Source organism: Kribbella sp. NBC_00889 (assembly GCF_045207705.1).
Lineage (GTDB): Bacteria > Actinomycetota > Actinomycetes > Propionibacteriales > Kribbellaceae > Kribbella.
The window spans coordinates 6,862,129-7,317,991 of sequence record NZ_CP108783.1 but is presented as its reverse complement, the minus strand read 5'-3'; the positions used below and the strand labels follow the sequence as shown (position 1 = coordinate 7,317,991).

The 455,863-nt window shown below is 68.4% G+C and carries 439 protein-coding genes, 6 tRNA genes, 1 other RNA gene, 3 pseudogenes and 2 riboswitches (2 of these 451 running past the window's edge); of the genes and pseudogenes, 239 read left to right on the top strand and 210 right to left on the bottom strand.

All coding sequences use genetic code 11. The features are described 5' to 3' along the window. Positions 1-119, top strand: partial view of a glycosyl hydrolase family 28-related protein gene (locus tag OG817_RS35830; protein WP_406049306.1) — the 3' portion only. It extends 1,558 nt beyond the left edge of the window; the window shows 119 of its 1,677 coding nt (coding positions 1,559-1,677); its start codon lies beyond the left edge, outside the window; its stop codon occupies positions 117-119. Here the strand turns inward: OG817_RS35830 and OG817_RS35825 are convergent. Beyond that, positions 107-451 (bottom strand): tetratricopeptide repeat protein, encoded by a 345-nt coding sequence (locus OG817_RS35825; protein WP_406049304.1) that lies wholly within the window; start codon positions 449-451, stop codon positions 107-109. The two genes, OG817_RS35830 and OG817_RS35825, sit on opposite strands and share 13 nt — an antisense overlap. A gap of 83 nt (positions 452-534) precedes the next feature. After that, positions 535-954: a GNAT family N-acetyltransferase gene (locus OG817_RS35820; RefSeq protein WP_406049302.1), complete on the bottom strand. Its 420-nt coding sequence runs from the start codon at positions 952-954 to the stop codon at positions 535-537. Between OG817_RS35820 and OG817_RS35815 the strand changes: the two genes are divergently transcribed. After that, a complete protein-coding gene (locus tag OG817_RS35815; RefSeq protein WP_406049300.1) occupies positions 882-1,286 on the top strand; it encodes a hypothetical protein in 405 nt (134 codons plus the stop codon). The two genes, OG817_RS35820 and OG817_RS35815, sit on opposite strands and share 73 nt — an antisense overlap. A gap of 2 nt (positions 1,287-1,288) precedes the next feature. On the opposite strand, the gene OG817_RS35810 is transcribed toward OG817_RS35815, so the two are convergent. Together OG817_RS35810 and OG817_RS35805 are read right to left on the bottom strand one after the other, a co-directional pair. Then, the gene (locus OG817_RS35810; RefSeq protein ID WP_406049298.1) at positions 1,289-2,116 is read right to left on the bottom strand and encodes a polysaccharide lyase family protein; all 828 of its coding nucleotides are present in this window, start codon (positions 2,114-2,116) and stop codon (positions 1,289-1,291) included. Then, a complete protein-coding gene (locus OG817_RS35805; RefSeq protein ID WP_406049296.1) occupies positions 2,116-3,651 on the bottom strand; it encodes an alkaline phosphatase D family protein in 1,536 nt (511 codons plus the stop codon). Before OG817_RS35805 ends, OG817_RS35810 begins: the two co-directional genes overlap by 1 nt. 157 nt (positions 3,652-3,808) lie before the next feature. Between OG817_RS35805 and OG817_RS35800 the strand changes: the two genes are divergently transcribed. Further along, a complete protein-coding gene (locus OG817_RS35800; protein ID WP_406049294.1) occupies positions 3,809-4,684 on the top strand; it encodes an aldo/keto reductase in 876 nt (291 codons plus the stop codon). A 2-nt stretch (positions 4,685-4,686) separates the two neighbouring features. On the opposite strand, the gene OG817_RS35795 is transcribed toward OG817_RS35800, so the two are convergent. The 7 genes from OG817_RS35795 to OG817_RS35765 form a co-directional block, all read right to left on the bottom strand. After that, positions 4,687-6,126, bottom strand: coding sequence for a diguanylate cyclase domain-containing protein (locus OG817_RS35795; RefSeq protein WP_406049292.1), 1,440 nt, complete (start codon positions 6,124-6,126; stop codon positions 4,687-4,689). An 89-nt stretch (positions 6,127-6,215) separates the two neighbouring features. Continuing rightward, positions 6,216-6,971 carry a sugar phosphate isomerase/epimerase family protein gene (locus OG817_RS35790; RefSeq protein WP_406049290.1) on the bottom strand — a complete coding sequence of 252 codons (756 nt, stop codon included), beginning with the start codon at positions 6,969-6,971 and terminating at the stop codon, positions 6,216-6,218. 24 nt (positions 6,972-6,995) lie between these two features. Beyond that, entirely contained in the window at positions 6,996-7,811 is an 816-nt protein-coding gene (locus tag OG817_RS35785) for a sugar phosphate isomerase/epimerase family protein (protein ID WP_406049288.1), read from the bottom strand. Beyond that, positions 7,808-8,989, bottom strand: coding sequence for a dihydrodipicolinate synthase family protein (locus OG817_RS35780; protein ID WP_406049286.1), 1,182 nt, complete (start codon positions 8,987-8,989; stop codon positions 7,808-7,810). Before OG817_RS35780 ends, OG817_RS35785 begins: the two co-directional genes overlap by 4 nt. Further along, positions 8,986-10,149, bottom strand: a complete 1,164-nt coding sequence (locus tag OG817_RS35775) for a Gfo/Idh/MocA family protein (RefSeq protein WP_396390839.1) — start codon at positions 10,147-10,149, stop codon at positions 8,986-8,988. Before OG817_RS35775 ends, OG817_RS35780 begins: the two co-directional genes overlap by 4 nt. Next, positions 10,146-10,895: a cupin domain-containing protein gene (locus OG817_RS35770; RefSeq protein WP_406049284.1), complete on the bottom strand. Its 750-nt coding sequence runs from the start codon at positions 10,893-10,895 to the stop codon at positions 10,146-10,148. Before OG817_RS35770 ends, OG817_RS35775 begins: the two co-directional genes overlap by 4 nt. A 142-nt stretch (positions 10,896-11,037) precedes the next feature. Next, on the bottom strand, positions 11,038-12,447 hold the full coding sequence (locus OG817_RS35765) for an FGGY family carbohydrate kinase (RefSeq protein ID WP_406049282.1): 1,410 nt from the start codon (positions 12,445-12,447) through the stop codon (positions 11,038-11,040). 129 nt (positions 12,448-12,576) lie between these two features. On the opposite strand from OG817_RS35765, the gene OG817_RS35760 reads away from it, so the two are divergent. Then, positions 12,577-13,509 (top strand): nucleoside hydrolase, encoded by a 933-nt coding sequence (locus tag OG817_RS35760; protein ID WP_406049280.1) that lies wholly within the window; start codon positions 12,577-12,579, stop codon positions 13,507-13,509. Here the strand turns inward: OG817_RS35760 and OG817_RS35755 are convergent. Then, positions 13,475-14,677, bottom strand: a complete 1,203-nt coding sequence (locus OG817_RS35755) for an IS110 family transposase (RefSeq protein ID WP_406049278.1) — start codon at positions 14,675-14,677, stop codon at positions 13,475-13,477. The genes OG817_RS35760 and OG817_RS35755 overlap by 35 nt on opposite strands. Positions 14,678-14,889: 212 nt before the next feature. On the opposite strand from OG817_RS35755, the gene OG817_RS35750 reads away from it, so the two are divergent. From OG817_RS35750 to OG817_RS35740, 3 genes are read left to right on the top strand one after another with little or no spacing between them, the layout of a single operon-like run. Further along, positions 14,890-15,885, top strand: a complete 996-nt coding sequence (locus OG817_RS35750) for a sugar phosphate isomerase/epimerase family protein (RefSeq protein ID WP_406049276.1) — start codon at positions 14,890-14,892, stop codon at positions 15,883-15,885. After that, a complete protein-coding gene (locus OG817_RS35745) occupies positions 15,882-16,793 on the top strand; it encodes a transketolase (protein ID WP_406049274.1) in 912 nt (303 codons plus the stop codon). Before OG817_RS35750 ends, OG817_RS35745 begins: the two co-directional genes overlap by 4 nt. Further along, on the top strand, positions 16,790-17,755 hold the full coding sequence (locus OG817_RS35740; protein WP_406049272.1) for a transketolase family protein: 966 nt from the start codon (positions 16,790-16,792) through the stop codon (positions 17,753-17,755). Before OG817_RS35745 ends, OG817_RS35740 begins: the two co-directional genes overlap by 4 nt. Here the strand turns inward: OG817_RS35740 and ribB are convergent. Beyond that, positions 17,739-18,356, bottom strand: coding sequence for a 3,4-dihydroxy-2-butanone-4-phosphate synthase (gene ribB, locus OG817_RS35735; protein WP_406049270.1), 618 nt, complete (start codon positions 18,354-18,356; stop codon positions 17,739-17,741). The two genes, OG817_RS35740 and ribB, sit on opposite strands and share 17 nt — an antisense overlap. A 101-nt stretch (positions 18,357-18,457) precedes the next feature. Next, positions 18,458-18,591: riboswitch (FMN riboswitch) on the bottom strand. 88 nt (positions 18,592-18,679) lie between these two features. Between ribB and OG817_RS35730 the strand changes: the two genes are divergently transcribed. Further along, positions 18,680-19,657, top strand: coding sequence for a sugar-binding transcriptional regulator (locus OG817_RS35730; protein ID WP_406049268.1), 978 nt, complete (start codon positions 18,680-18,682; stop codon positions 19,655-19,657). After that, complete coding sequence (locus OG817_RS35725) at positions 19,657-21,024, top strand: threonine/serine exporter ThrE family protein (RefSeq protein ID WP_406049266.1); 1,368 nt, start codon at positions 19,657-19,659, stop codon at positions 21,022-21,024. Before OG817_RS35730 ends, OG817_RS35725 begins: the two co-directional genes overlap by 1 nt. 452 nt (positions 21,025-21,476) lie before the next feature. Here OG817_RS35725 and OG817_RS35720 read toward each other — a convergent pair. Continuing rightward, positions 21,477-21,677 (bottom strand): annotated as a pseudogene (locus OG817_RS35720) (RICIN domain-containing protein); the annotation flags it as partial. A 57-nt stretch (positions 21,678-21,734) separates the two neighbouring features. Continuing rightward, positions 21,735-22,166 carry a hypothetical protein gene (locus OG817_RS35715; protein ID WP_406049264.1) on the bottom strand — a complete coding sequence of 144 codons (432 nt, stop codon included), beginning with the start codon at positions 22,164-22,166 and terminating at the stop codon, positions 21,735-21,737. Between the two features lie 281 nt (positions 22,167-22,447). Here OG817_RS35715 and OG817_RS35710 point away from each other — a divergent pair, with 281 nt between their 5' ends. The 5 genes from OG817_RS35710 (at position 22,448) to OG817_RS35690 (ending at position 26,615) form a co-directional block, all read left to right on the top strand. After that, on the top strand, positions 22,448-23,650 hold the full coding sequence (locus OG817_RS35710; RefSeq protein ID WP_406049262.1) for a 3,4-dihydroxy-2-butanone-4-phosphate synthase: 1,203 nt from the start codon (positions 22,448-22,450) through the stop codon (positions 23,648-23,650). After that, positions 23,647-24,345 carry a class I SAM-dependent methyltransferase gene (locus OG817_RS35705; protein WP_406049261.1) on the top strand — a complete coding sequence of 233 codons (699 nt, stop codon included), beginning with the start codon at positions 23,647-23,649 and terminating at the stop codon, positions 24,343-24,345. Before OG817_RS35710 ends, OG817_RS35705 begins: the two co-directional genes overlap by 4 nt. Positions 24,346-24,429: 84 nt before the next feature. Then, positions 24,430-24,825: a cyclic nucleotide-binding domain-containing protein gene (locus OG817_RS35700; protein ID WP_131365731.1), complete on the top strand. Its 396-nt coding sequence runs from the start codon at positions 24,430-24,432 to the stop codon at positions 24,823-24,825. Positions 24,826-24,844: 19 nt separating this feature from the next. Then, complete coding sequence (locus OG817_RS35695; RefSeq protein ID WP_406049259.1) at positions 24,845-25,888, top strand: adenylate/guanylate cyclase domain-containing protein; 1,044 nt, start codon at positions 24,845-24,847, stop codon at positions 25,886-25,888. Between the two features lie 4 nt (positions 25,889-25,892). Beyond that, positions 25,893-26,615: a GNAT family N-acetyltransferase gene (locus OG817_RS35690; protein ID WP_406049258.1), complete on the top strand. Its 723-nt coding sequence runs from the start codon at positions 25,893-25,895 to the stop codon at positions 26,613-26,615. Here OG817_RS35690 and OG817_RS35685 read toward each other — a convergent pair. Both OG817_RS35685 and OG817_RS35680 read right to left on the bottom strand, forming a co-directional pair. Beyond that, the gene (locus tag OG817_RS35685) at positions 26,612-27,847 is read right to left on the bottom strand and encodes a DUF1700 domain-containing protein (RefSeq protein ID WP_406049257.1); all 1,236 of its coding nucleotides are present in this window, start codon (positions 27,845-27,847) and stop codon (positions 26,612-26,614) included. The two genes, OG817_RS35690 and OG817_RS35685, sit on opposite strands and share 4 nt — an antisense overlap. Next, on the bottom strand, positions 27,844-28,173 hold the full coding sequence (locus OG817_RS35680; protein ID WP_360436908.1) for a PadR family transcriptional regulator: 330 nt from the start codon (positions 28,171-28,173) through the stop codon (positions 27,844-27,846). The genes OG817_RS35685 and OG817_RS35680 overlap by 4 nt, the downstream gene beginning before the upstream one ends. Before the next feature lie 160 nt (positions 28,174-28,333). Between OG817_RS35680 and OG817_RS35675 the strand changes: the two genes are divergently transcribed. Beyond that, complete coding sequence (locus OG817_RS35675) at positions 28,334-29,260, top strand: helix-turn-helix domain-containing protein (RefSeq protein ID WP_406049255.1); 927 nt, start codon at positions 28,334-28,336, stop codon at positions 29,258-29,260. Positions 29,261-29,815: 555 nt separating this feature from the next. Then, positions 29,816-30,250: a GNAT family N-acetyltransferase gene (locus tag OG817_RS35670; protein WP_406049253.1), complete on the top strand. Its 435-nt coding sequence runs from the start codon at positions 29,816-29,818 to the stop codon at positions 30,248-30,250. A 24-nt stretch (positions 30,251-30,274) separates the two neighbouring features. Here OG817_RS35670 and OG817_RS35665 read toward each other — a convergent pair whose 3' ends face one another. Then, complete coding sequence (locus OG817_RS35665; protein ID WP_406049251.1) at positions 30,275-32,215, bottom strand: Xaa-Pro dipeptidyl-peptidase; 1,941 nt, start codon at positions 32,213-32,215, stop codon at positions 30,275-30,277. 168 nt (positions 32,216-32,383) lie between these two features. Between OG817_RS35665 and OG817_RS35660 the strand changes: the two genes are divergently transcribed. From OG817_RS35660 to OG817_RS35650, 3 genes are all read left to right on the top strand, one after another. Next, complete coding sequence (locus OG817_RS35660; RefSeq protein ID WP_406049249.1) at positions 32,384-33,397, top strand: LacI family DNA-binding transcriptional regulator; 1,014 nt, start codon at positions 32,384-32,386, stop codon at positions 33,395-33,397. Between the two features lie 15 nt (positions 33,398-33,412). Further along, positions 33,413-34,327: a 1,4-dihydroxy-2-naphthoyl-CoA synthase gene (locus OG817_RS35655; protein ID WP_406049248.1), complete on the top strand. Its 915-nt coding sequence runs from the start codon at positions 33,413-33,415 to the stop codon at positions 34,325-34,327. Positions 34,328-34,405: 78 nt separating this feature from the next. Further along, positions 34,406-35,371 carry a hypothetical protein gene (locus tag OG817_RS35650; RefSeq protein WP_406049247.1) on the top strand — a complete coding sequence of 322 codons (966 nt, stop codon included), beginning with the start codon at positions 34,406-34,408 and terminating at the stop codon, positions 35,369-35,371. A gap of 2 nt (positions 35,372-35,373) precedes the next feature. Here OG817_RS35650 and upp read toward each other — a convergent pair whose 3' ends face one another. After that, positions 35,374-36,015: a uracil phosphoribosyltransferase gene (gene upp / locus OG817_RS35645; protein ID WP_396390862.1), complete on the bottom strand. Its 642-nt coding sequence runs from the start codon at positions 36,013-36,015 to the stop codon at positions 35,374-35,376. Positions 36,016-36,121: 106 nt separating this feature from the next. On the opposite strand from upp, the gene OG817_RS35640 reads away from it, so the two are divergent. The 6 genes from OG817_RS35640 to OG817_RS35615 all read left to right on the top strand — a co-directional run bounded on the left by OG817_RS35640 (position 36,122) and on the right by OG817_RS35615 (position 39,582). After that, a complete protein-coding gene (locus OG817_RS35640; RefSeq protein ID WP_165556040.1) occupies positions 36,122-36,292 on the top strand; it encodes a hypothetical protein in 171 nt (56 codons plus the stop codon). Between the two features lie 96 nt (positions 36,293-36,388). Beyond that, positions 36,389-36,886, top strand: a complete 498-nt coding sequence (locus OG817_RS35635; RefSeq protein WP_337589493.1) for a tRNA adenosine deaminase-associated protein — start codon at positions 36,389-36,391, stop codon at positions 36,884-36,886. Positions 36,887-36,917: 31 nt separating this feature from the next. Beyond that, positions 36,918-37,346, top strand: coding sequence for a nucleoside deaminase (locus OG817_RS35630; protein ID WP_406049245.1), 429 nt, complete (start codon positions 36,918-36,920; stop codon positions 37,344-37,346). A gap of 13 nt (positions 37,347-37,359) precedes the next feature. Continuing rightward, a tRNA-Ser gene (locus OG817_RS35625) sits at positions 37,360-37,450 on the top strand. 95 nt (positions 37,451-37,545) lie between these two features. Further along, positions 37,546-39,057: a potassium/proton antiporter gene (locus OG817_RS35620; RefSeq protein WP_406049243.1), complete on the top strand. Its 1,512-nt coding sequence runs from the start codon at positions 37,546-37,548 to the stop codon at positions 39,055-39,057. 42 nt (positions 39,058-39,099) lie between these two features. After that, positions 39,100-39,582: a hypothetical protein gene (locus OG817_RS35615; protein WP_406049242.1), complete on the top strand. Its 483-nt coding sequence runs from the start codon at positions 39,100-39,102 to the stop codon at positions 39,580-39,582. Positions 39,583-39,923: 341 nt separating this feature from the next. Here the strand turns inward: OG817_RS35615 and OG817_RS35610 are convergent, their stop codons facing one another. Continuing rightward, positions 39,924-40,487: a LytR C-terminal domain-containing protein gene (locus OG817_RS35610; RefSeq protein WP_396390866.1), complete on the bottom strand. Its 564-nt coding sequence runs from the start codon at positions 40,485-40,487 to the stop codon at positions 39,924-39,926. 30 nt (positions 40,488-40,517) lie between these two features. Beyond that, the gene (locus OG817_RS35605; protein WP_360436878.1) at positions 40,518-40,811 is read right to left on the bottom strand and encodes a type II toxin-antitoxin system VapB family antitoxin; all 294 of its coding nucleotides are present in this window, start codon (positions 40,809-40,811) and stop codon (positions 40,518-40,520) included. A 159-nt stretch (positions 40,812-40,970) separates the two neighbouring features. On the opposite strand from OG817_RS35605, the gene OG817_RS35600 reads away from it, so the two are divergent. The 6 genes from OG817_RS35600 to OG817_RS35575 all read left to right on the top strand — a co-directional run bounded on the left by OG817_RS35600 (position 40,971) and on the right by OG817_RS35575 (position 47,414). Continuing rightward, the gene (locus OG817_RS35600; RefSeq protein ID WP_396390867.1) at positions 40,971-41,675 is read left to right on the top strand and encodes a peptidoglycan-binding protein; all 705 of its coding nucleotides are present in this window, start codon (positions 40,971-40,973) and stop codon (positions 41,673-41,675) included. A gap of 102 nt (positions 41,676-41,777) precedes the next feature. Then, positions 41,778-43,325, top strand: a complete 1,548-nt coding sequence (locus OG817_RS35595; RefSeq protein ID WP_406049239.1) for a helicase HerA-like domain-containing protein — start codon at positions 41,778-41,780, stop codon at positions 43,323-43,325. 205 nt (positions 43,326-43,530) lie between these two features. Further along, a complete protein-coding gene (locus OG817_RS35590) occupies positions 43,531-44,934 on the top strand; it encodes a diguanylate cyclase (protein WP_406049237.1) in 1,404 nt (467 codons plus the stop codon). Positions 44,935-45,032: 98 nt separating this feature from the next. Continuing rightward, positions 45,033-45,566: a SigE family RNA polymerase sigma factor gene (locus OG817_RS35585; protein ID WP_406049235.1), complete on the top strand. Its 534-nt coding sequence runs from the start codon at positions 45,033-45,035 to the stop codon at positions 45,564-45,566. Continuing rightward, positions 45,563-46,474 carry a hypothetical protein gene (locus OG817_RS35580; protein ID WP_406049233.1) on the top strand — a complete coding sequence of 304 codons (912 nt, stop codon included), beginning with the start codon at positions 45,563-45,565 and terminating at the stop codon, positions 46,472-46,474. The genes OG817_RS35585 and OG817_RS35580 overlap by 4 nt, the downstream gene beginning before the upstream one ends. Positions 46,475-46,541: 67 nt before the next feature. Beyond that, positions 46,542-47,414, top strand: coding sequence for a hypothetical protein (locus OG817_RS35575; RefSeq protein ID WP_406049232.1), 873 nt, complete (start codon positions 46,542-46,544; stop codon positions 47,412-47,414). Positions 47,415-47,505: 91 nt separating this feature from the next. Here the strand turns inward: OG817_RS35575 and OG817_RS35570 are convergent, their stop codons facing one another. Continuing rightward, positions 47,506-48,702 carry a hypothetical protein gene (locus OG817_RS35570; protein ID WP_406049231.1) on the bottom strand — a complete coding sequence of 399 codons (1,197 nt, stop codon included), beginning with the start codon at positions 48,700-48,702 and terminating at the stop codon, positions 47,506-47,508. 187 nt (positions 48,703-48,889) lie between these two features. Here OG817_RS35570 and OG817_RS35565 point away from each other — a divergent pair, with 187 nt between their 5' ends. Then, positions 48,890-49,405: a SigE family RNA polymerase sigma factor gene (locus OG817_RS35565; RefSeq protein ID WP_406049229.1), complete on the top strand. Its 516-nt coding sequence runs from the start codon at positions 48,890-48,892 to the stop codon at positions 49,403-49,405. After that, positions 49,405-50,367, top strand: coding sequence for a hypothetical protein (locus tag OG817_RS35560; RefSeq protein ID WP_406049228.1), 963 nt, complete (start codon positions 49,405-49,407; stop codon positions 50,365-50,367). Before OG817_RS35565 ends, OG817_RS35560 begins: the two co-directional genes overlap by 1 nt. Before the next feature lie 44 nt (positions 50,368-50,411). Here the strand turns inward: OG817_RS35560 and OG817_RS35555 are convergent, their stop codons facing one another. Further along, a complete protein-coding gene (locus tag OG817_RS35555) occupies positions 50,412-50,918 on the bottom strand; it encodes a DinB family protein (protein WP_406049226.1) in 507 nt (168 codons plus the stop codon). Beyond that, entirely contained in the window at positions 50,915-51,709 is a 795-nt protein-coding gene (locus tag OG817_RS35550) for a helix-turn-helix domain-containing protein (RefSeq protein ID WP_396390879.1), read from the bottom strand. Before OG817_RS35550 ends, OG817_RS35555 begins: the two co-directional genes overlap by 4 nt. Positions 51,710-51,820: 111 nt before the next feature. Here OG817_RS35550 and OG817_RS35545 point away from each other — a divergent pair, with 111 nt between their 5' ends. Next, a complete protein-coding gene (locus tag OG817_RS35545; RefSeq protein ID WP_406049224.1) occupies positions 51,821-52,183 on the top strand; it encodes a nuclear transport factor 2 family protein in 363 nt (120 codons plus the stop codon). Positions 52,184-52,279: 96 nt separating this feature from the next. Continuing rightward, positions 52,280-53,074 carry a phytanoyl-CoA dioxygenase family protein gene (locus OG817_RS35540; RefSeq protein ID WP_406049223.1) on the top strand — a complete coding sequence of 265 codons (795 nt, stop codon included), beginning with the start codon at positions 52,280-52,282 and terminating at the stop codon, positions 53,072-53,074. On the opposite strand, the gene OG817_RS35535 is transcribed toward OG817_RS35540, so the two are convergent. Then, positions 53,018-53,875 (bottom strand): aminoglycoside phosphotransferase family protein, encoded by an 858-nt coding sequence (locus tag OG817_RS35535; protein WP_406049221.1) that lies wholly within the window; start codon positions 53,873-53,875, stop codon positions 53,018-53,020. The genes OG817_RS35540 and OG817_RS35535 overlap by 57 nt on opposite strands. 95 nt (positions 53,876-53,970) lie before the next feature. On the opposite strand from OG817_RS35535, the gene OG817_RS35530 reads away from it, so the two are divergent. Both OG817_RS35530 and OG817_RS35525 read left to right on the top strand, forming a co-directional pair. Next, positions 53,971-54,771 (top strand): methyltransferase domain-containing protein, encoded by an 801-nt coding sequence (locus tag OG817_RS35530; protein ID WP_406049219.1) that lies wholly within the window; start codon positions 53,971-53,973, stop codon positions 54,769-54,771. Between the two features lie 417 nt (positions 54,772-55,188). Beyond that, on the top strand, positions 55,189-55,941 hold the full coding sequence (locus tag OG817_RS35525) for a hypothetical protein (RefSeq protein ID WP_406049218.1): 753 nt from the start codon (positions 55,189-55,191) through the stop codon (positions 55,939-55,941). A 155-nt stretch (positions 55,942-56,096) separates the two neighbouring features. Here OG817_RS35525 and OG817_RS35520 read toward each other — a convergent pair whose 3' ends face one another. From OG817_RS35520 to OG817_RS35510, 3 genes are all read right to left on the bottom strand, one after another. Further along, a complete protein-coding gene (locus OG817_RS35520; protein ID WP_360436835.1) occupies positions 56,097-56,411 on the bottom strand; it encodes a hypothetical protein in 315 nt (104 codons plus the stop codon). Then, complete coding sequence (locus tag OG817_RS35515; protein WP_131365786.1) at positions 56,408-56,602, bottom strand: hypothetical protein; 195 nt, start codon at positions 56,600-56,602, stop codon at positions 56,408-56,410. Before OG817_RS35515 ends, OG817_RS35520 begins: the two co-directional genes overlap by 4 nt. 299 nt (positions 56,603-56,901) lie before the next feature. Then, on the bottom strand, positions 56,902-58,104 hold the full coding sequence (locus tag OG817_RS35510) for an MFS transporter (protein ID WP_406049216.1): 1,203 nt from the start codon (positions 58,102-58,104) through the stop codon (positions 56,902-56,904). Positions 58,105-58,186: 82 nt separating this feature from the next. Between OG817_RS35510 and OG817_RS35505 the strand changes: the two genes are divergently transcribed. Both OG817_RS35505 and OG817_RS35500 read left to right on the top strand, forming a co-directional pair. Beyond that, entirely contained in the window at positions 58,187-58,627 is a 441-nt protein-coding gene (locus OG817_RS35505; protein WP_406049214.1) for a helix-turn-helix domain-containing protein, read from the top strand. Between the two features lie 9 nt (positions 58,628-58,636). Then, the gene (locus tag OG817_RS35500; RefSeq protein WP_406049213.1) at positions 58,637-59,410 is read left to right on the top strand and encodes a GNAT family N-acetyltransferase; all 774 of its coding nucleotides are present in this window, start codon (positions 58,637-58,639) and stop codon (positions 59,408-59,410) included. A 225-nt stretch (positions 59,411-59,635) separates the two neighbouring features. On the opposite strand, the gene OG817_RS35495 is transcribed toward OG817_RS35500, so the two are convergent. Next, complete coding sequence (locus tag OG817_RS35495; protein ID WP_406049212.1) at positions 59,636-60,211, bottom strand: TetR/AcrR family transcriptional regulator; 576 nt, start codon at positions 60,209-60,211, stop codon at positions 59,636-59,638. Between the two features lie 37 nt (positions 60,212-60,248). Between OG817_RS35495 and OG817_RS35490 the strand changes: the two genes are divergently transcribed. Next, on the top strand, positions 60,249-60,629 hold the full coding sequence (locus OG817_RS35490) for a nuclear transport factor 2 family protein (RefSeq protein WP_406049211.1): 381 nt from the start codon (positions 60,249-60,251) through the stop codon (positions 60,627-60,629). Continuing rightward, positions 60,626-60,862: a heavy-metal-associated domain-containing protein gene (locus OG817_RS35485; RefSeq protein ID WP_406049209.1), complete on the top strand. Its 237-nt coding sequence runs from the start codon at positions 60,626-60,628 to the stop codon at positions 60,860-60,862. Before OG817_RS35490 ends, OG817_RS35485 begins: the two co-directional genes overlap by 4 nt. A 106-nt stretch (positions 60,863-60,968) precedes the next feature. Here OG817_RS35485 and OG817_RS35480 read toward each other — a convergent pair whose 3' ends face one another. The 4 genes from OG817_RS35480 to OG817_RS35465 all read right to left on the bottom strand — a co-directional run bounded on the left by OG817_RS35480 (position 60,969) and on the right by OG817_RS35465 (position 66,183). Beyond that, positions 60,969-61,145 (bottom strand): hypothetical protein, encoded by a 177-nt coding sequence (locus OG817_RS35480; RefSeq protein WP_406049208.1) that lies wholly within the window; start codon positions 61,143-61,145, stop codon positions 60,969-60,971. 217 nt (positions 61,146-61,362) lie between these two features. Continuing rightward, complete coding sequence (locus tag OG817_RS35475) at positions 61,363-63,825, bottom strand: Tex family protein (protein ID WP_406049207.1); 2,463 nt, start codon at positions 63,823-63,825, stop codon at positions 61,363-61,365. A gap of 183 nt (positions 63,826-64,008) precedes the next feature. Continuing rightward, complete coding sequence (locus OG817_RS35470) at positions 64,009-65,496, bottom strand: DHA2 family efflux MFS transporter permease subunit (RefSeq protein ID WP_406049205.1); 1,488 nt, start codon at positions 65,494-65,496, stop codon at positions 64,009-64,011. Positions 65,497-65,556: 60 nt separating this feature from the next. Beyond that, positions 65,557-66,183 (bottom strand): DUF624 domain-containing protein, encoded by a 627-nt coding sequence (locus OG817_RS35465; RefSeq protein ID WP_406049204.1) that lies wholly within the window; start codon positions 66,181-66,183, stop codon positions 65,557-65,559. 100 nt (positions 66,184-66,283) lie between these two features. On the opposite strand from OG817_RS35465, the gene OG817_RS35460 reads away from it, so the two are divergent. The 6 genes and pseudogenes from OG817_RS35460 (at position 66,284) to OG817_RS35435 (ending at position 71,651) form a co-directional block, all read left to right on the top strand. Next, entirely contained in the window at positions 66,284-67,354 is a 1,071-nt protein-coding gene (locus OG817_RS35460) for a substrate-binding domain-containing protein (RefSeq protein WP_406049202.1), read from the top strand. Positions 67,355-67,503: 149 nt separating this feature from the next. Continuing rightward, positions 67,504-68,778, top strand: a complete 1,275-nt coding sequence (locus OG817_RS35455; protein ID WP_406049200.1) for an extracellular solute-binding protein — start codon at positions 67,504-67,506, stop codon at positions 68,776-68,778. Then, positions 68,775-69,713, top strand: a complete 939-nt coding sequence (locus tag OG817_RS35450) for a carbohydrate ABC transporter permease (RefSeq protein ID WP_406049198.1) — start codon at positions 68,775-68,777, stop codon at positions 69,711-69,713. The genes OG817_RS35455 and OG817_RS35450 overlap by 4 nt, the downstream gene beginning before the upstream one ends. Beyond that, positions 69,706-70,620, top strand: coding sequence for a carbohydrate ABC transporter permease (locus OG817_RS35445; protein ID WP_406049197.1), 915 nt, complete (start codon positions 69,706-69,708; stop codon positions 70,618-70,620). The genes OG817_RS35450 and OG817_RS35445 overlap by 8 nt, the downstream gene beginning before the upstream one ends. 277 nt (positions 70,621-70,897) lie before the next feature. Beyond that, positions 70,898-71,137: pseudogene (locus tag OG817_RS35440) on the top strand (SDR family NAD(P)-dependent oxidoreductase); the annotation flags it as partial. A 130-nt stretch (positions 71,138-71,267) separates the two neighbouring features. After that, complete coding sequence (locus tag OG817_RS35435; RefSeq protein ID WP_406049195.1) at positions 71,268-71,651, top strand: SDR family NAD(P)-dependent oxidoreductase; 384 nt, start codon at positions 71,268-71,270, stop codon at positions 71,649-71,651. Between the two features lie 7 nt (positions 71,652-71,658). Here the strand turns inward: OG817_RS35435 and OG817_RS35430 are convergent, their stop codons facing one another. Next, the gene (locus OG817_RS35430; RefSeq protein WP_406049193.1) at positions 71,659-72,228 is read right to left on the bottom strand and encodes a TetR/AcrR family transcriptional regulator; all 570 of its coding nucleotides are present in this window, start codon (positions 72,226-72,228) and stop codon (positions 71,659-71,661) included. 72 nt (positions 72,229-72,300) lie between these two features. On the opposite strand from OG817_RS35430, the gene OG817_RS35425 reads away from it, so the two are divergent. Both OG817_RS35425 and OG817_RS35420 read left to right on the top strand, forming a co-directional pair. After that, positions 72,301-73,908, top strand: coding sequence for a LuxR C-terminal-related transcriptional regulator (locus OG817_RS35425; protein WP_406049192.1), 1,608 nt, complete (start codon positions 72,301-72,303; stop codon positions 73,906-73,908). Between the two features lie 53 nt (positions 73,909-73,961). After that, positions 73,962-74,783 (top strand): class I SAM-dependent methyltransferase, encoded by an 822-nt coding sequence (locus OG817_RS35420; protein ID WP_406049190.1) that lies wholly within the window; start codon positions 73,962-73,964, stop codon positions 74,781-74,783. On the opposite strand, the gene OG817_RS35415 is transcribed toward OG817_RS35420, so the two are convergent. After that, positions 74,760-75,515, bottom strand: a complete 756-nt coding sequence (locus tag OG817_RS35415; protein WP_406049188.1) for a class I SAM-dependent methyltransferase — start codon at positions 75,513-75,515, stop codon at positions 74,760-74,762. The two genes, OG817_RS35420 and OG817_RS35415, sit on opposite strands and share 24 nt — an antisense overlap. Beyond that, positions 75,508-76,281: a RibD family protein gene (locus tag OG817_RS35410; protein ID WP_406049187.1), complete on the bottom strand. Its 774-nt coding sequence runs from the start codon at positions 76,279-76,281 to the stop codon at positions 75,508-75,510. Before OG817_RS35410 ends, OG817_RS35415 begins: the two co-directional genes overlap by 8 nt. Before the next feature lie 238 nt (positions 76,282-76,519). Between OG817_RS35410 and OG817_RS35405 the strand changes: the two genes are divergently transcribed. After that, entirely contained in the window at positions 76,520-77,731 is a 1,212-nt protein-coding gene (locus tag OG817_RS35405) for an IS110 family transposase (RefSeq protein WP_406046741.1), read from the top strand. A gap of 18 nt (positions 77,732-77,749) precedes the next feature. On the opposite strand, the gene OG817_RS35400 is transcribed toward OG817_RS35405, so the two are convergent. Both OG817_RS35400 and OG817_RS35395 read right to left on the bottom strand, forming a co-directional pair. Then, entirely contained in the window at positions 77,750-80,080 is a 2,331-nt protein-coding gene (locus OG817_RS35400) for an FtsX-like permease family protein (protein WP_406049185.1), read from the bottom strand. Continuing rightward, positions 80,077-80,784: an ABC transporter ATP-binding protein gene (locus OG817_RS35395; protein ID WP_406049184.1), complete on the bottom strand. Its 708-nt coding sequence runs from the start codon at positions 80,782-80,784 to the stop codon at positions 80,077-80,079. The genes OG817_RS35400 and OG817_RS35395 overlap by 4 nt, the downstream gene beginning before the upstream one ends. A 130-nt stretch (positions 80,785-80,914) precedes the next feature. Between OG817_RS35395 and OG817_RS35390 the strand changes: the two genes are divergently transcribed. The 5 genes from OG817_RS35390 (at position 80,915) to OG817_RS35370 (ending at position 84,737) form a co-directional block, all read left to right on the top strand. Further along, positions 80,915-81,712 carry a sensor histidine kinase gene (locus OG817_RS35390; protein WP_406049182.1) on the top strand — a complete coding sequence of 266 codons (798 nt, stop codon included), beginning with the start codon at positions 80,915-80,917 and terminating at the stop codon, positions 81,710-81,712. Beyond that, complete coding sequence (locus OG817_RS35385) at positions 81,709-82,380, top strand: response regulator (RefSeq protein ID WP_406049180.1); 672 nt, start codon at positions 81,709-81,711, stop codon at positions 82,378-82,380. The genes OG817_RS35390 and OG817_RS35385 overlap by 4 nt, the downstream gene beginning before the upstream one ends. Positions 82,381-82,423: 43 nt before the next feature. Beyond that, positions 82,424-83,305 carry a class I SAM-dependent methyltransferase gene (locus tag OG817_RS35380; protein ID WP_396390911.1) on the top strand — a complete coding sequence of 294 codons (882 nt, stop codon included), beginning with the start codon at positions 82,424-82,426 and terminating at the stop codon, positions 83,303-83,305. Positions 83,306-83,500: 195 nt separating this feature from the next. Next, positions 83,501-84,544, top strand: a complete 1,044-nt coding sequence (locus tag OG817_RS35375) for a hypothetical protein (protein WP_406049178.1) — start codon at positions 83,501-83,503, stop codon at positions 84,542-84,544. 46 nt (positions 84,545-84,590) lie between these two features. Beyond that, a complete protein-coding gene (locus tag OG817_RS35370) occupies positions 84,591-84,737 on the top strand; it encodes a hypothetical protein (RefSeq protein WP_406049176.1) in 147 nt (48 codons plus the stop codon). Here the strand turns inward: OG817_RS35370 and OG817_RS35365 are convergent. Beyond that, positions 84,734-85,480 carry a class I SAM-dependent methyltransferase gene (locus OG817_RS35365; protein WP_406049175.1) on the bottom strand — a complete coding sequence of 249 codons (747 nt, stop codon included), beginning with the start codon at positions 85,478-85,480 and terminating at the stop codon, positions 84,734-84,736. The genes OG817_RS35370 and OG817_RS35365 overlap by 4 nt on opposite strands. 11 nt (positions 85,481-85,491) lie before the next feature. After that, a complete protein-coding gene (locus tag OG817_RS35360; RefSeq protein ID WP_406049173.1) occupies positions 85,492-86,067 on the bottom strand; it encodes a hypothetical protein in 576 nt (191 codons plus the stop codon). 128 nt (positions 86,068-86,195) lie between these two features. Between OG817_RS35360 and OG817_RS35355 the strand changes: the two genes are divergently transcribed. Then, positions 86,196-86,756 (top strand): AAA family ATPase, encoded by a 561-nt coding sequence (locus OG817_RS35355; protein ID WP_406049172.1) that lies wholly within the window; start codon positions 86,196-86,198, stop codon positions 86,754-86,756. Between the two features lie 156 nt (positions 86,757-86,912). Continuing rightward, positions 86,913-87,119, top strand: a complete 207-nt coding sequence (locus tag OG817_RS35350) for a hypothetical protein (RefSeq protein ID WP_406049170.1) — start codon at positions 86,913-86,915, stop codon at positions 87,117-87,119. 21 nt (positions 87,120-87,140) lie between these two features. Here OG817_RS35350 and OG817_RS35345 read toward each other — a convergent pair whose 3' ends face one another. Beyond that, a complete protein-coding gene (locus OG817_RS35345) occupies positions 87,141-87,587 on the bottom strand; it encodes a hypothetical protein (RefSeq protein ID WP_406049169.1) in 447 nt (148 codons plus the stop codon). Positions 87,588-87,605: 18 nt separating this feature from the next. Between OG817_RS35345 and OG817_RS35340 the strand changes: the two genes are divergently transcribed. After that, positions 87,606-88,115, top strand: coding sequence for a DinB family protein (locus tag OG817_RS35340; protein WP_396390920.1), 510 nt, complete (start codon positions 87,606-87,608; stop codon positions 88,113-88,115). 46 nt (positions 88,116-88,161) lie between these two features. On the opposite strand, the gene OG817_RS35335 is transcribed toward OG817_RS35340, so the two are convergent. From OG817_RS35335 to OG817_RS35325, 3 genes are all read right to left on the bottom strand, one after another. Next, entirely contained in the window at positions 88,162-88,647 is a 486-nt protein-coding gene (locus OG817_RS35335) for a hypothetical protein (protein ID WP_406049167.1), read from the bottom strand. A 370-nt stretch (positions 88,648-89,017) separates the two neighbouring features. Continuing rightward, positions 89,018-89,581 carry a GNAT family N-acetyltransferase gene (locus OG817_RS35330; protein ID WP_406049166.1) on the bottom strand — a complete coding sequence of 188 codons (564 nt, stop codon included), beginning with the start codon at positions 89,579-89,581 and terminating at the stop codon, positions 89,018-89,020. Between the two features lie 210 nt (positions 89,582-89,791). Beyond that, positions 89,792-89,879: transfer RNA gene (locus OG817_RS35325), tRNA-Ser, on the bottom strand. 207 nt (positions 89,880-90,086) lie between these two features. On the opposite strand from OG817_RS35325, the gene OG817_RS35320 reads away from it, so the two are divergent. Then, a complete protein-coding gene (locus OG817_RS35320; RefSeq protein WP_406049164.1) occupies positions 90,087-90,710 on the top strand; it encodes a CatB-related O-acetyltransferase in 624 nt (207 codons plus the stop codon). Further along, entirely contained in the window at positions 90,707-91,249 is a 543-nt protein-coding gene (locus tag OG817_RS35315; protein ID WP_406049163.1) for a GNAT family N-acetyltransferase, read from the top strand. The genes OG817_RS35320 and OG817_RS35315 overlap by 4 nt, the downstream gene beginning before the upstream one ends. A 20-nt stretch (positions 91,250-91,269) precedes the next feature. Here the strand turns inward: OG817_RS35315 and OG817_RS35310 are convergent, their stop codons facing one another. Next, entirely contained in the window at positions 91,270-92,085 is an 816-nt protein-coding gene (locus OG817_RS35310) for a TIGR03620 family F420-dependent LLM class oxidoreductase (RefSeq protein WP_406049162.1), read from the bottom strand. Between the two features lie 106 nt (positions 92,086-92,191). Between OG817_RS35310 and ffs the strand changes: the two genes are divergently transcribed. Beyond that, an RNA gene (ffs, locus tag OG817_RS35305) (signal recognition particle sRNA small type) lies at positions 92,192-92,288 on the top strand. A 49-nt stretch (positions 92,289-92,337) separates the two neighbouring features. Continuing rightward, a complete protein-coding gene (gene nadE, locus OG817_RS35300; RefSeq protein ID WP_406049160.1) occupies positions 92,338-93,153 on the top strand; it encodes an ammonia-dependent NAD(+) synthetase in 816 nt (271 codons plus the stop codon). A gap of 134 nt (positions 93,154-93,287) precedes the next feature. On the opposite strand, the gene OG817_RS35295 is transcribed toward nadE, so the two are convergent. Genes OG817_RS35295 through OG817_RS35285 form a run of 3 tightly spaced genes read right to left on the bottom strand, consistent with a single transcriptional unit; the run spans position 93,288 to position 95,021 of the window. Beyond that, positions 93,288-93,692 (bottom strand): hypothetical protein, encoded by a 405-nt coding sequence (locus OG817_RS35295; protein ID WP_406049159.1) that lies wholly within the window; start codon positions 93,690-93,692, stop codon positions 93,288-93,290. 1 nt (position 93,693) lies between these two features. After that, the gene (locus tag OG817_RS35290) at positions 93,694-94,161 is read right to left on the bottom strand and encodes a MarR family winged helix-turn-helix transcriptional regulator (RefSeq protein WP_396390930.1); all 468 of its coding nucleotides are present in this window, start codon (positions 94,159-94,161) and stop codon (positions 93,694-93,696) included. Beyond that, positions 94,158-95,021 (bottom strand): N-acyl homoserine lactonase family protein, encoded by an 864-nt coding sequence (locus OG817_RS35285; RefSeq protein ID WP_406049157.1) that lies wholly within the window; start codon positions 95,019-95,021, stop codon positions 94,158-94,160. The genes OG817_RS35290 and OG817_RS35285 overlap by 4 nt, the downstream gene beginning before the upstream one ends. A 96-nt stretch (positions 95,022-95,117) precedes the next feature. Between OG817_RS35285 and OG817_RS35280 the strand changes: the two genes are divergently transcribed. After that, complete coding sequence (locus OG817_RS35280; RefSeq protein ID WP_406049155.1) at positions 95,118-96,743, top strand: long-chain fatty acid--CoA ligase; 1,626 nt, start codon at positions 95,118-95,120, stop codon at positions 96,741-96,743. A gap of 3 nt (positions 96,744-96,746) precedes the next feature. Here the strand turns inward: OG817_RS35280 and OG817_RS35275 are convergent, their stop codons facing one another. Beyond that, positions 96,747-97,562, bottom strand: coding sequence for an aminoglycoside 6-adenylyltransferase (locus OG817_RS35275; RefSeq protein ID WP_406049153.1), 816 nt, complete (start codon positions 97,560-97,562; stop codon positions 96,747-96,749). Positions 97,563-97,685: 123 nt separating this feature from the next. Between OG817_RS35275 and OG817_RS35270 the strand changes: the two genes are divergently transcribed. The 7 genes from OG817_RS35270 (at position 97,686) to OG817_RS35240 (ending at position 105,118) form a co-directional block, all read left to right on the top strand. Then, positions 97,686-100,322, top strand: coding sequence for a DNA polymerase III subunit gamma and tau (locus OG817_RS35270; protein ID WP_406049151.1), 2,637 nt, complete (start codon positions 97,686-97,688; stop codon positions 100,320-100,322). 53 nt (positions 100,323-100,375) lie between these two features. Continuing rightward, on the top strand, positions 100,376-100,990 hold the full coding sequence (locus tag OG817_RS35265; RefSeq protein WP_406049149.1) for a DUF2461 family protein: 615 nt from the start codon (positions 100,376-100,378) through the stop codon (positions 100,988-100,990). A gap of 191 nt (positions 100,991-101,181) precedes the next feature. Beyond that, on the top strand, positions 101,182-101,736 hold the full coding sequence (locus OG817_RS35260) for a YbaB/EbfC family nucleoid-associated protein (RefSeq protein ID WP_396390936.1): 555 nt from the start codon (positions 101,182-101,184) through the stop codon (positions 101,734-101,736). 1 nt (position 101,737) lies between these two features. Continuing rightward, positions 101,738-102,337 carry a recombination mediator RecR gene (gene recR, locus OG817_RS35255; RefSeq protein WP_350853180.1) on the top strand — a complete coding sequence of 200 codons (600 nt, stop codon included), beginning with the start codon at positions 101,738-101,740 and terminating at the stop codon, positions 102,335-102,337. Further along, entirely contained in the window at positions 102,330-102,974 is a 645-nt protein-coding gene (locus OG817_RS35250) for a DUF5063 domain-containing protein (protein WP_131361381.1), read from the top strand. Before recR ends, OG817_RS35250 begins: the two co-directional genes overlap by 8 nt. Positions 102,975-103,014: 40 nt before the next feature. Then, entirely contained in the window at positions 103,015-103,665 is a 651-nt protein-coding gene (locus OG817_RS35245; protein ID WP_406049147.1) for a hypothetical protein, read from the top strand. Positions 103,666-103,687: 22 nt separating this feature from the next. Continuing rightward, entirely contained in the window at positions 103,688-105,118 is a 1,431-nt protein-coding gene (locus OG817_RS35240; protein WP_406049146.1) for a serine/threonine-protein kinase, read from the top strand. A 13-nt stretch (positions 105,119-105,131) separates the two neighbouring features. Here the strand turns inward: OG817_RS35240 and OG817_RS35235 are convergent, their stop codons facing one another. Continuing rightward, positions 105,132-105,506, bottom strand: coding sequence for an ester cyclase (locus OG817_RS35235; RefSeq protein WP_406049144.1), 375 nt, complete (start codon positions 105,504-105,506; stop codon positions 105,132-105,134). Between the two features lie 73 nt (positions 105,507-105,579). On the opposite strand from OG817_RS35235, the gene OG817_RS35230 reads away from it, so the two are divergent. Both OG817_RS35230 and OG817_RS35225 read left to right on the top strand, forming a co-directional pair. After that, positions 105,580-106,203, top strand: a complete 624-nt coding sequence (locus OG817_RS35230; protein WP_406049143.1) for a TetR/AcrR family transcriptional regulator — start codon at positions 105,580-105,582, stop codon at positions 106,201-106,203. Between the two features lie 32 nt (positions 106,204-106,235). Beyond that, positions 106,236-106,724 (top strand): GNAT family N-acetyltransferase, encoded by a 489-nt coding sequence (locus tag OG817_RS35225; protein WP_406049141.1) that lies wholly within the window; start codon positions 106,236-106,238, stop codon positions 106,722-106,724. A 14-nt stretch (positions 106,725-106,738) separates the two neighbouring features. Here the strand turns inward: OG817_RS35225 and dinB are convergent, their stop codons facing one another. Further along, positions 106,739-107,941 carry a DNA polymerase IV gene (dinB, locus tag OG817_RS35220; RefSeq protein WP_393394592.1) on the bottom strand — a complete coding sequence of 401 codons (1,203 nt, stop codon included), beginning with the start codon at positions 107,939-107,941 and terminating at the stop codon, positions 106,739-106,741. 79 nt (positions 107,942-108,020) lie between these two features. Between dinB and OG817_RS35215 the strand changes: the two genes are divergently transcribed. Further along, complete coding sequence (locus tag OG817_RS35215; RefSeq protein WP_406049140.1) at positions 108,021-109,232, top strand: MFS transporter; 1,212 nt, start codon at positions 108,021-108,023, stop codon at positions 109,230-109,232. Here OG817_RS35215 and OG817_RS35210 read toward each other — a convergent pair. Together OG817_RS35210 and OG817_RS35205 are read right to left on the bottom strand one after the other, a co-directional pair. After that, positions 109,115-109,708 carry a dihydrofolate reductase family protein gene (locus OG817_RS35210; protein WP_406049139.1) on the bottom strand — a complete coding sequence of 198 codons (594 nt, stop codon included), beginning with the start codon at positions 109,706-109,708 and terminating at the stop codon, positions 109,115-109,117. The two genes, OG817_RS35215 and OG817_RS35210, sit on opposite strands and share 118 nt — an antisense overlap. A 57-nt stretch (positions 109,709-109,765) precedes the next feature. Further along, on the bottom strand, positions 109,766-110,089 hold the full coding sequence (locus OG817_RS35205) for an ArsR/SmtB family transcription factor (RefSeq protein ID WP_406049137.1): 324 nt from the start codon (positions 110,087-110,089) through the stop codon (positions 109,766-109,768). Positions 110,090-110,330: 241 nt separating this feature from the next. Here OG817_RS35205 and OG817_RS35200 point away from each other — a divergent pair, with 241 nt between their 5' ends. Both OG817_RS35200 and OG817_RS35195 read left to right on the top strand, forming a co-directional pair. After that, positions 110,331-111,599: an aspartate kinase gene (locus tag OG817_RS35200; RefSeq protein ID WP_131361394.1), complete on the top strand. Its 1,269-nt coding sequence runs from the start codon at positions 110,331-110,333 to the stop codon at positions 111,597-111,599. A gap of 5 nt (positions 111,600-111,604) precedes the next feature. Beyond that, complete coding sequence (locus OG817_RS35195) at positions 111,605-112,702, top strand: aspartate-semialdehyde dehydrogenase (RefSeq protein WP_406049136.1); 1,098 nt, start codon at positions 111,605-111,607, stop codon at positions 112,700-112,702. Positions 112,703-112,766: 64 nt separating this feature from the next. On the opposite strand, the gene OG817_RS35190 is transcribed toward OG817_RS35195, so the two are convergent. Further along, positions 112,767-113,756, bottom strand: coding sequence for a helix-turn-helix domain-containing protein (locus OG817_RS35190; RefSeq protein WP_406049134.1), 990 nt, complete (start codon positions 113,754-113,756; stop codon positions 112,767-112,769). Between the two features lie 1,257 nt (positions 113,757-115,013). Between OG817_RS35190 and OG817_RS35185 the strand changes: the two genes are divergently transcribed. From OG817_RS35185 to OG817_RS35115, 15 genes are all read left to right on the top strand, one after another. Next, positions 115,014-115,880, top strand: coding sequence for an ABC transporter permease (locus OG817_RS35185; RefSeq protein ID WP_360457004.1), 867 nt, complete (start codon positions 115,014-115,016; stop codon positions 115,878-115,880). Between the two features lie 16 nt (positions 115,881-115,896). Then, entirely contained in the window at positions 115,897-116,685 is a 789-nt protein-coding gene (locus OG817_RS35180; RefSeq protein WP_396390948.1) for an ABC transporter ATP-binding protein, read from the top strand. A 2-nt stretch (positions 116,686-116,687) separates the two neighbouring features. After that, on the top strand, positions 116,688-117,806 hold the full coding sequence (locus OG817_RS35175; protein ID WP_396390949.1) for a glycosyltransferase: 1,119 nt from the start codon (positions 116,688-116,690) through the stop codon (positions 117,804-117,806). Further along, entirely contained in the window at positions 117,803-119,125 is a 1,323-nt protein-coding gene (locus tag OG817_RS35170; protein WP_406049132.1) for a glycosyltransferase, read from the top strand. Before OG817_RS35175 ends, OG817_RS35170 begins: the two co-directional genes overlap by 4 nt. Beyond that, positions 119,122-119,883 carry a hypothetical protein gene (locus OG817_RS35165; RefSeq protein ID WP_406049130.1) on the top strand — a complete coding sequence of 254 codons (762 nt, stop codon included), beginning with the start codon at positions 119,122-119,124 and terminating at the stop codon, positions 119,881-119,883. Before OG817_RS35170 ends, OG817_RS35165 begins: the two co-directional genes overlap by 4 nt. A 4-nt stretch (positions 119,884-119,887) precedes the next feature. Continuing rightward, the gene (locus tag OG817_RS35160) at positions 119,888-121,075 is read left to right on the top strand and encodes a hypothetical protein (RefSeq protein WP_406049128.1); all 1,188 of its coding nucleotides are present in this window, start codon (positions 119,888-119,890) and stop codon (positions 121,073-121,075) included. After that, positions 121,072-121,683, top strand: coding sequence for an acyltransferase (locus tag OG817_RS35155; protein ID WP_406049127.1), 612 nt, complete (start codon positions 121,072-121,074; stop codon positions 121,681-121,683). The genes OG817_RS35160 and OG817_RS35155 overlap by 4 nt, the downstream gene beginning before the upstream one ends. Continuing rightward, positions 121,680-122,771 carry a DegT/DnrJ/EryC1/StrS family aminotransferase gene (locus OG817_RS35150; RefSeq protein WP_406057582.1) on the top strand — a complete coding sequence of 364 codons (1,092 nt, stop codon included), beginning with the start codon at positions 121,680-121,682 and terminating at the stop codon, positions 122,769-122,771. The genes OG817_RS35155 and OG817_RS35150 overlap by 4 nt, the downstream gene beginning before the upstream one ends. Position 122,772: 1 nt before the next feature. Beyond that, on the top strand, positions 122,773-123,780 hold the full coding sequence (locus OG817_RS35145) for a Gfo/Idh/MocA family protein (RefSeq protein WP_406049125.1): 1,008 nt from the start codon (positions 122,773-122,775) through the stop codon (positions 123,778-123,780). Further along, positions 123,777-124,829 (top strand): non-hydrolyzing UDP-N-acetylglucosamine 2-epimerase, encoded by a 1,053-nt coding sequence (gene wecB, locus OG817_RS35140; RefSeq protein ID WP_396390956.1) that lies wholly within the window; start codon positions 123,777-123,779, stop codon positions 124,827-124,829. Before OG817_RS35145 ends, wecB begins: the two co-directional genes overlap by 4 nt. A 139-nt stretch (positions 124,830-124,968) precedes the next feature. Further along, complete coding sequence (locus OG817_RS35135; protein WP_406049123.1) at positions 124,969-126,024, top strand: acyltransferase family protein; 1,056 nt, start codon at positions 124,969-124,971, stop codon at positions 126,022-126,024. Between the two features lie 25 nt (positions 126,025-126,049). Further along, the gene (locus OG817_RS35130; RefSeq protein WP_406049121.1) at positions 126,050-127,351 is read left to right on the top strand and encodes a nucleotide sugar dehydrogenase; all 1,302 of its coding nucleotides are present in this window, start codon (positions 126,050-126,052) and stop codon (positions 127,349-127,351) included. Beyond that, positions 127,348-129,951, top strand: a complete 2,604-nt coding sequence (locus OG817_RS35125) for a glycosyltransferase family 4 protein (protein WP_406049120.1) — start codon at positions 127,348-127,350, stop codon at positions 129,949-129,951. Before OG817_RS35130 ends, OG817_RS35125 begins: the two co-directional genes overlap by 4 nt. A gap of 1 nt (position 129,952) precedes the next feature. Then, positions 129,953-131,137, top strand: coding sequence for a glycosyltransferase (locus OG817_RS35120; protein ID WP_406049119.1), 1,185 nt, complete (start codon positions 129,953-129,955; stop codon positions 131,135-131,137). A gap of 540 nt (positions 131,138-131,677) precedes the next feature. Then, positions 131,678-132,358 carry an SDR family NAD(P)-dependent oxidoreductase gene (locus OG817_RS35115; RefSeq protein ID WP_406049118.1) on the top strand — a complete coding sequence of 227 codons (681 nt, stop codon included), beginning with the start codon at positions 131,678-131,680 and terminating at the stop codon, positions 132,356-132,358. Here OG817_RS35115 and OG817_RS35110 read toward each other — a convergent pair. The 7 genes from OG817_RS35110 to lipB all read right to left on the bottom strand — a co-directional run bounded on the left by OG817_RS35110 (position 132,315) and on the right by lipB (position 137,826). Beyond that, complete coding sequence (locus OG817_RS35110; RefSeq protein ID WP_406049116.1) at positions 132,315-133,208, bottom strand: carbohydrate kinase family protein; 894 nt, start codon at positions 133,206-133,208, stop codon at positions 132,315-132,317. The two genes, OG817_RS35115 and OG817_RS35110, sit on opposite strands and share 44 nt — an antisense overlap. Before the next feature lie 60 nt (positions 133,209-133,268). Next, on the bottom strand, positions 133,269-133,898 hold the full coding sequence (locus OG817_RS35105; RefSeq protein WP_131361416.1) for a CoA transferase subunit B: 630 nt from the start codon (positions 133,896-133,898) through the stop codon (positions 133,269-133,271). Position 133,899: 1 nt separating this feature from the next. Beyond that, a complete protein-coding gene (locus OG817_RS35100; protein WP_396390963.1) occupies positions 133,900-134,688 on the bottom strand; it encodes a CoA transferase subunit A in 789 nt (262 codons plus the stop codon). Between the two features lie 122 nt (positions 134,689-134,810). Next, complete coding sequence (locus OG817_RS35095; protein ID WP_406049114.1) at positions 134,811-135,743, bottom strand: tetratricopeptide repeat protein; 933 nt, start codon at positions 135,741-135,743, stop codon at positions 134,811-134,813. Positions 135,744-135,786: 43 nt separating this feature from the next. After that, complete coding sequence (locus tag OG817_RS35090) at positions 135,787-136,488, bottom strand: carbohydrate-binding family 9-like protein (RefSeq protein WP_406049113.1); 702 nt, start codon at positions 136,486-136,488, stop codon at positions 135,787-135,789. Further along, complete coding sequence (locus OG817_RS35085) at positions 136,481-136,897, bottom strand: hypothetical protein (RefSeq protein WP_406049112.1); 417 nt, start codon at positions 136,895-136,897, stop codon at positions 136,481-136,483. Before OG817_RS35085 ends, OG817_RS35090 begins: the two co-directional genes overlap by 8 nt. Before the next feature lie 299 nt (positions 136,898-137,196). After that, positions 137,197-137,826: a lipoyl(octanoyl) transferase LipB gene (lipB, locus tag OG817_RS35080; protein WP_406049110.1), complete on the bottom strand. Its 630-nt coding sequence runs from the start codon at positions 137,824-137,826 to the stop codon at positions 137,197-137,199. 24 nt (positions 137,827-137,850) lie between these two features. On the opposite strand from lipB, the gene OG817_RS35075 reads away from it, so the two are divergent. After that, positions 137,851-138,207 (top strand): YciI family protein, encoded by a 357-nt coding sequence (locus tag OG817_RS35075; protein ID WP_406049109.1) that lies wholly within the window; start codon positions 137,851-137,853, stop codon positions 138,205-138,207. A 59-nt stretch (positions 138,208-138,266) separates the two neighbouring features. Here the strand turns inward: OG817_RS35075 and OG817_RS35070 are convergent. Further along, a tRNA-Pro gene (locus tag OG817_RS35070) sits at positions 138,267-138,343 on the bottom strand. Between the two features lie 9 nt (positions 138,344-138,352). Next, the gene (locus OG817_RS35065; RefSeq protein ID WP_406057580.1) at positions 138,353-139,306 is read right to left on the bottom strand and encodes a metallophosphoesterase; all 954 of its coding nucleotides are present in this window, start codon (positions 139,304-139,306) and stop codon (positions 138,353-138,355) included. Positions 139,307-139,338: 32 nt separating this feature from the next. Between OG817_RS35065 and OG817_RS35060 the strand changes: the two genes are divergently transcribed. Next, complete coding sequence (locus OG817_RS35060) at positions 139,339-139,806, top strand: GatB/YqeY domain-containing protein (RefSeq protein WP_360442767.1); 468 nt, start codon at positions 139,339-139,341, stop codon at positions 139,804-139,806. A gap of 21 nt (positions 139,807-139,827) precedes the next feature. On the opposite strand, the gene OG817_RS35055 is transcribed toward OG817_RS35060, so the two are convergent. From OG817_RS35055 to OG817_RS35035, 5 genes are all read right to left on the bottom strand, one after another. Next, positions 139,828-142,239, bottom strand: coding sequence for a penicillin-binding protein (locus OG817_RS35055; protein ID WP_406049108.1), 2,412 nt, complete (start codon positions 142,237-142,239; stop codon positions 139,828-139,830). Positions 142,240-142,382: 143 nt separating this feature from the next. Continuing rightward, a complete protein-coding gene (gene lon, locus OG817_RS35050) occupies positions 142,383-144,734 on the bottom strand; it encodes an endopeptidase La (RefSeq protein ID WP_406049107.1) in 2,352 nt (783 codons plus the stop codon). Positions 144,735-144,871: 137 nt separating this feature from the next. Continuing rightward, positions 144,872-146,374 carry a S8 family peptidase gene (locus OG817_RS35045; protein WP_406049105.1) on the bottom strand — a complete coding sequence of 501 codons (1,503 nt, stop codon included), beginning with the start codon at positions 146,372-146,374 and terminating at the stop codon, positions 144,872-144,874. A gap of 116 nt (positions 146,375-146,490) precedes the next feature. Beyond that, positions 146,491-147,615: an ArsA family ATPase gene (locus OG817_RS35040; RefSeq protein ID WP_406049104.1), complete on the bottom strand. Its 1,125-nt coding sequence runs from the start codon at positions 147,613-147,615 to the stop codon at positions 146,491-146,493. Next, positions 147,612-148,562 (bottom strand): ArsA-related P-loop ATPase, encoded by a 951-nt coding sequence (locus tag OG817_RS35035; protein ID WP_406049103.1) that lies wholly within the window; start codon positions 148,560-148,562, stop codon positions 147,612-147,614. The genes OG817_RS35040 and OG817_RS35035 overlap by 4 nt, the downstream gene beginning before the upstream one ends. A gap of 62 nt (positions 148,563-148,624) precedes the next feature. Here OG817_RS35035 and OG817_RS35030 point away from each other — a divergent pair, with 62 nt between their 5' ends. From OG817_RS35030 to OG817_RS35015, 4 genes are read left to right on the top strand one after another with little or no spacing between them, the layout of a single operon-like run. After that, positions 148,625-148,786 carry a DUF4177 domain-containing protein gene (locus tag OG817_RS35030; protein ID WP_165553378.1) on the top strand — a complete coding sequence of 54 codons (162 nt, stop codon included), beginning with the start codon at positions 148,625-148,627 and terminating at the stop codon, positions 148,784-148,786. Beyond that, positions 148,783-149,244, top strand: a complete 462-nt coding sequence (locus tag OG817_RS35025; protein WP_406049102.1) for a RidA family protein — start codon at positions 148,783-148,785, stop codon at positions 149,242-149,244. The genes OG817_RS35030 and OG817_RS35025 overlap by 4 nt, the downstream gene beginning before the upstream one ends. 9 nt (positions 149,245-149,253) lie before the next feature. Beyond that, positions 149,254-150,084, top strand: coding sequence for an NUDIX hydrolase (locus OG817_RS35020; RefSeq protein WP_406049101.1), 831 nt, complete (start codon positions 149,254-149,256; stop codon positions 150,082-150,084). After that, positions 150,081-150,857 carry an MBL fold metallo-hydrolase gene (locus tag OG817_RS35015; RefSeq protein ID WP_406049100.1) on the top strand — a complete coding sequence of 259 codons (777 nt, stop codon included), beginning with the start codon at positions 150,081-150,083 and terminating at the stop codon, positions 150,855-150,857. Before OG817_RS35020 ends, OG817_RS35015 begins: the two co-directional genes overlap by 4 nt. Here OG817_RS35015 and OG817_RS35010 read toward each other — a convergent pair. Next, positions 150,854-151,531: a Crp/Fnr family transcriptional regulator gene (locus tag OG817_RS35010; protein WP_131361434.1), complete on the bottom strand. Its 678-nt coding sequence runs from the start codon at positions 151,529-151,531 to the stop codon at positions 150,854-150,856. The genes OG817_RS35015 and OG817_RS35010 overlap by 4 nt on opposite strands. 134 nt (positions 151,532-151,665) lie before the next feature. Between OG817_RS35010 and nth the strand changes: the two genes are divergently transcribed. Genes nth through OG817_RS34990 form a run of 4 tightly spaced genes read left to right on the top strand, consistent with a single transcriptional unit; the run spans position 151,666 to position 154,965 of the window. Then, positions 151,666-152,442: an endonuclease III gene (nth, locus tag OG817_RS35005; RefSeq protein WP_393394483.1), complete on the top strand. Its 777-nt coding sequence runs from the start codon at positions 151,666-151,668 to the stop codon at positions 152,440-152,442. After that, positions 152,439-153,029 (top strand): TlpA family protein disulfide reductase, encoded by a 591-nt coding sequence (locus OG817_RS35000; RefSeq protein WP_406049099.1) that lies wholly within the window; start codon positions 152,439-152,441, stop codon positions 153,027-153,029. Before nth ends, OG817_RS35000 begins: the two co-directional genes overlap by 4 nt. Beyond that, on the top strand, positions 153,026-153,796 hold the full coding sequence (locus OG817_RS34995; RefSeq protein WP_406049098.1) for an NUDIX hydrolase: 771 nt from the start codon (positions 153,026-153,028) through the stop codon (positions 153,794-153,796). Before OG817_RS35000 ends, OG817_RS34995 begins: the two co-directional genes overlap by 4 nt. Further along, a complete protein-coding gene (locus OG817_RS34990; RefSeq protein WP_396390978.1) occupies positions 153,793-154,965 on the top strand; it encodes a MarP family serine protease in 1,173 nt (390 codons plus the stop codon). Before OG817_RS34995 ends, OG817_RS34990 begins: the two co-directional genes overlap by 4 nt. Positions 154,966-155,330: 365 nt before the next feature. Here the strand turns inward: OG817_RS34990 and OG817_RS34985 are convergent, their stop codons facing one another. From OG817_RS34985 to OG817_RS34970, 4 genes are all read right to left on the bottom strand, one after another. Continuing rightward, positions 155,331-156,182 carry an alpha/beta fold hydrolase gene (locus OG817_RS34985; protein WP_406049097.1) on the bottom strand — a complete coding sequence of 284 codons (852 nt, stop codon included), beginning with the start codon at positions 156,180-156,182 and terminating at the stop codon, positions 155,331-155,333. A 53-nt stretch (positions 156,183-156,235) separates the two neighbouring features. Next, positions 156,236-156,697 (bottom strand): phage holin family protein, encoded by a 462-nt coding sequence (locus OG817_RS34980; RefSeq protein WP_406049096.1) that lies wholly within the window; start codon positions 156,695-156,697, stop codon positions 156,236-156,238. 82 nt (positions 156,698-156,779) lie between these two features. Continuing rightward, positions 156,780-157,994 carry a Na+/H+ antiporter NhaA gene (nhaA, locus tag OG817_RS34975; protein WP_406049094.1) on the bottom strand — a complete coding sequence of 405 codons (1,215 nt, stop codon included), beginning with the start codon at positions 157,992-157,994 and terminating at the stop codon, positions 156,780-156,782. Positions 157,995-158,085: 91 nt separating this feature from the next. After that, positions 158,086-159,033 (bottom strand): glutathione S-transferase family protein, encoded by a 948-nt coding sequence (locus OG817_RS34970; RefSeq protein ID WP_406049093.1) that lies wholly within the window; start codon positions 159,031-159,033, stop codon positions 158,086-158,088. Positions 159,034-159,244: 211 nt separating this feature from the next. On the opposite strand from OG817_RS34970, the gene OG817_RS34965 reads away from it, so the two are divergent. Further along, the gene (locus OG817_RS34965; protein ID WP_396390983.1) at positions 159,245-160,003 is read left to right on the top strand and encodes a GntR family transcriptional regulator; all 759 of its coding nucleotides are present in this window, start codon (positions 159,245-159,247) and stop codon (positions 160,001-160,003) included. Here OG817_RS34965 and OG817_RS34960 read toward each other — a convergent pair. Beyond that, positions 159,988-160,563, bottom strand: coding sequence for an AAA family ATPase (locus tag OG817_RS34960; protein WP_406049091.1), 576 nt, complete (start codon positions 160,561-160,563; stop codon positions 159,988-159,990). The two genes, OG817_RS34965 and OG817_RS34960, sit on opposite strands and share 16 nt — an antisense overlap. Before the next feature lie 7 nt (positions 160,564-160,570). After that, on the bottom strand, positions 160,571-161,245 hold the full coding sequence (locus OG817_RS34955) for a sugar isomerase domain-containing protein (protein ID WP_406049089.1): 675 nt from the start codon (positions 161,243-161,245) through the stop codon (positions 160,571-160,573). A gap of 122 nt (positions 161,246-161,367) precedes the next feature. On the opposite strand from OG817_RS34955, the gene OG817_RS34950 reads away from it, so the two are divergent. From OG817_RS34950 to OG817_RS34940, 3 genes are all read left to right on the top strand, one after another. Beyond that, on the top strand, positions 161,368-161,805 hold the full coding sequence (locus tag OG817_RS34950) for a MarR family winged helix-turn-helix transcriptional regulator (protein ID WP_396390987.1): 438 nt from the start codon (positions 161,368-161,370) through the stop codon (positions 161,803-161,805). Between the two features lie 232 nt (positions 161,806-162,037). Beyond that, on the top strand, positions 162,038-163,972 hold the full coding sequence (acs, locus tag OG817_RS34945; protein WP_406057578.1) for an acetate--CoA ligase: 1,935 nt from the start codon (positions 162,038-162,040) through the stop codon (positions 163,970-163,972). A gap of 308 nt (positions 163,973-164,280) precedes the next feature. Then, positions 164,281-166,374: a DUF222 domain-containing protein gene (locus tag OG817_RS34940; RefSeq protein WP_406049087.1), complete on the top strand. Its 2,094-nt coding sequence runs from the start codon at positions 164,281-164,283 to the stop codon at positions 166,372-166,374. 89 nt (positions 166,375-166,463) lie between these two features. Here the strand turns inward: OG817_RS34940 and OG817_RS34935 are convergent, their stop codons facing one another. After that, a complete protein-coding gene (locus tag OG817_RS34935; protein WP_406049085.1) occupies positions 166,464-166,892 on the bottom strand; it encodes a hypothetical protein in 429 nt (142 codons plus the stop codon). A 431-nt stretch (positions 166,893-167,323) separates the two neighbouring features. On the opposite strand from OG817_RS34935, the gene OG817_RS34930 reads away from it, so the two are divergent. The 4 genes from OG817_RS34930 (at position 167,324) to OG817_RS34915 (ending at position 170,406) form a co-directional block, all read left to right on the top strand. Next, positions 167,324-167,533, top strand: a complete 210-nt coding sequence (locus OG817_RS34930; RefSeq protein ID WP_406049084.1) for a hypothetical protein — start codon at positions 167,324-167,326, stop codon at positions 167,531-167,533. A gap of 10 nt (positions 167,534-167,543) precedes the next feature. Further along, on the top strand, positions 167,544-167,990 hold the full coding sequence (locus OG817_RS34925) for a hypothetical protein (protein WP_406049083.1): 447 nt from the start codon (positions 167,544-167,546) through the stop codon (positions 167,988-167,990). 60 nt (positions 167,991-168,050) lie between these two features. Further along, positions 168,051-169,919: an asparagine synthase (glutamine-hydrolyzing) gene (gene asnB / locus OG817_RS34920; protein ID WP_406049081.1), complete on the top strand. Its 1,869-nt coding sequence runs from the start codon at positions 168,051-168,053 to the stop codon at positions 169,917-169,919. Positions 169,920-169,989: 70 nt separating this feature from the next. After that, on the top strand, positions 169,990-170,406 hold the full coding sequence (locus tag OG817_RS34915) for a MarR family winged helix-turn-helix transcriptional regulator (RefSeq protein WP_406049080.1): 417 nt from the start codon (positions 169,990-169,992) through the stop codon (positions 170,404-170,406). Between the two features lie 14 nt (positions 170,407-170,420). On the opposite strand, the gene OG817_RS34910 is transcribed toward OG817_RS34915, so the two are convergent. Further along, positions 170,421-174,011 carry a discoidin domain-containing protein gene (locus OG817_RS34910; protein WP_406049078.1) on the bottom strand — a complete coding sequence of 1,197 codons (3,591 nt, stop codon included), beginning with the start codon at positions 174,009-174,011 and terminating at the stop codon, positions 170,421-170,423. A gap of 211 nt (positions 174,012-174,222) precedes the next feature. Beyond that, positions 174,223-174,660: a pyridoxamine 5'-phosphate oxidase family protein gene (locus tag OG817_RS34905; RefSeq protein WP_406049076.1), complete on the bottom strand. Its 438-nt coding sequence runs from the start codon at positions 174,658-174,660 to the stop codon at positions 174,223-174,225. Between the two features lie 49 nt (positions 174,661-174,709). Here OG817_RS34905 and OG817_RS34900 point away from each other — a divergent pair, with 49 nt between their 5' ends. Next, positions 174,710-175,366 carry a winged helix-turn-helix transcriptional regulator gene (locus tag OG817_RS34900; protein ID WP_406049075.1) on the top strand — a complete coding sequence of 219 codons (657 nt, stop codon included), beginning with the start codon at positions 174,710-174,712 and terminating at the stop codon, positions 175,364-175,366. 27 nt (positions 175,367-175,393) lie between these two features. On the opposite strand, the gene OG817_RS34895 is transcribed toward OG817_RS34900, so the two are convergent. From OG817_RS34895 to pseB, 10 genes are all read right to left on the bottom strand, one after another. Continuing rightward, positions 175,394-176,017, bottom strand: coding sequence for a class I SAM-dependent methyltransferase (locus OG817_RS34895; RefSeq protein WP_406049074.1), 624 nt, complete (start codon positions 176,015-176,017; stop codon positions 175,394-175,396). 63 nt (positions 176,018-176,080) lie between these two features. After that, the gene (locus tag OG817_RS34890) at positions 176,081-178,324 is read right to left on the bottom strand and encodes a hypothetical protein (protein WP_406049073.1); all 2,244 of its coding nucleotides are present in this window, start codon (positions 178,322-178,324) and stop codon (positions 176,081-176,083) included. A gap of 355 nt (positions 178,325-178,679) precedes the next feature. Further along, positions 178,680-180,332, bottom strand: coding sequence for a cation acetate symporter (locus OG817_RS34885; protein WP_406049071.1), 1,653 nt, complete (start codon positions 180,330-180,332; stop codon positions 178,680-178,682). Then, positions 180,329-180,670, bottom strand: coding sequence for a DUF485 domain-containing protein (locus OG817_RS34880; RefSeq protein ID WP_360442670.1), 342 nt, complete (start codon positions 180,668-180,670; stop codon positions 180,329-180,331). Before OG817_RS34880 ends, OG817_RS34885 begins: the two co-directional genes overlap by 4 nt. 105 nt (positions 180,671-180,775) lie before the next feature. Continuing rightward, positions 180,776-181,615, bottom strand: coding sequence for a class I SAM-dependent methyltransferase (locus OG817_RS34875; protein ID WP_396390999.1), 840 nt, complete (start codon positions 181,613-181,615; stop codon positions 180,776-180,778). A gap of 38 nt (positions 181,616-181,653) precedes the next feature. Next, positions 181,654-182,388, bottom strand: a complete 735-nt coding sequence (locus OG817_RS34870; protein ID WP_396391000.1) for a cytidylyltransferase domain-containing protein — start codon at positions 182,386-182,388, stop codon at positions 181,654-181,656. After that, positions 182,379-183,191: a hypothetical protein gene (locus OG817_RS34865; RefSeq protein ID WP_396391002.1), complete on the bottom strand. Its 813-nt coding sequence runs from the start codon at positions 183,189-183,191 to the stop codon at positions 182,379-182,381. Before OG817_RS34865 ends, OG817_RS34870 begins: the two co-directional genes overlap by 10 nt. Further along, a complete protein-coding gene (locus OG817_RS34860; RefSeq protein ID WP_396391003.1) occupies positions 183,191-184,693 on the bottom strand; it encodes a hypothetical protein in 1,503 nt (500 codons plus the stop codon). Before OG817_RS34860 ends, OG817_RS34865 begins: the two co-directional genes overlap by 1 nt. A gap of 25 nt (positions 184,694-184,718) precedes the next feature. After that, positions 184,719-185,843 (bottom strand): DegT/DnrJ/EryC1/StrS family aminotransferase, encoded by a 1,125-nt coding sequence (locus OG817_RS34855; protein ID WP_406049067.1) that lies wholly within the window; start codon positions 185,841-185,843, stop codon positions 184,719-184,721. Positions 185,844-185,855: 12 nt separating this feature from the next. Further along, positions 185,856-186,836, bottom strand: a complete 981-nt coding sequence (pseB, locus tag OG817_RS34850; RefSeq protein ID WP_406049066.1) for a UDP-N-acetylglucosamine 4,6-dehydratase (inverting) — start codon at positions 186,834-186,836, stop codon at positions 185,856-185,858. Between the two features lie 185 nt (positions 186,837-187,021). Between pseB and OG817_RS34845 the strand changes: the two genes are divergently transcribed. Next, entirely contained in the window at positions 187,022-188,050 is a 1,029-nt protein-coding gene (locus OG817_RS34845; protein ID WP_406049064.1) for a PseG/SpsG family protein, read from the top strand. 71 nt (positions 188,051-188,121) lie between these two features. Here the strand turns inward: OG817_RS34845 and OG817_RS34840 are convergent, their stop codons facing one another. Then, entirely contained in the window at positions 188,122-189,180 is a 1,059-nt protein-coding gene (locus OG817_RS34840; protein ID WP_406049062.1) for a putative sugar O-methyltransferase, read from the bottom strand. Positions 189,181-189,416: 236 nt separating this feature from the next. Between OG817_RS34840 and OG817_RS34835 the strand changes: the two genes are divergently transcribed. Further along, positions 189,417-190,412 (top strand): glycosyltransferase family 2 protein, encoded by a 996-nt coding sequence (locus OG817_RS34835; RefSeq protein ID WP_406049060.1) that lies wholly within the window; start codon positions 189,417-189,419, stop codon positions 190,410-190,412. 12 nt (positions 190,413-190,424) lie between these two features. Beyond that, positions 190,425-191,177, top strand: coding sequence for an N-acetyltransferase (locus OG817_RS34830; protein WP_406049058.1), 753 nt, complete (start codon positions 190,425-190,427; stop codon positions 191,175-191,177). A 45-nt stretch (positions 191,178-191,222) separates the two neighbouring features. Here the strand turns inward: OG817_RS34830 and OG817_RS34825 are convergent, their stop codons facing one another. Then, entirely contained in the window at positions 191,223-191,951 is a 729-nt protein-coding gene (locus OG817_RS34825) for a class I SAM-dependent methyltransferase (protein WP_406049057.1), read from the bottom strand. 202 nt (positions 191,952-192,153) lie between these two features. On the opposite strand from OG817_RS34825, the gene OG817_RS34820 reads away from it, so the two are divergent. The 4 genes from OG817_RS34820 to OG817_RS34805 are packed head-to-tail and all read left to right on the top strand — an operon-like array spanning position 192,154 to position 199,160. Then, complete coding sequence (locus OG817_RS34820; protein ID WP_406049056.1) at positions 192,154-194,436, top strand: glycosyltransferase; 2,283 nt, start codon at positions 192,154-192,156, stop codon at positions 194,434-194,436. Further along, complete coding sequence (locus tag OG817_RS34815) at positions 194,436-195,254, top strand: hypothetical protein (protein WP_406049055.1); 819 nt, start codon at positions 194,436-194,438, stop codon at positions 195,252-195,254. The genes OG817_RS34820 and OG817_RS34815 overlap by 1 nt, the downstream gene beginning before the upstream one ends. Then, complete coding sequence (locus OG817_RS34810) at positions 195,247-196,920, top strand: hypothetical protein (RefSeq protein ID WP_406049053.1); 1,674 nt, start codon at positions 195,247-195,249, stop codon at positions 196,918-196,920. Before OG817_RS34815 ends, OG817_RS34810 begins: the two co-directional genes overlap by 8 nt. Further along, a complete protein-coding gene (locus OG817_RS34805) occupies positions 196,911-199,160 on the top strand; it encodes a glycosyltransferase family 2 protein (protein WP_406049052.1) in 2,250 nt (749 codons plus the stop codon). The genes OG817_RS34810 and OG817_RS34805 overlap by 10 nt, the downstream gene beginning before the upstream one ends. A gap of 21 nt (positions 199,161-199,181) precedes the next feature. Here the strand turns inward: OG817_RS34805 and pseI are convergent, their stop codons facing one another. Together pseI and OG817_RS34795 are read right to left on the bottom strand one after the other, a co-directional pair. Continuing rightward, entirely contained in the window at positions 199,182-200,231 is a 1,050-nt protein-coding gene (gene pseI / locus OG817_RS34800) for a pseudaminic acid synthase (RefSeq protein WP_406049051.1), read from the bottom strand. Continuing rightward, complete coding sequence (locus OG817_RS34795) at positions 200,228-200,749, bottom strand: GNAT family N-acetyltransferase (protein WP_406049050.1); 522 nt, start codon at positions 200,747-200,749, stop codon at positions 200,228-200,230. The genes pseI and OG817_RS34795 overlap by 4 nt, the downstream gene beginning before the upstream one ends. An 83-nt stretch (positions 200,750-200,832) precedes the next feature. Here OG817_RS34795 and OG817_RS34790 point away from each other — a divergent pair, with 83 nt between their 5' ends. Beyond that, the gene (locus OG817_RS34790; protein ID WP_406049049.1) at positions 200,833-202,401 is read left to right on the top strand and encodes a glycoside hydrolase family 10 protein; all 1,569 of its coding nucleotides are present in this window, start codon (positions 200,833-200,835) and stop codon (positions 202,399-202,401) included. Between the two features lie 3 nt (positions 202,402-202,404). On the opposite strand, the gene OG817_RS34785 is transcribed toward OG817_RS34790, so the two are convergent. Then, positions 202,405-204,837: a hypothetical protein gene (locus OG817_RS34785; protein ID WP_406049047.1), complete on the bottom strand. Its 2,433-nt coding sequence runs from the start codon at positions 204,835-204,837 to the stop codon at positions 202,405-202,407. 110 nt (positions 204,838-204,947) lie between these two features. On the opposite strand from OG817_RS34785, the gene OG817_RS34780 reads away from it, so the two are divergent. The 4 genes from OG817_RS34780 to OG817_RS34765 are packed head-to-tail and all read left to right on the top strand — an operon-like array spanning position 204,948 to position 207,379. Beyond that, entirely contained in the window at positions 204,948-205,139 is a 192-nt protein-coding gene (locus tag OG817_RS34780; RefSeq protein WP_396391021.1) for a hypothetical protein, read from the top strand. An 11-nt stretch (positions 205,140-205,150) separates the two neighbouring features. Beyond that, positions 205,151-205,402, top strand: a complete 252-nt coding sequence (locus OG817_RS34775; RefSeq protein WP_396391022.1) for an acyl carrier protein — start codon at positions 205,151-205,153, stop codon at positions 205,400-205,402. After that, positions 205,399-206,640, top strand: a complete 1,242-nt coding sequence (locus OG817_RS34770; RefSeq protein WP_406049045.1) for an AMP-binding protein — start codon at positions 205,399-205,401, stop codon at positions 206,638-206,640. Before OG817_RS34775 ends, OG817_RS34770 begins: the two co-directional genes overlap by 4 nt. After that, complete coding sequence (locus OG817_RS34765; protein ID WP_396391025.1) at positions 206,630-207,379, top strand: SDR family NAD(P)-dependent oxidoreductase; 750 nt, start codon at positions 206,630-206,632, stop codon at positions 207,377-207,379. The genes OG817_RS34770 and OG817_RS34765 overlap by 11 nt, the downstream gene beginning before the upstream one ends. Positions 207,380-207,427: 48 nt before the next feature. On the opposite strand, the gene OG817_RS34760 is transcribed toward OG817_RS34765, so the two are convergent. Next, on the bottom strand, positions 207,428-208,822 hold the full coding sequence (locus OG817_RS34760) for an FAD-binding oxidoreductase (protein WP_406049043.1): 1,395 nt from the start codon (positions 208,820-208,822) through the stop codon (positions 207,428-207,430). Positions 208,823-209,000: 178 nt separating this feature from the next. Here OG817_RS34760 and OG817_RS34755 point away from each other — a divergent pair, with 178 nt between their 5' ends. Beyond that, positions 209,001-210,215, top strand: a complete 1,215-nt coding sequence (locus OG817_RS34755) for a DUF2786 domain-containing protein (RefSeq protein ID WP_406049041.1) — start codon at positions 209,001-209,003, stop codon at positions 210,213-210,215. Between the two features lie 149 nt (positions 210,216-210,364). Here OG817_RS34755 and OG817_RS34750 read toward each other — a convergent pair whose 3' ends face one another. Then, a complete protein-coding gene (locus OG817_RS34750) occupies positions 210,365-210,961 on the bottom strand; it encodes a TetR/AcrR family transcriptional regulator (protein ID WP_406049040.1) in 597 nt (198 codons plus the stop codon). Positions 210,962-211,097: 136 nt separating this feature from the next. On the opposite strand from OG817_RS34750, the gene OG817_RS34745 reads away from it, so the two are divergent. Beyond that, complete coding sequence (locus OG817_RS34745; protein WP_396391030.1) at positions 211,098-212,585, top strand: MFS transporter; 1,488 nt, start codon at positions 211,098-211,100, stop codon at positions 212,583-212,585. Here OG817_RS34745 and OG817_RS34740 read toward each other — a convergent pair whose 3' ends face one another. From OG817_RS34740 to OG817_RS34725, 4 genes are all read right to left on the bottom strand, one after another. Next, positions 212,586-213,563, bottom strand: coding sequence for a GNAT family N-acetyltransferase (locus OG817_RS34740; RefSeq protein ID WP_406049038.1), 978 nt, complete (start codon positions 213,561-213,563; stop codon positions 212,586-212,588). A 40-nt stretch (positions 213,564-213,603) separates the two neighbouring features. Then, positions 213,604-214,632 (bottom strand): alpha/beta hydrolase-fold protein, encoded by a 1,029-nt coding sequence (locus OG817_RS34735; protein ID WP_406049036.1) that lies wholly within the window; start codon positions 214,630-214,632, stop codon positions 213,604-213,606. 18 nt (positions 214,633-214,650) lie between these two features. Further along, positions 214,651-216,345, bottom strand: a complete 1,695-nt coding sequence (gene argS, locus OG817_RS34730; RefSeq protein WP_406049035.1) for an arginine--tRNA ligase — start codon at positions 216,343-216,345, stop codon at positions 214,651-214,653. A gap of 125 nt (positions 216,346-216,470) precedes the next feature. After that, positions 216,471-218,687 carry a CDP-glycerol glycerophosphotransferase family protein gene (locus OG817_RS34725; RefSeq protein ID WP_406049033.1) on the bottom strand — a complete coding sequence of 739 codons (2,217 nt, stop codon included), beginning with the start codon at positions 218,685-218,687 and terminating at the stop codon, positions 216,471-216,473. Between the two features lie 190 nt (positions 218,688-218,877). On the opposite strand from OG817_RS34725, the gene OG817_RS34720 reads away from it, so the two are divergent. Continuing rightward, the gene (locus OG817_RS34720) at positions 218,878-219,657 is read left to right on the top strand and encodes a cell filamentation protein Fic (protein ID WP_406049032.1); all 780 of its coding nucleotides are present in this window, start codon (positions 218,878-218,880) and stop codon (positions 219,655-219,657) included. A 259-nt stretch (positions 219,658-219,916) separates the two neighbouring features. Here the strand turns inward: OG817_RS34720 and OG817_RS34715 are convergent, their stop codons facing one another. Beyond that, positions 219,917-220,765, bottom strand: a complete 849-nt coding sequence (locus tag OG817_RS34715; RefSeq protein ID WP_406049031.1) for an HAD family hydrolase — start codon at positions 220,763-220,765, stop codon at positions 219,917-219,919. Between the two features lie 422 nt (positions 220,766-221,187). Here OG817_RS34715 and OG817_RS34710 point away from each other — a divergent pair, with 422 nt between their 5' ends. Genes OG817_RS34710 through OG817_RS34700 form a run of 3 tightly spaced genes read left to right on the top strand, consistent with a single transcriptional unit; the run spans position 221,188 to position 223,799 of the window. Then, positions 221,188-221,838, top strand: coding sequence for a carbohydrate binding domain-containing protein (locus OG817_RS34710; protein WP_406049029.1), 651 nt, complete (start codon positions 221,188-221,190; stop codon positions 221,836-221,838). Continuing rightward, positions 221,835-222,872 carry a chitinase gene (locus OG817_RS34705; protein WP_406049028.1) on the top strand — a complete coding sequence of 346 codons (1,038 nt, stop codon included), beginning with the start codon at positions 221,835-221,837 and terminating at the stop codon, positions 222,870-222,872. The genes OG817_RS34710 and OG817_RS34705 overlap by 4 nt, the downstream gene beginning before the upstream one ends. Positions 222,873-222,881: 9 nt before the next feature. Continuing rightward, positions 222,882-223,799: a helix-turn-helix domain-containing protein gene (locus OG817_RS34700; protein WP_406049026.1), complete on the top strand. Its 918-nt coding sequence runs from the start codon at positions 222,882-222,884 to the stop codon at positions 223,797-223,799. An 18-nt stretch (positions 223,800-223,817) separates the two neighbouring features. Here the strand turns inward: OG817_RS34700 and OG817_RS34695 are convergent, their stop codons facing one another. Together OG817_RS34695 and OG817_RS34690 are read right to left on the bottom strand one after the other, a co-directional pair. Continuing rightward, on the bottom strand, positions 223,818-224,267 hold the full coding sequence (locus tag OG817_RS34695; protein WP_406049024.1) for an aminoacyl-tRNA deacylase: 450 nt from the start codon (positions 224,265-224,267) through the stop codon (positions 223,818-223,820). Between the two features lie 4 nt (positions 224,268-224,271). Then, positions 224,272-225,498, bottom strand: coding sequence for an MFS transporter (locus OG817_RS34690; RefSeq protein WP_406049022.1), 1,227 nt, complete (start codon positions 225,496-225,498; stop codon positions 224,272-224,274). Between the two features lie 71 nt (positions 225,499-225,569). Between OG817_RS34690 and OG817_RS34685 the strand changes: the two genes are divergently transcribed. Both OG817_RS34685 and OG817_RS34680 read left to right on the top strand, forming a co-directional pair. Further along, entirely contained in the window at positions 225,570-226,457 is an 888-nt protein-coding gene (locus OG817_RS34685) for a LysR family transcriptional regulator (RefSeq protein ID WP_406049021.1), read from the top strand. Positions 226,458-226,529: 72 nt separating this feature from the next. Continuing rightward, a complete protein-coding gene (locus OG817_RS34680) occupies positions 226,530-227,285 on the top strand; it encodes a hypothetical protein (RefSeq protein WP_406049020.1) in 756 nt (251 codons plus the stop codon). A 46-nt stretch (positions 227,286-227,331) separates the two neighbouring features. On the opposite strand, the gene OG817_RS34675 is transcribed toward OG817_RS34680, so the two are convergent. Both OG817_RS34675 and OG817_RS34670 read right to left on the bottom strand, forming a co-directional pair. After that, complete coding sequence (locus OG817_RS34675; protein WP_406049018.1) at positions 227,332-228,873, bottom strand: cellulose binding domain-containing protein; 1,542 nt, start codon at positions 228,871-228,873, stop codon at positions 227,332-227,334. Between the two features lie 28 nt (positions 228,874-228,901). Continuing rightward, a complete protein-coding gene (locus OG817_RS34670) occupies positions 228,902-230,638 on the bottom strand; it encodes a glycosyl hydrolase family 18 protein (protein WP_406049016.1) in 1,737 nt (578 codons plus the stop codon). 203 nt (positions 230,639-230,841) lie between these two features. On the opposite strand from OG817_RS34670, the gene ssd reads away from it, so the two are divergent. From ssd to OG817_RS34630, 8 genes are all read left to right on the top strand, one after another. After that, positions 230,842-231,921, top strand: a complete 1,080-nt coding sequence (gene ssd, locus OG817_RS34665; RefSeq protein ID WP_406049014.1) for a septum site-determining protein Ssd — start codon at positions 230,842-230,844, stop codon at positions 231,919-231,921. Next, entirely contained in the window at positions 231,918-233,075 is a 1,158-nt protein-coding gene (locus tag OG817_RS34660) for a TadA family conjugal transfer-associated ATPase (RefSeq protein WP_406049012.1), read from the top strand. Before ssd ends, OG817_RS34660 begins: the two co-directional genes overlap by 4 nt. Positions 233,076-233,118: 43 nt before the next feature. Beyond that, a complete protein-coding gene (locus tag OG817_RS34655; RefSeq protein ID WP_406049010.1) occupies positions 233,119-233,904 on the top strand; it encodes a type II secretion system F family protein in 786 nt (261 codons plus the stop codon). After that, positions 233,901-234,632, top strand: coding sequence for a type II secretion system F family protein (locus OG817_RS34650; RefSeq protein WP_406049009.1), 732 nt, complete (start codon positions 233,901-233,903; stop codon positions 234,630-234,632). The genes OG817_RS34655 and OG817_RS34650 overlap by 4 nt, the downstream gene beginning before the upstream one ends. A gap of 105 nt (positions 234,633-234,737) precedes the next feature. Continuing rightward, positions 234,738-234,950: a DUF4244 domain-containing protein gene (locus OG817_RS34645; RefSeq protein WP_131361499.1), complete on the top strand. Its 213-nt coding sequence runs from the start codon at positions 234,738-234,740 to the stop codon at positions 234,948-234,950. An 83-nt stretch (positions 234,951-235,033) separates the two neighbouring features. Then, positions 235,034-235,396 (top strand): TadE family type IV pilus minor pilin, encoded by a 363-nt coding sequence (locus OG817_RS34640; RefSeq protein ID WP_406049008.1) that lies wholly within the window; start codon positions 235,034-235,036, stop codon positions 235,394-235,396. Positions 235,397-235,419: 23 nt separating this feature from the next. Then, positions 235,420-235,821, top strand: a complete 402-nt coding sequence (locus OG817_RS34635; protein ID WP_406049007.1) for a flp pilus-assembly TadE/G-like family protein — start codon at positions 235,420-235,422, stop codon at positions 235,819-235,821. A gap of 236 nt (positions 235,822-236,057) precedes the next feature. Continuing rightward, entirely contained in the window at positions 236,058-236,678 is a 621-nt protein-coding gene (locus OG817_RS34630; RefSeq protein WP_396391052.1) for a response regulator, read from the top strand. A gap of 29 nt (positions 236,679-236,707) precedes the next feature. Here OG817_RS34630 and OG817_RS34625 read toward each other — a convergent pair whose 3' ends face one another. From OG817_RS34625 to OG817_RS34580, 10 genes are all read right to left on the bottom strand, one after another. Beyond that, positions 236,708-237,481, bottom strand: a complete 774-nt coding sequence (locus tag OG817_RS34625) for a VOC family protein (RefSeq protein WP_406049006.1) — start codon at positions 237,479-237,481, stop codon at positions 236,708-236,710. A 31-nt stretch (positions 237,482-237,512) separates the two neighbouring features. Beyond that, positions 237,513-237,911 (bottom strand): hypothetical protein, encoded by a 399-nt coding sequence (locus OG817_RS34620; RefSeq protein WP_406049004.1) that lies wholly within the window; start codon positions 237,909-237,911, stop codon positions 237,513-237,515. 51 nt (positions 237,912-237,962) lie between these two features. Further along, positions 237,963-239,207, bottom strand: a complete 1,245-nt coding sequence (locus tag OG817_RS34615; protein ID WP_406049003.1) for a CehA/McbA family metallohydrolase — start codon at positions 239,205-239,207, stop codon at positions 237,963-237,965. Further along, complete coding sequence (locus OG817_RS34610) at positions 239,207-240,328, bottom strand: ABC transporter ATP-binding protein (RefSeq protein WP_406049001.1); 1,122 nt, start codon at positions 240,326-240,328, stop codon at positions 239,207-239,209. The genes OG817_RS34615 and OG817_RS34610 overlap by 1 nt, the downstream gene beginning before the upstream one ends. Further along, entirely contained in the window at positions 240,328-241,149 is an 822-nt protein-coding gene (locus tag OG817_RS34605) for a carbohydrate ABC transporter permease (protein ID WP_406049000.1), read from the bottom strand. Before OG817_RS34605 ends, OG817_RS34610 begins: the two co-directional genes overlap by 1 nt. Next, positions 241,146-242,105 (bottom strand): carbohydrate ABC transporter permease, encoded by a 960-nt coding sequence (locus tag OG817_RS34600; RefSeq protein WP_406048999.1) that lies wholly within the window; start codon positions 242,103-242,105, stop codon positions 241,146-241,148. Before OG817_RS34600 ends, OG817_RS34605 begins: the two co-directional genes overlap by 4 nt. Further along, positions 242,105-243,532, bottom strand: a complete 1,428-nt coding sequence (locus tag OG817_RS34595) for an extracellular solute-binding protein (protein ID WP_406048997.1) — start codon at positions 243,530-243,532, stop codon at positions 242,105-242,107. The genes OG817_RS34600 and OG817_RS34595 overlap by 1 nt, the downstream gene beginning before the upstream one ends. A 606-nt stretch (positions 243,533-244,138) precedes the next feature. After that, positions 244,139-244,909, bottom strand: coding sequence for a hypothetical protein (locus OG817_RS34590; RefSeq protein ID WP_406048995.1), 771 nt, complete (start codon positions 244,907-244,909; stop codon positions 244,139-244,141). A gap of 414 nt (positions 244,910-245,323) precedes the next feature. Next, positions 245,324-245,800: a hypothetical protein gene (locus tag OG817_RS34585; RefSeq protein WP_406048994.1), complete on the bottom strand. Its 477-nt coding sequence runs from the start codon at positions 245,798-245,800 to the stop codon at positions 245,324-245,326. 36 nt (positions 245,801-245,836) lie between these two features. Then, the gene (locus OG817_RS34580; protein WP_406048993.1) at positions 245,837-248,146 is read right to left on the bottom strand and encodes a DEAD/DEAH box helicase; all 2,310 of its coding nucleotides are present in this window, start codon (positions 248,144-248,146) and stop codon (positions 245,837-245,839) included. Between the two features lie 191 nt (positions 248,147-248,337). On the opposite strand from OG817_RS34580, the gene OG817_RS34575 reads away from it, so the two are divergent. The 8 genes from OG817_RS34575 to OG817_RS34540 all read left to right on the top strand — a co-directional run bounded on the left by OG817_RS34575 (position 248,338) and on the right by OG817_RS34540 (position 257,723). After that, entirely contained in the window at positions 248,338-248,667 is a 330-nt protein-coding gene (locus OG817_RS34575; RefSeq protein WP_393395096.1) for an STAS domain-containing protein, read from the top strand. A gap of 227 nt (positions 248,668-248,894) precedes the next feature. Further along, complete coding sequence (locus OG817_RS34570; RefSeq protein ID WP_396391061.1) at positions 248,895-251,195, top strand: sodium-translocating pyrophosphatase; 2,301 nt, start codon at positions 248,895-248,897, stop codon at positions 251,193-251,195. Between the two features lie 132 nt (positions 251,196-251,327). Further along, positions 251,328-252,569, top strand: a complete 1,242-nt coding sequence (locus OG817_RS34565) for a DUF4142 domain-containing protein (protein ID WP_406048992.1) — start codon at positions 251,328-251,330, stop codon at positions 252,567-252,569. 292 nt (positions 252,570-252,861) lie between these two features. Continuing rightward, entirely contained in the window at positions 252,862-253,854 is a 993-nt protein-coding gene (locus tag OG817_RS34560) for an ABC transporter ATP-binding protein (RefSeq protein WP_396391063.1), read from the top strand. Between the two features lies 1 nt (position 253,855). Further along, complete coding sequence (locus tag OG817_RS34555) at positions 253,856-254,620, top strand: ABC transporter permease (RefSeq protein WP_406048990.1); 765 nt, start codon at positions 253,856-253,858, stop codon at positions 254,618-254,620. Between the two features lie 194 nt (positions 254,621-254,814). Continuing rightward, positions 254,815-255,609 (top strand): DUF2785 domain-containing protein, encoded by a 795-nt coding sequence (locus OG817_RS34550; RefSeq protein WP_406048989.1) that lies wholly within the window; start codon positions 254,815-254,817, stop codon positions 255,607-255,609. Positions 255,610-255,982: 373 nt separating this feature from the next. After that, the gene (locus tag OG817_RS34545; RefSeq protein WP_406048988.1) at positions 255,983-257,242 is read left to right on the top strand and encodes a cytochrome P450; all 1,260 of its coding nucleotides are present in this window, start codon (positions 255,983-255,985) and stop codon (positions 257,240-257,242) included. A gap of 1 nt (position 257,243) precedes the next feature. After that, positions 257,244-257,723 (top strand): NUDIX domain-containing protein, encoded by a 480-nt coding sequence (locus OG817_RS34540; protein ID WP_406048987.1) that lies wholly within the window; start codon positions 257,244-257,246, stop codon positions 257,721-257,723. A 4-nt stretch (positions 257,724-257,727) separates the two neighbouring features. Here OG817_RS34540 and OG817_RS34535 read toward each other — a convergent pair whose 3' ends face one another. Further along, positions 257,728-258,567, bottom strand: coding sequence for a TIGR03619 family F420-dependent LLM class oxidoreductase (locus OG817_RS34535; protein WP_406048985.1), 840 nt, complete (start codon positions 258,565-258,567; stop codon positions 257,728-257,730). A gap of 378 nt (positions 258,568-258,945) precedes the next feature. Between OG817_RS34535 and OG817_RS34530 the strand changes: the two genes are divergently transcribed. Both OG817_RS34530 and OG817_RS34525 read left to right on the top strand, forming a co-directional pair. After that, positions 258,946-260,502 carry a diguanylate cyclase gene (locus tag OG817_RS34530; RefSeq protein WP_406048984.1) on the top strand — a complete coding sequence of 519 codons (1,557 nt, stop codon included), beginning with the start codon at positions 258,946-258,948 and terminating at the stop codon, positions 260,500-260,502. A 23-nt stretch (positions 260,503-260,525) separates the two neighbouring features. Then, a complete protein-coding gene (locus tag OG817_RS34525) occupies positions 260,526-262,091 on the top strand; it encodes a diguanylate cyclase (protein WP_406048983.1) in 1,566 nt (521 codons plus the stop codon). Here OG817_RS34525 and OG817_RS34520 read toward each other — a convergent pair. Together OG817_RS34520 and OG817_RS34515 are read right to left on the bottom strand one after the other, a co-directional pair. Beyond that, complete coding sequence (locus OG817_RS34520) at positions 262,088-263,533, bottom strand: methyltransferase (protein WP_406048982.1); 1,446 nt, start codon at positions 263,531-263,533, stop codon at positions 262,088-262,090. The genes OG817_RS34525 and OG817_RS34520 overlap by 4 nt on opposite strands. 7 nt (positions 263,534-263,540) lie before the next feature. Next, positions 263,541-267,194, bottom strand: a complete 3,654-nt coding sequence (locus OG817_RS34515) for an NPCBM/NEW2 domain-containing protein (RefSeq protein ID WP_406048981.1) — start codon at positions 267,192-267,194, stop codon at positions 263,541-263,543. Between the two features lie 208 nt (positions 267,195-267,402). Between OG817_RS34515 and OG817_RS34510 the strand changes: the two genes are divergently transcribed. From OG817_RS34510 to OG817_RS34495, 4 genes are all read left to right on the top strand, one after another. Then, positions 267,403-268,683, top strand: a complete 1,281-nt coding sequence (locus OG817_RS34510) for an alpha/beta hydrolase (RefSeq protein WP_406048979.1) — start codon at positions 267,403-267,405, stop codon at positions 268,681-268,683. A 246-nt stretch (positions 268,684-268,929) separates the two neighbouring features. Further along, a complete protein-coding gene (gene topA / locus OG817_RS34505; RefSeq protein ID WP_406048977.1) occupies positions 268,930-271,671 on the top strand; it encodes a type I DNA topoisomerase in 2,742 nt (913 codons plus the stop codon). Positions 271,672-271,704: 33 nt separating this feature from the next. After that, positions 271,705-272,136, top strand: coding sequence for a Fur family transcriptional regulator (locus OG817_RS34500; RefSeq protein WP_406048975.1), 432 nt, complete (start codon positions 271,705-271,707; stop codon positions 272,134-272,136). A 460-nt stretch (positions 272,137-272,596) separates the two neighbouring features. Next, complete coding sequence (locus OG817_RS34495) at positions 272,597-275,395, top strand: glycoside hydrolase family 2 TIM barrel-domain containing protein (protein WP_406048974.1); 2,799 nt, start codon at positions 272,597-272,599, stop codon at positions 275,393-275,395. 100 nt (positions 275,396-275,495) lie between these two features. Here OG817_RS34495 and OG817_RS34490 read toward each other — a convergent pair whose 3' ends face one another. After that, positions 275,496-276,920 carry a PLP-dependent aminotransferase family protein gene (locus OG817_RS34490; protein WP_406048973.1) on the bottom strand — a complete coding sequence of 475 codons (1,425 nt, stop codon included), beginning with the start codon at positions 276,918-276,920 and terminating at the stop codon, positions 275,496-275,498. Positions 276,921-276,983: 63 nt separating this feature from the next. On the opposite strand from OG817_RS34490, the gene OG817_RS34485 reads away from it, so the two are divergent. The 7 genes from OG817_RS34485 to OG817_RS34455 all read left to right on the top strand — a co-directional run bounded on the left by OG817_RS34485 (position 276,984) and on the right by OG817_RS34455 (position 285,907). Then, positions 276,984-278,096 (top strand): pyridoxal phosphate-dependent aminotransferase, encoded by a 1,113-nt coding sequence (locus tag OG817_RS34485; protein WP_406048971.1) that lies wholly within the window; start codon positions 276,984-276,986, stop codon positions 278,094-278,096. Between the two features lie 171 nt (positions 278,097-278,267). Next, on the top strand, positions 278,268-280,253 hold the full coding sequence (gene tmk / locus OG817_RS34480) for a dTMP kinase (RefSeq protein ID WP_406048969.1): 1,986 nt from the start codon (positions 278,268-278,270) through the stop codon (positions 280,251-280,253). Then, positions 280,250-281,452 carry a DNA polymerase III subunit delta' gene (locus tag OG817_RS34475; RefSeq protein WP_406048967.1) on the top strand — a complete coding sequence of 401 codons (1,203 nt, stop codon included), beginning with the start codon at positions 280,250-280,252 and terminating at the stop codon, positions 281,450-281,452. Before tmk ends, OG817_RS34475 begins: the two co-directional genes overlap by 4 nt. Positions 281,453-281,569: 117 nt before the next feature. Then, entirely contained in the window at positions 281,570-282,238 is a 669-nt protein-coding gene (locus OG817_RS34470; protein WP_406048966.1) for a DUF4190 domain-containing protein, read from the top strand. Positions 282,239-282,265: 27 nt separating this feature from the next. Beyond that, positions 282,266-283,261 (top strand): DUF4190 domain-containing protein, encoded by a 996-nt coding sequence (locus OG817_RS34465; protein ID WP_406048964.1) that lies wholly within the window; start codon positions 282,266-282,268, stop codon positions 283,259-283,261. A 70-nt stretch (positions 283,262-283,331) separates the two neighbouring features. After that, positions 283,332-284,372 carry a stage 0 sporulation family protein gene (locus OG817_RS34460; protein ID WP_406057576.1) on the top strand — a complete coding sequence of 347 codons (1,041 nt, stop codon included), beginning with the start codon at positions 283,332-283,334 and terminating at the stop codon, positions 284,370-284,372. Positions 284,373-284,380: 8 nt separating this feature from the next. Continuing rightward, positions 284,381-285,907, top strand: a complete 1,527-nt coding sequence (locus OG817_RS34455; protein ID WP_406048963.1) for an alpha/beta hydrolase — start codon at positions 284,381-284,383, stop codon at positions 285,905-285,907. Between the two features lie 2 nt (positions 285,908-285,909). Here OG817_RS34455 and OG817_RS34450 read toward each other — a convergent pair whose 3' ends face one another. Then, positions 285,910-286,536 carry a hypothetical protein gene (locus OG817_RS34450; protein ID WP_406048962.1) on the bottom strand — a complete coding sequence of 209 codons (627 nt, stop codon included), beginning with the start codon at positions 286,534-286,536 and terminating at the stop codon, positions 285,910-285,912. Positions 286,537-286,626: 90 nt separating this feature from the next. Between OG817_RS34450 and OG817_RS34445 the strand changes: the two genes are divergently transcribed. From OG817_RS34445 to OG817_RS34435, 3 genes are all read left to right on the top strand, one after another. Then, positions 286,627-286,977, top strand: a complete 351-nt coding sequence (locus tag OG817_RS34445; RefSeq protein WP_406057574.1) for a sterol carrier family protein — start codon at positions 286,627-286,629, stop codon at positions 286,975-286,977. 89 nt (positions 286,978-287,066) lie between these two features. Beyond that, positions 287,067-288,353: an MFS transporter gene (locus tag OG817_RS34440; RefSeq protein WP_406048961.1), complete on the top strand. Its 1,287-nt coding sequence runs from the start codon at positions 287,067-287,069 to the stop codon at positions 288,351-288,353. An 11-nt stretch (positions 288,354-288,364) separates the two neighbouring features. Beyond that, positions 288,365-289,339, top strand: coding sequence for a hypothetical protein (locus OG817_RS34435; protein ID WP_406048960.1), 975 nt, complete (start codon positions 288,365-288,367; stop codon positions 289,337-289,339). Between the two features lie 13 nt (positions 289,340-289,352). Here the strand turns inward: OG817_RS34435 and OG817_RS34430 are convergent, their stop codons facing one another. Next, the gene (locus OG817_RS34430; RefSeq protein WP_406048958.1) at positions 289,353-290,831 is read right to left on the bottom strand and encodes a PLP-dependent aminotransferase family protein; all 1,479 of its coding nucleotides are present in this window, start codon (positions 290,829-290,831) and stop codon (positions 289,353-289,355) included. Between the two features lie 28 nt (positions 290,832-290,859). Between OG817_RS34430 and OG817_RS34425 the strand changes: the two genes are divergently transcribed. The 3 genes from OG817_RS34425 to OG817_RS34415 are packed head-to-tail and all read left to right on the top strand — an operon-like array spanning position 290,860 to position 293,322. Further along, complete coding sequence (locus tag OG817_RS34425) at positions 290,860-291,660, top strand: methyltransferase domain-containing protein (RefSeq protein ID WP_406048956.1); 801 nt, start codon at positions 290,860-290,862, stop codon at positions 291,658-291,660. Then, positions 291,657-291,800, top strand: a complete 144-nt coding sequence (locus OG817_RS34420; protein WP_396391091.1) for a hypothetical protein — start codon at positions 291,657-291,659, stop codon at positions 291,798-291,800. The genes OG817_RS34425 and OG817_RS34420 overlap by 4 nt, the downstream gene beginning before the upstream one ends. A 31-nt stretch (positions 291,801-291,831) precedes the next feature. Continuing rightward, positions 291,832-293,322: a CHAD domain-containing protein gene (locus tag OG817_RS34415; RefSeq protein ID WP_406048954.1), complete on the top strand. Its 1,491-nt coding sequence runs from the start codon at positions 291,832-291,834 to the stop codon at positions 293,320-293,322. A gap of 115 nt (positions 293,323-293,437) precedes the next feature. Here OG817_RS34415 and OG817_RS34410 read toward each other — a convergent pair whose 3' ends face one another. From OG817_RS34410 to OG817_RS34360, 11 genes are all read right to left on the bottom strand, one after another. Beyond that, complete coding sequence (locus OG817_RS34410; protein WP_396392030.1) at positions 293,438-295,069, bottom strand: cation acetate symporter; 1,632 nt, start codon at positions 295,067-295,069, stop codon at positions 293,438-293,440. 11 nt (positions 295,070-295,080) lie between these two features. Beyond that, positions 295,081-295,422: a DUF485 domain-containing protein gene (locus OG817_RS34405; protein WP_406048952.1), complete on the bottom strand. Its 342-nt coding sequence runs from the start codon at positions 295,420-295,422 to the stop codon at positions 295,081-295,083. Between the two features lie 188 nt (positions 295,423-295,610). After that, entirely contained in the window at positions 295,611-297,146 is a 1,536-nt protein-coding gene (locus OG817_RS34400) for a cation acetate symporter (protein WP_406048950.1), read from the bottom strand. A 15-nt stretch (positions 297,147-297,161) separates the two neighbouring features. After that, positions 297,162-297,542, bottom strand: coding sequence for a hypothetical protein (locus tag OG817_RS34395; RefSeq protein WP_406048949.1), 381 nt, complete (start codon positions 297,540-297,542; stop codon positions 297,162-297,164). 1 nt (position 297,543) lies between these two features. Then, on the bottom strand, positions 297,544-298,293 hold the full coding sequence (locus OG817_RS34390; RefSeq protein WP_406048948.1) for a LytR/AlgR family response regulator transcription factor: 750 nt from the start codon (positions 298,291-298,293) through the stop codon (positions 297,544-297,546). 73 nt (positions 298,294-298,366) lie between these two features. Continuing rightward, complete coding sequence (locus tag OG817_RS34385) at positions 298,367-298,558, bottom strand: hypothetical protein (protein WP_396391097.1); 192 nt, start codon at positions 298,556-298,558, stop codon at positions 298,367-298,369. 101 nt (positions 298,559-298,659) lie between these two features. Continuing rightward, positions 298,660-299,874: a formaldehyde dehydrogenase, glutathione-independent gene (gene fdhA, locus OG817_RS34380; protein ID WP_406048946.1), complete on the bottom strand. Its 1,215-nt coding sequence runs from the start codon at positions 299,872-299,874 to the stop codon at positions 298,660-298,662. A 197-nt stretch (positions 299,875-300,071) separates the two neighbouring features. After that, the gene (locus OG817_RS34375; protein WP_406048945.1) at positions 300,072-301,202 is read right to left on the bottom strand and encodes a histidine kinase; all 1,131 of its coding nucleotides are present in this window, start codon (positions 301,200-301,202) and stop codon (positions 300,072-300,074) included. Between the two features lie 17 nt (positions 301,203-301,219). Next, entirely contained in the window at positions 301,220-301,957 is a 738-nt protein-coding gene (locus OG817_RS34370) for a metallophosphoesterase family protein (RefSeq protein WP_406048943.1), read from the bottom strand. Positions 301,958-302,012: 55 nt separating this feature from the next. Then, positions 302,013-303,179: a hypothetical protein gene (locus OG817_RS34365; RefSeq protein WP_406048942.1), complete on the bottom strand. Its 1,167-nt coding sequence runs from the start codon at positions 303,177-303,179 to the stop codon at positions 302,013-302,015. Positions 303,180-303,210: 31 nt separating this feature from the next. After that, positions 303,211-304,329, bottom strand: a complete 1,119-nt coding sequence (locus tag OG817_RS34360; protein WP_406048940.1) for a hypothetical protein — start codon at positions 304,327-304,329, stop codon at positions 303,211-303,213. 80 nt (positions 304,330-304,409) lie between these two features. Here OG817_RS34360 and OG817_RS34355 point away from each other — a divergent pair, with 80 nt between their 5' ends. After that, entirely contained in the window at positions 304,410-305,822 is a 1,413-nt protein-coding gene (locus tag OG817_RS34355; protein ID WP_406048939.1) for a serine/threonine-protein kinase, read from the top strand. On the opposite strand, the gene OG817_RS34350 is transcribed toward OG817_RS34355, so the two are convergent. Next, a complete protein-coding gene (locus tag OG817_RS34350; RefSeq protein ID WP_406048937.1) occupies positions 305,819-306,760 on the bottom strand; it encodes a hypothetical protein in 942 nt (313 codons plus the stop codon). The two genes, OG817_RS34355 and OG817_RS34350, sit on opposite strands and share 4 nt — an antisense overlap. 131 nt (positions 306,761-306,891) lie before the next feature. On the opposite strand from OG817_RS34350, the gene OG817_RS34345 reads away from it, so the two are divergent. From OG817_RS34345 to OG817_RS34330, 4 genes are read left to right on the top strand one after another with little or no spacing between them, the layout of a single operon-like run. Beyond that, positions 306,892-308,226 (top strand): dipeptidase, encoded by a 1,335-nt coding sequence (locus OG817_RS34345; protein WP_406048935.1) that lies wholly within the window; start codon positions 306,892-306,894, stop codon positions 308,224-308,226. 43 nt (positions 308,227-308,269) lie between these two features. Beyond that, positions 308,270-309,394, top strand: a complete 1,125-nt coding sequence (locus OG817_RS34340; RefSeq protein ID WP_396391106.1) for an NAD(P) transhydrogenase subunit alpha — start codon at positions 308,270-308,272, stop codon at positions 309,392-309,394. Next, the gene (locus tag OG817_RS34335; RefSeq protein ID WP_131361547.1) at positions 309,391-309,696 is read left to right on the top strand and encodes an NAD(P) transhydrogenase subunit alpha; all 306 of its coding nucleotides are present in this window, start codon (positions 309,391-309,393) and stop codon (positions 309,694-309,696) included. Before OG817_RS34340 ends, OG817_RS34335 begins: the two co-directional genes overlap by 4 nt. After that, positions 309,693-311,063 (top strand): NAD(P)(+) transhydrogenase (Re/Si-specific) subunit beta, encoded by a 1,371-nt coding sequence (locus OG817_RS34330; RefSeq protein ID WP_406048934.1) that lies wholly within the window; start codon positions 309,693-309,695, stop codon positions 311,061-311,063. The genes OG817_RS34335 and OG817_RS34330 overlap by 4 nt, the downstream gene beginning before the upstream one ends. A gap of 10 nt (positions 311,064-311,073) precedes the next feature. On the opposite strand, the gene OG817_RS34325 is transcribed toward OG817_RS34330, so the two are convergent. After that, complete coding sequence (locus tag OG817_RS34325; protein WP_406048932.1) at positions 311,074-312,057, bottom strand: LuxR C-terminal-related transcriptional regulator; 984 nt, start codon at positions 312,055-312,057, stop codon at positions 311,074-311,076. Between the two features lie 320 nt (positions 312,058-312,377). Between OG817_RS34325 and purF the strand changes: the two genes are divergently transcribed. Both purF and purM read left to right on the top strand, forming a co-directional pair. Then, entirely contained in the window at positions 312,378-313,940 is a 1,563-nt protein-coding gene (gene purF / locus OG817_RS34320; RefSeq protein ID WP_360442350.1) for an amidophosphoribosyltransferase, read from the top strand. Between the two features lie 44 nt (positions 313,941-313,984). Next, positions 313,985-315,073, top strand: coding sequence for a phosphoribosylformylglycinamidine cyclo-ligase (gene purM / locus OG817_RS34315; RefSeq protein ID WP_406048929.1), 1,089 nt, complete (start codon positions 313,985-313,987; stop codon positions 315,071-315,073). Positions 315,074-315,249: 176 nt separating this feature from the next. Here the strand turns inward: purM and OG817_RS34310 are convergent, their stop codons facing one another. From OG817_RS34310 to OG817_RS34300, 3 genes are all read right to left on the bottom strand, one after another. Beyond that, on the bottom strand, positions 315,250-315,435 hold the full coding sequence (locus OG817_RS34310; RefSeq protein WP_393394111.1) for a DUF3073 domain-containing protein: 186 nt from the start codon (positions 315,433-315,435) through the stop codon (positions 315,250-315,252). A 205-nt stretch (positions 315,436-315,640) separates the two neighbouring features. Next, the gene (locus OG817_RS34305; RefSeq protein ID WP_406048927.1) at positions 315,641-316,447 is read right to left on the bottom strand and encodes an ABC transporter permease; all 807 of its coding nucleotides are present in this window, start codon (positions 316,445-316,447) and stop codon (positions 315,641-315,643) included. A 51-nt stretch (positions 316,448-316,498) separates the two neighbouring features. Further along, positions 316,499-317,386, bottom strand: a complete 888-nt coding sequence (locus OG817_RS34300) for an ABC transporter ATP-binding protein (RefSeq protein ID WP_406048925.1) — start codon at positions 317,384-317,386, stop codon at positions 316,499-316,501. Between the two features lie 143 nt (positions 317,387-317,529). On the opposite strand from OG817_RS34300, the gene OG817_RS34295 reads away from it, so the two are divergent. Both OG817_RS34295 and OG817_RS34290 read left to right on the top strand, forming a co-directional pair. After that, positions 317,530-318,720 (top strand): histidine kinase, encoded by a 1,191-nt coding sequence (locus OG817_RS34295; RefSeq protein WP_406048924.1) that lies wholly within the window; start codon positions 317,530-317,532, stop codon positions 318,718-318,720. Further along, on the top strand, positions 318,717-319,373 hold the full coding sequence (locus OG817_RS34290) for a response regulator (protein WP_393394099.1): 657 nt from the start codon (positions 318,717-318,719) through the stop codon (positions 319,371-319,373). Before OG817_RS34295 ends, OG817_RS34290 begins: the two co-directional genes overlap by 4 nt. A gap of 101 nt (positions 319,374-319,474) precedes the next feature. On the opposite strand, the gene OG817_RS34285 is transcribed toward OG817_RS34290, so the two are convergent. After that, positions 319,475-320,335: a C40 family peptidase gene (locus OG817_RS34285; protein WP_406048923.1), complete on the bottom strand. Its 861-nt coding sequence runs from the start codon at positions 320,333-320,335 to the stop codon at positions 319,475-319,477. Next, a riboswitch (cyclic di-AMP (ydaO/yuaA leader) is annotated at positions 320,335-320,527 on the bottom strand. It overlaps the preceding gene by 1 nt. Before the next feature lie 271 nt (positions 320,528-320,798). Next, positions 320,799-321,761: a threo-3-hydroxy-L-aspartate ammonia-lyase gene (locus OG817_RS34280; RefSeq protein ID WP_406048921.1), complete on the bottom strand. Its 963-nt coding sequence runs from the start codon at positions 321,759-321,761 to the stop codon at positions 320,799-320,801. A 94-nt stretch (positions 321,762-321,855) separates the two neighbouring features. On the opposite strand from OG817_RS34280, the gene OG817_RS34275 reads away from it, so the two are divergent. Then, on the top strand, positions 321,856-322,218 hold the full coding sequence (locus tag OG817_RS34275; protein ID WP_360442327.1) for a YciI family protein: 363 nt from the start codon (positions 321,856-321,858) through the stop codon (positions 322,216-322,218). Positions 322,219-322,280: 62 nt separating this feature from the next. On the opposite strand, the pseudogene OG817_RS34270 reads toward OG817_RS34275, so the two are convergent. The 3 genes and pseudogenes from OG817_RS34270 to OG817_RS34260 all read right to left on the bottom strand — a co-directional run. Next, positions 322,281-322,427: pseudogene (locus OG817_RS34270) on the bottom strand (YegP family protein); the annotation flags it as partial. 93 nt (positions 322,428-322,520) lie between these two features. Further along, positions 322,521-323,114, bottom strand: a complete 594-nt coding sequence (locus tag OG817_RS34265) for a GNAT family N-acetyltransferase (RefSeq protein ID WP_406048920.1) — start codon at positions 323,112-323,114, stop codon at positions 322,521-322,523. Next, a complete protein-coding gene (locus OG817_RS34260; RefSeq protein WP_406048919.1) occupies positions 323,115-323,786 on the bottom strand; it encodes a TetR/AcrR family transcriptional regulator in 672 nt (223 codons plus the stop codon). 91 nt (positions 323,787-323,877) lie between these two features. On the opposite strand from OG817_RS34260, the gene OG817_RS34255 reads away from it, so the two are divergent. Next, positions 323,878-325,302 carry an MFS transporter gene (locus OG817_RS34255; protein ID WP_406048917.1) on the top strand — a complete coding sequence of 475 codons (1,425 nt, stop codon included), beginning with the start codon at positions 323,878-323,880 and terminating at the stop codon, positions 325,300-325,302. A 79-nt stretch (positions 325,303-325,381) separates the two neighbouring features. On the opposite strand, the gene OG817_RS34250 is transcribed toward OG817_RS34255, so the two are convergent. From OG817_RS34250 to OG817_RS34235, 4 genes are all read right to left on the bottom strand, one after another. Continuing rightward, positions 325,382-326,536: a hypothetical protein gene (locus OG817_RS34250; protein ID WP_406048916.1), complete on the bottom strand. Its 1,155-nt coding sequence runs from the start codon at positions 326,534-326,536 to the stop codon at positions 325,382-325,384. A 62-nt stretch (positions 326,537-326,598) separates the two neighbouring features. After that, on the bottom strand, positions 326,599-327,585 hold the full coding sequence (locus OG817_RS34245; protein WP_406048914.1) for a hypothetical protein: 987 nt from the start codon (positions 327,583-327,585) through the stop codon (positions 326,599-326,601). A 178-nt stretch (positions 327,586-327,763) separates the two neighbouring features. Next, a complete protein-coding gene (locus tag OG817_RS34240; protein WP_406048912.1) occupies positions 327,764-328,390 on the bottom strand; it encodes a GNAT family N-acetyltransferase in 627 nt (208 codons plus the stop codon). 55 nt (positions 328,391-328,445) lie between these two features. After that, entirely contained in the window at positions 328,446-329,576 is a 1,131-nt protein-coding gene (locus tag OG817_RS34235; RefSeq protein ID WP_406048911.1) for a hypothetical protein, read from the bottom strand. A gap of 476 nt (positions 329,577-330,052) precedes the next feature. Here OG817_RS34235 and OG817_RS34230 point away from each other — a divergent pair, with 476 nt between their 5' ends. The 3 genes from OG817_RS34230 to OG817_RS34220 all read left to right on the top strand — a co-directional run bounded on the left by OG817_RS34230 (position 330,053) and on the right by OG817_RS34220 (position 333,004). Continuing rightward, positions 330,053-330,823, top strand: a complete 771-nt coding sequence (locus tag OG817_RS34230; protein ID WP_406048909.1) for a hypothetical protein — start codon at positions 330,053-330,055, stop codon at positions 330,821-330,823. Positions 330,824-330,971: 148 nt separating this feature from the next. Beyond that, on the top strand, positions 330,972-332,408 hold the full coding sequence (locus tag OG817_RS34225; RefSeq protein ID WP_406048907.1) for a hypothetical protein: 1,437 nt from the start codon (positions 330,972-330,974) through the stop codon (positions 332,406-332,408). Between the two features lie 251 nt (positions 332,409-332,659). Beyond that, complete coding sequence (locus OG817_RS34220) at positions 332,660-333,004, top strand: hypothetical protein (protein ID WP_396391127.1); 345 nt, start codon at positions 332,660-332,662, stop codon at positions 333,002-333,004. A gap of 61 nt (positions 333,005-333,065) precedes the next feature. Here the strand turns inward: OG817_RS34220 and OG817_RS34215 are convergent, their stop codons facing one another. Next, complete coding sequence (locus tag OG817_RS34215; protein WP_406048905.1) at positions 333,066-333,791, bottom strand: SDR family NAD(P)-dependent oxidoreductase; 726 nt, start codon at positions 333,789-333,791, stop codon at positions 333,066-333,068. 123 nt (positions 333,792-333,914) lie between these two features. Between OG817_RS34215 and OG817_RS34210 the strand changes: the two genes are divergently transcribed. Genes OG817_RS34210 through OG817_RS34200 form a run of 3 tightly spaced genes read left to right on the top strand, consistent with a single transcriptional unit; the run spans position 333,915 to position 336,304 of the window. Further along, positions 333,915-334,898, top strand: a complete 984-nt coding sequence (locus OG817_RS34210; RefSeq protein ID WP_406048904.1) for an RNA polymerase subunit sigma-70 — start codon at positions 333,915-333,917, stop codon at positions 334,896-334,898. A 5-nt stretch (positions 334,899-334,903) separates the two neighbouring features. After that, a complete protein-coding gene (locus tag OG817_RS34205; protein ID WP_406048903.1) occupies positions 334,904-335,563 on the top strand; it encodes a tyrosine-protein phosphatase in 660 nt (219 codons plus the stop codon). A gap of 9 nt (positions 335,564-335,572) precedes the next feature. Beyond that, positions 335,573-336,304 carry a dienelactone hydrolase family protein gene (locus tag OG817_RS34200; RefSeq protein WP_406048902.1) on the top strand — a complete coding sequence of 244 codons (732 nt, stop codon included), beginning with the start codon at positions 335,573-335,575 and terminating at the stop codon, positions 336,302-336,304. Here OG817_RS34200 and OG817_RS34195 read toward each other — a convergent pair. Then, entirely contained in the window at positions 336,301-337,116 is an 816-nt protein-coding gene (locus OG817_RS34195; protein ID WP_406048901.1) for a helix-turn-helix domain-containing protein, read from the bottom strand. The two genes, OG817_RS34200 and OG817_RS34195, sit on opposite strands and share 4 nt — an antisense overlap. A gap of 68 nt (positions 337,117-337,184) precedes the next feature. On the opposite strand from OG817_RS34195, the gene OG817_RS34190 reads away from it, so the two are divergent. Beyond that, the gene (locus OG817_RS34190) at positions 337,185-337,613 is read left to right on the top strand and encodes a VOC family protein (RefSeq protein WP_406048899.1); all 429 of its coding nucleotides are present in this window, start codon (positions 337,185-337,187) and stop codon (positions 337,611-337,613) included. Between the two features lies 1 nt (position 337,614). On the opposite strand, the gene OG817_RS34185 is transcribed toward OG817_RS34190, so the two are convergent. Continuing rightward, positions 337,615-338,052 (bottom strand): GNAT family N-acetyltransferase, encoded by a 438-nt coding sequence (locus tag OG817_RS34185; protein ID WP_406048898.1) that lies wholly within the window; start codon positions 338,050-338,052, stop codon positions 337,615-337,617. Positions 338,053-338,361: 309 nt separating this feature from the next. Here OG817_RS34185 and OG817_RS34180 point away from each other — a divergent pair, with 309 nt between their 5' ends. After that, positions 338,362-338,850 (top strand): hypothetical protein, encoded by a 489-nt coding sequence (locus OG817_RS34180; RefSeq protein WP_396391134.1) that lies wholly within the window; start codon positions 338,362-338,364, stop codon positions 338,848-338,850. A 5-nt stretch (positions 338,851-338,855) separates the two neighbouring features. Here OG817_RS34180 and OG817_RS34175 read toward each other — a convergent pair whose 3' ends face one another. From OG817_RS34175 to OG817_RS34160, 4 genes are all read right to left on the bottom strand, one after another. Then, entirely contained in the window at positions 338,856-339,554 is a 699-nt protein-coding gene (locus OG817_RS34175) for a class I SAM-dependent methyltransferase (protein ID WP_406057572.1), read from the bottom strand. A gap of 32 nt (positions 339,555-339,586) precedes the next feature. Continuing rightward, the gene (locus OG817_RS34170) at positions 339,587-339,925 is read right to left on the bottom strand and encodes a hypothetical protein (protein WP_406048896.1); all 339 of its coding nucleotides are present in this window, start codon (positions 339,923-339,925) and stop codon (positions 339,587-339,589) included. Positions 339,926-340,157: 232 nt separating this feature from the next. Next, complete coding sequence (locus OG817_RS34165) at positions 340,158-340,877, bottom strand: hypothetical protein (RefSeq protein ID WP_406048895.1); 720 nt, start codon at positions 340,875-340,877, stop codon at positions 340,158-340,160. A gap of 1,442 nt (positions 340,878-342,319) precedes the next feature. After that, a complete protein-coding gene (locus OG817_RS34160; protein WP_406048894.1) occupies positions 342,320-342,829 on the bottom strand; it encodes a hypothetical protein in 510 nt (169 codons plus the stop codon). Between the two features lie 425 nt (positions 342,830-343,254). Here OG817_RS34160 and OG817_RS34155 point away from each other — a divergent pair, with 425 nt between their 5' ends. Continuing rightward, a complete protein-coding gene (locus tag OG817_RS34155) occupies positions 343,255-343,905 on the top strand; it encodes a hypothetical protein (RefSeq protein WP_406048893.1) in 651 nt (216 codons plus the stop codon). A 487-nt stretch (positions 343,906-344,392) separates the two neighbouring features. On the opposite strand, the gene OG817_RS34150 is transcribed toward OG817_RS34155, so the two are convergent. The 3 genes from OG817_RS34150 to OG817_RS34140 all read right to left on the bottom strand — a co-directional run bounded on the left by OG817_RS34150 (position 344,393) and on the right by OG817_RS34140 (position 346,956). Further along, positions 344,393-344,737, bottom strand: a complete 345-nt coding sequence (locus OG817_RS34150; protein WP_406048892.1) for a hypothetical protein — start codon at positions 344,735-344,737, stop codon at positions 344,393-344,395. 331 nt (positions 344,738-345,068) lie between these two features. Continuing rightward, positions 345,069-345,746 (bottom strand): hypothetical protein, encoded by a 678-nt coding sequence (locus OG817_RS34145; protein WP_406048891.1) that lies wholly within the window; start codon positions 345,744-345,746, stop codon positions 345,069-345,071. A gap of 892 nt (positions 345,747-346,638) precedes the next feature. After that, entirely contained in the window at positions 346,639-346,956 is a 318-nt protein-coding gene (locus OG817_RS34140; protein ID WP_406048890.1) for a hypothetical protein, read from the bottom strand. Positions 346,957-347,026: 70 nt separating this feature from the next. Between OG817_RS34140 and OG817_RS34135 the strand changes: the two genes are divergently transcribed. After that, on the top strand, positions 347,027-350,137 hold the full coding sequence (locus tag OG817_RS34135) for an AAA family ATPase (protein WP_406057570.1): 3,111 nt from the start codon (positions 347,027-347,029) through the stop codon (positions 350,135-350,137). A 1,009-nt stretch (positions 350,138-351,146) separates the two neighbouring features. Here the strand turns inward: OG817_RS34135 and OG817_RS34130 are convergent. From OG817_RS34130 to OG817_RS34110, 5 genes are all read right to left on the bottom strand, one after another. Further along, positions 351,147-351,863 (bottom strand): hypothetical protein, encoded by a 717-nt coding sequence (locus OG817_RS34130; protein ID WP_406048889.1) that lies wholly within the window; start codon positions 351,861-351,863, stop codon positions 351,147-351,149. Between the two features lie 117 nt (positions 351,864-351,980). Further along, positions 351,981-352,053, bottom strand: a tRNA-Phe gene (locus OG817_RS34125). A 44-nt stretch (positions 352,054-352,097) separates the two neighbouring features. Next, a tRNA-Asp gene (locus OG817_RS34120) sits at positions 352,098-352,174 on the bottom strand. A 60-nt stretch (positions 352,175-352,234) separates the two neighbouring features. Continuing rightward, positions 352,235-352,307, bottom strand: a tRNA-Glu gene (locus OG817_RS34115). A 168-nt stretch (positions 352,308-352,475) separates the two neighbouring features. After that, positions 352,476-353,657 (bottom strand): hypothetical protein, encoded by a 1,182-nt coding sequence (locus tag OG817_RS34110; RefSeq protein ID WP_406048888.1) that lies wholly within the window; start codon positions 353,655-353,657, stop codon positions 352,476-352,478. A 125-nt stretch (positions 353,658-353,782) separates the two neighbouring features. On the opposite strand from OG817_RS34110, the gene OG817_RS34105 reads away from it, so the two are divergent. Then, on the top strand, positions 353,783-354,715 hold the full coding sequence (locus tag OG817_RS34105; protein WP_406048887.1) for a hypothetical protein: 933 nt from the start codon (positions 353,783-353,785) through the stop codon (positions 354,713-354,715). Between the two features lie 26 nt (positions 354,716-354,741). Beyond that, positions 354,742-355,083 (top strand): metallopeptidase family protein, encoded by a 342-nt coding sequence (locus tag OG817_RS34100; protein WP_406057568.1) that lies wholly within the window; start codon positions 354,742-354,744, stop codon positions 355,081-355,083. Positions 355,084-355,128: 45 nt separating this feature from the next. Here OG817_RS34100 and OG817_RS34095 read toward each other — a convergent pair whose 3' ends face one another. Next, entirely contained in the window at positions 355,129-355,860 is a 732-nt protein-coding gene (locus tag OG817_RS34095; protein ID WP_406048886.1) for a polyprenol monophosphomannose synthase, read from the bottom strand. A 107-nt stretch (positions 355,861-355,967) separates the two neighbouring features. After that, positions 355,968-356,318: an STAS domain-containing protein gene (locus OG817_RS34090; RefSeq protein ID WP_406048885.1), complete on the bottom strand. Its 351-nt coding sequence runs from the start codon at positions 356,316-356,318 to the stop codon at positions 355,968-355,970. 311 nt (positions 356,319-356,629) lie between these two features. On the opposite strand from OG817_RS34090, the gene OG817_RS34085 reads away from it, so the two are divergent. The 3 genes from OG817_RS34085 (at position 356,630) to OG817_RS34075 (ending at position 358,451) form a co-directional block, all read left to right on the top strand. Then, entirely contained in the window at positions 356,630-357,373 is a 744-nt protein-coding gene (locus tag OG817_RS34085; RefSeq protein WP_360442226.1) for an SDR family oxidoreductase, read from the top strand. Positions 357,374-357,393: 20 nt separating this feature from the next. Beyond that, on the top strand, positions 357,394-358,122 hold the full coding sequence (locus OG817_RS34080) for a DNA alkylation repair protein (RefSeq protein ID WP_406048884.1): 729 nt from the start codon (positions 357,394-357,396) through the stop codon (positions 358,120-358,122). Between the two features lie 68 nt (positions 358,123-358,190). Then, a complete protein-coding gene (locus OG817_RS34075) occupies positions 358,191-358,451 on the top strand; it encodes a hypothetical protein (RefSeq protein WP_406048883.1) in 261 nt (86 codons plus the stop codon). Between the two features lie 25 nt (positions 358,452-358,476). Here the strand turns inward: OG817_RS34075 and OG817_RS34070 are convergent, their stop codons facing one another. Further along, positions 358,477-359,946, bottom strand: coding sequence for a DHA2 family efflux MFS transporter permease subunit (locus OG817_RS34070; protein ID WP_406048882.1), 1,470 nt, complete (start codon positions 359,944-359,946; stop codon positions 358,477-358,479). A gap of 31 nt (positions 359,947-359,977) precedes the next feature. Continuing rightward, positions 359,978-360,697 carry a hypothetical protein gene (locus OG817_RS34065; RefSeq protein ID WP_406048881.1) on the bottom strand — a complete coding sequence of 240 codons (720 nt, stop codon included), beginning with the start codon at positions 360,695-360,697 and terminating at the stop codon, positions 359,978-359,980. Between the two features lie 291 nt (positions 360,698-360,988). On the opposite strand from OG817_RS34065, the gene OG817_RS34060 reads away from it, so the two are divergent. Next, on the top strand, positions 360,989-361,807 hold the full coding sequence (locus OG817_RS34060) for a DUF4397 domain-containing protein (protein WP_406048880.1): 819 nt from the start codon (positions 360,989-360,991) through the stop codon (positions 361,805-361,807). Between the two features lie 38 nt (positions 361,808-361,845). Next, positions 361,846-362,505 carry a class F sortase gene (locus OG817_RS34055; RefSeq protein WP_406048879.1) on the top strand — a complete coding sequence of 220 codons (660 nt, stop codon included), beginning with the start codon at positions 361,846-361,848 and terminating at the stop codon, positions 362,503-362,505. 33 nt (positions 362,506-362,538) lie between these two features. Here the strand turns inward: OG817_RS34055 and OG817_RS34050 are convergent, their stop codons facing one another. Genes OG817_RS34050 through OG817_RS34010 form a run of 9 tightly spaced genes read right to left on the bottom strand, consistent with a single transcriptional unit; the run spans position 362,539 to position 370,621 of the window. Next, positions 362,539-362,892, bottom strand: a complete 354-nt coding sequence (locus OG817_RS34050) for a cupin domain-containing protein (RefSeq protein ID WP_406048878.1) — start codon at positions 362,890-362,892, stop codon at positions 362,539-362,541. 3 nt (positions 362,893-362,895) lie between these two features. Then, positions 362,896-363,981, bottom strand: a complete 1,086-nt coding sequence (locus tag OG817_RS34045; protein ID WP_406048877.1) for a Gfo/Idh/MocA family protein — start codon at positions 363,979-363,981, stop codon at positions 362,896-362,898. Between the two features lie 35 nt (positions 363,982-364,016). Further along, on the bottom strand, positions 364,017-364,844 hold the full coding sequence (locus OG817_RS34040) for a phosphoenolpyruvate hydrolase family protein (protein WP_406048875.1): 828 nt from the start codon (positions 364,842-364,844) through the stop codon (positions 364,017-364,019). Next, on the bottom strand, positions 364,841-366,052 hold the full coding sequence (locus OG817_RS34035; RefSeq protein ID WP_406048874.1) for a Tm-1-like ATP-binding domain-containing protein: 1,212 nt from the start codon (positions 366,050-366,052) through the stop codon (positions 364,841-364,843). Before OG817_RS34035 ends, OG817_RS34040 begins: the two co-directional genes overlap by 4 nt. Further along, positions 366,052-367,137 (bottom strand): Gfo/Idh/MocA family protein, encoded by a 1,086-nt coding sequence (locus tag OG817_RS34030; protein ID WP_406048873.1) that lies wholly within the window; start codon positions 367,135-367,137, stop codon positions 366,052-366,054. The genes OG817_RS34035 and OG817_RS34030 overlap by 1 nt, the downstream gene beginning before the upstream one ends. Further along, positions 367,134-367,451 (bottom strand): EthD family reductase, encoded by a 318-nt coding sequence (locus OG817_RS34025; RefSeq protein WP_406048872.1) that lies wholly within the window; start codon positions 367,449-367,451, stop codon positions 367,134-367,136. The genes OG817_RS34030 and OG817_RS34025 overlap by 4 nt, the downstream gene beginning before the upstream one ends. 1 nt (position 367,452) lies before the next feature. Further along, positions 367,453-368,346 (bottom strand): carbohydrate ABC transporter permease, encoded by an 894-nt coding sequence (locus OG817_RS34020; RefSeq protein ID WP_406048871.1) that lies wholly within the window; start codon positions 368,344-368,346, stop codon positions 367,453-367,455. After that, on the bottom strand, positions 368,343-369,239 hold the full coding sequence (locus OG817_RS34015; RefSeq protein WP_406048870.1) for a carbohydrate ABC transporter permease: 897 nt from the start codon (positions 369,237-369,239) through the stop codon (positions 368,343-368,345). The genes OG817_RS34020 and OG817_RS34015 overlap by 4 nt, the downstream gene beginning before the upstream one ends. Continuing rightward, on the bottom strand, positions 369,239-370,621 hold the full coding sequence (locus OG817_RS34010; protein ID WP_406048868.1) for an extracellular solute-binding protein: 1,383 nt from the start codon (positions 370,619-370,621) through the stop codon (positions 369,239-369,241). The genes OG817_RS34015 and OG817_RS34010 overlap by 1 nt, the downstream gene beginning before the upstream one ends. Positions 370,622-370,752: 131 nt before the next feature. On the opposite strand from OG817_RS34010, the gene OG817_RS34005 reads away from it, so the two are divergent. Beyond that, positions 370,753-371,952: an ROK family protein gene (locus OG817_RS34005; protein WP_406048866.1), complete on the top strand. Its 1,200-nt coding sequence runs from the start codon at positions 370,753-370,755 to the stop codon at positions 371,950-371,952. An 11-nt stretch (positions 371,953-371,963) separates the two neighbouring features. After that, on the top strand, positions 371,964-372,581 hold the full coding sequence (locus OG817_RS34000) for an L-threonylcarbamoyladenylate synthase (RefSeq protein ID WP_406048865.1): 618 nt from the start codon (positions 371,964-371,966) through the stop codon (positions 372,579-372,581). Between the two features lie 3 nt (positions 372,582-372,584). Here OG817_RS34000 and OG817_RS33995 read toward each other — a convergent pair whose 3' ends face one another. Further along, positions 372,585-373,262, bottom strand: coding sequence for a nitroreductase family protein (locus OG817_RS33995; protein WP_406048863.1), 678 nt, complete (start codon positions 373,260-373,262; stop codon positions 372,585-372,587). Between the two features lie 257 nt (positions 373,263-373,519). Here OG817_RS33995 and OG817_RS33990 point away from each other — a divergent pair, with 257 nt between their 5' ends. Further along, the gene (locus OG817_RS33990; RefSeq protein ID WP_406048862.1) at positions 373,520-374,167 is read left to right on the top strand and encodes a nitroreductase family protein; all 648 of its coding nucleotides are present in this window, start codon (positions 373,520-373,522) and stop codon (positions 374,165-374,167) included. Between the two features lie 20 nt (positions 374,168-374,187). Here the strand turns inward: OG817_RS33990 and OG817_RS33985 are convergent, their stop codons facing one another. Beyond that, complete coding sequence (locus OG817_RS33985) at positions 374,188-374,682, bottom strand: DNA polymerase ligase N-terminal domain-containing protein (RefSeq protein WP_396391153.1); 495 nt, start codon at positions 374,680-374,682, stop codon at positions 374,188-374,190. Then, positions 374,679-375,497 carry a SigB/SigF/SigG family RNA polymerase sigma factor gene (locus OG817_RS33980; RefSeq protein ID WP_406048860.1) on the bottom strand — a complete coding sequence of 273 codons (819 nt, stop codon included), beginning with the start codon at positions 375,495-375,497 and terminating at the stop codon, positions 374,679-374,681. Before OG817_RS33980 ends, OG817_RS33985 begins: the two co-directional genes overlap by 4 nt. A 127-nt stretch (positions 375,498-375,624) precedes the next feature. Between OG817_RS33980 and OG817_RS33975 the strand changes: the two genes are divergently transcribed. Further along, positions 375,625-375,999, top strand: coding sequence for a glyoxalase superfamily protein (locus OG817_RS33975; RefSeq protein WP_131511081.1), 375 nt, complete (start codon positions 375,625-375,627; stop codon positions 375,997-375,999). Positions 376,000-376,224: 225 nt separating this feature from the next. Next, the gene (locus OG817_RS33970; RefSeq protein ID WP_360455520.1) at positions 376,225-376,401 is read left to right on the top strand and encodes a hypothetical protein; all 177 of its coding nucleotides are present in this window, start codon (positions 376,225-376,227) and stop codon (positions 376,399-376,401) included. A gap of 22 nt (positions 376,402-376,423) precedes the next feature. Here the strand turns inward: OG817_RS33970 and OG817_RS33965 are convergent, their stop codons facing one another. Beyond that, on the bottom strand, positions 376,424-377,527 hold the full coding sequence (locus OG817_RS33965; protein ID WP_406048858.1) for a serine hydrolase domain-containing protein: 1,104 nt from the start codon (positions 377,525-377,527) through the stop codon (positions 376,424-376,426). An 80-nt stretch (positions 377,528-377,607) separates the two neighbouring features. On the opposite strand from OG817_RS33965, the gene OG817_RS33960 reads away from it, so the two are divergent. The 4 genes from OG817_RS33960 to OG817_RS33945 all read left to right on the top strand — a co-directional run bounded on the left by OG817_RS33960 (position 377,608) and on the right by OG817_RS33945 (position 381,221). Continuing rightward, a complete protein-coding gene (locus OG817_RS33960; RefSeq protein WP_406048857.1) occupies positions 377,608-378,540 on the top strand; it encodes a LysR family transcriptional regulator in 933 nt (310 codons plus the stop codon). Positions 378,541-378,635: 95 nt separating this feature from the next. Next, the gene (locus OG817_RS33955) at positions 378,636-379,382 is read left to right on the top strand and encodes an SDR family oxidoreductase (protein ID WP_406048855.1); all 747 of its coding nucleotides are present in this window, start codon (positions 378,636-378,638) and stop codon (positions 379,380-379,382) included. Positions 379,383-379,506: 124 nt separating this feature from the next. Continuing rightward, on the top strand, positions 379,507-380,301 hold the full coding sequence (locus OG817_RS33950) for an SDR family NAD(P)-dependent oxidoreductase (RefSeq protein WP_406048854.1): 795 nt from the start codon (positions 379,507-379,509) through the stop codon (positions 380,299-380,301). Further along, positions 380,298-381,221 carry an amidohydrolase family protein gene (locus OG817_RS33945; RefSeq protein WP_406048853.1) on the top strand — a complete coding sequence of 308 codons (924 nt, stop codon included), beginning with the start codon at positions 380,298-380,300 and terminating at the stop codon, positions 381,219-381,221. Before OG817_RS33950 ends, OG817_RS33945 begins: the two co-directional genes overlap by 4 nt. On the opposite strand, the gene OG817_RS33940 is transcribed toward OG817_RS33945, so the two are convergent. Further along, the gene (locus tag OG817_RS33940; protein ID WP_406048852.1) at positions 381,184-382,095 is read right to left on the bottom strand and encodes a TIGR03564 family F420-dependent LLM class oxidoreductase; all 912 of its coding nucleotides are present in this window, start codon (positions 382,093-382,095) and stop codon (positions 381,184-381,186) included. The two genes, OG817_RS33945 and OG817_RS33940, sit on opposite strands and share 38 nt — an antisense overlap. A gap of 88 nt (positions 382,096-382,183) precedes the next feature. Here OG817_RS33940 and OG817_RS33935 point away from each other — a divergent pair, with 88 nt between their 5' ends. The 9 genes from OG817_RS33935 to OG817_RS33895 all read left to right on the top strand — a co-directional run bounded on the left by OG817_RS33935 (position 382,184) and on the right by OG817_RS33895 (position 393,645). Continuing rightward, positions 382,184-383,035, top strand: coding sequence for a LysR family transcriptional regulator (locus OG817_RS33935; protein WP_406048851.1), 852 nt, complete (start codon positions 382,184-382,186; stop codon positions 383,033-383,035). Between the two features lie 312 nt (positions 383,036-383,347). Then, a complete protein-coding gene (locus OG817_RS33930; RefSeq protein WP_406048850.1) occupies positions 383,348-385,591 on the top strand; it encodes an MFS transporter in 2,244 nt (747 codons plus the stop codon). Between the two features lie 166 nt (positions 385,592-385,757). Then, complete coding sequence (locus OG817_RS33925) at positions 385,758-387,056, top strand: SWIM zinc finger family protein (RefSeq protein WP_406048849.1); 1,299 nt, start codon at positions 385,758-385,760, stop codon at positions 387,054-387,056. Beyond that, positions 387,053-388,456 (top strand): DUF5691 domain-containing protein, encoded by a 1,404-nt coding sequence (locus tag OG817_RS33920; protein WP_406048848.1) that lies wholly within the window; start codon positions 387,053-387,055, stop codon positions 388,454-388,456. The genes OG817_RS33925 and OG817_RS33920 overlap by 4 nt, the downstream gene beginning before the upstream one ends. Next, positions 388,453-389,535 carry an AAA family ATPase gene (locus tag OG817_RS33915; protein WP_406048847.1) on the top strand — a complete coding sequence of 361 codons (1,083 nt, stop codon included), beginning with the start codon at positions 388,453-388,455 and terminating at the stop codon, positions 389,533-389,535. Before OG817_RS33920 ends, OG817_RS33915 begins: the two co-directional genes overlap by 4 nt. Then, positions 389,532-391,712 (top strand): DUF5682 family protein, encoded by a 2,181-nt coding sequence (locus tag OG817_RS33910; protein ID WP_406048846.1) that lies wholly within the window; start codon positions 389,532-389,534, stop codon positions 391,710-391,712. The genes OG817_RS33915 and OG817_RS33910 overlap by 4 nt, the downstream gene beginning before the upstream one ends. Then, complete coding sequence (locus tag OG817_RS33905) at positions 391,709-392,857, top strand: VWA domain-containing protein (protein ID WP_406048844.1); 1,149 nt, start codon at positions 391,709-391,711, stop codon at positions 392,855-392,857. The genes OG817_RS33910 and OG817_RS33905 overlap by 4 nt, the downstream gene beginning before the upstream one ends. Before the next feature lie 12 nt (positions 392,858-392,869). Further along, a complete protein-coding gene (locus tag OG817_RS33900) occupies positions 392,870-393,166 on the top strand; it encodes an antibiotic biosynthesis monooxygenase (protein ID WP_406048842.1) in 297 nt (98 codons plus the stop codon). Positions 393,167-393,207: 41 nt separating this feature from the next. Continuing rightward, complete coding sequence (locus tag OG817_RS33895) at positions 393,208-393,645, top strand: GNAT family N-acetyltransferase (protein ID WP_406048841.1); 438 nt, start codon at positions 393,208-393,210, stop codon at positions 393,643-393,645. Here OG817_RS33895 and OG817_RS33890 read toward each other — a convergent pair. Together OG817_RS33890 and OG817_RS33885 are read right to left on the bottom strand one after the other, a co-directional pair. Beyond that, the gene (locus OG817_RS33890) at positions 393,634-393,978 is read right to left on the bottom strand and encodes a YciI family protein (protein ID WP_131361628.1); all 345 of its coding nucleotides are present in this window, start codon (positions 393,976-393,978) and stop codon (positions 393,634-393,636) included. The two genes, OG817_RS33895 and OG817_RS33890, sit on opposite strands and share 12 nt — an antisense overlap. Next, a complete protein-coding gene (locus OG817_RS33885; RefSeq protein ID WP_360455567.1) occupies positions 393,975-394,928 on the bottom strand; it encodes an aldo/keto reductase in 954 nt (317 codons plus the stop codon). The genes OG817_RS33890 and OG817_RS33885 overlap by 4 nt, the downstream gene beginning before the upstream one ends. A gap of 75 nt (positions 394,929-395,003) precedes the next feature. Here OG817_RS33885 and OG817_RS33880 point away from each other — a divergent pair, with 75 nt between their 5' ends. Continuing rightward, positions 395,004-395,573, top strand: coding sequence for a TIGR03086 family metal-binding protein (locus tag OG817_RS33880; RefSeq protein WP_406048838.1), 570 nt, complete (start codon positions 395,004-395,006; stop codon positions 395,571-395,573). On the opposite strand, the gene OG817_RS33875 is transcribed toward OG817_RS33880, so the two are convergent. Beyond that, positions 395,544-396,710, bottom strand: coding sequence for a hypothetical protein (locus tag OG817_RS33875; protein ID WP_406057566.1), 1,167 nt, complete (start codon positions 396,708-396,710; stop codon positions 395,544-395,546). The two genes, OG817_RS33880 and OG817_RS33875, sit on opposite strands and share 30 nt — an antisense overlap. Further along, entirely contained in the window at positions 396,694-397,755 is a 1,062-nt protein-coding gene (locus tag OG817_RS33870; protein ID WP_406048836.1) for a glycosyltransferase family 2 protein, read from the bottom strand. The genes OG817_RS33875 and OG817_RS33870 overlap by 17 nt, the downstream gene beginning before the upstream one ends. Before the next feature lie 382 nt (positions 397,756-398,137). Between OG817_RS33870 and OG817_RS33865 the strand changes: the two genes are divergently transcribed. Then, complete coding sequence (locus OG817_RS33865) at positions 398,138-398,701, top strand: TetR/AcrR family transcriptional regulator (protein ID WP_396391172.1); 564 nt, start codon at positions 398,138-398,140, stop codon at positions 398,699-398,701. Beyond that, positions 398,698-399,555 carry an LLM class F420-dependent oxidoreductase gene (locus OG817_RS33860; RefSeq protein WP_396391173.1) on the top strand — a complete coding sequence of 286 codons (858 nt, stop codon included), beginning with the start codon at positions 398,698-398,700 and terminating at the stop codon, positions 399,553-399,555. Before OG817_RS33865 ends, OG817_RS33860 begins: the two co-directional genes overlap by 4 nt. Here the strand turns inward: OG817_RS33860 and OG817_RS33855 are convergent. Further along, positions 399,548-400,561 carry a LacI family DNA-binding transcriptional regulator gene (locus OG817_RS33855; RefSeq protein ID WP_406048834.1) on the bottom strand — a complete coding sequence of 338 codons (1,014 nt, stop codon included), beginning with the start codon at positions 400,559-400,561 and terminating at the stop codon, positions 399,548-399,550. The genes OG817_RS33860 and OG817_RS33855 overlap by 8 nt on opposite strands. Before the next feature lie 135 nt (positions 400,562-400,696). Here OG817_RS33855 and OG817_RS33850 point away from each other — a divergent pair, with 135 nt between their 5' ends. The 6 genes from OG817_RS33850 to aceB are packed head-to-tail and all read left to right on the top strand — an operon-like array spanning position 400,697 to position 408,847. Then, the gene (locus OG817_RS33850) at positions 400,697-402,001 is read left to right on the top strand and encodes an ABC transporter substrate-binding protein (RefSeq protein ID WP_406048832.1); all 1,305 of its coding nucleotides are present in this window, start codon (positions 400,697-400,699) and stop codon (positions 401,999-402,001) included. A 5-nt stretch (positions 402,002-402,006) separates the two neighbouring features. Continuing rightward, positions 402,007-402,954 (top strand): carbohydrate ABC transporter permease, encoded by a 948-nt coding sequence (locus OG817_RS33845; RefSeq protein WP_406048830.1) that lies wholly within the window; start codon positions 402,007-402,009, stop codon positions 402,952-402,954. Then, a complete protein-coding gene (locus OG817_RS33840) occupies positions 402,951-403,766 on the top strand; it encodes a carbohydrate ABC transporter permease (RefSeq protein ID WP_131511058.1) in 816 nt (271 codons plus the stop codon). Before OG817_RS33845 ends, OG817_RS33840 begins: the two co-directional genes overlap by 4 nt. Next, complete coding sequence (locus OG817_RS33835) at positions 403,763-405,226, top strand: hypothetical protein (protein ID WP_406048829.1); 1,464 nt, start codon at positions 403,763-403,765, stop codon at positions 405,224-405,226. The genes OG817_RS33840 and OG817_RS33835 overlap by 4 nt, the downstream gene beginning before the upstream one ends. Further along, positions 405,223-407,277 (top strand): alpha-amylase family protein, encoded by a 2,055-nt coding sequence (locus OG817_RS33830; protein ID WP_406048828.1) that lies wholly within the window; start codon positions 405,223-405,225, stop codon positions 407,275-407,277. The genes OG817_RS33835 and OG817_RS33830 overlap by 4 nt, the downstream gene beginning before the upstream one ends. Positions 407,278-407,281: 4 nt before the next feature. Next, positions 407,282-408,847 carry a malate synthase A gene (gene aceB / locus OG817_RS33825; RefSeq protein ID WP_406048827.1) on the top strand — a complete coding sequence of 522 codons (1,566 nt, stop codon included), beginning with the start codon at positions 407,282-407,284 and terminating at the stop codon, positions 408,845-408,847. 202 nt (positions 408,848-409,049) lie between these two features. Here aceB and OG817_RS33820 read toward each other — a convergent pair whose 3' ends face one another. Continuing rightward, positions 409,050-409,424, bottom strand: a complete 375-nt coding sequence (locus OG817_RS33820) for a cupin domain-containing protein (protein ID WP_406048826.1) — start codon at positions 409,422-409,424, stop codon at positions 409,050-409,052. Between the two features lie 61 nt (positions 409,425-409,485). Here OG817_RS33820 and OG817_RS33815 point away from each other — a divergent pair, with 61 nt between their 5' ends. Continuing rightward, positions 409,486-409,710 carry a hypothetical protein gene (locus OG817_RS33815; RefSeq protein WP_396391182.1) on the top strand — a complete coding sequence of 75 codons (225 nt, stop codon included), beginning with the start codon at positions 409,486-409,488 and terminating at the stop codon, positions 409,708-409,710. A gap of 55 nt (positions 409,711-409,765) precedes the next feature. Here OG817_RS33815 and OG817_RS33810 read toward each other — a convergent pair whose 3' ends face one another. From OG817_RS33810 to OG817_RS33785, 6 genes are all read right to left on the bottom strand, one after another. Beyond that, the gene (locus OG817_RS33810) at positions 409,766-410,422 is read right to left on the bottom strand and encodes a Rid family hydrolase (protein WP_406048825.1); all 657 of its coding nucleotides are present in this window, start codon (positions 410,420-410,422) and stop codon (positions 409,766-409,768) included. Continuing rightward, complete coding sequence (locus OG817_RS33805) at positions 410,419-412,002, bottom strand: flavin monoamine oxidase family protein (protein WP_406048824.1); 1,584 nt, start codon at positions 412,000-412,002, stop codon at positions 410,419-410,421. The genes OG817_RS33810 and OG817_RS33805 overlap by 4 nt, the downstream gene beginning before the upstream one ends. Positions 412,003-412,117: 115 nt before the next feature. After that, positions 412,118-412,978: a S1 family peptidase gene (locus OG817_RS33800; RefSeq protein WP_406048823.1), complete on the bottom strand. Its 861-nt coding sequence runs from the start codon at positions 412,976-412,978 to the stop codon at positions 412,118-412,120. Between the two features lie 10 nt (positions 412,979-412,988). Then, on the bottom strand, positions 412,989-413,933 hold the full coding sequence (locus OG817_RS33795) for a zinc metalloprotease (RefSeq protein ID WP_406048822.1): 945 nt from the start codon (positions 413,931-413,933) through the stop codon (positions 412,989-412,991). 106 nt (positions 413,934-414,039) lie between these two features. After that, positions 414,040-416,172 (bottom strand): bifunctional polysaccharide deacetylase/glycosyltransferase family 2 protein, encoded by a 2,133-nt coding sequence (locus OG817_RS33790; protein WP_406048821.1) that lies wholly within the window; start codon positions 416,170-416,172, stop codon positions 414,040-414,042. After that, a complete protein-coding gene (locus tag OG817_RS33785; RefSeq protein ID WP_396391188.1) occupies positions 416,169-416,645 on the bottom strand; it encodes a hypothetical protein in 477 nt (158 codons plus the stop codon). The genes OG817_RS33790 and OG817_RS33785 overlap by 4 nt, the downstream gene beginning before the upstream one ends. 88 nt (positions 416,646-416,733) lie before the next feature. Here OG817_RS33785 and glgX point away from each other — a divergent pair, with 88 nt between their 5' ends. From glgX to OG817_RS33765, 4 genes are all read left to right on the top strand, one after another. Continuing rightward, positions 416,734-418,851 (top strand): glycogen debranching protein GlgX, encoded by a 2,118-nt coding sequence (glgX, locus tag OG817_RS33780; protein ID WP_406048819.1) that lies wholly within the window; start codon positions 416,734-416,736, stop codon positions 418,849-418,851. Further along, the gene (gene treY / locus OG817_RS33775) at positions 418,848-421,244 is read left to right on the top strand and encodes a malto-oligosyltrehalose synthase (RefSeq protein WP_406048817.1); all 2,397 of its coding nucleotides are present in this window, start codon (positions 418,848-418,850) and stop codon (positions 421,242-421,244) included. Before glgX ends, treY begins: the two co-directional genes overlap by 4 nt. Next, positions 421,245-422,972: a malto-oligosyltrehalose trehalohydrolase gene (gene treZ, locus OG817_RS33770; RefSeq protein WP_406048815.1), complete on the top strand. Its 1,728-nt coding sequence runs from the start codon at positions 421,245-421,247 to the stop codon at positions 422,970-422,972. It abuts the gene before it with no gap. Between the two features lie 157 nt (positions 422,973-423,129). Further along, positions 423,130-423,327 carry a hypothetical protein gene (locus tag OG817_RS33765; protein WP_131361650.1) on the top strand — a complete coding sequence of 66 codons (198 nt, stop codon included), beginning with the start codon at positions 423,130-423,132 and terminating at the stop codon, positions 423,325-423,327. A 38-nt stretch (positions 423,328-423,365) separates the two neighbouring features. On the opposite strand, the gene OG817_RS33760 is transcribed toward OG817_RS33765, so the two are convergent. Further along, the gene (locus tag OG817_RS33760) at positions 423,366-423,557 is read right to left on the bottom strand and encodes a hypothetical protein (RefSeq protein ID WP_406048813.1); all 192 of its coding nucleotides are present in this window, start codon (positions 423,555-423,557) and stop codon (positions 423,366-423,368) included. Between the two features lie 186 nt (positions 423,558-423,743). Between OG817_RS33760 and OG817_RS33755 the strand changes: the two genes are divergently transcribed. Then, entirely contained in the window at positions 423,744-424,562 is an 819-nt protein-coding gene (locus OG817_RS33755) for an SAM-dependent methyltransferase (protein ID WP_406048812.1), read from the top strand. A gap of 86 nt (positions 424,563-424,648) precedes the next feature. Here OG817_RS33755 and OG817_RS33750 read toward each other — a convergent pair whose 3' ends face one another. After that, a complete protein-coding gene (locus OG817_RS33750) occupies positions 424,649-427,243 on the bottom strand; it encodes a GNAT family N-acetyltransferase (RefSeq protein WP_406048811.1) in 2,595 nt (864 codons plus the stop codon). An 89-nt stretch (positions 427,244-427,332) separates the two neighbouring features. Here OG817_RS33750 and OG817_RS33745 point away from each other — a divergent pair, with 89 nt between their 5' ends. Both OG817_RS33745 and OG817_RS33740 read left to right on the top strand, forming a co-directional pair. Beyond that, a complete protein-coding gene (locus OG817_RS33745) occupies positions 427,333-428,046 on the top strand; it encodes a siderophore-interacting protein (RefSeq protein ID WP_406048809.1) in 714 nt (237 codons plus the stop codon). A 10-nt stretch (positions 428,047-428,056) separates the two neighbouring features. After that, positions 428,057-428,503 (top strand): GNAT family N-acetyltransferase, encoded by a 447-nt coding sequence (locus tag OG817_RS33740; protein ID WP_406048807.1) that lies wholly within the window; start codon positions 428,057-428,059, stop codon positions 428,501-428,503. An 85-nt stretch (positions 428,504-428,588) separates the two neighbouring features. Here OG817_RS33740 and OG817_RS33735 read toward each other — a convergent pair whose 3' ends face one another. From OG817_RS33735 to OG817_RS33695, 9 genes are all read right to left on the bottom strand, one after another. After that, on the bottom strand, positions 428,589-429,218 hold the full coding sequence (locus OG817_RS33735) for a TMEM175 family protein (RefSeq protein ID WP_406048805.1): 630 nt from the start codon (positions 429,216-429,218) through the stop codon (positions 428,589-428,591). Positions 429,219-429,243: 25 nt separating this feature from the next. Continuing rightward, on the bottom strand, positions 429,244-430,743 hold the full coding sequence (locus OG817_RS33730) for an alpha-N-arabinofuranosidase (protein WP_406048804.1): 1,500 nt from the start codon (positions 430,741-430,743) through the stop codon (positions 429,244-429,246). A gap of 28 nt (positions 430,744-430,771) precedes the next feature. Further along, positions 430,772-431,599 carry a carbohydrate ABC transporter permease gene (locus OG817_RS33725; RefSeq protein WP_131511034.1) on the bottom strand — a complete coding sequence of 276 codons (828 nt, stop codon included), beginning with the start codon at positions 431,597-431,599 and terminating at the stop codon, positions 430,772-430,774. Continuing rightward, entirely contained in the window at positions 431,596-432,540 is a 945-nt protein-coding gene (locus OG817_RS33720) for a carbohydrate ABC transporter permease (RefSeq protein WP_406048802.1), read from the bottom strand. The genes OG817_RS33725 and OG817_RS33720 overlap by 4 nt, the downstream gene beginning before the upstream one ends. A 15-nt stretch (positions 432,541-432,555) precedes the next feature. After that, a complete protein-coding gene (locus OG817_RS33715) occupies positions 432,556-433,842 on the bottom strand; it encodes an extracellular solute-binding protein (protein ID WP_131361691.1) in 1,287 nt (428 codons plus the stop codon). A gap of 73 nt (positions 433,843-433,915) precedes the next feature. Next, the gene (locus OG817_RS33710) at positions 433,916-434,926 is read right to left on the bottom strand and encodes a LacI family DNA-binding transcriptional regulator (protein WP_406048800.1); all 1,011 of its coding nucleotides are present in this window, start codon (positions 434,924-434,926) and stop codon (positions 433,916-433,918) included. A 62-nt stretch (positions 434,927-434,988) separates the two neighbouring features. After that, positions 434,989-435,189 carry a hypothetical protein gene (locus tag OG817_RS33705; protein ID WP_396391208.1) on the bottom strand — a complete coding sequence of 67 codons (201 nt, stop codon included), beginning with the start codon at positions 435,187-435,189 and terminating at the stop codon, positions 434,989-434,991. Positions 435,190-435,244: 55 nt separating this feature from the next. Then, positions 435,245-435,451, bottom strand: coding sequence for a hypothetical protein (locus tag OG817_RS33700; protein WP_360442868.1), 207 nt, complete (start codon positions 435,449-435,451; stop codon positions 435,245-435,247). A 64-nt stretch (positions 435,452-435,515) separates the two neighbouring features. Further along, positions 435,516-435,920, bottom strand: a complete 405-nt coding sequence (locus OG817_RS33695) for a VOC family protein (RefSeq protein WP_406048799.1) — start codon at positions 435,918-435,920, stop codon at positions 435,516-435,518. 61 nt (positions 435,921-435,981) lie between these two features. Between OG817_RS33695 and OG817_RS33690 the strand changes: the two genes are divergently transcribed. Further along, complete coding sequence (locus OG817_RS33690; protein WP_406048797.1) at positions 435,982-436,401, top strand: MarR family winged helix-turn-helix transcriptional regulator; 420 nt, start codon at positions 435,982-435,984, stop codon at positions 436,399-436,401. Between the two features lie 99 nt (positions 436,402-436,500). Here the strand turns inward: OG817_RS33690 and OG817_RS33685 are convergent, their stop codons facing one another. After that, a complete protein-coding gene (locus OG817_RS33685; protein WP_406048796.1) occupies positions 436,501-437,544 on the bottom strand; it encodes an aldo/keto reductase in 1,044 nt (347 codons plus the stop codon). 110 nt (positions 437,545-437,654) lie between these two features. On the opposite strand from OG817_RS33685, the gene OG817_RS33680 reads away from it, so the two are divergent. From OG817_RS33680 to OG817_RS33670, 3 genes are all read left to right on the top strand, one after another. Continuing rightward, positions 437,655-438,707: an aminotransferase class V-fold PLP-dependent enzyme gene (locus OG817_RS33680; RefSeq protein WP_406048794.1), complete on the top strand. Its 1,053-nt coding sequence runs from the start codon at positions 437,655-437,657 to the stop codon at positions 438,705-438,707. A 34-nt stretch (positions 438,708-438,741) separates the two neighbouring features. Then, a complete protein-coding gene (locus tag OG817_RS33675; RefSeq protein WP_396391213.1) occupies positions 438,742-439,164 on the top strand; it encodes a MerR family transcriptional regulator in 423 nt (140 codons plus the stop codon). A gap of 197 nt (positions 439,165-439,361) precedes the next feature. Then, positions 439,362-440,444 carry a TRAP transporter substrate-binding protein gene (locus OG817_RS33670; RefSeq protein ID WP_406048792.1) on the top strand — a complete coding sequence of 361 codons (1,083 nt, stop codon included), beginning with the start codon at positions 439,362-439,364 and terminating at the stop codon, positions 440,442-440,444. Positions 440,445-440,450: 6 nt separating this feature from the next. On the opposite strand, the gene OG817_RS33665 is transcribed toward OG817_RS33670, so the two are convergent. Next, positions 440,451-440,951, bottom strand: coding sequence for an SRPBCC family protein (locus OG817_RS33665; RefSeq protein ID WP_406048790.1), 501 nt, complete (start codon positions 440,949-440,951; stop codon positions 440,451-440,453). A 125-nt stretch (positions 440,952-441,076) separates the two neighbouring features. Between OG817_RS33665 and OG817_RS33660 the strand changes: the two genes are divergently transcribed. The 6 genes from OG817_RS33660 (at position 441,077) to fdhD (ending at position 448,312) form a co-directional block, all read left to right on the top strand. Continuing rightward, the gene (locus OG817_RS33660) at positions 441,077-441,571 is read left to right on the top strand and encodes an NAD(P)H-dependent oxidoreductase subunit E (RefSeq protein WP_406048789.1); all 495 of its coding nucleotides are present in this window, start codon (positions 441,077-441,079) and stop codon (positions 441,569-441,571) included. Beyond that, positions 441,568-443,106: a formate dehydrogenase beta subunit gene (locus OG817_RS33655; RefSeq protein WP_406048787.1), complete on the top strand. Its 1,539-nt coding sequence runs from the start codon at positions 441,568-441,570 to the stop codon at positions 443,104-443,106. Before OG817_RS33660 ends, OG817_RS33655 begins: the two co-directional genes overlap by 4 nt. Before the next feature lie 76 nt (positions 443,107-443,182). Next, the gene (gene fdhF / locus OG817_RS33650; protein ID WP_406048785.1) at positions 443,183-446,005 is read left to right on the top strand and encodes a formate dehydrogenase subunit alpha; all 2,823 of its coding nucleotides are present in this window, start codon (positions 443,183-443,185) and stop codon (positions 446,003-446,005) included. Beyond that, a complete protein-coding gene (locus OG817_RS33645; protein ID WP_406048783.1) occupies positions 446,002-446,220 on the top strand; it encodes a formate dehydrogenase subunit delta in 219 nt (72 codons plus the stop codon). Before fdhF ends, OG817_RS33645 begins: the two co-directional genes overlap by 4 nt. Continuing rightward, entirely contained in the window at positions 446,217-447,473 is a 1,257-nt protein-coding gene (locus tag OG817_RS33640) for a molybdopterin molybdotransferase MoeA (RefSeq protein WP_406048781.1), read from the top strand. Before OG817_RS33645 ends, OG817_RS33640 begins: the two co-directional genes overlap by 4 nt. Beyond that, positions 447,461-448,312 carry a formate dehydrogenase accessory sulfurtransferase FdhD gene (fdhD, locus tag OG817_RS33635; protein WP_360442900.1) on the top strand — a complete coding sequence of 284 codons (852 nt, stop codon included), beginning with the start codon at positions 447,461-447,463 and terminating at the stop codon, positions 448,310-448,312. Before OG817_RS33640 ends, fdhD begins: the two co-directional genes overlap by 13 nt. Here the strand turns inward: fdhD and OG817_RS33630 are convergent. From OG817_RS33630 to alr, 3 genes are read right to left on the bottom strand one after another with little or no spacing between them, the layout of a single operon-like run. Continuing rightward, a complete protein-coding gene (locus tag OG817_RS33630; RefSeq protein WP_406048778.1) occupies positions 448,255-448,917 on the bottom strand; it encodes a M15 family metallopeptidase in 663 nt (220 codons plus the stop codon). The genes fdhD and OG817_RS33630 overlap by 58 nt on opposite strands. Further along, positions 448,914-449,879, bottom strand: a complete 966-nt coding sequence (locus tag OG817_RS33625) for a D-alanine--D-alanine ligase (protein WP_406048776.1) — start codon at positions 449,877-449,879, stop codon at positions 448,914-448,916. The genes OG817_RS33630 and OG817_RS33625 overlap by 4 nt, the downstream gene beginning before the upstream one ends. Next, positions 449,876-451,012 (bottom strand): alanine racemase, encoded by a 1,137-nt coding sequence (gene alr / locus OG817_RS33620; RefSeq protein ID WP_406048775.1) that lies wholly within the window; start codon positions 451,010-451,012, stop codon positions 449,876-449,878. Before alr ends, OG817_RS33625 begins: the two co-directional genes overlap by 4 nt. A 131-nt stretch (positions 451,013-451,143) precedes the next feature. Here alr and OG817_RS33615 point away from each other — a divergent pair, with 131 nt between their 5' ends. Then, the gene (locus OG817_RS33615) at positions 451,144-451,686 is read left to right on the top strand and encodes a CGNR zinc finger domain-containing protein (protein ID WP_406048773.1); all 543 of its coding nucleotides are present in this window, start codon (positions 451,144-451,146) and stop codon (positions 451,684-451,686) included. Here the strand turns inward: OG817_RS33615 and OG817_RS33610 are convergent. From OG817_RS33610 to OG817_RS33600, 3 genes are all read right to left on the bottom strand, one after another. Beyond that, entirely contained in the window at positions 451,630-452,307 is a 678-nt protein-coding gene (locus OG817_RS33610) for a GNAT family N-acetyltransferase (RefSeq protein ID WP_406048771.1), read from the bottom strand. The two genes, OG817_RS33615 and OG817_RS33610, sit on opposite strands and share 57 nt — an antisense overlap. Positions 452,308-452,343: 36 nt before the next feature. After that, a complete protein-coding gene (locus OG817_RS33605; protein ID WP_406048769.1) occupies positions 452,344-453,483 on the bottom strand; it encodes an ROK family protein in 1,140 nt (379 codons plus the stop codon). Between the two features lie 261 nt (positions 453,484-453,744). Next, positions 453,745-454,296: a TetR/AcrR family transcriptional regulator gene (locus OG817_RS33600; RefSeq protein WP_406048767.1), complete on the bottom strand. Its 552-nt coding sequence runs from the start codon at positions 454,294-454,296 to the stop codon at positions 453,745-453,747. Positions 454,297-454,383: 87 nt separating this feature from the next. Here OG817_RS33600 and OG817_RS33595 point away from each other — a divergent pair, with 87 nt between their 5' ends. Next, on the top strand, positions 454,384-455,214 hold the full coding sequence (locus OG817_RS33595) for an oxidoreductase (RefSeq protein ID WP_406048765.1): 831 nt from the start codon (positions 454,384-454,386) through the stop codon (positions 455,212-455,214). Positions 455,215-455,216: 2 nt separating this feature from the next. Here the strand turns inward: OG817_RS33595 and OG817_RS33590 are convergent, their stop codons facing one another. Then, positions 455,217-455,863, bottom strand: the 3' portion of a protein-coding gene (locus tag OG817_RS33590; protein ID WP_406048763.1) for a GAF and ANTAR domain-containing protein. 58 nt of this gene lie beyond the right edge of the window; 647 of the gene's 705 nt are visible here — the last part of the coding sequence; its start codon lies off the right edge, out of view; the stop codon is at positions 455,217-455,219.

The following is a 455,863-nucleotide window of genomic DNA, read 5'->3' as shown; positions in this document are numbered from 1 at the left end:
CCTCAGACCCGAGCGGCCTGCCCCGCGACTTCCAAGGCGACCTCGAGAACGGCACCTACCTACTAGGCGACCGCCCCGCCGTCCCCGACCTGTACGTCGCCCAACGTCAGGCGCTGTGAGGCCTGAGTAGTTCGTCGTCACCGGTGAGCGCCGCCGCGATCCGGCGGTGCTTGCCGGCCTCCTCGGCCCGGGACTGCCGCTCGAGCGTCCGCGCCATCATCAGGTGCGCGTAGTACTCGGTCGGCTCCCGCTCGATCACCTCGAGCAACTGCTCCTCAGCCGGCTTCAGCAACGCCGCGTGATAGTAGGCCCGTGCCAGCAGCAACCGAGTCCCCACATCCTCAGGCGTCTCCTCCACCACCGGCCGCAAAGCCCGAATAGCCCCCCGATAATCCCGCTCCTCGAAGTACTGCTGCCCCAGCCCATAACCGAGCGCCCGCAAGTCCTCCACCAAACACCTCCTCGTAGCAACCAAGACACCGCATCAACGGCCCCACCCCCGCTCCTATTCCGGGCGCGTCGCCGGCCTGGAGGCTACGAGCCGAGGCGGGTGAGGGGTTCGTCGGTCAGGCGGTAGATGGTCCATTCGTCTTGGGGGTGGGCACCCAGGGATTTGTAGAAGTCGATGGCGGGGGTGTTCCAGTCGAGGACGGACCATTCGAGGCGTTCGTAGCCTTGGGTCACGCATTCCTGGGCCAGGGCGGTGAGGAGGGCTTTGCCCAGGCCGGTGCCGCGGGTTTCGGGGCGGACGAAGAGATCCTCGAGGTAGATGCCGTGGACGCCGCGCCAGGTGGAGAAGCTGAGGAACCACAGGGCGCATCCGGCCACCGCGCCCTCGTGTTCGGCGACGTGGCAGAAGACGGCGGGGTTCTCGCCGAAGAGTGCGGTGTGGAGCTGGTCCGCGGTCAGCCGGCACTCCTCGGGGGCTCGCTCGTACTCGGCCAGGCCGTACACCAGTTCCACGAGCGCGGGGACGTCGTCGGGGCGGGCTCGTCGTACTCGTTCGTCGATCTGCATGGACCTATCGTGCCCCGCCGTCGTTCACCCGCGCGCCAGAGGTACGTCGTCGAAGACCGGGATCCTCTCGTGCACGCGAGCTGACACGTGTAAGAGCTGACTTCGAGCATGCGGTGGTCGGTACGGTGACCGTGAACTGCGACGCCCTCGCGATCCCCGACCGCGACCAGCAGGTGATCATCTACACCGCGACCCCCGGCTCGCCGTCGGAGGAAGCACTGCGCCTGCTGTCGGTGGTCGGCACCCAACGACTCGACGTGCCCGGCTGAGCCTACTTCCGCGCGTAGATCCCGAAGGCGTCGTACGCGATCCATGAGCCCTCGTCCTTCACCAGCTCGATCACGTTCTGACCGGTCCGGAAGAGCGCCTTGGGCAACGGTGTCTCGAGGTACGACGGCTTGAGCGGTGAACCGGGGTAGGTGCTGTCGGCAACCGTCGAGCCCTTGGTGGCACCGTTCGCGAACGCCAGCCGCCCGACCTCGGTGCCGTTGACGGACAGTACGGCGGAGCCCGGGATGCTGGCGTGGCTGTCGATCAGCCACAGCGCCAGGTCGAGATCCTGCTCCGGCGGCGCGATCAGATCGAACCGGAACGTCACCGTGTGGTTCTTCGATCCGGCCCACTTGTCCGCCGGCCCCGGGAACAGGTACGACCAGTCGGCCGAGGGCACCGACGTTCCGTAGGTGTAGTCGACATCCGAGGGGAAGCGCACCGGGTAGTCGGCGTACCCCCTGGGTGACAACGCCAGCTCCGAGCCCTTGCCGTCATAGACGCCGACTCGCGCGATCGGTTGACCGGACAGCGTCACGGACGTCTTGTTCGCAGCGGCAAGGGAATGCGACGCCTGCGACCTGTTGCCCGCAGCATCCACTGTCACCACCCGATAGGACCTGGTGACGCCGGCGAATCCGAGTCCACGATGCACGAAGTGTGGATAGACGGTCTTGCCCAGCAGCGTGTACGTCGTGGATCCGGGCTCGGCGACGTGCACGGCGTAGTGGTCGACAACCGTTGCCCACGACACCGGTTTCCAGTCGAGGGTGAGGGTGCCGATGTCGCCGGTGCCACGAAGCTGGGTGATGGCGGGAGGACGATTCATCACAGTGCCTCCAGACGAGGATCGTCGGCGGGCGTGCGGAAGGTCGCGACCACATGCGGTTCGGCGTTCGCGTCGGCCTGGATGTAGGGGAAGGTGACGAACTCCGAGGTCAGGTCGGATCGGGTCAAGGTCGAGTGCACATACCCACGGCGCGCGTTGTAGAGCTTCACGTACGAGTGTTGGAGCCAGTCCTGCGCGTACTGGTCCGTGTCGGTGCCGTCCCCGTTCGAGCCGACCGACGAGCACACCAGTTCCACGCCGACCGTCCGCGAATCCGGATTCGCGAAGTCCAGCTTCAGTTCGGAGGCCACGTGGCGGTGGATGTCGCCGGTGAGCATGACCGCAGTGCCCGCCTGGCCCATCGCCTCGAGCACCCGGCGCCGGTTCGCCGGATAGCCGTCCCATTGCTCGGTCCGGTCGTCGGTGATCGCGCTGAGGACGACACCGCCCGCGACGACGTTCCAGGTCGCGGGTGAATGGCGGAGTCCGTCGTACAGCCACTTCTCCTGCTTGGCGCCCATGATGGTGCGCTGCTCGGACACGCGATCGGCTTCGTCCACCGGCAGCGGGTCGCGGTACTGCCGGGTGTCGAGCAGGTGCACCCGCGCGAGCGATCCGACGTCGTACCGCCGGTAGAGCTGACCGTCCGGTCCGTGCGGCAGGCTGTCCAGAGCGACCGGTAAGTTCTCGTAGAACGCGCGATACGCAACGGCGCGGCGATGCACGAACAGTTCCGGCGGGATCCCGTACAGCGAGTTGTCGGCGCCGTAGTTGTTCTGCACTTCGTGGTCGTCCCAGACCAGGAACCACGGCGCGGCCGCGTGCGCGGCCTGCAGGTCCGGATCGGTCTTGAACAGGCTGTACCGCAACCGGTATTGCTCGAGTGTCTCGATCTCCACGCCGTGCTCGGGTCCGACCGAGACGCCCTCGCGCCAGAGGTTGTCGCCGGCAACGATCCCGTACTCGTAGATGTAGTCGCCGAGGAAGAACACCGCATCCGGCGCCCGGCGGGCGATGTCGCGATGGGCTGCGAAGTACCCGTGGTACCAGGCCTGGCAGGAGGCAGTGGCGAAGGTGAACTGCGACCCCTGGACCGGCAGCGTCTTGGTCCGGCCGACCGGGCTGAGCTCGCTGCCGGCGCGGAACCGGTAGAAGTACTCGCGATCCGGCCGCAGACCGCGCACCTCGGGATGTACGGCGTGCGCCAGCTCGGGGGTGGCGATCGCGAGCCCACGGCGTACGACGCGCTGGAACTGGCTGTCCTCGGCGACCTCGTACTGCACGGGGACGGGAGCAGCGGGCATGCCGCCGTGTCCGTCGGTCGCCAGCGGCGACGGGGCGAGTCGGGTCCAGAGGACGAAACCGTCGGTGCGCGGATCACCGGAGGCGACGCCGAGCGCGAAGGCGCCGGACGGAATCGGGCGTGCCGGGGTGGCGTCGGCGCCGGCCGGCGCGGCGACGCCGATGGCGACCGCGGCGGCGCTCAGGCCGGTCAGCTGGAGGAAGGTACGACGAGTGGGAGGAGGAGGAGGCACGGGCGGGCTCCGATCCAGGGGAGGTCGAGTTGCGTCACATTCTTACGTAACTACCGTTCGAAAGGTAACCCCTTGACATCGATTCAGCACCAGGAGTGCTGAGTCTGTGCGGAGATTCCTGTTGGAATCGGAGACCCGCACGCGGGACGTTGGAGACATGGCAGCTCAGAAGAACCACACCCGCCGGATCGGCGACGTCGAGGTCAGCGCGATCGGGCTCGGCGGCATGCCGATGTCGATCGAGGGCCGGCCCGACGAGGCCCGGTCGATCACGACCATCCACGCGGCGCTCGACCTCGGCATCACGCTGATCGACACCGCCGACGCGTACCACCTGACCGCGACCGACGTCGGCCACAACGAGTCCCTGATCGCCAAGGCGCTGGCGTCGTACGGCGGCGACACCTCGAAGGTCCTGGTTGCGACGAAGGGTGGCCACCAGCGACCCGGTGACGGCAGCTGGACCGTGGACGGGTCCCCGGCGCACCTGAAGGAGGCGGCGGACGAGTCGCTCAAGCGGCTCGGGGTGGAGGCGATCGGGCTCTACCAGTTCCACCGGCCCGACCCGAAGACGCCGTACGCGGACTCCATCGGCGCGATCCGCGACCTGCTCGACGCCGGCAAGATCCGGATGGCCGGCATCTCGAACGCGAACCCGGCCCAGATCAAGGAGGCCAACGAGATCCTCGGCGGCCGACTCGTCTCGGTGCAGAACCAGTTCTCGCCGGCGTTCCGGTCCAGCGAGCCGGAGCTCGAGCTGTGCGACGAGCTCGGCATCGCGTTCCTGCCCTGGGCGCCGCTCGGTGGCATCTCCAACGCCGGCGACCTCGGCAGCAAGCACCCCGCGTTCCACCGGCTCGCCGCCGACCTCGGTGTCAGCCCGCAGCGCGTCACCCTCGCCTGGCTGCTGGCCAAGTCCCCGCATGTCGTCCCTATCCCCGGCTCCAGCCGCCCGGAGACGATCCGCGACTCGTACGCCGCCCTGGACCTCGAACTCACCCCCGACCAGGTAGCCACCCTGGACGCCGCCTGAGGTCAGTTGCGGCGGTGCTTGGCGTCGTACATCGCCTGGTCGGCGGTGTGGAGGAGGGTGTCCAGGTCGGTCGAGCCGGGTGTGATCGGGGCGGTGCCGATGCTGGTGCTGACCTCGATGGTGATGCCGGGGAGCGGGCGGCTGACGGCGGTCTCGAGGCGGGCGATGAGGGTCGCGAGGTCCTCGTCGACGATGTCCTCGGCGAGGATCGCGAACTCGTCGCCGCCCAGGCGGGCCACGGTGTCGCCGTGCCGGACCTCAGCGGCCAGCCGGGTGGCGATCTCGCGCAGCGCGCGGTCGCCGGCCTCGTGACCGTAGCCGTCGTTCACCAGCTTGAAGTGGTTGAGATCGCAGAACAGCACGGCACCGGGCCGGCCTGACGCGCGGGTCCGCTCCAGCACCGCGGCGAAGCGGTGCTGGAGCAGGCGGCGGTTGGGCAGGCCGGTCAGCGGGTCGTGGGCGGCGTGGTGGCGCAGCTCGCGCTCGGCGTCCTTGCGGGCGGTCACGTCGTCGATCTGGATCAGCAGGATCCGCGGCAGCCCGGCGCCCTGGGCGACGATCGTCGCCGTCCCGCCGAGCCAGATCTCGTTGCCCCCGGGCTGGGTGAAGATCCGCTCGAACCGGTACGTTCTGTTGCCTCGGGCAAGCTCTTCGAGCTCCCGCTGGGACTGGGCCGGCTCCTCGTCGCGGAGGAATTCCACCATCGGTACGCCGATCAGCTGGTCGGGGGCGTACCCGGTGATCCGGCAGAACGCGTCGTTCACGCGCACGATCCGGCCCGCCTCGGACCCGTCGAAGGCGATCGTGGCCATCCCGTTCCCGGCGCCCTCGAAGACCATCCGGAACGTCGTCTCGCTCGCCTCGAGCCGGGTCTTCTCGGCCAGCAACTGATCGGTCAACCGGGCCTTGTCGATCGCCAGCCCGGCCTGGGTGGCGAAGATCTCCAGCAACTCCCGGTGGATCGGGCCTGGCCGCCGCTGATCCTCGGGCAGGTCGACCGCCAGCATCCCGACCAGTTCACCGTCGGACGAGTGCAGCGGCGCGAACAACGCGTCCAGCGGATGCCAGGCGGCGGGGTCGTCCGACACCGGGATCTCGGGCACCCAGCCGACGACCTCGCCTTCGGGCAGCCGTTCGTGCGGCACGAAGCGCAGGCCGCCCCACTTGTCCGCGATGGCGAACTCGCCGTCGAAGATGTCCGCCGCGCTCACCGTGCCGAGCAGGGCTTCCCGTGCCTCCGGCGAGCCGGCCACCGCGATTACCTCGAACTTGCCGTCCGGGTGGCGCAGGTTCAGTACGGCGATGCCGAAGCCGAGGCCGTCCACCACACCGTCGACGACCGCCTGCAGCGTCTCGGCCAGGCTCCGCCCCGCACCCATCCGGGCGCTCACCTCGTACAGGCGGCGGATGGCGGTCAGCCGGACCGTAGGCTCCTTCTGCACGGATCGAGCCTAGACCGATCTCACCAGCAGTGAGCGGTCGTCACCAGATCTGATCCGGTTAAGCCGTGTCTGGTGGTCCCGAGCCCGGGTCAGAACCGGAGTTCGGTCAGGCCGCGGTAGCTGCGTTCGGCCGAGTGCCAGGCGTCGGTGGGCTTGTCGTGCTCGACCAGCCACTGCTCGACGCCGCCCTCCGTGGCGTGCGCGAACATCGCGGCGAAGTCGAGCTTGCCGGCGCCGACGTCCTCCCACGACCCGTCCGCGGCCATGTCCTTCACGTGCAGCGCCGGGAACCGGCCCGGGTTCTCCTGGAAGTACTGCGCCGGGTCCTGGCCGCCCTCGACCGCCCAGTACAGGTCGAACTCGAACCCGAGCAGTTCCGGATCGACGTCCAGCAGGATGTCGAAGAGGATCTGCCCGTCGACCGAGTCGAAGTCGCGCCCGTGGTTGTGGAACAGCAGTTTCAGTCCGGCATCACGCGCGGCCTTACCGGCCTCGGTGAACGCCGCGGCCGCCGTACGGAAACCCTCCACCGAATGCAGCTCGGAGGGAATCGACGGTACGACGACCCACTTCCCGCCCAGCGTCTTCACTCCGGCCAGCGCGCTGTCCCAGTCGTCCGCCATCCGGGTGTACCCGATGTGCTCGAGCACGATCGACAGCCCGGCGTCGTCCGCGAAGGACCGGATCTCTTCGGCGCTGTGGTCGAACCGCCCGCTCACCCCGATCGTGCGATATCCGATCCCGGCGAGGCGCTTCAGCGTCCCCGGGTAGTCCTCGGCCAGCACGTCGCGCATCGTGTAGAGGTGCATGCCGATGCCGTCGGCGGGGATGGTCCGGTCACTCATACGGTCAGCTCCTGATGTCGAGGGTCAGATGACGTGTTCCCGATACCGCGCGAGCGCCAGGTCGAAGACCTGCTGCCCTGGTGCGTCCCACACCTTCTGGTTGAAGATCTCTACCTCGATCGGCCCGTCGTACCCGGCCGCATCGCACGCTGCACGGAGACGGCGCAGCTCGATCGAGCCGTCGCCCATCATGCCCCGGCCGAGCAGTGTGTCCTCCGGAAGCGGGACGACCCAATCGCTCACCTGGTAGGAGAGGATCCGCTCACCCGCGCGCTCGATCTGCCGGTAGACGTCGGCGTCCCACCACAGGTGATAGGCATCGACGATCACGCCGACCTGTGTCGCCGGGAACTGCTCGGCGAGATCCAGGGCGCCCGACAGCGACGACACCACGCACCGGTCGGAGCAGAACATCGGATGCAACGGCTCGACCGCGAGCCTGACCCCGCGTTCCGACGCGTACGGCGCCAGCTCGGCCAGCCCGTCGCGGACCATGGAACGCGCGCCGTCGAGGTCGCGCGAGCCCGGCGGCAGACCGCCGCTGACGAGCACCAGCACGGAGGTCCCGATCGTGGCGGCCTCGTCGATCGCGCGACGGTTGTCCTCGATCTTCGCTGCTCGCTCGGCCGGATCGGTCGACGTGAAGAAACCGCTGCGGCACAGCGACGACACCTTCAGTCCCGCGTCGGCGACGAGCCGGGCGGCCTTGTCGACGCCGTACTCCTGGATCGGTTCACGCCACAGCCCGATCCACGACAGCTCGGCCTTGGCGCTCGCCGCGACGACATCCTCGAGCGGCCAGTACTTCGTCGTCGCCTGGTTCAGGCTGTAACGATTCACGCGTCGACTCCACCCACCCGCAGCAACTGCCCGAACCGCTGGACGGCAAGCTCCGGATTCGTCAGTACGCCGGCTTGATCGGCGAGCCGGAAGGTGTCGGCCAGGTGGGGCAGCGACCGGCCGGTCTGCAGGCCACCCACCATCGAGAACCCGGGCTGGTGCCCGTTCAGCCAGGCCAGGAAGGCGATCCCGGTTTTGTAGTAGTACGTCGGCGCCGAGAAGATCTGCCGCGCGAGCGGGACCGTCGGTGCGAAGACGCGGTCGTAGGTGTCGAGGTCGCCGTCGTCCAGCGCCTTCAGCGCCGCCGCGGCGGCGGGCGCGATCGCGGCGAAGATGCCGAGCAGTGCGTCGCTGTAGCGGTCGTCGTCGCCCTTGATCAAGGCCGGGTAGTTGAAGTCGTCGCCGGTGTAGAGCCGGACGCCCTCCGGCAGACGGTTGCGCAGGGCAACTTCACGCGAAGCGTCCAGCAGCGAGACCTTGATCCCGTCGACCTTTGTCGCATTGTCGGCAATCAAATCGACGACGACATCCGCGGCGGTGTCGAGCGAGTCGCTACCCCAGTAGCCGTCGAGGGCCGGATCGAACATCGACCCGAGCCAGTGCAGGATCACCGGGCGGGTCGATTGACCGAGCAGCCGGTCGTAGACCTTCCGGTAGTCCTCAGGCGACTCGGCGGCGGCACACAACGCCCGACTAGCCATCAGGATCGGCTGCGCGCCGACCTCCTCGGCCAGACCTAGCTGCTCTTCGTACGCAGCAATCACCGCGTCCAACTCGTGGGGACCGTCGGAGCCGGCTGTGGGACGGTTCGCAGCGGTGAGCTGGTCTGTGCCGACGCCAACCGCGATCCGCCCGTCCGGCGCCTCGGCCGCGGACCGCCGGATCAACTCCTGCGTCGCCGGCCAGTCCAGCCCCATCCCACGCTGCGCGGTGTCCATCGCCTCGGCCACCGACAACCCCAGCGACCACAGATGCCGCCGAAACTCCAGCGTGTGCTCCCAATCAATCACCGCAGGCGCACCCGGCGAGTTGTCCCCGAGCGGATCCGCCACCACATGGGCGGCCGCAAACGCCAGCCGCGACCGAGCCGGCGAATAGGTGCCCCGAGCAACCGGCTCACCCACCAACCGGTACCTCTCCAACCCATCACCGGCTGGAAGGAGAACCTCGAGCGTCACAGCTGTCCCTCGAGGTTCAGAGCGGGGACCTCGAGTTTGCGGCCCTCGCGCCAGGACTGCAGGCCCAGCTCGGCCAGCTGCACGCCCTTGGCGGCCTCGACGAAGTCCCAGGTGAACGGGGCGTCGTCGACCACGTGCCGCAGGAACATCTCCCACTGCACCTTGAACCCGTTGTCGAACACCTCGTTGTCCGGCACCGTCGCCCACTGGTCCCGGAACTTCTCGGTGGCCGGAAGGTCCGGGTTCCACACCGGCTTCGGCGTCGCGGACCGGTGCTGCGCCCGGCAGTTCCGCAGCCCCGCGACCGCGGATCCCTCGGTCCCGTCGACATGGAACTCGACCAGCTCGTCGCGGAACACCCGCGTCGCCCACGACGAGTTCATCTGCGCGATGATCCCGCCCTCCAGCTCGAAGACGCCGTACGCCGAGTCGTCTGCGGTGGCGGTGTACTCGTTGCCTTGTTCGTCGACCCGGGTCGGGATGTGGGTCGCGCCCTGGCAGTACACCGACTTGACCTGGCCGAAGGTCTGGTCGAGCACATACCGCCAATGGCAGAACATGTCGAGGATGATGCCGCCGCCCTCTTCGAGCTTGTAGTTCCACGACGGCCGCTGCGCTTCCTGCCAGTCACCTTCGAAGACCCAGTAGCCGAAGTCACCCCGGACCGAGAGGATCCGGCCGAAGAACCCACCGTCGACGAGTCGCTTGAGCTTCCGCAGCCCGGGCAGCGACAGCTTGTCCTGGACGATGCCGTTCTTCAGCCCGGCGTCCCGGACCAACCGGGCCAGGTCGATCGCCGCGTCCAGGCTCTCCGCGATCGGCTTCTCGCAGTAGATCGCCTTGCCTGCTTCGACCGCGGCGCGGACGCCCTTCTCCCTGAGCTGGGTCAGCGACGAGTCGAAGTAGATCTCGACGTCCGGCTCGGCGAGCGCCTCGGACAGGTCGGTGGTCCACCGGGTCAGGCCGTGCTGCTCCGCGATCCGGCGCAGCTTCAGCTCGTTGCGGCCGACCAGGATCGGCTCGGGGATGATCATCGTCCCGTCGGCGGCGGGCAGGCCGCCCTGCTCGCGGATCGCCACGATGGAACGCTCGAGGTGCTGGCGCAGGCCCATCCGGCCGGTGACGCCGTTCATCACGATGCCGACGCGTCGCTCGTTCACTGTTCTGCCTCTCGCGAAGAAATGTCGTAGATGTCGAGGCGACCGCACATGCCATGCAGGCCGAACTCGGTGGGGGCGGGTAGCTCGTGGAGTTCAGCGGTCTGTAGGTGCGGCGCCGTACCGGCTTCGAGAGCATCGAGGGCGGCGCCGGTCTGCTCGGCCAGCCGGCGAGCGCCCTGGTCCCAGCGGCGGCGCCAGTCCGGTAGCTGCGGCTGGACGATCCGGACCGCCGCCGCGTAGAAGTCGTCCAGCGCGGACGGCCCGTCGGTTTCGTAGGACTCCCGCAGTACGGCGAAGCCGTCGAGCGCGAGGTTGCGCCGGGCCATCGCGGACGTGGTCCGGGCCTCACCCTCGCCGGTGAGGGTGGTCGCCTTCAGATAGGTCTCGCGGTCCGTCAGGTGCTCCGGCGGCAACGTCAGTACGGCGTCGCCGGCCTCGGGGAGCCCGGAGTTCGACATCAGCGCCAGGATCTGGAGGCTGCCGCCGTTGACCAGCCGGTGAATCGTCCCGGGGTCGAACCAGACCACAGCGCCGGCCTCGAGCGGGGTCTGCGTGAAGCCCTTGGGGTTCAGCGTCTGGACCGAGCCGGATCCGGCGACCACGTAGTACCCCTCGGAGCAGGCCAGGTGCACGTGCGGGGAGCCGCCGGCCGAACCGTCCGGGGCCTGGAGGTCGTACACCTTCAGCAACGAGATGCCGATGCCGCCCGGCAGCGCCGTGGCCGGGCCCGGTCCGAACTCGCACATCGCCGCCTCCCCTCGTGAGCCTGGGAAAGGGCTTTCCGAGGCCTGTGGCCGCCACTTTAGGTGGGCCGTCACGACGAGTCAACCCGTAACGGAAAGCGATGTCCGACCGCATCCGGTCAGCACACTCAGAGCGAGAGGGACGTCACTTCGAGGTGCGAACCGAGGCGACCGCGGCCGCCCACTCGACGCGGCGGCTCGCTCGCTCAGCGGCGTCGATGGCGGGCTCGAAGCGGTGGTAGCCGCGCTGGGCGGCCCAGCCGGTGCGAGCGCCGAGAGTGGTCCAGGCGAGTTCGGCGGCACCCAGGGCCGAGATCTCGGCAACATCGGCAGCTTCCACGGGGTGGCCGAGCAGGTCGGCCTGGGTCTGCATGAGGAGATCCGAGACGGTCGCGCCGCCGTCGGCGCGCAGGCGTGCGGGTGTGCCCGGGATGGTGTCGGTGACGTCGCAGATCTGGTGAGCGACGGCGTCGACGCAGGCACGGGCCAGGTGCGCGCGGGTGGTGGAACTGCTCATCCCGGTGATCGCGGCCCGCGCGGCACGGTCCCAGTGCGGGGCTCCGAGGCCGGCGAACGCAGGCACCAGGCTGACCCCACCGGCGTCGTTCACAGTCGCCGCGAGGTCCATCAACGCGCCGACGTCCGGCAGTCCGAGTGTGGTGGCCGTCCACGCGAGCGCGGCGCCCGAGGAGACGATGTTGCCCTCGAGTGCGTACAGCGGCCGGTCCGTCAGCCACGCCAGAGTGCATCCGTCCGCAACGAACTCGTCGACCGGCGTCATCACCGACGACCCGGTCCCGTACGTCGCCTTGATCATCCCGGCCCGCGTGCAGCCCTGGCCGTACATCGCCGCATGCGAGTCCGCCAGCACGGCAACGATCGGGATCCCGTCCGGCAGGCCCGAAACGCCTGCGGTGACGCCGAATCCGGCGTTCGAAGGCCGTACCTCGGGCAGTACGGATCGGGGTACGCCGAAGGCCTCGAGCAGTGCCGGGGACCAGTCGAGTCCGAGTACGTCGTACAGCAAGGTCCGCGAGGCGTTGCCCGCGTCAGTCAGGTGCTCACGGCAACCAGTCAGCCGGTGGATCAGCCACGAGTCCACGGTGCCCACGCGATCGGGGTTCGTGTGGTCGAGCAGCCAGCGGAGCTTCGGCGCCGAGAACATCGCATCCACCCGCAGTCCGGTGCGAGATCGCACCAGCGAGTTCAAGCCGGGCGGGAGCGACGAGCACCAGGACGTCGTACGCACGTCCTGCCAACCGATGACCGGGCCCACAGCCTCGCCGGTACGACTGTCCCAGCCGACCACCGATTCACGTTGCGTCGACAATCCGATCCCGGCGATGTCGACGGGCTCCGCGGCGGCCAGACACGACGAGATCGCCTCGAGCACGCTGCGCCACAGGTCGTCGGCATCCTGCTCGGCCCAGCCGGGCTGCGGAGCCGAGAGTCTGACCGGCGCAGACCCGGTGGCCAGCACGGTGCCGTCGGCGCTCGCCAGGACTGCCTTCGAGTTCGTGGTGCCTTGGTCCACCGCGAGTACGGCCGGCGCCATCGATCGCCCTCCAAGTCTGACAACGTTCAAGCGAGCCCTTGACGGGACTCTAGCGTCGTGGCGACACTCATGGCGACGAATTATGCAGTAGTGAATATTTATTCGATCCGCCGATGGAGGTCGACACAGGTGAAGCCGAGCAGACGCCGGGTGATCATCAACACCGACGCCAAGAACGAGGCCGACGACCAGTTCGCGATCGTGCATGGGCTGTTGTCGCCCACTTTCGACATCCGCGGGCTGATTCCCGCGCACTTCGGCACCCGCCGGTCGGACCGGAGCATGGAGGAGTCACGCGAGGAGATCGACCTCCTGCTCGACCTGCTCGACCTGACCGGCAAGGTGCCCGTCGCGAATGGCGCTCCGACAGGCATCCCGGACGAGCAGACCCCGCTGGACTCGCCCGGTGCGCGGCTGATCATCGAGGAGTCCAAGCCGGCCTCGAAGGACGACCCGCTGTTCGTCTCGTTCCTGGGCCCGCTCACCGACATGGCCTCGGCGATCCTGCTCGACCCGGCGATCGTGGACCGGGACGTGATCGTGATCTGGATCGGCGGACGCGGCTACCAGGGCTACAGCGCGGACTACCGGATGGAGTTCAACCTGTCGAACGACATCCACGCCGCGAACGTGGTCTTCGGCTCCGGCATGACGGTGTGGCAGGTCACCAGCGACGTCTACACGAAGGTCTCGGTGAGCTACGCCGAGCTCGAGGAGAAGATCGGCGACGCCGGCCCGCTCGGCAAGTACCTGATCGACCAGCTGATCGAGTGGAACGCCACCTGGCACGGCGAGCCGATCGAGTCCCGTTCGCTGGGCGACTCCCCGGCCATCTCGCTGATGCTCTACCCGCACAGCGGCAACTTCCGGGTCCGGCCGGCACCGCGCTTCGGCGTCGACGGCTGGTACCTGCCCGGCACCGACAACCCGATCCACGTGTGCGAACAGGTCGACGTCCGCTTCCTGCTCGAGGACATGTTCGCCAAGATCCGCCGCTTCGCCCGCCAAAGGAGTCTCAATGAGGAAGTCAAGCCGGTTGCGGGGTCGGCAGTTCGGGGGTGAAGATCCGGTTGTCGCGCAGGAGGGCCCACAAGACGCCGGCTCGTCGGCGGGCCAGGGCGATCAGGGCTTGGACGTGTTTGAGTCCTTGGCCGCGTTTCTTGAGGTAGAAGTCGCGGTTCGGTCCGTCGCGGATGATGCTGGTCTGCGCGGACAGGTAGAACACGCGGCGCAGGCGGCGGCTGTAGCGTTTGGGCCGGTGCAGGTTGCCGGTGCGGCGTCCGGAGTCACGCGGAACGGGAACCAGCCCGGCGGCCGAGGCGAGGTGGCCGGCGTCGGCGTAGGACGACAGGTCACCGGCCGCGACGACGAACTCGGCGCCGAGGATCGGTCCCATGCCGGGCAGGGATTCGATGATGTCTGCCTGTGGGTGGTTGCGGAAGGTGTCACGGACCTGTTGGTCGACCCGCTTGAGCCGGTCGTCCAGGGACAGGATCTGCGCCGCGAGATCGGCGACGATCTGGGCGGCGACGTCCTCGCCGGGCAGTACGGTGTGCTGGGCCTGAGCTGCTTGCAGTGCGGCCGCCGCGACCGCGTCAGCGCCGCGGACACCACGGTTGGCCAGCCACGCCGTCAGCCTCGCCCGGCCACGGCGCCGGATCGCGGCCGGGGTCTGGTAGCCGGTCAGCAGAACCAGTGCGCCCTTGTGCGCGGAGTAGTCGAAAGCCCGCTCCAGCGCAGGGAAGACACCGGTCAGCACGTCACGCAGCCGGTTGATCATCCGCACCCGGTCGGCGACCAGATCGGTGCGGTGGCCGGTCAGCAACGCCAGGTCGGCGGCCAGCTGGGCCGGTACGTCGATCGGAGCGAAGTCGTTGCGGTGGCGGGCAGTGTCGGCGATGACGTAGGCATCACGGGCGTCGGTCTTGGCCTCGCCCCGGTAGGCGCCCGCCATCCGGTTCACTGTCCGGCCGGGAACATAGACGACCAGTTGACCATGGGCCGCGAGCAGTGCCAGCAACAGCGCGGACGACGTACCCGAGATGTCCACCGCCCAGTGCACCTGGCCGGCCAGGGCCAGGATCTCGCCGAGCGCGGTCAGGATCGCCGCCTCGTCGTTGTCGACCTTCTTCGACCACAACGTCGCGCCGGTCTCGTCGACCACCGCCACCCAGTGGTGCCCCTTGCCCGCGTCGATCCCGGCCCAGACCTGGGCACGGCGCTCACTCAACTTCTCCTCCTCGTTCCGGCCAGCATCCACCGGCCCGAGGAACACCCCACTGTCATCTCCGTAAACAGCGACCGCACGAAGCGCGCACATCTCAATCAGCAGCCAGGGCGTCCCGAAGAACCGGACGGCCACTCCTTCAAAGCCACAAAAGGCAAGACATCATCAGCCACATCCGGCCCTCCCGGACCAACCAACACCTTACGGAGCACATCATGACTGACATGCCGGTCTTCGGCGCAGGGATCTGGCACTTCGCCACCTACAAGGACCGCTACGCCACCGACGGGTACGGCGACCCGGTCGGGCTGCTCGAGCAGATCGACCGGGCCGGCGCCGTCGGCGACTTGTCCGTGGTCGACCTGAACTGGCCGTTCGCGGGGTACGACGGGACGCTGGACGAGGTGAAGGACGCGCTGAAGCGCAACAACCTCACGGCGATCGCGATCACGCCGGAGATCTACACCCGGGACTTCGTCAAGGGCTCGCTCACCAACCCCGACCCCGGTGTCCGCAAGCAAGCGATCGAGTTGTTGCACCAGGCAACCGAGCTGGCGAAGGACCTGGGCTGTTCGTACGTGAAGCTGTGGCCCGGCCAGGACGGCTGGGACTACCCGTTCCAGGTGAACTACCACGACATCTGGAACCTGGCGCTGGACGGCCTGAAGGAGCTCGTCTCGGCGCACCCCGACATCAACTTCGTGATCGAGTACAAGCCGCGCGAGCCGCGGGTGAAGATCATCTTCCCGAACGTCGCCCGCACGCTGCTCGGCATCGAGAAGATCGGCCTGCCGAACCTGGGCATCCTGCTCGACTTCGGCCACTCGCTCTACGGCCAGGAGACACCGGCCGACGCGGCGCAGCTTGCGATCGACTACAACCGCCTGTTCGCGATCGACGTGAACGACAACCTGCGCGGCTGGGACGACGACATGGTGGTCGGTTCGGTCCACCTGGTCGAGACGTTCGAGTTCTTCCACACGCTGCGGAAGAACAACTGGGAGGGCGTCTGGCAGCTGGACCAGTTCCCGTTCCGTGAGGACAGTGTCGAGGCCGCGAAGCAGGCGATCCGGTTCCTGAAGGCGGTGCACCACGCGCTCGACGTACTGGACGACGAGGCACTGGCCGCCGCACAGGCGTCGCACGATGCTCTGGCGGCACAGAAGCTGGTGCAGAAGGTCTTGCTGAGTTCCATGGCGGACATCGCATGACGCTGACCGTCGACCACACGACGATGCCGATGCTCGGGCGGCTGCCGATCCACAGCAGCCGCGCCGAGCAGGTGGCGCACATCGCCGAGGCGGCCCGGCAGATCCGGATCCAGGACCTCAAGCTGGTCCACTACGCCGGAGCCGGCCACATCGGCGGTGACTTCTCCGCCATCGACATCCTGGCGACCCTGTACGGCGCGGTCCTCGACATCAGGCCGGACTCGGTCACCGACCCCGAGCGCGACCGGTTCATCCTCAGCAAGGGCCACGTCGCCGGGGCCCTGTACACCACGCTGGCCGCCTTCGGGTTCCTGCCGGTCGACGACCTGGCCACGTTCCTGAAGCCGCTGTCCGCGCTCAACGGTCACCCGAACCGGCGCAAGGTGGCCGGCGTCGAGGCGAACACCGGTCCGCTCGGTCACGGCCTGCCGGTCGCGGTCGGGCACGCGTTGTCGGCCAAGCTCGACGTGTCGCTGCGGCGTACGTATGTGCTGGTCGGCGACGGCGAGTTGCAGGAGGGCAGCAACTGGGAGGCGATGATGGCCGCGTCCCAGTACCAGCTCGACCGGCTGACCGTGATCGTCGACCGGAACCGGCTGCAGCAGGGCGCCACCACGAAGGAGACCAACGACCTGGATCCGTTGCCGGACAAGGCGGCGGCGTTCGGGTTCGCGGTGGTCGAGGTGAACGGTCACGACCACGGCGAGCTGCTCGACGTGCTGTCCGCCGTACCGTTCCGGCCCGGGAAGCCGACCTTCGTGATCGCGCACACCCACAAGGGTCACCCGATCTCGTTCATGAGCAACAACGTCGCGTGGCACCACCGGGTGCCGGACGCGGCGGAGTTCCAGCAGGCGATGACTGAGCTGGAAGCCGTTGTTCCCCGCTACTCCAAGGAGCCGGTATGACCGTCGTCCATACCTCGATCGCCGACCGGCCGCGGTACGACTGCCGGGACGCGTACGTCGAGACGCTGGCCGAGCTCGCGCACGCGGACCACCGGATCGTCGGGGTGGTGAACGACTCGGTCGGCTCGAGCAAGCTGAACAGCTTCCGCAAGGCGTTCCCGGACCGGTTGATCAACGTCGGCATCGCCGAGCAGGACATGGTCGGGGTCGCGTCCGGCCTGGCCAACGGCGGCCGGATCCCGTTCGTGTCGGCCGCCTCCTGCTTTCTCACCGGTCGCGCCCTCGAGCAGATCAAGGCGGACGTCGCGTACTCGAACACCAACGTGAAGCTGTGCGGGATGAGTCCAGGGGTGGCGTACGGCGAACTCGGCCCCACGCACCACTCGATCGAGGACATCGCCTGGCTGCGGGCGATCTCCAACCTGACGGTGATCGTGCCGGCCGACCCGATCGAGACGGCGGCCGCGTTGCGCTGGGCGGCGGCCTCGGACGGGCCGGTGTTCATCCGGGTCAGCCGGATGAACGTGCCGAAGGTGTACGACGAGGACTACGACTTCCGGCTCGGCCGGGCGATCACCGTCCGGGCCGGCGACGACGTGACGCTGATCAGCAACGGGACGGTGCTGTGGCGAGCGATCGCCGCGGCCGAGCAGCTCGCCACGGAAGGGATCTCGGCCCGGGTGCTGTCGATGCCGACGGTGAAGCCGTTGGACACCGGCGCTGTGGTCGCGGCCGCGCGGGAGACGGCCGGAATCGTGACCGCCGAGGAGGCGGTGTCCAGCGGCGGGCTCGGTGGCGCCGTTGCGGAGACCGTTGTCCAGCAGCATCCGGCCCGGGTGACGATCCTCGGGATCCCCGAGTTCGCACCCACCGGGTCGGCCGACTACCTGCTGGACCACTTCGGGCTCTCGCCCGACGGCATCGCGGCGGCCGCCCGCAGGCTGGTCAGCCGAGGAACGTGACCAGGTCGGCGATCGACACCATCGCGAAGCTGTGCGTGTCGGCGAAGGCGCGCAGGTCGGCTCCGGTCATCAGCGTGCCGTCGTCGTTCATCAGTTCGCCGATCACGCCGACCGGCGGCAGTCCGGCCAGCCGGACCAGCTCGACCGTGGCCTCGGTATGACCCGGCCGCTGGCGGACGCCGCCGCCCACTGCGCGCAGCGGCAGGATGTGGCCGGGCCGGATCAGGTCCGTAGGCCCGGCTGCCGGGTCGGCCAGCACCCGGACGGTCCGGGCCCGGTCGGCGGCCGAGATGCCGGTGCCGACGCCACTGCTGGCATCGACCGAGACGGTGTACGCCGTACGCAGGCTGTCCTGGTTGTCCGGCACCATCAGCGGCAGTTCGAGCCGGTCGAGCACCTCCGGCGCGGCCGGCGCGCACACGTAGCCGCTGGTGTGCCGGACGAGCAGCGCCATCAGCTCGGGGGTTGCGAGGCTCGCGGCGAACGTCAGGTCGCCCTCGTTCTCGCGGTCCTCGTCGTCGACGACCACCACGGGTCGCCCCAGCGCGATCTGGTCGACGGCGTGCTGGATGGTGTCCAGGCGGGTTGTCACGGTGGTCACGGTCGTTGTCCTCTCGGCCTGGCACTCCGGGGGGCAACGACAAGCTCCACGACGGGTCCGATCGCGCGGACAGCGCACACCGGACGGCATCGCGAAGACTGCCACGTGCATCTTCCCATCCGGACTTTCACCGTCGGTCCCGGAGTTCCACCAGGTCAACCGGACACCCTCGCGGGTGTACGGGTCGCGGACTGTCACCGCCGGCTCGGAATTTCACCGACCCCAGAGCACGTGTGGTCTTGCAAACTGCGGTCAGTTTATCGGGTTCGGCCGCCGCCGCTGACCTATAGTCCATTCCTGATCGTGTCCTAAGGGGAGTCGACGTGGCCAACGGCAACCGCGCGGTGCGCCAGCCCGGGCTGGACGAGTTGCGGCTGCTGGCGAAGGTGGCCCGGATGTACCACGAGAAGGGCATCCGGCAGCCGAAGATCGCGGCCGAGCTCAACCTCTCCCAGGCGCGGGTGTCGCGGATGCTCAAGCAGGCCGTCGAGGTCGGCATCGTGCACACCGTGGTGACCATGCCGAGCGGGGTGCACAGCGACCTCGAGGACGAGTTGCAGGGCCGGTACGGGCTCCGGGACGCGGTGGTCGTCGACACCGCGGGCGCCGGGGACGACGTACTGCCGGCGTTGGGCTCGGGGGCGGCGGCGTACCTGGACATGACGCTGACCGGTGCGCACGTGATCGGGATCTCGTCCTGGAGCGAGACGCTGATCAGTGCGGTCGACCGGATGCCGCGCAAGAGCGTGCCGGTGGTCGACCGGGTGGTCCAGATCGTCGGCGGCCTGGGTGACGCGGCGGTGCAGATGCAGGCGACCCGGCTGACCGCGCGGTTCGCCGAGCTGACCGGTGGGATGCCGGTCTACCTGCCCGCGCCCGGACTGGTCGGGACGCCGGCGGTCCGGCGGGCGATGATGAACGACGTGTCCGTTCGGGACGTTCTGGGCACCTGGGGACAGCTCACCGACGCCCTGGTCGGGATCGGCAGTCTCGAGCCCTCGCCGCTGCTGCAGCGCAGTGGGAACGCGGTCGCCGAGGCCGACCGGGACGAGCTTCGCCGGCTCGGTGCCGTCGGTGACGTCTGTTTCCGGTTCTTCGACGAAGAGGGAAGGCACGTGCGCTCGACGTTCGACCAGCGGGTCATCGGGGTGACCGCCAAGGAGTTGCTGGCGGTACCGCGCCGGATCGGCGTCGCGGGCGGGGACCGGAAGTTCTCCGCGATCCGCGCCGCGCTGCTCGGGGGCTGGGTGAACATCCTGATCACCGACCTGGCGATGGCCCATCGCCTTCTCGGCGAGTGATGGAGCGGGACGAGCAGCGGGAGGTCTACCGGACCCTCGACCTGGCGTTGCGGGTCGGTGAGGTGCTGCTGTCCAGTGGCGCCGGTACGGCGGACGCGACCGCGACGATCCTGGGTGTGACCGCGGCCGGTGGTCTGCGCGGCTGCGAGGTCGACATCACGTTCACCTCGATGGCGATCTCGTACCAGGCGGCGCCGGACGTCGCGCCGGAGACGCACATCCGGCTGGTCCGCTACCGGTCGCAGGACTTCTCCCGTCTGACCGAGGTCGATTGGCTGGTACGGCGGTTCGCCCGCGGCGACCTGACCCGGGACGAGGCGAGTCGCGAACTGGCCCGGCTGACGTCGGCGGGTCCGCCGTACCCGCGCTGGACCGCCGTACTCGCCTGGGGTGTGATGGCCGGCGGCGCGACGCTGCTGCTCGGTGGAGGCTGGCTGATCACGCTGGTGGCGGTCGTCACCGCGGTCGTGATCGACCTGAACAACCGGTGGTTCAGCCGGCAGCGACTGCCCGCGTTCTACCAGCAGGTCGCCGGCGCGTTCGTCGCGAGCGCGGTCGCGCTGATCCTGTACGCCGTTCATGCGCCGGTGAAACCGTCGTTGGTAGTTGCCGCGGGCATCATCATGCTGCTGGCCGGGATCGCGCTCACCGGTGCCGTCCAGGACGCGATCACCGGGTACTACGTGACTGCGGCGGCCCGCCTGCTGGAGGCGATGCTGCTGACCGGCGGGATCATCGCCGGTGTGAGTCTGGGGCTCGCACTAGGTCTCAGGTTCGGTCTGAACGTCGGTCTCGAGGCGCAGACGATCCAGTTGGCGAACCTGCCGATCATGGTCGGCTCCGGTGCGCTGATGGCGGTCGCGTTCGCCTACGCGTCGTACGCGCCGCTGCGGGCCCTGCTGCCGGTCGCGGTGATCGGCGCTGCCGGGTCGCTGGTGTTCACGCTGATGACCCGCGCGGACTTCGGGCCGGCTTGGTCGACCGCTGCGGCCGCGTTCGCGGTCGGGATCGGCAGCTACTCGCTCGGTCGCCGGTTCGGCGTGCCGCCGCTGGTCGTGGTCGTGTCCGGGACGATCCCGTTGCTGCCCGGACTCACGATCTACAAGGGCTTGTACGAGCTGATGAGTCTGGGCGACCTGCTGGGCATCGTGAGCCTCGCCACCGCGGTCGCCATCGGCGTCGCGATCGCGTCGGGCGTCATCCTCGGCGAGTACGTCGCGCAGCCGATCCGCCGCGAGGCCCGGCGCCTCGAGGATCGCCTCGCCGGCCCCCGCCTGGTCGGCCCCCGCCGCCCCATCCGCCCCCGCACCCGCCCCCGCCGCACCCGCCCCAGCCGTCGGCGCCGCCGCTCGGCCGAAGCGTCCTAACCCCCGCACCCCCCCCCGCGCCCCCGGCATCCCCGCAACCCCGCGCCCCCGCAACCCCGCGCCCCCGGCATCCCCGCTGGTGGGTCAGCCCACGCGGCCCCGCGCCCCGGCGCCCCCCGGCATCCCCGCTGGTGGGTCAGCCCACGCGGCCCCGGCGCCCCCCGGCATCCCCGCTGGTGGGTCAGCCCACGCGGCCCCGCGACCCGCGCCCCCGCACCCCGCTGGTGGGTCAGCCCACGAGACGGTGGGTTGGCCAGCCGCACGCGGTGGGTCAACCCACCGGGTGCTGGGCTGACCCACCAGACGAGGTACCGCGGGGGACGGGCTCGGAGCCGGGGGCCGGGGCGGGGTCGGCGTTCGAGGCGTACCGCGGGGGCGGGCGGGGCCGGCGGCCGGGCGGCAGGCGGGGCCGGCGGCCCGGGGCGGCGGGTGGGCGCGGCGGTCAGCGGGGGTCAGCGGTGTTCGAGGCGCCAGATCTGGGGCTGGAGGTTGTTGCAGGTCCAGACCTGCACGTTGGCTCCGGGCGCCGGCGAGCCACCGGCCACATCGAGGCAGAGGTTGCTGTTCTGGCCGACGAACGTGTAGTAGCCGCGGCCCACGTTCACCGCCCGCCAGCGCTGCCAGCCGCCGTCCTGACACGTCCACTGCTGGACGTTCTCACCGGTCTGGAGGAGTTGCTCGCGACTTCGCGAGGACGAGGGCCAGTCGCCTCACCGGATCTCCTCGACCACGACGTCGTCCAGTTGCAGCCACACGTCCTGACTGTGGCCGAAGAAACCGCCGTACAGCTGGACGAGCGACTCACGTCCCGAGTCGAAGTCCACACTGACCTTCGTGTACGCCGGATGCGCGCCGCCGGTCTCCTGCGCGATGGTCTTGCCGCGGAGAGTGCGGAGGCCGAGCATCGTCTCGGAGTTGTTCTCCGCGGTCCGCATCCAGGCGGACAGGCGGTACGTGTGATGGGGGCGGACGGCAACGGTCTGCTGGAGCTGGTGTGCGCCGATCGAGTCGCGGACGTACGCGTTGTTGGCGCCGCTGTGGCCGAGGTTGGTGCGGTCGATGCCGCCGCGTCCACTCAGTTGCCAGGGTGGTCGGCAGGCACGAGGGCCGCTCCGATCAGGGCAGGGACGAGGAGCAACCATCGTTTCCGCATGCGTGTCTCCTAGGGCGGGAGGGCAGAGCTCTAGCTGAGAAATCGATTTCCGGTCACGGTAACCTCGGCTGTCACGACGGTCAACGGCTGGCGTGTGGTTTACTGCCGACTGGTGCGATTCCAGGAGTGACGGTCGGGAGCGATCCCGGGCCCGTCGGCTCCGCCGGACGGCGGAGTGACCCGGCAACGACCGGGGCCACGCGGTGATACCCCGTTTCAGCTCGGACCCGTGCGGGTCCCTGGCCGGATCCTTCTGCCGGAGAGCGAAGCATGTTCACAGGACGAATCGAGCACACCGCCACGGTCGTCGAGGTCACCGACGACGTACTGCGGATCAAGTCCGGACTCCGGGTTGCGCCGGGTGGTGCGGTCTGTGTCGACGGGGTCAGGTTCACCGCGGAGCCGGCCGCCCGCGGCGAACTCCGGGTGACCGTGACCGCCGAGACCCGGCGCCGTACGACGCTGGATCGCATCACCTCCGGTACGACGGTGCACGTCGAGCTCCCGGTCGCGGTGGGCGACCGGATCGACGGTCACCTGATCCAGGGGCATGTCGAGGGAGTCGGCAAGGTGCTCCGGGTCGACGACGAACCGGCCGGCCGCCGGGTCTGGATCAAGCCGCCGGACCGCTTGCTCGCCCGGCTGGTCGCGAAGTCGTCGGTCGGGATCGACGGCGTGAGCATCACGGTCGCCGAAGTGCTGAAGGACCGGTTCTCGGTCGTTCTGGTGCCGAACACTTTGCAGAAGACGAAGCTCGGGACGCTCGTCGAAGGCGATCGGGTCAACCTGGAGAGCGACCTCCTGGTCCGGATGGCGCGCGAGGGGCACGGTCCCGAGTTGCTGCGGGCGGTTTCGCAGTTGCCGTGGGCCGGTCAGTTGAGCGGCGAGATCGGCGTGCAGAAGGTGGTTGCGCAGATCGCCGCCGGTGGCGGTGTCGTCGTGTGGGATCCGACGGCGGAGAGCGAGGGTGATGTCGTCTTCGCCGGTGAGCGGTTCCGGCCGGAGGCGATGACATTCCTGCTCACGCAGGTCTGCGGCCACACGACGATTCCCTGTGCGACCGACGTACTGGAGCGGTTGGAGATCCCGCCGATGCCGGGTGAGGGCGATCGCCAGGGGACCGCGATGTATGTGTCGGTGGACCTGGCGTCCTCGTCCGGGACCGGGGTGGCCGCGGCCGAGCGGGCGGCGACGATACGCCGGCTGGCGTCGGCGGACGCCGTACCGACCGACTTCCTGCGGCCTGGGCACGTGTTTCCGCTCGCGGCGCGGCCCGGGCTGCTGGCCGAAAGGCAAGGGCACACGGAGGCGACGGTCGCGCTGTGTGTCGCGGCCGGACTGGCACCGGTCGGCGTGTGCTGCGAGGTGATGCGACCGGACGGCGTGATGGCGGGACCGGCCGACCTGGAGCAGTTCGCGCTGCGGTGGGAACTGCCGATGATCGACATCCACGACCTGGAGCGCTGGCTGTGAAGGGCTCCGAGGTGTACGACGATCCGGCGTTCCTGCACGGCTACCGCGAACTTCGGCGGACCGGGCTCGGGTTGAACGACGAACTCGAGATCCCCGCGATGGACGTCGTACTGCCACCGGTCGGGGAACTGCGGGTCGTCGATCTCGGGTGTGGTGAAGGTGGTCTGGCGGTCCGGCTTGCGGAGGCGGGTGCGGACGAGGTGATTGCCGTCGACGCTTCGGAACAGATGCTGGCAGCGGCGGCTCGGCATCCGGCTGTTCGTTATGTGCGGTCGGATCTGGCCGCCTTCGATCTGCCGCCGGCGTGTGCGGATCTCGTGGTCAGCAGCATGGCGCTGCACTACGTCGAGGACTTCTCCGACCTGGTCGCGCGGGTCGCCCGATGGCTGACGCCGGGTGGCTCTTTCGTGTTCTCGGTCGAGCATCCGGTGATGACGGCACCGGTGATCGCCGCCGACTGCGTTGTGGACGACTACGCCGACGAAGGGGTACGGCGGCGGTCCTGGTTCGTCGACGGTGTGATCAAGTATCACCGCACCGTCGGCTCGACGCTGGCCGCTCTCCGCCGGCACGGCTTCAGCCTCGACGTGGTCGACGAGCCCCTCCCGACTCCCGACCAGGTCGCCCACCACCCGCACCTCGCCATCCACCGCCGCCGCCCGCCTGTGCTGCTGGTCGCATCCAGCCTGGGGTGACCTTCGCCGTGGCGAGCCGTTAGAGTTACCGACTGGAAACATCGGCTGATCGCCGGGGTGGCCCGGCGGGCTCGGAGGATCGACGTGGCTTTGGGTAGGACATCCCCGCGGGACCTGCCGCTGTTCGCGGATCTGTCCGGACGTGACATCAGGGACATCTTCCGGGCCGGCGAGGAGGTCTCCGTGCCGGCCGGCTGGTCGCTGATCCTGGAGCAGACCCCGCCGGACGCGGCGTACCTGATCCTGAGCGGTACGGCGGCGGTCCGGGTGAAGGGCGAGGAGATCGCCGAGCTCGGCCCGGGTGACATCGCCGGCGAGGTCGCGGTCCGGAAGAACACGTTGCGCACGGCAACGGTCACGGCGAAGTCGCGGCTGCAACTGCTGCACTTCACCCGGGAGAAGTTCGACGAGCTGACCCGCAAGTTGCCCGCGTTCCGCGATGCCATAGACGCCACGATCGTCGAGCGTCGTGGCTCCTGACCGTCGAGCCGAGCGCTCGGTGGACAGGGAACAGAAGGCGAGGGACTCCGGCGTCGTGGTTCCTGAGCCTGGCACTGCCGATCCGGCTGCGAACGGGCAGGTGGATCTGGCCGGCATGCAGCGGGAGTTCGAGCGGGCGTTGCTGGGCGGGGAGCGGAAGTTCACCCGGCTCGAGGTGTCGGAACGGGCCGGGATCTCGAGTGACCGGGCCGAGCGGATGTGGCGCGCGCTCGGGTTCGCGACCGCGCCGGACGACGAGGTCGCCTTCACCGACGACGACGTGGAGGCGCTGAGGCTGGTCGCCGCGCTGGAGGACGACAACTTCGTCGCCGAGGAGATGGAGTCGTCGCTGGCCCGCAAGCTCGGCCAGACCCAGTCCCGGCTGGCGTCCTGGCAGTCCGCGATGTTCCTGGAGTTCCTGGGCGGCTCGAAACTGTCCGCGGACGAGGCGATCGAGGTGGCCGGGCAGCTGCTGCCCGCGATGGAGCGCCTGCAGACCTACGTGTGGCGCCGCCACCTGGCCGCGGCGGCTGGGCGCGCGGTGGCCGGCTCCGACGAACTGGCCCGCGGGATCCGGGCGGTCGGCTTCGCCGACATCGTCAGCTACACCCGGCTGGCCCGGCGGATGACCGAGACAGAGCTCGGCCAGCTGATCGAGCGGTTCGAGGGCATGGCCGCCGACGTCGTCGCGCTGAACGGCGGCCGGGTGATCAAGTCGATCGGCGACGAGGTCCTGTTCGTCACCGACACCGCGGCCCAGGGCGCGGCGGTCGCGCTGGCCCTGCAGGAAGCCGTCACCGCGGCCGGAGACCTGCCCGAGCTGCGGATCGGACTCTCCTACGGCAGCATCCTGATCCGGCTCGGCGACGTGTACGGCGAGGTCGTCAACCTGGCCGCCCGCCTCACCGCGGAGTGCAAGCCCGGCCGCGTCCTGGTCGACCGCGAGCTGGCCGCGGCCCTGGACGGTCACCCCGCCTACCGCCTGCGCCGCCTCCGCCGCGTCTCGGTCCGCGGCTACCACCACCTCGTCCCGTACGCCGTCCAAAGGGTTGAGTCACAATAGTTAAGTGCGCAATATCCTGACGGCGGCCGACCTGATCCGGGCGAGTGCCGGCGATCCGTTGATCGTCTGGGCGGGGCAAGGCTTCAGCGAAGGCGTTCGAGCCTGGTACGACGGCGACGCGGTGGCCGTGGCGGCGCCGGATCTCTCGAAACGGGATCGACTGGCTGTCGCCGGGCCCGTGGACGCTGTGGCTCGGTTGACGTCGAAGGTGGTTGCCGAGGTAGGACCGACGTACCGCCCTTTTGGTGACGAGCAGTTGCTGAGGGAGCTGGCGGATCGCGTGCCGGGGATGGAGTTCTCGGCGTCGTTCGGCTGGATGGACACGGCCGAGGTGCCGGTGGTGACGACCACGGCGGCCTGGCTCGACAGCGAGGACGGCGTGGAGGAGTTGCTGACGGAGGCCTCGCCGTCGTCGTACGCGTGGCCCGGGCGTGGCGGCGTACGGCGGTGGGCGGCGGTGACCGGTGACCGTGGTGAGCTGCTGAGTATCGCGGCCGATGCCTGGAGTGCGCCGGAGGTCGGGTTCCTCGCCGGAGTCGCCACCCGGTCCGTTGCTCGAGGCAAGGGGTTGTCGCGGCAGGTGTGTGGGTTCGTGACCGCTGAGCTGGTCAAGCGGCACGGGCGCGCGGCACTGATGGTGGACCGCGACAATGCTGCCGCGATCGCGGTCTACCGGCGGCTCGGATACACGTACCGCAGCGTTGCCGCGGCCCGGATGGAGAGCTAGCGCGTCGGTGAGACGGTCAGCGTGACTCCTGGCTTCGGCGTCGGGGCCTTGGCGGTCGGCTGGGTGGTCTTGGCCGGCGTCGGGTTGGGAGTCGGCGTCGGGTTCGGAGTCGGGGTGGGTGGGAGTGACGTGGCCGGGGCCGGCGGCGGTACGAACGGCGCCTTGGCGGAGTCCATGCAGGTTGCCTCGTCGACGTTCCCGTTCTCGTCCGGGCTGACCACGGCCTGCGGGAAGAGGTTGCCAGTCTGTGGCTGGTGCCCACCGTAGTTCGCCGCGCAGCCCTGCAGCGGCAGGCTGATCGGGTTGCCGTTCTGGTCATACAGACGCACCGAGACCTGCTTGCCCTGGGCGTCGAACGGGTAGAGGTTCGAGACGTCCGTCCCGCCGTACATGAGCCCGTCCGGCGGGTTGTACGACGACGAACTGCCGCGGTAGTCGCCGTAGTTGTTGAGGAACCCGAACGACGCACCCATGTACGCCGCGGCCAGGAAGGCCGGGACGGCGATCGTCGCGACGACGTTGAGGGGTACGACGTACCACAGCCAGCGGCGGTCCTGCTGGGTCCGGCGGCCGATCCAGATCGAGACCGCGGCACCGGCCAGCGAGCCGACCACGGTGACAGCGCCGGCGCCCCACAGCGCGAAGAACCCGCCGCCACCGATCACGCCGCGGACCACCCACCAGACCGGCTGGCCGATCGAGACGAGCTCGTACCGGACGTTCGGCGGGATCTGCTCGATCATGTCGCGGATCGCGGTCGCGCCCCGCTCACCTCGAGGAGTGTCCAGCACGATCCGGGGGTCGTGACCGCGCAGCGCCCGGACCCCGAGGTACGCCGCGCCGAACAGCACCGCGAACCCGACGAACCCGAAGAACGCGCTCTCCGCGTGCGACCAGGCGAAGACGCCGATGGCAACGAAGAACGGGCCGGCGGTGGCCGCGATCAGGCCCCAGCGCAGCGCCTTCCGGCCGGCGTCGCGATCGGCGACCGGCTGCGTCCGTGGCGGATAACCGGCCGCGGTCCGCAGTTCGTCGGCGTACTGCCGCGGCGTACCCAACCGCTCCTGCAAGGCGGCGGAGGTCGGCTCCTCGTCGAACTCGCCGGCCACCTCGGAGAGGTGACCGCCGACGTCCTCGAGCACGTCCTCCAGCTCGCCGGCCGGCAGGTCGCTCAGCTCGGCCCGCACCTGGGCGAGGTAGGTCGCGACCGCTCCGGTCAGAGTGCTGTTCACGCCGCCTCCTTGTCCAGCAGCAGCACCGACATCGTGTCGGCGAAGTGGTTCCAGGTCTTGGTGGACCGGTCGAGCAGCTCACGGCCGGTCTTGTTCAGCCCGTAGTACTTCCGGTGCGGCCCTTCCTCACTCGGTTGCACGTACGACGTCAAAGCACCCGCCGCGAACAACCGCCGCAACGTCCCGTACACCGACGCGTCCGCGACATCCTCCAGCCCCGCCGCCCGCAGCCGCCGCAGTACGTCGTACCCGTAGCCGTCCGCATCTCGCAGCACCGCGAGCACGGCAAGATCCAGCACACCTTTGAGCAACTGGCTCGTGTCCATGACCCTCCTCGGCGCACCGGGAGGAAGGACCCCTCAGACCATCCTCCCGGTGCTCTACCCAGCACACTACTACACACTGCGGAGTACTCCACACCGCGACAACCCGTGGTCCGCAATTTCGATCAAGTGCGCTGGGGGGTGGGGAGTGCAGAGTGGGGGTATGGCGGATGTGTTCGAGAAGTTCGTGGCGGTGGTGGCCGAAGGGTTGGCCGGGCCGTGTGAGGTGGTGAACGGCTCCGATCTCGCGGGGCGGGTGCACCTGTCGCGATTCCATTTCGATCGGGTGATCGGGGCGGTGGCGGGTGAGTCGCCGTTCGCGTTCCGGCGCCGGTTGTTGCTGGAACGGGCGGCGTACCGGTTGCTGGCCGAGCAGGTCGCCGTACTGGATGTCGCGGTCGAGGCCGGGTACGGGTCGCACGAGGCGTTCACGCGGGCGTTCGCCAGGTCTTATGGGATGTCGCCGCGGGAGTGGCGGCGAGAGGCGTCGCGGGTGTTCTTCCTGGCGGCGCCCAGTGGGGTTCATTTTCAGCCACCGGCGGGTCTGCGCCTGCCGGCCAGGGAAGAGGTGAGAGGTATGGACGTACTGGTCAGGATGGTCGAGCACCACGTCTGGTTGACCGGCGAGATGATCGAGCGCGGTGGGCGGCTCGACGCGGCGACGCTGGACCGGCCGATCGAGCTCTCGGTGGAAGGGATCGACGACGACATCTCGATCCGGTACCTGCTGGACCGGCTGGTCTGGCAGGAGGAGATGTGGCTGGCATCGGTGGAGGACCGGCCGTTCCAGGTGCCGGAGTGCGGGCGGCAGGTGGTCACACCGATCTCCGAGCTCCGCACCCGGCACGCTGAGGCGGGATCGCGGTTCGTTGCCCTCGTCAACCAGTTGAACGAGGACGGCCGCTTCGACGAGAGCTTCGTCGACACGACGTGCGAACCACCGCGCGTCTTCACGTACGGCGGAATGGTCGCGCACGTACTCACGTTCGCCGCCCACCGGCGCTCACTGCTGATCGGCGCCTTCTACACTGCCGGCATCACCGACCTCGGCTTCGGCGACCCGATGCAGTTCGTTGCTCAAAGCAAATAGGCTGCGGGGTGTGAGGGTTTTCGATCGCAGTACTGGATGAGGTCACTGAGGCGTTCGGGCGGTTGATACCGCAGTTGTCGGCCCTGACGGAGGCGCACTCCGCAGGGCCGGCCTCGCCGGCGCGAAGACCGTGGACCTGACCTCCCGCCCTTCAGGTGGTGCCGCGAACCGCCTGTACGAACGCCTGGGCTTCCAACTGCGCGAGTCCAGCGTCTACGGCTTCTCGAAAGCGGATGGCTTCGGCGGCGACGTCGTACCAGACCTGGCCTTCGTAGGTGGTGGCCCGGTGGGTGGAGAATCCTGGTGTGCTGCTGGCGACCAGTTACCTTCGCGCTGTCGGGTCCGTCGTACTCATGACGGGATTGGCTCGAGGAAGGTAACGACGTGACCGGAACAGGGCCGGAGGATGCCCTGGCGAGGGCCTTCGAGCAGCAGCGCGGTCGTCTCGTGGCGGTGGTCTACCGGATGCTCGGTTCGCGTCGCCTACCTCGCCATGGCGATCTTCGTGGCCTGGGGCCGCTTCAGCTCCTTGGCCGGCTGAGTAGTGTGCGGGTTGTGAGTGTTGCGATCGAGGTGCTGGGTGAGGTCACCGACGAGGTGGAAGAGGCTTTCGGCCGGTTGATGCCGCAATTGTCGGTGTCGGCTGCGCCGCTCGATCGGGAGGCGTTGGAGCGGTTGGTGTCTTGTCAGACGAACACGGTTCTGCTGGCGCGTAGTGGCGACACGATCGTGGGCACGTTGACGTTGGTGATGTTCCCGATTCCCACGGGCCTGCGGGCGCGGATCGAGGACGTCGTGGTCGACGACGCAGCACGCGGCCAAGGAGTCGGCGCTGCGTTGACCGAGGACGCCCTCCGCATCGCGCGGTTGGCAGGCGCCAAGACAGTCGACCTGACGTCTCGCCCATCGCGCGCAGCAGCAAACCGCCTGTACCAACGCCTAGGCTTCCAACCCCGCGAGTCCCAGGTCTACAGGTTCACGTTCGAGTAGTCCCGCGCGTTGGTCGCCTGGAGTTCAGTTGGTGGGGTCGTGGAGGTCCGGGCGTTGGGACGGGGTCTTGATGTCTACGTCGATCGGCTGGACCTTGGCCGGCGCCGGGACCTCGCCGGTCGTGAGCGGGAGGTTGAGTTTGCTGCCGGCCAGGTCGATGTCGATGGTGGCGCCGGTGTCGTTGGGAGTGGTCCATTCAGTGTCGGACAGGGTGACGGCGAGGCCGAGGATGCGACCCTTCGGGATCACCTCGTCCTGGGCGCGGAGGGGGACGTCGACTGTGGTCCACTGGCCGGGCGTGAGCGGTTCCGGCTTGCTCAGTGAAGCGCTGTGGGCGGCGTCGATCCAGCCGCGGCCGACGATGCCGTGGTCGCTCTGCTCGGTGAGCTTGTCGATAGTGAAGTAGCAACTGTCGTCGTAGTCGACGCTCGACCCTTCACACGTGCTGTCGTCGGTACGACGTACGCCGGTGTATCGCTCCGCATCGCCGTACTCGATCAGGCGCGCGGTGACCGGCGTGGTGATCGAGTCGGACTTGATCCTCAGCGTCACCGTCGGCGTACCGCTGATCCGGATCGACCGCGGAAGTGGCGCGGACAGGAACATCTGCCGGCCCGCGATCACCTCGGACGGGTCGGCGACAATGTCGTCCTCCGTCAGTTCCGGATCGTCGGTGACGGTGACGGATCCCTTGCCCAAGGCACCTAGTTTGCCGGAGGACAGCGGCACCGGGATCGAGTGGTTCACGGCCGGCCAGGTCTTGTAGTCGCGCCACACGTCGGGGGCGGTCTCGACCGATGCCATCGGCTCCTTCATCACACCGTTCTGCAGGCCCTGCAGCCAGTAGTCGAACCACTTGTGCAGTTCGTCGACCCATGCGTCGCGGCGGAACTCGAACGGATCGACATGGTCCTCGAGACCCAGCCAGAGCTTGCGCGGCACGTTGTTCTTCCCCAGCGCCGCCCACCACTGGGAGAAATGGTTGGTCTGCACGTTGTAGTCGCTCAGACCGTGCGTCATGAACACCGACGCCTTCACCTTGCCGGCGTCCTTCAGATAGTCCCGCTCGGCCCAGAACGTCGTGTAGTCGCCGGTATCGTCGTCGTCGTTGTCCCCGAGATCACCGCGAACCGCTTCACAGGCAGGGCTGTCGTGGCCGACGTACCCGCCCAGCCAGGGCATGTAGTCGTCGGAGTACGGCACGCCGCCGGAGCGGGTGTAGTCGTACCACGAGGAGATCGCGGAGATCGGCACGATCGTCTTCAGCCCGCGTACGCCGGTCGCCGCGACACCGTTGGCCAGCGTGCCGTCGTACGACTTGCCGATCATGCCGACCGCGCCGTTGGTCCAGGTCGCGCGCACTGGTTGACCGTCCGCGCTATGTGCGCTGTTGCGGCCGTTCAGCCAGTTGATCACCGCAACCACGGAGTCGATCTCGTCCTTGCCGCCGACGTCGCCGCAACCGCTCGACCGGCCGGTGCCGACGATGTCGACGCCGACGACCGCGTACCCGCGCGGGACGAAGTAGTTGTCGTAGTACAACGGCATCTTCTGGATGATGCCGTTCTCGTCGTACGTCTTCTTCTCGCTCTCGTTGCCGCGTCCGCAGCAGGAGTAGTACGGCGACGCGTCCATGATCACCGGGATGCGCAGGCCGGTCAGTTCGGTCTCGCTCGGCCGCACGATGTCGACCGCGATCACGTCGTCCTTGCCGTCGGAGTCGGAGTCCATCGTGGTGTCGACGTACACGGACTCGCGGACCGCGGAGGCGTAGTCGTAGATCGGCTCGGTGCTGTGCGTGGCCGGGTCGACGTACGGTGGTGCGCCGGTCGCGGCCGGTGGCGGAGAGACCGGCGTACCGGAGTCGTCCGGGAGCGGCGCAGCCGCAGCGGTACCGGTCACGGCTGCAAGGCTGAGCACGGTGGACGAGACCAGGATCGTCACCCTGGCGCGGACGGTCGTCATGGCTGGGAAGGCTAGTCACTCCCGCGTCCCAATGCCAGGTTCTGCCGGGATTGGCAGCGACTTGACTGCACACAGCGTGACCGGACGTGGCTGTGCAGCGGTGACGGAGCGCGAATTCCGATAGGGTGACCGCCACCGCCCAGGGGGAGAGTACGGAAGGGTAGGCCAGTGAATCTTCGAGCACCGGTGACATTGCTGGACGTGGCACAGCGCGCGGGTGTGTCGGTCGCGACCGCCTCTCGCGTGCTCAACGGCGGGGACCGGGTGCCCCGTCCGGAGCTGCAGGAACGGGTCAAGGCCGCCGCCGACGAACTCGGCTACACGCCGAACGCGCAGGCGCAGGCGCTGGCGAAGTCGTCGACCAACCTGGTCGGCATCCTCGTGCACGACATCGAGGACCCGTACTTCGCGGCGATCGCGAACGGCGTGATGCGGGCCGCGGACGAACGCAACCTGCTGGTGATGATGGCCAGCACGTTCCGCGACTCCGACCGCGAGATCGCCTACCTGTCGTCGTTGCGGGCGCAGCGGGCGCGGGCCGCGGTGATGATCGGCAGCCGGCGTACTGATGAGGAGAGCCTTGCGCGGACGGCGACCGAGGTGGAGACGTTCCTCAACTCCGGCGCCGGCCTCGCCCTGGTCAGCCAGTCCGGGATGCCTGCGCACACGATCGAGCCCGACAACCGTGCCGGTGCGGCCGAGATGGCGAGTTCGCTGGTGCGGTTGGGCTGGCGCAAGTTCGCCGTACTCGGTGGACCGGACAGTCTGGCGACCGCGCGCGATCGGCGCGAGGGATTCGTTGCCGCACTCGCCGAGGCCGGACTGCAGCCGCTGGTGGTGCAAGCCGGCGAGTTCACTCGCGACGGTGGGTACGCCGCTGCCGGCGAACTGCTGGATCGCAAGGCCGACGTGGATTGCCTGTTCGCGGTGAACGACGTGATGGCGGTCGGCGCGATGTCGGCGTTGCGGGCGCGCGGGGTCGACGTACCGAACGAGATCGGCGTGGCCGGTTTCGACGACATCGCGACGCTGCGGGACGTGTGGCCGGGGCTCACCACGGTTCGGCTGCCGCTGGAGCAGATGGGCCGGCGCGCGCTGGAGCTGGCGATCGCGGGTGGCGAGCCGACTACAGAGACGTTCAAGGCCGAGGTGGTCCTGCGCGAAAGTACCGCCAGAGCCTGAAATATGCTCGCGGACGTGACCGAGTCCGCGTTCGTCTCCGAGATCTTCGACCCGTCGGCCTGGAAGCAGGTGGACGGATTCGAGCTGACCGACATCACCTACCACCGGGCGGTCGACGCCGGGGTGGTGCGGATCGCGTTCAACCGGCCAGAGGTGCGCAACGCGTTCCGGCCGCACACCGTGGACGAGCTGTACCGGGTGATGGACCACGCGCGGATCTCCACCGACGTCGGCTGCGTGCTGCTCACCGGCAACGGACCGTCGCCGCGGGACGGCGGCTGGGCGTTCTGCTCGGGCGGCGACCAGCGGATCCGGGGCAAGGACGGTTACAAGTACGCCGAGGGCACCACGGCGGAGAGCATCGACCCGGCGAAGGCCGGCCGGCTGCACATCCTCGAGGTACAGCGGTTGATCCGGTTCATGTCGAAGGTCGTCATCTGCGTCGTACCGGGCTGGGCCGCGGGTGGCGGGCACAGCCTGCACGTGGTCGCGGACCTGACGCTGGCGTCCGCGGAACACGCGCGGTTCAAGCAGACTGACTCGGATGTGGCGTCGTTCGACGGTGGCTTCGGTTCGGCGTACCTGGCCCGGCAGGTGGGGCAGAAGTTCGCGCGGGAGATCTTTTTCCTCGGTGACGAGTACTCCGCTGAGGACGCGTACCGGATGGGCATGGTGAACAAGGTCGTGCCGCACGCCGAGTTGGAGGCGGTCGCGCTGGAGTGGGGCCGGAAGATCTGCGGGAAGTCGCCGACCGCGCAGCGGATGCTCAAGTACGCGTTCAACCTGATCGACGACGGGCTGGTCGGCCAGCAGTTGTTCGCCGGTGAGGCGACCCGGCTCGCGTACGGCACCGACGAGGCTGCCGAGGGTCGCGACGCGTTCCTGGAGAAGCGCCCGGCCGACTGGTCGCCGTACCCCTACGCGTTCTAACACTCATGGATGGTTAGTTAGCAGAAAATCTTGCGCGGACTGCTGACAGTTCGCGGTAGATCGCTTACGGTCGGCGCTATGGACAACCTCTCCCGCCGTGGGTTGCTGGCCGGTGCCGGTGCGATGCTCGTCGCCGGTGCCGTCGGATCACCCGCCGTCGCCCGCCCATCCAGCCTCCCGCCGAGCCGACGTTTCGCCCTGGACGGGCCGGGTGGCGAACTGTTCCGCAGCAAGCCGCTGGCCGACGTGACGGTCATGCAGTCGATTGCCTTCGACAACGTGAACCAGCGGCTCTTCACCGGGCAACTGCGCTCCAAGACAGCCTCGAACAGCGGTGATCTCACGCTGACGCAGCTCAGTCTCGCCGGTGACGTCGTCGAGCACATGTACCTGAGCGGGTTCGGTCACGCCGTCTCGATCGGGGCCGAGGCGGTCGGGCGTACGACGTACCTGTGGACCGAGACCGATGTGGACACGGTGAACGCCCGAGGCCGCCAGATCGCCCGCTTCCGCTGGCAGGACGGCGCGACGCTGACCAAGGAGTCCCCGGGGCTGCGGAGCTGGAAGCCGGTCGCGGACGGTGCCGTGTTCACCCCGTCGGTGGATCAGCGGCACGGACAGATCGGGATCCGGCACACGCTGTCCGACGGCTTCCACATCAACGTCTACTCGCTGATCGCCGCCCGGGCGGGCGACTTCTCACGCCCGATCACGTCGTTCAAGCAGCCCGCGATGACCGAGGGCATCGACTTCCAGGGCTGGGCGCTGTACGGCTCGTACGTCTACCTCTGGGAGGGTGAGGCGTACACCGGTGCGCCCGATCCGGCACTGTTCACCTCGAAGCTCTGGTGCTTCGACATCAACAGCGGCCAGGTCGTCGAGTCCGTGCGGATCCTGGACGGGGCAGACCTGGTGTATCGCGAGGCCGAAGGCGTCGGAGTGCACGTCGACCGCTTCGGGCGCCCGCGGCTCTGCTTCGGGTTCGCCTCCGGCGTCACCGGCGATCGCCGCGCCAACCTCTTCTTCCGCAACACCCTCGTCTAGCCCTACTGGGCGACGCCGTACAAACGATCACCGGCGTCGCCCAGGCCGGGGACGATGTAGCCCTTCTCGTTCAGGTGCGAGTCCATGCCGGCGATTACGAGGTTGCAGGGGACGTCGAGGTGGGTGAGTTCGCGCTCCACGTGCTCGACGCCTTCGGGCGCGGCCAGCAGGCAGATCGCCGTGATGTGGTCCGCCCCGCGATCGACCAGGAACTGGATCGCCGCGGACAACGTCCCGCCGGTCGCCAGCATCGGGTCCAGGACGTAGCACTGCCGACCGGACAGGTCCTCCGGCAGGCGTTCGGCGTACGTCGAGGCACGCAGGGTCTCCTCGTCGCGGATCATGCCGAGGAAGCCGACCTCCGCGGTCGGCAGCAGCCGCGACATCCCCTCCAGCATGCCGAGACCGGCCCGCAGGATCGGGACGACCAGCGGCTTCGGCGCGGACAGCTTGACGCCCTGGGCCTCGGCGACCGGGGTCTGCACGGTGACCGGGCCGGTGCGGACGTCGCGGGTCGCCTCGTAGGCGAGCAGCGTGACGAGCTCCTCGGTCAGCCGCCGGAACGTGGGCGAATCCGTGAGCTCGTCCCGCAGCGCGGTGAGCTTGTGGGCGACGAGCGGGTGGTCCACGACGAGGATCTGCATAAGCCGGAACGGTACCGTCGGCGATTCGGCGCGGGGAAGCTCGCTCGCTGTCAGACTCGAAAGTGCATTGGAATGAGCCCTGCCTCGCCCCCCAGGGAGTACGCCGATGACGGACAGCGGTGCCAAGACGCCCGAACAACTCGACCGCCTCCGCCGCCGCGCCGCGTTCCTCCGGGAGCTCGAGGAGGCGCGCGCACTCCGGGACCGGATCGCACCCCGGCGAGCCCGGGTCCGGCAGCTCCGGGAAGCGATGCGCAGAGCGACGTACCATCACTGAGAGCAAGCGTCGTGACTCCGTGTGTTCGCGGTACCGATATCACGTCGAGATCGCGAATATCTCCCTTGTACGGCGCGAGTCTGCGACGATGATCCGGTGTCTGATGCCACGGCTGGGCCGATGACCACCGACCTCGACTTCGCGGTCGCCGCTTACACCGAGGACGGCGTGTGGAACGTCACCCCGCTGGTGCTGCGCGGTGAGCCTGAGTTGTCCACTCTGGTGTCGGCCCTGCGCCGCTACCCCGGTGAGGCCGGGGTGCTGGGGATGATCTCGGTCGACGAGGACTTCTTCCTGCTGCTGCGCGTGATCGGCGGCCGGGCCCGGTTGCTGATCTCCGATGTCACCGCCGCGACCGAGTGGCCGCTGGCCCGGCAGGTGGTGGACGAGCTGGACATCCCGCTGGCCGATGACGACGACGAACAGGTCCCGGCCGGTGACCTGGCGATCATCGCCGACCTCGGCATGAGCGCGATGGACCTTGGCGCGCTGTGCGACGACGTCGACCTCTACCCGGAGGAGATGCTCGAGGAGGTCGCCGAGGCCCTTGGGTTCGGCAACCAGTTCCACGAGGCGATCGAAGCCCTTGGTTAGCCCGGCGGTCCAGCGAGAGTGGGCCCGGCTGATGGCCCTGGCGCTGGCGGAAGGCGAGAAGGCGCTGCCCGACGTACCGATCGGGGCGATCGTGGTGGACGCTTCGGGCGAGGTGATCGGACGTGGTCACAACGAGCGGGAAGCGATGGGCGATCCGACCGCGCATGCCGAAGTACTCGCGATCCGTGCGGCCGCCCGGCACGTGGGCGAATGGCGGCTCACCGGCTGCACTCTCGTGGTCACGCTCGAGCCCTGCACGATGTGCGCGGGCGCGGTCGTGTTGTCCCGGCTGGACCGGCTGATCTTCGCGGCGTACGACGAGAAGGCGGGCGCGGTGGGGTCGTTGTGGGACGTCGTCCGGGACCGCCGGCTCAATCATCGGCCCGAAGTGGTCGGCGGTGTGATGGCCGACGAGGCGGGCGCACGGCTGCGCGATTTCTTCATCGGGCACAGACCTTGATAGCCTCTCCGGCGGTGGCGTGTCCGAGCGGCCGAAGGAGCGCGCCTCGAAAGCGCGTGACGGGCAACCCCCGTCCGAGGGTTCAAATCCCTCCGCCACCGCCAACCACCTTCGCGGGTGGAAGAAGGCCGGAGACCCTGATGCTGTGTGATGCGTCAGGGTTTTCGTCTCTCGGGACCTGACGCAGCGGGGGGCCCCAATGGATGTCACGGAGCTCGACAGGATTCTCCTGGCCGGCGCGGCGGTGCTGCTGGTCGCGATCGTCGCGGTCCGGTTGTCCGGACGGCTCGGGCTCCCCTCGCTGCTGATCTACCTCGGGATGGGCCTGGTGCTGGGCGAGTCCGGCCCGGGACACATCCACTTCGAGGACGCGCAGCTGGCGCATGCCCTCGGGTTCGCCGCGCTGGTGGTGATCCTGACCGAGGGCGGTCTGACCACCCGGTGGAACGAAGTACGCCCGGTGATGCCACTGGGCGTCGTACTGGCGACCGTCGGCGTCGCGATCAGCGTCGGGGTGGTCGCCTGTGTGGCGCACTTCGTACTCGGGCTGGACTGGCAGTTCGCGGTCCTGCTCGGCGCGGTCACCTCGCCGACCGACGCCGCTGCGGTCTTCTCCGTACTGCGCCGGGTCCCGATCAGACCGAGGCTGCGGGGCGCGCTCGAGGCCGAGTCCGGTCTGAACGACGCGCCGACGGTCTTGCTGGTCACGTTGGTGAGCACGGGCGAGGTCGGCGAGAAGGGCATCTGGTACTTCACCGGTCTGGTGCTCTATGAGCTTGTCGTCGGCGCGCTGTTCGGGTTCCTGATCGGTTGGGTCAGTGTCGGCCTGCTCCGCCGCGTCGCGCTCGGCTCGGCCGGTCTGTACCCGGTCGCGGTCCTGTCGCTCGCGATCCTTTCGTACGCCGGTGGGGCGGTGCTGCTGCATGTGTCGGGGTTCGCGGCGGTCTACGTGACGTCGCTGATCCTCGGGCGGGCCGAGTTGCCACACCGGCTGGCGACCCGGTCGTTCGTCGACGGGATCGCCTGGCTGGCGCAGATCGGGCTGTTCATCATGCTCGGGCTGCTCGCGTCCCCGGGCCGGATCGGGCTGGACGACCTGGTGATCGCGCTGGTGATCGGGGTCGCGGTGACCGTGGTCGGGCGGTTCGCGTCGGTGGCGGTGTCGGCGGCGCCGTTCCGGATGCCGTGGAGCGAGCAGACGTTCATCGCGTGGGCAGGCCTCCGCGGTGCGGTGCCGATCGTGCTGGCGACCATCCCGCTGGCGGCGGGCGTGCCTCAGGCCGACCGGATCTTCGACGTGGTGTTCGTGCTGGTCCTGCTGTTCACGCTGCTGCAGGGTCCGTCCCTGCCGTGGCTGGCCCGCCGGTTGAAGGTGCTCGACGAGAACGCGTCGTACGAGGTGGACATCGACGTCGCGCCGCTGGAGTCGCTCGGGGCGGACATGCTCCAGGTGCACGTACCGAGCGAGTCGCGCCTGGCCGGCGTCGAGATCGGCGAACTGCGCCTGCCCGTTGGCGTGTCCGTCTCGCTCATCATCCGCGGCGACCGAGCCTTCGTCCCCGACCGCCGGACCGTCCTCCGAGCCGGCGACTCCCTCCTCGTCGTCGCCCCCAGCCCGCTCCGCGACCAGACCGCCCGCCGCCTCCGCGCCGTCTCCCGAGCCGGCCGCCTAGCCGGCTGGTTCGGCGAACGAGGCCGCGAACAACACTGAAAGCGGTTTGCCCAGCGGTGAGTTCTGAACTACTTTTGAAGTATGCCGGAACTGCAGGAAGTGAACTTCTCCGACCTACTCCAGCGCCCGAACGAAACAGTGGAAAAGCTGAAGTCGAGCCGTCGGCGCGCCCTCCGAGTCCACCGCCGCGGCTCCGAGGACGACCTGGTCCTGACCACGGTTGCCCGGGCAGACGAAGAGCATGAGTTGGTCGTGATCACCGTGCGAATGCTGCGGGCGGTGATGAGCAACCCAACCGTGCGTTCGCAGTACCTGCTCGATGTCCTACCGCAGGTCTTTCCGTGGATCAAGTTCCTGCCTGTGGACGGCCAAGCGGCCTTCGCGCAGGAACTCGTCGACGTGATGGAGGCGAGCATGGACCTCGACATCCCGGCGCCTGTGCTACAGCTGATCATCGAGTGGCGGAGCACCGCCGAGATCCACGCCGATCCCGAGTTGCTTGCCATTCTGAGCTCGCCGCGTGGTGGCGACTTCGGTCCTGTGCCGCGGCCAACGGTCGAGTGACTCCGGCGAAACGTGGTGATCGGGTCGCTCCTCCCCCAGGGCCGGATCACTGGGACGTCAGGTTTCACAGCTCGCCTGCCGCGAAGGGTTGGGAGGAGCTCTGTTGCCAGGCGCCCGGCAACACTGCCAAGGCGTGGCAAGACATCAGAACCGAGCCCCAGCCCTCCCCGCGATCAGCTCGTCGTCAGCGGCTGAAGTTCGATCTGGCGATTGTCGCCGGGCTCGAGCAGTGGCAGTACGAGGTTACTGGTGGGGGGCGGATCTGGTATCTCGTCGACCCGGAGGTGCGGACGGTGTGGATCACGTACGCGGGGACCGGGCACCCGAAGGCGACCGACTGATCAGTTCGGGTTTTGGCCGGAGGGGATGGGTTGGGGGGTGTGGATGACGGGGAGGCAGAGGGTGGTGTCGGGGGCCAGAGCTATGGAGGGGAGGCCTTTGGGCTTGAGGCTGGTGTAGCGGGGGCCGACGACCAGGTCGACGGTGTGGTCGGTGCGCTCGTCGCCGATGGTCAGGGCCTTCTGGCTGAGTTGGCCGGCGACCAGGAGGAGTTCAGGCGACTTGTCGGTCGCACCGCGGATCGCGACGACGTCGATCTTGTCGCCCTTCGGCTCGTTCGCGATCCTCGCGACGTGGAACCCGCGCTTCTTCAGCATGTCGGCCACGGCGGCCGCCGTCCCCGCCTTGGCTCCACCGTTGTAGACGTTCACCACCACCTGCTTGGGCACCAGGCGGTTGTTCGGCAGCTTCTGGTCGACGCAGGTCGGCTCGGCGCTGCTGTTGATCAACGAGTTCCAGCCCCACCAGGCGCCGCCGACCAGGATCACCAGCAGGGCCACCATCGTGATCGGCGTACGCCAATGGATCCGCGAGTGCGGCCTCGGCTGTGGATGGATCGCGGTCATCGGCTCAACCCCCCGTGAGCAGGCATCTGGTCAGTCCACGACCAGTACCCGGGCATGCAGGACCAAACGCTGCTGCAGCGCGGCCCGCAGGGCGCGGTGCAGGCCGTCCTCGAGGAACATCTCACCCTTCCACTCGACGACATGCGCGAACAGGTCGCCGTAGAAGGTGGAGTCCTCGTCGAGGAGCGCGCTCAGGTCGAGGGTGCCCTTGGTGGTGACAAGCTCGTCCAGCCGCACCTGCCTCGGCGGCAGCGAAGACCAGTCCTTCGGCTGCAGGCCATGGTCCGGGTACGGACGTTCCTCCCCGACGCGCTTGAAGATCACCCCTCCAAGTCTAGCTGGGTAAAAGGTCTTGTGAGAGGTCATGAACGTCACCGGAACAGACAGGGGTGGGGACTCAACCTTTCGGTGCCGGTGGACGTCCTATCCGGAGAGCGAGTAGTGGGCGTCGGTTCCTCGCCCACGACCAAGGGGGTGAACCGCATGCGAATTCTTTCCAAACTCGGGCTCGCCGCAGCGGCCTTGACGCTGGTCGCGGCAGGTACGGCGCTGCCGGCCGACGCGCTCACGGTGACACAGGCGAAGGCGGCTCAGACACGGCTGAACAAGCTCGGCTGCACGGCCGGGCCGGTGGACGGCAAGATCGGCGCGATGACCCAGGCGGCCACGGTCCGGTTCCAGTCCGCCAACGTCCTGAGCCAGTCCGGTGCCCTGAACAGTACGACGTACTCGCGGCTGATGGCGACGACGGCGAAACGGTGTGACGTGCGGTCGGTGCCGCGGCGGTCGGGGAGCGGGCGGCGGATCGTCATCAGCCAGACGCAGAACTGGGTGTGGCTGATCGATGCCCGCGGCAAGGTCGTCCGGCAGGGCGGGATCATCGACAACCCGTCGTACCTGCGCGCTGGGAACTACACCAGCGGCGCGAAGTGCGGGCGGGCGGCGCGGATCCGGAAGAACACCGACGGCGCGAGCCTGTACCTGAACAACTTCGTCCGGTTCGCGCCCTGCGGGATCGGGTTCCACCAGATCCCGACGTACAAGTCGAACGGGAAGCAGATCCACGCCGACTGGCTGCTCGGCACCAACTACCGCGCCTCACACGGCTGCATCCGGGTCACGGCGTCGATGTCCGCCGCCATCTGGACCTTCGCCGCCGGGGCCACCCACGTAGTCGTCATGCGCTGATCCACAGCCCAGCCCCCGGGTGTGGATAACTCTCCCAACCACGCCCGGGGCACTAGCATGCGCAGCGAGTGGTTCCTTCAAACCGGGGAGAGGCACGCTGACATGGCCGAGACAGCTGATGTCGTGGAGACCGTCAAGCAGGGGTACGCGTTCGAAGGGGCGGCGATCGAACTCGGCGCGCTGCTGGTCGGCGACGAGCCGAAACCGGAGGCGGCGGTCCGGATCCCGTTGTCGATGGTGAACCGGCACGGCCTGGTCGCGGGCGCGACCGGTACCGGTAAGACGAAGACCCTGCAGTTGATGGCCGAGCAGCTGTCGGCGGCCGGGGTCGCCGTGTTCGCCGCCGACATCAAGGGCGACCTGTCCGGCATCTCCCAGCCCGGACAGGAGAGCGAGAAGCTGCTGGCCCGGACCAAGACGATCGGCCAGGAGTGGAACGCCACCGGGTTCCCGACCGAGTTCTACGCGCTCGGCGGGCAGGGCTCCGGGATCCCGATCCGGGCGACCATCACGTCATTCGGGCCGGTGCTGCTGTCCAAGGTGCTGGGGCTGAACGACGTCCAGGAGTCGTCGCTCGGGCTGATCTTCCACTACGCCGACAAGCAGGGCCTGACGCTGCTGGACCTGAAGGACCTCCGCTCCGTCATCACCCACCTGACCAGCGACGAGGGCAAGGCCGACCTCAAGGAGCTCGGCGGGTTGTCGGCCGCGACCGCCGGGGTGATCCTGCGCTCGCTGATCGGGTTCGCCGACCAGGGTGCGGAGGCGTTCTTCGGTGAGACGGAGTTCGACACCGCGGACCTGCTGCAGCAGCGCGACGGCAAGGGCCTGATCTCACTGCTCGAGCTGCCGAACCTGCAGGACCGGCCGGCGCTGTTCTCCACCTTCCTGATGTGGCTGCTGGCCGACCTGTTCCACGACCTGCCCGAGGTCGGCGACGTCGACAAGCCGAAGCTGGTGTTCTTCTTCGACGAGGCGCACCTGCTGTTCAACGATGCGTCGAAGGCGTTCCTGGACTCGATCGCACAGACCGTGCGGCTGATCCGGTCGAAGGGGGTCGGCGTCTTCTTCGTCACCCAGACGCCGAAGGACGTGCCGGACGACGTGCTCGCCCAGCTCGGTTCGCGGGTGCAGCACCAGTTGCGGGCGCACACGCCGAACGACGCGAAGGCGCTGAAGGCGACCGTGTCGACGTTCCCGAGTTCGTCGTACGACCTGGCCGAGGTGCTGACCCAGCTCGGCATCGGCGAGGCGATCGTGACGGTGATGAACGAGAAGGGCGCGCCGACGCCGGTCGCGTGGACCCGGTTGCGGGCGCCGCTGTCGCTGATGGCGCCGGCCACGGCCGAGCAGCTGACCGCATCGGTCCAGGGCTCGCCGAACAACGCGAAGTACACCGAGGTGATCGACCGGGAGTCGGCGTACGAGATGCTGGCCGCCAAGGTGCAGGCCGGCGCCGAGCAGGCCGAGGCCGAGCGTCAGGCGGAGGAGCAGGCCAAGTCCGTACCGGAGCCGAAGCCGCGGGCGCAGAAGCAGGACAAGTCGATGGTCGAGCAGGTGATCGGCTCGTCCGCGTTCAAACAGTTCGCCCGCTCCGCCGGTCGCGAGATCGTCCGGGGCCTGTTCGGCTCGGCTCGCCGCCGCCGCTGATCCTCCCGTTCGGGCCGGACCGTCCGGCTAAACATTCCGAACCCGGACGGTCCGACTTTTGCTTGTTCTGTAAGGGTTTTTGCCGATGTGATCCTTGATCAAACGACTGAATGGTCAGCGACGCAGCCATCGTTTCCAACTCGTCATCGGCACCGCGCCGTCGCCGATTGGGACGAGACGCTTACTCGTCGTACGGTGTGAGGCAATGGTTGCGCAGAGTAGGCGAGCGGTTCGGTATTGGGCGCTGTGGACGCTGACGGTCCCGGCGTTCGTCGTTGTGGTGCTCGTCGACCTCGCCGCGATCGGGTACGCCGTCCAGGCGTTCACGGATCTGCCGAGTTGGCGCGGTGTGGACCTGGTGTTCGCGTTGACCGCGTCCGCGCTGATCTCGGTCGAGGGTGCGCGCCGCGTGGAGAATCGGCGCCGCCGGGGCGGAGCGTTGCACAAGGACCTGGCGCCGGCGTGGATGATCGCGGCCGCGCTGATCCTGCACCCGGCCCTCGCGATCCTGGTCGCTGTCCTGCTCCGGATCTGGTGGCGGATCCGGGCCGGTAAGTGCATCCCGTACCGCTGGGCGTTCTCGACCGCGGTCCACGTGCTGGGCGTCGGCGCCGCGCACGCCACGTTCACCGCCACGCGCGACCTGACTGGAGACAGCGGGCTCGGACTGGTGGTGTCCATGGTCGCGGGAGCGCTGGCGCTGGTCGCGACGGACACCGTGCTCTGCGGTCTCGCGATCTCACTGATCATCCCCGGCAGCACGTGGCGGGAGACCGTCGGCGGGATCGATGACCTGTGCACCGATGCCACAGCCGCGACGCTCGGCTGCCTGCTGGCCGCCGCGTGCCTGATCAGCCCGTGGTTCGCGTTCGTCGCGATCCCGATCACGCTTACCGCGCAGCGGGCCCTGCTGCTCGGCCAGTTGGAGTCCGAGGCACAGACGGACCCGAAGACGAACTTGAGCCGCGTCGACTGGTGGCGGCGTCGTACCGAGGAGATGCTGCGGACCGCGCGGGCCCAGCGCGAGCCGATGGCGGTGCTGCTGATCGACATCGACCACTTCAAGCAGGTCAACGACCGGCATGGCCACCTGGTCGGTGACGAGGCGCTGCGCGCGGTTGCGACGATCCTGCGCAGTGCGATCCGGGCGAAGGACGTGATCGGCCGGTTCGGTGGCGAGGAGTTCGTGATCGCGCTGCCGGAGACCGGCATCGACGAGGCCACAGTCACGGCGGACCGGCTCCGCAACGCGGTCGCGGCCAGTCCACTGGCCGCGATGTGCGCCGGCGTCCTCGACGACCCCGATCTGGGCCCGGACACCTTCCTCCTGACCATCTCGATCGGCGTCGCCGTCTACCCCGCCGACGGGGCCGACGTCGACGACCTCCTGCTCCGCGCCGACCGGGCGATGTACGCCGCCAAGGCCGCCGGCCGCAACCGGGTCCGCCTGGCTGCGGACACCCTCCCGCCCGTGCGCCTCGCGCCGCCGTCGGACACGCCGTCCGACCGCTCGGCGGCTCGCGTGCCCCGCCCCGACTCCCCGGTCCCCTCACCGACTCTGTCCGGCGCGCGCCCGGATCGCTCCACCTCCGCAGCCGACCGCCGCTGATGACGGGGCCGCCCTGGCCCTGCTTTGCCGGAAGATTCCCAGAACCTTTCGGCGGTGTACGGCGTCCTGATGGGTGAGGGACGGAGGACGGAGAGGGTATGCCGGGTTCGGCGAACCGGGACGACGACTTCACGGCATTCGTGCTGGCCAGATCCGCGCGGCTGATCCACTTCGCGCGGATGCTGTGCGGCGATGCCGGGCTGGCCGAGGACCTGGTGCAGACCGCGCTGGAGAAGGCGTACCTGCGCTGGGACCGGATCGAGATGGCCGACCCGTTCGGCTACGTCCGCCAGGCTGTGGTCAACCAGCACCTGTCATGGGTACGACGTCGCCCATGGCGTGAGCGGCCGAGCGGTGACGCGGCCGAACTGGAGTCGCACCTCGGCCTGAGCGTCGCGGACCAGTCGGGCACGGTGGACCGACGGGTCGCGATCGGCGCCGCGATGTCGACACTGAGCAGGCGCGAGCGTGCGGTCGTCGTACTGCGGTATGTCGAAGACCTGACCGAGCGACAGACGGCGGCGGTCCTCGGGGTGGCGGTCGGCACGGTCAAGAGCGCGAATGCGCGGGCGCTCGGCAAGCTGCGGGCAGCTCCCGAGCTGAGCGGTAGCTATTTAGGAGAACGAGCATGAACGAGAAGGGCAGGCCGCCAGAGCACGAGGTCCGGGACGCACTGGCACCCGACGGCAGCATCGAGCCGCTAGACCCGGGCCGGGTGATCGCGGGGGCGCGCCGTCGTCACAGGACCCACGTCCTCGCCACCGCAGCGGCGGCCTCGGTCGCGGTGATCGCGATCGCCACGGGCGGATTCCTGGTCCGGGGTGACAACCTGGGCAACGCCCCCGAGCCCGCGAACCACGGACCGACCGCACCGGTGTTGTCCCCGCACCCGACACCCACCCGCTCGCCGTCGCTCGCCGGTGTCACACCTCGCCCGCCGGTAGAGCTCCCGTCGATGAACTCCAGCGCGCCCGTCCCGAGCGCCAACCCGCAGGTGTCCGACACACCAGGGACATCGCCTCAGCTGACCGTCGCGACCTGCCGAACGCCGGCCGACGGCGAGCCCGGACCGGGTGCGGCGGCGAAGCTCAGAGGAACAGTGAGCGATGAAGCCGGCAAGACAATCGTGATCGCGGACAGCCGCTACTGGATGGCTTGTGACAGCACGTACGGCAAGGAGGTGTCGGCCCGCAAGCCGGCGACTCTGAAGACGCCAGGACTGCAGGACAACAACGCATTCGCGGTCGCGAACAACACCGTCGACACCGTGGACGGGCCGCGGGACTACTTCTGGGCGGCCGGCCTGCTGCCGGACGGTGTCGCGACCGTGCGCTACAGCTTCGCGGACGGCGAGACCGTGGATGCCGAGATCAGCAACGGCTTCTGGCTGATGCGGCACCTGTCCAGCATCCGGCCGGGTGCCCACGACCTGGGCGACCGGGTCCGGGTTCAGTTGCTCTCGGCAACAGGCGGCGTACTGAACGACGTCCGGCTGAACTGGGGCACGCAGACCTGCGCCCAGATCAGCCACGGCTGCTGAGCAGAACCTTTCGGACCGTACGCCGCGTCCTTCAGCCCGACAAACCCCGATGTGGTGGAGGGCAACGATGATGGAACAGGTCCGGAACGGCCGGGTGGCCAGGATCCTGATCAGTGGACTCGCGGTCGCGGCGGTGGCCGGTGTCGCGATCGCAGGGACGGCGATGGCGCGGAACGGGCGGTCCTCGACCGACACGACGGTCGCCGGCGGTGGACCGGCCACGCCGTCCGACGAGCCGTCGCCAAGCCTCCGGCCGACCGATACCCCGAGCGCTCCTTCGCCCAGCCTGTCGCCAAGGGATTTGCCGACCACCAGGCAGCGGGCCACTCCGAGCGATCAGCTGTCTCCCACCCCAAGTGCTCCACGGCAGATCCCTGGCGTCAAGCCGGTCGTGCCCACGCCGAAGGTCCAGGAACCGCCGACGGACGCGGTGGCGGCATGCAAGGGCTGGCTGAAGGAAGTCGACGGGCCGGGGAGCTCCGCGAAGGTCGTCGCGCGGCTGGACGGTGCACCGGGCAGTGTGCTGACCCTTGCCGACAGCAAGTACTGGGCCGGCTGCGACACGGCGTACGCGCGGCATGACGGCGAGGGCTCGATCCGGCAGCCTGCGAAGCTCGGTACGGCGTCCACCAGCACGGACGCGTTCGCCGTCGCGAACAACCTGATCCCGATCAAGGGTAAGCAGTACGAGTACTACTGGGCCGCCGGGCTGCTCCCCGCCGGGATCACGAAGATCGCGTACGCGTTCCCCGACGGCACGACCACGAATGCCGTGATCAAGGGCGGCTACTGGCTGATGCAGCACCAGACCGCGACGCCCTGGAAGGACGGCACAGCGCCCGGCCGGCAGATCACCGTCACCCTGACCGGCAAGAACGGGAAGACCTTCAAGCTCGTCTGGGGCGAGCAGACCTGCGCCCAGATCAGCCACGGCTGCTGACCCCGAACCGCCAGGCCATCACAATCACCGCCTCGCGCGCTCCGCACGCCGCGGGGTCGCGTCGGGGACGGGATTGTGATGGCCTGGGCGCTCAGCAGGCTGCGAACGTCCCGGCTGAGATGTACGCCTTGGTCACGTACATCCCGCTGTGGACGCGGAGCCAGACGTTGCTCGTGCCCTGCGAGCCCGTGACGCTCGAGCCGGTGGTCTGGCACTCGACCGTGACCTGCGCGGACTTGCCCGCCATCCCGACGACCGCGCCGCTGGAGTTCGGCGAGTTGCGCACGTTCAGGTAGCCGGACGTGATCGCGACCGTGCCGCGGCCGCCGTCACCCGTCCACAGATACGTCACGTCGACGAACCCGTTGTCCGACATCCCGAGCGCGTCCCAGAACACACCGTCGGCCAGGTCGATCCCGGCCGGGTTGGCGACCGTCCGGCCGAACTGGTCCTTCCCGCCGTTGTAGCCGTTCTGGTACGCCGCCTGCGCCTCGGGACGACCCTGCGGCAGGTCCTTCCACATCTCCCGGGTCGCGCTCGGGTTCCAGTAGTCGTCCTTGGTGTTCCACGGGCCGACGTCCCACACCGGCTCGAACGCGCACCGCGACGCCGTACAGACCTTGACCGAGTAGGTGCCGGAGCCGTTGCCGGCCAGCCCGCGCCGCGAGGGCAGCGCGACGAAGTGGTCGCGGCTGATGATGACGTGCCCGTTGGCCGTCGTACCGCCGACCAGTCCTTCGCGGGTGGCGAAGACGCGGGACTGCAGCGGCGCGGCCTGGACGGTCATCCGGCTCGGGGCGGCCTTGTCGGTGGGCTGGACGGCGACGTCGCCGACCCACGGGTTCGCGCCGGTCGGGGGCGCAATCACGATGATGCGCAACTGCACCTGGTCGCTGGCACCGGGCAACGCGGTCGGCGTACCGGCCTTGGCGGAGGTCCACTCCGACCATCGGTCCTTCACCCATGCGCGTACGTCGACCTCCGCCGACGAACCGTCCGGCGTACCGGAGGTGTAGCCGACGACGACAGCCGATGTGGCGGCCGGGAAGCGGACCGGGGTGAGCTCGGCGAGACCCGAGCGCTGCCGGAGTTCGGCGGAGCCGATGGTGGCCGGGGCGTCTCCGAGGATGATCCGGCTGCCCTCGATCCGGACGTTGCTGGATCCGGCGGGTTGGGCCGCGACGGCGACCGGATCGGTCGACGCGGCCGTGCTGGGCAAGGTGGCGGTAAAGATCGCCAGCGTCGCAGCCAGACCGGCGGCGAGCTGGGCACTTCGGGTGATACGCATGGGCGGGTTACCTCCGGGGCGGTGAAGGTGTGGGCCGACCGTGAGGACCGGCTCACCCAATGTGACAAACAAACACCACTGTTGTATAGACCGTGAATAAATTTCTTCGAAGGAGTTCGTGACAGAACAGAACCCGATCGATCACCCAGGGGGTTTGGACCGGTGTGACAGAGGCAGAGGAGAATCGATGACCCGGACCGCGGACGCCGATTTCGAGCGCTTCGTGTTGGCGCAGTCGACCCCCTTGCTCCGCTTCGCGGAGATGCTGTGCGGCGATCGGCACACTGCCGAGGACCTGGTGCAGCAGGCGTTGATGCGGTCGTACCCGAAATGGCACAAGCTGAGCGGTGATCCGCTGCGCTACGTGCGGCGGGTACTGGTCAACCGGTTCCTCTCCCAGGCCCGCCGGCGCTGGACCAACGAAGTACCCAGTGACCCGGTGCAGAACGATTGGGACCAGCGAGCGGTAGCGGACTTCGCCGGGGAGGTGCAGACCAGGGAGGCCGTGCTCTCGGCCCTCGGAGGTCTGACCGTCCGGGAGAGAGCCGTCGTCGCGCTGCGCTACTCGCAGGATCTCTCCGAGGCCGAGACCGCCGAGCTGCTCGGCATGGCGGCCGGGACCGTGAAGAGCACGGCCTCCCGGGCGCTGGCCAAGCTGCGTCTGGCACCCGACCTGATCGATACCGGAGTTGGAGGAAACTGATGAGTGACGAGCAGCAGATTCGCAGCGCGCTCGACTATGAGCTGGAGCCCTGGCAGCCCGACACCGCCGACCTGATGCGGCGCGGCAAGCGGCTGGCCTGGCTCCGCCGGGGACTGGCCGCGGCGGGCGTCACCGCCCTGGCCGGAACCGTAGCGACGGTGTCCGCCGCGGTCGGTGGACCGGCGCCGGTGAAGAACCTGCTGGCCGGCGGCAGCAAGCCGCCGGTGCCAGTGGTGGTTCCGACCACGCAGCCGCAGGTGCCGTCGGTCGACCCGACCTGCCTGCCGGCCAAGCCGCAGCTGCCGGTGAACAAGACCATCGACCCGAACAGCTTGCCCGCCGGCAAGCCGTCGTTGCCCGCGAAGCCGTCTCTGCCGAGCGTGCAGCCTTCGCTGCCCGCGAAGCCCACGCTGCCGAGCATCGAGCCGTCGCTGCCGGCCAAGCCCGTCCTCCCGACGAAGCTGCCGAGCGGCAAGCCGTCGCTCCCGACAAGCAAGCCGAGCCTTCCGTCGTTGCCCGCGAAGCCGACCCTCCCTGCGAAGCCGACGCTGCCGAACGTGAAGCCGTCGTTGCCGGCCTTGCCGAGCCTTCCGACGGCCAAGCCCTCGCTGCCGAGCGGCAAGCCGTCGTTGCCCGCGAAGCCGTCCCTGCCGAGCGTCAAGCCGTCGCTGCCGGGCAAGGGTGTCCCGACCCTGCCTGACTGCGTGAACGGCGTACCGGACGGCAAGCCGTCGGTGCCGTCGGTCCCGAAGCCGAGCGTTCCGGGCAAGCCGGACCTGCCGACCACCAAGCCGTCCCTGCCGAAGCCGGCCGTCCCGACGGTGAAGGTGTCCGGCGGTGTCACCGTCGATCCGGGTCAGCAGCCGACGATCCACCTGCCGGCCAAGCCGACGCTCCCGACCACGAAGCCGAGCCTCCCGAAGCCGAGCTTCCCCACCGGTCTCCCCTCCTCAGACCGGTAGGGCTCCCGCGGGGACACCGGCGAGTAGGCGACGGGCGGAATCACCTACTCGCCGGTGACCCCATCAACCAGTTCGCGGACGACGTCCAGTTGTCCGGTGTGCCGGGCGTACTCCTGCAGGACATGGAAGAGGATCCAGTTCACGGTCGGGCGGTCCGCCTCACCGAACCGCCCACCGGCCGCGACCAGGGCCGAAGGATCGGCGCCGGTCACCAGTCGGCGCGTAGTCGCACCGCCCTCGTGCAGTCTGCCGAGGAGCTCGTCGAGACTCTCGCCCGCGCCGACCGTCCAGCGGCCCTCGGGATCACCGCCCGAGTCGCCCCACGGCTCGGCGACCTGCTCACCCGCGAATCCCCAGCGCAGCCAGCGTCGCTCGACGTACACGAGATGGCGCAGCAGTTCGAGCGGCGACCAGCCGGACGGCAGTGGGCTCGACCTCAGGTCGGCGTCGCTCAGTCCCGTCAGCTTGGTCTCGACGACGCCGCGGTAGTAGTCGAGCCAGCCGAGCTGCAGCGCGATGGTGTCGCCCTCGCTGATGGGTGGTTCGTTCATGCCAGCGTCCGCAGGTATTCGGCGGTCTGGTCGTCGGCCGGGTAGAACGACTCGATCATCAGCTCGGACACCGTGACGTCGAGCGGCGTCCCGAAGGTCGCGATCATCGTCAGCAGCGACAGTTCGTGCCCGTTGTGCACGAGCCGGAACGGTACGACGACCTCCGCCGTCGCCGGCTTGACCGGCCGGTCGTTCGCGGCGTACTCGCGGAGTTCGTCGTACAGGTCCTGCAGATCGGGGTCGGCGGTGCCGGCGACCTGGCGTTGCAGGCTCGCGAGGGCGGCGGCGCGGACCTCGGCGATATTGCCGATCCGGCGGGCCAGGCCGTCCGGGTGCAGGGTGAGTCGTAAGGCGTTGACCGGTGCCTGGAGCAACTTCTCGTCGACGTCCGTGGTGAACAGCTGGATGCCGGCGTTGGCCTCGACGATGTTCCACCAGCGGTCGACCACGAGCGCAGGATACGGCTCGTGCGCCTTGAGCAGGCGGCGAAGCGTCGTACGGATCGCGAGCATCGCCGGCGAATGCAGCGACGACTCGGTGTAGATCGGCGCGTAGCCACCGGCCAGGAGGAGCTGGTTGCGGTCCCGCAGTGGTACGTCGAGGTGCTCGGCCAGCCGCAGCACCATCTCGCGGCTCGGTTTGGATCGGCCGGTCTCCACGAAACTCACGTGCCTGGTGGACACCTCCACGCGGTTCGCCAGCTCGAGCTGACTGAGCCGGCGGCGCTCCCGCCAGCCGCGCAGAAGCTCGCCCACCGGGCGCTGGAAGGTCTCCTCGATCGTCGCTGCCATGGTTCGACCGTAACCGGTGGCAGAGACAGCGCCATTACCTCCGACGTCATCGACCGGATCGCCGGCCGACGGCAAGGTTCTGGTCATCCGAACGAAACCGAGGAGAACACGATGACCAGCACGACTCTTGCCGAGCAGTACTTCGCGATGTGGAACGAGGCCGACGCGGACCGCCGGGCCGAGCTGATCGCGGGGACCTGGACCGAGGACGCGACGTTCGTCGACCCGAGCTTCGAGACGAACGGCCACGACGAGCTGAACAAGCTGGTCGGCGCCGCCCAGCAGATGTTCCCGGGCCTGTCCTTCGTCCGCATCGGCGACATCGACGAGCACCACACCTACCTGCGCTGGACCTGGCACCTGAAGGCCGAAGGCCAGGACCCCGTCGCGGGCGGCACCGACATCGTCCTCCTGACCGAGGACGGCCGCATCCAGCGCCTGATCGGATTCCACGATTTCGCCCCCGCCCACTAGCCCCATCGCGTGCGGAGGGTCCGCCGGATCGTTGCTATTGGCAACACTTGGGTAATTCGGTGGCGGGGGTGGGATGGTCGGGCGGAGCATGGGGGGATGCTCGACGCCCTGGAGCTGGAAGTCTTTGAACGGGACGGGATCGTGAAGGTCCCGTCCGCGTTCTCGGCCGATGATGCCGATCGGATGCGCGGCGTTCTGTGGAGCGAACTGCGGACCCGGCACGGGATGGAGCGCGACGATCGTTCCACCTGGACGAACCTGCGGCCGACGAAGCTGAAGAACACCAAGACCAACCCGGTGGCGAACCCGATCCTCGGTCCGCCGCTGCGGTCGGCGCTCGACACCTTGCTCGGTGAGTGGACCGAGCCGCCGCATCAGGGCCAGGTGCTCGTCACCATGCCGACAGGCGAATCCTGGTCAGTCCCGCATCGCCAGTGGCACACCGACCTCGGGTTCGAGTTGCCGCCGGACGACCTGGCGGCGGTGAAGATCTGGGCCCTGCTCACCGATCTCGAGCCCGGTGGCGGCGGCACCCCGCAGGTGGCAGGCTCTCACCGGGTCATCGCGCGGCACCTGACCGCGACCTCGGAGCGGGACTTCACCACCATCCGCGACCAGGTCCTGCGATCCGATCCGTGGTTCCGCGACCTCACCAGCGCCGATCGCTCGACCGATCCGACCGTCGAGGCCGATCTGGACGGTCTGCCGGTGCGCGTCGTCGAGCTCACCGGCCGCGCGGGCGACGTCTACATCACCCACCCGTGGATCCTGCACTCGATCGCCACCAACGCGAACGACACCCCGCGGATGATGCGTAGCCGGTTCATCTGGCGGTCAGAACGCGGCGACCAGGCGGGCGCAGCGAACGGGGTCCTCGGTCAGACCGACTGACAGCCCCCAGAGCCAGTAGTCGACCGCGCGGAAGACGACCCAGTCACGAGCCCGGTCGCGCTCCAGGCCGGCCTCGCCGACCGCCGTGTCGAAGTGCGGGACGATGTCGGCCATCTCGTCGAGCCGCGTCCACAGCACCCGCGCGAGGTCGTACTCGATGTCGCCGCGGAGCAACACCGGGTCGACCGTCAGCCACGGCTCGCGCCTGCCTGCGAGCACCTGGTCCGAATGCAGGTCCCCGTTCACAGCGAGCTCGGATGTCGTCTCGGCCAGCTTCGGTGCCACGTCCAGCGCCTGCCGCAGAATGCTGACGTCGAACGGCCGACCGAGCCGGTCCCACTCCGGCTCGAGCTGACTCGCCCGCCGAGCGACGATCTCCGCGGTCGACGGCGCATCGTCCGGCGCGGGCACCGCCAGCCGTCGCATCAGTCGTCCCAATACGGCGACCGCTTCCGCCACCGGCCGGGTCGTCAACGGCGTCGACAGCCGCTCCAGCAGCATCGCACCGGCCTCGAGGTCGGCGTCGTACAGCATGACCATCCCGCGCCCGTCCCACCACCGCAGCGCCCGCGTCTGCTCCTCGACCTCGGGTCCGGGCGGGTTCATCCGCAGTACGAACTCCTCGCCGCCTCGCGTCACCGGCACGACCAACGCGTTCGACCCGTACGCGACGTCTCCGTCGACCTCCAAGCCCCACCGCTCGGTCTGCTGGTCGACCGCCTGAGCCAGGCCGTCCAGCCAGGCCGAGCCGTCACTCCACCACCGCGGCATCCGCCGGAATCCCTCGGGTACGTCGATCACCCGGCCAAGGTAGTGCGATCTCGACTCGAGCGCGTCCGAATTACGTACCGCGTGGAGTCTCCCCGCGATGGCAGGTCGCGGTTGATGATGAAGGTATGGGCGGAGAGACCGGCGTGAACGGTTTGCAGTTCGATCCTGAAGTGTCGCGGCAGATGGAGACGATGTACACGACTCCGGACGTGATCGAGCAGCGACGGGTGGTGCGGACCGCGCTGGCCCTGCGGCCGGGAGATCGGGTGCTGGACGTCGGTGTCGGGCCGGGGCTCCTGGCCGAGGAGATGGCGGCCGAGGTCGGGCCGAGTGGGCGGATCTGCGGGATCGACATCAGCGACAGCATGCTCGCGATCGCCAGTGCTCGTGCCGAGGTGCCCGGCGGGCCGGGTATCGAACTCGAACTGGCGTCCGCGGACCGGATCCCGCACGCCTCGGAGAGCTTCGATGTGGTCGTCTCCACCCAGGTCTTCGAGTACATCGACGACGTCCCGAGCGCCTTGGACGAGGTACGCCGGGTGCTGCGTCCCGCGGGTCGCGTCGTACTGCTGGACACGGACTGGGGTTCGGTGGTGTGGCGGTCGACCGACGACGTCCGGATGGGCCGGGTGCTGACGGCGTTCGAGGACCATCTCGCGGATCCGCATCTGCCCCGGACGCTGGCCGGCGTAGTGGCCAAGTCCGGTTTCACCGTCACTCACCGGCAGGTGGTGCCGATCCTGAACGCGGGGTACGACCAGCACACCTACAGTTCCGGCCTGATCGACATCGTCGGCGACTTCGTTCCCGGTCATGGTGAGGTCACGGCCGAGGAGGCCCAGGCATGGGCCGATGACCTGCGCTCGCTCGGCGCGGGCTACTTCTTCAGCCTGAACCGCTACCTGTTGGTCGCGTCGGCTCTCTGAGGGCTCCGACTCGGCGGGCGCGCCTGGGAGCACGCCCGCCGGGGCCGGTCGTTCTCCCGCCCCTCAGTGGGAGAACTCGCGGCTCGGTGAACTCCACCCATGCCCGAATGGCGCTGACCGAACCGCGGGACCACCTACAGGTACCCCATCTCCGCGTACGCACACGTCGAGGCGCGCGGTCGGTGCCGAAACTTCACGTTCTTCAAACGTTCGGCCGCAAGAACCGACCCCACCGCCGCCTACGCTGTCCGGCGAATTCCGCGCGCCGCCCGGTCGCGGAACGTCCGGGGGAAGGACACAGCACCATGTCAGAGCTGTTCGACGACGAGTTGAGCGAGGCCGACCTGGATCGGCTCGAGGCGCTCGGGGCCGCGGAGGACGCGGACCTGATCCTCGGCCCGGCCAGTGAGGAAGACGATGCCTGAGGCAAGGATCGTCTGGCGCGGCAAGCAGTTGAACAAGCGGACCGTGGCGATGGTCGAGGCCGCGGAGAAGCTGTACCACTCGAAGTTCGCCGTCCTGCAGGGGTCGTACAACAAGGGCGGCGTCGAGGCCTCGGCCGGGACGCACGACGGTGGCGGTGCGATCGACATCGACGTGGCGTCGAAGAGCGCCGCGCAGCGGGTCGCGGTGGTGAAGGCGATGCGGCAGGTCGGGTTCGCGGCCTGGCTGCGGACGCCGGCGCAGGGCAACTGGCCGTACCACGTGCACGGGATCGCGGTCGGCGACAAGGATCTGTCCCGTGGCGCGGCGCACCAGGTCGCGGAGTACCGCCGCAAGCGCGACGGACTGGCGAATCGCGGCAAGGACGACGGCCCGCCCGGGTACTACGGGATGACCTGGGAGCTCTACCTGAAGGCGCACCCGCCGGCGCAGCCGAAGCCGGACTCGACCATCTCGCTCGCAGCGATGGCGTACGCGCGGACGCACGACGTCATGACTGGTGTGTGGGCTGCCGACCGGGCCCGGGTGATGGCCTGGGCGGCGCACCCGAAGGTCGGCGCGATCAGCAAGCACGAGACCGTTCCCGCGCCGGGTGTGCCGTGGCACCTGCACTTCCGGCAGGTGATGACCAAGGTGCAGCAGCACTTCAAGATCCATCCCACCGCGACCTTCTACCCGGCCGTCGCCGACCTGATGAAGCGCTACGGCTACACGATCGTCGCCTGATCGGGCCGACCATCGACAAGGCCCCACCGGTAGCAGCCGGTGGGGCCTTGGTGGTCCACTACCGCCCGGGCATTCCCGGTGCAGCTGTGGAGGTGGAGAGCGGAACCGACGCCGATGCAGGGGTCAAGACGTCAGCTCCGCTTGCCTGTGTGGAGTTATCTCGAGTCAGCCGCCCAGACATGTGCCTGGTGGAACTCGAGGTGTTGCTGCGTCGCCGCCGGAGTGCCGACCGTGCCGAGGTGGTTCATCGTCGGTACGACGACCGCGTGGACGCCGGACCGCTTCACCTCTTCGAGCAGTGCGTGGAAGGCGGTGGACTCGGCCGCGTCGCGCTCGGTGTAGACCGTCCCGAGGGTGTAGCCCTCGGCACTGGCGAAGGCGACGAGTGAATCCGTCGCGGCGGCCAGCTCCTCCGCGCAACTGAGCGCGTCGGCCCGGACGTACCCGAGAAGCGTCGGCCGGGTCGTCATCGTCCCGGCTCCGCCGTACTGTCCACCAGCACCGGCTCGCTCGTCACCCTCAGGGACGCGAACCGCCGCCGCATTGCTTCCTCGTACTGCGCTGCCTGCTCCACCGCGGCCGTGTGGTCCGCGATCGGGTGAGCGCCGAACCAGACCCGCACCCGGCGGTGCGAGGCGGGGGATTCGAGCGTCTCGGTCATCTTCGTTCCCTGTGGTGAGTCGATCGGTGGCCGCGGACGGCTTTGTCCGCTGCTGAGTAAAGAACACCTCACCGCGCGTGTCCTTCGGAACAGTTTCGAAGGGACCTTTACAGACACCTAACGCAGAGTAGGGAAACCTTCGAATTCGCTGGTCAGAGCCGTCGGGAAGGGCTCTCCGAGCGGGCCGGAATGGCTGTCAAGAATGGTTGCAGGAATGTGCCGATAACGATTTGGCAGCTCTCACTTTTCGAGGCCGGTCGAATTGTTGGATGTCCTGCTGACCGTTTGCGACCACCCGCTTACGCACCGGTATGCGTCCGGGTGAAATGTGCCGGATGACCCGGTACGGCGACCAGCGTCAGCGGTGTCGCGAGGACCGCGAAGGCCGCCAGTAGATTGAGGGTCAGCGGGAGATCGAGGAGCAGTGTCACCGCCGGAGCGGCGAGTGCGCCGACGAGCAGAGCCAAGGAGTCCGCCGCGAAGAAGAGTGCGCCGATGCGGCCGAGCATGGCCGGTGGTGCGGTGCGCTGGATCGCGGTCTGCGCGGTGATCAGCAGCACGCTGCCCGGGAGGCCGATCAGTACGGCGGCGGCGATCGCCCAAGGGACGTTCGGGGCGTTGAAGAGAGCGAAGAACGCGGCGGCGGTCGCGAACTGGGTGACAGCGAGGATGTCGCGGATGCTCAACCAGGTCTGGACTCTGGTGCTCAAGGCCGCGCCGAGTAGATAGCCGGCGCCGAGCCCCGAGATCAGATAGCCGAGCACATAGCCGGGTGCGTGCAGGCGGTCGACGGTGAACGGGACGAGCAGGGCGGTCAGGCCGGCGTTCGCGGTGAGGAAGATCGTCTGGCCGAGCAGGATCCCGCGCAGTACTCGGTTGCGGGCGACGTACTGGAAACCGGCGAGCGGGCTGTCGCTGGTGCTTGGGGTGGCCGCGTGGCGATGGGTGCGGACTGTCGCGATGACTGCAGCGGAGATCAGATAGCTGGCGATGTCGGCGGCCAGGACGAACTTGATGCCGGGACCGGCGAGGAGAAGGGCGCCGAGCGGTGGGGCGGCCAGGCGGATCGCGCTGCCTGTGAAGGCATTCAGCGCGTTGGCCGCCGCGAGTTCGTCGCCGGTGCCGACGACGGCGGGAAGCAAAGCCCGCGAGGCCGGGCGGAACACCATCGTCGCGACATTCTCGGCGAGGATCGCCAGGTAGATCGGCCAGAGGCGATCCGCGTCGGCGAACAGAATCAGCGCGACCGCGGCGGCGCTGACCAGGTCCGCGATCCACATCGCGCGGGTGAGATCCCAGCGGTCGAGCAACGCCCCTGCCCACGGCCCGAGGACCAGCGCGGGGAGTGCCTCCAGGGCGAGTACGAGGCCGGTCGCGACCGTGGAGCCGGTCAGGTCGAACACGTAGAACGGGATGGCGACGATCAGCAACCACGAGCCGATGCCGGACACGCCGCCGCTGATCCACAGCCGGCGGAAGTCACGGTTCCCCAGAGTCTTCATGGAGCGAGACACTATCTTGTGAAGATAGATTCGAACAAGAGTGTTTTCTCAGAATATGTCTTCTGGGAATAGAGTGGCGGGTGTGGAACTGGGTGAAGTCCTCCGCGAGCGTCGCAAGGCGGCCGGCCGCACGATCGCGTCGGTCGCCGTCGACGCCGGTCTGTCCGTCCCGTACATCGCCAACCTGGAGAACGGTCGCGGCAATCCGACGGTCTCTGCTCTGGACCGGCTGGCCACCGCCCTGGGCGCTCGGCTCGAGGTCGGCATCGCCGACGAGCCGGTGGCAGAGCCGCCCTCGATCGGCGCCGGGTTGCTGAGCGGGTCTGATCGATCCGCGCAGGTCATCAACACCCTTGCCGCCGCTCAGTCCCGATCCCGGCCTGCCGTTCGGGCCGACGTGATCCGGACTCTCGACGCGTTGGCCGGCGCGCTGGGTCGCGCGCCGGTGGATGCCGATCTCGGCCGGCTGCTGGATCTTCTGCTGCTGGCCGAAACCGGGTCCAGTGCGACGCGCGCACCGTAGGGTCCGATCATGGACATTGGGGCGCGGATCGCGCGGGCGCAGTTGGCGGGTCGAGCGGCATCGCGGCGGCAGATCGTCGCGGGACCGTTGACCGGATTGCTGCACGACGACGACACCTGGTACCTGTCGGGACTGGTCGCCACCGAACCCGGTGAGCCGTTCGATCAGGACGCCGTACCGGAAGCGCTGGCGATCATTCGCAGGGCGTTCGCGGCCGAGGGGCGGTGGCTGAGCGCCGAGTTGATCGACGAGGCCAGTCCCGGCCTGGCCGACGTACTCGAGACCAACGGGATGACGATCGCCTCGCGGCCGCCACTGCTGGCCGTGGAGCCGGCCGGTCTTCTGGAACCTGACCTTCCGGACGTCGTCGTGTCCGTGGTGAGCTCCGAGGAGGAGCAGGCTGAGGCGAACGCCGTCTCCGTCGAGGCCTACGAGTCCGAGGATGCCGCGGTCGCCTTTGAGCCCGATCCTGCGGGTGGTGGGTGGATCCTGCTGCGCGTCGACGGTGTTCCCGTGGCGAGTGCGTCCTGGGGCGCAGTCTCGGACGGCGTCACCGAGATCGCCGGCGTCAGCACGATCCACAGTCATCGCCGCCGGGGTCTCGGCGCGATCGTGACGGCGTACGCGACTCGGCAGTCCTTCGAGTTGGGCGGCGCCACTCTCGCTTGGCTCACCCCCGGCGACGACGGCTCGGACCGCATCTACCGCCGCCTCGGCTTCACGCCCAGGGCCACCGCCGTCCACCTCGGCGACCCCGGCGGCCACCTCGCCGATCTCCGCTGATCCACGATGCAACCTCGGTGGACCCCGGCTCCGTACTGAGGAGGCCTCGAACATCGCGCGGATCCGGATCGCACCGGCAGGCAGCCGCAACGTCCATGAGATCACGGTCAAGGACGGCTGGTACGCACTGTCCTGGTTCGACCCGGACCCGCACGGCACCGGCAAGTACACGCTGACGTACGACAAGGCGGGCGCTGTGCTGAAAACCGTCCACAACTGACGACCTCAGCTTGGCTGCAGGAGGCGTACGGCGCTGGCTCGGAGGGCGGCGGTGGCTCTCCGGGCCGGCAGCCGGTTGGTGGCTACTGCCTCGCCCGCCGTGTGGCCGAGGGCGATCAATGCCGCGACCAGCCAGTTGAGCGGCAGGTCGCGGGTGATCTCGCCGGCGCGCTGACCGCGGCGGATCAGCCGTTCGAGCCGTTCCACCACCGGATCGTGGCGCTCGTCCTGGCCGGCGGACTGCGGTAGGTGAAGGAGCACCGGATGTCTCTCGAAGCTCCGCCAGCCGAGGTCGATCAGGTCGAGCAGTGTGTCCAGTGCCGGTCCGTGGCCGAGACCGAGAGCGTCGATCGCCGCCATCGTCTCCCGGGTGAGTTCGTCGATGACGGCGTCGAGCAGGACGTCGCGGGACGCGAAGTGGGCATAGACGGTCTGCCGGGTGACGCCGGCGGCCGAAGCGACGGCTTCCATCCCCGCGTCGGGCCGCTCGTCCAGCAGCGTGATGGCGGCCGTCAGGATCGCGGTCCGGCTCCGATCCGCGTCCGCGCGGCGCCTGCGTCGTACCGGCTCTTTGTTTGACACCTTGTCAAGGTTAGTGGATGCGATTATCTTTGACAGCATGTCAGAGTTAAGCGCACGAGAGTTCGTCGCGGACTTCTTCGACTCGTTCACGCGCGAGGTCGTGGCGGGCGGTGACGCCGAGGCGGCGGTGGATCGTTACTACACGCCCGACGTGGAGCAGACCGCCGACGGTGTCACGCTGGACCGGCAGCGGCTGGTCGCGCACCTGCGCCCGATCCGGAAGAACCTGCTGAGCTGGGAGTACGACGTCCACGAGGCGATCCGGACCGCTGACCGGCTGGCGGCGCGGTTCACGATCCACGCCCAGCTGCGACAGGGCCGGACGATCTCGACCGAGGTCTACCTGTTCGGGGAACTCGCACCCGACGGCCGGATGCGCCGTACGACGCAAGCGACCCGGGACGTGACCGCTCGATGAGCACGCAGGAATTCCGGGTGCTGGGGATGAGCTGCGGTCACTGTGTGAACTTCGTGACCGACGAGCTGAAGACGTTGCCTGGTGTGGTTTCCGTAGTGGTCGATCTGCCGACGGAGACCGTCACGATCACCAGCGATCAGGCCCTCCAGCCGACCGCCATCCGAACTGCGATAGAGGCGGCCGGCTACGAGCTCGCCGACGCTCGCGGTCCCAGGGAGGCCCGCGCCTGCTGATCCGCTGGCGGGTTGTGTGGTCACTGGCGGCATATAGCCGGTCAGCGGGCAAACAACCCGCCAGTGGGCAAACCTGCCAGTGAGCAACCTAGCTTGTGGGCGCGGATCAGGCGCCGGTGGAGCCGTCGCGGATCTCTGCCGCACGTGCCTCGCACCTGTCGTAGGCACTGAAGGTCTCGTTGGTCGGTCCCGCGGATGCGGTCAGCGGAGCGCTCACGAAGAAGCCGGCCGCTGCAACCGCGGCCAGTCCGGTCATGATCAGTCTTCTCTTGGCTCTGGTCATGTCATCGACCCTAGGCAGAAAGGGGCCGACGGCACCGACCTTTCGGTTCTCGTGAAAAGGCTGTGATCACTCCGTACGACGGTAGATCATCTGCGTCGCCCGCCTCCACCACGCCGTCCACTGTGATGTTCTGGGTGACGACCAGTTCGCGCATCAGCTCTCCTCGTAGGTTCAGCTGGTACGTCGGAAGCGGTCGCCACCCCTCGACATCGGGAGCTCAGCGGACGGTGAAGCCCGCCTTGCGGAACGCATCGGCGAGGGACGTCTCGTCCATCGGGGTGTCGGCCTTGGAGCTGCCGCGGTCCTGACCGCCCTTGTTCCGGTCGCCCTGACCACGTCCACCCTGTCCGCGTCCGCCGCCCTGACCGCCGGCCCCGCGTCCGCCCTGACCGCCGGGCCCGCGTCCGCCCTGACCGCCACCCGCCCCGCGTCCGCCGCCCTGGCCGCCGGGTCTGCGTCCGCCCTGACCGCGGTTGCCCTGGCCGCCGGACGTGCGGGGGCCGCTGCCCACCTCGTCATCGAGGCGGAGGGTGAGGGAGATCCGCTTGCGGGGAATGTCGACCTCGAGCACCTTCACGGTGACGATGTCGCCGGGCTTGACCACCTCGCGCGGGTCCTTGACGTAGTTCTTCGACAGCGCGGACACATGGGCGAGCCCGTCCTGGTGTACGCCGATGTCGATGAACGCACCGAACGCGGCCACGTTGGTGACCTGGCCCTCCAGCCGCATCCCCGGCTTCAGGTCGGCGATCTTGTCGACGCCCTCGGCGAAGACCGCGGTCTTGAACGCCGGCCGCGGATCCCGCCCGGGCTTCTCCAGCTCGGCCAGGATGTCCGTCACCGTCGGCAGCCCGAACATGTCGTCGACGAAGTCCGCCGCCTTCAGCCGCTTCAACTCCGACGACCCGATCAGCGACTTCACGTCCGCCCCGGTCGCGTCCAGGATCCGCCGTACGACGGGGTAGGCCTCGGGGTGCACGCTGGACGCGTCCAGCGGGTCGTCGCCGTCGGGGATCCGGAGGAATCCGGCCGCCTGCTCGAACGCCTTCGGCCCGAGCCGTGGCACCTCCTTCAGCGCCGTCCGGGACGTGAACGGCCCGTTCTGATCGCGATGCAGGACGATGTTGTCGGCCAGCCCTTGGGTGATGCCGGAGACGCGGGTCAGCAGCGGCGCCGACGCGGTGTTGAGGTCGACACCGACCGCGTTCACACAGTCCTCGACCACCGCGTCGAGCGAACGGGACAGCGAGTTCTCGGCCAGGTCGTGCTGGTACTGCCCGACGCCGATCGACTTCGGATCGATCTTCACCAACTCGGCCAGCGGGTCCTGCAGCCGGCGCGCGATCGAGACCGCGCCGCGCAGCGACACGTCCATCCCCGGCAGTTCCTGGGAGGCGAACGCCGACGCCGAGTACACCGATGCGCCGGCCTCGGACACGACCGCCTTGGTGAGCTTGAGCTCGGGGTGCTTGGTGATCAGCGCCGCGGCCAGCTTGTCCGTCTCGCGCGACGCCGTACCGTTGCCGATGGCAATCAGCTCGACGTTGTGCGCGGCGGCCAGCGCGGCCAGCGTGGCGATCGACTTGTCCCACTGGTTCTGCGGGACGTGCGGGTAGATGACGCCGGTGTTGACCACCTTGCCGGTGGCGTCGACGACGGCGACCTTCACGCCGGTCCGGAAGCCCGGGTCCAGGCCCATCGTCGCGCGGGTGCCGGCCGGAGCGGCCAGGAGCAGGTCACGCAGGTTGGCCGCGAACACCCGGATCGCCTCGTCCTCGGCGAGCTGCCGCAGGCGCATCCGCAGGTCGATGCCGAGGTGGACCAGGATCTTCGTCCGCCAGGCCCAGCGGACCGTCTCGACCAGCCACTTGTCGGCCGGGCGGCCCTGGTTCTCCACGCCGACCTTGCGGGCGACGGTGGTCTCGTACTCGGTCGGGCCGTCGGCCTCGACACCGGCGGGCAGCGGCTCGACCGTCAGCGTCAGTACGTCTTCCTTCTCGCCGCGGAACATCGCGAGGATCCGGTGTGACGGCATCTTCGTGAACGGCTCGTCGAAGTCGAAGTAGTCCGAGAACTTCGCGCCGTCGGTCTCCTTGCCCTCGCGCACCGCCGACGCGAGCCGGCCCTGCGTCCACAGCCGCTCACGCAGCTCGCCGATCAGGTCGGCGTCCTCGGCGAACCGCTCGACCAGGATCGCGCGGGCACCGTCCAGCGCCGCCTGCGGGTCCGGGACCTCCGCGTTGACGAACACGGCGGCCGCGGCGAACGGCTCGACGTCCGGGTCGGCCATCAGCCCGTCGGCGAGCGGCTCGAGACCGTTCTCCCGGGCGATCATCGCCTTGGTCCGCCGTTTCGGCTTGAACGGCAGGTAGATGTCCTCGAGCCGGGACTTGGTGTCGGCCGCGAGGATCGAGGCCTTGAGCGCGTCGTCGAGCTTGCCCTGGCTGTCGATCGACTCGAGCACCGTCTGGCGGCGTTCCTCCAGCTCACGCAGGTAGCGCAGGCGTTCCTCGATCGTGCGCAACTGCGCGTCGTCGAGCATCCCGGTGACCTCTTTGCGGTACCGCGCGATGAACGGGACCGTCGACCCTTCGTCCAGCAGCGTCACCGCTGCCCGCACCTGGTTCTCGCCGACCTCCAGTTCCCCGGCGATCCGCTGCTCCACCGACTGCACGACCACTGTCCGATTCCCCTCTACCGATCAACTGACCGACGAGCATCCACCGCCCCGTCGGCCCATATCCTTCCCCATCCCACCCCCCACCCCGAAACCCCCGTCCCACCCCCTGTGGACAAACCCCGGGACCCCGGTACGCCGAACTCCCCGCGACCGGGGTGGTCGCGGGGAGTTCGGCGTACGTTGTCAGGCGGCGTCGAGGACCAGGTCGTCAGTCTCGGTCTCGGTCTCGTCGGCCTGCTTGGCGGGGCGCATCAGCGTGTAGGCGATGGCCACGGCAGCGGCGACGATCGCGGCAGCGATGGCGAACGACAGGTGGTAGCCGTCGGTCAGAGCCTCCAGCGCCGGCTTGGTCGACGCGACCGCCTCGGTGCGGGTTGCGGACAGCGTGGCCAGGACGGCCAGGCCCAGGGCGGCGCCAACCTCGGCGGTGGTACCGATCAGACCGGAGGCCAGCCCCGCGTCCTCAGGCTTCACGTCAGCCATCGACAGCCCCATCAGAGCCGGGAAGCAGACGCCGCCACCCAGGCCCAGCAGCACCAGCACCGGCAGCACGTGGACGAAGTAGTTGCCACCGACAGGAGCCTGCGTGAAGAGCAGCAGCCCGACCACGATCAGTGTCAGTCCGGCGATCAGCGGACGACGGGGGCCGAATCGCATGACCAGCTTCTCGGAGTACCTCACCGACAGCAGCCCCATCACCACAGTGGTCGGCAGGAACGCCAGTCCGATCTCCAGAGCGGAGTACCCGAGCACCCGCTGCAGGTACAGCGAGCCGAGGAAGAAGATGCCGAACATGCCCGAGCTGGACAGCGCCTGGACCAGGTTCGCACCGGTCAGGTTGCGGGAGCGGAAGATCCGCAGCGGCACCAGCGGGTTCGCGGCGGTCGCCTCACGGACGATGAAAGCGGCCAGCAGGGTCAGCGTCACCAGGCCCAGTACGACGGTCCGCGGTGCGGTCCAGCCCAGCTCGGCGGCCGGCTTGACGATGGTGAACACGCCGACCATCAGCGCGGCGGTGATCAGGACAGCGCCCGGTACGTCGGTGCCGCGGCCCAGGCCGAGGCCCTTGTCCTTGTCGATCAGCTTGACGGCCAGTACGGCGGTCAGCGCGCCGATCGGCAGGTTGACGAAGAAGATCCAGTGCCAGTTGATCGCCTGGGTCAGCACACCACCGGCCAGCAGACCGATCGAGCCACCGGCCGACGCGACGAAGGCGTAGACGCCGATCGCCTTGGCCTGGTCCCGCGGCTCGGGGAACAGGGTCACGATCATGCCCAGGATCACCGCGGAGGTCAGTGCGCCGCCGACACCCTGGACGAACCGGGCGATGACGAGCACCTCCTGGGACTGGGCCAGTCCGCACAGCACCGAGGCGGCGGTGAAGATGACCAGGCCGGCGGTGAAGATGTTGCGGCGGCCGAGCAGGTCGCCGAGCCGGCCGGCCAGCAGGAGCAGGCCGCCGAATGCGATCAGGTAGGCGTTCACCACCCACGCCAGCGAGGAACTGGTGAAGCCGAGGTCGTCCTGGATGGCCGGCAGGGCCACGTTCACCACGGTGACGTCGAGCACGATCATCAACATGCCCGCGCACAGCGTGTAGAGGGCCAGCCAGCGCGAGCGGCCGCCCTGCGCGGCCGGCGAAGTCGCCAGGGTTTCGGTCGTCGCGTACATCTTGGGGTCTCCTTGAGTCCTTGTGAGGGCCTTTACACCCTTACGTCGGACCAGGAGGGCTCAGATTGACACGTCCCCAGAATCTTTTTTCGAGCCCGTGTGACCAACCCGGGACAACCAGTACCCGACCAGGGCCGGAACCAGGCCGGAACCGACCACCAGCAGCGTCGGGAGCTGGGAGGCGAGCGCGAACCAGGTGAGCAGGACGATCACGCCGCCGGCCACCGGGAGTGAGCGGCGGAGCAGGAAGAGGTTCGCCGACCGGAAGAGCGTCTTCATGGACGTGTCGTCGTCCGCCTCGGGCAGCAGCGCGAGCGCGCTCAGGTAGAGCCCGAGGATCATCCCGGTGAGCGGGATCAGCACCGCGAGGGCGAAGACCCGCGCCCCGCCGCCGGAGTACGCCCAGAACGCGATCCCGAAGGCGAGCAGCAGCCCGCCGAGGTAGAGCCCGATCCCGGTCAGCCAGAACCGCCGGAACGCCCAGCCGAACTCCTTGAAGAACCGCCGCAGCAGCGACGGCCGGTCCTGGCTGATCGCGTCCGGCAGCACCCGTTGCAGCGCGAACGCCGCCGGGAACAGCGTGACGATGCCGAACGAGAGCACCAGGAAGACCAGCTGCAGCATCAGCAGGTCGCCGATGATCGACAGCTTGGACAGCACAGTGCTGGTCCGGCCGGCGCCTTCCACCGATTGCCTCCTCGTTCCGTGTGAGCGTGCCTGATCGTATGATCACGAACAATCACGCGCCACATACTGCGCCAGACTGGGCCACAGCACAGGGGACCGCATGCTTGCACCGGAGCGCCACGAGCTGATCCTGCGGGGCCTGCACCGGCACGGCCGGCTCCGGGTGGCCGAGCTGGTCGCCGAGCTCGGCGTTTCCGCGATCACAGTACGCCGGGATCTCGCCGAACTGGATTCGGCCGGACTCCTCCGCCGGGTCCACGGCGGCGCTCTCGGCATCACCTCGGCCGACCACACCGCCGGCGGCCGGCCCACGATCGGGATCGTCGTACCGAGTGCGGCGACGTACTACTCCGACGTGATCCGCGGCGCCCAGGCGATGGCGGACCGGCATGGCGCCCGCCTGGTGCTCGGGGTATCGAGCTACGACGCGACGATCGAGCAGGAGCGGATCGACAAGGTGCTGGGGGCCGGGGTGACCGGTCTGCTGCTCAGCACCGCGCTCGGCGACGCGGACGCCGACAAGGTCGGCTCGCGCCTGGACGACATCGAAGTACCGCTGGTGCTGATGGAGCGGGCGTTCGGATTCCCGCAGGTGGCGCGCGAGTACGACTACGTCCGGACCGACCACGAGTACGGCGCGATGCTGGCGCTGCGTCACTTCGCGGCCCTCGGGCACCGGCGGATCGCGGTCAACCTGCAGGCGACGGTGACGGCGTACTGGCTGCGGCGTGGGATCGAGGCGGCCGCGTCGACGCTGGGTGTGGAGCTGTTCCTGTCGCCGGTCGACCTGCCGATGGAGGGGAAGGATGCGGCCACGCTCGCGCAGCTCGACGCGTTCCTGGCCGAGTGCGAGTCGTTCGGCACCCGCGCGGTCCTGATCCACTCCGACGAGCACGCCGCGCGGCTGGTCGAGCGGGCGATGGAGCTCGGGCTGCGGGTTCCGGAGGATCTGGCCGTGATCGCGTACAACGACGTGACCGCCGCGCTGGCCGTCGTACCGCTGACCGCTGTCAGCCCGGCCAAGTTCATCCTCGGCGGCACCGCCTGCGAGCTGCTGCTCCGCCGCCTCGAGGCCGGCGCGCCCCGTCCGGCCGCGGTCCAGCACCTCAGCCTGCTCCCGGAACTGCGGATCCGATCCTCGTGTGGAGCGCTTCAACCGGCCCTGCACTGATCGGTCCGGTTCCGGATTTGATCGAATGTGATCATTCGAGCGTCAAGGTATTGACGAGGAAAGCCCTTTCCCATACTTTCGCTGCACCTGGTGCTGGCCCGGCCCCCCGGACCCGCCCGAAACAGGTTCGGCAGCGAAGGAGTTCCCCTGTGAGACGTGGTGTGGGACTGACCTTGCTGGCGGCGGCGCTCAGCGTCGTGGTCAGCAGTTGTGGCAACGGGGTGATCGACAAGAGCACGGACGGGGTCCCTCCGGCCGAGGCCACCGGCACCCTGCGGATACTGCTTCCGTCCTTCCCGCCCAGTACCAAGGGCCGGGAGGAGTTCCAGAAGGTCGTCGACGATTTCCACCAGGCCTATCCGAAGATGAAGGTCGAGCCGGACTTCGCGACGTACAACAACCTCAACGAGAAGCTGTCCACGTCGATCGCGGCCGGCATCCCGTACGACGTGATGGTCACCGGCGTCGGCTGGATCCAGCCGTTCGCCTCGAAGCGGATCTTCGACGATCTCGGCAACTACGGCGTCACGCCGGACGTGATCAAGGAGAAGAGCGTCGCGGCGCTGATCCCGGCGGCGACGTACGACGGCAAGCTGTACGGGTACCCGTTGGTCGCCGACGCCCGCGCGGTCGCGTTGCGGAAGAGTGCCTTCCGCGAAGCCGGCCTGGACCCGGACAAGCCGCCGACCTCGCTGACCGAGATCAAGGCGGCGGCCGAGAAGCTGACCAAACGGGACAAGGACGGCAACATCACCCGGAGCGGGTTCGACCTCGCCTCCGCGACCGGTTTCCGGCAGTCGTTCGTCACCTTCCTCACCTCCACCGGCACGCAGCTCTACGTCAACGGCGAGCCGACCTTCGACAACCAGGCCGGGCTGGACACGCTCAACTGGATCAAGTCGATGATCAACAACGTCCAGCCGTACGGCCAGACGAACGCGGCCCAGCAGCCGCTGGTGTACACCGGTGAGGCCGCGATGGGCATCGTCGGCGGTGCGGTCGACTGCTCCGACAAGGGCATCGGCCAGAAGAACTGCGACGACCTGAAGTTCTTCCGCTTCGACAGCGGCAAGCAGATCGAGTACGTCGGTGGCGACCTGGCGTCGATCGGATCCCGCAGCCGGCACAAGGACGCGGCGTGGGCCTTCATCCAGGCGATGACCAAGCCCACCACGCTGGACGCGATCGCCAAGCTGAACAAGAAGATCCCGGCCTACAAGGACGCCGGCAACTCGCCGCAGGCGCAGTCGAACCCGTTGAGCAAGTTCGTCGCCGACGGACTGGTCTACGCGGCGAACGAGAACGAGGTGCCGTCGAACTGGCTCGAGATGCGCGGCAACTTCGACATCCAGCTCACCCAGGCGGTCCTCGGACAGAAGGATCCCGCGAAGGTGCTGCACAACCTGGCAGGACAGTCACGATGAGCACAACTCTTGAACGTCCAGCACTGGACACTCCGCGCAAGGTCACCCCGTCCAAAGACAGCGGCACGCTGCTCCGCAGTCAGGTCCGGACCGGCTGGGCCCTGCTGACGCCGGCGCTGCTGCACTCCGGCATCTTCATCGTCATCCCGGTGGTCGCCGTCCTGGTGCTGAGCCTGACCGACTACAGCTTCGGTGACACCTGGTCGTGGGTCGGGTTCGGCAACTACGCCGACCTGTTCCGCGACGTCGACTTCCTGGCGTCGCTGTGGCACACGGTCCTCTACGCGATCGTGGTGATCCCGATCTCGATGGCGATCTCGCTGGCCGTCGCGGTCGGGCTGAACCAGAAGATCCGGGGGATCGGGTTCTTCCGGACCGCGTTCTACATCCCGACGGTGACCGCCACGGTCGCCATCGCCACCATCTGGCTGTGGATCTACAACCCGGGCTCCGGTCTGGCGAACGGGTTCCTCAGCCTGTTCGGGTTCGCCCCGAACCGCTGGCTGGCCGACCCGGCGACCGCGCTGCCGTCGCTGATGGTGGTCGGGATCTGGCAGGGGCTCGGGACCAAGATCATCATCTACCTGGCCGCGTTGCAGGGCGTCTCCCGCGATCTGCTGGAGTCGGCCGACCTGGACGGCGCGAGCCGCTGGCAGCGGTTCCGGAACGTGACCTGGCCGGCGCTGGGGCCGGTGCAGTTCTTCGTGCTGATCACGTCGATCGTAGGCACCTTCCAGGTCTTCGACCTGGTCTACGTGATGACCCGCGGCGGGCCCGGCAGTGAGACCCGCGTGCTGGTGCTGGACATCTACCAGAACGCTTTCCAGGACCTGAAACTCGGCTACGCGTCCGCCGAGACCGTGATCATGATGATCGTGATCGCGCTCTTCATCGGCGTCGGGCGCTTCCTCCAGAAGGCGGATGCCAATGACTAGCGCTACCTTGCCGGCGGTCGGATCCGCCAAGCCGTCGACCAAGCCGTCGGCGGTCCGTCCGGGCCGGATCGTGTTGTACGTCGTACTGATCGTCGGCGCGATCCTGATGATCACGCCGTTCGTCTGGATGGTGCTGACCGCGTTCAAGAGCGACCTGGAGATCATGAAGTTCTCCTGGTTGCCGGGGGAGCTGCGCTGGCGCAACTTCTCCGAGGCGATGCAGACCGCGCCGTTCCTGCGCTACTTCCGCAACAGCCTGTTCATCGCGGTCGGCGAGACCGCCTTCACCCTCGCGGTGTGCACGACGGCCGGCTACGCGCTGGCCAAGATGCCGCTGCGCGGCGGCAAGATGCTGCTGAGCTACTTCATCCTCCTGCTGCTGGTGCCGTTCCAGATCATCCTGGTGCCGCTGTTCCTGATCGTGAAGTCGATCCCGCTGTTCGGCGGGAACAACATCCTCGGCCAGGGCGGCATCGGCTGGCTGAACTCGTGGTGGGGCCTGATCATCCCGCTCGGCGCGGCGCCGCTGTTCACCTTCCTGGCCCGGCAGTTCTACGTCTCGCTGCCGGACGAACTGGCCCAGGCGGCCCGGGTGGACGGGCTCGGTGAGTTCGGCATCTTCTGGCGGATCATGACGCCGCTGATCAAGCCGGCCCTGATCACGATCTGCGTGTTCCAGATCGAGGCGGCCTGGAACGGTTTCCTCTGGCCGCTGATGATCACCACGTCGGACACGATGCGCCCGCTGCAACTGGGGCTGGCGATCTTCTCGCAGAACCCGGCCGAGATCCAGTGGCCGTACCTGATGGCGGGTACGGCGCTCGCGACGCTGCCGATGATCGTACTGTTCGTCTTCGCCCAGAAGCGGTTCGTCGAAGGAATGGCGAACGTGGGCATCAAGGGCTAGCAGCCCTGGTCCTCGTACAGGTGCTCACCCCGCCCCGGGTGAGCACCTGCGAGGCCCCCCAACACACGGTGGTCCCGAAGAAACACCGGAGCTTTCCCCCAAGTGGCCCCCCACCAGGTCGCTCACCCGTTTATCGGCACAGTGTGGCCGCCGTTACATCATTCGTGCGGTTTTTTCGTGGACTCCCCGCACGATTTCTGTAGGTCCCTGCTAAATTCCCACCAATTGTAACCTGCCGCGTCACCGCGGTGACACTAGGTGAGAATCGTGACGGAGAATGATGGACATCAGCACCGATCCGGTCCAGCGATCCGCGCTCGTCACCGGCGCCAACAAGGGCATCGGTCTGGCTGTTGCCGAAGGACTGCTCAACCTGGGGATGACCGTCTTCCTCGGCGCCCGGGACGTCGACCGCGGTACGGCGTCTGTGGCGGCACTGACCGCACTCGGGCTCGACGCACGGTTCGTCCAGTTGGACGTCACGGACCCGAGGTCGGTCGATGCGGCGTCGGCCACGATCGCTGACGACGCCGGAGCGCTCGACATCCTGATCAACAACGCGGGCACCCTCGTCACCCCGATCCGCCCGCCCGAGTGCGACGTCGCTCGACGAGATCCGGCGAACCTACGAGACCAACGTGTTGGGCGTGGTCGCGGTCACGAACGCGATGCTGCCACTGCTCCGCAGGTCGGCCGCCGCGCGGATCGTGAACCTCACCAGAGACCTCGGTTCACTGACCCTGGCGTCGGCCGACGAGAACTTCCCGCAACTGCTGGCCTACAACTCCTCGAAGACCGCCCTGAACGCCGTAACCGTCGCGTACGCCAACGAACTGCGTTCCGAGGGAATCCTTGTCAACGCCGTCTCACCTGGATCGGTCGCAACGGACCAGAACGGGCATGCCGGCTTGCTGACCACCGAACAAGGCGCGCGGTTGCCGATCCGGATGGCGACGCTGGCTTCGGGCGGTCCGACCGGGATCGCGGTCACGGCGGACGAAGACCTCGACCACCATCTCCTGGCGTGGTAGCGGTCTGTCAGCTGAGGTGAACGTGAACCACGTGGCGCACCATCGGGTTGAGGTCGGTGGTGGCGAGGAGGTCCAGGGCTCGGGTGGCTCGGAGGGTTGCGAGGCCGTGGATGTTGGTCCAGAGGGCGATGGCGCGGTCGCGGGCATCGTCGGGGTGAACCTGGGCGACCAGGTCGATGAAGACCTGGAAGAGCGGGAGTGATTGCTGGCGGAGGTTCCCGCCGGCGCCTTCCAGCAGGTCGTGCCTGAACAGCAGGTCGAACATGCCCGGCCGCTCGGCGGCGAACTCCAGGTAGCGCCTGGCTGCGACGACCAACAGCTCCTCAGGGGACTCACGGCGTACGCCGGCGGTTTGGAGACGACTCGCGAGGTCGGTCAGGCCGGTGGCGGCGATGGCCGCGAGCAGCGAGTTGTGGGTGGGGAAGTAGCGCCGAGGGGCGCCGTGCGAGACGCCCGTACGCCGGGTGATCGCGCGCAACGAAAGGTTCGCCAGGCCGTCTTCCTCGAGCAACTCGACGCCGGCTTGAACGAGCCGATCACGCAACGGGACACCAGTCACGTAGACATTGTCTAGCATTCACCCTTCTCCTGCCGTACCTCTGAGGCTCGCCCCTTGCGTTGCCGGGTGGCAGCGGGATAGGAGGTCCTCATGTACGCCGAGGCCCTGGAGGCTGGTCGGGCTGCCCTTTCGCAGGGTGCCTGGCCGGTCGCCCGTGCGCGGTTCGAAGGAGCTCTCGAGGTTTCGGCAACCGCGGAAGCCTTTGAAGGGCTGAGCTGGGCTACCTGGTGGCTTGAGGACGCGGCGGCTTGCCTGGATGCGCGGGAGCAGGCGTACCGGCTGTACCGCGAGGCGGGTGATGCGAGGGGTGCGGCGAGGATGGCGTTGTGGCTGGGCGATGACCACAACGAGTTCTACGGGGCTGGGGCGGTTGCCGAGGGATGGTTCAACCGAGCCGCGCGGCTGCTCGACGAGCTGGAGTCCTGTCCGGAGCTTGGCTGGCTTCGGGTGTTCGACGCACACGCCGCGCTCGGGCGCCACGACACCGAGCGTGCGCGTGAACTCGCTGGTGAAGCACGCGAGCTCGGCCGGAGGCATCACGCGGTGGATCTGGAGATGTTCAGCCTGGCCACCGAGGGGCTTGCGCTGGTGGAAGACGGGGCCGTCGAGCAGGGGATGCGGTGTCTCGACGAGGCGACGGCGGCCGCGCTCGGCGGAGAGTACGAGAATCTCGCGCCGGCCGCGTGGACGTGTTGCCGGCTGATGTCCGCCTGCGAGGAGATCCGCGACTACGAGCGCGGCGCCCAGTGGTGCCGGCAGATCGAGGAGTTCAGCCGGCGGATGGAGGCCCGGTTCGTCACCGGTGTCTGCCGGGCGCACTACGCGGCGATCCTCGGCTGGCACGGTCGATGGAGCGAGGCGGAGCTGGAGCTGATCGGTGCTCGCGAAGACCTCACCGCGAAACGCCCGTTCTGGCGGGCCGAGGCCGTCGTACGCCTTGGCGAGCTGCGACGCCGGCAAGGGCGGACGGCTGAGGCAGCAGCGTTGTTCGAGGAGGTCGCGTCCCATCCGCTCGCCCGTCGCGGCGTGGCCGAGCTCTGCCTCGATCGGGACGACCCGGCCGCCGCGCGGGACGTGCTGCACCGGATGCTGCGGCGGATTCCGGCAGGATCGGTTGCTCGTGCCTGGCCGCTCGAGCTTCTCGTCCGGGCCGAGACGGCCTTGGGTGACAACGAGTCGGCGGCGATCCACCTGGCCGAGTTCGGCGCGATCGCCGCGACAGTGGCCACGCCGCCGTTGCGTGCGGCGGCACGGTTCGGCGAGGGACTTCAGGCGGCCGCGGCCGGCGATCACGCGAAGGCATGCCGCTGCTTCGAGGATGCGGTCGACCTGTTCGACGGCATGGCTCCCTTCGAGGCAGGGCATGCCCGGTTGGAGCTCGCGCGGAGTCTGCTGGCCCTCGGCCGCATCGATGCTGCTCGTCGAGAGGCCCGTACGGCGCTTGCAGCGGTCGCCGTACCGAGGCGGGACCAGGCCGAGTTGCTGACCTCTCTCGGTCTGCAGGGCACGGTGCTGAGTTTGCGGCAGGTCGAGGTACTGCGTCTGATCGCGGGCGGCCTCGGGGATCGGGAGATCGCCGGCCGCCTGGTGATCAGCGAGCACACCGTGCACCGGCACGTCGCGAACATCTACACCCGGCTGGACTGCTCGACCCGCGCCGCGGCCGTCTCCCGAGCGACCCAGCTGGGCCTGCTGTAGATGGCCTGAACAGGTGAAGCGCTCGGGGCATCGGGTGGTCGATGCTGCTGAGCATGGAGCTGCTGACGCAGTACAAGGAATCAGTGCGGGACACCTGGTCCACCGGGGACTACGACGCGATGCTGCGGGAAGAAGGACTGTACGAGGCAGGAGCGCGCCTGGTGCGGACCGTCGCCGTTCAGCCTGGTGACGATGTCCTCGACGTGGCCTGTGGGACCGGGAACGCCACGATTCCGGCCGCGGCGGCGGGAGCGCGGGTCACCGGGCTGGATCTGACTCCCGCGATGCTCGCGATCGCGCGCGAACGTGCCGGGGATCGCGAGATCGAATGGGTCGAGGGAGACGCCGAGGATCTGCCCTTCCCGGATATGCATTTCGACGTCGTACTGTCCACATTCGGGTGCATGTTCGCGCCCCGGCACGAGGTCGTCGCCGACGAGATCGCCCGGGTACTTCGGCCGGGCGGCCGGATCGGACTGTGCGCCTGGACGCCGGAAGGGTCGATCGGCGAGTTCTTCCGGGTGGTCGGCGGGTATGTCCCACCCGCGCCGGAGTTCGTCGATCCGCCACTGGCCTGGGGCGATGAGGACCATGTCCGGGAGCTGTTCGAGGGCACCGGGATCGAGCTCGAGTTCAGCCGTGAGCTCGCCGGGCTCCATCACGAGTCGCCGGAGGCCGCGGCCAATTGCTACGGCACGAAGTTCGGCCCGGTCATGCTGGCGCGGCAGGCATTGGGTGATCGATGGCCGGCTCTTCGGAACGACCTGATCGACCTGTTCACCCGGGACGGCAGTCCGAGCGGGACTGGCGTCGTACTGCCGTCCGAGTACCTCGTGATCCAGGGGCGGACGTCAGGCGGGGCGGTGAGCCAGTAGGGCGTAGGAATTCGGAAGCCGGCCGGACCAGGCGGCCGCCTTGGTGCCGTCGGAGGGTCGCCAGAACGGTTCGGCGTACTCCTCGAGTACGTCGAGGCGCAGGCCGACCGCAGTGATCGCGGTGACGATGTGCCCGAGATTCCACTGCCATTCTCGGGCGCCGTTGCCGGGGAACGTGTCGTTGACGTTCGTCTCGGCGAAGTAGCTGCGGTCCGGCCGGATCCGCGGCTCGTCCTCGTCCCAGGTCCACAGTGGAACCGTCGGATGCGCCTCGTACACGAACAGGCTCCCGCCCGGCCGCAGCACCCGAGCCACATCCCGCGCCCACGCACCGATGTCGCGCATCCAGATCAACGCACCCTTGCCGGTGTAGACGAGATCGATCGACCCGTCCTTCACCGGTACGCCGGGAACCTCGGCGACGACGTACCGGCAGGCAACCCCCAGCTCGACCGCCCGCCGTTGAGCCGCCCCCGCCGCGACCGAGCTGTAGTCCACCCCGATCACCCGCGACGCGCCACCGTTCACCAGCGCGACGTCGTCCAGTCCATGCCCACTCTGAAAGTGCACCACCACAGGCTGATCGGCGAGCAACGGCCCCAGCAACTCCTTCTCGCGCGGAAAGAAGTGCCCCCCATCCCGAGCCTCCGCCAACAGCTCGTCGTACTCCCGAACATGCTTGCCCGAAGCCCGTTCCCACACGACCTGATTACCCCGCACCACCTCATCCATCCGAAGAGTCTCCCAGGATTTCGTAACGCAGGCTGAGAATTCCGTCTGGGCTGGGGTCGGCGGTGATGAGGCGGAGTTGGGTGGGTAGTTGGTCGAGCGTGAGTTCGGGGCCGTCGAAGATGGTGGGGACTCCCTGGCCGCCGATGGCGGTGGGGAGGAGGACGAGGTGGAGTTCGTCGATCAGGTCGGCGCGGAGGAGGGCGCCGTTGAGGGTGCCGCCGGCTTCTGAGATGACGTGGGTGACGCCGAGGACGTCTCGCATGCGATGGAGTGCGAGCGCGAGGTCGACGCGGTCGTTGCCGGCGACCAGATAGGGGATAGTTTCGCGGCGGAGAAACGCGAGGTACGACGGTGGGGTCGCGCGGGCGACGAGGAGCAGGAGATCAATGCCTTCCCCGCCCTTCTGATCCCAGTGCACGCGGCCGCGACCGTCCACGACTGTGAACCATTTCCGGTGGTCCGGATGGTCCACGACCTCTGGCGGCAGATAGTCCTCGAACAGTCCGTCATCGGCCGCCGGTGGAAGCTCCAGCGGCGCGGCATCCTCGGTGACGAAGGTCCCGCTGCCCTCGAGGATCGCGGTCGGCGCATACAACTCCTCGAGCAGAGCCATCCGCGCCGCATACACCGCGTCCGCGCCATCCGGCTGCATCGAGTGCCAGACGCGGCCGGCCTCCTCGGACAGCAGCAGCCGATCGCGCCCGAGTGTCACCCGGCCGTCCACCGACGCCGTCACGGATACCACCACACGCGCCCGATCAGTCATGCCTGACTTCTATCAACGGCCGCCGACATTAATGATGGGCAGGCTCTCGGGCGCCGTGGCTCGTCCGCCGACTGTCGCCCTGCTGGGTTGACTGCAAATTGGTCCGTCCGGTGCTCGGGAGTTCCGTCGCCGGCCGGGCGGCATGACCTAATAAGAGCCTGGCAAAGCCTCATTAATGTCTTGTCTGCCGCCCGGCCGGCGTCGACCTGTCCGATCGACACGGAAGGCAAGACCCATCATGACAGTGACTGCTGCTGCCGCGGGCACGGTGACCGGAGGCGTTGACACCCACGCCGACACGATCCACGTCGCGGCGGTTGACCAGGTCGGCCGCGAACTAGGTGATCGTGAGTTCGGCACCACCCCGGACGGTTACCGGGCCGCGCTGGCGTTCCTGGCGACGTTCGGGACGCTGGTGGTGATCGGGATCGAGGGCACCAGTTCCTACGGCGCCGGGCTGACTCGGGCCGCCCAGGCCGCGGGGATCGAGGTCCGCGAAGTCACCCGCCCGGATCGTGCCCGGCGCCGGATGCGTGGCAAGTCCGATCCTCTGGACGCCTATCAGGCCGCTCATGCGGTGCTGGCCGGCCGCGCCGACGCGGCCGCCAAGACCGAGCAGGTCGAGGCGATCCGTGCCCTGCACATCGTCCGCCGGTCCGCGGTCAAGGCACGTACCGCCGCGATGAACCAGATCCATCACATGCTCATCACGGCTCCCGTCGTGCTGCGGGAGAAATACCGGCCGCTGCGTGACCAGCCACTGGTCGACGCGCTGGCCGGCTGCCGACCAGCCCACCACCGCGACTCCATCGTCCGGGCCGTGCTGACCGCGTTGAAGGCGCTGGCCCAGCGTCACCGCTTCCTCAGCCGGCAGGTCGCCGAACTCGACCAGCAGCTCAAGGATCTCACCCGGGCAGCCAACCCTCACCTGCTCTCGCTGCGCGGGGTCGGGCCGGCCACCGCGGCACAACTGCTCGTCACCGCCGGCGCGAACCCTGACCGGCTGCGCAGCGAAAGCTCCTTCGCCGCCTTGTGCGGCGCCGCCCCGGTCCCGGCTTCGTCGGGCAAAACCACCCGCTACCGGCTCTCACGTGGCGGCGACCGGGCCGCCAACCACGCACTCCACACCATCGCCTTGGTCCGAATGACCTGCGACCCACGCACCCGCGACTACGTCCGGGCCCACCGCGCCAAGGGCCGCGACACCGCAGAAATCCTCCGCCGCCTCAAACGAGCCCTCGCCCGTGAGATCTTCCGATCCCTCACCCAAGGCCAGGCCGCGCCCGAGCTCGCCGACCTCCGCCCCACCCGGCAAGCCAAAAACATCACCCTCGCCGCGGCCGCCCAGGCGATGAACACCTACATCACCAAAATCACCCGCACCGAACTCGGCACGTTCCCCGACTACGAACTCGCCCACCGCTACCGCGCCTGGCTCAACACGGCTTGACACCAATAGGAGCATCAGTTACTCGTTGTGCAGCACCTCGGCGATCGTCGCCCGGGCAGCCGAGCGGGCCGGGAGCAGCGCGCCGAGGCCGGCGATGACGATGCCGGCCAGGACCAGCAGCGCGAGGAGTTGCGGCGGATAGACGTCGAGCATGAAATCGGGTACCTCGACCTGCGCGCCGTTCGCCATCGCCGGAACGACGAGCCGGTGAGCGACAACTCCGAGCGGGATCCCCAGCAATCCCCCGATCGCTCCGAGCGCGGCCATCGAGGTGACCACCATCAGCGTCACCTGGGCCGGCGTCATACCGATCGACTTGAGCATGCCGAGGTCGCGGCGCCGCTCGCGGGTGTTCAGTACGACGGTGTTGAACACGCCCAGCGCGGCCACGGTCCCGAGCATCAAGGTCAGCAGGATGACGGTCACCAGGACGACTGTGACGAAGGTGCCCGCGTCCTGACCTGGCGTCTGCTCCAGCCCCGGATCGCCGGCCTGCACGGCCTTGACGTAAGTGTCGATATCAGTGCCCGGCTGGAGCTGGACCTCGTACAACTGGGCCCGCGTCCCAGGTGCGACGAGCTGCAGTGTCGCCCAGTTGGACAGCACCTCGTCGCCGGAGTTGTAGAGGGCCTTGCCGACAATCCGCACCTGCACGCTCTTGCCCTGCGAGTCCAGCGTGATCGTGTCGCCGACCGCAAGTGCCCGCTGCCGCAGGAACCGCTCGGACACGACCACCTGGCCCGGTCCGTCGAACCACTGCCCTTCCAGCAGCCGGTAGCCAAGGTGCTCGAAATCCCCACGATAGAAGGACACTCGGAAGTCCTGGCTCGTGCCGGCCAGCCGCATCGGGAGGTCCCCGCTCGCCGTCACGTACTGCGCTCCGGGCGTGGACCGCAGCAGCGCCTCGTCCTCCGGATCGCTCAACTTCGCGACCGGCGGCCCGTCCTCCGACGGCGGCTGCGGTCCCGTACCCGCGAACATCGTCAGGTCGACCGCACCCACGCGACTGGCGGCCGTCTGGTAGTCGGTCAACGACGTACCGAGCCCCACCGCCAGCGTCACGCTTGTCACCCCGAGTACGACGGCAGCCAGCGTCAGCGCACTGCGCGCCGGGCGAGCGAACGGCAGACCGAGCCCGAGGCTGACCGACCGCGGCAGTCGGGTACCGCTCAGCCAGCGTTGCGCACGGAGACCGCGACCGGCACGCGGCGCACTGCCCGCGCTGATCGCCTGTGCGGCCGACAAGCTGCGAGCGCGCAGTGCGGGAACCAGAGCGGACAACGCAACAAGGACAGGTACGCCGACCATCGCAGCCACGTCCACCCACAGCGGTACGCCGACCCCACCGGCGCCGTAGTTCTCGAAAGCCCTTGTCAGCAAGGACTCCGCGAGCAGATTGCCCGCGACAACCCCTAGTGCACACCCGACGATCGCTGGGATCGAGACCATCGCCAGATAGACCGTCATCACCTGGGTGGGCGTGAATCCGAGCGCCTTGAGTACGCCGATGTGCCGGAAGCCTGCCACCACCGCACCACTGACCACGTTGACCACGATCAGTGCGGCTACCGCCAGCCCGAGCCAACCGAACACCATCAGGAACGGCACGAACGTGTTCGGCTCACCGGTAGCGAGTGCCTTCAAAGCAAGGTACGACTGCGTCCCCAGCAGAGCCCCGGACGGCAGTCCGGTCGTCACGGCGGTCTGGCCGGCGGTGATCTGCTCGTTCGTCGCGGCATCGGCGAAGCGATACAGCATCTGGCTCGCCGTCGGATGCAACGCCGTCATCTGCTCCGGAACGACCCAGGCATCGGCCGACATGCTCACGCTGTAGGCGAACCCGACGACCGTCAGTGTCGGTCCACCGTCGGCGATGACGAGCTTGGAGTCGAGAGTCATGGCCCCTGGGCCGTTGCTCGACTCGACGGGGTTCCGGTTCAGCACGATCTCGCCGGGCTTGTCCGCCCACCGGCCCTTCCACACGTTCAGCCGGTCGACCGGCCCACCGGCATCCGCCCGCCCGACTGTCACCAGCGAGTCGGGCTGACCGGGCTGCTGCCCCGAGCCAAGCTCCACTGTCGCCATGGCGAACGGGCCGGCCACTGCGTCGGCCGACTCGCTCGCTTCGGTGAGCTGCGAGTCCGTGACTTTGGTCCGGTCGTACGACGCGGCCAGGTGGGCACCGCTCTGCCGGTTGTACGCCTGGTCGAACGGACCGCTCGATGCGGCCAGGAGTCCGAGTGCCACCACGATCATCGTTGTCGACAATGCGACAACGACACCGATCACGATCGTCTGCAGCCGCCGTCGTCGTACTGCTGCGCGCGACACCGGCCAGACGGCGCTCACGGCGTACGCTCCAAGGCGCGCTCGCCGGCGATCTTCCCGTCGACGACCTCGATCACGCGGCTGGCGCAGCGGGTCGCGAGTTGCTGGTCGTGCGTGACCAGCAGCAGGGTCTGACCGATCTGGTTGAGGTCGAGCAGCAGGTCCATCACCTGCTCGCCGGCGCGGGTGTCGAGTGCGCCGGTCGGTTCGTCGGCGAGCAGGACGGCGGGACGGTTCATCAGCGCCCTGGCGACGGCGACCCGTTGCCGCTCGCCACCACTGAGCTGGGCCGGATAGGTGTTGCGGCGACCGGCGATGCCGAGTTCCTCGAAGAGTTCGAGGGCCCGCTTGCGGGCCTGCGAGGCCGACGTCCCAGTCAGCTGCGCGGCCAGCGCGACGTTGTCGAGGGCGGACAGATCGTCCAGCAGGTTGAAGAACTGGAAGATCATGCCGATCCGGCGGCGCCGGTAGAGCGCGAGGCCCTTCTCGTTCAGCGCGCCCAGGTCCTCGCCGTGCACCGTGACCGTCCCCGAGGTCGGACGGTCGAGGCCGGCGACCATGCTGAGCAGCGTGGACTTGCCGCTGCCGGACGGGCCCATCACTGCCACAGCCTCGCCAGAGTGGATCTCTAGCGAAACCCCGTCGAGCGCGACGGATTCGCCGTACTCCTTGCGTACGGCGGTGAGCCGTACGACCGCCTGTCCGTTGCCTTCGTCATCGGTCATGGGTTCACGCTAGGAGCACCGGTGCCCGCCGGGCGTCAGCCTGCGGAGGTAACGTCCGCGGCGGGTCATCCTGCAGATGTACGCGTGCGGATGATGCGGAACCCGGACCGCCACTGGGACAGTGGTCCTTGTGTGGGACATCGTCTGGCTGATCGTTGCGGTGGTGGCAGTGCTCGCCGCCGGACTGCTCGCGGTCGCGCTGATCCGGGCCCAGCGGGCGCACGTCCGGGCGCTGGAGGAACGCGGCTGGCTGCTGGAACGCGAACGGGAGACGGCCGCGCGGAACGCGGTCGACGCCGAACGGGCCCGGATCGCCCAGGACCTGCACGACATCGTCAGCCACAACGTGAGCGTGATGGTGATCCAGGCCGGTGCTGCCCGCCACGTGCTCGCGACCGAACCGGCCGATGCCGAGGCCGCGTTGCTGGCGGTCGAGGCGGCCGGCCGCGACACGATGAAGGAGCTCCGGCATCTGCTCGGTTTGCTCGCGCCGTCGGCCGACGGCGAGGACGAGACGCTGGCACCGCAACCGAGTCTGAGTCGGCTGAGTCCGTTGATCGACCGGATCGCGTTCGCCGGACTGCCGGTCGAGGTACGGATCTCCGGGGAGCCGCGACCGCTTCCGGCCGGCGTCGACGTCACGGCGTACCGGATCATCCAGGAGGCGCTGACGAACGCGCTCAAGCACGGCGACGGAGTACAGGCGCAGGTGACGGTCCGGTACGCCGACCACGCGTTGCGGATCGAGATCCTGAACTCCGGGCCGAGCGTGCTGTCCGGCGGACGTCCACCGGGGCCGGACGGCGAGGGGCGCGGGCTGCTCGGGTTACGACAGCGCGTGGCGGTGTACGGCGGGGACCTCGATGCTCGGCGTCGACTCGGTGGTGGGTTCCGCGTGCGGGCCAAGATCCCGTTGGAGCGCCCATGAGCGCGCCGCGGGTCGTGATCGCGGACGATCAGGCGCTGGTGCGGACAGGGTTCCGGATGATCCTGACCGCGCGGGGCATCGAAGTTGCCGGTGAGGCGGCCGACGGTGGCGAGGCCGTCGACGCGGTCCGGCGGCTGCAGCCTGACGTTGTCTTGATGGACATCCGGATGCCGTCGATGGACGGTCTGGAGGCGACCCGGCGCATCCTCGCCGAGTCGCCTGACTGCCGGGTGCTGATCCTCACCACGTTCGACCTGGACCGCTACGTGTACGCCGCTCTGGCCGCCGGAGCCAGCGGATTCCTGCTGAAGGACGTCACGCCCGAGCACCTCGCGGCCGCCGTCCGCCTGGTCAACACCGGTGATGCGCTGCTCGCCCCGTCGATCACGCGACGGCTGGTCGAACGGTTCGCGACCGGTGATTCGGTGTCGACGCCACCCGCCGTACATCGCGACCTGGCCGCGCTGACGCCACGGGAGCTCGAGGTACTGACGCTGATGGGACACGGCCTGTCCAACGCCGAGCTCGCCTCCGAGTTGACCCTCAGCGAGGCGACAGTGAAGACTCACGTCGCCAGGATCTTCGCCAAGTTGTCGCTCCGCGATCGCGCCCAGGCCGTCGTACTCGCGTACGAAACGGGTCTGGTGGCCCCCGGAGCCCCGACGTGACGACGGTCTGCACTGGGGTTTGGGACATAAGGGGAATTGGTTGATGAGCGACGGACCGAGCGTCTGCATTCTGTGTGCCGAGAAGGGACCGTTCCGGCGGCGCGGGGAGAAGGGCGGCTACGGGATCGAGGAGTGCCCTGCCTGCGGGCTCGTGCAGCTCGTGCCCACACCGACGCCCGAGACCCTGCGAGCCCTCTACGAGGGCGACACGTACTTCGACGGCGAGGCAGGGACCGGGTACTCGGAGTACGAGGACCAGGAGGAGGAGTACCTGGCGACGTTCCGCGAGGACGTGCGCCGGATCGGTGAGTTCATCCCGAGCGGCCGGATCCTCGAGGTCGGCTGCGGCTACGGCTACTTCCTGCAGGCCGCGGAAGAGGCCGGGTACGACGCGTACGGGATCGACCTCTCGCCGATGGCCGTCGAGTGGGCCGCGAAGCGCCACCCGGACCGCGTGTTCCTCGGTCTGCTCGACGAAGTGCCCGAGATCCAGGACCAGAAGTACGACGTGATCTTCGGGTCGCACCTGATCGAGCACCTGACCGAGCCGGCCGACTTCCTCCGCCAGGCCGGCAAACTGCTCCGCCCCGGCGGCCTGGTCGTCATGGTCACCCCGAACATCAAGAGCCTCCTGTCCCGCGTCTCCGGCTCCCGCTGGGTCTCCTACAAGATCCCGGAGCACGTCAGCTACTACGACCCGGGAACCATCACCACCCTGCTGAACCGCACCGGCTACACGGTCCGCAGCGTCGACAGCGCGTACCAGTACTACGCCCTGCCGTTCATCGGCACCCGCGTCCGCGAACTCCTGAACCCGGTCTCCCGCCTGGTCCCACCGGTGGAGCGCCTGGCCGCCCTCCGCGACCGCAAGATCCGGGTCACCAGCGGTTCCATGCGCGTTCTGGCTGCCTGGGACGGCGACTGAGAATGACCCGTGCCGCGAGGAGAATCGCGGCATGCGTCTCGTCCTGACGATGGCGAAGCGGCTGCCGGAGCAGGCCGTCGCCACGCTGGTCGACGAGGTCAAGCGTGGATTCGACGGGCACGACGAGGACTACTACAAAGCATCGAACTGGCCATCGACGACTACCGTGCCCGGTTCTCGCCGTCGACGAGGGCGGTGCGGGATCCCGATCTGGAGCGAGTGCTCTGGCTGCGCAAGGACGGCCGTGCCACGGCGTCGACGTACGGCTCGTCGGGTCTGATCGTGACGGCGCCGGCGTCCGCAGTGGCTGCGGTGGCCGTTGGGTTCGATCAGGCCGCGCAGAGCGACGACGGCCGGCGTACGCACCGGGTCGAGTCGACGGATCGGCAGGTCGTCGTCGAGTGGACCGACAGTCCCGGCCTCGGTTTCCGGCTCGATCGCGTGGCGACGCAGCAGTTCGCCGACCTTCAGGCGAAGTACCCGGGGCTGACCGGGTGGATCCAAGGGCCGGACCGGCTGGCCGGCAGCTACTTCGCGGCAGCCGACATCGAGTTGGACGCGCTGCTCGTGGCGCTGCCGAGGCTCGTGACGACTGAGCAGTTCAAGAAGCTCGAGCTCGGCTGGGGACCCGTCCGGGCACCCCAGGCGATCTTCGCCAAGGGGTTCACGCCGCAGATCCGGACGCTGATCGGACCGCTGATGAAGGTCCCCGGCGTGACCCGGATCGACATCCGCGACGACGACGGCGTACCGAAACCGGAGTCGGTCACCGTCAAGGACCGCGCCGGGTACGTCGCCACCGTCGCGAGCCTCCGCACGATCTGGGACTCGTACCTGTCGATCCAGCTGATCAGGAGACCGTCCAAGTACGTCGGGCAACCGGGCCACTGGGTCTTCCGGGGCTCGCTCTTCGACGCCGGCCCGGAGTACCGGATCCACGCCGCGCTCGCCGATGTCGCCGGCGTGACTCAGGTACAGGTCGGACCGGAGTCCGCCAACCTGACCATCGCGAAGGACATCACCGACCAGGACCTCGCTCAGGCCTTCAAGGCGATGGCCGGGCTTCCGGCCACGCACACGATCGACCTGGCGGTGACTGATGATCCGGAGACCCTCGACATCAAACTGATCGGACGCGTGACCAGTCGCAAGTACGTCGCTCCGCGTCCCGCGCCGGCCGAGGTCGATCCAGCCTTGATCTCCCGGGTGTCGACCGCCTGGGCCCGCGCCGCCGACTGAAGATCTGCCGGGTGGGTACCGGAACAGATCATTTGGGAGGTCCGGGATGACGACGACGATAGGTAACCTGCCCGAGGTCGTCTCGCCAGAGGAGTGGCTCGCCGCCCGGCGGCAGCTGCTGGCGAAGGAGAAGCTGCACGAGCCGCTCCTCGGCCGCGGACGGATCGGCGACGTGCGGCAACTCGGCGTCTAGGACCGTCTTGCCAGGTGGAGCGTCAGGTCGGAGATCAGGGTCACCTCGTCCGGGAGCACCGCGGCGATCCGCTCGAAGACCTGCTCCCGGGTCGTGCTGGGGAGCAGCAGGTACGCCGAGAGCGTCGACAAGTGCCCGATGTAGCCCGCTGCCGTCAACGTCCTACGACGTTCGATGGAGGTCTGGCGTACGTCCGTGAATCGGTCCGAGCGACGCAGCTCCGTCTCGGGCCACTCCTCCGAGGTGCCATCGGGTGGCGGAATGCCGTCGTCCTCCAGGAACTCCGACCTGGCGACGCGGACAGCCTCGTCGAGGTCCTTGTCTGCGAGATACAGCGGTCTGTTGAAGGACACGAAGATCCCGCCAGGGTTGAGCAGCGCAGCCACGCGCGTCCAGCGATCGGTCGGGTCGGTCCAATGCAGTGACGCTGCTGCGAAGACCAGGTCGAACGTGGAAGTCAGCGGGAGATCCTCGAACGCGCCCTGAACCGCGGTGACGGTCGACGGCACGTGCTTGCGCAACTGCTCCAGCATCGCCGCATCCGGCTCTGTGGCCGTCACCGCGATCCCCCTCGCGGCAAACACCCGGGTGGCCTTTCCGGTCCCTGCCCCGATCTCCAATGCGGTGCTCACCGTCCGACCGGCGTACTCCAGCACCTTGTCCACGAGCTCGTCCGGATACCCCGTCCGGAACCGCTCGTACGCCGCAGCCGCAGCCCCGAAACTCAACGCCCGCTCAACCATGCCTTGATGCTTCACCGTCCCGGCATATGGCGCACCTGAGTTAGCTCACGAAGTGCCTCCGGGACTTTGAGAGGGGCGCCTCCCGTCTCTCGACCTGCAAATGCTCGACGCAGCAGACCGACGTCCAGCGATGCCGGGTCGACGGCCGTGAGAGTCGCCCGCAATCTGTCGGGCTGGTCGCGGAAGATCATGGTCGCGAGCTGAACCTCAACGGGTACGACGGGGATCTGTGTCCCGTTCCAATCGAGGACTGACCGCTCGCTCCACACTGCTCCGGCGGGGGTTTCGACCAGCAGATCTGTCGGCGCCGGACTATCGATATGCGCCAGCTCAACCGTGAACCCGGCCAGCGTCCACCGGCCGAAGGTCCAGCGGGCTCGGCCGGGATCGTCGAACGTCAAGGTCGGTTCGGCCAGGCTGCTGAACCAGAGGGCATCGGTTGGGCTCGATCGATCTGTCCGGCTTGGAAGCACGGTCGCCGCCGCACGGACGCCAGCGGATGTCGACACCGCAACATCGATGTCACCCGGCTCGATGGCTGCGCCGTGGAGTGCCGTCGCTGCGCTGCCAACCAGCATCCACTCCACGTCGGTCCTCGCCAGCCGCACGGCAAGCTCCCGAAGCGCGTCCGACCATCCACCGTCCATGCGCCGACACTGCCACCCGCCACCGACAACGCGGAATGTGATTGCTCGGGTGGGGGCGGTTTGGCACGATGCCGGCCATGCGTGGTGTGGAAGCGCCTGCGTGCTTGCTGGTGACGGGCATGCCTGGGGCTGGGAAGTCGACGGTGACCCGGCTGGTTGCCGAGCGGTTGCCGCGGTCGGCTCGGCTTGGTGGCGATGAGGTCAACCAGATGATTGTGAACGGGTTCGTGTGGGCGTTGGGTGAGCCTGCCGACGAAGCAGCGCGCCAGGTGGAGCTGCTGCATCGCAACCTGTGCGCGCTGGCCGGCAACTTTGCCGACGCCGGCTTCACGCCGCTGATCGACGCGATGATCCCGTCCCGCGCCAAGCTCGACTTCTTCCTCCACCTGCTCTCGCCTCGCCGGCTCCTGTTCGTCGTCCTCGCGCCGGGCATCGAGGTGTGCCGGCATCGCAACGAGATCAGGGATCCTGCCGAGCGGTTCGACTTCGACGGGTACGACGCCCTCGAAGCCGACATGCACCGCGAGTTCGGTGACGCCGGCTGGTGGATCGACACCTCGGCCATCACCCCCGCCCAGACCGCCGACCGCATCATCGCCGAAGCCCACCACCGCGCCCGCGTGAACTGATACCGCGGCTGCGGCCCGTTGTGCACACCTCTCGCGCGGAGGCCTTGTTTCGGATACCGTCCGTGTAATTCCGGTCATGACCGAAATCCGATCACCGCCCTGATCAGGAGGCTCTTAGTCACCGCAGCGGACGGCAGGCCGACGGTCACCACGAACGTGGACGGCAGCGGACCGTTGTCCAACCCGGCGTACGAGACGATCATCCCGGCCTGGCTCGGCGTGGCGTCGTTCGGCGACACCCAGGCACTGGTCTGCGCTGCCGCCGAGCGGTTGGCGGTCAACAATCCGGCGCCCGAAGTCGTCCCCATGTTCTCGACGGCCTACCTGAACTGGGCCGCTCGCACCGGCGCCCGCCTGCGCTGAGGCCAGTAGGTGGGTGATGCTTCAGATGCCCTCGGCGAACGCGCTCCGGATGCTGTCCCCGTACGCATCGTCCGCGAGCGCAGGTAGGTGCGCCTGGCCCAGTTCGAAGTGCCGACGAGCGTTGGCGTCATCACCGAGGCGTCGGTAGTCCACGGCCAAGTTCAGATGGAGGGACGGCAGGAGGGCGTTCTTGCCGCCAGGATTGCCTCTCTCGATGGCTCGCTGGTCAGTCAGTTCGTCCATCAGAGCAAGCGCCCGGAGGTCCCACGCCAGTTGGTCCTCGGGGTTCTCCTGCACATCAGCCAGCGAGTGAGCAAGGAAGACCTTGGCGAACGCATCGTCTCCGCTGTCAACCTCAGCAACCAGGGGCTCCATGAGGGCCTTCGCTTCAGGCGAGCGACCCTGTTCGCGAAGGGCAATCCCCGCACGAATAGTTGCGTACGCAGACGACTCGGGCGGCGTAGTCATGCTGCGTAGCCTATGGGTATGGCTGAGGTGATTCCGATTGCGCGTAGTCGTCCCATCTCGCGTGGGTCCGAGCGGGCGATGCTGGAGAGCATGCTCGACTTCTACCGGGCCACTGTGGTCAACAAGGTGGCCGGGCTGACGGATGATCAGGCGTTCACGGCGGTGGTTTCGCCGTCGAGCCTGACGCCGGCGACCGTAGTCAAGCACCTGGCTGGGACCGAGCGGTTCTGGTTCAGCATCGACTTCGCGAATCTCGACGTGGAATGGCCGTGGCTGGAGGAAGATCTGCACGGCAACTTCCGGATCGAGCCTGGCGACACGTTGGCTGCGATCGTCGATGACTATGTCCGGGAGTGCGAGAACTCTCGACGCGCGATCACGGACGCTGACCTCGAGGAGTCCGCCCGCGGTGAGGACATGGACTTCACGCTGCGGTTCGCGATGATCCACATGATCGAAGAGACCGCCCGCCACTGCGGTCACCTGGATCTGTTGCGCGAGGCAACAGACGGCACCGTTGGCACCTAGCCGTAGGTGCATGTCCGTACGCCCCGCTGGTCGGTATCGGTGCGCGCTAGCCCTCGGAGAGCGCTTCGATCACGTCCTTGGAATGGGTCAGCGGCACCCTGCTGCCCTCGAGCTCGATCCGCGAGTCGCTCTCGGAATGGATCAGCTCGAGCACCCTGACGTTCACTCGCTGGTGAACCTTCACCTCCAGCCCTGCCCTCGCGACGTTGAAGACCATCGCACCGGGCTCCTTGCTGCGTGACCGGCCCTCGAAGCCGTAAACCCCGTCGGCGGTCACCCCGACCAACATGTACTCGGGCATCCCGTGGGCGGCCGCGTTCGCGCGCATGCCGCCGATCACGCCCGCGAAGTCACCGACGGCCTCACCGACCGAGCCACCGACTCCGCCCAAGGTGCCGCCCGCCAAACCGCCGGCGAAGAGCGAGCCGGTCTGGCCGCGCGGGTTGAACTGGCCCGCGGCGATCACCTCATCGGCGATCCCCTCGCGCGTCAGAGCCTGCTGAACCGCGCGCTCGATCGTTTCCTCGGACATCGCTCCTCCTGGCGCTCGGTGGACCAGCCGTAGCGCTCCCAGACTCGCAGGTATGGCTCCGAGTTGACAGGACGCCCGTTGGCGACGCAGGGGATGCGCTGTTGAAACCCTGAACGAGAGGAGGCCGGCCGCGGATGCGACCGGCCTCCTTCCTTGCTCATCCCTGTAGAGCCGAAACCACCGTCTGACCTGCGGTTTCTTGACCCCGGGGAGTGGCGGAGGATACGAGATTCGAACTCGTGAGGGGTTGCCCCCAGCGCGCTTTCCAAGTCCTCTCAGCCGTGTCCAGGTACGCCGTCCGCACGTTCACCGGGCTCGTAGCCAGCTTGGAAGGCTGGCGCGGGACCTCGGCTTTCAGCTGATGGCTCGGTTACCACTCGTCGGCTACGCGCAGTGGATGCTCGCGCAGGGAGGCTCTGAATGCGGCGCTGCGAGGACCGACCGATCGTGTCAGGAGGAGGTCATCGGAGACCCAGGTGCTCCCATCCGCTCCGGCCAGGATCGTCGCACCGGGGGCAAGCTCCCAGCCGGCCCGACTGTAGAACTCGACAAGGTGCGGGCCACAAGTCAGGACCCCCACATCTGCTTGGCCGGCGTCGATGCGGGCAACCGCAGCGGCAACCAGCCGTCCGGCCCAGCCCTCACCTCGAAAGGCAGGGAATGTCATCACCGCTGTCGGGCTCTGCACGACGTAGTGCTCTTCGCCAACTGAGACGGTCGTAGTGATGATCTCAAGGTGGCTGACGAGCTGGGAACCAGCCGCGTACAGCAGGTGGTGAGGCCTCAAGTCAGGATGAGAGGTCCAGTCACGGAACCGGTTCGGTCCGGTGAATCCCTCCGGCCAGCTGATGCGCAGGAACGACAGTACCTGCGCCTTGAGAACCTCCGGCAGATGTTCGTCGGCACACTCGCGGAGTTCGATGTTTGTCTGCACGTCGCCACGGTTCTCGTCTCAGGGCACGCTTCGCAACTTGTTTACGGTGTGGGATGTGCCTGCGCAGGCGAACTGGGACACCTGGGGTAGGAGCAACTGAGACGGAACGACTCCGGGGCGGCTCCCAGATGGGGAGCCGCCCCGGCTGTTGTCGTTCTCCCGAAGGACCGAAACCACCCTCTGACCTGCGGGTTTGTGCCTCTCGGGGAGTGGCGGAGGATACGAGATTCGAACTCGTGAGGGGTTGCCCCCAACACGCTTTCCAAGCGTGCGCCCTAGGCCTCTAGGCGAATCCTCCAAGCGGAGAGGATACGCGAGCGGCGAGGGTTTCGGAAAATCGGGGGGCGTGAACCTGGGGACGGTGCCGGACGACTGTGGGATGAGAGGGGAGGTGGGGGTGGAGCAGGTCTGGCTGGCTGTCGTGCGCGGGCTACCGAGGCTGAAGGAGCCGGAGCGGTCCTAATTGTGCTGCTGGTGGTGGGGCTCCTCATTTAGGGTCGGGCGCATGGATGCACCGGATCCGAACGTCGTCCATCCGATGCCCGAGGCCGAGCGGGTCGTGCTGCTGAAGGCGGTGGTGAGGTCGCCGCTGATCGACGTGGGCGACTACTCGTACTACGACGATCCGCGGGATCCGACCGGGTTCGAGACGAACAACGTGCTCTACCACTACGGACCCGAGCGGCTGCGGATCGGCAAGTACTGCGCGCTCGGCGAGGGCACGACGTTCATCATGAACGGCGCCAATCACCGGATGGACGGGCCGTCGACGTTCCCGTTCCCGATCATGGGTGGCGCGTGGGCGGAGCACTTCGACCTGATCACCGGGCTGGCCGGTCGCGGTGACACCGTGGTCGGCAACGACGTGTGGTTCGGCTACCGCAGTCTGGTGATGCCTGGGGTGACGATCGGCGATGGCGCGATCATCGCGTCCGGCGCGGTCGTGGTCGACGACGTACCGCCGTACGGGATCGTCGGCGGGAACCCGGCGAAGCTGATCCGGCGCCGGTTCTCCGACGAGGACGTCGACCGGTTGCTGCGGATCGCCTGGTGGGACTGGCCGACCGAGCGGATCACGGCGAACCTCCGGGCGATCATGGCCGGCAGCATCGAGGAGTTGGAGCGATGAGCCTGGTACTGCGGCCGATCGCGGTCGAGGACGTCGACGCGCTGCAGGAGCTGATCGAATCGGACCCCGGTTACACCGAGCGGGTCACGGGATATCCGCCCGGACCGGCGGATGCGCAGAGTCTGCTGATGATGCGGCCCGACGGGCTGGCCGAGGACGCGAAGGTCGTGCTCGGGTCGTTCCAGGACGGCCGGCTCGTCGCCGTCGCCGACCTGCTCAGGGGGTTCCCGAACGACCACACCGCCTACATCGGCCTCCTCGAGGTCCATTGGAACCATCAGGGGCTGGGCCTCGGCAGGGCGACGTACGACCTGATCCAGCGGTACGTCGAGACGTCGTGGCCGGAGGTGAGGACGCTGCGACTCGCGATCGTGGCGACGAACGCGCACGTCGCGACCGCGTTCTGGGTCCGGCAGGGTTTCGAGCCGACCGGTGAGGAGCGGCCGTACCGGTACGACAAGCTGGAGACGACGGCGCGGCTGTACGAGAAGCAGTTGCCCAGGGCGCCGTTGTCGGTCAGCCGTCCGGCCGGCGGGTGACCACAGCGGAACTGCGAGAACTACGCAAGCAGCGTGGGGGCTAGCGTCCTCCATTGCTCCACCGGCTGCGGGCCGGTGACGCCGGTGATGACGTTGACGGTCACGTGGTCGGCGCCGGCGTCCAGGTGCTCGGTCAACTTGGCCTTGATGTCCGCCGGCGTACCCCACGCGGCGAGTGCATCGACCAGGTGATCGGGCAGCTCGGTCTGATCCTTCTCGCTGAATCCCTGCCGCTTGAGGGAGGCGGCGTACCCCGGGATCTGGGGGAAGAAGCTGATCGTGTTCCGTGCGATCGCCCTGGCCTTGGCCGCGTCGGTCTCCAGAACGACGAGATGGCTCACCGCGAGCAGCTTGTCCGGTCCGAGCACCTTGCGCGCCTCGGCGGAGTACGCGGCGGACACCAGGAACGGGTACGCGCCGGCGGAGCGGTCGCGCGCCAGCTCGAGCATGCGCGGCCCGAGTGCTGCGAGCACCCGACGCTCTTCCGGTACGTCGACCTCGTCGAGGAACGCGGTGATCTTCGCCAGTGGCTTGGGACCGTGCGCACCCCCGAGCCCGACGGTGAAGCGTCCCGGGGCGGACTTCTCGAGCGAGGCGTACGCCGTACTGACGTCGGCGGCACTGTATTTGTCGACGGACAGAATCCCGCTGACGAACCTGATCGAGTTGGTTGCGCCGATCAGGTCGGCGATGGTCTGCAGCCCCGGCAACGGGCCGCCGGACAGCCAGATCGCGGGGTACCCGAGCTCCTCGGCAGCCTGCGCCGCCGCCAACGACTCCGGGCTGCTGGTCAGCCCGGTCGTGATCCCGAACGGACCGAATTGATGATTCGTCACCCAGTCAGCTTGATCCTCGTCCGGCCCCGGTAGCTACCGTGTTCGCTCAGAGCGTTGTCCGTGCGGACCGGTTCCCGGTTGGCCGTCGGCATCCCGTACACTCTTGGTCGGTTCCCCGCGTGGCGGTATCTCGCCCAACTCCCCCAGGGCCGGAAGGCAGCAAGGGTAAGTGAGCTCTTCCGGGTGCGCGGGGAATCCTCATGTCCAGGCCCTTTAGGCTGGTCAGGCCGAACCTGACCGTGAGGGAGCCCGATGAGCGACGAACGCCGCTACCTGCAGGAACTGATCATCGCCGAGCTCGGCGTGTCCCCGTCGTTCGACCCGGACACCGAGATCGAGCGCCGGGTCGAGTTCCTCGCGGACCGCCTCCGGCTCACCGGTGCCAGGTCGTACGTGCTCGCGATCAGCGGCGGCGTCGACTCCGCGGTGGGCGGTCGCCTCTCCCAGCTCGCGGTCGAGCGCGTCCGCGCCGAGGGCGGCGAGGCGACGTTCCTGGCGATGCGGCTCCCGTACGGCGTCCAGGCCGACGAGGACGATGCCCAGCGGTCGCTCGAGTTCATCAAGCCCGACGAGACCCTCGTGGTCAACATCAAGCCGGCCACCGACGCGATGGTCGACACGGTCCGGCACGCCGGGCTGGGCGACCGCGAAGACTTCCACATCGGGAACGTGAAGGCCCGGCAGCGGATGATCGCGCAGTACGTCGTGGCTGGGGCTCGTGGCGGTCTCGTCGTGGGGACCGATCACGCTGCCGAGGCGGTGATGGGGTTCTTCACGAAGTACGGCGACGGCGCGTGCGACCTGACGCCGCTGTCGGGGTTGACCAAGCGGCGGGTGCGGGAGGTCGGGGCGCGGCTGGGCGCGGCGCCGGAGATCACCGGGAAGGTGCCGACCGCTGACCTGGAGACAAACAACCCAGGGTTGCCCGACGAGGCGGTGCTCGGGGTCACGTACGACGAGATCGACGACTTCCTCGAGGGCCACGAGATCGACGAGAAGGCAGCGGCGACGATCATCGCCACCCACCATCGCACCGCCCACAAACGAGCCCTCCCGATCGCTGTGTAAGCAGGTGGCAGTTCCCGAGTCGTGGATGTTGGTTCACGAAGTCGCAGGTTCGCTGCCCGAATCCACGACTCGACGGCCTCGGGATGCATGCCCGAGGATCGGTATCACGAACCTCGATCAGCATGCGCGGCAGACTAGGCCTGGCCAACGTCCCGTGTCGGGAGCATCCGGGCCGCGAGGCGGTCCAGACGGACATAGGCTATTCCGCGGTAGGCGGGTTTCAGGATGGCTGCGATGGGGCCGGATTGGGTGAAGGCGTGGGTTACCAGGCCGAAGTTGCCGATCGTCCAGACCCCGCTTTCACGGAAGCCGAGGACCTGCCAGTGGATCTCGATGCGGTCCGGCTCGATCACGGCGTACTCCAGCCGGCCGCTGAGCCCCGGGCGTACCTGAAGCTCGTACGTCGTTCCGACCGCAGGCACTGCTGGGCCGGAGAGGGAGACGAACGCCTCGTTCCACTCGGGCAGAGCGAGTACGTCGAGGAGTACGGCGCGGATCGCGTCGCGGTCGGCCGGGATGGTGAGGGTTGCTTGTTCCATGTCAGGTGTCCTGTTCTGCCGCGCGTCGGCGGGCGAGCGCCTCCCCGGCGGGGAAGGCGCCGGCCAGGACGCGCAGCGTTTCGATGGTCTGATCAACGGGTTGGTCGGCGACAAGATCGTCAATCGCCTTGTGCAGAACGTTTTCGGCCGCGACGATCCGCTGGCTGAGCTTGCGGCCTTCCGCGGTCAGGCTGAGTGCGAGGTAGCGCCGGTCCGACGGATCCGTGTCGCGTTGAACCAGTCCCTGCGCGACCAGCCGATCCACCAAGCGGCTCGGGCTGTTGCCCGTCTCGCAGACGAGCAGCCCGCCGAGGGCGCTGAGGGTCAGCGGCCCGTGGTCGCGCAGCACCCGCAGTACCTCGGCCTGCGACGGCGTCACCCCGAGTGGCCGTAGTTCCGCGGCCAGCAGTCGGTTGCCCTCGCGCTGGATCGCCAGGATCAGGTACCGCAGTTCCTCCGCCGTCTTCACTTCGCCCCTGCCCCCACGGCCTGGGCCAGCAGCCCAGCTGCCGCCGGGTCATGGGCGGCCAGTACGACGAGGTCCGGGTGCAGCGCCCGCAGTTCGTTGACCTGGGCAACGGTACGCCGGAGTGTGGACTTGGACCCGACCCCAGGGAGCTCACCGGCGGCGAGCAGGTCGGCGTCGTAGGTGAGATCGCCGACCATCAACAGCGGCGGCCCAGCGGGGCGGCGGACCAGCAGGGACAGGGATCCGGGCGTGTGGCCGGGAGTCGGCAGCAGGACCAGGCTGCCGTCACCGAACAGGTCGTGCCCGGCGTTGAACGGCGCAATCGTGGAGTCGTCGAGCGGTTCGGGCCGGATCAGGTCCCAGCGCAGGCCGGGCAGTTCGATGTGGGAGCGGAGAAACCCGCGGGCCGCGGCGAGCGGTCGGCGCATCGAGGTCCACTCGGGTTCGCTGATCACGATCCGGGCGTGCGCGAGCTCGGGCAGGCCGCCGATGTGGTCCTGGTGGAGGTGGGACAAGACTGCGGTGTGGACGTCGCGGATGTCGTACCCGATGGCCGCGAGCTGCTGGGTCAGCGTCTGCTCCGGACCGATCTCGAACTGCGCCAGCCGGTCGTAGACCACGCCGTTCAGGCCGCCGGGGAAGTACCTGGGGTCGGTCACGGACGCGCGGTCCTGACCGGTGTCGAACAACACCAGCCCATCCGCGTGCTGGACGACGTACGCGTTGATGGGTCGGGGCTGCGTCCACTGTCGTGAGGTCGCGAGCCAGACATAGAGGTTCTTGGTCGTCGGCCCGACGTGTTCGGGCCGGATCTTGACGGTGCCCGTGCTCACCACGGACACCCGGTCGATCGTTGTCATGAATAATAGATTACACGACATGTATGTCGTGTCAACTGTCTCTCGACACCCGCGGGATCATGGCCAACCTGACAGCATCGCTGGCACAGTGTCTGCATGAAGGGTCTGATGCAGAACTTCCAGCTGTCCTTGGACAGCATCTTTCTCCGGGCCGAGCAGTTCTACCCGGACAAGACCGTCTACACCGGCGGTCCGGCGCCGGCGAGGCTCACGTACGGCGAGTGGGCCGACCGGACCAGACGACTGGGCGGCGTCCTGGACACGCTCGGCATCAGCGCGGACGGACGGGTGGGCACCTTCGCCTGGAACTCCGGCCGTCACCTCGAGTTGTACTTCGCCGCGCCCTGCACCGGCCGTGTCCTGCACACGCTGAACATCAGGCTCTTCCCCGACCAGGTCGTCTACATCGCGAACCATGCCGAGGACGAGGTCGTCTTCGTCGACCGTTCCCTGCTCGGGCTTTTCCTACCGCTACTCGACCGCCTCCCGATGGTCCGGCACGTCGTGGTGATGGACGACCTGCCCGCCGGCGCGTCCGGTGTGGAGGTGCCGGACGACCCGCGGTTCCACGACTACGAGGAGCTGCTGGCCGCTGCCGAGCCGGTCGAATTCCACGTCGAGGACGAGAACCAGGCCGCCGCGATGTGTTACACGAGCGGTACGACGGGCAACCCCAAGGGCGTGGTGTATTCGCACCGGTCCACCTGGCTGCACTCGATCGGCGTACTGACGAACGCCGGGATCGGGCTGGACGAGACGGACACCGTGATGCCGGTCGTGCCGATGTTCCACGCGAACGCGTGGGGTCTGGCGCACGCGGCGCCGATGGCGGGGGCGAGCCTGGTCTTCCCGGGTCCGGACATGACTCCGCAGGGGATCCTGAAACTGCTGCAGGAACAAGAGGTCACGTTGTCGGCCGGTGTACCGACGATCTGGCAAGGCTTGTTGCCTTTGCTGGACGGGGTCGAGCTTCCCAAGCTCCGCCGGATCCCGTGCGGTGGGTCCGCCGTACCGCTGGCGTTGTCCGAGGCCTTCCGGGAGAAGCTCGGTCGGCCGATCCTGCAGGCGTGGGGGATGACTGAGACGAGCCCGGTGGCGACGGCTTCGCACGTACCGGCCCGGAACAAGGATCTGGTTGAGGACGAGCAGGCCCATCTGCGTTCGCGGCAAGGGCTGCCGCTGCCCGGCGTCCAGGTGCGGATCGTCGAGCCGGGGTCGATCACGCCGCTGCCGTGGGACGACGAGGCCACCGGCGAGCTGCAGGTCCGCGGGCCGTGGATCGCGGCCGAGTACTACCAGCCCGACGAGCCGGTCCAGCTGACCACGGAGGACGGCTGGATGAAGACTGGCGACGTTGCCGCCATCGACCGGTTCGGCTCGGTCCGCTTGGTCGACCGCACCAAGGACCTGGTCAAGTCGGGCGGCGAGTGGATCAGCTCTGTCGAGCTGGAGAACCTGCTGATGGCTCACCCCGACGTCAAGGAAGCAGCCGTCATCGGCGTACGTCATCCGAAGTGGGACGAACGTCCGCTGGCGTGCGTGGTCCTGCAGGAAGGCGCCACCGTCACCGGCGACGAGATCCTCGAGTACCTCCGCCCGCAGGTCGCGAAGTGGTGGCTCCCGGACGCCGTCGAGTTCATCGACGAGGTCCCGAAGACGTCGGTCGGCAAGTTCTCCAAGAAGGACCTGCGCACCCGCTTCGCCGACTACCACCTGGAGTAGGCGTCAGGAGAAGTCGACTCCGAAGTGGTTGCGGAGGTGGGTGAGGGTCGCGTCGACGAACTCGGCCGGCCAGTCCTCGCCGGTGACCTTGGCCAGCGCGGTGCCGCGCTCGATGAACTGCCGGCAGATGTACTGGTTGGCCGCGACGATCTCGGCGGGGTCGGAGCCCGCTGCCGGGATCGCCTCCAGTGCGGCGCGTTGCTCGTCGGACAGCAACGCGTTGAGGCGTTTGGCTCCGCCGGTACGGCGTACTCCGCGCTCCGCCAGCATCAGGTTGATCAGCTGATCGCGGACCGCGCCGACGCCCTGGTTGGCGACGATGCGTTCGTCCCGACCGAGGACGGTGACCAGGTTCCCCAGGAAGTAGAAGAAGAGGTGGACCGGGCCGGCCGGCCAGTACGGCGTACCGGGGCGGCCTTGTTTTGCTGGGATATCGCCGTCCGGGAACAACGTGCCGTCCCGGTCGAACAACACCCGCACTCCGTCGTACTGGAACCGGTCGAACGTGGCGAGCGGGTGGATCACGAGGTCGACGTGCAGCCAGTCGGAGGTGATGCCCAGCCCGCCGACGAGGCCGGGGATGCGATCCGCCCAGACGGTCGGCCCGGCGAGCGCGGTCATCAGCTCGAGCCAGTTCTCCTCGAACCAGTCGACGCTCTCGTCGGTGACGACGCAGTGCACGTCGACGTCGCTGAAACGATCCGCCTGGCCGGAGCCGTAGCTCCCGACCAGGTAGACCGCCAGAATCCGTTCGTCCGCGGGTAGCGCGGTGCCGGCGCGTTCGATGACCTCTTGTTGCTTCTCGTCCCCAGTAGTCACCCGAGCAGCGTAGGCTCACCCACCGCGCAGTGGCTGCTCGGTGCGTTGCGCCCAGCGGAACCCGACCGCCCAGTGTGCCCGGGACCTTGCCGATCACCTGGGGTGCTGGAGCGGCGGCACGGCGTGGGGGAGGAATTGTCGGGCGGCGGCGCTAGGGTTGCGGGCGTGGAAGCACCCCTTGCGTTGTACCGCCGGTATCGCCCGGAGACGTTCTCCGAGGTGATCGGTCAGGACCATGTCACCGCGCCGCTGCGGAACGCGCTGAGCAACAACCGGGTCAACCACGCCTACCTGTTCTCCGGGCCGCGCGGCTGCGGCAAGACCACCAGTGCCCGGATCCTGGCCCGCGCGATCAACTGCGAGAAGGGCCCGATCGCCGAGCCGTGCGGGGTCTGTAAGTCCTGCACCGACCTGGCCCGCGGCGGTCCCGGCAGCATCGACGTGATCGAGATCGACGCCGCATCGCACGGTGGTGTCGACGACGCCCGCGACCTGCGGGAGCGGGCCTTCTTCGCGCCGGTCGAGAGCCGCTACAAGATCTACATCATCGACGAGGCGCACATGGTGACCACGCAGGGCTTCAACGCCCTGCTGAAGCTGGTCGAGGAGCCGCCGCCGCACCTCAAGTTCATCTTCGCCACCACCGAGCCGGACAAGGTGATCGGGACGATCCGGTCCCGGACCCACCACTACCCGTTCCGCCTGGTCCCGCCGAAGGCCCTCGGCGACTACATGGCCTCTCTGTGCGAGTCCGAGGGCGTTGCGATCGAGTCGGCCGCATTGCCGCTGGTCGTGCGTGCGGGCGCAGGTTCGGTGCGTGACTCGCTGAGTGTGCTTGACCAGTTGATCGGTGGTGCGGGGCCGGACGGTGTCACGTACGAGCTCGCCGTCGCGCTGCTCGGGTTCACGCCGGACTCCCTGCTCGACGCCTGTGTGGATGGGTTCGCGGCGCACGACAGCAGGGCCGTGTTCGAGACGGTCGAGAAGGTCATCGAAACCGGGCAGGATCCGAAGCGGTTCGCCGAGGATCTGCTCCGGCGGCTGCGTGACCTCGTCGTACTGTCCGCCGTGCCGAACGCGGTCGCCTCCGGCCTGATCGAGGCCGCCGAGGACCAGGGTGAGAGGCTGCAGACCCAGGCCGCCGGGATCGGCGCGGCCGAGCTCACCCGGGCGGCCGACATCGTCGCGGCCGGACTGCTCGAGATGCGTGGCGCTACTGCTCCTCGGCTTCAGCTCGAGCTGATCTGCGCGAAGGTGCTGCTGCCCGGCGCCGACGACTCCACCAACGGCATTCAGGCTCGCCTGGACCGGATGGAACGCCGCCTCACGATCGGTGTGCCCGCCGGTACGCCGGAGTCCGCTCCGCCTGCGCCATCCGGTGTCGCGCCTGCGCCGTCTACTCCTGCGCCGTCTTCGCAGCCGCCCGCGGAGGCGCCTGCGAGTGCATCGACCAGTCGTGCGGCCGCCCGAGCCGCGGCCTCGGGTGGGGAGCCTTCCAGCGGCGGTACGCCGACCGGCGCGGCGACTGCGGATGCCGTGGCCAGCAGCGATGGTCCAGCTAGCCGGAAGGGCGCTTGGGGACAAGAGCCAACGACTGCAGGCCAACCCGCACCTTCGTCAGGAAGCTCGGCGTCGGCAGCTTCGGCGCCGCCAGAATCAGCTCCGGCGGCTTCCGCGCCGCCAGCTCCGACGGGTGCAAGCGCGGCGGGGGCGCCGGCGGGTGGGGCTGTTGGGTTGGTAGACATCCGGCGGCTGTGGCCCGAGGTGCTGGAGGCTGTGAAGGCCAAGCGCCGGTTCGCCTGGATCATGCTGAGCCAGAACGCCCAGGTCATCGCCATCGACGACCAAACTCTGACGCTCGGGCTGGTCAACGCCGGTGCCCGCGAGAGCTTCGCGCGGTCCGGCAGCGACGAGATTCTCCGCCAGGCCATGATCGACACCATCGGCCTGAACCGTCGTGTGGAGGCAGTAGTCGACCCCTCCACCGACCCAGGCGCCGGCGGCGGTCACCAGCCGGCCGCTCCCCGCCCCAGCGGCCCCCAAGCCGGCGGCGGCTCAACCACGCCCGCAGGTGGTGCGGGCGGCGCGCCCAGCGCAGGTGGTGCGAGCGGCCCGGGTAGTGGACCTGCGACGGCAACTGGTCCGAGCGGCGGCCCCGCGCCCGGCGGAACCGCCTCGGCAGGTGGTCCCGCATCAGATGGATCGGCGGGCGGTCCCGGCTCAGCTAGTGCGCCCGGTGCAGCGGACGCGACCCCGGCCGGCTCAAGCGCCGCCACAGGGGTAGGCACAGGGGCAGGCACGGCTCCCGGTGGTGGCTCTCAGGGCTCGTCGCGGGATGTGCCGGCGGGCGGCTCGGGCGCGTCGGGTCGGGGCTCGCGGGGTGCCTCGAATGGCGCCGCTGGGCAGTGGTCCGACGGTCCAGGTACTGCGATCGCCGTACAGGAGCCACCGGACCCGGAGTACGACGTACCGCCGGAGCCTGATCCCTGGGAGGACGGGCAGGCGGCCTCAAGACGGCCGGCGCCCGATCGCCGCGAGCAGGCGGCCAGCAAACGCCGGGCGGCGGAAGCAGCCGTGGCCGCTGAGCAGGCCCGCCGAGCCGCAGCCGCCCCTGTCGCCCCAGAAGTCCCTCTCACTCCCGAGGAAGAAGCCGACGCGATCGGCGAGGACGACGTGGTCCTCGAGGACGACTCCCGCTCCCACACCGACCTCCTCCGCGAAACTCTCGGCGCCCAGATCATCACCGAAGAACCCAACTAGCAGCAGCACCGGCCGCGGGAAGTTTGTCGGTGCTGCGTGGGAGGTTGCTGGGTATGGGGTTCCAAGGGTGGAGCGACGCGGCGTTCGATGTGATGGTCGATCTCGACGGCGATCCGAGTCCTGTTCAGCTGGAGTCGCATCGCGACGACTTGGAGCGGCACGTGCGCGGCCCGTTGCAGGAGCTGTGTGACGAACTGAACGAGACGGGCGAGTTCGGCAAGTTCTGGTTGGGCGGGATGTCCGATCGCCCCGCGGCCTGGCAGCGGCAGCACGCGACGAGTTGGATCGCGCGGCGGATCCGGATCTCGTTCACGTTCGACCTCGATGGGTTCGCCCTCGGCGGTGGCTCGGCGCATCCCGAGAGCGATCAGGTCCGGCGGTACCGCGCGATGGTCGACGCAGAGGACAGCGGCGGCGAGCTCGCCGGGATCGTCGAGACGCTCGGCCGCATCGGTTTCGAGCTCACCGGGCCGACCGCGGTGCGGATGCCGCGCGAGTACTCGTCCGATCATCCGCGTGCCGACCTCCTCCGGCGGCGATCCGTGTACGCCGAGATGCCGGTCGACACCCATGACGTCGGCCTGATCGGCAAGGCGCTCCGACCGCTCATCGAGCTCACCACCTGGTACACCGACTACGTCGTCACCACCGGCTGGGAGAAGCCGTAGTCGTCCACAAGGGGTGTGGATCCAGCCGGGCGGTTTCCACAGGATTCACAGCCTGTGGAGGGGGATGTTCACAGGTTTGTGGATAACTTGGGGAGACTGGTCGGTTTCTGGTGCGGGGTGGGGTTGTCCTGGGGACCGGCTAGTGTTGAGGCTCGGGGTAGTCAGAGAGCGGTTGGGACGAGGAGATCGCAGTGTTCGACGGTGGCGGTGCTGGGGGCTTCGACATGTCCAATCTGCTCGCGCAGGCGCAGGCGATGCAGAACCAGCTGATGGAGGCCCAGGCCGACCTGGAGAGCCAGGAGATCGAGGGCTCGGCGGGTGGCGGGCTGGTGACCGCGCTGGTGTCAGGGACCGGGGAGTTGCTGAGCCTGACGATCAAGCCACAGGCGGTCGACCCGGACGACACTGAGACGCTGGCCGATCTGGTCGTCGCCGCGGTGCGCGACGCCTCGGAGAACGCGAAGGAAGTCGCGGCCCGGGCGATGGGCCCGCTGGCCGGCGGCCTCCCGGGCTTCGGCGGCGGGCCGGACGCGCCGGACTTCGGCGGCGCGGGGATCCCCGGACTCGGTGGATCCGGAGCGCCGGCCGGTTTCAGCCTGCCAGGTTCGACGACCCCGGCGGTCGAGTCCGGTGAAGAGACCGACGACCCGGGCAAGGGCGGATCCACGGGCGGGCCCAGTTCGGGCGGTGCCGGGTTCGTGAACCCGGGCAACGGGACCGGCCAGCCCGGTCAGAACCCGGGCTGACGTGTACGAGGGGGCCGTCCAGGACCTCATCGACGAGCTCGGCCGGTTGCCCGGTGTCGGTCCGAAGTCCGCGCAGCGGATCGCGTTCCACCTGCTCGCCGCCGACGAGACCGACGTACGGCGGCTCGCGCATGTGCTCGTGCAGGTCAAGGAGAAGGTCAAGTTCTGCGAGATCTGCGGCAACGTCGCGGAGGAGGCGCAGTGCCGGATCTGCCGCGACCCGCGCCGTGACCTGAGTCTGATCTGTGTGGTCGAGGAGGCCAAGGACGTGGTCGCGATCGAGCGGACCCGCGAGTTCCGTGGCCGGTACCACGTCCTCGGCGGCGCGATCTCGCCGATCGAGGGGATCGGTCCGGACGAGTTGCGGATCAAGGAACTGATGCAGCGGCTGGCCAGCGGAGAGGTGACCGAGATCATTCTGGCCACCGATCCGAACCTGGAGGGTGAGGCGACGGCGACGTACCTGAGCCGCTTGCTGCGGCCCATGGGCTTGCGCGTCACCCGATTGGCTAGTGGACTTCCTGTAGGCGGTGACCTCGAGTATGCCGATGAGGTCACACTCGGACGGGCGTTTGAAGGGCGACGATCGATCGATGACTGATTCAACCGATATTGCAGAGCGCGCGCTGGGCACCGACTCCGAGGACCTCTCCGAGTTCGCCGAGCAGATCGCCGACCAGGTGCAGAGCTTCCTGATCTCGGTGCGCGACATCGCCGCACAGCCGGACGAGGACGGGGTCGACGAGGGCCTCGCCTCGCTGCCGTACCTGCTGCTCGAGGTGAGCCAGTTGCTGCTCGCCGGCGGCCGGCTCGGCGCGTTCGAGGACTTCGTCCCGGACGAGCGGTTCGAGTCCGACGCCGGGCCGGACCCGGACCTGGACGCGATGCGCGACCGGCTCGCGGTGCTGTTCGAGGGCCTGGACGAGTACGCCGAGGTCTTCGACCCGTACGCCGCTCCGCCTGAGATCACCGTCAACCGGTTGTCCGACGACCTGACGGCGATCGCCAACGACCTCGTGCACGGCCTCGCTCACTACGAGGAGGGCCGGATCGTCGAGGCGCTGTGGTGGTGGCAGTTCTCCTACGTGTCCACCTGGGGTGCCGCGGCGAGCGCCGTACTGCGAGCGATCCAGTCACTGATCGCGCACGACCGGCTCGAGCCGGCCCACGACGCCGAAACCGAAGCCACCGACCGCGAGCTGGTCGAGGTCGCGGAAGAAGCCGTCCAGCGCCGCTAGGCCACGTGCGGATGGACTCGCGGCCCGGTTGAATGGCCCGGTGTCTGTCTACGAGGTGATCCAGCGGCTGCCCGATCTGGCGACGGTGCGGCGGGTCAGTCGTGCGCTCGCGGTGCTGGATCTGGTGCTCAGCGACAGTCCGGACCACTTGCGCTATTTCTCGTTCGACGCGCGGTGGTCGGAGACCGAGGAAGCCGCGCTGATGCGCAACGGGTCCGGTGACGAGTACTCGATCGTCTTCTCGCCGGGCGGTGCGTTCGCCTACGGGTTCGACCATGAGTCGCCGGTGTCGCCGTACGGGAACGACATGCAGACCTGGCTGGGACTGCTCGACGGCGTGCCGGAGGTCTTCCACGGTGCGCGGGACGAACCGGCGTTCCGCGACATGGTGCCGCGCGCCACGGTGTGCTTCTGGCGTACGACGGACGACGACGCCTGGCGTTGTGGACCGGTCGAAGGTGTGGACAAGGACGGCGCGGATTGGCTCTTCGAGGTGATCGCGGACGGGCGGCCGGAGGCGTACCTGACCTTCGCCGAGGACTACTACCAGACGGACCTCGACCTCGAGCCGATCCGCCATGTCTACGCGCTGATGCCACTGACCGAGTACGTCGTCACCTCGCTCAACCCGCAACGTCGTCTGACCGATCTCGCCGAGAGCATCGCCGAGATCGGCTACCCGCGCTCCTGAAGCCCGTTAGCGTGACTGTCCGATGACTACGCAGGCAGGCGATCCCACGACGATCGGGTCGTTCGCGATCCAGGGCCGGCTCGGTCGCGGCGCGATGGGTTCGGTGTACCTCGCCCGCTCGCCGGGCGGACGCCTGGTCGCGGTCAAGGTGGTCCGCGACGAACTGGCCGACGACGCGAGGTTCCGGGCCAGGTTCGCGCGCGAGATCGAGGCCGCGCGAAAGGTCAGTGGTGCGTTCACGGCCGCCGTCGTCGACGCCGACCCGGACGCGGAGCATCCCTGGCTGGCCACGGAGTACCTGCCCGGTCCCACGCTGCAGAGGGCGATCGAGACCTCCGGACCGATGACGCCGGGCGGCGTACAGGCGCTCGCGGGAGGACTCGCCGAAGCGCTGGTGGCCATCCATCGCTGCGGTCTGGTCCACCGCGATCTCAAGCCGTCGAACATCGTGCTGACCGGCAACGGCCCGCGGGTGATCGACTTCGGCATCGCCCGTGCGCTCGAGGAGGTCAGTCTGACCGCGACCGGCCTCGTGATCGGTACGCCGGGCTACCTGTCGCCGGAGCAGATCACGGGTACGGCGATCGGCCCGCCCAGCGATGTGTTCGCGCTGGGCGCGGTGCTGGTGTTCGCGGCGTCCGGCCGTGGTCCGTTCGCAACCGGCAACCCCGCGTCGCTCCTCCACCGCATCATCCACGAGCAGCCCCACATTCCGCCGCTCCCCGGCCCACTCCACGACGCCGTACGCCGCTGTCTCGTCCAAGACCCCGCCCACCGCCCAACTCCTTCGGACGTGCTCCACCTCCTCGGATCCCCTGCAAACACAGGGCTTCTCGCCCCACCCGCCGACACGATCCGCCTCCCGCCACCACCGACCAAGCTCCTCCCCGAACCGCCGCCGCCGCAGCCAAAGCCCCAGCCACATCCACGGCCGCAGTCAGTTCAACCGGCCGGTGCCACCTTCACGACCAGCAGGACCCGGCCGGTCGTCTTCGCAGCGCTCCTGACCGTCCTGACCATCGGCTTCTTCCCGAGCGAAGAGACCAGGCAGACAATGCATCCCGCGGTCGCCCTGTTCTTCCTCGCGCTCGACGTGTTCCTCCTCTACCTCACGATCCGCAGCTGGCGCCTGGTCCTGCGACGCCGAGTCCAACTACGCCTCACTCCTGAAGGCGTCACGATGGTCAGAGGCTCCCAGCAAGCCAGCGTCCCGTGGCAGGCAGTGACCCGCCTCCGCATCGCCGGGGACCCTCGCCGCCCCTGGCTGATCGCCTGGATCGACCCGCTCTTCCAATCCGCCCTGCCCAGCCCACGCCGCAACGACCACGGCGGCACCCGCCTCTACCCGATCGCCCACGGCGCCTCCCACAAACGCCGCCTGCACCAACTGAACGAACTCCGGGCCGCCCTCAACTGGTACGCCGGCCCCCGCCATGACAACAGCTACCACTGACCAGGCGAGCCAGTCAGAACATGCCGTTCGCATTGGCGGCGTCCGCGGGCATCGGCTGCATGACGTCCCAGTGCTCGACGATCTTGCCGTCCTCCAACCGGAAGATGTCGACGATCGCGGTTCCGGGCTGTCCGGGGACCCGGACACCGTGGGTGTGGGCGATCACGTAGTCGCCGTCCTCGAACAGCCGCTTCACCTCGGCGCGCAGGTCGGGGAACCGCGTGCGGATGTCGCGAAGGAACGCCGCGAACCCGCCGATCCCGTCCGCGATCCGTGGGTTGTGCTGGGTGTACGACGGCCCGAGCAGCGGCCGGGCGCGGTCGAAATCCTTCTGGTTCAGCGCTGCCTCGTAGAAGTCCAGGACGGTCTGCTGGTTGGCGGAATACATCAGTGAGCTCCTTAAGTGAACAGTTGTAGTGCTACGACTGTAGCGCCACAGTTGTTCGGCTACAATCGACCATGTGAACGACCCTTCGGCCTCGGCGCGCGATCGCAATCGGCGCGGGCACGGTGCGCGGTTGCGGGAAGAGATCGTCACCACCGCGATCCGGATGCTCGACGAGCTCGCCGACGACCAGGCGTTGTCGCTGCGTGCGGTGGCCCGCGAGATCGGCATCGCGGCGACGTCGGTCTACCTTCACTTCGCCGATCGGGACGATCTCGTGTTCGCCGCGCTCCAGCAGGCTCACGCGGAACTGATGGACTCGGTCCGCGAGGCCGCTGACCAGGCAGCCGATCCGGTCGCGGAGTTGCGTGCCCGGACACTCGTCCTCGGCGGGTGGGCCTGGCAGCACCCCGGCCTGTACAAGGTGCTGCACGAGAGCACGCTCAACCAGCGGGCCGACATGTCCTTCAAGCGCGTGCTGGGTGAGCAGACCACGGACGTCGTACGCCGATGCATCGACCAAGGTCTGGCGCGGGAGGACGATGCGGACGAGGTCTCGCTGGATCTGAGGTCGGCGGTGCACGGAGCGGTGTCGATGCGCGTCAACGAGCCCGACCTGCCGTGGCCGCCACTCGAAGAGCAGGTCGACCGCTACCTGGTCAAACTCGTCGGCGTCACCCCGGCAACTTTGGCGCGCTGAGCCCCCGCCACGGCAAGCTAGGCTGCCGGGATATGGAGGGGCTTGTTGTCCGGGCCGGCACGGAGGCTGACCAGGAGGCGGTCGTCGGCCTCTTGACCGCGGCCTGGGGTGGGTCGGTCGTGGTCGCCCACGGGACGGTGTACGACGCGGCGACGCTGCCCGCGCTCGTCGCGGAGCAGGACGGCCGGGTCGTGGGTCTGCTCACCTACACGGTGGCGGATGGCGACCTGGAGGTCGTCACGATCGACGCGCCTGTTCGGCACCTGGGTGTGGGGAGTGCCCTGCTGACCGCCGCGATCGAGGTTGCGCGGGAGGTGGGGGCTCGGCGGCTGTGGTTGATCACGACCAACGACAATCTGGACGGCCTGCGGTTCTACCAGCGGCGAGGGTTGCGGATCGTTGGCGTCACCCCCGACGCGATGGACGCGGCCCGTGCGGTCAAGCCCTGGATCCCGGCGACCGGCGACTACGGCATCCCGCTCCGCGACGAACTCGTCCTCGAACTCCGCCTCGATCTCTGACCTGCTCGCGAGGGCTAGTCGGGGAGCATCGGCACCGTGAGGCCCTGGTCGCGACCCAGCAGGATCCCGCGGGTGATGGCGTTGGTGCCGAACTTGTCCTTGACCAGGTCGAGCGCGCTGTCGAGTTCGTCGTTCGCGGCCTTGTCGAAGGGGAGGGCGAGTTGCAGGGCGGCCTCGTTCTCCAGGTTGCCGACCGAGATGCCGATCATCGTGATCCCCTGGCTGGCGATCAGTGGCCGGGCCGCGGACAGCAACGCCCGCGCGGTGATCAGGATCGCCCGTGTCTGATCGGTTGCCTGGGGCAACGTGTGTGACCGGGTCGCCCGGCTGAAGTCGTCGAACCGCAGTCGCAGCGTCACCGTCCGCCCGGACCGCCCCGCCGTCCGCATCCGCCGCGTCACCCGATCGACCAGTCCGGCCAGTACGGCGTCCAGTGTCGCCGGCGACTTGGGGGAGCGGCCCAGCGCTCGCTGCGAACCGATCGACCGCCGACGCCGCCCGACCTCGATCGGCCGCGGATCGCGGTTGTGCGCCAACGCATGCAGATGTCGTCCGGAAGCCCGGCCGAGCATCGCGACGAGCGCGGCCTCGGGCAGCATCGCGACGTCGCCGACCTTGGTGAGCCCTCGGGTTCGCAGCTTCTCAGCAGTCACCTCACCCACACCCCACAACCGCTCGACGTCCAACGGATGCAGGAACTCCAGCTCGCGGTCCGGCTGGACCTCGAGCAAACCGTCGGGCTTGGCCACCCCGCTGGCGACCTTCGCCAGGAACTTCGTCCGCGCCACCCCGACCGTGATCGGCAGCCCGACCTTCGACAGCACCTCGGCCCGCAGCCGCCGGGCGATCTCCAGCGGCGTCCCGGCGATCTTCCGCAGCCCGCCGACGTCGAGGAACGCCTCGTCGATCGAGATGCCCTCGACCAGCGGCGTGGTGTCCTCGAACACCTTGAACACCGCCTTGCTGGCCTCCGAGTACGCCGACATCCGCGGGTCCACCACGATCGCGCCGGGGCAGCGGCGCAACGCCTGTCCGCCGTTCATCGCCGTCCGGACGCCGTAGGCCTTGGCCTCGTAACTGCAGGCGAGGACGACGCCGGCGCCGACGATCACCGGGCGGCCGCGCAGGCGCGGGTCGTCCCGCTGCTCGACCGACGCGTAGAAGGCGTCCAGGTCGGCATGCAGGATGGTCGCCCCGCCTGATCCCGCCACGAACATATGTTCGCATACTCGCAGTGCCGAAGATAGGGAGAAATCCCGAGGCGGTCACCGTAGATGTCAGGACAGAATGCTGCTTATGGACCTGACCGCATATCGCGATCTCTGGAAGACCCACGGAGTGATGGCGCTGCTGGCGTCGGCCCTGATCGCGAGGCTGCCGGTGATGGCGACGATGGTGCCGCTGTCGTTCCTGGCGAAGGATGCCGCTGGCAACTTCGGCTGGGCCGGAGTGGTCGCGGGTGCCTACTCCGTCGGTATGGCGGTCGCCAGCGTCGTGTGGTCGCGTCTCGCGGACCGCAGAGGAGCCCGGCGGGTCCTGCTCGGCACTGGGATGGCGTGGGGTGGACTGATGGCAGTGGTCGCGCTGCTGCCGTACAGCTGGTACCGGGTGCTGCCGATCGCGGCTGCCCTCGCCGGCATGTTCGTCGCCCCGGTCACGTCGGCGCTGAGGGCGAGCTGGCCGAAGCTGGTGCAGGGTGCGCGGCTGCGCGCGGTCTATGCACTGGACGCGACCGCGCAGGAGCTGTTGTTCCTGATCGGTCCGATGCTCGGTGCCATCGCGGTCAGCTTCGCCAGTCCACGCGCCGGAGTGCTGGCGTGTGCCGTGACGGCGGCCGCGGCGATCTGGTGGTTCGCTCTCAAGCAACAGCCGCGGACGCCGCACGACGAGTCCGACGGACCCCGCCCGACCGCGCTGCAGCTTCTGCTCCACCGGCACCGGTTGCCGCTGCTGTTCGCCTTCGCCTGCATGGTCACCGGCTTCGCATCAATGTCGCTGGGCATCGTCGCGTTCGCCGACGAGCACGGCAACCGCCTCATCGCCGGAGTACTGGAGATGGCGGCCGCGGCCGGCAGTCTGTGTGGCGGCCTGGTCGGCGGGGCGCTCCCCGGCCGCCGGGACTCCTACGTCTGGCGCCGGATGCTGGCCATGACCGTCCTCACCGCCGCGTGCGTGTTCGCCACGTTCTCGGTGGTCGCCCTGGCCGTGATGCTGTTCGCGGCCGGCTGCCTGATCGCGCCGACGATCGGTGCGATCTACGAGCGGATCGGCGCGATGACGCCGGCCTCGGCGCGGACCGAGATCTTCGGCTGGATGCTCAGTGGCGGCATGATCGGGTCCGCGGTCGGCTCGGCCGTTGCCGGCACGGTGGTCGAGTCCTTCGGCGTCCGCTACGCGTGGGTCCTGATGGCAATCCTGGGGTTGCTGGCGACCGTGTCTCTGATCCGCGTGCCACCCCACCGGCCGGCCGAGTCCGCAAGCCTCGAGGAGCTCGCGGTCCCGGCGTAGAGCATCCGGTACCGAGCCTCCAGTACGCCGGAGTCCCCGGCCCACATCGAAATCAGCCGCAACGCACGCCGGTCCAGGAACGCTCCGCGGCCCGCGGCGACGGGATGGATCCGCAGAGCCACCTCGTCGATCAGCCGCCACCGCAGCAGCGACCGGATCAGCGTGAGGCTGCCGACGACGTGCAGATCGGATCCGGGCAGCCGCTTCAAGGCAGCCAGCACCCAGCGCGGATCACCTTGCAGTACTTCGGTGTCCGGCCGAGCACTCACGGGCTGTGAGGAGACGACGAGAGTCCTCGAGAGCTCGAGTCCCGTGGCGGCGTACTGCTCGAAGGTCTTGCGGCCGAGCAGGACGGTCTCGGAGCCGGTCACCAGTTGGTCGATCACGGCGCCGTGCGCGGGCTGGGGCAGCCAGCGCTCCGGCTGGTCCACGATCCCGTCCTCCGACATACACAGTCTGGCGACGATCGTTCGCATGCACTGCCCCCTCCAGGTTGGTTCACCTGTCAGATGCAGGGGAGCAGCGAAGTGTTGTCAGCTCTGCCGGCGGCCGCGATGGATCTCGGTCTCCAGGGCATCCAAGCGGTTGATCCAGAACTTTCGGTACCGGTCCAGCCAGGTGTCGATCTCGCGCAGTGGCCCGGGATCCACGGCGTACAGCCGCCGAGTGCCGGCGACGGTGACGGTCGCGAAGCCGTTGTCGCGCAGTACCCGCAGATGCTGCGAGACGGCCGGCTGGCTGATGCCGAACTCAGTGCCGATCGCCGCGGCGATGCTGCCGGCCGGCAGTTCGCCGTCGGCCAGCAGTTCCAGGATCCGGCGCCGGACCGGGTCGCCGAGGATGTCGAACGCATGCACGGATCGAAGTATTTCAGTGATGACTTATATGAACAAGGGGCGTCGCCGGCCGGCCGGTTTGCGGTCGGTCGTCAACGCGGCCGTGTAACGTTCGGCGCCGTCCGGATCGGCCGGACAAGCGGACCGGGTGCTGGTCAGCCGGTAGGCAACGAGCGAGTCACGGCTAGAATGACCGCGAATGACTACGCCTGGTGCAACGCGGCACGGCGTACCGCATCCAGTGGTTTGAGGAGACACAGCTGTGGGACGCGTCGTGCACAAGTACGGCGGTTCTTCGGTCGCCGACGCCGATTGCATCAAGCGTGTGGCCCAACGGATCGTCGCGACGAAGAAGGCCGGGAACGACGTGGTGGTGGTCATCTCCGCCATGGGCGACACCACCGATGAGCTGATGGACCTGGCCCAGCAGGTGTCCCCGTTGCCGCCGCCGCGCGAGCTGGACATGCTGCTCACCTCCGGGGAGCGGATCTCCGCCGCCCTACTGGCGATGGCGATCGCCAACCTGGGCTACGAAGCGCGAAGTTTCACCGGCTCGCAGGCCGGTGTGATCACCACGTCCGCGCACGGCAACGCCCGGATCATCGACATCACGCCGGGCCGGATCGAGGGAGCGCTGTCCGAGGGCCACATCGCGATCGTGGCCGGGTTCCAGGGCGTCGCCCAGGACACCAAGGACATCACCACGATGGGCCGCGGCGCCTCCGACACCACCGCGGTCGCTCTCGCCGCCGCCCTCGAGGCGGACTACTGCGAGATCTACACCGACGTGGACGGCATCTTCACCGCGGACCCGCGGATCGTGCCGGCCGCCCGGCAGATCCCGAAGATCTCCTACGAGGAGATGCTCGAGATGGCCGCGTGCGGCGCCAAGGTGCTGCACCTGCGCTGCGTCGAGTACGCGCGGCGCTACAACGTCCCCGTCCACGTGCGCTCCTCCTTCTCGCAGAAGGAAGGCACCTGGGTCGTCGATGCGAAGGAACTGGATCAAATGGAACAGGCGATCATCTCCGGCGTGGTCCAGGACCGCAATGAGGCCAAGATCACCGTGGTCGGCGTACCGGACAAGCCCGGTGAGGCGGCCCGGATCTTCGAGACGGTCGCCGGTGCCGAGACCAACATCGACATGATCGTGCAGAACGTGTCCGCGGTCGCCACCAACCGCACCGACATCTCCTTCACGCTGCCCCGCGTCGACGGCGCCCGGGCGATGTCCGCGCTGGCCCGGATGAAGGACGAAGTGGGCTACGAGCAGTTGCTCTACGACGACCAGATCGGCAAGGTGTCGGTGGTCGGTGTCGGAATGCGCTCGCACCCGGGCGTGTCCGCGAAATTCTTCTCCGCGCTCGCCGACGCCGGCGTGAACATCGAGATGATCTCCACCTCGGAGATCCGGATCTCGGTGGTCGTGGACGAGAACCTGGTGGATGCCGCCGTGACCGCGGCGCACACCGCATTCGATCTGGACGACGAGCACACCCAGGCCGTCGTGTACGGAGGAACTGGACGGTGACCCCTGTGAGCGCTGTGGAGAACACGATCGAGGACCGGACGGGTCTGCCTTCCCTGGCGGTGGTCGGTGCGACCGGCGCGGTCGGGTCGGTGATGCTGACTCTGCTCTCGACCCGGGAGAACGTCTGGGGAGAGATCCGGCTGATCGCGTCCGAGCGCTCTGCGGGCAAACGTTTGAAGGTGCGCGGCGAGGAGGTCGAGGTCGTCGCGATCAGCGAGGACGCGTTCGACGGCATCGACGTGGCGATGTTCGACGTACCGGATGCGGTGTCCGCCCAGTGGGCACCGATCGCGGCCGCCAAGGGTGCCGTGGTGGTGGACAACTCCGGCGCGTTCCGGATGGACGCGGAGGTCCCGCTGGTAGTGCCGGAGGTGAACGCCGAAGCGGCCCGGAACCGGCCGCGCGGCATCATCTCCAACCCGAACTGCACGACGCTGTCGATGATCGTCGCGATGGGTGCGCTGCACCACCGCTTCGAGCTCGAGGAGCTGGTCGTCGCGTCGTACCAGGCGGCCTCTGGTGCCGGGCAGGAAGGCATCGACGCGCTGTACGACCAGCTGATGAAGGTGGCCGGCAATCGCGACCTCGGCACCACGCCGGGCGACGTTCGCCGCGTGATCGGCAACGCGCTCGGCCCGTTCCCGGCGCCGCTCGCGCTGAACGTCGTTCCGTGGGCCGGTTCGCTCAAGGACGACGGCTGGTCGTCGGAGGAGCTCAAGGTCCGCAACGAGTCGCGCAAGATCCTCGGCCTGCCCGACCTGAAGGTGTCCGCGACCTGCGTCCGGGTGCCGGTCGTCACCACGCACTCGTTGTCGGTGCACGCGCGGTTCGCCCAGGAGGTCGACGCCGACGAGGCCCGCGAGGTACTGCGGGACGCCCCGGGCGTGCTGCTGTTCGACAACCCGGCGGAGGGTGAGTTCCCGACCCCTGCCGACGTGGTCGGCACCGACCCGACCTGGGTCGGCCGGATCCGCAAGTCGCTGGACGACCCGAACTCGCTGGAGCTGTTCGTCTGCGGCGACAACCTGCGCAAGGGCGCGGCGCTGAACACCGCGCAGATCGCCGAGGTCGTCGCCAAGGAATTCACCGCGACCGCGTCCTAGAAATCCCTTGTAGCAAAGGCCCGTCGCCTGCCCGCCCGCCCCGGCGAGCAAGCGACGGGTGTCTTTACAGCCAGTTCTCCCGTGCGGCGTGCAGGGCGAGCTGGAAGCGGGTGCTTGCGCCGGTGCGGTTCATCAGGCGCTCCAGGTAGCGGAAGAAGGTACGTCGGCTGATACCCAGCGTACGGGCAATCGTGTCGTCCGCGGCACCCGTGGCGAGCAACGCGAGCAGGCGGCGCTCGATCGGTTCGAGCCGGTCGTCCTCCGTGCCGACCGACGCGTGCAGCGGCAGCGCGTTGCGCCAGCACAGCTCGAACATCCCGATCAGGGCGGTCAGCAGACTGCTCGGCCGGATGATCAGCAGCGACCGGTTCACATCGGTGTCGCGCACCGACATCGACACGAACGCGATCGAACCGTCGATGATGGTCAGCTTGGCCGGTACGTAGGGCAGGACCCGCGCCTGCTCGCCGGCCTCCACGCAGGGCAGGATGTTCTCGGTCAGGTACCCCGGCACCTCGACCGACTCCGGTGAGTACACGACCCGGTAGGAGACGCCCCGCTTGAGGTGGTCGATCTCCTCCTGGTTCGGCCCGCCGATGTAGTACGGCGGCGAGTCGATCGCCAGGATCTCCCGCTGCGCACCGCCCTTGATCTGGTGGATGCGTTCGACGATCGCGCTGCCGGTGACGACCTCGATCAGGTGCGTGGTCGACTCGTTGTGCACGGTCCGGCGGAACTCGTCGTACGCGTTCAGCACCTCGATCCGGGCCTGCTTCAACTCGGACTCGCGACGCAGCGTCATCGCCTCCAGGCCGGCGTCGGGTGGCACCGGCAGGAAGCGGGAGTGGTCCGAACCGGACCGCCGCGCCAGGCCCGCCTGCACCAGCCCGCCGAGGGTGGCGTCGATGGTGGCGTCGCGGTCGGGGACCGCCTCGTCCAGTTCGGTGATCGACGACGGACCGGTCCGCAGCAGGTGCTGGTAGACCTTGATCTCGTCGTTGCCGAGTCCGAGCACCTTCAGATGGTCGGCACGCTCCGTGTCCGTTGTGCTCACAACTCTCTCCTCCCTTCCGAGTGCTGTCACTGTCCGCTACCGCCCCTCCAGAGTAGGACGGTCGATCCAGTGCCGATCGCACTGTCCGTGTCGCCCTGAATGCACCCAGCGATATTTGTTGTCCTGTCAGCATTCTTGTGCCGTGTCACCATCTGGCCACCATTTCTGCGCAGTTGTGAGCGAGAATTGAGGTCCAGCAGCCCGGCGACGGACCACCTGAGCGCCGCCGGGCTGCTGTTCCAATTCTGGCCCGAGTTCGCTGTTCCGTCAGCGGAGCCCGTTTCGGTTGGGTCTCGATCCCGGCGCATCGGTGCCCTCGCACTCCCGTGCCATCACCGGCTGTGCTGGAGGGTGTACAAACTGTGCATCTCCATCGTGAGGCCGATGAGGAGGAGAAGCGCCGATGCGACCGGTTCCGCCCCGTTCCGCCGCTCGCTGTGGTGCTGCCGTCCCCAGTGTCCGGTCGTGGCTCCCCGTCCTTGGGTCACGCTGCCGGGCAGTGTCTTCCGTCACCGGCCTCGGGTCCGTCTCGACGTCTGCTGCGCGCACCTGCTGGCGATCGCAGCCGATCCGGGGACGTGCCCACGGCGCGATGACCGCCGCCCTGGTCATCGTGCCTGCCGATCCGGTCTCCGCCCGTCCCGTCTCCGCCCAGCGCGGACGGGTCACCGGATCGCCGGTTGCGGTCGTGTCGCCCCTGACACGGCCCGGGCCCCGGGAGGTGCCGAGCGGAGCTCCGTGGATGGTGAGGCTGTCCATGGCGCGCGGGGACCTCGTGTCCCCCGTCCGGCTCGCCCCGGCCAGGAAGCACCGCCTGGGGCCCACCGCCGGCTGACACCGGTCCAGACCACTGGTGTCCTGGTGCGGCATATCACGCCGCCGGTGTGAACTTCGGTGCCCCGACGGACGTCGTACAGGCGAATTGACCGCGATTTGATTTTGCTCTCTGGTGTTCGCGAGAGTGCATGGCGAGCATGGGTCGCGCGCCGATTGCATGCTCTGGAAGGCGTTTTGGCCGTCGCAGGTTGTCAAATGTATATTCCCGATAACGATCGGCGACGGACGACTTTCTTCCAGTGGTTCACCCAATCGGGCGCGACGTTGGTAGCTGTCTGTACGTCGTTGCTCACTATGGAGGACCACCGTGTCGTCGGCCAAGTGCCCAGTCCGCTACTCTGCTCCCGGTCTGCGTGGCTGCGAACGGCAGGAGTTCGGTCGGCGCGGACTCGACTTCCGGCAGAGAGAGGCGTCGCCTGAATGAACGCGACTAGCGTCGACGAGGAGTTCAACCCGTCGGTGCATGTGTACGAACCGCACAAGGTCGGCCTGCCGCCGTTGCGTCCCTATTTCAAGGCGCTGTGGCAGCGGCGGGAGTTCGCGGCCGAGATGTCCCGGACGAACATCCGGGCCGCCAACACCAACACCTTCTTCGGACAGGTGTGGCTGGTGCTGAACCCGTTGCTCCTGGCGGCTGTCTACTACCTGCTGACGGAGATCATCGCGGGCGGTGCCAACAAGACCGGCGGCGCGGAGCGGTTCGTGCACATGTGTGGCGGCCTCTTCGTCTTCTATTACTTCTCCGGTGCGATGACGGCCGGAGCGACCAGTGTCGTCGGCGGCGGCAAGCTGCTGATGAACATGTCGTTCCCGCGGATGCTGCTGCCGCTGGCCGCGTTGCGGACGGCGTTCTTCCGCTTCTTGCCGACGATGGTCGTGTATCTGGCGATCCACCTGATCATGGGACAGCCGCTGCGGTGGCCGATGCTGCTCGCGCCGGCGTTCCTGATCATGCTGACGTTCTTCGCAGCCGGCATGGGCATGGTCTTCGCCGCGCTGCAGGTGTACTTCCGGGACACGACGTCCTTCCTGCCGTACTTCGTGCGGATCTGGCTGTACCTGTCCCCGGTGCTGTGGTTCGCCGAGCAGGCACCGGCCAGGTTCAAGGGCTTCATCCAGTACAACCCGCTCTACTCGCTGATCGGCGGCTGGACCGACCTGCTCGTCCGCGGTGACATCCCGCCGCTGAAGATGTGGGTCGGAGCCGGGTTCTGGGCGGTCCTCGCCGCCGTGGTCGGCTCGTTGTTCTTCATGTCGAGGGAGCGTGAGTTCGTTGTCCGTCTCTGAGGCTGAGAAGAAATCGATGCAGAAGACCGAGCCGGCCGCGCCCGCCGTCAAGGTGCAGGACGTGTCCATCACCTACCGGACCACGTTCGAGCGGGTGCCGACCTTCAAGAGCGCGATCGTCCGGTTCGGCCGCGGCGAGCGGGCGATCCGCGAGGTCAAGGCCGTACAGAACGTCTCCTTCGACGTGAACCACGGCACCACCATCGGCATCATCGGTGCCAACGGCGCCGGCAAGTCGACGCTGATGCGGTCGATCGCCGGCATCCTGCCGCCGACCTCGGGCCGGATCGAGGTGCACGGCCGGGTCAGCACCCTGCTGTCGCTGGGCGTCGGCTTCAACGCGGCCCTGTCCGGCCGCGAGAACGTCGTCCTCGGTGGACTGGCCGCGGGCCTCAGCCGCAAGGCGATCCAGGAGAGGTACGAGGAGATCGCGGAGTTCGCCGAGCTCGGTGACTTCATGGAGATGCCGATGCGGACGTACTCGTCCGGCATGTTCAGCCGGCTGGCGTTCTCCGTCGCGGTCCACATGGACCCGGACATCCTGCTGATCGACGAGGCCCTGTCGGCCGGCGACGCGTCCTTCAAGACGAAGGCCGCGGCCAAGATGAACGAACTGGTCACCAACAGCCGGACCATGTTCCTGGTCAGCCACGCGATGAGCAGCGTCCGGGATCTGTGCAACGACTGCATCTGGCTGCACAAGGGCAAGGTGATGATGCGTGGTGAGCCCAACGAGGTGATCACGGCGTACACCAAGTTCCTCCAGGTCGGTGAGAAGGAATCCGTCTCTCTCGAGGACCTCTGACCATGCCCAATGCCGGGCCCCACGCCGGGTCACGCAGTACGGCGCCGGACGTGGGGATCATCACGACCGGTCACGACGTCGCCGACGCGCGCCTGCACAAGATCACCGCGGCCCTGCACCACCGGGGCCTGAGCGTCGAGCTGTGGGGCCTGGGTGAGGCCGAAGGCGGGCCGGTCGGTGCGGTCGTCCACGCGGGTCCTCGGGGCAACCTGGTCCAGCGGATGGCCCGGACCGCGGTGTTGCCGTGGCGGACCAAGGCGAAGGTGGTGATGACGGTCGATCCGGACATGATCCCGGTCACCCGTCTCGTCACCAGCCTGCGCCGTCGCAAAATGGTTGCCGACGTTCACGAGGACTACGACCTGCTGCTCGCCGACCGCGCCTGGGCGAGGGGACCGGCCGGCCTCCCGGCCCGGCTGATCGTCCGGGCGGGTTCCAAGCTGGCCGCCGGCGCCGACCTGACCGTCGTCGCCGACTCGCATCTGGCCCCGCACGAGGCGAAGCGGCGGCTGGTCGTCCAGAACCTCCCCTACGTGCCGTTCCTGGCCCCGACGCCGCCTTGGGGCCAGCCGCGGGCCGTGTACATCGGGGACCTGCGGGCCAGCCGTGGCTTGTTCGACATGGTCGAGACCGTCGCCGCGGCGCCGGACTGGTCACTCGACCTGGTCGGCCCGGTGGCGCCTTCGGACTGGGACCAGCTTCAGGCCCGGATCGAGCAGTCCGATCTGGCCGGCCGGGTCCGGTTGCACGGGCGCCAGCCTCCGGCCGACGCGTGGCGGCTCACCCAGGGTGCCTGGGCCGGCCTGGCGATGCTGCAGCCGACACCGGCGTTCGTGGAAGCGATGCCGTCGAAGATCTACGAGTACCTCGCCAGCGGTCTTCCCGTCCTGTCCACCCGGCTGCCCCGGCAGACCAGGGTGATCGAGGAGTCCGGTGGCGGAGTCCTGGTGGACTCGGTGGCAGAGGCGTCCGAGATCCTGCAGCGCTGGTCCGCGGATCCCGGTGAGCTGGAGAAACTGCGCGACCACGCGCTTCAGTGGGCGGCCGACCATCTGCCCGCGACCACGCCGTACGACGAACTGGCCGACGCGATTCTCAACTTGCTAAGAGGAAGTGCATGAAGGACCGCCCACACATGCTGTATGTCGCCTGGGGCTTTCCGCCCTGTCGAGGAGGCGGTGTCTACCGGGCCTTGGCCACGGCCAACCGGTTCGCCGCGCTCGGCTGGAAGGTGACGGTGCTGACGGCCGACCGCGAGACCTTCCACCGGTTCACCGGCGCCGACCTGACCCTGGAGGAGCGGGTCGACCCGTCCATCGAGGTCGTCCGGGTGCCGTTCGACTGGCCGATCCTCGAGGCCGACCTGCGCCGGTGGTCCAAGCGCCGTGCCCTCAACCCGAAGGTCTGGAGCAAGTGGCGGACCAAGCAGGACCACGTGCCGTTCCCGGAGACCGGGTACGGGCCGTGGCGCTCGGTCATCGAGAAGGCCGCGGAGCGGATCCACAAGGCGCACAAGGTCGACCTGACGGTCGCCACCGCGAACCCGAACGTCGCGTTCACCCCGGCGTACCTGCTGCACAAGAAGTACGGCGTGCCGTACGTGATGGACTACCGCGACGCGTGGCTGCTGGACGTGTTCACCGGTGACCGGCTGCACGAGCCGAAGAGTCGTGCGGCCCGCTGGGAGAAGAAGCTGGTCGACTCCGCGCGCGAGATCTGGTTCGTGAACGACCCGATCCGGGACTGGCACGAGAAGCTCTACCCGGCGCACGCGGACAAGATGCACACGGTCTCCAACGGCTTCGACGCCGACCTGGTGCCGGACACCACGGACCGCGGTCCGGCCGGCGATCGGCCATTGACCTTCGGGTACGTCGGTACCGTGTCGCCGAAGGTTCCGCTGACCGAGTTCGTCGAGGGCTGGCAGTTGGCCCGCTCGCAGTCCAACGAGCTGGCCGGCGCGAAGGCGAAGATCTACGGCTATCTCGGGTACTACGCCCAGCCGCGCGCCGACATGCTTGCCACGATCAACAAGGCCACCGACGACGGGGTCAGCTACGAGGGCCCCGTCGGCAAGGCGGAGATCGCCCGCGCATACGACGAGTTCGACGTCCAGCTGCTGATGCTGGGCAAGGGGCGGTACGTGACCAGCGGCAAGGTGTTCGAGTACCTGGCGACCGGGTTGCCGATCGTGTCCGTGCACGACCCGGAGAACGCGGCGTCCGACGTACTGCGTGGTCATCCGTTGTGGTTCCCGGTGACGGACGTGACGCCGGAGGCGATCGCGGACGCGCTGATCGAGGCGGCGCACGCGGCCCGGACGGCGGACGAGGGGATCCGGGCGAAGGCGCGTGAGTTCGGTGCGTCGTACCGGCGGGATCTGCAGCTGGATCCGCGGATCGAGTCGCTGGCCGCATCCGTGCAGGGGGTGGCGGCGTGAAGACCGTCGTCCTGCTGAGCACCCGGCGCCTTCCGCCGACGTACTTCGACACCGTCCGCGAGGACCTCGGCAACCAGGAGCTGTCGCTCGACGTCATCGCCTGGATGCCGCCGTCGGGCTACGTCGCCGACAGAGTCCACACCTTCACCCTCATCGGGCCCGGCCGGATGCCCAAAGCCCCAGCCCCGGAGCCGGTTGTCGAGGCTGACCCGACCGAGGAAGCCCCGGATGCGGTGATCGCTCCGGAGGCTGTTGCCGAGCCGGAGTCCGTGGTCGGCGAAGGTGAAGTCGCACCGGCTGCGGCTGAGGTCCCCGCCGATGCGGCGGAAGACGAAGCTGCCTCCACCACCCCGGCGGGTGCCGCTGCCTCCTCTCGGGGTGCGGGGGAGGCGCGGCCTGTGGGGATCACGCGGTTTCGGAAGGCTTTGGGGTGGCGGTATCGGAAGGCTCGCAAGGCTGCGGGCAAGGTGTTGCCTAAGGCAATCAAGACGTCGGCGCCGGTGAAGTTCCTGCGCGGGAACCGGGCCAGCAAGGACCTGGGCAAGACGTACTGGGGCCGGATCGAGGGCCGTCGCGACGTACTGTCCACGATCGAGAAGGCGGATGTCGTCATCGCCCTCGACGCCGGTGCGATCTGGGCCGGCTGGAACCTCGGCCGGCGCCGCGGCAGCGTCCCGGTCGTCCTCGGTCTTCCGGCCGCCCGCCGCGAGCTGGATCAGCTGAAGGCCACGACAAAGGCCGCTGCAGGTAATGGATGACACGATGACGGTGACGCGTTCGATCCGCGAGCACCTGCCGGCGCCACTGGCCCGGACCGCCGGAGCGGTCCGGCGGCGCCTGCGTGGTGTGCGGTACTCGTTCGCGCAACTGCCGGCGTTCCCGCCGGTGGCCACGACCCCCGTGCGGATGCTGGTCGGACCGACCAACTCCGCCGGTCAGGGGCACGCCTGGGCCCAAGCCGCCCAGACGATCCCCGGGGTCGGCGCCGTCTCGTTCACGTTGCAGCGCAAGGCGCAGTTCCAGTTCGTCCACGACTACGGCGTGCCGCTCGCCTGGTTCGGCCAGCCGCGTTGGCAGCGGGCCCAGGAGCAGCACATCGTCGGTTCGTACACGCACGTGATGGTGGAGTCGCTGCGCCCGATCTTCGGTGCCCGCGGCTTCCCGGACGCGTCGCCCGACATCGCGACCATGGTCGATGCCGGCATCAACGTTTCCCTGCTCTTCCACGGTTCCGACATCCGGCTGCCCAGCCGGCACGCGAAGCGCGAGCGCTGGTCGCCGTTCGTCCCCGGTGACGAGCTGACCGAGCGCCTGGAGACGCAGGCCCGTCGGCACGCCGAGCTGGTCGAGAGCCTCGGCCTGCCGGTGTTCGTGTCCACGGTCGATCTGCTGGACGACGTACCGGACGCGCGATGGTTGCCGGTGGCGATCGATGCGACGCGCTGGCAGCAGGCGGCCCGCCCGCTGTTCACCGGCGAACGACCGGTCGTCGCGCACGTCCCGTCGAACGCGAAACTCAAGGGCACCGAGGAGATCGACGCCGTACTGACCCGGCTGCACGAGTCCGGCGCGATCGAGTACCGACGCATCACCGGCGTACCGCACGATCGGATGCCGAGCGTCATCGGCGACGCCGACATCGTTGTCGACCAACTTCGGATCGGCCTGTACGGCGTGGCCGCCGCGGAAGCACTGGCCGCCGGGCGGATTGTGGTGTCGTACGTCGGTGACGCCGTGCGCCACCGGGTTCGTAGTCTGACCGGACGAGAGGTGCCGATCGTGGAGGCGGATCCAGACACCCTGGGTGATGTCGTCACGGGCCTGATCGCCGATCGTGACGCCGCCGCCGAGTGGGCGGCCGCCGGCCCCGGCTACGTGGCGGAATTGCACGACGGAAGCCGGTCGGCCGAAGCACTCACCACCTGGCTCACTTCGAAGGAGACCCTGTGACGTCCCGCATCGCGCCCACCGCCGACGTCGACGGCAGCGCCGTGATCGGCGACGGTTCGTCGATCTGGCATCTGGCCCAGATCCGCGAGAACGCGGTGCTGGGCGAGAACTGCATCGTCGGCCGCGGTGCCTATGTCGGGACCGGGGTCCGGATGGGCAAGAACTGCAAGATCCAGAACAACGCTCTGGTCTACGAACCGGCCTCGCTCGAGGACGGCGTGTTCATCGGTCCGGCCGTGGTGCTGACCAACGACTACTTCCCGCGCGCGGTGAACCCGGACGGCTCACTGAAGAGCGGGCACGACTGGGAGCCGGTCGGCGTCACGATGAAGGAAGGCTGCTCGCTCGGCGCGCGCAGCGTCTGCGTGGCGCCGGTCACCATCGGCCGCTGGGCCACCGTCGCCGCGGGTGCGGTGGTCACCAAGGACGTGCCAGACTTCGCGCTGGTCGCCGGGGTTCCGGCCCGCCGGATCAAGTGGGTCGGCAAGGCCGGAGTTCCGTTGCTCGACGTCGGGAACGGCGAGTGGAAGTGCCCGGCCACGGGCGAGACGTACATCGAAACCGACGGACGGCTGCGGCCGGCCGATGAAGACATGGAGGAGAACTGATGGTGCAGCCGATTCCGGCCGCGAAGCCGATCATCGGGGAGGAGGAGCGCGAGGCCGTCGACCGGGTGATGCAGTCCGGCATGCTTGCCCAGGGCCCCGAGGTGGCGGCGTTCGAGCAGGAGTTCGGCGCAGCGCTCGTCTCCGGCCGAGCCTGCGTCGCGACGAATTCGGGCACGTCGGGTCTCCACCTCGGCCTGCTGGCCGCGGGTGTCGGGCCGGGTGACGAGGTCATCGTCCCGTCCTTCACCTTCGCCGCGACCGCGAACAGCGTCGCGCTGACCGGCGCCGCCCCGGTGTTCGCCGACATCGAGCCGACGTACTTCTGCCTGGACCCGGCCGCGGTCGAGGCCGCGATCACCGAGAAGACCAAGGCCGTCATGCCGGTGCACCTGTTCGGTCATCCGGCGAACATGACCGCCCTGCAGGCCATTGCGGACAAGCACGGCATCCAGATCTACGAGGACGCCGCGCAGGCGCACGGCGCGACCTGGGACGGCGCGCAGGTCGGCGGCTTCGGCGAGTTCGCGATGTTCAGCCTGTATCCGACCAAGAACATGACGTCCGGTGAGGGCGGTATGAACTCGGTCGCGAACGCCGACATCGAGCGCCGGATGCGCCTGCTGCGCAACCAGGGCATGCTCAAGCAGTACGAGAACGAGCTGGTCGGCCTGAACAACCGGATGACCGACCTGCACGCAGCGATCGGCCGGGTGCAGCTGACCAAGCTGACCGGCTGGACCAAGCAGCGGCAGGAGAACGCGGCCTTCCTGGACGCGAACCTGCAGGGTGTCGCCGTACCGGCCGTGGCCGCCGAGGCGACGCACGTCTACCACCAGTACACGATCCGGGTGACCGAGGACCGCGACGGCTTCGCGAACGCGCTGCGCACCGAGCACGGCGTCGGCTGCGGTGTCTACTACCCGATCCCGAACCACCGGCTGCCCTCGTTCCAGCGCGAGCTGGACCTGCCGGAGACCGAGAAGGCCGCGGCGCAGGTGCTCTCGCTGCCGGTCCACCCCTCGCTGTCCGAGGAAGACCTGAACCGGATCGTTTCCGCGGTGAACACCGTGGCGAAGGCTGGTGCGTGAGATGGCGAACCTGCGAGCCGGACTGATCGGCCTGGGCATGATGGGGCGCCACCACGCCCGCGTGCTCGCCTCCCTCGAGGGCGTCGACCTGGTCGCCGTCGCCGACCCCGGTGGCGACAAGTTCGGCGTGGCCGGCGGTCGCCCGGTGCACGAGAACATCGAGCAGTTGATTGCCGAGGGCATCGACTACTGCATGGTGGCCGTCCCGACGCAGTACCACTCGGAGATCGCCAAGCCGCTGGCCGAGGCCGGCGTACACGCGATGATCGAGAAGCCGCTGGCCGGGTCCGCGGCCGAGGCGACCGAGATCGCCAAGGCGTTCGAGGCGGCCGGCGTGATCGGCGCAGTCGGCCACATCGAGCGGTACAACCCGGCGCTGCAGGCGCTGCGGGTGCGGCTGGAGGCCGGCGAGCTGGGCGACATCTACCAGATCACCACCCGCCGCCAGGGCCCGTTCCCGGCCCGGATCGCCGACGTCGGCGTGGTGCTCGACCTGGCCACCCACGACATCGACCTGACCGCCTGGGTGACCCAGTCGCCGTTCATCGCGGTGTCCGCACAGAGCGCGCACAAGTCCGGCCGGCAGTACGAGGACCTGATCGCGGTGACCGGCAAGCTTGCCGACGGCACCGTGACCAGCCACCTGGTCAACTGGCTCTCCCCGATGAAGGAGCGGCTCACCGTCGTCACCGGTGAGAAGGGCGCGTTCATCGCCGACACGCTGCTGGCCGACCTGTCCTTCCACGCCAACGGCACGGTCGCCACCGCGTGGGACGACGTCGCGCACTTCCGCGGTGTCAGCGAGGGCGACATGATCCGGTACGCGATCAGCAAGCCGGAGCCGCTGCGCACCGAGCACGAGGCGTTCCGGGACGCGGTGCTGGGCAAGGAGACCGACATCGTCACGCTGAAGCAGGGTCTGCAGACCGTCGTCGTCGCCGAGGCCGTGATCCAGTCCGCCGCCGAGGACCGCACCATCAAGGTCGCCCCGGAGCTCCCGCAGTCATGAAGGTCCTGAGTGTCGTCGGGGCACGACCACAGTTCGTCAAGCTGGCGCCGGTGGCGGAGGCATTCGCCGCCACCGAGCACCAGCATGTGATCGTGCACACCGGGCAGCACTACGACAAGAACATGTCCGACGTGTTCTTCGCCGACCTGCGCATCCCGGACCCGGACGTCCACCTGGGCGTCGGGTCCGGCAGTCACGGTGTCCAGACCGGCGCGATGCTGGCCGCGATGGACGCCGTACTGGACGAGCACCAGCCCGACTGGGTGCTGGTGTACGGCGACACCAACTCGACGCTGGCCGGGACGCTGTCGGCGGTGAAGATGCACCTGCCGGTGGCGCACCTGGAGGCAGGGTTGCGGTCGTTCAACCGGCGGATGCCGGAGGAGCACAACCGCGTCCTCACCGACCACGCGGCCGACATCCTGCTGGCCCCGACCCAGGTGGCGATGGACCACCTGGCCAACGAGGGTCTGACGGACAAGGCGCGGCTGGTCGGCGACGTGATGACGGACGTGTGCTTCCGGGTCCGCGACGCGGTCCAGGACAAGCCGCTGGACCTGCCGTTCAAGCGCGGCGAGTACGTCGTCTCGACCATCCACCGGGCCGAGAACACCGACGACCCGGCGCGGCTGGCGGCGATCATCGACGGTCTCGCGGCCGCTGGTGCACCGGTGCTGCTGCTCGCGCATCCGCGGCTGGTCGCGCGCTGCGCGGAGTACGGCATCAAGCTCGACCGTCCGGACGGTTCGCTGCACGTCCGGGAACCGCTGGCCTACCCGGAGATGGTCGCGGCCGTGCTCGGCTCGGCCGGTGTGGTGACCGACTCCGGTGGTCTCCAGAAGGAGGCGTTCCTGCTCGGCCGGGTGTGCACAACGTTGCGCACCGAGACCGAATGGGTGGAGACCCTGGACGACGGCTGGAACGTCCTGACATCCGACGTGAGCAAGTTGCCCGGACTGGCCGCCCGGCCTGTCCCGGCATCAAACCGCCCCATGCCCTACGGAGACGGCCACGCCGCAGGCCGGGTCGTCTCCGCTCTCGCGGAGTAGACATATGACGAAGGCCGCCGAGGAAGACCAGAGCCAACAGCCAGCGCCGGGGACCCAGTCCCCGGCGTCGGCCGTTGCCGACGTCACGGCGGATACCGGTGTCTCCAGTCCGGAGGTGCCACGCAAGAGACTACCCAGAGTGGAGTCGCTGACCGGTCTGCGGTGGTGGGCGGCGTTCTTCGTGTTCTGCCACCACATGTCCAACCTGGCGCCGCTGCCGATCTTCGACTTCCTCAAGTGGGGCACGTCGGGGGTGACGTTCTTCTTCGTGCTGTCCGGTTTCGTGCTGACCTGGTCGGCCCAGCCGGGGACGAAGATCCGCACCTTCTACCGGCGCCGGTTCGCCCGGATCTGGCCGGCCCACATGGTCGCGCTGATCGCGGCCTTCTTCGTGTTCTACCGGGTCGATCCGCCGGCCGACATGCCCTGGATCAAGCCGATCTCGCTCACCGTGCTGCTGCTGTCGGTGCTACTGCTGCACGGCTGGACGAACGATCCGACGATCCTGTACGGCGGCAACCCGGCGTCCTGGACGTTGTCGGTGGAGGCGTTCTTCTACGCGTACCACCCGTTCGTGCAGCGGGCCACGGCCAGGCTGAAGGTGACCGGTGGCCTGATCTTCTGTGTGGCCATCCTCGTGGTCTCGGGGGCCTACCGGCTCTCGTTGTTCCACTTCCCCGGTGTCATACCGGTGTTCCCTCAACCCGTGCTGCACTCGACGTCGTTCCTGTTCGGCATCGCGCTGGCGATCACGCTCCGGTCCGGCTGGAAGCCGCGGATCCCGGTCTGGTTCGCGTTCCTGGTCGTCGGGTTCGGCCTGTTCACCCTGTACTACTCCGGCGGGCACCCGGCCAAGGTCCCCTTCGGCATCACCATCGGCCTGACCCAGAAGGAGATCCTGACCCTGCTGTACGGCTTCCTGATCTTCGCCGTCGCGATCCGCGACACCCGCGGCGGCAGGTCCTGGCTACGCAGCAAGCCGCTGGTCGCGCTCGGCCAGTGGTCCTACTCCTTCTACCTGATCCACGCCACCGTCCTGTACGCGATCGTGGAGATCCACGGTCCGGTCGGCAGGGTCGGCTGGTTCAACCTGACCTGGTACGCCGGTGTCTGCGCCCTCTCGATCCTCGCCTCGTGGCTGATGTACAAGTTCGTCGAGCATCCGCTGGAACGGAAGCTGCGAGGCCCCCGATGAAGAATCACTACCTAGTGGAGTTCCTGTGCGTGTCAGTGTTGTTGCCTTAGGCAAGATCGGACTGCCGTTGGCGGTCCAGTTCGCGGCCAAGGGCCATCAGGTCGTCGGTGTCGACATCAACGAGAAGTTCGTCGAGCTGGTCAACGCCGGCCAAGAGCCGTTCCCGGGTGAGGCCCACCTGGCCGAGCTGCTGGCCGAGACCGTGGCCGACGGCCGCCTGCGGGCGACCACGGACTACGCCGACGCCATCCCGAACAGCGACGCCGTCGTCGTGGTCGTGCCGCTGTTCGTCGACGAGGAGACCGGCGAGCCGGAGTTCGGCTGGATGGAGAACGCCACCCGGTCGCTGGCCGAGCACCTCAGCCCCGGCACCCTGGTCAGCTACGAGACCACCCTGCCGGTCGGCACCACCCGCAACCGGTGGAAGCCGATGATCGAGGAGATCTCCGGTCTCACCGAGGGCCAGGACTTCCACCTGGTGTTCTCTCCGGAGCGGGTGCTGACCGGCCGCGTCTTCGCGGACCTGCGCAAGTACCCGAAGTTGATCGGCGGCCTGTCCGAGGAGGGCGCCAAGCGCGCCACCGCGTTCTACGAGGCCGTGCTGGACTTCGACGACCGTCCGGACCTCGAGCGCGGCAACGGCGTCTGGGACCTGGGGTCGGCCGAGGCGGCCGAGCTGGCGAAGCTGGCCGAGACCACCTACCGCGACGTCAACATCGGCCTGGCGAACCAGTTCGCCCGGTTCGCCGGCCAGAACGGCATCGACGTCCACCAGGTGATCGAGGCGTCGAACTCGCAGCCCTACAGCCACATCCACCGGCCCGGTATCGCGGTCGGCGGCCACTGCATCCCGGTCTATCCGCGGCTGTACCTGTGGACCGACCCGGAGGCCACGGTGGTCCGGGCCGCCCGCGAGGCGAACCTCGGAATGCCGGAGTACACCGTCGGCCTGCTCGAGGGCGCGTACGGCGACCTGACCGGAGCCAAGGTGGTCGTGCTCGGTGCGGCGTACCGTGGCGGTGTGAAGGAGACGGCGTTCTCCGGGGTCTTCCCGGCCGTGGAGGCGCTGAAGTCCCGTGGTGCGGAGGTATCCGTGCACGACCCGCTGTACACCGACGAGGAGCTGCAGCAGCTCGGCTTCACGCCGTACGCGCTGGGCACGCCGGTGGACGCGGCGGTGCTGCAGGCCGACCACCCGGAGTACGCGCAGCTGACCCCAGCCGAGCTGCCGGGCGTCAAGGTGCTCGTCGACGGTCGTGACCGCACCGACCCGGCCCGGTGGGCGGGCGTGCGCCGGCTTGTGATCGGAAGGTCGGTCAGCCAGTGACACATGCCGACCTGCGGGTCGTGATGATCGTCGCCAACGACGTCACCAACGACAGCCGGGTCCGCAAGGAGGCCGCAGCGCTGGCCGAGACCGGAGCAGAGGTGACTGTGCTCGGTGTCTCGGCCAGCGGCCTGCCGTCGAGGGAGATGCTCGACGGCGCGCTGATCGTCCGGGTGGCGGTTCCCTTCAGTCTGCGCGAGGAACGCAAGCGCAGCCGCAAGGCCCGCCGGGACTGGCGGCCGCCGTTCGCCGGCTACCGGTACCAGGGCACGTACGTCGCCCGCGACCAGCGGATCGACGCCGGGCTGCAGGAGCTCAAGGCGGACTCCGGGCATGCCATCGCCGCGGCCAAGGCGGGCAAGGGCAATCCGATCAAGTACAAGCTCGGCGTCGGCGGCCGGCTGCTGCGCCGCTCGCGGTGGCAGGCGGCGCGGAAGGCGACCTGGGTCCGCAAGGGCGTCGGGAACAAGGTCGACGTGCCGTTCAAGTTCGGCTGGCGCGCGTACGACGGCGTGATCCACCGGATGCCCTGGCCGGCACCGTGGCGCAAGCTGCACCCCGAGGCGCTGGACCTGGAGCTCGCGTTCGGTGACCTGATCGACCGGCTCGAGCCCGATGTGGTGCACGCGCACGACATGCACGTGATCGGCGTCGCCGCTCGTGCCGCCGGCCGGGCGAATCTCCGCGGCAAGGACCTGAAGGTCGTCTACGACGCGCACGAGTACGTGGCCGGGCTGTCGCAGTACGGCGCCCGGACCCGCCGCTCGATCGCGGCCTGGGCGAACCACGAGGCGGAGTACATCAATGCAGTGGACCGGGTGGTCACGGTCAGCCCGGCGATCGCGCGCACGCTGACGAAGGATCACCACCTCGACCGCGAGCCGACGGTGATCATGAACACGCCGAACCCGGCGGACGTGTCGGTCGAGGTGTCCGACATCCGCAGCCGGATCGGTCTGGCGTCCCAGGTGCCGCTGCTGGTCTACAGCGGCGGCGTCACCCGGGCCCGTGGCATCCACACCGCCGTCCAGGCCCTGGTGGACCTGCCGGACGTGCACCTGGCCATCGTGTGTGTGCCCGGTGTCGCGACCGACGCGGTCAAGGAGTTGCAGACCCAGGCCGCGGACCTCGGCGTCGAGGACCGGTTGCACTGCCTCGATCCGGTCGAGCCGGAAGAGGTGGTCGCGTTCCTGCGCACCGCCGACGTCGGCCTGATCCCGATCCTGCGGTACCCGAGCCACGAGATGGCGCTGCCGAACAAGCTGTTCGAGTACGCCTTTGCCGGGCTGCCGGTGGTGGTCAGCGACATGCCGAGCATGAAGGAGTTCGTCGACCGGACCCGGATCGGCGAGGTGTTCGTCGCGGCGGACGCGCACGACCTGGCGTCGAAGGTGCGGATGGTCCTCGGTGACCTGGACAGCTACCGCGAGAAAGTGGCGGATCCGGGGTACCAGCAGGAGGTCTCCTGGGCCGGGCAGGCCGACAAGCTCCGCGGCCTGTACGGCGAACTCGTGGGCCGCACGCTGGAGCGGGTCCAGCCCGGTGATCGGGTCGAGAAGAAGCAGAGGCGTCTGCTGATCGGTCCGGTCAACAGTGCCGGTCAGGCCTGGCTGTGGGCGACCGCGCTCGAGCGTGAGGTGCCGGGGCTCGTCGCCGAGTCCCTCACCACGGGCAGCGGCGCGTTCGACTTCCGGGTGCACCGCACCGGGTCGTACCGGCAGTACCGGTCCGATCTGCGGTGGCAGCTGGAGCTCACGGCGTACGTGCTGCGCGAGATCACCCACGTGCTGCTCGAGGCCGGTCGGCCGATGTTCGGGCAGCAGCGCGGGCAGATGTTCAACATCGACATCCCGATCCTGGAGCAGGCCGGCATCAAGCACGGCCTGATCTTCCACGGGTCGGAGATTCGTGACCCGTCGCTGCACCGGGCCAAGTACCAGTACTCGCCGTTCCGCGACCCGGACGACGAGCTGAGCCAGCGGCTGCAGTCGGCGAACGACCTGCTGCGGACTCAGCTGGATGTCTACGAGGGTCCGGTGTACGTCACCACTCCGGACCTGCTGGAGTTCGTCGACAACAGCATCTGGCTGCCGTTGGCCGTCGACGTCGACGAGTTCGCGTCGACCCAGCCGGTGCTGGACCGGGAGGTGCCGGTGGTGCTGCACGCGCCGTCGGCCAGTGCGCTGAAGGGATCGGCGTACGTCGACCCGGTGCTCACCGATCTGGATGCGCGGGGCCTGATCAAGTACCAGCGGGTCCAGGGTCTGCCGCACTCCGAGCTCGCCGAGATGGTGCGCAGCGCGGACATCGTGGTCGACCAGCTGCTGCTCGGGTCGTACGGCGTCTTCGCCTGCGAGGCGATGGCGGCCGGCCGGGTCACCGTCGGGCATGTGGCGGACCCGGTCCGCGACCTGCTGCCGACCGGCCTGCCGATCGTCGAGGCCAACCCGGACGACCTGTCCGAGGTGATCGAGCGGCTGATCTCCGAGCGCGACCCGGCCCGCAAGGTCGCCGACGCCGCGCCGGAGTACGTCCGCGAGCTGCACGACGGCCGCAGGTCGGTCGAGGTGCTGCGGCCCTTCATCACCGGCGAGAGGTGACATGCGGGTTCTGATGATCGCGCAGTCCCCGATCGCCGGCGACTCGCGCATCCTGCGGGAGGCGACCGCGCTGGCCGGCGCGGGGCACACGATCCACATCATCGGCCGCGACGTACCCAATGCCTGGCTGGAAGAACAACACAGCGAGGTCGGGCCGGGCGTCACGGTCGAGTCAGTCTCCCGCTCGGCCGGACTGCGGGCCGGCAACGGCGGCCTCGCGGTCGGCCACGGCCGGAACGGGCCGAAGGTCCTGGTCCAGCGGTTCGGCCGGTGGTTGCTGCTGCCGGAGCACCGCAATCGGACCGAGAGGCAGTGGCGTACCGCCGCGGCCCCGCGAGTGGCCGCGGCGGGTCCGTTCGAGGTCGTGCACGCGCACGACTTCAACACCCTCGAGCTCGCCGCCGAGTGCGCCGGGAAGTGGTCGGCCAAGCTGGTGTACGACACACATGAGCTGTGGTTCGATCGCGCGTTGCCCGGGCGGCCGACGCCGTTGTGGCGGGCGCGGAGGCGGAAGCTCGAGGTTTCCCTTGCTGGTAAGGCGTCCTTCGTCATCACCGTGTCGGACGGGATCGCAGCCCGGTTGCGCGAACGTGGGTTGAGCGACGTCCGCGTCGTACGGAACACCTTCCCGCGGGCGGACGACGTACCGCCGCCGTCGGACGCGCCGGAGGGTTTGCTGTACGCCGGTCGCATCGGTGCAGGTCGTGATCTGCCGACCGTGGTGGCTGCCGCGCGTCAGTTGGCGCCGTTCCGGACCGTGCTGATGGGGTCGGTGGATCCCAACTACCGCCTGGATCTCGGGCCGGTGGAGACCGTGGCGGAACGCTCGATCGACGAGGTCGACGACACGCTCCGGTCGTACGGCATCTCGCTGGTCACCCTCACCAACACCTGCGAGAACCACCGCCTCGCCCTGCCGAACAAGCTCTTCCACGCGGTCCGGGCGGGTGTTCCCGTGGTAGCCGCCGACCTCCCCGAAATGCGCGCCGTGGTCACGGCCCACAAACTCGGCACCCTCTACGAACCGGGCAATCCGGCCTCCCTCACCACCGCCGTCCGCGCCTTGATCGAGAACTACGCGACGTACGCCGACGGAGTCCGCACAGCAGCCGCAGACCTCAACTGGGAGTCCGACTCCGCCCACCTGGTCGAGGCGTACGCCGAGCTCGCCAGCCGCCGAGGCTGACCACGAACGCGTCGGCGTCGCTTCCCGAGCACGCCCTCCGTCGCACGCCCCGCCGCCGCCCGCTCTGGTGGGTTGACCCACGAGCGTGTGGGTTGGCCAGCCGTGTGCGCTTGGCCAACCCGGGCTGAGGTGGGTTGACCCACGAGCGTGTGGGTTGGCCAGCCGTGTGCGCTTGGCCAACCCGGGCTGAGGTGGGTTGACCCACGAGCGTGTGGGTTGGCCAGCCGTGTGCGCTTGGCCAACCCGGGCTGAGGTGGGTTGACCCACGAGCGTGTGCGGGTCGGGATGGGGGCAAGCGAGCGGATCGGGCCCAACTCGACGTCTGCTCGTCGACGATCGACAGTCCGGAGCAGGCCGAGGACGCCGTCGAGAACGCGCGCCCGGCGAGCCGGGGCGCCGTCTTCGCCGCCGTCGGTCCCATCGGAGGCTCAGCCCGTCGCCTGTACTCCGCCTGGAACACGGCGGTTCGGGGGACGACGCGCAACCTGAGCGTTGTGGGCGGTTGACCTCCAGTCGGCTTGAGGTGGTTGCATCCGGCGCATGACTTTCACCGGACAGCACGTTCTCGTCACCGGAGCCGGCCGCGACACCGGCCGGAAGCTCGCTCTCGCTTTCGCGGCGGCCGGGGCTGAGGTACTCGCCACCGCCCGGACCAAGGCCGCGGCGGACGAGACCGTCGACCTGATCCGCGCCGCCGGTGGTACGGCGACCTCCGCCGTACTCGACCTCGCCGACCTGACGTCGATCGATGCGCTCCGCATCGATCGTCTCGACATCCTGGTGAACAGCGGTGCCCGCTACCTGGGCGCAGTCGCGAACCCGGCCGACATCGCCGACACGATCGCCGGGGTGGCGACCGGGACCGTGCTGCTCACCGAGCGGATGCTGCCGCTGCTGCGAGCCTCCGAACGCCCGGACATCGTCAACCTGGTCTCCGCCACGGGGGAGCCCGGACAGCATCGCTCGGCCGCCCACGCGGCGTACTACGCCGCGAAACACGCCCAGGCCGGGTACGCCGAGATCCTGTCCGAGCGGTTGCGGCCCGAGGGGATCCGGGTGATCTCGTTGTTCCCACCGGATTTCGTCCAGGACGGACCCCGGGAGACCGGCGCCACCCTGACCGCGCAATCAGTGGTCGACTGCGTGATGTTCGCGGTTGCTCAGCCGCGCGACTGTTTCATCCGAGCGCTCCACTTCGAGCAGCTAGCTCCTCGGCCGTGATCAGATCCGTGTGGGTGCCGCGGGAGCCGCAGGCCCAGGCGCCCGCGATCGATCCGGCGACGGCGGCGTCGTGCCAGCCGACGCCGTCGAGCCAGCGGGCCAGGAACGCTGCGACGTAGGCGTCGCCGGCGCCGTTGGTGTCGACGACGGGCCGGTCGGGGAGCTCGACCGCCGGGACGTGCTGTGGCGGCCTGTCGGTGAAGTGCAGGTAGCTGCCGTCGGCCCCGGCCATCGCGACCACGAGCCGGGCGCGGCCCTTGGCGAGGATCCAGTCCACCGCGTCCAGGGTGAGCGCGCTGGTCGAGACGAAGACGATGTCCGCGGCGGTGGCGAAATCCTTGTGGTAGTCGTTGCGGCCGTCCCAGTCGTGCAGGTCGGTCGAGATCGAGCAGCCCCAGGCGAGCGCGTCCGGCAGCGCCTGCCGGGCGAAGTCCATGATCGACACGTGGACGTGCTCGGCCTGGGCGCAGCTCGTCCGCCACAGGTCCGGGTCGACCTGCAGTCCAGCCGGGTGCCGTCCGTCGTACAGCGCCAGGCGCCGGCCGTCGGGGGTGACCAGGTTGACCGAACGCCGGGTGCCGCTGGGGTGGAACGCGACGTGCAGTGGCAGCCGGAGGTCGTCGTACAGCTTGCGGATCCGGTAGCCCTCTTCGTCGTCCCCGATCACGTCCGCGAGCCCGGTCCGCAGCCCGAGCAGGTGGCATCCGAGCGCGACGCCGTGACCGGTGTGGCCGACGTACGTCTCGACCGGCTCGACGTGGATCGTCTCCACGTCGTCCAGGGGCAGCCCGGGCACGCGAACGATCGTGTCGATCCCGACCCCGCCGATCACAAACACATCCAGCTCCACCCGTCCCGTATACCCGACTTTCGCCCACGATCACAGGTGTCTTTCAGGAGCTGAACACACTCATTGCTTGATCGGCGCGCCGGTCTTGGCCTGGAGTTCGTCGAAGGTGACGCCGTCGGCGAGCTCGACCAGCCGCAGACCGTCCTCGGTGATGTCCAGTACGGCGAGGTCGGTGATGATCCGATTGACCACGCCACGCCCGGTGTAGGGCAGGTCGCACTCCTCGAGGATCTTGTGCGAGCCGTCCTTGGCGACGTGTTCCATCAGCACGATCACCTTCTTGGCGCCGTGCACCAGGTCCATCGCACCGCCCATGCCCTTGACCATCTTGCCGGGGATCATCCAGTTGGACAGGTCGCCCTTGGCCGAGACCTGCATGGCGCCCAGGATGGCCGCGTCGATCGCACCGCCGCGGATCATCCCGAACGACAGCGACGAGTCGAAGAACGAGGCGCCCGGCAGCGTCGTCACGGTCTCCTTGCCGGCGTTGATCAGGTCCGGGTCCTCGTCGCCCTCGACCGGGTACGGGCCGACGCCGAGGATGCCGTTCTCGCTCTGCAGGACGACGGTGACGCCGTCCGGGATGTAGTTCGGGACCAGCGTCGGCAGGCCGATGCCGAGGTTCACGTACGAGCCGTCCTCGAGCTCGGAGGCGGCGCGGGCGGCCATCTGCTCACGGGTGAGTGGCATCTCAGGCCTCCAGCTTCTCGCGCGCGGCCTCGTACGCCTCGCGGGGTTGGACGGTGCGCTTCTCGATCCGCTTCTCGATGTTCTTGCCGACCGCAACTACCCGCTGGACGTAGACACCGGGCAGATGGATCTCGTCCGGGTCCAGCTCACCAGGCTGGACCAGCTCCTCGACAGAGGCGATGGTGACCCGGCCGGCCATCGCGGCCAGCGGGTTGAAGTTGCGCGCGCTGCGGTCGAAGACCAGGTTGCCGTGGGTGTCGCCCTTCAGCGCGTGCACCAGCCCGAAGTCGGTGGTGATCGAGTCCTCCAGCACGTACGTCGTACCGTCGATCTCGCGGGTCTCCTTCGGCTCCGAGGCCTTCGCGACCGAGCCGTCGGGGTTGTACTTCTGCGGCAGACCGCCGTCGGCGACCTGGGTGCCGACCCCGGCCAGGGTGAAGAACGCGGCGATGCCGCAGCCACCGGCCCGCAGCTTCTCGGCCAGGGTGCCCTGCGGGGTCAGCTCGACCTCGAGCTCACCGGTCAGGAACTGCCGGGCGAACTCCTTGTTCTCCCCGACGTACGACGATGTCATCTTGGCGATCCGCTTGTCCGCGAGCAGGATGCCCAGACCCCAGTCGTCCACGCCGCAGTTGTTCGAGACCACGCTGAGCCCGCTCACCCCCTTGTCGTGCAGGGCGGTGATCAGCTCCATCGGGTTGCCGCACAGCCCGAAGCCGCCGACCGCGAGGCTCGCGCCGTCGCCGATGTCGTCGACCGCGGCCTGCGGTGAGTCGTACGTCTTGTCCATCAGGCTGCTCCGTTGCATGTCTGAGCTGGGTCGTTCCCGACTCTAACCAGCAGGGGACGACTCCCGCGATGTGGCCGCGACCACAGATGTGCCGCCGTACCACCCGGACATGTGGTCGGGTGCTATGCGGATGCCTCGGAGGCGTTCAGTACGGCGAGCTCGTGCACCGCCTCGAAGTGGGCGTCCTCCAGCTCCGGGAACAGGAGCACGGCCGAGAGGTGGGTTCGGGCGGCCGGTAGGTTGCCGCACAGACGCTCGGTGCGGGCCAGGCCTATGCGGGCCGCGGCGGCGGTCTCGGGGAGGTCTGCACGCTCACTGACGTCCAGAGCCTGGCTGTAGTCGTCCCGCGCGTCTTCCAGCTTGCCGAGCCGTCGATAGAGGTCGCCGCGCTGACACAGCAGTACGCCGACCTCCTCGTCCAAGCCGAGCTGCTCCGCAAGAGCCAGAGACTCGGTGGTCAGGTCCAGAGGCTCGTCCACGGTCTGCCGGAGCGCGCCGACCGCCAGGAACATCCCCCAAGCGTCGTCGAGCATCCGGAACCGCCCGAGCGCCGTCCGCAGCGCCTGAGCCGCCTCATCCGGAGTCTCCGCCGTCAGGCCCGGATACCCACGGCAGAGCTCGACGGCGGCCCGCGCCCAGGCGTCACCGCCCTCGTTTCGCTCCAGCACCTCTTCGACCAGCTTGGCCGACTCGAACGGTCCGAAGACCAGTGACCACAGCAGGACGGTCACGGAGTACCGGAAGGGTCCGGTCGTCGCCGCCACAATCTGCTGAGCCAGCTCCAACTGCTCCTGCTCGGCCGACGCAGCACCGTGCAGCACAGCCAGCAGGTACTCCTCGTCCAGCCCGACCGGCACGCTGCGTCCGAGCATGCTGAGCACCCGCTCCGCGGCCGCGGCGGCCTCGTCCTGGAGCCCGCGCGACCACCAGTAGGCCGAGTACCGGGCGACCAGCCGGAGGGCGGTGCGCAGGTCGCTCTCGCAAGCGCGCTCGATCGCGCTGACGACCTGGTCCGCCTCAAGGCTGTGCAGACCGCCTGAGCCCCCTGAGTTCACGTACGTGATTGTCCCTCGCGGGTGGTAACCCCACGTCACCGGGTCAGAAGCGCAGTACTCCCCAGTGCGCCGGGAGGTGCATGTCCTCGACGTACTGCGGTGACCAGACCCAGAACTCCAGGTCGGTTCCCTTCACGTACGCCCCGTCGACCACCTCGTGCGGCCACTGGCAGCGCATCAGGTTCATCCGCCACTCGTCGCCCGCGTTCGGCGGGGTCGCCCGGCCGGCGTTGTACCACGCCAGGTCGGCCCACGGTACGGCGAGCTCCACCGACCACCCGGTGTCGGTGTCGGACGGGTCGTTGACCGTGCCGTCGACGTGGATCGCGGTGCGCAGGCCGGGCAGGTTCGTCGGGTCCACCGGTACGCCGCCGTCGACGTACGGCTTCGGCAGGGTCAGCTCCCAGATCGTGCCGAGCGGGTTGATCTCGAACTCGTAGTAGTTCTGCCCGTCGCCGTCCGGGTCGAGGAACAGTTCGAAGTTGTTCTCGTGGAAGAGCTTGGTGTTCTTCTCCCGCATCGTCGACCACACGTGCGGCTCCTCGAGCAGCCCGCCGACGTACAGGCACTCGTCGTCGTACATCAGCTTGGCCCGGGACTGGTAGCGCGGCGCCGGGCCGGATCCGGTGATCGGCACGAAGTCGGTGGTCCACGGCGCGACGTCCCAGGCGGGATCGGTCAGGGTGCCGTCGAGTTTCGGCGCGGCCGGCGTCCGCGGGCAGTCGTAGACGGGCAGGTCAGGCATCAGCACGCTCCAGCAGTCGGGCGACGAGATTGGCGAGCAGGAAGGTGATCGTGGTGAGTGCCGGAACGATGGCCAGTGTCCACGGCGACGACAGGTTCCCGGACTGGAACGCGATCACGAGGATCAGCATGAACGCGACCCCGAGGAAGGCGATCAGCCGGGCATGCGGCAGTGCGAGCCGGCTGAGGGCGAGACCGCCGAGGACGATGGTCACCACCACGATCAGCACCAGCAGCGGGAAGCCCAGCGGGCCGCAGTTCGTGGTGTCGCGGAACCGTTCGCAGCCGCGCTCACTCAGCCACACCAGCCCGACGGTCGCGAACCCGCACAGCAGCCCGACGACCGCCACGATCAGCAGCGGCGGCAACGGCGGGGCGTCGTACCGGTCCTCGTCGTCTTCGGAGCTCATTGCGGCAGGTTATCGGGATCACCCACCCCCAGGGAGTAGGCCATCGCTGGCCGATCCCTGTGCGAGCCGCCGGCCGCGCGGCGCCTGCTCCTGGCAGACCGGGGCCTCGTTGGCTGGTTATTGGCTCGATAGCGGGTTGTTAACCGCCAGCCGTCAAATAACCCGCCATCGACCGCCGGGCTGTACCCCCGGCCATCGACCGCTGGGCTGCGGGCCTGCCATCTGCTCGGGTGCATTCCGCTGCAACCGGTACGCCGTACGCAGCCGCGATCCGCGCGGCACCGTCCACCTGACCGTCTTCAGGCGGCGCCGAGGGACTTGGCGATCGCATCCCGCACCTCGGCGTCGGTCGGCGTGGGTACGCCGCGCTCGGCCGCGAGCTCTGCCAGGGAGACCATCGTGACGTCGTGCAGCCCGCAACTCGTGAATGTGTGAAAGACGTTCATGGCGGGATCCACATTGACCGAGAACCCGTGGCTGGTCACACCCCGGCGGATCCGCATCCCGATCGAACAGAGCTTGCGGTGGTCCTCGGTCCACACGCCGACCAGGCTGCTCGCGCCCTTCGGCGTCTCCCGCCGTACCAGCGGGAACCCGAGCGAGCCGAGCGCCTCGATCAGCCCGTTCTCGAGCCAGCGCACGATGTCCACCGGCCCACGCTGGTTGAGGTCGATCACCAGGTACCCGACCAGTTGCCCGGGCCCGTGGTACGTCGCGAAGCCGCCGCGATCGACCGCCACCGACGGGATCGCGGCCGCCTCCGCGGGCAGGTCGTCCAGCGACGTCCGCGGTCCGTAGGTGATCACCGGCGGATGGCTGAGCAGGAACAACCTGTCGTCCGCCGTACCCTCCACCCGCTCCTCGACCCAGTCGCGCATCTCCTTCGCGGCGACCTCGTAGTCCACTTCGCCCAGATCCACTCGCTGCATGTCTTTCAGCGTACGTTTCGACGTATGGGATTCGACCGCTACACCGTGACCCTGCTGACGTTGCGACCGGACGCGCCGCTGATGACGGACGACGAGGCGGCTGCCCTGCAGGACCGGCACCTCGCGCACGGCGCCGATCTGCAGGAGCGCGGGCTGATCCTGGCCCGCGGGCCGCTGACCGACCAGGACGACGAGCGCTACCGCGGCTTCTCGATCTGGTCGGTGGACGCTGCCACCGCCCGCGCGCACGTGGAAGCCGATCCCGCGGTGCTGGCCGGCCGGCTGGCGGTCGACGTCATGACCTGGATGATGCCTGCCGGCAACCTGCAGTTCGTCAAGGTGCGGCCGCCCCGGTCGATCGCCGAAGCATCGGAAGACTGACAACGGAAAGAGTGCCCCTCAAACGCGAAGAGGCCCCTCTACGAGGGACCTCTTCCACGTGGTCGGGCTGACAGGATTTGAACCTGCGACCTCTTCGTCCCGAACGAAGCGCGCTACCAAGCTGCGCCACAGCCCGAAGTCGCCGTTAGCTTACATGCGCCGACCGTGGGGACGAAATCGGGTTTATCCGCGGCACCAGAGTCAGCAGCGTCGCCTCCGGCCGGCATGCGAATCGGATCGGCGCGTACGGCGACGTACCCAGCCCGGCGGACACGTGCAGCGCCGCCTGACGGCCGCCGGAGCCCCATGTGGACAGGCCCTTCACCCGCGACGTGTCCAGATCGCAGTTGGTCACCAGCGCGCCGTACAGCGGCACCGCCAGTTGTCCGCCGTGGGTGTGGCCGGCCAGCACCAGCGGATAACCGTCGCTGACGAACCCGTTCAGCACGCGCTGGTACGGCGCGTGCGTGACGCCGATGGACAGGTCGGCCGTCGGGTCCACCTCGCCCGCGACCTCGTCGTATCGGTCGCGCTTGATGTGCGGGTCGTCGGTGCCGGCGAAGTCCAGCCGCAGGCCGTTGACCTTGAGCGTCGCCCTCGCATTGTTCAGGTCGGTCCAGCCGGCGCCGGTGAACGCACGCCGCATCTCCTCGTACGGGAGGTCCGGGCCGTGTGGCTTGTGCCGCTGCTTGTGCGCGGGCAGCAGGTACTTCCCCGGGTTCTTGAAGTGCGGCTTCCAGTAGTCGTTGGAACCGAACACGAACACCCCGGGTACGTCGAGCAGGTCGCCGTACGCCCGGAGCAGCGGTCGCACCGCGGCCTCATGAGAGATGTTGTCGCCGGTGTTCACGATCAGGTCGGGCTCGAGCGCCGCCAGGTCGTTGACCCAGTTGATCTTGCGCTCCTGGGCCGGCATCAGGTGCAGGTCGGACAGGTGCAGCACCTTCAGCGGCTCCGAGCCCTCGGGGAGCACCGGGACTGTGACCCTGCGCAGTGTGAACCAGCGCACCTCGACGGCGGCCGCGTACGCGACGCAGGCCGCTCCCACGGCGCCGACGACCGCCGTGGCCTTGAGGGTGGTGGTGGCAAGCCCGCGCAAACTCATTCCACCAGCCTGCCACAATGCTGGTCATGTCCAACTCCGGTATGAAGCAGCGCCTGCACGACGACATGACCGCCGCCCTGAAGGCGCGCGACGAGATCCGCAAGTCGACCCTGCGGATGGCGCTCACGGCGATCACCAAGGCGGAGGTGGCCGGCAAGGAGGCCCGGGAGCTGTCCGACGCCGAGGTCGTCGACGTCCTGAGCTCGGAGGCGAAGAAGCGCCGCGAGTCGGTGGTCGCGTACCGCGAGGCCGGTCGCGCCGAGCTCGCCGACAAGGAACAGGCCGAGGCGGACATCCTGGCCGAGTACCTGCCGGAGCAGCTCAGCCAGGAGGAGATCGTTGCCCTGGTCACCGAGGCTGTCGCCGCCACCGGCGCGGCCGAGCTCGGCCCGCGCGGCATCGGCAAGGTCATGGGTGCCCTGCAGCCCAAGGTCAAGGGCAAGGCCGACGGCGCCGTCGTCTCCGCCGAGGTGAAGCGCCAGCTCGGCGCCTGAGCACGCCGTCGGCGCTAGGGCCTAGCCGGGACCGCGGCCTCCGCCGCCGCAGTTCGGGTACTTCGGGTTCCACGGCGGGCAGTTGGGGTCGATCGTGATCGGGCCGCCGGGGGGTTTGGTCGTGTTCGGGGGTTTCTGAGTGTTCTCGGGCTCGTTCTTCTTGCTGCCGTTGGAGACGAAGATCGTCACCTTCGAGCCCTCCGGCGCGCCGTCGCGCTGCCGCGGGTCGGTGTAGGCGACGGTGCCCGCGGTCTCCTCGGAGTTGACCGTGCCGGAGGCGATCTCGACATCGAAGCCGGCCTGACGCAGCTTGTTCGCGGCGTCGTCCGGGTTCATGCCGTTCACGAACGGCAGGTCCTTCACGTTCCCGCGCATGGTCTTGTCCGACGGCTTGGTGAAGTGGGTCGTCGGGAGGCCCTGGAGCGCGCCCTGCAGGGCGGTCTCCCACAGCGGACCCGCGGTCCCTGAGCCGGAGGCCTCATGGATGTCCGTGCCGTCCAGCGTCTGGCCGACCAGCCGCTTGTACGGCGGCGACGCGTCGGCCACGACGGCGGCGGAGGCGAGCTTGGACGAGTAACCGGCGTACCAGACGGCCTTGGCGTCCTGGATCGTTCCGGTCTTGCCGGCCAGATCGCTCCGGCCGAACTTCAGGTGCTGGCCGGTCCCACCCGGCTCCATCACCATGTGCAGCACCTCGTTGACGCCGTCGGCGACCTCCGGGGCCAGCACCTGCTTGCAGTCCGCGCCGGGCGTGCTGATCGCCTTGCCGGACGCGTCCTTCGCCGAGGTGACCAGCCACGGCTTGCAGTACATGCCCCGCGCCGCGAAGGCGGCGTACGCGTTCGACAGCTGCAGCGGGGTCACATAGCCGACGCCCAGTGTCATCGACGGGTACTGCCCGAGCGGGTTACCCGACTGGGCGTCGTACATGCCGAGCTTCGACGCGATGGTCGCGATCGGGCACAGTCCGACCTGCTGGGACAGCTGCAGGAAGTAGGTGTTGGTCGACCTCTGCGCCGCCTGGATCATGGTCGGATCCGCCACGTTCGTGGTCGAGTTGCCCGGGGTGTACCCCTGCTCGGCGGTGACGTGTCCGGTGCAGGTGGTCCACTTCTTGCCGCCCAGCGGGAGGCTGTTGGGCGAGTTGATCTTGTAGGTGAGCGGGAAGCCCTTCTGGATCGCGGCCGCGATCGTGAAGGCCTTCATCGTCGAACCGTTCTGGAAGCCGCCGTACCCGCCGGCGTAGGACTTCTCGACGTTGTAGTTGTACGACGTCTGGCCCTTCTTGTTGCCGTACGGCTTGCTCTGCACCATCGCCTTCACCAGCCCGGTGCCGGGCTCGACGATGGTGATCGCGGCGATCGCCTGGTCACCCTTCTTGGTGTGCTGGTCGATCGACTTCTGCGCGGCCTTCTGCATCTTCGGGTCCAGCGAGGTGCGGATGGTGAGACCGGCGGTCTTCAGGTAGTTCGCCGCGGTGGTCCGGTCCTTGCCGAAGGCCTTGTTGTCCTCGAGCTGGGAGACGACGTACTCGCAGTAGAACGGGTACGGGCCGTTCGCGCAGCCGAGCTTGTTCGGCCGGACCTTGGCCGGGTTGATCACCGGGGTCCTCAGCGCCGCGTTCGCCTGGGCGAGCGAGATCACCTTCAGCTCGAGCATCCGGCGCAGTACGACGTCGCGGCGGTCCTTGGCGCGCTTCATGTCGTTCGTCGGGTCGTAGCCGGTCGGGTTCTTCACCAGGCCGGCCAGCAGCGCGGCCTGCGGCAGGGTCAGTTGGGAGGCGTGCACAGAGAAGTAGTGCAGCGAGGCGGCCTCGATGCCCCAGGCACCATCGCCGAAGTTCGCGAGGTTGAGGTACTTCTCCAGGATCTCGTTCTTCGAGTACTGCTTCTCGACCGCGACCGCGTACCGCAGTTCGGCGACCTTGCGCTGGTACGTGTCGGCCGTGGCGGCCGCGACCTCCGCGGGCGTGTTCGCCTTCTCGACCAGGCTGATCTTCACGTACTGCTGGGTGATGCTGGAGCCACCCTGCTGGACCGTGCCCTCGGACTGGTTCTGCAGCAGCGCGCGTAGGGTGCCCTTGGCGTCCAGCGCCCCGTGCTCGTAGAACCGGTCGTCCTCGATCGCGACGATCGCCTTCTGCATGATCGGCGCGACCTGGTCGAGCGAGATCGGCACCCGGTTCTGCTCGGCCAGCGTGGCGATCAGCGAACCGTCGGCGGCCAGGATGGTGCTCTTCTGCTTCAGCGGGACCTCGTCGAACTGCTGAGGCAGGTCCTCCAGGGTCTGTGAGGTCTTCTCGGTGGTGAATCCGGCCAGGCCGGCGAACGGGATGGCAAGACCGGCGGCCAAGGCCCCCGACAGCACGCTCACCCCGAGGAACAGAACCACAGATTGGACGACTCCCCGGTCGCCCTTTTCCCTGACGCGCATGGATATAGAGACTACGGGATCGCCTGGTTGGGTTACCTGGGCGATTGTGAGTTCCATCACGCCCTGCGGGCGTGTCGGAAAGGGTTTCATCCAAAAGGAGGAGGGCCCGAGCGAAGCGCTCGGGCCCTCCGGTCGTACGTCGGTCAGGCGGCGTACTGGTGTGCGTCCACCTGGGCCGGTTCGAGGGCCAGGTCGAGCACCTCGCGGACGTCGCTGACCGGGTGGACGGTCAGCTCCGCGAGCACGGACTCCGGCACGTCTTCCAGGTCCGGCTCGTTCCGCTTCGGGATCAGGATCGTGGTCAGCCCGGCCCGGTGCGCGGCGAGCAGCTTCTGCTTCACCCCACCGATCGGGAGGACCCGTCCGGTCAGTGACACCTCGCCGGTCATCGCGACCTCCGAGCGGACCGGCCGCCCGGACAGCAGCGACGCCAGTGCGGTCGTCATCGTGACACCCGCCGACGGTCCGTCCTTCGGGACGGCACCGGCCGGGACGTGGATGTGGGCGTTCCGCTCGGCCAGGTCGCCGACCGGCAGCCCCAGCTCCGCGCCGTGCGAGCGCAGGTACGACAGGGCGATCTGCGCCGACTCCTTCATCACGTCACCGAGCTGTCCGGTCAGCGTGACTCCGGTCGGGCCGGTCTCCTTGTCGGCCAGCGACGCCTCCACGAAGAGCACGTCACCGCCCGCACCGGTCACCGCCAGCCCGGTAGCCACACCCGGAAGCGCCGTACGCTCGACGGACTCCGGAGTGAACTTCGGCGAACCCAGGTAGCTCTTCAGGTCGCCGGCGCCGATGGTCAGCGCACCAGTGTCCTCGCCGAGCGCCATCCGAGCCGTCACCTTGCGCAGGACCCGGGAGATCCCACGCTCCAGCTGCCGTACGCCGGCCTCACGGGTGTACTCGCCGGCCAGCAGTCGCAGCGCCGAGTCCTCGATGGTCACCTCGTCCGCCGTCAGGCCCGCCCGCTCCAGCTGACGCGGGAGCAGGTGGTCACGGGCGATGACGACCTTCTCGTCCTCGGTGTACCCGTCCAGCTGCACCAGTTCCATCCGGTCCAGCAGCGGCGCCGGGATGGAGTCCAGCACGTTCGCCGTGGCCAGGAAGACCACGTCGGACAGGTCCAGCTCGACCTCCAGGTAGTGGTCCCGGAAGGTGTGGTTCTGCGCCGGGTCGAGGACCTCCAGCAGAGCGGCCGTCGGGTCACCCCGGTAGTCCGCACCCACCTTGTCGATCTCGTCCAGCAGCACCACCGGGTTCATCGACCCGGCCTCGGTGATGGCCCGGACGATCCGGCCCGGCAGCGCACCGACGTACGTCCGCCGGTGACCGCGGATCTCGGCCTCGTCCCGTACGCCGCCCAGCGCGACCCGGACGAACTTGCGGCCCATCGCCCGCGCCACGGACTCACCCAGCGAGGTCTTACCCACACCAGGCGGACCGACCAGGGCCAGTACGGCGCCACTGCGGCGTCCACCGACCACACCGAGGCCGCGGTCCGCGCGGCGGCGCCGTACGGCCAGGTACTCGGTGATGCGCTCCTTGACGTCGTCCAGACCGGAGTGGTCCGCGTCCAGCACGGCCCGCGCGTCGCGGATGTCGTAGCTGTCCTCGGTCCGCTCGTTCCACGGCAGTTCGAGAACGGTGTCCAGCCAGGTGCGGATCCAGCCGACCTCGGGGGACTGCTCCGCGGTCCGCTCCAGCTTGTCGACCTCGGCGAGCGCGGCCTTGCGCACGTGCTCCGGCAGGTCGGCAGCCTCGACGCGGGCCCGGTAGTCCTCTTCCTCGGACTCGGCCTTGCCGTCCAGCTCGGCCAGTTCCTTGCGGATCGCGGCCATCTGCTGGCGCAGCAGGAACTCCCGCTGCTGCTTCTCCATGCCCTCCTGGACGTCCTTCTGGATCGTCTCGGAGACCTCGAGCTCGGCGAGGTGGTCCTTCACCCAGCCGATCAGCTTCTCCAGCCGCTCGGAGACCTTCGCGTTCTCCACCAGCCAGGACTTCTGCTCGTTGGTCAGGTACGACGCGTAGCCGGCCAGGTCGGACAGCTCCGCGGGATCGTTCACCTGCTTCACGGAGTCGATGACCTGGTAGGCGCCGCGACGCTGCAGCACCGAGGTCATCAGGGTCTTGTACTCGCGGGCGAGCTCGGCCGACCTGGAGTCGGTGATCTCGTGCAGCTCGGTTGCGCCTACCCACAGCGCGGCACCCGGACCGGTGGTCCCGGCGCCGATCAGGACCCGCGAGGTCCCGCGGATCACGGCCGCCTGGGCACCGCCCGGCAGCCGGCCGATCTGCTCGATCTCACCGAGCGTCCCGGCCTTGGCATATTTCCCGTCCAGCCGCGGTACCAGCAGCACCTGGTCCTGGCCAGAGGCCTGCGCGGCGTCGATCGCCGCCCGTGCCTCCGGGTCGGCCAGTCGGACCGGCACGACCATCCCCGGCAGGACCACGACGTCGTCCAGCGGCAGAACAGGAAGATTCAACGTATCGGTCACGCTGTCACACCCTTACGAAAGATTGAGTCTGACAGGCTCAACCATTGCCCCCACCAGGTCATTCCCGGTGGGGGCGGCGTTCGCTCACGGTGAACCAGGCCTGGCGGCAGAACGGGACCGTCAGACCCGGAACGTGATCAGCTGACGACGTTGAGTGCGTTCACCAGCCCGGCGCCGTAGAAGCCGGACCCGGTGGCGCCGCCCTCACAGACGGCCTTGTACGTGCCCTGACCGTCAGGGTCGTCGATCCCACCCGGCGGACACGGCAGCATCTCCGCCGCGCGGACGGCGGCAGTGAAGAGTTGCTGCCCAGACACCTCGGGGTGCTTGCTCTTCACCAGAGCGAGAACGCCCGCGACGTGCGGAGTGGACATCGAGGTGCCCTGCATGTAGCCGTACCCGTCCAGCACGGTCGACAGCACCCGGCCGTCCGCGTCCGGCGTCTGCGGGATCTGGAAGAGCCGGTCGCCACCCGGGGCGGTGATGTCGGCCTTACCCGTTCCGTAGTTCGAGTTGTAGTAGCGGTCCTTGAATGCTCCCACCGAGCTGACGCCGTTCACGCCAGTGGCCTCGGCCGGGAAGATCTTGCAGTTGCTGCCGGTGATCCGCACCTGCGCAGGGCCGTTGGTCGGGCTGAAGGAGTCGACGACGTTGTGCGCCAGGTCCCAGTTGTCGTTGCCCAGCGAGGCGACCGCGACGACCGACTTGCCGTTCGCGTAGCTGATCGCCCGCTGCATCACGGCGGAGACGGCCTTCTGATCGGGATCGGTGGCGCACCACCGCAGCCACGGGTCCACCGCGAACGACGCGGTGGCGATGTCCACGCCGTGGTCCGCGGCCCAGACATATCCGCAGACCGCGAACTCGGGGTAGATGAAGCCGTCCGCGTCGCCGACCTTGATCGACGCGACCCGCACGTTCGGTGCGACCCCTGCCACGCCGATCCCGTTCTTGGCGGCCGCGACGATGCCGGCCACGTGCGTCCCGTGGCCGAAGTCGTCGGTCCACGCGGCCTCGGACGTGTCCGGCACGCCTTCGTTCGCGCAGCCGGCCGAGGCGGCCCGGTCGATGTTCGGCGCGAGGTCCGGGTGGGTCGCCTGGATTCCGCTGTCGAGGACGCCGACCAGGACGCTGTGACTGCCCGGGTTGACCTCGTTGGCCTGGTCGGCGTGGATCAGCTTCATGTTCCACTGGTTCGCGGCCAGTGGCTCACCCGCCGACGTCGACCGACCGGCGCGGTTCAGCGGGATCTGAGTAGGTACCCGCTGGAACTGACCGCCGGTGGTCCGTTTGGCGTCGGCGAGGTCGTTGAGCGCGCGGGTCGCACCGGCGCCGGCGACGCCGGGCGCCTGCCGGACCTTGATCGCGAAGTCGGCCTGCGGTGATCGTGCGAACACCACACCGATCTGCGGCCAGCGTTGACCGATGGTCCCGCCGTTGGCGGTGATCGCGGTCTCGGCTGCGGTCAGGGGAGCGCCGGGCGGGACGAGCACGGTGAAGTGCGCGCCGCCGGCAGCCACAGCGCTGGTAGCCGGCGTCGATGGTTGCGCGGCGCCGGCTGTCGTCGTACTCACGATGCTGACGGCTGTCAGCGTCGCGGCGGCCAGGAGCCGTCGCGAGGTTGGGCGAAGTACTGACATGTTCGGGTGAACCTCCACAGGGTTGGGGAATGGCGCCGCGGAGGTCAGGTTAAGGACCGTCCGGTGCCACTCGGGCCGCCTGTGCAGGAGCGTGCAGAAGCTTGACAGCCGCAGCCTCAAACGGCTGTGAGAAGGTCGCCGATGAGGCGCAGGCCGGTGAGGTCGTGGACGTCGTCGGCCAGGGCCGGGACCTCCACCGTCGGGATCGCGCGGTGACCGCGGCGGAACCGATCGGCCCGCTTGTGGTCCCCGACGACCTGCTGCATCCTGTCGGCGTGCAACCGCAGTACGGCGGCGGTCAGCGGCGACTTGTCCGCCTCCTCCAGTCGCTCCGCCGCGCCCAGTGACCGCTCGGCCGACAGATCCGGCACGTGGGTGTTGGTCACGCGGTTCAGGACCACGCCGGCCAGCGGCATGCTCTCCTCGCGCAACCGCTCGGTGAAGTACGACGCCTCCCGCAGCGCGTCGTTCTGTGGAGCGGCGACCACCAGGAACGCCGTGTGCGGCTCACGCAGCAGCGCCACGGTCCGCTCGGCCCGCTGCCGAAAGCCGCCGAACAACGTGTCGAACGCCGCAACGAACGTCTGTACGTCGGTCAGCACCTGCGCACCGAGCACCTTGTTCAGCACCGACATGGCCATGTTCACCCCGGCCGACATCAGCCGGAACGGCCCGCGGGCAGGTGCCAGCAGCAACCGCAGGAACCGTCCCTCCAGCAGCGAGGCCAACCGCTCCGGTGCGTCCAGGAAGTCGAGCGCCGACCGCGACGGCGGGGTGTCGACGACGATCAGGTCCCAGTCGCCGGACTGCTCCGCCTGCTTGTGCAACTGGCCGAGCTTCTCCATCGCCATGTATTCCTGCGTCCCCGCGAACGACGACGACAGTGCGACGTAGAAGGGATTCGCGAGGATCTGCTCGGCCTTCTCCGGCGTTGCGTGGGCGATCACGACCTCGTCGAAGGTCCGCTTCATGTCCAGCATCATCGCGTCCAGCCGGCCACCGTTCGCCGGATGGACGCCGGCCACCTCGCGGGGGGTGTTGTCCAGTTCGGTCAGCCCGAGCGACTGCGCCAGCCGCCGGGCCGGGTCGATCGTCAGTACGACGACCTTCCGCCCGCGTTCCGCGGCCCGCAACCCCAGCGCCGCGGCCGTGGTCGTCTTGCCGACCCCACCGGCGCCGCAGGTGACCACGATGCGCGTCCCCGGGTCGTCGATCAATGCGTCCAGATCCAGGTCGGTCACGCGCGAAACTCCTCGGCCAGATCGATCAGGGTGCCGTTATCGATTCCCTCCGGCTGCAGTGCCAGCTCGGTCACCTGCTTGCCGAGGGCATCTATTCGGTCGCGGTTCTCGCGTTCCAGCCCGATCCGGACGGCGTGATCGTGCGCCTCCGCGATCAGGGTGTCCACCAGCCCTTTGCTCACGGCGACACCGGCGGCGCGCAGCCCTCGGGAGATCTCGGCGGCGGGCAGTTTCTCCTTCACCGCAAGGGCGATCGACTCGTCGTCGAGCGGGCTGTTGCGGACCATGTTCACGACGATCGAACCGATCCGCAGGTCCAGCTCCTCCAGGTGCTCGACCGCGTCCAGCGTCTCCTGGACCGGCATCTCCTCCAGCAACGTGACCAGGTGGATCCGGGTCACGTCCGAGCGCAGCATGCCCATGATCGCGTCCGCCTGGTTGCGGACCGGCCCGACCTTGGCCAGATCCGCGACCTCGTGGTTCACGTTCAGGAACCGTGCGATCCGCCCGGTCGGCGGTGCGTCCAGTACGACGGCGTCGTACGCGAGCCGCCCGTGCGCCTTCCGCCGGGTCGCTTCGTAGACCTTGCCGGTCAGCAGTACGTCGCGCAGGCCCGGGGCGATCGTGGTGACGAAGTCGATCGCGCCCACCTTGTCGAGCGCCTTCCCGGCCCGGCCCAGGTGGTAGTACATGTCCAGGTACTCCAGCAGCGCGGCCTCGGCGTCGACGGCCAGCGCGAACACCTCGCCGCCGCCCGGACCTTGCGCGATCCGGGTCTCGACGTACGGCAGTGGCGGGATGTCGAAGAGCTGGGCAAGCCCTTGCCTGCCTTCCACCTCGACCAGCAGGATCCGCTTGCCCTGCTCGGCCAGCGCGAGTGCCATGGCAGCCGCAACGGTCGTCTTCCCGGTGCCGCCCTTGCCGGTCACCACGTGCAGCCTCGCCATGGTCTCCAGGGTAGGACGTGGGCCACACCACACTCGCTGCGGCGCCCGTTAGAGTCCACCTCATGAAGAAGTTCGAGTACTTCACCGCACCGCTGCTGGTTCACTCGACCAAGGAGATCCTGGACAACTTCGGCCAGGACGGCTGGGAGCTGGTCCAGGTCGTCCCTGGCCTGAACCCGGAGAACCTGGTCGCCTACTTCAAGCGGGAGATCGAGGACAAATGAGCCACCCCGAGGAGAAGCTGACCGAGCTCGGCCTCAAGCTGCCCGACGTGGCCAAGCCGGTGGCGGCGTACGTACCGGCCGTTCGGACCGGCAACCTCGTCTACACGTCCGGCCAGCTGCCGTTGCGCGACGGCACCCTGATCGCCACCGGCAAGGTCGGCGGCGAGGTGAGCGCCGAGATCGCCAGTGACTGCGCCCAGCAGTGTGCGCTGAACGCGCTGGCCGCGATCAAGGCGCAGATCGGTGACCTGGCCACCGTGGCCCGCGTCGTCAAGGTGGTCGCCTTCATCGCCTCGACGCCCGACTTCACCGGTCAGCCGCAGGTCGCCAACGGTGCGTCCGAGCTCATCGGCCAGGTCTTCGGCGAGGCCGGCCAGCACGCGCGGAGCGCCGTCGGCGTACCCGTGCTGCCGCTGGACGCGCCGGTCGAGGTCGAGCTGATCGTCGAGGTCGCCTGACGGCTCGGCATGGTCCGCGATCTGGATTCCGAACCGCTGTCCGGACGGATGGCGGAGGCTGCCCTCGCCTACGTTCGTGAGGCCCGTACGCCGGTCGACCCGCGGCCGGCGTCGACGGTGATCCTGCTGCGCGACACTGCCGCCGGACCGGAGGTCTACCTCCTCCGGCGGCAGCAGTCGATGGCGTTCGCGGCCGGGATGACCGTGTTCCCCGGCGGGCGGGTCGATCCGACCGACTCGACCGTCGCCGACTCGTGGTCCGGGCCGCCGCCGGCGTGGTTCGCGGCCCGGATGAGGTGCTCGGCCGAAGCCGCGGCTGCCTTTGTCGCGGCCGCCGTACGCGAGACGTTCGAGGAGTCCGGCGTACTGCTGGCGGGGCCCTCGAGTGAATCGGTCGTCGACGACACCACCGGCGACGACTGGGAGGCCGACCGGGTCGCGCTGGAGTCGCGCGAGCTGGGGTTCGCCGACTTCCTGCATCGGCGCGGGCTGGTGCTGCGGGCCGATCTGCTCGGCGCGTGGGCGCACTGGATCACCCCCGAGTTCGAACCACGGCGGTACGACACCCGATTCTTCGTCGCTGCGCTGCCGGCCGGCCAGATCACCCGGGACGTGACGAGCGAGTCCGACCAGGTCGCCTGGATGCGCCCGGCCGACGCCGTTGCCGCGGTGCACGCGGGTGAGCTGCTGATGCTGCCGCCGACGTACGTCTGCTGCCGCGACCTCACGCCGTACGACGATGTCGCGACGATCCTGGCCGCGGCAGGTGACCGCGAGATCCGGCCGGTGCTGCCCGCCGTACGGGTCGAGGGCGACCAGGCCTATTTGGAGACCACATGACTGTCGAGCAGGTGACGCCGTACGCCGCCCGCGTACTGGCCGCGAACCCGGGGCCGATGACGCTGGACGGCACCAACACGTGGATCCTGCGAGCGCCTGACGCGGATCGGTCCGTCGTGGTCGATCCCGGTCCGCTGCTGGAGCAGCACCTGCAGGCCGTGCTCGATGCCGCCGGCGACGTGGCCGTCGTACTGCTCACGCACAAGCACCCGGACCACTCAGAGGGCGCGGCCTGGTTCGCCAACCGTGCGAACTGCGCGGTCCGCTCGGTCGACCCCGCGTTCCGCATCCCCACTGATCACGCTCACGGCCTCGCCGAGGGGGACGTGATCACCGCCGGCGACCTCCGCATCGAGGTCCTCCCGACGCCCGGCCACACGCTCGACTCGGTCTGCTTCTGGCTCCCGCAGCACGGCTCGCTCCTCACCGGAGACACCGTTCTGGGCCGCGGCACCTCCGTCGTAGCCCACCCAGACGGTGCCCTAGGCCCCTATCTCGAGTCCCTCGAGCGCCTCCGAGCCTTTGCCAACTCCCCAGCCGGCGTAGACCGCCTCCTCCCCGGCCACGGCCCCGTCATCGACGACCCAACCGCCGTCCTCACCTATTACCTGAACCACCGCCACGAACGCCTGGCCCAGGTCCGCGCAGCAATAGCCGCAGGCCACACCACCCCAGAAGCAGTCGTCGAGCACGTCTACACCGACGTCGACCGCAGCCTGTGGCCCGCAGCCGAGAGATCGGTCCGGGCCCAGCTGGACTACCTGAACGGTTAGCGGGCTCGGCGTTGGAGGCGGTCTACGTCGAGCAGTACGACGGAACGTGGCTCCAGGCGGACCCAGCCTCGGGAGGCGAAGTCGGCGAGGGCCTTGTTGACGGTCTCGCGGGAGGCGCCGACGAGTTGGGCCAGCTCCTCCTGGGTGAGGTCGTGGTGGACGTGTACGCCGTCGTCGGCGGTGCGGCCGAAGCGGCTGGCCAGGTCGAGGAGGGCCTTCGCGACCCGGCCCGGCACGTCGGAGAACACCAGGTCGGCGACCACGTCGGAGACCTTGCGCAGCCGGGAGGCGAGCTGGAGCAGCAGGCCGCGGGCTACCTCGGGGCGGCCGGCCAGCCAGCGCAGCAGTTCGTCGTGGGTCAGGGACATCAGTGAGGCGTCAGTGACCGCGGTGACCGTGGCGGAGCGCGGTCCCGGGTCGAACAGGGACAGCTCGCCGAACATCTGACCCGGGCCGAGGACCGCGATCAGGTTCTCCCGGCCGTCGGCCGAGGTCCGGCCCAGCTTGACCTTGCCCTCGACGACCACGAACAGCCGATCACCGGAGTCGCCCTCGTGGAACAGCACCTGGCCGCGGCGCAGCCGGTTCTCGGTCATCGAGGCGGCCAGGGCGTCGGCCGCCTCGTCGTCGAGCTGACTGAACAGCGGTGCCTGTCGGAGCACTGCGGCATCCACTTTGGGCCTCCTAGGACCTTCGACCACGACTTACGGGTGGGGGTTCGACCCCTCCCGGCACCGGGTCGTGTACACCCGGTTGCCCCAAAACCGTAGCCCCTCGGGTGTCGGACCCGCCACGTAGGCTGTCCTGCATGCCATCCCCGCGTGTCGCGGCTCCGGTCCCAGGGCCGCTGCCGACAGTACCTCTGAAGCTCCCCCGCAAGGCGCCGGTCTTCGTCGACGAGACGCACACCCAGCTGGTCCGCCGGGCCCGGAAGATGCACAAGGTGCTCACCGAGACGTATCCGGACGCTCACTGCGAGCTGGACTTCACCACTCCGCTCGAGTTGCTGGTGGCCACCATCCTGTCGGCCCAGACCACCGACGTGCTGGTGAACAAGGTGACCCCGGGCCTGTTCGCGAAGTACCCGAACGCCCAGGCCTACGCGGAGGCGGACCGGGAGGAGCTGGAGGCGATCCTCAAGCCGACCGGCTTCTTCCGGGCCAAGACCAACAGCGTGATGAAGCTCGGCCAGGCCCTGGTCGACGACTACGACGGCGTCGTACCGAACAAGCTGACCGAGCTGGTCAAGCTGCCCGGCACCGGCCGCAAGACGGCGAACGTGGTGCTCGGCAACGCCTTCGGCATCCCCGGGATCACCGTCGACACCCACTTCGGCCGGCTGGTACGCCGGTTCGGCTGGACCACCGAGCAGGACCCGGTCAAGGTCGAGCACATCATCGGTGACCTGTTCCCGAAGAAGGACTGGACGATGCTCTCGCACCGGCTGATCTTCCACGGCCGCCGTCGCTGCCACGCCAAGAAGCCGGCCTGCGGCGCCTGCCCGGTGGCCCAGTGGTGCCCGTCGTACGGCACCGGCCCGACCAACCCCGAGGCCGCGGCGAAGCTGGTGAAGGTCCCGGCATGAGGGTGCGCAGGACGCTGTGGGCGGTCGGCTGGATTGTCGCCGGACTGCTCCTGGCGTCGTGTGGATCCGACCAGCCCAGCGCGACGGACCCGACCACTCGGTCCTCGGTCGCCGGCGCCGACAAGCTGGCGGCCTGCCCGTCGACCGAGTCGAAACCGCCGGTCAGCAACGGACTTCCGGACCTGAGCCTGCCCTGCCTGGGCAGCGGGCCCGACATCAGGCTCGCGGACCTCCGCGGCCCACTCGTCATCAACGTCTGGGCCCAGTGGTGCACTCCGTGCCGCGAAGAAGCGCCGTACCTGGCGGATCTGGCGAAGCGGGCGACCGGGAAGGTGCAGCTGCTGGGGATCGACTACGACGATCCGCGGGCCGAGCTGGCGGTGAAGTTCGCCGGCGATCAGCAGCTGAGCTACCCGCACCTGGTGGACACGGACAAGCAGTTGCGCCAGCCGTTCAAGATCGGCGGGCCACCGATCAGCGTGTTCGTCAACTCCGACGGTGCGATCGCCTACGTCCACCACGGACCGTTCACGTCGCAGCAGCAGCTGGACCAACTGGTGCGGGACAAGCTGGGAGTGGCGTTGTGACGTTCGAGGGTGTGGAGATCCCGGACTGGCTGCAGTCGCTGGCGAAGGCGTCCGAGGAGGTCGACCCGAAGCTGTTGTCCCGCTTCCTGCCGCCGGACGATCCGTCCGTGCGGCAGTCCGCCGTTCTGATCTTGCTTGCCGATGGCAACGACGGGCCGGAGGTGCTGCTGACCGAGCGGGCCTGGACGTTGCGGCGGCACGCCGGGCAGATGGCGTTCCCGGGTGGCGGCGTCGATCCGGAGGACGGCTCCGGTGACGAGGGCCTGGTGCGGACCGCCTTGCGGGAGGCCGAGGAGGAGACCGGTCTGGACCCGGCCGGCGTCGTACCGTTCGCGATCTGGCCGCCGCTCTGGGTGCCGGTGAGCAACTTCGGGGTGTCGCCGGTGCTGGCCTGGTGGCGGGAGCCGTCGCCGGTCGCAGTGGTCGATCCGGCCGAGGTCGCGTCGGTGCACACCGTGCCCGTCAGCGCGCTGGTCGATCCGGCGAACCGGATCAGCTGCCTGCACCCGTCCGGATTCACGGGGCCGGCGTTCACTGTCGGCGACCTGTACATCTGGGGTTTCACCGCCGGGCTGCTGGACAAATTGCTGGTGCTGGGCGGCTGGGCGCGCGACTGGGACCCCTCGGTCGTCGTACCGTTGCCCGACCGACTGGTCGAGGCGGCCTGGCGGAGCGAGGGGCGACGACCGGAGGACGTGCGGCGGCTGACCGCCATCGAGCACGACCTCGGCCGTCCGGACGGTGACGAGTCGGAAGGTGTGGAGTGAGCAAGCTCGACTACGCGCTGCTGATCATCACCGCGCTGGTGGCGATCTCGGGGTACATCGAGGGGTTCGTCCTCGGTGCCTGCGCCACAATCGGCCTGCTCGCCGGTGCCGCGGTCGGCGTCTGGGGCGTACCGCGGGTGCTGGACAACTTCTCGCCGAGCGTTTCGGTCTCGTTCGCCGCGCTGGTGCTGGTCGTGGTGCTCGCCTCGATCGGGCGGACGATAGGTGCCGTCCTGGGATCCAGACTCAGGAACAAGATGACCTGGCGGCCGGTGAAGGCCGTCGATGCCCTCGGTGGTGCCGCGCTGGCGGCGGTCTCGGTGCTGATCGTCTCGTGGGTGCTCGGTGTCGCGGTGAGCGGCGCCCGGATTCCGAGCGTGACGTCCGCCGTCCGCGGCTCGCAGGTGCTGGCGAAGGTCGACCAGGTGCTGCCGAGCCGCGCCGACCAGGCCCTGCAGGCGTTCAACGACGTCGTGAACACCGACCTGTTTCCGCGCTTCCTCGACCCGTTCGTGCCGGAGCGGATCCGCGAGACGCAACCGCCGGATTCCGCGATCGCCCGGCAGCCGATGGTCCGGCAGGCCTACACCCGGATCGCCAAGGTCACCGGGGTCGCGAGTTGCTCGCGCGGCCTCGAGGGAAGCGGGTTCGTGTACGCGCCGCAGCGGGTCATGACGAATGCCCACGTCGTCGCCGGTGTCGGCTCGCCGCAGGTCGAGGTCAACGGGAAGTCGTACGACGCGACCGTCGTACTGTTCGACCCTGAGGTCGACGTCGCGGTGCTGTACGTGCCCAAGCTGGACATAGCGCCGCTGAACTTCGACCTGAACGGCAAGGCGGACGACCCGGCGGTCGTGCTCGGGTACCCGGAGAACGGTCCGTTCGACTCCGAGCCGGCCCGGATCCGGTCCGAGGAGCGGCTCCGCGGTCCGGACATCTACGGCGACCGCACGGTCACCCGGCAGGCGTTCTCGATCTGGGCCTCGGTCCGGCCGGGCAACTCCGGCGGCCCGCTGCTGTCGTCCAAGGGCACCGTGTACGGCGTGGTGTTCGCGGCATCGGTCGAGGACAACCGGACCGGTTACGTCCTGACCGCCGAACAGGTCGCCGACGACGCCCGCGACGGCGCCAACGCCACCCAGGAGGTCTCCACCCAGACCTGCACGTGAGGTCGTGCAGCAGATCGGCGCCGCCGCCGCGCTGAAGGGGTGTGACGTTGACGATCGAGACGACGAGATCGGCGAGCTGCTCCGGGAGACCTTCACGGAGAAGGAACACCCACCGGACATTTGCCCGAGGCAACCAAGGGGCCCGCTGTGGCTCCGATCCTGCTGGCCGCGGCCGCGATCCTGGCCGTCGTCGCGGGCGCTCTGGTCGGCGTCCGGTGGCTGACCGGCCCCTCTGACAGCCAGTACCTCGACGGGATGTTTCACGCGTCGCTTCGCGGAGATCTCAGTCGGCGAACTCGAGCCGTCGGGGAAGCCGGCGGTCATCGGGACCTCCGGTACGGGGGAGCGCACGCCCACTGCCTGCTCTACCCCCGGAGGGACGCCAGCCAGTCCACAAGCTGGGTGTTGAACAGGTCCGGCGCTTCCTCGTGCGGGAAGTGGCCTGACGGGGTGAGCAGTTCATGGCGGAGCGGTGCCGTGATCAGGCGAGGAGGGGTGACCGCGGTCGGCGACACCGCCGCGTCCTGTGCCCCGTAGATCTGCAGCACGGGTACGGCGATCGGCGTACGCATCCTGGCCGAGTACTTGCGCCCGTCGGGGCGCAGCCGGGACCGGGCGAACCAGCGGTGGTACTCGAGCGCACAGTGCGGTGCCGGCCAGACCTGCAAGGCGGCGCGGTAGCGGCGGGACGCCTCGGCGTCGGGGAAGCTGCCGCCGGGCGCCGCCCACGCGCGGAGGAGCTGTTCGATGTGCATGCCGTCCTGGGCGAGCAGACGACGCTCGGGCAGGATCGGCAGCTGGAACCACGCGGTGCGCGTCAGCGCCTTCGGCTGACCGGACCGGGCCAGCAGAAGCGGGTGTGGTGCCGAGACCGCGGCCAGCGCCCGGACCTGACGCGGCGCGAGTACGGCGGCCGACCAGCCGATGAAGCCACCCCAGCCGTGACCGACCACGACGGCGTCGGTGGCGCCGAGCGAGCGGATGACGCCGGAGACATCAGCGGCGGCGGTGTAGGGGTCGTAACCGCGTGGGGTCTTGTCGCTGGCGCCGTACCCGCGCAGGTCCATCGCGACAGCGCGGTAGCCGGCCGCGGCGACCACCGGCAGCTGGTGACGCCAGGCCCACCAGAACTCGGGAAAGCCGTGCAGGAACAGGACCAGTGGGTCGTCGGCCGCTCCGCATTCGGCGACGTGGAACCGTGCTCCGTTGGCCGCCACCAGTGAGTGCGACCAAGGCCCGTCGACCAGCAGGTCGACGACACCTGCCGGGCTCAGCGCCGTCCGCCGGGCTCAGGAGGGGCGGTGGGCGCAGGAGGGGCGGCGGGGAGGCTCACATCGTCGCCCTTGCCGATCGCCTTGAGTGCGTCGACCGACTCCTTCGACGTCTTGATCGCGCGCTCCGGACCCTTCGCGCTGCTGAGGGACCGCTTGCCGATCAGCACCAGGACGGCGGCGATCACCAGATAGATCCCGGCGGTGGCCAGGAAGGCGAGCGCCGGGTGCAGGCCGAGCGCGGTGAACGCGTAGGCCAGAGCGATGGACAGCAGGACGATCGCCAGCAGCGCCAGGAAGGCTGCGCCGGCGAACAGGCCCGCGCCGGTGCCGGCCTTGACCGCGGACTTCTTCAGCTCGGTCTTCGCCAGCTCGATCTCGCTGCGGACCAGGTTGGACAGGTCCTTGCTGGCGTTCGCGACGAGCTGGCCGACCGTGGGCTCGTCCCCGTTCTGCCCCATCGACATGGCACTCCTTCCACCGGTCCGTGCCCCGACACTACCGCCGCCGTTACCCAACCCCATGCATCTGGCGGAGCGCGGCTCAGTCGGCGTACGCGCGGTTGCGGCGGAACAGCAGCGCGGCGGCGATCACGGCGGACAACAGCGAGGCGACCAGGACTGCGGCCTTGGCCCGTTCGACCTGCGCGATGTCGTCGGCGAACGCCAGCCCGGCGATCAGCAGAGCGACGGTGAACCCGATGCCCGCGAGCACCGACACGGCGCCGACGTCCCGCCAGGACAGGTCGGAGTTCAGCTCGGCCCGGGTGAAGCGCGCGGTCACCCACGACCCGCCGAACACACCGATCATCTTGCCGAGCACCAGCCCGGCGACCACTCCGATGGCGACCGGATCGGTGAGCATCTCGCGTAGGGCGTTCCCGCTCAACGTCACCCCGGCGGCGAACAACGCGAACAGCGGTACGGCGACACCCGCCGACCACGGCCGGAGCCGGTGCTCGATTCGTTCGGCGGGCGCGTGCTCCTCACCTGGATCGGGGACGACGCGAGTGACCAGGCCAAGGGCGACGCCGGCGATCGTTGCATGGATCCCCGACTCGTACATGAACCACCAGGCCCCGATCGCGATCGGCACGTACAGGAACGGCGTACGGACGCGGCGACGCTGGAGCACGTACCAGACGGCGATCAGTGCGGCCGAAGCGAGCAGCGACAGCAGGTGGAAACCGTGCGCGAAGAACACGGCGATCACGAGGATGGCGCCGAAGTCGTCCACCACCGCGAGCGTGAGCAGGAAAGCTCGCAGTGCACTCGGCAGCGACGAGCCGACGATCGCGAGCACCGCAAGGGCGAATGCGATATCCGTTGCCGTCGGCACCGCCCAGCCGTCCGGCCGGCCGTCCTCGGCGGTCAGGTTGATCGCGAGGTAGATGATTGCCGGGAGCACCATTCCGGCCAGGGCCGCGGCCACCGGCACCACCGCCTCGCTGATCCGCGAGAGCGTGCCGACCACGAACTCACGCTTCAGCTCGACTCCGGCCAGGTAGAAGAACAACGTCAGCGCGCCGTCGGAAGCCCACGCCTCCACGGTCAGCGGACCGACCTGGGCGTCGCTCACCTGGTGATAGGTGTCCTGCCACGGAGAGTTGGCCCACACCAGCGCGACCACTGCGGCGGCGAGGAGCAGCAGACCACCGGTGGTCTCGGCCCGCAGGGTGTCGGCCAGGAAGGCACGTTCCCGCCCCAGGATGCGGGGAAACGCTCGCTTCTTCTGCCGGATCCTCGGGGGCTCACTCATGCATCGGGCCTTCGCTCGGGGTCACTCGGACGAACGCCGACCAGACTTCCCGGCACACCCGAAGCTGGATTCTACCTCGTGAGCCGCCCGGTCAGGTGGTCCAGACGCGGGGGTCGGGGCCCTTGGGGACGATGCCGGTCGGATTGATGTTGTCGTGGGTGAGGTAGTAGTGGCGTTTGATCTGGCCGAAGTCGACGGTGTCGCCGAAGGCCGGGAGTTGGTACAGGCGGCGGGTGTACGGCCAGAGGTTGGGGAACTCGGTCAGCTTGTTGCGGTTGGCCTTGAAGTGGCCGTGATAGACGGCATCGAAGCGGACCAGCGTGGTGAACAGCCGGATGTCGACCTCGCGCAGCGTGTCGCCGAGCAGGTACGGCCGATCCGCCAGCCGCTCCTCGAGTACGTCGAGCCGCGCGAACAGAGCGTCGTACGCCGCCTCGTACGCCTCCTGCGTGGTCGCGAAGCCGCAGCGGTACACGCCGTTGTTCACGTCCCGGTAGATGTCCTCGATCAGCTCGTCCATCTCGGCGCGATCCGCCGGGATCAGTTGCGGCGCACCCTCGCGATGGTGGTCGGTCCACTCGGTCGACAGGTCGAGCGTGATCTGGGGGTAGTCGTTCGTGACGACCGAACCGGTCACGGTGTCGATGATCGTCGGCACCGTCACGCGACCCTCGTACGTCGGGTCGGTCCGCCGGTACGCGTCGGCCAGGAACTCGATGCCGAGCACCGGATCACGCCCGTCCGGATCGAGGGTGAACCGCCAGCCGCGCTCGTCCCGGATCGGGTCGACGATCGCCAGGCTGATCGCATCCTCCAGGCCGAGCAGCTTGCGCACGATCACGGATCGGTGCGCCCACGGACACGCCAGGCTGACCACCAGCCGGTACCGGCCAGGCTCGACCGGCCAGCGGTCCTGGTCGTCGGGACCCTCGCCCGGACCGGCGGCAGCATCGCGCGTGATCCGGCCGGTGAATCGGTTGCCCTGGCGTTCCCATTCGCCGGACACTGAGCTTTCCTTCACGAACTGTGCGGGGCTCATAACGGTAAAACTACCCCCGGCGCTGGAATCGCCCGGCCGCGGACGGTCGCTGGCCGTGAGCCGGTAACTGACGTTACAGTCTGGCTGACAAGGTCGTCCGGGACAGCGCCGTCGCGGTCGGCCGGAGCAGCTCGAACGATCAGGACCACGACCGCGGCACGCGCCCCCCGGCAACCGGTTTGCCGGGCACATTCCCAGGGATACTGAGCTCATGGCCCGCCCACGGAACAACCCCGGCGATCTCGCCGAACTCCCCACGGAGCTTCGGACCGATCGCCCGAAGGGTGACCAGATTCGCGAGATTCTGGAGAAACTCACCCGCTCGCTCGCCGTCGGTACGGTGCTGCCGTCCGAGCGCGTGCTGGCGGAGCGGTTCGGCGTGGCCCGGATGACGGTGCGCCAGGAAGTCGACCGGGTGGTGGCCGAAGGACTGGCCGCCCGTCGACCCGGCGGTGGCACCTTCGTCGCCGAGCCGCGGCCGACCCGGATCCTCGCGTCGTCGTTCAGTCAGGACATGATCGACCGCGGTATCACGCCGGGCGCCAAGGTGCTCGAGCATCGCGTCGGCGCGGCCGGCGAGGAGCTGGCCCGCGAGCTGGAGGAGCCGGTCGGCACCCCGGTGCTGCACCTGGTCCGCCTGCGGACCGCGGACGGCGAGCCGATGGCAGTCGAGCGCACGGCACTGTCGTTGCGGCGATGGCCGGGCCTCGACGAGGTCGACTTCACCGAGAAGTCCCTGTACGGCGTGCTGTCGTCACGCTGGGGTGTCGCCCTCGGGATGGTGTCCGCGTCGATCGTCGCGGCTCCACCGGACCCGATCGACGCCCAGCTGCTCGAGATCGACTCGACCACCCCGTGCCTGATCATCACCTCGGCCCCGCGGACCGCGAACGACCAGGTGATCGAATTCGGCCGCTCGGTCTACCGCTCGGACCGCTACGACATCACGGTGGCCTACCGCGCCACCTGACCTAGCTCGAGGTAGGCCTCGACCTCTTTGAGGATCAGGTCCATCGGCTCCGTCGCGTCCACCTGCAGATACCCCTGCGTCGGCCGCTTCGTCAGGTGCAGCCACCCTCGAAACCCCTGCTCGCCGTCGGCGTCCGCATCGCCGAGATCGACCGGTGGCAGGCCGACGCCTCGACGCTGGCTTCGCATCGGGACTCTGGCTCTGAGTCGACTGTCGATCACCGCGAGATCGTCCGTACGGGATTCCACGTACTTGTAGGCGACACCGCGCTCATCGGCGATCTCCCGGCCCGTCGCCATGATCTCCTCGTACTGGCAAGGGCTGTCGATCACCACGCTGAACCCCTGATCCACGAGGCTCCGAGTCAACGCATACATGACTGGGTAGGCGGCCCTGCCGCTGCCTTCGGCCGGCACGCCACCATCGAGAACAGCGCTCCTGATGACATCGAGATCCACGACGACCGCGCCGTACCGGGCACCGACGTGTCGCGCGATCGTGGATTTGCCGGAGCCCGGAACACCCGACATCTGCAGGAGAAACTGCCTGACATCGCTCATGGCCTGGCTAGACGTTCAGACTGCGGAGGATGTTCGGGGTCTCGCCGGCGGCGGTGAGCTTGGTGACGATTTCCACCGTCAGCGCCTGCACGAGCAGCGCGCCGATCATCGTCGAGGTGGCGCCGGTCCGTTCCGGGCTGCCGTCGACCTCGATCAGCGCGTCACCCGGCACGCCGCAGTTGTCGATCACCACGTCCGCGGTCTCGAACAGCCGCTGACCACCCGGCGCTCGCGAAGTCGTCGCCGTACTGTGGGCCATCGACGTCAGCGCGATCACCAACGCACCACGCTTCCGCGCTCCGAGCGCGAACTCGACCGGTACGGCGTTCCGCCCCGAGTTCGACGCGATCAGTACGACGTCACCCGCGGCGATCTCGTTGATCTCCAGCAGTACGTCGGCCAGCCCGGGAAGCCGCTCGAGCAGCGAACTCTTCTGCAACCCCTCGTGCAGCATCAGCCCGGGCTCGAGCACCGCCCGAACGTCGGCCAACCCGCCGGCCCGTCCATACAACTCCTCGGCGATCAGGTGGCTGTGCCCGGTCCCGAACACCCAGAACACCCGCCCCGCGAGCGTCGCCTCGACCACCAGACCAGCCGCGACCCGAATCGCCCCGGCTTGCGTCTCCGCCGCCCGCCGAGCGACGTCCAACGCCTTCTCCATGTACTCCTCAGCCCCAGCCATGACGCCGAACCTACCGACCCGACGACGGCTCCACCAGGAACTCACCTGGACCTCTTCTGGAACTCTTCCGGCACTCTTCCGGACTGGAATCGTAGGACCGGCCAACGGATAGACTCCGGGCCGTGGACGAGCAGACGCCCAGCGTGTTGTTACAGACGCCCAGTTGGTTGCTGACCCAGAGCGCGGCGCACGCGCAACGGATCGTGACCGAGTCCTTCGCGGCCGCGGGAGCGCGGCAGTACCACTTCCGCCTGCTCGCGACGCTGGTCGAGTTCGGCCCGGCCAGTCAGGCGACGCTCGGCCGGCACACCGCCATCGACCGCAGCGACGTGGTTGCCGCCCTCAACGAACTGGTCGACGAAGGGTACGTCGAGCGTACCCCGGACCCCGCCGACGGACGCCGCAACATCATCACCATCACCGCCTCGGGCCGCCGCCGGCACAAACGCCTCACGACGCTGGTCGCGAAGGCCCAGGACGAGATCTTCGCCGCGCTGTCGCCGACGGACCGCAAACGCCTGACCACCCTGCTCGCCCGCGTCCTGTCCCAGCACCAGTGACCCAGCACTAGTGACGCACCACCAGTGACGCACCACCCGTGACTCACCGTCCGGCCCGGAATTGGTCCTCTTCGGCGCAGATCGGGGACTGCTCGGCGATACAGCGGTTCCGCGCCGGGGGCTGCGGTTGGTAGAAAGGTAGCCGGGCGCTCCAGCGCGCCGAAGCCAGCGAGGAGGAGTCGTCGACGTGACGAATGCAGAGTCACCCCAGTCCGAGGCACTGTCGAACCTGATGCACGAGGAGCGCAGGTTCGAGCCGCCCGCGGACCTGGCCGCCAACGCGAACGTCAAGGCCGATGCCTACGACCGCGCCGCCGCCGACTTCGAGGGGTTCTGGGCCGAGCAGGCCAAGCGCGTGACCTGGTCGGTGGAGCCGACCGAGACGCTGGACTGGAGCAACGCGCCGTTCGCGAAGTGGTACGCCGACGGCAAGCTGAACGCGGCGTACAACTGCGTCGACCGGCACGTAGAGAACGGCCTCGGCGACAAGGTCGCGTACTACTTCGAGGGCGAGCCCGGCGACACCCGGGAGATCACCTACGCCCAGCTCAAGGACGAGGTCAGTAAGGCCGCCAACGCGCTGCTCGAACTGAACGTCCAGCCCGGTGACATCGTCGCCATCTACATGCCGATGATCCCCGAGACCGTGGTGGCGATGCTCGCCTGCGCCCGGATCGGTGCCCCGCACACGGTCATCTTCGGCGGCTTCTCCGCGGACGCGCTCAAGGGCCGGATCCTGGACTGCGACGCCCGCGTCGTGATCACCTCCGACGGCGGCTACCGCCGGGGAGCGCCGGCGGCGCTGAAGCCCGCGGTGGACGCCGCGCTGGTGGACTGCCCCGACGTACGCAATGTGCTCGTGGTGAAGCGGACCGGCCAGGAGACCGCAATGGTCGAGGACCGCGACCTGTGGTGGGAGGACTTCGTCGGCAAGCAGTCTGTGGACCACACACCTGAGGCTTTCGACGCGGAGCACCCGCTCTATGTGATGTACACGTCCGGCAGCACGGGCAAGCCGAAGGGCATCCTGCACACGACCGGCGGCTACCTGGTCGGTACGTCGTACACGCAGTGGGGCGTCTTCGACCTCAAGCCGGACACCGACGTGTACTGGACCGCGGCCGACATCGGCTGGGTCACCGGCCACAGCTACATCGTGTACGGCGCCCTCGCGAACGCGACCACCTCCGTGCTTTACGAAGGCACCCCGGACACCCCGCACCAGGGCCGCTGGTGGGAGATCGTCCAGAAGTACAAGGTCTCGATCCTGTACTGCGCCCCGACCGCGATCCGCACGTTCATGAAGTGGGGCGCCGAAATCCCGGCGAAGTTCGACCTGTCCACGCTGCGGGTCATCGGGTCGGTCGGAGAGCCGATCAACCCGGAGGCCTACATCTGGTACCGCGAGAACATCGGCGGCAACAAGGCGCCGGTCGTGGACACCTGGTGGCAGACCGAGACCGGCATGCACATGATCTCGCCGCTGCCGGGCGTGACCGCAGGCAAGCCGGGCGCCGCGATGAAGGCGATCCCGGGCGTCAGCGTCGACGTCGTCGACGACGCTGGCAAGTCCGTGCCGGACGGCTCCGGCGGCTACCTCGTCATCACCAAGCCGTGGCCGGCCATGCTGCGCACGCTGTGGGGTGACGACGACCGGTTCGTCGAGACCTACTGGTCGCGCTGGCCGGGGGTCTACTTCGCCGGTGACGGTGCGAAGAAGGACGAAGACGGCGACCTGTGGCTGCTCGGCCGGGTCGACGACGTGATGAACGTATCCGGCCACCGCCTGTCCACCACCGAGATCGAGTCTGCCCTGGTTTCACACCCGAAGGTCGCCGAAGCCGCTGTCGTCGGCGCCTCCGACCCGACCACCGGCCAGGCGATCGCCGCCTTCGTCATCCTTCGCTCGGAGGCGGGCGACGGTGGACCGGACGTGGTCCAGGAGCTCCGCAACCACGTCGCCAAGGAGATCGGCCCGATCGCCAAACCACGTCAGATCATGGTCGTGGCCGAGCTCCCCAAGACCCGCTCCGGCAAGATCATGCGCCGCCTGCTCCGCGACGTCGCCGAAAACCGCGAGGTAGGCGACGTCACCACCCTCGCCGACTCCACCGTCATGGACCTCATCAAGGCCAACCTGGAATCCGGCAAATCCGACGAGGACTAAGACTGCTGCTCTGCCTGTGAGCCCTCGGGTCATCCCGAGGGCTCACGCACGTGTTCATCCCCCAGCGTCCTACGCAGCTACTCCTCCGTTGCACGCCACCGAATACATGGGTCCGAATACATGGGTCCGCATTCATGGGTCCGCGTCATCCGCCAGACAGCTGTCTGCAGAGCCGGCCGACCCATTCACCCGAGATAATTGCTATCAGCAACTGATTCACCGGATCGTCAACCCTGTAACGACATTCGCGTCAGCGTGCCGCAGTCGGCGGATTTGATGATATCGAACATCTGTTCTAATGTAATCGCATGACAGGGATTGCTCAGGCGGTCGACAGCGGACAGGTCATCGCCGATGACCTCGACTGGCCGTGCAATGTCGCGGTGCCGGAGGATCTCGACATCCCTGCGGATCCTGACGATCCGAATGGACCGCGGTTCGTCAGTGAACAAGATGAGTGGGATGCCGAACTCGACGTCCTGCTCGGCCGGAACCGGTTCTCCCGCGTCGACATACTCGAATGGGAGCTGTGGGACGGCCACGACCAAGACCAGGCCGAACGGGAACTGCTGCGCCGCACTGCCCCGCCCTGGGTGTTGCTGCCACCCGGCGGTGACCTCGCCACCGCGCTGGAACAGACCCGGCCGGAGGCGATGTCACCGATGGCCCTGATCGAACTGATGAAGGCCGCCGACCGCCTGACCAGCTGGGCCGAAGCGATCAAGGCCACCGCCATGGCCTCCTTCTACCGCCAACGCCAGGCCGAACACCGCGAATCTCCGCGCCCGACCCAACTCGACACGAACGGCCGCCCGATCGACCCCGAGCGTTCCTGGTACGCCGAGATCGCCCTGGCCCTCGGGCTGTCGCCGAATACCGTCGGCCGCCGCGTCGACACCGCCCTGCGGCTCACCTCGACGTTGTCGGCCACCCACACCGCACTCCGATGCGGGGCCCTGACCTGGGGCAAGGCCCTGGCGATCTCCGAGGCCACCAGCCAACTGCCCGACCCCGCCGCCCAAGCGGTGCAGGCACACGTCCTGAAGCGCGCCCCCGGCCAAACCCACCGGAACCTGCAGCACTCGCTGCGCCGCCAGGTCGCCAAGCACACCAGTCGTGAAATGGCCGAGGATCACCGCGCCGCCACCACCGACCGCACCTGCAAGATCGTGCCCCTGTCCAACGGCATGGCCGGCCTGTGGATAGTCCACACCAGCGACAAGATCCAGCAAATCTGGATCGCCATCCAAGCCATGGCCACCCTCGCCAAACGCGGCACCCCCACCCCCGATCCCACCCCCGGCAACTCGACCAACACTGGTGTCGCCGATCCGGGCCACCCCACGCGGCCGGACGGTCCCGCACGCGTGGGAGGTGGTAAGGCGCGGCCAGACGACACTGCCAGCCAAGGCAATGCCGAGCCACCCCCTGACGAGGGTGCCGCGAGCCGAGGCGATGGTCAGCTACGCACTAACGATGGTGCTGCGGGCCGAGGCGATGCCGAGCCACGCCCTGACGAGGGTGTTGTGGGCCGAGGCGATGGTCAGCTACGCCCTGACGAGGGTGCTACGGGCCGAGGCGATGGTCAGCCACGCCCTGACGAGGGTGGCGTGAACGGTGATGCGGCATCGAAGGACGCCCGGACTGCCGAGCAGCGCCGCGCCGACGTCGCAGCCGACCTGTTCGAACACATCCTCCACAACGGCCTGGACTGGCTCGGCCGCCGCCTACCCGACCAGCACCGCCGCCGACCCCACATCGAAGTCGTCGTCCCGGCGACCACCCTGCTCGGCCTCGACAACGACCCGGCCGAGCTGACCGGCTACGGCCCCATCCCCGCCGAGATGGCTCGCCGCATCGCTGCGGACGGGACCTGGCGACGACTCCTCACTGACCCCACCAACGGCACCGTCCTCGAAGCCTCCACCACTCGCCACGACCCCGGCGCCCTCGTCACCGAAACCCTGCTCGCCCGCCACCCCGTCTGCGCCTGGCCCGGCTGCAACCGCACCTCCCGCGACTGCGACCGCGACCACCTCACGCCTTTCGCGCGATCCGGCGCCACCACTCTCAGCGGGCTCGCGCCGTACTGCGAATACCACCACGTCATCAAAGACACCCCCACCTGGGGCTGGACCACCACCAGCCACCCCGACGGGACCATCACCCTCACCACCCCCAGCGGCCACCGCTACACCACCGTCCCACCCGCCCGCGGCCCCATCACCCAACCACCAGCCACCGAACCAACCCGCGCCGCCGAACCAACCCGCGCCGCCGAACCAACCCGCGCCGCCGAACCAACCCGCGCCGCCGAACCAACCCGCGCTGCCGAGTTGCCTTGTCCCGCGTCCATGGCGCCGGGTCAGCGGGCAGCCAACGCCGATTCGCCGCCGTTCTGACGATCAGGTGGTGGACGTGCAGTGTCGTCACCAATCCGTGCCGGCGAATCAACCCGTGCCGGCGAACCAACCCGTGCCACCGAACCGGCTCACCCCGCCACACCGACCCGCGCCGCCACAGCAATCCGCGCCGCCACACCGACCCGCGCCGCCACAGCAATCCGCGCCGCCACACCGACCCGCGCCGCCACAGCAATCCGCGCCGCCACACCGACCCGCGCCGCCACAGCAATCCGCGCCGCCACACCGACCCGCGCCGCCACAGCAATCCGCGCCGCCACACCGACCCGCGCCGCCACAGCAATCCGCGCCGCCACACCGACCCGCGCCGCCACAGCAATCCGCGCCGCCACACCGACCCGCGCCGCCACAGCAATCCGCGCCGCCACACCGACCCGCGCCGCCACAGCAATCCGCGCCGCCACACCGACCCGCGCCGCCACAGCAATCCGCGCCGCCACACCGACCCGCGCCGCCACAGCAATCCGCGCTGCCGAGTTGCCCTGTCCCGCGTCCATGGCGCCGGGTCAGCGGGCAGCCAACACAGATCTACCGCCGTTCCGACGATCGGGTGGACGTGCACTGTCGTCACCAATCCGTGCCGGCGAACCAATCCGAGCCGGTGAACCAACTCGTGCCGGCGAATCAACCCGTGCCGCCGAGTTGTTTGCCTCTGCGCGGGGCTGCGTCGGACGGGACCTCATGCGATCCGCCGCCGTTCTGCCCAGCCGGTCGACCACGTACGTTTTGCCGCTCGTGCCGCTCGTGCCGCTCGTGCCGCTCGTGCCGCTCGTGCCGCTCACCTGAGGTCGCCCCCCTGTCGCAGCCGGCACGGTGGGCCGAGAGTCGCAGGTGCTGCCTGGTCGGTCAGTAGTTGCAGCTCCAGTTCATAGTTGCAGTTCCATTTCGTCGACCAGCACGGGCGCCAGCGACTCCAAACCTCGACTCCATGTCCTCGACGGCCTGCCCCTTCGGCGAGCTTCTCGAGCAGCTCGGCCAGCTCAGGTTCTCCTTCGCCAGTACGGCGGCCGCTCGGGTGCGAACCTCGCCTCTCCTCGTCAGTACGGCGGCTGCTCGGGTGCGAACGTCGTCGGTCAGCGAGGAGTCCGCAGGCCGTGCCCGCGATCTCCAGGCGTTGCTTGCACCGGGATGCGCTTAGGCTGCCGGGCATGACTGCCGTCGTCGCGATCATTCATGCGGGGCTCGCGGCGGCTTGGGTCGGGGGGATGGCTTACTCGTTGTTCGTGGTGCAGCCGAAGCTGAAGCGGTACTTCGGGCCTGATCAGGAGGGGCGGGAGACGCTGACCGCGGTGATTGCCTCGGGCAATCGATGGAAGGTGGTCGGGCTGATCGGGGCGATCGCGGTGACCGGCGTCGTACTGCTGCTGCTCGACCACGACCACGACCACTGGTGGATCCATGCGATCAAGGCCGTGCTGCTACTCGGTGCCAGCGGCATCTTTTGGTACGTCTCCTGGCGGCACTGGCCCCAGCGGGTTTTCGCGACCGCGGCAGAACTGCCTGCGCTGCAACGACGGCTCGTCGTCCTCGCGAGCACGATGCTCGGGCTCACCGGGCTCGCGTTCGCGCTCGGAGTACTCGCCGCGCACGTGTGAGAGATCAGTCACGGATGCGTCCGTTGTGACCACACATCGTCAGAAATACATTGGAATTGAATGTATCTCCTGGAGAGGAGCGCGACGACGATGTGTGGCATCACCGGATGGGTGGCCTACCGGCACGATCTGGGCACCGAGCGCGACGTGATCGACGCGATGACGGAGACGATGTCGTGTCGCGGACCGGACGCACGAGGCACCTGGTACGCCGCGCACGTCGCCCTCGGGCACCGACGACTGGCCGTCATCGACCTCCCGGGCGGTGAGCAGCCGATGACCACGCACGTCACCGCGGAAGGCCGCCAGGTCACCCTCGGCATGGTCTACAGCGGTGAGGTCTACAACTACACAGAACTGCGCGACGAGCTCCGCCGCCGCCGGCACCCGTTCACGACCGACTCCGACACCGAGGTCGTCCTGCGCGCCTATGCCGAGTGGGGTACGGCGTTCGCCGAGCGGCTGAACGGGATGTACGCGCTGGCCATCTGGGACCCGCGGATCGAGACCCTGGTGATGGTCCGCGACCGGATGGGCATCAAGCCGTTCTTCTACTACCCGACCACCGACGGTGTGCTGTTCGGCTCGGAGCCGAAGGCGATCCTGGCGAACCCCAACGTGACCCCCGCGGTCGAGATCGACGGGCTGCGCGAACTGCTCACGGTGTCGAAGACCCCTGGCGCCTCGCTGTGGGCCGGCATGTCCGAGGTCGAGCCGGGCACTGTCGTCACTGTCGACCGGGCCGGGATCCACGCCAGCCACTACTGGCGGCTGCAAACCAAGGCACACACCGACGACCAGGACACGTCCGTCGCGCAGGTGCGTGAACTGCTCGACGACATCACCCGCCGCCAGTTGGTCGCCGACGTACCGCGCTGTGTACTGCTGTCCGGCGGACTCGACTCCAGCGCGATCACCGGGCTCGCGGCCGGTCAGCTGGCCGAGGACGGCCACAAGGTCCGCAGCTTCGCGGTCGATTTCGCGGGCCACGCGGACAACTTCCGGCCGGACGAGCTCCGGAGTACCCCGGACACGCCGTACGTGCATGACGTCGCTGACCTGGTCAAGTCGCAGCACTCCGACATCGTGCTGGACAACTCCGTGCTGACCGATCCGGAGATCCGGCGGAAGGTGATCCGGGCGAACGACGCGCCGTTCAGCGGGGACATCTTCAACTCGCTGTACCTGCTGTTCAAGGCGATCCGCGAGCAGTCCACGGTCGCTCTGTCCGGCGAGTCGGCCGACGAAGTGTTCGGCGGCTACCTGTGGTTCCACGACCCGGCGGTGCGAGAGATACCGATCTTCCCGTGGATCGCGTACATGATGACGCGGCGCGGCGACGGGCCGGTGAGCGTACTGCGGCCCGAGCTGCGGAAGGCACTCAACCTCGGAGGGCACCTACGCGATCGGTACGCCGAGGCCGTCGCCGAGGAGGAACGGCTCGACGGGGAGTCCGACGACGAGTGGACGATGCGGAAGATCTGCTACCTGCACCTGACCCGGATGGTGCGGATCCTGCTCGATCGCAAGGACCGGATGAGTATGGCGGTCGGACTGGAGGTGCGGGTGCCGTTCTGCGACCACCGGCTGGTGGAGTACGTGTACAACACCCCGTGGTCGCTGAAGACTTTCGACGGCAAGGAGAAGAGCCTGCTCCGCGCCGCCACCCGGGACGTCCTGCCCGAGTCGGTCGCCGAACGCAAGAAGTCGCCGTACCCGCAGACCCAGGACGCGGCGTACACCGAGGCGCTGGCGGGTCAGGTGCGCGGTCTGCTGGCGGACAACCACGCTGTGTTCGATCTGGTCGACCGGAACGCTCTCGAGCCCTTCACGACGGCCGAGGCAGCGCGGGGACGCCGGCATCTCGAGCAAACGTTGTCACTCGCGACCTGGCTGGACCTCTATCAACCTGACCTCCGTCTGACCTGACCGGACCGATCCTTAGGAGATCCTTATCTAGCTGTGCCACGATTGGCGCCTCTCGTCGGAGGTGATCGCAATGGCACAGGAGACCCTGCAGCTGCTGGTGAGCATGCACCGGATCGTGCGGCACCTGCGCCGGAGCAGGACGACGGCAGTCCTGCATCCGACGCAGTTCCTCGCGCTGATGCTGGTCGCCGATGAGCAACCCATCCGGATCGGTGAGATCGCGACCCGGGTGCCGTGCTCGCAGCCGACCGCGACCACCACGGTCGCCTCCCTCGAGGAGGCCGGGCTCGTCCGTCGCGAGCCCGACCCCGTCGACGGCCGCGCCACCGCCGTCGTCCTGACCGAAGCCGGCGCTGCCACCGTCGAAGCCTCCGGCCGGCAGGCGGCTGCCGAACTCGGCAACCTGCTTAACCGGCTGAACGAAGAAGACCAGGCGCTGGTCCTCAAAGCCGGCGAAGCCCTCGCTCGAATAGCCGACGACCTCTGACCCATCTCTTCGGGTCAGTTGCGGGTGAGGGTGAAGGTCGACGTGGTGTTGCGGATGTCCACTGCGTTGTCGGTGAGGGTCAGATTGGTGAAGGTCGCGGCGCCTCGGGCCGGGCCCTCGCCGGGTTCGGGGAGTTCGTTGGCCCAGATGCCGAAGCCGGATTTGGCGTCGAACGCGTCGCCGGACTTGTGGGCGCCGGACACCGTGGTGTTGGTGAAGACCGTGTCCGCGACCGGGAACAACGGCGACCCGCCGACGTAGTCGGTCTGGAACATGATCCCGGAGTACGTCGGATCCGCCACGTCCAGATCACTGACCCGGATTCCCTGGAAGATCTTCGTCGCCGAGTAGATCCACACCGCCGGGAACGTCTGGTTGCCCCAGAAATGCCCGCCGGACCGTACGACGCTGGCGTTCTCGAACCGCGTCGGCGGCGTCGCACCGAACCCGTTCATCGGGATGCCGAAGTCGAGCGAGCTGATCGTGATCCCCGGGTAGGTGAGCATGTCCGCCGCGTACAGGTTGCGGAAGACGTTGTTCGTCCCGCCGTACACCGCGAACCCGGCGGCCCGCCAGGTCAGCGACGCGGACAGGTTCTCGAAGACATTGTCCCGGACCTCGCCACCACCGCTGTCGGTGGCGTTGAAGAGCGCGAAACTGTCGTCCCCGGTGGACCGGGCGTCGTTGTTGCTGACGGTGCTGCCCGCCGACCCGTTGGTCATGTTGATGCCGTCGGCAAAGGAATCCCGGATGCGCGAGTTCTTGATCACCGAGTTGTCGGTGTTCGCGCCCCAGTACAGGCACATCTGGTGTTCCGCCCAGATGTTGTCGATGGTCATGTCCGACGTACCGGCGAAGTTGAACACCTTGCCCGGCCCGTCGTTGCGGCTGTCGTAGTTCCCGAAGTACGAGAAGCCGCTGAACGTCGACCCGTTCGCCGACGACTGCGCGTCGAAGCCGACGTCGGTGTTCGCCTGGCTCTGCGGCGCAACGAAGCGGGTGTACCAGGGACCGGCGCCGGCAACGCGAACAGCCTTGCCGTACACGGTGAACTTCGACGATGTCTGGTACTCACCCGGCGGCAGATAGACACCCTGCAGCGCGCTGTCCTGCCGCACCCGGTCGAGCGCGTTCTGCACGTCCTGCTGGGTGAACCCGTTCGGCGTCACGAACCCGGCGCCCGGGTTCGCCAGCGGTGCCACGGCCTCGGTGTCGACGAAGTCGATCGAGTACGTCGTACTGTTCGCCGGGTCCTTCTGCAACCGGATCTTCGTCCCGGCCGGGAACGTCGAGTCCAGCATGACGTTCGCCTCGTCGTAGATGTGCCGCGCGGGCCCCGAGCCTGGTGAGTTGTTCGGCGAGGCCTCCGCGCCGTACAGCCAGGAGTACTTCGAGGTCAGCGGCAACGTCTTGTGGAAGCTGCCGTTCACGTACACGTTGATCGACGACGTGATGCCGCTACCGCCGGCCGAGTCCGGGATGGAGAACCGGGTGACGAGCGTGTTCGTGCTGGCCCGGGTGGTGAACTCGACGTACGAACCGTTCGAGTTCAGCGTCACCGCACGTCGCCCGGACGCCTCTCCAGCCAGGTCGCCGATGGTGCGGTTCGGCCCGATCACGGTGGCGCCGCCGCCGACCGAGGCGTCCTCGGCCTCGAGGTGGTCGTACGGCATGTTCGCGCCGCGACCGACGAAGAACGGACGCTCGCTGGTGTTGTTGGTCCGCTTCACCGGTAGTTCGTTGGCGTCGTCGGCGAGTATGACGCGCACGGTGTAACGCCCGTTCGCGGCCGTCCAATTGCCTAGAGCAACAGCGGCGGTGGTCGCACCGGGAGCGATCGCGCCGTTGTAGCTGCCCGTCAGAGTGGCGACTACTGTGCTTCCGTTGCGCACGGTCAGCGTGATGCCGTGAGCGCCGGACGCGGAGGCGACGCTGCCCTGGTTCTTCAGCGCGACCGAGAAGGCGACGCTGTTGCCCGCCGAGGGGTTACTTGGCGTCCAGTTCACCGCGGACGCGATCAGGTCCGAGCTGGCGACCGGAGTCACCACCAGCGGGCCGGAGGCGTTCGCGGTGTTGTTTCCGTCGTTCTGCTCGATGATCGCGTTCGACTCGTCGACCTTGGCGCTCAGTGCGTAGCTGCCGGCGTCGCGCGTCCCGATCGATGCGCTGACCGTTGTCGACGCTCCTGCTGCGAGTGCTCCTACAGCCGCCGTTCCCACCTTGCCGGAGCCGAGGTAGAAGTTCACGTCCGTCGCCGTGGAGCCCGCCGTACCAGTGTTGTTGACCGTCGCGCGGACAGTGATCGCATCGGTCTCGACCGGTGAGGTCGGCGTCCACGACACGTTCGCCAGGGTGAGATCCGGATTCGGCGCAGGTACGCCCATCACCTGCAGTTCGGCGACCTGGCCGGCCGGGGCGCCGGTGTTCGTGGTGAAGTTCAGCCGTACGTCGGCCACTCGTGCGCTGACCGGGATCGTCACGCTGTTCCCGCTCGCCGGACTGAAGTTGTACGACGCGCTCGGCACGATCGTGGTGAACCCGGACGCGCTCTGCTCCCGCCCGAGGATCGACAACGTCTGCGTCCGCGCTCCCCACGCCGAGTCCGGGTTGAGCCGGATCACGATCGAGCTGAGGTCGGCGTTCGACCCGAGTTCCGTGGTCAGCGTGGCCGGGTTGGCGTTGCCCTCCCAGTACGTCGTCACGTCGTCGTCGTTGGCGTTGGCCGGGACAAAGATGTGCACGTACCCGGAGGCGGTGATCGGCTTGCCGGCCGCAAGGTTGCTGCCCGGTCCCGAGCTGGTGTTCCGGGTCACGCTGTTGCTGTCCGGCGATTGGTTGCCCGCAGCATCCTTCGCGCGGACGAAGTAGGAGATCGTCGTACTGGCGGGCTGGTTGTCGGTGTAGGTGAGCACAGTGCCGGCCACGCTGGTGCGCAGTTGGCCGTTGGCGTAGACGTCGTACCCGGTGACTCCGACGTTGTCGGTGGAGGCGTTCCAGTTGAGCCGGATCTGGCCGGCGCCCGGTTCGGTGAGGGCCAGGTTGCCCGGGGCGGTGGGAGCCTGGGTGTCACCGGTCGCCGGGCCGTAGACCTCGAGCTCGGACAGTTGCCCGGCCGGCCAACCGGTGTTCGCGGTGATCCGGATGCGGACGAAGCGGGTGGTCGCGGTGCCGTAGTCGATGGTCACCGTGTTGCTGGGCGGATTGAACGCGCGGACGGCCGACGCCGACAGGTCGCTGAAGTTCTGCCCGTCGGTGCTGCCTTGGACCGCGAGGGTTTGGTTGCGGGCGTCCCAGCCCGACGTCGGCAGCTTGAGCATGACCTGGTTGGTGGCGACGGACGATCCGAGGTCGACCTGGACCCACTGCGGGAACGCGTTGTTCGCGCTTTCCCAGTAGGTGCCCTGGTTGCCGTCGGTCACGTTCGGCGCGACGTACGTCTGGGTGCTGCTGCTGGCCGACGCGGCCTTGCCGGCGGCGAGGTTGGGTCCGGCGAGTACGGCGGCAGCCGCCGTGCCGGCCGGGGTCGGGTGGATAAGTGGGGCGGCTGCGAGCGCGAGACTCGCGGCGAGCAAGGCGGTTGGCAGCCGCCACTTCGGGATTCGCATGGCCTCTCCTGGTGGGCGGGTGGTGAGGACGCAGGGGAGTAGCCGCGGCGCGAAGTCGGAAACTTGCTCGGGTTTTGCTCGTTTCTTGCGCAGCGCTGGCCCATTGTTACGGCATGGCTAGCCGAGCGTCAACGGTTCGTGACGCTTGGTGGATCGCCGTGCCCAGGAACCGCCGCCGCGTCTGCATGGCGGAGCGCTGTCCCGGCGCGGGTCAGGCCGAGTTGTCGGCGGAGAACCAGCGGGATGGGGTGAAGGTGAAGAGGGTGATCGTGCTGTCGGGGTTGTCGACCTCGCTGTGGGCGAACTGCTGCGCGGCCTCCTCCGGCATGTAGCGGCGGAGGATGGTCAGCATCTGCTCCACGATCGGCCGGGTGACGGAGTCCAGCGTCGCCTCGACCGTGACGTACTTTGTCGGCCAGGTCTCCTCCTGCACCAGAAACGTGATCACGCCGGCGGCTTTGATCGCGTCGATCCGGGCAGGGGTCCGGCCCTGGGTCGCGGTGAACATGGTGAGTGCGCCGTCTGGTTCGTAGGCGTAGAAGGTCGGCACGGTGGTCGGCGGCAGACCGTCGGTACGGCCGACGCTCACCACCCCGACGTGCTGCCCGGCCAAGAACTCCTCGCGCTGCTGCCTGTTCATAATCGCCATGCAGCAAGCTTGCAAAAAGCAAGTAGGCTCTGTCAAGTAGACTGAAGTCATGACGACGAAGACCTACGGCCAGTACTGCGGGGTGGCCCGCGCGCTCGAGCTCGTCGGGGAGCGCTGGGCGCTGCTGATCGTCCGGGACCTGCTGGTCGGCCCGAAGCGGTACACGGACCTGCGGGCGGGGCTGCCGAAGATCCCGACGAACGTGCTCGCCACCCGGCTGAAGGAGCTGGAGAGCGCGGGCCTGGTGGAGCGTCGGGTGCAGCCGCGGCCGTCGGGCGCGATCGTCTACGAGTTGACGCCGTACGGGCTGGAGTTGGACACGGTCGTGCTGGCGCTCGGCCGGTGGGGAGCGCGATCGCTCGGCGAGTTGCGGCCGGGTGAGATCGCCACCGCGGACTCGCTGGCGATGGCGCTGCGATCGACGTACCACCCGTTGAAGCGGGGGATGGGCAAGCTCGCCTATGAAGTGCGCTTCGGCGAGATCGTCATCCATGCGACGTGTTCGGGCTCGACGCTGACAGCGGTGCCTGGGTCTTTCTCCGAGCCGGTGCCGTCCAACCTGGTCGTGGTCGAGGCCCTCGCGCCGCTCACCCCGCTGCTGACCGGAACGATCGACGGCGCGAAGGCCCTCGCTGAGGGGATCGTCGGCAAGCAGGCAACCGCCGCGGAGCTGGACGTCTTCGCGGCGACCTTCAGGATCGAATGAGAGGGCCGGCTCTAGGGAGCGGGCCCTCTATTCGGCCCACGGTCGGTTCGGCGCGGTCATCCTCATCATCCAGTAGCTCGCTGGAACATGGGTGGCATCATCGATCACTTTGCCCTCGACCTGGCCGAAGGACTGCAGGGCGAGCTTCTCGAACGCCGGCGGCTCCCGGACGTATTCGCCGCGGTCGTTCGCCGACATCCACCGCGAGATCCGGCCCTGGTTCGGCTCGAAGCAGGTGTCCAGGCTGATCACCCGGCCGCCGGGGCCCAGCACGCTCGCGGCCAGGTTGAGCAGATGTGTGCACTGCTCGTCCGACAGGTGGTGCAGCAGCCCGAGCAGCAGCACCACATCGATCGGCGGCAGCGATCGGGCAGCGGTTTCGTCGAAGTTGCCGCAATGGAAGCTGGCGTTCTCGCCGCCGAAGTGCTCCTTGGCCCAGTCGATGTACGGCGCATCTGTGTCGAACCCGTGGTAGTTCAGCGGTTGGGGCAGACGCGGGAAGTAGTACGCGGGACCGCAGCCGATGTCCAGGACGGTTTCACCCGGCTGGATCTCCTCGATGCAGCGATATCGCAAGCGGTCGGCGCCGACGATGCGCTGCAGCAGGACGTAGGCGCGCACATGCTTGAGAAGGCCTTTCAGACCGTCCATGGGTATCTCCTCCTGAGGATTGATCATGCTTCAGCATCTCGACGCGTAAATCAACGAACTTGTTCAGTCCCTCAGTTCGTAGACGATGACTTGCCCTTGGGTAAACCTCCGGTCGGCGAGCTCGTCGAGAGTGCGCTCGGCGACCCTGCCCTTTCGCGAGTCCGCGAAGATCCAGCGGACGCCGTAATCGCGGCGCAAGGTCTCCAGCACCTCAGGCGTTGGCGCCGTGAGTGCCTTCGTCGTCAGCTCCACCCGGTCGGGCCAGGGCGATGGCTGCAGGCTGTAGCCGACGTTCCGTTCGCCTTGGTTGGCCAGCGACTGCTGGGTGTAGGCCCAGCCCTCCATCAGCGTTCGGTGACCGCCGACACCGCTGACCAGGTAGCCACGCGCGTCGCAGACCGGACCTGGTCGTTGTCGCGACAGGCAGGCGGTGTTCGTCACGACCACGTCGTACCGTCCAGCGTTGCGATCCAGCCAGAGCGCGGCTTGGATCTCGTCCGTGGTGTACAACGGAACCGCCGGGACCGGGATCTGCCCGCCCTCCCCGGTGACCCCGTCCGCCGCGTTGCGCCAGTCCGACCAGGGCCGGCTGGGCAGGGCGAGGCCGACCGCGACGCACATCAGCAGGGCCAGGCCGAGGCCACGAACCTGTGGACGGACGGCGCGGAGGACAAGCCAGCCGAGCAGCCCGGCCACGAGTACCGCCGCAAGCCACAGCATCGGCTCGGTCACCGCCCGCGTGATCTCCGCCGGGGAGACAGGCCGGGAGTCGATGTTGCCGAACACCCGGATCGCCAGGGCGAGCGCCGCACCGGCCAGCAGGCCACCGGCGATGATCACCCGGCGGGCCACGCGGCGGTGTCCGGTGACCGCGCCGTGGACCACGTATCCCGCGGCGACGCCGGCGAAGGGCAGCGCGCCGCCGAGGAAGTAGAACTCACCAAAACTCGGATGGTCGACGACCAGGAATCCGAGCAGCGAGGCGACGAGCGTGCCGACCAGCCACCACTGCACCGGATCGGTACGGGTCCGGCGCTGTACGAGACCAAGGAATGCCACGGCCACCACCGCCCGGCTCACCACCACGGCCACAAGGATCGCGATCGCCCAGGTCATCGTCTGCTGGTCGGTGTCACGAAGCCCTTCGATGATCCATCCACCCGGCGCCGGAGGGCCGGTGAGACCGGTCAGAGCGGTGTATCCCGGGAAGGCCCGCAAGGCCCCGAACAAGCGCAGCGGAGTACCTGCGGTGCTACCCGCGACAGTCAGCATCGATGCCACCAAAACACCCACCAGTGCGACGCCGAAGCCGACGGTCGGCCAGGGGATGCGTCTGTTTCGCACCAGCAGGAACAACGCCGCCAGGCCGGTCCCGCCGAGCAGTAGCGGCACAGCGGTGGGCTTGGAGCCGGCGGATACGCAGACGACCAGCATCACGATCACCCAGGACCGTCTCGGGGCACCGCGGTACAAGGCGCCGAGCACCAGCGCCGCGGCTCCGACGCTGACCGCCGTCCCGAAGGACTGCGACGGACTCAGGAAAACGAGTGGTGCGGACCCGACGCCGCCGACGTACTTCCAGACTGCGACCCGCTGGACGACCGTCGTCACCGCGACCGCGAACGGGGCGGTCCACCAGACACCGCTGACCTGGCGCGCGAGTGCGGCCACCGCGAGGACGAGCCCGATGATGATCGGGGCGAACCATAGTCTGAACAGCACGATCCGGGGGTCGATTCCGGTGATCTGTGCTGCCGACGCCAGGTGTGCGTCGGCGAACCAGTGGTACTGCATCGTCTCGCCCGCCACCTGCGGGATCTGCGGCGGGACGGAGCGGCCCAGCTCGTGCACGATCCCTAGGTGCCAGAGCATGTCCTGGTAGTAGTCGCCGCCGTTCTCGGGGACCGACGTGGCGCTGACCGTGGTGCCGTAGTACACCAGCAACGTCGCCGAGAGGAGCAGCGCCAGCGTGGCGCCCCAGGCAAGCGGCAGCCGCGGCGCGTCCTGCGCCCGCCAGCAGCGCCGCAACCGCGGTACTGCGGCGAAGACCACCAGCACCGCCGCGGGCCACACCACCAACCACTGCTGCACCCCAGCAGCCGTGAACAACGCCCACCCCGGCAACTCGTAGGAGAGCCCCACGACGATGCCGAGGCCCACGTCCTCCGGCCAGGTCCGCCGACCCGGCGCGAAAGCTCGCAGCAGCAACACTCCCGGAAGCACCACACAGCCCGAGAAGTAGGCCGAGTAGCGGAGGATGTCGCCGTCGGTCACCCCTGTGCCTGCAAGTACCCAGTACGCGGTCACCGCGGGGAGTAGCCAGACGAGTGCACTCAGAAACGGTGGCCAGACAGACCTGCCGGACCGGACCGTCATCAAGACGGTCCCTTGGTGACAGGAATCAGGTCGGACATAGTAGTGGAGCCTAACCGTTGCTGAAAACCTTCGTCGCGGAATAGATCACAGGGCGGCGAACGTCTGGTTGCCAGCGGCATCCTTCGCGCGGACGAAGGACGGGACCGGTGCGCTGGCCGGCTGTCGTACCCGGTGACGCCGGCGTTGTCTCCACAGCCGGACAGCAGAGCGGCGGCAGCCGCGGGCATCAGCCCGAGGAACCGCCGCCGACTCCGCATGCACGAACGCTGGACCCACCAGGGGGCGACTAGTGCTTGGCCGGACCCTCCGCGCCGGCGCCGGTGAGGGAGCGGACGGAGAGCTCGTTGTAGCGGGCTTCGCTGGACCTGTCCTTGCCGAGGTAGGTGCCGAGTACGCCGAACAGGAAGCCCAGCGGGATCGACACGATGCCCGGGTTCGACAGCGGGAACCAGGAGAAGTCGGAGCCGGTGATCATCGAGGTCGGTGTACCGGACACGACCGGCGAGAAGATCACCAGGACGACCGCGGAGATCAGGCCGCCGTAGATGCTCCAGGCGGCGCCGGAGGTGTTGAACCGCCTCCAGAACAGGTTGAACAGCAGCGCCGGCAGGTTCGCGGACGCGGCGACGGCGAACGCCAGCGCGACCAGGAACGCGATGTTCAGCTTCTGCGCCGGGATAGCGAGCGCGATCGAGACCGCGCCGATCCCGACCGCCGCGAACCGGGCGACCCGCAGCTCGTCCTTCTCGCTGGGCTTGGTCTTGGCGATCACGTTCGCGTACAGGTCATGCGCGAACGACGACGCCGAGGTCAGGGTCAGGCCCGCGACCACCGCCAGGATGGTGGCGAACGCGACCGCTGCGATCAGCGCCAGCAGGATCGAGCCGCCGATCGAGCCGGCGCCACCTCCGACGGACTCGGCCAGCAGCGGCGAGGCCACGTTGCCCTTCGACTCCGCGACTGCTGAACCCTTGCCGGTGTCGAGCAGCGCGGCTGCACCGAAACCGAGCGCCAGCGTCATCAGGTAGAACGCACCGATCAGGCCGATCGCCCACTGCACCGACCGGCGTGCGGTCTGCGAGTCGGGCACGGTGTAGAAGCGGATCAGGATGTGCGGCAGACCGGCCGTACCGAGGACCAGCGCCAGGCCGAGGGACAGGAAGTCGATCTGTCCGACCAGGTCCTTGCCGTAGAGCAGCCCGGGCTGCAGGAACGCCTCGCCCTTGCCGGAATTGTCCGCGGCCGCGCCGAGCAGGTCGGACAGGTTGAAGTGGAACTTCACCAGCACCAGGAAGGTGATGAGCACCGTGCCGGCCATCAGCAGCACGGCCTTGACGATCTGCACCCAGGTCGTGCCCCGCATGCCGCCGATGGTCACGTAGATGATCATCAGCGCGCCGACCAGGATGATCACGGCCGCCTTCACGCCGTCCCCCTTCACGCCGAGCAGCAGCCCGACGAGCGAACCGGCGCCGACCATCTGGGCCAGCAGATAGAAGATCGACACCACGATCGTCGAGGTCGCGGCCGCGGTCCGGACCGGCTTCTGCCTCATCCGGAACGCGAGCTGATCGGCCATCGTGAACCGCCCCGAGTTCCGCAGCAGTTCGGCGATGAGCAACAGCGCGACAAGCCACGCGACGAGGAACCCGATCGAGTAGAGGAAGCCGTCGTACCCGAACAGGGCGATCTGGCCGGAGATACCGAGGAACGACGCCGCGGACATGTAGTCGCCGGAGACGGCGAGACCGTTCTGCGCGCCGCTGAACGAGCGGCCGCCGGCGTAGTAGTCGGCCGCGGTCTGGTTCTGGCGGGACGCCCACCAGGTGATGTACAGCGTCACGGCGACGACCGCGGAGAACAGCGAGATGGTCAGGGCCCGGTTGCCCGGCTCGGCGTCGGCCAGCGGGATCAGGACCGGGATGGTGAGGACGTTCACCGGCGGCGCTCCCTCTTGTACTTCGCGTTCAGCCCATGGGCCAGCGGGTCGAGCTTGCGGTTCGCGAACCGGCCGTACAGCGCGGCGATCACGAAGGTGGACACGAACTGCAGCAGGCCGAAGATCAAGGCCACATTGATATGCCCCACCACCTGGTGGTCCATGAAGCCGCGGGCCCAGTTGCAGCAGGCGACGTACGCCAGGTACCAGGCCATGAACGCGATGGTCCACGGCACCACGAAATTCTTGTAGCGCGTTTTCAGCTTGGTGAAGTCGGCCGCCTCGTGCACCGCCTCATAGGCGCGGGCATCCCGCTCGCGCACCATCTCGTTGTCCATGAGCTTCCCTGTTCTCCAATGGCACAGCGCTGAACCCGAACACGTGCACGTTAGCCCCATGTCGCGGATTTGTGACCCACCGCAACCAAAACGTTTCGGGGAATGCTAGAGATGCGGGGCAACCGGGGCGTCGAGAGTACGGCGGTAGTTCGCCAGGTCGCTGGGCCGAGCCCGGTAGCAGTCGGTGAGGTAGGGCATCCGGAGCGGCTCCGGCGGTCGCGCAGTGTTGTCGTAGATGGCGTCGACCTGGTCCACTACGGCGTCGCGCCGGGACTCGGTCAGGACGGCGACCCGCGAGTGCGACAGGGCCAGTTGCCGAAGGCCCGCACGGTCCAGGTCCTGCCAGTGCCGGAACCGGGCCGTCTCCACCAGGGCGAACAGGTCCGACTGCAGCAGGATCGGCATCGGGTCGAACTGGTCGCCGCCGAAGTCGTCGCCCCTGATCGCGCGGTCGAACCGGCGCACCCAGGGAACCACCCGGTCGGCGTCGTTCCACAGCAGGCCGAGGACGCCGTTGGGCCGCAGCACCCGGGCGATCTCGGGCAGCGCCCGGGCGTGGTCGAACCAGTGGAACGCCTGGCCGACGACCACCGCGTCGACCGAGCCGTGTGCCAGCGGGATCGACTCGGCCGCGCCGACCATCGTGTCGATCCCGGGGCGCCGACGGCACACCGACAGCATCTCCTCGGACGGATCGACCGCGACCACGTCGTGCCCCAGCCCGGCCGCGACCGCGGCCAGCTTCCCGGTGCCGGCGCCGAGGTCGAGGACCTGCAGCCGGCCCGGGCCGAGGATCCAGGTCAGCGCCTCGGCGGGAAACGTCGGCCGGCCGGCGTCGTACGCGGTCGCCACGGCGCCGAAGGACTTGGCGCGGGCCGCGTTCGAGCCGGTCTCCGGCGTGTCCCGGCCGGTCGCCCGCTCCGGTGCTGGATCATCGGTGGTCATCACCGCAAATCATGCCGTAGCGGCGGGCTAGCGCGTTGTCACTCGCCGAGCTTCTTCTGTTCGATGTGCGCGTTGAGCGCGGCCAGCTCCGGATGCGCGTCCAGCACCGCGACCAGTTCGGCGCAGGTCAGCCGGTCCGCGCCGTATTCCTCGATCAGGATCTCGAGCAACTTCTGGTCGTCCGGGGTGTCCAGTGTCAGCCGGTACTGCGAACCTCCGCCGGACCAGGGCAGGTTCCGCAGCCGGATGTCGCCCGGCCGGTTCTGGTGCAGGTACGGCGTCACGTGCTCGCGGTCGGCCGGCAGCGTCGCCTGCTCGTCCGCGTCGAGCAGCCGCGCGGCGGAGAACACCTCGTAGTCCATTCCGCGCGGATGGGTCCTCTCCAGGCAGTTGGACAGGTAGAGGTTCTCGTCCTTCTCGGACCGCCAGCTGTCGACGCCCTCGGCAACGACCTGCGGATCGATCAGCGGGCAGTCGGAGGTCACCCGGACGATGCCGTCCAGCTGGTGCGCGCGGGTCGCCCCGGCGAACCGGCTCAGCACATCCTCCTCGCTACCCCGGAACACGGGGATGCCGGTCTGCTCGGCCAGGTGTACGACGGGATCGTCGTCGGGGTTCGTGGTCGTTGCCACGATCACCGGAAGCCCGGTCAGGCAGAGCCGGTCGAGGTGGTGCTGCAGGTAGGTCCGGCCGCCGGCGGTCCGCAGGACCTTCGCGGGGAGCCGGGTACTGGTCGCCCGCACCTGGGTGATGATGCCGATCTTCAGTTCCACCGGAACAACTCCCTGATCTCGGCGGGGCAGGCGAGGTGGTCGACGCCCAGCTCGGTATCGGTGAACTCACGTGCGACGTCGAGCGGCACGAACGGCTGGTCCATCTCCGGCCACAGCCGTTTGATCCTGGCCTGCCCGCCGAACGAGGGGTGCTCGTGCTCCAGCACCATCGGGTCACCGTACACCCCTGGCTGCATGCCGATCGAAGCGCCGTACAGGACCGCGGAGCTGAGCCGGTTGGAGGCGACCCGCCGGTGCTTGCGCAGCTCGGTCAGCTGCTTCACGAGGAAGTCGGCGTCGGTCCGCCGCCAGTGCAGGCCGCGATATCCGTGCGTGATCACCCGAAAGCCGGCGCTCTTGTAGACGTTGCGGATCGCGGGGTTCTCGTACTCGTTCCAGTACAGGCAGACCGTCACCGGCCCGGTCTCGTGCTCCTTGATCGAGGCAACGATACGGCCGTGGTCACCGAGCACGTTCTGGCCTTCCCAGCCGTGGAACGGGTAGAAGATGGTGCCTTCGGCATCTTCCGCCGGAGTGGCCAGCTCGGGATGCACCTGCAGCAGATACAGCCAGACGGAGCCGATCACCGAGTAGTTCCGCAGTCCCATCGACCAACCGCGCCGGCGGACGCTGTCCGACCAGACGTACAGCGGCATCCCCGGCGCGAACGTCGTGCCGTGGGCGAATCCGTCCAGGATGTTCCAGCCGTGCTGAAGGTATCCCCAGATGTACGGCGGTTTCTGGTATCCGGCGTACGACGCCATGACGTTCGCGTGCCCGTAGAAGTGATTCGCGTGGTGCATCAGCGTCCCCGGAGCTTCCGCGGCAGTCGCTGAACCCTCCGCACCGTCCGCCTCACGTGCCGGCGGACCACCCGCAGTGGGCCGGTCACGGTATGGCCTACGCGGTACGGCTTCGACTGGCGGATCCCGACGATCTGGCCATGGAACAGGTGCCCCCGTGCGCTGGCGGCAGCCAGCTCCTCCGAGAGGCGCGCGACGGTCACCAGCTGCTCGGCACTACCGAGTGGCCTGACCATCTCGCTTGGTGGCGAAAGCCACTTCGTCACCGTGATTCCCACCATCGAGGCGAGCCGTGCCGTCAACCCGTCGGGGTAGCCACCCGCAGACCACGGCTGCCTCGATCCGCCTTCCATCGAACGACGGACGAAGCGTGCCAGGTGCGCGACGACCAGTGCGTCGCCACGTACAGGTACGGGCTCACCGTCTTCGTCGACCTGAAAGACTCCGATGCCGGACTCGGAGAACACCCGGAACGACATGCCGTCGATAATCACGTTGTCCGGAGCGGCGATCTTCGCGGTGTCGTAGTGCTGTGCACGCAACCACGACACGTAATCGGGAACAACACGCCGCACCGCCGCCTGATCGTCGACCCGGAGAGCGGAGAGCAGGTACTCCTCCAGCAGGACACCCGAGCCACCCGGGACCGCATCGGCGGGGAGCACACCGGGCAGGTCGTGGGCGGCGGTGACGACGTACCAAGCCGGGGCCAGTTCGACGCTCAGGCCGGCCCGGACCGTGTCCTGCACGAAGCGATACGGGTCCATCAGGGCCGGACCGGCGTACCGGTCGGCCATGGCGCGGGCGGCCACCGCAGCCGGCAGCGGTCCACTGACGTCCGTGAGCGCGACCTCGGCGTCGACCAGCGACGGAAACACTGCGTACGTTCCCGCGATGTCGAGGCCGGCCTCCTCGAGGGCAGTGCGGAGCGGTTTCAGGCCGACGGGTGCGGCGTCGGTGAGATCGCACCCCCAGTCCTCGTCTCGTGGCAGCGCGGCGGTGATGTCGGGCTGGAGCAAGCGCTCGACGCCGAACTGGTTCTCGGCCCCGAGCAGCAGACGGCCTGAGGAAGCGAGCCGATCCTGTAGAGCGGCCAGAGCGTCCGCCCAGCTGAGCTTCGACGTGTCCGGACCGACGAGTCGGCCCAGTCCGTCGAGCGCGACCACCGCGTCGTACCCGGACGAGTTGCCGTACGCCGGGGTAAAGCGGTCCAGGGCGCCGCAGAAGACCTTGTTGTCGGCGAGCGGCCGGTCGATGACTGCGGCGATCTCCTCGGCGTCCGGGGCGGAACGCACGAGGACATCCACCGAGGCGACGCGTGCGGCGACGTCGGCGATCAGGTCCAAGGAGTGCGGACCGGCGAGCAGAACGGTGTCGCTGGGCTGAAGGGCGGCGGCGAAGAGTGCTGCGGCGGCTGGTCCGGCGGCAGCCGGGCGTGCGTCGACCGGGTGGAGGTCGGACCAGTTCAGCATCTCGGCGCCGATCAAAATCGATCGGATCACAGGGGTACCTTAAGCGTCATGGATGCTAGTCAACCAGCTTCGTGATCGTCTCGATCACCTGGTCGACCTCGGCGTCGGTAAGGTCGGGGAACAGCGGGAGGGAAAGCTCCTCGGCGTAGAACCGCTCCGCGTTCGGGCAGAGGCCGCGGCGGTAGCCCTGGTTCGCGAAGACCGGGTGCCAGTAGACGGGGATGTAGTTGACCTGTACGCCGATACCGGCTGCGCGCATGCCCTCGAAGACCTCGCGTCGGCGCCCGCCGAGGACGCGGACCGGGTAAAGGTGCCAGATCGGGTCGACGCCGGCTCGCTGGACCGGGATCCGCAGTCCGTCGACGTCGCGAAGGGCCTCGTTGTAGCGGGCGGTGATCTCGGCCCGGCGACGCTTGAACTTCGCGAGCCGCTTGAGCTGGGACAACCCCAGGGCGCTACCGATGTCGGTGAGCCGGTAGTTCACGCCGTACTCGTGGACTTCCTGGTGCCAGGGGCCCTCGTCGGTGATCTCGAAGCGGTCGGGATCGCGGACGAGACCGATGAAGTGGAACTCGTGGGCCCGTCGGCCGATCGACGGGTCCTTGCAGATCACCGCGCCGCCTTCGCCGGTGGTCAGGTTCTTGGTGGGGAAGAAGGACAGCGTGGTCACATCGGCCAGGTCGCCGACCGGACGGCCGTCGGCGGTGCCGCCGATCGAGTGCGCCGCGTCCGCGAGGGTGCGGGCGCCGACGCGATCGGCCAGCGGCTGCAGGGACGCGTAGTCCGCGGCCTGGCCGGCGTAGTCGACCCCGGCGATGACCTTGGTGCGTTCACTGACCACTGACGAGACGGCGGCCGGATCGATCAGCGCGGTGTCCTCGTCGACGTCCGCGAACACCACCGTGGCGCCGAGCATCGCGGCACACGACGCGGTCGCGACGAACGTCATCGGCGTGGTGACGACCTCGTCACCCGGCCCGACCCCCAGGGCTGCGTACGCGATGTGCAGCGCCGCCGTGCCGGAGGTGCAGCTGACCGCGCGGTGCCCACCGGTCAGCTCCGAGACAGCCTGCTCGAAAGCAGCGACCGCCGGCCCCGTTGTCAGCCAGTCACCACGCAGTACAGCGGTGACCGCCTCGATGTCCTCGTCCGAGATGGACTGACGTCCGTACGGCAGCATTCAGCACCTCCTCTAGTCGGTCTCGAGGATCTTGCGGATCTCGTCGATCGTGTACCACTGGGTGTTGGTGTCCGAGGTGTAGTGGAAGCCGTCGGCCACCGGGATACTGTCGGTGGGTGCCTGGTAACCCCAGGTGGCGAGGTCTGGCTGCAGGACGTAGCGGTCACCGAACGCGAGGGCGCGGCGGCCTTCTTCCGGGCTGATCATCTCCTCGTGCAGTTTCTCGCCCGGGCGCAGGCCGACGTCGTGCATCTTCGCGCCGGGCGCGATCGCCTCGGCCAGGTCCGTGACCTTCATCGACGGGATCCGCGGTACGTACAGCTCGCCGCCTTGCATCAGGTCGAAGGAATCGACCACGAAGTCGACCGCCTGCGGCAGCGTGATCAGGAACCGGGTGCAGCGCAGGTCGGTGATCGGCAGCGACTGGCCGGCGGCGTGCAGTGCCTTGAACTTCGGGATGATCGAGCCTCGGCTGCCCATCACGTTGCCGTAGCGGACCACGCTGAACCGGGAGTCGTACGCCGCCGCGTAGTGGTTGCCGCTGATGAACAGCTTGTCCGCGGTCAGCTTGGTCGCGCCGTACAGGTTGATCGGGCTGGACGCCTTGTCGGTCGACAGTGCGACGACCTTCTTGACGCCGTTGTCGATGCTGGCCTCGATCACGTTCTGTGAGCCGACCACGTTGGTCTGAACGAACTCCCACGGGTTGTACTCGCCGCTGTCGACCTGCTTCAGCGCGGCGGCGTGCACGACGTAGTCGACCTTGTGCATGGCCCGGTGCAACCGGGACCGGTCCCGGATGTCGCCGATGAAGAACCGCAGCCGGGGGTCGTCGGCGAACAGCTGCCGGACCTCCCACTGTTTCAGCTCGTCCCGGCTGAACACGATGATCCGGCGTGGGTTCAGCCGGTTGAGTGCGTGCCGCACGAAGGCCTTGCCAAAAGACCCGGTGCCACCGGTGACGAGTATGTCGGAGCCGGTCAGGATGGACACGTCGGCGGGACCCTTCTGCGGAGACAGTTCTGGACACTGCGCGGGTAGTGCAGTCCGAACAATAGCCGCCCCGGCCGCGGCAACTTCAATCCAGATCGCAGTCCGGGGCGATCAGACCGTTCCACAAGTGCGAAGAATCACCCACCGGCCACCCGTGGAAACGGGTGAACAGATACGGTCGGGGCGTGAAGCGGGTCGGGATTCGGTGTGATGTGGGCCCGGAGCGCGGGGTCGGGCACGTGATGCGGTGCCTGGCGCTGGCGGAGGAGTTGCGGCGGCGCCAGGTCGACGTGGTGTTCGCCTGTGACGCGCATACCGTGCCGTGGGCGGCGGCGCAGATCGCGGCCCGTGGCATCGCGGTGCAGCCGGCCGTGTGGACGGCCGCCGAGCACGTGGACCTGTTCGCGCGGCTGGATCTGGACGCGGTGATCTTCGACTCCTACGACCTCGCCGGGCCGGTCTATCAGGCAGTGCGGGCGACCGGGATGCCGACGCTCGCCCTCGTCGACGGTGAGTTCCGTGGTGCCGAGGCGGAGGTGCTGGTCGACCAGAACCTCGCGGCCGAGCTGGACCACCCGGAGCTGCCCCACGGTACGGTGCGGCTGGCCGGGCTGGACTACGTGCTGATCCGCGACGAGATCCTCGAGCAGCGCCCGGCCGCGGTGCCGACGGTCCGGCCGGCGGCGAACGCCGTACCGAAGGTGTTCGCGTTCTTCGGCGGCACAGACGCGTTCGGGGCCGGGCCGCACATTGTCCGGGCACTCGCGGCGACCGGCGTACCGTTCCAGGCGACCGTGGTCGCGCCGGGTGGGGAGCTGGCCGCAAGGATCGCGGCGGTCCAGCTGGCACAGTGGCAGCGGGTCGACGTGATCGGGCCGACGGACCGGCTGGCGGCGGAGGTCCGCGCGGCCGACCTGACGATCAGTGCATCGGGTACGTCGATCTGGGAACTGCTGTGTCTCGGGGCGACGGCCGGGTTGGTGTGTGTCGTCGACAACCAGGTGGTGGGCTACGAGCGGGCGATCGGCACGGGTACGGCGGCCGGCATCGGCGTGCTGTCCGAGCTCGAGCGCGACCCGGGCGCGGCGGCAACGGTGCTGAAACGGCTCCTCACCGACGCCGCCGAACGCGCTCGCCTGGCAGCCGCCGGCTGGCGGCTGATCGACGGCCAGGGCCGCCGGCGGGTCGCCGACGCTCTGCTCGCCCTCACGTGATCTCGTAGATCGTCACGTCCAGGGCCTCGGAGTACGGGTCTGGCCGACCCGCACTCCGAGAGCCGGTTGCGTCAGTTTCTCTTCAGGACGTTGAGTTGGCGGCCGCCGTGGACGAGCGGGTCGCCGTACTGGCCGATCAGGGTGTAGCCGCGCTTCTCGAAACCGTTGAGGATGTCCGCCGACGTGACCGGTTGGAGCGAGCCCCACTCGCCGGCCTTCTGAGCTTTGACGGTGCCCAGCTTGGAGTTCAGCGAGACGGCGTACTTGACGCCCTTGGCGCACACCTTGTCGATGTAGTTGTCGACCACCTCGGGTTCCATCTCCTGGAACGAGAACGAGTTGACGAACACGTCGAAGTCGCTCTGGACGTCCTCGAGCCGCCAGCTCGGGATCACCGCGGATCCCTTCACCTCGATCGGCCCGCTGCCGGCGATCGAGCCGTCGTACACCTGAACCCGGTCGCGGCCGAACAGTTCGGTCAGGTAGTACGACGAGACGGTGACCAGGGGCGGGATGTCGATGTCGACGTACCTGGCCTCGGGGTCGCGGGACATCACGATCTCGCCGAGGACGCCGAAACCGCCGCCGATCTCCAGGAAGCTCTTCGGCGGCGTGTCGACGTGGTTCGACAGGGCCGCCATCACGATCAGGTAGTTGAGGTACGGCCGCCCGAACTTCACGCCTTCGGTCAGGCTCAGCCCGTACGCTTGCGGAGGCGTACCGACCGGGCTCTCGCCGAAGTCGTTGAGGTTCGCCGGCCAGCGGTCCTGGTTCCAGCGGATGCCGGCGACGTCGTAGTCGCGGCGGGCCTCGAAGGCGCCGTTCAGCGCCGAGGTCACCCAGTTCTTGTTCGCTCTCGGGTTGGCCTGCAGCGCCGCCTCGTAGGCCACGCCGATCGAGGCGTTGCTGAAGCCGTTGCCGTAGCGCGGATAGAACCACGCCCCGGAGGTCGGCCACGACTTGAACTTCTCCAGGCCCAGCGTGTCCATGTCATGCAGGATCTTGTCGAGCCCGAAATCCCAGAAATTGGTCGGCCGGTAGGTCGATGCACAGGTCTTGACTTCCGCGAGGGTCCGCTCGGTCAGCGCGGACCAATCCGTCGACTGCGCCATACTGCGTCCATCCGTCATGGCCAGACGCTACCCGATATGCGCCCTGCCTGTCGGCCATCGAGAACCCCCGACCACTCCCGGGCCACACTTCGCCGCTGTGTTGAGCACCCTGCGCGCCGTAACCTCGGCCTAAATGTGAAACCTGTCGTGTCACAAACGCGCGGAGTGTGTCACCGGAGCGCCCTGGCACGGTGATCCGCTGGTCTGGGGCAGGGGAGCGGTCTTCGAGTAATCTCCCGAACCGGAGGTCTCTTATGCGATCCGATCAGCCGGTGCTTTCCGTCGTCGTGCCGATGTACGACGAGGAGGACGTGCTGCCGATGTTCTTCGAGCGGATGCATCCGCTGCTGGATGGGCTCGGGGTTCCCTACGAGCTGGTCGTGGTGGATGACGGCAGCCGGGACGGGACTGCGACGCTGTTGCTGGAGGCGGCGAAGGACTGGCCGCAGTTACGGGTGGTACGGCTGCTGCGCAACAGCGGCCACCAGGCCGCGCAGTCGGCGGGGTTCCGGCGGGCGCGAGGTGAGTTCGTCGTCACGATTGACGCCGATCTGCAGGATCCGCCGGAGGTGATCGTGGAGTTCCTGGCGGCGGTGCGGGAGCAGGACGTCGATGTGGTGTACGGAGTGCGGTCGGACCGGTCGAGTGATTCGTGGGCGAAACGGACTACGGCCCGGATGTACTACCGGTTGATGTGCCGGCTGGTCGGCAAGGAGATCCCCTTCGATGCGGGCGATTTCCGGCTGGTGTCGCGGCGGGTGGTGGATGCGGTGAACGCGTTGCCGGAGGACGGCCGGGTGTTTCGGCTGGTGATTCCGTGGCTGGGGTTTCCGAGCGCTGAGGTGAAGTACGTGCGTGCGGAGCGCGCGGCGGGGGCGACGAAGTACACCGTGTCGAAGATGGTTCGGTTGGCGTTCGACGGTGTGACGGCGTTCTCGGCGGCGCCGCTGCGGTTGGCGACCTGGTTGGGGTTGCTGGGTGGGGCGATGTCGATGTTGTTCGTGGTTGGTGCGTTGATCGTCAGGGCGACCGGGCGGAGTGTTCCGGGGTGGACGTCGACGGTGTTGGCGGTGAGCGTGATCGGTGCCATCCAGCTGTTGTGTCTGGGGCTGTTGGGGGAGTACGTCGCCCGCCTGTTCCAGTCGAGTCAGCGCCGGCCGCAGTTCCTGGTCGGCTACGACAGCCTCGAGGACCCCGGCCATCACACCGTCACCGAGTCAGTCGAGGCACCCGCCAAGGACATGCCCTAAGCTCCATCCCTGATGAGTTGGTACGACGCGCTCGAGGCCGGTGAGTTGGCTGTGCGGCCGTCCGTGGAGGCGGCGAAGCGGTTCGGCGTCTCGATCGACCGCATGTCGGTGTCCGCCTCGGCCGGTACGACGCTCGCCGAGGTGCTCGCGGCGGTGGAGAGGTCGACGGCCGATGTCATCGTGTTGCGCTATCCGGCACGGGAGACGACCTGGTTCGCCGCGCTGGCGAGCGGTCCGCGCCAGGCGTTGCTGGCCGACACCGTCGTGTACTGGTCGCTCGCGGTCGGTAAAGGACGGCGGCCCGCACCGTTGGCCGGATTCACCATCCGGATCGAGGAGTCAGCCGACGACGAGCAGGTGGACGACCTGGTCGCGGACATCTTCGGCGATTCCGGGAACCACTACTGCGCCAATCCAGTGTTCGACCGCTCCCGCGCGCTGGCCGGACGGCAGGACTGGGCCCGGCGGCGGATCGCGGACACCGGGGTAGTGGTGCTGCGTGGTCCCGACCGGCGGGTGCTGGCGCTGGCCGCGCTCGACCAGCAGGGCTCCTGGACCGAGATCGAGTTGGCCGGCGTCGTACCGGCCGAGCAGGGCCGGGGCCGGTACGGGCATCTGCTCGCCGCGATCGAGGACGCCTGCACGACCAGGCGGCTGGTCGTCTCCGCCCAGGCACACCAGACGGGCATCCAGCGAATTTGGACTCGCTATGGCTTCGAGCCGGTGCATAACATGCTCACGATCCACCTCGTTGCCGCTCCGTAGGGCCGTTTGGGGAGCATCAGGCGTCGCTCTCGAGGAGCTTGCGGATCAGGGGAGGTCCACGACCGGGTCCTGCCGGCGGGCGCGGACCAGCACCGACACGCCGGGCAGCTTGCCGACAGGCAGGTACCGTTCAGCGGCGATGACCGCGGTGAGACCGAGGTTGACGAGCGGGGACAGGTCTTCCAGGTCACTGCCCGTGCTCCTCTTCCGCCGCCAGGCCGCCACCGGCCGGAGCAGAACGTTCCACGACCTGACCTCCTCGATCCGCAGGCCGGCCGAGGAGAGCAAGTTCAGCAGACCGTCCCGGTCGTACCGGCGGAAATGTCCGACGGCGGTGTCGTGTTCGCTCCACAGCTCCATGTCGCACGGTACGGCGACCAAGGCGGTGCCACCGGGCCGAAGGACCCGGGCGATCTCGCGGACCGCGGACTTGTCGTCCTCGATGTGCTCCAGCACGTCGTACGCGACGACGAGGTCCATCGCGTCGTCGGCCATGGGCAGCGCGATCGCGTCGCCGCGGATCACCGGGAGGCCGCGCCCGTGCGCGACCCCCGCTCCCTCCTCGCCGTACTCCAGCGCCGTGGCGTCCCATCCCCGGTCACGCAGGACCCTGGTGTTCCCGCCGCCGGCTGCGCCGATGTCGAGCGCCCGGCCCGGCTTCTCGCCGGTCCTCACGAGCACGTCGAGCGAGCGAGCGAGCACTCTGCGTCGCTCGCGATACCACCAGTGCTTGTGCTCGAGCGCGGCGAGCTTGCGGATCTCGGCTGCCTCCATAGCCAAATCTTGGGGTGTGAAGAGGGCCAAACGCCAATCACGTGAACGTGTCGGCCCCGCCGCATGGCCGTCAGCGAGTACCGAGCTCGTAGATCTACGGATTCGAGCCCGTGCATAACCTTCTGACCGTTCACCTCGTTGCCGCTACGTAGACAGTGCTTTTGGGGGCACACCCAGCTGCAGCGAGGGGAGTTTTGCCGGAGTGACGCCGCGGTTGAGCGTGGTGGTGCCGTTCTACAACGTCGGTGAGTACATCGGCGCTTGCCTGGACTCCATCGCCCGGCAGACCTGGACCGATTTCGAGGCGATCCTGGTCGACGACGGGTCGCCGGACGACAGCGCGGTGATCGCGAAGGAATTCTGCTCCCGTGACGCCCGGTTCCGCCTCGTCCAGCAGGACAACGCCGGCCCCGGGCCGGCCCGGGACACCGGCATCGGGTTGGCGTCCGGCGAGTATCTGGCGTTCGTCGACGGCGATGACCTGGTCTCCCGGCACGGCTTCGAGGCGCTGATCCGGACGCTGGACCGGACCGGGTCGGACCTTGCCGGCGGCAACGCCCGGCGGTTCAACAACAGCTTCGGCGTCCGGCCGTCGTGGCTCCACCGGCAGCCCTACGCCCGCGCGCGGTACGCCACCCACGTGTCCGAGGTGCCTGATCTGGTGCTGGACCGGATGCTCTGGAACAAGATCTACCGGCGATCCTTCTGGACCGAGAACGGGTACCGCTTCCCGCCGATCCGGTACGAGGACTACCCCGTCGCCCTGAAGGCGCACCTGGACGCGGTCACCGTGGACACGATCACCGCTCCGGTCTACTACTGGCGCGAGCGCGAGTCCGGCGAGTCGATCACCCAGCAGAAGTTCCAGCTCGGCAACATCCGCGACCGGGTGTTCTCAGCGGGTCTGGTGATGGACCTGGTCGAGGACAGCCTGCCGGTGATCCGCCGCCGGGTGCACGCGCACCTCGCCCAGATCGACCTGCTCACCCTGATGTCCGCGTTCGGCACTGTGCCTGCCGACGAGGAGCAACACCTGGTCGAGCTCTCGCGGGAGTTGCTCGACCGGCTCGACAACGAGGTTCTGGCGACCACCCACCGGTACGACCGGATCCAGCACGCGGCGCTCCGGTCGGGTGATGTCGAACTGCTTCGGCGGCTCGCGCTGTTCCGCAACGACGGCGGGCTTCGCGGCGGTGCGCGGACAGTGCCGCGTCCGCGGCGGCCATGGCTGCTCGACTACAGATACCCGGGCCTGCGCGAGGCCGCCGTACCGCAGGAGCTCTACTGGGTGCCGGACACTGAGCTGACCCTCGCGACGAGTGTGCGTGAGGTGGCCTGGGTCGACGGGAAGCTGTCGGTCAGAGGCACCGCGGAGATCCGGCATCTGGAGACCACACCCTCCTCGAGCCTGCAGATCTCGCTGGTCATCGACGACGTCCCGCACCGGCTCGAGGTACGCCGGTACGATGCGCCGGACCTGCACGGCGACACGACGAGGGTCGGATTCGAGGTACTGCTGGACCGCGAACTACTCGCCGAGTGCACGGGCGGCCCGGCGCATTTCGACGTACGGATGAAGTCCGGGCGGCGGGTCTGGCGGGACGTGCTCCGTGGGCAGGGACCGGGAAGTCCTGGCTGGCCGCCCGGTGCGTGGATCGACGAGACGAGCTGGATCCAGCCCGGGCCGGGCAAGAACGGATCCTTCTCCGTCCGGCGGCTGACGGATCCCTGCCGGTTGACGGCGGTCGAGCGGGAGCCGGGTGCGCTGGTGTTGCGCGGCCGGTCGTCGTTCGACGAGCCGTCGCTGTTCGTCACCCGGCCGGTGGTGGGCGGCGAGGAAGAGGTTCCGATGGAGGTCGACGGGCGTGATTTCACTGCCCGGCTGGCGATCGAGGACCTTCTGGCGCAGACGAATCCGGACGACCCGTTCGGCCAGCGGACGACGCGTGTACTCAGGCTCTGTGGTCCCGAGCAAGAGCAGAGGGTCCTGCTGTGGACCGCCGGGGAATCCGCGGTCTCGTACGCCGAGCGCGGCCGGGTGGTGACGCTGACGCGGTCCACCGGTGGATACGTGAACCTGCACGAGTCCCCGATCCGGACGGCGGCCACGCATGCCGTTGCTGTCGGCGACATGTTGGTGGTGCGCGGGTGCGATGGTGGTGACGTCGGTTTCAGCTGGCGGCGCTATATGGCCGACTCCGACGATCACCTGGACGTCGCGTGCCGCCGCACCCTGTCCGATGACGGCTGGGAGGCGGCCGCCGACCTGGACGCGTTGGTCCCGGCGCTCGCGGTGAAGGTGTCGGTGGACCCGTTGGCTTCGCTGGCCGACTGGATCCTGTTCGCGACGAAGCCTGACGGCTCGACGCACGCCGTGCAGTGCGAGCCCTTCCTGTGCAGCCGGTTGCCGTTGACGATCTCCCGCGGTGCGCACGTTCTCGCCGTACGCCCGCATGCCGGCACTCTGCACGTGGAGGTGCGCTGATGCATCATCACAATCACTACTACGGTCAGACGCACATCCTGGCTCGCTACGCGGGCCTGGACTTCGACCACCCACCGCGGCTGCGTGGATATCTGCAGCACGGCTGGAACATCGGCTGTGGCTGGAACCCGGTGCACGAGTTCTACGACGGCGCCTGGCGGTTCACCTGGAGCGACGCACCGCGGCGGCGTGGGCACGCGCTCGGCCGGCGGAACTATCACAGCATCGGCGCGCCGTTCCTGTACCTGCAGGAGTTGGAGCAGGCCGAGCCGGTCGAGCGCGAGGGCACGCTGTGGTTCCTCTTCCACGGTTGGGAGGGCGGCAAGATCCACGGCGACCATCAGCGGCTGATCGACGAGATCCGCGAGACCGAGCCCGGCCCGGTCACCTTCAGCCTCTACTACACCGAGTACGACCGTCCCGAAGTCCGCGCGTACTACGAGGACGCGGGCTTCCGGGTGGTGTCGTTCGGGCGGCGCGGGTTCTCCTACGAGGGCACCGAGCGGCGCTTCCTGTTCAAGCAACTGGACGAACTGCGGCGGCACAAGCGGGTCGCCGCCAACCGGTTGTCGACGGCAATCTTCTACGGCGTCGCGGCCGGCTGCGAACCGGCGGTGTACGGCGACCCGATGGAGATGGAAGGCGAGAATCCCTTGTTCGGTGGGCAGAGCCGGATCGAGCGGCTGTGGCCGGAGATGCTCGGCAAGTCGATCGACCTGGAAGCCGCTCGGGCGACGACCGACCTGGAGCTGGGCAAGCCCTGGATGATGCCGCCCGCCGAGTTGCGGATGCTGTTCGATTGGAGAGAGCGTGTCTGACCTGCAGGTGGTCCTCGGTGAGATGCAGCCGTGGACCGACAGCACCGACCACCGTCCGGCCCTGGCCGCTCTGCTGGCCGACGCGCTTCCGAGCGATCGCCGTGCGCTGATCGTCGGCCCGCACTCGCGCCCGCTGATCTCGGCCGTCCTCGACCGTGCTGCCGATACGACGGTCCTCGTCCGGTCGGTGGCGGACGCCGAGGGGTTGGCCGCGGAGTTCGGCGAGCGTCTGCAGATCGTGGCCGGCGCCCTCGACGGTCTGCAGGCTGAGCCGTTCCAGGTGGTCGTTGCCGCTGACGGTCTCGACCGGGTGCTGGGCTACGACAGCGCCGACCTCAGCTGGACCGAGCGGCTCCAGGCTCTGGCGACACTCGCTGCTCCCGACGCAGTGGTCGTGCTCGCTCTCGAGAACGAGTTCTCCCTGCTGAACCTGCTGGACAGCCGTCCGGCCGACCAGCGCCACGGTGACGACGAGTGGCGTCCGCTGCACGACGACCCGACCCGCCCGGTGTCGGTCGATCAGCTCGCGTCCGCCTTGCCCTGGACCGCACAGCTGTACGCCGATTTCGGCTCGCGGACGTTCGTGGCAGCCGACGTCGCCGCAGCGGCGCGGCCGGGGGAGCTGCCCACGCGGTTGGCCGTGGATGCCCTGGAGGCGGCCGATGTCCCGGTGCTCTCGCCGATCGCCGACGGCGTCGACTCGGCTGCCCGGGCCGGTCTGCTGGCCGCCATTCCCACCGGCTGGATCGCGATCTGCGGCATGCACGCCGAGCACGACCTCTACGCCCGGACCGGCCCGTCCGTCCTCACCGCAGACAAGACCCCGACCGGCTGGCAAACCTCGATCGCCGGTGGAGGCTCACCTGTTGATGGACTCCGCTTCGACCCTGCGGTCGTGCCTTCCACGGTGCCGGATGGTACGTCGGTGGAGTCCGTCCTGATCCGTTTGGCTGCGGCTGAAGACGTGCCGGCCTTCCGCAAGCTGGCCGCGTGTCTCGGAGAGTGGGCCGCAGACTCGCCGGTCGTCCTTCGGTGGGACGACGTGGTGGTCGACGGGGAGACCTTTGCTCATGGGGTTTCGCCATGGGTGACTGAGGAGCCGACGGACAGCGCGGACCTGCTGGCGGCTGCCTGGTATCGGTTCCACGAGCGGTTGATCGGTCAGCGCCGACGTCACCCGTGGCCGCCGTGGATGGTGGGCGACGATCTCGTGTCGACCTGGATGAGCATGTCCGGGGTCGAGCTGCCGGAGCCGGTGCAGGCGACCTCACCCGACACCCCACCGGCGTCGGCCGGACACGTTGCTCGGGGCAAGGAGTTGGCTGCCGCGCTGGCCGGCGTACTCGAGACTCGTGCGCATGCCGCTGCCGACGTACGCACCGCGTTGGCGGATGCTGAGCGAGCGCGGCAGGAGCTGTTCGAGCTGAGGGGGCACGTCTTCGGTCTCGAGCGCACGCTCGGGTTCCGCAACAAGGCGATGAAGACACGGGAGAACCGCATCCGCGAGCTCCGCACCCAGCTGCAGAAGGTGACCGCGGACAACAATCGCATTCGCGGATCCCGCACGTACGCGCTGTCCCGGGTGGTGTTCCACGCCGCGCAGATCCGGAAGCCGCGGGTGGTGGCGCGCAAGGTCGCTCGACGCGTGCGAAAGCGATGGCCGTGAAACCGCGGTTGAGCGTGGTGGTGCCGTTCTACAACGTCGGTGAGTACATCGGCGAGTGTCTGGACTCGATCGCCCGGCAGACCTGGGCCGACTTCGAGGCGATCCTGGTCGACGACGGCTCCTTCGACGACAGCACCGTGGTGGCGAAGGAGTTCTGCACCCGGGACTCCCGGTTCCGGCTGGTCCAGCAGGACAACGCCGGGCTCGGGCCCGCGCGCAACACCGGGGCCGACCACGCCACCGGCGAGTACGTCGCCTTCGTCGACAGCGACGACCTGGTTACGCGGCACGGGTTCGGACTGCTGGTCCGGACGCTGGACCGCACCGGCTCGGACTTCGCCGGCGGCAACGCGCGGCGGTTCAACAACAGCTACGGCGTCCGGCCGTCGTACCTCCAACGGCAGTGCTTCACCCGCGACCGCCTCGCCACCCACGTGTCGGAGACGCCCGAGCTCGTGCTGGACCGGATGGTCTGGAACAAGGTCTACCGGCGATCGTTCTGGAACGAGTACGGCTACCGCTTCCCGGCGATCCGCTACGAGGACTATCCGGTGACGCTGAAGGCGCACCTCGACGCGGTCACCGTCGACACTCTCGCGGCTCCGGTGTACTTCTGGCGTGAGCGCGAGTCGGGTGACTCGATCACCCAGCAGAAGTTCCAGCTCGGCAACATCCGTGACCGGGTCGTCTCGGCGGGGATGGTGATGGACCTGGCCGATCGCGCGCTGCCGTCGATCCGCCGGCGGGTGCACGCGCACTTCACCCAGATCGACCTGCTCGCGGTGCTGTCGGCCTTCGGTACTGTGCCCGCGGACGAGGAGCGGCAGCTTCTCGGGCTCACCCATGAACTGCTCGATCGGCTCGACCAGTCGGCGCTCGACGAAGCACCACGCTTCGACCGGTTGCAATACGCGGCGCTCCGGGCCGGCGATGTCGAGCTGCTCCGGCGGCTTGCGCGGTACCGCAGCGACGGTGGACCGGTCGGTGACGTGCGTGCGGTACGTCGCTCGCGGAGCTGGCAGCTCGACTACCCGGGCGCGCGTGAGGCCGCCGTACCGCAAGAGCTGTATCAGGCGTCGGACGAGGATCTGACGTTGGCGACGACTGTGCGCGAGGTGGCTTGGGTCGATGGCAGGTTGTCGGTCAAGGGGACGGCCGAGATCCGGCATCTGGCGACCAAGCGATCCTCGAGCCTCCGGATCGCGCTCGTCATCGCCGGGAAGTCGTATCCCCTGCGGGTACAGCGGTATCCCACGACAGACCTGCAGGGCGACACGGCGTTGGTCGGGTTCGAGGTCCGGCTGGGTCGTGAGCTGCTCGCCAAGTGCACGGCTGGTCCGGCGCACTTCGACGTACGGATGAGGTCAGGTCGTGTTCGGCGGCGGGACACCTTACATGGGCAAAGGCCGGGCAGCCCGGGGTGGCCGCCGGGGGCGTGGATCGACGACACGAACTGGATTCAGCCAGGTCCCGGCAGGGACGATGCGTTCGCTGTCCGGCGGCTGTCGGATCCGTGCCGGTTGACGTCGGTCGAGCAGACACCAGATGCGTTGGTGCTGCACGGACGGTCGTCGTTCGACCAGCCGTCGTTGTTCGTCACCCGGTCGGTGGCGGGCGGCGAGGAAGAGGTCCCGCTGGAGGTCGAGGGGCGCGACTTCACCGCGCGGTTGCCGATCCGGCCGATCATCGAGGAGACGAATCCGGACGACCCCTTCACTCAGCGGACGACGCGGGCGTTCCGGCTGCGGAGCCGCGAGGGTGAGGAACAGGTGCTGTTGTGGACGGCCGGAGACCGTCTGGTCTCGCGAGCCGAGGGCGGCCGAGCGGTGATGCTGACGCGCTCCACTGGTGGGTACGTGAACCTGCACGAGTCGCCGATCCGTACGACGGCGACCGCTGCTGTTGCTGCGGGCAACATGTTGATGGTGCGCGGCCCCGACTGGGGTGACGTTGAGTTCGCCTGGCGGCGCTACCTGCCCGACTCCGACGACCATGTCGATGTGGCCTGCCGCCAGACCATCTCGGACGACGGCTGGGCGGCGGTCGTGGACCTCGATGCGCTGATTCCGGCCCAGTCGGCGCAGGACTGGATCCTGTTCGCGACAAAGCCGGACAGTTCCTCCCACGCCGTGCAGTGCGAGCCCTTCCTGTGCAGCCGGCTACCGCTGACGATCTCCCGCGGCGCGAACGTGCTCGCCGTACGACCACATGCGGGCACGTTGCACGTCGAGGTGCGCTAGCCGGTCAGAGCAGGCCTCAGGTCAGAGCAGGTCCCAGGTCAGGGGAGTGCCGGCCTTGGCGTCGGTGCGGAAGGGGCGGCCCTCGACCTGGGTGAAGGCGTCAGGGGCGAGGCCGCCGGCGGGGCGGACGGAGCGGACGTTCTCCGGGCCGACCACATCGCCGGCCTTGACGTCCTGGGTGACGTGGAGGGAGCGGCGGAAGCGGAGAACGTTCTGCTCTGCCTGCTTCGGGCCGATGACCGGCTCGCCGAGCGCGAGCTGGGCGACGCGGGTGCCCTCGACGAGCGACTCGAGCTCGCCCGGCTCCAGGGAGAACGCGGAGTCGACGCCGCCGTCGATGCGCTTGAGGGTGACGTGCTTCTCGATCACGGTGGCACCGAGGGCGACCGCGGCGATGGATGCGCCGATCCCCATGGTGTGGTCCGAGAGGCCGACCTGTACGCCGAGGGCGTCGCGGAGCACCGGGATCGCGCGGAGGTTGGACTGCTCGGGCGGTGCTGGGTAGCTCGCCGTACACGACAGGACGATGATCTGCTCGTTGCCGGTGGAGCGGGCAGCGCGGACAGCCGCGTCGATGTCGGTCAGCGTCGCGGACCCGGTGGAGATGATGATCGGCTTGCCGGTCTCCGCCATGCCGCGGACCAGCGGGAGGTCACCGATCTCGTTCGAGGCGACCTTGTACGCCGGGACCTTCAGCCCCTCCAGGAAGTCGATCGCGGTCCGGTCGAACGCCGAGGAGAACGCGACCAGCCCGAGCGACGCGGCGAGGTCGAACAGCGGCCCGTGCCACTCCCACGGCGTGTGCGCCTCGTGGTACAGGTCGTACAGCCGCGCGTCGCTCCACAACTCGTGCTCGGCCGGCAGCCGGAAGGCCGGCAGGTCGACATCGAGCGTCATCGTGTCCGCGGTGTAGGTCTGCAGCTTCAGTGCCTGCGCGCCCGACTCCGCGATCGCCCGGACGATGTCCTTCGCCCGCTCGAGATCGCCGTTGTGGTTCCCGGACATCTCTGCGATGACGAACGGCTGGTGGTCCGGCCCGACCGGCACGCCGCCGATCTCGATCGTGGTCACTGTTTGTTCCCCTGACTGCGGTCGTTTCTTCGGTCCTGCTTGCGCAGGCTGATCGGAATCACTGTGACCTCTCGGCCGTCGGCGTACCGCTGCTCCGGCGTCCCCTCGGTGAAGCGGAACCGCCGGTTCATCTGCCGCACCACCGTATTGTGCTCCAGCACCTCGCCGGTAAGCACATCGAGGCCGAGGTCGTCGAACGCGTACGACGCCGCATCGCGCATCACCTCGATCCAGGCAGGCAGGGTCTCACCCCGCTCGGCCAGGCCGTCGGCGTCGAGGAAGAACCCCCAGGCGGCAGTGGATCCTTCGATGTCGAAGAAGTTGACCACACCGGCCGTCGTACCGGCGCGCTCGTAGATCAGCACCCGGCGCGTCGCGTCCCCCGACGTCTTCGCCCACCACGCAGCGTGCTCGTCCGCACTGATCTCGTGGGACGTGATGCTGACGTCGCGATTGGCCTGCTGATTACGCAACCGCCGGATCGTGTCGACATCGTGTTCCGTGGCTCTGCGCAGCATGTACCCAACCTAGCGTCTTCTCTCCAGCCGCTCGATGTGTAAACATCTTTCGAGTTCATCGCTACAGATGGTCGGAGAGTGACATGAGAGTCTGGCGAGTCATGGGCGTCCTCGGAGTGACGGCAGGTCTGTTGGTGAGCGGCTTGTCCGGTACGGCGTCCGCCGCGCCGGCACCTGCGGACGACGCGCGCTGCGCGCCGAACGCGAAGACACCGCTCCGGCAGTTCCGTGCATCCTGGGTGGCCTCGGTGGTGAACATCGACTGGCCGTCCAGGACCGGGCTGTCCGCGGCGCAGCAGCAGGCCGAGCTGATCGGCTGGCTGGACGACGCGGTCCGTCAGCGCCACAACGCCGTCATCCTCCAGGTGCGTCCGACCGCGGACGCGTTCTGGCCGTCCAAGGTCGAGCCCTGGTCCCAATACCTGACCGGCCGGCAGGGCGGCAACCCCGGCTACGACCCGCTCGCGTTCGCCGTCGCCGAGGCGCACAAGCGCAACCTCGAGCTGCATGCCTGGTTCAACCCGTACCGGCTCTCGATGGGCACGGACATCAACACCCTCGTCCCCGAGCACCCCGCGCGGCAGCACCCGGACTGGGTCGTCACGTACGGCGGGAAGCTGTACTACAACCCCGGCATCCCGGCGGCCCGCAAGCTGGTCGAGGACGCGATCATGGACGCGGTGTCGAACTACGACATCGACGGCGTGCACTTCGACGACTACTTCTACCCGTACCCGGTGGCCGGGCAGGTCTTCGACGACGCGGCAACGTACGCCGAGTACGGGGCCGGCTTCCCGACGCTGGCCGACTGGCGGCGGAACAACATCGACCTGCTCATCCAGGAGCTCGGCGACCGGATCAAGGCCGCCAAGCCGTGGGTGAAGTTCGGCATCTCGCCCTTCGCGGTCTGGCGCAACAAGGCAACGGACCCGGAGGGCTCCGACACCACCGCCGGCGTGCAGACGTACGACGACCTGGCCGCGGACACCCGGAAATGGGTCCGCGAGGAGTGGATCGACTACATCGTCCCGCAGGTCTACTGGGCCGGTGGGTTCGCCGCGGCCGACTACAACAAGATCGTCCCGTGGTGGGCCGACCAGGTGCGTGGCACCGACGTCCACCTGTACATCGGTGAGGCGACGTACAAGGTCGGTACGTCGACCCAGTCGCCGGACTGGATGGACCCGGCCGAGCTGAGCGACCACCTGGCGTTCGACAGCACGATCCCCGAGGTGAAGGGCAACATCTACTTCTCCGCGAAGGACGTCCGCGCTGATCGCCTCGGTGCGACCACACTGGTCAACAACACCTGGTACACCCGGCCGGCGCTCATCCCGGCCATGCCCTCACTGGACTCGACTGCACCCCTGCCAGTCCACGCTGTCCGGGCCACTCGTACCGACGACGGTGTGCAGCTCACGTGGCGCCGTACCTCATCTGACACCACGTCGTACGCCGTCTACCGTCGTGAGCTCACCGGTGGCGACCACTGCCCCGACACCGACGCGCGCAACCTGATCGCCACGATCCGGTCGACGGAGTCCTACCTGGACACCACAGCTGCACCGGGCAAGGCGTACATCTACACGGTGACCGCACTGGACCGGCTCTCCAACCAGAGCGTGGCGATCCCAGCTGTGATCCTGCGCTGACGCTCAGGGGCTCGGGAATCCCGGCGTAGTGGTGATCTGCGTCGGGACCGGGCCGGTGGGGAACGTCGGCGTGAAGCTCTCGGTCGGGAGGCTGCCGGTCGGGAGGCTGCCGGTCGGCAAGCCAGGGGACGTTGGGAAGCCGGGTGTGCCGGTCGGGAAGCCCGGCGTCTGCGACGGGGTGCCCGTGGGTGATGGGCTCTGGGACGGGAACGGGTTCGCCGGCGGCGGTGGGTAGAGCTGGTAGACGCGGACCGAGCCGTACTGGAAGCGGAGCTCGGTCAGGCGGTCCAGGTCCTTCGGCGGTGCGCTGACGCGTTCGTCCAGCAGCAGCCACTGCACGCCGTACTTGGTCCGCAGCGTCTCCAGCTTGTCGCGCGTGGGGTCGGTGAACACCTCGTCGTTGAGCCGGAGCGTCTCCTCGTCCCAGTACTTGCTCTGTACGCCGTCCGGGTACGTGTCGTCCACTCTGGTCTGGTAGGCCCAGCCCTGTACGAGCACCCGGCGTTCGGCGTACCCGGAGATCCAGTAGGAGCCGGTGAGGCAGTGCGAGGCGCGGGCGCGGTGGCAGTGCAGGTTGGTGGCGATCAGGTCGTCGGACCCCGAGTTCCGCCGGATGAACCGTGCCGCGTCGATCCCGCCCGGTGCGATCGACTCGTACTCCGTCAGCGGTGGGGTGGCGAACTTCCGCAACGACACCACTGTCGGCGACACCGTCGTCCCCAGCAGTACTGCGACGGCGATGAGAGCCCAGGTACGCCGTGAGCCGCGCAGGACGAGCCCGAAGACGCCGATGCCGATCGCTGCGATCACCAGTGCGACCACCGGGCCCTGCCCGAAGCAGTTGGCCGACGTACACGTGTCGTCCGACCGGTAGCGACCCCAGTAGATCGCGGCGACCCCGATCAGGAGTGCGACGGCCGCGATGGCGAACTGGCGGCGCTCCAGCGAAGCGAGACCCCAGGTGGCCAGCAGAACGCCGTAGATGAAGCCGGTGCGCACGAAGAAGAGCTGAGTCAGGCCGTCGTCGGACAGCACCGCGGCAGCCACGAGCGCGGCAAGGAAGCCGGCGACGAGGAACACCGGCATCGGATCGCGATGCACGCGTCGCCTGATCAACAGCGCGCCAACAGCCGGCATGACCCAGCCGAGCACGACCACGGCGCCGATCACCGCGACTGCGGACCCGCCACCCATGCGGTCGGCCAACTGGTCGAACGTCGTACCCGGCTTGAAGAGCACGCTGGACGGTGCGCCGCCCAGTACGACGAAGAAGGTCAGCACGTACGCCGCCGCAACGCTCAGGCCGAGCACCAGCGCGCGGAGGTTGAGACGCCCTGCGCGGACAGTCAGATAGATCCACGCTGCAGCCAGTCCGGCGGCGTAGATCGGCAGTGTGGTCGCCTTCGTGAGTGCAAGGGCCGCGATGAGCACACCGGCCGTGACGAACAGCCGGAACAACTGCCCTCGCGTCTGGCCCGGCTTGCGGCGCAGAAGCAGGGTGGTGACCGCGATGAGCGGCAGCAACAGCACTGTGGAGAACGCCTGCGGCGGATTGGTCAGTTGACCGAGCGAGAACGGACTCTCGGTGAGGACACGGTCAGACACGGCCCACGGCCAAGCAGTGAGGTCCCCGGCGACCACGGTCAGCCCAGCTGCGATCGGCGCTGCGACAGCGCGGCCGGTGAACAGCATGCCGACGGCTGCCGCACCCAGCACGGTCAACAGGATCCAGGCGAACGGCGCGATCCGGTGCGTCAGAACGTCGAGAGGGATGTTCGTGAGCCAATGCGACGACGCGAGGTGGTCGTACGCGGCCCAGTGGCTGGTCACCCACCTGCCATCGGCGTACGGGACCTTCGGTGGGAAGTGGTGCGTCAGTTCAGCGGCCAGTGCGAGGTTGTGCGGCGCGTCCGAGTTCGGCCGCAGGGCACTCGGGCCGTTCAACGGGATGAGCTGCGATCCGACGCGGACGAACCATGCGGCCACCACACCGACAACCACCATCACGCCGGCCGTTGCCCACCACGGCGTCGGCCGCTCGGGCAGCTCGCGGCGCGGCAGCGCCCGATACATCCCGAAGGCGAGCGCCGGCATCACCAGCGCCGCGAACGGCATACGGAACACCATCCCGATCGGGTAGAGCAGCGCCTCGACGGCCAGTCCGAAGGCCGTCCCCAGGACGACGTCGGTCGTGAACCAGCCGGTCCCGCCGGTGAGCCGCCGCCAGAACATCGTGCCCGGTACGACGATGACGACCAGGAGATACCCGAGATACGCGCCCGGCATCCAGGGCGGATGCTCCTGCAACGCCACGAACCACGCCAGCGGCAGCACCGGCAGACTCACCATCGCCGCGACCTGCGCACCACGTACCCGAGCCGCACGTCGACTCCGGCCGGCGGACATGCGCTTCGCCCGCCGGCCTGGTGTGATCACCGGTGAAGTCTATGAGTCGCCGGAGTCGCACTCGCAGGAGGCGAGCCGTTTACCGCCTCGAAGATCCCCGTTACACTCGGTAACCGCGCCCAGGTCGAACGGGAGGTCCGATGCTCGCCCTCCACATCGCCGGTCTGCCGGTCGAGGAGATCCTGCTCGCCGCCGTCGCGGCCGCATCACCGCTGATCGCCTTGATCGGCTGGGAAATCTCGAGCCGGGTCAGACGACTGAAATCCCTGGTCCGGCGTCGCGCCGTCACCCCGCCCCCGGAGCCCCCGCGAGCCGGCGAGCGCACAAGCTAGGCTTTGGCCTCATGAGTTCGATAGCGCGTGGCAGGGTCAGGGAGTTGATGGGCGAGGTGATGACGGCGCAGGGAAAGAACTTGCCGGCCGACGACACCGCCGATCTGCGAGAGATCGGGTTCCGGTCGCTGGACTTCTCCGAGTTGGCCCTCCGGGTCGAGGACGAGCTGGAGGACGAGCTGAACTTCGATGCCCCCGGGCTGCGCCGGATCACCACTGTCGGCGATGTGCTGGACTTCATCGAGCAACTTCAGTCGGCGTGACCGCGCCGCGCCGAACCACCGCTCTCATCGGTGACGACAACACAGTGGTCGTCGCCGGGAAGAGCCTGACTTGGCGGACCCTGCACAAGCTCCCGCAGTTGCCCTCACCGGCGGCCGTCCTGGTCGACAACGGTGCGGACGCGCTGGCGGCAGTGCGCCACCACGCGGTCCACGGCACGGAGCTCCTGGTCGCCACCTCGTCGCGCGTCGACAACCGGATGCGCGAGGAGCTGGGCGAGTCCGGGTTCGCGATCGTTCTGCCCACTGGGGAAGTGACCCCGGCGAAGCTGAAGCGCGTCGAGGAGTCCGGCCGCGCCTGGCTGCTCACCTCCGGCTCGACCGGCCGTCCGAAGCGCATCGGTCATACCCTGGAGACCCTGACCACAGTCACCGGCGACCAGCCGCCGCGCACCTGGCTCCTGCCGTACTCGCCCGGCACGTACGCGTGGTGGCAGATCGTCACGCTCTCGCTGACCCACGCCGATCAGGGCGTGGTCGCCATCGAGCCGGACGAGCTGGAGGACTGGCCGTCGATCGCCGCCACCCACGGTGTCACCGCGGCCTCCGGTACGCCGACGTTCTGGCGCCAAGCGATCTACCGTGACGCCGACGCGTTGGCCGCCGTACCGCTGGAGCAGATCACGCTCGGGGGTGAGCCGGTCGACCAGGCGATTCTCGACCAGCTGCGAGAGATCTTCCCGAAGGCCCGGATCTCCTGGATCTACGCGTCCTCCGAGGTCGGTGCGTCGATCGTGGTGCACGACGGCAAGGCCGGCTTCCCGCGCGAGTGGCTGGACCGCAAGCCCGACCCGGACCGCCCGATCCTCTCGACCGACGGCGACGAACTCGTCATCCGGTCGCCGCATCATGGCGCGGGTCTGGTCGGTGCGGTGCACACCGGCGACCGGATCGAGTACTCCGGCGACCGGGTGCTGATCACCGGCCGGTTGGACAGCGATGAGATCAACGTCGGTGGGTCGAAGGTGTCGGCCGGCGTCGTACGCAACGTGCTGATGGGCCACCCCGGTGTCTCGTGGGCCCGCGTGTTCGCGCGCAAGGCACCTCTGGTCGGCCGGATGGTGGCCGCCGAGGTGGTGCGGAACCCGACGCTGGGTCCGCTCACCCACAATGACCTTGTCCAGTGGTGCTCGAGCCGCCTGCCGGACTACGGCGTACCGCGGCGGATCACCTTCCTCGACGAGATCCCGCAGAAGGAGACACTCAAGAGTGAAGTCTGAATCGAGCGGGGTCCCGCCCGCGTCCGTCGTACTGGTCTCGGGCGGATCCCGCGGCCTCGGGCTGGCGATCGTCACCGATCTGCTCGCCGCCGGGCTGAAGGTCGCCGCCTTCGCCCGGACCGTGACCCCAGAGCTGACCGCACTCGGCGAGAAGTACCCGGACCACCTGCACTACGGCTCCGTCGACATCAACGACGCCGCGGCCGGACAGGCGTTCGTGCGGGCGGTGGAGACGGCGCTCGGACCGATCGACGGTCTGGTCAACAACGCCGCCATCGGCCAGGACTCGCTGCACGTCCACACCTCGGCCGACCAGGTCGCCGAGATCATCAGGACGAACCTGACCTCGCCGCTGATCCTCACCCGCTTCGTGCTGCGCCGCATGCTCGCGAAGGGCTTGAAGGGCCGGATCGTCAACGTCACGTCGATCTGTGCGCAGCGCGGCTACCCGGGCCTGGTCGCGTACTCCGCCACCAAGGGCGGCATGGACGCCGCCACCCGCTCGCTCGCCCGCGAACTCGGCGGACGTGTCCTGGCGAACGCGGTTGCGCCCGGCTTCTTCGCCTCGGAGATGTCCGCGGTCCTGGGCCAGACCCAGCTCGACCAGATCGTCCGCCGCACCCCCACCGGGCACCTGACCGAGCCCGACGAGGTCGTCCCGGTGGTCCGCATGCTCCTGCTCGACCAGACCAACATCAACGGCCAGGTCCTGGTTGTCGACGGCGCCGCCTCGATCTAGGACGAGTCCCGGGTACGCCGAGCGTCGTCGGCGTACCCGGACCGTCGGTCAGGCCGGCTTGATGTTCTGGTTGCGGTGGAACACGTTGTCCGGGTCGTACTTCGCCTTGATCTGCGCGAGCCGGTCGTACTTGTTGTCGCCGTACGACGCGCGCAGCCGGTCCTCGTCCGGGTCGGTCATCCCGTTCACGTAGCCGCCGATGGTGCTCGCATGGGGCAGCATCGCGTCCCACAGGCCGCGGACCCAGGCCCGCTCCGCGTCGAACATCGACGGCTCCGGGCAGATCGCGATCGAGAAGACCGCGTACCGCTCGGTCCGTCCGCCGCCGAAAGCGGTGGCGTCGTCATCGGCCTCGAGGTAGGCACCGTCGAGGTGGTAGAAGAGCACGACCGACATCGGCGAGGTCTTCCGGGGCACCTGTTCGGTGATCGCGTCGATCGCGCCGTCGGTCAGTGCGTCGAGGTAGATGCCCTTCTCGTAGTTGTAGCGGCCCCAGTCGTTCGCCTCGTCCAGCATCTGCTGCAACGCGACGTACGGCATCGGTGACGCGAACTCGAACAGCGGCGGCAGCGCGGTGCGGATGCGCTCGAGTGCCTCGGCGTGCTGCTGCGGGGAGCCGAAGCCGACCACGACCAGCGCATAGCCGGGCTTGAAGTGGTGCTCCGGCGGGACGAACGGCGCGGGTGGCGCGTTCAGGCAGGCGATCACCACGTTGAGGTCGCGCGGCAGGCTCGGGATGACGTCGCGCGCCATCCGCAGCGCCTCGGCGCCCTGGTCCAGGCCGAAGAAGATCATGCCCAGTTGCACCATCGGCCCGGCCTCGTGCAGCCGGAACTCGAACTCGGTGACCACGCCGAAGTTGCCGCCGCCGCCGCGGAGCGCCCAGAACAGGTCCGGGTTCTCGTCCTCGGCCGCCCGCAGGATGCTGCCGTCCGCGGTGACGATCCGCACGGACTCCAGGTTGTCGATGCTGAGGCCGTGCTTGCGAGTCAGCCAGCCCATGCCGCCACCGAGCGTCAGCCCACCGACACCGGTGTGGCTGATCATGCCGGCCGGGACCGCCAGGCCGTGCGCCTGTGTGGCCGCGTCGAGGTCACTCAGCAGCGCTCCGCCGCCGACGCGGACGCGGCGCGCCTCCGGATCGACCGTGATCTGGTTCATCCGGCTCAGGTCGATCATCAGTCCGTCGTCGACCGACGACGCTCCGGACATGCTGTGTGAACCGCCCCGGACGGCGATCTCCAGGTCGTTGGCGACGGCGAACCGGACCGCGGCCTGGACGTCCTCGGCGGTCCGTACCTGGGCGATCACGGCGGGACGCCGGTCGTGCTGCGCGTTCCAGAGCCGCCGCGCGTCGTCGTACCCGTCCTCGTCCGGCGCCAGCACGGCCCCCACCAGTGCAGCGCGTAGTTCGTCGAGTCCAGCTTCCGCAAGCTGAGTCATTGCGTTTCCTCCCCGATGTGGTGCTGCCAGGCTAGGTGCCTGATCCCCCTGCGACAGCGTCCTTTTTGGGCAGATCTTCGCTCGCTGTCTTCAGCCAGGCTTCAGAAACGCCGGGTTTTCCACAAGGGATCGCGGTCCCGTTTGGGCGGGAACTTCGCCGGGTGTCAGACTCGACCGCGTGAGTGACGACGAGATCCTGCGATTGTTGCCGATCGCTGCCGCCGTCGTTGCCCTGCGCGACGATCGCGCCGACGCCGAGCTGGCCCGCCTCGGTGCGTACGACGAACGCGACCAGGCGCAGGTCGATCGTTGCCTGAAGGGGTTTCTGACCGGTCTGCTCCGGACGACGTGGGAGCGCGGCTGGTCACCGGCCGATGTCGTCCAGCATGGCCGACGGCAGCTGGATGCGGGTGTCGAGCCGCTGCTCCTGGCCACCATCTCCGCCGAACACCAGGCCTACAAGCCCGCCACGATCGATCCGGGCTGGCTCGACCAGCTGACGGATCTCGGTGTCTCGCCACCGTTCACAGGCCTCGACCTGACCGCCTGGGCCGCCGAGGCCCGCGTCGGCCGCTACCTCACCCTCCACCACGCCCTGTCCCTCGCAGGCTTCCTCCAGACTCTCCCGATCCTCGCCCGCCTCTACCCCCTGCCCGGTACGCCGGTACGTCGCGGCGAACATCACGCCGTACCGGTGAACGGGAAGGTGCTGGCGCGGATCCGGGGTCTGCTCGCGAAGGCGGAGGCGACGGAGTTCCCGGACGAGGCGGAGGCGTTGTCCGGCAAGGCGCAGGAGCTGATGGCGAAGTTCTCGCTCGACAGTGCCCTGGTGGAGGCGGATCCGGCGGTGGAGATTCCGGACGACTCGGCCGGCCGGCGACTGTGGGTCGACACGCCGTACGTGTCTGCCAAGGCGCAGCTGGTCGGCGCCGTCGCGTCGGCGAACCGCTGTCGCACCGTGGTGATCGACGAGCTGGCCGTGGTCACCATTGTCGGTGCCGACCTGGATCTGCAGCTGACCGAGATCCTCAGCACTTCCCTGCTGGTGCAGGCGAATCGGGCGATGCTTGCCGCAGGCAAACACTTCGGCCGACGCGGCGAATCGCGAACGCGGTCGTTCCGGCAGTCGTTCCTGATGGCCTACGCACAGCGGATCGGAGAGCGGTTGCAGACGGCCGCGGCAGCCACTCAGGCCGCCGTACCGGAAGCCGACGCTGGGCGGCTGTTGCCTGTGCTGACGAGGCGAGAGGAACAGGTGGACGCGCTGTTCAGCAAGCTGTTCCCGAACACGACCACTCGCCGGACCCGGATCACCAACGGCGCCGGCTGGGAGGCGGGCCTGACTGCGGCCGACCAGGCCCAGCTCGAGGCCCGCCGGCAGGTACGGCGGTGAGGGCATACGAAACCACGATCCCCGGTGTGCTGCGGATCGAGCTGGACGTGCAGCCGAACGACGACGGCTGGCTCAAGGAGAACTTCCATTCCCGCGCGAGCAGCTGAGCTGGGCCGAGCGCGACGCGGGCAATCCGACGCTGGCCGAGGTCAGGACGCTGACTGAGGCCGGGAGTCAGCCGGCCTGAGGCCGCACAGCACGATGTCGAGCAGCCGCTGAGCCTGCTCGGGCTCCATGTCGCGGCTCATGTTGATCCCGCCGACCAGACGCATGATGTCCGTCAGGTCGAGCTCGGGCCGCACCTCGCCGGACGCCTTCGCCTTGTCCAGCAGCAGCTGACCGGCCTCCCTGACGTTGACCTTGCAGGTCTGGAAGAACTCCGAATCCTTGCCCAAGGCAACTGTGAGCTCGCCGGCCAGGGACTTCTTGGAGACGGCGTAGCCGACGAAGCTGCGGAGCCAGGCGGCCAACGCCTCGAACGGCTCGAGTTCCTCGGCGAAGCCGTACGCCCGGTCGCAGACCGACTGGATCTCGTCCACGTAGACCGCCTCGAGCAGCGCGGTCCGGTTCGGGAACCGGCGGTAGAGCGTGCCGATGCCGACGCCGGCCCGGCGGGCGATCTCCTCCAGCGAGGTGTCGGCGCCGTTCTCGGTGAACGCCTCGCGGGCGGCAGTGACGAGCAGGTCGTAGTTCCGGGCCGCGTCCGCGCGGGTCGGCCGCATGGACGGCAGCTGTGGCGTGCCCATCGGACCTCCTCACGGTCGGCAGCGATCGAAGTTCCCGAAGAATATCGCTTGCAAAGCGGAGGGTGCCTCCGTATCGTATCCGGAGGAGCGCTCCGCTTTCTGTCTCAACTGTAGCCCCTCCGGGGTAAGGAGCAATATGTCGGCAACAGCCGCGGCGCCGTCCGGCGCCACCCCAGGCACGCCCGCGCGGCGGCCGGGGGTCGTTCTCGCGGTCATCCTGATCACCCAGTTGATGGTGATCCTCGACGGCACCGTGGTGAACATCGCGATGCCCAAGATCCAGCACGCGCTCGACTTCAGCCCGTCCAGCTTGTCCTGGGTGCAGAACGCCTACGCGCTCGCGTTCGGCGGTCTGCTCCTGCTCGGTGCCCGGGCCGGGGACCTGCTCGGTCGCCGCCGGGTGTTCGTCACCGGCGTCAGTGTCTTCACGCTCGCCTCGCTGCTCGGCGGTCTCGCGCCGAATGCGGAACTACTGCTCGCCGCCCGCGTCCTGCAGGGCATCGGCGGTGCCATCGCCGCACCAGCCGCGCTGACTCTGCTCATGCTCACCTATCGCGAAGGTCCCGAGCGGCTGAAGGCGCTCGGGTACTACAGCCTGGTGTCGTCCGGCGGCGGCAGCGTCGGTCTGGTCCTCGGCGGAATGCTGACCGACTGGGCGTCCTGGCGCTGGGGTCTGTTCATCAATGTGCCGATCGGCATCGGCCTGGTCATCGCGGCGCGGCGGGTGCTGACCGAGACCGCGCCGGAGACCGGCCGGTTCGATGTGGCCGGCGCGCTCACCTCGACGCTCGGCATCACCTCGCTCGTGTTCGGCTTCATCCGGGTCGCCGACGTCGGCTGGACGTCGGCCGAGGTCCTGGGTGCGTTCGCGGTCGGCGTGGTGCTCCTGGTCACGTTCGTCCTGGTCGAGCGCCGGGTCAGCCACCCGATCGTTCCGCTGCGTCTGTTCCGGTCGGCCAACCGGTCGGCGTCGTACGTGACCATGCTTCTGGTGGTCGGCACGATGTTCGGGATGTTCTTCTTCCTGACGCAGTACCTGCAGGGTGTGCTCGCGCTCAGCCCGCTGGCAGCCGGTCTCGCCTTCCTGCCGCTGACCGGTCTGCTGTTCACGGCGTCCCGAGTGGTGCCGCGATTGGTCGCCCGGATCGACGGCGCCAAGCTGATGCTGACGGGGTCCACGCTGGTCGCGCTGGGCACGGTGTGGCTGACGCAGCTGGACGCGAACAGCACCTACCTCGCCGACGTGGTCGGTCCGATGCTGTTGTTCGGCATGGGCGCCGGGATGATCTTCATCCCGCTGGTCAGCCGGGCCATCTCGGGCGTCGCGCCGGAGGACTCGGGTGCCGCCTCCGGCATGCTGAACGTGGTCCAGCAGGTCGGCGGTGCGCTCGGCCTCGGCATCCTGGTCACCATCTTCGGTACGGCGAGCCGCAACTCCACCTCGACCATCCCGCGCGAGGTGCTCACCGACGGTGTGCACGCGGCCTTCATCGGATCCCTGGTGTACGCCGTCCTGAGCCTGACGATGATCGTGGTCAGTGTCCGCCCCTGGAACTGGTTCCGGCGCCGGCCGGAGCCGATCGAGGCGACTCCAGACCCGGTCGTCGTGGACTCACACGTCTGATCAGAGCGGCAAACGGTAAGTGATCCACTTGCTGTGAATCGCGAAACCGAGGCCTTCGTACAGGCCGAGCGCTCCGGTGGGGTTGTCGGCGTCGACGCCGAGACCTGCCCGCTGGAAGCCGGCCTGTACGGCCTCGGTCAGCACCTTCGCCAGCGCGGCCCGGGCCAGCCCGCGACCACGGTAGGCCCGCAGGGTCCCGACCTGGCCGATGTACAGCTCCTTGATCCCGGTGGCCTCGGTGTCGGCGACCCACTCGTAGCCGAGCACGTACGCCGCGATCGTGTCACCGTCCAGGACGACGTACGACTGTCCTCGGCGGAAGGCGCGGGAGCCGGTGACCCAGTTCTTCCAGCTCTCCGGGTCCCGCGGGGTCGAACCCCAGTGGTCACGGAAGGCCTCGTTGTGGGTCACCCGCACGTCCTCGTCCATCGCCGGGTCGAACTGCGCGAGCCGCAGTCCATCGGCGAGCGTGGCCTCGGGCACTGCGGCATCCAGCGGGCGTTTCATGTCGAAGAAGTAGCGGCACTCCTCGAAGCCGAAGGTCCGCAGCAGCCGGTCGGCGCCGACGTTCGTGCTGATCGTCGCGGTGTTGATCTCACCGGTCGTCTCTGGGTGCTTCTCGATGTGGACCTCGCCCGCGCGCTGGATCAGCCACCGCTGCAGCGCCGTACCGAGTCCCTGCCGCCGCCACTGCGGATGGACGGTGCCTTCGGTCCGGATCCGGGCGACGTCCACCACCGAGCTCGGGGCGTACACCTTGCCGTACCCGATCATCCGCCCGTCGGCCCACAGGCCGACGGTGTCGCGGGAGGTGTCCAGCTGCGCGTCCTCCAGCTCCTCGATCAGGTCGTCGGCGTCGTAGTTCTCGCCCTCCTGATCGACCTTCTCCCGCGCGGCGAGCAGCTCGGCCCACGCCTCCGCGTCGCCCTTGTCGATCGGGCGCGCGTCGATCCCCTCCGGCCACGTCAAAGTCCCCATGGCCCGAAGGTACGGGGTGGCTCCGGCCGGAGCACGCGAATTACCGCAGTTGTTCGCAGAGCCACCGCACCGCGAGCGGGTAGCGGTACTCGATGCCGCCGTGGGTCCCTTCGAACAGCTCGAAGTGGACACGCTCCTCGGGTACGCCGGCCTGCTGCACCTCCCGGTGGAACGCGGTGGCACCGAAGTCGAGGTAGAACTCGTCCTGCTGACCCGCATCGATCCAGACCGCTCGCAGTGAGCGCAGCGCGTCGGCGTACTGCGGTTGGCGAGCCATCTCGACCGGGTCGTGGGACAGCCAGCGCTCCCAGACCTCCGGGATGATCCTGCCCAGGTCGTCGTACGGCAGCAGGACAGTGCCGTCGGGTTCAGCCGAGTACGCCGAGGAGTAGCCGTACATCTCGAGCATGTGCAGATCCTCGTTCGAGGTCCGGCCGGCGCGGCTCGCGAACGACTCGAAGAACTTCTCGTAGCTGCCGTCGTACTTGTCGCGCAGCGTCCGGGCCCGCGCGGGGAACTCCGGCGTGTAGCAGACGCCGAAGGCCGCGTCCCCGGCGTGCGTCGCCAGGGCCCCGAACACGTCCGGCCGCAGCATCGGCGTCACCATCGCGGTGCAGCCGCCGCTCGACTTGCCGGTGATGGCGCGGTGGTCGCGGTCGGCGATGGTCCGGTACTTCGCGTCGACCCAGGGCACGATCTCCTCGCACAGGTACGAGTGATACTGCCCGGTGCCGGGGGAGTCGAGGCACTGGCTGCCGCCGTACCGCGTCCAGCTGTCCACGAACACGACGATCGCCGGCGGTACGTCGCCCGGCGCGAACAGCGCGTCGAGCAACTCCGGGAACGGCTGCCGGAACGGCGTCCGGTTGAACCACATCCCGATGTGCCCGGTGTATCCCATCGTCACGTAGATCGCCGGGTAGCGCCGGTCCGAGTCGTCGTACCCCGGCGGCAGGTAGACGAGCACCGGCCGCTCGTGCGGATCACCCAGTGGGTTCCCGCGCAGCAAGGCGCTGTCGTACGTCGTCTGCTCGAACCGGCCGGCGAGATCCGCGGACCACGGCAACATGGGCAACCTCCGGGAGAGTCACATCGCATCTGGGGCCGTGATACCGAGCAGGCCGAGTCCATCCTGCAACACTTTCCGGGTCGCCGCGCAGAGCGCGATCCGGCTGGCTCTGGTCTCGCCCTCGCTGGTCAGCACGGGGCACAGTTCGTAGAAGACGGACAGTGCGGCGGCGACCTCGTAGAGGTAGGTGCAGAGCCGGTGTGGTTGGAGTGTCTCCGCGACCTGGGCGACCGTGCCGGCGAAACCGGTCAGCAGCAGTGCGAGTCTCACCTCGGCCGGGTCCTTGAGGTCGGTCACCTCGCCGTCGGATCCGCCGGCCTTGGCGAGCAGCCGGGTCAGCCGGGCGTGCGCGTACTGGAGGTACGGCCCGGTGTTGCCGGTCATCGCGACCATCCGGTCGAGGTCGAATACGTAGTCGTTGCCCCGGTCGCTGGACAGGTCGGCGTACTTGACCGCGCCGATGCCGACCGCGCGTGCGGTCGTCTGCCGGTCGACTCCGTCGCGACCCTCCAGCAGCGAATCGGCCCGCGCCACCGCCTCGTTGAGCAAGGCGGTCAACTTCACCGTGCCGCCTGCCCTTGTTTTGAAGGGTTTTCCGTTCGGTCCGAGGACCGTTCCGAAGCTGACGTGCTCGGCGGTTGTTGTCGGCGGCAACCAGCCGGCCGTCCTGGCGAGGGTGAAGATCTGGTCGAAGTGCAAGGACTGCCGGTGGTCGACGACATACACGATCCGGCTGGCGTGCAGCCTGCTCACCCGGTGCCGGACGGCGGCGAGATCGGTCGCGCTGTAGCCGAAGCCGCCGTCGGACTTCCGCACGATCACCGGCAGCGGCTGACCGTCCCGGCCGAGGAACCCGGGCAGGAACGCGCACAGCGCACCCTCGGACTCGGTCAGCAGACCGGCCCTGGACAACTCGTCCACGATCGGCTGCAGATCGTCGTTGTAGGCGCTCTCGCCGACCACGTCGTCCCGGGTCAGGGCGGATCCGAGCAGCGCGTACACCTGCTCGAAGTCATCCAGCGAAACGTCGACCATCCGCCGCCAGATCGCCCGCGTCTCCGGATCGCCCGACTGCAGCGCCACAACCCTCAGTCTGGACCGGTCCGCGAAGGGGCCGTCGGCATCGAAGTGCTTCCGGCTCCGCTCGTACAGCAGCTGCAAGCCCTGCAGATCAAGGGATTCCGGGTCCAGCTCCTCGTCCTTGAGCTGCTCGATCATCATCCCGTACTGCGTGCCCCAGTCGCCGACGTGGTTCTGCCGGATCACCTCGTACCCGACGTACCGCAGTACGTTGCAGAGCGCGTCACCGATCACCGTCGACCGCAGGTGGCCGACGTGCATCTGCTTCGCGACGTTGGGCTGTGAGTAGTCGACGACGACCCGCTCGCCGCGCGCCCCGAACGTCAGCGGCTCGTTGACCGCCGCGGCCAACGTCTCGGCCCGCAAGGTCAGGTTGACGAAGCCGGGTCCGGCGATCTGCGGCGGCTCACACAGGTCGCCGACCTGTAGCTCGGCGACCAGGCGTGTGGCGATCTCCCGCGGCGGCCGGCCGAGGGCGTTCGCCAGCCGGAGCGCGAGGTTGGTCTGGTAGTGGCCGAACTCGGGTCTGGTCGCCGACCGCAGTTCGGGATCGAGTTCGCCGTACGACGGACCGAAGGCGGCCGCGGCGGCAGTGGACAGTCTGGTGGCCAGGACAGGCAGAACAGCGGACATGAAGGGTCCTTCAAAGGGAGACGCACTGGAACAGGGCTGAGGTGTTCAGACAGCGCGTCGTCGTCGCAGGCTGAAGCGGGGGCGCAGGGCGCTCACAGACTTCAGGCTGATCGACATGTCAGCCATTATGCATGAACGTGCGGCGAGGCTGCCGGAGAGCGGTCGTTCAGCGGCACGATCGCCGGTACGTCGGTCTCGCCGAGGAAGACCCGGCGTACGACTCGCTCCGCCGCCCGGCCGTCGTCGTACTCGCAGAACTTCTCCCGGAACAGCTGCCGGTGCTTGGAGGCCTCGGCCGCCGCGAATGCGCCGGTCTGCAGGATCGTCAGCAGCTCCTCCGGTGACCGTGCGACCAGCCCGGGCGGGAACTCGGTGATGTCGAAGTAGGTGCCGCGCCGGCGGTTGTAGAAACGCTGATCCTCGGCCAGCAGGACGACCGGGCGGTCCAGATTCGCGTAGTCGAAGGTGATGGAGGAGTAGTCCGAGACGAGGACGTCGGCGGCCAGCATCAGGTCCTCGACCCGCGGGTGCCGGGACGCATCGACCACCTTGCCGGAGTGGACCTCCGGCGTCGTCGACAACGAGTAGTGCGTCCGCACCAGCACCCGGCCGTGCTCGCCGACTGCTCCGGCGAGCCGGTCCAGGTCGAGGTGGACGCCGGTGCCACCCAGGTCGACCACACCGGTCGGTGTCCGGATCGAGTCGATGCCGTCGCGGAATGTCGGCGCGTAGAGCACGACGAGGTGCGAGTCGTCGAAGCCGAACGACGCCCGGATCGCGCGGACCTCGTCGACGCTCGTGGTGAGCAGACGGTCGTTCCGCGGGTAGCCGTACTCGAGCTCCTCGAAGTACGCCGGGTAGGTCCGCTCCCAGATCTCCGACGAGTACCGGTTCGAGGACAGGTTGAAGTCCCAGCGGTCGACCTGGCGCATCAGCTCGTCGAGGTCGAGGTCCTTCGCCGCCTGCGGGAAGTGCCGCAGGTCGGTGCCCATCGTCTTCAGCGGCGTACCGTGCTGGGTCTGCAGGTGGATCTGCCCGTCCCGCTTCTCCAGCTCCTTCGGCCAGTTCATGTTGCTGATGAAGTACGTCGCCCGGTCCAGCAGCTTGCCGTACGCCGGTGAGCCCGCGACGACGTACTCGACACCCTCCGGGACGGCGCCCACGTGGTCGGAGTCGACGACCCAGACACCGCGCAGATGCGGCGCCAACTCGGCCGCCTTCTCGTAGATCGCCCGCGGGTTGCAGGCGTACTGCTTGAACCAGTAGGCGGTGTAGGCGGCCAGGTTCGGGTCCAGCTTGGCCCGGTGCAGCAGCTTGCCGACGGTCTTGCGCGGGCTCGACACCTGCAGCACCTTCGCGCTCAGCTTGAGCGTGGAGTACGTCGCGTAGTCGTCGTGGATCAGCAGCCAGCGTTTGAAGCCTCGTCCGGTGCGGTCGGAGGTGTACCCCTCGGGCTTCCACCGCTTCGCGAACGCATGCGCGGCGTGGAAGAAGTCGGCCCGGTCGTCCGGATCGATCCGCTCCGGCTTGGCCAGTACGGCGAGGACGTGGTCCAGCGACCGGTCGAAGGCGAACCGCCGCCAGCCGGCCAGCTCCGGGTCGGACTGGATGAACGCGTGCACCCGGTCGTACTGGCGGAAGATGTCCCACTGCCTGCGGCCGCCGGTGGCGTGGATGTTGCCGCCGGTCCGGTGCTGCCGGTAGTGCACGACGACCCGGTCCAGGGTGGCGATCCGCTCGGCGGTCAGCATCGTCGAGTAGGTCCACGGCGCGTCCTCGTAGAAGCCGTCCGTGAACGCGAACCCGTGCCGGCTGAGGAAGTCGCGCCGGCAGGCCTTGTTCCAGACCACCTCGAGGAAGGTGAGGAAGATCGGCCGCTCGGCCGCGGTGAACACCCCGGCGCCCTCGCGGGCGAACGCGTCGTGCCGCCGGTTGCCGACCACCCGGCCGTCCCAGAAGATCCGCTCGTAGTCGAACAGCACGATGTCCGGCCGGTTGGTGTCATCGATCCGGCCGGCGATCGCCTCGAGTGAGCCGGGCAGGTACAGGTCGTCAGCGTCCAGGAACAGCACGTACTCGCCGCGGCACTCCTTCAGCCCGGCGTTCCGGGCCAGGCCCAAACCGACGTTCTCGTCCAGGTGCAGCGCCCGCACCCGCGGATCGGCGGCGGCGTACTCCGCCAGGATCCGGCCGGAGCCGTCCCGATCGGCGTCGTCCACCCCGATGATCTCGAAGTCGGTGAACGACTGGCCCAGCACCGAGTCCAGGCACGGTCGCAGCCACGCCCGGGAGGCATGGCAGGGGACCACGATGCTGAACTTGGGGACGGTGCCGAGCGCCATGCCACGTCATCCTAGGGTGTCGCTGGTGGTCCCACGCCGTCGCGAGCAGGTGCTCGGCGCGGTAGCTCGGCGTGCTGGAGTGAAGGCCGCGATGCGGATCCATCATGGTCTTTGCTCCAGTGCGCCGAGATGCCGTGCCGAGTGCCGCGCAGTAGGCGTGGGACCACCAGCGACGCCCTAGGGTGCTGTCATGAGTGCAGATGTTTTCGAGCCACTGGCTGGGCTGGAGGGGGTCGGGTCGGCGGCGCGGGCGGCCCGGGACGCGGTCGACGTGCTGCTGCGGGACCGCGGTCTGCGCAAGGTCGGCTCGGACATGACCGCCGAGGCCCTGCTGCGTGGCGCCCACGCGTCCGCTGCGCTGGCCGGCAGCCCGGCGACGCTCGACGAGGTACGCCGTGGCGCCGCCGACGGACTGGCCACCGGGGCGGTGCGGATGACCGGCGAGTTGATGGCGCTCGCGCCACGGGTGGACGCCGCGCCGGTGCAGGTCTGGACCAGACTGCACCAGTTGGCGGCCGCGGACCTCGGACCGGACGAGCAGCTGGGCCATCTGCGAACCACCCGCGAGCCACTGCCCGACGACATCCCGGGCCTGCCGCCGGCGCCGCCCGCGGACGAGATGTGGGAGCGGCTGAGCGCTCTGGCACAGAACCTGACCCGCCCGACCAAGGCGCCCGGCCTGGTCGTCGCGGGCATCGTGCATGCGGAACTGGCCGTGCTGCGCCCGTTCCCCACCGCGAACGGACTCGTCGCCCGGGCCGCCGAACGCTGCCTGTTGGTTGCCCGGGGCATCGACCCGGTCGGGGTCACGGTGCCGGAGCTTGGTCACTACGAGTTGGCCGGATCGTATGGATCGGGCCTCGATGACTACGCAGCGCAAGGATTGACCGGGGTTCGTGACTGGTTATTGCGGACCTGCGAAGTCCTGACACTCGGTGCCGAACGGTCCCCGCTGGTCCGGTCCCGGTAACGTGCGAACGGCGCTCTCTGATGAGAACGCCGTCGCTGGCACGCCATCCTGGTTACCATGCGTGCACCTGTTTGCCGCCACAGGACTAGGCCTGGGTCGCGCTGCCCGGTTGGGATGGGCTGGTCGCCGCGTGGGTGCCTGGCTGCCGTGCAATCTCTACCGGACCCGAAGGTCCTTTGTGATTCCTTTGTACTCCTGAAAACCCTTCCTGTGAAGGGGAAGCCCGGTCTTCATGCAGTTGAGAACAATGAAGGAACCTTCAGCTTTCCGGACCGCCGCCCGGGCCGTCCGAGGCCGGCCGGGACCGCCGGCGGGAGGCCAGCAGGAACGCCCCGGCCGCCAGTCCGGCGACCAGGCCGGCCGCCATCGCCGGACGTCGTGCCTCACGCAAACGTGACCGTTCGGCCAGACCGACGGGCACCTTGAAGTCGAGGACCGGCCAGTCACGCTCGGCAGCGAGCCGCCGCAACGCCTTGTCCGGGTTGACCGCGTGCGGGTGACCGACCGTGGCCAGCATCGGCTCGTCGGTGATGGAATCCGAATAGGCGAAGGAGTTCTCGAGGTCGTAGCCCTCGGCCACGGCCAGCGCCTGGATCGCGGTCGCCTTGTTCGGGCCGTAGGCGTACTCCGCGATCTCGCCGGTGTACTTGCCATTGGCAACTACCATCCGGGTGGCGATCACCTTGTCCGCGCCGAGCATCGCGCCGATCGGCTCGACCACCTCGACACCCGACGACGACACGATCACCACGTCCCGGCCGGCCGCGTGATGGGCCTCGATCAGCTCCACCGCCTCGTCGTGGATCATCGGCGTGACGATGTGGTGGAGGGTGTCGGCGACGATCGCCTGCACCGTCCGGACGTCCCACCCGGTGCACATCGCGGAGATGTATTCCCGCATCCGCTCCATCTGGTCGTGGTCCGCGCCGCCGAGCAGGTAGACGAACTGAGCGTAGGCGCTGCGCAGGACCGTCCGCCGGTTGATCAGCCCGCCGGCATAGAAGGGCCGCGAGAACGCGAGCGTGCTCGAACGGGCGATTATGGTCTTGTCCAGATCGAAGAAGGCGGCGGACCGGGCGGTCCCGAGGGGCTCCATGAGGTCGAGCATAGGCATCGGAGAGAAACGCCGAGGGGCCCGGGCTTTTGCGTCGGCCGGTCTCCCGTTAGACTATTGATCAGTGTGACAGTGACACTGGCTTGGGAGGCCTGATCGGCACTCCTGGGCGCTCGGTCCACACGTGCTCGGTCGCAACCGAATCGAGATGTGTGAGATCCGATCTTGGGGGGAATATACCCCCTGACAGTGGCAGACTGTCGCCTCCTGATCGGCCCCCGGCTCCTCCCCCCGAGCCCGTGGCCGAAGACGGCCCCCGGTCACCCCCCCGCCGGGGGCCGTCGCCTTTCTACCGGCGGATTTCCGCAACGGTGATGTCAAGAATCTGTACCTTCTTCACTTTCTGGCAGCGTGAGAGCGCGTTCACTTTATGCAGGGTCTTGACAATGTAGTTACGCAGTCACAGTTTGTAAGTCATGAACCCGCCTGCACACCGCCCCCAGGCCGCGATCATTCCCGTCCTGCTCACGCTGCTCCTCGCCCTCGCGGGCCTAGTCCTGGTCCCCTTGACCGGGACGGCCGCCACCAACCTCGTCACCAACGGATCCTTCGAAACCGGCACCACCTCCGGGTGGTCCTGCCCGGCCGGCACGGTCTCCGGATCGGCCCGCACCGGTAGCTACGCGCTCCAGGCCACCCCGAGCGGATCCAACATCGCCCGTTGCTCCCAATCGATACCGGTACAGCCCAATACGGCGTACACCTTGTCCGCTTGGGTGAAGGGATCGAACGTCTATCTGGGCGTCGACGGTGGACCCAGCACCTGGACCATCAGCAGTACGTGGAGCCAGCTGACCGTTCCCTTCACCACCGGCGACTCAGCCACGTCCGTGACGATCTATCTGCATGGTTGGTACGGCCTCCCGGCGTACCAGGCTGACGACGTCGTACTGGACGGCCCCGGTGGCACCGCGGACACCACGCCGTCGACTCCCGGTGGACTCACGGTCGGCAGCCCGACCTCGAGTTCCCTGCAGCTCAACTGGTCCGCCGCGTCGGACGCGAACGGCATCGACCACTACGACGTGGTACGAGGACGTCGGCCGCACAGAACGTCGGCGCCGTGACCAACTGGACCGCGACCGGTCTGAGCCCGAGTACGACGTACAGCTTCAAGGTGCGGGCGTGTGACCCGAGCGGCAACTGCTCACCGTACGGCGCCACCGTCTCCGGCACGACGTCCAGCGGTCCGACGAACCCACCGGCCGGCAGTCTGCCGAAGCACATCCTCACCGGGTACTGGCAGAACTTCAACAACGGTGCGACGGTGCAGCGCATCTCCGACGTACCGGCGGCGTACGACCTGATCGCGGTGGCGTTCGCCGACGCGGACGCCTCCCGGCCGGGTGCCATCACCTTCAACCTGGACTCCGCCGGGCTCGGTGGCTACACCGTCGCTCAGTTCAAGGCGGACATCGCCGCGAAGAAGGCTGCCGGGAAGAAGGTCATCCTGTCCGTCGGTGGCCAGAACGGCACCATCTCGGTCGGCGACTCTACTGCCGCGAACAACTTCGCCGGCAGTGCGCTCGCCGTCCTGCAGGAGTACGGGTTCGACGGGATCGACATCGACCTGGAGAACGGCGTCAACGCGCAGTACATGGGCCAAGCGCTGCGCAGCCTGCAGAGCCAGTTCGGCAGCGGTCTGGTGATCGCGATGGCACCGCAGACGATCGACATGCAGAGTACGTCGTTCGAGTACTTCAAGCTGGCGCTGGCGACCAAGGACATCCTGACCGTGGTCAACGTGCAGTACTACAACTCCGGCTCGATGAACGGCTGCGACGGTCAGGTGTACTCGCAGGGCACGGTCGACTTCATCACCGCGCAGGCCTGCATCATGCTGCAGGGCGGACTCCGGCCCGATCAGGTCGGCCTCGGCCTGCCGGCGTCGTCCCGTGCGGCCGGCAGTGGGTACGTCTCGCCGACGATCGTCAACAACGCACTGGACTGCCTGACCAAGGGCACTAGCTGCGGCAACTTCAAGCCCAGCACCACGTGGCCGGCGCTGCGTGGAGCGATGACCTGGTCGACCAACTGGGACGCGCTGAACGGCAACGCGTTCGCCAACCAGGTCGGATCCCACGTCCATTCACTGCCCTGACGCGCGGTCATGCACAGCTACCGACCCGCTCCGGTGCTGGAGGCGCTCGGGGTCTGCTCGGAGGACGAGCAGCTCTACCGGGCGCTTCTGGCCCGGCCGGAGTGCACCACCATCGATCTGTCCCACGACACCGGCTGGGCGGCCACCCGCGTCGGCCGGCATCTGCGGTCCCTGCTGTCACTCGGCCTGGCCTCCCGCACGCCGGGGCGTCCTGCGCGCTACGTCCCGGCCGTGCCGGAGGCCGCGGTCGAGTTGCTGGCGCTCCGGAAGCAGGCCGCGATCGTCGAGGCCCGCGTGGGTGCCTCGGTGCTGACCGCGGAGTTCCGGGCGCGGCATGACGCGTTCACGGTGGTCCGCGGAGCGGAGGCGATCGCTCAGCGGTTCTACCAGGCGCAGCAGTGCGCGCAGGACGAAGTACTGGTGCTGGATCGGCCGCCGTACGCGGTGGTTCCGATCGAGCCACGGCGGGCGCATGGTGTGTCGTACCGGACGATCTACGACATGGCGTCGCTGTCGGAGCCGACTGATCTGGTGGCTGCCCGCTCTGCGGGTTGCCGGATCTTGCGCGACGTACCGCTGAAGCTGGTCGTGGTGGACCGCCGTACTGGGCTGCTACCGACGAGTCCGGATGTGGTGGTCGAGCTCGGGCCTTCGAGTCTGCTGGACGGGCTGCTGCGGTTGTTCGAGCTGCTGTGGAAGCAGGCGAGTCCCTTGGCTCCCTCTGCCGCGGAGGGTCCGCTCAGCTTCGAGGATCAGCAGTTGCTGTCGCTCGCAGCGGCCGGACTGACAGACCAGGCCATTGCCCGGCGGCTCGGTGTGGCGCAGCGGACAGTGGAGCGCCGCATGCAGCGGATCCTCAAGTCGCTGGACGCCACTACCCGTTTCCAGGCCGGCCTCCGGGCGGGCCAGCGTGGGCTACTTGCCTAGTCGGTCACATCGGCTTGTCTAGTCGGTCACATCGGCGACGGTGGCGTTGAGGACCTTGGCCAGGTCCTCGGCGTTCACCGTCATACCCACGCCGTGGTCGCCGCCGCCGATGGAGATGGTGCCGGTGATCCGCTCGTCGGCGATCACCGGCCAGGCATGGGTGCTGCCGAGCGGGGTGATGGTGCCGCGGACGTAGCCGGTCACGTCGAACGCGGTGTCCTTGTCCGGCATCGAGATGCGGTTGACGCCGAGCAGCGCCCGGAGCTTGGGCCAGGCGATCTCCCGGTCGCCGGGGACCAGCACGAACCGGTAGTCGTCGTCTGCCAGCCGCACCACGATCGTCTTGATCAGCCGGGCCGGCTCGATGCCGCGTGCGGCCGCGGCCTCCTCCAGCGAGTTGACTCGTCCGTGCCGGGTCACCTCGTAGCTGAGGCCCAGCTGATCGGCTGCATCGGTCGCTTTGGTCACCTGGCTAGTTTGGCACCTTGCTCGGAAGGCCCTTGAGGACGATCGACAGCACCAGTGCCACCAGGAACAGTGCCCCGGCCTCCAGCGCGACTCCACTCCAGCCCGCGCTGCTCCACGCCGTACCTGCGAGACCGCCGAAGACGGACGAGCCCAGGTAGAAGGAGAAGAGGTACAGGCTGGCTGCCTGTCCGGTGCCGCCGCCACCGGCGTGTGCCCGGACTGCGACCCATCCACCGGCGACACCGTGGACCGCGAAGAAGCCTGCGGTCATCACTGCGAGCCCCAGGATGATGAGTGGGAGCGGCGCGGCCAGAGTGATCGCGACTCCGGCCAGCGTGATCAAGCAGCCGACCGGTACGACGACGCGACGCCCGTACCGGTCTGCAAGCGATCCTGCCGTCGCCGAGCCGACCGAACCGAGCAGATAGACGCAGAAGACCAGCCCAGCCATCCCCGAGCTCAGGAGGTACGGCGCTTCGGACAGCCGGAAGACGGCACCGTTGTACACGGCGACGAACGCGCCCACCGCGGTAGCCGCAATCCCGTAGAGGGCCAGCAGCGCCGGATCACGCAGTACTCGACCGGTCTGTTTCAGGAGCTGTCGTGGACTTGCCGGGCTTGGGTGGAAGTTCTGTGACGACGGCAGCAGGAGCCAGACCAGCGCAGCACACAGGACGCCGACCAGGGCGATGCCGGCGGTCGCGACCCGCCAGCCGCCGAGGTCGTCGAGGCCTCCTGCGATCAGGCGACCCGTCATGCCGCCTACCGCCGTACCCGCGATGTAGAGGCCGCTGGCGCGGGCGTGACTTGAGGAGTGCACTTCTTCTCTGAGGTAGGCCATCGCGACGGCGGGCAGCCCGGCCATGGCGACACCTTGGAGACCGCGCAGGGCGAGCAGGGTGTGCCAGGTCGGTGCGACTGCGGTGAGTACGGCGAAGCCGGAGGTGGCTGCGACCGACCAGCGCATCAGAGTGGTACGCCCGACCACCTCGGAGGCCGGGCCTGCGATGAGCAGAGCGATCCCGAGTCCGAGAGTGGCGAGAGACACGGTGAAGGCGCTCTGGCTGGGGGAGACGTGGAACGCGTCGACCAGTTCGGGCAGCAGCGGCTGGGTGCTGTAGAGCAGTGCGAACGTCGCCAGGCCGGCTGCGAAGAGTGCGATCGAGAGTTTGCGGTACTCGTGGTCTCCGGGACGGTAGCCGGGTTCGGTCAGCTGCGGGGCGACGTGCATGTCTTCGACGGTCGCACAGCTTGTGTCATACGTAAAATGTCGATCCCAACAGCTACCGATACGCTTTTGGTATGAACATCGAGGACCTGCGGTGGTTCGCCGTACTCGCGGAGACCGAGCATCTGACCGAGGCGGCCGCGGCACTGGGCACCAGCCAGCCGAATCTGTCCCGGTCGTTGCGGCGCGTCGAGAGTGCGTTCGGGGTCCAGCTCTTCGAGCGCGAGCATCGGGGCGTGCGGCTGAACCCGTACGGCCGGCTCGTCCTCGAGGCAGCCCAGGCCGGTACGGCGGCGGTCGACTCGGCCCGGCGGCGGATCGACGCACTGATCGATCCGGAGTCGGGGATGGTCCGCCTCGGGTTCCTGCACTCGGTCGCGACCAGCCTGGTGCCGGACCTGCTGAAGGCGTTCCGTGAGGTGGCGCCGAGCGTCCGGTTCGCGCTGCGGCAGGAGCCGTCCCACGACATCGTCCAGGACCTCGTCAGCGGTGAGGCCGAGATCGGCATCATCGCGCCACGACCAGACCCGGAGGTGTTCGGCTGGCACCTGATGGAGCAGCAGCGGCTGTGCCTGCAGGTCCCGCCCGGGCACCCGTTCGCGTCGCGGCGCCGCGTGGAGCTGGCGGCGGCGGCCGACGAGCCGTTCATCGGGCTGCGACCGGGGTTCGGCTTCCGGAGGATCAGCGAGGAGCTGTGCCGGGCGGCCGGGTTCACGCCGCAGTTGGCCTTCGAGGCGACCGACCTGGCGACCATCGACGGTCTGGTCGGTGCAGGCCTCGGAGTGGCCGTCCTGCCGGCCGGTGCGGTCCGTGGCAGCGACAGCGGTGCCGTGTCGGTGCCACTGGCCGGTGTTCAGGCCCGGCGGGAGATCGGTATGGCGTGGCGGCTGCGGACACAGCTCACACCGGCCGCCGAGCGGTTCCGTACGTTCGTCCGTTCCCGGCCCGCGACGTCCACCTGACTTTGGTAGCGTCCGTCCCATTTCTGCGGTGTCGACTTGCAGAGAGAGGGCTTTCCCCCGCACAGTTTCTCCGTGAGGAAGCGTCTCAGTTCGTTCAGGCCGAGTCGGCGGCTGCTGTTCGCAGCGAGTACGGCGGCCGCGGCGTCGACTGTCGCATCGGCCGCGACGGCGACTGCCACGAGCGCCGAGGCCAGCGCGACCGGTGTCTACGGCTCGGGAGTGCTGGGCACATGGGAGCGGCAGGCATACGCGATCTCCACCGAGGCGCAGGTCCGCAGGGCGCAGGAGACCGACGGCGTCTTCATGTTCGGTGACAGCATCGCCCTCCAGGACGCTCGGTCGCTGGCGAAGCAGCTGACGCTGGTCGGCATCAACATCGCGGCCAACAACTGGGCCGGCCGCCCGGTCACTCCGGCCGTCGATGCGCTGAACACCTGGGCCCAGGACTACGGCCTGCCGCACCGCATCCTGATGTCGGCCGGCTCCAACGACATCTTCACGCCGCCCGCGGTGGCCGCGCAGATCGAGCGGACGATGCAGATCGTCGGCGAGGACCGCACGGTCTTCTGGGTGAACATCCAGGCGGCCCGCACGCTGTACGGTCCGGCCATCCAGGTCGCCGACCAGCGCAACAGCGCCTGGATCAACCTGCAGCTGGCCGAGGCACAGCGCCGGCACGACAACCTCCGTATCATCCAGTGGGCCGAGCATCTGGCCGCGAAGCCCGAGCGTCTGCAGCTGTACCTGCGTGACGGCCTGCACCCCTCGATCCCGCGCGGCCAGAACGCCCGCAACGCCCTCATCGTCAAGGCGCTCAAGTCCGGCTGAGCGGCGTACGAGGTGCCTGCCCCGTACGCCGCCGTACCGCTGCCGGTCAGAAGCCCGCGGTGATCCGGGTGAACTCCCAGTCGGGCTGTGCGATGCCGCTGCAGTTCGAGACCACGCCGCCGCCGGCGCAGCCGCGGTCACGGTTCACCGACCAGAACGCCAGCCGGCCGAGCCCGTTGCTCTTGGCCCAGTTGGTGATGTTCTGCCAGGTCGCCGTGGTGGTCATCTCCTGCTGGTCGGACAGGCCGTTCATGCCGGAGATGCCCTGGTGGGCGTAGGCGTCGGCGGTGCTCCAGCCGAAGGTCGCCTTCAGCTTGTTGTTCAGGCCCTGTGACGCGGCCACCGTGTCGTTGTAGATGTTGGCGCTGCCGAAGTCGAACGGCATCAGCGTGAAGATGTCGATGTTCGCGCCGAGCGCCGCGGACCGCTCGATCAGCCGGTTGCCGTAGTAGTTCGGGCCGGTGGTCGAGGTGCCGAAGGTCAGGATCGTCTGGATCCCGGGGTTGTTCTGCTTGACGATCTTCAGCGCGGTCAGGATCCGGTCCTGGACGGCCTCGTTCTCGAACTCGTCGGAGTTCTCGATGTCGATGTCGATCGCCTTCAGGTTGTAGGCGCTGATGACCTGCTGGTACGCGCCGGCCAATGCCTCCGGGGTGCTGCAGTTCGGGCCGAGCTTGTTGCCGCTCCAGCCGCCGATCGACGGCACGATGTCGCCACCGGCGGCCCGGATCTGCGCGATCGCGTTCGCGTCGGCGCCGCCTTGCAGCGGCCGGTTGCCGTCCCAGGCTGGGTTGCAGCCGCCGGACGAGAGGATGAAGGCCATCGTGAACCACTTGATGCCGGTGGCATTCATCACGGTCGCTGGGTTGGGTGGGTCGCCCCAGCCCATGTAGAGGTACGGCGCGGCTCGGCGGGTGCCGGTGTTGCCGCCGCCGGTGGAGGTTTGCACGGAGATCGCCGTGCTCTTCGGACCCTCGCCCGCACTGTTGGAAGCGCTGACCTGATAGCTGTACGTCGTGTTGGCCGCCAGACCGGAGTCCGTGTACGACGTACCGGTCGGGCTGCCGACCTTCGTGCCGTTGCGGTAGACGCTGTAGCTGGTTGCACCGCTGGGCGCCGACCACGTCAGGCTGACCGACGAGGAGGTCGCCGCACCGGAGAGGCCGGTCGGTGCACCGGGGGCGGTGCCGCCACCGCCGCCACTGCAGGAGCCACCGTTCAGCCGGCAGGCGGCCAGACCGGGGAAGTTGCCCGGGCTGCCGTTGAAGCCGAAGGTGACCGTCGCGCCCGGGGCGAGCGGTCCGGCCCAGCTGGGCGGGGTGAAGGTGTGCGTCTGGCCGCTGCTGCTCCTGGTCGCGTCCCACGAGCTCGAGATCGTGTAGCCGGACGGGAAGTCGAGTGCGACCGACCAGGTGCTCAGTGAACTGGTGGTGCCGTTGGTGACGGCCACCTTGCCTTCGAACCCGCTGCCCCAGTCGGACACCTTGGTGAAGGCTGCGGTGACTCCTGCGGCGTTCGCCGCCTGTGCTGTCAGCAGTGCGATGACCACTGCGGTGATGACTGCTATCGCCAGAGTGATGCGTTTCATGATGCTCCGATCAGTGGGCGGTACGTGATCAGACCCGGCCCCAGAGTGCGGGGACGTTCGGCGGCTCCCAGCCGGTCAGGGAGGTGTGGCCCTGGATGCACTTGTAGGTGACGCCGTTGTAGGTCACCAGCGCACCGGTCGCGTACGTCGTGTTCGGCGCCCACGGGGTTGCCGTGGGCGGCGTCGTCGGCGGTGTGGTGGGAGGGGTGGTCGGTGGAGTGGTGGGTGGAGTGGTGGGAGGTGTCGTCGGTGGGGTGGTGGGCGGCGTGGTTGGCGGTGTCGTGGGCGGGCCGCTGCAGCCGGGGGTGTCTGCGTTGACCGCGTTGATCACGTTGTTGAAGAGCGTGACGTTCGGGTCGAGTGCCTCGAGGGAGTACATCATCGCGCCGGCCAGACCGTTGCAGTGCTGATAGTCCGCCTTGGCCTTGATCGACTGGGCGTTGTCGCCGGTCCAGAAGGTCCCGTTGCGGTAGAACCACGACGACTTGGTGGCGTCGTCGAAGTACGTGGCCGAGGGGTCGTCGACGAAGCCGGTGAGCTCCTTGTAGAACGAGACGCCCGGCACGTTGCCGCTCAGCGCGTGTCCGTCGGCCGGTGCGGTAGCGGTCTGGTACTTGCCGTTGGCTGTGCTCGGAACACCCTTCCATCCCCTGTAGTAGAAGGGATATCCGATCGTCAGCTTGTTCGCCGGGAACCCGCCGGGGATGCCGTACGCCGGGTCGCCGGTGGTCCACGCCTTCACGGCACCGTCCACGGAGTACTTGCTCGAGCCCGGTGGGATCGGGTTGCTCGGGTCGTCCGGCGCCTGGTAGAGCGGGTCCTGGAAGTTCGTCGGCCCGGTGGCCTCCCAGCCGCCGTGCATGTCGTACGACATCACGTTGTTGTAGTCGAGGTACTGCCCGATCTTGTTCGTCTCGATCGTGGCGATCTTGTCCTGCCCGGCCGGAGTGGCGGCGGTCAGGTAGTAACGCTTGCCGGTCTGGTCGCCGTAGGCATCAAGCTGTGCGCGCAGCTCGGCCAGCAGCAGGGTGAAGTTCTGTTTGTCGGCGGCACTGAAGTGGTTGCCGACGTGGCCGTTCGGCGAGCCCGGGTACTCCCAGTCGATGTCGATGCCGTCGAAGATGCCGGCCGCCGTACCGGGACCGCCGAAGCCGTCGATCACCGGCAGGTCGCCCTTGAGGAACATGTTCACGCAGGAGCTGACGAACGCCTTGCGCTTGGCGTCGGTGGAGGCCGCATCGGAGAAGTGCTTCGAGTACGTCCAGCCGCCGATGGAGATCAGGATCTTCAGGTTGGGGAACTGCGTCTTGAGCTTCTTCAGTTGGTTGAAGTTGCCCTGGATCGGCTGGTTCCAGACGTCGCCGACGCCGTCAACGCTGATGTCCGCGCCGTACGACTTGCCGTAGTCGGCGAACGCGTCCCCGGCACCATCGCCGGCGTTCGGGTTGTTCTCGTCCTGCGAGGCGGCCTTGTTGGCCATGAAGCAGGTGTGGTCGGTCGGGTGGACGTTGGCGAACGCGTAGTTCAGGAAGTCCAACTTGCCGGCGACGCCGGTGGTGACCAGGTTCTTCGGGTAGAACGCGTTGGCGTAGATACCCCACTGGGTGAAGTACGCCGTCTTCACGCCGCCGCTGGTAGCTGCGGGGGCGAGCGGCGCGGCTGTGGCGCGGGGTGCTTCGGCGCTCGCCAGGGAGACGCCGGCGGCAGCGATCAGGGCAGTGGCGGCGACAGTGGCCGTGGCGGCGAGCACGCGTAATCGACTCATGGGCAGGTCCTCCGGAGCTGGGACGGAAGCGGTCCGGTGAAATTTAGTTAAAGACGCTTCGAAAGGAACGGTAACCGGTCGCGACGCGTTGGTCGCTGTCTCGCCGTGGCGGATTCCCGCTGCTGGCGGGAAGCCGACAAGCCTTTGTCCACAGGGATCCGGTTGGTTGTCCGGAGCGGGTCCGGGAACGGCATGTTCTAGGCATGGACACAACTGCGATTCCCACATCGGTGCTCATGGCAACTACCAACGAGGTGCTCCTCGACGACCTGCTCCGGCTGGCGGCGGCCGCGTCGATCACGCCGCTGGTCGAGCACGAGCTGCATGGGCTGCGGCGCAGCTGGCACTCCTGCCCGCTGGTCGTCGTCGGTCGGGACCTGGCCGAGTTGCTGGCGACCAGACAGCCGGATCATCGACCGGGTGTTGTTGTCGTGGGTTCGGCGCTGGACGGCGACGAGCTGTACCGGTGCGCCTTCGACATCGGTGCGGATGCCGTGTTTCGCCTACCGGCCGAGGAGCCCGCGCTCGCCGGCAAGCTCGCGGACACCCTGGACGGTGGCGTGCGGACGGCGCTCACGCTCGCTTTCGTCGGCGGGTGTGGTGGGGCGGGTGCGACAACGCTCGCGTCGGCGGTCGCGGTCTTCGGGAATCGGCGTGGGTTCCGCACCATGTTGATCGACGGCGATCCGCTCGGCGGCGGGATCGAGCTTGCCCTGGGCATCGAGCGTGACGACGGCGACCGTTGGCCGAAGCTGCTCAACGCGTCGGGCCGGATCAGTGCGGCTGCCCTGCGTTCTGCGTTGCCGACCGTCGACGGTCTGGCGGTGCTGTCCTGGGACCAATCCGATGTCACGGTGCTGCCGCCGGAGACAATGAGTTCGGTGTTGGGTGCCGCGCAGCGCAGCAGCGATCTGGTCGTGGTCGATCTGCCGCGACGTGCGGATCCGGCAGTTGAGGAGGGCTTCATCCGTGCCGCCGCCACGGTGCTGGTCGTGCCCCGCGACGTCCGGTCCGTCGCTGCGGCCAAGCGCCTGGTGGGTCCGCTACGGGCCGTGGCCGGTGACCTTCGCGTCGTCACCCGCGAATCACGAGTGAATGGTCTCGCTGCCACTGATGTCGCCTCGCACCTGTCTTTGCCATTGGCAACGAATCTCGGCCGGGAGCGTGATCTCGCGGCAGCCATGGACCAGGGCCGCTTCGACCCTCGGCCCCGAGGTCCGCTGGCCCGCGCGGCCACCGCGCTCCTCGACCTCTTCGGTCTCCTCGAGGCGGCCGCGGCATGAACGTGTCCCGAGAGGTTCTCGACCGGGTCCGTGGCAGCCTGGCGATCACGGGTGCAGAGCCGACTCCCTCCCAGGTGGCGGCCGCGCTCCGCGCGGATGGCAGGGTCTGCGGCGATTCGATGGTCCTCGCCGTCGTCGAGGCGCTCCGCCGCGACGCGTTGGGAGCCGGTCCACTCGACACCCTGCTGTCCGAGCCAGGCATCACCGACATCCTCGTGAACGGCCCCGACGAGGTGTACATCGATCGCGGCTCCGGCCTCGAGCGCGTCCTGGTGCGAACCGGCGACGAGCCCGCCGTCCGCCGCCTCGCGACCCGCCTGGCGGCTGCCGCAGGACGCCGACTCGACGACGCCACGCCGTACGTCGACGTACGCCTCGCCGACGGCACTCGCTTCCACGCTGTGCTCTCGCCGGTTGCAGCTCCAGGCACGTGCCTCTCGCTCCGCGTCCCAGCCCGCCACGTCTTCACCCTCGACGACCTGGTCACCGCCGGCGCCCTACCTCCAGCCGGTACGGCGATCCTGCGGGATCTGCTCGAAGCCCGGGTGGCGTTCCTCATCAGCGGCGGCACCGGGACGGGGAAGACGACACTGCTCAACTCCCTGTTGTCGTTGGTGAATCCGTCGGAGCGATTGGTGCTGGTCGAGGACGCGAGCGAACTGCGCCCGGATCATCCACATGTCGTGCGCTTGGAGGCTCGTCCACCGAACGTCGAGGGCAGTGGCGAGATCTCACTGCGCGACCTGGTGCGGCAAGCTCTGCGGATGCGGCCCGACCGCTTGGTCGTCGGAGAGGTCCGAGGCTCCGAAGTGGTGGACCTGCTCACTGCCTTGAACACTGGCCACGAAGGCGGATGCGGCACGATCCACGCCAACTCCGCGTCCGACGTTCCCGCGCGTCTGGAAGCGCTCGGTGCCTTGGCCGGCCTGACCCGGGACGCCGTACACAGCCAGGTCGCGTCGGCCCTGCACGCCGTCATCCACCTGACCCGAGGAACGGACGGGGTACGCCGCATTGCCGAGATCCGAACCTTCGACCGCCTCCCCAACGGCCACGTTGTCACCCGCCCAGCCGTCGAGTTCCTCCCCACCGGCACCATCAACGTCCTCCCACCAGCCCATCACTTCACCAACCTGCTAGCCGGCGCAGCATGAACCCGGCGACGCCTCGCTCCACCACGGTCCCCGTGGGTGCAGCATGAACCCCGCCTTCATGGCAGGTGCCCTGGCGTTCGTTGTGGTGGTGCTGGTTCTGCCGATCCGGGGCCGCGGCCTGCATCGCCTGACCGCACGACTCCCCAGCCGTTCCGATGCCCTCACCCGCCGCTGGCTGGCCGGTCCCATCGCCGTCACGATCGCTCTCGTCCTCGGAGCGCAGATCCTCGTATCGGTGATCGCAATCGGCGTAGTCGCCGCACTCGTCGTCGCACAACGCGCACAGCACAAACGTCGGGTCGCCACGGCTGCCCGTCGTGCGCAGATCATCGAGGCACTCGACGTACTGGCCGCCGAACTGACCGCGGGACGCCCAACCATCGACGCGCTCGAGGGTGCAACAACCATCAGCCCCGACTTCCAGATCGCCCACGCCGCAGCCCGACTCGGCGGCGACGTCCCCGGCGCACTCGAGCTAGCCGCCGAAGCTCCGGGCGCCGGAGGCCTCCGCGCCCTGGCCGCCGCCTGGCGCGTGGCCGAGGAATCCGGCGCGGCCTTCGCCTCACTCACCGAGCGACTCTCGGACTCGCTCCGCGCCGACGAGACCATCCACCGGCAGACCGCGGCCAGCCTCGCCGGCGCACACTCGACCGCCCGCATCCTGGCCGCCCTTCCTGTGTTCGGAATCGCCTTGGGTTACTCACTCGGCGCGAGACCCCTGACCTTCCTCACCGCCACACCCGCAGGCTGGGTCTGCCTAGCCGGAGGCCTAGCCCTCACCACCCTCGGCCTCAACTGGACCACCCACCTAGCAAAGGTCCCAACATGACGACCGCCCTGTCCTCGGGGCCTGCGATAGCTGCAGTTGCCGGCGCCCTCGCGGCCTACCTCCTCGTCCCAGCCCGCTCGAATCTTCGCCGCCTGACCCCGCGCTCCCGGCGTCCCCGCGGCCCAACCCCACGCACTCACCGGCTTGCTGCCATCGTCGCCGCGATCGGCGCCATCGTCCTGATCGGCCTCCCATGGGGCGTACTACTTGCAGCGCTCGCGTACTACGGCGTACCTCGGGCCTTGTCCCGCCTCGAACCAGCCGAATCCAAACAACGAGCAGCGCAGATCGGCCGCGACCTACCACTCGCCGTCGACCTACTAGCCGCCTGCCTCCGCGCCGGCCGCCCACCTCAACAGGCACTCGGTGTCGTCGCCACCGCCGTCCGCGGCCCTCTCGCCGAGCTCTTCACCAAAGTGGCCCACCACCTGGCGCTAGGCGCAGATCCAGCCGATGCCTGGGCGCATCTACGGACCGAGCCAGCTTGCGCCCCCGTCGCCCGAGCCATCGACCGCTCGATCCGCTCCGGCGCACCCCTGTCGAAGACTCTCGAACATCTGGCCGACGACACTCGTCAGTCCCATCAGCACGCCGCGGACCAACAAGCCCGTGCCGCCGAGTCACGCTCCGCCCTGCCGCTCGGACTCTGTTTCCTACCGGCCTTCATCCTGCTGTCGATCGTCCCCACGATCGCCGACGCGTTGATCCCCTACCTGCTCCAGCCCTAAGCGTCATCCACAGCCTGAAACTCCTGTGAAAAAAGGGCATTCGACGACTGCATGTTGTCAGTGAGCGATCCGGACGAGCCGAATCGCAGACCCGGGAGGTATCACATGTCCAAGGCACTGGTGGCCGTTCGCCACCGTCTCCGCACCCGCTCCGAACGCGGCGCCGCAACCGCCGAGTACGCGGTCAGTGTCGTCGCGGCCTGCGGGTTCGGCGGCATCCTCGTCGCGCTGCTGAAGTCCGACGTGATGATGAACGCCCTCAAAGCTCTGATCAACTACGCGCTCAAGCTCGCCGGCGTCGAGGGCGTCCAGCTCTGACCTGAAGGCTCGACCATCCGGTGGCCGGTCGCGGTCACCCCTTCACCGCGACCGGCCACCGCCACCCATCGAAGGAGTATTGGATGCCATCTCGCAGAACACCACGCGGCGCGATCACCGCCGAACTCGCGATCGCTCTACCGGTCCTTCTCACCCTGCTCCTCCTGGGCATCTGGGCCATCGGCCTCGTCATCCTCAACATCCAATGCATCGACGCAGCCCGGGACACTGCCCGCGCAGCCGCCCGAGGCGACCCCTTCGACCAGGCGCAGGCGATCGGCCGACGTACTGCCCCCGGCGCCACGATCACGATCACCCGCACCGGCAAAGACATCCACGTCACCGTCACCGCAGCCCCACGCCACAAACCCCCACTCCTCACCCACCTCGTCCCCACCGAACTATCAGCCGAAGCCACCCTCCAATCCGAGGCAGCCATCCCATGACGAACCGCGCCTGCCGTCACCCCATGTCGCCCAACGAGCGAGGCTCCGCCACCGTCCTCTCCCTTCTGGCTGCGCTGCTCCTCCTCACAGCCCTGACCGTCGCCACCCTCTGGTCGTCGATCTCCACGGCCCGCCACAAACTCTCAGCCGCAGCCGACCTCACTGCCCTGAGCGCCGCCCAGGCGCTCACCGCCACCACCCGATCCGCAGCCACCCCGCCGATTGGCGACAACGACACAACGCCGGCTCCGGCCGGTGCTGCCCCCTGCGAGATCGCCGACCGAATAGCGACCCTCCACAAAGTCCACCTCACGTCCTGCCACCCCACCCCCACCGCCGTAACCATCACCGTCACCCTCCAACTCCACCTCCCACCCTTCGCCCACCCCACCCTCACCACCACAGCCCGAGCCGGCCCGCTGTGAGCATCTCGTGGACCCCATCCATGCAAGTAGCGCTCACTCGAGTCGACTACCCGGCAGCCTTCGGGGCGTCTCGCACGTGCGGGGTTCTGAAGCGGTCGCGATCTGGTCGCAATCTGGTAGAGATGCCGCGTTGATGTGGACGAGGCGTGGGAGCGGACTCCATGATCTGGACCGAAGACCTGCCCATCCTCCCGGACGCACTTCCCGGCGCCCGGACGGTTACCCCGGAGGCCCGTTTGCCCGACCGCATCCGGCTGTTGCTGGTCGACGACCAGATCCTCAGCCGAGGCGTCCTCAGAACCGGTCTGGAGCGCGAGCGCGATCTGGAGATCGTTGCCGAGCTCAACAGATCGGACGACGTCGTGGGCGCTGCGAAACGTCACCGTGCGAACGTCGCCCTGCTCGACGCGGCCGGCCCGGGCCACGACAGCATTACCGTCACCACCAGACTGCGGACGTCGATCCCGGAGTGCCGGGTCGTCATGCTCACGACGTACGGCCGCCCGATCCACCTCCGGCGTGGTCTCGACGCAGGAGCCAAGGGATTCGCGCTGAAGGGGAGCCCGGCGCCGCAGTTGGCCGACGCGGTACGACGCGTGCACCTCGGCCTCCGCGTGGTCGACGCCAACCTGGCAGCCGAGACCCTCATGTACTCCGAGACCCCGCTGAGCGACGACGAGACCGACACCTTGCGGGCTGCCCGCGACGGCGGCTCGATCGCGCTGATGGCGCGCAAGCTCGAGGTCTCCGAACGCGTGGTCCGAACCCGACTCTGGTCGGCCATCGGGAAGACCGGAGCCCGTACCCGATCCGACGCGATCCACATCGCCGACAGCAACGGCTGGCTCCTCGACTGACGCCGGCCCCGGGCGTCCGGGTCGTGGGGCTAGAGGCAGAAGGGGTGGGCTGCCGGGTCGGCGTAGACGTGATGGTGTGGGCCGGGTCTGAGTTCGATGGCGCCGAGGCTGTCGGCGAGTGCGCGGGCGGATTGCAGGCTGGGTTCGTCGGCGGCGGGGACGCGGAGGTCCAGGTGGACCTGTTGCGGGTAGGCAGGGTCGGGCCAGCGGGGTGCGGGGAACTGGGCGTGCTGGAAGGCGAGAGCTGGTAGGCGTCCGTCGGTCCGGGTGATGACGACTCGTTCGGAGGTGTCCAGTTCGCGGTTCGGCATGTCGAGGAGATCGGCGTAGAAGTCGGCGAGGGCCCGCGGGCTGAAGCAGTCGATGACCACACGAGCGATCTGGCCGGTACGGCCAGTTGGGGATTTGGCGGTGCTGGGGTAGAGGCAGAAGGGGTGGCCGGCGGGGTCGGCGTACGTGCGGAAGGTGTCTTTGTCCTGGAGTTTGGAGGCACCGAGTTGTACGACGCGTTGCTCGGCGGCATCGAGGTCGTCGACGGTGATGTCGAGGTGCATTTGTTGCGGATAGCTCGGGTCGGGCCAGCGGGGTGGCTGGTAGTCGATCGGGCCGTCGCCGAACCCTAGGCGGAGACCGTCCGGGTCGTCGTCGGCGATCACGAACCAGTCCTCGCGGACGATCCGCAGGCCCAGGAGGTTCGCGTAGAACTCGGCCAGTGGTCGGGCGCCGCGTTCGTAGGACTCTTCGGTGTTGCCGGGACAGGCGAAGACGACGTTCAGGAGCTCGATGGTCACGGGGTTCGTCATGGCGGTCCCTCCCCGGGAGCCGTTGGGTAGGTCAGGGCTGCTCGAGTTGGTCCAGGAGCCAGCGAGGGCGGGTGGTGGTGGCGCCGGTGGGTTCGAGGCGGTCGCGGAGGCCGCGGTCCGCGGTGACCACGGTGACGTGGGCGTCGGTGATGGCGGCGGTGGTGGTGACGATCGTGTCGTCGCCGGAGCCAGGGGCCAGGACGATGCGGAGGTCCGCGGTGTCGGGAGCGTCGGGGCCGGAGGTGGCGGAGCGCGCTGCGCCTTCCAGGATGACGACGATCTCGGTGTCTTCGAGGCGTTCCTGGAGGGAGGTGAGCTGACGCAACAGTCGGCGAGCGGCGCCTGGCCGATCGCGCCACCATCCGTCAGGACGCGAGCCGACCACGTTCGCCGCGTCCACCACGATCACCTGACGCACACCACTCACCATCAGGTCAGTCTGCCTCGTCCCCGGTTCGCCGCACCTGAAGCCGGCCGTGGGTCAGGTGCAGGTGGAGAGGAATTGGCCGGTGTGGGTGATGAGGGTGTGGGGGCCGGGGGCAGCGGGGAGGCGGTGATGGGCGGACTGGACGGGGTGGCGGGTGCCATCTGGGGTGATGACGAGGGTGCTGGGGGCATCCAAGGCGATGAGTTCGTCGTCGGCGCGGACCAGGATGGGGGCGGTGTAGGACGTGGAGATGGCGGTGCGGCCGGCGGACAGGGCTTCCAGGGTCGCGTCGCGGAGTTCCGCGGGGCTTTCGGCGGAGGCGTCCACGGCTAGCCAGGTGGTAGGGGTGCCGGGTGGGGTGAGGGACGTCGGGTTGTGCCAGTCGCTGCCGCCGATGGGGATGGTGTCGAGGCCCCACGCCTGCCACCAGGCGATCGGTCCACCCCAGTGGTGGTCGAGCCACGAGGAGTGCCAGACCTCGGCGAGCCGCGGATGTTCCGGGAGCGGGTGACGCCACGAGCAGTCGCCGCCGAGCGGGTGGTTGATCGACAGCAACCCACCACGCCGGGCAGCCTCGGTCACCCACGTCGCGGCCGGCCGCCGGAAGTCGATCGCCCCGATCTCACCGAAGGCGTTCGCATGACCGGTGTCGGTCGTCACCTCCTGCCCGGGGATCAGCCCGATACCGAACCGATCGCTCAGCCCAGGCAGCTCGAGGTGATGCGCGACCGTGTTGTGATCGGTCACCGCCAGCACGTCCAGCCCGGCCGCGACACCCAGAGCAGCGAGGTTCGCGATCGGAGTGGACCCGTCCGAGTGCAGCGAATGCGCATGGAAGTCCCCAGCGATCCACTTCAACCCAGCAGACGCGGGCAACCTCCGGCGCGGCGGCCGAGCTGGTACGGCGACAGCCGTGGTGGCGTCGGCGTACTCCGTCAGACCAGGCACCGACGACACCGGACCGGTCACAGCCTCGACAACAAGCTCGACACCCTCGACCGGCACACGGTGCAGCCCAAGAACGACCCACCAAGTCCCCGGCTCGAGCTCACCGGCCACATACCCGGGCGTCGCCGCGTCCGGCGTGATCGCAAAGGTCTGACGCGCACCGCCGGACCACCCGCGCCACCCGCCCGCACCCTCACAACCGATGTCGATGACCGCACCCTCGACGGGCGGGATCGTGAGCGTGACCAGCAGACCAGGGCAGTCCGCCGGGATGTCGACCGGCAGCGAATGCCAGACCGACTCCGCCCGATCGTCGAGAGTCCAGGTACGGCGGTACGTCGTGACCGCCATCAGGCAACCGTGGCCGGTTGACGAGCGAGCAGGTCACCGGACTCCCGGTCGTACAGCAGTACCCGCGATGCCGGTGCGGTGAGGACGACCGTCGTACCGGGCTCCGGCTCGTTCTCCTCCGGCACGGTGACACCGATCAGGGTGCCGTCGCAGTCGACGCTGACCAGCGACTGGGTGCCGAGGTTCTCCGCCACCACGACCTGGCCGCGCAGCGCCGGTCCGGTGACGTCGCGGCTGGCGAGGGTCAGGTACTCCGGCCGGACGCCGACCGTCACCTCAGCGCCGGCTGGAGCCGAGAAAGTGGCCGCAGACAACGATCCACCGGCCACCGAGACCACCCCGACCTCATCGACATAGGTCTCCGAACCCGAGGTCGACGAGACAGTGCCGGGCAGAAGGTTCATCGGCGTCGAGCCGATGAAGTTCGCCACGAACGTGTTCGCCGGCCGCGCGAAGACCTCACGCGGGCTGCCCAGCTGGCGGAGCTTGCCGGACTCCATCACCGCGATGCGATCAGCCAGGGCCAAGGCCTCCGCCTGGTCGTGGGTGACGAAGACCGTGGTGATGCCGAGATCACGCTGCAGCTTCTTCAGGAACGTCCGAGCCTCCAACCGCAGCCGTGCATCCAGGTTGGACAGCGGCTCGTCCAGCAGCAGGACCTTGCCCCGGGATGCGATCGCGCGCGCCAGCGCGACGCGCTGCTGCTGACCACCGGACAGCTGCGCCGGCTTGCGTTCCAGCAGCCCGTCCAGCGACAGCTCGCCCGCGGTCCGCTCCGCCGTCTCCGCGCGAGTCGCAGCCGAGACCCGCCGTACCTTCAGCGGATAGGTGATGTTCTCCGACACACTCATGTGCGGGAACAGGGCGTAGTCCTGGAACACCATCGCGACCCCGCGCTTGCCCGGTTCGGTCCGGGTCACGTCGGCCGCGTCGATCCGGACCGTGCCCTCGGTCGCGGGTTCCAGGCCGGCGATCGTGCGCAGCAGCGTGGTCTTGCCGCACCCGGACGGCCCGAGCAGGGCGAAGAACTCGCCGTCGGCCACATGCAGGTCCAGCCCGTCGACGGCGCGTACGCCGTTGGGGTAGACGGTTGCCAGGCCTTCGATGTCGATGCCCGCCATCAGCTCTTGATCCCTCCGTGGAAGCGGAACCCGTACCGCGAGTTCACCAGCAGGTACAGCACGACGACCGGGATCGAGAACAGCAGCGAGAAGACCGGCAGCACCTGCAGGTTCACGCTGCCGCCTTCGTCGGTGAGGGTCTGCATCAGCACCGCACCGGGTTGCTTCTCGATCGACCGGATGAGCAGGAAGGGCACCAGGAAGTTGCCCCAGGAGTTCACGAACGCCCAGACCATGATGGTGGCCAGGCCGGGCCGCGCCACCGGGAGTACGACGTCGCGCAGGATCTGGCCGGTGGACGCGCCGAAGACCCGGGCCGACTCCTCGTACGACTTCGGCACCGCGTCGACGAAGTCCTTCAGGATGAAGATCGCCGCCGGCAACAGGCCGCCGGTCATCACCAGAGCGACCCCGAACCGGGAGTCGATCAGCCCGAGCTGGAACATCATCACGAAGATCGGCACCATCGCCGCCGTCCCGGTGACCACCGAGGACAGCAGCAACAACCCGTAGAGCAAGGCGTCGCGGCCCGGAATGCGGACCCGCGACAGGGCGTACGACGCCAGCGCGGCGAAGGCGGTGACCGCCACTGCGGTGGTCACGCAGATCAGCAGCGAGTTGATCATCGAGTGCATCGCGTACGGATGGTCGAGCGTCTTGCGGACGTTGTCGAGCGTCCAGTCCGGCCAGTGCACGCCGAGGCCGGGGTTCTTGTCGAACGGCGCGGACGCGATCCACAGCATCGGCACCGCGAAGAACAGCGTGATCGCACAGATCAGTACGTAGAAGCCGATCCGGCGAAGGACGAAGGACGGGGTCACGAGCGCCTCCTCAGCAGCCGGAGGTAGATCAGCGAGACCAGCAGGTTCGCGATCAGCAGCAGGAACGAGATGGCCGAGGAGTACCCGAGCTCACCGCCCTGCAGCGCCACGTTGTAGATGTACACCGGCACCGTCTCGGACTCGTGGTTCGGCCCGCCCTTGGTGAGCAGGAACGGCGAGAAGTCGTTCGCCGTCCACAGCGAGATCAGCAAGGTGTTCGTCAGCACGTGCCCGCGGATGTGCGGGAACACGACGTCCCGCAGCGTCTGCCAGCCCGACGCACCGACCATCCGGGCCGACTCCAGTTGCGACGGCGGCACGGCCTGCAGCGCGGAGGAGTAGAGCATCATCGAGAACGCCGTACCGCGCCAGGTGTTGAAGAACACCAGGCAGGCCATCGGGTAGTCGATCAGCCACGCGGTCCCCGGCGTACCGAGGATGTTGTTGAGTGTGCCGCCGTCGCGGTCGAAGAACGCGACCCACAGGTACGCGACCACCGTCGACGGCAGGATCCAGGCCAGCAGCACGAACGCCTCGACGGTACGCCGGACCGCCGGGCGGGTCCGCCGCATCACCCAGGCGAGGGTGAAGCCGAGGATGTTCTGGCCGATGATCGCGGAGCCGAGGACGAACAGCAGCGTCAGCCACAACGCGTTGTGGAACAGGGCGTCGTTGAGCGCCTTGGTGTAGTTGGACAGGCCGACCATTGACGGCGAGACCGCCTCGACACCGGTCAGCCGGTAGTTGGTCAGGCCGATGTAGATGGTCCAGATGGCCGGGAAGACCAGGAACGCACCGATCAGCAGCAGGGCGGGCGCGACGAAGCCGAGGGCCCGGCCGACGCCGAGCCCTGCGACATCGCGTGCCGGTCCCCGCGCACCGGTCCGGCCGCCCCGATCGGCCGGACCACGTCCCTGGACCGGGTCTGCCGGTGCAGGTGCGGAGGCCGTCGTCATCAGTTACCGGCGACCTTGTCCTTGCCGCCGGCCGCTGTCTCGACCGCCTTCTGGTAGGCCTTCGCGGCCGCGTCGGTACTCTTCCCGCCGATGACGTCCGCCGTCGCCTGCTGCAGCGCGGCCGAGATCTTCGGGTACTCCGCCAGGCCCGGACGGAACTGCGTGATCGGCAGCACCTTGGTGGCGACGAAGTTCAGCATCGGGTCTCCGGCCAGCACCTCGGCGTTGACGTCGCTGCGCTGGGTGATCTTGGCGGCGCCGTCCAGCGATGCCTTCACCATCTCGGCGGAGTTCCAGAACTGCATGAGCTCCCAGGCCTGCTGCGGGAACTTGGTGTTCGGGTTGATCACGGTCGCGCCGCCACCCGACATCGAGACGAAGTCCTGGCCCTTGACGCCGCCGCCCGGCCTGGCGGCCGGAATCAGCGCGTAGCCGACGGCGGAGTCGCGGTCTGCCATCTTGGCCACGCCCTCCTTGGGCTCCACCACGCTGCGCCAGAAGTAGTCGCTCTCCAGCAGGATGCCGACCTTGTTCGCGGCGAACTCGGCGAACGACTTGTCCCGGCCTTTCGCCTCGCGCTGCAGCACCGGGTCACCGAGACCCGTGCTGTAGATCTGGTGGTAGAAGTCCAGCACCTGGCGCGTCTGCGGGACGTCACCGAGCCACTTGCCGTCGGTGTTGACGGTCGCGCCGGTGCCGACCAGCAGCGGCAGTACGCCCTGCATGGTGGTCGCCTCGCCCATCGCCGTACCGCCGTTGATCTGGATCGGCGTGACGCCGGACAGCTTCTTCAGCCCCTGGCCGGCGGTGATGATGTCGTCCCACGACTTCGGCTGCCAGTCGGCCGGCAGCCCGGCCTGCTGGAACAGCTTCTTGTTGAAGAACAGCACCCGGCCGTCGGTCCCGCCGGGGACGCCGTACCGCTTGCCGTTGTAGCTGCCGAGCTGCTGCACGGTCTCGGGGATCTGCTTCCAGCCGTCCCAGTCGTCCACCTTGCTCGCCTCGCCGACGGTGTCGGTGAGCGGCTTGATGTAGCCGGCCTGGGCGAACTCGCCGACCCAGATGCCGTCGATCTGGAACAGATCCGGACCGGACTTGTTCGACAGGTCGAGCGACAGCTTCTGCTTGTAGACCTCGTCGTCGGAGCCGTCACCCTGGAACTTGACGGTGACGTCGACGCCCTTGCCCTTCTGCTCGGCGACGAACTTCGGGATCAGCACGTCCTCGATGAACGTTGCCCCGGCGCTGCTCTTACCGCCCTTGATCGAGTTCGACCCGATGGTCAGCTCGACTTTCTTGGCATCGGCGTTGCGGTTCGTGTCCTGGTCGCCGCTGTCGGATGCGGACGAGCCGAGGCAGCCGGTCAGCAGCAGGGTTGCGGCGACGCCGAGGAGGGCGGGCGCGGAGAACCGCGGGAGAGATCGCATCAAAGCTCCTAGCGAGATCGGTACTGCGGAGTGCCGGTCAAACATTGGCACTCGTCGGCGACTTTGTGAAGACTTTTTCCCAACCCGGAGGAGAACGTTGACAGGGGCTATAGGCAACCAGTTGCGAACTGTCAAGTCGGGATCCCGCGAGAAGCGTTGCGAAAGGGTTAAAGGATGCTCAAGGTTGCGTGGCAACCAGTAGTGGACTAGATACAGAACGTGACAGCGAGCGGTACGGTCTTGCCGATCGGTTCAGCGGATCGGAGGTGAAAGACATGGGGCTGCTTTCTTGCCTTCTGGACGACCTGCTCAGTCATTGCCACCACTGGTGCCATCACCAGTGTTGGTGGTGACACCGGCCGGCTGGTGACGGCCGCGGAGGAGGTGGGTCGACGGTGACGACGACGCAGGGCTCCCGCTGACGCGCAAGCAGCGGGCAGCCCGAGGTCACTCCCCGAGCACCGGATCCCACGACCGACGAGGTTCACCAGACACCGCACTGCCGAACAACCGAATGGCGTCGATCACGAAGGAGTGAGAAAACAACCGGCCCCGACATCGTCGGGGCCGGTTGTCCTCTGTCTGGCTGAGGATCCTCCTTGCGGATCAGCGCTGTGCCAGCTGCATCATCTGCTTCGGAAGCACCGTCATCTGAGCCGGGATCGGTGTCGTCGGCCGAACCAGCTCGAGCAGGCTGGACGCGGCCTTCGCGATCGGCAGCGGCAGGGCCAGGCCCAGGGACGCCAGCAGCGCGTTCACGAGTGCCAGTACCGCACCCAGGATGTCCAGGCCCGGCAGCGGCAACGCGCTCCAGCCCTGGACCGGTGTACCGGCCGTGGACATGCTGCCGGTCGGTTGTGCCTGCTTGGCCTTCCCCTGGCCGAGCAGGGATGTCAGGGCGAGACCGCTGGCGGTGTTCACGAACGTGCCCGCGCTCTCGTCGTAGGTCCATTTCTGTCCGTCGCCGTCACGGCAGGGCAGCACCAGCAGTGGTGCCGAGGCCGGCACCTTGGCCAGGTCCGCACCGCTGTCCAGGCAGGCGCCGGTCTTGGCAAGGGCGCCACCGACGCTCTTGCTCATCGCGACCTGCAACTGGCCGGACTCGGTGTAGATCCACTCCTGGGTCTTGCCCTCCTTGCCCGGTGCACACGCCATCATGACCGCCATCGGGACCTTGGCGGCCGCGACGAAGGTGAGGCAGTACCGCGTGTCGGCGCGGGTGGCGATCTGTTTGGCCACCCCGACCTCGACGCCCGGGACCGCGGCCGATTCGCCCGTCGACGGGTTCGCCGCCTGGGCCGGGACCGCGGTGGCCAGTGCGACGCTGACCGCGAGCACGGCCACGCCGGTACGGCTCAACAACTTACGGATGATCAAGACAACCTCCAGAGGTCGTGCCATCTCGCGGCGTCAGGTCGTCGGGACCCCGTGGCGCGAGCCGGTCCGGTTCCGGGAACCGCGACAACACCCTTGTGCGCGGAGGGCGAGCTGCGGGTCGATCCCCCGTGAGGAGGCGGTGTGGCCCGGAAGGCCGACTGTGACTCAACGCGACGTTGACGCCACAACCAGTAATGCACAGGTGGGTCCGGGGTGGTTATGGCGAAGCCGCGAAACTTGATGCCAATGGCAACTAACTGCCAGGTAAAAGTCGTTGCGCAAGGCACCGAAATCCGGCCGCAGGGCCGTCGTGCCACCGCTGAGTGGAGGCTGTGCGCCGATCGAGATATTACCGTACGCCGAGAGAACTCCGGTGGCGCAACGCGTTAGTTGATGCCGTGGGCAACAGAGTGGTCAGTGGGGTTGCTTGGTGTCAGTGGGATCCTCGGCGACGTGCCGCTCGGTCGCGAGCCGCTCGTCGGCGGCAGGCTCGCCCTCGGCGCGCTCAGGAACGGCGCGCTCAGGCTCGGTGCGATCGGGCACGGCGCGCTCAGGCACGGTGCTGCCAGACTCGGTGGGATCGGGCGCCGACGTGACCTCGGGCGCGGTGTCGGTCGTGGTGACCGCCGCCGGTTCGGTGGCCGCAGCCTGAGCGCGGAGCTCGCGCATCTCCTTGCGCCGCCGGTAGCCGCGGGCAAGTCCCTTCTTCGTCAGCCACAGCCCGAGGGCAAGCGCCACCCCGGTCAGCGCGCCGAGCAGGAACACGGTCGGCACCGAGACGCCGAAGTCGATGCCGAACACCTCCATCGTGGTGGAGTCGGTCGAGGTCACCGAGACACCCAGACCGAACAACACAACCAGGACGATCAGGACGATTCCGAGGACGGCCATCGCATGCTGCCTCTCCGCCAGCACCAGGCTGGCTCTTCAGGCCTCACTGCTGAGTAGTGCGGTGAGCAGCGCCACCGCGCCGCTCTTGTCGAGTGGGTTGTTCTGGTTCCCACATTTGGGCGACTGTACGCACGACGGACACCCATCCATGCACTCACAGTGTGCAACCGCCTCACGTGTCGCCGTCAACCATTCGCGCGCCGCGGCGTAGCCGTGTTCCGCGAAGCCGGCGCCGCCCGGGTGGCCGTCGTACACGAAGACGGTAAGGCGGCCGGTGTCGGCGTGCCGTGCGGTGGAGACGCCGCCGATGTCCCAGCGGTCGCAGGTGGCGAACAGTGGGAGCAGTCCGATCGACGCGTGCTCGGCCGCATGGGCCGCACCAGGTACGTCGTACAGCCCGAGCGCCTCGACCGCGGAGTCCGGCATGGTCCACCAGACGGCCTTGGTCCGCAGCGTGCGCTCCGGAAGGTCGAGGGGCTGCTCGTCGAGTACGTCGCCGGTCGCGATCAGCTTGCGCTGGTACGAGACCACTTGGCTGGTCACTTGGACCCAACCGCGCGACAGCTCCGCCGTACCCCAGGTGCTGGTCTCCTCGGTCGCCAGGATGCTGATCTCGGTCACGTCCCGGGCGAACGTGGTGTAGTCCGGCGAGGCCGACTCGACCACGGCGGCGTGACCCTCGAGGTCCAGGGTCCGGACCAGGTACGACTCGCCCGCATGCACGTAGACCGCACCCTCGTGGACCGAGGCGTGGGCCGAGCCGCCGTCGACTGTGCCGAGCAGCCGCCCGGTCTGGTCCTCGACGATCTGCACTGTCTTGCCGCCGGCCGACCGGATGTCGATGGCGTCCACGGCGCGCTCCCGGCGCGTCCAGAACCATCCATGCGGTCGCTCACGCAGCAGCCCTTGGCGGACCAACTGCTGGATCACGGAGGGCGTCGTACTGCCGAAGATGTCGTAGTCCGCGTCGGTCAGCGGCAGCTCCTGCGCGGCCGCGCACAGCTGTGGGCCGAGGACATACGGGTTCTCCGGGTTGAAGACAGTCGCTTCCACGGGTCGGCCGAAGATCGCGTTCGGGTGCCGGACCAGATAGGTGTCCAGCGGGTCGTCACGCGCCACCAGCAGCGCCAAGGCATCCCCGCCGGCTCGACCCGCCCGTCCGGCCTGCTGCCACAGCGATGCGCGCGTGCCAGGCCAACCGGACAGCAGTACGGCGTCCAGTCCGGCGATGTCGATGCCTAGCTCCAGAGCGTTGGTCGCCGCGACACCGGTGAGCTCGCCGCTCTGCAACATGCCTTCGAGCCGGCGCCTCTCCTCCGGCAGATAGCCCGCCCGGTACGCAGACACCTGGTCCATCAGCGAGGGGTGAACCTCGGCGAGGTTCTCGCGGGCTGTCATCGCCACTGTCTCGGCCCCACGCCTCGACCGCACGAACGCCACAGTCCGCACCCCGGTCACGACCAGATCGGTCAGGATGTCGGCCACCTCGGCCGTCGCGGAACGTCGTACCGGCGCCCCGTTCTCACCGCGTACCGAGGTCAGTGGCGGCTCCCACAGACCGAAGGAGATGCCGCCGCGGGGTGATCCGTCTTCCACCACCTCCACCATCGGCAGACCGGTCAGCCGCTCACCGGACACCGCCGGCTCGGCCACCGTCGCCGACGCACAGATGAAGATCGGATGGGCGCCGTACTGCGCACACACCCGTCGCAGCCGACGCAGTACGCCGGCCACATGCGCCCCGAAGACACCGCGATAGTGATGACACTCGTCCACCACGACGTACTGCAGGCAGCCCAGGAACCGGGCCCAGCGCTGATGGTTCGGCAGGACCGACCGGTGCAGCATGTCCGGATTGCTGAGCACGTACGTCGCGTGGTCGCGAGCCCAGTCGCGTTCGGAGCGTTCGGAGTCGCCGTCCAACGTTGTCGGCCGCAGACCGGGCACCGTGTACGACGACACCGCGCGAAGCTGGTCGTGCGCCAATGCCTTGGTCGGGGAGAGGTAGAGAACTGAGGCCACCCGTCGATGCGGTGACGCGGCCTGGGCGATGCTCAAGGTGGCGAAGGCAGGCAGCAAGTAGCCGAGCGATTTGCCCGAGGCAGTCCCGGTCGCGACCACGACATGCCGGCCCGAGTACGCCGCCTCGGCGGTCGCGACCTGATGAGTCCAAGGCGCTGTGATGCCGGCGTCCGCGAGTTGCGCGAGCACCTCGGCCGGTGCCCAGCGCGGCCAGTCACAGGTTTGCCCCAATCGCGGCGGCACGGTCTCGACATGCGTGAGCCGGTCGTCCCGGCCTGCTGCCAGACGCTTCAGTACAGCCGCCGCCTCACCACCTCCGCGCATACCGCGAGCGTAGTGCCGGCCACGGACAGCACGCGCCGGAGTGCACAGGGCGTGTGCACGCGCCGGATGCACGCCTCATTTTGCGGACGAAGATCGACTTCGGTGGGACGAGATGAAAGAGTTTTCGGCAACGGTCCTACTCACGGTCCGTACATGGTTGAATGCAGCAGTTCACGGGATCGGAGGCCGAAGTGGATCTGTCGCTGACCGCGCGCGCCGAGGGCGGGCGCACCGTCATCGAGGTGGCGGGGGAGATCGACGTCTACACCGCACCGAAGCTCCGCGAGAAGATCGCAGCGCTCGTCGACGAAGGCGACTACCACCTGGTGGTCGACCTGGAACGTGTGGACTTCCTGGACTCCACCGGTCTCGGCGTCCTCGTCGGTGGACTGAAACGGGTGCGCACCCACGACGGATCCCTGTCCCTGGTCTGTACCCAGGAACGGCTGCTGAAGATCTTCCGGATCACCGGCCTGACCAAGGTGTTCGACATCCATCCGGACGTCGCCTCGGCGATCTGACGACGTGACGACGAAGTGAAAACGTGTCCCCTTCAACACGAAGAGTGAGGTACCTGCTCGCATCCTCGGGTATGGCGTAGACCACCCTGTCGTCAGGTCTGGTCGGATACCCGTTAGAGTGACCCACCGCGCCAAGTCTCTTTGGTGCTGTGCCGTATTTTCCCAACCCTTCGGTTGCGGCAGACGGGGGCCGTCAAGCCCTGAGGGGTTGCCTACAAGGAGGACGGATGTCCGCGCTGCTTGCACAAGCGGTGGATCTTTCGTCGAGCAACACCACACTGGTGATCGTCGTCGGAGTGATCGCGATCCTCGCGGTCGCCATTGCGATGGTCTTCCGGGGCCAGGTGCTTGCCGCGAACGATGGCACCGAGAACATGAAGACGATCGCCGCGGCGGTCCAGGAAGGCGCATCCGCCTACCTGAACCGGCAGTTCCGAACGCTGGGCGTCTTCGCCATCGTCGCGTTCCTGCTGCTGTTCCTGCTGCCCGCGCACAGTGACGGCGACAACGAGACCACGCTGAAGATCTTCCGCTCCGTCTTCTTCCTGATCGGTGCGGGCTTCTCCGCGCTGATCGGCTACCTGGGTATGTGGCTCGCGACGCGCGCCAACGTCCGGGTCGCCGCCGCGGCCCGCGACGAAGGCCGCGACCCCGCGATGCGAGTCGCGTTCCGCACCGGTGGAACCGTCGGTATGGCGACCGTGGGCTTCGGCCTGTTCGGCGCCTCGCTGGTCGTGCTGCTGTTCAAGGGTGACGCCCCGACCGTGCTCGAGGGCTTCGGTTTCGGTGCCGCCATGCTCGCCATGTTCATGCGTGTCGGCGGCGGTATCTTCACCAAGGCCGCCGACGTCGGCGCCGACCTGGTCGGCAAGGTCGAGCAGAACATCCCCGAGGACGACCCCCGCAACGCGGCGACCATCGCCGACAACGTGGGCGACAACGTCGGTGACTGCGCCGGTATGGCGGCCGACCTGTTCGAGTCGTACGCCGTGATGCTGGTGGCCTCGCTGATCCTGGGCAAGGCCGCGTTCGGCGAGCAGGGCCTGATCTTCCCGCTGATCGTGCCGGCCATCGGCGCCCTCACCGCGGTCCTGGGTGTCTTCCTGACCCGTCCGCGCACCGGTGAGAACGGCCTGCGGACGATCAACCGGGCGTTCTACATCTCTGCGATCGTGTCCGGTGTGCTCTGCGCGGTGGCGGCGTTCGTCTACCTGCCGAGCAGCTTCAAGGACCTGACCGGCGCCACCGACGTGATCGCCGCGCACGACGGCGACCCGCGGCTGATCGCCACTGTCTCGGTGATCATCGGCATCGTGCTGGCGGCCGTCATCCTGGCTCTGACCGGTTACTACACCGGCACCGAGGACAAGCCGGTCAAGGACGTCGGCAAGACCTCGCTGACCGGCGCCGCGACCGTGATCCTGTCCGGTATCTCGGTCGGCTTCGAGTCCGCCGTCTACACCGCCGTGGTGATCGCGGCGGCCGTGTACGGCGCGTTCCTGGTCGGCGGTGCCGGTGTGGTCGGGCTGTTCGCGATCGCTCTGGCCGGTTGTGGTCTGCTCACCACCGTCGGCGTCATCGTCGCGATGGACACCTTCGGCCCGGTCTCCGACAACGCGCAGGGCATCGCCGAGATGTCCGGCGAGGTGGACGGCGAGGCGGCCCAGATCCTGACCGAGCTGGACGCCGTCGGCAACACCACCAAGGCCATCACCAAGGGCATCGCGATCGCCACTGCCGTACTGGCCGCGACCGCGCTGTTCGGCTCCTACACCGACTCGATCCGGTCCTCGCTGGGCGCGAACTACGCCAAGTTCGAGGCTGAGGCGCTGGTCTTCAACCCGGGCACCCTGGTCGGCCTGATCCTCGGTGCGGCCGTGGTGTTCATGTTCTCCGGCCTCGCGATCAACGCCGTCGGCCGCGCCGCCGGTGCGGTCGTCTACGAGGTACGTCGGCAGTTCCGCGACATCCCCGGGATCATGGACGGCACGGGCAAGCCGGAGTACGGCAAGGTCGTCGACATCTGCACCCGCGACTCGCTGCGGGAGCTGGCCACACCTGGTCTGCTCGCGCTGCTCGCGCCGATCGCCGTCGGCTTCGGCCTCGGTGCCGCGTCCCTGGCCGGCTACCTGGCCGGTGCGATCGGTGCCGGCACCCTGATGGCGGTCTTCCTGGCCAACTCCGGTGGTGCCTGGGACAACGCCAAGAAGCTGGTCGAGGACGGCAACCACGGCGGCAAGGGTTCGCCCGCGCACGAGGCCACCGTCATCGGTGACACCGTCGGTGACCCGTTCAAGGACACCGCCGGCCCGGCCATCAACCCGCTGATCAAGGTGATGAACCTGGTCTCCCTGCTGATCGCTCCGGCGGTCGTCGGGCTGTCGGCGATCGGCGACGACACGAACAGGCCGCTGCGGATCGGTATCGCCCTGGCCGCGGTGGTCATCCTGGCGGCCGCCGTGTTCGTCTCCAAGCGCCGTGAGTCGGTCATTTCCGACACCCCGGCCGAGGTGAACGCCGCCGCCTGAACGCGGTAAACCGCAGAAACGGCCCACCGGTTTTCCGGTGGGCCGTTTTCGCATGGCTGGACCAAGACCGTCCGTCCCTTTTACTGTCGTTGTAACGACGAACTGCGCTATGCCGAGCGTAGGGAGGTAGCCGTGCCTCGACGACCGGCCACGAGCTCTGCTGCCCCCCGACGGGCGCTCGCCCGTGTCTCGGCGCTGCTGCTTCTCGTTGTGGCGGGAGTGCTCGCCACGGCGCAGCCGGCGGGCGCGACGGCGCAGCAACCGGATGCCGACTATCTCAACGCCGCCCACCAGCTCGATCTGACGATCATCCAGGCCTCCCACTCGGGGACGATCCATGGCCAGACCTCGTGCCTGAAAAGCGTCGCTGCCCAGGAGGAACGTGATCATCGCAGGCTCGCCGCGCAGCAGCTCGAGGTCGCCAATCAATTCGGCATCGGGCTGGTGACGCTGCCTACGGCGGCACAGCGTGAGCAGCTCGCCGCGCTCGCGGCCAAAGCGGGGACCTCTGGGTACGACGCCGCCTGGGTGGCGTTGCAGCGGCAGCTGCACCAGCAGTACCTGGCACTGGTCGAGGGCGAGCTGCCGAAGAGCGCCTCGCCTGCCGTTGAGTCAGTGGCCAACGGCGCCAAGCCGGTCATCGAGATGCACCTGCGGACGCTGTCGGGTCCCTGCAAGGACGAGACCGGGCCCCCGGTCGTGTCGACTGGCGAGGGCGGCCAGGTCGCCGATGCCGAGCGGACTCGGTCCCGGGCGGCGATCCTGCTGCTCGGCGTCGGCGTACTGCTCCTGCTCGTCGGCAGGCCGGTCCCGGTCCGGCGACGTCTGCTCGGAGTCGTAGCGGTCGGTGCTGCGCTGGTCATGGTGTTCGGAAGGCCCGGTGACAGCGGGCAGGTCCCGGACGCGAGTGCGTCGGCTGTGGACCGCGAGGCTGCCGTTCCGCCGGTGCGGCTGAAGCTGCCAGGAGTTCTGGAGGCATCGGTGCTGCCGGTGGCGACCGCCGGCGACGGGCGGCTGCAGATGCCGGCGTCGGCGGCCGACGTGGGCTGGTGGGCGGCGGGTGCGGCGCCGGGCTCGGCCGGCGGGACGGTGCTGCTTGCCGGCCACGTGGACACGGCTCGCGGTCGCGGAGTGTTCGCCGCGCTCTCGGGGGTGCCAGTGGGCGCGAGGGTTGCGGTGACGGCCGGGGGCGGAGATGTGCACTGGTACCGCATCGTGGCGCGCCGGACCTACCGGCAGGAAGCGTTGCCCGCAGACCTGTTCCACGGTTCGGTGAAGCCCCGGCTGGCGCTGGTGACCTGCACAGGCTCGTACAACCACGCAACGCACCGCTACAGCAGCAATCTCGTGCTCTACGGTGTTCCGGTGGACTGAGCCGCGGCCGTCCTTTTGGTAGTCACTTCCATCTACTCCCAACCGAAGTACGGCCGGTCGTCGACTTTCGGCTGATGCGGGCGGGTGGCGGGGTGGGGGATCGTCGGGGTCGTGGTCAGGGCTTCAACCGATGGTCGCCTGGCCCGGGCGAACGGCAGAATCAACCCACGGGTGGACACACCGGATCCGCCCCGGGTCCGATGTTCTGCACCGGTCCGACCTCGATACTGAACTCAATGCGAGACAACCCGCCCGACCGGGAACATTGGCGCCACCGAACGAGGAGTAGGCGATGATCGAGGCAAAGGGCCTCACCAAGCGATACGGTGCAACTGTTGCCGTTGACAACCTGTCTTTCGAGGTGAAACCCGGCAAGGTGACCGGCTTCCTCGGCCCGAACGGGGCCGGCAAGTCGACCACGATGCGGATGATCCTCGGCCTGGACACCCCGACCTCCGGCGACGTCCGGATCGACGGGCAGCGCTACCGTGACCTGCACCAGCCGCTGACCAAGGTCGGCGCGCTGCTGGACGCCAAGTGGGTGCACCCCAACCGGTCGGCCCGGTCGCACCTGGCCTGGATGGCCGCGTCCAACAAGCTGCCGCAAGGCAGTGTCGACAAGGTGCTGGAGATGGTCGGCCTGACCGCGGTCGCGAACAAGCGGGCCGGCGCATACTCGCTGGGTATGTCGCAGCGGCTCGGCATCGCCGGTGCGCTGCTCGGTGACCCGGAGGTGCTGCTGTTCGACGAGCCGGTCAACGGTCTCGACCCGGAGGGCATCGTCTGGATCCGCACCTTCATGCACCGGCTGGCCGACGAGGGCCGGACCGTGCTGGTGTCGAGCCACCTGCTGTCCGAGATGGCGCTGACCGCCGAGGAACTGATCGTCATCGGCCGCGGCCGGCTGATCGCCCAGAGCACCACCCAGGAGTTCGTCGACCGCGCCAGCGGTACGACGGTCAAGGTCCGGACTCCGCAACTCGACCAGCTGGCCGGTGTGCTGCAACAGCAGCAGATGGTCACCCGGATCGAGGACGTCGACGACCAGGGCAAGGTCCTGTTCGTCGAGGGCGATCTGACCACCGACCAGGTCGGTGAGGCAGCCGCCGCGCACGGCATCGTGCTGCACGAACTGACCCTGCAGCGCGGCTCGCTGGAGCAGGCGTTCATGCAGATGACCGGGGATTCGGTCGAATACCACGCGCACGACGAGATCGCTGCGGTGACCGCGCTGGACGCGCCGGCCGCCACCGAGGTGGCCGCGGGTCCGAAGGAGGACAACTGACATGTCGGTGATCACAGTCGAGCGGATCAAGCTCTTCTCGACCCGCTCGCCGTGGTGGTGCATGGTCATCGCGGCCTTCCTGACCGTCGGTTTCGCCGCACTCACCACCGGCTTCCTGAACGCCACGGACGAGCCGCAGGCGACGATCTTCATCACCCAGCCGGGCGCACAGCTCAGCCAGATGGTGATGATGGTGATGGCGGCCCTCGCGGTCACCACCGAGTACCGGTTCGGCACCATCCGGACCAGCTTCCAGGCGGTTCCGCAGCGCGCGGCGCTGCTGCTCGGCAAGACCGCGGTCGTGGCCTTCCTGGCCGGGATCGTCGGCCTGATCGCGTCGTTCGGTGCCTGGGGCATCGGCAGCCTGTTCGCCGGCAACGCGGACCTGGCCATCAACACCGGGGCCGAGTGGCGGCTGCTGGCCGGCCAGGGCCTGATCTTCGCGCTGTCCGCGGTGATCGCGGTGGCGGTCGGCATCCTGATCCGGCAGAGCGCCGGTGCGATCGCGATCCTGATCCTCTGGCCGTTGCTGGTGGAGAACCTGGTCACCCTGATCCCCAAGGTCGGCGACGACCTGGCCAAGTGGGCGCCGTTCGCGAACGGCAGTTCGTTCCTGAACCAGGGCCAGGACTTCGGGCTGGCCGGCGCGGGTGCCGGCGGCAGCGACTTCGCCCTCGGTCCCTGGTGGGCCCTGCTGTACTTCGCCGGCTGGGCGGCGGCGCTGATGCTGATCGCCCTGTTCACGGCGAGCAAGCGCGACGCCTGATCGCGATGACGACGATCCCGGCCGTGGTTGAGGGGCCCTGGCCGGGATCGTGAAGCCCGGCCGGGCTGAGGGGTCCTGGCCGCGCTGAGGCCCGTGGAACATGACGTTCCACGGGCCGACCCTTGTTCGGGGCGGTCGCCGTACCACCGCGTAGGGGTGGCGGGCGCGGCGGGAAAGCGTCTAGCCTGCCGCGCATGACCGATTGGGCGCAGGTGCGCGCCGATGATTTCTCCGTCCCGACCGATCGTCCGCTCACCGAGCTCGTCGCCGAGTTGTCCGCGCTGCTGCGCTCCCCGGACCCGGTGCTGCGCGACTCCCAGGCGTACTCGATCCTCGCCACCTGGATCGGCCGCGGCGTACTGTCGGCCGACCAGCTGCGCGCCCTCGGAGACGAGATGGTCGCGCGGTTCGCGGACCCCGAGACGCAGGCCCGCACGTTTGCGCCGCTGATCCTGGACTGCATCGTCACCGCAGGTGTCTTCGAGCCGAGCTGGGTGCCGCCGTTCGAACGCTGGTACGTCGCCGAGGAGGACCTGCGCGGGTACGACGCCAAACTCGGCTGGCTGCACGCGATCGCGCACGGCTCCGACCTGCTGGGCGCCCTCGGGCTGCATCCGGCCGTCGAACCGGTGCAGATGCTCCGGTTGGGCATAGGCCGCATTCTGACGCCGACACAGCACGTCCTGCGGGACATGGAGGACGACCGCCTCGGCTACGCCCTGGCGACCACCCTGACCCGCTCAGACCTCACCGAGACCGATGCCACCGGCTGGCTCGACCCCGCCGTCCGTATCCTCGCCAATCCGCCGAGCGAGGGCATCACGCCGGAGGTCACCAACACCATCCGCACGCTGCGGGCCCTCTACCTGCTGGTCGACCACGGCGTTCGCGTGCCGGCCTCCGGCCCGGTGACGCAGATCCCGCACCGCGACCTCGTGAAGGCGAAGATCACCGACGTCGTCCGGATGGTGACGCCGTACTACCTGTGAGCTTCTGGCGTACGGGTGTTGACTTGGTCACATCCAAACATTGTTGACGAAGGATGAGACCCGCATCCGACTTTCGGCTGAGATTTCCCTGAAGTGTCCCCGAGGTACGGCGTGCCGCGGTCCAGGGCGATGTACAGGTGGTTTCCGGTAGAAGCAGAGATCTCGTTCATGACAAGGTCTGTGCTGGTATTGCCGTGGTCCCCTCCCATGGTGGTGCCAACGCCACTATCGCAGTAGTGCCAACACCATCAGATCTGCTCCTTGGCAACGCTAGTTTTTAGGTGACGAAAGCCGTCGGGGGCAAGCGGTTCAGAGAGGGCGCGTGGAAGTCATGGTTGCGACATACCTGAAGAGATGGGTCGGCAGCCGGATCTTGAACAGAACCACCCGCAAGGGTGGTCTCGACCTGTCGAAGATGCGGATGTTCCCCAGCCAGGTCTCGATGCCGCTGCGCCGTCACGGGGTGAACCCGGTGCCGGAGCTGGCCAAGGTGCGCGAGGCCGAGCCCGTGCACAAGCTGGCGCATCTGTTCGGGCTCAACGTCTGGGTGGTGAGCGGGCACGCGGAGGCGAAGGCCGTGCTCGCCGACTCGACGAACTTCAGCAACGACATCCGGCCACTGGTCGGCTCGGACCCGAACAAGCCGTCGGAGGGGATCGGGGGGCTCGGGTTCACCGACCCGCCGGACCACACCCGGCTGCGGAAGCTGCTGACACCGGAGTTCACCAAGCGGCGGCTGGCGCGGCTGGAGCCGGCGATCGAGAAGATCGTCCAGGACCAGCTGGACCTGATGGAGGCCAAGGGCCCGGTCGCCGACATCGTGTCGGACTTCGCCTTCAACGTGCCGTTCCTGCTGATCGCCGACCTGCTCGGTGTCGAGGAGTCGGACCGCGATCGCTTCCGGGCGCTCGGGCCGGCGCGGTTCGACCTGTCCGGTGGTGGGATCGGGGTGTTCGGTTCGGCCAGCGAGTCCCGCGACTTCCTGTTCGAGATCGTCCGCAAGCAGCGCAAGAACCCGGGCGACGGGCTGATCGGGTCGATCATCCGCGAGCAGGGTGACGACATCGACGACGTCGAGCTCGGTGGGCTCGCCGACGGCGTGTTCCTGGGTGGGTACGAGACGTCCGCGAGCATGCTCGCGCTCGGCACGCTGGTGCTGATGCGCAACCCGGAGAACTTCGAGCGGATCCGCAACGAGCCGGGTGCGGTCGACGCGATCGTCGAGGAGTTGTTGCGGTATCTGACCGTCGTCCAGGTGGCGTTCCCGCGGTTCGCGCGGCACGACCAGGAGCTGTTCGGTCAGCAGGTGAAGAAGGGCGACCTGGTCGCGGTGTCGCTGTCGGGGGCCGACCGCGACAAGGAGGTGTTCGGGCCGGACGCGGAGGAGTTCTGGCCACGTCGTGCACCGGCGGCGCACCTCGCCTTCGGCCACGGCATGCACCGCTGCGTCGGCGCCGAGCTGGCTCGGATGGAACTCCGGGCCGCGTTCTCTGCGCTGGCTCACCGCTTCCCCGACCTGTCGCTGGCCATCCCCGAGGAACAGCTCCGTTTCCGCGACTTCTCCATCGTCTACGGCGTCGAGACCCTCCCCGTCCAGCTCCACGCCGCAGAGCCCGAGCAGGTAGCCGGCTGACGTGCAGACCAGCGAGCAGTACGCCGCTGGGTTGCCGCGGAAGCGGATGGCGGCGGGGGTGTTGTTCCGGGGTGAGGACGACCGCGTTCTGCTGGTGGAGCCGTCGTACAAGCCGAACTGGGAGCTGCCCGGGGGTGTGGTCGAGGCGAACGAGGCGCCGTGGGTCGCGGCGGCCCGGGAGCTGAGGGAGGAGCTCGGCGCGGAGCGGCCGATCGGGCGGTTGCTGGTGGCCGACCACGTGCACGCGTACGACGGCCGCCTCGAAGGCATGATCTTCGTCTTCGACGGCGGTGTCGTGACGGAGGCCGACCTGGCCGCGTTCACGTTCCCCGACGGGGAGATCCTGTCCGTGGGCCTCTACTCCCTGACCGACGTACGCGCGCGCGTCAAGCCGCTGTTGGCCGATCGCCTCACCGCCGCTCTCGACGCCGTCCGCGAGGGCACAACGGCCCTCTGCGAACACGGCGTACGCGTCGGCTGAGCCCTCAGCTCGGGGTCAGGGCGAAACGTTCGGCGAAGGCGGAGAGCTGGTCGCGTTGCTCGGATGGGTCCGGGCTCGACGTGCCGACCACCAGACGGGTGACTCCCTGGGCGGCGTACGCCTCGAGTGAGGCAGGGGTCAGCTCGATCGAGCCCCAGCGGGTGTAGTCGAGCCTACGGTCGCCTGCCGTGGTCTGAGCGAGGTTCCACTGGGCCGCACGTTCGTCGCCCATCAGCGCGCCGCCGGCGAAGTACCCGTCACCACGCAGTCCCGCCCGCCGGGCCGCGGCGCGGCTCGACCCGCCGACGTGGATCGGCAGTGGGGACAGGGGTTTCGGAAAGCTGTAGACGTTCTTGAACTCGAAGAACTCGCCGGAGTAGCTGGCCCCGTCCGCCTCGTCGGACCAGAGCAGCCGCAGTACGTCGATCGCCTCGTCGGCACGGCGACCGCGGGTGCTGAAATCCACGCCCGCCGCGACTGCCTCACTCGGCAGAACACCGACACCTACGGTGAGCAGTCGCATCCGCCCTTTCGAGAGCACGTCGATCGTCGCCAGCCGCTTCGCCAGCATCACCGGGTGGTAGTACGGCAGCAGCAACACTCCGGTCCCGAGCAGGATCCGGTCGGTTGCCGCGGCGACCCACGTGAGCAGGTCGAGCGGAGCGCCGTAGGGCAGTGTCATCGGCAGCTCGGCACCGCCGAACGTGTCACCGGTGGTCAGCGCCACCCGCTCGGGCACGTAGATCCCTTCGAACCCACACGCCTCCGCGTGCTGCGCGAACGCCGCCAGGTGGTCCGGATCCACGCCGAACATGGGCGTGCTGTAGCTGACCGCGAACTTCATCCCGTTCCCTTCCGCCTTGGGGGCAGCACCTTAGAACATTGCCCCCAAGGTCAAGGCAACTTACTCGCCGAAGAGGTTGTCCACGACACCGTTCGCGCCGCCGAAGGTGTGGTGAACCGGGTTGTCGAAGGTGTGGGGCACCTTGCCGAGGCTCTGGATCCCTCTTGATGCTCGAACCACTCGCAGAGTTACGACCCCTCTGGTTTTGGTGAACTTTTGGGTCCGGAATGGCGGTGGGTAGCTTTGGGATGGCACTAGGTGGTCGTTGGCCGGATCGGGTCGTGACAGAGGTGGGGGTGGGTGGTCACAATGGGCGGTCCGGCCCGAGGTGCGGGTGAGGATCAGGGGAGGCCGCCGGCGGGTATGGGGAGTGGCGAGATGGCGACGGGCGACGTACTGACCGCCCGGATCGCCGCCGCAATGACATCGGCTCAGTCCGGTGGGCATGCGAGCGCGGCTGCCGAGATCGAGCTGATCCGGGCCGAGCTGGGCGGCGTGCCGAGCTACCAGCTTGCCGCGGCGGAGTACGTGCGTGGAGTCACGGCGCACCACGCGAGCGACGCCGACGAGGCGCTCAAGGCCGTTGACGCCTGTGTCGCGGTCGCGAAGGCAATCGACGAACCGGGCTGGGAAGCGAACGCTCTGGCGATCCGCATCATCAACCTCGCCCGCAGCGGCCGAGGTGGTGACACGGTCAACGACCTCGTCGCCGCCGAGCACGCGCTGAGCCGCACGAAGGATCCCGGCCTGACCGCCTGGGCACACACCGGCCTCGGCTACGCGTACGACGTACTGCGCCTCTTCGAGCTGTGCATCCCGCACTACGAACAAGCGGCCCGCGCGGACGCGGACGTTTTCGAGCTGGCCGAGTCGGAGGCGATCGACCGGCTGAATCTCGCCGAGACCTATCTCCGCTGGGCGCATGAGCTCGAGCGCCTGGGCGATCCGTCGTACGTCGGGGAGATCCGCGAGCGGCTCGCATCGGCGGCGTACTGGGCGCGTGAAGGTGAGCGGGTGATCGTCGACGACGAGAGCCAGGAGTTCTGGCGGTTGAGTGCGCGGCTGTGGCTGGCCGGCGCGGCGACCGACCACGATCCGGACTCGGCGGTCGTCGAACTGACGGAGTGCCGCGACGAGATCAGCAAGCTGGGTGAGACCGAGCGGCTCGCGATCGCCGGCGCGTATCTGGCCAGGGCTCTGCACGCACAGGGCAAGTCCGAAGAGGCGAAGGCGGCGGCCGATCGGGCCGCGGATGACCTGATTCCCTTGGCGGATCCGGCCACGCACGTGCTGGTTCTGCAGACCCGGTCGGAGATCGCGGCCGCGACCGGTGAGCCGGGAGCCGTTGCAGGGTTGGAGTATGCGCGCTCGGTGGCCCGCGGTTGGTGGAAGGAGCGGCAGCGCGCTCTGACCGCCGTACGGCATGCGCTTGCCGCACGAGACCTTTCGGCGCGGCACGACGCCGAGTGGCACGCGGCGCGGCAGGATCCCCTGACCGGCGTGGGGAATCGGCGCGCGCTCGACGAGCGGTTGACCGCGGCGCGTGATTCGGGGCGGGCTGTGACCGTGCTCGCCATCGATGTGGACAACCTGAAGGTGGTCAACGACACCTTCGGGCACGCCTGCGGGGACGAATTGCTGCAGGTTGTGGCAAACCTGCTGGTAGAACAGGCGCGAGCAACCGATGCCGTGGTTCGATCGGGTGGCGACGAGTTCGTCGTGGTGCTCGATCAGCCGGACGCCAAGGGCGGTGCGCTGCTGGCACTGCGAATCCGGACCGCGATCAGGGCGATCGCGGCGGCGACGGACAAGCCGTGGCTGCGGCGGCTCGGTTTGAGCATCGGGTACGCCGCGACGGCGGAAGGTGTTGCGGTGGATCAGCTGATCGCGACGGCGGATCGGCGGCTGTACGGCGACAAACGTCGTCAGCGGTGAGGCAGGCACTCAGGGGAGGTTTCTTGCGCGAGACGTCGGGGGTGACGGCGCGGATCGCGGCGGCGATGACCCGGGCCCAGTCGGGGAATCCGGCCGAGGCGGCGACCGAGATCAACCGGTTGCTGGACGAACTCGGGCCGGAGCCCACGCACGAGCGCGCCGCGGCCGAGTACGTGCGGGCCGTCGCGGCGCACCACGGCGCCGACGCGATGGAGGCCCTGGACGCGGTCGAGGCCTGTATCCGGGTCGCGCGGGCGATCGACGAGCCGGGCTGGGAGGCGAACGCGATCGCGATCCGGATCGTCACGCTGATCCGGACCGGCGAGGGTGGCGACTCGGTGGCGGACCTGGTCGCGGCGGAGAACGCGCTGTCCCGGACCCGCGACCTCGGCCTGGCCGGCTGGGCGCACACCGGCCTCGGCTACGCCTACGACCTGCTTCGCCTGTACGAGCTGTGCATCCCGCACTTCGAACTCGCCGCCGAGGGTGACCACGACCCGCTCGGGCTGGCCGAGGCTCCGGCGATCAACCGGCTCAACCTGGCCGAGTCCAACCTCCGCTGGGCGCACGAGCTCGAGCGGCTCGGCGACACGTCGTACGGCGAGGAGATCGCCGAACGCCGGCGGGAGGCGCGCCGGTGGGCCGGTGAGGCGATCCAGGTGATCGTCCGCGCCGACCTGCTCGGGTACTGGCCGATCGCCGGGCGGATGTGGCTGGCCGCCTGCAACGACGACAGCGAGGCGGCCGAGGCCACGGTGATCCTGAAGGACTGCCGGGACCAGCTGGCGAAGCTGGGCGACCCGGAGCTGGCCGCGATCGCGGGTGCCTATCTGGCCAAGGCGTACGCCGCCATGGGTCAACTCGACGATGCGATGGAGGCCGCGGACCGGGCCGGCACGGATCTTCCACCGACCTCGGATCCGCCGGTGGAGGCGTTGATCCGGCACACCGCCGTACAGATCGTTGCCGAGTCAGGCGACGCGGGAGCCGTGACAGGCCTGCAGTACGCGCGGGCGATCACCAGGGGCTGGTGGGCGGAGCGGCTGCGCGGTCTGTACGCCGTACGGACCGCACTGGCCAACCATGAGCTGTCGATCAGGCACGACGCGGAGTGGCGTGCGGCGCGCGAGGATCCGCTGACCGGTGTGGGCAATCGGCGGGCGCTGGACGAACGGATGTCGGTGGCCCACGATGCGGCGCGGTCGGTCGCGGTGATCGCCATCGACGTCGACAACCTGAAGGTCATCAACGACAGCTACGGGCACGCCTGCGGCGACGCCGTACTGCGCCGGGTCGGCCAGCTCCTCACCGAGCAGTGCCGGGCCGAGGACGTGGTCGCACGGGCCGGCGGCGACGAGTTCGTGGTGGTGCTGGACAACCCGGACGAGCGCGGCGCGCGGGAGCTGGTGGAGCGGATCAAGTCCACGGCCGAGAGGGTCGCGGCGAGCGCGATCGAACCGTGGTTCACGATGCTGCGGCTGAGCATCGGCCAGGCCAGCAGCACCGACGGCATCGCGGTCGCCGAACTGCTGACCGAGGCGGACCGGCGGATGTACGCCGAGAAACGCCGCCGCCGCGGACAGGCCTAGTAGTCCAGGAACCCTTCGACGACCAGGCGACGAATCTGCGGCAGGTAGTCCTGCAGAACTTCCACCGCCGGACGGTCCAACAGGTCGGCCAGGGCAGCGAGGATCTGCCCCGCACTCAGGTCGCCATCACACGCACCGACGAAGCCGGCCATCACGGTGTCGACCTGCTCCGCCCGCCGCATCCCTCGCTGGCGCCGCAGCACGATGGCCGCCGGATCCTCCGCGCCTGGTCGTCCGGTCGTCTCCTGGATCACGTCGTCCGCGACGACCAGATGCAGCCCGGTCAGGTCGGACGGCATTCCCTCCGCCCGCTCGAACCGCCGCAGTACGTGCGGACCGATCGGCTGCTCGATCTCGTACGGCCACTCCTCGGCGTCGAGCATCCCTGCCACGTTGTGCAAGGTGATCCAGCCCATGCCGATCGCTTCCACCGCCTGTGCGTCCAACCAGCGCATCCAGGCGTCGTACTGAGTGGTGTAGGACGGTGTGCCGGGGACACCGGCGTCGCGGAGCCAGAGTTCGACGTACTCGGAGGGGTCGAGCCGCTCGCGCTGCACCGCCCAGGCGGACCGATCGCCTGTCCACGCAGCGATCCGGTCACGCCAGTCCTCGCCGCGGACGTACGTCCAGTTGGCGAGCAGCTGGCACCAGCCGCCGTCGGTCAGATGGTTCGGCGCCTGCCGCACCAGGTGCTCGACGAGCGTGTCGCCGGCGAATCCGGTCTCGCGGTACGTCAGCTGATCGTCGCCCGGCGGTGAGATCACGTACGGCGGGTTGCTCACGATCAGGTCGAAGCGCTCGCCCCGGACCGGTTCGAACAGACTGCCTTCGCGGACGTCGAGCTGGATCCGGTTCAGCGCGGCCGTCCACCGGGCCAGCCGGAGCGCGCGCGGGTTCACGTCGGTCGCGACAAGCTGGTTGATCCGGTTGGACAGATGCAATGACTGGATCCCGCTGCCGGTACCGATGTCGAGTGCCCGTTCGGCCTTGATCGGCACAGTCAGGTTGACCAGGCTGAGGCTGGCCGACGAGATCCCGAGAGCGTAGTCGCTGCGCATCGGCTCACGACGCCCGTCCAGGCCGGGCGTCAGGTCCGCGATCACCCACCACTGACGGTCGTCCTCGGCGTACGGCCTGATGTCGAGGAGGGCCCGGGCGGAGCCGCCGTCGATCGTGATGATGCCGAGAGCAGCCAAATCCACGCCCGGAAAAGCCTGCAGGACAAGAGTTTCCGGTACGTCGCGTTGCAGCAGGAACAATCTGATGGTCGTGTCCAGGGCGTCGCCGGACGAGGTGCGCCGGCCCGCGAGAGTGGTCTCGTTGCGGGCCAGCGCACCGTTCGCCTGAGGACCCAGCCGGGCGGCCACTCCGTCAACCGTGTACCCGGCTTGTGTGAACGCCTCACGCAGTGCGTCCACGTCGGTCCCCGTCAGTTCGTTCATCCAGCCATTATGGGTTGCAGCTCAGCTTGGCCTCCGCCCAGTCGGCGTGATCGCTGGTGACGCCGTCGCCGCCGTCGGTGACCTGAAGCGTCAAGGTCTGGCCGCCGGTCACGTCCACCGAGACGTTCGCGGTCGGCGACGTACCGGTGAGCAGGTCCGAGGTGTACTTCGCGGTCCCGTCGACGAGGACCTTGAAGCTGACCTTGCCGCGGTCCTCCATCTCGTCGTCGACCCCGGCCTTGGCGGTGAAGGTCGTGCAGTTGGCGCCCATCCGGACACTCACCGACGACGCCGCGTGAGTGCCGAGCCCCTTCGCGTACTGCACGCCGTCGAGGGTGATCGGACCGCCGTCGCCGGCGCTGTCCTCGCCATTGCTGTGGTCCTGTTCCACCGGACCCCAGCCGTTCGTCGAGTCGAGGAACTCCAGGTCGCTCACCCACTGCTCACCGGTCGGTGCCGGCGGCAATGGTTTGTCGGCGATTGTGGCGGCGAAGAACCCGAGCCCGCCGCCGGGCAGCTTGATCGCCTTCACCGTCTTGCCAGGATCGAGCGGTACGGCGGTGTAGAAGACCCGGTAGTCCGTCGTGGTGTTGGCGAGACCCGCCGGGGTGTAGCGACCCTTCACCGACACCGCCGGCTTGGCGCCACCGGTGGCTGGGTCCTGACAGCACCAGTTCGGGAGCTGGAACGTGCCTTGGGACTCCGTCCCGTCGGTGTAGATGATCGTCACCGAGCCGCGGGCGTTGAGACTCGCGCCTGCGCCCAGGAGGGCGAGATGCGAACCGGTGCCGGAGACAAGGATCGGAGCGGGCTGGTTCTTCACCAGGTTGGGCGTTCCGGGTGCTCCGGTCGGCCAGGTGAACTCGGCATCCTGGACGGTCACCGTCGCGCCAGGTGTGTAGCCGACGGCCGCGAGTGCCTCGCCGTTGTAGCTGTTGCCGGATCCGTCGAAGTTGCCTTGGGCGTAGGTCGTGGCGTCGCTGATGCCGACAACATTCGCCGCTTGGGACAACGATGCATAAGGCAATTGAGCTGTCGCGACCGCAGTGTTCGTGTAGCTCTCGCCCTGCGCAACATAAGACGCGGCCAGCTCGAGCGTGAAGCTCGCCGGTTTCACCTCGGCGCCGGGAGTGACCTGCAGCTTGGTCGTGACGGTTTGCCCGGGCTGGACGGTGTCGAACACCTTCTGCCCGGCGACGGTCCAACCGGCCGGCGGCTCGAGCGCAAGGTTCACGTTGCGCATGGTCGTCGGGCTGCCGTTGCGGAACGTGGCAGTCACCTCGGTGGCCTGGCCCGGAGCGTTCCACAGCGACGGCGTCGTGAGCTCTGGCGTGCCGAAGGTGTTCGCGACATCCGGACCACCGACGGAAGACGTCTCGCTGAGTTGGATCACCGCGGTCCGTGCGGTGGAGATCGGCGCGGTCTGTACCCGGACCACTCCGTTCTCGTAGGTCCAACTGGCCTTGCGGCCGTCCACAGTGACCTCGCGCGGTGCGGTGCCGGTGTGGACCGTCAGCTCATACGGACGGGTTGCGGGCTTGCCGGCGTACGTCCCGACACTCGTGCCGATCTTCACTGTCACGTCGCCGCTGGACTGCTTCGGTGCATCGACCGTGATGGTCTGGGTGGCGGAGTTCTGCGAACGAGTGACGCGATCGTCCTCGTAGAGGCTGAACGACGACTTGCCCTGCGGGTAGATGTCCAGAGTGAGCCGGTCCCCGAAGCCCTGCTCGGCGGCGGAGTTGATGCCCTGCTTCCACATCGGTACGACGGCACCCGCCTTGACGAACAGCGGCAACGTGTCGAGCGCGGCGTGGTAGCCGTTGACGGTCGTCGGACCCTGGTAGACCCGGCCGGTCCAGTAGTCGATCCACTGGCCCTTCGGCAGGTAGATGCCGCTCTTCACCTCGTCCGTACCCCACATCGGCGCGACCAGGAAGTCCTGACCGGCGAGGAACTCGTACTTCGTGGTGTCGTCCCACGTCTTCGGGTCGTTCGGGTACTCCAGCACCAGCGACCGGTTCAGTGGCGCGCCGGTGCGGTGCGCCTCGGCGGCGTACGTGTAGAAGTACGGCAGCAGGCGCTCGCGGAGCTTGAGGTACTTGCGGTTGATCGAGGTGTACGGCTCGCCGTACGCCCACGGCTGCTTGATCGCCGGGGTGGCCCAGCCGGACATGGTCATGAACGCCGGGTTGAACACCTTCCACTGCATGTCGCGCACATACGAAGTAGCCGAGCCGCCGAAGATGCCGTCCACGTCGCCGGCGCTGTAGGCGATGCCGGAGTTGCCGGAGCCGGTGATGGCGGGGATCTGCCACTTGATGGCGTCCAGCGAACCGCTGTGGTCACCGGTCCACTGCACCGCACACCGCTGCGCACCGGCCCAGCCCTCCACCATCCAGGCGAAGCCGCGGGCGTTGCTGTACTGCTCGATGCCGTCGTGTGCGGTGTCGCAGGCACTCAGCGCGTGCCGGTAGCCCGGACCGACCCAGGCGACGTCCAGCTTGCGCACCCGCACTCCGGCCTCGCCGACCTCGTCCGCCTGCCGGTCCAGCGACGACTGCGTCCACAGACCCATCTGGATGTCGCGGTCGCGCAGCGCGTCACCGGTCTGCTGGAGCGCGGGGATCTCCCGCTTGCCCCACCAGGTGCCGTCGACCTGCTCGGAGTCGGTGTCGTCGGAGTAGCCGCAGCCGTAGTCGTCGTTGACGAGCATCCAGCCACCGGGCATGTCCTCGTCCTTGAATCGCTGCGCGACCTTGACCGCATCCAGCGTGGTCACCTTGTCCGGGTGCACCTTCCAGTCGTTGCTGGGATCGGGGTCCGTCCCGTAGTGACCGCGGTTGTAGCAGTCCGAGTCGCCGTACTCGAGTCCGTAGATCGGCGGCATGAACGGGCGGCCGGTGAGCTCGGTGTAGCGGTCCAGTGAGGTCTTGAGGTCGCCGATGAAGTAGTACGCGTCGAACCGCTTCTCGTCGTGCTTGGTGACGACGGGATCGGTGAAGCTGTAGCTACCGGGGCTGAACGTGTTCCGGAGTACGCCGTACCCCGCCGTACTCATGTAGTACGGCGAAGCGTTCGGGTTGCCGCCGTCCTCCCAGTTGAAGTCTCGGGTGATGGCGATGGTCTGGTCGCGGTGCGAGAAGCGTCCGTTCTGCATACCACCGCCGAAGAACTGCTCGCTCGGTCCGCGGCCCAGCGACTGGGTGGTGGACGTGTCGTTCCAGGACAGCGGAGCCGTCTCGGCCCAGACCAGTTGGCCGTTGCCGCGGTAGACGCTGAACTTGAGTGGATGCTTCTGCGCGCGGACCTCGACCTTGCCGCTAGTGAGCGAGTAGTACGAGCCGCGGTCCCGCCAGGACGTGTGCGGCGTGCCGTAATCGGTCTTGGTGACGATCGTCGACGCGGGCTCGCTCGGGTCGGTGGGCGGCGTACCGGCCGGGTCGGTGAAGTTCCCGTCGGGCGCCAGCCAGAGCCGGAACACATCGTCCTTCAGGAAGACGACCCGGACCTTCGCGGCACCGGCCGTCAGTGTGTACGTCGCCTGGTCGGCGGTGAAGCCGGTGACGTCACCGAGCGCGGTGCTGTCGGCCCGCGCTGGAGCGGCCGTGTGCACAAGAGCGCCGGCGATGAGAGCCAAGGCGACTAATGAACGTTTCATGCGGGCGGAGATGTTCACGACTGCCTCACTTCACGCATCTATGAACAAGAGTGCGCTTATTGAAGCTCACCCATCGACGGTTGTCATCAGCTCGCCGTCATGAAGTTGAGACGAGGTCGCTATCACGGGGTGAAATGCGGTCGTGACGATGAGTCGCATGGCGAACAGGCGTCCCATCCGCACCACCAGTCACACAGTCACCAGGTCTGTGACACGACGCGGTGTGCTGACGGCAGGGCTGGCCGCAGGCTTGGCGATGGCCGCTCCCGGCGCCGCCCGAGCCGTTCGGTTCGACCCGGAGCAAGATGACCCCGACTTCCATCCGGTGACCTTCGAGCTACCGGCGCCGACCGGGCGCAAGGCGCTCGGGACGACGGCCGTCCATCTGATCGACCAGTCCCGGCCGGACCCGAGCATGCCGAGCGGCCGGCGGGAGCTGATGATCAGCATCTGGTACCCGGCCTCGGTGGTCGGCTCGGCGCCGTTCGCGAAGTACATGCCGGCCCGGACCGCCAAGGAGGTGGACAACACCTGGACCGGTGAGTACGGCCTCGCGCTGCCACCCGGCTCGTTCGACTTCGCCGGTACCGAGACGCACTCCCGCATCGACGCGCCGATGCAGCCGAGGCGGCATCCCGTCGTACTGTTCTCTCCCGGCTACCAGTACAGCCGTTTCGTGAACACCGCACAGGTCGAGGAGCTGGCCAGCCGCGGGTACGTCGTGGTGACGATGGACCACACCCACGAGACTCCGGTCGAGTTCCCGGGTGGGCGGTTCCTGCCCGGTGTGCCGGCGTCCCAGGTGCCGGATCCGGTCTTCACCCGGAGGGCGGTCGAGACCCGCACGGCCGACGCGCGGTTCGTGCTGGACCAGCTGGAGCTGATCGCCGCCGGGCAGAATCCCGGTGCCGAGGGCAACGACCTCCCGCCGGGAACGGCGGCCGGGCTCGACCTGCGCCGGGTCGGCATGTTCGGGTTCTCGCTCGGCGGCTACGCGACCGCGAACACGCTGCTCGAGGACCGCCGGATCTCAGCCGGCCTGGACCTGGACGGCACCTTGCAGGACGACCCCGCGAAGGGGCCGCTCGGCGAGGTCGCGCGCAAGGGTCTGGACCGGCCGTTCCTGCTGTTCGGATCGGACACCACCCAGCGGACCGATCCGGACCAGGAGAACTACGACAAGTCCTGGGCCGGTTTCTGGGAGGCCCAGCGCGGCTGGAAGCTGAACCTGAGGCTGGCCGGCGCCAAGCAGAAGGCGTTCACCGACTACCAGTTCGTCTTCGACCAGTTGTTCCGTTCGATCTATGGCGACGACCCGATCATCACCTCGGTGATGACGGCCCTTGTCGGCAAAGCCGACCCCGCGCGCAGCGTGCTCGCGCAGCGCGAATACCTCGTGGCATTCTTCGACCAGACCCTGCGCCGGCGGCCCGGGCTGCTGCTGCGTGGCGACTCCCCGAAATACCCGGAGATCCGTTTCGCCCGCTGAGACGGCGTACCCTCGGGACAACATCGGGGGTCGGAGGTGGCCGCGCCGCGACGCGCGACGACTGTGGGTGGTTCGCCACTTTCTGAAACCCTGGGAGGCGGACCGGGGGTGGCAGCGGTTACCGTGCGTTGAGAAATGTGTTGCCGTCGGCCGTACCCTGTCCTCGGACGGGGTCGGTCTGTGCCCGGGGAACAGACGTCCGGTCATGGACGTTGCCGCAGGACGAGAGCGAGAGCAAGGAGCGCAGTGGCAGGGGCAGCAGGGACGAAGACATCGGCGGGCAGCCGCCTGGTGATCGTCGAGTCGCCGAAGAAGGCGCGGATGATCGCCGGCTTCCTGGGGTCCGGATACGTGGTGGAGTCGAGCTTCGGCCACATCCGCGACCTGCCGAGCGGGGCGGACGAGATCCCGGCGAAGTACAAGGGCCTGCCCTGGGCGCGGCTCGGCGTCAATGTCGAGGACCACTTCGACCCGCTGTACGTCGTACCGGCGGACAAGCGGGCCCAGATCCGCAAGCTCAAGGATCTGCTCAAGGGCGCCGACGAACTCTTCCTGGCCACCGATGAGGACCGCGAGGGCGAGGCGATCGCCTGGCACCTGCTGGAGGAGCTCAAGCCGCGGGTCCCGGTGAAGCGGATGGTCTTCCACGAGATCACGCCGAAGGCGATCCAGGACGCGGTCGGCAACGCCCGCGACATCGACGAGGCGCTGGTCGACGCGCAGGAGGCGCGCCGGATCCTCGACCGGCTGTACGGCTACGAGGTCTCGCCGGTGCTGTGGAAGAAGGTCATGCCGAAGCTGTCGGCGGGCCGCGTGCAGTCGGTCGCGATCCGGATGGTGGTCGACCGGGAGCGGGAGCGGATCGCGTTCCGCAGCGCGTCGTACTGGGACCTGGACGCCACTCTCGACGCGGGTGAGGGTCGCTCGCCCCGGCAGTTCCCGACCCGGCTGATCTCGGTGGACAGCCGACGGGTCGCCCAGGGGCGCGACTTCAGCTCGATCGGTGAGCTGAAGAGCCAGAACACGGTCCACCTGAACGAGGCGACCGCGACCGCGCTGGCCGGCGCGCTGCGCGACTCGCAGTTCTCCGTCCGGTCGATCGAGTCCAAGCCGTACACCCGCAAGCCGTACGCGCCGTTCCGGACCACCACGCTGCAGCAGGAGGCCGGCCGCAAGCTCGGCATGTCCGCCTCGCAGACCATGCAGATCGCCCAGCGGCTCTACGAGAACGGCAACATCACCTATATGCGTACGGACAGCGTCACGCTGTCCGACACCGCGATCACCGCGGCCCGGGCCCAGGTCCGGGAGCTGTACGGCGCGTCGTACCTGCCGGACAAGCCGCGCGTCTACACCTCCAAGGTGAAGAACGCGCAGGAGGCGCACGAGGCGATCCGGCCGGCCGGTGAGGTCTTCCAGACCCCGGCGCAGACCGGTCTGTCCGGTGCGGAGTACCGGCTGTACGAGCTGATCTGGATGCGCACCATCGCGTCCCAGATGAAGGACGCCGAGGGCCGCAGCGTCTCGATCCGGATCGACGCGACCGCGTCGACCGGTGAGAAGTGCGAGTTCACCTCGTCCGGCCGGGTGATCACCTTCCACGGCTTCCTGAAGGCGTACGTCGAGGGCGCGGACGACCCGTCCGCCGGGACGGACGACCAGGAGACCCGGCTGCCCGACGTGACCGAGGGCGACGTACTGCCCGCGGTCGAGGTGCTCGCCTCCGGGCACGAGACCAAGCCGCCGGCCCGCTACACCGAGGCCACGCTGATCCGGGAGATGGAAGAGCGCGAGATCGGCCGCCCGTCGACGTACGCGACCATCCTCGGCACGAACGTGGCCCGCGGGTACATCTACAAGAAGGGCCAGGCGCTGGTGCCGGCCTGGCTGGCGTTCGCGGTCGTGCGGCTGCTGGAGGAGCACTTCACCCGGCTGGTCGACTACACGTTCACCGCGTCGATGGAGGACATCCTCGACGAGGTCGCGGCCGGCAACCTGCAGCGCGAGGGCGTGCTCGGCCGGTTCTACTTCGGTCACGACGATGTCGAGGGCCTGCAGTCGATGGTCAGCGACCTGGGCGACATCGACGCCCGGGAGATGTCGACGTTCCCGGTCGGCGGCGACGACTCCGGGATCGTGCTCCGGGTCGGTCGCTATGGGCCGTACGTCGAGGACAAGGACGAGCGGCGCGCCAATGTGCCGGAGGACCTGCCGCCGGACGAGCTGACCGTGGAGAAGGCGCAGGAGCTGCTCAGCCAGCCGTCGGGGGTCGAGCACGAGCTGGGGAACGCGCCCGACACCGGGCTGAAGGTGGTGGCGAAGGCCGGGCGGTTCGGGCCGTACGTGACCGAGGTGCTGCCCGAGGACGCGCCGAAGAGCGCCAAGCCGCGGACCGGTTCGCTGCTGAAGTCGATGACGCTGGAGAGCATCGACCTCGGCGACGCGATGAAGCTGCTGTCGCTGCCGCGGGTGGTCGGCAAGGATCCGGACAGCGGCGACGAGATCACCGCGCAGAACGGGCGCTACGGGCCGTACCTGAAGAAGGGGACGGACTCGCGGTCGCTGTCGTCCGAGGAGCAGATGTTCGACATCACCCTCGAGGAAGCTCTTCGCATTTATGCCGAGCCGAAGCAGCGTGGCCGTCGGGCCGCGGCGCCGCCGCTGAAGGAGCTGGGCGAGGACCCGGAGTCCGGCAAGCCGGTGGTGGTCAAGGAGGGCCGCTTCGGTCCGTACGTGACCGACGGCGAGACCAACGCGACCCTGCGCAAGGACGACTCGGTCGAGACGATCTCGCTGCTGCGCGCGGCCGAGCTGCTCGCCGACAAGCGGGCCCGTGGACCGGTGAAGAAGACGGCCCGGAAGTCGCCGGCGAAGAAGACCGCGGCGAAGAAGACGGCGGCCAAGAAGACCACGGCCAAGAAGACGACCACCAAGAAGGCCGCCGCGAAGAAGACGGCGACCAAGAAGACGGCGGCGAAGAAGTCCTAGTGTCGCTGACGGGAGACTGGTGAGGAGGCCGATGTGACGAGTGCTGTCGAGGTCACCGCGCAGCGGCTGCGGGACCGTGGCGAGCGCGTCACACCGGCGCGACTGGCGGTCGTCGAGGTGCTCGCCGGCACGGAGGAGCACCTCAGCGCCGAGCAGATCGGCGAGCGGGCGGAGGAGTTGCGTCCGGGGATCCATCGCGCCACCGTCTACCGGGCGCTGGACGCGCTCGGCGAGTTCGGCCTCGTCACACATGTCCACCTCGGCCGCGCGGGGACGACGTACCACCTGGCCGGCGATCTCGCGCCTCGTCACCTTCACCTGCGCTGCTCCGAGTGCGGCACCGTGTACGACGCTCCCGGCGACATCCTCGAGGCCGCCCGGAAGAAGGTCCACCGCGAGCTCGGCTTCCAGCTGGCCCCCGAGCAGGTAGCCCTCGTCGGCATCTGCATGGACTGCCAGGCCTGACCGCACCCGCGCCCGCGCCCCCCGCCTCCCGAGCGCCCCGGCCCAGCCCCGCGGTGCGCGTCCTCGACCCCACGCCGCCGACCCCGCGTCGCCGGCCCCGCGTCTCATGGGCTGACCCATCAGAGCGTGGGTTGACCCACCGCCTGCGGCTGGCCAACCCCCTGTCTCATGGGTCAGCCCATCAGAGCGTGGGTTGACCCACCGCCTGCGGCTGGCCAACCCCCTGTCTCATGGGTCAGCCCATCAGATCCCGCTTGCGGCTCCCCGACGTCCCGTTTGATGGGTCAGCCCATCAGAGCGGGGGTTGACCCACGGCATGGGGCTGGCGAACCCATCGTCTGAGGGGTCAACCCACGAGACGGGGGACGGGTTGGGGCGGGAGGGGAGGGGTGGGGTGGGGTTGTCCATATCTGTTCATCGGTGTGGATTCGTGAACAAGGTTGGCTTAGGGTCGGTGGGTGTGACGGATGATCTGAGCTATGTCGAGGACTTTGCCCCCGGTGCGGGCGTACTTCCCCCGCGGGCCTGGCTGGACGACGACGCGGAGCGGATCCCGCTCAGCGGGGACTGGAGCTTTCGGCTGTCCCCGAGCGTGGCCGACGCCCCCGACGACCTGAAGGATCCGGACACCACCGGGTGGGACACCATCGCGGTCCCCGGGCATTGGCAGCTCAGCGGGTACGGCGCCCCGGCGTACACGAACGTGGTCTATCCGTTCCCGCTCGAGCCGCCGTACGTGCCGACGGACAACCCGACCGGTGACTACGTCCGGACCGTGACGATCCCGGCGGACTGGTCCGGTGCGCGGGTCGTGCTGCGGTTCGAGGGCGTCGACTCGCGGTTCGCCGTCCATGTCAACGGCTCGATGGTCGGCTGGTCCTCGGGTTCGCGGCTGCCGTCGGAGTTCGATCTGACGGAGTTGGTTGCTCCGGGCAAGGAAGCGCGGATCGCCGTCCGTGTGCACCAGTGGTCGGCCGGCAGCTATGTCGAGGACCAGGACATGTGGTGGCTGTCCGGGATCTTCCGCGAGGTGAATCTGCTCGCGCTCAAGCCGTCCGCTCCCACCGACGTCTTCGTGAAGGCTGCCTGGGATCACATCGACGGCGCGGGCACACTGCTCGTGGAGTCCGACGTACCGGGCATGGTTTCGGTGCCCGAGTTGGGGCTGGAGGTGCCGACCGGCGAGCACACCCGGATCGAGGGTGTGCAGCCGTGGAGCGCCGAGGTGCCGCGGTTGTACGACGGTGTGCTGCGGACCGACGATGGTGAGGTACGGCTGCGGATCGGGTTCCGTACGGTCGCGATCGTCGACGGCGTACTCGAGGTCAACGGCAACCGGGTGCTGTTCAACGGCGTCAACCGGCACGAGTTCCACCCCGATCGCGGTCGTGCCCTGACCGAGCAGGACATGCTGGACGACGTACTGCTGATGAAGCGGGCCGGGATCAACGCGGTCCGGACCAGCCACTACCCGCCGCACCCGCACTTCCTGTCGCTGTGTGACTCCTACGGCCTGTACGTGATCGACGAGTGCGATCTGGAGACGCACGGGTTCGGGTACGAACCGGAGCCGCCGAAGCTGCCGAACCCGGTGATGGACCCGCGGTTCCGCGACGACCTGGTGGCGCGGATGGCGCGCACCGTGCACCGGGACAAGAACCACCCGTCGATCATCATCTGGTCGCTCGGGAACGAGTGCGGGATGGGCGAGAACCTCCGCGCGATGTATGACCTGGCGAAGGAGATCGACCCGTCGCGGCCGGTGCACTACGAGCGCGACACCGAGGCGGAGTTCGTCGACATCTACTCGCGGATGTACACCTCGCCGGAGGGGTGTGCGGAGATCGGGGCGGACACCTCGTTGTACCGGAATCTGCCGTTCATCCTGTGCGAGTACGGGCACGCGATGGGCAACGGGCCGGGTGGGTTGCTCGACTACCGCGAGGTGTTCGACAAGTACCCGCGCTGCCAGGGCGGCTTCATCTGGGAGTGGATCGACCACGGCATCCGGACCAACATCGACGGGCGCGAGGTCTACGCGTACGGCGGTGACTTCGGCGAGACGATCCACGACGGAAACTTCGTCTGCGACGGACTGCTGTTCCCTGACCGGACGCCGTCGCCGGGCATGCTCGAATACATGAAGGTGATCGAGCCGCTGCGCATCGTTGCTGATGGCAACGGTGGGGTGTCGGTGACGAGCCGGTACGAGGTGCTGGACACGAGCCACCTGACGTTCCGGATGGTGGTGGAGGTCGCGGGTGAGCGGGTCGGCGAAGGCACCTTGCCGGTGCCGGTGCTCGCGCCCGGTGAGACCGCCACGCTCGTGCTGCCGCCGGGCGTACACAAGCGGGTCGACGGGGGTGAGTCCGAGATCTGGGTGACCGTCACGGCTGAGCTCACCGAGGCCACTTCCTGGGCGGAGGCCGGTCACCGGATCGCCTGGGGTCAGCTCCGGATGGACGAGCCGGCCGGAGAGCCGGCCCGCCCAGCGGGGGTGTCGGCTACCAATGTGGTGGCTGGCATCGGTGGGATCTCCTTTGGGGATGTGCGGGACGCTCGGCTGGATGTTTGGCGGGCGCCGATCGACAACGACGCGAACCCAGGGGTTGCGGACGCGTGGCGTGAGCAGGGGCTGCATCGGGTGCAGCACCGGATCGTGTCGCAGCGCGAACGTGATGGTGCCTGGGAGGTCGTCACCCGGACCGCGCCGCCGCAGCTGCAGTGGGGTCTCGTCAGCACCTGGCGCTGGACCACTGTCGACGGTGCGGTCGTTCTCGAGCTGAACGTCGTACCTGAAGGTCAGTTCCCGGAGGTGCTGCCGCGGCTCGGCATCACGTTCGAGCTGCCGAAGGTGGAGCGGGTCGAGTGGTTCGGCACCGGCCCGAACGAGGCGTACGTCGACACCCGCGAGGCCGCCGCGGTCGGCAAGTACTCGGCCATGGTCGCCGAACTGCAGACGCCGTACGTCCGTCCCCAGGAGAACGGCCACCGCATCGACACCCGCTGGGCCACCCTCGACGGCCTCCGGATCGAAGCGCTCGGCCCCCTCTTCGGCCTCACCGTCCGCGACTGGACCACCCAGGCCCTCGAGACGGCCAAACACACAGCAGACCTGACCCCCGGCGACACCACGTACGTAACTCTCGACATCGCCCAAACCGGCGTAGGCACAGCCGCCTGCGGCCCAGCCCTCCCAGACCGAGACAAACTCAAAACCGCCCCCACCACCCTCACCCTCCGCTTCACCACCGCGTAGGCGGACCGGCAGGCCATCACAAGTGGGCGAACCCGAGCGGATCCTGCCCGTGGGTCTCGAGGACTCCGCGATTGTGATGGCCTGGCGATCCGCAGGTGGTTCAGATGGCGATGGCCGGCCGGGGATATACGCGGGCGGCTGGGGGGTGGTAGGCGGACCAGGCTTTGGTGAGGCGGTGTACTGCTTCGGTGAGGTCGGTGGGGCAGGCTCGGAAGTGGAGGCGGAGGTAGGGGTCGGCGGCGCCGGTCACGTCCAGGCCGGCGCCGGGGAGGATGGCCAGGCCGTGGCGGAGGGCGGATTGGGCGAAGGAGTTGCCGTCGCCGTGGGGGAGGCGGGCCCAGAGGGTTTGGCCGCCGCGGACGGGTGGGACGTGCCAGGTCGGGAGGTGTTCGGCCAGGAGGGCGTGCAGGTGGTCGTGGCGGGTCTCCAGCTCCCGCGCCAGGCCCAGGTCGTCGAGCTGCGTGACCAGGTGTGCGGCGGCCAGCTGGGTGGGGACGTTGCCGCCGAGGTCGTGGACTGCGCGGACGCGGGCCAGGCGCGTGATCAGCGGAGCCGGTGCGCGGACCCAGCCGATGCGTAGGCCGCCCCAGATGCTCTTGCTCAGTGAGCCGACCGAGATCACCGCATCGCTGTACGCCGCCAGCGGCTTCAACCGCGGCTCACCAGGGAAGCCGAGATCCGCCGGCACCTCGTCCTCGATCAGAGGTACGTCCGCCGCCGCAGCCGCCCGCGCCAACCGCTGCCGGGCCAGCGGAGACAGCACCGAGCCCGTCGGGTTGTGGTACGTCGGAATCACATAAGCCAACGCCGGACGCCGTTCCCGCACCGCGGCCTCGAAGCCCTCCAGACCAACCGGCAGCCCACGCAGCACCGCCGCCCCCTCCCGGAACGCCTCCAGTGCACCCGGGTACGTCGGAGCCTCGACCAGGACCTGATCGCCAGGAGACAGCAGCGTGTGCGCCAGCAACGAGAGCGCCTGCTGACCACCGTTCGACACCAGGATCTGCTCCGGCGTCGTCGTTACGCCGTACTCCGCATAACGCCGAGCGATCGCCTCCCGCAGGACCGGTACGCCGTACGGGTAGTAGCCGATGTCACCGCTGATCTTCCCGAGTTCCGGCACGATCCGCGCGTACGCCTCCGCTACCTGCGGCGGCGGATCCTCCGGCGCGGCACAGATCGCGAGCAGTACGCCGTCGTTGTGCGACTCCAGCGAGTCCAGGAAGATCGGGTCCACCGGCGCGTCCTCGACCGCGGCCCCAGACGGGACTCCAGCCACCCGCGTCCCACTGCCCTGGCGCCGAGTGATCCGCCCTTCGGAGCGCAACAGCTCGTAGGCGGCCACCACCGTCGTACGCCCGACGGCCAGCGCTCCAGCCAGCGCCCGATCCGGCGGCAGCAGTGCGCCCGCGGGCAGCTCACCGTCGTCGATCAGTCGGCGCATCCTGGCCGCGAGCAGCACGTACAGCGGGCCGCGGCCCGACGACCAGCGTCCCAAACGCTCACTCAGCTCGATTGGTCTCATCTGCAAACCAATTATGACGGATTGGCTCTGGGGTCGCCAGGGCCGGTCCCGGACGATGGCGGCATGGCCACCTTCCCGCGCAACGACATCGTGTCCCTGACCGACGAAGAGTCGCGCCATGAGCTCGGCGAGAGCTACGGACCCGACCTCCGGCTCTCGGACCTGCTCACCCCCGAGTTGGGCGACCTGGAGCTGAGCTACGGCACCGCCGCCGGCGACCTCCGGCTCCGCACTGCGATCGCCGACGCGCACGGCGTACGTCCCGATCAGGTGGTCGTCACGGTCGGCGGAATGCACGCCATCTTCCTGCTCGCCTATCTCCTCGCGGATCACGGTGGCGAGGTCGTCACGACCGCACCGCTGTTCCCGCTGACCCGCAACGCCTACGAATCCGTGGGTGCCGATGTCCGCGTGATCCCGCTGACCTTCGACGACGGCTACCGACTGTCCGCTGACGCAGTTCGTGAACGCCTTACCCCACAGACGAAACTCGTCAGCCTGACGACACCGCAGAACCCGTCCGGGGTCGCCGTACCGCTGGAGACCCTGCGCGAGATCGTCGCCGCCATGAGTGAGATCTGCCCCCACGCATATCTGATGGTCGACGAGACCTACCGCACCGCGACGTACGGCGATGATCCGGTGGCGGAGACCGCGGTCCACCTCGGCGCGAACGTGGTGACGGTCGCGTCGCTGTCGAAGTGCCACGGCGCGGCCGGGCTGCGGATCGGGTGGATCGTCAGCACCGACGCGGATCTCGTCGATCAGCTGGTGACCGCGAAGTTCAACACGGTGGTGTCCGCGTCCCCGGTGACCGAGGCGTTGGCCGTCCGGGTGTTCGAGCTCGAGGACGAGATCCTCGCCGTACGACGCCTGTGGCTGGCCGAAGGAGTCGCCAGCACGGAGGAGTGGGTGCGGGCGCACAGCGACCTGATCGAATGGGTCCGGCCGGACGCCGGGGCGTTGTGCACGATCCGGCTCAAGCCGCAGGTCGACCTCGATCGATTCCGGGCCGCGGCCGCTGAGCTCGGCGTACGGCTCGCCGACGGCGACTGGTTCGGCGACGAGCCGCGGGTGTTCCGCCTGGGCTTCGGATTCCCGCCGCCGGTGGAGCTGAAGGCCGCCCTCGACGCCCTAACCACGGCACTGCACCAGGCTGTCGATGCCGACGACTGAAGTGCCTGGTCGAGGGGCGGCGGCACGCCTAGCGGCGCCCCAGACGTCCGCTGGCGGCGTTGTCGTCGTCGCGCAATGCTCCGCATTGCTCTCCTCCTCCGCCTTGCCAGCGAACGACTGGACCACCGCTAGTCGCACCGACGCCCCTCGACCAGGCACTAGGCTTTGGGTGTGCCGGAGGTATATGACCCGCTGACCGATCCCGCACCGGCGCATGACGTGCGCGCGGTGTTGCGGATCCGGGCGTTCCGGCGGCTGTGGATCGCCTTCGGGCTCTCCAGCCTCGGTGACTGGATCGGCCTGCTGGCGCTGACCGCGATGGCGAAGGCGTTCGCCGGTGACGACTACCAGGCGGCGAACTTCGCGATCGGCGGCGTGCTGTTCCTTCGCGTGCTGCCCGCACTGGTGATGGGACCGGTGGCCGGCTGGATCGCGGACCGGCTGGACCGGCGCTGGACGATGATCATCGGCGATCTGGTCCGGGCTGCGTTCTTCGTCAGCATCCCGATCGTCGGCACGCTCACCTGGGTGTTGGTGGCAACGGTGCTGATCGAGATCGTGAGTCTGATCTGGGGCCCGGCCAAGGACGCCAGCGTGCCCAACCTGGTGCCCCGGCACCGGCTCGAGGCAGCCAACCAGATCAGCCTGATCACGACGTACGGGACCGCTCTGCCGGCCGCCGTCATCTTCACCGCGATCACCCTCGTCTTCCGCTGGTCCGGCGACTTCGCCGTCGACCTGGCCGTGTACGTGAACGCCGCGACCTTTGTGGTCTCGGCCCTCGCGATCGTCTCGGTCTCGGAGATCGGTCGCGCGGTGCACGAGCACGAGGACCACCCGACGCTGTGGCGGACCATGGTCGAGGGCTGGTCCTACGTCACCGGTACGCCGGTGGTCCGCGGGCTGGTGGTCGGCATCTCCGGGGCGTTCGCCGCCGGTGCGGTGGTCATCGGCCTCGGCCGCACGTACGTCGAGGACCTCGGCGCCGGCGACCCCGGGTACGGCGTGCTCTTCGGTGCTGTCTTCGGCGGCCTCGCCCTCGGCATGGGGTTCGGGCCGCGGCTGTTCTCCGGTCTGTCCCGGCGCCGGCTGTTCGCGGCCGGGCTGGTCGGGTCCGGGATCTGCCTGACCGGATTGGCTTTGATCCAGCAGATCGAGATCGCCACCATGATCGCGATCCTGCTCGGGTTCTGCGCCGGTGCGTCCTGGGTCTCCGGCTACACGCTGCTCGGTCTCGAGGTGCCGGACGCGGTGCGCGGTCGCACCTTCGCCTTCGTGCAGTCCGCCGTACGCACGGTGCTGGCGGTGACACTGGCGATCGCGCCGTTCGCCGCCGGTGCGATCGGCCGGCACACGTACTCGATCGGCGGCAAGTCGGTCACCTACAACGGCGCCTCGATGACGATGCTGATCGCTGCGATCGTGGCCGGGGTGATCGGCCTGATCGCGTGGCGGCAGATGGACGACCGCCCGGGCGTCCCGTTCTGGCGTGACCTCCGGCGCAGCTTCGGCAAGACCCCCGGCGTCTACCCGACGACCGGCCTGTTCATCGCACTCGAAGGCGGTGAGGGCGCCGGGAAGTCGACCCAGTCCGCGCTGCTGGTGGAGTGGCTCAAGGAGCACGGTCAGCAGGTTCTGCTCACCCGCGAGCCCGGCGCGACCGACCTCGGCAAGACATTGCGGCAGATCGTGCTGGACCCGGCTACCGGCGACATCTCGCACCGGGCCGAGGCGCTCATCTACGCCGCCGACAAGGCCGAGCACGTGGACTCGGTGATCAAGCCCGCGCTCAAGGCCGGCGCGGTCGTCATCACCGACCGGTACGTCGACTCCGCGCTGGCCTACCAGGGATCCGGGCGCGATCTGGACCTGTCCGACGTGGAGCGGGTCAACCGCTGGGCGACCGACGACCTGCGGCCGAACCTGACCATCCTGCTCGACCTGCCGCCGCGGAGCGGGCTCGGCCGGTTCGCCGAACGGGACCGGATCGAGGCCCAGTCGCACGACTTCCACGAGCGGGTCCGCAACGCGTTCCTCGAGCTCGCGGCCGCGGAGCCGCAGCACTACCTCATCCTCGACGCCACCCAGGACCGCGAGGACATCGCGAAGCAGATCAGAGCCAGACTCCAGCCGATGCTCCCGAAGGTGGACCTATGAGTGTGTGGGACGACCTCGTCGGGCAGGAGCCGGCGATCGCCGTACTCAGGAAGGCTGTGGCCGGGGCCGAGGCCGGCATGCGCGGGGAGACCGGCGCGGCAGTGGCCGGGATGACGCATGCCTGGCTGATCACCGGGCCGCCCGGATCCGGCCGATCGAACGCTGGGCGTGCGTTCGCGGCCGCCCTGCAGTGTGCGAACCAGGGCTGTGGCGAGTGCAACCCGTGCCGTACGGCGCTCAGCGGTGCGCACCCCGATGTGGCGCTGATCCGCACCGAGCTGTTGTCGATCCGGGTCAGCGAGATCCGCGAACTCGTCCGCCGGGCCGCGATGAGTCCGACCCAGGGCCGCTGGCAGGTGATGGTGGTCGAGGACGCGGACCGGCTGACCGAGCAGGCCGCGGACGCGTTGCTGAAGAGCATCGAGGAGCCCGCGCCACGGACGGTCTGGGTGCTGTGCGCACCGACCGTGGAGGACGTCGTACCGACGATCCGGTCGCGGTGCCGGCTGCTGGTGCTGCGGACGCCTCCGGTGGCCGCGGTGGCGGACATGCTGACGACCAAGCTCGGGGTGGATGCGGAGCTCGCCGGGTTCGCGGCGCGGGCCGCGCAGGGGCACATCGGCCGCGCCCGGGCGTTGGCGCGGGACGAGCAGGTGCGGGAGCGCCGCACGAAGGTGCTCGAGGTCCCGTTCGCGCTGCGGGACATCGGGGCCTGCCTGAAGTCGGCGCAGCAACTGGTCGACGCGGCCAAGGAAGAGTCCAAGGCGAGCGCCGGGAGGGTCGACGAGAAGGAGCGGACCGAGCTCGAGCAGGCGCTCGGCGTCGGCACGAAGGGCGCTCGGCCACGCGAGGCGGGCGCCGCGATCAAGGAGCTCGAGGAGCAGCAGAAGGCTCGCGCGAAGCGCTGGGAACGCGACGTGCTCGACCGGTCACTGGTCGACCTGATCGCGCTCTACCGGGACGTGCTGGTGGTGCAGACCCAGGCCGGCGCCGAGCTGATCAACGCCGAGCTCAGTGGCCCGATCGAGCAGCTGGCAGGCCGGACCACACCGGAGCAGACGCTGCGACGGATCGATGCCCTGTCGGGCTGCCGGGAAGCGATCGTGACGAACGTCGCTCCGCTGATGGCGCTGGAAGCGGTCATGATCGCGCTGTTCGAAGGCTCGGCCAGCCCGTTCGTAAGACTGGCGTCCGACTAGCGGGCAGTCGTGGCGTCCGGTTAGCGGGCGGCCGATGTAACACCGAGACCGGCGAGTCCGATGACTGAGTGTCCGGGCAAAACAGAACGCTCGGCAGTTTTGCCTGAACGGACCAACATGACCCAGCCGCCCTCTCCGATCCAGCCTGCGCGGCCGTCGCTGCCGTCAGCAGAGTCCTGGCTGGAGGGCGTCCCGACGCCGGCCCAGCAACGGCAGGACCGATACGCCGTCGCGGCCTTTGTGACCAGCCTGCCCGGCCTGGTGCCGGTGGCGCTGGTCCTGGCCGTGATCGCGCTGCGCCGGATCAAACGAACGGGCGCGCGCGGCAAGGGCCTCGCGTACGGCGCGCTGGCGATCACGCTCTGCTGGGTGATCGCTACCAGCGTCGCCGTCGGCCTCAACCTGTACGGCGAACGGAAGGCGGGCATCGGCCGCACGGTAGGCATCGCGGAGGTGCGCGTGGAGCAGTGTTTCGACGCGGACCTGGAGGCGGAGACGCTGCGGCTGGTGCGGATCCAGGACTGTGCGATCTCGCACACCGGCGAGGCGTACGCCAAGGTTCGGGCGAACCTGGCCGGCCTGTCCGCGGAGGAGACCCAGACGGTCGCGACGCAGCAGTGCGCGACGGCGTTCAAGACGTTCATCGGGAAGCCGTACGAGCAGTCCGAGCTGGACATGTACTACGTGGTGCTGGAAGATCGCGCTGTTGCTGACGGCAACGTCCTGTGCCTGGTCGGGATGCCGGGGACCCGGTTGACCGGTAGCATGCGCGGGTCGCAGCGGTAGCTGTCGCGGCGGATTGCTGGGGGAAGCGTGAGCCAACCACCGTACGGTCCGGAGCCGGACCGGCCACAGGACACGCCGAGGTCGTTCCCGACCTACGGCCGTGCCGGACGACCGCCTGCCCAGCAGCCCGGCCCCGGCCAGCCGCCGGGTGCTCAGCAGCCGGGCGCCGGGCCTTGGGTGGCGCCGGGGCAACCGCAGTCACTGCCCGGGCAACCGGCGTACGGGCAGCAGCCTTACGGTCAGCAGCCCTATGGGCAGCCGGCGCCGTATGGTCAACCACAGCAGGGGTACGGGCAACCGCCGTACGGACCGCCTGGGTATGGGCAGCCGGGGTATGGGCAGTTTCCGCCGGCGTACGGGTATGGGTATCCGGGGACGGCGACGAACGCCACCAACTCGCTCGCGACCGCGGCTTTGGTGACCGGTCTGGGCAGCATCGTGTTCTCGATCGCGGCTCCGGTGGCGGTCGGTCTCGGCATCGCGGCCCTCGTGCAGATCAAGAAGCGCCGCCAGAGCGGTACCGGACTGGCGATCACCGGCATCGTCGTCGGCGGCCTGATCACGATCTTCTGGGTGGGCTTGATCGTGGTGATGATCGCGGTCGGTTCGGACCGCGACGACGACTACTACGGTGCGCCCCAGCCCACCACGTCGTCGTACACCCCGACGACTACGTACGTAGAGGATCTGCTCGTCGGCGAGTGCTTCGACGACGGCAGCGACGAGGGCGAGGCGCTGCGCCAGCCCTGCTCGGAGGAGCACGACGGAGAGATCGTCGCTGACGTCACCCTCCCGGACGGCCCGTACCCCGGCGACAAGGGTGTGGAGACGGCCGCGAAGAGCAGTTGCGCAACGGAGTTCGCCAAGTACGTGGGCAAGAGCGCGGCCACCTCAGAGCTCGACATGTCCTACTGGACACCCGACGAAGACCTCTGGAACGACAACGACCGCCTGGTCATCTGCGCCGCGTACGCCCCCGCGGGCGACACCCTCAGAGGCACAGTCAAAGGCACCAAGCGCTGACACCCAGCCCACGCGGGTCCTGGGAGATCACTGCGCTAAGGGCTTGGCCAGTACTCTGGCTGGCGTGGGCATGGTGATGGCGGTGTCGTTCGAGCGCTACGGGCGGCTGTACTACCTGGACCCCGGCCCGCATCGTCCGCGCGTCGGGGACAAGGTCTTGGTGCCGACCGACGACGGTCCGGAGGTGGCTGAGTGCGTCTGGGCGCCGCAGTACGTGACGGAGGAGATCGGCGGGCTGCCGCTGTGTGACGGCATTGCCACCGCCGATGACCTGGACCGGGACGAGGCGAACCGGGTACGCCGCGCCGATGCGCGGGTGATCGCGAAGCGGCTGATTCGCCAGCACGGGCTGCCGATGAAGGTGGTCGGCATCGACTTCGTCGACCGGCGGCCGGATGTGGACCAGCTGGTCATCGTGTACTTCTCCGCGCCGCACCGGGTCGACTTCCGCGAGCTCGTACGGGATCTGGCCCGCGGGCTCCGGGCCCGGATCGAGCTGCGTCAGGTCGGTGCCCGCGACGAGGCCCGCCTGCAGGGCGGGATCGGGCCGTGCGGGCGGGACTTGTGCTGTGCGACGTTCCTGAAGGACTTCGAGCCGGTCAGCGTGCGGATGGCGAAGGACCAGGACCTGCCGCTGAACCCGCTGAAGATCTCCGGCGCCTGCGGGCGGCTGATGTGCTGCCTGAAGTACGAGCACCCGCTCTACCAGGAGTTCAACGCGAAGGCGCCGTCCGTCGGTACGCCGGTGGAGACCCCCGCGGGTGATGGAGTGGTGGTCGGACACAACGTGCCGAGCGACACCGTGGTCGTCCGGCTGGCCGCATCAGGCCGGCGCTGTGCGTGCAGCCGCGCGGACGTGTGTTCACCCCGTCAGCAGTACGAAGCATCCAGTACGACGACGCCCGACGCGCCACTGCCCGAGGGCCTGGCGGACGTCGTACCGGACGAGCCGGAGGCCGCGCCGACCCCCACGCCGGAGACCATGGCAGAGCACTCAGCCGCGGAGGACGCAGCGGCCACCGTGGAGGAGACCACGGAGCAGCGGCGCCGCCGCAAGCCCCGGCGCCGCCGGCGCCTGCACCACGAGGACGAGGGAGACGCCCCGCAGTGAAATTCCGCATGACTACCGTGTTGCTGGCAGCCGTTGCGGTACTGGCGAGTGGATGTGGGGTGGCGAGCCGGGCCCAGGATGGGGAGAGCGGCGGGACGGCCGGCTCGAGTCCCGGTCAGCCGAAGGGGCCGGCCGGGCCGATCCCGGCGGGGCTGGAGAAGTTCTACCAGCAGCAGCCCGACTGGGAGCGCTGCGGTTCCAACCAGCAGTGCGCGACCATCACCGTGCCGCTCGACTACTCGAAGCCGGCCGGTCAGACGATCGAGCTGCGGGCGCGGAAGGTGCTCGCCCGGGATCGTGTCGGGAAGATCGGGACGCTGTTCATCAACCCCGGCGGGCCGGGTGGGTCGGGGCAGGAGTTCGCCGCCTCGGCCGGGTTCGTGCTCGGGCAGCCGTTGCTGCGGAAGTTCGACGTGATCGGCTGGGACCCGCGCGGCGTGGGCGAGTCGACCCCGGTGAAATGCCTGGACACCGAGCAGCTGGACAAGTTCATCGCGGCCGACGGCAGCCCGGACGACGACGCCGAGATCAACGAGCTGAACAACGAGGCGAAGACCCTCGCGAACGGCTGTGAGCAGCGCTCCGGCGAGCTGCTGCCGCACGTGTCGACCAAGGATGCCGCCCGCGACATCGACGTACTGCGGGGCATCGTCGGCGATCCCCAGCTCTACTACCTCGGCATGTCGTACGGCACCTACCTGGGCGCGACGTACGCCGAACTGTTCCCGAAGAACGTCGGCCGGCTCGTGCTCGACGGCGCGGTCGACCCGTCGAAGACGTCGGAGCAGAACAACATCGCCCAGGCGAAGGGCTTCGACACCGCGCTGGACGCGTTCGCGGTGGACTGCGCGCAGCGGTCCTGCCGGCTCGGCAGCACCAAGGCGGAGGTGCTCGCGAAGGTCGACAAGCTGATCAACGACAGCGACGCGAATCCGCTGCCGGGGGACGGGAAACGCCAGGTCACGCAGGCCCTGGTGGTGCTCGGGGTGATCTACCCGCTGTACCTGAAGGACTTCTGGCCGCGCCTCGAGGATGCGGTCCTGGACGGCCTCGACGGCAAGGGCGCGCGCCTGCTGGCTCTCGCCGACGAGTACACCGGCCGCAAGCCGTCCGGGTACGAGAACAACCAGAACGAGGTCATTTACGCGGTCAACTGCCTGGACCGCCCGGACATCACCTCGGTCGCGCAGGCCAAGGCCGAGGAGCCGGTGTACCAGGCGGCCTCACCGCGGTTCGGGTCGTTCCTGTTGTGGGGCTCGGTGGCGTGCGCGAACTGGCCGGTGAAGCCCGAGGACAAGCCACATCCGATCAAGGCGGCCGGGGCCAAGCCGATCGTGGTCGTCGGCACGACCCGCGACCCGGCCACGCCGTACGCGTGGGCCGTCGGCCTGGCGCACCAGCTGGAAAGCGGTGTCCTGGTCACTCGGGACGGTGACGGGCACACCGGTTACAAGGCTGGGAACGAGTGCGTCGACAACGCGGTGGAGACCTACCTGCTGAAGGGCACGGCCCCGACCGCCGACATCAAGTGCTGACGTCAGTTCGGGCGGTTGTCGCCGCTTGAGGACGGCAGCTGGAGGGACTGGGTGGCGCGCTCGAGTACGGCGCGCAGGCCGGCCTCGTCCTGCGGGCGGCCGCCGACGGTGATCTCGATCGCGGAGCTCTCGCCGCCATCGGTGGTGACGAAGCGCGACAGCCCCATCCGCGGGCCGCGGTTCTGGTCGACGTAGGTGTAGATCAGCGTGCCGTCGGCGCGGCTGACCACGTCCAGATCCTGCTCGTCGATGCTCTTCGCGCGGTTGTCCACCAGCTTGTCCGGCGACGACTCGCTGCCGCGCGTGTCGAAGCGGATCTGCCAGACGCCGGCCGGATCTATGAAGCGCGGGCGGGTGCCGGCCTGGCTGCTCTTCCAGCCGTCCGGGACCTCGGCCGAGACCGGCGCCTTCTCGGTGCCGAACGTCTGCTCGGTGTAGCGCAGGGAGTCGGCCTGCAGCCCGTCGGAACGGGTCGTGGTGCCAGGGGTGGGCTGGCTGTTCACGATCTCGGCGGGCTTGTCGTCCGCCAGCGGGTTCCCGTTGATCGCCAGCACGCTGCCGAACACAGCAACGCCGACGGTCATTCCCGCCAGCGTCATCAGCAGCGCCTGGTGCCTGGGCGTGAGCATCCCGACCTCGCTTCCCGATTCTCGAGCCTGATTATCGACCACACAGGGGGCGACCCCACAAATCGGCGCGTACGCTGGCACGTCGTGAACATGCTCGGCCCCCCACAGGATCAGGCTTTTCAGCAAGCACTCCAACGGTACGTCGCCGGTACGGCGGAGCGCACCGACCTGAAGCTGCTCACCAAGCAACTGCTGAAACGCCTGGTCGCGAAGGCCCCCGGTCACGCGGTCGAGGTCCGCGTCCCGCCGTACGGCGCGGTGCAGTGCATCGAAGGCCCTCGGCATACGCGAGGCACCCCCGGCGCGGTGGTCGAACTCCCGCCGGAGCTCTGGATCGACCTCGCCCTCGGCCGCACCACCTGGAGTGAGGCCCGCGCCACCGGCAAACTCCGGGCCAGCGGTGAACGCACCGACCTGACGGCGTACCTTCCGCTGGCCTGAAGCCCGATCGACGCCGACGGCAACCAAGCGGTCCCGAGGGATGGATAAAGCTTTTCGCCGGAGCCGCGGTCCGATGTCACTATGTGCCGGTGGCGTCAAGTGTCCGTGAGCGACTGGGCCGGCTGCGCGTCGATCTGACGCCCTGGCGGGGCTCTCGCGACTTCCGCATCCTGGTGGTCTCGGGCTCGGTCTTCTTCCTCGGCGGCATGGTCGGGTACGTCGCCCTGCCCTATCAGCTGTACCAGATCACCGGCTCCAACTTCGCCGTCGGTGCGATGGGTCTGGTGACGATCGCGCCACTCGTCGTCTTCGGCCTGTACGGCGGCGCGCTCGCGGACCACGTGGATCGGCGCAAGCTGCTGATCGGTACCGGGGTCGCACAGGTCCTCATCTGCGCGACCCTGCTCGGCAACACCCTCCTCGCCAGCCCGCGAGTGTGGCTCATCTACGTCTGTGGTGCCCTGAACGCGATCGCGTCGTCGCTGCAGCGCCCCAGCCGCGAAGCACTGCTCCCGCGGGTGGTCAAGCATGCTGAGATCCCGGCCGCTGTCGCGCTGAGCTCTTTGACCATGCAGATCGGGCAGCTCGCCGGGCCGGCGCTGGGCGGCGTACTGGTCGGGTCGGTCGGCGTGACCTGGGCGTTCGCGGTCGAGCTCACCGGGTTGATCGTCGCCACCGGGCTCTACCTCCGCCTGGGTTCGTACAAGACGAGTGAGCACAGTACGCCGCCGAGCCTGGGCGCGATCGGCGGTGGGATCGTCTACGCGTTCCGCCGCAAGGACCTGCTCGCCACCTACCTGGTCGACATGGTCGGCATGTTCCTGGCGATGCCGATCGTGCTGTTCCCGGCGTTCGCCACCGAGATCCTCCAGCAGCCGAAACTGCTCGGTCTCCTGTACAGCGCTGAAGCGATCGGGGCGATGATCGCCAGCCTCACCAGCGGCTGGGCGAAGCACGTCCACCATCAGGGCCGGGCCGTCGTCCTCGCGACCATGACCTGGGGTGCAGCGGTCGGTGTCGCGGGCCTGGCACCGAACATCTGGTTCGCGATCGCCTTCTTCGCCGTGGCCGGCGCCGCGGACATGGTGTCGGTGCTGTTCCGGTCGGTGATCTGGAACCAGACCATCCCGGACGAGATGCGCGGTCGGCTGGCCGGGATCGAGATGCTCGGCTACTCGCTCGGCCCACTCGGCGGCCAGGCGCGCTCCGGCCTCGTCGCCGACCTCACCGGCGTTCGGACCGCGATCGTCAGCGGCGGCATCCTCTGTGTCGCCGGCGTGATCGGAACCGCGGTCTGGCTGCGCGAGTTCTGGGGGTACGACTCCCGCACGGACGAACACGCGGTCCGCGAAAGAGAGCTGCGCACAGCGGGTTAGGCTCGGTCATCATGCGTATCCGCCGTGTTGTGATCGCCGGGCTGACCGCGGCCGCCCTTGCGGGTTGCGGCGGACCGGGTCAGGAGACGGCGCCGAACGTGCCGCCGCTGGTCTCGGTCAGCACGACACCCACCGAGACGCCCTCGGAGACACCGTCGGAGACCCCGAGTGGTCCGGCCACATCCAAGGTTGCGGACACGCTGTGCGTGCGAATGGATCAAACGCTCGTGCAATCGACGTTGGCGGTCCCGGTGGTGCAGATCCAGCCCAAGGCGATTCCGGCCGAGTTCGGCCTGCCGACGTACGACGTCTGCCAGCTCGGCCTGAGCTCCAGCCCGAGCGGCCCGGTCCTGCGGGTCGGGATTTCGGTGCTCCCGGCAACAAAGGCGACGCTGACCGCGACGCAGCGCGCATACGCCGCGACCAAACGGCAGCCGGCCAAGCCGGCGGCCGTCGGTGAGGGCGGGTTCGGGACCAGCACCTTCGTGGTGTTCCTGCTCGACGGACGGCTGTACAAGGTCAGCGGTCCGTCGGCGACCCTGGCGAAGTACGTGGTCCTCGGCCAGGACGTGGCCCGGCAGGCGCCGGGACTGCCTGAGGCGCCGCCGCTGATCACCCGCCCGGACTGCGAGCGCGGTACGTCGGCCGCGGAGAAGGTGCTCGGCGCGCCCGCGATGATCCGGCGCGACGGCGAAACCACCCTCGGCGATCTCGTCTGCGGCTGGGTGAACCCGACCAGCGTGCTCTCGACATCAGTACGGCGTACTCCGAAGGCGGAGGCTTTGATGGCGCCGATCCGCAAGGCCGCGACCTCGCAGTCGCTCCCGCTCGGCGACGAGGGGTACGTCGACACCGCCACCGGCCGCACCACCATCCGGGTCGGCGACGACAAACTGGTCGACCTGGTCCCGCTCCCGGCCCGGGCGGTCGACCCCGACCTGATGACGAAGTTCGCCCTCGCCATGTCCCCGCTCTACACCCGCTGAGCGGTCGTGTCGTCTAGCTTGCCGTGACCTCGGCGATGGTGCTGATGGCCTCGGTGATTTCGGTGGGGGTGCGGGCGGCGTAGCCGAGGACGAGGCCGGGGGCGTGGGGGAGTTGGCAGTGCCAGGAGAGTGGTTGGGTCTTGATGCCCTCCTGGAGTGCCCGGGCGGCCAGGTCGACGTCGTTCAGGGTGTCGTCGAAGGTGATGGTGAGGTGCAGGCCGGCCGCGGCGCCGTGGACCGTGGCGGTGGGCAAGTAGTTGCTGATGGCATCGACCATCGCGTCGCGGCGGGTCCGGTGGCGACGGCGGAGGAAGCGGAGCTGGCGTTCGAGCTCGCCGGACTCCATCAGCTGCGCGAGCGTGAGCTGCGGGAGCGCGGCGTTGCCGAGGTCGGCCAGGCGCTTCATGCCGATCAGCGCGTGCTTGTACTGCGGTGGCGGCAGCATCCACCCGATCCGCAGCGACGGCGCGAGCAGTTTCGACACGCTGCCCGCGTAGATCACCTGATCGGCCAGCATCGCGCGCAGCGCCGGAACCGGCGGACGGTCGTACCGGTGCTCGGCGTCGTAGTCGTCCTCGATGATCAGCCCACCCTCAGCCGCCCACTGGATCAGCTCCCGCCGCCGCTCACCTTCCAGTACGACGCCCGTCGGGAAATGGTGCGCGGGAGTCGCCATCACCGCTCGGGCGCTCGACTCGCGCAGCAGGTCGACCTGCAGTCCGCCGGCGTCCACCGGGATCGGGGGCGTACGCATCCCCCAGTTCTGCAGATGCTGGCGGGATCCGAGCGATCCCGGATCCTCCACCGCGATCTCGTGGATCCCGCGGTCCTTCAGCACCTGCGCAACCAGCCCGATCGCCTGCGAGACCCCCGCGACGACGATCAGGTCATCCGGATCCGCCGCGATCCCCCGGTTGCGGGCCAGCCAGCTCGCTACCGCCCGACGGAGCGCGGGCGTACCGGACGGATCGCCGTACCCGAACTCGGACGACTCGAGGTCGCTGAGCACCGCCCGCTCGGCCCGCAGCCAGGCGGCCCGCGGAAAAGCTGCGAGATCAGGCACCCCGGGCGTGAGGTCGATCCGAGCCGGAGCCGCCCGCAAACTGTCGAACACATCCAGGCCGGGCTCCGGTACGACGGTTGGTGGCGTGATCCGGCCCGCTGCAACGCCCGGCTCGGCGACGACCGGAACCGCGACGACCACAGTGCCGCCGCGGCCGCGGCCGGCGACGTGGCCGTCCTCGGTCAGGCGCTGGTAGGCCTCAGTCACCACGCCGCGGGAGAGGCGGAGTTCGGTGGCGAGGAGGCGCGTGGAGGGGAGCCGGCTGCCGATCGGGAGGCGGCCGTCGGAGATCGCGGCGCGGAGGCTCTCGGTGAGCCAGTCCGACAACCCGCCGGGCGGCGCGTCGGCAGGGTTCAACTGCAAGAAGTCCGTACCGGCGTTGACCAGTCCTTTGGACCTACCACTTTGGCTCGGATTGGACCTGTTCACTGGACCATTGTGGCGGCACGTTGGAGGTATGGGAACTGACTACGTGCACGGCTACACCCCGGCCGAGACCCGCCGGCTGACCGACCAGGCGCGGACGCTCGCCGACCTCCTGCACGGCGGTACGACGTACCCGCCCGGGAGCCAGGTCCTCGAAGCGGGCTGCGGCGTCGGCGCGCAGACCGTCCAGTTGGTCACCCGGAGCCCGGGCATCGACCTCGTCTCGGTCGACATTTCCGAAGAGTCCCTCGCCCGGGCCAAGGCCCGCGTCGCCGCGGTCGCCCCTGAGGCGAGCGTCGACTTCCGCCACGCCGACCTCCGGGACCTTCCGGAGCAGGAGTTCGACCACGTCTTCGTCTGCTTCGTCCTCGAACACCTCGCGGACCCACACGCCGCCCTGGTCGCCCTGCGCCGCCTGATCAAACCCGGCGGCACGATTACCGCGATCGAGGGCGACCACCAGTCGGCGTTCTTCCACCCTCGCAGTACGGCGGCACAAGCGGTCATCGACTGCCTCGTCGACCTCCAGGCCGAGGCCGGCGGCGATTCGCTCATCGGCCGGCGGCTGCAGCCGCTCCTCAAGGACGCCGGGTACGCCGACGTCCGGGCGCACCCGTGCACGGTGTACGCCGACGAGACCCTGCCGCACCTGGTCGACGGCTTCACCCGGAAGACGTTCATCGCGATGGTCGAGTCGGTCCGGGAGCGGGCCCTCGCCGCCGGGATGCGAACGCCGGCCGAGTGGGCGCAGGGCATCCGCGACCTGGAGAAGTCCGCGGAGTCCGGCGGGACCTTCCACTACACGTTCTTCAAGGCGGTGGGCGGGACATGATCGCTCTGCTGATTCTCGTCGTACTGATCTGCTGGGGACTCAACCGCAACAAGCGGCGGCAGCTTCGGACCACCTCACCCAACGGCGTACCGGACCGGGATCTGGAGCGACTGGTCGCCGACCTGCGCGCGCTCGGCTGACCAATTCATGAACGCCTGGTAAACAAGAGGTATGGCGCCGACTGAACAGCTCGAGATCGAGACCAAGTACGACGTCGACGACGGCGTGGGTCTGCCCGCGTTGCACGAGCTGCCTGGAGTCGCGAGTGTGGCGCAGCCCGTGGAGCTGGACCTCGAGGCGGTGTACTACGACACCGAGGCGCTGGACCTCGCCGCGAACAAGGTGACGCTGAGACGGCGGACCGGCGGCGAGGACGACGGCTGGCACATCAAGTTCCCGAAGGCCTCGGGCGAACGGCTGGAGATCCACCACCCGCTCGGACGGTCGGTGCGCAACGTCCCGATCGCGCTGGTCCGCACCGTGCGGGTGCACGTCCGGGACCACAAGCTGATCCCCGTCGTCACGCTGCAGACCCACCGGGTCGTGCACAGGCTGCTGGACGCCGACGGCAACGTCCTCGCGGAGCTGGCCGACGACCACGTCACCGCGACGGTCGAGGGCGCCGAGCCGGAGAGCTGGCGGGAGTGGGAGGTCGAGCTTGTCGCCGGCGAGCGTGAACTCCTGGAAGCTGTTGACCCGGTACTGCGGTCGGCCGGAGCCGAGCCCGCTGCCGGACCGAGCAAACTCGCGCGGGCGCTCGGCGACCGTGTGCCCAGCCCGGCCGGCTGGGAGCTGCCGACGAAGCCGCGGACGGCGGACCTCTTCCGTGCGTACGCCGGTGAGCAGGTGCAGGCGATCCGGGACCGCGATCCGCAGGTACGCCGTGATGTCCCGGACTCGATCCACAAGTTCCGGGTGGCGACGCGACGGCTGCGGTCCGCGCTGGCGACGTACCGGCCGGTGGTGGACCGCGAGGTGGGTGACGAGATCCGGGCCGAGCTGAAGTGGCTGGCCGGGGAGCTTGGTGTCGCCCGGGACGCCGAGGTGCAGCGTGAGCACTTCGCCGCGGAAGTGGCGGAGCAGCCCGTCGAGCTGGTGCTGGGCCGGGTCGGTGGCCGGATCGATGATCATCTGCGCGGGGTGTACAAGGAGGGCCGGGCGGGCGCCCTGGCCGCGCTGGAGAGCGAGCGCTACTTCCAGTTGCTGGACACGCTCGACGAGCTGATCGCGAAGCCGCCGCTGACCGGCGACGACCGGAAGGCGGCGAAGCAGATCCGCGACGTGCTGCACCATGACTGGAAGCGGATGCGGAAGGCGGTCCGCCGCGCGCAGGACGCGGAGAGCTCGGCCGAGCAGGACCACGAGCTGCACGAGGTCCGCAAGGCAGCCAAGCGGCTGCGGTACGCCGCGGAGTCCGCCGTACCCGTGCTCGGGGACGAAGCGTCGGACCTCGCGGTTCGGAGCGAAGAGGTCCAGGAGATCCTCGGCGAGCACCAGGACAGCGTCGTGTCCCGGGATCTGCTCCGGCAGCTCGCGATCCAGGTCCACCTCGACGGCGGCAACGCCTTCACCTTCGGCCGCCTGCACGCCGCCGAAGAACTGCGCGGCACCCGCTCCCGCGACACCTTCTTCACCCTCTGGCCCACCCTCAAGCTGTCCTGACAACGCGAGACGGACCCGGCCAGGGGCGCCGGGCCCGTCTCGAGGGGCGGTGGTGGGGCTGCCAGGCAGGATCGCGTACGGTCCGCAGAGCCTGCCTGACAGGTCTGGAATCACCTCAGTGCTGGACCGCCTTCTCGGCGCCCGCGCCGGTGAGGGAGCGGACCTCCATCTCGGCGAACTTGTCGGTGTCGACCGGCTCCTTGCTGGTGACCGTGCCGAGCCAGCCGAGCAGGAAGGCCAGCGGGATCGAGACGATGCCGGGGTTGTCCAGCGGGAACCAGTGGAAGTCGATGCTGGTGTCGGTGATCATCGACAGGCTCTGGCCGGTCTTCGCGTCGACCTTCCCGGAGACGACCGGGCTGAACGCGATCAGGATGATCGCCGAGCCCAGGCCGCCGTAGATGCTCCAGAGTGCGCCGCGGGTGTTGAACCGGCGCCAGAACAGCGAGTACAGGATCGTCGGCAGGTTCGCGCTGGCCGCGACCGCGAACGCCAGCGCCACCAGGAAGGCGATGTTCTGGCCGTTGGCGAAGATGCCGCCGATGATCGCGACGATGCCGATCACGACCGCGGTGTACCGGGCCACCCGGACCTCACCGTCGCCGCTGATCTGGCCCTTCTTGATGATCGAGCCGTAGATGTCGTGGGCGAACGACGTACTCGCGGTGATCGTCAGGCCGGCCACGACCGCCAGAATCGTGGCGAAGGCGACCGCGGAGATGACGCCGAGGAGCAGCTCACCGCCGAGCTCGAACGCCAGCAGTGGTGCGGCCGAGTTCGCCTTGCCGGGCGCGGCCTTGATCGCGTCCGGGCCGACGATCGCGGCAGCGCCGTACCCGAGCACCAGGGTGAACAGGTAGAAGATGCCGATGATCCAGATCGCCCAGCTGACGCTGCGCCGGGCCTCCTTGGAGTTCGGCACCGTGTAGAACCGCATCAGGACGTGCGGCAGGCCGGCGGTGCCGAGCACCAGTGCCAGTGCCAGCGAGATGAAGTCCAGCTTGCTGATCCCCGTTGCGCCGTACTGCAGACCCGGGTTGAGCAGCTTCTCGCCGGCCGCCGGGCTGTTGTCGACGGCTGCACCGAGCAGACCGGACAGGTTGAACGAGTACTTCGCCAGCACCCACAGCGTCATGACGCCCGCGCCGATCACCAGCAGGACGGCCTTGATGATCTGCACCCAGGTGGTGCCCTTCATGCCGCCGACCAGGACGTAGGTGATCATGATCGCGCCGACCACCGCGATGACGATGCTCTGGCCGGTGCGGCCGGAGACACCGAGCAGCAGGGCGACCAGACCGCCGGCGCCGGCCATCTGCGCCAGCAGGTAGAAGAAGCAGACGCCGAGCGTCGAGATCGCGGCCGCCATCCGGACCGGCCGCTGCTTGAGCCGGAAGGACAGTACGTCGGCCATCGTGAACCGGCCGGTGTTCCGGAGCAGCTCGGCGACCAGCAGCAGGGCCACCAGCCACGCCACCAGGAAGCCGATCGAGTACAGGAAGCCGTCGTACCCGTTCAGGGCGATCGCGCCCGCGATGCCGAGGAACGACGCCGCGGACAGGTAGTCGCCGGCGATCGCGATGCCGTTCTGCGGGCCCGTGAAGGACCGGCCGCCGGCGTAGAAGTCGGCCGCGGTCCGGTTGTTCCTCGACGCCCGCAGCACAATCGCGAGGGTGGCCAGCACGAACAGCCCGAAGATGATGATGTTGACGGTCGGATTGCCGATTTCGGTTGCCATGGGCAACATCGCCTGCGCGGTCACGTCGGCTCTCCCTCGATCTGGTGGCGCATCCGCTCGGCGTCCGGGTCGATCCGCCGGTCGGCCCAGCGGACGTAGATCATCGTGATCGCGAACGTCGACACGAACTGACCGAGGCCGAACAACAGGGCCACGTTGATGTTGCCGCCGACCTTGTGCGACATGAACCCTGGTGCGTAGGCGGCGAGCAGGACATAGAGGAAGTACCAGACCAGGAACAGTCCGGTCATCGGGAACACGAAGCGCCGGAACCGGCGACGCAGTTCGGAGAAGTCCGGCGAGAGCTGGACCTCCCGGTACGTCGTCAGGTCCGGGTCACCCGCGGATCGCGTATCGGACATCGCGGGACCTCCAGACGGTGATCAGGCCGGGCGGATGGGCCAGGCAGGGGCTGCTGCTGGTCCGTACTGTGGCCGCGGTCACTGTCGCCCGACAGTATCCACACGCATCGAGCGCTCAGCGGACCACACCAGTCGCCCGGTGGATCACTCTGCTGCGGCGAGCGGTAGGAATCCCACGACGAGCGGTCTCAGCGGAACGGCAGTCCGCGGTCGACGTCGACGGCTTCGGGGGTGTGGAGGCGGACCATGCTGCGGGCGGCGCCGGCGGGGATCTTGTCGGGGGTCAGTTTCGACACCACGATCACGGTGATGAATGCGAGCGGCATCGTCCACGCGGCCGGCTGACCGACCAGTGCCTTCGGCCAGCCGCCGTCGGGTCCGCCGATCACGTTGATCAACGCGGCGGCACTCGCGGCGACTCCACCGACGACCAGCCCGGCCGCGGCACCGGTTGTGGTCATCCGCCGCCACCAGATCCCCAGCACCAGCAGGGGACAGAACGTCGACGCGGCCACTGCGAACGCAAGGCCCACGGTGTCGGCCAGACTCAGCGAGCCGGTCACCAGAAACGCCAAGTAGGGAACGGTCATCGAAAGCACCGCGGCGATCCGGAAGCTGTTCACCGCCACGTAGTCGCCGCCCGTCCACCGATGCAGCCGGCTCCGGAACAGGTCCTGGTCGATGACTCCGGCGATCGCGACCGTCAATCCCGACGACGTCGAAAGGAACGCGGCGAATGCCCCGGCCGCGACCAGTGCACCGAGCAGATCCCCTGCTGTGCCAGGGAGAATCCGGTTCGGCAGCTCGAGTACGACGGTGTCCGCGCCCGCACTCACCAGGTCGGGCGCGAACGTCCGGCCGAGTACGGCGTACATCGGTGGGAACAGGTAGAAGAGTCCGAGCAGTGCCAGCACTACGACCGTCGTACGGCGGGCCGCCCGGCCGTCCGGGTTCGTGTAGAAGCGAACGAGGACGTGCGGCAGGCCCATGGTTCCGAAACAAAGGGCCAGGAGCAACGAATACGTCGCGTACAGCGGGTGGTCCCGGCCGCCCGCGCGGGACAGCGGCTCGGACCACTCGGCGGCCGCCCCCTGCAGCGACTGCAGTACGCCGGCCGAGTGGTCGCCGGAGCGCCACGCGATCAGGATGACGAAGATCGGCGCGGCCAGCGCGGTGAGTTTCAGCCAGTACTGGAAGGCCTGGACGAAGGTGATCGAGCGCATGCCACCGGCGGCGACGTTGAAGACCACGATCACCGCGACGACCGCAGCGCCGACGTCGGGCGGCGCGCCCGTGACGGTCTGCACGGTCAGCCCGGCGCCGTGCAACTGGGGCAGCAGGTACAGCGTGCCGATGCCGACGACCAGACCCGAGCAGATCCGGCGGACCACAGCCGACTCGAACCGGGTCTCGGCGAAGTCGGGCAACGTGTAGGCACCGCTTCGCCGCAGCGGTGCCGCGACCAGGACCAGCAGCATCAGATAGCCGACGGTGTAGCCGACCGAGAACCAGAGCATGTCGGCGCCGTTGACCAGCACGAGACCGGCAACACCGAGGAACGACGCGGCCGACAGGTACTCACCGCTGATCGCGGACGCGTTCCAGCGTGGCGTGACCGCACGGCTGGCGACGTAGAAGTCGCTGGTGGTCCGGGAAATTCGCAGCCCGAACAGGCCGATCCCGATCGTTGCCAAGACCACCAACCCGATGGCAGTCAGACTCATCGCCGGTGACATGAGCTACTGCCGTCCGACGAACTCGGTGAACTCGGCCTCGATCCGTTCGGCGTTGCGGACGTACAGCCGGGCGGCGATGTACACGACCGGGTAGACCACGATGCCGAGGATGACCCAGGGCAGCGGCAGGCCGAGGACCGACAGCGTGCGGGTCGCGGGGACGAGAGCGAACAACAGCGGGATGCCGCCGAGGATGACCACGGCGCCGGCGATCACCGCGAGGGTGAGCCGGAGCTGGGACTGGATCAGCGAGTGCATGTAGATCTCGCCGAGCCGGGTCTGCTCGTCGATCTCACGCGTCCCGGTCGGGATAACGGGTCGCCGGGTGGCAGTTCTGCGCGGGCTGGTGACCCGAACCCGTCTCGGACTGTCCGGCGTACTCATGTCAGCCGCGCAGAGAGGTCGAGCGGACCAGGAGGTCTCGGAGCTCGCGGGTGTGGCGGCGGCTGACCGGGAGCCAGTCGTCGCCGACCCGGACCGCGCACCGGCCGCCGTCGACGCGCATCTCGTCCACATGTGCGAGGGCGACCAGCGTGCTGCGGTGGATGCGGGTGAACCCGGCGTCGCCCCAGCGTTCCTCCAGCGTGCTCAGTGGGATCCGGACCAGGTGCGAGTTCTGGCCGGTGTGCAGCCGGGCGTAGTCGCCCTGCGCCTCGACGTACCGGACCGTCGAGCGCTGGACGAACCGGGTCACACCGGCGAGCTCGACCGGGATCACCTCGTCGTCTGTCTCGTCGGCCGACTGCAGCGCGGAAGGCGCACCCGCGGTGACGACCCGGCGGACCGCCTCGGCCAGGCGCTCGGCCCGGACCGGTTTCATCACATAGTCGGTGGCCTCGAGCTCGAAGGCCTCCACCGCGTGTTCGTCGTACGCCGTGACGAAGACGATCTGCGGGCGTGGCGGGCGGAACTTCGAGATGACGCTGGCCAGGTCGATGCCGTCCAGCCCGGGCATCTTGATGTCGCAGAACACCACGTCCAGGTCGGCCGCCTGCAGGATCTTCAGCGCGTCCGGCCCGTTCGACGCGGTCCGGATCTCCCCGATCCGGTCGTCCCGTTGGAGCAGATACACGAGTTCAGCCAGCGCAGGCTCCTCGTCGTCCGCGACCAGCGCGCGCAGGGGAGTCTCGGCCATGGCTTCACAGTAGTGCCAGGGCATCCGGAATTGGAGCCGCCGGCTGGGCCACCGCGGCCGACAGTTGGCCTGCTCAGGACAGCATGTGGGGCGCGTGGTCGGGCTGGTGTTCCCAGCGGAGGCGGCTCGAGCCGAAGCCGGCCGCGTGGACGCCGTCGTGGCCGCTCGGCCGCCGGCAGTAGTAGTGCGGCGAATACAGATCGCGGCACGAGTCCCGGTACGCCGTGTAGGCGAACTCGAGGTCCAGTCGCTCGTCACTGCTCATGAAAGTCGCTCTCGTCGAACCTGGCCTTCACTTCGCAGTATGACTCGGCCGGTGCCGACGACGGGAGCCGGACCCTGCGCCCGGCTCCCGTCGATCCCTCCTTACTTGATCAGCCCGTGGGGGTCGAGCACGTACTTTCGTGCCGCGCCCTTGTCGAAATCGGCGTACCCCTGCGGTGCCTGGTCCAGCGGAATGACCGTGGCATTCACGTTCTTCGCGATCTGCGTACGGTCGTGCAGGATCGCCTGCATGAGCTGGCGGTTGTACCGCATGACCGGACACTGGCCGGTCGTGAACGCCAACGATTTCGCCCAGCCGAGACCCAGACGGATCGACAGCGAGCCGGTCTTCGCGGCCTCGTCGCTCGCACCGGGATCACCGGTGACGTAGAGGCCGGGGATACCGACCGCACCTCCGGCACGAGTGACGTCCATGACCGTGTTCAGCACCGTGGCCGGGCGCTCGGACCGGGCGTCGTTGCCGTGGCCATGGGCCTCGAACCCGACGGCGTCGATCGCGCTGTCGACCTCCGGTACGCCGAGGATCCGCTCGATCTGGTCCTTCGGATCACCCTCGGACACATCGATCGTCTCGCAGCCGAAACTGCGAGCCTGGTCCAGCCGTTCCTTCTGCAGGTCGGCGACGATGACAACGGCCGCGCCGAGCAGGAACGCCGAGGTGGCCGCGGCCAGGCCGACCGGCCCCGCGCCGGCGACGTAGACGGTCGAACCTGTCCCGACACCCGCTGTGACAGCGCCGTGATAGCCGGTCGGGAAGATGTCCGACAGCATGGCCAGGTCGCGGATCTTCTCGAGCGCCCGGTCCTTGTCGGGGAACTTCAGCAGGTTCCAGTCGGCGTACGGCACCAGCGCGTACTCCGCCTGGCCGCCGACCCAGCCGCCCATGTCGACGTACCCGTACGCGGACCCGGGTCGATCCGGGTTCACGTTCAGGCAGACGCCGGTCTTGCCCTCCTTACAGTTGACGCACCGCCCGCAGGCGATGTTGAACGGGACGGACACCAGGTCGCCGACCTTGATGAACTCGACGTCACGGCCGACCTCGGCCACCTCGCCGGTGATCTCGTGGCCGAGAGCGAGTCCCGACGGTGCGGTGGTCCGGCCGCGAACCATGTGCTGGTCGCTGCCGCAGATGTTGCTGGCCACCACCTTGAGGATCGCTCCGTGCGGAATCTGCCGCCCCACGTTCGCGGGGTTGACCCCTGGACCGTCCTTGAGCTCCAGACTCGGGTAGTCGATCGTCTCGACCGCCACGTCGCCTGGTCCCTTGTAAATCACTGCCCTGTTGCCTGGCACGAGTAGTGCTCCTCTCCATCCGGGCTTGACCAGCCCATCGGCACTCTTCGTGGGCCGCGATCGCTTCGTGCGCGATCCAGCCGTCGCCTGCCCCGTCCAGGCGAATCCACTCCGTGTAGACGCTTGCGCAGAACGCGCATTCCCAACGCCGTAAGGGGATTGCAATCGACGCTAGTCCGCGCCCCTACTACCGTCAACTACGGCGTGGCGTGTACTCCTGAGGAGTATTTGGGTACTCGGAAGGTGACCTTGGTGCCGGCGTCGACCGCGGTTTCGACGACCAGGCCGTACGCGTCGCCGTACACCTGCCGGAGCCGGGCGTCGACGTTGCCGAGGCCGACCGAGTCGCTGCCGGACTCGCCGGACAGCGCGGCCTGGATCACCTCCGGGTCGCTGCCGGAGCCGTCGTCCTCGACGCTGATCTCGGCCTCGTTGATCCGGTCCCGGGCGCGGATCGTGATGTGCCCGACACCGGTAGTGCCCTCCAAGCCATGGCGTACGGCGTTCTCCACCAGCGGCTGGACGACCAGGAACGGGATGACGACCGGCAGTACCTCAGGCGCGATCTGCAGCGACACCTTCAGCCGGTCGCCGAACCGGGCCTGCTCCAGCACCAGATAGCGCTCCACGTTGCGCAACTCGTCGGCCAGCGTGGTGAACTCGCCGCCGCGCCGGAGTGCATAGCGGGAGAAGTCGGCGAACTCCAGCAGCAGCTCCCGCGCCCGGCCCGGGTCGGTCCGGACGAACGACGCGATCGCGGCCAGCGCGTTGTAGATGAAGTGTGGGCTGATCTGCGCCCGCAGTGCACGCAGCTCCGCCTCGATCGCGCGGGTGCGTTCCTTGTTGAGGTCGGCCAGCTCCACCTGGCCGGACACCCAGCGGGCGACCTCCTCGGTGGCCCGGACCAGCGCTGCCGACGAGCGGATGCTGTAGGCGACCAGTACGGCGACCACTCGCTCCTCGGTGACGATCGGCGCGACCACCGCAGTACGGATCGGGCATTGCGGGTCGCTGCAGGCCACGTCATGCGCTCCGAGCACCGCCGTACGTCCGGAGCGGAGCGTGGGAGCCGCGAGAGCCTTCGCATCGCCGCGGTGGTTGCTCTCGTACGGTCCACCGACTCCGTCCCACGCCAGTACGCCGGAGGAGTCGCAGATCGCGATGGCCGCCGTACCGAGGAGGTCTCTGAGGTGGCGGCTCGCCTTCCCGGCCGCCGCGGGCGTCAGACCCTCGCGCAGGTGGGGAGAGGCCAGCGAGGCGGTATGCAGGGTCGCATACGTCGCCTTGTCAGCCGGAGTCCCGAAATGCTTCCGCCGCCGTGCGAACACGTGTCGACGGTAGCCGGTCAACCCTCCGCGCGGGGTCTGAACGCGTCCAGGGCCTCGGTGTCGGAGTAGTTGGTCAGCAGGTACTCCTCCACCCACTCCTGCCGGCCGGGGTACGTCGACTCCGTGGTGATGCGCTCCGCGGCCTTGACGGCGTCGAGGGGTGCGCGGCGGAGCTGTACGCCGTCCGGAGTCAGCAACGCCCAGCTCGGGCCAGGAGCGCCGTACGGCATGCCGACGCTGCCTGCGTTGATCACCAGTCGCCGGTCCACCTGCCTGGCGAACGGCATGTGGGTGTGGCCGCACACAACCGTCCGGACGTCCTCAGACAGCCCGGTGAAGACCTCGGCCCACCGGGAGATCGGGCTGTCGACCAGCACCATCTCCTCGTCGTCCCGTGGCGTCGCGTGGCAGAACAGCGCGTCCCCGATGGTCACACTGGTCGGCAACGGCGCCAGCAACTCCACCTGGTCCGGCCGCAACTGCTGTGCTGCCCACGGACTCACCGCATCCGGCGGTTCGCCCGTGAACGCGGCCCGGGCCATCTCCACCAGCTCCCGGTCGGCGTTCCCCCGCACCCACACCACCCGGTCGCCCAATGACGTCAGCAGATCCAGAGTCTCGACCGGCTGCGGCCCACTGGCGTTGTCCCCGGCCAGCACGATCGCATCGGCCGACCGTACGTCGTCCTCCGCCAGCACCGCCTCCAGAGCAGGCAACACTCCGTGCACGTCAGCCAGCACCGCTATACGTTCCATGCGGCCAGTCTGCCGCCAAACCCCTTACCCCACAGGGATATTTGCTCTCGGCAGATCAGCTGCCGATCCGCAGATTGCCCTTGGCCAGCGGAGTTGCCTGCTCACAGGCGCCGGTGACGGTCGAGCAACGGATGATCGAGGCCGCGCTCTCCGGGCCGTCGTCGGCGAGCAGGAGCAGGTGCTGGTCGTCCTCGGCGACCGACTGTCGGAACGTCCCGGCCCACTCGTGCAGCAACGCGCCGGTCTTCGCATCCAGGGCTGATGCGATGCCATCGGCGTACCCGTCCCGGTAGAAGGGTGCTCCGATCGCGGTGCGGCCGTCCCGGGTGAAGCCCACGACCTGGTACTCGCAGGTGCGCCAGAGGCGCGTGCCACCCTCCACGGTGACGACGTTGGTGCAGCTGCTGTAGTCGGTGATGTTGATCAGTGAGGCGGCCACCGAGCCGTCCGCGGACAGCGCGGTCGGTTTCGGGATCGACTTGACCACAGTGGCCTTCGACGCACCCGGGACCCATTCGTACAGGTTCCAGGCGAGGGCGCCCTCGGCGGTCTCGGCCCGGAAGTAGACCTTGCCGTTGACGTAGCCGAGCGGGAACGCGTCCCAGACGTCCGGCACCGTGATCTTCTGGACCGATTCCTGCTCCGCATAGACCACGGCACCCGGAAGTGCCGCGCTCTGCTCGGACCGGCGAGTGGCGACGTACGCGGCGGCCAGGCCGTCCTCGGTGGTCACGATCCCGGTGACGTCGGGGGTGGTTCGCAGGACCGTCCCGCTGCTGTCGATCGTCAGCATCTCCGTGTCGGTGCCCTTGCTGACGACGGCCAGCACGGACTGGTTCAGGCGGGCGACGTCCCCGATGTCGCCCGTACCCGGGATCTTCACCTCCTGGCCGGGGCCGCCCTGGACGGTGCGGCCGGACAGGTAGGTGACCTGCGGGCCGCGTCCCTTCGGCAGCTCGGCCAGGTTGACCTTCGACTTCACCGGACCGCTCTTGGCCGGCGGTTTGGGAGTGGTGAGCGGCGTGCCCGATGGAGTCACCGACGGCGTGGGTGTGGGCGTCGCGGTCGGCTTGGCCGCGGGAGACGGGGAGCCGCTGAGTGGGGCTGCGTCGGCTTCCGCGACCTGAGGCCCTTGTCGGTAGGCGAGGGCTGCGCCGATGGCGACCGCGGCGACCGCGATCGACGCGACCAAGGCCACGAGACGGCCGTTCTTGTTCCGCATCACGGCGCTCCTAACACGATGGACCCTGCTCTCATGATCTGAGCAACAGGGGTTCCGGGGACAAGGGTGTGGCCAGCTCGCACTGGCCGGTGCTGATCGCGCAGCGCACCACAGCGGAGCGGGACTGTGGTTCCTGCTGGTCGTGCCACTGCAGGAGGACATGGTCGTCGTCCTCCGCGACCGCGGCGCGCAGGGACGGCGCGGTCCATTGCCGGAGCAGCCTGCCGGTCTTCCCGTCCAGGACCGCGGTGCGCTTCTCGCCGTACGGCTCACCAGTGCCGGGCGGCAGGCCGACGACGTACGCGTTGCCCGGGCTGAACCGGTCGAGCCGGTACTCGCAGGTCCGCCAGCGCTGCAGTTGGCTGACCACGTCCATGACGACCGAGCACTGGCCGCTGTCGGTGAAGACGGTCATCCCGGCCGCCAGACTGCCGTCGGCCGTCATCGAGACGGGTGACGTGACCTTGGGCAGCTTGCGGACCGTCATCTTCTCGGTGTCCCAGCGGTACAGGTCCCAGGAGTCACCCGGCTTCGCGCCGCCCTGGAAGTACACGGCATGACCGACCACCGCCAGGACTGCGACATTGGTGAGCTGCGGTTGCCGCAGTACGTCGGCCGGCCCGGTGGTGTGCTCCTGGAAATACAGCGTGCCGCCGGACTGGTGGTCGGAGAACCGGCCACCCGAGGCGAAGGCGACATACTTGCCGTCGGCACTGGTCACCAGGGAGTCGACGCTCCGGATCTCGTTCACGACCTTGCCGGTGTAGTCCTGCACCATCAGGAAGCTGCTGGTGGCGGTCGCGACCTGCACAGTCATGGTGGTGTCCCACAGCCGCGCCACGGCGATGATCTCGTTCGTACCGGGCACGCGGACCGGACTGCCGACTCCACCCAGGACCGTGCGGCCGCGGACGTACGTCAGCTGCGGACTCCTGCCGGTCGGGAGGTTCGTCGCGTCGATGATCCCGTTGGTGGCGCTCTTCACTGCGACGGGGGCGGTCTTCGCAGCGACGGATGCGGACAAGGGAGCGGCAGCAGCGCCGGTCTGGTCCTGTGGTCCGCGCATGGTGGCCAGCAGCCCGCCGCCCACGGCAGCAACCACCGCGATCGCGGCCGGCACCGCCACCAGCGACCGATTCCAGCTCGGCACCCGTCCCGTATCCATCCCCGTTGTGACGCATCAAGGCGTCCGTTTGTTCGCTCCGCCGAGCGATCGAGCATAATGCGTGCATGGACCAGCCAGCGCGGATCGGCCGGTACGCCCTGGTCCGCCGGGTCGGTGCCGGTGGTTTCGCGACGGTTTGGCTGGCCCGGGACGAGCAGCTGGACGCCGAGGTGGCGGTCAAGATCCTGTCCGACCTGTGGGTCGACGACGAGGACGTCCGCCGACGGTTCCTGGCCGAGGGACGCTTTCTGCGCAAGGTCGACTCGCGGTACGTCGTCGGGGTGCACGACATCGGTGAGGCCGAGGACGGACGCCCGTACATGGTCCTCACCTACGCCGACGGCGGGACGCTCGCGGACCGGATCAAGGCCGGTTCGCTCGAGCTCGGCGAAGCGGTCCGCGTCATCACCGAGGTCGGCAAGGGCCTCAAGCACCTGCACACGCGCGGCGTTCTGCATCGCGACGTGAAGCCGGCCAACGTGCTGTTCCGCACCGAGCCGGATGGTGACCGCGCGATGCTCGGCGACCTCGGTCTGGGCAAAGCGGTTCAGGACGTGTCCCAGCTGACCATGCCCGGCGGCACTCCGGCGTACGTCGCGCCGGAGCAGGTGCGCGGCGAGCGGCTGGACCACCGGGCGGACCTCTACTCGCTCGGAGCGGTCGCGTACGCCGCCTTCACCGGCCAAGCGCCGCATGGTGTGGCGAGCCTCGGTGCGGTGATGCAGATCGAGTCACCGCCGCCGTCGATGACGACACTGCGCGCGGACGTCTCGGACGCGATCGACGTCGTCGTACGTCGTGCACTCGAGCCGGACCGGGACAAGCGGTGGCCGGATCTGGACAGCTTCCTCAACGCGTTGCGGGAGGCCCACGCCACCGGCAAGGTCCCGGTCGGACTGGTGCCGGCGGCCGAGATGCCGACGCCTGTGCCCAAGACGGCCGGTGGGGTCGACCAGGAGACCGCTCTGGTCAGTGCCAACGAGCCGACCGTCGCGGTCCCCCCGAAGCGGTCCGGCTGGTCCCGCGTCATCGCCACAGTGCTGGCCGTCGTACTGGCAGTCGGCGGCGGGTACGGCGGCTATCGGTACGTCTTGAGTCGCCCGGTGAAGGTGGAAGCCAACGGACTGTCGGTGGAGGTCCCGCGCGAATGGTCCCAGAAGGCGCAGGCAGACACGCAGTTGCTGGTCGCCACCGAGACCGCCGCATGGCAGACGGATACGAGCGTCGAGGGTGTCTACCTCGGTCTGGTGGCCTCGTCGACGCTGCCCACGAGCGCGACGGCGCCCGAGGGCTGTACGTCGCTGACTCCGGAAACCTCTGACACGACCGCAACCTTCCGGTACAGCTGCAACAACGTGCCGACCGTTGTGGAGCAGTACCGGAAGGTGAGCGAGTCGACTCTGCTCCGCGTCCAGGTCCGTGAGGACAACCCGAAGAAGCGTCAGGCAGTGCTGGACTCCGCGGAGTACAAGCCTTAGGGGACCAGGGACGTCAGGGACGAGATCGAGGCCTTGTGCAGCCGGGGAATGACGTTGAGGGTGGCCGGGTCCGAGGCGTACAGGTATGAGCCGGACTCGTAGACCAGGTACGCCGTTCCGTTGTACTCGGTGATGCCCTCGGTCATGCTCGGGGCCCGGAAGCAACTGAGTGCGGCCGCGTCCAGATCCTTCTGGCCGCGCTTCACGACGTACAGGTTGCTGCGGTTCCCGCGCCCGTACGACGTGCTGTAGATGAAGTGGTTGGCGGTGACCGTCAGGCCCTGCGTCTTGGTCGGCACCTCCCACGCGCCGGCCACTGTGGTCAGCGTTCCGTCGTCGGCGATCTTGTACTCGTACATGGTCCCGCGGCCGGTCTCGTTGAACGTCCCGGAGAACAGCGAGTCCCCGTAGCTGCCGATGAACGACGCGCCGGCCACGTCCCGCGCGGTCCCCACCTGCGCGAGGTACGGCGTACCCGCTGCCTTCAGGGCGTCGCGCAGCGAGGTCAGGCTGTACTTGCGGATGCTGCTGCCGGCGCCGGACACGAACGCCCAGCCCTTGCTGACGGTGATGCCGCCGACGTGCGACTCGGCGATCGCGACCACGCCGACGGTCGATCCGGTGGCCGGGTCGATGCCGTAGACCTGCGAGTCGGCGCCGGCGCGGTACGAGCCGACCAGCAGCAGGTTCTTGCCGGAGCCGTCCCAGTTGTACCAAGTGCCCGCGCCCTGTGGGGTGTAGGTGCTCAGGTTGGGGATGCTCGCGCTGTTGCTGAACCGGGCGTCGTACTTCTTCGACGCGGACGGGCCGTCGTAGAAGGTCGCGCCGCCGGTGGTGGCGGTGTCGCAGGTGATCGCTGCACTGGCGGGCAGCGCGGCGGTGAGTGCGGCCGCGGACGTGACGACGGCGGTCAGGATGGCGAGGGGGCGACGGGCCATGAGTGAAGTCCTCTTCGGTCGGGCGGAAACCTACGAGAGTCTCAGCGTATGACGACAATCAGTAACATGGCCAGTAACGACCACAGCATTCCGGGCGGCGAGGTCGGGAACGGACGCCGTACGGTAGGCGCATGACCGATCTGTCCGCGGCGATCGACCGCGTTCTGCCCAGTGTCCGTGCCGACCTCGAGGACCTCATCCGGATCCCGTCGGTCAGCTACGAACCCGCCCGCGCGGCCGACGTCCAGCGCTCCGCCGAGGCGACCGCGGCGCTGTTCGAGGCCGAGGGGTTCACGGTGAAGATCGTCCGGGCCGGCGACGGCGCGCCCGCGGTGATCGCGAAGAAGGCCGCGCCGGCCGGCCAGCCGACCGTGCTGCTGTACGCGCACCACGACGTCCAGCCGACCGGGCCGGTCGAGCAGTGGACCTCGGACCCGTTCGTGCCGACCGAGCGCGGCGACCGGCTGTACGGCCGGGGTGCCGCCGACGACAAGGCCGGCATCGCCGCGCACCTGGCCGCCGTACGGGCCTTCGGCAACGATCTGCCGGTGGGTGTGACCGTGTTCGTCGAGGGCGAGGAGGAGATCGGCTCGCCGACCCTGCTGCAGTTGCTGGACGAGTACTCCGAGGAGCTCGCCGCCGACGCGATCGTGATCGCCGACTCGGGCAACTGGGACGTCGGCCGGCCGGCGCTGACCGTGTCGCTGCGCGGCCTGGTCGAGGCGTACGTCGAGGTGCGGACGCTCGATCACGCGGTCCACTCGGGGTTGTTCGGTGGGCCGATCCCGGACGCACTGTCGACGCTGTGCCGCCTGCTCGCCACGCTGCACGACGACAAGGGTGACGTCGCGGTGGACGGGCTACACGCTTCGCGGGCGGCGGATGTGGACTATCCCGAAGCGCGGCTGCGCGCCGAGTCGAGTGTGCTGGACTCCGTCCGGCTGACCGGTTCGGGTTCGCTCGTCGACCGCCTGTGGACGCGGCCGTCGATCGCCGTGCTGGGCATCGACGCGCCGTCCGTGGCGGAGGCCAGCAACACCCTGGTGCCGGTCGCGCGGGCCAAGGTGAGCCTGCGGGTCGCGCCGGGCGACGACGCGATCAAGGCGAGCGCGGCGCTGAAGGCACACCTCGAGAACCACGCGCCGTGGGGTGCGCAGGTCACCGTCACCGAGGGACAGAACGGCCAGCCCTGCAGCGTGAACGCGCGCGGCGCCGGGTACGAAGCGGCCCGGTCCGCATTCCAGACCGCGTGGGGTGTCGAGCCGATCGACATGGGCATGGGCGGGTCGATCCCGTTCATCGCGGAGTTCCAGCAGACCTTCCCGGAGGCCTCGATCCTGGTCACCGGCGTGGAGGATCCGGACACCCGCGCCCACGGCATCGACGAGGGCCTGCACCTCGCCGAGTTCATCAAGGTCTGCCTGGCCGAAGCCCTTCTCCTTCAGAACTTGGCGAACCAAGCGTGACCGGGCTTTCCGGCGACCCAGTGTTTGGCATAGGTTTCGGCGAGTGAAGATCGCAGTCGTACGGGAGACCAGACCGGCGGAGCGCCGGGTCGCGCTGGTGCCGGAACAAGTCGCGAAACTCATCGAGCTCGGCTACGAGGTGGCGGTCGAGCCGGCCGCCGGCGAACGGGCCCTGTACTCCGACGACCAGTACCGCGATGCCGGTGCCGAGGTCGCCTGGGGCGCCGACCACGCGGCCACCATCGTGACGTCGGTCCAGCCGTTGGAGCGGGAACGCCTGCAGCGGCTGCACGCCGGTACGGCGCTGATGTCGTTCCTGCCGACGAATCCACCGGATGTGGTCCGCACCGCAACCACGGCGAAGCTCACCGCGTTCGCGATGGAGCTCGTCCCGCGGATCTCGCGCGCCCAGTCGATGGACGCGCTGTCCTCCCAGGCGCTGGTCGCCGGGTACCGCGCCGCGATCGTGGCGGCCGAGCGGCTGCCGCGATTCTTCCCGCTGAGCATGACCGCGGCGGGCACCGTGCCGCCGGCCCAGGTCCTGGTCCTCGGCGCCGGCGTCGCCGGCCTGCAGGCCATCGCGACCGCCAAGCGGCTCGGCGCCGTCGTCAGGGCGTACGACGTCCGGACCGCGGCCGCCGAGGAGATCGCCTCGATGGGCGCGCAGCCGATCGAGCTCGAGCTCGGCACCCTGGACGGCCCCGGTGGGTACGCCCGCGAGATGACGCCGGAACGGGCCCAGCTCCAGCGTGAGCTGCTGACCCCGTTCGTCGCCGCCGCGGACGCGCTGATCACGACCGCCGCCGTACCCGGGCGGACCGCGCCGATCCTGGTGTCGCGAGCGATGGTCGAGCAGATGAAGCCCGGCTCCGTCGTCGTCGACCTGGCCTCCGAGCAGGGCGGCAATGTCGAGGGCTCGGTGGCCGGCACCGAGCTCACCATCGGCAACGCGCTGGTCTGGGGCGGCGCGAACGTCGCCAGCCAGATGGCCGGACCGGCCAGCCGGCTCTACGGTCAGAACATCGCGAACCTGATCCGCCTGATGACCCGGAACGCCTCGTTCGATCCGGACTTCAACGACGAGATCGTCCGGGGCTGCTGCGTCACCCACGACGGCAGCGTGCTCCACGAGCCGACCCGCGAGCTCCTGAAAGGACAGTCCCTGTGACCGAGTCCATCGCGCTGCTGACGATCTTCGTCCTTGCGGCGTTCGTCGGGGTCGAGGTGATCAGCAAGGTCTCCTCGACCCTGCACACCCCGCTGATGTCCGGCGCGAACGCGATCCACGGCGTCATCCTGGTCGGCGCCATCATCGTCACCGGGCAGGCCGACTCCGCGATCGTGGTGGTCGTCGGGCTCCTGGCCGTCGTACTCGCGACCGTCAACATGGTCGGCGGATTCGTGGTCACCGACCGGATGCTGCAGATGTTCAAAGGCCCGGGGGCACGCAAGAAGGAGCTGCGCAAGTGATCCCCACCTGGGCCCAGATCGGTTACCTGGTCGCCGCGGTCTGCTTCATCATCGCGCTGAAGGCGCTGTCGTCGCCCCGCAGCGCCCGGACCGGCAACCTGCTCGGTGCCGCCGGAGCGGTGCTCGCCGTCATCATCACCTTCGTCGCCTACAAGCCCGATCACCTGACGCCGATCCTGATCGCGCTGGCGGCCGGCACGGTCGTCGGTGTGGTCGGGTCGCGCCGGGTGCAGATGACGCACATGCCGCAGCTCGTTGCCCTCTTCAACGGTGTCGGCGGTGGCGCGGCCGCGCTGGTCGCGTTGATCGAGCTCGGCGAGGTCAGCGCCGACGCGACGGTGGCCGCGATCGCGACCGCGTTCACCATCCTGGTCGGTGCGGTCAGCTTCTCCGGCTCGATCGTGACGTTCGCCAAACTGCAGGAACTGATGACCACCCGGCCGGTGACGTTCCCCGGTCTGCCGGTGCTCTTCATCGCCTCGATCATCGGCGGGATCGCGCTGGCCGGCTGGCTCGTCTCCGATCCGCGCGTGTGGGTCGGCGTACTGCTCTGCCTGGTCGGTCTCGCGGTCGGCGTGATGCTGGTGCTGCCCGTGGGCGGTGCCGACGTACCGATCGTCATCTCGCTGCTGAACGCCTTCACCGGCCTCACCGTGGCCGCGGGCGGTTACGTGCTCGGCAACACCCTGCTGCTGGTGGCCGGCACGCTCGTCGGCGCCGCCGGTACGTTGCTGACCAAGCTGATGGCGGACGCGATGGGCCGGTCCGTCTTCAACATCCTCTTCGGTGCCGTCCGCGGTGGTTCGACCCTGGGTGGCGGTACGCCGTCCGAGCGGCCGGTCATCTCCGGCGGCGCGGAAGACGTCGCCATCCTGCTCGGGTACGCGAACAAGGTCATCATCGTGCCCGGGTACGGGCTGGCCGTGGCGCAGGCGCAGCACACGCTGCGCGACCTGGTCGACGAGCTGCAGAGCCGCGGCGTGAAGGTCGACTACGCGATCCACCCGGTGGCCGGCCGGATGCCCGGCCACATGAACGTGCTGCTGGCCGAGGCCCAGGTGCCGTACGACCAGTTGCGCGAGATGGACGACATCAACGGCGACTTCAAGTCGACGGACGTCGTCCTGGTGGTCGGTGCCAACGATGTCGTCAACCCCGCCGCCCGGAACACGCCCAGCGCCCCGATCTACGGGATGCCGATCCTGAACGCCGACGAGGCGCAGCGGGTGATCTTCCTCAAGCGCTCCATGCGTCCGGGATTCGCCGGCATCGAGAACGAGCTCCTCTACGACCCCCGGACGACCCTGCTGTTCGGCGACGCCCGTGAATCCCTCACCAAGCTTCTGGCCGCACTGAAGAGCGTCTGACCGGAGCCGGTCAGACCCAGCCGCGCTTCGCTGCCGCCACGCCCAGCTCGAAGCGGCTGGCGGCATTGAGGCGCTCCGACAGGGTCGCGGTGATTCGCCGGGCCGTCCGCAACGAGATGCCCAGCAGACGCGCCACCTGTTCGTCCTTCGCGCCGCCCGCGAGCAGCCGCAGTACTTCGGCCTCGTGGGGCGTCAGGGGCGCGTTGTCCTCCCGGTCGTCCGCGTCGAAGAGCTCGGTGGCGCGGGCCCAGTAGGAGTCGAACAAGGCGAGCGCGACCGAGACCACGGCAGGGCTGCGGTGGATGACCGCACCGACGGTCGGATTCTCCGGGTCCATCGGCATGACCGCGATCTCCTGGTCGAAGATCAGCAGCCGCAGCGGCAGCGTGGGCGTCGCCCGGATCTCGCCGCCGAGCTGGTGCATGGCCGCGGCGTAGTCCAGTGCCTGCTTGGACGAGGTGATGCTCTGGAGATAGACGGTCCGCATCCGTAGCCCGCGCTCGAGCAACGGAACATCCGGCGACTTGTCGAACGGGTGGGTGACGTCGTCGATGTGCGCGGGCACCAGGCCCCACAGCGCGTCCTTGGCCTTCAGGCCCAGCTCTTCGATCCGCCGGGAGGCGTTCGCCCGGCCGTTGAGCACTTCGACGTCCCCACTGCTGCGGGCGGTCAGGAGCTCGTTGTACTGCTCGGCCAGGACCTCGGCCGAGGCTTCGGCTTCCTTGAGCTCGCCGAGCATCTTGTTCAACTCGGTCCGGCGGCGCTCGGCCAGGCCGGTCAGGCCGACCCGCGGGTGCACCGCGTGCTCACCGTCGGGGTTCGTCCAGGTCGGGACGAGCAGCTCCAGCTTGCGGAGCTTCTCCATCAGCTCGTGAACCTCGGTCACCGGCCTTTTTACTAGCGCGGCAATGTTCTCGGGCGTACTGTCTGGGTGGCTGAGAAGGGCGTGATAAACCGCGAAGGTGGCTTCATCAACACCCAGCGGCTCGAGCACGTCCTCCTCCTTCTCAGTCTTGTCGGAACCGACCATATACAGAGCGCGTCGACACAGAGCACTCCTCAGCCGGTTCCGGCTCATTTTCGAAGGGACAGATGTGTGATCAGGAAATTGCTCATTGTAGTTGGTGTGGCCGCGGTGCTGACATTGGGCGGCGCCCCACTCACCGCGTCGGCGGCCGGAGGCAGTGAACCGGGCTGTATCCCGGTGCTCTGCTGGTGACCGTAGCTTTCCACTGAGTAGTCGTACGACGGGCTCCCTGTGCCCGGCCATCGGATCGGGCCAGGGCACCCCGTGACGTCCCGTAGACTGACGCCGTGGCTCGTGGCGATGGTCGGCTAACCCATGACCTTGACCCGCAGGACCTGGGACCGCAGGACGCGTGTGGCGTCTTCGGGGTCTGGGCACCGGGGGAAGAGGTTGCCAAACTCACCTACTTCGGGCTCTACGCCTTGCAGCATCGAGGGCAGGAGTCGGCTGGCATCGCAGTCAGCAACGGAAGCCAGATTCTGGTCTACAAGGACATGGGTCTGGTCAGTCAGGCGTTCGACGAGGCGACCCTCGCGTCGCTGCGCGGACACATAGCGATCGGCCATTGCCGGTACTCGACGACCGGGTCCAGTGTCTGGGCCAACGCGCAGCCGACGTTCCGGTCGACCGCGACCGGGTCGATCGCGCTCGGGCACAACGGGAACCTGACCAACACCGGTGAGCTGGCCGAGAGCCTGAACGGCGGCGGCGACCTCGATCTCGGTCTGGACGCCGACGTCGAGCACGCCAAGGCGAACGCGAAGCACGGCGCCTCCTCCGACACCGACATCCTCACCTCGATGCTCGCCGGGTACCCGGACCTGACCATCGAGCAGGCGGCCGCGAAGGTGCTGCCGAAGGTCAAGGGCGCCTACAGCCTGATCTTCATGGACGAGAACACCCTGTACGCCGCTCGCGACCCGCAGGGCATCCGCCCGCTGGTGCTGGGCCGGCTGGAGCGCGGCTGGGTGATCGCCAGCGAGACCGCTGCCCTCGACATCGTCGGCGCCTCGTTCATCCGCGAGGTGGAGCCGGGCGAGATCGTCGCGGTCGACGCCGACGGCCTGCGCTCGACCCGGTTCGCCGAGCCGGACCCGAAGGGCTGCCTGTTCGAGTTCGTCTACCTGGCCCGCCCGGACACCCAGATCTCCGGCCGGCGGATCTACTCCACCCGCGTCGAGATCGGCCGCCGGCTGGCCGGGGAGCACCCGGCCGACGCCGACCTGGTCATCGCCACCCCCGAGTCCGGGACGCCCGGCGCGATCGGGTACGCCGAAGCGTCCGGCATCCCGTACGGATCCGGCCTGGTCAAGAACGCGTACGTCGGCCGCACGTTCATCCAGCCCAGCCAGACGATCCGCCAACTGGGGATCCGGCTGAAGCTGAACCCACTGCGCGAGGTGATCGAGGGCAAGCGGCTGGTCGTGGTCGACGACACGATCGTGCGCGGCAACACCCAGCGCGCGGTGATCCGGATGCTGCGCGAGGCCGGCGCTAAGGAGATCCACGTCCGGATCACGGCGCCGCCGGTCAAGTGGCCGTGCTTCTACGGCATCGACTTCGCCAGCCGCGCCGAACTGATCGCGAACGGGCTCAACACCGAGGAGATCTGCCGCTCGCTCGGCGCCGACTCGCTCGGCTACATCAGCCTGGACGGCCTGATCGCGGCGACCACAGTGCCGAAGGACAAGCTCTGCCGCGCGTGCTTCGACGGGGTCTACCCGGTCGCGCTGCCGGATCCGGAGCAGCTCGGCAAGCACCTGCTGGAGCTGCCGGTGTCCACCGACGTCGACGGCCTGGCCACGGTCTCCGGTGGTGCCGGTGCCGCCGACGCCCTGAGCCGTCCGTAGCCAGATCAGCCCGGCGTACGTCGTACCGCCGGAGTATCGAGGAGATGAACGTGAGCGAAGGCGCGAGCTACGCCGCTGCCGGAGTCGACATCGAGGCCGGTGACCGGGCCGTCGAGCTGATGAAGGAATGGGTGGCGAAGGCGACCCGCCCGGAGGTGGTCGGCGGGCTCGGCGGGTTCGCCGGGCTGTTCGACGCGACCGCACTCACGTCGTACCGGCGGCCGCTGCTGGCGACCTCGACGGACGGGATCGGGACCAAGGTCGCGATCGCGCAGAAGCTGGACAAGCACGACACGATCGGGTTCGACCTGGTCGGGATGGTCGTCGACGACCTGGTCGTCTGCGGTGCCGAGCCGCTGTTCATGACCGACTACATCTGCACCGGCAAGGTGGTCCCGGAGACGATCGCGCAGATCGTGAAGGGCATCGCCGAGGCGTGCGTCGAGGCCGGTACGGCGCTCGTCGGCGGGGAGACCGCCGAACACCCGGGCCTGCTCGAGCCGGACGAGTACGACGTGGCCGGTGCGTCCACCGGTGTGGTCGAGGCCGACGAGGTGCTCGGTGCGGAGCGAGTCCGCGCGGGCGACGTCGTCGTGGCGATGGCCTCCTCCGGCCTGCACTCGAACGGGTACTCCCTGGTCCGCCACGTCTTCTTCAACCGCGCCCGCTGGACGCTCGACCGGGTCGTGCCGGAGCTGGGTATGACGCTGGGCGAGGTGCTGCTGACTCCGACCCGGGTGTACGCGAAGCACTGCCTGGAGCTGATCGCGGAGCTGAACGGCGACGTCGAGGGTGACGCGAAGCCGCTGCACGCGATGTCGCACATCACCGGCGGTGGGTTCGCCGCGAACCTGGCCCGGGTCATCCCCGACGATCTCTCGGTCCGCATCGACCGGTCGACCTGGGCGCCGGCGCCGATCTTCGGCCTGGTCGGGCTGCTCGGCGACGTCGCGCTGCCCGAACTGGAGAAGACGCTGAACATGGGTGCCGGCATGGTCGCCGTACTCGACCCGTCGTCCGCTGACGCCGCGATCGCCGAGCTGGCGTCCCGCGACATCCCGGCCTGGGTCTGCGGCGAGGTCACCGCGATGCCCGGCGGCACGGTCGCCTTGGAAGGCACCTACGCCAAGTAAGGACCCGCGCAGGTAGCTCTCAGGCCGTGCCGACCCAGGCACCGCCCGCTCGAGCAACCGATTTCTGGGTAGGCTCGACCGCTCCGGGTGGTGCTGGTGTGGTGGAACACGTCGGGCGCACGGTCAGCCTGCTCAGCACCCGAGGGCACTGAGCAGGTCAGCCGAGCTGTCGTTGCTTACCGACGGGGGTGGTATTCGTCGGCGTCGTATTCGTCGCCGTCGTTGTCGCCGTTCGCAGAACGGTCGCCACCCTGGTCACCGGACAGCTCTTTCTTGAGCTGGTCCAAGTCGGTGTCCCAGGTGCGGTACTTCAGGTCGCGAGCGACCTTCGTCTGCTTGGCCTTTGCACGGCCGCGCCCCATAGCGTCGACCCCCTCGCACAAGTCAACCGGGTACGCAGCGTGGCGCCCACGGATCAGTCGTCAGTAATCGTGCTTCTAGGTTACCCGGACCCGGGGATCGACACACGCACGACCCCCTGGCTGAACCGCCGAAGAGGTCCGATCACCCCGTCGGTGGGGTGTGCCGGTCCCCTCAAACCGGCCCACCCCACCGCGTCGGACCCCGCTACTTGACCTCGCGACGTGAGCTTGCCCACAGTCCGACGATGGTTGGGACAACGATCCAGACCGCGATCGAGGTCAGTGTCTCGGGCACCATGCCGTGCAGGTCGCGGTCCGCGATCCGGCCGAAGGCGCCGAACACGTCCAGCCAGTTCGCGTTGTCCTTGAACAGGGCCGGGCCGGCCAGCGACCAGGCGGTCGGGGCGATGAAGTAGACCAGAATCGCGACCGCGGTCTGGGCGATCACCGCACCGAAGGCGGCAGCCATCACCACGTTGAGCGCGCTGGTCAGGTACGCGCCGGCCAGTGCTCCGCCGAGACCGGCGTACGACGAGCCGTCGCCGCCGACCGCGCCACCGAGCGCTGTACCCGCCAGCGCCAGCAGGTTGGTCACGGTCAGCACCACGATGCTGATGATGATCGCGGACACGAATTTGGCGATCTGCACCCGGACCCGCCGGGGCGACAGCGTGAAGGTGGTCAGCGCTGTGCGCTGGGTCCATTCGCTCGTCATCGCCATCACGCCGATGACCGGCAGCAACAGCATCACGCTGGTGGAGGCCGCACTGAGGAATCCGTCGACGGTGGCTGGGCCCTGCGGCAGGTGGGTCAGTTGCCAGCCGATCGCGATGACGGCCAGCGCCAGGATCGCGCCGATCAGCAACTTGCCGCTGCGGGTGTCCACGGACTTGCGCAGTTCGATGCCGACGAGTTTCAGGAAGGACTGCCCGCGGACGGGCGGAAGACTGGTCGTCGCCTCGCCCCGGTGCTTCGCTGGGGTGGTGGGCGCGACGTCGGTCACGGTGGTCATGGCTATGAGCTCCAAACTCGGTGCTTGATGCTGCTCGTTCAGGAGTGGTGGTCAGGCCGCTTGGGCGGCCGGAGTGGTGAGCTGGAAGAACAGGTCCTCCAGGCCGGCGCCGTCGCTCTGGCGCAGTTCGAGCAGGATCTGGCCTGCTGCCGCGGCGGCGCGGCCGACCTGCTCGGCGGTGGCGTCGACTCGCAGCGCGCCGTCGTGCAGCGGCTCCAGCCGTAGACCGGCCGCGGTCAGGGCCTCGTTCAGGCCGATCGGGTCGAGACCGCGGACGAGCGTGCCGCTGCCGGACAGCAGTTCTTCCAGCGAGCCGTTGGCGACGATCCGGCCGCCGCCGATCACGACCAGCCGGTCGACGGTCGCCTGGACCTCGCCCAGCAGGTGGCTGGACAGGATCACCGTGCCGCCGCGGGAGGCGAAGTCCTGGAGCAGTCCACGCATCCACCGGATGCCCTCCGGGTCCATCCCGTTGGCCGGCTCGTCCAGGATCAGTACGGCGGGATCGCCCAGCAGCGCACTCGCGATACCGAGCCGCTGCCGCATGCCCAGCGAGTACTGCCCGACCCGGCGCTTGGCGGCGTGACTGAGGCCGACGGCCTCGAGCATCTCGTCCACGCGCGTCTTCGGCACCCCGAGCAGGCTGGCGTTGAGCAGGAGCGTCTCCCGTCCACTCCGGCCCGCGTGCTGCGCGGCGGCGTCCAGCATGACGCCGACGACCCGGCCCGGGTTCGGCAGGTCGGCGTACTTCTTGCCGTTGATGGTCGCGGTGCCTGACGAGGGCGGCGTGAGGCCGGTCAGCATCCGGAGTGTGGTGGACTTGCCGGCGCCGTTCGGGCCGAGGAAGCCGGTGATGCTTCCCGGCTGGACGGTGAAGGACACGTCCTGGACGGCAGTGGTGCTGCCGTACCGCTTGGTCAGGTTCTCGACGGTGATCATGACGTCGAGTCAACCGTCACCGGCCCCCTCGGCACATCGGACGACAGGCTCGACCAACCCCCTACGAAAGTCTCTCGGGGACATCCCCGACCCCCACCTGATGGGGGACGAGACGGCGTACTCCGGGCAACTACGCTGACAGAATGCGACGGTTGCGCCGGTGGTACGCCTGGTGGGTCAGGCATGCCCCGCGCCTGCGCGACTTCCTGTACGTCGGCTTCAGCCTGCTCACGATCGCTCTTCAGGCGGCCTCCGGTGACGGCGGCTGGGACCTCAAGGACTGGTACGTCCTGGGCGCCGGCGTGGTGGCGTCGGTGGCGCTGTTCTGGCGCCGGCGGTTCCCGGCCGTCGTGACCGCGATCGGCGTGCTCGCGATGCTGACGGCGGGTCTCGTCGTCCCGATGGGGCTCGCCTTGCTGACCCTGGCGATCCGCCGCCGCGACCTCGTTCTCGCGATCCTCGGACTGGCCGGGTACGCCGCTTACGTCCTCAACATGTGGAGTGAGGGCGGCGGGTTCTGGGTGTCGGTCTTCAGTGGACCATTCCTGATCGGGAGCTGGATCGCGGCCGGCGCCTACATCGGCGCCCGCCGGGATCTGATGGTGTCGCTGCGAGATCGTGCCGAGCGCGCCGAGGCGGAGCGCGAGTTGCGCAGTGAGCAGGCGCGGCTGGGCGAGCGGGCCCGGATCGCCCAGGAGATGCACGACGTGCTGGCGCACAAGGTGTCGCTGATCGCCCTGCACGCCGGCGGCCTCGAGGTGAACCCGGCCGTCGGTCCGGACAAGGTCGAGGGGTCGGCCCGGTTGATCCGGGAGACCGCGCGGCAGGCGATGGAGGATCTCCGCGAGGTTCTCGGCGTACTGCGTTCCGACGTCAGCGTCGACGGGGCCGACCTGACTCCGGTGCCGCGGGCCGCGGACCTGGAGCGCCTCGTGATGGCGTCGCGGGATGCGGGCGTGAGTGTGGCGGGCGAGTTCACGCTGCCGGACGACGTACCGGTGTCGATCGGGCGGACGGTCTACCGCGTGGTCCAGGAGTCGCTGACCAACGTGCACAAGCACGCCCGGGGTGCGTCCACCGAGGTCCTTGTGTACGGCGACCGCGGCGACGGCGTGACGGTGAGGGTGACGAACGTGCGGCCGGTGGCTGCTGGTTCACTGCTCCCGGGCGCCGGTGCCGGACTGGTAGGGCTGCGTGAGCGGGTCCAGCTGGCCGGTGGGCGGCTGTCGACGGGACCGACGCCCGAAGGCGGCTGGCGGGTCGAGGGCTGGCTGCCCTGGCCGGACAACCGGGAGAGTGCCGAGCCTGTGCATGTGGACGAAGGGGAACGATGACGCGGCTGCTGATCGTGGACGACGAGGCGCTGGTCCGGGCCGGACTGAAGATGATCCTGGAGTCGGACGACGAGCTCGAGGTGGTCGCCGAGGCCGAGGACGGTGCCGACGCCGCGCGGATGGTGAAGGAGCACCGGCCGGACGTCGTACTGATGGACATCCGGATGCCGCGGCTCGACGGGCTGGCCGCCACCCGCGAGGTCCAGGCGTTGCCGGATCCGCCGAAGATCGTCGTACTGACGACATTCGACCTGGACGACTATGTGTTCCGGGCGCTGCAGGCCGGGGCGAGCGGGTTCCTGCTGAAGGACACTCCGCCGCGCGAGCTGGTGCAGGCGATCAAGGTGGTGGCGGCCGGCGACGCGATGCTGTCGCCGGCGGTGACCCGGCGGCTGATCGGGCACTTCGCCGCCGACCCACGGGCGGACCGCCGGCGGGCGGCGAAGGAGCGGATCGCCAAGCTGACCGATCGCGAGCGCGAGGTGCTGGTCGAGGTCGGCCGCGGCCTGCAGAACTCCGACATCGGCAGGACGCTGTTCATGAGCGAGGCGACGGTCAAGGCACACGTGTCGCGGGCGCTGGTGAAGCTGGACGCAACCAACCGGGTCCAGGTCGCGATCCTCGCCTACGAGGCCGGGCTGCTGGACGGATAGAGAAACCGGCCCAGGCCGTCGGAGGGGTGGGGGGAACGACGGCCCGGACCGGTTTCGGGGTCAGCGGCGCCCGTGGGGGAGGAGACGCTGACGGGTCGGACTCAGACGCGGCCGAAGGCCACCTTGCTGGTCCAGATCTTCGCCTTCGCGACCGGGCGGCCCGGCCTCGAGGCGTGCCACAGCATGTTTCCGCCGGCGTAGATGCCGACGTGGTACACGCGGCCGCCACTGCTCTTGAAGAAGACGAGGTCACCCGGCTTCGCGGACCTGCGGCTGATGTGCTTGGTCGCGGAGTACTGCGCCCGCGACGTACGCGGCAGCTTCTTGCCGGCCTTCTTGTAGACGTAACCGGTGTACCCGGAGCAGTCGAAGCCGCGCGGGGTCGTGCCGCCGTACCGATACGGCCTGCCCTTCAGCTTCGCGGCCTCCCTGAGCACCCTGGCCCGGAAGGTCGTCGCGGCGGGCTTGCCGTACGGACCGTAGAGGATCCCGCGCTTCGCGGCCCAGGTGAGCCGGCCCCAGGTCTTCGGATCCGTGTAGCCGGTCGCGCGAACGCCCCAGGAGCGCTGGAACTTGATCAGCACCCGGACGGTGCTGGTGCCGAAGTAGCCGTCCGGCCCGAGGTGCAGGGCACGCTGCACGTACGAGACCGTCTTGCCCTTGTCCCCGAACCGGAGGTAGGGGTGGCTGTTGATCGGCGCGTTGCCGCGGATCTGGGCCGGGGTCAGGGTGGTGGTGGCCGCCGAAGCGGGAGCCGGGCTGGTGGTGACGCTGATCGCGGCTCCACCGCCGACAGCAAGACCGACCGACAGGACTGCGGCGGCCGCCCCCCGGGGTGCGCCGGACTTGGTGGTGGTCTTGCGGTGTTTGGCGACGGTCCGGCCGATCGGCCGGACGGTACTGGCCTCGGTAGGCTGGCTGACGGCGCGCGAAAGCGACGTCCGCCGGGCAGTGACGGGCATGGTTGTCTCCCGACGCCTGTGAAGTTAGCTGTCGGGTTCGGGCTGGGAAATCATCGCCCGGTCCGCTCCCGCGGACTTCACCCCAGGGTTTCGACCACTCACGGTCGAGACCCAACCTCCTGGGTCCCCCACCTCTGCCATGGTTCTTCGAGGGGAGCACATGTGCCTGGCAGAGCTCGGCGCTCGCACATGTGCGGTCCGTGTTGTTTACCGAACCGCCGACGACTGTATAACAGAACGATCACGACGCAAACCCTCACATCCACAGGAACCCTCTGGAAAGGCCCTCAACGACTCCCTGACGGATCAGGGAGTTGGGGTGAATACAAGGTGTCCTGAGCGTGTTTGAGCGAGGCTCAGACGGCGAAGCAGCGGCCCGGTGTGACTCCGGTCACATTTCATTGTGGCTCTCTGTGACAACGAGCACAGCGAGTACTCAGGGCACCCTTGGGTGCTTGCGAATTCAGCTATCTCCGAGCAGCTCGCGGAACCGGTCCAGCCCCACGTTCCCGCCGGACAGCACCACCCCGACGCGCTCCGGCAGCCCCTGGATCCGCCCGGCCAGCAGTGCCGCCAGCGCGCTGGCCCCGCTCGGCTCCAGGACGATCTTCAGTCGCTCGAACGCGAACGCCATCGCGGCCACGATCTCGTCGTCACTGACCAGTTCGAAGCTGTCCACCAGTCGCCGGTTCACCGCGAACGTCAGCTCGCCGGGCGACGAGATCGCCTGTCCGTCGGCGATCGTCCGCGGTACGTCGATCTCCACCCGCTCGCCTGCGGCCAACGACCGGGCGTGGTCGTCGCCGGCCTCCGGCTCGACGCCGATCATCCGGATTCCCGGCGACAGCAGCGTCGCCGCGGTCGCGCAGCCGGCCATCAACCCACCGCCGCCGACCGGGACCAGCAACGCGCCGAGCCGGCCGACCTCCTCGATCAGCTCGAGCGCAACCGTCCCCTGCCCCGCCATCACGTCGTAGTGGTCGTACGGCGGAATCAGCGTGAGTTCGCGTTCGGCGGCCAACTCCTTGGCCAGGGCGGCCCGGTCCTGCGTGTACCGGTCGTAGGTGACGACCTCAGCGCCGTACCCACGGGTGGCGGCGAGCTTCGTCGGGGGAGCGTCCTCGGGCATCAGGATCACCGCGGCCGTCCCCGCGATCCGGGCCGCGAGAGCAACCGCCTGCGCGTGATTCCCCGACGAGTACGCCGCCACGCCGTGCTGGAGCTGGTCGGCGGACAACCGGCTGACCGCGTTGTAGGCGCCGCGGAACTTGAACGCGCCGATCCGCTGGAAGTTCTCCGCCTTGAGGAAGACGTGGGCTCCGACCCGCTCGTCCAGAGTCCTCGAGGTGAGGACCGGCGTACGGTGGGCGACCCCGGCGATGCGCTCGGCGGCGGCCCGGACATCTGTGAGACTCAGCTCGGCCATGGGGCGACGCTATCGCGATGTCAAGATCGCCCGGGCGGCTCCGTACTCATCGTCGAGAGGCCCCCGCACCGGGGGCTGTGGTGAAGGAGAGATCGTGAAGTACCTACTGATCATGAACATCAACCCCGACGTTCTCGCCGCGCTGAGTGAGGAGGAGCAGCAGGCGATCGGCGCCGGTCACCAGAAGGTGATGGCGACCATGAAGGAGTCGGGCGAGTTCCACAGCACCGTTGCGCTGGCCGAGCCGGCCAGGTCCACGGTGGTCAAGGTCCGCGACGGCGTACCGGCGGTGACGGACGGGCCGTTCGTGGAGGCCAAGGAGTTCCTCGGCGGCTACTACCTGATCGACGTGGCGTCGGCGGAGCGGGCCCAGGAGCTGGCGGCGATGATCCCGGACGCCGCGATCGAGGGCCTCGGTATCGAGATCCGGCCGGTGGTCTTCGAGGAAGGTCTCTGACCGTTGCCGACAGCAAAGGGGTTCTCCACAGGTTGTGGAGAACCCCTTGTTTTCTGTGGGTTTCAGTCCGTCTGGTCGTCGATCTTCGCCTCGGCGGCGTTCTTCTGGATCGACTCGATCCCGTTCAGCGCCGCGGCCTTGCTCGAGTAGCTCTCGCCGCTGGTCGCGATCACCTCGCCGTTGCCGGCCTTCAGCCGGAACCGGAACTCGCCCGACTTGTCCTTGTAGAGCTCGAACTTCCCCGCCTTCGGCCTACCTCCGTGAGGATTGGTGTCACTGTCCGTGTCGGGAGCGTAGCGCCGTCAGCCAGCCGGAACCTCGCGCACCACGCCGGGCGGGCCGGACCAGCCCGGCCATGGACCGGGCGACGGGCCGTCGCCGTCCGGGCGCTCCTCTTCCACTGTCTTGTACGGCTTCAGCCCGCGCGCCTGGTAGTTGGCCAGCGCGGCCGGACCGTCGAGCGTGTTCGTGTTCACCCAGACGCGGGTGATCGGATCGACGCGCTCGTGCCGCTCGTGCAAGGTCCACGCGTTCCGCAGACCGACCGTCAGCAGGTGGCCGCCGAGCCCACGGCCGATGAACCCGGGCAGCAGTCCAAAGTTCTCGATCTCGACCTCGCTGCCGACCCCGCGCATCGCGACGTACCCGGCCGGAATGCCGCCGGCCCACGGGACGTAGGTCTCGAAACCGGGGCGGCTCAGCCAGTCGACCCACTGATCCCAGTTCCAGCCGAGCTTGCCGAACCAGTGCCAGTGGCCGCCGACGGCGGTGTAGAGGTACCGCCCGAACTCCGGTGAGACCTCCTCGACCCGGCGGATCTCCACCGGCTGCTCGCAGGCCGGAACCAGCTCGTCCGGGCTGTGCTGCTGCAGGTAGGTGATGACGCTGAGTGCCAACTACTGCTCCTTCGTCAGTACGCCGCAGATGCCCGCGACCACGAGTTCGATCCCCAGAGCGTAGTAACGGTCGGTGGAGGTCGGGCAGATCAGGGTGTCCGCGGCAGCCGTGATCAGCGGGTACTTCCGCGGCGACAGGCCAGCCAGGGCGGCACGCTTCATCCGTAGGGAATCCTCGCGCGCGACCGGGTCAGTCACCTCGCGGGTGATCGGGTCCGTGGTCACCAGGGAGATCAGCGAGCAGACGGACTGCCTGCCGACCTCGGCCGCGTCGTCGATCGAGAATCCGCCCTCGGTGAGCAGTTCCATGATCCGCTCGGACATCGCCAGTCCCGCCTCGGACACCAGGATCCGGGTCAGCGTGAGGTCCGCCAGTTTCGGGTGCGCACGGAGCGCCGTCACGAACGCCGTCAGCACCTCGGTCAACTGTTCGTCCCAGCGCGCGCCGGTCGGCTCCGGCAGTACGACGTCCGCGAGCAGCCGGTCGCCGAGGGCGGCCAGCAGGTCGTCCTTGTCCTTGAAGTGCCGGTACAGCGCCATGGGCGTGACGCTGTGCTGGGTCGCCAGACGGCGGAGGGTGACAGAGGCCGGTCCCTCCACGTCCGCGAGGGCCAGCGCGCTGTCGACGACCTTGTCCGGATCCAAGCGGCGAACGGCTTCTTTGGCAATCACGTTGACAAGTTTACACCGTAGACCTACCGTCTACGTAGTACGCATACAGCGTATACATACAACGTAGACTCTCGTTCTGAGTGAGGTAGGCATGCGACGCAGTCCCTGGGCCACCCTGGCGGTGCTGGCCCTAGCGCAGTTCATCGTGGTGCTCGATGTGACGATCGTGAACGTCGCGCTGCCGCACATCCAGGCGGACCTGAACTTCTCCGCCGACTCCCTGCAGTGGGTGATCAACGCCTACACCCTGCTCTTCGGCGGCTTCCTGCTGCTCGGCGGGCGGATGGCCGACCTGCTCGGGCCGCGCCGGGTGTTCGTCGGGGGCCTGCTGCTGTTCGGTGTCACCTCGCTGGTGGCCGGGTTGTCCAACTCACCCGAGTTCCTGATCGGTGCACGCGCCGTACAGGGTCTCGGCGGGGCGCTGCTGTCGCCGGCGGCGCTGGCGATCCTGACCATGACGTTCGCGCACGGGCGGGAACGGAACATCGCGATGGGCGTGTGGGGCGGTCTTGCCGGTCTCGGTGGAACGCTCGGCGTCGTGGCCGGCGGTCTGCTGGTCGACTCACTCAGCTGGCAGTGGGTGTTCTTCGTCAACGTGCCGATCGTGCTCGCACTGGTCGCACTCATTCCGGTGTTCGTCCCCGACGTACGGCACCACTCCGGACGGCGTACGTTCGACACGCTTGGCGCAGTGCTCGGTACGGCGGGCCTGATGGCGGTCGTGTACGGCGTGGTGCGGTCGGAGCCTGCTGGTTGGGGTTCGTTCGAGGTGGTCGGCGTACTGGTCGCCGGAGTGGCGCTGCTGATCTCCTTCGTCGTGGTGGAACGACGCTCTGCTGCTCCGCTGGTGCCGCTGCGGCTGTTCCGCTCGCGTGCGTTGAGTGTTTCGAGCGCCTCGCTTGCTCTGAACGGTGCTGGGTTCCTCTCTATGTTCTTCCTGACTGCTATCTACCTGCAGCAGGTCCGTGGCGACAGTGCGCTCGACGCCGGTGTGCACTTCTTGCCCATGGGTGGTGCGGCGATCGTCGGGGCGGTCCTGGCTTCGCAGCTCGTGCAGCGCGTTGGTACGCGTACGGTGCAGCTGGCCGGCGCAGTACTGAGCGTGGGCGGTCTCCTGCTTCTCTCGCAGGCCGATGCGTCCGGCAGCTACACCTCCCAGTTGCTCCCCGGGTTCATCATCTTCGGCTTCGGCATCATCGGGGTCGGCGTACCTGGTCAGATCACCGCTGTCTCCGAAGTACAGCCGCAGGAGGCAGGCGCTGCGTCCGGTGTGGTCAACGCGATGTACCAGGTCGGTGGTGCACTGGGTCTGGCCATCGTCACGACCTTGTCCATCACCCACACCACCAACGAGCTGACCCACGGCGCCACTCAGCAACACGCCTTGGAAGCCGGCTTCGAACGGGGCCTTTTGGTAGCCGCCGCCTTCGCCGTAGCCAATGTCCTCCTGACCCTGGCGTCCCCGCAGCTCCAACCCACCTCAGAACAACTAACCGAAGCCACCGCCGCCGCCTGACCCACCCAACAACCCCGGCCGCCTGCGCGGCCGGGGTTGCCTCATGAGCCCCAGGAGGCGGGGTCGCGTATCGGCGTCGTCATCCCGCGCCGAGGTCCCGCCCCAGCCTGAACCGCCTCCTGCGTCTCCTTGGCTTCGTACCGAACCCGCACGACGTCCAAGTCGGCAGCCCGAGTTCGGCCAGTGCATCGGGTTCGCTGTGAACGTGGATATCGCTCCGTAGCGTCCGCTGCCACCTGATCTCGTCCTCCTGCCACCGGTTGATGAACTCCACACACAGGTCAGCTGAGATGCTCGCTGCTCTCTTCTCGGCGGTCTGCAGTGAACGCTGTGCGTCCAGCACGTCCAGGTAGCCGGCCGGACTGGCGCTGAGCTGCTCGCGGAGAAGTGCGCCGAGGGTCTCATCGATCATGGCCCGCCGAATCTCCGTGAAGTCCGTCCAGTACCGCGGTCGCGTGGCGGCTGCCAACTGCTCTTCGAAGGTCGAGCCAGGCATGCTGTCGAAGATCGCGTAGAGCCCCTCCGCCAGCAGGTCGCCGAACTCTTGTTCGTCCGCGCGGGTCGGATCCGCGAAGGGCAGGTACTCCGCTTGCTGTACCTCACCGACCTTCGGCAAGGACCGGGCGGCGGCGTGACGTGCGAAGAAGAACCAGTCCTCGTTGTAGATGTCGGCGAAGAAGGACAGCCTGGGGTCGCGCAAGTTGACACCCAGCGTCGCGCCACTGACGAACACATCCTGTTTGAACCCGACGAGGCGTCGCGCATGACAGACCACCGAGTTGTCGGGGAAGTACCGGGAGATCATGGACGCCACCGGATGCCGATCGAGCTGGCCGGTCATCCGCGCGACAGCTGGGTGCGCGATGCGGCTGATGTCGTCGTCGACGAACATGATCTTGCTCCAGCCGCGCATCAGCGCGAGCAACAAGCCGAGGTTTCGCTTGACGCTGAGGTCGCTGGACCTGCTGGCAGAAGCTTGCTTGAACTCCGCTCCCGACGTCCCCGGGAGATCGAAAGGCAAGCTGTAGTTCTCGGGCACCTCGACCACGAGTGCGCGGGCTCCGAACGTCTTCTCCACACGTTGTGCGACCTGTGCGAGCTGTGCTTGCTGGCTGCACAGGATGACCAGCGGTATCGAGAGTGAAGCGGAGAGGGTGATGATGTCCTGCAAGCCTGACGCCGGTCGTGCGGTCGGCACCACGATGGCGTCCAGTCGAGTGCGCGATCGCGGCACGCGACCCGCCTGCTCATCGCGAAGCAGTGACGCGTGAGACTGCCCATGGTTGAACTGGCGGCTCACCCGTCCGGCTCCTCTGGACACCACTCGAAGAGCCGGTTCTGCGGGATCTCGAGATCGGGACTGACGGTTGTGCCGTTGACCAGCGGGACACGCAGGAGCAGCGCATAGGATCCGCCGGGGAACCGGTTCGCGAGGTACGCCTCGTTTCGCTCGCGGACCGCGTCATCAGTCAGGGTGCGGACGGCGCCCAGCACGCCGCGACTGTAGACACCGTTGCAGATCGTGATGGTCCGGCTGTGGTTGAACGGATTGCGCAGCCGAACGAGGAGTGCCACGTCCTCGACCAGTTCTCGCGGTTGGCTGTCGCCCGAGGCGTCCCACAACGGCCGATACTCCGCTCCGTCGCGTGATCGGAAGATCTCGCCGTCGTTCAGGTCGAGGACTGTCACTTGCTCGATGGGGAGTTCGTCCAGCACGCGCATCAGCCGGCTGGTGACGCTGTTGAACCCGATGCCCCCGAGCAGAATCAGATGGCCGGACAGGTCGTCTGCGCTGATCTCGGTGGGCAGACGGTGCTGTACGGGAAGCTCTGGGTTCGAAGCGCGTACGTGGCCCCACATCTCGATCAGCGCGTCGACGTCGGCATACCTGTACAACCGGGTGTGGTTCGCGTCGTCCTCCTCCGCCAGCGGCGAACGAAGGTCGACTGGCAGCTCCGGACAGATCAGCGTGATGCGGCCGGATTCGAAGTCGAAGGTGTACGGCGCATCGACCGGCGGATCGAGTTGGTGGCGAACCGCGTCACGCAGGCCGAGCAGTTCACGATGAAGCGTCTGGAAGCGTTCCCGCTCGTCCGCACTCAACTCATGCTCACGGCGTACTCGCGCAGACGTGTCGTCAGTTCTGGAGAAGAGCAGGGCGTACGCGCGTAGCCGTTCCTCCGGAGGCAGTTTGGGGTTGGACTGCGACTCCCACGAGCTGATCGTCGCAACCGCGACACGCGAGTCGGTGCTGAGCGCGCGCGCGAGCTCGGACTGAGTCAATCGCTGGGATTCCCGCAGGTCCCGAAGTCTCCTGGCAAGTCGCACGGCATCGGGCGAAGGGGCCAAGATGCACTCCTGGGAGATCTCTCGTCATGCCAGCCATTCGCGCCGCCGCGCGGAAACGACGCTGAGCGCTCGGTCACCTAAAATTATGCCCTAGTTCACCAAACGCTGAAAGCTACTCCGAGTTCGCGGGCGATCCGACGACCTTGATGTGCTTCAAGAACTCTTGTTCGTGCCTGCGGCGGCCGTTCGACTTGATCTCCTGTGTGTCCAGCGGTCCGGTGTAACCCAGTCGTAAATAGAAATCTCGAGCCGAGTGATTTTCGGTGAAGACCCAGAGTCGCAGCTCTTGCGCTTCCTTGGTCGCCGCAGCGCTCTCCAGCGCCGAGACCAGCATCTCGCCGATGCCTCGGCGGCGCATGTCCGGAGCGACCCAGAGTGCCTCGAGATGCAGGTCGTCGTGTGAGCGAGCGTTGCAGTTGAGTTTTACAAGACCGACTTGGCTCGTATCGAACGTCGCCATGAGCCAAACGTTTAGGTCAAGCTCCTGACGCCAGTGTTTCTCGCCGTAGTCCCGCTCGGCGGACATGTCACCGAAGAATGACTCAGGAGAATCTGCCAGCGCTTGCAGTCGCAATTCTCTGAGGGTCTGCCAGTCGTCCGGGCCCAAGTGGCAGACAGAAATCTGCGATCGGCCAACCTCTCGAATTTCTTGCACCGTAGATCCTTTGTATGTCGACGCTTCCTGGTCGGATGAAGCGGCGCCGCAGGCAAGCAACTGTTTGTCTGGACTCTTGATCACGACGCAGCCGCAGGCCGGCTGTACGGACGGCCCAAGGTCGTGTCGCGGCCGAGGCTCACTCGCCGGCCCCCTCGTCCGGCGACCACTCGAAGAGACGGTTGCTGTGCGTCTGCAGGTCAGGCGCCAGCGCACCGCCGTTCTTCGTCATCTCAACCCGCATGAGCATCGCGAACGATCCGCTCGGGAACCGGTGTGCGATGTAGGCCTCGTTCCGATCGCGAACCGCGGCGTTCGTGAGCGCGCGGACCGCCCCCAGCACTCCGCGGCTGTAAACACCGCTGCAGATGGTGACGGTGCCTTGGTCCGTGTAGGGATTGCGCAATCGGGCGAGGAGCGCGACGTCCTCGACCAGTTCGCGGCGGCGGCCGTCGCGCCATACGTCTTCGGCCTGATCTGCTGCGATTCGCCCCGCGTCAACGGTCTTCGGGCCGTCGTTCTCGACCTCCATCCACTCGGGACGGAACTCTCGACCGCCCCGCGCGCCCAGTCTGAAGATCTCGCCATTCTCCAGGTCCGGGGCGACAACCTGCCGAATGGGGAGATCCGCCAGCTCTCTCTGGAGACGGGCAGCGACCTGGTTCCAGCCGATGCCACCGAGCACGATCAGATGACCGTTCAGATGGCTGTCTCCGACCTCTGTTGAAGTCACATGCTTCACCGGCAGTTTGGGATTGGAGGCACGGATGTGGCCCCAAAGCTCGATCAACGCATCGAGGTCTGCGTAGCGGTACGCCCAGGCGTAGTTCGGATTCTCCTCCTTGGCCAGCGGAGAGCGGGCACTCTCCGGCACCTCGGGGCAGACGATCGTGATCGGGCCGCTCTCGAAGGTCCAGATGGAGCCGCTGGCCGATGACGCGACCACGCCGCGAACCGCGTCGCGAAGGTCGACGAGCTCCTGGTGCAGCGCGTTGAACTGCTCGCGTTCGGCAGTGGTCAGGTCCTGCTCGCGGGGCAGATGTGGAGTGTCGCCCGCGCGAGTCTTCGAGAAGAGAAGCGCATAGGAACGCAACCGTTCCTTGGGTGGCAGCTTGGGGTTGGTCAACGACTCCCACGAGCTGATCGTCGGCACAGCTACCCGCGCGTTCTTGCTGAGTGCTTCCGACAAGGTCGCCTGAGTCAGGCCGCGAGATTCGCGCAGATCCCGCAGGCGTCTGGCGAGTCGCTCCGCCTCTGCTGAGGGCGCCACAGGTCACTCCCGAATGGTCAGCCGGCGAGGTAGCCGGCATCCGATCACCATACTGTCTACTCCTCTACCAGGCCACAACCGAAGCTCGGTAGAAGGAGAGTTGCTGACTACCTCCCGTTGGCGCCGTGGTCGAGTCTGATCACTAATCGTATCGCCGCGCGACTCTACTGTGACGGCGCGCGATATTGCAAGCGAGAATCGAGTCCGTGTTCTATCTTTATACCCAAGTACACCTGAAGTCAGGTGAAGCCACGCGGTACAGAGGGAGAGATGCACTGCGACCCAACCCGCACGATGTTTGTTGATCGAAGCAGGTGCCCCATGAGCAGAACCATCGCCGCAGCACAGATGCTCACCGTGACGCCTTCGCCCTTCGTGGGCGTTCGGCCCCACCTCGTTTCATCACAGCGAGGAAGCTTCGTCATCCAGGACCACGGCGCAACGGGGCGCGTAGGTCACGACGTACCTTCACGGCCATGAACGCCGCTCCAGGCGAGATCGCCGCGATCAACGAACTGGAGCTCGGCAACTGGCGCACTGCCTGGCGCATCCTCGCCGCCGGCGGGTTGACGGACGCGTACATCGGCGCCGATCTGAGGACGATCGCTCGAGCGATGTCGTACCGGGCGGCTGGTGACTTCGGCCTGGCCTGGTCGACACTCGGCGTGGCGGCAGCGAGCGTCCATCGCCGTCAGCCGGGCATCCCTGTCGCATCGTCGCAAGGGACCGATATCGTCCGCTTCGCGCTGCCGCCGGACCCAGGTCCGCGGGCGGGAGCGGCGTACCGGACGGTTCGGCTGATCTGGCGCGAGCAGGGCGAATTGCACCAGCTACGTCGTCAAGCCGCCGAGCGCCCGATCGGCATGACCCAGGACAGGCACATCCTTCTGCTGGCCTTCGTCGAGTACCTGTGCTGGGTCGAGTGTGATCGAGAGAGCTGGCTGCAAGAGGTCACCACGGACGACGAGAGCGCGTCGGTGGAGGCACGAATCCACGAGTTCCGCGAACGCCGGCGGGAAGGCTTCCTCCGCAGTGCCACCGAGCTGCGGCGCCTGGACCGCCCGACGGCAGGGGGGATGACTCGGACGGTCTGGGATCGCATCGACCAGTACTACGGGCTGCGCCGGTTGGCGACACACGAACTGGGGCGACGTCCAGCACCGCCATGGGTCGACTCGGTCGTCCCGGAAGGGACCCTGGCACGGAAGGGTGCCTCAGTCGCGTGGACGATGGCTCAGCCTGCTTGATCAGCGCAGCCCTTTGCGTGGTCTTTACCTGTTGATCGATGGGCCATAACCTTTGGGGAACCGTGTTCCATCGCATGGTCGGCCTTCAGATCGTTGAGATCGTCAACGATCGGAAGACCGGTCGGCAGCGCGAGGAGGGGTCGAGACGATGATCGCGATCCTCACTGCGCCCGGGACCTGCACCCCCGAGCCCGAGATTCGCGTGGCTGGGTCGATGCCTGCCGATCTCTTCAGAACGACTGACCTCGGATCCGGCATCGGTGTCGAGATCGACCTGTCGGAACCGGGACGCTGGCGTTCCGTCACCGTGCACCGCTGGGAGCAGGCCGACCTGGTTCTGCTGCGAGCGGTCATCGGACCGGACGCCGTACAACATCTCGAGCGCTGGCGCGACGAGCGGAACGCCGCAGGCTCCCGACGGCTCGAAGCCGAACTGTCTGTCGACTTCACCCCCGCCCGGCCCTGGCTCAGAGCCGCGGTCATCGATGCGCTGGACTGGTGGCTTCAGCTCCCGCTCGATCAGGCGTTGCTCGACGCCGAGCGGGCAGTCGTCCACGCCCGGGCTGCAAGATCGCTGCCCGCGGGCTCACTCCGTCGGGATGTCGCGGACCACGCTCTCGTGCTCGCGCGGCGTTCTGCGGGCGGGTTCGTCGACTACCTGGACGGCCTGACGGGGTCGGCAGAATCGTTGCCTCGAGCCCTGTTCTCCGGGCTGTCCCGCCTCGTGAACGGATATGCGGCGCTCGGTCGGCGGGTCATCGACGGCCCGGACGACGACCTGGACTCCGTGGCTGCTGCGTGGCTGAGGCTCAGGGCGGTTGTTCCTGTTGCCGCAACCTTCAGGCTTCCCGATCACTCCGTGACCTATCAGCTGAGTGACCGGCCGCTGCTCAAGACCACACCGCTGAGGAGCTCGGTCGACCCGCGCCAACTGCGCGCGCGCATCGTCGATACAGACGTGCGGGCCCAGGAGATCCGCATGGTCAGGTCAGGTGAAGGCTCCGTTCGCGTGATCGTGCCTGCCTTCGGTGCGCGTCAGCAGCCGGCGCTTCTGGCGGATCGCCTGATGGTCCGACTGGTCGACAGCAGATCGGGCGCGGCCCAAGAACCGGTGCTCCTGACCTTGAGGTCGGGCCGCGAAGCCGAGCGGTTCGGTGCGGCGACTCCGGTGTTCACCGAGATGGTTCCGCTGCGCGGTGCGTCGCCTGAGTTTCTGCGCGCGGATGTGTTCGACCCCGACAGCCACGCTTCGCCGGCACGAAGCGACACCGACGACGAATTGCTCCGCCAGCGCCGAGGGCAGTTCGTCCTGGGTGAATGGCGCCGTGCCGTGGCCGAGTCGCGCCTGTCCCGGGGTGCGAAGGTACGGCGGCGCCGTCTGACTCGGTTGCTCGACGTACTGACGCAGACGAGTCCTGACGCCGGGCAACCGGCGTTCTTCGGAGGTCCGACGCCGGCGGAGATTGCTCAGCTGATCGACCATCCAGGCGCGCGGTCGGAGACCAGGCACCCGTGGTTCGCGTCCACTGAAGGAGCCGGCGAACTACTCGTCGCCGAGCTCGCAGCGGTGCACGCGAACCGCTGATCAGGGTGGGCTTTCGGCTCGGCGATGCCGTCGCGGCATCATTGATGGCCATGCCGATCGGGCGTACGGCGTACTTGGGATCAAGAGCGCGGCCGTGAACGGGCACAGGCCTCGCTCCGTTGACCCAGGAGCACCCCATGACCCTGACCAGAGCGAGCAGTCTGAACAGAAGGCGGGGTCCGGCGCTGGTCCGTCCGGGCGGCGCCACCGACGTCCAAAGGCCGGATGGCCTGATACAGCTGGGGACGCGAATGGCTTCCCGACCGTCGACCTCGCTCTGGTTCGTGATGGCCGCCGACCTGGCAACGGTGGTCTGGATGTACACATTCGGTTCCTGGTTGGACCACACCTCGAAGTTCACTGCCACAGCGACGCTGGGCGGCCATCACATCCTCGTCCTGGTGCTGGCCGCCCTCGCCTTCGCAACACTCGCAACCCTCGCCCTGATGACCGACGGCTTCACCAACACGACCCCACGCCTGTCCCTGGCCAAGAACTTGGCCTGCATTCTCTCCGTCGTAGCACTGACCGGCCTGGTAGCACTCATCCTCGCCAGCCTTCTCAGCCGAGTCCTCTTCGGCCGCCTGCGCCCTTGAATTCTCCCGCCCGTACTTCCTACCTCGCCTTGATCTCGCAGATGCGGGGTTGTGGTCGTCGTCAGTGGGATGTTGCGAGGAGGGCGGCGTTCTGGCGTTCGAGGGCTTTGACCGAACCGGTGGTCCAACCCGGCTCGAGAGCTGCTGACAACGGGTCGGGGAAGATCTCCTCGTCGCCGGCTGCCACGCCGTCGAAGATCGCTCGTGCGACCGACTCCGGAGTCGCCTTCGGTACGTCGAGGTCGCGGGACATCTCCGTGTCCACCGGCCCGGCCAGTACGGCGTACACGCGGACACCGCTCGGGGACAGCAATGCGCGGAGGGATTGGGTGAGCGAGAACGCCGCGGCCTTGGAGATCGAGTACGCCGGGCTGACGGGCACCGACGCAAGGGCCGCCGCCGACAACACGTTCACGACGGCACCACGCGATCGCGTCAACTGAGGCAGGAACGCCTGGGTGGTGGCGTGCGTGCCGAAGAGGTTGACCGCCAGGTGCCGCTCGAGGATCGCGCGATCCCCGAGGTCGTCGTACTGCAACAGGCCGGCGTTGTTGATCAGGACGTCGAGCGAGTCGACGCTCTTTGCTGCGAGCTCGATCTGGACGTCGTCGGTGACGTCCAGACTCAGCGTGGTGACGCGTTCGTCCGGGTGATCGAGCGGCCGGCGCGTACCGGCGTACACGCGGGACGCGCCGCGCCGCAGCGCCTCCTCGACCAGGGCCTGTCCGATGCCTCGATTGGCGCCGGTGATCAGGACGGACCGGTTCGCGATGGGGTCTTCCGACATGGTGTCTCTCTCCTTCGGATGGGCTTGCTGAGGAGATAGACAGGGCGGGCGCGCGAAACTGGGCGCTGCGGGAGCGACCAGTTCTGTCCATGGCTGGTGTCAGTATCGGTATGGAGGTGACGAATGGACTCATTGTTGCAGCGCGCGCGGGCGGGTGACCGGGACGCGTTCGCCGAGTTGATGGAGCCGCATCGCCGGGAGCTGCAGGTGCATTGCTACCGCATGCTCGGATCGTTGCAGGACGCCGAGGACGCGCTGCAGGAAACGTTGCTCTCGGCATGGATCGGGCTGGACGGGTTCGAAGGGCGGTCGTCGGTCCGGACCTGGCTGTACCGCATCGCGACCAACCGTTGCCTGAACGTACTGCGATCGTCTTCACGCCGACCGGTGGCCGCGACACCGTTCCCGGTCACGCCACCACCGGAGCCGTCGCGGATGGGTGAGGTCCCGTGGCTGCAGCCGTATCCCGACCTGCTGCTCGACGGTCTGCCTGACGACGACCCTGGCCCCGAGGCTCGCTACGAGTCCCGCGAGGCGATCTCGCTGGCGTTCGTGACCGCCGTGCAACTGCTGCCTCCGAACCAGCGGGCGGTGCTGCTGCTGCGCGACGTACTCGGGTATCGGGCTCGCGAAGCCGCTGAGATCCTTGGCCTGACCGAGCCCGCCGTCAACAGTGCACTCAAACGAGCTCGTACGACGATGGATGCTCAGTCAACCGGCAGGCCGACGCGCGGGCCCGAGGATCGTGACCTGGTCGAGCGCTTCGTCGCCGCCTTCACCGCACAGGACGTCGACGCACTCCTCGCCCTGATGACCGACGACGTCTGGGTCCGGATGCCACCGCTCCCGTTCGAGTACGGCGGCACCGAAGCCGTCCACCGCTTCTTCACCGTCCTCGCCGGACACCGACGCGAGATCGCGAAGATGGTCCCGGTCGGCGCGAACGGCCAACCAGCCTGGGGCGAGTACATCCGCGACCCCGTCACCGGCGTCCTCCACATCGTCGGCGTACTCGTCATCGGCATCACCGGATCCCACATCCACGAACTAACCCACTTCGAAACAACCCTCGCGCCGTACTTCGGCCTACCCCGGATCCTGGACTGACACCCGTGCTGAACTGGCCGAACTGCACCAACGCACGAGACCTCGGCGGGCTGCCCTTGACCGGCGGCGGCCGGATCCGCGCCGGCGCACTCGCCCGCAGCGACAACCTCGATCAGCTCACCGACGCCGGCATCGCCGCCGTGCGTGCAGCAGGTGTGAGTCGCATCGTCGACCTGCGCAGTGTCTGGGAGTGCGAGACGTACCCATCGCCGTTCACCCACGACGACCGCTGGCTCAACGTCCCCCTCACCGATCCCGCCGACCCGGACGTCTCTACGTCGGACCTGTTCGAGCAATACCGGATACTGATTGACGACTACCCCGACCGCTTCGCCTCCGCGATCACGGCGATCGCCGACGCCCCACCCGGCGGCGTCGTACTCACCTGTCACGCCGGCAAGGACCGGACCGGCCTCGTCACCGCCCTCACACTTGCCCTGATCGGCGTACCTCGCGACGCCATCACCGCCGACTACGCCATCACCAACCTCACCGAACCCCGCCCCGGCTTCGCCCTCCCCACCGCCGAAACCATCCTCCACCTCCTCGACCACCTGGACACCGAGTACGGCGGCCCCCGCCCCTACGTCATCCAATCCGGCATGACCACCACCCACCTGGCGTCCTTGACCACCCGCCTCAGTCAGGTGGACCGGCAGGGCTAAGGTGCGGAGATGGGCTCCGAGACGATCGACATCACCATGTCCGACGGCGTCGCTGACGCCTACCTCGCGCGACCCTCCGGCGACGGGGCTCATCCGGGCGTTCTGTTCGTGATGGATGCGTACGGCGTGCGGCCGCAGATCGAGCGGATGGCGGACCGGATCGCCGAGCACGGGTACGTCGTACTCGCACCGAACGTCTTCTACCGCTCCGGCCGGTCACCCGTGGTCCCGCTGGACGAGATCAGCGATCCGGGACTGTTCGCGCGCCTCCGGCCGATGTTCAACGAACTGACGCCGGAGCGGATCGTCAGCGACGGCCGCGTCTACCTGGACACCTTGGAGCGCGTCGCGCCCGGCCCGGTCGCGATCACCGGCTACTGCATGGGTGGGCGGGTCGGCTGGCGGATCGCCGCGGCGTACCCCGATGGTGTCGCCGGGCTCGCCGGATTTCACGTCGGCGGCCTGGTCGCCGATGGCGACGACAGCCCACACCTGACCGCCGGCAACCTCAGAGCCGAGGTCTACCTGGGCTTCGCAGACAACGACCGCAGCGCCACTCCCGAGCAGATCGCCGAACTCGACCGCACCCTCACCGACGCCGGCGTCCTGCACCGCGCCGAGGTCTACCCGGGAGCCGCCCACGGCTACACCATGGCCGACACCCCGGCGTACAACGAGGCTGCCGCCGAACGCCACTACACCGAACTCTTCGCCCTGCTCGATCGCACGCTGACGCCCTAGCCGAAGCGGTGCTGATACTCAGCCGGTGTCATCCCGAGGCTCCTCTGGAAGTGCCGATGCAGATGGCTCTGATCAGCGAACCCCGTAGCTTCGGCGGCTTCGGCGATGGACATGCCCGCCTCGAGCAGACGACGGGCCGCTCGGATCCGGTGGGCAAGCTGCAACGCATGAGGTGGAAGCCCAGTGCGTTGCCTGAAGAGCCGAATGAGCCGGAACTTCCCGGTCCCCGCGACCCCGGCAAGCTCGTCCAGCCCGACGTTCCGCTCAGACTGATCAGCGAGGTACTCGAAGGCTCGCTGCAGCGCCCGCCCGTCGTGCGCGGTGATCGGTGGGCGCGCCGAGCGGATGGATGAGGTTCGGTCGATGAGAAGGCGGAGCCACTCGACCAGCCGCTCGTCCTGCTCGAGCCGTGAACTCGGTGCCTCGAGCGTGGCATGCAACCGCAGGAACTCGGCAGCCAACTCAGAATCACTCAACACCGGCTCCGGGAACAGTACGTCGGCCAACGGATCAGCTTCCGCATCCTCAGCCAGCGCCGCCAGGTCAGCCACCTCGATGACCATCAACCGCGCATCCCACGGCCGGCACTCGTCGACCGACCGCCCCGAGTGCGCGTACGACGGATCCCAGGCAACCAACTGCCCCGGCCGCACCACCCGCTGCTCCCGCCCCCGCCATGACCGCATCGGCTCGCCACCGACGACGCCGAACACGTACTCACCCCGCGGATCCACCGCGTACCGAGTGGTCCGCCCCGCCATCAGCAGCACCCGCCCTTCACCCGGCGCCCGCCACATCCGAACCTGCTCCACCTCTCCATGCTAGGCGCCTGCAAGAACGTTCAAGACACCCTCGACAGTGGCGACCTAGGTTGCTCGGCATGTCGATCACCCCACACATCGTCGTGCAGAACGCCGACCGAGCTGCGGCCTTCTACCGCGATGCCTTCAACGCCGAAGAACTGGAACGAATCCCCACCCCCGACGGCCGACTCATGTCTGTGCAACTCCGCATCGGCGACTCTCTTCTCCACCTCGCCGACGAGTTCCCGGAAATGAACGTGCTCGCCCCACCCACCATCGGCGGCACCGCCGTAGTTCTGGGCCTCGACGTGGCAGACGCCGAATCGGCCCTGGCCCAAGCTCTGACCGCCGGCGCCGAGATCCGGCATCCCCTCCAGGAAACCTTCTGGGGCACCCGCCACGCACAACTGACCGACCCCTTCGGTCACCTCTGGAACATCGACCAGCACCTGCACGACGTACCCCACGAAGAAGTAGTAGCCGCCGCAGCCCGAGCCTTCTCCTGACCTACCTGAGCGTCTTCTTGTAGAACGTGGCCGAGTCTTCGTAGCCCAAGGCAACATAGAAGTCCCCCGCCCGCCGGCTCGCGAGCGCAAGGTAGGCAGCGCCGGTCGACTGTGCCCAGTCCTCGGCATGCTCCATCAGTTGGCGCCCCACGCCCATCCGACGGGCACCCTTGTCGACCATCACTTCCTCGACCCAGGCGACAGGTCCGTTGGCGAGAAAGGTCGTGTGACTGTTGCCTAGCAGGTACCCGACGACACCCCGGCCAGGCACCTCTGCAACCAGCAGGAGTGTCTGCGCCGCGGTCAGAAGCCTCGCAAAGGACTCGTCGAACGCCGCACGCTCAGGCACGAACGAGGTCGCAAACTCCCGCGCAAGCCCCCAGACCTCGTCCCGATCGCCCGCCCCAGCAGCCCGAACAACCACCCGATGATCAGCCATGGGGCACAGTTTGCCATCCATATGCAGCAAGCATTTGATCATTACCGTAGTTGGGTATGTGAGCGACCACTCAATGTCGCCATTGTGACGCCCGTCAAAAATGCCTGCGGACCACCTCGGTGTAGCAGTATTATGGGATCAGGCGAAACATTAATCCGCGGTGCGAGTCTTCGGCCGGCGGACACGAAGTGGCCGTGCCTCGGGCCACCGAGCCTCAGCGAAGGCCCTGTGCCTGTAGCGCGACCTGGCACCAGCTGCCGGTCGTCGCGGATCGCGGCCGACCGGCCCGGGGGAAGGCAGGGGTGCAGGATGTCCGATGATCCTGCAGTGCGCGCGGAGTTGCGCGCTCGAATCGAAACAAGGCGGGCGGGTATCACCGCCTTTCTGCACCAGGTCCGTCCACGCCGCAATCGACTGACCAATATCAGCATCGTCAGCAGCGCGCTGGCGGCGGTTTTGGTGGCAGGTCCGGCCGTCGGCGGCCTGGCATTCACGAACAGCGTAAAAGAAGAACTGTCGATCGCCACCGCTGCGGGTGTTTGGAGACCGCTCTGCGTGGCCGCATTGATCGTCTCTTTGGTGTCGGTGATTTCCGCCAACCTGAGCAAGTCGCAGGATCTCGCCGCACGCGTCACGGCCGCGGAGGTCTGCAGCACCGAGCTCGAGGGGGTGGCGACATCCCTCCAGTTCGGCCACCTCTCCGTGGAAGAGGCAGCCGAGCAGTACCACCAGTCCGTCAGCAAGATCCCCTTCGTCGAGGACCTGTCAGACAAACCGCGTTCGTTCGAGCAGACCTGAGCGACTCAGCTTGCTTCGAGAACGAAGAAGAGGAAGCTCAGGAACCTTGACCGATCCCCGATGTTTGGCGGTAGCAGCTCGCGCGGAGCCTCGGGGGAGAAGGGCGGCTCAGCGAGAACGGAGATGCGGAAGCCCGCCTCGGTGAACGCGTCAGTCATCGCGTGCAACGGCCGGTGCCAGAACGTCAGTACTGCGTCCTGGCCGTTGAAGCTGAACTCCTCCGCGTGCTCGGCGACCTCGAAGTAGTCGGCGTTCGGCTTGAGGATCTTGTAGATGATCGGGTGGTTCACCGACAGGATGAGGCGGCCGCCTGGCTTCAGAACGCGCCGCAGCTCAGCCAGAGGCGGCGTCCAATCCTTGAGGTAGTGCAGTACGAGCGAAGCGACGACGTCATCGAACGCACCGTTGTCGAAGGGGAGTGGCTGGCCGAGGTCGGCCACGTGCAGGTCAGCATCGTCACCCAGTCGCTGCCGCGCCAACTCGACCATCGCGGGGCTGCCGTCGAACCCGGTCACGATGGCACCCTTGGCTCGCAGCGCCGCAGACAAGGGCCCAGAACCGCACCCAGCATCGAGAATCCGGCGACCCTTGACGTCGCCCGCCAACTCGACCATCGCCGGCTGCTCGTAGTACCTGTTCAGAAGGCTGGAGTCGTTCTCCGCCGAGTAGCTCTCAGCAAACCCGTCATAGTGATCGGCCTTCACCAAGTCCTCACTCTCATTAGGGTCTCGCTGCGCTAGGCCACCTTGGCAATCTTGCATTCAATGCCCGCCGGTCCGATGGGAGCTTGCGCTGGGGTGGTTCCTCCGAAGGTGGTCGTGCCGCGAACCTCGAAGGTCTGACCGCCGATCCTTTGGTGTGAGGCTGCATCCAAGACGTCGACGGTCACCGAGTAGCTCGTCGCGTCGCCTGAAATCGTGCCGCTGATCGTTACGGTGCCCTGCGACCCGACGGTGTTCACCTGGCAATCGACGTTGGTCTTGTAGCTCTTCGGAGTACTGCGTCCCGGCACACCGATCAAATAGAGCACGGTGAAGACGACCAGCAACGCCAGCACTCCGAACGCGAAGATCATGCGAGTCTTCCGCCGAGGCCCCCGAGGCGATCCATAGTCATCGTTGGCCATGGTCCACTCGCTGGTCGGCATCCCTAGTCCCCGCAACCCTGATCGATCCTGGCGCAATCAGCGGCCGTCAGCATACATCTCGGTATGTGACCTCGCTCCCGCGGCCGAAGGTGCCGCCCGCAACCGTTCCTCGCGCGTGCAGATGCCAGGTTGTGGACGCGGGCCGGCCTGTGTACGCCCGTCAGCTGCTGGTGGGGTTCGGGGGCGTGCCGGCCACCTTCGGAGCCGGTGCACCCTGCGCCGGGATGGTCGTCGCCGGCGGTGTCCGCCGCGCCGCGCGCAGCACCCCGATGACAGCGCCGATGAGCCACAGCGCGAAGGCCACGGACGCAATGCCGCCGCTCCAGAAGCCGGACAGGCACAGCACGACGACCGCGTAGGACGCCCAGGTCGCCCACGTCGGCAGGGCACCCGCCTGCTGGGCGATCCGTGTCGTTACGGCGACCAGTACACCGCAGCCGATCAGCCCGGTGAGCGCGAGGACCTGCCCCGCCATGCCGAGCGCGCGGACGGTGTTCGGGTCCGCGGTGAACTCGTCCGACCACGCCGCGAACGCGCTCCCCACATCGAGTGAGACACCGGTGATCATGAGCCCGCCGAACAGCGCCGCGGCCGGCACGACCGCGTGCGCGAGCGGGTCGCCGCCGGACAGTCGGTCGAGTACTCGTCGCAGACCGGTGGCGAACCAGAGCAGCAGGGCGACCCCCGCGGCGAGCACGGGCATCCCGACCCCGGCGGCGGCCTGCCGCGCGTCGTCATTGAGCCTCTCGAGGATGGCGGCGTCCGACATGCTTGGGTCGTCGACACCGACCAGGTACCCCAGCGCCACCCCGACAACGAGCAGCACAATCGAAGCGGCACCCGCCCACCCCGCGCGCCGAAGTGCCCGTGACTCGTCCATACCGCCTCCCCACGGTCGCGCCCACGGGTGAAGTGGTGCACGCACCAAGATCCGCCCCGCGGCGCGAAGTACCCCCAATCCGAGTGTGCAGCCGCACCGACCCACCAGCAAGCCACCGGTCGCCATCATGATTCAGGAGCTCCCTGAGCCGGGCGCCCATCGCAGTCGGCATGATCACGATCACCTGCGAAAGGAGGCCGGCGTGGGTGATCAGTCGCGCGCGATCAGCGCGCGGGATGTGGGCGACAGCCCACAAGGAAAGGCCGGGTGGGAGCACGCTGGGGAAAAAATCCCGCCCCGGTGGGCGGAGAGGGTGGTGGTGGTCAGGAGCGGTCTCGAACCGCCGACCCTCCGCTTTCAGTCGACAGCGGTCCTCGGGCGACCCCGCGGAACCGTTGCCCAACAACGCTCCAGGTTCGGTCTCGGCGGTCGCTGGCGCTAGCTGTTGCGGTACGGGTTGCGTCGCCTCACAGCCTCTAGGTCCAGCAGCTGTAAGGGGACGGGGCACGAGTGGGCCATCGGGCGAACATCGTTCAGGTACAGGGACCCGTCCGGAACTCGGCGAGTGGGACGGTCAGTCCGCCGTCGGCTCGATCTCCGGGATCGGCTTCCAGTCCTCTGCCTACGTGGACCTGGCCGAACTGCAATTTCTTCAACCCAGCCAGCGTAAATGTCGCGTAGCCGGTTCGTGGTGATCCTGTGTTGCTCCAGGCGTGGAGAGAGTATTCGGTGTCAGCTCGGAGAGGCTTGCGTTCGCCTTGGAGTTGCCAGCTGCTGCCAGACAGTGGAAATTGCACGAATCCTGACGCCGATGGGCTGACGACCCAGGTCGCCACTGGGGTGACGATCGGCGACTGATCCGGATCCACCGAAGGGGTCTCGCTGTAGATCGTGACACCGTCGACGTGCTCGCAGATCTGCATCACCGCGACAGGTCGCCCTGCTGCGTCGGCCGTCAGGCCCATGAATCCGTTGGCCGGAGGCTCGCAGGCGACCAGGAGGCTAGCAGCACACAACAGGGCAGCCGTGAATGCGCGCCCACCCCTCGATGCCATGTCGGCACGCTAGCGAACTGCACCCAGAAGTGATCGGGGCCGTTAGGACCTTGGCGTGGGACTGTTATACCGCCGCTACTTCCGAACGGCTCAGATCGTCCAGATCGTCCAGGCCGCACGGACTAGGAGGGAACTGATCCGGCTCAGCTCGACTGAGCCTCACGTTCGGATTGGCTCTCTCGTTGCTATGCGAGGCATGGTGGCGAACAGCGAAGTCAGATGGTGCTGGTTGTTGCTGTACCGATCGCTGTACCTTCGGCACGTGCCGGGTCGCTTCCGGCGACGATGTGGATCTCAGCCAGGTGACCGTTCGGGTGCTGGCCGACGTCCTGCAAGCACGTGCACTCCTCAAGTGACTAGTGCACAAGGTGCTGCTGTGGTTGATGCTCAGCCGTCGGTCGCGGCCAGCCAGCGCCTCCAACTTGCGACAGTAACCGGCATGCTTTGATCGTCAAGTACGGCGCTGACGTATCCGGCTCGCAGCCGCACGAGCGGATCGGTTGACGCGTCCGCACCCGCGAGCAGGATCCGGAGTTCAGGACTGTCGAGGCGTCGCGCCAATGCCGCGTACCAGCGGTCCTCACACCAGTGCTCGCGATTGACCGCGGCCATCACAAGGTCGGTCAAGGCTTCCTCCCAGCCCAACGGGCCGGCCTTGATGAAGCCGCGCAGAATCCTCTCTTTCTGCGCCCATGGCGACCAAGGCGCCGCGGTTCGCCACTCGTCCTGAAAGCCGACTTCCCACCGGAGGAACAGGACTGCATACGGCACTGACTCTGCCGCTGCGTCGTCGAGCTCCTGATAGCGCGCTCGGCCGAACCTCCCGGCAACGCTGTAGAGCGTTTGAGCGATGGCATTCCTCTGCATGGCCTTCGCCTGGTCGTAGTCAGCGGTCAACCTCGGTGAGTGCGAGAAGTCGGAGCTGCGGCCGTTTTGGTACCAAAGGGTGTTTGACCACCGGAGCCCGGCGGACCAGGTAGCTATGAGCTCGCCCTGACGGTCCAACGCCGCCCGCCGACGCGCAGGATCCGGATCAGTCAGGTCGAACAACCATCTATGACTACCTGACGGCACCGGCTGCATGCCTGCAGCCTGCCAGAACCTCGCGCGGCCAACGGAACTGGTCGCCACCTACCTGCGTTGCTGTGCTGGTGGCACCGACCTCTGCGGGAGAAACCGCAGATGAGGGGTGGTCAGGAGCGGTCTCGACCCGCCGACTCCGCTGGGAGGGTGAATGACGCCATTTGTTGCCGTACGGCCTGCCCGCTAACGCTTCGGTACGTCCGGTTGGAGCCGCAGGGACGCTGCTCCACACTGGATGGATGTCGGAGCAGGTTCTCGCCGCAGAGATGGACGAGTGGCTCAGCAGTCAATGGAGGCTGTGGATCACAACGCTGACCAAGGCATCCGCACCTGCCGAGACCAATTGGTGGTTGCGAGTGCGAATCATGCCTCAGAGCCGTGCCTACAACCGCACGTTGGCGGGCGATATTCGCCGGGAGTGGGCGATGGTGTTCTTGTTGCTTGTCGAGGGCAGCGAGAGGTTCGCCGGCCTTGACCGATGGGAGGCAGCCACGGACGCCGCGAGCATGCGAGCGCTGCTGATCAATGAGCTTGGGCCGCTGCCTGGCGACGAGACCTGGGATCCGGCGGCACTGGTCCGCAGCGTTCTCGCAACAACGACTCTGCATCCACAAGCTGCCAGTGAGTTGGCTCGTCGATGGAGAGCGCTACCTCGCGAGGAGATGCTGCTGCTCCGGCGCCACAAGAACCTGCTCGCACCGCTGACAATGATGATTGACCGGGTACCCGCCGGATCAGACCGATTGAAGGTCGGCCGGGGGATCGGAGGCCAGGAGAACTCGGAGTCGTCAGCGGCCAGTGCCGTGGTCACCAACTCGTCCGCCAAGGTGTGCACGAGCGCCAGGTCTGCTGCGACATCTCGTAGCGGTCGAGCGCAGATCGTTGTGTGACCAGGTTTGACCGAATCGTCTACCAGTCTCCAGAGCTGCACGTGGAGGAGCTTGACTTGCCGATCGTCCTCGTAGAGCACATGCCGTCGAGGCGCAGCGGTCTCGGGCTGCACAGCACCGAGGACGTCGAGGAGATGCTTGACCAAGTTGTGCAGACCTGGCGATTGCGAGCGAGTTACCCAAACGCGACGTCGACCGCGACCGGCCCCGTCAGAGGATGCTGATTGACTGCATGCAACTGATCCAGCAGGTCACGCTGGACCCTGGCTGCACGGTAGCGGCTACCGCGGCGGCCCTTCTGTTCAGGTTCACTCTCAATGCTCAAATAGCGCGTCCGCATCCCACGCCGGCGCCAGCTGATCTCTCGACCCGCTGGACTGCTCCAGAAACGATCAACCATCGCTCTCCCAACGCCGCCCCTGGCTCAGAATAGATGCGTACGTGATCGCCGAGCTGACCTCATTCAGCGGTTGATGCGACGTTCTTGTCACCTGAAGGTCGGAAGGTCCTCCGGCCGCAGGTCGGCTCGGACTCGTACGTACCGCATTCCGTGGCGAACCTGGCCTGCCTGGGTGGCGGCGTCTGCGCTGACCTCAGCAACAACGGTCGGGTTGACCTTGGTCAGCGGCTTCTTCGAGTTCGGGCCGCCCCATCGATACGAGATGATCTCGTCCGGCCACGGATGCGACCCATCGGCCGGTTCGAGCATCGCGCCTAGCTGGGCGGACTGGTCGGGCTTGACCGGGACGGTTCGGCCGACGACCGTCAGCTCACCCTCGGCTGTGTAGAGACCTGCAATCACGACCTCCGGCCGGGTGATCGAGCCGAGCACACCGGCGAAGATGACCTCGCGGGTCTCGCGGTGCTTGACCTTCTAGAGGGCTGGATTCTGTGTCGTGCACTGTCGCGCTGAGGGGCTGTTCGGCAGGTGTACGACACTCTCTTGTGCGGTGAGGCACGGTGCTGGCGGTGGCGCTACGTTGGCGCTCATGTCAGATGTTGGATGGGCCGCGGGAGGTCGGGTGCGAGCGTTTGCGGTCTGGCGCAGGCACGTAGTCCGAGGCTGTCGTCTGCCTCGCCGAGGACGTGCCATCGGCGAGGCAGACGCTGCGGACCTGTCGCTGCGATCAGGGTAGCGGCTCCGGTGTGTGGCGCGCCGGCGGCTACTTGCGGACGGTGGGGCTGGTGGAGCCCCAGATGGTCTTGGTGGTGGCGTCGTAAATGACGACGCGGTAGTCGCGTACCGCGCTAGTGCTGTAGGTGTAGCTGTAGGTGCCGGCCGAGGACGAATAGACGTCCTTGAGGCCGTGCCAGGTGGTCGAACCGGGGGTGCGGTACTGGATCTGGCCGCGGGCCCCGGACCAGCCGATCAGCTTGTTGCCGGCCTGCCACCAGCGGCCCGCGAGTGTCTTGACGTTAACCTTCGTACCGGTGCGGGTGGGGGTGACCCGGCTGTAGGAGGCGAGCCGCACATCGGTGGTGGGGGTGTATTGGAAGACCGGGTTGTCGCTGGCGTCGAAGGCGCCCTCGGGCCGCCAGGTCCACACGCCGATCGGGTCGTCACCGAAGATGTCGAACGGCTGCGAGCGGTCGCTGTTCTCGTAGATGATGATGTCGATCGGGCCCTTGGTCGGGTGGGTCGCGCTCCAGGCGGCGTCGACGACGCCCGCGGCCGCGCAGTTCGGACCCTCGTTGATGGTGATGGTCCTGAACGGTGACCCGATCGCGATCCGGCCCGGGGCATACAGGCTGCAGCTACCCGCGGCCGACGCCGGCACCGGTACGGCAACCAGGCCCACGGTCAGCAGACCTGCGGCAGCGAGTAGGGATGAGACACGCATGATTGCTCCTCTGTCGGTTGGCGCGGAGAGGTCGCCGGCACCGTGCCGGCATCGTCCTGGCGCGCCCTGACAGCACAATCGTGGCGACGACCCCGGCCGTTACAACTCGCACAAGCCAAGCGAGACCGCCGCCCACCGCCAACAGGGTCCGGCAGGCCTTGCGATCCGGCGCAACGTCTACGACAACTCTTACAACAGGCCCGTACATTGGCGACTAAGTAACGTCAGGGTCGTGCCGAGCGTGCTCGTCTTCGGCGGATGGAAAGGGACTCTGGAGATCGACGGCGACCTCGCGACGATCGACAGCCTCGATCCAAGAAACAGTCAACGCGCGGCCAATGGCGCAGTCGCACAGGCTCGGGAGATCACGTGTTGCCCGAGGCAACTGGGGCCATATAGGCGCACCTTCATCGTTGCTGCGCCATACGCGCACCGAGCGGCCGACGGCAGGCTTGGCTCGCCCTTGTCGCCACGGTGACGTTCTCCTCGGTGCCGCGGCCGTGACTTCCCTTGCGATCTGGTGATATCCGCCTGTCGAGCGCCATCATCGAAGAATCCACAGCCACCAACGCCTGGAGAGCCCCCTTCACTAGTCGCCGCGGCTTTGACCGTCAAGTAGCACCCGCCGATGGGCCAGGTCTGCACGGCTGGCCATCAGCGACACATGTCGCACACGCGAACGTTCGATACGACCAGCCTCTGACCTGGGAAGCTGCGCCCGGCCACCGAAGCGGACAGGTCCCGACCCGAGAGAATCCACCTTCACCCAGCCATCTCGGCGGCCGGGACTGTAGCGCGTGGCGGCGCCCTTGACCACGAGGCCTGACGCCCATCGCGGCCGGGAGGACTTCGAACCACTCGCGGGCTTCGTCGATGTCGTCGGTGACCGGGGTCAGCTGAAGCGGCGGCCCCAACTGCGGGCGAGCTGCTCGAGTCGCTCTCGACGCACAGTCCAGCGTTGGGTGCGCAGGTCGACCCCTCCGTTCGCCAGCAGATCGAACGCCGCGTACGCGGCCGGTAGCTGGGCGGCCTTGGCGCGAGCCTTGGCCGGGCTGGTCACAAGCCGCTGCTGGAGCGCATCGAAGCTGAGTCGGCCATCGGCGCCGAGGACGACTAGCTCGCCGTCCAAGGCGCCGGCGGGCAGTTGCCGTGTCGCGGGGTGACGATGTCGGGGAACCGGTCGCTGATGTCGTGGCGGTCGCGGGTCCACAGCCGCGCCTGGCTACCGCGGCGCACGATCGCGACCCGGCTAGTTGACTGAACTCTTCGATCCGCCCTCGATGTCGCACGTGGGGCTCAGGACAGTGCGCGCAAAGGGTTGGGGCCGCACGGCCGGTTTCTGTACCTGGCGTCCGGCCAGCGGACTGCTTTGGGTCATCTGTCGGTGGCATCGGCCCAGACCGGTGGATAATGAGCCTGTGGGGATAGCTTCCCTGGGGGCAGATCATCGGCTTGCAGGTCGGGGAGTCGAGCAGCAGCTTCTCGTGAGGGCTCTGGAGGGGACCGCGAGCGGTCGTCCGTGCGCGGTAGTCGTGCATGGCGAGGCCGGTATTGGCAAGACCCGGCTTCTCCGTGAGATATGCGACGGTCTGGGCGCCGATTTTCAGGTGCTGTGGGCCACCTGTGTGCATTTCGGAGAGGCATCAGTTCCGTTCGCGCCAGTGTCCGGCGCGTTACAGGCCTGGCTGGAGCGGGCTGATGTTCCTACGCGGGCGGAGGTGTTTTCCGGGGCTGGTGAGCTCGGCATGCTGCTGCCCGCGCTGGGTGACGCCCGCATGGGCGAACCGGGGCGGCTGCTGCCCCAGATCAACCTGGTCTTCAACCGTCTTGTCGGCAGAGGCCCGACCGTTCTCGTGATCGATGACCTGCACTGGGCGGACCGTAGCTCGCTGGATGTTCTCGCGTACCTGATCGCGGGCTTCCGCGGGCAGCGCATGGCATTGCTGGCCACTTGTCGCGACGAGCACCGCGGCGAAGGGCATCCGTTGCACGGGTGGCTTGCAGATATGCGGCGGATGCCTGGATTCACAGAGATCAACCTTGATCGGCTGGACCTGACGGCGACTGAGGCCCAGGTTCGAGGCCTCGTGGGGAACGTCGTCGACATCGGGTTCGCGGCCCAGGTGCACGAGCGATCCGACGGCAACCCATACCTGACCGAACTCTTGGTCCGTGGGCTATCCGGGACCGAAACGGTCCTGCCGGCGGCCGCACCGGAAGACCTGAAGGACGCGCTGTTAGCCAATTGGCACAGCTTGTCGGCCGCCGCGCGCCAGGTCACGCGGGTGCTCGCGGTGGGCGGCCGCCCGACCGAGGTCACGCGGCTGGCCGACGTCGTCGGCGAGCATGGCGTACCACCGTCGATGCTGGCGGGGTGTCTGACCGAGGCCCGGGATCACGGAGTCGTTCGCCCAGATGAGACGGGGCGCCCCTGGTTCCGACACCCGTTACTGGCCGAGGTGTTGTATGACGGCATGCCTCCTGGCGAGGCCGTCAACATCCACACCACATATGTGCGGGTGCTCGAACGACTCGCCGGCTCTATGCCGGACGGATTGACAGACGATCTCGCGGTCCATAATCACCAAGCCGGAAGAGTTGACGACGCCTATCGGTGGTCACTGGTCGCCGCGAGCCACGCCGCAGAACTTCATGCCCTAGCCGAGGAGGCCATCCACCTGGACCGCGCCTGCTCATTGTGGGAACAGGTTTCGCCGGGTGTGCGCGGCTCACCAGCCGGGTATCTGGAGCTGCTCCGCCGGGCGAGCGAGGTCTGCGGCCGCGTCGGCCGGCTCGACTCGGCTGTCAGCCTGGCAGAACAGGCGTTGAACCTGGTCGATCGTGAATCCAATCCGCTCCTGACGAGCACTCTGCTGGTTGGGTGCTGGAAAGCGAAGTATCAACGCTCGCTGCCCGGGAAGATGGTGGGCGACGAGCTCGTCGAAGCTGTCCGACTCACTGACCAATTCCCTGACAGCCCGGAGCGTGCCCTTGCATTGCAGGAGTTGGCGTTCGCCGAGCACGCGGATGGGTCCTTCGACCGAGCGGCGACCCATTCGGCGCGGGCCGTGCTGGCAGCGCAAAGGTCCGCATCAGAGCTGGCGCTGGCGGCCGCCCTCAGCACCCGAGCCTTGGTTCATTGGTCCGAACCCTCCTTGAACCGCTTGGCCGCCGCGCAGGAAGCCGAGCGGCTCGCGCGGTCCTGCGGCTCCACCGACTGGCTGGCGAACGCAGCCATTGCAAAGGTGAGGTGCTTGTTGTCCCTCGGCAAGAACGCGGAGGCCACCGCGGCGGCTCGAGCGATGTTCGAGGAGGTACTCGCGGCCGGGTCTGAGCGGGCCTACTATCTCGCCGTCCTCGCTGCCGACGGGTTTTTGTGGAACGGTCACTGGAGCGAGTGTCGAGCCCTGCTGCGGACGGCGTTGGCGGCGCGCTGCGGAGGTGTCACAGGAGCGTCGGTTCGATTGACGGCGGCACTGGTGGCCGCCCGATGCGGGCGGCCTCAGGAAGCCAAACAACACCTGAACCGGGCTACGGAATTGGTCTCCGCACAGTTCGCGCAACATCATCTGGGCCTAACCCTCACCGCTGCAGAAGTCTTCCTGGCCTCCGGCGAACCACACAAGGCGCTGCGTTGGCTCTACTGCCGGCTCCTCCCCGAGGATCCCGCGTACACCGAGGACTTCCTCAGCGACTTCGCCCACGCGGCTGCAGAGTCAGCCCGGACTGCACGCGATGCTGGCGACCAGGACGGCGCGGCCCAGGCCGTCGCCATCCTTGAGGACCTGATCGGCAGGTGGCCACACGAACCGTTCACGATGCGGGTGGCACCTATGGCCCTTGCGGGCAAGGCGCTTTTCGATGCCGAGGTTGCGCGATGCCGAAACGATGCGGGTCAGGCGGAGCTGTGGCGACGGGCGATCGATGACTGCAATACGGTCGGGTGGCCTTGGCTGGAGGCAAGGTCGCGGCTGCGGTGTGCGGAAGCGATGCTCGCAGCCGGGTCTGCCTCGGCGGCTGTGAGTGAGCTGTTGCGGCAGGCCCACCAGGCCTTTCTCAAGCTTGGCGCGCGACCGTCGCTGGAGGAGGTCGAGTCTCTCGCACGGATCACACGCGTCAACCTGAGCGCACCTGTCCCGCTCGCGGCCACCCCTCGAGCTCCTTCCGGATTCGCCGGCCTGACCAGGCGCGAACGAGAGATCCTGTCATTCCTGGTGGCCGGCCGCTCCAACGGCGAGATCGCCAAACAACTGGTGATCAGCGACAAGACCGTCAGCGTGCACGTCTCCAACATCCTGCGCAAAACCGGCACCTCGACCCGTGTGGAAGCGGCAGCGCTCGCAGAACGGGCAGCCCTCAACGAACGACTGGCTATCCAGCGAGACAGGTGACGGCCGGCAGCGTCGACCTGGAACTCGCAGCACCTGCGAGATGCATGCATCTACGGCGAGCAGCCTAGGTCACCGGCTCATGGTGGCGTCGGTACAGCCACAGACCACCAAGAGCAAGGCCCGCACCGCCCACCGCGGATGCGCCAGCCTGCAAGAACCCGACCCTGTTGTTGTCCGCCGACGCCTAAGCCGGAGCTGTCGGCGACGTTGGCACGTCGAGCTAGTACTCCGGGTAGTTGTACTCCGGGTAGTTGTACTGCGGGTAGTTGGGCGCCGGGGTCTCTCGTGCCGTCAGCGTCGGTCGCGGTCAGCGCGGCAGCGCCGAACGCGAGTGTGGATATTGCAAGGGAGCAGGAGGTGCGGTTCATGGTGACTTCTCTCAGCCTCTGGCGGCGGCCATCGCCGCTCCCCTCCATGGCCGAACTCTCTGCCGGATTTAGCTCTTATGGATCAAGGGCGCGCCTTCGCGCGGGGTACGCGAGCCCATGCGGCCTGCCGGCCGAACCTCGCCCACCCCGCGCGGAGACCCGGGGTACGCGATTGAACGGTCGTGGTGCCGCTGGCCGTACCAAGCCGCCACAATGGAGTCCATGCTCGACGATCCTCGGCACACGCTACCTGGCACGCTCGCTCCGATCGGCGCGTGCATCGTCGTGGTGTCCATTGCGATTGCGACGGATTCAGACTTCGCCCTGGTCGTTCGCCTGATTTCGCTGCTGCCCGCAATCGCCGTCATCCTCGTAGCAACGGCCTACTTGTGGCGGGCGCTTCGCAGTCGCGGTCTGAGGGTCGCGAGACGCGGCGAAACGGGTCGAGGGCCTGGCGTCTGACCGCCCGGTTGGCCCCGTCCCCCTGGCCGCTCGATTGTCCGGCCACCACGACACACGTCAAGAGCGCTTCGCGTCCCTACGGGATCGGCAAGCCGACTCTTGACGTGCGCCGCGCTGGCCTGGGTTGGCAGCTATCATTAGGGGGACGGGGCAGGTGTGGCCGCGCGTGCCGGGTTGGATCAGGCTCCGAGGAACAGCTTGTTTCGGCGGTTCGATCGGACCTGGAAGGTTGGAAGAACCAAGATTCCAGAAGCGGCCAGCGCCCAGCCCAGAACCTTTACTGAGACGTTTTGGCCGGCCGTGGCGAGGAGATAGATTCCAACACCGCCTAGGCCAGCGTAGAAGAGCGTCGTAATGACCTTGTCGACAGTCGAGTAGCGCCACGGCTGGTCCCATGATGTCCGGGGCAGCTTGACCATGTTCACCTTGCTGATGCCCTTGATCCTGCAATTCACACTGAAGCCCGACGGCTTGCCGTCCACGAGCATCTGAACCTCGATCATGTCGCGGCCATTCAAGAGACGGTTTTCGAGCGCGACGGCGTCGCCCTGCGCGGTCACTTGGGGCTTGACACCGGACGGCCGGGAACAAGTCACGTCGGCTGACACGATGCGGGCGTCGCGAGCTGTGAAGGTGATGCCCTGCTCGTAGTCGTCCGGGTCGATGGCCTGCGCGCCGACGTTGACCAGGCGCCATACGACGAGATGAGGTGCCGCCACTGTCTGGTGGTGGACGTTGACGGTGACCGGGAATGGGCCGTGTCCGGTGAGCAGTGGGCGATTGGTCAGAACCGAGTACGAGAGACCTCTGGTGTGCCGCTCCTTGGTCCACAGAACCACCATGACGACAGCGATGACCACAGTCACGCCGATTCCAGCTAGGTCTCCGGTCGTCATGTTCTCCTCCGGGCCAAGACTGGCGTGCAACATCCGTGCAACAACCGATGGTCGCTGACGGGGACTCACGGGGTCTAACGGTCGGGCCGGGATGGCCCGATTCACGCTCATGGAGGGTGGTCAGGGGCGGTCTCGAACCGCCGACCTTCCGCTTTTCAGGCGGACGCTCTACCAGCTGAGCTACCTGACCGGGGAGAAAGTAAGCGGCGGTGTGTGAACACCGCCGCCTTCTCCTGGCGACCCAGACGGGACTCGAACCCGCGACCTCCGCCGTGACAGGGCGGCACGCTAACCAACTGCGCCACTGGGCCAGATTGACTCGATGATCCTACAGCATCTCCGAGGTGGTTCTGACACCGGCCTTTCGGCCGTATCCCCAACGGGATTCGAACCCGCGTTACCGCCTTGAAAGGGCAGCGTCCTAGGCCACTAGACGATGGGGACTCGGACCCGCGGGAGCCGAAGCTCCAGGGACAGCCGTAAGCATAGAGGGTTTGTCCCCGCGCTCCAAAACGAGTTCCGGAGTGGGGCGCCGTACGCCGGGGAGGAGGTGGGCGTACGGCGCCCTGGCCGGGGAGAGCCGGCCTACTCAGCTGATCGCGCGGCCCGGGGTCAGGGGGTCGCGTCAGGGGCGATCAGCGTCGGGTACTGCGCTGCGAACAGGTCGTAGAAGCTGCGGGACGGCAGGATGTGACCCTGTGGACGGGCTGAGTCGGCGACGCCATACGCCCAGAGGGCCGAGCGCATCCGCTGGTTCGGTGTGCCGTGGTGGCCGGCGGCGGTGAAGCCGCAGTCGCCCAGCTGGTAGAACATCTGGCCGAATGACTGGACCCGCTTCCAGTTCATCGAGGCACCGCTGGCATGGGTGAGGAAGTACGCACTGAACGCGTCCGCCATCAGCTCGGCCCAGCGCGACGCCTCGGGGGCCGGCAGGTCGTCCCGCATCAGGCCGTCGGCGTACTGGACGTGGTGACCGAACTCGTGCGCCAGGATCGCCTGCGGCGCCACATCGCCGAGTCCGACCCGGGCGAAGCCGTCCATCACGCCGTCGCCGAACGCTATCCGCTTCGGAGCGATGCCGTACCCGGGGATGTTCTCACCACCTGAAGCCGCGTACGCGTTGAACGTGAAGATCGGCAGATCGCCGTACCCCAGGGTCGCACTGTTGAGCTCATGGGCGACCAGGTCGGCGGACACCCGGGACTGCTCCGCGTTGAAGCCGTAGACGGCGGTGAAGACCCGGTAGTTCACCTCTGGGTCGAGCATGGAGCGGCCGTGGGCAGGCACAAGCTCGATATCGCTGGACGGGATGTCCCAGAAGCGGCCCAGGTCCTTGATCGTGCGGTTGACCTGGTTGGTGAACTCACCATGGGCGCCGTAGGTGAACGGACCGGTCTGCGGCAGGTACGCCGCGTCGATGAGCGACATCTGGAACAGCAGGACGTGGAGTACGGCGAGGATCTGCTCGAACGTCCAGGTCGACGTGTCGGGCATGACCGCGCTCACCACGGCCGGGGTTTCGGTGGAGCACTCGTACTGGGTCGGGTCGATGGCCGCGATCAGCGCGTCCCGGACCGGGTCGTCCGGCAGACCGAGCTGCGCGCGTACGGCGTCCGCCCGCGCCCGCATTGCCGGCAGATTGTCGACGATCTGCTGGATCTCCGGGGACAGTTGCTGCGGTACGGCGCTCTGGACCGCAACGCCGGCCGGGGCCGCCGAGGCGGCGGGGGTGGCCGCTAGCCCGAGCGAGAGGCCGACAGCTGCGACTGCCGACCAGACCATGCTCTTTCTCATCAGGGATCTCCTAGAGGACGGGGACGAGCGGCATCAGTATTGGCAGCGTGTAGCGGCCACTACGAGACCTCGTGCTGTCAGAAACCGGCATGGCGAGAACCTGTCGCCTGCTGATACACAGAGACATGGAGCCGCTCCAGGCACTGGGTCTCTCGGCCGCGGCCGAGGTGCTGCTGCTCGACCTGCTGCTGAACCCGGAGGCGATCCAGCAGGTTCACCCGGACGAGTGCCTGGACGAGCTGATCGGGCTCGGCCTGGTCGAACGGACCGACGACGGCCTGGTGGTCCGTCCGCCGCGGCTGGCTATGGACGCGCTCGCGGAGCGGCACACCAAGCAGGCCGCCCTGGCCCACGAGAGCGCCGATTTCCTCACCGAGCTGTGGAAGTCGGCTGCCGGCCGCCAGGACTACTTGGAGATCCTGCCGACGTACGCCGCCGCGCAGGCCGTACTGAACTCGGTCCAGTCGGACGCGCACAGCCAGGTCCGGGCCATGACGATGGGCAACCTGGCGGCCCGCGAGATCCAGATCGTCGAGGGCATGTTCGACGCGCTCGAGCGAGGCGTCAGGTACGAGGTCATCTACGGAGCCCACGTCCTCCAGGACGCGAACGCGTTGCACATGGTGCGGTCGTGCATCGAGGCCGGGGAGCACGCTCGGGTGTTCCCCCGCGTACCGCTGAACATCACTGTCGTCGACGGCCGGTGGGCACTCGTCGGTGCTCGGTCGGAGGTCGAGCGTGGGCCGGAGTTCGTCGCGATGGTGGTCCACGACTCCCCGTTGCTCGCCGGGCTCGCACGGGTCTTCGATGCGCTGTGGCGGATCTCCGTACCGATCACCAGCGCGACCGACCTGAACGACGTGACCGCCGGACCGGACCTGGAGTCGAAGCGACTGCTGACCTATCTCAGCGCAGGCTTGACGGACGAGTCGATCGCTCGGGAGTTCGGCGTCAGTGAGCGCACTGTCGCGCGCCGGATCGGCCGGCTGCAGGAGGCGCTCGGCGCGCAGACCAGGTTCCAGCTCGGCGTCCAGGCGTCCCGTCAGGGCTGGCTCTGACTCACTACGCTGGCAGCGTGATCGAGATGAGCCGGGCGGACTTCGAGGTGCTGGTGTCCGAGGCGCTGGACGAGGTGCCGCCGGAGCTGGCGGCGTTGATCGACAACGTCGCGATCTTCGTCGAGGACGAGCCGCCGGCCGGGGACCCGGCGCTGCTCGGGATCTACGAGGGCATCCCGCTGACCGAGCGCGGGCACTACTACGGCGGCGTACTGCCGGACCGGATCACGATCTACCGCAACTCGACGCTGGCGATCTGCGACAGCGTGGACGACGTCGTCGACGAGGTGAACATCACCGTGGTGCACGAGATCGCGCACCACTTCGGCATCGACGACGCCCGCCTGCACGAGCTCGGCTACGGATGAGCCAACCGGAAGAACCCAAGCGGATGAGCCCAAGCGGAAGAACCGTCAGGAAGACCGCTTGAACAGCAGCTTCCAAGGCATCAGCGCGGACTCCAGCTGCACCTTGAGACTCATCTTCGAAGCACCCGCGGTCCGCTCCTCGAACCGGATCGGTACCTCGGCGATGTACAGCCCGCGACGGACCGTGCGGTAGTTCATCTCGACCTGGAACGAGTACCCGTTGCTCTGGATGGTGGTGACGTCGATCCAGCGGAGCGTGTCCGCCTTCCAGGCTTTGAAGCCGGCGGTCGCGTCCTTCACCCCGAGCCGCAGGATCGCGTTCACGTAGAAGTTCGCCCAGGCCGACAGCGCCCGGCGGTGCCAACCCCACTCCGCCGCGGCCGAACCACCCTCGACGTATCGCGACCCGATCACCACGCCGGCGTCCGTCGTCCGCAGCGTCTCGACCATGATCGGGACCACCGAGGCCGGGTGGGACAGATCGGCGTCCATCTGGATGACAATGTCGGCGCCGTCGTCCAGGGCGCGGCTGATGCCGGCGATGTAGGCGCGGCCGAGTCCGTTCTTCTCGGTCCGGTGCAGCACCGAGACCTGCTCCGGCGACGCCTTCGCCAGTTCGTCGGCGACGTCGCCGGTACCGTCCGGGGAGTTGTCGTCGACGACCAGCATCTGCAGGCCGGGCAGGTTCAGGTCGGACAGCAGCCCGGCCAGCACGGGCAGGTTCTCCCGCTCGTTGTAGGTCGGCACCACGACCACGATCTTCGCTAGCTCACCCATGACATTCCTTCTTCGGAGACACCGGACGCTACCGTATCGGGCGGTCGAGCCGGTGACACGTCACCTGCCGAAGAACGAGTGTCGGCCAGGCCTGCAACCGTGGCGGATCAGAGCTCCGCCAGGGCCTCCTCGATCGTGGAGTAGATGCGGAACTGACCGCCGAGGCCGGTGACTGCGAGCGGGCGGTCGACCGGACGGCCGACGCCGACGAGGGCCAGCGTGATGTTGTGCTGACCGGCCAGGTTGCGGGCCTCGACCAGGTTGCCGAGGCCGGCGGAGCTGCAGAACGTGACGGCGGACACGTCGATCAGAACCAGTCGGGCCGGCGGTGCGACCGCGGCCCGAATCGACTCGGAGGCGAAGTCGGCGGTCGCGATGTCGATCTCACCCGACATCCGGACCAGCAGAACGCCGGCTTCCAGCTCCACGGTCGCAGCGTCGAAAGTCGTTCTGATCATCTCGCCGTCCCGCGGCTCTGGGTGGCTTGTCACGCCGGTCTCTCCCCCGGGTAGCGCCACGAACGCCGGTCGGTCCTGGCGGGATGGAACTGCCCTGCTCTCACCGTATGCCCCAACGGCTTAACGTCACAACGGGTCTGACGCGGATGACCTCGGAGCGTGACCTTGACCGGATGTAAGCGCTGCCAGCACTTAGGTGTGCCTGTCCGAAGCGTCAAGCCGTGCGGCGATGCGAGCAGTCCGCGCGACGAAGCCGACAGGCCCCGAGTCGGTGGTAGACAGGGAGGAAACAGACGACTGAAGGAGTGGACATGGGCGTACTCGACGGCAAGGCGGCTCTGGTCACCGGCGGCTCGCGCGGGATCGGAGCGGCGATCGTCCGGCGGCTGGCCGCCGACGGTGCCGTGGTGACGTTCACCTATACAAGCAGCGAGGCCGCGGCCGCGGATGTGGTCGCGGAGGTGAAGGCGGCCGGCGGTGAAGCGATTGCGGTCCAGGCCGATCAGGCCGACCTGGGTGCTGTCGACGAGCTGTTCGAGCGGGCGGCGGAGCCGACCGGCACCCTCGACATCTTCGTGTGCAACGCGGCGCAGGCGAAGGTGCAACGGATCGCGGACGTGACCGAGGCCGACTACGACGAGACTTTCGCGACCAACCTCAAAGGCCCGTTCTTCGCGATCCAGCGGGCCGGCCAGGTGCTGCCCGACGGCGGCCGGATCATCGCTCTGTCCACGCTGAACACCGCGGTCCCCGGTCCGGGCATCTCCCTGTACGCCGGCAGCAAGGCGGCGCTGGAGTTGTTCGTCAGGGTCGCCGCCCGTGAGTACGGCGCCCGCCGGATCACCGTCAACGCGGTGTCGCCGGGTGCGACCGACACCGACATGTTCCACCGGGAGAACCCGCCGGAGGCCAAGGACCGTCTCGTCGGGATCACCGCGCTGGGCCGGATCGGCGAGCCGGCTGAGGTCGCCGACGTGGTCGCCTTCCTGGCCGGCCCGGACAGTCGCTGGATGACAGGCCAGAACCTCCGTGCCACCGGCGGCCTCCTCATTTGAGCACCAAGGACCTACTCGACTTGAGCACCAAGGACCTACTCGCCGACATCGACGCCGCGGCTGACCCCGTAGTGGCGGAGCTGCTGTCGCGGTACTTCCAGTTGCAGCCCGGTGGGTACGGCCACGGCGACCAGATCGTCGGGGTGAAGCTGTCGACGATCCGCGGACTGCTCAAGCCCTACCTCCGCGCCGGCCTCCCGCTGCCCGAGCTCGAGCAGGCGCTGACCAGCCCGGTCCACGAGCACCGGCTGGCGATCCTTTGCCTGCTGGCCGATCGGGCCGCGCGTGCTCTCACACCGCGTACGGCGGACTCCGCGGAAGTCACCGCGATCCACGATCTGTACCTGCGCAGTACGGCGTACATCAACAACTGGGATCTGGTCGACTGCAGTGCGGCGGACATCGTCGGCGGGTACCTGTCCGACAAGCCGCGAGACGAGCTGCACACCCTGGTCCGATCGCCGTCGTTGTGGGAGCGACGGATCGCGCTGGTCGCGACCCAATGGTTCATCAGACGTGGGGACAGTGCGGACATCTACGCGCTCGCGCCGCAGGTGCTCGACGATCCGCAGGACCTGATCCACAAGGCCTCCGGCTGGATGCTGCGTGAAGCCGGCAAACGGGTCTCGGAGGACGAGTTGCTCGCGTTCCTGGACGAGCATGCGGCGGCGATGCCGCGGACCATGCTCAGCTACGCGACCGAGCACTTCGCCCCCGACGTCCGCCGGTACTACCGAGCCTTGCGCTGACGTTTCAGTGCAGGTCGAAAGGCCTGCCGGAGGTGGCGACGTGGTCCTACCCTGAGCCCAAGTTCTAGGTGGACACCTTTGCGAATGCCCCCGGCTACAGCACCCCTGGTGGCACGCAGACCGGCACCCTGAACAAGGGCACCAACTATGTGTTCTGCCGGGTCTGGGGCCCGGAGGTCCGCGTGGGTGCGGCGTTCAACCACTGGTGGCTGAAGACGGACCTGGATGTCGGCCCGGCGAACCAGTGGGTGTCGGCTTACTACCTGTCCCGCTGGGGCAACGACGAGGCCAAGGACAACTCCGGCCGCGACATCCCCGCCTGCGCCTGACAGCTAATTGCCGCTGGCAACAGCCTCAGCCCTCGCGGGTCTGGGCGTACGGCGGGGCTTCGACCGCGCAGTGCCGGTGGTGGTGCAGGTGGATCCGCTGCGCGGTCCGGTCGCCGATCGTGAACCAGGCCACCACGCTGCCGGAGGCGGTCAGTAGCGCTGAGATCCACACAGCCCGGTCGAACCCCTCCTGGAAGGCGGCCGGGTCGCGGTAGACGTCGCCGGTGATCCCGGCCGCCATCGGGATCGCGGCGACCGCCATCAGTTGCGCCGATCGGGCGACCGCGTTGTTCACGCCGGACGCGATCCCGGCGTGGTGGTCCTCGACCGACGACAGTACGGTCGCGGTCAGCGGCGCCACCGTCGCGACCAGGCCGAACCCGAGCACGATGACGGCCGGCAGTACCGCTTCGACGTACGACGAACCCGGCTCGATCCGCAGCATCAGCAGCAGGCCCACGGCCATCAATGCCGGGCCGATGGTCATCGGGAGCCTGGCGCCGATCCGCTCCGAGAGTGCGCCGGACTGTCCGGACAGTGCGAGCATCAGGAGGGTCATCGGCAACAGCGCGGCTCCGGCCCAGATGGCGTCGTACCCGAGTGCGGTCTGGAGATAGACGACGAGCAGGAACGTGACCGTGCCGAACCCGCCGTACACGACGACCGTGACCAGGTTCGCGCCGGTGAACTGTCTGTTCTTGAAGATGCCGGTTGGCAGCATCGGGTGCGAACTGCGGCGTTCGACCTCGACGAACGCGACGAAGGCGAGCACTCCGATCGCCAGCGAGGTCAGGACGAACGGGTCGCCGAAGCCGTCCTCGCCGGCCTGGATCAGGCCGAAGGTCAGGCCGGCCAGACCGATCGTCGCCACCCCCGCACCGGCCAGGTCGAGCTTCCCGGCCGCCGTCTCGTCGCGTGTCTCGGGGACGTGCCGCAGTGTGACCAGGACGGTGACCAGTGCGATCGGCACGTTGATCACGAAGATCAGCCGCCAGGACACGCTGTCGACCAGGCCGCCGCCGACGAACGGGCCGACTGCCGCGGCCACCGACGTCAGGCCGGACCAGGTGCCGACGGCCCTGCTGCGGTCGGAGTGCTGGAATGTGGTCTGCAGGATCGCCAGGCTGCCCGGGGTGAGCAGCGCGCCGCCGACGCCCTGCAGGACGCGGCCGGCGATCAACACCTCGAGGTTCGGCGCGACCGCACAGATCACCGAGGCGAGCGCGAACCAGATCACCCCGGTGATGAACATCCGTCGCCGGCCGAGCCGGTCGCCGAGCGAACCGCTGAGCAGGATCAGCGACGCGAGCAGCAGCATGTAGCCGTTGATGATCCACTGCAGCCCGCTCATCTCGGCGTTCAGGTCCTCGGCCATCGCCGGCAGCGCGACGTTCACCACCGTTCCGTCCAGGAACGCCATACCGGATCCGAGGGCCGTCGCCGCAAGCACCCACCGAGCCCGGGCGGTGCCGAACGCGATCCGCTCATCCGTCATGAGCTCAGCGTAGGCCAGGCGTGGCCTGGGCTCAGTTGGGCAGATCCAGTTGCAGTACGACGAGCGCCTTGTTGGCCGGGATGCCGGGCAGGATGCCGAGTTTGGGCGGATCGCCGACGGCACATCGGGTCTCGGTCAGCAGCGGGCAGACGGCGTTCAGCAATCCCTGGGTGACGGTGAGATTGGTCGGCAGGGTGCCGTCGGCTCCCGCGGTGAGCGGCCGGATCGCCGCGCCGGCCCGGCGGGAGACGGACGGTGTGCGCTGCACGAACGAGCCGGACAGCCGGTAGCTCAGCTGGAGCTTGGTCGCGGCAACGGTCAGCGGAAGGTCCATGGGTGCGGCGAGACTGGTCTGCTCGATCGGGACCTGCTCGCCGTCGGCGACGACCTGCAGGTTCGTCGCCCGCGGTTCCGTTCTGGCCATCATCCCGGGCAAGTGCTCACCGGAGTCCGGCAGCTGCAGCTGGACGATGTCTGTGGCCTCAGGCAACATCACGTCCTCGGTGATGTCGAACGACCCGTCGTTACGCGGTACGGCGGTCAGCCGGATGCCTGGCTTGGTCACTCCAGGACCGGGACTCACCGGCACGCCTTCGGCCGGGCTGACGCTGACGGAGGCGGTCAGCCCGGGACTGGGGGCGACCGGTGTGCCGCTGGTGCCTGAACATGCGGTGGTCGCGCCGAGCCCGAGCGTCAGCGCGACCGCAACAAGTCCCCGTCTTCCTGGGTGCCGCCGACGGAGGTCCTCCACCCCCGATGCCTCGCTCGGGAGGAACTCCTGGCCCACCGCCGGTGCTCTGTTCGGAGAACTCCGTCCTGACATCAGTCATCGCCCCCCAGATCGGATCCGGGACGCTTCCTCTGGCGCCGGATCGGACTTGCGCTTACGATACGCCGAAATTAGTGGGGTGCGGCAATTAGTGCCGTATTTTTCAGGCGCACTTCGAGGGGGTTCGGAATGCAGGAACAGAGCGTGTCCGGAAAATTCCGGGCAGTATCCCAAGACGCATTTTCGAGAATTCGGGGTCCGGTAATTCGAAGGGTGATTCCGTTGCTGCTGGCGGTGACGGTCGCGGCCGCGCCGGCGGTACTGACAGCACCCGCCGATGCCGCCGCGGGGGGCAACCTGTACGTCGTCCAGGGGCTGCCGGGGAAGTCGCTGGACATCAGCATCGACGGGAAGCAGGTCGCCGGCGGGGTGGCGGGCGCGAAGCTGGTGGGGCCGTTCGGTGTTGCCGCAGGCAAGCGGATGGTCACCGCCAAGCAAGGCGGAAAGCTGGTCATCCAGCGTGAGGTGACGGTCGGCTCGGGTGCCAGCCTGGACGTTGTCATCCACCAGCCGGTGTCGCCGACGGGTGCGCCCTTGATCACGACGTACGCGAACAATCTGGACGCGGTGCCGGCGGACAAGGGTGGGCTGCGGGTCGCGCACGATGCGGCCGTCGGCCCGGCCGACATCCGGGTGAACGGCAAGGTGGCGTTCGCCAACGTGGCCAACGGGGAATCGCTCGAAGCGGTCGTTCCGGCGGCGACGTACAAGGTCGACATCGTGCCGGCCGGGGCGAGTTCACCTGTTGTTCTCGGTCCGATGGATCTGCCGATCAAGGCCGGATATCTGACCCGTGTATTCGCGGTCGGTGCGCCGACGCAGAAGACGATGACAGTGGCGGCCGGGACGATCAAACTCCCGAGCACGGGATCCGGCAAGCCGGGTCTGGTGAACACCGGGACCGGCGGACAGGCAGCAGGGCTTGACCAGGCGCAAAGCTCTGCCGCTGACGAGTCCGGTCTCTGGGTCGTGGCACTGCTGGTCGGTCTGCTGGCCGCTGTGGTGACGGTCCGGAAGGTGGTCCGCCGCTGAAGAGGCTCCTGCCCGGACTGCTGCTGTTGATGTTCTGCGTGGGCCTGGAGGGGTGCTCCGCGCAGGCCGACGGTGCATCGCCGGGCCCCGGATCGGACGGCGGCGCGTCGACGCCGTCGTCCCTCCCGGGCGTTCCCGGGTTCTCGACGGTGATCACACCGACGATCCCGACTCCTTCCGGTCCGGACGGCGCGGCCTCCGCGCCGCCGGCCCGGATCGGCACGCCCGCACCGAGTCAACGGATCCGGTTCGTCCCGACCCAGGTCGTGCTGCCGGGTGGTGCGCAGGCTCCGGTGCTGCCTGCCAGCACGGTTTCCGGGCAGTTGATGGTGCCCGAAGGGGCACGAAACGTCGGCTGGTGGGACGGCGGTGCCGAGGCCGGAGACCCGTTCGGCTCGGTGGTCGTGGCCGGCCACGTCGACACCAAGACCGAGGGCCTCGGCTTCTTCTCCCGGCTGCGGCACATCCAGCCGGGTGAGACCGTCCTACTCCGCGGTGCCGGCCACACGGCGTCGTACCGGGTCAGCTCGATCGTGTCGGTGCCGAAGAACGCGCTCGCGACCAAGAGCGGCGCGTTCGACCAGAAGGTCGACCACCGTTTGGTCCTCATCACCTGCACCGGTCCGTACAACGCCTCTCGCGGTGGGTACGCCGACAACCTGGTCGTCACGGCCACCGCGATCGGCCTGGCCAAGTAACGCTAGGGGCAGAGATTGAGCACGGACGGCATCTCACTCACCCACCGTCTGCCGGTCAGGCGCCGAAAACGAGATGACGAAGATCGCCTCGTCGGTGCCGATGTTGCGGGCGTTGTGCAGCGCCCCCGACGGGATGCTGATCGTGTCGCCCGGACCCATCGTGACCCGCTCGTCGTCGACACTGTGCTCGATAGTGCCCTGCAGGATGTGCAGCACCTCGTCGCAGTTCGGGTGGTAGTGCCGTGGGCTCTGCTCACCGGGCCGGATGTAGCACCGGCCGACGGTCATCGTGCTGGAGTTGCCCAGGGCACCGGAAACCATCCACTCCAGTCGCCCCCACGGCTGGTCCTCGACCAGCACCTCGTCGGCCGGCGTCATCTGTCCCATCCGTCAGCTCCTTGGTTCGATCGTGGCCGGCTTCCCGGCCGGCAGTCGGCGGTACAGCTCGTACAGCTTGAGGATCTCCCGGACGTCGGCGAGTGTGCCCTTCTCCGGTGGCTTCCCGGCGAGCACGCTCTCGCAGAAGTGCACCACCTCGGGCACGTAGCCGAGGTAGAACAGGTTCTTGTTGTAGAGCTGGCCGAGCGAGAACTCGGGTTCCCAGTGCAGCGGCGCCACGTCGTCCCCGGTGATGAACGAGGCCGATCGGCCGTAGGGCAGCTCGGCCCCGGCTCGGTAGTACGTCATCCGTACGCCGTTCTCGACGACCACATTGGCCCCGCTGCCGATCACCTCGACGCGTTCGAGTGGTGCACCGGTCGCAGAGCCGGCCGCGAGGTGCAGCGTCCCGACGGCTCCCGACTCGAACTGCAGGCTCGAGACGCTTGAGCCTGTCCGCGGCTCCCATTCGTAGCTGAGGCGGCGTACCGGTCCCATCAGATAGGTGAGGATCGCGCCCGGATGGAAGATGTGGTCCAGGAACCCGATCATCGCGACGTCGTCGGACCGGGCGTCCGGTGCGGGCAACGACTGCGGGTACCGCACCGAGATCGAGCTCGCCGTCCCGAACTCCGGCGTACTCAGGATCGCCTTCACCTTCTCCATCGCCGGCGTGAAGATCTTCTTCAGCCCGGTCATCACCGTCAGCCCGGTCTCCTCGGCCACCGCCTGCAGGCGATCGAGTTGCACGATCCCGGCAGCCGTCGGCTTCTCCATCCAGACATGAGCTCCGGCGCGCAGGCAGTCCTCCGCGAGAGCAGTCGCCTGGACGTCGCCCTCCGCGGTGTAGGAGGTGACGATGAAGACGGCGTCAGGCCGCTCACGAGCGAGCATCTCCCGGTGATCGTCGTACGCCGCCGGTGCGCCGAAGCCTCGGGCATACGTCTGGGCCCGCTCGAGCTGGACGTCGCAGACGGCGACCAGCTCGACCGGCGCGTACTGGAAGGTGGGATAGACGTTGCGGTACGAGTGCCCGCCCGCGCCGATGAAGGCGCAGCGCAGCCGCTCGGGGTACTCGAACTGATAGGTCACGGTCATCGGAAGTCTCCAGCCACGAGGCCACGGGTCGGCGGTCATCTGATCGCGTGGAAGCTTCGCATGTGATCGACCATGGCGACCTCGGTCGGAAGGCGTTCCATGCTGGATGCGCCGAGGAAGCCGACCACGCCGTCGACCTTCGACAGGATGTGCTTGGCGTCCTCGGGGGTGGCGATCGGTCCGCCGTGGCAGATCACCAGCGCGTCGGGGTCGACGGCGAAGATCGCGTCGCGGAGCCGGGACACCAGGTCGACCGAGTCGTCCAGGCTCAGGCTCGTCTGCGCGCCGATCATCCCGGACGTGGTCAGCCCCATGTGCGGGACCAGCACATCCGCGCCGGCCTCGGTCATCGCGGCCGCCTCGTCCTCGCTGTGCACATAGGCCAGCGTCACCAGGTCGCGCTCCCGGGCGGCCCGGACCAGGTCGACCTCGCGGTAGAAGCCGAGCCCGGTCTCCTCCAGGTTGGCCCGGATGATCCCGTCGAACAGGCACACGGTCGGGTAGTTCTGGATCCCCGCGAACCCGGCCGCCTTCACCTGGTCGAGGAATCGCGGGATGTCGCGGAACGGGTCGGTCCCGCACACTCCGGCCATCACCGGCAGCTCGTCGGTCACCGGCAGTACCTCAGTGCCCATCTCCATCACGATCGCGTTGGCGTCGCCGTACGGCATCAGGCCCGCCATCGAGGAACGGCCGGCCATCCGGTACCGGCCGGAGTTGTAGATCACCACGAAGTCGAGGCCGGCGGCCTCGGCGCACTTGGCCGAGAGCCCGGTGCCGGCGCCACCGCCGATGATCGGGCGGCCCTCGGCGACCTTGCGGCGGAAGCCGGCCAGCAGTTCGGCGCGGGTCAAAGTGTTCACGGTGTCTCCTTCTCCAGCCAGGTGGCCAGCAGATCCACGGCGGTGGCAGACACCACCGGGTCATTGATGTCGGTGTCGAAGTCGTGCAGGTCGATACCGGGCCGCAGCCCGTCCCGCAGGGCCCGGTACAGCGCGTCGTCCGCGGCCGGGTCGTAGAAGACCCCGCCGGGTGTGGACAGCTGGGACAAGCCACGGTGCGGGAACAGAACGGCGACGGGTGCGATGGAGGGATTGAGCCGGGCCGCGATCCGACGACCAAGTTCGGCACACTCGGCGGGCGTGGTCCGCATCAGCGTCACGGCCGGGTTGTGCGGGTGGAGCAGCCGTCCGGAGAACTCCGGCGGCACGGTGTCGTAGAAGTTGACCATGTCGAGCGCGCCGACACTGACGACCTGAGGTACGCCGGCCTCCGCCGCGGCGGTGAGGCGGTCGGGACCAGCCGAGCAGACCCCGCCGACCAGGTCGTCGGAGAGCTCAGTAGTGGTCAGGTCGGCGACACCTTGGATCGTGCCGCCCCGGATCAGCGCCTCCAACGTGCGGCCGCCGACTCCGGTGCAGTGGAAGGTCAGTGCCTCGAAACCACGGTCCTCGATGCCGCGGACAACGGACGCCCCGCAGGCCGTCGTCACCCCGAACATGCTCACTCCGACCAGCGGTGCGCCGCCGGCGGGTTCGGCGTACCGGCTCGTTGCCATCCCGACGCAGGCCTGCGCGGCGTTGGCGAGGACGGGCCGGCTGAGCCGGTTCAGGCCGTTGATGTCGACGACCGGGTACATCAGCGTCAGGTCGGTCTCGCGGACGTACGATCGGGTGTCGCCGGCCGCGATGGTCGAGACCAGCACCTTCGGGAAACCGAACGGCAATCGCCCGCAGATCTCCGCCATCACGTACGCCGCATTGGACCCGCCGACCGCCAGTATGCCGTCCACATCGCCGGACGCGACGAGGTCAGCCAGGGCCGACGCGGCTCCGCGCGCCATCACGGTCATCGCCGCGCTCCGGTCGCCGCGATCGCGCAGCTCGGTCAGCACGCCACCGCCGAGCTCCGCGATCAGGTCACGACCGATCCGCGCCGTCAGCGCCGGTACGGCGAGCACCCCGACGTCGATCAGGAGCGGAGTGGCACCGAGTGCTGCGACCCGATCGGCCAGGAAGGCATACTCCGCTCCTTTCGTATCCAGGGCACCGACGAGCGCGATCACAGCCATCAGCGAGCCTCGTAGTCCGGCACCTGGATCTCGGCGCCGCCCTGCAGTGCCGACTGGTGGGCGCAGATCCCGGGTGCGGTCCAGGTCGCCGCGGTCCGGGCGTCGACCCTGGGCTTGCGGTTCTCGATGATGCTGGACACGAACTCGTGGACAAGATGCGGGTGCGATCCGCCGTGCCCGCCGTCGGCGAACCGCTTCAGTGCCGCGGGCAACAGTTCGGGTGCGCCGGGCGGCCGGACGTCGGCCTCGGTCACCGGCCGGCCCCGGCGCCCGTCGGGGAGCTGCTCGAGCCTGAACTCCTTCATCGGTCCGCCTTCGAGCTGCGGCCACTCGAGTGCGCCTTCGTCGCCGTACACCGAGAAGCCTTCGAGGTAGCTGCGGCCCAGCTGGAAGAACGACATCGTCACGTTCGCGACGAGGTCGTCGCCGGCCAGCTTGAAGAGCGCCGCCTCGGTACCGAACCCCTCGCCTGCGACGCCGATGTGATCCGGCGTGAGTTGGCTGGAGCCGAGGCAGCGGACGGACTCGACCCTGGTGTTCGCCAGCGCGAGCGCGGGTGAGAGGGCGTGCGTGACGTAGTGCATCGGCGGGTAGCCACGCCAGTAGTCCGGATACCCGTCGAGGTTCTGCAGGTGGTCGCCCTTGAAGTAGGCGAGGCGTCCGAGCTTCCCGTTGTCCAGCAGGTGTTTCGCGTGGAAGAACTCGCGGGAGTAGACCGCGGTCTCCATCATCATGTAGTTGCGCCGGGCATCGTCCTGGGCCGCGATCAGTGCGTCCAGGTCCTCCAGGGTCGTTGCCATCGGCACCGCGGAGGCACAGTGCCGCCCGGACTTCAGCACCTGCTGAACCTGCTCGGCGTGGAAGCGCACCGGCGTCAGCAGATGGACCGCATCCCAGCCGGGCGCGGCCAGGGCCTCGTCGAGGCTCGGGAACCTCTCAGTGATCCCGAGCCGGTCCGCGACCGCCGTCGTGCGGGCGGGATCCGCGTCGACGACCGCGACACGGCCGACGTCGGGATGGGCCTGATAGATGGGGGCGAAGTCGGCACCGAACCCAAGGCCGACCACGATCACGTCGATGCTCATCGGACCGGCACCTCCCGCTCCTCACCGAACAGGAACACCGCACCACCGGTGGCGAAGTTCGCTACGTCCTCGTTGGCCGCCTTGCCCGCCTGGGAGTCCAGCACGAGCTCGAGGTCCGCGCGATTGTCGGTGTAGAGCTCGGCCTGGTAGTGGTACTGCGGTGGTGTCCCGTCCGGCGCGGGCTCGAAGCGGCACACGGTCCACCGCTTGAGTCCGGTCATTTGCTGGGCGATCGGGATGTGCGTCTCGTCGTAGTACCGGTCGAAGTCCTCGATCGAGTCCGGCGGCCCGTAGAGCACGGTCACCTTGTACATATCAGCCTTTCAGTCCGGTCAGCGCGATGCCCTCGACGAAGTACTTCTGTGCGAAGGCGAACAACAGCACGATCGGCAGCAGCACCACTGCGGCCGCGGCCATCAGGTACCCCCACTGTGCGGTGTAGGTGCCCTGGAACGACGCCAGCCCCATTGCCAGCGTGTACTTGTCCGAGTCGTTCAAGTAGATCAGGGGGCCGAGATAGTCGTTCCAGACCCCGAGGAACGTGAACACACTCACCACGGCCAGGGCCGGCTTCGACAGCGGCAGGATGATCCGCCAGTACACCTGCAGCGGCGTCGCCCCGTCGATGTACGCCGACTCGTCCAGCTCGTACGGGATCGACAGGAAGAACTGGCGGAGCAGGAAGATGTTGAACACCCCGGTGCCGAACCAGTGCGGCAGGATCAGCGGTACGTAGGTGTTCACCAGGCCGAGCTTCTGCCAGAACAGGAACGTCGGGATCAGCGTCACGGCGTACGGCAGCATCACCCCGGACATCAGGATGCCGAAGACGAGGTTCTTGTGTTTCCAGCGCAGCCGGGCGAACGAGAACGCCGCCAGCGAGCAGGACAGCACGGTCCCGATCAGTACGCCGGCCTCGATGATCAGCGTGTTCAGGAAGTACCGCGCGAACGGCACCTGCGTGAGCGCGCCGGAGAAGTTGTCCCAGGCAAAGGGTTTCGGGATCCATTGCGGTGGCGAGACGAAGATCTGGCCCGAGTCCATCAACGCGCTGCGGACCAGCCAGATCAACGGCAGCAGTGTCGGGATGGCGCCGGCGATCAGTAGCAGGTAGACGAGGAGCTTCTTCCCCACACCTCGCGGCGCGAGCGGCCGCGACGCCGGTGGTGTGGCCGCCACCACTTCGGGTTTCTCCAGTACGGCGGTCATCGGGCGCTCCCGGCCTCGTAGTAGACCCAGCGGCTGGAGTTGCGGAACAGCACCACGGTGACCGCCATGATCACCAGGAACAGCACCCAGGCCAGCGCGCTGGCGTATCCCATCTCGTTGTTCGTGAACGCGGTCCGGTACAGGTAATAGATGTAGAACAGGGTCGAGTCGTTCGGCCCGCCCTCGGTCATCACCGCGGCCTGCACGAAGACCTGCAACGCCCCGATGACACTCGTCACCAGGCTGTAGAAGATCGTCGGCGTCATCATCGGCAGGGTGATGTGCCGGAACTTCCGCCACGCACCGCCACCGTCGACCGCGATCGCCTCGTAGAGCTGTCGTGGCACGCCCTGCAGTCCCGCCAGGAAGATGACAGCGACGTTGCCGAAGCCCCACACCGACATCAGGATCAGCGACGGGATCGCCGTACTCTCGTCGAAGATCCACTGCGACCGGGGCAGTCCGGCCTTCTCGGTCAGCGTGTTCAGCAGCCCGAAGTCGGGGTTGAACAGCCAGATCCACAGCATCGAGTTGGCCACGATCGGCACGATCGCGGGCAGGTAGTAGATCACCCGGAACACGGCCTGCCCGCGGACCGGCTGGTTCAGCACCAGTGCGACAGCGAAAGCGACGATCAGCAGCAGCGGTACGGCGCCCAGCGTGTAGTAGAGCGTGGCCCATAGCGACTTGAAGAAGCTGTCGTCGGCCGTGAACATCCTTCTGTAGTTGGCGAAACCGACGAACTTCGGTGCCGCGCCGATGGTCCAGTCGGTCAGGCTGATCACCGCCGAGGCGATCATCGGCAGGAAGGTGAACGCGACGAAGCCGATGATCGCGGGCAGTGCCAGCAGCACGCCCCAGCGTGCCTCCTGCTTCATCGGAGAAGAAGCCATCACAGCTCCTGGAGGGGCCACTTGCCCTGCAGCAGCGCCTGCATCTTCGGCTTCAGCGCCTTGACGATGTCGACCGGCGCGCCCTTGTTCAGGCTGATCTGCTCGATCGCCGGGTCGAGCACCTGGTGGATCCGCTCCGCGTTCTTGATCTGCTGTCCCCAGTCGGTGACGCCGTTCTTCAACGTCGTGTCGACCACCGCGGTCTGGAAGTTGGCCGGATACTTGTCCTTCAGCACCCATTTGTCGATCTCGGCCTGGTCCGTGTAGTACTTCTTCTGCAGCGGCGCCCAGAGCCCGTCCTTGAACAGATCGACGTGTTCGGGGTCGTTGTAGTAGAGGTAGAGCTCGATCGCCTCCTCCGGGTGTTTGGTCTTGGCGAAGATCGCGCCGGCCGCACCGCCGGTCATCGTCAACGGCTCCTTGAACTTGGGCAGTACGGCGACGCCGAACGGCACCTTGCTCTCCATCAGGTCGAGCAGCGTCCAGTTGCCGTCGATGATCATCCCGACCCGCTTGGTCTGCAGCTGCACCGATGTGGTGGGCGCGTTCTTGCCCAGCTGGGCCGGACTCGGCGCCACCCGGTGCACGTAGATCAGGTCCTGGATCTTCTTCAGTACGTCGATCGCGGCGGCCGAGTCGAGCGCGAACTTGGTACCGTCCTCGTTCACCATGTCGCCGCCGTTCGAGCGCAGCAGGCTGTAGAGCGGAGCACCGCCGATCGGCGCGATCGTGCCGAACTGCTTCACCTTGCCGGAGTCGAAACCATCCTCCGAGGGGTGCTTGCCGTTCTGGTCGACGGTCAGCTTGTCCGCCGCCTGGACGAAGTCGTCCCAGCTCCAGGCAGTGTCCGCGGTGAACGGCGCCGGGTCGAGACCGGCCGCCTTGAACGCGTCGGTGTTGTAGTAGAGGATCTGCACGCCCATCGCCAACTGGTTCGCGGCGAGCTTGTCCTTGCCGTACCAGAAGTAGCTGCTCGGCAGCCGGTCCTTGAGCTCGGGGTACTTGTCCAGGTACGGGAACAGGTTGAGGATCAGGTCCTTCTGGGCCAGGTCGTACATCTGCCCGGTGCCCAGGTAGGCCAGGTCGGGCGGGGTGTTCGCGGCGACCAGGCTGGACACCTTGGTCGGATAGTTCGACACCGGCACGTACATCGGGTCGACCTTCGCGCCATCGTGCTCCTTGCCGTACTTCTTCAGCATCTCGTCGATCGCCTTCTTCTCGAAGGCCGATCCCCAGTACATGAAGCTGAGCGGGCCACCGGTCCCGCCGGCGTCGTCCGAGCCGCCGCACCCGGCCAGCGTGGCCGGCCCCAGTCCGGCGGCGGCGACGGCCACCCCGCCGGTCCGGAGCAGCTGTCTCCGGGTCAGTCCTGAACTGGTCATGCGAACTCCTTGGTCCCGGGAGGCTTTTCGGCGAGCGTATGGTCTTTAATGTCGACCGTCAACAGAAAGATGTCGAGCGAAGTTCTAATTGATACTGTGTGAGCAGCGTCGGACCACGAGGGGGACCCAGGATGACCACCGCGCCACTACGCTCCCGCCGCCGTACGGCGTCCCAGTCCCGGATCGCCCGGTCCGGCGAGATCCTCGAGCTGGTCCGGCACGGCCGGGCGAACACAACCGGCCAGCTGGCCGACGAGCTCGGCATCGCCCGGTCCACCGTGAACGATCGGGTCGACGTACTGCTGGCTGCTGGGCTGCTGTCCCTGGACGGACCGTCCGCCGACGGATCCCGCGGGCGGCCGGCGGCGACGCTCAGCTTCAGCCCGCGCGCCGGACTGACCCTGGCCGCGCAGCTCGGCATCTCGGGCATCCGGCTGGCCGCGACCGACCTGGCCGGCGAGATCCTCACCAGCACGATGATCGACATCGACCTGGCCGACGGCCCGGAGGCGGTGCTGTCAGAGGTCACCCGCACGTACGACGGGATGCTCGAGCAACTGGACGCGGACCCGGCCCGGGTGCACGGCATCGGCTTCGGGATGCCGGCCCGGGTGGAGCTGGCATCGCAGGGTGGCGGCGCGGACTGGACGGCCGAGTCGGTGTGCGAGGTACTGAACCGCTGGATGGACGTGCCGATCTTCGTCGACCATGACGTCAACCTGCTCGCGTTCGGCGAGCACTGCGCCCGCACCGACGAGCCCGAGGTGCTGGTCTGCGTGAAGGTCGGCACGGTCATCGGCTGCGGGGTCGTTGTCAACGGCAAGGTGATCCAAGGTGTCTCGGGCCTCGCCGGGGAGATCGGTCACACCCGCGTCGGTGCGTCCGAAGTGCCCTGCAGTTGCGGCAATCTCGGCTGCCTCAACGCCGTCGCAAGTGGTGGCGCCCTCGCCCGTCGCCTGCGGGCCGAGGGTGTGGATGCGCCGAACGCTCGTGCGGTCGCGACTCTGGCCCGGTCCGCGCACGTCGAGGCGGGACACGCGGTGCGGATCGCCGGTCGCGACATCGGCGAAGTTCTGGCCGGCGTGGTCAATCTGCTCAACCCCGGCGTCATCAGCCTGTGGGGATACCTCGCCGAGGCCGAGGAGCAGTTGATCGCCGGCATTCGCGAGAGCATCGCCAAGTCGGCACAGTCAGGCCCGGCGGGCGACGTACGGATCGAGCCCGCGACCATGGGACCGGACGCAGGTCTGTACGGCGCGGCCATGATGGTCGTCGAGCACGCCCTCCAACCGGTCGCGGTCGACAGTCACCTGCTTGCTCTTCAGCGCTAGGCTCGGCGGTCATGGCCAGGTATTTCGACGTACATCCGGAGAATCCTCAGCGGCGGGCGGTCGGTCAGGTGGTGGACCTCCTCCGTGAGGGCGGGCTGATCGCGTACCCGACGGACTCCTGCTTCGCGCTCGGTTGCCAGCTGGGGAACCGGGACGGGATCGACCGGATCCGGGCCATCAGGCACCTCGACGACAAGCACCACTTCACCCTGGTCTGCCAGGACTTCGCTCAGCTCGGGCAGTTCGTGCACATCAGCAACGCGGTCTTCCGGTCGATCAAGGCGGCGACCCCGGGCAGCTATACGTTCATCCTGCCGGCCACCAAGGAGGTGCCGCGCCGGCTGCTGCACCCGAAGAAGAAGACCGTCGGCGTACGCATCCCCGACCACGTCGTGGCGCAGGCCCTGGTCACCGAGCTCGGTGAACCGCTCGTCTCCAGCACCCTGCTGCTCCCCGACCACGAGGAGCCGATGACGCAGGGCTGGGAGATCAAGGAAGAGCTGGACCACCAGGTGGACGCCGTCGTCGACGGCGAAGCCGGCACCGAACCCACCACAGTCATCGACTTCTCCGAAGACTTCCCCGAAATAGTCCGCGTCGGCGCCGGAGACCCCAAGCTCTTCGAGTAGGCGCTACCACTGGTTCCAGTGCAGGACCTGGTCGCGTGGGACGCGCTTGGCCGGACGGAAATCGGTGCCGAGCGTGAAGGCGAGCGGGATGAACGCCGCCAGCATCACCTTGTCGTACGGAACGCCGAGGATCTCGGCGAGCTCACGTTCGAGCGGTGCCTGCGCTGTTGTCCAGACCGTCCCGAGACCGCGCTCGCGGGCGGCGAGCATGAAGCTCCAGACGGCAGGCAGGATCGATCCCCAGACCCCGGACTGCACGTCGACCGACGCCCGGTCGGTGCGTCCCTCGACGGCCGGGATGACGAAGGCCGGCACCCGATGGATGTTGTCCACCAGGTAGCGCAGGCTGTCGAAGACCCGCTCGGTCGAGGCTGCGTGGTAGTTCATTCGCGACACATCGCGGTCGGTCAGCGGGTGGCCGGTCGCCAGTGGCAGTGCACGCCGGAACACGTCGGCCACGGCCTGCCGCTGGGCCGCCTCGGTGACGACCAGGAAGTGCCAGCGTTGCCGGTTGCGGCCGGTCGGGGCCTGGGTGGCGAGATCGACGCACTCCTCGATCAGCTCGCGCGGCACGGGGCGGGTGAGATCGAGGCGTCTGCGCACTGCACGCGTCGTGGACAGAACCTCGTCGGCCGACAGGTTCAGTGACATCAGGACAAGACCCTTCCGGTAGAAGATCATCCGTTTCAGGATTATCTGCAAGCATAGTACCGTCCGAGTCTTGCGAGCGGGAAATGGCCGGCCCACGACAACCACCTCCACGTCCGCTTCTGCGAGAAGGTCCACCCCGACTCCCTCTACACCTGCTGACCCTCGGTGTACCTAAGGACAGGTAGTAGTCCTGTGAAGGCGGGTCCGCGGCCGCTGCCCAGGCGGGGGATCGGATGTATGCATACCTCTACGTCCTGTTCTTCGGTACGGCATGCAGACTGTGGGGCATGACGCAGACATTGGACCTCTCGCCCGACGAACTGCTCACCACGACCCGTACGGTCCGTAAGCGGCTGGATCTGGAGAAGCCGGTTCCGGCCGAGTTGATCCGGGAGTGCATCGAGGTCGCGTTGCAGGCGCCGTCGGGGAGTAATCGGCAGACCTGGCACTGGCTGGTGATCACGGACGCCGAGAAGCGGGCGGTGATCGGGGAGTACTACCGGCTCGCGGTCGAGAAGTACCTGGCCGGGTCCGGGGCCGCCGGGAAGTTGTACGCCGACGACCCGGTCCGCGGGCCGATCCAGCGCAGAATCGGGGACGGCGTGGCCTATCTGGGTGAGCGGATGGGGCAGGTCCCTGTCCTCGTCATCCCGTGTCTGCAGGCGAAGAACCTGCCGGCGGGCAACCAGGCCGGGTTGTGGGGCTCGATCCTGCCCTCTGCGTGGAGCTACTGCCTGGCCGCGCGCGCCCGCGGACTCGGTACGGCGTGGACCACCCTGCATCTGAACTACGAGCAAGAGGTCGGCGAACTGCTCGGACTGCCGGAGGACATCCGCCAGACAGCACTGATCCCGACCGCGTACACGATCGGCACCAACTTCAAGCCCGCGCCCCGGCAGCCGCTCGACGGCATCCTGCACGCCGACACCTGGTAGCACGTTGCTAAGGGCAACGGTCAGGAGGCGGCCATCTCCTCGATGGTCAGACCGCTGAGAACCGACCGTGGCTCGGTGACCGTCAGATCGACCGCGGGATCGGCCGCGGCGTCGCGGACCTTCACCAGCAACCAGTCCCCACCGGTGCGGGTGAAGGCCCAAGCGCCGTTGAGTTTCACGCCGTGCAGTTGAACCTTGAAATGACCGCGTTCGATCGCCTGGGCCGGGTCCACCACCTGGTGCCGCTCGTCGCGGGTCAGGTTGGTGTAGATCCCGGCGTCCCAGACGATCACGGCGCCACTGCCGTACTGCGCGTCGGCATGCACGCCTTCGTAGGAGGCGTACTCGAGGTCGTGGTCGGTGGTGAAGACGGCCAGCCGCTTCACCACCGGATCCAGTGACGGCCCACGCGGGACCGCCCATGACTTGAGTACGCCGTCCACCTCGAGCCGGACGTCGTAGTGCAGCCGCCGGGCGTCGTGCAGCTGCACCACGAAGATCGGCCTGTTCGTCAAGCGGCGGCTGCCGCAGGCGGCTCGATCCGGTCGCGCAGCCGGTCGAGGATGCCGCGGAGCAACCGGGACACCTGCATCTGGCTCACTCCGATCTCGGCACCGATGTCCGCCTGGGTGTGACCCTCGACGAACCGTAGTTCCAAAATCTTACGCTCGCGCGGCGCGAGCGCGCTCAGCACCGGCTCGAGTACGGCGACCGCCTCGGTCCGCTCGAACGCGGTGTCGTCGGAGTCGGCGATCGTGTCGGCCAGGTTCGCGGCCGAGTCGTCGTCGACCGGGCGGTCCAGGGACAGCACCGAGAAGCAGCCGTCGGCGGCGATGGCGTCCTCGATCTCGTTGACCTGGGCCCCTATTTCGTCGGCCAGCTCCTGATGGGTCGGCTCGCGGTGCAGTTCCTGCACCAGCCGCGGCCGGACCGAGGCGATGGAACCTTGCAGTTCCTGCAGGCGGCGCGGGATCCGGACCGTCCAGGAGCAGTCCCGGAAGTACCGTTTCACCTCGCCCCGGATGGTCGGTACGGCGTACGCCAGGAACGGCGTGTCGGCGTCCGGGTTGTAGCTGCGGGCGGCCTTGACCAGGCCCAGGTACGCGACCTGGTCGAGATCGTCGGCCTCCACGCCGCGCCCGCGGAACCGCGAGGCGATGCTGTGCGCGATACCGAGGTGGAGTTCGATCGCTTGATCGAGGAGGGCCTGCCGGAGATTCTCGTCCGTGCTGGCGGCTCGCCGGCTCAGCAGGGACCTGGTTTCGCTGTCTCGGCGCTGCTTCCGATCGGTGCGGCGCGGCTCGGCGGTGGTGCTGGCAACGGTGTTCATGATGTCTGACCTCGCGACTCTGAGTCACGGCGCGGCACATGGTCTGGACCGCGGTCAGGAACTTCTGCTCCCATTCCTACCCCACCGACCCTGGGTTATGCATCCTGACAGGCAGTAGGTTGCCGCCATGGACTGGAAGCTCGAGCTGGTGTCGGTCCCGGTGTCGGACGTCGACCGGGCCAAGGCGTTCTACACGGACAAGGTCGGCTTCGTCGCCGATCACGACCATCAGGTCAGCGAGGAACTGAGGTTCGTTCAGCTCACGCCGCCCGGGTCGGCCTGCTCGATCGCGATCGGTAGCGGCATGGGCCAGGCCGAGCCCGGCTCCGTGCGCGGGCTGCAGATCGTGGTGTCCGACGCCGACGCGGCCCGCGCCGAGCTGGCGGGTCGCGGGGTGGACGTGTCGGACGTCCAGGAGATGCCGTGGGGCCGGTTCGTCTTCTTCAGCGACCCGGACGGAAACACTTGGGCACTGCAGCAGATCGTCGGCCGCGCCGACTAGTTTTTACAGCTCGCGCCGACTGGTGGTTCGGGGTTCCGGATCAATCCGAATTACCGCTAACGGTGGGTCATCTGTCGGTTGTAGGGTGGCCTTTGGCTGAGCGATCAGCCCCCCAGATGATGGTTGTGTGTCCTTGCGAGGGCGACGATGACCGGTCTTCAGCATCACCCCACAGCAGTACGACGCCACCCCACCGCTTCCGCCCCTGTCCAGAAGTCAGGTGCCATGCCAGTAGCCACTTCCCCGGCCCGGCCCGTGGCTGTCCAGGTCCGCATCGGCGGTCGCTGGATCGCCGGCCAGGAGCTGGGCCGCCGGACCGGAGCGGCCGGGGCTGACGAGGTCCTCGTCAGCCACCACGGCCACTTGGTCTGGGTCGACCAGCAGTCGGTCCGCGGGTCCTGAAAGCCCTTACCCAGCAGGGATTTCAGGAGAGAGATTTCGCAACCAGGTTGCCGATCTCGATCGCCGGCGCCGACTGCGCCGGGTCGAACAAGGTCCTGGTCAACGCGAACGCCACGCCTGAGCGCGTATCGGCCCAGGCGACGCTGCCACCCATGCCAGGCATCCCGAACGACGTCGGGCTCTCCTCCGCTGTCGAACCGAGCCGGCCGATCGGGTAGCCCAGCGCCCACGTCGCCGGATTCCCGAGCAGTTCGTCCTTCGAGACCAGGGCCGGACCGGTGATCTCCGCGACCGCCTCCGGCCGGACCAGCCGAACACCGTCGACCTCACCGATCAGAGCGGCGTACAGCTTGGCGATGCCGCGGGCGGTCAGGACGCCGCTGGACGGGGTCTCGGCGGCGAGGTGCTCGGAGGTGTTGAGGGTTGCGGCGCGGGGCATGACGGCGGGCGGAGTGACTGTCGCGAACATCCCGGCCAGCACGGCGAAGGTCTCCTCGGCGCCGTCGGGCTCGACGAGCGTGGCGACGCGGTGCTGCTGGTCGAGCGGTACGCCGAAGTACACCTCGTCCGCGATCCCGAGCGGCTCGGCGATCTCCCGCAGTACGTCGGAAATCGTGCGACCCGTTGCGCGACGGACGATCTCGCCGACGAGATAGCCGAAGGTCTCGGCGTGGTACGTCGTCTTGGTGCCCGGCTCCCACCATGGCTCGGCCGCGGCGAGGTACGACGTCAGCTTCGTCCAGTCGGCCAGGTCCGCGAGGGTGGTGTCCGGCGGCAGGGCGGGCAGGCCGACCGAGTGGGTCAACACGTGCCGCAACGTCGCCTTCTCCTTGCCGTGCGCTGCGAACTCGGGCCAGATGTCCGCGATCGGAGAGTCGTACGCGAGGACGCCGCGATCGACCAGCACGTTGGCGGCGGTTGCGGCCGCGGCCTTGCCGGTCGAGGCGCTGTAGAACAGGGTGCTCGCGGTGACCGGGCGGCCGGTCGCGGGGTCGGAGACACCCGCGACGGCATCGACGACCAGTTCGCCGTTCTGGTACACCGCCACCTGCAATCCGATCTCGGTCTCGGCCAGCTCGTCGACCCGCTGCTGCACCTGCTCCTGAAGATTCGCCACGTTGCCCATCCTGTCTCCTTCCGTGTTCCGTCACTGCCAGGTCGGAGCGGGCCCCGCGTTCTTGACGTGCGGTGCGGCAGACTTCGCCTGTGGAGTTGCGGCAGCTGGAGTACTTCGTGGCGGTGGCGCACGAGCGCAGTTTCACGCTGGCCGCTCGGCGGTTGCATGTGGTGCAGAGCGCGGTGAGTGCCGCGATTGCCGCGCTGGAACGCGATCTCAGGGTCACGCTGTTCGAGCGGAGCGCCCAGCGGGTGGTCCTGACAGAGGCGGGTACGGCGTTTCTGCCGGAAGCGCTGGCGGTGATGGACGCGGTCCAGGGCGCGCGTGACGTGGTCGACGAATTCGGTGCGGGCATGCGCGGGTCCGTTCGGGTCGGTTTGCTGCCGGGTCTCGGGCTGGTCGACCTGCCCGCCGCGGCCGGTGAGTTCCGCCGGAGGTACCCGAACGTCGAGCTCCAGTTGCGGGTCGACGCCGAAGGATCGGCCGGCGTGATCGTCGCGCTGCGGAACGGCGACATCGACGTGGGGTTCCTCGGGATCGCGGCCGGCAGCGTGCCGCGCGAGCTGACCGCCTGGGAACTGCTCCGTGTTCCGCAGGTCCTCGCGGTCCCGGTCGGGCACCGGCTCGCGCGCCGACGGTCGGTGACACTGGCCGACCTCGCGGACGAGGCGTTCGTCGACTTCCCGCCCGGGTTCGGGACCCGGACGATGATCGACCAGACCTTCGAGGCGGCCGGGATCGGACGGCACGTGGTGGTCGAGGCGCTCGGCATCGAGAACGGCGTCGAGTTCGTCCGGCACGGCGTCGGCCTCGGCATCCTGCCCGGGTACGCCGTGGCGGATCAGAAGGCGATCCGGGTCGTGGCGATCACCGGCGAATCGTTCCAGTGGTCGCTGTACATGGCCACGCTGAAGAAGCGGAAACCGACCGCCGCGCTGCGGGCCCTCCTCGGTCTGGTCAGTACCCATCTCCGGCATCCGGCGGGCACCGATCCGGGTGCCGACGTACATCAACAGAATTGATTCACCCATCGACTTGAGTCGTTGGCCTTGATCCATCCTGCGGAGCACGATCTAGGTGTCAGCAAGACCAGGCACCGAGATCGAGGAGCAGGACGATGACCGAGAACACCACCACCGAGCGGGTCGCCATCGTGACCGGCGGATCCAGTGGCATCGGCCGCGAGGCGGCGGCCCGGCTGGGCCGCGACGGCTACGCGGTGGTGATCGTGTACAGCGGCAACCAGGCGGCGGGCGAAGAGGCCGTCAAGGAGGTCGAGCAGGCCGGCGGCCGGGGCATCGCGATCCAGGCCGACGTCGCCGACGAGACCGCGGTGGCCGCGCTGTTCGACCGGACCGAGCAGGAGTTCGGCTGGGTCGACGTGGTCGTGCACGCGGCCGGGATCATGCCGCTGTCGCCACTGGCCGACCTCGACCTGGACGTGTTCGACCGGGTCGTGCGGACCAACCTTCGCGGCACCATCGTGGTCGACCAGCAGGCCGTCCGGCGGGTACGCAACGGCGGCGCGATCGTGAACATCTCCAGCTCGCTGACCAAGCTGGCCCGGCCCGGCTACTCCGCCTACTCCGCCACCAAGGGCGGCGTCGAGGCCATCACCCTGATCCTGGCTCGCGAACTGCGCGGCCGTGACATCACCGTCAACACCGTCGCCCCCGGTCCGACCGCGACCCCGCTGTTCTTCGAGGGCAAGCCGCAGGAACTGATCGACCGGATCGCCGCCGAGCCGCCGCTGGAGCGCCTGGGTGAGCCGACCGACATCGCCGAGATCATCGCCTTCCTGGCCGGTCCGGCCCGCTGGATCAACGGCCAGGTCATCTACGCCAACGGCGGCTCGGCCGCGTAAACCCCCTGATTTCGAAAGGAAAACCGTTATGAGCAAGACAGTCCTGATCAGTGGCGCGTCGAGCGGCTTCGGTGCACTCACCGCCCGTGCCCTCGCCGACGCCGGCCACATCGTGTACGCCTGAATGCGCGACCTCAACGGCCGGAACGCGGCGGCCGCCTCCGACGCCAAGCAGTACGCGACCGAGCACAACGTCGACCTCCGGCCCGTCGAGCTGGACATCAGCTCGGACGAGTCGAGCCGCCAGGCTGTGAACACCGTGGTGAGCGAGACCGGTCGACTCGACGTACTCGTGCACAATGCCGGCCACATGGTCACCGGCCCGGCCGAAGCGTTCACGCCGGAGCAGTTGGCCGACCTGTACGACACCAACGTGGTCGGCACGCAGCGACTCAACCGCGCGGCGCTTCCGCAGATGCGCGGGCAGCAGGACGGGCTGATGGTGTGGGTTGGTAGTTCGAGCACGCGCGGCGGGAACCCGCCGTACCTGGCGCCGTACTTCGCGGCGAAGGCGGCGATGGACGCGCTGGCGCAGAGCTACGCGCTGGAGGTCGCGCGCTTCGGGATCGAGACCACGATCGTCGTACCGGGCGCCTTCACCCACGGGACCAACCACTTCGCCCACAGCGGCAAGCCGGCCGACACCGACATCGTGTCTGCGTACGAGACGAAGTACGCCGGTCTGATGGAGCAGGTCAGCCAGAAGCTGGCCGAGCTCGAGCCGGCCTGGGCCGATGTCGCCGAGGTGGCCAAGGAGATCGTCACCGTGGTGGACACCGAGAAGGGCCGGCGGCCGTTCCGGGTGCACATCGACCCGTCCGACGACGGTGCCACGGTGGTGAACGGGGTCGCCGACCGGGTCCGCGCCGAACTGCTCCGGCGGATCGGCCTGGACGACCTCCTCCACCCGGTGGCATGAGGGGCCTGGTCGACGTCCACTCGCACTTCCTGCTGCCGGAGTACGTGGCAGCAGCCGAACGCGCCGGGCATCTCCGTCCAGACGGGATGCCCGGCTGGCCGGAGTGGAGCGTCCGCAAGCAGCTCGGCCTGATGGACCGCAACGAGATCGCGACCGCTCTGCTGTCCGTGTCGTCGCCGGGGGTGCACTTCGGCGACGACTTCCGGGCGCAGGTGCTGGCCCGGCGGATGAACGAGGCCGCGGCCGAGCTGGGCCGCGACCACCCGGGACGGTTCGGCTCCTTCGCCAGCCTGCCGCTGCCGGATGTCGATGGTGCCCTGGTCGAACTGGATTACGCGTACGACGTCCTGCACGCGGATGGCGTCGTACTGATGAGCAATGCCGGCGGTCAGTATCCGGGTGAGCCGTCGTGGGAGCCGTTGTGGCATGCGTTGAACGACAGATCGGCGCTGGTGTTGCTGCACCCGACCTCGCCGCCGCAGTGGCGACAGGTCGCCCTGGACCGGCCGCGGCCGATGATCGAGTTCGTCTTCGACAGCGCCCGGGCGGTCACCGACCTCGCGCTCACCGGCGTGTTCGCCCGCTACCCCGACATCCGCTTCATCGTCTCGCCCGCCGGTGCTGTGCCGATGATCGCCGAACGCCTCGATCTCTTCCAGTCAACGTTCACACCCCCGTCCGGCGGTCTGCCGAGCGTTGCCTCCCAGTTGCAAACCCTCTGGTATGACTCCACCGGCGCGTCTGCACCCGACAGCCCCGACCGTCTCGTCTTCGGTAGTGGCTACTGCTTCACTCCGACAGACGCGGTCCCCCGCCACCTCGCCGGCCTCGACGTCGCCGTACCCGGCTGGCGGAAACACGCGAAGACCAACGCGTCCGAACTCATTTCAGCCCGCGCGCATAGTCGTGTGCGAACTTGATCGTCCGTTCCCGCTCCTCATCGGTGCCGACCGGGCAGAGCAGGAACTCGGTCGCTCCGGCCTCCGCGAACCGCTCGATCTCCTTCGCGACGGCCGACTCGTCGCCCAGTACGGCGGTGTCCTCCGGCCCCGCCTTGCCGCCGCGATCCAGAACTGCTCTGTAGGCGGGCATGTCGCCGGCCGGCCCGAACCGGGCCCGGATCCACTCGCGGCTCGCGTCCGGATCGTCGGTCAACGCGACGCATGCGCCGGCGATGATCTGCGGACGCGGGCGACCCGCAGCCGTCGCGGCCTGGTCGATCGTCGGCCGGATGAAGCTCTCGATCACCTCCGGTCCGACCCAGCTGGTCGTCGTACCGGCGGTCAGCTCACCCGCGATCTTCAGCATCCGCGGGCCCAGCGCGGCCAGGATCAGCTCAGGTGCCTCAGTCCCGGGGATCTCGATGTGCCCGCGCGCGGTCAGCTTCTCGCCCTCGTACGCGACCGGCTCGCCGGACAGCAGTGGCCCGAGGGCTTCGACGTACTCGCGCATGTAGCGGGCCGGCTGCTCCATCGACAGCCCGAACATGCCCTCGATGATCTGCGGATGACTCGACCCGATCCCGAGCGTCAGCCGGTTGCCGATCACCGCCTGCACGCTGAGCGCCTGCGCTGCCAGCGCGAGCGGGTGCCGGGGATAGACCGGCACGATGCCGACCGCGAACTGGATGGTCGAGGTGAACGGCGCCGCCCCCGCGATCAGCGTGAGTGCGTCCCATCCGAGCCGCTGGCTGAACCAGATCCGGTCGATGCCGTGCTCCTCAGCCGCCTTCGCGGCCGCGCCAACCTCGTCGATGCGCAGGTTCTCTTCGTCGATCCACAGTCCGAGTCTCATGTCCATCAGTCAACGAGCCCGGGGAGCGGTGACCAAGCCCCGATTACGCTGGGCAGCGATAACGACTCGTGATCGCTGGAGGTCCCCGATGGAGCTACGGCAGCTGCGGTACTTCGTCACCGTCGCCGAGGAACTCCACTTCGGCAAGGCCGCCGAGCGGCTCAACATCGTCCAGCCCGCGGTCAGTCAGCAGGTGGCCCGGCTGGAACGCGAACTCGGCCTGAAGCTGCTCGACCGGTCCTCCCGCCACGTCCGGCTGACCGGTGACGGCGAGCGGATGCTGCGCGAGGCACGGACGATCCTCGCTGCCGCCGACCGCGCCACCGAGGTCGCGGCCGAGCTGGTTTCCGGACAGAGCGGCGTACTGCGCATCGGGACCGCGCAGGGACTGCGGGATCGGCTCGAGCGTGGGTTGGCCGTGCTGCGGTCGGACAGTCCGGGAATCGAGATCAAGCTCAGCTCGGGCTCGGCCGCGGATCACCTCGAGGCGCTGCGCGCGGGTGAGCTCGACGTCGCGTTCGTCCGCGGTGAGGTGGCTGCCGCCGATCTCCAGGTGGTCGAGCTCTGGCGGGATCCGCTGTCCGTCCTGGTGCCATCGGCCTACCGGGCGGACGACGGCGTGAAGCTCATCGACCTAGCGGGTCTGCCCTTGCGGTTGCCGGCCGATCCTTGGCTCCTCGAGCGGATGGTCGGCGCCTGCCGGGAGGCCGGGTTCGAACCGCTCGTGGGTCGTCCGGTGGACAACCTGGAGGACACAGTCGTCGAGATGTCGACCGGTGCGCCGGCCTGGACCGTGGTTTACGGCACGTCGTGTGAACCGGCCGAGGGTGCGTTGTGGATGGGGCCGTTCGCGCCGACGCTGTCCGCGCCGGGCAACCTCGTGCTCGCGGTGGGTGATGCGCCGGTCTGCCTGGATGTGCTGGTGAGGGCCTTCGGTTGACAACCCCGGCGGGCCCTGACAGCACCGCCGGGGTGGCGGTTGATCTCTCAACAGCCCGGATCGTATGCGGAATCCCCTCTCCCGAGGAGTGGTCGTCTCAGGAAAAGACACGTGCGGATGGTGGCGCCCGGTGACCGGTCGCTGACGGAGCGGGCTTATCGTTGGTTCTTGCAACCATAACCAGGCCTGGGTGAGGACCCGGTGTCCCGACGTGCGCAGGTACGCCGGGGCACGTGCCGGCCGTTTCCGCCCCGGAGCAGCGCTGACCCGCTGCCCCGGCCCCGAAGCGACCCCGCGTACGAACGGAACCCGATGTCTGCCACCCGGACCGAGGCCATCGACTCGGCGACGGCCCATCCTGCCGCCCCCGAGCAACCCCCAGCCCGCTACCGCTCGATGTACGCCGAGGACCGCCCGGCGCCGTCCAGCCCACCACCGGCCGCCGCCACCATGGATCCGGGGCTGACGCACCGCGAGATCCTCGAGATCCTGGCCGGCCTGCTCGCGGCCCTGTTCACCGCGGTGCTCAGCTCGACCATCGTCAGCAACGCACTGCCGACGATCATCGCGGACCTGCACGGCACGCAGACGCAGTACACCTGGGTCGTCACCGCCAGCCTGCTCGCGATGACCGTGTCGACGCCGGTCTGGGGCAAGCTGTCCGACCTGATGAGCAAGAAGCTGCTCGTCCAGCTCGCGATCATCATGTTCGTGGCCGGATCCGCGCTGGCCGGCGCCGCGCACAACGTCCCGTTCCTGATCGGTGCACGGGTCCTGCAGGGTCTGGCGATGGGCGGTCTGATGGCGCTTGCGCAGGCGATCGTCGGTGCCGCGATCCCGCCGCGCAGCCGCGGCCGGTACTCCGGCTACATGGGTGCGGTGATGGCGGTCGCCACCGTGTCCGGGCCGTTGGTCGGTGGCGTCATCGTCGACACCTCGTGGCTCGGATGGCGCTGGTGCTTCTACGTCTGCGTGCCGCTCGCCGTAGTTTCGTTGATCGTGCTGCAGCGGTACCTGCACCTGCCATTGGTCAAGCGCACGGTGAAGTTGGACTACTTCGGCGCGATCCTGATCGCGGGCGCGGCCAGCCTGCCGCTGATCTGGGTGTCGTTCGCGGGCGAGCACTTCCCGTGGTGGTCCTGGCAGACCGGCGCCTACCTGGGCGGTACGGCGCTGCTGGCCATCCTGGCCGTGATCGTCGAGACCCACGCACGCGAGCCGCTCGTCCCGGTGCGGGTGGTCCGCGAACGCACCACCGCGCTGGCGATCCTGGCCAGCCTCGCGGTCGGCATCGCGATGTTCGGCAGCGCGGTCTTCCTCGGGCAGTACTTCCAGATCGCCCGCGGCTACAGCCCGACCGAGGCCGGGTTGCTGACGATCCCGATGATGTTCGGCTCGTTCCTCGGAACGGTCGGGTCCGGGCAGCTGATCACCCGGTTCGGCAGGTGGAAGCGGTACCTCGTGTTCGGTGGGTTGTTCCTCACCGCGGGGCTCGCGGTGCTTGGGACGATCGACCACGCGTCGCCGTACTGGTACGTCGGCTGCGGCATGCTGTCGATGGGCATCGGCATGGGCATGATGATGCAGAACCTGGTGCTCGCTGTACAGAACACCGTCGACGTCAGCCAGGTCGGTGCGTCGAGTGCCACGGTGACGTTCTTCCGCAGCCTCGGTGGTGCTGTCGGTGTCTCGGTGCTCGGTGCGGTGCTGGCGACCCGGGTCACCGATCTGATCGCCGAGAACCTGCGCGCCCTCGGGCCCGAGGCCGCCGCGGCAGCGCAGAGCGGGGGCGGCGGGAGTGTGCTCGACGTCAACTCGCTGCCGGCGCCCGTCGCCGAGATCGTGCGGCACGCGTACGGCGACGCGACCGGTCGGATCTTCGTGATCGCGGCATGCTCGGCGGTCGTCAGTCTGCTCGCCGTGCTGTTCATCCGCGAGGTGCCGCTGCGGCGGACGGTCGGGATAACCGACGAGGGTGAGGAGCCCGCCGGCACGACAGCTGAGGTGCCGGATGATCCGGCGGAGCGGGCGGCTGTGGTCGCGCTCGATGTGATCACCTCGGCAGAGCGGACCGCTCGCGAGCGTGAGCGCGAGGCCAACGAACGCGTCCAGGCCGCTTCCACGGTGATCCGTCAGATGCGGACCGACGTCGCCGACCTGTTCACTCGGGTCGACCAGCAGATCGCGGCCCTGGAGGACGCCCTCCCCGACGCGGTTCCTCAACCGGCTGCCGCCATTCTCGACTCCCAGCGACCGGCGGGAGAGTTGGTCGACGAGCTGCGGCGTTACGAACTGAGCGTCCTCAGCGCGAGCCAGCGCACCGCCGATCACCTCCGCGAGACCGCCAAGACCGAGGCCGACCAGTTCCTGGCCGAAGCCCGGGCCGAGGAGCAGGAGGTCCGGGTCCGGATCGCCGAACTGGAAGCCGTCGAACAACGCCTCCTCGGCACCATCCGCGACGGCCTCTCCAACACCCCACCACTCCCGCCGGCCCCTCACCCCACCGGCAACGGTTACCCCAGTGAGGACGTCCGAGAGCGCCAGGCGTTCGGGTGAACGTAACGACAGGAGGTAGTGGCCTCCAGCCGGCGATGTGGGTGCAGCTCAGGCGGCGCAGCGGCTCGCCGAGCCGACTACCTCCTGTCCTTAGCGCACACCACCCCCGGTTGATGTCGGGTGCGGATGGCATGCTTCCGGGAGAAGCCTGGGAGCGAGGAGTGCCGTGGGGCCGTGGGACGTGGAGCAGGTGCTGGGACTGGCGCCTGATTCTGCGTCCGCGAAGGCTGGGCAGTCGCAGGCTCGGCCGGAGAAGTGGTCCGGGACCGGGGCGTCCGACCGGGCTGTATGGGGACTGTGCCAGGGGAGCGGCAAGACGCCGTACCAGACCACGGTTGATCCGAGCGGGCCGGCGTACAAGTGCTCGTGTCCTAGCCGGAAGTTTCCGTGCAAGCATGCGCTCGGGTTGCTGTTGCTGTGGGCGACCGGGGCGGTTCAGGGCGGTGACGAGCCGGAGTGGGTGAGCTCGTGGGTGGATCAGCGAGCGGCCAGGGCCGAGCGGCCGGAGCGTAAGCCGGGTGAGGTCGCCGACCCTCTGGCTGCGCAACAGCGTGCCTCGAGACGGGCTGACCGGGTGTCGGCCGGCATGGCCGAGCTGTCGAGTTGGCTGGATGACCAGGTCCGGCAGGGGCTGGGCGGATTCGACCAACGTGCGTACACCGAGCTGAGCAGACTCGCCGCGCGCATGGTGGACGCGCAGGCGCCAGGAGTCGCAGGAGCGGTACGGCGAGCCGCCGGAGTCGTCGGCCGTGGTCACGGCTGGCCGGGTGAGCTGCTCGAGGAGCTGTCCCTGATCCACCTGATCGTCTCGGCCCACGGCCGCCTCGCCGACCTCCCACCGTCGCTGGCCGACACCGTGCAGTCGCGGATCGGCTGGACCGTCGAGACGGCCCGCGTGCTGGTCGAAGGAGAGAAGGTCGAGGACGACTGGCTCGTGCTCGGCCGCGTGGTCGAGCCCGACGACCGGCTCACGGTCCGCCGCGTCTGGTTGCGTGGGGCAACGACTGGACGACTCGGTCTGATCCTGACGTTCGCCGCCGCTGGTCGCCCGCTCGACCCGCTGCCGGCGCGACCGGGTGAATATGTCCCGGGCGCCCTGTCCTACTACCCCGGCGCCCTCCCGATGCGCGCCCTGCTCACCCAGACCGCGCCGCGCCTGCCCGCACCGAAGCCGACGGGATTCACGGCCCGCCAGGCCTTGGCGTCGTACGTCGAATCCGTCGCTGCCGACCCGTGGAACGAACGCTGGCCGCTGGTCCTGCAGGACGTACGTCCGGCCCAGTACGGCGAGGGATGGGCGCTGGTGGACGACGCGGGGGACGGACTGGAGATCTTGCCCGGTGTGGATCCTTGGAAGCTGCTGGCGGTGTCGGCCGGCGGTCCGGTCACCGTCGCCGGCGAGTGGAACCGCGCGGGATTCCGGCCGATGACCTGCTGGCACGGCGATCGGCCGGTGATCCTGTGAAGGGCTGGGACGGGCTGGTCAGCTCGGCGTTGCTCGGTACAGACCGGCGGCCGGTGCACTTCGAGGAGTTGCCGGAGCACATCCAGGAACGGCTGGGCGACGGTGGACTGCTCGACGCGGCCGCGCTCGCGACCGTCTACAAACGCGCCGGTCGCAAACCTCTGCAGGAGCTCGAACCGTTGCCTGCGGCACCAGGTGAGGATCGGCCGTTGCCGAGGCCGGTCGCGATCCGGCGGCTGGCCGCGATGCTTGGTGGATTCCAGACGACCGCGCTCGGCGAATGGCTGCGTGCCGCCGACGCCCGTGGGTGGGGCGTGCCGCCGGAGCACCTTCCGGCGTTGGCCGACTATGCCCGCAACAGAGCGGAGTACCGGCCGCTCGTGATCGCCGCTGCAGGTCGGCGGGCCGCGTGGCTGGCGGATCTGAATCCGGAGTGGCGCTTCCTGCACGCAGCAGTTGTCGAGAGCAACGATCCGGAGCTGTGGACGCATGGCAACGCGATTCAGCGCCGTAGCTGGTTGCGCGGCCTGCGGCAGCATGATCCGCACGCGGCACGGGAGGCGCTGAGCGAGGTCTGGCCGACCGAGTCCGCCGCGACTCGCGCTGACTTCCTCGGTCTGCTCGCGGAGGGATTGTCCGAGCAGGACGAGGACTTCCTCGAGGCCGCGCTCGACGACCGGTCCAGGGAGGTACGTCGGGTTGCGGCCCGTCTCCTCGCGCGAGTTCCGGGCTCGAAGTACGGCGAACGCGTGGCCGAGCGGATGTGGTCACACCTGACCGTCAGCCAGGGTGTGATCGCGGTCGACCTGCCGCGGCGGCTGAGCGCCTCGATGGAGCGCGACGGGATCACCTCGGAGAACCCCGACGGAGTCGGCAAGCGCGCGTGGTGGTTCCTGCAGATCGTCGCCAACACCCCCTTGTCCGTCATGGATCTCAGCTGGTTGCAGACGCCGGTGGAGGGCTGTTCGCCTGAGGTGCTGCAGGCTGCCTGGACGGAAGCCGCGATCCGGGAGGGTTCGGCCGAATGGGCCCGGAGTTTGTTGCAATCCGAGGCATCGACCGGCAGCCGGAGTCCGGCGGAGCTGCTGCGGTTGCTGCCGCCGGATGAGTGGGCGCGGGCCGTGGAGGCGCTCCGCACCACCGTGGATGTCGCCGAACTGGTGGGCGGGCTGCCGGTGCCGTGGCCGTCGTCGCTCGCGACCATGATCCTGGACCAACTGGCGAAGGTGGGCACCGCGCGGGCGTGGGCCCGGTTGGCGAGCATCACGGCCCGCGCCGCGCCGCCCGACGTACTGAATCATCCGATCACCCGGGAGCCGACCGGCGAGGAAGACACCTGGCGCCGACGGCTGGTCGAGACCCTGATCTTCCGACGTGAGATGTACGAGGAGCTGTCATGACCACTGAAGTACTGCGGCCGCACGCGGAAGAGGAGTACGCCGACGAGCTCGTCGCACTGGCAGCCGCGGACGATCGCGCCCGCCCGCCGGCCTGGCGGCTGTCGCCGGCGGCAGTGGTCACCTACCTGCTCGGCGGACGCGCGGGTGACATGGAGATCTCACCGAAGTACGTCGGTCCGCGCCGGCTGATCGAGGTCGCGGTGGCCACGCTCGCCACGGACCGTGCGCTGCTGCTGCTCGGCGTACCGGGGACGGCGAAGACGTGGGTCAGCGAGCACCTCGCCGCGGCCATCAGCGGAGACTCGACCCTGCTCGTGCAGGGGACGGCGGGTACGGCGGAGGAGTCGATCCGCTACGGCTGGAACTACGCGCAGTTGATTGCCCAAGGCCCCAGTGAGGCGGCGCTGGTGCCCAGTCCGGTGCAGCGGGCGATGACCGAGGCGAAGATCGCCCGGATCGAGGAGCTGACCCGGATGCCGTCCGACGTCCAGGACGCGCTGATCACGATCCTGTCCGAGAAGACGCTGCCGGTGTCCGAGCTGGGCACGGAAGTCCAGGCCCGCAAGGGTTTCAACGTGATCGCCACCGCCAACGATCGGGACAAGGGCGTCAACGAACTGTCCAGCGCGTTGCGGCGCCGCTTCAACACCGTCGTACTCCCGCTGCCGGACTCCGCCGAGGACGAGGTGGAGATCGTCTCCCGCAGGGTCGCCCAACTCGGTTCGGCGCTGGAGTTGCCGCAGCCGGACGACGCGCTGGACGAGATCCGCCGGGTGGTGACGATCTTCCGCGAGCTGCGGTCGGGCCGGACCGAGGACGGCCGGACCGCGGTCAAGTCCCCGTCGGCCACCCTGTCCACCGCGGAGGCGATCAGCGTCGTCACCGGTGGTCTTGCGCTGGCCGCGCACTTCGGGGACGGCGTACTGCGTCCGACCGACGTGGCCGGCGGCATCCTCGGGGCCGTCATCAAGGACCCGTCGGCCGATCGCGTCGTCTGGTCGGAGTACCTCGAGACCGTCGTGCGAGAGCGGGATGACTGGGCCCCGTTCTACCGAGCCTGCCGAGAGATCAACGGATGACCGTTCATCTGCTCGGGATTCGGCATCACGGGCCGGGATCGGCGCGGGCGGTGGCAACCGCTCTCGGCGAGATCCAGCCGGATGTGGTGCTGATCGAGGGACCGCCGGAGGCCGACAAGGTGGTGGAGCTGGCCGCATCGGAGGAGATGGAGCCGCCGGTCGCGCTGCTGGCGTATGCGGTCGACGACTCGACCCGGGCGGCGTTCTGGCCGTTCGCGGTGTTCAGTCCCGAGTGGCAGGCGATCAAGTACGCGCTGGATGCGGGTGTGCCGGTGCGGTTCTGCGACCTGCCCGCCGCGCAGCAGTTCGCGTCGTCCGGTGGTGAGGGGCGGCGGGCGATGTCGATCGATCCGCTGGCCACGTTGGCGAACGCGGGTGGGTACGACGATCCCGAGCGCTGGTGGGACGACGTGATCGAATCTCGGCGCGACGGGGCCGAGCCGTTCACGGTGATCGCGGACGCGATGCGCGAGTTGCGGCACGGCGAGGAGGCGACCGGCCGGGAGGCACAGCGCGAGGCGTACATGCGGACCGTGCTGCGCAAGGCCCTGCGCGAGGGGCACGAACGGATCGCCGTCGTCTGCGGCGCCTGGCACGTGCCCGCGCTCGAGATTCCGTTGCCTCCGGCAACGCACGATCAGCGGATCCTGAAGGGTCTGCCGAAGCGGAAGGTCGCGTGCACCTGGGTGCCGTGGACGCATGGCCGGTTGGCGGCGGCGAGCGGATACGGCGCGGGCATCACCTCACCCGGTTGGTACCACCACCTGTTCACCGCGCCTGACCAGATCACCACCCGCTGGCTGTCGAAGGTCGCTCGCGTACTGCGGGACGAGGACCTCCCTGTTTCCAGCGCCCACGTGATCGAGGCTGTCCGGCTCGCTGACACCCTGGCGGCCTTGCGCGGACGTCCGCTGGCCGGGTTGAGCGAGGTCACCGAGGCGACGCGGGCAGTCCTGTGCGGTGGGAACGACGTACTGCTTGATCTGGTCACGCGCGAAGCCGTGGTCGGTGAGTTGCTGGGGTCGGTGCCGGTGGAGACGCCGCAGGCGCCGGTGGCGGCGGACCTTGCCGCGCAGGCGCGGCGGTTGCGGATGAAGCGGGACGCGACCGAGCGGGTGATCGAGCTCGACCTGCGGAAGCCGAACGATCTGGACAAGTCGCGACTTCTGCACCGCTTGCGGATTCTCGGCGTGCACTGGGGTGTTCCGGCAACCGATGAGCGGCGCGCGCAGGGCACGTTCCGCGAAATGTGGCGGTTGACCTGGGATCCCGGGCTCGAGGTCGAGCTGGTCGCAGCGGGCGCGCACGGTACGACGGTGATCGGTGCCGCGACCACCGTGATGCTGCGCGTGGCCGGCGATGCGTCGACGCTGGCCGATGTCACCGCGGCCTTGGAGAAGTCCCTGCTGGCCGACCTCGAGGACGCGCTTCCCGAGTTGCTGCGCGGAGTCGACACTCGCGCGGCGGCCGACGCCGATGTCGGACACCTGATGGCCGCGCTGCCCGCGCTGGCACGTTCTTCGCGGTACGGCGACGTCCGCGGGACCGACACGGCCGGGTTGGCCTCTGTCGCGGGGCGGATGGTGTCGCGGATCTGCGCCGGGCTCGGGCGGACCGTTCATGGTCTTGATCCCGATGCGGCTGCTGCCGTGCAGGAGTTGATCGACGGTGTTCAGGACGCAACCGCCTTGCTGGCCGAGGATGTGCGGTCGGAGTGGCTGAACACCTTGGAGGGGTTGAGCGACCGGAACTCGGTGCCGCCGCTGATCCGTGGGCGGCTGACTCGGCTGATGCTGGACACGTCGCGGCTGCCGGATCAAGAGGTCGCGTTGCGGCTGGGGCGGGCGCTGTCCCCGGGTACGCCGACCGCCGGTGCGGCCGGGTACGTCGAGGGATTCCTCGCGGGTGGCGGCCTGCTGCTGGTGCACGACGAACGGTTGCTGGCGTTGGTGGATGCGTGGCTGGGCGCGATCCCGGACGACGCGTTCGTCGAGGTGCTCCCACTGCTTCGCCGTACCTTCGGGACCTTCGCGTCGCCGGAGCGGCGGTCGATCGGGACGCGGGCGCGGGCGCTGGCCGACCCGGCCGCGCTAGTTGTTGCTGACGACAACGATCTGGACACCGAGCTGGCCGCGTCCGTGCTGCCCGTTGTGGCGCAGCTGCTGGGGGTCTCATGAGCGACGAGAGAATGCGTCGCTGGCGGCTCGTGCTGGGCAGTGACGCCGAGCCGGAGACAGGTACGACGCTGTCCACGCAGGACCGGTCCGTCGATGCGGCGCTCGCCGCACTGTACGACGCGGAGCCCGGAGAGCAGGGGCCCGGGCGGACGGCCGGGCTCGGTTCGTCGGCGCCGCGGGTCGCGCGCTGGCTGGGGGACATCCGGCAGTACTTCCCGAGCACCGTCGTACAGGTCATGCAGCGGGACGCGGTCGAGCGGCTCGGCATCACCCGGATGTTGATGGAGCCCGAACTGCTCGGGGCGGTCGAGCCGGACGTGCACCTGGTCAGCACGCTGCTGGCGCTCAACGAGGTGATGCCGGAGGAGACCAAGCAGACCGCGCGCGAGGTCGTCGGCCGGGTGGTCGCCGAGTTGGAGGCGCGCTTGGCCGAGCGCACCCGGGCGGCGGTCACCGGTGCCCTGGATCGGGCCGGGCGGACCGGCCGGCCGCGGCATTCGGACATCGACTGGGACAGGACCATCCGCGCGAACCTCAAGCACTTCTCGCCGGCGCTCGGCACGATCGTGCCGGACCGGCTGGTCGGGTACGCGCGACGCAACCACAGTGTCCAGCGCGACATCGTCCTCGCGATCGACCAGTCGGGCTCGATGGCGGAGTCGGTGGTGTACGCGTCGCTGTTCGGCGCGGTGCTCGGGTCGATCCGCACGCTGCGGACCAGCCTCGTTGTCTTCGACACCGCCGTGGTCGACCTGACCGATCAGCTCGATGATCCGGTCGACGTACTGTTCGGGACCCAGCTCGGCGGCGGGACGGACATCAACCGCGCGCTCGCCTACTGCGAGGAGCTGGTCACCAAGCCGGCCGAGACCGTACTGGTGCTGATCTCGGACCTGTACGAGGGCGGCGTCCGCGAGGAGATGCTCCGTCGCGCCCGCACCCTGACGGAGTCTGGTGTCCAGGTGATCGCCCTGCTGGCGTTGGCCGACTCCGGTACGCCGTCGTACGACCCGGAGAACGCGGCCGCGCTGACGGCCCTCGGCATCCCGACCTTCGCCTGCACCCCGGACCGCTTCCCCGACCTGATGGCCGCCGCCATCCGCCACGAAGACATCACGACGTGGGCCGCCACCAACCTGTCCTGAAAGGAATGCTTTATGACGACTGTCGAGCTGACCCGCTTCCGGGTGCTGCCCGAGAAGACCGCGGAACTGCTCGCCGCCCGCGCCGACATGCTGGCGGACTTCACCTCCGATCGCGCCGGGTTCCTCGGCGCCCGCCTCGTGCAGCTCCCGGACAACGAGTGGCTCGACATCGTCGAGTGGGCGAGCCCGGAGGACTTCGCCGCGTCGCGCGACAAGGGCGGGAACCTTCCCGGCATCGCCCGGTTCTTCGCCGCGATCGACTCGCTGGTCACCGCCGAGGAGGGCACGCTCGCCGTCGACGAGCCGTAATCCGCCTGACAGTGGGCGGAGCGGGTGCGACCGTGGGCGGCATGGAGATCACGGAGATTCCGCCTCACGAGTACGACCGGGCGGCGGAGTTGTGGGAGGCGTCGGTGCGGGCGACGCATGACTTCGTCACCGAGGCGGATCTGGACGTGTTCCGGCCGTTGGTACGTGCGTCGTTCGGGGAGATCCCGCAGTTGGCCGGTCTCCGCGCCGACGACGGGTTGCTGATCGGCTTCATCGGCGTCGCCGAAGGGAACGTCGAGATGCTGTTCCTGGATCCGGCGTACCGAGGGCAGGGCGGCGGGAGTCTGCTGCTCGCGCACGCCTTCCGTGAGTTCGCCGCTACCGCGGTCGACGTGAACGAGCAGAACCCGCAGGCCGTCGGGTTCTACGAGCATCACGGGTTCCGAACGGTGTCCCGGAGCGAGCGCGACACGACCAACAAGCCGTACCCGATCCTGCACATGAAGCTAGCCAGCTAGTTCGAGGATGTCGATCGGGGTGTTCGGGTCGGCCTCGGCGAAGCGGAGGGCCCACTGGACGGCCTCCTGCTTGGAGTCGACGCGGATGATCGATACCCCGGCGACGAGCTCCTTGGTCTCGGTGAACGGTCCGTCCATGACGCGCGGCTCGCCGGGGCGGGGGAACGTCACCCGGGCACCGCGGGCGCTCGGCATCAGCCCCTCGGCGACGAGCAGCACGCCGGCCTGGCGCATCTCCTCGAGAACCGCGTCCGCCCGGGCCAGCATCTCCGGGTCCGGCGGGTTCCCGGCCTCGAGGTTGTCGTTGGTCTTGTGAAGCAGCATGTACCTCATACGGCAGACCTTAGTGCCGTCCAGAACGCCGGCGGGATCTCGTGGTCCATCCACCCGGCGACCTCGGTGATCTCCCGCGGGCTCCGCGCTCCGACCACCACCGCCGGTACGGCGGGATGCGTGAGTGGGAACTGGACCGCAGCGGCCAGCAGCGGTACGTCGTACTCACGGCACAGCTCCCGGAGCCGGGCGATCCGCTCCAGCAACGCAGGTGGCACTCGGGCGTACCCGTGTGGTGCGCCGTCCGCGGTGTCAGCCAGTACGCCGCCCTGGAACACGCCGGCCGCGAGCACACTCACGCCGTACTTCTCGCAGAGCGGTAGTAACTCGTCGGCCCCGGACTGGTCGAGCAGCGTGTACCGCCCTGCCAGCAGGATGCAATCGGGTCCGTCCGCACCAGTCTCGCTGAGGAACCGGGCCGCGACGTCCGCGTGGTTCACACCGAGCGAGATCGCGCGGATCGTGCCGCGCCCACGCAGCTCGGCCAGCGCCCGCAGCGCCTCGGTCGACGCGGTCAGGTAGTCGAGGTCGGGATCGTGGATGTGCAGGACGTCGATCCGGTCGATGCCCATCCGCTTCAGACTCGCCTCGAACGACCGCATCACCGCGCCGTACGAATAGTCCAGCCGTGGACCGAGGCCCGGCGGCGGGTCCGCCCAGATCGGCTGGATGTCCGGCCCGCCGGGCTCGATCAGCCGGCCCACCTTGCTGCAGAGCACGAAGTCGTCCCGCGGCCGCCCGCGCAGCGCGAGCCCGGCCCGCTGCTCCGAGACGCCGTAGCCGTACACAGGTGCGGTGTCGAAGAGCCGGACACCGAGCTTCCACGCGCAGTCGATGGTCGCGATCGCCTGCGACTCCGGAACCGCGGCGAACATCCCGCCGATGGAGGCCAGCCCCAGCCCCAGCCTGCTCACCGTCAGCCCCGTCCGCCCCAGCTCCACACTCCGCATGCCGACGACCCTAGGAGTTGCCGCCGACAGAAACCGGGTCTTCCCCGCGGCCGGTCCGCACGGCACCATGCGGAGATGGATGAGATCGCGGAGCGGTACCGGCGGCGCGCCGAGGCGTTCGAGCGGAAGGTCGCGGCAGTACGGCCGGAACAGTGGGACAACCCGTCGCCGTGCGAGCTCTGGACGGCCAAGGACGTGGTCGACCACATCGTCACGATGCACGGGGTGATGCTGATACCGGTCGCTCGCAAGCTCAAGCCGTCCGACGACCCGTTGACGGCGTTCCAGGAGGCGCGGGCGGCGATCGAGGACGTCCTGGAGGACCCGGTGCTCGCGCTGACCGAGACCGACACCCCGAGCGGACGGATGACCGCGGAGCGGCACGTCGACGAGGTGATCTCCGACGACCTGGTCCTGCACGGCTGGGACCTGGCCCGGGCCACCGGTCAGGACGAGACGATGGATCCCGTCGATGTGGAGCGGATCTGGGCCAGTACGGCGGCCATCCCGGCCGAGGTGATGGAGCAGTTCCGTACGCCCGGCGCGTTCGGGGAGGGGATCGAGGTCTTCGGTCCCGAGGTCGAGGTCTCTGTGGACGCGCCGCTCCAGGACCGTCTACTGGGTCTGATCGGCCGTCAGCCGTAGCAGGTCGCTCGGGGCGTAGTAGACCTCTGGCGTGGCGCACAGGGGCGCGCTGAGGAGCTGTCTGGGGTGCGACATGAGCAGTGCGTGTCCCTGCGCGACAGCCGGCTCGAGATACTCGTGCCCCGGCAGGTCCGCCACGGCAGTCCGGCAACCGAGCGCCATACCCTCGAACAGCGCCGTCGTCGACACGCCGACCTGGTACGTCGCGGAGGCCAGCAGGTCCAAGGTGCTCCCACCGGTCGACAACCGCACGCCGGCCGGGACGGTGTAGTCCGACGCGTGCTCACTGGGGTGCGGCCGGAACAGCACCTCCAGCTCCGGATGCTCCTTCGCGACGGACTCGGCCACATGCAGCAGCTCGGCACCGACCGTGCCCTGCGACAGGAACACGACCCGGTGCGGATTCTTCTCCGTCGCACGCGGCAGGTACGACGTTCCGACGACCTCCGTCCTCATACCGGCCGGGAGGTCGGCGACGGTGGTCCAGTACGACCCGAAGCACCAGAGCTCGTCCGGCTGATCGGCGACCACCGGCCGGCCGGGGTAGCTGTAGCCGAGGTGGAACGGGCTGATCGCGCCGTGCTGCAGCTCGACCACCCGGATTCCGAGATCCCGCGCGGCGCCGACGATGTGCTGGTGGAAGTAGCCGACCACGACGTACACGGTCTTGATCCGGTGCCGCCGCAGCAGGGCGCGATAGAGGGCCCGCAGTCGCAGATGTTTGGGCACCTCGCGGGCCACGAGAGCGCCGATCGGAACTGAGATGCCTGTCAGGTCGCGGAGCGCTTCGCTGATTCCGCGGTCGTCGGCGGATCGCCCGTGCAGCGCCCCCGCCGCGGAGGTGAAGAAGTCGAGGTTCCGGCTGCCGGGCAGGGGCGTTCCGTTGATGCCGGAGTCGAGGATCAGCGCCGACGGGCCGAGCGCTGCTCGCAGTTCCTCGGTGTAGATCTCGACACCGTTCGGTTTCCGCGGGTGCGGTACGACGAGCGAGTCGTAGTGGCCGACGAACGGGCTGCGCGTGACCAGTCCGGTGACGTGCCTGCCGACGAGGCGTGCCTTGTCGTACGACGAGCGCCGTACCGGATGAGGTGCTCCGTGGATGCCGCTGCGGCCGGTCAGCTCATGGAAGACACGCATCCGGATGATCGGCCACGGGTGCGCGCTCTTGATCCGCCACTCGAGCAGACTCAGATCCCGCTCCACCTGCCAGATCGCCCGGCACAGGCCCGCCACCGTCGGGCCCACGCCCGGCGCCGTGTCGTTCCCGGTACTCGTCATGGTTGATCCCCACTATGCCCGCGAGACTGCCGACCCCTGAGAAGAACCGGCGGACCGCCTTCAGCAGGTGCGTCCTCCGGCCGAGCAGGAGCCCGGTGAGGGCGAACCCGACCGCCGAGATCACCCGGGCCGAAGCATAGGCCAGCACCAGCCCATAGCTGATCGCACCCGGGCGGATCAGCAACCGGCTGATCGTGTCGCCGCTGCCGGACCGGAACGCACGGCGTACCAGCCAGCTCAGAGTGGTCCGGCCGGCGGGCACCTCCTCGGAGATCACCGCCTCCTCGCACCAGACGATGCGGAAGCCTGCCCGGTGCACCCGGAGGAAGAAATGCAGGTCGCTGGAGCCGCTGTAGCGGAACGCGGGATGGAAGCCGGGCGTCACCGTGTGGTAGACCCGCCGGCTGACCAGCGTGTTGTTCGTGTACGCCTTCCGCAGTTCCTCACCGGTCGCGTGCCGGCCTGTCGAGTCGTGTACGTCGCTGAAGTTGTTCCACGGCGGTGCGCCGTCCGGGAGGTTGCCCTTGACCGGACCGGTGACCACGTCGGCGCCAGTGGCCTCCCAGGCGCGCAGGAGCGACGCCAGCCACCCGGGCGGCGCGACCTCGTCGTCGTCCACGAAGATCAGCGCGTCGTCGTTCCAGCACAACTCCACCGACCGCTCCCGCGCGAACGGGATCCCCGGCTCTGGCTCCACCACCGACTCGATCGGGTACGGCGTCCCCTCGCCGAACTCCTCGAGCACCCGGGCCGCCGACCCGTCGGCGTCGTTGTCGACCACCACGATCCGAATCCCGTAGTCGGATTCCTCCGGAAGTTCCTGGGCCTGCAGGCTGGTCAGCAGCGCATGCAACAGAGCGGGTCGCCTGAAGGTGATAACCGCAATGGCGACGCTGGTGGTCATGGCGCCTGAGACTATCGGTCCACACCAACCCACCACCATCCAGTCGGCGTGTGAAGTACCCCCCAGACTCACTCAGCTCAGCCGCAAAGGACACCGCTGCGCGGCGGCAGCGCGCATCGGCCGCCTCCGGCGGCTCCCGCGAACCGGTGTCACGGAGAGTGTGATCGGCGCGAGCACCGTGGCCCTGTTCTACTCGTCCTTGCGCTCCACCAACCCCAGAATCAGCCAAACGTATGACCGTGCCACCACTACGGTGTGTACGCATGGCTTGGGTCCTGGGTGCGTCGAGTCGTGGATCGGTGTTGCGGAAAGTCGGGTTCGAGGACTCAAATCCACGACTCGCGCGACGTCGGCCAGCTGTACCTGGAGGTACAGTTTTGGGGTGGAGACGGTGGAGCGGTTGATTCGCAGTACTCAGGAGCTGTTGTGGGAGCGGGGGTACGTGGGGACGAGTCCCAAGGCGATTCAGCGGGCGGCTGATGCGGGGCAGGGGAGTATGTATCACCACTTCACCGGGAAGGCTCAGTTGGCGCGCGCGGCGATCGAGCGGTCGGGGGCTGAGCTGCGGGAAGCCGCCGAGGACCAGTTCAGCGGCAGCGGTACGGCGACCGAGCGGATCACTGGGTACCTGGAGCGGGATCGGGAGGTACTGCGGGGGTGCCGGATCGGACGGTTGACCTCGGACCCGGACGTGATGGCCGACCCTGAGCTGCGCGCACCGATCGACGAGACGTTCACCTGGCTGCGCGCCCGGCTCGCCGAGGTTGTTGCTGAGGGCAAGCGCAACGGCGAGTACCCTGGCTCACTGGACCCCGAGCAGACGGCGGCTACCATCGCCGCCGTACTGCAGGGTGGTTATGTGCTGGCCCGGGCGGCGGGTTCCGTGGAGCCGTTCGAGCTGGCGGTGAAGGGTTTGATCAACCTGTTGCCGGAGGGTACGAAGTGAAGATCGGTGCGGTGTTCCCTCAGCTCGAGATCGGTGCGGACCCGACGGTGGTGCGCGACTGGGTGACGACGGTGGAGCGGGCCGGGTACAGCCACGTGCTCGCCTACGACCATGTGCTCGGCGCGGATCCGGCGAACAGGCCGGGCTGGACCGGCTACACCGACAAGTCCTTGTTCCATGAGGTTTTCGTGCTGTTCGGGTACTTCGCGGCGATCACCACCGAGCTCGAGCTCGTCGTCGGCGTACTGGTGCTCCCGCAACGCCAGACCGCGTTGGCCGCGAAGCAGGCGGCCGAGGTGGACGTCTTGAGCGGCGGCCGGTTGCGGCTCGGCGTCGGCATCGGCTGGAACCAGGTCGAGTACCAAGCTCTCGGTGTGCCGTTCAAGCAGCGCGGCGCCCTGCTCGAGGAGCAGGTCGACGTACTGCGCAAGCTGTGGTCCGAGCCCGTCATCTCGTACGACGGGAAGTTCCACCAGATCGTGGAAGCGGGGCTCAACCCGCTGCCGCGCCGGCAGATCCCGATCTGGTTCGGCGGCGGTGCGGACGCCGTACTGCGTCGCACTGGGCGGATCGGTGACGGGTGGATGCCGCAAGGCCCGCCTGACGACACAGCGCGGGCGCAGTTGGAGACGATCCGGACAGCGGCTGTGGAGGCAGGTCGTGATCCCGCGCAGATCGGCTTCGAGGCCAGGCTCACGCTCGGCAACGTGCCCGAGCAGGACTGGCGGACGTACGTCGACAGTTGGCGTGAGCTCGGTGCGACCCACCTGACCGTCAACACGATGAACATGGGCCTGTCGAAGCCCGAGGACCACGCCGAGGTCCTGCGCGACGTCCTGCCGAGACTCAGCTAGCCCAGGGAGTGTTCGCGGTCGAGCCGCGGATCACCAGTGGGCACGGCAGGCTGACGATCTCGGTCGGCCGGTCCGGGTCGGCGATCCGGCCGCGGAGCAGGTCGATGCCGGTCTGGACGATCGCATGCACCGGCTGCTCGACCGAGGTCAGGTCGAACGACTCCCAGGCGGCGAGTTCGGTGTTGTCGAAGCCGATCAGCCAGACGTCGTCGGGCACCTTGGCGCCGACCGCCCGCGCGCCGTCCAGGATGCCGAACGCGAGCAGGTCGGTGACGGTGTAGATCGCGGTCGGCGGCCTCCGCATCGACAGCAGTTGTCGCGCGGCCGCGTGACCGTCCGCATGCGGAACCCCGACCGAGACGACGTTGCTGGGCTTGATCTTGACTCCCGCGTCGGTGAGCGCGGCGCGGAAGCCGAGGTCGCGATCCCGCGACGTGTTCCCGGTGTGGGTCAGGGTGACCAGACCGATGTCGGTGTGGCCGGCCTCGACCAGGTACCGGCCGGCGTCGTACGCGCCCTGCCAGTTGTCGCCGACCACTTGGTCACAGTCGAGGCCGTCGATGCCGCGATGCAGCAGCACGGTCGGTGTCCCCGAGGCGAGTGCCATCGTGTGCAGCTTCGAGTCGTACGTCGCCGACGTGAGCAGGAAGCCGTCGACCAGGCGCTGGTGCAGGACGTCGGCGATCGTCTCCTCGGGGTCGTGCTCGATGTTCCACAAGATCATGTGCAGTCCGACCGAGCTGAGCACCCGGCCGATCTCGTCCAGCAGCTCGGCATGGAACGGGCTGGTCACCCGGGTCATGAAGACGCCGATCGTGTCGGTCCGCCCGGTCTTCATCGCGCGGGCCAACGCGTTCGGCGTGTAGTTCGCGTCCTTCAGCACCTGCAGCACCCGGGCCCTGGTCTCCGGGTTGACCTTCGGATTGTTGGTCAGCACCCGTGAAACCGTCGCCTGGGACACCCCCGCCAGCCGGGCCAGATCCCTGCTCGTCGGTGGTCTCGCCATGACTCCGCCTCCCCTCGTAGTCCAAATGCTGAACCCTACTCAAGAGTGTCGCCACTCGCCGTTGACCTCTGGTTCAGCACTGTGTATACGTATTCAATTGTATACGTATTCATCCCTAGTGGATGGGAGATTCCGGTGCAGACACAACTCTCCAACCTGAGCCGCCGCAGGTTTCTCGCCGGACTGACGGGACTCGCTGCCGGTGGGGTACTCGCCGGCTGTGGTGGCAACGGCAACGCAGGTGGTGGTGGAGGCAAGAACGGCCTGACCTTCCTGAACTGGGAGCAGGTCAAGGGCAATCCGCTCGAGCAGGCCATCCAGGCCTTCGAGAAGGAGTCGGGGACCAAGGTCACCATCCAGCCCGCGGTGACCACGGAGTACGACACCAAGATGCGCACGCTGATCGCGGGTGGCAGCCCGCCGGACGTGATGCGGATCAACGACGACTTCGTCCGCGGCTTCTCCACCCAGGGAGCGCTGCTGGACCTCAACCCGTACATCGAGAAGGACAAACTCGACACGTCGGCGTTCGCCAAGGAGACGTACGAGTTCCCGAAGCAGCCGGACGGTTCGCACACCGCCTGGGTGCTCGGCTACGAACCCCGGCTGATCTTCTACAACGCCGATCTCTTCAAGCAGGCCGGCGTACCCCTGCCGCCGACGACCTGGTCGCCGGACGGCTGGACCTGGGCCGATTTCGCCGACCGGGCGAAGAAACTCACCGACCCGGCCAAGAAGCAGTACGGCGCTCTGGTCTATCTGGACACCGGCTACGAGCAGACGTTCACGGTCAACCACGGCAGCCAGACCGGCATCTTCTCCCCCGACGGGACGAAGTTCACCCTGCCGGACGCCAAGGAGGTCGAAGCGTTGCAGTGGGCAACGGATCTGACCTGCAAGGACAAGGTGCAGCCGCCGTGGTCCGCGCTGCAGCAGGACAACGCGGAGACGCAGATGTTCGCGCAGGGCAAGCTCGCGATGATGTTCGCGACCTTCGGCACCGTGCCGTACCTGCGGACCACGGTCAAGGACTTCACCTGGGATGTCGCCGCACCGCCGGCCGACGTCGAGCAGAAGACCGAGTCCAGCGTGATCGTGTTCTGCATCCCGAAGAAGGCGAAGAACCCGGACCAGGCGTGGGAGCTGCTCAAGTACCTGGCCAGTGAGGAAGGCGGGAAGACCTTGCTGCAGGGCGGCGCCTTCACGCCGATCAACAACAAGGCCGCGGCCCAACTGGCGCCGAACGGGAAGATGCCCGCGCACATCGGGCTGTTCGCCGAGGCGGCCAAGCATCTGGCCGCGACCAACCAGACCAAGAACACGCTCGGCGCCCGCGAACTGTACCGGCCCGCGCTGGATCAGGCCTACAACTGTGAGAAGCCGGTCGGCGACGTGCTGAGTCAGATCAAACCACAGGTGGAGAACGCCTTGAAGGGTTGATGTCGATGGCAACGACAACACCAACAAGGACCCCGGTGGCCGAGGCCCCGATACCGAATCACCAGCCCGAGATCCGCCGGGCCCGCCGGAAGGCGAACCTGGTCGGGTGGTTGTTCATCAGTCCGATCGTGGTCGGAGTGGTGGCCTTCCAGTTCTTCCCGATCCTGGTCTCGATCGGGGCCTCGCTGACCGACTGGAACGGCATCTCGGCGCCGAAGTTCGTCGGGTTCCGCAACTTCACCGAGTTGTTCGGCAACGACCCGCTGTTCATCCAGACGTTCAAGAACACGATCTACTTCACGCTGGCGAGCATTCCGCTCACGATCGGGATCGGCCTGGTGCTGGCACTGCTGTGTGCCCGGCCGATCCGCGGCGTCGCGTTCTTCCGGACGGCGTACTTCGCGCCGTACGTGACGAACGTCGTGGCGATCGGGTTCGTCTGGTTCTGGTTCTTCCAGCCGGACAACGGCGTGGTGAACGGGCTGCTCGACCAGATCGGCATCCCCGGGCCGCAGTGGTTGTCGAGCTCCACCTGGGCGATGCCGGCGGTGATCATGGTCAGCGTCTGGCAAGGCATCGGGTACCCGATGATCATCCTGCTCGCGGGGCTGCAGGGTCTGCCGGCGGAGTACTTCGAATCCGCGAAGATCGACGGCGCCGGAGCGTTCCAGCGGCTGCGGTTCATCACGCTGCCGCTGCTGACGCCGCACTTCCTGTTCCTGCTGATCACGCAGTTCATCACGTCGTTCCAGGTGTTCGGCCTGATCTACGTGATGACCAAGGGCGGGCCCGGCCACGCCACCAGCGTCTACATCTTCAACATCTACCAGAACGCGTTCGGCTTCGGGAAGGTCGGCTACGCCTCCGCGATGGCGTGGATCCTCTTCGCGGTGATCGCGGCCGTCACGTTCCTGCAGTGGAAGTTCCAGAAGAGGTGGGTGTTCTACTCATGAGACTGGTGAGCAAGACCTCGCAGTACGTCGTGATGTCGCTGTTCGCGGTGATCTTCCTGGCGCCGTTGGTCTGGATGGTCAGCGCGTCGCTGCGGCCGGAGGCGAAGGTGCTGTCGGTGCCGCCGCAGTTCCTGCCCACCGACGCGCAGTGGGACAACTACCGGCAGGTCTTCGAGCTGATCCCGGTGTTCCTCTGGAACAGCGTCAAGCTGGCCGGGCTGAACGTGGTCGGCATCCTGATCGTCGCGTCGATGGCGGGCTACGCGTTCGCGCGGTTGAGGTTCGCCGGCCGGGACGCGGCGTTCATGGTGCTGCTGGCCACCTCGATCATCCCGGGCATCGCCTACCTGATCCCGCAGTACATCGTGTTCCGCCAGATCGGCTGGGTGGACACGCAGTACCCGCTGTGGGTGCCGAAGGTGCTCACACCGGTGTTCGCGACGTTCCTGATGCGGCAGTCTTTCCTGACCATCCCGCAGGAACTCGAGGACGCGGGCAAGATCGACGGGGCGTCCACGTTCGGCATCTACTGGCGGATCATGCTGCCGCAGACCAAGCCGGCGCTGGCCGCGATCGGGGTGTTCACCTTCCTCGAGTCGTGGAACGACCTGTTCGGTCCGCTGATCTACATCAATTCCGAGAACCTGCAGACGCTGCCGGTGGCGCTGGCCCAGTTCCAGGGCGAGTACTTCACCCAGATCAGTCTGCTGATGTGCGGGGCGACCGTCTCGGTGGTCCCCGTCATCGTCGTCTTCCTCTTTGCGCAGCGCTATTTCATCCAGGGCATCACGATGACAGGAATGAAGGGGTGAGCACCGTGCCGGAGCGGCTCGTTGCCATGCAGATCGGAGCGGTTTCGTTCGTCGACGAAGGCGTCGACCAGACACTCGACATCCTGGCCGACCGGGGCGCGGTCAACGCGCTCTTCCTGGCCACACCGACCTGGACCCGGGGCACCGGCGGGCGCCAGATCCCCGGGCACCCGATTCCCGACCACGGCGTCTCCGAGTACGACCTCGGCTGGGTCGGCGGCAACTACGCGACGCCGCATCCGCAGTACTACGCCAACACCGCGCTCGGCTCGGTCGGCCGGGCGCCCGAGCATCCCGAGCTCGACCTGCTCGGCGAGGTCATCCCGAAGGCCCGTGAGCGCGGGATCAAGTCGTTCGCCTGGATGGAGGAGAGCGGTGGCGCCCGCGAACTGCGGACCTACCCGAACTTCGCCAAGGTGCTCGAGGTGGACGCGTGGGGCCGTCCGGGCCGCCGGCCGTGCTTCAACAACCCGGACTACCGCAACTGGCACCTCGGGTTCGTCGAGGACTACGTGCAGAGCTACGAGCTCGACGGTCTGGCCTGGTGCTCGGAGCGGCCCGGCCCGCTGAACATGCTGATGCAGGGCACCGTCGAGGTGGCCGAGATCGGCTGCTTCTGCCGGCACTGCCAGCAGATCGCCCGCGACCGCGGGATCGATGTCGCCCGCGCGATGCGCGGCTATCGCGAGCTGGTCGAGTGGAACCAGCGGGTCGGTGCCGGCGAGCGTCCGGTCGACGGCGCGTTCGTCACGTTCTGGCGGATCCTGCTGAACTTCCCCGAAGTGCTGTCCTGGCAGAACTTGTGGACCGAGAGCCAGCGGCAGCTGTACCGCGACATCTTCGGCGTCGCCAAGGCGATCTCGCCCGAGGTACAGGTCGGCTGGCACGTCTACCACAACATCTCGTTCAGCCCGTTCTACCGGGCCGACCAGGACTACACCGAGATGGCGAAGTTCTCCGACTTCATCAAGGTCGTCATCTACAACAACTGCGCAGGCCCGCGGTTCTTCACCTGGGTGAAGAGCATCTGCGGCTCGCTGTTCGCCGACGCCGAGCCCGAGGACGTCTATCCGTTGATGATGAAGCTGCTGCAGCTCGACGAGGGCGCGTACGAGAAGCTGCCGCAGACAGGCTTCACCGCGGACTACGTGCGGCGCGAGACCGAGCGGGCCGTCGCCGGAGTCGGTGGCCAGAGCAAGATCTACCCGGGCATCGACATCGACATCCCGGTGGGCGTCGCCAAGCAGCGCGGGCTGGAGAAGCCGCGTGACGTCGGCACCAAGATCAACTGGGACGACAACGAGGGCGAGCTGACCGCGTGCACCCGCGAGTCCGTGCGGGACGCGACCCTGGCCGCGTTCGAGGGAGGCGCGGAGGGCGTCGTACTGAGTCGCAAGTACTCCGAGATGCTGTTGGAGAACGTGTCCGGCGCCGGCGACGCGATCCGGAGTCTCAAGTGACGGTGCCTTGGTACCAGCGCACGTTGCGCTGGGCGCAGACGAACCTGACCGAGAAGGACCCGGCCCGGTACGACGCCGACTGGTGGCGCGAGCACTGGCGTCGTACCCGGGTGCAGGGCGTGATCGTCAACGCGGGCGGGATCGTCGCGTACTACCCGAGCAAGTTCGAGCTGCAGCACCGGGCCGAGTTCCTCGGCGATCGCGACCTGTACGGCGAGATCGTCGAGCTGGCCAAGGAGGACGGGCTGACCGTGCTGGCCCGGATGGACTCCAACCGGGCCCACCAGCCCTTGTACGACGCCCATCCGGACTGGTTCGCGGTCGATGCCGACGGCAACCCCCACCGGGCCGGGAAGCTGTACGTCGCCTGCGTCACCGGCCCGTACTACCGGGAGTTCCTCACCGGGATCCTCGAGGAGATCATCGAACGGACCGCGCCGGAGGGGATCACCGACAACAGCTGGAGCGGTCTCGGCCGGGACACGATCTGCTACTGCCCGAACTGCCGGGACAGCTTCGGCCAGGACCTCCCCACCGGCGTGGACTGGGCCGACCCGGTCTACCGGCAGTGGATCCGGTGGAGTTACGACCGGCGGCTGGCGGTGTGGGACCTGAACAACGAGGTGACCCGCCGCGCCGGCGGTCCGGACTGCCTGTGGATCGGCATGAACGGCGGCGAGGTTGTTGCCCAGAGCAAGCGGCTGCGGGACGACGTGGAGATCTGCAAGCGCGCCTCGATCTTCATGCTCGACTCGCAATGGCGGCACGACGAGTCCGGCTTCCAGGCCAACTCCGACAGCGGCAAGCGGCTGCACGGCCTGCTCGGCTGGGACACGCTGATCCCGGAGAGCACCGCCATGTACGACGCGGGCACGCCGACGTTCCGGCTCGGGAGCAAGCCCGCGCCGGAGGCCCGGATGTGGGCGGTCGAGGGATTCGCCGGCGGCATCCAGCCGTGGTGGCACCACATCGGTTCGGTGCATGAGGACCGGCGGCAGTACGCGACCGCCGAGCCGCTGTTCGGCTGGCACGAGGAGAACGATCGGTACCTGGTGAACCGCGAACCGGTCGCCACGGTCGGGCTGCTGTGGAGTCAGCGGAGCGTGGACTTCCACGGCAAGGCCGATCCGGAGACCACCAGCTGGTTGCCGTACCGCGGCTGGGTCGACGCACTGGTCCGGGCGCGGATCCCGTACCTGCCGGTGCACGAGGCCGACCAGCGGTTCGCGGTGATCGTCGTACCGAATGTCGGGGTGCTGACCGATGAGCAGTGCGTGGCGCTGCGCGAGTACGTCGATGGTGGCGGGCGGCTCGTGGTCACCGGTGAGTCGAGCCTGTACGACGAGTGGGGCGATCGGCGCGACGACTTCGCGCTGGCCGACCTGCTCGGCGTCCATCACGAGGGCAAGACGCTCGAGGCAGGCAAGGTCGACTGGGAGACGTACGCCGCACACACGTACCTGCGGATCGAGGACCGGGTGATCGCGGACGGCTTCGACGACACCGACGTACTGCCGTTCGGCGGGCAGTTGGAGGTGGTCGCGGCATCCGGAGCGGCGGTGACGTACGTGCCGCCGTTCCCGATCTATCCACCGGAGAAGTCGTGGATGTCGGAGCCGCGGACCGACGTACCCGTGGTGGTGCTCGGCGAGCAGACGGCGTACCTGGCGGCGGATCTCGACCGGATGTACGCGCAGTACCACCACCCGGACCACGGTCGGTTGCTGGCGAATCTGGTCCGGTGGGCCGCCCGGGACGACATCCCACTCCAGGTGGAGGGAGCCGGCGTACTCGACTGCCAGGTCTACCGGCAGGACGGTGCACTCGTGCTGCACCTGGTCAATCTCGATCAGGGTGGCGCGTGGCGTGGGCGGCTGGAGGAGCTCACTCCGGCCGGGCCGTTCACCGTCCGGATCCGGGGGACCGGCGACCACGCCCGCTTCCTGGTCGCGGGCGGGGAGGCGGAGGTGAAGACCGAGGACGGCTGGATTACGGTCGAGGTGGCGAGGATCGCCGATCACGAGGTCGTGGTTGTGACTGAGAGGGAGTGAGTTCGTGGCAGTCGAGGTCATCGGTGCACGGCGCGCGCGGTACGACGAGATCCTGACCGAGCGGGCGCTCGGCCTGATCGAGCGGTTGCACCGCGAGTACGACGGGCGGCGGCGCGAGCTGCTCGACCGTCGCCGGGAGCGGGTCGCCGAGATCGCCGCCGGCGGATCGCTGGGATTCCTGGCGGAGACCAAGGACATCCGGGACGACCTGGACTGGCGGGTCGCCGCGGCCGCGCCGGGGCTGGTCGACCGGCGGGTGGAGATCACCGGGCCGACCGACCGGAAGATGACGATCAACGCCCTGAACTCGGGCGCCAAGGTCTGGCTGGCCGACCAGGAGGACGCGAACACGCCGACCTGGGACAACGTGGTCGGCGGCCAGCTGAACCTGCTCGACGCGATCACCCGCACGATCGACTTCAGCACCGACGCCAAGAGCTACGCCCTGAAGCCGGACGACGAACTGGCCACCATCGTCGTCCGGCCGCGGGGCTGGCACCTGCCGGAGAAGCACCTCCTGGTCGACGGCGAGCGGACGTCGGGGGCGCTGGTGGACTTCGCGCTCTACCTCGCCGCCTCCGGGCAGCTGCAGATCGATCGCGGCCAGGGACCGTACTTCTACCTGCCGAAGATGGAGTCGCACCTGGAGGCGCGGCTCTGGAACGACGTGTTCGTGACGGCGCAGGAGGAGCTCGGCATCCCGCGCGGGACGATCCGGGCCACCGTGCTGATCGAGACGTACCCGGCCGCGTTCGAGATGGAGGAGATCCTCTACGAGCTGCGCGAGCACTCGGCCGGCCTGAACGCGGGACGCTGGGACTACATGTTCAGCGTGATCAAGACGCACCGGACCCGGGGCGCCGACTTCCAGTTGCCGGACCGCAACACCGTCACGATGACGGTCCCGTTCATGCGGGCCTACACCGAGCTGCTGGTGCGGACCTGTCACAAGCGCGGCGCGCACGCGATCGGCGGGATGGCGGCGTTCATCCCGAGCAAGGACCCGGCGGTGAACGAGCAGGCGTTCGCGAAGGTCGAGGCGGACAAGACGCGCGAGGCCGGCGACGGGTTCGACGGTTCGTGGGTCGCGCACCCCGGGATGGTCGAGACGTGCCGGTCCGTCTTCGACTCGGTGCTCGGCTCGTCGCCGAACCAGCTGGGCAAGCTCCGCGAGGACGTCCAGGTGACGGCCGAACAGTTGCTCGACGTCGCGTCGACGCCCGGTGAGGTGACCGAGGCCGGGCTGCGGAACAACATCAGCGTCGCGATCCAGTACCTGGCCGCGTGGCTGGAAGGGACCGGCGCGGTCGGGATCTTCAACCTGATGGAGGACGCGGCGACGGCCGAGATCTCCCGGTCCCAGATCTGGCAGTGGCGCCTCAACGGCGTCGTACTCGACACCGGGGAGATCGTCACGACCGAGTTGGTCGAGCGGATCGCCGACGAGGAGATCCTGAAACTCGACCAGTACCTGCGCTACCAGTCCGCGCGAGCGTTGTTCCTCGAGGTCGCCAACTCCGAGGACTACGTCGACTTCCTGACCATCCCCGCCTACGAGCGCTTCGACTGAGCCGCCGAGATGGGTTCACCCATCAAAGTGTGGGTTGGCCAACCGCAGGCGATGGGCTAACCCACACTCTCGTGGGTCAACCCAGGAGACGGTGGGCTCCGGGGCGGCGGGAGTGATGGGTTTGGGGAGTGCAGCTGATCGGATCCGGCGGGCTGCACTCCCCAAACGCGTACCTTCAGCGCACGATCGGCTCGCTGCCGGGCTAGCTGCGCTCGGGTGGGTCGACGTTGACGGTGGGGATGCCGCCGCCTGCCCGGGCGATGATCGCGAGGGAGGGCTCGCTGGTCGGGTTGCTCTCGCGGTGCACGGTGAAGGCCGGCACGTGGATGAAGTCCCCGGCGACGGCGTCGAGGTACTCGTCGCTGCCCTCGAACTCCATCCGCAGTACGCCGGAGACGATGTACAGGCTGCTCTCGTTCTTGTCGTGGTGATGCCAGCCGGAGATCGCGCCGGGATCCGTGACGACCTGCCCGGCCCAGAGGATCGGCAGCTCGAAAGCCCGCATCCGCAGCATGCCCGAGGTCGGATCGGCGGCCACCAACTCCCCGGCACGAACGACCCGAATCGGCTGACCCATGGCACCAGTCTGCCTCCACCGGAGCTGATCCCGCCACCTGGTCAGCGCGTAAGGTGCGAGGATGGCGAGCGTTGTGTTGCGGGTCCGGCTGACGAGCGGCGACCACCTCGATGTCACCTACGAGGAGTCTGCGGCGGCCGATGAAGACGAAGTTGCCGAGCACGCTGTCGTGGCCCTCACGGCCGACGGCGGCATGCTTCGGTGCAGACACGGCGACCGGCTTCTCGTGCTGTACGCGCGGGGAGTCGCCGCGATCGAGATCGCGCCGCGGGGTGCGGTCCTGTAACCGCTGAGTGCGCCCGGATGCCCTGGCGCCGGCTCGCCAGGGCATCCGGATCCGTTCAGCGGTTGGCGGGGTAGGCGGCGTCGACTTCGACCTCGACGAGCCAGCCGGTCACCGGGAGGTTCTCGATCTCCAGGGCGAAGCGGGAGGGGCGGGACTTGTTGACCACGAACGGCTTGGCGGGTGGCGCCGTACCGAGTGGGACCGGGACGTACTGACCGGTGGTGAGGTCGGTGTTGGCGAAGTACTGGCGGTAGGCGCGGTTCCAGCCGGCGAAGTCGGCGGTGGTGGCGCCGGCGGGGTTCTGCAGGAAGACGCGCATCGTGTAGACGTCCGCGTACGACAGACCCGCCGCCTGGAGGTTCTCGCCGATGCGGCGAAGCACGTTGATGCCCTGGGCCTCGGTGATGGTGACGCCGGCGGGCAGGGCGCCGCCAGGGAAGACGATGGTGTCGACGTACGACGCTTCGGACCCGGCGGGAGCGTCCGTGTTCAGGGCCGTCGGGCCAATGCCGCTGGTCTTGTAGACGGGAGTGTTGGCCCCGATGCCGACACCGGTGGCGATCATCGGGTTGGACTGGCCGGCCGGGAGAGCGGGCACGACGGTGCCCGGGTTCGGCGGCTTCGGTTTGTCCCACCAGCCCGCGGCGGTGGACGCTCCGGCGGTGAAGGTCACGACGACGGCGACCAGGCCGGCGATCAGGCGGGTCTTCATCGGCCCGCCGCCACGCGGTCGTGCAGGGCGGTCACGGTCGCGCGGGCGGAGACGATCGCACCGTGCTGCCAGGCGATGGTGTGGGACAGATGGTCGCCGGCGAAGTAGATGTTGCCGGTGGCATCGAGGAGCCGGGCGTAGATCCCGTCGGTCTGGGACGGCCAGCTGACCCAGGACGCCTCGGAGTACTTTGTGCCCAGCCAGTTCACCGAGAACGCCGCCTTGACGTCCTTGGTGTACACGTCTCCGTGGATCTTGGCGCCCTGCATCAGGGCGCGTTCCAGCCGGGCGGGCGGCGTCAGAGCGCCGTACGCGGTGGCGTTGGCGCCGGTGTTGTAGTAGCCGATGACCGTGCCGCGCTCGCCGTGGAAGCCCGTCGACGGGTACCAGGTGTTGACGGTGTCGAGGCTGCTGTTGGTGATACCGCCGTAGATCTTGTGGTCCTCCTCCCACCAGCGGCGGCCGTACTCGATGCCGAGCTTGCCCGCGTTCGTCGGCCGGGCGTACTTCAGGGCCTCGAGGATCGGGGCCGGCAGGTTGGACGGGACCTTCGCTGCCAGGTGCGGCGGCAGCGTGCAGATGGCGTAGTCCGCGGTGAGCACCCGGCTCCGCGTTCCGCTCGTGTAGGTGACCTCGACGCCGGCTCCGGTGTTGCGCAGTCCGGTCACCTCGGCGCCGTACTGGATCTTGTCCTTGCCGATCGCCTCCTCGAACGCGTACGGGATCCGGTCCATCCCGCCGACCGGCTGGAACATCATCATCGCCTGGTCCCAGCCGAACTCGAACGAGAAATAGTTGCCGACCCCACTGGCGAAGACATCGCTCAACGGGTACGGCGCGACCGTCGTACCGCCCTCCAGGCCTGCGCCCGGCTCGACCTCGTAGCCGCGACGGCCGTCGGTGCCGGTGTAGGCGAAGCCGGCCGCCTTGTTCCCGATCGCACCGAAGCTGCTGAGGAATCCGATCAGCGCCTCCTTGTCGGTCGCCGACAGCAGGCTGTCGAGTGCGCCCTGGTCGGTTGCCGTGGCGAGCAGTTCGGAGACATAACCGTACACGTCGGCCTTGGCGGTGCGGTGCCGGATCGCCTTGCCGGAAAGGGCTGTTGAGCCTTCGCGGTACAGGTACGCGTCGGCGTTCTGGTTGACGAACGGCTCGATCGCGACGCCGAGTTCACGGCAGTACTCGAGCGTCAGGTGGTGCTGCGGGAGGCGGCCCGGCCCGGCGTTCATGTACTGGCCGGGGGAGAACGTCGCCCGCTGGGTGTTGCCGGCCAGATCGGTCTCCGTGGTGCCGCCGCGGACCGTCCAGTTGCGGCCGCCCGGCCGGTTGCGGGCTTCCAGCAGCGTGACCTTGTAGCCGGCCTTGAGCAGTTCGTACGCCGAGGTCAGGCCGGCGATCCCGGCACCGAGAACGACGATGTGCTTGGTGCCGCGGCCGTTCAGCTCGACTCGCGACGGAGCGGCGTACGCGGGGGTCTCGGCGACGCTCGTGAGGCCGAGCGCCGACATCGTGGAGTACAGGACACCGGCCCCACCGGTGATACCGACCTGCTGCAGGAATTGACGTCTGGTCTGCGCCATGCCTTCTCCTCACTGGGCAACGGGGGTAGCTGACCAGAAAGGTAAGGACCTGATGTTCTCGCTCTGTGTCCGGGCGGTGACGAGCTGAGATCGATACTGACAGGTATGTTTCGGGTTAACGAACCTGTTGGAGCTGCGGCCGTAGTGCCTTCACGACCGGCGCGATCTCGGCGTACACCCCCGGGTAGTTGGGTTCGGCGCAGCCGCTGCCCCAGGAGACGAGAGCGAGCAGGCGGCCGTTGAGGACCAACGGTCCGCCGGAGTCGCCCTGGCAGGCGTCGCCGGTGCCGTCGAGGTAGCCGGCGCAGACGTTTGACGCGGCTGCGTAGCCTCCGGCGACGTACTCCTTGTTCGCCAGGCAGACGTCGTCGCCCAGGTCGGGCACGGCCAGCTTCTGCAGGGTGTCGTCGGGCCCGGTCCCCGCGGTGTCGCCCCAACCGTAGACGGTCGGTACGACGCCCGGCCGATCGGCGTTCGGGTTCGTCTCGAGGCGCATGACCGGAACGCCGGTGAACGGCTTGGCCAGCGTCAGTACGGCGAAGTCGTTGCGGTTGGTCTTCGTGCTGTAGTCCGGATGGATCCACACCTTGCTGATCCCGGACACCCGGCCGACCGTGTCGTCCCGCAGATCGGCCCGACCCAGGATCGCCGTGTACGTCGCGATCGCCCTGCCCATGCAATGTGCAGCGGTCAGCACCTTGTCCGGCCGCACCAGCACCCCACTGCAATACCGCCCGGTCGGCCGCACGGACGCGGTGTTCGTCAGCGCCACCGCCCACGGAGCCTCACTGACACTCGCCAGCGTGCCCCCCACAATCAGCTTCTTCCCCGTCGACGCCGACACCGCTCCCGCGGACACCACCACGAGAATCACCGCCAGCACAGCAGCCCGTCGCACCATGCCGACGAACTTACTCCAGGTGAGCAGACGACCGCGGAAGGTGGCCACCCCGGCCACGCATGCCGGGGTGGCCACGTCAGTGAGTTCAGGCTCGGTAGGCGGTCCACATGTTGCTCATGCGGGTGCTCTGGTTCGGCGTGAACTGGTTGTAGCAGGAGTCGTAGGAGTAATCCATGTAGTTGTGGATCGGGTCCAGACCAGGCAGCGAGCAGGAGTCCCGGCCGGTCGGGCAGCCGTTGGTGGGGCTGCTCTGGGCCGGGGTGTCCGCGACCTCGTCGTTCGTCGTCGTACAGCCGCCCTGGAAGGTGTGGTAGAGCCCGAACCAGTGGCCGGCCTCGTGCGTCGCCGTCTCGCCCAGATTGTAGTTCGCCTCCGAGCCGCCGGGCAGCGAGGTGTACTGCACCCGGATGCCGTCGATCCCGGGCTGGCGTGCGTAGTCCCACGGGAAGGTCGCGATGCCGAGGTAGGCGAAGTCGACCAGCCAGATGTTCAGCGCGTTCGCGCCGCCCTTGCGGGTCTGCTTGCGGTAACTGCTGCTCTGCTTGTCCTGGTGCCACTGGGTGTTGTTGTAGCGGAACGTCCCGGCCAGCGTGAACGTGAAGCCGGTGTTGGCCGCCTGTGACGACTCCTGACCGCCGAACGTCTTGTTCAGGACGGCGATCTGCTGCGAGATCTGGGTGTCGGTCACGTCACCGTTGCCGGCCGCGTCGCGCATCACGTTCACGTAGACCGGGACGGTCGCCGCCGCCAGGGCACCCTTGGGTACGCCGATCCCACGGGCGGCCTTGGCCTTCAGAATCTGTGCGGTCCTGGCCTCGATCGCCTTCTGTTCGGCGGCGGAGATGTCCCGGGTGTCCGGGCCGTGGCCGCCCTTGGCAGCGGCATTCCCGGGCGGCACGAAACAGTCGGACGCCGGTGCATGATCCACCGGAGGCCTGGCCGACGCCTGGCCGCTGAGCGGGCTGAGAAGGAGCGCGGAGCCGGCCAGCAGGACGGCGGCGGCGCGGGGACTGGGGATGAAAGATCGCATGGCGCGTTCCTCCGAGGTCGGGCCACTGGGCGGGCGGCCGGTTGCCCGGCATCCTCCGCAACAAAGTCCCTGCTCCGGAAGCGATCGCGGTCGATTCTCCGGCGGTCTAGGGAAAACCTTCGGTGCTCGCGGGGGAGCGCAGACTTCCGTAGCGTTCCATCCTTTGCCAGCGCAGCCGGGAACCAGCCAGTGCGGTGAAGACGGACTGGATGACCACGAGGTACATCAGTTGCCGGTAGACGAACTGTTGCAACGGCAGCGTCCACAGCGGCCCGGCTCGTTCGCCGTCCAGGTGGAACGCGTAGCGGCCCATCGCGAACTGCAGCGCGAGGAACCCCAGCCAGACGAGCCCGACGCGGAGCGGGTCGAGGAACACCAGGCCGTAGATCGCGAAGACGTCGACCACCGGCGCGAGCAGCGGCAGGAGAACCTGGAAGAGCATCAGGTAGGTCAGACCGCGGCGGCCGAGCTTGCCGGCCTGACCGCGCTGGACCCACGCGCCCCGGTGCTTCCACATCGCCTGCAGCGTGCCGTAGCACCAGCGGTATCGCTGCCGCCACAGCGCACCGAGCGACGCAGGGGCCTCGGTCCACGCGACCGCACGCTCCTCGTACACCACTCGCCAGCCGTCGCGGCACAACGCCATCGTGAGGTCGGTGTCTTCGGCGAGTGTCACCTCGCTCAGCCCGCCAATGCGTTCCAGCGCCGTACGCCGGAATCCGCCGACCGCACCCGGGACGGTCGGCATGCACTCGGCCAGGTCGAACAACCGGCGGTCCAGGTTGAACCCCACCACGTACTCGATGTGCTGCCAGCGACCGAGCAGGCCGCGCCGGTTGCCGACCTTCGCGTTGCCCGACACAGCACCGACCGAAGGATCGGCGAACGGCTGCACCAGCATCCGCACGGCGTCGCGTTCGAACACCGTGTCGCCGTCGACCATCACGATCAGGTCGAAGTGCGCGGCCTGCAGGCCGGTGTTGAGTGCCACCGGCTTGCCCGCGTTCCGTTGCCGGATCACCCGCACCCCGGGGATGCCCATCGCCTCGACGATGTCCGCCGTACCGTCGGTCGAGCCGTCGTCCACGACGATCACCTCGATCGGGTGGTCCGAGGCGACCAGCGACCGGATCGCGGCCCCGATGCCCGCGCTCTCGTTGTACGCCGGGATGATCACGCTGACCGGTTCGGTGACCGGCTCGCCCCACGACCAGTCCCGCATCCGGGCATGCCGCCGGGCCGCCCACACCGTGGTGATCGCGCGGAGCACGCTCAGCGCGCCGGCGGCGTACAGGAACCAGGTGAGCAGGGACTGCACGCCGTCGCTCACCCGCATCGCCCAGATCGCCGCGAGCCCGCGGCCGCGCTCCAGCAGGCCGGCGTCGTGCGTCGGCTGCGGGAGGCCGACCGCATCGCTCACGGTGGCGAACTTGAAGCCACGGGCCTTCAGCGTCGGGATGAGTTTGGTGAGCGCCGCGACGGTCTCACTGCGGTCACCACCGGCGTCGTGCATCAGGAGCACCTGGCCCGCGGTGCCGCGCGGCGTCGAGTTCGCGATCACCTTGGCGGTTCCCGGCCGGCGCCAGTCCTCGCTGTCCTGGGTGGTCAGGACGGTCAGGTAGCCGGCCTGCCGGGTCTCCTGGATCGCGGTCCAGTCCGCATCGGTCAGCGCGTCCGGCTCGGACGAGTACGGCGGCCGCAACAGCGGCGTACTGAGGCCGGTAGCGCCGGCCAGGACCAGCTGGCTCTGGCGCAGTTCGAGTGACCGGCGCCAGCCGGGCGCCGTGCTCAGGTTCGCGTGGGTGAACGTGTGCATCCCGATCTGGTGGCCCTCGGCGACTATCCGGCGGGCCAGCGCCGGGTGGGCCGCGACCTCGGTGCCGACGACGAAGAAGGTCGCTTTCACGTGCTGCGCCTTCAGCACGTCGAGGACCTTGGGGGTCCAGACCGGATCCGGCCCGTCGTCGAAGGTCAGTGCGATGGTCCGCTTGGCCGGCCGGACCGAGCGGACTTCTCCTGGCTGGGCGTCGATCACCGGACCCCCGCCGGCGATCGCCCGTGGTACGGCGCCGGCCGGGCCGCCCGAGGTGACTGCGCCGTCAGGTTCCGCCCCGAACAGGTGGTGGGTGTATCCGTTCAGGAGCAGCATGCTGGACAGGCAGACGAGCAGCATGGTCAGCACGATCCAGTGGGTCCGGAGCGGGACCTGCTTGGCGCGCCGCGCGACCGCGCGGCTCACGGCTTGGCGGGTGACTTCGTGCGACCAGGTGCTGCGGTCGGCTTGTTGCTGTGGGTCGTGGTCGACTTACCGGGTGGCGTGGTGGGGGAGCCGGAGAGGTGAGTCGTCGGTACGACTGTCGGCGTGGTGGTCGGGATGACAGTCGGCGTCGTCGTTGGGCTCGTGGTGGATGACGGCGTACCGCTCGATCGCACCGGCGTGCCGGTCGGGTTGCCTGAGGTCGGCTTCGCCGACGGATCGATCGTTCGAACGGCTTCTGGGACCGGGGTCAGCTGCGGCTTGGGTCGTGTGACGGCCTCTGGCAGCGGGATCAGTGGGGTGTCCGGACGTGGCCCGCCGAACAGGCTGCTGGCCGTCAGGACGAGGTAGGCGGCCGCGGGCACGGCCAGCACCACCCCGGCACGACGCAGGGTTCGGCGACGGCGCCCGGTCGAGTCCAGAAAGACCGGGCCTCGGGAGGAGGGCGACTTCACAAGCCGGGGAGCATACTAGCTACCCATCGGTCAGGCGAGATCCGCAGGGCAATGTGCCGCCGGCGCCCGAGGTGGCTACTGTCGTCAGGTGCAGAAATGGCCTGGTCGTCCTTACCCTCTCGGTGCCACGTACGACGGTGCCGGGACCAACTTCGCGGTGTTCTCGGAGGTAGCGGAGCGAGTAGACCTGGCCCTGGTCGCCGACGACGGGACCGAGCAGCTGGTACAGCTGACCGAGGTGGACGGGTTCGTCTGGCACGCGTTCCTGCCGGCGGTCCAGCCGGGGCAGCGGTACGGGTTCCGGGTGCACGGCCCGTACAACCCGGCCGAGGGGGACCGGTGCAACCCGTCCAAGCTGCTGCTGGATCCGTACGCGAAGGCCATCGACGGGCAGATCGACGGTGACGAGTCGCTGTTCAGCTACCGGTTCGGCAACCCGGACGAGCTGAACACGATGGACAACCGCGAGCACACGATGCTGTCGGTAGTGACGAACCCGTTCTTCGACTGGGGCAACGACCGGCCACCCGGGCACGCCTACCACCAGACGGTCATCTACGAGGCGCACGTGAAGGGTCTGACCAAGACCCACCCGGCGCTGCCGGAGGACATCCGCGGCACGTACGCCGGGATCGGGCACCCGGCGATCGTCGAGCACCTCAAGGACCTCGGGGTGTCGGCGATCGAGCTGATGCCGATCCACCAGTTCGCCCAGGACGGCCACCTGCAGGAGCTCGGCCTGTCGAACTACTGGGGTTACAACACCATCGGCTTCTTCGCGCCGCACAACGACTACGCGGCCGGCGGCACCCGCGGTCAGCAGGTGACCGAGTTCAAGACGATGGTGAAGGCCCTGCACGAGGCGGACATCGAGGTCATCCTCGACGTGGTCTACAACCACACCGCGGAGGGCAACGAGTTCGGTCCCACCCTGTCGTTCAAGGGCATCGACAACGCGGCGTACTACCGGTTGGTGGACGCCGACAAGCGGCACTACTACGACACCACCGGCACCGGGAACAGCCTGCTGATGCGGCACCCGCACGTGCTGCAGCTGATCATGGACTCGCTGCGCTACTGGGTCACCGAGATGCACGTCGACGGCTTCCGCTTCGACCTGGCGGCCACGCTGGCCCGCCAGTTCCATGAGGTCGACCGGCTGTCGGCGTTCTTCGACCTGGTCCAGCAGGACCCCGTGGTGAGCCAGGTGAAGCTGATCGCCGAGCCGTGGGACGTCGGCGACGGCGGCTACCAGGTGGGCAACTTCCCGCCGCTGTGGACGGAGTGGAACGGGAAGTTCCGCGACACCGTGCGGGACTTCTGGCGCGGCGAGAAGTACACGCTGGCCGAGTTCGCCTCCCGGCTGACCGGCTCGTCGGATCTGTACCAGGACGACAGCCGCCGGCCGCTGGCGAGCATCAACTTCATCACCGCGCACGACGGCTTCACGCTGCGTGACCTCGTCTCCTACAACGACAAGCACAACGAGGCGAACGGCGAGGGCGGCAAGGACGGCGAGAGCCACAACCGCTCGTGGAACTGCGGCGTCGAGGGCGAGACCGAGGATGCCGAAGTACTCGAGCTGCGGGGCAGGCAGCAACGCAACTTCCTCACCACGCTGCTGATCTCGCAGGGCGTGCCGATGATCGCCCATGGCGATGAGCTGGGCCGGACGCAGGGCGGCAACAACAACGTCTACTGCCAGGACAACGAGATCGCCTGGGTCGATTGGGAGCTCGCCGATCCGCAGAAGGATCTGCTGGAGTTCACCAGCCTCCTGGTCAAGCTGCGCAACAACCACCCGGTCCTGCGCCGCCGCCGTTTCTTCCACGGCGACACCGGTGTCGACGGACTCGGCGACCTGGTCTGGTTCACCCCGATGGGCACCGAGATGCAGAACGGCGACTGGCAGCGCGACGACGCCCGCGCGATCGCGGTGTTCCTCAACGGCGACGCGATCTCCGAGCCGGACCAGCGCGGTGAGCCGGTGGTGGACGACTCGTTCCTCGTCCTGCTGAACAGCGACTACGAACCGCAGGACTTCCTGCTCCCACCCAAGGAGTACGGCGAGAACTGGACGGTGGTCGTGGACACGACGACCGCGCAGGGCAGCGCGAGCGACGAGCCGCATGCCGCCGGCAGCACAGTGCGACTGGAGGCACGCAGCACGCTCGTCCTGACCCGCCCGAGGCAGGCTGCGGGATGACAGGGGTCCCGCAGGCCACCTACCGCTTGCAGCTGCACGCCGGTTTCGGGTTCGACGACGCCGCCACGGTGGTCCCGTACCTGCACAGCCTCGGGATCTCTCACGCCTACCTGTCCCCGATCCTTCAGGCCGCGCCCGGCTCCACCCACGGGTACGACGTCGTCGACCACAGCCGGCTGTCCGACGCGGCGGGTGGCCGTCCCGCGTTCGACCGGCTGGCCGCACGGCTGCGCGACCATCGCATGGGCGCGGTGGCGGACGTCGTACCGAATCATGTGGCGGTGCCGACGCCTGCGCGGCTCAACAAGGCGTTGTGGTCGGTGCTGCGGGACGGGCCGGGGTCGCCGTACGCCGAGTGGTTCGACGTCGACTGGGGTTCGGGGAACCAGCCGTTGCTGATGGCTGTGCTGGGTCAGCGGATCGGCAGGGTGCTCGCGGACGGCGAGTTGTCGGTCGACGGCGACGTACTGCGGTACTACGAGCATGAGTACCCACTCCGGCCGGGCACCGAGGATCTGCCGATCGCGGAGCTGGTGACGGAGCAGTGGTATCGCCTGGCGCACTGGCGGGTGGCTGACGAGGAGCTGAACTACCGGCGGTTCTTCGACGTGGACACGCTGGCCGCCGTACGCGTGGAGACGCAGGAAGTCTTCGAAGCCACGCACGAGCTGCTGCTGGAGCTGCTGCGCGAGGGCGAGCTCAACGGCTTCCGCATCGACCATCCGGACGGTCTGGCCGACCCGCGCGGATACCTGCGCCGCCTGGCCGAGCGGACCGGTGGTGCGTGGGTCGTGGTGGAGAAGATCCTCGAAGGCGATGAGGAGCTGCCACGCGACTGGCCCTGCGCGGGCACCACCGGGTACGACGCTCTGCTCCGCCTCGGCGGTCTCTTCGTCGACCCTGCGGGTGCGGCGCCGCTGTCTGCCCTCCACTCCGAGCTGACCGGTGAGCCTGCCGACTTCGCACCCGTTGTGGAGCAGGCGAAGCGCGAGATCGTCCAGCACGGGCAGTACGCCGAAGTGCACCGCCTGGTGGAGTTGCTGGCCCGCATCTGCCAGGACGACGTCCGGCTGCGTGACCACACCCGTCGCGCGTTCCATGAAGTGGTCGTCGAACTGCTGGTCCACTTCGACATCTATCGGGCGTACGTCGTCCCAGGGGAGCCACCGTCACCGACGGCGGTGCAGGCGTTGGAGCGGGCGGCCGAGAAGGCGCGGGAGAATCTCGACGACGACCGGCGGGAGACGCTGGATGTCGTCCTGCATCTGCTGCTGGGTCGAGAGACGAGCCGGATCGACGAGCATGCGCGGCATGAGCTGATCGTCCGGTTCCAGCAGACCTGCGGCCCAGTGATGGCGAAGGGCGTCGAGGACACCGCGTTCTACCGGTGGTTCCGGCTGACGTCGCTGAACGAGGTCGGTGGGGATCCGGAGCACTTCGGCGTGACGCCGGAGGAGTTCCACGCGTTCGCGGCCCGGCTGAACCAGCACTGGCCCAAGACCATGACCACGCTGTCCACCCACGACACCAAGCGGTCCGAGGACGTACGTGCGCGCCTTGGTGTGCTGTCCGAGCAGCCTGCTGCCTGGTCGGAGGCGGTGCGCGAGTGGCGTCGGCTGTCGGAGGATCACCGGAGCCCGCTGCTCGACGGCAGCACGGAGTACCTGTTCTGGCAGACGCTCTTCGGCACCTGGGACGACGGACCGCTGCCCGAGGATCGCGTGCAGGCCTATCTGCTCAAGGCGATCCGCGAAGCGAAGCGCCAGACAACCTGGACTTCACCGGACGAGGAGTACGAGCAGGCCGTCGCCGCCTTCGCCACCGCGATCCTGGCCGACCCCGCAGTACTGGACTCGGTACGACGCTTCGCCGCCAAGCAATCCGGATTCGTCCGGGCGGCGACGCTCGGCCAGAAGCTGGTGCAGTTGACGATGCCCGGCGTACCGGATGTGTACCAAGGCACTGAGTTGGTCGACCTGTCCTTGGTGGACCCGGACAACCGGCGGCCGGTGGACTACGAGGACCGGATCGCCCGGTTGCTGCAGCTGGACGATGGTGGCAAGCCGGACGACCTGTCGGACGAGAAGCTGCTGGTCACCTCGCGAGCACTCCGCATCCGCCGGCAGTACCCGGAGGCATTCGCGGGCAGCTACACCCCGCTGCCGACGTCCAACGGTCACGCCGTTGCCTTTGCGAGGGGAGACGCGGTGATCACCGTGGCGACCCGGCTGCCGGTCGCTCTGCAGCGCGTGGGTGGTTGGGGCGACAGCACAGTGGTGCTGCCGAGTGGCCAATGGAAGAACGTGTTGACCGGCCGCGAGGCGGGTAGTGGAGCAGCCCGGATTCACGAGCTGCTGGAGGATCTCCCGGTGGCCCTGCTCGTAAGGAGCTGAATGCACACCTTCCGTGTCTGGGCGCCGAACGCGTCGTCGGTCGACCTGGTGTTGCGCGACGGCGTACTGCCACTGCGTTGGCCGGCGGACGGCTGGTGGACGCGGGACGTGGTCGAGGCATATCACGGCACCGACTACGCGTTCTCCGTCGACGGCAGCGAGCCGCTGGCAGATCCGCGGAGCCCGTGGCAACCGGACGGTGTGCACGGCTTCAGCCGAGTCTTCGACGAGGACCGCTTCCGCTGGACCGACGGTGACTGGACCGGCCGAGGCGTGCGCGGCTCAGTGTTCTACGAGCTGCACATCGGCACCTTCACTCTGGAAGGCACGCTGGACGCGGCCGCCGACCATCTGGACTACCTGGTGGCGCTTGGCGTCGAGATGGTCTCGCTGATGCCGGTCGCCGCCTTCCCCGGCCGCCACGGCTGGGGGTACGACGGCGTGGACCTCTACGCCGTCCACGAGCCGTACGGTGGTCCGGAGGCGCTGCAGCGGTTCGTCAACCGGTGCCACGAAGTCGGTCTGGCCGTCTGCCTCGACGTCGTCTACAACCACCTCGGTCCGAGCGGGAACCGCCTGGACATGTTCGGCCCGTACTTCACCGATCGGCACGCGACGCCGTGGGGCCGGTCGGTCAACCTGGACGACACCGGGAGCACCGAGGTACGGCGGTGGATCTGCGACAACGCTCTGCGGTGGTTCCGGTCGTTCCACCTCGACGCTCTGCGGCTGGACGCCGTACATGCGCTGACTGACGAGAATCCGACGCACCTGCTGGCGCAGCTGTCGACGGAGACCGCGGAGCTGTCGCGGGAGCTCGGACGGCCACTCGGGCTGGTGGCGGAGTCGGACCTGAACGACCCGCGGATGGTGGAGCCGGTAGCCGAGGGCGGTCTGGGGATGACCGCGCAGTGGAGCGACGACTTTCACCATGCACTGCACACGCTGCTGACCGGCGAACGAGCCGGGTACTACGTGGACTTCGGTGAGCCGGGTGTGTTCGCGAAGACGCTCACCCAGGTGTTCCTGCACGACGGGTCGTACTCGACGTTCCGCGGCAAGGACTGGGGCCGGCCGGTCGACCCGGCCAAGCATCGCGGCAGTGAATTCCTCGCGTACACGTCGAATCACGACCAGGTCGGCAACCGTGCGCTGGGCGACCGGCCGGCGCTGACCCCCGGCCAGCTCGCGATCGGCGCTGCTCTGGTGATCACGTCGCCGTACACGCCGATGCTGTTCATGGGCGAGGAGTGGGGAGCGTCGACGCCGTGGCGCTACTTCACCGACCACGACGAGCCGGAGCTGGCCGAGGCTGTGCGCAGCGGTCGGCGGCGGGAGTTCGCCGCGCACGGATGGAACGCCGGCGAGATCCCGGACCCGCAGGATCCGGCGACGTGGCGTAGCTCGGTCCTCGACTGGACCGAGGTCGACGAGCCGCCGCACCGCGAGTTGCTGGCGTGGTACCGGGACCTGCTGGCCCTTCGCGCCCGAACGCCGGAGTTGCGCGACGACCGGCTCGCGTCCGTCGGCATCGAGTCCGGCGCCGACGGGGATTGGATCGTGGTCACCCGCGGCCGGTTGCGTGTCGTGGTGAATCTGACCGCGGTCGAGTCCGTGGTCCCGATCGACGGTGTCCCGACGTACCAGCTGATGGCTTTCCTACCGGCCGAACCGGTCGGCGAGGGCGTCCGGTTGGCGGGTCACGGCGTCGCGATCGTCACGGTCTGAGACTTTCCAACGCCCCTATTTCCGGCGCAATCCAACACAACCCGGCGTTCGAGCCTGTTCGTCGATGGTGATTTCCGGGATCGCTTGCCTCCGGCGCGCTGGAGGCGGACTGTGTAACCGCCAGGGGTGTAGCCGGGGGGTTGACGGGAGGATCTGGATGACAGTCGGAGGCGTCGACACTTACTACGACTACGAAGAAAAGCAGTGGAAGAGCCGGCGGCTGGGAGGCGGACCGATCCGCCGCGGCCCGGTGTGCCCGGCCCCACGAACCGCTGACCATGCGGTGCACGAATCTCCCCGCGAGCGGCATCCGGCCGGTCGCGACCACGAGAAGACCACGACCGCCCTCGCCTGAGAGACCGGACTGACACACCGGTGACAGGGCCCGCCAGATCAGGTCACCGACAGCAGCCGGCAGTCACCACAGCGGCCGTCGTGCCGGAACCCGACGGCCGCTGCGGGCTGACTGAGCTCCCCGCCGGACCAGAGGGCGTGGTCGACCGCCCGCGCGACCCGGCACAGTCCTGGCTCGGTGCCCGGCTGGTCGAGGGGATGGGCAAGGCGCAGCCCAGCGGCTGCGTGCACTGGGCCGGATGCCGACCACGGACGAGCTGCGTTCACTGCTGCCGGACGACGTCCTGGTCGCGGCCGAACGCTGAAAAGGTTCGGTAGGACAAGGTTCGGAAAGGACTGGCCGGGGGCGGGAGCGAGGTGGTTCCGGCGTCGCATAGAGTGACTGGGGTCACTACCGGATCGGAAGGACCCGCCGCGATGGCCGATGCAGGCAAGCAGGGGAAGCGCTCGTACGCGGAGTTCGATGTGACCAAGCCGAGCATCGCCCGCACCTACGACTACCTGCTCGGCGGCAAGGACAACTTCGCCGTCGACCGCGCCTTCGGGGACCGGTTCATCAACGAGTTGCCCGGTTCGGCGGTGATCGCCCACGACAACCGCGGGGCGCTGGTCCGGGCTGTCCAGCAGATCATCACCCACACGCCGGTCCGGCAGTTCATCGACCTGGGCAGCGGCCTGCCGACCGCGGACAACGTCCACCAGGTCGCGCAGCGGTACGTGCCCGAGGCGAAGGTCGTGTACGTCGACAACGACCCGATCGTCCTCGCCCACGGCCGCGCCCTGCTGGCCGAGAACGAGCACACCACCGTGATCCAGGCCGACCTGCGCGAACCGAAGGCGATCTACGAGCACCCGGACACCACCGCGCTGATCGACTTCGCCAAGCCGGTCGGGATCATCTTCAGCGCCACACTGCACCACGTGAACGACGACGAGGACCCGGCCGGTCTGGTCCGGTTCTGGTACGACCGGATCCCGTCCGGCAGCCATGTCTTCATCAGCCACTTCCGCAGCGAGAACGACCCGCGCAGCCAGGAGCTGGAACAGGTCCTGCAGGGCTCACTCGGCCGCGGCCGCTGGCGCACCGACGAGCAGATCCTCGCGCTGTACGGCGACGGGTTCACCGTCCTCGAGCCCGGCCTGGTCCCGGCGGTCAGGTGGCGCAACCGCGAGCCCGTCGAGGAGCTCACCGACTACCAGCCGCTGATCGCCGCCGTGCTCGCGGTCAAGGATTGATCAGCCCGACTTCCACACGAAGATCGAACAATCGCGCCGCGTCGGGCCGCGCCGGCAGCCCCGGCGCCGTGACCTGAAGCTGCCGTTCAGCTCAGGAAGCGTTCCGCCGTGAGGAAGCCGAGTTGCGCGGTCTTCGTGGTGCCGTCCGGCAGCGTGATCTTGACCTCCGGGCCGATGGTGAATCCGGACCGGTACAGGCGGTCGACCGCCCGTTCGTTGCGCGTATCAGGCTCAGCGACGAGCCGCGGATGACCGAGGTGGACGAACACGAACCGGCCGAGCGCCCGCAACAGGTTCCCGGTGAACCCCGGCCGCGGATCACCCGGCGCAACCAGCAGATGCGCCCCGATGTCCCCCGCCTGGATCTCGTACGCCGCCCCGACCGGATCGGCCTGTGGATCGTACGTCTGCAGCAGCCCGATCGGTACGCCGTCCAACCGCACGACGTACACGTGATGCGTCGGCACCGAGTCCAGGAATTCGTACGTCGCCGCGATCTCCTCCCGGGACAACTCGCCCATGCCCCAGAAGCTCGCGCGGTCGGCCGTGACCCAGCCGTGGATGAGGTCGAGATCTCGCAACGGATCCGCCTCCACGATTCCGACCGTGCCGAAGCCCTCGATCTCGTGGGTGAAACTCCGGTCCTCCCGCTCGAGCCTGTCCCACTCGGTGACGATCGGCGCGAGCTCACCGCGCAACCACAACGGCAGCTGATCGTGATGATGCGGGTCGCCGAGTACGCCGGACGCACCCAGCGGCACCACCCATCGGCTGGCCGACCGATCCGCGAGATCCCAGGCATAGCGCGCAGCCGAGCCGCGCACGCACACATCGGTCAGTCCTGGCAGGGACGACGTCGACATCACACAGTGATGGTCGCCGGACAGCCCAAGGTCGAACGGCTCCTCGCCCGGCGCCAAGACCGGACCGCGCAACGCGTGCAACGGCGCCAGCTGGTGCGTCTCGCCCCACGGCGGCCGGCGCTTGCGTGCGGCAACTTCTTCCAGCGCCTCGCGCGCCAGCCAGGACACGTTGACGTCCGGGATCAGCTCGGTCGTGAGCAGGTTCTCCACCGCGTACGAGACATGCGTGAGCACGTCCATCCACGGCACGAACACCTCGGGGACCTGCGCGTCCTCGAGTACGCCGAAGTGGTCGGCCAGCCGCGAGACCAGCGCCTTCCGGATCGCGGCGTACGACGACGCGGTGCTGCTGGCCGCGTCCATCCGCCGGTCCCAGCCGAGCAGTTCGGTGCGCAAGGCAACGGCTTCCGGCGACAGCTCCTCGAGGCCGGCCAGCAGGGCGAGGAGGCCCGCGGCCGACCCGAGGTAGGTGTCCTTGTGGATCGATGGCATCTCGGCCACGGACCAGCTCGACTGGGACGTCAGCAGTTCACGGATCCGGCGGGACCGGTGCGGGGCGGCGAACTCGACGCCGAGTGAGGCCGCGAGCTCCCGCGCGTTCGCCATCACGGCCGGCCCGTCGACGGTTGCCCGCGGCATCGGGTCGTGCCATCCGTCCCACTGGTGGCCGGCTTCCCACGCCGGCACGACGCGCAGCATGTTGTCGCCGTGACGTCGCGGGACCAGCCCGGCGGTGCGATGGAGCAGCCCACCCGCGGTGTCGCCTGCGAGGATCACGTTGACCGGCTCCACCCAGTCGCAGACGGCCGCGTCGATGTCCGCCACGGTGGTTGCCTGAAGCAACTTCGGAATGACCTCGAAGCCGAGCCGGCCGGTCACTCGCGGCGGGTACCGAAGGCTGATCGTCCGGGTCGAGTCGTTGACGATCACCGGGCCACGCTCGGTCTCGATCACCTCGGCCTCGATCGGGTCCGCGCCGGCCACCTCGACGACCTCGGTGTGGACCTGCGCCGGCTTCCAGCCGTCCGGGCCGAGCGCTTCCAGTCCCGGCCCGGCCGGCCGGAGCTGCTCGGCGTACAGGTCCTGGTAGTCGGCCATCGCGTTGGTGATCGCCCAGGCGACCTCCCCGGTGTGGCCGAAGTGCGCGACGCCGGGGATCCCGGGGACGGCGAGGCCCAGTACGTCGTACTCGGGGCAGGACAACCGGATCTGCTGGTAGACGCCCGGGCTCTCGATGTAGCGGTGCGGGTCGCCGGCGACGATCGCCTGGCCGCTGCTGGACAGCGACCCCGGGATCATCCAGCCGTTGCTGCCCGCCGTCCGCGGTCCCTCCGAGGTGAACAGGTCGAGCTTGTCGTCGCCGAGGGTCCGCGCCACGTGGGTGCGCCACAGCTTGCTCGGGAAACCGGCGAACAGGATGTGCACCGCGAGCCAGATGCCCAGCGGCGCCCACGGCTCCCACTCCTGCAGCGTGAGGCCGGTCTCGGCGAACTCTGGGGCACGGGCGGCTCCACCGGGCAGCGCGTGGTTGACGCCCTCGACGTACGCCGTGATCCACTCGCGGGTCTGCTCGTCGAGCGCCTCGAAGCAGCGCTGCGCGGTGTCGGCGAGCCGGGCCTGCCGCGCGAACACATCCCAGCCCGCCGCCTCGGCGCCCAGGAAGGCCGCGCTGGTGCCGAGGAACCGGCGGCGCTCGAGCTCGAGCTGCCAGGCACGGTCGGCCGCGGCGTTGGTGCCTTGCAGGTACACGAGAGCCAGCGGGTCTCCAGCCCGCAGATGCGGTACGCCGTACGCGTCCCGGAACACCCGAGCATTCACTCCTGGCCTCGTTTCAGTTAGGTTAGGCTGCGCTAACTTACAAGTCAGATTCTTCGGCCGCAATGGCATCGACTCTAGGGGAGGTTCTCGTGGGGCACGGCTGGGAAGGTGTGGTGCTCAAGCTGTTCCGCGGGAAGGACTTCGTCTTCACCGTGACGGGTGCCGAACAGGTCACCGAGCGCTACCGCCGGGTGCACTTCACCGACGGCGGTCTGCTCGAAGCCATCGGGGTTCACCCGACGATGTGGGTGCGGCTGTGGTTCGACAACGCGGGCAAGCCGTACCAGCGGGCCTACACGCTGGTCGACCCGGATGTCGGGGCCGGGACGTTCAGCCTGGAGTTCGCGTTGCACGACGGCTGTGCGAGCGACTGGTCCCGCAAGGCCCAGCCCGGCGACACGATCGAGGCCACCGTGCAGGGGACCGGGTTCGAGGTGCCGGACCCGCTGCCCGCGCGGATGCTGGTGATCGGGGACCCGGCGTCCCTGCCGGCCATCAACTCGTTGCTCGCGGTCGCGCCGAAGCTGCCGGCCACGATCTGGTTCGAGACCTCGCACGACGCCGACCACTCGCTCCCGTTCCGGATCAGCCCCGAGCGGCACGAGCTCCGTGCGATCCCACGGCCGGAACTGGTCGCGAGCGTCAAGGCGGATCTTCCGAAGCTCCTCGGCGAGGCGTCCGGCGCGTACGTCTGGATCGCCTGCGACACCGCTACCACCCGCGCCCTCACGACGTACGTCCTGAAGGACGTCGCCGTACCGAAGCACCGGGTGAAGGCATTGGGCTACTGGAAGGCCGCGTAGCCTGACGGGCGTGATCAGCCCTCTCGACCTCACTGACCGCACGCTTGCCGAACGGTTGCTGGCGATCCAGCACGCCGCGTACGCCATCGAGGCCGAGCTCATTGGCTTCGACGGCATCCCGCCACTGCAGGAGGACCTCGCCGGTCTGATGTCGTCCACCGAACACTGGCTCGGCCGGTACGACGGTGACGTCCTGGTCGGCGCAGTGGCGTACGAGTTCCCGGACGACGACACGGTCGAGATCTCCCGCCTGATCGTCGATCCGGCGTACGCCCGCCGCGGTCACGGGCGCGCCCTGCTCGACCATCTCGACCAGCAGGAGCCGCGGCCGGCCAGCCTGGTCTCGACCGGCAGCGCGAACACTCCGGCCGTCAACCTCTACAAGTCCCGCGGCTACCACGAGATCGCGCGGATCGAGGTCGTGCCCGGGGTCGAAGTCACTCAGTTCGAGCGGTAGAAACGGTCGAGCCACGATCCATCGCGACGCTGATCGGTACGCACTCTTCCTGCTCGGGCGAGGCGTATCCCAGTGTGATGACGGGTCAGGCCACGGCTGACGACCGGGTCCGCAGTTGCTCGAAGCCGTAGTACAGGGCGAGGACGAACTGGACGAGCAAGGTGAGCGGGGCCGAGATGAACGACAGCCCGATACAGGCCGCGTAGAACAACGTGCCGATCGAGTAGCGCAGGACCGACGCGCGCTGTTCGGACGGCGTGAGGTTGTGGTCGACCAGGTGAGACCGCAGCACGTGCCACCAGATCAGGCTGAACGCGATCGCGGCCAGCGTCAGGTTGGCGCTGTAGACCGCGGCCGCGACATGGGCATCGATCGTGTCGTCGCGCAGGTACTCGGCGAACAGGTTCGTCGGGAACGGCAGCAACGCGGTCCACAGCAACAGCAGCAGGTTGAGGAACATCAGCCCGCGATCCGCCCGCCGGATCTGCCGGAACATCGAGTGGTGGTTGACCCACATGATGCCGAGGACCGCGAAGCTGGTCAGGTACGCCGCGAACTGCGGCCACTCCCGCACCAACGCCGGCCAGAGCCGCTCGTCCGGTTCGAGCTCGGGAATGTGCAACTCGAGGACGAGCAGGGTGATCGCGATCGCGAACACGCCGTCGCTGAAGGCCTCGATCCGCGAGGTGTCCGAAAGGTCAGACTGGGTGGCCACGGTCACCCAGTCTGACACCGCGACCTCAGTCGGTCGACAGCCTTAGGGCAACCCAGCTGATGGCCGGGAGGGTGACGGTCAGCCGGCCGTCCTGGAGGCTGGAATCGACTGGTTGGGGGGTGATGCGGTCGGGGTGCTCGGCGGAGTTGGTGGCCAGCGGATCGGCGTCGTGCACCATCACGGCTTCCTCGATCGTGCTGACGCCGGAGCGGCTGACGTCGACGGTGACGTCGACCGTGTCCTCGGACGAGCGGTTGACCAGGAAGACCGCCAGTTCGCCCTCGGAGTACGTCGCGACCGCGTCGACGGCCGGGACGTCGCCGTACTTGGCGGTGCTGACGGTCGGCGAGTCGGTCTCCAGCCGCAGCACCTGGCCGGCCGCGAGCCGTGACGTGATCGCGAACGGGTGGAACGTCGGCTGCCGCCAGGCCGGGCCGTTCGGCTCCGTCATGATCGGCGCGATCACGTTCGCCAGCTGCGCCAGGCAGGCGACGGCGACCCGGTCGCTGTGCCGCAGCAGCGAGATCAGGAGGTTGCCGACGACAACGGCGTCGGTGACGTTGTACTCGTCCTCGATCCGGCGCGGTGCGACCTCCCACTGGTCGTGCGGTCCGTCGGTCCGCCGCGAGCGGTCTTTGTACCAGACGTTCCACTCGTCGAACGAGATGCCGATCCGCTTGCTGCTCTTGAGTTCCGCACCCACGTGGTCCGCGGTTGCCGTGACGGCGTCGATGAAGCGGTCCATGTTCACCGCGGAGGCCAGGAACGACGCCGTGTCGCCGTCGTCGTTGCCGTAGTACGCGTGGCAGGAGATGTGGTCGACGAAGTCGTACGTCTCCCGCAACACCTCACGCTCCCAGGTGCCGAAGGTCGGCATCTGCGACGACGACGAACCGCACGCGACCAGCTCCAGATCGGGCTCGATCATCCGCATCGTCCGTGCCGTCTCGGCCGCGAGTCGCCCGTACTCGGCCGGGGTCTTGTGCCCGATCTGCCACGGCCCGTCCAACTCGTTGCCCAGGCACCACAGTTTGACGCCGTACGGCGACGCGCCGTGTTGTTCACGCAGATCGGACAGGGCGGTCCCACCTGGGTGGTTCGAGTACTCCTGCAGGTCGAGCGCCTCCTGTACGCCGCGGGTGCCGAGGTTCAGCGCCATCATCGGCTCCACCCCGGCCTTGGCGCACCAGCGGATGAACTCGTCCAGGCCGAACTCGTTCGTCTCGACGCTGTGCCAGGCCAGGTCGAGCCGGCGCGGCCGGCCCTCGCGCGGGCCGACGCCGTCCTCCCAGCGATAGCCGGAGACGAAGTTGCCGCCGGGGTAGCGGACCACCGACACCCCGAGCTCCCGGGTCAGTTCGAGGACGTCCTTGCGGAAGCCGTCCTCGTCGGCGGTCGCGTGCCCGGGCTCATAGATGCCGGTGTAGACACAGCGGCCCATGTGCTCGACGAAGGTGCCGAAGGTCCGCCGGTTAACCGGGGCAACCGTGAACGCGGGGTCGATGATGATGCGGGCAGAGGTCACCAGATGGCTCCAGTCGTGAGAGGTGAGGTCATCCCTTGATGCCGGCGTCGCCCACCCCACGCACCACATGGCGCTGGAACAGGGCGTAGACGATCAGCAAGGGAAGTCCGCCCAGCACGGCGGACGCCATGATCTGGGCGTAGCGCAGGCCGTAGGAGCCCTGCACGTTGGCGAGTCCGACCGGGATCGTCATCATCGACGGGTCGGTGGTCACGATGAACGGCCAGAGGAAGTTGTTCCAGGCCCCGATGAACGTGAAGATGCCGACGGCAACGAGGATCGGCCGCGACATCGGCACCATCACGCTCCAGACGATCCGCCACCGGGTCGCGCCGTCCACCCGGGCGGCGTCCTCGTAGTCGCGGGAGATGCCGTCGAAGAACTTCTTCAGCACGAACACCATCACCGGCGCGACCACCTGCGGCAACACGATGCCCCAGTAGGTGTCGACCAGACCGAGCCCGGTCATCTCCTGGAACAGCGGCACGATCAGCACCTGCGGCGGGACCAGGATGCCGGCGATGATCAGGCCGAACAGCACTCGGCGGCCGGGGAACCTGGTCCGGGAGAAGCCGAACGCCGCCAGTACCGAGACGACCAGGGTCAGCCCGGTGACCAGCACCGACACGACGGTGCTGTTGAAGAACCAGCGAATCAGGTCGCCCTGGTCGAGCACGCTGCTGTACGCCGCCATGGTCGGCGCTGCCGGCAACCACGTGATCGGTGACCGGGTCGTCTCCGGTTCCGGCTTGAGCGAGGTGTCGAGGGCCCAGAGCAACGGAACCAGCCAGAGCACGGCCAGCAGCACCGCACCGACGATGGTCGCCACCTTCGGGAAGGTCCACGTCGTCCTCATTGGTCGGCCTCCTTCCGGCCGGAGAACAGTCTGAACTGCAGCACCGCGACCACCACGATGACCGCGAAGAACATGTACGAGATCGCCGACGCGTAGCCGATCCGGTAGTTGGTGAAGCCGTTCTGGTAGATGTACTGGATGATCGGCCGGGTCGCGAAGTTCGGCCCGCCGTTGGTCATCAGGTAGATCTGGTCGAAGATCTTCAACGACGCCACCAGTTGCAGTACGACGATCAGTCCGGTGGTCCGGCTCAGCAGCGGGAGCGTGATCCGGAACAACTGCTGCCGGCCGTCCGCGCCGTCGATCGCGGCCGCCTCGTACACCTGGGCCGGAATCCCTTGCAGGGCGGCGAGATAGAGCAGGAAGTTGAATCCGACCGTCCACCAGACGGTCGTGATCACCACGGCGAGCATGGCCCGGTTCTCGGTGTTCAGCCAGTCGATCTCAGCGAACCCGCCGGCCGTCAGCAGCCCGTTCACCAGGCCGAACCCGGGCTGATAGATCCACACCCAGATCAGCGTCACGACTGTCGCCGGCAGGACGAACGGAGCGAAGTACGAGAACCGCAACAGCCAGCCCAGCAGGCCTTTGCGGTTCGCCAGCAGGGCCATCACCAGTGCGATGACGACCAGTGGTGGAGTACTCATCGCGGTGAAGACGAGGGTGTTCTTCAGCGACGACCAGACGGCCGGATCGCCGAACATCTCCCGCCAGTTCTGCAGCCCGAGGAACTCCTGTTTGACCCCCGCGAGACTGGTGTTGAAGAAGCTGTTCCACAGCCCGGAGATGATCGGCCAGATCATGAAGACGGCGAACAGCAGCAGGAACGGCGCGACGAAGAACAGCCCGCCCCAGCGTTCCTTCCAGGGCTGTCCCGTCGCCGGCTTCGCCGCGGTGCGCGGTGTGGTCGTGGTGACCTGAGGTTGTGTCTGTACGGCCATGAGCGTGACCTCCTGTCAGACCGGGGACGGGGTGTCGAGCAACTTCTGGGTGGCGGCCTTGAACTGCGCGAGCGCCGCCTTGGGGGTCGCCTGGCCGGAGAACACTCCGCTGAACGCGGCTCCGGCCTCGTTCTCCAGTTGCGCTCCCGAACCGCTGAACCAGCCGTCCGGGTCGTAGAGCACATCCGGCGCGACACTGCGGTACTCCGCCTGTGGCTTGAGGTCCAGGTACTTCTGGCTCTTCGCCACCGGCTGGTACGCCGGGATGTGGCCGCCGGCTGCCCAGTCCGCACTGTGCTTGAGGATCCAGGCGATGTACTCGATCGTCGCCTTGGTGTCGTCCTTGTTCCGGTTGGCCTGGTGCGGCAGCACGAACGTGTGCGAGTCCCCGGCGAAACTCGGTACGTCGTACACGACCGGGAACGGCGCCATGCTGAACGGCGTCTTCGCGGTCTGGTACGTCGTCACCTCCCACTCACCGTTGAAGCTCAGGCCCGCGTCGCCGTTGGTGAACTGGGCGACCAGGGCGGCGTAGTTCGACGACTTCGGAGTGAGTCCGTCGGTGGCGAGTTTCGCCATCAGTTCAAGGGCTTCCAGCGCCTTGGCGTCGTCCAGGACGAGCCGCGTGCCGTCGTCGCTGAAGAACTTGCCTTCCAGTTGGCCGTAGAGAGTCCACCAGATTCGCCACGGGTTCGTGGTCTCGACCGAGGCGGCGTACTTGCCGGTGGTCTCCTTGACCGCCTTGAGCAGGTCGAGGAACTCGGTGACGCCCTTGACCGGCTTGATCTTGCCGTCCGGGCCGAGCAGACCGGCCTTCTTGCAGACGTCGGTGTTGTAGTAGAGGACGAACGGGTGCTGGTCGAGCGGTACGGCGTACAACTTCCCGTCGACGATGCAGCGGTTCCACGTCGCCGGCAGGAAGTCGGACTCGCGGACGCCGGCCTCCTCGAGCAGGTCGACCGGGATCGGATCGAGCATCGTGGTCGGGCTGAATCCCTTCAGCCGGGACAGATGCAGGGTTGCGACCTCTGGCGCGCGGCCGCCGGCCGCCGACATCGCGAGCTTCGTGTAGAACGGCGGACCCCAGGCGAGCGTGTGCGCCTCGAAGTCGACGTCGGGGTGCTCGGCGACGTACTGCTGATGGATCTGCAGCAGGCGGGCGCCGTCACCGCCGCCGAACAGATTCCATTCCCGGACCCGCGGCCGGGACCCGAGGCTGCCGCAACCGGTGAGCGCGAGGGCGCCGAGCATGCCACCTAGTACTGCTCTGCGCCGTGGACGAGGAGGGCGGTCGTCAAGCATGCGAGCCTACTTTACATCGGTGTACTACATCGGTGTAGAGATGATGCCCGGGTGCTTTGGGACCGTCAAGGGCTCAGGTGGTGCCGAGGGTGGATTCGCGGGTGTGGAGCTTGTACGGCGCGACGATCTCCTCGTGTTCGGAGTTGTCGCCCTTCATGCGGCGGACGAGGAGGTCGACTGCGGTGCGGGCGATCTGGGCGCGGCCGGGGTCGACGGTGGTCAGGGTCGGCGTGCTGTATTGAGCCTCGTCGATGTTGTCGAAGCCGGCGACGGCGACGTCGTCCGGGACGCGCAGGCCGTGCTTGGTGAGGGTCCGGATCGCACCGAGGGCGAGGGTGTCGTTGAGGGCGAGGACGGCGTCGAACTTCCGGCCGGAGGCGAGCAGAGCCTGGGTTGCCTCGGCGCCGGTCGAGCGGTGCCACTTGCCCGCGTGGAAGGCGAGCTCCTCCGGCACCGGTACGCCGTGCTCGGTGAGCGCCTCGGCATACGCGTCGTACCGGATGGCGGCGGTGCCGACCTTCTCGCCGGGGTGGACGCCGAGGACGGCGATCCGGCGGCGGCCGAGTTGGAGCAGGTGTTCGACCGCGGCCTTGGTCCCGGCCACGTTGTCGATCATCACGTGGTCGACCGGGCTGTGGAAGATGCGTTCGCCGAGCAGGACCATCGGTGCGGACGTCGTCAGCTGCCCGATGTCTTCCTGCCCGAGGCCGAGCGGGCTGTACAGCAGACCGTCGACCAAGTGACCGCGCGGCCGCTTGATCACGGTCAGCTCGCGGTCGCGGTCTGCGCCGGTCTGCTCGATCATCACAGTCAGGCCGTGCAGCTCCGCGGCCTCGATCACCGCGTCCGCGAGCTCGCCGAAGTACGGCAGGCTGAGCTCGGGCACGGCCAGGCCGATGATGCCGGTCCGGCCGGACTTGAGGTTCCGGGCCGAGATGTTCATCTGGTAGCCGAGCGAATCGATCGCGGCGAGCACCTTGGTCCGGGTCTCCTCACGGATGTACGGGTACCCGTTCATCACGTTGGACACGGTCTTCGGTGACACCCCGGCCTGCCGGGCCACGTCACGCATCGTCACCGCCATGCCGTCACCCCCAACCACTGGTCATGGGCACACACGGTATTGCACGCGACCGCCCGGACCGCTCAGTCGTCAGTCGACGGCGGCACTTCGTGCGGTGGGCGCCGGGGCGGGTTCGGCTGCGGACCGGCCGAGGGACCGCCCGGGTGGTCCGGGATGTCCGGCTCGTGATTGGTCAGTTCGACACCCTCTTCGACCAGATCCTGGTCGATATTCGGGTCCATCTCGTGGCCGGAATGCGGCACGCCGGGCCTGTCGAAACTCATGACACCCTCCCTGGGATCGTCCCCGTACCTCCACGGTACGTCGACGGGCCCCGGATCAGGTGCCGTACGGCGGGCGGTTCAGCGGGGTGAGCGTGATACCGGTCTGGAGCGCCTTGCTGAGGATCGCTCCCTCCGGCCGGCCGAGCCGGAGACCGATCACCGAGGGTGGCAGGTTCTCTGCGGCGAGTGCCTTGAGCTTGCTGAGTTCTTGTGCTGTCCAGGGTTCCGCGGCGTTGCGGATGGACTGCGGCAGGGGTGCCATCGACCTCACTCTTTCTTCCGATTACCAAACCCCGGTTCCCGATTTCCAACGATCGAAAAGTGCGTCAGTACGACTGGAGTTCGAGCAGGGTGCCCTCGGGGGCGCGGAGGTGGGCGGTGCGGAGGTTCGGGCCCCACTGCGGGCGGTCCTGTGGAGGTGTCAGAACCACGGCGCCGAGCTTCTCGAGAACCTCGGCCGCCGGGTCCACGGCGTCGACCTTCAGCACCAGCATCGACGCGTCCTGGGACTCCACATCGGCCGGTAAGGCGGCGGTGCCGATCGTGCTCGCGATCATCGCCCGTCCGAACAGCACCAGGCCGGTTTGGCCGTCCAGATCCCAGTTCGCGTACTGCGCCTCGGGGATCACCTTGACCGGCTGAACGCCGTACAGCTCGGCTAGTGCTGGCCGGTAGAAGTCGACGGCGGCCGGGAAGTCGCGGACCAGCAGCCGCGGGTAGAGCGCGTCCATGGGTGAGCATCTCCGATTAGTTGGGAACAACCAACAGTTGGTTCGAGCCTACAATAGCGCGATGGAGACGCTCAGTGGGACGACCACCTTCGTGCTGCACAAGGTGGCGGTGGCCGGCCGGCGCGCGATCGCCGATCGGCTGGCCGAGCGCCCCGGCCTCACGTTGTGGGAGTACGCCGCCCTGGCGGAGCTGGCCGAGCTCGGCCCGTCGGCGCAGAACGCGCTCGCTGCCGCACTCGGTATGGACACCGCCGACATGGTCCGCTTGATGGACGCGCTGATCGAGAAGCGGATGGTCCAGCGAGAGCGCGACCCGGCCGACCGCCGCCGCTACCGGATCACCCTCACCGCCAGGGGGAGGACTGCACTCACCACCGCGCGGAAGGCGGTGCGTGAAGTGGAGCAGACGACGCTGCAGCCGCTCACCGCGGCCGAGCGCGCGACCCTGCACGCGCTGGTGACGAAGATCCGTACGCGCTGATGCCCGGACCGCCAGGCCATCACAATGTGCCCGGCGACACCGAGTTGCGCTGGGCACGCCTCCCGAGCCGCGGATTGTGATGGCCTGGCGGTCCGCACCTCACCGGTCCGCGGCCGGCCGACGGCGCTGCGCGAGATCCGTCAGCGACCGGGGTTGCCAGGCGGCGTCGGCTTCGTAGAGGTCGGTGCCGGGTGGGACGATCTCGTCGATCTGGTCGAGGACGGCGTCGTCAAGGATGAGGTCGGCGGCCTTCAGCAGGCCTTCCAGTTGGTCCATCGTGCGCGGGCCGTTGATCACCGAGGTGACCGCCGGGTGCGTGGTGACGAACGACAGCGCCAGCTCCGGGAGCGTGACTCCGATGCCCTCGGCAACTTCCATCAGCCGCTCGACAGCGTCGTACTTCGCGGCGTTGGCGGGCAGTGACGGGTCGAAACGATGCGGTGCAAGGGCTGCGCGGCCAGTGGTGAGGTCGATCGGGTGGTCCTTGCGGATCTTGCCGGACAGGAAGCCCCACGCCAGCGGGCTGTAGGTGAGCACGCCCATGCCCAGCCGCCGGCAGGTCGGCAGCACCGAGCGCTCGATCCCGCGGCTGATCATCGAGTACGGCGGTTGGTCGGTGCGGAAACGCCCGTACCCACGCCGCTCCGAGACGTGGTACGCCTCCACCATCTCCTCGGCCGGGAACGCCGAGCACCCGAACGCGCGGATCTTCCCCTGGGAGACGAGATCACTCATCACCCACAGTGTTTCCTCGATGTCCGTGCTGTGATCCGGCCGGTGGACCTGGTACAGATCGATCCAGTCGGTATCGAGCCGACGCAGGCTGTCCTCGACCGCCCGCGTGATCCACCGGCGCGAGTTCCCGCTCTGATTGCGGCTCCCGTCGTGCAGCGGGAAGTGCACCTTGGTCGCCAGTACGACGTCGTCCCGGCGCCCCTTCAGGGCTTTGCCGACGATCTCCTCGGACTCGCCGGTGGAGTACATGTCCGCGGTGTCGACGAAGTTGATGCCCCGGTCGAGCGCGGTCTGGATGATCCGGACACTGTCCTCGTGGTCGGGGTTGCCGACGGCACCGAACATCATGGTTCCGAGGCAGTGCACACTGACCTCGATCCCGGTCCCACCCAACGTGCGATAACGCATGAACGAACGCCTCCTGTGTCGTGACTCGATGTCCCGGAGGCTAGGAGCTAGACCGCTGTCTAGGTCAAGCCCCGCATAAGGTGGTCGGAGAGCCAAGCTGAGGAGTGCACGTGGGCGGTGTCGACGAGTTCGCGGGGTTGTGGGATCCGGAGCCGGGCTGGCTGAACACGGCCTCCTACGGATTGCCGCCGAGGCCGGCCTGGGAGGCGTTGCAGGCCGTGCTGTCCGACTGGCGGGTCGGCGCCACGAGTTGGGAGCCCTGGGACCAGTCCACGACCCGTTCGCGGGAGTCGTTCGCGCGCATGGTCGGAGCCGACGTACGGGATGTCTTCGTCGGCAGTACGGTCTCGGCGGCGCTGGCCCCGATCGCGGCCGCCCTTCCGGATGGCGCGAAGGTTCTCACCGACGACGTCGAGTTCACGTCGAACGTCTTCCCGTGGAAGGTGCACGAGGACCGTGGCATCGAGGTTGCCGGCGTACCAGGAGACCAGTTGGTCGCGGCGATCCGAACAGGTGTCGACCTGGTCGCGGTGAGTGCGGTCCAGTCGTCGACCGGTGCCGTCCTCGACCTGCCCGCGGTGGTTGCCGCGAGCAAGAAGGTCGGTGCGCTCGTGGCGATCGACGCGAGCCAGGCGCTCGGTTGGCTGCCGCTGACCGTGGACGACATCGACGTACTCGTCGCGCACACCTACAAGTGGCTGATGTCGCCGCGCGGTGCGACGCTTGGCTACCTCTCGCCGCGACTCCAGGAGCGGTGCCGCCCGGTGGCCGCCGGGTGGTACGCCGGTCAGGACGTGCACAGCTCGTACTACGGGACCCGGATGGACCTCGCCGACGGCGCGCGCAGGTTCGACCAGTCGCCGGCCTGGTTCTGCTTCGTCGGTGCCGCACCGGCGCTCGAGTTGGTCGAGGAGATCGGCGTCGAGACGATCAACCGCCACAACGTCGACCTGGCGAACGAGTTCCGTGCCGGCCTCGGTCTGCCGCCGTCGAACAGCGCGATCGTCAGCACCAGAATCTCCGGAGCCGAGGACGCCTTCGCGGCCGCCGGTATCCGGGCTGCCGTCCGCGACGGCAAGCTTCGCGCGTCCTTCCACATCTACTCCACGCAAGCCGACGTACATCAGGCCCTGACAGCTTTGAAGCCAATGCTTAACAGGTAGTTGTGGGTCTAGCTGCCGGGTTATGGTGCGGCCCATGGGGCTGAGCATCGGGCAGGTGGCGGAGCGGACCGGGCTGAGTGTGCACGCGCTGCGGTTCTACGAACGGGAGGGGCTGCTCGCGGACCCGGTCCGGCGGGAGTCGAACGGCCGGCGCGTCTACACCGAGGACGACGTCGACTGGCTGGACATGTGCATCAAGTTCCGCTCGTCCGGCATGCCGCTCGACACGATCCGCAAGTACACCGACCTGGTGCGTCAAGGGCCGGGCAACGAGCAGGACCGCCTGGCGTTGCTCCGCAGCCACCAGGACTACGTCAGCGCGCAGATCCAGGAACTCAACGAGTGCTTGAACGTGATCACCCACAAGGTCGACATCTACACCGAGAGTCTCGACGAGGGCACCGCCGACTGCCTCTGGGTAGCCCCCGGACCCACCGACGCCTCAGCTGCCTCCTGAGCCCCAGCAAGGCCGTTCCCTGACGGGCGGAGGTGGTGGAGGGGTCTGAGTCGTGCGACTGTGGAGAGTGACGGTCGGCGTAGCTCAGCGCCCCCGCGACCGGCCCGCAGAGCGGGCCGATGTGACGGTGGGTATCGACAGCGCATCGGAAATGCGCGGCCGAGTGCGGCCAAGCCTCCGTCGGGGGTGGGGGAGTCATGAATCCGCGACGACGCCTGGGGATTTTCACGCTGGTGCTGGCTCTGCTGGGAGCGGCGGTGGCCTGCGGCAAGGACGCACCTGCGACCACGGCCGAGGCCGATGCGGGCCCGGTGACCATCCAGATCGGGACGGCCGACGACGATCCGGACTCGCCCGGCGGAATCGCGATCATGAAGCTGGTCGAACTGGTCCGAGTCGGCTCCGGCGGGGAAGTGCTCATCTATCCGGTCTGGCAGGCGTCCGGGCAGGAATCCGTCGAGTGGGACCAGAAGATCGCCCGGATGGTCAAGGAGAAGCAACTCGGAATGGGGATGGTCCCGGCCAGAGCCTGGGACGCCGAAGGCGTGACCTCGTTCCGTGCGCTCAATGCTCCGTTCCTGGTCACGTCGGACGCGCTGGCCGACAAGATCGTCACCAGTTCCGACCTGTCCACCGAGTTGATGTCGGGCCTCGAGGCGGCCGGCGTCACGGGTCTGACGCTGCTGCCGGAGAGCCCGCGCCACACCTTCGGGTTCCGGCACGCTCTGGTGCGGGTTGAGGACTACAACCTCCAGACCATCCGGACACCGCATTCCGTGCTCAACGAGGCGACCTTCCGGGCGCTCGGCGGGAAGCCGGTCGACCTCACCGACAGCAGCTTCGTCCAGGGCGTCCAGGACGGGTCGATGGCAGGCGTCGAGTCGGGATTCCTCTTGGCCCGCGGACTTCCGGCGCCGTCCACCGCGGCCGGGAACGTCACCCTCAACGAGAAGGTGAACACCCTCGTCATCAACCCCGAGGTGTACGCCGAGTTGTCGGAGGACAACCGGTCGGTCCTGCAGACCGCAGTGAAAGACCTGCAGGAATGGGTTCTCGCGAACCGGACCACCGAGACTGCCAACGCCGTGGCGTTCTGCAACCTCGGGGGAAAGATCGTCACGGCCAGCGCCGCGGATCTCGCGGCACTGACCAAGGCGGTCCAGCCCGTGTACGCCGAACTGGCGAAGGATGCGAAGACCCAGGCGCAGGTCGAGCGCATCCGCACCCTGAAGCAGTCCATCCAGGTCCCCCCGGAGGACCTGGCAAATCCGTGTCCGTGACGGGGATCAGGCAGGAAGGAGGGCAGCCTCCATCGCGGTGAGGGTTCTGCGCATGTTGCCGGCGAGCTGATCGAGCCGGCCCTGGATGACGTGCGCCGCGCGGGTGGGGTCGTTGCGGACGCCCACCCGCAGGCCGCTCTCGCCGGGACCGTGGGCGAAGGTCTGGTGCACCAGGGTCTGCGAGCCTTCCGGTCGCAGGTCGTACTCCCAGTGGGCGAACGGCTCGTCCTCGTCGCCGTACACGTCCCAGCCGAACCTGGTCAGCTCGTCGGCAACTGTGACCACGCACGTCACGTACGTCTCGAACCCGTCCGCGAATCTGTTCCGCGCCTCGAACCGTGCCCCGGCGACGAGCCGGTTGTCGGCGAGCCAGGCGCCGTAGTAACACTCCGGACTCCACTCGCCGTACCGATCGACGGCCGTGATTCCCGCCCACACCTGCTCGACGGGAACCCTCAACACCACCTGGACCTCGGTGCTCGCACCGGTCACTCCGTAGTCGTTCATGCCCCGGACGTCGTACCCACCCGAGCGGCCTCGACATTTCGCCGACGGTCTTCATAGACGCTGCCTATCGACTGATAGGCAGCATTGCTTTGACCCTGCGATGCTGGCGACGGAATGTTGTATACATGACGAGTGAGGTCGTGGCCGCAGCCCCCGTCCCGGTCCCCGGGCGTGCCCAGCGAGTACGCGAGATAGCCACCGAACTGCGTGGGCTCCGGGGGGCGCTGATCCCGATCCTGCACGCCGTCCAGGAGGAGTTGGAGTACGTCGACCAGACCGACATCCCGGTCGTCGCCGACGTCCTCAACATCGCCGTCGCCGAGGTGCACGGCGTGGTCACCTTCTACAAGGACTTCCGCCGGGCACCGGCCGGGCGGACGACGGTCGCGATCTGTCAGGCGGAGGCTTGCCGATCAGTCGGTGCCGCTGATCTGGCCGAGCACGCCAAGCGCAGCATCGGCTGCGGTTTCGGAGAGACGACGTACGACGGCCGGATCACCCTCGCCGAGATCTTCTGCTTCGGCAACTGCGCCCTCGGACCCGCGGTCCAGGTCGGCGAGAAGTTGCACGGTCGCGTGACACCGGCACGGCTTGACGCGCTTCTCGGGGAGGCTCGATGACGATCCGTGTCTACGTCCCGCGCGACGCGGCCGCACGCTCCGTCGGAGCGGACGAGGTCGCCGAGCGGATCGCCGCGGCGGCCGCGGCGCACGGGCAGGACGTGCAGGTCGTGCGCAACGGTTCGCGCGGCATGCTCTGGCTCGAGCCGCTGGTCGAGGTCGAGACCGCCGAAGGCCGGGTCGGCTACGGCCCGGTCGCGCCCGAGGATGTCGATGGCCTGCTCGCGGCCGGGATGCTGAGCGGCGACGGACGCGACATCGGCGCCCACCTCGGCGTCGTTGACGAACTGCCGTGGATGAAGAGGCAGCAACGGCTCACCTTCGGCCGGGTCGGGGTGACCGATCCACTCTCCGCCGAGGAGTACACGTCGTACGGCGGGATGCGCGGACTGCGGGCGGCGCTGGCAAGGACGCCGGCCGAGGTGGTGGAGACGGTGGTGGACTCCGGGCTGCGCGGCCGTGGCGGCGCCGGGTTCCCGACCGGCATCAAGTGGCGGACCGTGCTCGGCGCCGAGTCCGACCTCAAGTTCGTCTGCTGCAACGCCGACGAGGGCGACTCCGGGACGTTCGCGGACCGGATGCTGATCGAGGGCGATCCGTTCACGCTGATCGAGGGGATGACGATCGCGGCGTACGCCGTCGGGGCCTCGGAAGGATACGTGTACCTGCGGTCCGAGTACCCCGACGCGGTGGCGACGCTCAGGGCCGCGATCGAGATCGCCCGGTCGGAGGGCTGGCTCGGGGACGACGTCCTCGGCTCCGGGTTCGCCTTCGATCTGCACGTCCGCGTCGGGGCGGGCGCGTACATCTGCGGTGAAGAGACCTCGATGCTGGAGAGCCTCGAGGGCAAGCGTGGACAGGTCCGGGCCAAGCCCCCGATCCCTGCCCTGGAAGGGCTTTTCGGCCGTCCGACTGTGGTGAACAACGTGTTGTCGCTGGCAACTGTCCCGGTGATCCTGGCCGAGGGTGCCGAGGCCTACGCGGCGTACGGGACCGGCCGGTCGCTCGGCACGAGCGTGTTCCAGCTCGGTGGGAACGTGGCCCGCGGCGGGATCGTCGAGACCGCGTTCGGCATCACTCTCGGCGAGCTGGTCAACGACTTCGGCGGCGGTACGTCGTCGGGCCGCCCGGTGCGGGCCGTCCAGGTGGGCGGCCCGCTCGGGGCGTACCTCCCGGTCGAGCGGTTCGACCTGCCGATGGACTACGAGGCGTTCGCGGCGGCCGGTGCGATGGTCGGGCACGGCGGGATCGTGGTGTTCGACGAGTCCGTCGACATGGCCTCGATGGCGCGGTTCGCGTTCGAGTTCTGCGCGGCCGAGTCGTGCGGCAAGTGCACCCCGTGCCGGGTCGGCGCCGTCCGCGGCGTCGAGACGATCGACCGGATCGTGGCCGGTGAGGACCGGCAGAAGAACCTCGTCCTGCTCGACGACCTGTGTGAACTGATGACCGACGGCTCGCTCTGCGCGATGGGCGGGCTGACACCCATGCCGGTACAAAGTGCCGTCCGTCACTTCCGAAAGGACTTCGGCGCATGAACGAGCGAAGCGAGTTCATCATCAAATACAGCCCCCTTTGTGCCTCATCCGCGCCCGGAGCGAAGCGAGGACGCGGATGAGCCTGCTCAAGGAACCCGACTTCGGTACGCCGGCCCGCCCCGGTGATGCCACCGTCGAACTGACCATCGACGGAATCGCGGTGACCGTCCCACCCGGGACCTCGGTCATGCGTGCGGCCAAGCAGGCCGGGGTCGATGTCCCGAAGCTGTGCGCCACCGACAACCTGGAGGCGTTCGGCTCCTGCCGGCTGTGCGTGGTCGAGATCGACGGAGTGCGCGGTACGCCGGCCTCCTGCACGACACCGGTGGCACCCGGCATGTCCGTGCGAACCCAGAACGAACGGCTCGGCAAACTCCGCCGGGGCGTGATGGAGCTCTACATCTCCGACCATCCGCTGGACTGCCTGACCTGTTCGGCCAACGGCGACTGCGAACTGCAGGACATGGCCGGCGTCACCGGCCTGCGCGAGGTCCGTTACGGCTCCGGGGTCGAGGCCGGCGCGAACCACCTGGACCTCCCGACCGACTCCTCCAACCCGTACTTCGACTTCGAGGCGTCCAAGTGCATCGCGTGTTCGCGGTGCGTCCGCGCCTGTGACGAAGTACAGGGAACTCTCGCGCTGACGATCGAGGGCCGCGGGTTCGACTCGAAGGTCGCGGCCGGTGCGGGCGTCTCGTTCATGGAGTCCGACTGCGTGTCCTGCGGCGCGTGCGTGCAGGCGTGCCCGACCGCGACTCTGCAGGAGAAGTCCGTCGTTGAGCTGGGTATGCCGACGCGGTCCGTCATCACCACCTGTGCGTACTGCGGTGTCGGCTGCTCGTTCAAGGCCGAGATGCGCGGCGACGAGTTGGTGCGGATGGTGCCGTACAAGAACGGCGGCGCGAACGAGGGCCACTCCTGCGTGAAGGGCCGGTTCGCGTTCGGGTACGCCAGCCACCCGGACCGGGTGCTGGAGCCGATGGTGCGCGACACGATCGCGGACGAGTGGCGCAAGGTCTCCTGGGACGAGGCGATCTCGTTCACCGCACGGCGGTTGCGCGAGCTCCAGGCGCAGTACGGGCCGGGCTCGATCGGGGCGATCACCTCGTCGCGGACGACCAACGAAGAGGTCTACGCCGTCCAGAAGATGGTCCGCGCGGTCTTCGGCAACAACAACGTGGACACCTGTGCGCGGGTCTGCCACTCGCCGACCGGGTACGGCCTGAAGCAGACGTTCGGCGAGTCGGCCGGCACCCAGGACTTCAAGTCGGTCGAGGAGGCCGACGTGATCCTGGTGATCGGCGCCAACCCGACCGACGCCCACCCGGTCTTCGCGTCCCGGATGAAGAAGCGGCTGCGGCAAGGCGCCAAGCTGATCGTGATCGACCCACGGCGGATCGACCTGGTCCGTTCACCGCACATCGAGGCCGCGCACCACCTGCGGCTCGCGCCCGGCACGAACGTGGCGATCATCAACGCGATCGCGCACGTCGTGGTCACCGAGAACCTGGTCGACCGCACGTTCGTGGCGGACCGGTGCGAGGACTTCGAGACGTGGGAGTCGTTCATCGCGCAGCCCGAGCACAGTCCCGAGGCGGTGGTCGACATCAGCGGCGTACCGGCCGAGGAGATCCGCGCGGCGGCCCGGTTGTACGCGACCGGCGGCAACGGCGCGATCTACTACGGGCTCGGCGTCACCGAGCACAGCCAGGGCTCGACCATGGTGATGGGGATGGCGAACCTCGCGATGGCGACCGGCAACATCGGCCGCCGCGGCGTCGGGGTGAACCCCTTGCGCGGGCAGAACAACGTGCAGGGTTCGTGCGACATGGGTTCGTTCCCGCACGAGTTGCCGGGCTACCGGCACGTGTCCGACGACGGCGTCCGCGAGGTCTACGAGAAGCTGTGGGGTACGCCGCTGCTGAACGAACCGGGCCTGCGGATCCCGAACATGTTCGACGCCTCGATCGAGGGATCGTTCCGGGGTCTGTTCGTGCAGGGTGAGGACATCGCGCAGTCCGACCCGAACACGCAGCACGTGTTCGCGGCGCTCGGTGCTCTGGATCTGCTCGTCGTCCAGGACCTGTTCGTCAACGAGACCGCGAAGTTCGCGCACGTGCTGTTGCCGGGGACATCGTTCCTGGAGAAGGACGGGACGTTCACGAACGCCGAGCGGCGGATCAACCGGGTTCGCCCGATCATGGCCCCGGAGACCGGCAAGCAGGAATGGGAGATCGTCTGCGAGATCGCCCAGGCGATGGGCTACCCGATGCACTACGACTCGGCGAGCCAGATCATGGACGAGATCGCGCAGACCACGCCGACGTTCATGGGCGTCTCGTTCAAGAAGCTGGACGAGGTCGGCTCGATCCAGTGGCCGTGCAACGTGGCCTTCCCGAACGGGATGCCGATCATGCACGAGGAGGAGTTCACCCGCGGCAAGGGGCGGTTCATGGAGACCGTGTATGTGCCGACCACGGAGCGGTCGACGCGGAAGTTCCCGCTGATCCTCACCACCGGGCGGATCCTGTCGCAATACAATGTCGGCGCCCAGACCCGTCGTACGGCGAATGTCGCCTGGCACCCGGAGGACATCCTGGAAATGCATCCGCACGACGCCGAGGTCCGCGGGATCGAGGACGGCGACCAAGTCGCGCTGTCGAGCCGGGTCGGACGGACCGAGCTGCGGGCCAGGCTGTCCGATCGGATGCCGGTCGGGGTCTGCTACACGACGTTCCACCACCCGGTCACCGGGGCGAACGTGATCACCACCGACAACTCCGACTGGGCCACGAACTGCCCGGAGTACAAGGTGACCGCGGTCCAGGTCGACCTGCTGCCCGACCAGGTGGCCACCCGGGCCGAACGCGAGCCTGTCATTGCCGGCGGCAACCGATGAGCGCCGGACTGCCCCCGCACGTCCGGCTGGCGAACGAGATCGCCGCCCAGTTCGCCCACCGCCCACCGACGGACGCCGCCACCGCCGTCGCCACCCACATGAACGCCGTCTGGGACCCGCGCATGAAGGCAGCCCTGGTAGCCCACGTGCAATCCGGAGCCGAGGACCTGGACCCCATCGCCGCTCTAGCGGCCCAACAGTTGGCCACCAAGTGACCACAGACCACGACCCAGCCCTCCAGCAGCTTGGAGAGGGCGGGGCTGAGGTTTCGGATCCCGGCCGTGAGCTTCGGGGGCGGCCGGCTGAGGTTTCGTGGGATTTTGCTCGGCAGGTGGCTCATGCTGCGGGGACGCCACTGAGGGCGGTCTCGCGGAGTTTGAGTGACGCGGATGGGCTCACGCTGGCCGCGCCGCTGGTTTCTACGGTTGCCGTGCCTCCGGTGGATCGCTCGGCCATGGATGGGTTTGCGGTGCGGGGCACCGGACCCTGGCGCGTGGTCGGGCACGTGGGGATCAGGTGCGTCGACCTCGTGATGTTGGAGGAGGGCGAGGCCTGCGGCATTGTGACGGGAGCCGCGGTGCCGGTGGACGCGACCTCGGTGATGCGGTCCGAGGACAGCGTGTTGCTCGGCGACCGCCTGGACGGCCCCAGTGAAGAAGGCAAGCACATCAGGCGGGCCGGAGAAGAATGCAAGGCCGGTGAACAACTCCTGCCGGCCGGCGTCACCGTCGATCCGGCCGTCCTCGGCCTGGCCGCAACCGTCGGACTCAACCGCCTGACCGTCATCCCGAAACCACGCGTAGCCGCCCTCGTCACCGGCGACGAACTCGTCCACCGCGGACCGTCCGGATCGGGCCGGGTCCGCGACGCCATCGGCCCGATGCTCCCCGGCCTGATCACCCGCGCCGGCGCCGTGCCCGCGCCCGTGAGGCACCTCCCGGACTCCGGCGCCGACCTGATCAACGCCCTCGACACAACAGACGCCGAGCTCATCCTCGTCTCCGGCTCGTCCGCCTCCGGCCCAGCCGACCACCTCCGCCCGGCGCTGTCCGCCCTCGGTGCCGAGCTGATCGTCGACGGCGTCGCCTGCCGCCCCGGCCACCCCCAAGCCCTTGCCCGGCTGCCCGACGGCCGCCTGGTCATCGGCCTCCCCGGCAACCCCTTCGCCGCCTTGGTCGCGTTCCTCACCCTCGGCGTCTCGGCCCTCCTCCGCATGCGCGGTCTCCCGCTCCCGAGCCTCACGCTCACCCCCATTCCCGGCGGCCTCCAGTGCCACCCCCGCAGCACCCGCCTCGTCCCGGTCCGCCTCGAGCCGTACGGCGCCGTACCGGTTGGGCATGGCGGATCCGCAATGCTCCGTGGCCCAGCCGCAGCCGATGCGCTCGCAGTCGTCGACCCCGGACCAGCCGAAGCGATCGCCGCAAGACTGCTGCCACTCGATCCAGGAGCACGCCCATGGGCCGTGTGATCGCCCGCCGTCCAGTACTGCGTCTCGGCCCGGGAGGCGAGCGGAAGCGCCCGGACTCGATCGCCGTCGAGGAACCGCTGGAGATCCGCGTCGACGGCAAACCTCTCGCCGTCACCATGCGAACCCCCGGACACGACGTCGAGCTGGCTCATGGATTCCTGCACACCGAAGGCGTGATCGGTAGCGTCGACGACATCCGTGAAGCGCGGTACTGCGACTCCTTCGACGACGAAGGCCGCAACACCTACAACGTCCTCGACCTCGGCCTCGCACCCGGCGTACCGCCGCCCCTCGCCGGTGTAGAGCGCAACTTCTACACCACGTCGTCCTGCGGCGTCTGCGGCAAGGCGTCCTTGGACGCAGTCCGGGTGAAGACGCGGTTCTCCCCGGCAGACGACCCGATGACCGTGCCATTCGACGTACTCGCCGGACTGCCCGACGCGTTGCGGGCCAAGCAGCAGGTGTTCGACCGGACCGGCGGCCTGCACGCGGCCGGCCTCTTCACGGCGACCGGCGAACTACTCGTCGTACGTGAGGACGTCGGCCGTCACAACGCCGTCGACAAGGTCGTCGGCTGGGCCGTCCTTGGCGGCATGATCCCGGCCGCCGGCTGCATCCTGGTCGTCTCCGGGCGTACGTCGTTCGAGCTCGCGCAGAAGACTGTGATGGCGGGCATCCCGGTCCTCGCCGCCGTCTCCGCGCCGTCCTCCCTCGCGGTCGATCTGGCGGAGGAGGCCGGGATCACCCTGGCCGGCTTCATCCGCAACGGCAGCATGAACGTCTACACCCGCCCGGACCGCATCACGACCGCGGCCGAAAGGCTCACCTCACCGGCGTGAGCCGGTCCGTAGAGCGCCTCCCCGCGCTCTTCGAGGAAGGCCCAGTAGCGGTCGCCGAAGGACCAGTGCCACCACTCGGTCGGGTAGTTCACCAGCCCGGCCGCGGACAGTACGTCGGCCAGCAACGCCCGGTTCGTCCGCGCCTCCCTGCTGATGTTGGTCGCGTCGAAGAAGCACGCGCCGTTGCTCTGCTCGGGTGTCGCGTCGATCGGCGTACCGAGGTCGAGCGGGCCGTGTGCGCCGATCAGCGTGAGGTCGACCGCGGCGCCGGCGACGTGCGGCGCCACCTCGACCGGGGACACGAACCGGCTCGCGAGCACGTGGACGTCGTGATCGGAGATGCCCGGGTGCAGCCGAACGAGCTCGGCCCGGTAGCCGTCGTAGATCTCCTGCTGGCTCTCGATCGGCCGGAGCCCTTCCACCACGTGCAGTTGAATCCCCGCCGGTAGGAACGTGTCCGCCACCGCCAGCCGGTCGGCCACGCTCTCGCGGGCGAACTGCTGGTTCGGCGTCGAGATGCCACGGGTGTAGAGGTCGACCAGCGGCTCGCCGGTCTCCACCACGGGGATGGTGGTGATCCGCTCGTCACTCAGGAGGACGGTCATCCGTTCGCTACCGCCGTCCGCAGCAGGGTGTCGACCACGTCGGCGTAGCTCATCCCTGCCGCCGCCCACATCCGCGGGAACTGCGACGCCGGGGTGAACCCGGGGAACGTGTTGATCTCGTTGACCACCGGCTCGCCGTCGGCCGGGACGAAGAAGTCCACCCGGGCCAGCCCTTCACAACCCAGTACCTCGAACACCTCGATCGCCGTACGCCGCAGCCGCTCGGCCAACGCAGCATCCAGCGGCGCCGGTACGACGAAACGCGTGGCGCTGCTGTCGTACTTGGCTGTCGCGTTGAAGAACGGTTGGGACGGATCACTGTGGATCTCCAGCGCGGGCGCGGTGTCGACCCGGCCGTCGGGGAACTGCAGCACGGCCAGGTCGATCTCCCGGCCGGCCATCTCCCGTTCGACCAGTACGTGCGGATCGAGGTCGGCGGCGTCCGCAATCGCCTGCGCCAGCGAGACCAGATCGGTCGCCCGGGTCACGCCGTAGCTGGAGCCGCCGTTGCCCGGCTTCACGAAGACCGGGAAGTCGAGGCCGGCCGCCTTGATCGTCTGCATCGCGGCCTCGGTGTCGGTGAGATCCGGTCCGCTGAGTGTCACGCCCGGAGTGACTGCGATGCCGTGGGCTTTGAGGACCGCCTTGGTGAGGTGCTTGTCCAGACCGACCGCGCTCGCCGCGACGCCGCTGCCGACGTACGGGACCTTCAGTTGGTTGAGGAATCCCTGCAGGGTGCCGTCCTCGCCGCCCTCGCCGTGCAGGGCCGGGACGGTGATGTCGCAGGCCTGCAGGATCTCGATCGCCTCGTGCTGCCCGTCGACCCAGTTGCCCTCGACATCGATCACCAGCGGGATCGCCGTGTGGCCGAGGATCTCGACCGCCTTGGCGATACCTCTGCCGCTCGCCAGTGAGACCTGGTGTTCGGGGCTCGCACCGCCCATCACTACCGCGACCTTCATCGGTTGCCTTCCTCGTAACGTCGGGGCACCCGGGATCCGATGCCGCAGTAGATCTCGTGCGGGATGGTGCCGGCCCACCCGGCCCAGTCCCTGGCGGTCGGCTCACCCTGGGAGCCGTCGCCGAAGACGGTCACCGGTTCGCCCGGCTCGAGTGCCAGGTCACCGGCGTCGACGACGAACTGGTCCATCGCGATCCGCCCGATCACGGGCATCCGGACGCCCCGGCAGAGAACGCTCGCCTGACCGGCCGCGACCCGCGGGATGCCGTCGGCGTACCCGAGTGGGACCAGCGCGACCGTGGTGTCGCGCGGCGCGATGTAGTCGTGGCCGTACGAAACCCCTTCACCGGCGTGGATCCGGCGTACCTGGGCCAGCTTGCTCATCAGCCGCATCGCCGGCCGCAGCCCGATGCCTGTCTCGTCGATGCCGTACAGACCGGCGCCGATCCGGACCAGGTCGCAGTCCGGCGCGTCCAGCGTGATCGCACCGGCCGAGTTGGCCAGATGTACGACGCTCGGCCGCAGACCGGCCCGTCGCGCGAGACTCACCCCGGTCCGCAGGAGCTGAAGCTGCCTCTTGCTTTGCACGGCGTCGGCGGAGTCGCCGTGCGAGAGGTGGGACCAGATCCCGCGGACCGTGACGGCGCCGAGCGCCTCGTAATGCGCCGCCGCACGGGTGAGCTCGATCCACTGGTCAGGTGCACTGCCGGCCCGATGCAGTCCGGTGTCCAGCTTGAGGTGCACGCAGTGGACGGACGGGGTCGACGCGACGCGCTGGAGTTCCGCGATGGTCGAGACGCTCACATCCACGTCGACGTCGCCGAGCAGCATCAGCTCCGCGGCGTCGTACAGCCAGGTGAGAATCGGAGTGGTCAGTCCGCCCGCGCGCACCTGCAGCGCCTCCTCGGCGCGGGCCACACCGATCCAGGTCGCCCCGGCCTCGATCGCAGCCCGAGCCACCGGTACGGCGCCGTGGCCGAAAGCATCCGCCTTGACCACGGCCATCACGTCCTGCGGGACGAGCCGCCGGAAGGTCCGGACGTTGTCGCGGACAGCCGAGAGGTCGACGACCGCCTCGGAAAGCCCGGCCATCCCACGTGTCGCCGGGCGGTGGCGAGACTGAACCAGGTTCATGACCGCCATTGTTGTTTCTGGCAACCATCAGGATCATCGGAGTAAGGAACGATGTTGCTCGGGCGGGGTGTACGACCCTGGTAGTACGAGTCGGCATGCCCTGGGCTGATCTGCCTCGTCATAATGGATGAGTGGAGGCCACCGATCACCTGAAGGCATCGCTCCTCGCGGCGATCGCGCTGGCGAACACTTTCGGCTCCGCCTGGCGTCAGGGACGGCCCGCGACAACGCCCTCTACGGAAGCCGTTGGCAGTGTGCTGCGGCTGACCACCAACCGCGTCGGCTCTCCGGACCCCGCGGAGTACGCCTCCGGCGGCAAGACCTTGTACGACGCCCTCAGCCGACTACCGGAGGTCGGTCCGGCGGTCGAGCTGGTGAACGACTTACTCCGGGTAACCAAGGCCGCGCCGCAGCTGGTCCGTGACGAGGGCGCACCGTGGCATCTGCACTTCGCCGGTCCGGACGCGTCCGAGGCGACGGGTTGGCTGGCCGAGTTCGCCACCGCCGTCGCGATGCTGCTTGGCAGTGACGACGTCCATCGCCTTCGCCGGTGCGAGGCGGAGCGGTGCGACGACCTCTTCCTGGACGCGACCAAGAACCGCACGCAGCGGTTCTGTTCAACGGCCTGCCAGAACCGCACCAAGGTCGCCGCCCACCGGGCCCGCACCGCCTGACCCGGTCGCTGTCACCATCGTTGCTTCCGGCAACCAGCCCAGCTTCGTGTAGAGGTGAACGCCTTCGGTGGTGGCCATCAGCAGACCGGTCCGTGCGCCGCGGGCGATTGCTCTTCGGCTGAGGGCGCCCATCACCACGCTGCCGAGTCCGCGCCGCCGATGGGCCGGATCGGTGTGGATGTCATGAATCACCGCATCATTGTCGACAATCGCCGCCATGCCGCGCGCCGCGACTTCACCGTGGTGCAGCAGCCGCAGGTGCTCCAGTGATCCGTCGGTCTCCGTCGTCAGTTCGTACGACGTCGGTGGCTCCGGCCGCGGGTGATCGGCGAGATCGATCGACATCAGGACCTTCTGCTCGGCGAATGTCTGCAATCCGGCCCCGCGAAGCCGCCGCGCGATCTCGTCGCCGTGCTGGGTGGTGACAGTCAGCCAGACATCCTCGGACGCTTGCGCCACCAGCTGGTCGACGACCGCTGCGTCGTCCGCACGGGCGAACAGTTCTCGGTCGCGTCCGGGCAACCGCAGTACGACGGCGAACGCATCGTCGTACTCGATCGCCGGCTCGAGCCCACGGCATCGCCGCCAGCCGTCCACCCACCGCCTGAGGAGATCGTCCATGCGGAGGAGTGTAACTGTTTATCGCTTGATAGTCAGTTACTTGGGTCCGAGCACGAAGGTCTGGATGGCGACCACCGCGCCGCCGCGAGCCCACTCGCTGAAGTCGGCCGGCTGGAGCACCATCGGCAGTTCCGCGCTGGACGGATGCCGGTCGGCGTGGAGCCCGGCGAGCAGGTCGTCGTGCGCGACGTCGGCCAGACGGACGCCCTCGCCGCCGAGGACGACGAGTTCGGGCAGGGTGAAGTTCGCGGCCGCCGCGATCAGCCGGCCCAGCGCGCGGCCGGCGCGACTGATCACCTGGCTCGCGGCCGGATCGCCTTTGGCTGCGAGGTCGAGGCATTCCTCGTAGTCGACTGGCCGGCCGAGCGCAGTACCGACCTGTTCGGTGATGGCGCTGACTGACAGCAGGCTGATCGCGCAGCCGCGGTGCCCGCGATCGCAGCGGGGTCCGTCCGGCAGCAGGGGGTAGTGACCGATGGTGCCGATGCTCGTGTCCGGACTGTCCACGATCCGATTGTGGACAATCAGCCCGTACCCGACCCCGGCCCCGATCGTCAGCAGCACGAAGCGGTCGATGCCGCGGCCCGCGCCGAACCAGTGGGTCGCCTCGGTCAACGCGACCAGGTCGTTCGCGATCACGACCGGCGTACTGGTGTGGGCGGCGAGGATCTCGCCGAACGGTACGTCGACCCAGTTCAGATACGGCCCCCAACGGACCTCGGAACTGTTCGCCACCCGGCCGCCGAGGGCCACGCCGAGCCCGGTGATCGGTCCCGGCGCCTGGACCGCGAGGTCGTCGGTGAGCTCGAGAACGAGCGCGGCCACCGCGGATGGCGTCGGATCGGTCAATGGCCGCTCGGCACTCGCGATCACCTCGGCCCGCAAGGTCGTGAGTACACCGATCGCCGTGTCGCCAGTGAGTTTGATGCCGACGAAGTGGTGTGCGCCAGGGTCGAGATCGAGCGGCTGCGACGGCCGGCCGACACGGGCGTCCGTCGGTCCTCCGGCGACCTCGACCAGCAGGCCGGACTCCACCATCGGCTTGGTCAGCCGGGTCAGACTGCCCGGCGACAAGCCCACGCGGCGTGACAACTCGGCGCGCGACAGCGGGCCGTCGAGCAGGATCTCCAACGCCACCTGCCGCGACGGTCCGGTCAGCGGACGCCACTCACCCATTTCGACAGGGTAGCCGCGCATGCTGGGGCTGGACGCCGGGACGTGACCCGGTCCGCGGTTCTGGCCGCACAAGCCCCGGCGTCGAGATCAACCCAACGTCGTGTAGGTGTCCACACCCCTCGAAATGGTGAACGCACCGACGGCGCCGTACCCAATTCTTTACGAAGTATGCCCCCACCCGGCCGGAAAAGATCGGGGACAACGCTGTCAGAAAAGTAACCCCGGCCAGCGCCCGCAGGACGGATAAAAACGTCGGGCGGATCAGCGGCCGCGGGTTGTCAGGCCGGGGAGGACCAGAGTCAGCCACCGGGATCGCACCGCCGGAGGCTGGTCGGTGGGGGCTGTGTTGATCAGCAGATAGAAGTCCTGGACCGTCACATCGGCGTGCAGATCTCCGTCGTCCTTGGCGGCCTGGATCAGTTCCGCGAAGGCCGTGCCGGTGCGATCTTCGACGAGCTCGTCGGTCGGATAAGCGCCGAGCAGGCGGGCCGCCGCCTTCACCGCGTGGTCCGTGGCGGATGCCTCCAGCACGCGCTCGACGAGTCCGAGGATCTCGTCCATCGCCTTGGCGCCGCCGGCCGTCCGCTCCCGGGCCGCCTCGATGTCGTCCGCAACGCGATCCAGATGCTCCGTGAGTACTGCGCTGACCAGGTCGGTCTTGTTCGGGAAGTGCCGGTACAGCGTGCCGACAGCCACCTCGGCGGCCGCGGCGATCTGGTCCATCCCGGCGTCCGGTCCGTGCCGGGTGATCTGTTCCCGGGCGGCGTCCAGGATCTTCGTCCGGTTGCGGACCGCGTCGGCGCGCGGGCTCATAGGCCTCCTCGGCTGGGCGTTGCAATATCGTGAACGCTGGTTCATGATAAGCGTGAACCAGCGTTCAGCTTATCCCCTGGGAGTGCCATGACAGCCAGGATCGCCCTCGTCACCGGCGCCTCGTCCGGCATCGGCGAGGCCACCGCGCGGAAACTGCACGCCCTCGGGTACGTCGTGTACGGCGCCGCCCGCCGAGTCGACCGGATGGAGAAGCTGGCCGCCGACGGCATCCGCACGATCGCCATGGACGTCACCGACGACGATTCGCTGCGCGCAGGGGTCGACCGCATCCTCAGTGAGACGGGGCGGATCGACGTACTGGTGAACAACGCCGGCTACGGGTCGTACGGCGCCGTGGAGGACGTACCGCTGGATGAGGCGCGGTACCAGTTCGAGGTGAATGTGTTCGGTGCCGCCCGGCTGATCCAGTTGGTGCTGCCCGGGATGCGGGCGCAGCGGAGCGGCACGATCGTGAACATCAGCTCGATGGGCGGCAGGATCTACACTCCGCTCGGAGGTTGGTACCACGGCACGAAGTTCGCACTGGAAGCACTCAGTGACTGCCTGCGCCTGGAGGCCAAGCCCTTCGGCATCGAGGTGGTCGTGATCGAGCCGGGCAGCATCCAGACCGAGTGGGGTGACATTGCCGCGAGCAACCTCCGCAAGGTCTCCGCCGACGGTCCTTATGCCGAACGAGCAGACGCCATGGCTGCTTCGATGAGCTCCGAAGCCAATGCCCGCCGGAACTCCCCGCCCACAGTCATCGCCGATGCCATCGGCAAAGCCGTCACCGCCCGCCGTCCCCGAACCCGCTACACCGCCGGCTTCGCCGCCAAACCCCTGATCACGCTTCGCCGCGTCCTGCCGGACCGCGCCTTCGACGCGTTGATCAGCCGGCTGACCGGCACCGCGATGTAGCGCTACCGCGGGAGCTTGCGGGTGTCGATCAACTGCTGGGCGACGTCGCGGAGTTTGGTGTTGGTGTCCTGGGAGTAGCGCTTGAGGATGGCGAAGGCTCGGTCGTCGTCGACGTCGAAGCGTTCCATCAGGATGCCCATGGCCTGACCGACGAGCTTGCGAGCGTCGACCGCCTGCGCCATCGACTCCTCATGCCGGGCAGACGCGAGGGCGACGGATGCATGCCGCGCAAGGATGTGGGCGATCGCCTCGTCGTCCTCCGTGAACGCATCCGGGAACGGGCTGTAGAGCCCAAGCACACCGACGGTCGCACGAGCCGCGTCACCAGTGGCCAGCGGTACGTCGAGCACGCTACGCACCCCAAGAGCAGCAACCTTCGCAGCCCACTCAGGCCAGCGGTCGTCGGCGGTGGTGGTGTCGCGGATCAGGACCGTGGACCGGTCTCGCAATGCGGTGACCAACGGACCGTTCTGAGTAGTGAGTTGCAGGTCGTACACGTCCCTGACGACGGGATCGGTGACCGCGGCGATCTCCGCCTGTGATCCACGGGAGTACAGCGCGACCCCGGCGTAAGTGCAGTTGAGCGCCTGGAGGGCGAACTGAACGACGGCATCGACCGTCTCGTCCACCCCCGGGGCGTCGTGCAGCT

Excerpts from the sequence above, each read along its gene's own strand:
- OG817_RS34555 (WP_406048990.1), top strand. The coding sequence starts at position 253,856 with ATGTCGGTGATCACAGTCGAGCGGATCAAGCTCTTCTCGACCCGCTCG.
- OG817_RS33610 (WP_406048771.1), bottom strand. The coding sequence starts at position 452,307 with ATGGACGATCTCCTCAGGCGGTGGGTGGACGGCTGGCGGCGATGCCGT.
- OG817_RS34645 (WP_131361499.1), top strand. The coding sequence starts at position 234,738 with ATGTCCAAGGCACTGGTGGCCGTTCGCCACCGTCTCCGCACCCGCTCC.
- OG817_RS34625 (WP_406049006.1), bottom strand. The coding sequence starts at position 237,481 with ATGACGAACCCCGTGACCATCGAGCTCCTGAACGTCGTCTTCGCCTGT.
- OG817_RS33665 (WP_406048790.1), bottom strand. The coding sequence starts at position 440,951 with ATGAACGACTACGGAGTGACCGGTGCGAGCACCGAGGTCCAGGTGGTG.
- OG817_RS34170 (WP_406048896.1), bottom strand. The coding sequence starts at position 339,925 with ATGATCTTCGCGTTCGGAGTGCTGGCGTTGCTGGTCGTCTTCACCGTG.
- OG817_RS34110 (WP_406048888.1), bottom strand. The coding sequence starts at position 353,657 with ATGAGAAAGAGCATGGTCTGGTCGGCAGTCGCAGCTGTCGGCCTCTCG.
- OG817_RS34600 (WP_406048999.1), bottom strand. The coding sequence starts at position 242,105 with ATGACGACGGCCTCCGCACCTGCACCGGCAGACCCGGTCCAGGGACGT.
- OG817_RS35170 (WP_406049132.1), top strand. The coding sequence starts at position 117,803 with ATGAAGGACCGCCCACACATGCTGTATGTCGCCTGGGGCTTTCCGCCC.
- OG817_RS33940 (WP_406048852.1), bottom strand. The coding sequence starts at position 382,095 with ATGAGACTCGGACTGTGGATCGACGAAGAGAACCTGCGCATCGACGAG.
- OG817_RS34780 (WP_396391021.1), top strand. The coding sequence starts at position 204,948 with ATGCTCGCCCTCCACATCGCCGGTCTGCCGGTCGAGGAGATCCTGCTC.
- OG817_RS34815 (WP_406049055.1), top strand. The coding sequence starts at position 194,436 with ATGCATCATCACAATCACTACTACGGTCAGACGCACATCCTGGCTCGC.
- OG817_RS34095 (WP_406048886.1), bottom strand. The coding sequence starts at position 355,860 with ATGGGTGAGCTAGCGAAGATCGTGGTCGTGGTGCCGACCTACAACGAG.
- OG817_RS34905 (WP_406049076.1), bottom strand. The coding sequence starts at position 174,660 with ATGGCGATTATGAACAGGCAGCAGCGCGAGGAGTTCTTGGCCGGGCAG.
- OG817_RS35280 (WP_406049155.1), top strand. The coding sequence starts at position 95,118 with ATGAAGGGTCTGATGCAGAACTTCCAGCTGTCCTTGGACAGCATCTTT.
- OG817_RS35590 (WP_406049237.1), top strand. The coding sequence starts at position 43,531 with ATGGTTGCGCAGAGTAGGCGAGCGGTTCGGTATTGGGCGCTGTGGACG.
- OG817_RS35525 (WP_406049218.1), top strand. The coding sequence starts at position 55,189 with ATGCCTGAGGCAAGGATCGTCTGGCGCGGCAAGCAGTTGAACAAGCGG.
- OG817_RS35020 (WP_406049101.1), top strand. The coding sequence starts at position 149,254 with ATGGTCCGCGATCTGGATTCCGAACCGCTGTCCGGACGGATGGCGGAG.
- OG817_RS34855 (WP_406049067.1), bottom strand. The coding sequence starts at position 185,843 with ATGCTGCCGTACGGACGTCAGTCCATCTCGGACGAGGACATCGAGGCG.
- OG817_RS34515 (WP_406048981.1), bottom strand. The coding sequence starts at position 267,194 with ATGAAACGTTCATTAGTCGCCTTGGCTCTCATCGCCGGCGCTCTTGTG.
- OG817_RS34935 (WP_406049085.1), bottom strand. The coding sequence starts at position 166,892 with ATGGACGCGGGACAGGGCAACTCGGCAGCGCGGATTGCTGTGGCGGCG.
- ssd (WP_406049014.1), top strand. The coding sequence starts at position 230,842 with ATGGACACAACTGCGATTCCCACATCGGTGCTCATGGCAACTACCAAC.
- OG817_RS34185 (WP_406048898.1), bottom strand. The coding sequence starts at position 338,052 with ATGGCTGATCATCGGGTGGTTGTTCGGGCTGCTGGGGCGGGCGATCGG.
- OG817_RS35555 (WP_406049226.1), bottom strand. The coding sequence starts at position 50,918 with ATGAACGAACCACCCATCAGCGAGGGCGACACCATCGCGCTGCAGCTC.
- OG817_RS35100 (WP_396390963.1), bottom strand. The coding sequence starts at position 134,688 with ATGGACAAGACGTACGACTCACCGCAGGCCGCGGTCGACGACATCGGC.
- OG817_RS33915 (WP_406048847.1), top strand. The coding sequence starts at position 388,453 with ATGACCACTGAAGTACTGCGGCCGCACGCGGAAGAGGAGTACGCCGAC.
- OG817_RS34005 (WP_406048866.1), top strand. The coding sequence starts at position 370,753 with ATGACCACCGCGCCACTACGCTCCCGCCGCCGTACGGCGTCCCAGTCC.
- OG817_RS33625 (WP_406048776.1), bottom strand. The coding sequence starts at position 449,879 with ATGAAGGTCGCGGTAGTGATGGGCGGTGCGAGCCCCGAACACCAGGTC.
- OG817_RS33695 (WP_406048799.1), bottom strand. The coding sequence starts at position 435,920 with ATGGACGCGCTCTACCCGCGGCTGCTGGTCCGCGACTTCCCGGCCGCC.
- OG817_RS34795 (WP_406049050.1), bottom strand. The coding sequence starts at position 200,749 with ATGCTGCGCAGAGCCACGGAACACGATGTCGACACGATCCGGCGGTTG.
- OG817_RS33845 (WP_406048830.1), top strand. The coding sequence starts at position 402,007 with ATGGCAACGACAACACCAACAAGGACCCCGGTGGCCGAGGCCCCGATA.
- OG817_RS34910 (WP_406049078.1), bottom strand. The coding sequence starts at position 174,011 with ATGCGAATCCCGAAGTGGCGGCTGCCAACCGCCTTGCTCGCCGCGAGT.
- OG817_RS35770 (WP_406049284.1), bottom strand. The coding sequence starts at position 10,895 with ATGTGCGAGTTCGGACCGGGCCCGGCCACGGCGCTGCCGGGCGGCATC.
- OG817_RS34295 (WP_406048924.1), top strand. The coding sequence starts at position 317,530 with ATGCGACGGTTGCGCCGGTGGTACGCCTGGTGGGTCAGGCATGCCCCG.
- OG817_RS34370 (WP_406048943.1), bottom strand. The coding sequence starts at position 301,957 with ATGGAACGTATAGCGGTGCTGGCTGACGTGCACGGAGTGTTGCCTGCT.
- OG817_RS35345 (WP_406049169.1), bottom strand. The coding sequence starts at position 87,587 with ATGACTACGCCGCCCGAGTCGTCTGCGTACGCAACTATTCGTGCGGGG.
- OG817_RS35745 (WP_406049274.1), top strand. The coding sequence starts at position 15,882 with ATGACGCTGACCGTCGACCACACGACGATGCCGATGCTCGGGCGGCTG.
- OG817_RS34865 (WP_396391002.1), bottom strand. The coding sequence starts at position 183,191 with ATGCACCACGCGAATCACTTCTACGGGCACGCGAACGTCATGGCGTCG.
- OG817_RS35640 (WP_165556040.1), top strand. The coding sequence starts at position 36,122 with ATGACGGACAGCGGTGCCAAGACGCCCGAACAACTCGACCGCCTCCGC.
- OG817_RS34290 (WP_393394099.1), top strand. The coding sequence starts at position 318,717 with ATGACGCGGCTGCTGATCGTGGACGACGAGGCGCTGGTCCGGGCCGGA.
- OG817_RS33905 (WP_406048844.1), top strand. The coding sequence starts at position 391,709 with ATGAGCGACGAGAGAATGCGTCGCTGGCGGCTCGTGCTGGGCAGTGAC.
- OG817_RS35000 (WP_406049099.1), top strand. The coding sequence starts at position 152,439 with ATGAGGGTGCGCAGGACGCTGTGGGCGGTCGGCTGGATTGTCGCCGGA.
- OG817_RS34585 (WP_406048994.1), bottom strand. The coding sequence starts at position 245,800 with ATGGCCGTCCTCGGAATCGTCCTGATCGTCCTGGTTGTGTTGTTCGGT.
- OG817_RS34215 (WP_406048905.1), bottom strand. The coding sequence starts at position 333,791 with ATGTCGGAAGACCCCATCGCGAACCGGTCCGTCCTGATCACCGGCGCC.
- OG817_RS34345 (WP_406048935.1), top strand. The coding sequence starts at position 306,892 with ATGACCGATCTGTCCGCGGCGATCGACCGCGTTCTGCCCAGTGTCCGT.
- OG817_RS35460 (WP_406049202.1), top strand. The coding sequence starts at position 66,284 with ATGCTTGCACCGGAGCGCCACGAGCTGATCCTGCGGGGCCTGCACCGG.
- OG817_RS35365 (WP_406049175.1), bottom strand. The coding sequence starts at position 85,480 with ATGGTTGAGCGGGCGTTGAGTTTCGGGGCTGCGGCTGCGGCGTACGAG.
- OG817_RS33815 (WP_396391182.1), top strand. The coding sequence starts at position 409,486 with ATGGCGAGCGTTGTGTTGCGGGTCCGGCTGACGAGCGGCGACCACCTC.
- OG817_RS34655 (WP_406049010.1), top strand. The coding sequence starts at position 233,119 with ATGAACCCCGCCTTCATGGCAGGTGCCCTGGCGTTCGTTGTGGTGGTG.
- OG817_RS35145 (WP_406049125.1), top strand. The coding sequence starts at position 122,773 with ATGGCGAACCTGCGAGCCGGACTGATCGGCCTGGGCATGATGGGGCGC.
- OG817_RS33705 (WP_396391208.1), bottom strand. The coding sequence starts at position 435,189 with ATGAGTTTCGACAGGCCCGGCGTGCCGCATTCCGGCCACGAGATGGAC.
- OG817_RS34010 (WP_406048868.1), bottom strand. The coding sequence starts at position 370,621 with ATGACCAGTTCAGGACTGACCCGGAGACAGCTGCTCCGGACCGGCGGG.
- OG817_RS34650 (WP_406049009.1), top strand. The coding sequence starts at position 233,901 with ATGACGACCGCCCTGTCCTCGGGGCCTGCGATAGCTGCAGTTGCCGGC.
- OG817_RS34015 (WP_406048870.1), bottom strand. The coding sequence starts at position 369,239 with ATGGCTTCTTCTCCGATGAAGCAGGAGGCACGCTGGGGCGTGCTGCTG.
- OG817_RS34390 (WP_406048948.1), bottom strand. The coding sequence starts at position 298,293 with ATGGCCGAGACTCCCCTGCGCGCGCTGGTCGCGGACGACGAGGAGCCT.
- treZ (WP_406048815.1), top strand. The coding sequence starts at position 421,245 with ATGCACACCTTCCGTGTCTGGGCGCCGAACGCGTCGTCGGTCGACCTG.
- OG817_RS34410 (WP_396392030.1), bottom strand. The coding sequence starts at position 295,069 with ATGTTGCCCATGGCAACCGAAATCGGCAATCCGACCGTCAACATCATC.
- OG817_RS34050 (WP_406048878.1), bottom strand. The coding sequence starts at position 362,892 with ATGGGACAGATGACGCCGGCCGACGAGGTGCTGGTCGAGGACCAGCCG.
- OG817_RS33725 (WP_131511034.1), bottom strand. The coding sequence starts at position 431,599 with ATGAGGACGACGTGGACCTTCCCGAAGGTGGCGACCATCGTCGGTGCG.
- OG817_RS34640 (WP_406049008.1), top strand. The coding sequence starts at position 235,034 with ATGCCATCTCGCAGAACACCACGCGGCGCGATCACCGCCGAACTCGCG.
- OG817_RS34710 (WP_406049029.1), top strand. The coding sequence starts at position 221,188 with ATGAACCCGCCTGCACACCGCCCCCAGGCCGCGATCATTCCCGTCCTG.
- OG817_RS34405 (WP_406048952.1), bottom strand. The coding sequence starts at position 295,422 with ATGTCCGATACGCGATCCGCGGGTGACCCGGACCTGACGACGTACCGG.
- OG817_RS35285 (WP_406049157.1), bottom strand. The coding sequence starts at position 95,021 with ATGACAACGATCGACCGGGTGTCCGTGGTGAGCACGGGCACCGTCAAG.
- OG817_RS34180 (WP_396391134.1), top strand. The coding sequence starts at position 338,362 with ATGTCCGATGATCCTGCAGTGCGCGCGGAGTTGCGCGCTCGAATCGAA.
- OG817_RS34000 (WP_406048865.1), top strand. The coding sequence starts at position 371,964 with ATGGCCAGGTATTTCGACGTACATCCGGAGAATCCTCAGCGGCGGGCG.
- nadE (WP_406049160.1), top strand. The coding sequence starts at position 92,338 with ATGAGCGACGAACGCCGCTACCTGCAGGAACTGATCATCGCCGAGCTC.
- OG817_RS35560 (WP_406049228.1), top strand. The coding sequence starts at position 49,405 with ATGAGTGACGAGCAGCAGATTCGCAGCGCGCTCGACTATGAGCTGGAG.
- OG817_RS33870 (WP_406048836.1), bottom strand. The coding sequence starts at position 397,755 with ATGACCACCAGCGTCGCCATTGCGGTTATCACCTTCAGGCGACCCGCT.
- OG817_RS35215 (WP_406049140.1), top strand. The coding sequence starts at position 108,021 with ATGGACCTGACCGCATATCGCGATCTCTGGAAGACCCACGGAGTGATG.
- OG817_RS34955 (WP_406049089.1), bottom strand. The coding sequence starts at position 161,245 with ATGGCTGGGGCTGAGGAGTACATGGAGAAGGCGTTGGACGTCGCTCGG.
- OG817_RS35610 (WP_396390866.1), bottom strand. The coding sequence starts at position 40,487 with ATGACCGCGATCCATCCACAGCCGAGGCCGCACTCGCGGATCCATTGG.
- OG817_RS35185 (WP_360457004.1), top strand. The coding sequence starts at position 115,014 with ATGAACGCGACTAGCGTCGACGAGGAGTTCAACCCGTCGGTGCATGTG.
- OG817_RS34965 (WP_396390983.1), top strand. The coding sequence starts at position 159,245 with ATGGCCCGCCCACGGAACAACCCCGGCGATCTCGCCGAACTCCCCACG.
- OG817_RS34425 (WP_406048956.1), top strand. The coding sequence starts at position 290,860 with ATGGGAACTGACTACGTGCACGGCTACACCCCGGCCGAGACCCGCCGG.
- OG817_RS35790 (WP_406049290.1), bottom strand. The coding sequence starts at position 6,971 with ATGAGTGACCGGACCATCCCCGCCGACGGCATCGGCATGCACCTCTAC.
- OG817_RS35595 (WP_406049239.1), top strand. The coding sequence starts at position 41,778 with ATGGCCGAGACAGCTGATGTCGTGGAGACCGTCAAGCAGGGGTACGCG.
- OG817_RS34595 (WP_406048997.1), bottom strand. The coding sequence starts at position 243,532 with ATGCGATCTCTCCCGCGGTTCTCCGCGCCCGCCCTCCTCGGCGTCGCC.
- OG817_RS35320 (WP_406049164.1), top strand. The coding sequence starts at position 90,087 with ATGGATGCACCGGATCCGAACGTCGTCCATCCGATGCCCGAGGCCGAG.
- OG817_RS34725 (WP_406049033.1), bottom strand. The coding sequence starts at position 218,687 with ATGGCGCTCGGCACCGTCCCCAAGTTCAGCATCGTGGTCCCCTGCCAT.
- OG817_RS35355 (WP_406049172.1), top strand. The coding sequence starts at position 86,196 with ATGCCGGCCATGCGTGGTGTGGAAGCGCCTGCGTGCTTGCTGGTGACG.
- OG817_RS34830 (WP_406049058.1), top strand. The coding sequence starts at position 190,425 with ATGAGTTGGTACGACGCGCTCGAGGCCGGTGAGTTGGCTGTGCGGCCG.
- OG817_RS33990 (WP_406048862.1), top strand. The coding sequence starts at position 373,520 with ATGACGCAGACATTGGACCTCTCGCCCGACGAACTGCTCACCACGACC.
- OG817_RS34230 (WP_406048909.1), top strand. The coding sequence starts at position 330,053 with ATGAACGCCGCTCCAGGCGAGATCGCCGCGATCAACGAACTGGAGCTC.
- OG817_RS35600 (WP_396390867.1), top strand. The coding sequence starts at position 40,971 with ATGCGAATTCTTTCCAAACTCGGGCTCGCCGCAGCGGCCTTGACGCTG.
- OG817_RS35240 (WP_406049146.1), top strand. The coding sequence starts at position 103,688 with ATGACTACGCAGGCAGGCGATCCCACGACGATCGGGTCGTTCGCGATC.
- OG817_RS35060 (WP_360442767.1), top strand. The coding sequence starts at position 139,339 with ATGTCCAACTCCGGTATGAAGCAGCGCCTGCACGACGACATGACCGCC.
- fdhF (WP_406048785.1), top strand. The coding sequence starts at position 443,183 with ATGAGCCTGCTCAAGGAACCCGACTTCGGTACGCCGGCCCGCCCCGGT.
- OG817_RS34395 (WP_406048949.1), bottom strand. The coding sequence starts at position 297,542 with ATGAGTACGCCGGACAGTCCGAGACGGGTTCGGGTCACCAGCCCGCGC.
- OG817_RS35225 (WP_406049141.1), top strand. The coding sequence starts at position 106,236 with ATGGAGGGGCTTGTTGTCCGGGCCGGCACGGAGGCTGACCAGGAGGCG.
- OG817_RS34385 (WP_396391097.1), bottom strand. The coding sequence starts at position 298,558 with ATGAGCAGTGACGAGCGACTGGACCTCGAGTTCGCCTACACGGCGTAC.
- OG817_RS34720 (WP_406049032.1), top strand. The coding sequence starts at position 218,878 with ATGAGTGCAGATGTTTTCGAGCCACTGGCTGGGCTGGAGGGGGTCGGG.
- OG817_RS33795 (WP_406048822.1), bottom strand. The coding sequence starts at position 413,933 with ATGCGATCTTTCATCCCCAGTCCCCGCGCCGCCGCCGTCCTGCTGGCC.
- OG817_RS35480 (WP_406049208.1), bottom strand. The coding sequence starts at position 61,145 with ATGACCAGAGCCAAGAGAAGACTGATCATGACCGGACTGGCCGCGGTT.
- OG817_RS35120 (WP_406049119.1), top strand. The coding sequence starts at position 129,953 with ATGCGGGTTCTGATGATCGCGCAGTCCCCGATCGCCGGCGACTCGCGC.
- OG817_RS35665 (WP_406049251.1), bottom strand. The coding sequence starts at position 32,215 with ATGACGACCGTCCGCGCCAGGGTGACGATCCTGGTCTCGTCCACCGTG.
- OG817_RS34135 (WP_406057570.1), top strand. The coding sequence starts at position 347,027 with ATGTCGCACGTGGGGCTCAGGACAGTGCGCGCAAAGGGTTGGGGCCGC.
- OG817_RS35430 (WP_406049193.1), bottom strand. The coding sequence starts at position 72,228 with ATGCTAGACAATGTCTACGTGACTGGTGTCCCGTTGCGTGATCGGCTC.
- OG817_RS34420 (WP_396391091.1), top strand. The coding sequence starts at position 291,657 with ATGATCGCTCTGCTGATTCTCGTCGTACTGATCTGCTGGGGACTCAAC.
- OG817_RS35315 (WP_406049163.1), top strand. The coding sequence starts at position 90,707 with ATGAGCCTGGTACTGCGGCCGATCGCGGTCGAGGACGTCGACGCGCTG.
- OG817_RS33685 (WP_406048796.1), bottom strand. The coding sequence starts at position 437,544 with ATGCGTTATCGCACGTTGGGTGGGACCGGGATCGAGGTCAGTGTGCAC.
- nhaA (WP_406049094.1), bottom strand. The coding sequence starts at position 157,994 with ATGAGTGAGCCCCCGAGGATCCGGCAGAAGAAGCGAGCGTTTCCCCGC.
- OG817_RS35090 (WP_406049113.1), bottom strand. The coding sequence starts at position 136,488 with ATGCCTGACCTGCCCGTCTACGACTGCCCGCGGACGCCGGCCGCGCCG.
- OG817_RS34470 (WP_406048966.1), top strand. The coding sequence starts at position 281,570 with ATGACCCAGCCGCCCTCTCCGATCCAGCCTGCGCGGCCGTCGCTGCCG.
- OG817_RS35570 (WP_406049231.1), bottom strand. The coding sequence starts at position 48,702 with ATGCGTATCACCCGAAGTGCCCAGCTCGCCGCCGGTCTGGCTGCGACG.
- OG817_RS33880 (WP_406048838.1), top strand. The coding sequence starts at position 395,004 with ATGGATGAGATCGCGGAGCGGTACCGGCGGCGCGCCGAGGCGTTCGAG.
- OG817_RS34305 (WP_406048927.1), bottom strand. The coding sequence starts at position 316,447 with ATGACCACCGTGACCGACGTCGCGCCCACCACCCCAGCGAAGCACCGG.
- OG817_RS34310 (WP_393394111.1), bottom strand. The coding sequence starts at position 315,435 with ATGGGGCGCGGCCGTGCAAAGGCCAAGCAGACGAAGGTCGCTCGCGAC.
- OG817_RS34670 (WP_406049016.1), bottom strand. The coding sequence starts at position 230,638 with ATGAGTCGATTACGCGTGCTCGCCGCCACGGCCACTGTCGCCGCCACT.
- OG817_RS35180 (WP_396390948.1), top strand. The coding sequence starts at position 115,897 with ATGCAGAAGACCGAGCCGGCCGCGCCCGCCGTCAAGGTGCAGGACGTG.
- OG817_RS34560 (WP_396391063.1), top strand. The coding sequence starts at position 252,862 with ATGATCGAGGCAAAGGGCCTCACCAAGCGATACGGTGCAACTGTTGCC.
- OG817_RS34130 (WP_406048889.1), bottom strand. The coding sequence starts at position 351,863 with ATGACGACCGGAGACCTAGCTGGAATCGGCGTGACTGTGGTCATCGCT.
- OG817_RS33630 (WP_406048778.1), bottom strand. The coding sequence starts at position 448,917 with ATGACCGTCCTCCTGAGTGACGAGCGGATCACCACCATCCCCGTGGTG.
- OG817_RS35585 (WP_406049235.1), top strand. The coding sequence starts at position 45,033 with ATGCCGGGTTCGGCGAACCGGGACGACGACTTCACGGCATTCGTGCTG.
- OG817_RS34070 (WP_406048882.1), bottom strand. The coding sequence starts at position 359,946 with ATGACGGATGAGCGGATCGCGTTCGGCACCGCCCGGGCTCGGTGGGTG.
- OG817_RS35055 (WP_406049108.1), bottom strand. The coding sequence starts at position 142,239 with ATGCGCGTCAGGGAAAAGGGCGACCGGGGAGTCGTCCAATCTGTGGTT.
- OG817_RS35810 (WP_406049298.1), bottom strand. The coding sequence starts at position 2,116 with ATGAATCGTCCTCCCGCCATCACCCAGCTTCGTGGCACCGGCGACATC.
- OG817_RS34840 (WP_406049062.1), bottom strand. The coding sequence starts at position 189,180 with ATGACGGATGGACGCAGTATGGCGCAGTCGACGGATTGGTCCGCGCTG.
- OG817_RS34025 (WP_406048872.1), bottom strand. The coding sequence starts at position 367,451 with ATGTACAAGGTGACCGTGCTCTACGGGCCGCCGGACTCGATCGAGGAC.
- OG817_RS35515 (WP_131365786.1), bottom strand. The coding sequence starts at position 56,602 with ATGACCGAGACGCTCGAATCCCCCGCCTCGCACCGCCGGGTGCGGGTC.
- OG817_RS35550 (WP_396390879.1), bottom strand. The coding sequence starts at position 51,709 with ATGGCAGCGACGATCGAGGAGACCTTCCAGCGCCCGGTGGGCGAGCTT.
- OG817_RS34020 (WP_406048871.1), bottom strand. The coding sequence starts at position 368,346 with ATGACCGCCGTACTGGAGAAACCCGAAGTGGTGGCGGCCACACCACCG.
- OG817_RS34960 (WP_406049091.1), bottom strand. The coding sequence starts at position 160,563 with ATGAGCGATGTCAGGCAGTTTCTCCTGCAGATGTCGGGTGTTCCGGGC.
- treY (WP_406048817.1), top strand. The coding sequence starts at position 418,848 with ATGACAGGGGTCCCGCAGGCCACCTACCGCTTGCAGCTGCACGCCGGT.
- OG817_RS35710 (WP_406049262.1), top strand. The coding sequence starts at position 22,448 with ATGTTCACAGGACGAATCGAGCACACCGCCACGGTCGTCGAGGTCACC.
- OG817_RS35740 (WP_406049272.1), top strand. The coding sequence starts at position 16,790 with ATGACCGTCGTCCATACCTCGATCGCCGACCGGCCGCGGTACGACTGC.
- OG817_RS34225 (WP_406048907.1), top strand. The coding sequence starts at position 330,972 with ATGATCGCGATCCTCACTGCGCCCGGGACCTGCACCCCCGAGCCCGAG.
- OG817_RS35210 (WP_406049139.1), bottom strand. The coding sequence starts at position 109,708 with ATGCGAACGATCGTCGCCAGACTGTGTATGTCGGAGGACGGGATCGTG.
- OG817_RS33660 (WP_406048789.1), top strand. The coding sequence starts at position 441,077 with ATGACGAGTGAGGTCGTGGCCGCAGCCCCCGTCCCGGTCCCCGGGCGT.
- OG817_RS34825 (WP_406049057.1), bottom strand. The coding sequence starts at position 191,951 with ATGGAGGCAGCCGAGATCCGCAAGCTCGCCGCGCTCGAGCACAAGCAC.
- OG817_RS34535 (WP_406048985.1), bottom strand. The coding sequence starts at position 258,567 with ATGAAGTTCGCGGTCAGCTACAGCACGCCCATGTTCGGCGTGGATCCG.
- OG817_RS33700 (WP_360442868.1), bottom strand. The coding sequence starts at position 435,451 with ATGGCACCCCTGCCGCAGTCCATCCGCAACGCCGCGGAACCCTGGACA.
- OG817_RS33675 (WP_396391213.1), top strand. The coding sequence starts at position 438,742 with ATGGGGCTGAGCATCGGGCAGGTGGCGGAGCGGACCGGGCTGAGTGTG.
- upp (WP_396390862.1), bottom strand. The coding sequence starts at position 36,015 with ATGCAGATCCTCGTCGTGGACCACCCGCTCGTCGCCCACAAGCTCACC.
- OG817_RS35340 (WP_396390920.1), top strand. The coding sequence starts at position 87,606 with ATGGCTGAGGTGATTCCGATTGCGCGTAGTCGTCCCATCTCGCGTGGG.
- OG817_RS34570 (WP_396391061.1), top strand. The coding sequence starts at position 248,895 with ATGTCCGCGCTGCTTGCACAAGCGGTGGATCTTTCGTCGAGCAACACC.
- OG817_RS34105 (WP_406048887.1), top strand. The coding sequence starts at position 353,783 with ATGGAGCCGCTCCAGGCACTGGGTCTCTCGGCCGCGGCCGAGGTGCTG.
- OG817_RS35030 (WP_165553378.1), top strand. The coding sequence starts at position 148,625 with ATGAAGAAGTTCGAGTACTTCACCGCACCGCTGCTGGTTCACTCGACC.
- acs (WP_406057578.1), top strand. The coding sequence starts at position 162,038 with ATGCACGAGGAGCGCAGGTTCGAGCCGCCCGCGGACCTGGCCGCCAAC.
- OG817_RS35620 (WP_406049243.1), top strand. The coding sequence starts at position 37,546 with ATGGATGTCACGGAGCTCGACAGGATTCTCCTGGCCGGCGCGGCGGTG.
- OG817_RS34090 (WP_406048885.1), bottom strand. The coding sequence starts at position 356,318 with ATGATCAGAACGACTTTCGACGCTGCGACCGTGGAGCTGGAAGCCGGC.
- OG817_RS33670 (WP_406048792.1), top strand. The coding sequence starts at position 439,362 with ATGAATCCGCGACGACGCCTGGGGATTTTCACGCTGGTGCTGGCTCTG.
- nth (WP_393394483.1), top strand. The coding sequence starts at position 151,666 with ATGCCATCCCCGCGTGTCGCGGCTCCGGTCCCAGGGCCGCTGCCGACA.
- OG817_RS35160 (WP_406049128.1), top strand. The coding sequence starts at position 119,888 with ATGACGGTGACGCGTTCGATCCGCGAGCACCTGCCGGCGCCACTGGCC.
- OG817_RS33645 (WP_406048783.1), top strand. The coding sequence starts at position 446,002 with ATGAGCGCCGGACTGCCCCCGCACGTCCGGCTGGCGAACGAGATCGCC.
- OG817_RS34155 (WP_406048893.1), top strand. The coding sequence starts at position 343,255 with ATGTCGGAGCAGGTTCTCGCCGCAGAGATGGACGAGTGGCTCAGCAGT.
- OG817_RS35035 (WP_406049103.1), bottom strand. The coding sequence starts at position 148,562 with ATGGCGAGGCTGCACGTGGTGACCGGCAAGGGCGGCACCGGGAAGACG.
- OG817_RS33885 (WP_360455567.1), bottom strand. The coding sequence starts at position 394,928 with ATGCGGAGTGTGGAGCTGGGGCGGACGGGGCTGACGGTGAGCAGGCTG.
- OG817_RS34045 (WP_406048877.1), bottom strand. The coding sequence starts at position 363,981 with ATGACCGTGACCTATCAGTTCGAGTACCCCGAGCGGCTGCGCTGCGCC.
- OG817_RS35405 (WP_406046741.1), top strand. The coding sequence starts at position 76,520 with ATGACAGTGACTGCTGCTGCCGCGGGCACGGTGACCGGAGGCGTTGAC.
- OG817_RS34190 (WP_406048899.1), top strand. The coding sequence starts at position 337,185 with ATGTCGATCACCCCACACATCGTCGTGCAGAACGCCGACCGAGCTGCG.
- OG817_RS34930 (WP_406049084.1), top strand. The coding sequence starts at position 167,324 with ATGTCCTCGACGGCCTGCCCCTTCGGCGAGCTTCTCGAGCAGCTCGGC.
- OG817_RS34435 (WP_406048960.1), top strand. The coding sequence starts at position 288,365 with ATGCGTATCCGCCGTGTTGTGATCGCCGGGCTGACCGCGGCCGCCCTT.
- OG817_RS33945 (WP_406048853.1), top strand. The coding sequence starts at position 380,298 with ATGAGGGGCCTGGTCGACGTCCACTCGCACTTCCTGCTGCCGGAGTAC.
- OG817_RS35395 (WP_406049184.1), bottom strand. The coding sequence starts at position 80,784 with ATGACCGATGACGAAGGCAACGGACAGGCGGTCGTACGGCTCACCGCC.
- OG817_RS34690 (WP_406049022.1), bottom strand. The coding sequence starts at position 225,498 with ATGCACGTCGCCCCGCAGCTGACCGAACCCGGCTACCGTCCCGGAGAC.
- OG817_RS33655 (WP_406048787.1), top strand. The coding sequence starts at position 441,568 with ATGACGATCCGTGTCTACGTCCCGCGCGACGCGGCCGCACGCTCCGTC.
- OG817_RS35385 (WP_406049180.1), top strand. The coding sequence starts at position 81,709 with ATGAGCGCGCCGCGGGTCGTGATCGCGGACGATCAGGCGCTGGTGCGG.
- OG817_RS35115 (WP_406049118.1), top strand. The coding sequence starts at position 131,678 with ATGACTTTCACCGGACAGCACGTTCTCGTCACCGGAGCCGGCCGCGAC.
- OG817_RS35800 (WP_406049294.1), top strand. The coding sequence starts at position 3,809 with ATGGCAGCTCAGAAGAACCACACCCGCCGGATCGGCGACGTCGAGGTC.
- OG817_RS33765 (WP_131361650.1), top strand. The coding sequence starts at position 423,130 with ATGACAGTCGGAGGCGTCGACACTTACTACGACTACGAAGAAAAGCAG.
- OG817_RS35615 (WP_406049242.1), top strand. The coding sequence starts at position 39,100 with ATGCCGGAACTGCAGGAAGTGAACTTCTCCGACCTACTCCAGCGCCCG.
- OG817_RS34745 (WP_396391030.1), top strand. The coding sequence starts at position 211,098 with ATGTCGGCAACAGCCGCGGCGCCGTCCGGCGCCACCCCAGGCACGCCC.
- OG817_RS34790 (WP_406049049.1), top strand. The coding sequence starts at position 200,833 with ATGAGAGTCTGGCGAGTCATGGGCGTCCTCGGAGTGACGGCAGGTCTG.
- OG817_RS33715 (WP_131361691.1), bottom strand. The coding sequence starts at position 433,842 with ATGCTTGACGACCGCCCTCCTCGTCCACGGCGCAGAGCAGTACTAGGT.
- OG817_RS35420 (WP_406049190.1), top strand. The coding sequence starts at position 73,962 with ATGGAGCTGCTGACGCAGTACAAGGAATCAGTGCGGGACACCTGGTCC.
- OG817_RS34835 (WP_406049060.1), top strand. The coding sequence starts at position 189,417 with ATGCGATCCGATCAGCCGGTGCTTTCCGTCGTCGTGCCGATGTACGAC.
- alr (WP_406048775.1), bottom strand. The coding sequence starts at position 451,012 with ATGAACCTGGTTCAGTCTCGCCACCGCCCGGCGACACGTGGGATGGCC.
- OG817_RS33965 (WP_406048858.1), bottom strand. The coding sequence starts at position 377,527 with ATGGGCAACGTGGCGAATCTTCAGGAGCAGGTGCAGCAGCGGGTCGAC.
- OG817_RS35410 (WP_406049187.1), bottom strand. The coding sequence starts at position 76,281 with ATGACTGATCGGGCGCGTGTGGTGGTATCCGTGACGGCGTCGGTGGAC.
- OG817_RS34550 (WP_406048989.1), top strand. The coding sequence starts at position 254,815 with ATGACCGATTGGGCGCAGGTGCGCGCCGATGATTTCTCCGTCCCGACC.
- OG817_RS34970 (WP_406049093.1), bottom strand. The coding sequence starts at position 159,033 with ATGAGCCCCGCACAGTTCGTGAAGGAAAGCTCAGTGTCCGGCGAATGG.
- OG817_RS35380 (WP_396390911.1), top strand. The coding sequence starts at position 82,424 with ATGAGCGACGGACCGAGCGTCTGCATTCTGTGTGCCGAGAAGGGACCG.
- OG817_RS35415 (WP_406049188.1), bottom strand. The coding sequence starts at position 75,515 with ATGGATGAGGTGGTGCGGGGTAATCAGGTCGTGTGGGAACGGGCTTCG.
- OG817_RS34660 (WP_406049012.1), top strand. The coding sequence starts at position 231,918 with ATGAACGTGTCCCGAGAGGTTCTCGACCGGGTCCGTGGCAGCCTGGCG.
- OG817_RS35750 (WP_406049276.1), top strand. The coding sequence starts at position 14,890 with ATGACTGACATGCCGGTCTTCGGCGCAGGGATCTGGCACTTCGCCACC.
- OG817_RS35045 (WP_406049105.1), bottom strand. The coding sequence starts at position 146,374 with ATGTCAGTACTTCGCCCAACCTCGCGACGGCTCCTGGCCGCCGCGACG.
- wecB (WP_396390956.1), top strand. The coding sequence starts at position 123,777 with ATGAAGGTCCTGAGTGTCGTCGGGGCACGACCACAGTTCGTCAAGCTG.
- OG817_RS35445 (WP_406049197.1), top strand. The coding sequence starts at position 69,706 with ATGACTAGCGCTACCTTGCCGGCGGTCGGATCCGCCAAGCCGTCGACC.
- OG817_RS35250 (WP_131361381.1), top strand. The coding sequence starts at position 102,330 with ATGACTGATTCAACCGATATTGCAGAGCGCGCGCTGGGCACCGACTCC.
- OG817_RS34715 (WP_406049031.1), bottom strand. The coding sequence starts at position 220,765 with ATGCTCGACCTCATGGAGCCCCTCGGGACCGCCCGGTCCGCCGCCTTC.
- OG817_RS34445 (WP_406057574.1), top strand. The coding sequence starts at position 286,627 with ATGCTCGGCCCCCCACAGGATCAGGCTTTTCAGCAAGCACTCCAACGG.
- OG817_RS34635 (WP_406049007.1), top strand. The coding sequence starts at position 235,420 with ATGTCGCCCAACGAGCGAGGCTCCGCCACCGTCCTCTCCCTTCTGGCT.
- OG817_RS33840 (WP_131511058.1), top strand. The coding sequence starts at position 402,951 with ATGAGACTGGTGAGCAAGACCTCGCAGTACGTCGTGATGTCGCTGTTC.
- OG817_RS33950 (WP_406048854.1), top strand. The coding sequence starts at position 379,507 with ATGCGCGACCTCAACGGCCGGAACGCGGCGGCCGCCTCCGACGCCAAG.
- OG817_RS35295 (WP_406049159.1), bottom strand. The coding sequence starts at position 93,692 with ATGGAACAAGCAACCCTCACCATCCCGGCCGACCGCGACGCGATCCGC.
- OG817_RS34900 (WP_406049075.1), top strand. The coding sequence starts at position 174,710 with ATGACGACGAAGACCTACGGCCAGTACTGCGGGGTGGCCCGCGCGCTC.
- OG817_RS35085 (WP_406049112.1), bottom strand. The coding sequence starts at position 136,897 with ATGAGCTCCGAAGACGACGAGGACCGGTACGACGCCCCGCCGTTGCCG.
- OG817_RS35520 (WP_360436835.1), bottom strand. The coding sequence starts at position 56,411 with ATGACGACCCGGCCGACGCTTCTCGGGTACGTCCGGGCCGACGCGCTC.
- OG817_RS33805 (WP_406048824.1), bottom strand. The coding sequence starts at position 412,002 with ATGGCGCAGACCAGACGTCAATTCCTGCAGCAGGTCGGTATCACCGGT.
- OG817_RS33935 (WP_406048851.1), top strand. The coding sequence starts at position 382,184 with ATGGAGCTACGGCAGCTGCGGTACTTCGTCACCGTCGCCGAGGAACTC.
- OG817_RS33890 (WP_131361628.1), bottom strand. The coding sequence starts at position 393,978 with ATGAGGTACATGCTGCTTCACAAGACCAACGACAACCTCGAGGCCGGG.
- OG817_RS34035 (WP_406048874.1), bottom strand. The coding sequence starts at position 366,052 with ATGGCTGTGATCGCGCTCGTCGGTGCCCTGGATACGAAAGGAGCGGAG.
- fdhD (WP_360442900.1), top strand. The coding sequence starts at position 447,461 with ATGGGCCGTGTGATCGCCCGCCGTCCAGTACTGCGTCTCGGCCCGGGA.
- OG817_RS35025 (WP_406049102.1), top strand. The coding sequence starts at position 148,783 with ATGAGCCACCCCGAGGAGAAGCTGACCGAGCTCGGCCTCAAGCTGCCC.
- OG817_RS35725 (WP_406049266.1), top strand. The coding sequence starts at position 19,657 with ATGGAGCGGGACGAGCAGCGGGAGGTCTACCGGACCCTCGACCTGGCG.
- OG817_RS35510 (WP_406049216.1), bottom strand. The coding sequence starts at position 58,104 with ATGAAGACTCTGGGGAACCGTGACTTCCGCCGGCTGTGGATCAGCGGC.
- OG817_RS34355 (WP_406048939.1), top strand. The coding sequence starts at position 304,410 with ATGGACCAGCCAGCGCGGATCGGCCGGTACGCCCTGGTCCGCCGGGTC.
- OG817_RS35650 (WP_406049247.1), top strand. The coding sequence starts at position 34,406 with ATGGACAACCTCTCCCGCCGTGGGTTGCTGGCCGGTGCCGGTGCGATG.
- OG817_RS34805 (WP_406049052.1), top strand. The coding sequence starts at position 196,911 with ATGGCCGTGAAACCGCGGTTGAGCGTGGTGGTGCCGTTCTACAACGTC.
- OG817_RS33900 (WP_406048842.1), top strand. The coding sequence starts at position 392,870 with ATGACGACTGTCGAGCTGACCCGCTTCCGGGTGCTGCCCGAGAAGACC.
- OG817_RS34685 (WP_406049021.1), top strand. The coding sequence starts at position 225,570 with ATGAACATCGAGGACCTGCGGTGGTTCGCCGTACTCGCGGAGACCGAG.
- OG817_RS34165 (WP_406048895.1), bottom strand. The coding sequence starts at position 340,877 with ATGGACGAGTCACGGGCACTTCGGCGCGCGGGGTGGGCGGGTGCCGCT.
- OG817_RS33970 (WP_360455520.1), top strand. The coding sequence starts at position 376,225 with ATGCCAGTAGCCACTTCCCCGGCCCGGCCCGTGGCTGTCCAGGTCCGC.
- OG817_RS34925 (WP_406049083.1), top strand. The coding sequence starts at position 167,544 with ATGACTGCCGTCGTCGCGATCATTCATGCGGGGCTCGCGGCGGCTTGG.
- OG817_RS34365 (WP_406048942.1), bottom strand. The coding sequence starts at position 303,179 with ATGCGGAACAAGAACGGCCGTCTCGTGGCCTTGGTCGCGTCGATCGCG.
- OG817_RS35105 (WP_131361416.1), bottom strand. The coding sequence starts at position 133,898 with ATGCCACTCACCCGTGAGCAGATGGCCGCCCGCGCCGCCTCCGAGCTC.
- OG817_RS33955 (WP_406048855.1), top strand. The coding sequence starts at position 378,636 with ATGACCGAGAACACCACCACCGAGCGGGTCGCCATCGTGACCGGCGGA.
- OG817_RS34580 (WP_406048993.1), bottom strand. The coding sequence starts at position 248,146 with ATGCGCGGAGGTGGTGAGGCGGCGGCTGTACTGAAGCGTCTGGCAGCA.
- OG817_RS34530 (WP_406048984.1), top strand. The coding sequence starts at position 258,946 with ATGGCGACGGGCGACGTACTGACCGCCCGGATCGCCGCCGCAATGACA.
- OG817_RS35765 (WP_406049282.1), bottom strand. The coding sequence starts at position 12,447 with ATGGCGCCGGCCGTACTCGCGGTGGACCAAGGCACCACGAACTCGAAG.
- OG817_RS35075 (WP_406049109.1), top strand. The coding sequence starts at position 137,851 with ATGGGATTCGACCGCTACACCGTGACCCTGCTGACGTTGCGACCGGAC.
- OG817_RS33875 (WP_406057566.1), bottom strand. The coding sequence starts at position 396,710 with ATGCGTGTCTTCCATGAGCTGACCGGCCGCAGCGGCATCCACGGAGCA.
- OG817_RS34775 (WP_396391022.1), top strand. The coding sequence starts at position 205,151 with ATGAGTTCGATAGCGCGTGGCAGGGTCAGGGAGTTGATGGGCGAGGTG.
- OG817_RS35490 (WP_406049211.1), top strand. The coding sequence starts at position 60,249 with ATGTCAGAGTTAAGCGCACGAGAGTTCGTCGCGGACTTCTTCGACTCG.
- OG817_RS33895 (WP_406048841.1), top strand. The coding sequence starts at position 393,208 with ATGGAGATCACGGAGATTCCGCCTCACGAGTACGACCGGGCGGCGGAG.
- OG817_RS34750 (WP_406049040.1), bottom strand. The coding sequence starts at position 210,961 with ATGGGCACGCCACAGCTGCCGTCCATGCGGCCGACCCGCGCGGACGCG.
- OG817_RS34475 (WP_406048967.1), top strand. The coding sequence starts at position 280,250 with ATGAGTGTGTGGGACGACCTCGTCGGGCAGGAGCCGGCGATCGCCGTA.
- OG817_RS33720 (WP_406048802.1), bottom strand. The coding sequence starts at position 432,540 with ATGGCCGTACAGACACAACCTCAGGTCACCACGACCACACCGCGCACC.
- OG817_RS35715 (WP_406049264.1), bottom strand. The coding sequence starts at position 22,166 with ATGGTTGCTCCTCGTCCCTGCCCTGATCGGAGCGGCCCTCGTGCCTGC.
- OG817_RS33810 (WP_406048825.1), bottom strand. The coding sequence starts at position 410,422 with ATGAAGACCCGCCTGATCGCCGGCCTGGTCGCCGTCGTCGTGACCTTC.
- argS (WP_406049035.1), bottom strand. The coding sequence starts at position 216,345 with ATGTCCGCTGTTCTGCCTGTCCTGGCCACCAGACTGTCCACTGCCGCC.
- OG817_RS34220 (WP_396391127.1), top strand. The coding sequence starts at position 332,660 with ATGGCTTCCCGACCGTCGACCTCGCTCTGGTTCGTGATGGCCGCCGAC.
- OG817_RS33595 (WP_406048765.1), top strand. The coding sequence starts at position 454,384 with ATGACAGCCAGGATCGCCCTCGTCACCGGCGCCTCGTCCGGCATCGGC.
- dinB (WP_393394592.1), bottom strand. The coding sequence starts at position 107,941 with ATGTTCGTGGCGGGATCAGGCGGGGCGACCATCCTGCATGCCGACCTG.
- OG817_RS34940 (WP_406049087.1), top strand. The coding sequence starts at position 164,281 with ATGACAGGGATTGCTCAGGCGGTCGACAGCGGACAGGTCATCGCCGAT.
- lipB (WP_406049110.1), bottom strand. The coding sequence starts at position 137,826 with ATGCAGCGAGTGGATCTGGGCGAAGTGGACTACGAGGTCGCCGCGAAG.
- OG817_RS34760 (WP_406049043.1), bottom strand. The coding sequence starts at position 208,822 with ATGACTCAGCTTGCGGAAGCTGGACTCGACGAACTACGCGCTGCACTG.
- OG817_RS34450 (WP_406048962.1), bottom strand. The coding sequence starts at position 286,536 with ATGCTCACGCCCAGGCACCAGGCGCTGCTGATGACGCTGGCGGGAATG.
- OG817_RS34300 (WP_406048925.1), bottom strand. The coding sequence starts at position 317,386 with ATGATCACCGTCGAGAACCTGACCAAGCGGTACGGCAGCACCACTGCC.
- OG817_RS33910 (WP_406048846.1), top strand. The coding sequence starts at position 389,532 with ATGACCGTTCATCTGCTCGGGATTCGGCATCACGGGCCGGGATCGGCG.
- OG817_RS34485 (WP_406048971.1), top strand. The coding sequence starts at position 276,984 with ATGGCCACCTTCCCGCGCAACGACATCGTGTCCCTGACCGACGAAGAG.
- OG817_RS33690 (WP_406048797.1), top strand. The coding sequence starts at position 435,982 with ATGGAGACGCTCAGTGGGACGACCACCTTCGTGCTGCACAAGGTGGCG.
- OG817_RS34255 (WP_406048917.1), top strand. The coding sequence starts at position 323,878 with ATGCGACGCAGTCCCTGGGCCACCCTGGCGGTGCTGGCCCTAGCGCAG.
- OG817_RS35015 (WP_406049100.1), top strand. The coding sequence starts at position 150,081 with ATGACTGTCGAGCAGGTGACGCCGTACGCCGCCCGCGTACTGGCCGCG.
- OG817_RS34700 (WP_406049026.1), top strand. The coding sequence starts at position 222,882 with ATGCACAGCTACCGACCCGCTCCGGTGCTGGAGGCGCTCGGGGTCTGC.
- OG817_RS35680 (WP_360436908.1), bottom strand. The coding sequence starts at position 28,173 with ATGGACACGAGCCAGTTGCTCAAAGGTGTGCTGGATCTTGCCGTGCTC.
- OG817_RS35175 (WP_396390949.1), top strand. The coding sequence starts at position 116,688 with ATGCCCAATGCCGGGCCCCACGCCGGGTCACGCAGTACGGCGCCGGAC.
- OG817_RS35545 (WP_406049224.1), top strand. The coding sequence starts at position 51,821 with ATGACCAGCACGACTCTTGCCGAGCAGTACTTCGCGATGTGGAACGAG.
- OG817_RS34460 (WP_406057576.1), top strand. The coding sequence starts at position 283,332 with ATGGTGATGGCGGTGTCGTTCGAGCGCTACGGGCGGCTGTACTACCTG.
- OG817_RS34350 (WP_406048937.1), bottom strand. The coding sequence starts at position 306,760 with ATGGCCCGTCGCCCCCTCGCCATCCTGACCGCCGTCGTCACGTCCGCG.
- OG817_RS34210 (WP_406048904.1), top strand. The coding sequence starts at position 333,915 with ATGGACTCATTGTTGCAGCGCGCGCGGGCGGGTGACCGGGACGCGTTC.
- OG817_RS34520 (WP_406048982.1), bottom strand. The coding sequence starts at position 263,533 with ATGAACGAACTGACGGGGACCGACGTGGACGCACTGCGTGAGGCGTTC.
- OG817_RS35470 (WP_406049205.1), bottom strand. The coding sequence starts at position 65,496 with ATGTACGCGACGACCGAAACCCTGGCGACTTCGCCGGCCGCGCAGGGC.
- OG817_RS35540 (WP_406049223.1), top strand. The coding sequence starts at position 52,280 with ATGCTCGACGCCCTGGAGCTGGAAGTCTTTGAACGGGACGGGATCGTG.
- OG817_RS34740 (WP_406049038.1), bottom strand. The coding sequence starts at position 213,563 with ATGGGGACTTTGACGTGGCCGGAGGGGATCGACGCGCGCCCGATCGAC.
- OG817_RS34615 (WP_406049003.1), bottom strand. The coding sequence starts at position 239,207 with ATGGCGGTCACGACGTACCGCCGTACCTGGACTCTCGACGATCGGGCG.
- purM (WP_406048929.1), top strand. The coding sequence starts at position 313,985 with ATGAACGTGAGCGAAGGCGCGAGCTACGCCGCTGCCGGAGTCGACATC.
- OG817_RS34735 (WP_406049036.1), bottom strand. The coding sequence starts at position 214,632 with ATGTTGCCGTGGTCCGCGGATCTCGCCGGCCGGTTCGAGCAGACGACG.
- OG817_RS33755 (WP_406048812.1), top strand. The coding sequence starts at position 423,744 with ATGGCCGATGCAGGCAAGCAGGGGAAGCGCTCGTACGCGGAGTTCGAT.
- OG817_RS34880 (WP_360442670.1), bottom strand. The coding sequence starts at position 180,670 with ATGGACAACGAGATGGTGCGCGAGCGGGATGCCCGCGCCTATGAGGCG.
- OG817_RS34610 (WP_406049001.1), bottom strand. The coding sequence starts at position 240,328 with ATGGCGGGCATCGACATCGAAGGCCTGGCAACCGTCTACCCCAACGGC.
- OG817_RS35335 (WP_406049167.1), bottom strand. The coding sequence starts at position 88,647 with ATGTCCGAGGAAACGATCGAGCGCGCGGTTCAGCAGGCTCTGACGCGC.
- OG817_RS34085 (WP_360442226.1), top strand. The coding sequence starts at position 356,630 with ATGGGCGTACTCGACGGCAAGGCGGCTCTGGTCACCGGCGGCTCGCGC.
- OG817_RS35675 (WP_406049255.1), top strand. The coding sequence starts at position 28,334 with ATGGCGGATGTGTTCGAGAAGTTCGTGGCGGTGGTGGCCGAAGGGTTG.
- asnB (WP_406049081.1), top strand. The coding sequence starts at position 168,051 with ATGTATCTCCTGGAGAGGAGCGCGACGACGATGTGTGGCATCACCGGA.
- OG817_RS33605 (WP_406048769.1), bottom strand. The coding sequence starts at position 453,483 with ATGGGTGAGTGGCGTCCGCTGACCGGACCGTCGCGGCAGGTGGCGTTG.
- OG817_RS33995 (WP_406048863.1), bottom strand. The coding sequence starts at position 373,262 with ATGATCTTCTACCGGAAGGGTCTTGTCCTGATGTCACTGAACCTGTCG.
- OG817_RS35580 (WP_406049233.1), top strand. The coding sequence starts at position 45,563 with ATGAACGAGAAGGGCAGGCCGCCAGAGCACGAGGTCCGGGACGCACTG.
- OG817_RS34895 (WP_406049074.1), bottom strand. The coding sequence starts at position 176,017 with ATGGACGGTCTGAAAGGCCTTCTCAAGCATGTGCGCGCCTACGTCCTG.
- OG817_RS34145 (WP_406048891.1), bottom strand. The coding sequence starts at position 345,746 with ATGCGTGTCTCATCCCTACTCGCTGCCGCAGGTCTGCTGACCGTGGGC.
- OG817_RS35450 (WP_406049198.1), top strand. The coding sequence starts at position 68,775 with ATGAGCACAACTCTTGAACGTCCAGCACTGGACACTCCGCGCAAGGTC.
- OG817_RS35630 (WP_406049245.1), top strand. The coding sequence starts at position 36,918 with ATGGCCCTGGCGCTGGCGGAAGGCGAGAAGGCGCTGCCCGACGTACCG.
- OG817_RS35370 (WP_406049176.1), top strand. The coding sequence starts at position 84,591 with ATGACGACGACGATAGGTAACCTGCCCGAGGTCGTCTCGCCAGAGGAG.
- OG817_RS35485 (WP_406049209.1), top strand. The coding sequence starts at position 60,626 with ATGAGCACGCAGGAATTCCGGGTGCTGGGGATGAGCTGCGGTCACTGT.
- OG817_RS34400 (WP_406048950.1), bottom strand. The coding sequence starts at position 297,146 with ATGAGTCTGACTGCCATCGGGTTGGTGGTCTTGGCAACGATCGGGATC.
- OG817_RS34980 (WP_406049096.1), bottom strand. The coding sequence starts at position 156,697 with ATGGGGCAGAACGGGGACGAGCCCACGGTCGGCCAGCTCGTCGCGAAC.
- OG817_RS34875 (WP_396390999.1), bottom strand. The coding sequence starts at position 181,615 with ATGACCACCGATGATCCAGCACCGGAGCGGGCGACCGGCCGGGACACG.
- OG817_RS35530 (WP_406049219.1), top strand. The coding sequence starts at position 53,971 with ATGGGCGGAGAGACCGGCGTGAACGGTTTGCAGTTCGATCCTGAAGTG.
- OG817_RS35265 (WP_406049149.1), top strand. The coding sequence starts at position 100,376 with ATGGGGTTCCAAGGGTGGAGCGACGCGGCGTTCGATGTGATGGTCGAT.
- OG817_RS33980 (WP_406048860.1), bottom strand. The coding sequence starts at position 375,497 with ATGAACACCGTTGCCAGCACCACCGCCGAGCCGCGCCGCACCGATCGG.
- OG817_RS33710 (WP_406048800.1), bottom strand. The coding sequence starts at position 434,926 with ATGGCGGTGACGATGCGTGACGTGGCCCGGCAGGCCGGGGTGTCACCG.
- OG817_RS34285 (WP_406048923.1), bottom strand. The coding sequence starts at position 320,335 with ATGCCCGTCACTGCCCGGCGGACGTCGCTTTCGCGCGCCGTCAGCCAG.
- OG817_RS34455 (WP_406048963.1), top strand. The coding sequence starts at position 284,381 with ATGACTACCGTGTTGCTGGCAGCCGTTGCGGTACTGGCGAGTGGATGT.
- OG817_RS35425 (WP_406049192.1), top strand. The coding sequence starts at position 72,301 with ATGTACGCCGAGGCCCTGGAGGCTGGTCGGGCTGCCCTTTCGCAGGGT.
- OG817_RS35235 (WP_406049144.1), bottom strand. The coding sequence starts at position 105,506 with ATGTATTCCGCCAACCAGCAGACCGTCCTGGACTTCTACGAGGCAGCG.
- OG817_RS33600 (WP_406048767.1), bottom strand. The coding sequence starts at position 454,296 with ATGAGCCCGCGCGCCGACGCGGTCCGCAACCGGACGAAGATCCTGGAC.
- OG817_RS34415 (WP_406048954.1), top strand. The coding sequence starts at position 291,832 with ATGGCGCCGACTGAACAGCTCGAGATCGAGACCAAGTACGACGTCGAC.
- OG817_RS34030 (WP_406048873.1), bottom strand. The coding sequence starts at position 367,137 with ATGAGCATCGACGTGATCGTGGTCGGCCTTGGGTTCGGTGCCGACTTC.
- OG817_RS33855 (WP_406048834.1), bottom strand. The coding sequence starts at position 400,561 with ATGGCGAGACCACCGACGAGCAGGGATCTGGCCCGGCTGGCGGGGGTG.
- OG817_RS35575 (WP_406049232.1), top strand. The coding sequence starts at position 46,542 with ATGATGGAACAGGTCCGGAACGGCCGGGTGGCCAGGATCCTGATCAGT.
- OG817_RS33975 (WP_131511081.1), top strand. The coding sequence starts at position 375,625 with ATGGACTGGAAGCTCGAGCTGGTGTCGGTCCCGGTGTCGGACGTCGAC.
- OG817_RS34280 (WP_406048921.1), bottom strand. The coding sequence starts at position 321,761 with ATGGCCGAGCTGAGTCTCACAGATGTCCGGGCCGCCGCCGAGCGCATC.
- OG817_RS35565 (WP_406049229.1), top strand. The coding sequence starts at position 48,890 with ATGACCCGGACCGCGGACGCCGATTTCGAGCGCTTCGTGTTGGCGCAG.
- OG817_RS34100 (WP_406057568.1), top strand. The coding sequence starts at position 354,742 with ATGAGCCGGGCGGACTTCGAGGTGCTGGTGTCCGAGGCGCTGGACGAG.
- OG817_RS33930 (WP_406048850.1), top strand. The coding sequence starts at position 383,348 with ATGTCTGCCACCCGGACCGAGGCCATCGACTCGGCGACGGCCCATCCT.
- OG817_RS35500 (WP_406049213.1), top strand. The coding sequence starts at position 58,637 with ATGGACATTGGGGCGCGGATCGCGCGGGCGCAGTTGGCGGGTCGAGCG.
- OG817_RS34490 (WP_406048973.1), bottom strand. The coding sequence starts at position 276,920 with ATGAGACCAATCGAGCTGAGTGAGCGTTTGGGACGCTGGTCGTCGGGC.
- OG817_RS34675 (WP_406049018.1), bottom strand. The coding sequence starts at position 228,873 with ATGAAACGCATCACTCTGGCGATAGCAGTCATCACCGCAGTGGTCATC.
- OG817_RS34915 (WP_406049080.1), top strand. The coding sequence starts at position 169,990 with ATGGCACAGGAGACCCTGCAGCTGCTGGTGAGCATGCACCGGATCGTG.
- OG817_RS33820 (WP_406048826.1), bottom strand. The coding sequence starts at position 409,424 with ATGGGTCAGCCGATTCGGGTCGTTCGTGCCGGGGAGTTGGTGGCCGCC.
- OG817_RS34200 (WP_406048902.1), top strand. The coding sequence starts at position 335,573 with ATGGGCTCCGAGACGATCGACATCACCATGTCCGACGGCGTCGCTGAC.
- OG817_RS34620 (WP_406049004.1), bottom strand. The coding sequence starts at position 237,911 with ATGGTGAGTGGTGTGCGTCAGGTGATCGTGGTGGACGCGGCGAACGTG.